This window comes from Arthrobacter oryzae (assembly GCF_031454875.1).
GTDB classification, from domain to species: Bacteria; Actinomycetota; Actinomycetes; order Actinomycetales; family Micrococcaceae; genus Arthrobacter; species Arthrobacter oryzae_D.
Genome location: NZ_JAVDRQ010000006.1, coordinates 1 through 373408, shown reverse-complemented (window position 1 = coordinate 373408; position 373408 = coordinate 1). Strand labels below are relative to the sequence as shown.

Below are 373408 nucleotides of genomic sequence, written 5' to 3'. Positions count from 1 at the left end.
AGCTAAGACCCACAGCGCCGATGGTACTGCACCCGGGAGGGTGTGGGAGAGTAGGTCACCGCCGGACAACCATTAGGTCGAGAGCCTCCAAACACCGTTTGGAGGCTCTCCCACTTTAACCACCACACCACCAGCCCAGCCCGCAACCGGGGATGCTCTCTCACATCCTGCACCCTTTTGGGCAACCCTCTCTCACCACCTGCGCCGATGGCCAGGCGCCCAAGCCCCGCACCGCCGTCATACTCCGCCAAAAGTGGGAGAGCGTCCGGGATTTTCCCGCGAAAAGTGAGAGAGCGTCGTCCTGGCGGACAGCGGAGGGGGCGTCGGACGCTGAGGAGATTGCCCGACCCTTCGGCGGGGAAGCCGGGGGATCGTCCGCTGAAGGCGAAATAAGCCTTCAAAAGGCCTCAAAACCGGTGATTTACCTCAAAAAATGGCGGAAACACGCGGAATTTGCGGACCTGACCGCGGCAAGCTGGTAAGTTTTCGAACAGTGGCTTGTGCGCATGCCGTGTGCAGGCTCCAGAAATCCAAAGCGTCCAGGAGGACATTAAATGGCTAAGAACCGTAGTGAACTTGTTGCAGAGGTAGCGGGCAAGGCCGGCACCAGCCAGGCAGCCGTCAACTCCGTGCTCGATGCACTGTTCGAGGTTTTCGAGACCTCTGTCGCCGCGGGCGAAAAGATCACCATCCCGGGCTGGCTCGCAGTTGAGCGCACTGACCGTGCAGCCCGTACCGGCCGTAACCCGCAGACCGGCGAGACCATCCAGATCGCGGCCGGCCACAGCGTCAAGCTGACCGCTGGCTCCAAGCTGAAGGCTGCTGTCTCCAAGAAGTAGCATCCGGCGTCTAACGCTTAATAAGGGAGCGGCAACCTGAGGGTTGCCGCTCCCTTTGCGTTTACCTCCGTCCGGCCGCCTGTCGCGACCGGACACCGGCAGTTAGCGCGACGCCCGCTACCCGGCCAGCTTGCAGCCAGCCCTCCGATTCGCTGCGCAGGCACCCTTAGCGGACAATGGATAGGTGCCCTCAGCAGCAAAATCCCGCCCCACACTTCCGCAGCCTTCCCCCCCTCCGGGAAAGACTGGGGCAGCTGGCGGTGCCGCGGGCATTTCCACGCCTTGGCAGTTCGCCGGCGTGGCAGCGCTCCTGCTCGGCCTCGCAGCCGCCCTGCTCTTCTCCGGAGCGGCCGCCGCGCGCGAGGTGTCTGATCCCGGCGCATTGGTCCGATGGGGGCTCCCTCTCAGCAAGGCCATCCACAACGTCTCCCTGGCGACAGTGATCGGCGGTTTGATCTTCGCCGTCGGCATCCTGCCACGGAATGCCAGTGGTTCACGGTCCAAGGACACCACCACGCCCGAGCACCCGGCGTTCTCCCGGGCACTTGCGGTGGCGGCAGGTGCCGGCGCTGCGTGGACGCTGTCCGCGATTGCGGTGCTGGTGCTGACCTACACGGACGTGGCGGGCGAGGCCCTCTCCGGTGACGCCGAGTTCACCCGTGCCCTGGTCTATTTCATGACGGACATCGAGACCGGCCGAGCCTGGCTCGCGGTCACCATCGTGGCTGCCGTTGCTACCACCGCGCTGTTTGGTGTGCGCTCCCTGACCGGGCTGGCCATCACGCTTGTCCTTTCGCTGGTGGGGATGGTGCCCATTGCGCTGATCGGCCACTCGTCGAGCTCCAGCGACCATGAAGGCGCCATCAACTCCTTGGCCCTGCACCTGGTGGGCGTGTCCGCGTGGGTGGGCGGCATCATCATGCTGGCCGTCCTGTCCGGCATCCTGACCGGCGCCGGCGCCAACACGGGCGCCAAGGCCGGGGGCACGGCCGGTGGGAAGTCGGACATCACCGAGTCCACGCTCCGCCGGTTCTCCTCCCTGGCCGGATTCGCCTTCGTCCTGGTCTTTGCGTCCGGTGTCATCAATGCGAGCATCCGGATCACCAACTGGCACGATCTGTTCGGATCCGCCTATGGGCAGATGGTGCTGGCCAAGGCCGTGGCCACGCTCCTCCTGGGCGGCATCGGACTCATGCACCGCCAGTGGGTCATCCCGCAGCTCCACCGCAAGGGTTCAGCGCTATCCTCACGCCGCGTGCTGTGGCAGTTGGTTACTGCGGAACTGCTGATCATGGGCGCAACGTCCGGCATCGCCGTGGCGCTGGGACGTTCGGCGCCGCCGCAGCCCACCACCTTCGCCCCGGACGCATCTCCGGCGTTCATCCTCTCCGGCTACGAACTGCCGCCCGAGCTGACCCCGGAACGCTGGCTCACGGAATGGCGCCTGGACTGGCTGTGGATCGCCATTGCTGTCTTCGGCCTGGTCTCGTACTTCCTGGGCGTGGCAAAGGTCCTGCGCCGAGGCGACAAATGGTCCTGGTTCCGCTCCGTCAACTGGGTGATCGGCCTGCTGGTCCTCACCTACATCACGTCCGGCCCCCCGGCGGTTTACGGGCGCGTCCTGTTTTCCGCGCACATGGTGGACCATATGGCACTTACCATGGTGGCTCCCATCTTCCTGGTGCTCGGTGCACCCGTCACACTGGCGCTCCGGGCGCTTGCGGCCAGGGGCGACGGCTCACGGGGCCTGCGCGAGTGGCTGTTGCTGTTTGTGCATTCCAAGTTCTCCCAGCTGGTCACCCATCCGCTATTCGCCGCGGCCAACTTCGCAGGGTCGATCGTGCTGTTCTACTACTCTGACGCGTTCGGCTTCGCGATGCGGGACCATGTGGGCCACGAGCTCATGAACCTGCACTTCGCCCTGACCGGCTACATCTTCGTCCTGAGCATGATCGGAACGGACCCGCTGCCCCGCCGCGCGCCGTACCCGATGCGCCTGCTGCTCCTGCTGGCCACCATGGGCTTCCATGCCTTCTTCGGCGTTGCGATCATGGGTGGCACCGGACTGCTGGCTGCGGACTACTTTGGCAACCTCGGACGGGCATGGGGACCCTCCGCACTGCTCGACCAGCAAATGGGCGGCGCAGTGGCCTGGGGCATCGGTGAAGTGCCCACCTTGCTGGTAGCCATTGGCGTCGCCGTGATGTGGTCCCGCTCCGACGAACGCGAGACACGGCGGACCGACCGGGCAGCGGATCGGAATAACGACGCCGATCTCACTGCTTACAACGATATGTTTGCCAAATTGGCTGAACGCGACGCCAAGCTGGCTGAACGCAACTCAAAGCTGGAAGGACGCTGATGAGCGAAACCGTACGCACCCACCACCGGGTCCGCGCCTCCGAACTGGTGGGCCGTAACTGGCTGAACACCGGCGGGAAGTCCCTGGATCTCGAAGCCCTGCGCGGCAAGATCGTGCTCCTGGATTTCTGGACCTTCTGCTGCATCAACTGCCTGCACGTGCTTGATGAGCTGCGCCCGCTCGAAGAGAAGTACTCCGACGTCCTGGTGACCGTGGGCGTGCACTCGCCGAAGTTCGAGCACGAGGCCGATCCGGTCGCCCTCGCGGCCGCCGTGGAGCGCTACGAGATCCACCACCCGGTCCTGGACGATCCCGAGCTGGAAACCTGGAAGGCCTACACGGCCCGCGCCTGGCCCACCCTGGTGGTCATCGACCCCGAGGGCTACATCGTGGCCCACCTTTCCGGCGAAGGCCACGCTGACGGCCTGTCCGTGCTCATCCCGGAACTCATCGCCGTGCACGAGGCGAAGGGGACCCTGCACCGCGGCAACGGCCCGTACGTGGCACCTGAGCCCACATCCGGCACGCTGCGCTTCCCGGGCAAGGCCCTCTTCCTCCCGGCCGGCCGGGGCACTGCTGCCGGAAAGCCAGCCACCGGGGAACCGGACGCGAAAGCGTCCGACGCCGGCTCCTGGCTGGTCACCGACACCGGCCACCACCGCCTGGTGGAACTGCACACCGACTTCCACACGGTGCTGCGCACCTACGGCTCCGGGACCAAGGGCCACGCGGACGGCCCAGGCGCCGACGTCGACTCCGTCAGGCCCACCGCACAGTTCAACGAGCCGCAGGGCCTTGTCCTCCTGCCGGAAGACGTGGCAGCGAAGACCGGCTACGACGTCGTGATTGCCGACTCTGTCAACCACCGCCTGCGCGGGCTGTCCCTCGCGGACGGAACCGTCACCACGATCGTTGGTAGCGGCGTGCAGCGCCTGCTGGAGACCGGGCCGGCGCGGGTGGATGAGGATGCGGCCGGCTTCACCGGACGGCTCAGCGATCATCCCCTGGACGTGGCGCTGAGCTCGCCGTGGGACGTTGTGTGGTCCGCCAAGCTCAATGCCGTGGTGGTCGCCATGGCCGGTGTCCACCAGATCTTCAGCTTCGACCCGCTCTCGGGCGTCGTGTCCATCGTGGCCGGAAACGGGCTGGAGGGGCTCCTGGACGGACCTGCCCACGAAGCCTGGTTCGCCCAGTCGTCCGGCCTGGCCGAGGACGCCGACGGCAACATCTGGGTGGCTGACTCCGAGACGTCCGCGCTGCGCAAACTCGTGATCGACGACGACGGTACGGTCACCGTGGAGACCGCCGTCGGCAAGGGCCTCTTCGACTTCGGCTTCCGTGACGGACCGGCCGCGGAGGCCCGGCTGCAGCACCCGCTGGGCGTCACCGTGCTGCCCGACGGCTCCGTGGCCATCGCTGACACCTACAACGGCGCTGTCCGCCGCTACGATCCCGCCACCGGGACCGTGTCCACGCTGGCAAGGGGTCTCTCCGAGCCGTCAGACGTGATTGTTGACCACACGCACACCGTCGGCTCCGAGCCGCTGCTGGTGGTAGTAGAAGCAAACAAGCACCAGCTGATCTACGTGCCCATTCCCAAGGAAGCGCAGCAGGTGGACGAGGGCGCGGTGCAGACACACCGTCCCAAGAGCCCTGTAGCCCCCGGAAAGCTGGAGCTCACGGTCCGCTTCACGGCGCCCACGGGACAGAAGCTCGACGACCGCTGGGGGGACCCCACGCAGCTGAAGATCTCCTCCACCCCGCCCGAGTTGCTGGTGGGCGGCGGCGGAACGTCAGTGGGCCTGCAGCGGACGCTGGAGCTCTCCTCGGACGTTCCGGACGGCGTGCTGCACATTACGGCGCGCGCCGCGGCCTGCGACGGTCCCGAAACGGCCGACGGCGAGATTCCGGATCACGCAGCCTGCCACCTGTACCAGCAGGACTGGGGCATCCCGGTGGTCCTGCAGGCTGACGGTGACACCGAGCTGGTCCTGGACCTCCGCGGGATGGACTGAGGTCCCGCCTAAAAACCGTTGAAGGCTGCGGCCCGTGACCAGGCGTCACGGGCCGCAGCCTTTTGGCATTTGGTTCCCTTGTGGCTTCGGTGATTCCGCGCCAACCAGGGGGCGACGGGACCGGCCGGGAGCAATAGTTTGTTTGGCCTGACGCCTGCTGTGGCCGGAGCGGATTTCCACATACCTGTGGCTGCGTGTGTCGGGGCGCTCCTGTCGTGGGCAGGATGGCGGCATGGATGCGATGACGGCCCTGTCCGCGTGCGGTGGAGCAGCCAGGCGACCGGTTCTGGCAGGGCTCGGAGTGGACGACGCCTCGTTGCGCCGGGCTTCGAGGGCCGGAGTTGTCACTCAGCCGGCCCGGGGACTTTATGCTCTCCCGACAGCCGACCCGGCCCAGGTCGAGCTGCTCCTGCGGCGCCAGCTCCTTACCTGTGTCAGTGCCGCGCCGTTCTACGGTCTGTGGGCGCTTGATTCGCCAGGGCCGGCCCATGTGTATCACCGGCGCGGAGAAACTTCCGACGGCGGTCTGTCGCACGGCGGCCTGCTCTTGCCACCCGACGCGCACAGGCCGGTGGCAGCCCTCGGGGATGTCCTGATCCATGCCCTGCGGTGCTTGCCGCTCCGAGAGTCACTGGTGATGGTCGAATGCGCCGTGCTTCGCGGCGACATGACGGTGGAGTTCCTGCGGCGCAGGCTGCCCGGGCGCAGAAACGGCCGCGCCCGCGAGGTCCTCCAATGGGTGGACCGCGGAGCGGATTCGATGCTGGAGACCCTGGCCAGGACTTGCTTTCGGCAGGCGGGGATCGGGGTCCAAGCCCAGGTCTATATTGACGGCGTCGGCTACGTTGACCTGCTGCTGGAAGGCTGGCTGGTGATTGAACTCGACGGACGCCAGCACGGCGAGTGGGCTCAGGTGAAGAAGGACCAGCGCCGAAACAACCGGTCCGTGGTGCAGGGTTACACAGTGCTTCGCTACTACTACGCCGACGTAGTTCACAATCCTGGTCAGATGCTGGCCGAAGTCCTCACCGTGCTTGCCGGGCGTCGTGGCAAGCAGCCCTGACAGCATCGCGGCGTCACTGTGTGCAGGCTTTTGAGCGGCCGGGGCGCCCCGATCTGCGGCAATCCGGGCGGCGATGCGGCGCTGGAACGCAAGAGTCTGTGCTGCGTGACGCGGCGCAGAGACAGACGCAGCAGCGGCAGAAGGAGCCGCGGGCTGCCTAGTAGCTGAGGACCGGGGTGACCCTGATGGTGTCGCGGTCAACGTCCAGCCGGGTGGTGAAGCTGAAGTCGTGTTCGACATTCAGCGTGGTCACGGCGCCGCTGAACAGGTCCGTCTGCTGGGCCTTCAGCCGTGCCTTCCCGTCGAGCGGGGCCACCACCCAGCGGCCGCCGAAGGGCTCAATGGACACCTTCGGGTACTCGCTGATGCTCCAGTCGATGGTTCCGGGCGTCACCCGGTTGAACGTGGCGTGGTAGAACGGGCAGTCGGGCTGGAGCTTCTGCTCCTTCACGGCCTCCGCGGCACAGGTGTCCAGGAATTCCTTGACCTTGGCGCCCACGGCGTCCTTCAGCCCTTGGGTGGCTTGCGTCAGGAGGCTCAGCGGGGCGGTAGGAACGTCACGGCCGGACACGGTGGCGCGGCTGGCGGGAGCTGCGAAGTATTCGCCGTTCAGGCTGGCTTCGTACTCTCCGGGATAGAACACGGCGAAGGAATTGCGGCCGTTGGGCATGTTTACAGGCACGCCGTTGAGTGTTGCCTGGCTGGAGTTGACCACGGTGACTTCCAGGACGGGCAGTGCGGCGGGCACAAACGCCCATTTGTTGAAGAAGAGCCATTCGGTCCCGGTCCGTTCCAGCAGGAACTCGGTGCTCAGCCTGCTGCCGTCGATGGTGTACTCCATGGGCACCATGACCTGGTTTCCGGGACGCTCCTGGGTCTCGCCGAACTTCACGTTCGTCACCCGGGAAGCGGCCGTTTGCAGCGCTGTTCCGTCGAGCATGGCGGCGTCGCTTTGCGGCACGGAAGCGCGGAGGAGACCCAGCGCTTTTTCGCCTTCGCCCTTCTGCAAAGCGTCCAGATATTCGCGTACCGGCTGCTCAGGACTCGCCACTGAGGCGTTCACCAGGTTGACCGCCACCACGGCTCCGGCGATGGCAAGCATCAGGCCCAGCAGCCACCCGGCCGCGATCCTCACCAACGCTTGACTCATCTGCACGCACCTTACGTTACCTGCAAGGCGCAGGAAAGCAGGTGTGGAGGCCGTCCCTTGTGACTCCGCCCGGCTGCCGGCAGACAGCCCGACGGCGGCCTGCCGGCCTTAGCGGCGGCGCCTGGAGGACGTGCCGAAAACACCCCGCAGCAGCTCGCGGCCCAGTTGGGTTCCGAGTGAGCGGGCCATGCTTTTGAGGCCGCCGCCGAGTGCGCCGCCCAGGGCTCCGGCGAGGTCGCCCACCATTCCTCCGCCTGATTCCTGGGGGACGGGACGTGCCGTTCGCCCGGTGCTCCGCGGCCTTTCCGGTGCCGGAGCCGGCCTGCTGCTGGGCCGTCCCAGGATCTCTTCCTCGATGCGGCGGGCGTCTGCGTCAACCGCGGCCTGGTCCATGTTTCCGGCAGCGGGGCTGCCGGGTACGGGGCTATTGGGCACAAACACGCCCGTCGACGGTGTGGGCGGCTGGCCGGGAGCTGCCGCGCCGGTTGGCGCCGCACTCTTTCCGGAGATCTTCTCGTAGGCCGAAAGGTTGTCCACCGCCGTGCCGTATTTGGCGAGGAGGGCGGAACCGGCCACGGTGCTCTTGACCAGCTCATCAGCGCTCGGACCCATCACCGATTCCGGTGCCCGCAGGCGGGTCAAGGCGACCGGGGTCGGGGCGCCCTTCTCGTTCATTACCGTGATGACGGCTTCGCCGATGCCGGCCGACGTGAGCGTTTCTTCGAGGTCGTAATCGCTCACCGGGAACGTCGACACCGTGGCTTTCAGGGCCTTTGCATCCTCTGGAGTGAACGCCCTCAGCGCGTGCTGGATGCGGTTGGCCAGCTGCCCCAGGACATCGGCCGGAACGTCCTTCGGCGTCTGGGTGACGAAGAAAATGCCCACGCCTTTGGATCGGATGAGCCGGACGGTGGTGGTGATGGCCTCCAGGAACGCCTTGGAGGCGTCGCTGAACAGCAGGTGGGCCTCGTCGAGGAAGAAGACCAGCTTCGGCTTGTCCAGGTCCCCGGCTTCGGGCAGGTCCTCAAAGAGGTCCGCGAGCAGCCACATCAGGAAGGTGGAGAACACCATGGGTTTGGTCTGGAGCGTGGGCAGTTCCAGGCAGGTAATGACGCCCCGGCCGTCGGGGGCAGTACGCAGCAGTTCGGCGGTGTCGAACTCGGGTTCGCCGAAGAACGCCTCCATACCCTGGGCCTCGAGCGTCACCAGCTCCCGGAGAATGACGCCGGCGGTCGCCTTGGAGAGGCCGCCCAATGCCTCGAGCTCGTCCTTGCCCTCGTCCGAGGTGAGGAACTGGATGACGGCCCGAAGATCCTTGAGGTCGATCAGTTCCAGATTGTTCTTGTCCGCAAAGTAGAAGACGAGCTGCAGGCTGGATTCCTGGGTGTCGTTGAGTTCCATGACGCGCGAAAGCAGGATAGGGCCAAACGATGTGATGGTGGCCCGGACCGGGATGCCGTTGCCGTCCCCGCCGAGGGCCAGGAATTCCACCGGAAAAGTCTTACCCGCCCACGCCTGGCCGATGCTGTCCGTGCGCGCCTGGAGTTTCTCGCTGCCCGCGGCGGCCGTGGCCAGCCCGGAAAGATCCCCTTTGATGTCAGCCAGGAACACGGGAACTCCGGCAGTGGACAGCTGCTCGGCCATCATGTGGAGCGTGACGGTCTTGCCCGTGCCCGTGGCTCCGGCCACCAGCCCGTGCCGGTTCATCATGGCCAAGGGCAGCCGGACGGGGGCATCCTTATGCAGTTCGCCGTCCACGATCGCGGCTCCCAGCTCGATGGTGGCGCCTTCCAGGGTGTACCCCTTTTGGATGGTGGCGACTTTATCTGCAGTGGATTTGATGGCCATGCCGATAGCTTAGCCGCGCGGCTCCAGATCTTTCGTGAAAGCCAGGAATTTGATGGTCTCGGGATCCGCGGCCACGTCGAACTGCGGCTCGTACCCTGAGTTCAGGTAGAGGTGTTTCGCTTCGGGCTGGCGCGGACCGGTGGTCAGATACACCCGGCTGTAGCCGCGACGGGCTGCCAGAGCCTCAAGCTCGGCCAGTACAAACCGGGCCAGCCCGCGCCGGCGGTGTGCCGAATGTGTCCAGATCCGCTTGAATTCCGCCGTGCTTGGCCCGTGCCGGCGGAACGCCCCGCCAGCCACGGATTCGCCGTTTTCCTGGACGATGAGCAATGCACCTCCCGGTGCGGCAAATTCAGCGGCAGGGTAGCGGTTGAGCTCCTCGGCGGCCGCTCCCCGCCCAAACAGGTTCCCGTACCGGGCATCGTACTCCCGGGCGAGCTCGTCCAGCAGCGGCCGGACCCGCACATCGTGCATAGGCAGGTTGAGCACAGTCAGCGCCGAGTCCTCCACACGGGCCGGCGGGGCGGTCAGTTGTTCCATGATTGAGCCTTTCCCGAGGCGGCCGGGACAACCGCCTCGTCAACGTCACCGTGCGGCTTGAGGCCGCGGCCAACTTCACTGCGTACATTGTCACTGCGTTCAGCGTCACCCCGTTCTTCGTCGCCGCGTTCAGAGCCGCCGCGCAGATTCAATGCAAGCAAGGCAAGGATCCGCCGTGCCAGGGCATCGTTCTCCCGGAACGGAGCGGCGTTGGTTCCGGGGCGGGCAAAGGCGCCGGCGCCCCAGCCGGAGGTGTTGGGTCCGACGGCGAACAGCGTGCGGCGGGGTTCGCCCAGCGGGCTTACGAGCTCGTTGGCCCCGGACACCAGCAGCCGCCCTGTTGCATGGAGGCCGTCGGCAGTGAGAAGCGTCTGCTCACTGCCCAGCCCGGAGCTGTGCAGATAACGCAGGAGCGGATTCCCGGAGGCTGCCACGGCCGGCGCCGGCAGTCGGGCCTCGATCAGGGCCGTGGCCGGCACCCGCACGGCGCCGCCGGCTGAGCTGGCCACGAACTCTCCGGACAACTCGTCGGCGGTAATCTCCAGACCGGGCCCCATGAACTGGAGGAGGCCTGCGTGGTGGAGTGCCAGCAGCTCGCGCAACCGCTGCGGCGGAGGCCCGGAATCAACGAAGCTGAAGAAGCCGTGCCACCAGCCATGGACCGCCTGCTGCGACCGCGCGTTCAGGCGTTCGGCCGGTACCAGCCGCCCCAGTTCCATGTAGACCTTGAGCAGGGCAGTGAACAGGGCCAGTGTCTGCGAGTGGTCCGGGCTGGTCCGCAGCCGGAGGTCGTGCTCGATATAGCCGGCCACAGCGCGCTCTACGTCGTCCGGTCCGGCAGTGCCCGGCCCCGCATTGCCCAGCGCCGCAAGGGGCTGGTCCAGCTGCTCGAGGTCCAAGTGGAAAGCGGCGTCAGGCACCGACTCGAGCACCAGCCGCTCGCGCTCCGGACTGTACCAGTCCAGTGCGGCGAAGCGGTCCGCAAATTCCTCCCAGCTGATGCTCACGCGCTCCGGGTAGCCGGTGAAGAGCTCCCGGTAGTAGCCGTAGCCGGCGTCCTTGGCGATCAGGGGCCAGAGGTGGGTGTGGAAATCCAGTTCCCCGTGCTGCGCCAGCAACCCGTCCACGACGGCGGCCGTAAAGAACCGGGGGCCGGAGGCCGCGTCGCCGCGAAGGGTGGAAGAGATCTTGGAATGGTAGGGAACCCCGCGCCGCGAACCCGCCCAGAGCCGGGGTTCCGCCCCGGACGGCACATACGTCAGGCCGCCGTCGGGCGTTTCCTGGAAACGTCCGCCCCGCCCCTCCGTCAGCAGGACCACTAGGTCCACGAAAGCCAATCCCATGCCGGCGACGATCACGTCCTGGCCGGGAGCGATGGGTGAATAGTCGACGTCGGTGGTGTAACTGGGTGCCGCATAAAACCCGCCGTGCCGGGCGGCGAAGCCGGCCCGCTCGGCGGACGCCACGTCCGGCAACGAATCGGTGTGGCCCAGAGCAGAAACCACGACGTCGGCATCAACAGTGCCGCCGCCGGCCAGCCGGACGCTGTACCCGCCCGCACCGCGGGCGCTAACACCGTCGTCGTAATCGATCCGGACGGCGGTGTCCCGGTGCATCGTGACGCGGACCTCCGGACCCAGGCCGGAAACCGCCCGCCGGAAGAACCATTCCAGGTAGACGCTCTGCAGCTGGCGCGTCGGGAACGTGGCTCGGGTCAGGGCACGCAGCTGCCGTTGCAGCTCCGGGGGTAGCGGGGGCACGTCCGCGATGGTGCCGTCCGCCACTCCGGCAGCCCACTCGGCGAGCCCGGGACCATCCGCAGCCGGTCCCTCGCAGGCAACGGAGGCATCCGTGAACATGGTGATGTCCGCCGCGGCGGAGTTGAGCAGGAGGCCCGGGTGCTGGTCGTAGCGCCAGATCCTGCCCGAGCCGGGGGTGTGCGGTTCGATGATGTGAATCGCCAGCGTCCCGGCGAACAGCTCCGGCCGGTTTGCCGCCAGGCGTTCCAGGATGCCCGCTGTCCGGGGACCGCCGCCCACGAAGGCCACTGAAGGGATGGTCACTGGCACGGCTGGACTCCTGTTCGGGGCGGCGGGACGGTGGGGCCGGGCGACGTTTCAGGGTGCCCGGGGCCCTCATGCTAGGCAGCGGATCCGGCCGTGGTCGAGGGCCCGGTCACGGCCGTTCACGCCGCGTAACGGTGCGTCAACCGGCGCAAGAAATCGACTCATGACGCCGTGAGAACCCCTGTGAACCCGTGCAACATGCCGCCTTGCTGCAGGTTTCCGGCGTCCTTAGATTTGCAGCAATCCGAACAAATCAAACAACTGGAAGAAGCGAGGTGGCGCATGAGTCCAACAGCAACCCGGGCGGCGCAGTCCGCAGCGGGGCCGGCGTCCGCCGGAGCTGACGTAAGCGTCCCCAATACCGGACCGTCTGCGGAACCGGGAGGCCCCGAAGTGCCCGAAACCCGGCAGGCCGCCACCGACTACGCCGACTACCGGATGGTTCCCGCCCGGCATCCCTGGCGCTGGGTGGGCACCGCCGTCGTCGCCCTGGGCCTGGCAGCGGTGGTGTGGTCCCTGGCCACGAACCCGCGTTGGGAATGGGGAGTCGTGGCCCAGTGGTTCACCGCGCAGTCGGTGGTCAACGGGCTCCTGGAGACCCTCAAGCTCACCGCCATCTCCGGCGCGCTCGGGTTCATCCTGGGCTTCATCCTCGCCCTGATGCGGCTCTCCGCCTCCCCGCTGCTGGTTTCGGTGTCCTGGACCTTCTCATGGATCTTCCGCTCCACCCCGCTGCTGGTGCAGATGCTGCTCTGGTACAACCTGGGCTACCTCTACGAGAAGATCAGCCTGGGGATTCCCTTCACGGACGTCCGCTTCTTCGAGGTCCAGACCACCACACTGATCAGCCAGTTTGCGGCAGCAGTGCTGGGCCTGACCCTGAACCAGGCGGCATACTCCGCCGAAATCATTCGCGGCGGCATCCTGTCGGTGGACCAGGGCCAGCTGGAAGCAGCCGCAGCCCTGGGCATCCCCGCGTGGCGCCGGTCCACCCGGATCGTCCTGCCCCAGGCGATGCGGGCAATCCTTCCCACGGCCTTCAACGAGATCATCGGCCTGGTCAAGGGCACCTCCATCGTTTACGTCCTGGCCTACTCGGAGCTGTTCTACACGGTCCAGGTCATCTACAACCGCACCCAGCAGGTGCTGCCCCTGTTGCTGGTGGCCACGCTCTGGTACGTGGTGATCACCTCGGTGCTGAGCGTCTTCCAGTACTACATCGAGCGGCACTATTCGAAGGGCGCGGTGCGGACCCTCCCGCTGACGCCGCTCCAAAAGGCCCGCAGGTTCTTCGCCACCCACGCTGCCGTTACCGACAACCGAGCAAGGGGTACCCGATGAGCACCGCAACCACTGACGCCGCCCGGTCCGAAAACACCCAGGACCAAAACGCCCGCCCCGCCACTGCCGCCGCAAGGCCCGCCACCCGCGGACTCGTGGAAATCACCAAGGTCCGCAAGTCCTTCGGCCCCGCGGAAGTCCTCAAAGGCATCACCCTGACCGTGGAGCCGGCCGGCGTGGCCGTCATCGTGGGGCCCTCCGGGTCAGGCAAGTCCACCCTGCTGCGTACCATCAACCACCTGGAGAAGGTGGACGGCGGGTTCATCGCCATCGACGGCGAACTGGTGGGCTACGAGGTCCGCGGGAAGCGGCTCCACGAACTGCGCGAGAAGGACATCCTCAAGCAGCGGACCGAAATCGGCATGGTGTTCCAGAACTTCAACCTTTTCCCGCACCTCACGGCCCTGGAGAACGTCATCGAGGCCCCCGTAGTGGCGCCGCGTGCCGGCAAACCGCGCCTGTCAAAGGCCGAAGCCCGGGTGCGCGGGCTGGAACTCCTGGACCGGGTGGGCCTCAAAGACCGCGCGGGCGCCTACCCCCGCCAGCTTTCCGGAGGGCAGCAGCAGCGCGTGGCCATCGCCCGGGCACTGGCCCTGGACCCCAAGATCCTCCTCTTCGACGAACCTACGTCCGCCTTGGACCCGGAACTCGTCAACGAGGTCCTGGACGTCATCCGGGAGCTGGCAAAGTCCGGAACAACACTGATCATCGTCACCCACGAGATGGGCTTCGCCCGCGACGTGGCGGACACCGTCGTCTTCATGGACCAGGGACAGATCGTGGAACAGGGCGCACCCCTGGACATCTTCACCAACCCGCAGGAAGAACGCACCCGGAGTTTCTTCTCCAAGGTGATCGAACCCGCTTTCAACATCTAAAGGACCTCCCCATGGCACTCTCCACCTTCCGGCGCAACAGCAGCGGCCGCCCGCGCACGCTGGCGGCCCTTCCCGCCGTCGTCCTTCTCGGGACTCTGTCCGGCACCCTGGCACTGAGCGGCTGCGCCGATCCCGGGGCCGCGGCCTCCGGACAGCAGCCATCCACGACGGCGGCACGCAACGGCGTTGTCTATAACACCTCGCCGGACCAGCAGCGGATCCGGGCCGAGGAGGACGCGGCGCTCGCCGCCAAGGTCCCCGAGCTGATCGGCAAGGACGGCAAGCTCACCGTTGCCACGACGGCAGGATCCATCCCGCTGTCCTTCCACGCCACTGACGACAAGACGCCCATCGGCTCCGAACTGGACATTGCGCAGCTCGTGGCGGACAAGCTGGGCCTGGAGCTGGACGTACAGGTCACCTCCTGGGAGAACTGGCCGCTGAAAACCCAGTCCGGCGACTTCGAGGCTGTGTTCTCCAATGTGGGCATCAACGCCGCGCGTGTGAAGCTGTTCGACTTCGCCAGTTACCGGGCCGCGTACATGGGTTTCGAGGCCAAGAAGAGCTCCTCCTACGACATCAAGGGTGCCGACGACATCTCCGGCCTGAAGATCTCCGTGGGTTCCGGGACAAACCAGGAAAAGATCCTGCTGGCGTGGAACAAGGAACTGGAGGGCAAGGGCAAGGCACCGGCAGTGCTCCAGTACTACTCGTCGGACGCTGACACCATCCTGGCGCTGTCCTCGGGACGCACCGACCTGAACATCGCACCCTACCCCTCTACCGTGTACCGGGAGAACACGCGCGATGACCTGAAGATCGTGGGCAAGGTCAACGCCGGCTGGCCGTCCGAGACGCTCGTGGCCGCCACGTCGCTCAAGGGCAACGGGCTGGCACCGGTCATTTCCGAGGCGCTGAACTCCGCCATCGAGGACGGCTCCTACGGCAAGGTGCTGGAACGCTGGGGCCTGTCCGAGGAAGCCCTGCCGGAATCCAAGACGGTGACTGAAGCAAACTTCGGCACAGCACAGGCAGGGAAAACACAGTGAAATTCCAGGTCCTCGACATTGTCCCGCATCTGAAGAACCCGGTCACAGGGGCGATCGTCTCCACGGCGGACCGGCTTAACCAGGTCGTGGAGACCGCGCAGCGAGCGGAAGAGTTGGGGTACGACAGCTTCTCCGTTGGCGAGCGGCATGCCGGCGAGTTCATCTCCTCCTCGCCCACCACCGTTCTGGCAGCCATCGCGGCCGTTACCAGCAAAATACGCCTGCAGAGCGGCGTAACGGTCCTGGCCGTCCTGGACCCCGTGCGGGTGGCCGAGGACTACGCCACCATCGACCAGTTGAGCCGGGGACGCTTGGAACTGGTGATCGGCAAAGGCAACGAAGTGCTGCAGTACCCGCTGTTCGGCTTGGACCTCGGTGACCAGTGGGAGCTTCTGGCCGAAAAGTACGGGCTGCTGCGGCGATTGTGGCGGGAGGAGAACGTCATATGGTCCGGCCGGTTCCGCAGCCCGCTGACCGAGCCAGCCACCACCACCCCGCGGCCGTACGCCGGCGCACCCCGCGTCTGGCACGGCTCAGCCACCACCCTGACCTCTGCCGCGCTCGCGGCCGAGTGGGGCGACCCGCTGTTCACGGCCAACGCCATCCAGCCGCGGGAAAACTACCAGGTGCTGATCGAACATTATCGCGAGGAGTATGAACGGCACGGGCACGATCCGCGGCATCAGTACCTCGGGTCGGGCAGCGGCGCGGGCGGTTTGTTCATTGCCGGCACCACGCAGGAGGCGAAACGCCAGTTCGGTCCGGTGTACGAGGCGCTGACGGCGGGCAGGAACGTGCCGGGCAACAACTCACCATTCCGGGACATCGACCATGCTGTAGCGGAGGGACCCGCGCTGGTGGGCAGCCCGGAGCAGGTGATCGACAAGATCCTCCGTTACCACGAGCTGTACGGCCACGACCTCCAGTCCATCTCGCTGCCCACCACCCTGCCGTTCCAACAGCAGCTCGAGATCCTCGAACGGTTCGCCCTCGAGGTCATCCCCGTGGTCCGCGCGGCGGCGCCCACCACGCTGTGGGAAGCCGGGGATCCATTCGGCGGCCGTCCGGAGTCTGCCGGAGCCACCGAACCCGACGCCGCCGCCAGCGTCAGCGCCGACCACGACAACTACAGGAGCGACCTTGCCCACCTCTACGCACACTGAAACTTCGTTCGCCGCGGCCTGGGCCGAGTGGCACGACGACCACGAACGCCGCCGCGCGGACCCGCACGGCTTCCTGGCCGTTACGCACCTGCACTGGCTGGGCGCCGAACCCGCACGGCTGGACGGCGCTCCCGGCACCTGGCGCGTGGAGGACGACGCCGTCCGCCTGGTTCTGGGGCCGGGCGAAAGCCTGCAGCAGGACGGCAGGGAACTGAACCACGACGGCGGCGGCGCCACTGTCGTTTTCGGGCCCTTCGCGGAACGCGGGGGCGTCAACCTCGCGGCGGGGGACACCGTCGTTGAACTCGCCAAACGCGGCGGTGAATACATCGTCCGGCCGCGCCACCCCCGCAACCCGCTGCTCCGGGAATACCGCGGCACGCCAGCTTACGCTCCCGACCCGGCGTTCGCCGTCGAAGGCACGTTCGTGCCGTTCGCCGAGCCGCGCGCCACGACGGTGGGCGCCGCCGTCGAAGGCATCCAGCACGTGTACGAGGCCCCGGGCGAAGTCAGGTTCCGGCTGGGAGGCCGCGAGCTGGCCCTGACCGCGTTCAACGGCCACGCTCCGGGAAGCCTGTCGGTGCTGTTCACCGACCAGACGTCCGGCAAGACAACGTACGCGGCCAACCGCTCGCTGACCATTGCGGCGCCGGGGCCGGACGGCAGCGTCATCCTGGACTTCAACCGGGCAGTGAACCTGCCGTGCGCTTACACCGACCTGGCGACGTGCCCGCTGCCGCCCGCCGAGAACCGCCTGCCCGTGCCGGTCGAAGCCGGAGAGAAGACCCCCACCGAACGTCAGGACGCATGATGAGCAACGTACCCAAAGCTCCCGCAGGCTGGGGCTTCCTGGCACTGGAACTTGACGGCGCCACAGCCGGCACAGCCGCAAGCGGCGCAGCCGGCGGCCCGGCGCTCGCCGCTGCCGCGCTGGCCGCCGAGTCAGCCGGTTTCCACGCGGTGACCTTCCGCGACTCCCCGGAGGCAGGGCGCCTCAACGCCCTGCAGCGCGCCGCCTTTGCAGGCCCCCTGACCCGGTCGATCGCCCTGATCCCGGAGGTGGACACGGCCTACACCGAACCGTTCCATGTCTCCACCCAGCTGGCCAGCCTGGACTACGTCAGCGGCGGCCGGGCCGGCTGGATTGCCACCGCGGAAGACGACCCTGCCGCGGCAGCCGCCGTCGGACGCCGCTACGTCACAGGGGAAGAACTCGCTCGGGAGGCCGCCGCCTCCATCGAGGTGAGCCGCAGGCTATGGGATTCCTGGGAGGACGATGCCGTAATCCGAGACGTCGCCAGCGGCCGCTACCTCGACGCCGGGAAGCTGCACTATGCGGACTTCGACGGCCCCGGCTACTCGGTCAAAGGCCCGTCCATCATTCCGCGCCCCCTGCAGGGCCAGTTGCCGGTGTTCGTGCCGGCGGGCCTGGCCGGGGAGGACCTGGTTGAGCCGACCGCCGTGGACGCCGTCCTGGTCTCGGCGCCCACGCCCGAGCTGCTCGCGGACGAGGTCCGCGAGGTCAGGGAGCGGCTGGGCGGCCGGGCCCCCGCCGTCGTGGTGGAGCTCGACGTCGTGCTGGACGCCCGCGGCCAGAGCGCCGCCCAGCGGCTGGCGGGAGTGGAAACTGACAATGCAGCTCTATCCGGCACCGGTCCGGCCCGCTTCGCCGGGTCACCCGCTGCGCTGGCTGACCTGCTCACGGACCTGCTGGAAATTGCCGACGGCGTCCGCCTTCATCCCGCCGGATTTGACGTTGACCTCGAAGAACTCTCCCGCCTGGTTCTGCCGGAACTCCGCCGCCGCGGAGTCCTGGCCCCGGCGCCCCGGGACGGCACCTTGAGGGACCTGCTGGGCCTGGAACGGCCGGCCAGCCGCTACGCCACAACCGCCGTCGGAAATTGAGGGATAACCATGACTCAGCACACCCGTGCTAAATACCAGCCGAGCGGCCAGCTCCAGTTCGGTATCTTCTTTCAGGGCGTCAATTCAGGAACCGTCTGGAAGGCCGCCGATTCCGGTTCCCAGACGGACTTCGAATCGTTCCGTCGCATCGCCCAGACGGCGGAGCGCGGCCTCTTCGCCGCCTTCTTCCTGGGCGAAGGGCTGCGGCTCCGCGAGCACCTGGGCCGCCCGCATGAGCTGGACGTTGCCGGCCGCCCGGACGCCCAGACCATGCTCGCCGCACTGGCCTCGGTGACGTCCAACATCGGACTCGTCGCGACCCAGAACACCACTTACAACGATCCCGCGGACCTTGCGCACAGGCTGGCCTCGCTGGACCTGCTCTCCGGCGGCCGCGCGGCCTGGAACATCGTGACCACGGACAACGCCTGGACCGGCGCAAACTTCCGCCGCGGCGGCTACCTGGACCACGCCGACCGCTACACGCATGCCGAGGCCTTTGTGGAGACGGCCAAGCGGATCTGGGATGCGCATGATCCCGTCTCCCGGCAGTGTCGGCGGGTGGTTACCGAAGGGCAGCACTACACCGTGGACGTCACACCGCGCCTGCCCCGCAGCGCCCAGTACCGGCCCGTGCTGTTCCAGGCCGGCGACTCGCCGGAGGGACGCGACTTCGCCGCCCGGCAGGCTGACGTCATCTTCTCGGCGCACCCCAAGTTCGATGATGCCCTGACGTTCCGAAGCGACATCGTGGAACGGACACTGAAGGCAGGCCGCAACGCCAATGACGTAAAGATCATGCCGGCCAGCGAGTTCATCCTGGCTGCCACGTCCCAAGAGGCCCTGGAGAAGAAGGCGTGGGTCCGCAGCCTCCAGATCGGACCCCAGCAGGCCATCGCCTACCTCGAACAGTTCTGGGGCCGGGAACTTGGCGAATACGATCCGGATGGTCCGCTTCCGGAGATCGATCCGGTAGTGGAGGAAACCTCCGAGACCCGGGGGAGCGGCTTCCACGGCGCCAAGGCGCGGCAGCTGGCGGACCAGTGGCGGGCCGAAGCCAAGGAGAAGGGACTGTCCATTCGCCAGTTCGTCTCTGCCAAGACCAGCCGCGTGGACGCCACTTTCAACGGGTCCTATGCGGAGGTGGCGGACCGGCTGGTGGAGTACGCCCGCACCGGCGCCGTGGACGGCTTCAACATCTCGCCGTGGCTGATCCCTACCGGCCTGGATGACATCGTCAACCACCTGGTGCCGGCACTGCAGGAACGCGGCTGCTACCCCACGGAGTATGCCGGCAGCACGCTGCGCGAAAACCTGGGGCTTGCCACCCCGGAGCGCCCCGTAGCGGAGTCCGCTGATGTGGCGGATGCGGATGCCGCCCCCTCCTCCGCAAAGTCGGAAGCGAGGGTTTAAGCCGGTGGGTGAGGAGGTGTCCGGCACAGAAGTGGGAGATGTTGACGAGGCGTCAGCGGTGGACACTGTGAAACTGCAGCTGACTGTCTGGCAACAGTATCTCTAGAGGAACCACGCTCGCCCACCAGGCCTTGCTTGGGCTGGCCCATCGGGTCACGCTTGGGCTGGCCCATCGGGTCACGCTTGGGCTCGCCCACCGGACCGTGTCCGATGCAGGAGAATTCCCCGCCGGACCATCCGGCGGGGAACTCCTTTAGGTTGTTACGCCTTGGGCGCCTGGGAGATCCGGACCATGTTGCCGGACGGATCGCGGAAGGCGCAGTCGCGCGGACCCCAGGGCTGGTCGATGGGTTCCTGCATTACTTCGGCGCCGGACGCACGGACTTTCTCGAACGTTGCGTCCAGATCGTCGGTGCGGAAAACGAGCATTGGCAGGACGCCCTTGGTGAGCAGTTCCTGCATCATGTCCCCGTCCTCCTGGGAGCGGCCCGCATGCGGCTCGGAGAGCACGATCTCAAGGTCCGGCTGGGCGGCGCTGCCGAGCGTCACCCAGTGAAACCCGCCGGAGGCAACGTCGTTGCGCACCTCGAGGCCGAGGGCGTCGCGGTAGAAGGTGAGGGCCTTGTCGGTGTCGTTGACTGTGATGTTGCAGTACTGGAGTGAAATGTTCATGCAACAACGCTATTCGGCGGGCGTGAGTACCGCTTCTTGAATCCTGCTCGCTTGGGGAGCGTCAGCGGTCCCCGCTTCAGTCCCGGAGCCGGCCCCGGCGCTGTGCCGCGTGGGCCGCGTCCGGATCTTCGCCACGCAGGCGGGCATGGCCTCCACCGCGCTGTGCTCGCGGCCCCTGTACGCGCTGGGGGTTTCTCCCACGATTTCGGTGAAGCGTGAACTGAAAGACCCCAGCGACGTACAGCCCACGGCCATGCAGGCATCGGTCACGCCCATGCCGCCGCGGAGCAGTGCCATGGCCCGCTCGATCCTGCGCGTCATCAGGTAGCTGTAGGGCGTCTCGCCATAGGCGGCCCGGAACTGCCGCGAAAAATGCGCCGGTGACATCAGTGCCTTACGGGCCATGGTGGGCACGTCCAAGGCGTGGGCGAAGTCCCTGTCGATCAGGTCCCGCGCCCGGCGCAGGTGCGCCAGGTTGGCGAGCTCTTGCGGGGTCATGTCATGAGCGTACGCCGCAGTCCCGGCGTTTGCCACGGTGATGCACAACGGCTCCGCCGACTGCTGCCTACGTCTTGGGCAGGCCCGCGGGGTTCAGTTCCGACTTCCGAACGGCCTCCGCAGTGAGGCCCCAGCGGTCCAGGATCCTGGCGTAACTGCCGTCTTCGATCAGGTGGTTGAGCCCTGCCTGGGCTGCGGCCGCGAAGCCGTTGCCCTTCTTGGTGGTGGCGGCGATGCTCGCCTTCAAGGGCCAGCCGCCGTCCACCAGGCCCACCAGCTTGGTCTTCGCATCGGAGGCCGCCTTGAACGCCGCCGTGGCGTTCGGCCCGAACGTCAGGTCGGCGCGTCCGGACTGCAGGGCGAGCGAGGAGGCGGAGTCGTCGTCGTAATACTGGAACTCAACCGGGGCCAGGCCGTTCTTCTTGTTCTCCTCATCCCAGCGCAGGAGGATGGATTCCTGGTTGGTTCCGGACCCCACAATCACACGCTTGCCCGCAACATCCGGGGCTGATTCCACCTTGGTGAGGGAGCTGTCGGCCTTGGCGTAGAACCCCAGCTTGTCGTCCCGGTAGCTGGCGAAATCGAACTTGAGCTTCCGTTCCTCGGTCACCGTGACATTGGACAGCACGGCCTCGTACTTCCCGGACTCCACCCCGAGGGGCCAGTCGGCCCAGGCGGTGGGAACGATGTCCGCTTCGAGGCCCAGCGTCTGGGCCAGGGCGACGGCGATATCCACTTCGTTGCCCACCGGGGTCTTGTTGTCCGTGGCGTAGACGGCCAGCGGGGCAGCGAAAGGGCTGACGGCCACCGTCAGCTTGCCGTCCTTCCTGATGGATTCCGGCACCAGCGCCGCTGCTGCCGGGTCCACGTCTGCCGCAACGCGGTCCTGCTCCGGCGAGAGGTTGAACTGCTTGACACCGGTGGCGGACGACGCCGGAGCGGAGCCCGCCGCAGCCGGAGCGCCGGGGTCGGAGCACGCCGCCAGGCCCAGCAAAGTGGTGGCGGCCAGCGCCGCAGTGACGCCGGGCTTGAGTGAAAAACGGGCCATGGTTTCCCCTTGGAAGTATCGGATCTGCTTGTGCTTGCAACTATCCGGCAGGGCGAAAACCCGGTCAAAGCACGTGGCAACCGGGCGATACAGGAGGTAATCGGGGTTAATCGGACGTCCGCTGGCGTCACGGAACCGGATCGGCGCGCGGCAAATGCCCGGCTGACGAAAGGTGCCGGGGGTAAACTTTGGTATGGCCGCGTCAATGCTGAAGATGGTTCTGTCCGTTGCGACTACGTTTGCCCTGGTTGTGCTCGGGGGAGCGCCGGCGACGGCGGGGCCGCCGCGGCCTTCCGATCCCGTGGGCATTGACGTTTCGTGGCCGCAGTGCGGCAAGACGCTCCCCTCCGGACTCGCCTTCGCAATTGTCGGCGTCAACAACGGCCTCGCGAACACCACGAATCCCTGCCTTCAGGCGCAGCTGGACTGGGCCGAACTGACCATCAAGTATCCTCAGGCCACCTCCCAGCCGCGGGTGGCCCTCTACGTGAACACCGCCAATCCCGGGCTGGCCGGTTCCTGGTGGCCGTCGTCCAATTTCTACTCGGGAACCGTAGTGGACAACCCGTACGGGAAGTGCGAGGGCAAGAATGACAAGGCCTGCGCCTACATGTACGGCTACGCGAAAGCGTACGACGACGCCGTGCTGCGTGGCGTGGACAACCCCGAGGACTACTTCTGGTGGCTGGACGTGGAGACGGAAAACAGCTGGCAGCCGGACAAGGAAGCCAACCGGGCTGACCTGGAAGGCATGACCGACTACTTCGAAAGCATCGGCGCCGACGTTGGGATCTACTCCACGGGCTACCAGTGGGGCCAGATCGCCGGCACCGTGCCTTCCGGCAGCAGCCTTGCCGGGCTTCCCAGCTGGCTCGCCGGTGCCCGCACGTTGAACGGCGCAAAGTCGAACTGCGCGCTGCCGGGGCTCACGCCGGGCAGCCGCGTGGCGCTGACGCAGTACGTCTCCAGCGGCCTCGACTACAACTTCGCCTGCAAATAACGCTTAGCTCTCGCGGCTTAGCGCTGTTTCTGGCGTGAACAGTGTGACAGAAGTGCACCGGTGGGTCTCGAGCACCTCGGTGACAAAGCAGGTACTCCTTATACAAAACAGGTACAGAAGTAGCCAAAGTCGAGTGGAATCTACTGGTGTTCTGCCGCGCCTGGCCCCCTAGCATCGGGACTACCCTTTGCGGCCAACGATGACCGCAAATCCCATTTCTCACCCCGGGGGTCTTCATGCAACAGGCATCCACCACGTCCGTCTTCGCCCGTCGGCTGGCCGCCGCCGTCGTCCTGCCCGGTGTGCTCACCAGTATGCTGGTGCTGGTCCCGGCCGCCCATGCGGCCAACGACACGGCCAGCATCTGCAACGGAGTGGTGAACCAGCTTGCCCACCGCGGCACCGTGCAGGAGAACCTGCTCAAGGCCGCGGCCCGCAAGAACGCGGTGTTGATCGCATCCCTGCAGGCCGAGCGTGCAGCGCTGCAGACCAAGGCAGACGGCCTGATGGCGGAGATCGCCTCGGCGGAGAATGCGATTGCCGCGCTCAGCGCGGAGCAGCAGCAGCTGACCTCGGACATGGACTCGGCAGCCACCGAACTGGCCGGGCTTAAGGTCGCCCAGGCCAATGTTCTCCAGTCGGTTGCCGATGCCGAGAAGGTGCTGGCCGGACTCGAAGCGGAGAAAGCCACCACCGAAGCGCAACTCACGCCGCTGCAGGAAGAGCTCGGCGTTGCCCAGGCCGCTGCCGCCCTGCTGGACAAACAGAGGGCAGGCCTCGAAGCCCAGGAAGCCGCGAAAAGGAGCGAGATCAGCGCGGCAGAGGGCGAACTGCCGGCACTCCAGGCCGCTGCAAACGCGGCCGCTGACGCTCTCGCCGGCAAGAACACTGAAATCGTGACGGCACAGGGCGAACTAACTGGCCTGACGGGTGCCGCGGAACAGGCGGCGGCGGCTGCAGCCACAGCCGCCCAGGTAGTTGCTGATGCGGAGACCGACCTGACGCGGCTTGAAGGTGCTGGGGAGACCGCCCAGGCGCAATTGGAGGCCCAGCAGGCGAAAGTCGCTGAGGCAAAAGCCACCCTCGCTACCCGGCAGTCCATAGCCCAATCAGCGGCGGATGCTGTAGTCGCCAAGAACGCTGAGATCGTCACGGCGCAGGGCGAACTCGCGGCCCTGCAAACAGCCGCCAGCCAGGCCGCGGATTCCCTGGCCGCCAAGAACGCTGAGATCGTCACGGCGCAGGATGAGCTGACCACGCTGAAGGCGAATGCGGCCGCAGCTGCCTCGGCGCTCGCCGCCAAAACGAACAACATCGCTGCACTCAATGCGGAAATCGTGTCGTTGCAGGGGCAGATTGCGGCAAAGAACATCTTGATTACGGCCAAACAGGCGCAGCTCACGCAGGCCAACGCGGACCTTGCGGGATTGCAAGCACGCCAGACGTTCCTAGTTAATGAGATCGCCACGCTCAGTGCGATCAACGGCAACAAGGATGGACTGAAGTTTGCGCGCGAGGCCCAGATAGCTGAATACCAGGCCGAGCTGACCGCTGTGAACGGCCAGATCACCACGAAGAATGCCCAGATTTCCGGGTACCAAGGTGACCTGACTACCTTGCAGAATTCGGTCAGCACGCTCAACGCCCAGCTCCTGGCCAAGCAGCAGGAAAGCAGCGCCCTGCAGCAGCAGGCGGCGCCGCTGCAGGATGCCGTGACCGCAGCGAACACTGCGGTGGCCGCGAAGGAGGGCGATATCGCTGCCCTGAAGGCACAGGTTCCGGCGCTCCAGGCTGCGGTAAGCGACGCCAATACGGCCGTCGCCGCCAAGCAGGGCGAGCTGACCCTTCTTCAGGGGCAGCTGCCCGCGCTCCAAGGTGCCGCAGCCGCGGCCGCAGCGGACGTAGCTACCCAGAAGGCGGTGGTGGCGGACCTTGAGACTGCACTTCCGGGGCTGGCCGACGGTGTGGCTGAAGCTCAGGCCGCGATAGCGGAACAGAAGACCGTGCTGGGTGATCTGGAGGCCAAGCTGGCGGCAGCGAATGAAGCCCTTGCTGCCGCAAATGCTGCAGTCGAGGCCAAAACGGCAGAGGTCATGGGGCTGCAAAACGAGCTGCCGGCCTTGCAGTCCGCCGTGGACAGCGCCAACGCATCGGTTTCCATCAAACAGGGTGAGATTGCGTCGCTGAACGGGGAGCTGGACACTCTGGTTGCCCAGCTGGCCGTACTCAACGCACAGATCGCAGAAAAGGAAGCTGACGTTCTGCGCCTGCAGACCCAGGTGGCTCCGCTGCTGGACCAGCTGAATAAGCTCAACGGCGACATCAGCGCCACCGAGGCTCAGCTCAAGACGCTCCAGGCACAGCTGACGGCACTGGACCAGCAGGTCACGTCCGCCTCGAATGAGCTCAACTCCCTACAGGCGAAGAAAGGTGTGAAACAGGCCGATGTCGCTGCGAAAAAAGCAGTTGTCAAGTCCCTACAGGACCAGCTCGGCAGCGTGCAGGGCCAGATCGCTGCCATCGACGGACAAATATTGGTAGGCGGTTGCGTGGTCCCAACGGCGATAAAGTAGCACAAGCGAGCTAAAAAGGAGCGGGGTTGCCGGAGATGGCCGCCCCGCTTCGGCGTGTCCGGCGCCACGGCCAAATCCAGAAATATCCGGGCCCCAGGCGTCGTTGTCGCCAGTGTGCCTGTTCCGCTACCGGAACGGACCGCGACCCGCTCCGCTATGAAAGGCCGGCTCCTCCGTGACTGTTCCGCTTTCCATCCTTGACCTGGCCACCATCGCGAAGGGCCAAACAGCGGCCGAGAGCTTCGCCGGCAGCGTGGCCATGGCGCAGCGGGCAGAAGAACTGGGCTACCGCCGGGTCTGGTACGCGGAGCACCACAACATGTCCTCCATCGCGTCCTCGGCCACGAGCGTGCTGATCGCCCACATCGCCGCCAACACCAGCAGCATCAGGCTGGGTGCCGGCGGCGTGATGTTACCCAACCACTCCCCGCTGACCATCGCAGAGCAGTTCGGTACGCTGGAGACGCTGCATCCGGGCCGGATCGACCTTGGCCTGGGCCGCGCACCGGGCAGTGACCAGAACACCATGCGCGCACTGCGCCGCGACCCGACGTCGGCCGACAGCTTCCCGCAGGATGTCCTGGAACTGCAGGGCTACCTGACCGGCCCTACCCGCATCCAGGGTGTGGAAGCGACACCCGGCAAGGGCACCAACGTGCCGCTGTACATTCTGGGGTCCTCGCTTTTTGGGGCCCGCCTGGCAGCGCAGCTCGGGCTGCCATACGCCTTCGCCTCGCACTTCGCACCCAACGCCCTGCAGGACGCCGTGGCCGTCTATCGCCGCGAATTCAAGCCCTCGGCCCAGCTCGATGCACCGCACGTGATCGCCGGCGTGAATGTGATTGCGGCTGATTCCGCCGCCGAAGCGCAGGAGATGTTCCGGGCCACCAAGCGCGCCCGCGTTTCCCTGTTCTTCGGCAACGGCAAGGTGTTTACCGACGATGAGGCGGACATGATCCTCGATTCGCCGCAAGGCCAGCACGTGGCCCAAATGATGAAGTATTCGGCGATCGGCACTCCGGACGTGGTGATGGAATACCTCGACGAGTTCACGGCCCATGCTGACGCGGACGAGCTGATCGTGGCCCATCAGAGCAACGGAACCGAAGCACGCCTGCGGTCCGTCGAGCTGCTGGCCGCGGCTGCCGGGATGGCCAAGGTCTAGGCGGGGCATGCCGGCTGCTGGTGTGGCAGAACGGCCCGGATGATACCGATGTGACAATAACTGCCCGCACGGAGTCTAATAAGTGCATGACTGATGAGCCGGACGTACGCCGTGCCCTGGTCATTGAGGACGATGAAGACATCCGCGGCCTGCTGGTCCATATCCTGACCAAGCAAGGATTCCAGGTCTCCTCAGCCTCATCGGGGCGGGCCGGCATTGAGCTGATGCTGCGCGACGGTGCGGAACTGGTCACGCTGGACCTGAACCTGCCCGACATCGACGGCGTGGAGGTCTGCCGCGAACTGCGCCGCTTCTCCGACGCCTACATCCTGATGATCACCGCCCGCGGCGAGGAACTGGATCGCCTCGCGGGCCTCGACACCGGGGCGGACGACTACCTGACCAAGCCCTTCAGCCCCCGCGAACTGGCGTCCCGGATCACTGCCCTGTTCCGCCGGCCCCGCGCCAGCGCCGTCCATGAGGCGGCAGTGCAGGACGAGCTGCGCCGGGCCGTCGAGGTCCAGCGCAGCCTGTTGCCTGCAGAAGGACTGTCCCTCGACGGGTTCGACATCGCAGGATCGTTCCGGCCTTCCCGCAACGTCGGCGGCGACTTCTTCGACTGGTACCCGAACGACGGCGGCCTGCAGCTGACACTGGCGGACGCCATGGGCAAGGGCATGGGGGCCGCCCTGATCGCGGCCACCGTCCGCGCCGTCATGCGCTCCGTCGCCCACAGATCGCCGCTTGGTGAGGCCTTCAAATCAGCCGGGCGGATCCTCGAAGCCGATCTGGAACAGTCCGCGTCCTTCGTCACGCTGTTCCACGCCCGGCTCGCCGCCTCCACCGGAGTCCTGAACTATGTGGATGCCGGCCACGGACTGGCGCTGCACATCAAGGCGGACGGCAGTTCCTCGCGGCTGCTCACCGGCGGGCCTCCGGTCGGAGCCTGGCCAGGCCAGGAGTGGGATGCGCACCAGGTTTCGCTGGACCCCGGCGATTCGCTGGCTGTGGTCAGCGACGGCCTGCTGGACGTCTACCCCGACATCGAGGTCCTGACGGCGGTGGTGGCGGGAACGGTTTCCGCCAGCGCCAGCGCCCAGGCTGCCTGCGACGCTGTCCTTGAGCTGGCCTCCGGCCGGGACGTTTCCGACGACGCCACTGTCGTGGTCCTGAAGCGGGCGCGGTAGCAGCCTGCCCGCTGCCACCCGGCTCAAACAGACGGTGCGCACACACGTTACATTCCCGCAATGACAGGGATATTCTGGTGTAACGACGGCACAGGAAACTGGGGGTATGTCCCTCGCCGGACTTTCTCACGCATTATTGGGGATTATCCGAAGGACGTCGCCTGTGCCTACTCCGCTAAACCAGACCGTGGCCGATTCCGCCCTCCTGACCCGGTCCCTGCCGCTGGGCCTGCTCCGCGCCTTTGTGCAATCGGACGCCGCCGACGACGGCCTCACGCCGCACCTGCTTGCCGAACTCAAAATCCTGGCCCGGACCCCCGGGCTGCTGGTGGCCTGTAACTACGGCGGCACCCTCTGTGATGCGGAGGGCATCTCCACTGAAACCCTGCCGCTGGGCAGCGCCGCGATCGCCCTCCGTGCCCTGGCCGCCCTGCCCAACACCCACGCCGCCGTCATCTCCGGCAGGTCGCTGCGGGACCTGGCGGCCGTGTCCCGGCTCCCGGCCGAGGTGCACCTGGTGGGATCCCACGGCGCGGAATTCGACATGGGCTTCGCCCACGGCCTCTCCCTGGCCACCGAATCCGTCCTCCAGCAGGCAAGCCAGGCCCTTGTCGAAGCCATCGGCGCCTACAAGGGGATCAGCATCGAACGGAAGCCGGTGGCGGTATCCGTGCACACGCGTCCTGCATCGCCCGCGATCATCGCGAAGGTGCTGGAGAAGGCTGAGGAAGTTGCCCGCGCCCACGGCCTGTTCTACATTGTTGACGGCTCCGTGCTGGACCTCTCGGTGGTGGAACCGTCCAAGGCCGATGCCCTCGAACATCTCCGCGCCCGCCTGGGCGTAAGTGCCGCCCTCTACGCCGGTGATGCCTCCAGCGACGAGCTGGCCATGGCCACGCTCCGCGGCCCGGACATGGGCATCAAGGTGGGGGAAGGCCCATCGGCCGCGGCCCACCGGCTGCGGGATCCCGAGTCCTTCGCCCGGGTCCTGGCCATCCTGTTTGAACTGCGGCGGGCGTGGCTTTTCGGGGAGGATGCCGTCGGCCTGGAGCGCCACTCCATGATCGGCAACGGATCGTCCACAGCCCTGATCACCCCGGAAGCCAAGGTGTGCTGGATGAGCCATCCGCTGCCGGACTCGGGGTCCCTGTTCGCCCATATCCTGGGCGGCGACGCCGCCGGCCACTTCTCGGTGGAACCGGTCAAGGCCTCCCAGGTGCTGGGCCAGCGCTACGTGGACAGCACCATGATCGTGGAGACCCGCTGGGCTGACGTCACGGTGACCGACTACCTCGAACCTGCCCCCGACGGGATCACCAGCCTGGTCCGGGTGCTCTCCGGTAGCGGCGCGGCGAGGATAGTCTTCGCGCCCCGGCCCGATTACGCCAACGCCCCGTTCAGCATGGAGGCCCGGGGCGAGGAACTGCATGTGGTGGGCACCTCCGATCCCATCATCCTGCTGGCTCCCGGCGTGAGCTTCTCCATTACCTCGGACGGCCGCCATGCCACGGCCACCGGCGACGTGAACCTGCGGAACGGGCCCGTGGTGCTCAACCTGCGCTGCGGTGATACCGATCCGAGCCACGCCGACGTGAGCGGCGAGACAGAGCGCCGTGCCGCCGTCGCCCATCACTCCCGGCGGTGGGTCCAGGAGCTGGCGCTGCCGGGCGTGAAGCCGTCGCTGGTGCGCCGCTCGGCGCTGGTGCTCCGTTCGCTGGTGCACGAGCCCACCGGTGCCGTGCTCGCGGCGCCCACTACATCGCTGCCGGAAGGAATCGGCGGCACCCGGAACTGGGACTACCGCTACTGCTGGCTGCGGGACGGCTCCATGACGGTCAATGCGCTGGTGGACCTGGGCTCCACCGCGGAAGCGTACGGGTTCCTCAGGTGGCTGGGGCGGATCCTGGACAATGCACCCGGCCCGGAGTGGCTGCACCCGCTGTACTCGGTCACGGGAGCGCCGCTGTCCACGGAAGCCATCATCGAAAGCCTGCCCGGCTATGCGGGATCCCGACCTGTCCGGATCGGCAACGCCGCGGACCACCAGGTTCAGCTGGACGTGTTCGGGCCTATCGCCGAACTTATCTCCGCGGTGAGCGAACGCGAGGGCACACTGGAGGATTCGCACTGGGAGCTGATGGTCCAGATGGCTTCCGCGGTGTTGGCCCGCTGGCATGAAGCCGATCATGGAATCTGGGAAGCGCGCCGGGCGCCGCGGCACCACGTGTACACCAAGGTCATGTGCTGGGTAACGCTGGACCGGGCGCTGCGCACCGCGGCCCGGCACGGCAGGGCACCGGAACCGGCCTGGGCGCCCACCGCTGCGACCATCCGCGAGGAAGTCCTCCGCGAGGGCTGGGACGACGGCGCGGCGTCCTACACGGTGGCCTATGACAGCCCCGACCTGGACGCGGCGGTGCTGCACATCGGACTGTCCGGCCTGCTGGATGTGAACGACCAGCGGTTCTTGGACACCGTTACCGCCGTGGAGCGGGAGCTTCGCGTGGGATCCACTGTTTTCCGGTACAGGTACGACGACGGTCTGCCGGGCCTGGAGGGCGGCTTCCACATCTGTACTACCTGGCTGATTGAGGCCTATGTGGCGGTGGGCCGGATCGAGGAGGCGTGGGACCTGTTCGACCAGCTGGTGAACCTGTTCGGCCCCACCGGCCTGCTGCCCGAGGAGTACGACCCCGGTACCGAAACCCATCTGGGCAACCACCCGCAGGCGTACTCCCACCTCGGCTTCATCCGCTGCGCCCGGCTCCTTGACCAGCACCAGAAGAACTAGGTGAGGAGCAGGGCCACGCCGATCATCGCCGGTACAGCCACAACGGTGGTGATCAGCACGGTGTCCTTGGCCACGGTCAGGCCGGTCTGGTAACGGCTCGCCGCGACGAAAACATTCTGGGCGGTGGGCAGCGCGGACGTCACCACCACGGCGAACAGGGCCTGCCCTTCCATGCCGAGCATCCGTGCGAAAACGAAGGCAATGGCCGGGTGGATCACGAGTTTGAACGCGCTGGCCAGAAGGGTGTCCACGCGGCGGCCGGCGGCTGCCTTCAGGGGCCTGGCGCCGTTAAGGCTCATGCCAAACGCGATCAGCATGGCCGGGATGGCCGCTCCGCCGATCAGGTGGATGGGCTGCAAGACCAGTTCCGGCAGTTGCCATCCCGTTCCGGCCACCACCAGTCCGAGCGCGGAACCTACGATCATCGGGTTCTTGAGGATCATGAGTGCGAAACGGGCAGGCGTGGTCCGGTGCGCGCTGGTGGTGGCGTCCAGCGCCATCAGGAAGAGCGGCGTAAAGAACGCCAGCTGGAAGATCAGCAGCGGCGCCACATAACTGGCGTCGCCGAGGACGTACACGGCAATGGGGATGCCCAGGTTGGCGGAGTTCGCCAGTGACGCGCTCATGGAGGACATCAGGGATTCGGGTACCGTGCGTTTCAGCAGGAACCGGACGATTACAAAGAAGAGTGCAGCAGTGACCATCGCACCGACGGCGGTGACCAACAGGGGAGCTGCGAAGATATCGTGGAGCTTGGCCTTGCTGAGGGTCTCGAACAGAAGTGCCGGGCTCGCCACGAAAAAGGTCAGTGCGCTGAGAACGGAACGGGCGTTCTCGCCAAGCACGTTCCGGCGGCCCACGAACATGCCGACCAGGATGATGGACCATACCACGAAGAAGCCCGCGAGAACGCCTAGCACCCGAATGTCCCTGGATGTGCCTCTGTCAGGGTCCCTGAACCTGTGCCTGACAGGGCAGGCGGGCGGGGGTTAGCGTTCACCATCCCAGCCTAATCAGATTTAATCGGGCTGAAGCCTGAGTGTGGGCATGATCTCGGTATCCGGACGGGCGGGGCTCAAGCCGGAGGTGTTGCCGGATCGGTCGCTGTGGTGCTGGGCGGCTCGGTCGGTGCCGGCGGGTGCCGGCGGGTGCTGCGCCGGCCGGCGGACTAGTTCAGGGCGGAGTTGTTCAAAGCGAACGGCGGCCGCATGAGCCCGCGGGTGTGGCCTTCGGCGGGATCGTTGCCGATCTGGACAATCTTGTTGTCCTTATCCACATGGACAACCTTCGGAGTGTAGGCCTGGGCCTCTTCCGTGGTCATTTCCGCGTAGGTGATCAGGATAACGATGTCATGTTCGTGCATCAGGTGCGCCGCCGCGCCGTTGATGCCGATAACACCGGAACCGCGCTCGCCGGCAATGGTGTATGTCTCCAGGCGGGCACCGTTGGTGACGTCGACGATCGCCACGAGCTCTCCCGGGAGAATGTCCGCGGCCTCGAGCAGGTCCAGGTCAACGGTGACCGACCCCACGTAGTGCAGATCGGCATGCGTGACAGTGGCCCGGTGAATTTTGGACTTAAACATTGTGCGATTCATAACGTGATCAGTCTAACGCCCGGTGCAATTCCGCGCTGTGACGTAGGGAACTCCCCGCCGATGCGTGGGCCGCCTCCGATAATGCCCGGGATCAGGCGGGTTTGGCCTCAGGGGGGACAGGCCCCGCCGGCGCAATCGAGTCGGCGGTCATGGCCAGGACTTCCCGGGCGGCAAGGATGGCGGGCCGCTTGACGCTGGACCGCCGCACGGAGGTGAAGACGGTCCGGTGCGGATTGCCCGGCAGGAGCAGCAGCTCGGCCGACGTTTCCCTGCCGGTCCAGACCAGGTCGGGCATCAGGCCCACGGCGTTGCCGGACTCGATCAACCGGATCTGCGCCTGCAGGTCGGCCGTTTCATACCGGACGTCGGGCTCAAAGCCCGCGCTCCGGCATGCCTGCTCGGCCCAGTGCCGGGACGCCGCACCCCTGGGCTCCATCACCCACGCGAGGTCTGCGGTGTCCTCAAGCGAGCTGATGGGCGCCAGGCCCATGTCCCGTCCGGGAATGGCCAGCCGGATGGCATCGCTGGTCAGCCTGATGCGGTCCAGCTCCGCGTACCGGGGCGCGGCGTGGCCGGGATACTGCTCCGCGATCACCAGGTCAAAGTCCCGGGCCCACGTTTCATGCAGTGCTGTTTCCGGCTCCCGCTGGACCATTTCGATCCGCACCTCGGGGTAGCTGGATGCCATGCGTGTGAGCGTGCCCGGCATCAGGGCCAGGGCTGCGGACTGGAACACGGCGATCCGGACCGTGCCGGAAACGGTGGTCAGCGAGGCGGCCAAGTCCGCCTCGGCCTGCTCCAGCGTCTCGAGCAGGTGGGCCGTGTGCGCCACCAGGACTTCGGCCTGTGGCGTCAGCTGGACCCGGCGCCCCGTCTTGCGCAGCAGCTGGACCCCGGCTTCCTTTTCCAGAAGCGCCAGCTGCTGGGAGACGGACGAAGGGCTGTACTGGAGGGCGTCCGCCACCTCAGCCAGCGTTCCCCGGATCTTGAGTTCACGGAGCAGCCTCAACCGCCGGACGTCGAGCATGGCCGTTCCTTCGCTAACTCTAATCAATATTGATTAGGAGAATTCACTTTATCTAATGCAATTGGCCTTGCATACTGATCGGGTGAGTTACCCCCGTCACAGACCCGCGCCAGGGCACCGCGATGGGGCCGCACCCCAAGCAGGAGTTCCTGATGAGCACAAAAGACATGACCCAGTCGATCATGCGGCGAAAGCCGATTGACGACATTGAAGTGGAAAATCAACACAGCGGACTATTTAAATCCCTGGGCCTCTGGCAACTGACGGCCATCGGCGTCGGCGGCATCATCGGCGTCGGCATCTTTTCGCTGGCCGGCCTCGTCGCCCACGGCAGCGACACTGAACCGGGCGTCGGCCCGGCAGTTCTGTTCTCCTTCCTTATTGCCGGCCTGGCTTCTGCTGCCGCTGCGCTGTCCTACGCGGAGTTTGCCGGAATGATCCCACGCGCGGGGTCCGCGTATACCTACGGCTATGTGGCCCTCGGTGAGGTAATCGGCTGGTTCATCGGCTGGGACCTCCTTTTGGAATACATTGCCATCGTGGCTGTTGTAGCCATCGGTATTTCCGGTTACTTCGACGCTTTCCTCTCCGGTATCGGTATACACATGCCCGTTTGGATGACCTCGACACCGGACGAAGGCACCGGCGGCATCGTCAACATTCCGGCTATCGTGGTCTGCCTCATCGTGACCTGGATCCTGTCCCGCGGCACCAAGACTTTCGGACGCTTCGAGCTCGTCGCCGTGGCCATCAAGGTGGTCCTGATCCTTTTCATCATCGGACTGGGCATCTTCTACATCAACGCCGACAACTACAACCCCTTCATGCCGAGCGGGATCGGCCCGGTCTTCGCCGGTGCGGCCACCGTGTTCTTCGCGGTGTTTGGCTATGACGCCATGAGTACGGCGGCTGAGGAGGCGACCGACGGCAAGAAGCACATGCCCAAGGCCATCATCCTTTCCCTGATTATTGCGATGCTGCTTTACGTGGCGGCCACCCTGGTGCTCACCGGCATGCAGAACTACCAGGACATCGACCCGAAGGCCGGCTTCGCGTCCGCCTTCACCGGCGTTGGCCTGCCTATTATTGCCACCATCATTTCCGTGTTCGCTGTGCTTTCCATCCTCACGGTGATGCTTACCTTCCTCCTCGGTGTCACCCGCGTTTGGTTCTCCATGAGCCGCGATGGTCTCCTGCCCGGTTGGTTTGCCGGGACGGACAAGCACGGCACCCCTCAGCGCGTGACCTGGATCGCGGGTATTGCTTCCGCCTTGCTGGCTGGTGTGTTCCCGATCAAGGCTGTCGCCGACCTGACGAACATTGGCATCCTGGCCGCGTTCGTCGTCGTCTGCTTCTCAGTGATCGTTTTCCGCTATAAGAAGCCCGATGCGCCCCGCACCTTCCGCCTCCCGCTGATGCCTTTTATCCCCGCTTTCGGTGTCCTGGCCTCGGCCTTCCTGATGTTCCAGCTGCACTGGGAGACCTGGGCGCGCTTCGGAGTCTGGCTTGTCATCGGCCTGGTCATTTACTTCGGCTATGGCCGAAGGCACTCGCTGATGAACCCGGACAGTCCCCGCCATGCAGAGGTAGTGGAGATGCACCGCCCGGTCGGGTAGCCTCCCAACCCTCTCTCACTTCCTGCAACAAAAAACCGGACGCTCTCGCAGGTCCGGTGCCATCCCAACGAACCCTCTCTCACTCCGGTGGGAGGGGGTTCGTTCGTGTGCCGCGCGAAGCGAGAGGGTCCGCCCGAAGGCGACGGAAACTGAGAGAGCATCCGCCGGAAAAGGGCCAAAAGCGAGGGAGCGTTCCGGAATGGATCAGGGCTCCGGGCGCCGGATCTTGCAGCAGCTTGAAGCATTGGTTTTTCTAATCTGTATTGCTCAGAAAACGTCGCTTTATCTTAACTGACCGGAGGTTCATACTGATGGAAAGAAGGTCCTCACCAACGGAAAGAACGAGTGTTAGATATGACCAACATTTCAACGGAGCCCAGTGTCCTCACCGGAAAAAGGGCCGCCGCACCAGCCGCAGCAGCCGCTTCCGAAGTGCTCGTTGCCCAGGCCCTTGCCGGGGAAACAATCGGGCTGGTGCGCCACTGGTTGACGGAGGCCGCGAAGGTTCCCGTGGACGCCTCCGCTGAACAGCTCGCAGGCGTCCTGAAGGACCCCAACGGGCTCGACTTCACCGTGGGCTTTGTGGACGGCGTGGTCCGCCCTGAAGACCTCCACGTGGCCGCCCGCAACCTCGCTGCCCTGGCCCCGAAGGTTCCCGCGTTCCTTCCCTGGTACATGCGCAGCGCTGTCCAGCTGGGCGGCACCATGGCCCCTGTCCTGCCGCAAGTTGTCATCCCAATTGCCCGCAAGGTGCTCCGTGAAATGGTGGGCCACCTCATCGTCGATGCCACCGATGCCAAGCTGGGCCCGGCCATCGCGAAGATCCGCAAGGACGGCATCAAGCTCAACGTCAACCTCCTCGGGGAAGCCGTTCTGGGCGAGCACGAGGCCTCCCGGCGGCTCGAAGGAACCCACACCCTGCTGGCCCGCCCGGACGTGGACTACGTCTCCATCAAGGTCTCCTCAACCGTCGCCCCGCACTCCGCCTGGGCGTTTGACGAGGCAGTGGAACACGTCGTGGAGAAGCTCACTCCGCTGTTCGCCCGTGCGGCCTCCTTTGCCGGCGCCGGACAAAAGGCCAAGTTCATCAACCTCGACATGGAGGAATACAAGGACCTGGACATGACCATTGCGGTCTTCACCCGGATCCTGGACAAGCCGGAGTTCAAGAACCTCGAGGCCGGCATCGTGCTCCAGGCCTACCTGCCGGACGCCCTTTCCGCCATGATCCGCCTGCAGGACTGGGCTGCTGAACGCCGCGCAAACGGTGGTGCCGCGATCAAGGTCCGCGTGGTCAAGGGCGCCAACCTGCCGATGGAACACGTGGAATCCTCGCTGCACGACTGGCCGCTGGCCACCTGGAACACCAAGCAGGACTCCGACACCAACTACAAGCGCGTCATCAACTACTCGCTGCACCCGGACCGGATCAGGAACATCCGGATCGGCGTGGCCGGCCACAACCTCTTCGACATCGCCTTCGCGTGGCTGCTCGCCAAGCAGCGCGGCGTGGAATCCGGCATCGAGTTCGAGATGCTGCTTGGCATGGCGCAGGGACAGGCCGAGGCCGTCAAGAAGGACGTCGGCTCGCTCCTGCTCTACACACCCGTGGTGCACCCCGCCGAGTTCGACGTCGCCATCGCCTACCTGATCCGCCGCCTCGAAGAGGGTGCCAGCCAGGACAACTTCATGTCCGCCGTCTTCGAGCTGAGCGAAAACGAAGCGCTCTTCGAGCGTGAGAAGCAGCGCTTCCTCGCCTCGCTGGCAGAGCTCGACGACGAGGTTCCGTCCGCCAACCGCCAGCAGAACCGCAGCCTCCCGGCCGAGCCGATGCCGCGCGACTCCTTCGAGAACACCCCGGACACGGACCCGTCCCTGCCGGCCAACCGCGACTGGGGCCGCGCCATCCTGCAGCGCGTTCCGTTCTCCACGCTGGGCAACGACTCCGTGGAAGCAGCCACCATCACGGACGCAGAAACACTCAACACGGTGATCGCCACTGCCGTCGAGAAGGGCAAAGCCTGGGGCGCCCTCAGCGGTGCCGAGCGCGCCGCCGTGCTGCACCGTGCCGGCGACATCCTTGAGGCCCGCAGGGCTGACCTGCTCGAGGTTATGGCCAGCGAGACCGGCAAGACCATCGATCAGGGTGATCCCGAGGTCAGCGAAGCTGTTGACTTCGCCCACTACTACGCCGAATCCGCGCGCAAGCTCGACGACGTCGACGGCGCCACGTTCGTGCCCGCGAAGCTCACCGTGGTGACCCCGCCGTGGAACTTCCCGGTGGCCATCCCCGCCGGCTCCACCCTCGCGGCGCTCGCCGCGGGCTCCGCCGTCGTCATCAAGCCTGCCAAACAGGCACGTCGCAGCGGTGCCGTGATGATCGAAGCCCTGTGGGAAGCCGGCGTGCCCCGCGACGTGCTCACCATGGTCCAGCTGGGCGAGCGTGAGCTCGGCCAGCAGCTGATCTCGCACCCCGCCGTGGACCGCGTGATCCTGACCGGCGGCTACGAGACCGCCGAACTGTTCCGCTCTTTCCGCAAGGACCTGCCGCTGCTGGCCGAAACCAGCGGCAAGAACGCCATCATCGTCACGCCCAGTGCAGACCTTGACCTCGCCGCCAAGGACGTTGCCTACTCCGCGTTCGGCCACGCCGGGCAGAAGTGCTCCGCCGCCTCACTGGTGATCCTGGTGGGCTCCGTCGCCACGTCCAAGCGGTTCCACAACCAGCTCATTGACGCCGTCACCTCCCTCAAGGTGGGCTACCCGGAGGACCCCACCAGCCAGATGGGTCCGATCATCGAACCCGCCAACGGCAAGCTCCTGAACGCCCTCACCACCCTGGGCCAAGGCGAAAACTGGGCTGTTGAACCGCGCCAGCTGGACGAGACCGGCCGGCTCTGGAGCCCGGGAGTTCGCTACGGCGTGCGCCGCGGATCGTACTTCCACCTCACCGAGTTCTTCGGTCCGGTGCTCGGCGTTATGACGGCCGACACCCTGGAGGACGCCATCGCCATCCAGAACCAGGTGGAGTACGGCCTGACCGCAGGCCTGCACTCGCTGAGCACGGAGGAAGTGGGGCTCTGGCTGGACACCATCCAGGCGGGCAACCTCTACGTCAACCGCGGCATCACAGGCGCCATTGTGCAGCGCCAGCCGTTCGGCGGCTGGAAGAAGTCCGCAGTGGGTGCCGGAACGAAGGCTGGCGGGCCCAACTACCTCGCCGGCCTCGGCGACTGGGTCAGCAAGGCCAGCACGGCCGGTGACGCCGACGGCAACCCCCGGACAGCCGTGACCAACCCGGGTGTCCGTCGCCTGGTGGGTGCCGCGAAGGCTGCACTGGACGCCACGGAATTCGAAACGCTGCAGCGTGCACTGGCCTCTGACGCCCTCGCCTGGGCCGACGAGTTCGGCATCGCCAAGGATGTCTCCGGGCTGAGCGCCGAGCGGAACATCTTCCGCTATCGCTCCCTTCCGGTGACGGTCCGGCTCTCCGCGGGTGAACCTGTCGCAGCCCTGGTCAGGACAGTGGCCGCCGGCGTCCTCGCCGGTTCGGCACTGACGGTGTCCTCCGCCGTCGAGCTTCCGGCCCCGCTGCAGGCAGCGCTCGCCGCGCTGGACATCACCGTCACTGTGGAGGACGACGCCGCCTGGCTGGCCTCCGCTGCGAGGCTCGCTGACGCGGGGAAGCTTTCCGGCGGACGTATCCGGCTCCTTGGCGGGGACGCATCGGCGCTGGCCGAAGCCACCGGGGGCCGGCCGGATCTGGCCATCTACGCCCACCCGGTCACCGAAGCCGGCCGCGTGGAGCTCCTGCCGTTCCTGCACGAACAGGCCGTCAGCATCACCGCCCACCGCTTCGGGACGCCCAACCACCTCTCGGACGGCCTGATCTAAGCTGCCTCGGCGCCCCGGCACCTGCCCGGCACCTCGCCCGTTGCCCCGGGTGAGGTGCCGGAACCCGGGCGAGATGCGGGCAAATGGCAAAAAAATCGCCGCCGGCAGGCACCCTCGGGTGCCTGCCGGCGGCGATTCGTTTTAGTGGATTCGTAGTGTCTTCGTAAGTGTCAGGTTACTGCCAGCGCCAGGGAACTGCGGCTAGCCCAAATACCAGCCGGGCGGCACCCACGAGGCTGGGACCGAGTGTGCCGAGAAATCTTCGCAGCCGGTGCAGAAGTACGTGACTTCGCCTGGCTTCCGGAGGCTGCCGTCGTGCCGGTACTTGGCCGGAACGAAGGTCTCCAAGTAAATAAACTCATCCGTGCCGCACCGTTCGCAGTAGGGGCTACCCACAAACTCGGTATCCACCAGGGTGGCGGCGGGGTGCGGTTCGCGCTGAGTGACTAAGTCAGCGTGTGCGCTTGAATCATGATGTGCTGGCGTGTTGCGGTGCGTCCCGACCGCCAGCGGGCGTACCGTTTTAAGGGAGTGGGCGGAATTTGAGACTGTAAGATGCGGGTGGTTCGTGGTTGGCGTCATCGCGTGCCTATCCCGAACTTTGTCCGTCTGGCGGCCCCCAAGGCAGCGGCGGCGGACACGGTTCGTCATCGAATCGTTGTCATTGGCTTCTGCATAACCTTTAACAGAATTCAAGCATAAATTACGCACGTAATTTCTTCAATCACTTACGTGCATTAACCACTTGCGCTCTGGAAAGTGCCTACCTACTTAAGTGCGTTTTGTGCCCTTACCCGAACAGTATTAGGTCCTAGGCTGAGCGCTTTAGCGTGCGCCCCACGATCGCCTGGGTGAGCGCCTCAATCACCTCGGCGTTGGCCAGCGGGTTGCGGATCAGGGTGAAGTCAACATCGCCCACCGGCGGCAGGTCGAAGCGGCGGGTGATGATTTTGAGGTCCTCTGGGACCAACGAGGACGGCATCACGGCAACGCCGATTCCTGCCCGGACAGCGGCCAGCACACCGCTGATCTGCCGGGTGGTGCAGGTGATGCGCCACGTCCGGCCCCGGGATTCGAGCGCGTCGATGGCAAGCTTCCTGCTGAGGCTGGGCGAGGGATAGGCGATCAGCGGAACCGGATCCCCCGGTTCCAATGCCGTCTGCTCCAAGCCCACCCAGGCAAATGCATCGTGCTGGACCACCGTGCCGTCCTTGGCTCCGGCAACCCATTTCACAAACACGAGGTCCAGTTGGCCGGCATTTAGTTTCTTATAAAGCTGGTCGCTTTGACCCACCGTGAGTTCCAGGTTGATTTGGGGGTAGATCTGGCGAAACTCCCGGAGAATGCGGGGGAGGCCGGTTATTGCGAGGTCGTCCGCTGTCCCGAAGCGCAGCCGGCCGCGCATGGCGGACCCGGAGAAATACCGGGAGGCGGCATCGTGGGCTGCCAGGATGGTCCGGGCAAAACCTGCCATGGCGTCACCGTTGTCCGTCAGCCGGACGTCCCGTGTGTCACGGGCAATCAGAACCCGCTTCGCCGCGGCCTCGAGCTTGCGCACGTGCTGGCTGACGGTGGGCTGGGCCAGCCCGAGCCGCTCGGCGGCCTTGGTGAAGCTGAGGGTTTCGGCCACTGCCAGGAAAGACCGGAGCTGGGCGGGTTCAAACATGGCACTCCTGAATGGCAGGCGGCGGGCGAAGTGCAGGACCGCGGTGGCCGCCGCACGGCGCCTCCATCGGCAGTATTGCGCTTCGTAATGTTAGTTATAGGAACAATACGCTTTCATAATCACTTCAGGCCACCCTAGCGTGGAGGTATCCCGCACACCCCACCTTTTGAGGATCACCTGTGGCTCCCCCTCCGCCTTCCACGGCAACCGTCAGCCAGCCCGTCATCGATTCCGCCGCCGCCGCCGATGCCCCGTCCCCGCAGCCAACGCACCCACTCCAGCCGTCCCAGACTGCGCCGCCGCGGCCTGGCACCGCCACCCAGCCGATCGACGTCGTCACTGAACGGCTTCCGTGGCGCCAAACGTTCATTTCCCTCAGCGTCCCCAACTTCCGCATCTTCGCCATCGGGCATTTCATTGCGGTGGTGGCCCTTTGGATGCAACGGATCGCCCAGGACTGGCTGGTGCTGCAGCTTTCCGGCTCGGTCACCGCCGTCGGCATCACCGTGGCGCTGCAGTTCATGCCGTCCCTCGTGCTGGGGCCGTGGGGCGGAATGGTGGCGGACAGGTTCCCCAAACGGAAGATCCTGATCCTTTGCCAGGCCGTGGCCGCGGTCCTTGCGGCTGCCCTCGCCGTCCTCGCGCTGAGCCAGCGCATTGACGTGTGGCACGTCTACTCCATCGCCCTTGTCCTGGGACTTGTCACCGTCCTGGACCAGCCGGCCCGCCAGGTGTTCGTCAACGAACTCGTCGGCCCCACGTACCTGCGCAACGCCATCAGCGTGAACTCCACAACGTTCCAGCTGGGCGGACTGCTCGGCCCCGCACTGGCAGGTCTTTTGCTGACGGCGGTGGGTGCCGGCTGGGCCTTCGCCGCAAACGCCGTGGCCTGCTGCTCAACCGTGGCCATGCTGCTCCTCCTGCGCAAAGACCGGCTGTTCATCAGTGCGCCGGCTCCAAAGCGCAAGGGAATGCTCCGGGAGGGACTGCGGTACGCCCTCAGTAAGCCCACCATTTACTGGCCGTGGCTGATGGCCGGGTTCATCTCCGTGTTCGCCATGAGCCTGCCGGTGCTCCTGGCAGCCTTCGCGGACCACGTGTACGACGTCGGCGCCGGAGGCTATGGCATGCTGAACGCCCTTGTTGCGCTTGGTGCCCTCGCCGGGGCCGTTGCGTCCACACGCCGCCGGCACCTGCGGCTGCGCTCAGTGGTCCTGGGTGCCGGAATGTACGGGCTGATGCTCTGCTTGGCGGCGCTGGCACCGTCCATGGTGTGGTTCGGAGCGGCCATGGTGCTCTCCGGGTTCTGGTGCCTGATGTTCCTGACCGCCTCGAACCAGCTGGTGCAGATCAGCTCCAACATGGGCATCCGCGGACGTGTCATGAGCCTGTACATCATGGTGCTCATCGGCGGCCAGGCCATCGGGGGTCCGATGATCGGCTGGATTGCCGAGCACCTGGACCCGCACACCGCCATCCTGGTCTCCGGAGGGGTACCGGCCCTGGCGGCGGTGACTGTCGCCGTCGTACTGGCCCGGCAAGGCGAGCTGACCCTCAAAGTGGACCTCAGGGACCGGCGCCGCGTACTCCGGATCGTCAGGCGAACGGCGAAGGAGGCGGCGCGCCGGCCATCAGAACCGGCGCACCAGCCGTCGGCTAAGCGTCCAGAGGGGAGTGCGGGTACTCCGCCCGCCGCTGCTGGAACTGCAGCACGTCCTTGTTAAGGATTTCGCCGCCGCGGATTTCGATGGCACGGGCGATCGTCTCGTTTCCGTCCCATGCTTCGGGGCCGGAAATGACGGTCTCCAGGAAAGGAAGCAGCGCCTCGCTGATCTCCCAGCTGGACGAGTTCCACAGGTAGGACGGACTGTGGTCCACCGCGTAGTAATCGATGTGCTCGCCCACCGTGAGCATGGGCTCCGCGAAGGTGGTGGTCTTTGCCCAGCTGAAGCCCATTCCCTCATCGCAGGAAACGTCCACGATCAGGCTGCCGGGACGGAAGGCGCCAAGGTCCTCTTCGCGCAGGTACGTCAGCGGGGAGTTGGGGTCCTGGAGGGTGCAGTTGACCACTATGTCGCTTTCGGCGAGGAACGGTGCCAGTGGAACCCTGCCGCGTTCGGTGATCACCTGGCTGAGGAACGGCGCCTTGTCGTCGTGGTCGAACTGGGCGATCCGCACCGAATGAATGGGCGAGCCGACGGCGGCCACGCCCCGGTTGGTCAGCACCTGGACGTCGTGGATGCCATGGGCATTCAGTGCCGTGACGGCACCGCGGGCGGTGGCGCCGAAACCGATGACGACGGCGGTGAGCCGCCGGCCGTAATCGCCCGTGGAACCGGTGAGAGCAAGAGCGTGAAGGACGGAGCAATAACCGGCCAGCTCGTTGTTCTTATGGAACACATGGAGGCCGAAGCCGCCGTCGCTGGCCCAGTGGTTCATGGCCTCGAAGGCAATCAGCGTGAGCTTCTTGTCGATGGCCAGCTGCGTGACGGCGCGGTCCTGGACGCAGTGCGGCCAGCCCCAGAGGACCTGTCCGTCGCGGAGTTCGGCAAGGTCTTCGGGCTGCGGCTTGGGCAGCAGGACGACGTCGGCGTCGGCAATGACCTGGTCCCGGCCGGCAATCCGACCCACCAGGGAGGCAAGGTGGCTGTCCGAGACGCCGAACCGTTCACCGTACCCCTGCTCGAGGATGATCTGTTGCCGCAGTTCCGGTGCGATGCGGTCCAGGTGAAGGGGGTGGAGCGGGAGCCTGCGTTCGTCGGGCTTTCGCGTGCTGGCCAGGACTCCGAGGGTGAGGTGGTTCGTTGAACCCGTCACTTCTTTTTGGGGCTCGCTGCCTTGGCCGCGGTTCCCTTGTCGAGGGAGCTGGGCGGCGCTGCCGCGGCCCTCTTGTCGGCGCGTTTTTCCTTGATGGACTTGCCGGATTTTGCGGATGCTGCTTGACGCGGGGACTTGTCAGCCATGATTGCTCCTGTAGCGGAACCGAAGGGGTTCCTGACTTCTGACCATACAGGTAGCCGCCTAATGCCCGGGGGGCACGCAAGAGCGCGCAGCGCCGGGCGGTGCTGGGAGGCTGGGGATGAAGGGCGCCGTTTCACTGGCGCCGCTAACCTCACGGTAAGAGCTGGAGCGGCTGACGGGAATCGAACCCGCGTATCAAGCTTGGGAAGCTAGCGCTCTACCATTGAGCTACAGCCGCATGGGGACTGACCAGCAAGGTGGTCCATAGTCCCGGTTGCGTCAACCGGATTTACTTTACCCCAGCCGTGGGCTGTCCCCGAACAGGAACACCGGAAACCTTGGCCCACCTTTTTGTAACTGTTCGGTTCATTCGATAACTGTTCGGTTAAGGCACGGCGCAGGCGGCTCCGGAGGGCTCAGTCCTGAATATCCTGAAGGTGTTAGCTGCAGTATCAGGGGAACGGGTGGCTACGTCAGTAAGCTGTCCGACAATCAAGGGATCCCCGTGGCATTTGCAGAGTACGAGGTCGTCGTTGAACGCGATGCCATGACCGTGTACCAATTCCTGCAGGACGGGCTGAATCTTCCCTCGTGGCGGGAAGGAATCCGGAGCATTGAACTGCGGTCCGGCGCCGTGGGCGCCAACGGCGCCGTTTACCAGCAGACCTTAACCGGCCCGGCGGGGCGCCCCATAGCGGCGGACTTCCAAATAACCCAGCTACGGCCGGGCGCGGAGATCCAATTCGAAGTGGTTGCCGGGCCCGCCCGCCCGCACGGCGGCTACTACCTGAGCACCGAGGGGACAAACACCCGGGTCCGGTTCGCGCTCGAATTCCGGCCCAAGGGGCTGGCCGGGCTGATGGACTTCATGATCCAACGGACCATGAAGGCGGAAGTCGCCCAGCTGGAACGCCTCAAGGCCGTGCTTGAAGCCCGGCCGAGCGAGGAGCACTAACGCAAGGCAGTGGCCCCCGGCACTGGCTGCAGGGCCGCTACTGCGCGGCGCTTATTGCGCCAGGCGCTGCCCGGCCCACGCGCCCGTGATGGTCGACGGCGACAACAGCGCACCGGTGCTGAGGTCCCAGTACTGGACGACGTCGCCGGCGCGCCGGAGTGCCAGACCCGTTGAGTTCAGGCCTGTGACATCCTGCAGCGAGCGGATGGCCGTGACGTCTGCCCAGCCGCTGGCCACCACCTTGCGGGTTTCGGCCCGTGGTCCCGGTGCACCTGAGCCGCGGTAGAGGCGGACGTTGCCGTCCGTCTGGCGCGCCAGCAGATCCTGGAAGCCGTCGCCGTCATAATCCACCATGGCCAGCCGGTTGGCTGACACGCCCGATGCCATCAGGGTCCGGGTCACCAAGTCACCTTTTCCCCGGTTCGGGTAGAGCCAGAGATTCCCGGAGCCGTCCAGTGCCACCAGTTGGGGGAGCCGGTTGTTGGCGCACCAGCCCCCCAGCGCCAGGGTCATTCCGGCCCACCCGGACTGGCCCAGCGTCACGGCGGGGAGGAAGCCGCCGGTGACCGCTCCGGCGTGCAACGTGACACGCCCGTCAGTCCATTGGACCAGGACGTCGAAAACGCCGTCACGCTCCCAGTCCGTGACGAAGATTTCCTGGGCGGAACCAAACCCGGTCCCGATAACCTGCTGTGCTCCGAATTGCCGGTTCCCCAACGAGGGGCGGTTGAGCAGCTGGCCCGAGGAGTTCACCGAGACAAGGTCGCCCGGGCCCTTGATGGCCGCCGATGCCAGGTCCGCCGTCGGGGGCATGTGCCGCACCAGCGGATCACAGACGGTGGCAGGCTGCGCCGGCGGTTCGCTGCTGCCGCCCGGGCTGTTGACGGTTCCGGCCGGGAGCGTGCCGTATCCGAAGAAGTTCACCACGCCCCACATGGTGTATCGGTTGGGTGTGGTCTGCCAGTTGCCGTCCGTAAAAGTGATGCCGACGCCGATCACGTTGAACCGGGGGTCTTTGAGGATCGCGTTATGGGCCGGCGAGCCCTTCCACCACTCCACGAGCTGTGCGGCGTCGCGGTCCCAGCGGACCGCGATGACTTCCCCTGCGCCGTTGGTGGGACTGAGCGCGCGGGAATCGGTCCAGAAGTTCGAGCGGTGTTCGATCACTTCCCGCGAGGCGATGCTGTTGGACCACTCCTGGGCCAAGCCGGCCACCGTGGCATGGTACTTCACGGCGGGGAGGCCGAATGATGCCCGGTAGCTGTTGATGGCGTTGAAGACGGTTTTGATCTGCGATGACGCGTCGTCCCTGACCAGGGCTTCAGTGGTGAGGGATTCCGACTGGAGCGCCTCCGTGCTTGCGGTGGGCGCCTGCGGGTTCTGTGACGGAGCCGTCGCCAGCGCGGCGAGGTCCGCGTCCGTGGCGGACAGCGGCGGAATGGACGCCGGCTCTGGTGCGGAGTCCGGCGCTGGCGTGGAAGCAGTCGCCGGCTCGGATGAGGGTTGGGGTGTTGTGGATGTGGTGCCCGCGGGGGCAACCGTGGGCGCCGCTCCCGAGGTATCGGCAAGCGGGGCGGCGTCGTCGGGGTTCCCGGTCCGGAGGTTTGGGTCCACGGCGGGAGCGAGCCCCGCCGCAGCGGCGGCTTCCGCGCCGTCGTCGTACGTGGCCGGCGGGCCGAGTGCGATGCCAGGCGTGTGCTGCCCCGCTGCGGAGGATGCTGCGGATTCGGGGCTTGAGGAAAATCCCCCCAGCTGGCCGGCAGCAGGCGGGATGAGAGCCAGCGCGCAGATCATGGCCGCCAATGCCCGTGCCGAAATTTTCCTCAAGTCAACCCCAGATCTGTCAGCATCGTCTCCTTGTCGGGAGAAGCGCTGTCACAGCCGCAACATCAGCCTCATCCACTATCGGAGATGACGTTCCTTAACAGCAGCAACAGTAACCCCGGACGGCGGGGTCGGCAATGGTGCGGTATTTTTGAGTGTGCTGATCTCTGACCGCGATATTCGTGCCGAAATTGATTCCCAACGGATTGTCCTGGATCCGTATGACCCGGTGATGGTCCAGCCGTCCTCCGTGGACGTCCGGATCGACAGGTTTTTCCGGCTGTTCGACAACCACAAATACGCGCACATCGATCCCGCCGAGGACCAGCCTGAGCTGACGCGCCTGGTGGAAGTCGACTCCGGGGAACCGTTCATTCTCCACCCCGGCGAATTCGTGCTCGGTTCCACCTACGAGACCGTCACGCTGCCGGACGATATTGCCGCGCGCCTTGAGGGCAAGTCTTCACTGGGCAGGTTGGGGCTGCTGACGCACTCCACTGCAGGGTTCATCGATCCGGGGTTCTCCGGGCACGTCACCCTGGAGCTGTCCAACATGGCCACCCTGCCCATCAAGCTCTGGCCGGGCATGAAGATCGGCCAGCTGTGCTTCTTCAAGCTGAGCTCGGCCGCCGAGTTCCCGTACGGTTCCGGTGAGTACGGCAACCGCTACCAGGGCCAGCGCGGCCCCACCGCCAGCCGTAGCTACCTAAACTTCCACCGCACCGAGATCTGAGGAAGCGTCGCTGATCTGGCGGCGGGATGTGGGAGGGCGTCAGGCGGCGCGGGCGGCTTGGGGTTTCGCCGGGCGCCGTAGCATTTTGACAATCGGTTCCACGTAGCGCGCCGCCAGCGGACCCATGATGGCCATGATGAGGACATAGGCCGTGGCCAGCGCCGCCAAGTCCTCCGGCACCACACCGGAGGCAACCGCCAGGCCGGCGATGACGATCGAGAATTCACCGCGGGCAATGAGCGCCGCTCCGGCACGAAAGCGGCCTGGCAGGGCGATGCCCGCATTCTTGGCCGCCCAAATTCCGGTGACCATCTTGGTGGCGGCCGTCAGGATGGCCAGAAGCAGCGCCCAGCCGATGACGGGCGGGATCGATGCCGGATCCGTATTGAGGCCGAAGACGACAAAAAAGATCGCCGCGAAAAGGTCCCGCAGCGGTTCGAGAATCCGGGTGGCGCTGTGCGCGGTGGCGCCGGAGATGGCAATTCCCAGCATGAACGCACCCACGGCGGCTGAAACCTGCATGGCGGCGGCGAGGCCCGCTACGAGGAGGGCCGCGCCGAGAAGGTTCAGCAGGAAGACCTCGGAGTTTTCGCTGTGCACGGCCTTGGACACATGGTGGCCGTGCCGGAGCGCCACCATGAGCACCACGGTGACCACGGCCAGCGAGATCCCCACGGTTCCCAGGCCCACAAGGAAACTCACGCCGGCCAGTGTGGCGGTAAGGACCGGCAGGTAAATCGCCATTGCCAGATCCTCGAAAACGAGGATGGACAGCACCACGGGTGTCTCGCGGTTACCGATCCGGCCCAGGTCGGTGATGACCTTCGCGGCTATGCCGGAGGACGAGATGTAGGTGACGCCGCCCATCACCATGGCGCCCACGACACCCCAGCCCAGCAGGACAGCCAGGCCTGCGCCCGGAAGGAAGTTCAGCACTAAGTCCAGCACGCCGGCCTTCCACGACCGGCGCAGCCCGGTGACCAACTCGGTGGCCGTATATTCCAATCCGAGCATAAGCAGCAGGAGGATCACGCCGATTTCGCTGGAGAGGTGCGCGAACTCGTGCATTCCCTCCAGCTTGACCAGGCCGCCGGCCCCAAAAAACAGCCCGCCCACCAAATACAAAGGAATGGGGGACATTCCGATCCGCCCGGCCAGCCTGGCCAGCAGGCCAAGGCAGAACACGACGGCCCCCAGTTCGATGAGGGTTAGCGCGAGCGGATCCATACCGCTCAGCCGTTGCGCAGGATATCGGCCGCCGTATCGAGGCCTTCTTGCGTTCCCACCGCCACGAGCAGGTCACCCGCGTGTAGGACGACGTCAGGCCCTGGCGACGGGACGACCTCTCCTTCGCGCATGATGGCGACGATGGAGACGCCGCTCCGGGTGCGGATGCAGGCCTTGCCCATGGGCTGGTTGTTGAATGGCGAGTCAGCACCAATGGAGAACTGGCGCGTGACGATCCCGGGGATTTCCCGGTGCTCCTCGGAGAGCTGCATCGCAAGGCGTTGGCCGCCCAGCAGGTTGCCCAGGGTGGCGGCTTCGTCGGCAGTCAGGGGGATGGACGCCTGGCACGTATCGGGATCGTCCCAGGTGGAAACGATCAGCTCGGTTTGACCCTCACGGTATTCCACCACGCCGATCCGGCGCCCCGAGGTGGTCATGAAATCCTTGCGCCTGCCGAGGCCAGGGAGGTCTGTCTCATCCACGTTCATGGCACCAGCCTAGTCCGCCCGGGGGCAGTTGGGGCTTCGAAATCGCCGAATTCCCGGCGCCCGTTCAGGCGTCGGGAACCACTGCGATCTGCACCTTGCCGGGCGGCCGGACCGGCAACAGAACCAGCAGCCCGGCCAGCAGCACCACCATGATGCCGAGGATGCCCCAGCGCTGGGCTTCCCCCGGTTCCACGAGCGGGGAGGCCACTGCGATGCACAGCGTGAAGAGCGTGGGTGCCAGGAAACTGACGGCCCGCCCCGTGGTGGCGTACAGGCCAAAGAGCTCTCCGGATTCGCCGTGCGGCGCCAGCCTGGCAAGGTAGGCGCGGGATGAAGACTGGGCGGGGCCAACGAAGAGGCACAGGAACAGCCCGAATACCCAGAACGTGGTGGTGCCCGCCCAGGCCTGGCCAAGGATGACATAGCTGCCGTTGCCCAGGACCAGGATGACCGTGCCGGCAACCAGCAGGCCAACGAGCGAGCCGATGATCACTGCCTTGGGGCCCACCCGGTCGTCCAGGAAGCCGCCGATCATGGCTCCCACGGCTGCCACGACGTTGCCGAAGATGGCGAAGAAGATGACTTCCTTCAGTTCGAACCCGAACGTTCCCGCTGCAATGATCCCGCCAAACGTAAAGACGGCGGCCAGTCCGTCGCGGAAGATGGCGCTGGCCAGGAGGAAAAAGATCGTGTGCGGGCTGGTCCGGTAGATCGCCTTGATGCGGCGGACCAGCAGTCCGTAGGAGGCCAGGAACCCCAGCTTCGCGGCCTGAGCCGGCTTGGGAATTTCCGGAACCGCGAACAGGACCGGCAACGCAAAAATGAAGAACCAGAGGGCGGAGAACACAGCCACAAGCCGGATGTTAAGGCTGTCCTCGGTTGAGGACCCGAACCACGCGAAACTGGGCTGCACGAACAGCTGCAGCACCAGCAGCAGGGCCACGATGCCGCCGAGGTAGCCCATTCCCCAGCCGAAGCCGCTGACCTTGCCGATGTTCTTCGGGGTGGAAATCTGCGCCAGCATGGCGTTGTAGTTCACCCCGGCGAACTCGAAGAAGACGTTGCCCAGGGCTATCAGCGTGACGCCCAGCAACAGGAACTCAGGCCGCGGAAAGACAAAAAAGCACAGGCCGGTCAGCACCGCGACGGCGGCCGTGTTGACTCCGAGCCACAGCTTCCGGCGGCCGCCCGTGTCAGAACGCTGGCCCGTCACAGGCGCAAGAACTGCAATGGCGGCGCCGGCAATCGCCAACGCAGCGCCGAGGACCGCCGATGCCTGGTCCTCGCCGCCGAACGCATTGGAGGTCAGGTACACAGTGAAGACGAACGTGGTCATCACGGCGTTGAACGCCGCTGAGCCCCAGTCCCAGGCAGCCCAGGCGAGGACCCGGCCCTTGGTTGTGGCCGCCGCACCGGACTCCAGTTCGGACGGGGGCTGCGTAGCCGCGGAGGCGGTGGCGGGGTTCATACGCTGATGCTATCTGCCCTAAGCGCAATGACGAGTTAACGGAAGGTGGAAACTCCCCGGAGTCACGGGAAACCCCTCGGCCGGCAGGGGCGTGCGTGGCAAAAGTGTTTGCATCCGCTTGATAAACTGGGTGCACCGAACCTGACGAATAGCCGCCTGCTCCAACTTTTGACAATCGAATTCCTGACGTTGCGGAGATACCAGTGATCACAGTCCTTGCCGTGCATTTCGCGGTGGCCGCTGTGGCGCCGTTCCTGTTCCGGAAATTCCGCAGGAATTCGTTCTACGCGCTGGCGGCGGTACCCGCGGGCTCGTTCGTCTGGCTCCTTCTGCAGCGCGACGCCGTTTACCATGGCGCGGTCACCGAGACCCTTCCCTGGATCCCTGAACTCCAGATCGAACTGGCGTTCAGGATGGACGCCCTCGCCTGGATCATGTCCCTGCTGGTGCTCGGGGTGGGTGCGCTGGTGCTGGTCTACTGCGCACGTTACTTCAAGAACAAGGACAGTGACCTGGGCGGATTCGGCGCCCAGCTCCTGGCCTTTGCCGGGGCGATGTTCGGCCTGGTCACAGCCGATGACCTGCTGCTGATGTTCATTTTCTGGGAACTCACCACCATCCTGTCCTATCTGCTGATCGGCTATGCCCGCACCCGGCTCTCCGCCCGGCGCTCAGCCCTGCAGGCCCTCATGGTCACCACAGCGGGCGGCCTGGCCATGCTGGTGGGCCTGGTTGTCCTGGGGTTCAGCGCCGGAACCTACCGGATTTCAGCCATCCTGGAACAGGCGCCCGAGCTGGCTGCCGGGCCGGCAGCGGGTGCCGTGGCAGCCGCCGTCGTACTCATCCTGATCGGTGCCGTGACAAAATCGGCGCTGATCCCGTTCCATTTCTGGCTCCCCGGCGCGATGGCAGCCCCCACCCCGGTGAGCGCGTATCTTCATGCCGCGGCGATGGTGAAGGCAGGCGTCTACCTCGTGGCCCGGCTGGCGCCCGGCTTCGCGGAGACGGCCTACTGGCTGCCGATGGTACTGATCCTGGGCCTGGGCACGATGCTGGTGGGCGGGTACCGTGCGCTCCGGCAGACCGACATCAAGCTCATCCTCGCCTACGGCACGGTCAGCCAGCTGGGCTTCCTCACCATGGTGGTGGGGCTGGGCAAACCGGACGCCGCGCTGGCCGGGCTTGCCCTGCTCCTGGCCCATGGGCTCTTCAAAGCCACCCTGTTCCTGGTGGTGGGCATCATCGACCACCAGTCCGGAACCCGTGACCTCCGGAAGCTGTCCGGCGTCTACAAGTCGTCCCGCGCGCTGGCCATCGTCGCGGCCATCGGTGCCGCCTCGATGGCCGGAATCCCGCCGCTGGCAGGCTTTGTGGCCAAGGAATCGGTGTTCGAAGCCTTCGTGCACTACGGCACCTCACCGGACACGGCCGGCCAGCCCAACCCCTGGGGACTGGTGGTTCTCGCCGGGCTGGTGCTGGGATCCATCCTCACGTTCGCCTACAGCGCACGCTTTATGTGGGGCGCCTTCGCGGCGAAGCCGGGCATCGAGCCAACACCGTTCAAAGCCATCAAGCCGTCCTTCCTGGCCGCCCCGGCCCTGCTGAGCCTGCTCACCATCGTCTACGGCCTGTGGCCCGCGCCGGTGGACGAGTGGATCCAGCCGTACGCCGCGGAATTCGTGCACGACGGCGGCGACCCGGCCAGCGCCGCAGGGCACCTCGCGCTGTGGCACGGGCTTACCCCGGCGCTCGGCCTGACGGCGATCACCTTCGTGCTCGGCGTGGCCATGTTCTACGGACGCAACCTCGTTGCGCGGGTTCAGAGCCTGGTGCCGGCATGGGTGGACGGCGACCGTGCCTACCAGGTGACCATCGGCGCCCTCGACGACGTGGCCGTCTGGATCACCGGACGCACGCAGCGTGGTTCGCTGTTTTTCTACCTCGCCGTGATCCTCACCGTGGCCTTCGCGCTTCCCCTCACCGCCCTGATCATTGCCGGGAAACCGCTCCCGGACGGCCTGTACTTCATCGATCCCAATTCGCCGCTGCAGCTCGTGGCGGGTGCCGGCATCGTGATCGGGGCTCTTGCGGCCGTACGTGCCAACAAGCGGTTCCTCGCTGTGCTGATGGTCTCGGTGACCGGTTACGGGATCGCCCTCATGTTCGCGCTGCAGGGCGCCCCGGACCTGGCCCTGACGCAGATGCTGGTGGAAACCATCATCCTGGTGGCGTTCGTGCTGGCCATGCGCAGCCTGCCCGCCGAACTCCGGGACCGCACCGGCGGAAAGTACCGGGTGATCCGCGTGATCATCGGGGCGGCTTTCGGAATCACCATGATCTTCGTGGCCATCTACGCCATGGGTGCACGGATCGCGACGCCGGTCTCCCTGGAGTTCCCGCGGCTCGCCTACGAAGGCGGCGGGGGACTGAACATCGTCAACGTCACCCTCGTGGACATCCGGGCCTGGGACACCTTCGGCGAGATTTCCGTGCTCGCGCTGGCCGCCACCGGCGTGGCCAGCCTCATCTTCGTGAAGGGGCGCGGCGACGGCATCAGGGCATCCTCCTCTGTGGCCGAAGGAACGGTGGGACGGCGGTCCGGCGCCGGCCAGAGCTCCCGTGACAGCGCCGCGCTGGCCCTGACCCGCAAGTTTGCGGCCTCCAGCAGGGACGCGTGGCTCGTCGCAGGACGCACCCTGGCCCCCGAACGGCGCTCCATCATCTTCGAAGTGGTCACCCGGCTGGTGTTCCACTCGATGATCGTTTTCTCCATCTACCTCCTCCTCGCCGGCCACAACCTCCCCGGCGGCGGCTTCGCCGGCGGGCTCATGGCCGGGCTCGCCCTGACCATCCGGTACCTCGCCGGCGGCCGCTTCGAACTGCGGGAGGCCACCCCGGTGGGTGCGGGAACTCTGCTGGGCATCGGGCTGGCCACGGCAGCGGCATCAGGGGTGGTGCCGCTGCTCCTCGGCGGCCAGGTCTTCCAGAGCGCCATCATCGAACTGTGGCTGCCGGTGTTCGGTGACATCAAGTTCGTCACGTCCACCATTTTCGACATCGGCGTCTACATCGTGGTGGTGGGGCTGGTGCTGGACGTGCTGCGCAGCCTCGGCGCCGAAATCGATGAACACTTTGAAGAGCACCCGGCCGGGGAGACCGAAGGGCAGGAAGCGGACGGCGTTCCGGCGGAAACCACCGGGAGGGGGAAAGCATGAGCGTCAACCTGACACTGCTGACGGTCATGGGAGCGCTCTATGCCTGCGGCATCTACCTGATCATGGAACGCAGCCTCACCCGCGTGCTCCTGGGCCTCATGCTGCTGGCCAACGCCACCAACCTGCTGATCCTGGCCACCGGCGGCTACGCCGGCCTGGCCCCCATGTTCAGCAAGGACACGGACCCCGGCGAATACAACGACCCCCTCCCGCAGGCGCTGATCCTGACCTCGATTGTGATCTCCTTTGCGGTGACCGCGTTCATGCTGGGAATCATCTACCGTTCATGGGTTCTGGCACGCCGCGATGAAATCCAGGACGACGTCGAGGACATCCGCGTTGCCGAGACCCCCAGCTTCGACGCGGAGGACGATTCCGAGATCCCCGTGGAGACCTCCGAGTTTCCGCTGACCATGATCGGTTCGGACGGCCGGGGCATTTCCGATTCGGGCATTTCCGGCGACGGCGCTTCCGGCGGCGGCGCTACGGGCGGCAGCGCTTCGGGCGACAGCCCGGAGAGCGACCCCGCGGACGGCGCCGAGGCCGGTGCCGGCACTGTGAAAGCTGGCGACCACAGAATCCCGGTCAAGGACGCCGCGGCCGAAGAAAAGCCCGGCTCCCAAAACGTGACCCCCGGTCCGGAAGGAGGCGTGAAGTGAACATCGCAAGCTTTGCCCCGCTCGCCGTCGTACTTCCCATCCTCGGTGCCGCCCTGACGTTCGTGCTGATCCGGCACTCGCGGGCCCAGCGGGCCGTCAGCATCACCCTGTTGTCCCTGACCCTTCTGCTGGAGTGTGTGCTGCTGGCCTCCGTGTGGAACGGCGGAACCGCGGCAGTTAACATCGGCGGCTGGCTGCCGCCGTGGGGGATCGTAATGGTGGTGGACCAGTTCTCGTCCCTGATGCTGGTGGTCTCCTCCACGGTCAGCCTCGCGGTGCTGGTGTACGCCACCGGCCAGGGTATGGCCGACGGCGACCAGGACGCCCCGCTGTCGATCTTCCACCCGACCTACCTGATCCTGGTGGCGGGGGTGTCCAACGCGTTCCTGTCGGGGGACCTTTTCAACCTCTACGTGGGGTTCGAGATCCTGCTGACAGCAAGCTATGTGCTGATGACCCTCGGCGGGACGGGCCCCCGCATCCGCGCCGGTGTGACCTACGTGGTGGTCTCCGTGGTGTCGTCGGTGCTCTTCCTGATCGCCATTGCCATGATCTACGGGGCCACCGGAACCATCAACATGGCGGACCTGGCCATCAAGCTCGCGGACCTGGACTCGGGGACGCAGATGCTGCTGCACGTGATGCTGCTGGTGGCGTTCGGTATCAAGGCAGCCGTCTTCCCCTTGTCCTTCTGGCTCCCTGACTCGTACCCGACGGCGCCGGCCCCCGTCACAGCCGTGTTCGCCGGGCTGCTGACCAAGGTGGGCGTCTACGCGATAGTGCGCACCGAGACGCTCCTCTTCCCGGGGGACTCGCTGAATACTCCGCTGATGGTGGCGGCACTGCTGACCATGGTGGTGGGAATCCTGGGTGCACTGGCGCAGAGCGACATCAAGCGTCTGCTCTCGTTCACCCTGGTGAGCCACATCGGCTACATGGTGTTCGGGCTGGCCATGTCCTCGGTAGCTGGACTTGGCGCGGCCGTGTTCTACGTCGCCCACCACATCACCATCCAGACCAGCCTCTTCCTGGTCACGGGCCTGATCGAACGCCGCGGCGGAAGCTCGTCGATCGACCGCGTTGCCGGACTGGCCAAGCTGTCCCCGGTCCTTGCCCTGCTGTTCTTCATTCCCGCCATGAACCTGGCCGGGATCCCGCCGTTCTCGGGCTTCCTGGGGAAGCTTGGGCTGCTCCAGGCCGGCGTGGAACTCGGCACGCCGCTGGCCTACGCCCTGGTGATTGGCGGCGTCCTGACCAGCCTGCTGACGCTCCTGGCCATCGCCCGGGTATGGAACCGCGCGTTCTGGCGTAAGCCCGAGGATGCGGAGAACCCGGATCCCGTGCTGCTGGCTGCCCCTGAGGACTCCGATACGGGGCATCGCGCGGGCAAACGCAACGTCACGCTGCTGCCGCGCACCATGGTGGGCTCCACCCTGGGCCTGGTGATCTTCGGCGTGGCGCTCACCGTCTTCGCCGGGCCGCTGTTCAGGGTGGCGGACCAGTCCGCCGTCGACATGCTGGACAGGTCCTCCTACATCCACGCGGTGCTGGGCGAAAACGCGCCGGTGCCACCGATCGCCCAGCCTGAACCCGCTCTGCCCCAACCCGCCCAGCCCGAGCCAGCACAGCCTGAACCCGCCCAGCAGGAGGCGCAGAAATGAGCCGGCGGCGGATTTCCCTGCGGCAGGAACTGCCGCTCCTGGTCTGGCTGGTGTTTGTCTGGGGTGCGCTCTGGCAGGACTTCAGCCCCGGCAACCTCCTGTTCGGAGCGCTGATCGCCGTGGTGGTGGCCAGGCTGTTCTACCTGCCCCCGGTGGAACTGGGCGGCCGTTTCAGCATTGTGCGTGCCGTCCCGTTCGCGATGGTGTTCCTGTGCAAGGTGGTTGCCGCCAGCTTCCAGGTGCTGTACCTCGCCGTAGCCCGCGGGCCCAAGGTGACCAACGCCGTCGTGGCCGTCCAGCTCCGCAGCCATTCGGACCTGATGGTGACCGCCACCGGGCACGTCATCTCGCTGATTCCGGGATCGCTGGTGGTAGAGGTGGACCGCTCCACGTCCACGCTCTACATCCACGGACTGAATGTCCGGAACGGGGAGGACGTGATGAACCTGCGCAAGGAAGTCCGGGACACCGAGGCGGGGCTGATCCGGGTCATGGGCACCAAAGACGAACTGGCCGCACTGAAACAGGAGGTGGGCGCATGATGGAGATCGTACTGATCGTGACTGCCGTGATCCTGTCCCTCGCAGCCGCCGGTGCCATTGTCCGGATCGCCATTGGTCCGTCGCTGCTGGACCGGGTCCTTGCCTCCGACGTGCTGCTGGCCATCATCGGGGCCACGCTCTGCATAGACATGGCCGTCAACCGGCACCTGAACAACCTGATGCTGCTCGTGGCGCTGTCCATCATCGGGTTCATCGGGTCCGTGACCGTGGCCCGTTTCGTGGCGGACCGGCGGGAGCAGCCCAATGAATCCTGAGGTATCGGGCGTGGACACCGTCATTGACACGGTTTCGGCCGTTTTTATGATCGTGGGCGCCGTGATGTCCCTTGGCGCCGCCGTCGGCCTGCTGCGCTTCCCGGACCTGATGAGCAGGATGCACGCCGCCACCAAACCCCAGGTGCTGGGCCTCTTCCTGCTGCTCGCCTCGGTGGGCCTGCAGCTGCGGACCTGGTGGGTGTGGCCCGTTCTGTTAGTGGCGTGGATCTTCCAGGTGCTCACCGTGCCGGTATCCGCTCATATGGTGGGCCGGGCCGGTTACCGCACCAAGCACCTGCACAAGGAATTGCTTACCACGGACGAGCTGGAGGCCGTGGTGCAGAAAGCCGCCGACAAGCGGGATGCGGACGACGACGAGGCAAGCGGCCCGGTGGTCTGACTTCCCGATGGAGTTTTTGTCCGGATAACGCGACTTCGAGCCCGCTCATCGGCCATTATCCGGACAAAAACTCCAGTAGTGGTGGGAGCTAGACGATGTCCTGGCTCTTGGCGAAGCGGGTGATGGCACGCTGGGTGCCGCGGTTGGCGAGGACCTGGATGATCGCGCTGACGGACGCCGAGACCAGCGCGAACGTCAGGGCGGTCCGCAGGGTGGTGGGAACGTCATCCTTGTCGCCCTTGGGGGGCTTCCTGCCGGTGACCTTTTCCCAGACGACGTCAACGGCCTTGGTGCCGGCAAATCCGGCCAGCAGGCTCACTCCGGTTCCAAGTAGCTTGATGAAAAAACTCATGAGACGAACTCCTCAGCGGACGGAAACAGGGCTTCCCCTAGCCTAGCCCCATCGGTGCGCGGAGGGCGGGCAGCCGCGGCCCGGGAACAAGGCGGCGAGCCGCCCGATTGTGACACCTTCCCCGGGATTTCGCGGACCCGCGGGTGTAAACTGTTCAACGCCCACAAGGGCGATTTGATACGACAGGGGAGCGTCGCCGTCGGGCATCACTGGAGCAGTCCAGGGGAACCGGAGGCGGGCGCTGAGAGTGCGGACAGCCGCAGACCCTCGAACCTGATCCGGTTAGTACCGGCGCAAGGGAGTCGAGTTCTCAGAGTGTCCGGCAGCAGGCGGCGGAAGCCGCGGTCCGGCCGGGAAACACTCTCCCCTCCTGTACCTCAGGAGGAAGACATGACTGATATTTCTGCAAAGCAGACGTTGCACCACGGCAAGAAGAGCTGGCGTGTGGTGGACATTGTTGTTGCCGCGTTGATCGCCGTGGCCGGCGGCGTTATTTTCTGGGCCTGGTCCCAGGGGGCCGCCGCAGTTTCGCCGCCCATAAACGCGGTTTACCCGCCGCTGACCGGCCTGATCGCCGGCGGCTGGATGATCCCCGCCGTCCTGGGCATGCTGATCATCCGCAAACCGGGCGCTGCCCTCTTCTGCGAAACGGTGGCTGCCACCGGTGAGCTAATCATGGGCTCGCAGTACGGCGCGTCGGTGCTGTTCTCCGGCTTCGTGCAGGGCCTCGGCGCGGAAATCATCTTCGCCGTCTTTGTCTACAAGAAGTTCAACCTTCCTGTTTCGCTGCTGGCCGGTGCCGCGGCAGGCCTCTTCTGCGGCCTGAACGATTCGTTTGCACCATGGGGCTGGAACATCGCGTACGCCGCCGGTGACAAGCTGGCCTACATCATCTTCACCGCCATCTCGGGCGCCATCATCGCCGGAGCGCTGTCCTGGATCGCCACCCGCGGGCTGGCCAGGACCGGCGTGCTGAGCTCCTTCGCCTCCCGCAAGGCAGCCACGGAGCCCGTCTTCTCCTGATGACTGCACACACCTCATGACGTCTTCCGACAGCGTCCGCCCCGCGGCGGTTACGGCACGGGGCTGGGGCTGGCGGCACGCCGGCCGGTCCCGGCCGGCCGTCAGCGGCCTCGACCTGGAGATTCAGCCCGGCGAACGCGTACTGCTCCTTGGCCCCTCCGGCGCAGGCAAATCCACGCTCCTGCATGCCCTGGCCGGAGTGCTCGGAGACAGCGACTCCGGCGCCCATCACAGCGGCACCGCCGACGACGAGGACTCCGATGAGACCGGCACCCTGCTGGTGGACGGCGCTCCGCCGCGCGCCCAGCGCGGACGTGCCGGCCTGATGCAGCAGGACCCCGAGACGCAGGTGGTCCTCTCCCGGCTGGGGGACGACGTCGCCTTCGGCGCCGAAAACCTGTCCGTGCCGCGCGCGGACATCTGGAGGCGTGTGGGGGAGGCGCTCGACGACGTCGGGCTGGCCCACCTGCCGCTGGACCACCCGACGTCGGCCCTGTCCGGCGGGCAGAAACAGCGCCTGGCGCTCGCCGGCATCCTCGCGATGCGCCCGGGGCTGCTGCTCCTGGACGAGCCCACGGCCAACCTCGACCCTGCCGGGGTACTTGAGGTCCGCGACTCCGTGGGCCGGTGCCTGGACAAAACAGGGGCGACGCTGGTGGTGGTGGAGCACCGCGTGGGTGTGTGGAAGGACCTCGTGGACCGGATCGTGGTGCTGCAGCCGGGATCCGCCACGGATTCCGCGGTGCTTTTGGACGGGTCCCCTGACCAGGTCTTGGCGGAGGCGCGGGACATGCTTGTGGCTGCCGGCGTCTGGGTGCCCGGTTATGTGCCCGTCACCCGGAGGCGTTCCGGTGCTGAGGAAGCTGCAGGTGCCGCAGCCGCGAGTAACGACACTCGCGCCCACGGTGCCGCAGCCGCGAGCAACGGGGGCCTCCTGCTGGCAGCGGAGAGCCTGGCCGTCTCCCGTGAGAGGCCGCGACGCCGGCGTTTCAAGGCCGTCCCGCCGGTCCCGGTGCAGTCCGGAATCACGGCGCAGGTCCGGTCCGGCCGGGCGCTCACCATCACGGGACCCAACGGTTCCGGGAAGTCCACGTTTGCCCTGACCCTTGCCGGGCTGCTCCAGCCCGTGGAGGGCAAGGTGTCCGCCACGGTTGACCTCAGCGACGGCGCCGGAATCGACCCGTACAAATGGAAGGCCGAGCAGTTGATCGCCCGGATCGGAACCGTGTTCCAGGAGCCGGAGCACCAGTTCGTCACGGGACGGGTGCTGGACGAGCTGATGTTCGGTCCGCGGCACCTCGGCCATGGCGAGGAGCGCGTGGATGAGCTGCTGGAGCGCCTCCGGCTGACCACCCTGGTGGACGCCAACCCCTACACCCTCTCGGGCGGGGAGAAACGGAGGCTGTCCGTGGCCACTGTCCTGGCCGCACATCCCCGGGTGCTGATCCTCGATGAGCCCACGTTCGGCCAGGATGCCAACACCTGGGCGGAGCTGGCGTCCTTCCTCTCCGAGCTCCTCGATGCCGGTACCGCCGTGGTGTCCGTGACCCACGACCAGGAGTTCAGCGACGTCCTGGGCGGCACCGAGCTGAAACTTGGCGCGCCCGAGCTGGGAGTCGCTGCGCAGGAACCCGGCGTCCGCGATCCCGAGGTGGCCGCGCCATGAGGGAAGCGTTGACCCTGCGCGCGAATCATGCCCTGCTCACGCGGGCCAATCCGCTGGCCAAGTTCGGCGTCGTGATGCTCATAACCGTGGTCCTCGCGCTGTCCATCGACTGGGTGTCCGCATCTGTGGCGCTGGCGTTCGAATTGCTGCTCTTCCCGCTGGCAGGCCTGACCGTCGCACTGCTATGGCAGCGCGGGTGGCCACTGATCCTGGCGGCGGCCCTGGGCGGCTGGAGCACCTCGATCCTGGCGCCGGACACCGGAAAGATCCTGCTCGACGTCGGCATCTGGTCCATCAGCGAAGGCTCGCTGGAGCTGGGGCTGGGATTCCTGCTGCGCGGGCTGGCCATCGCCCTTCCGGCGGTGCTGCTGATGAGCTGCACGGACCCCACCGACCTCGCCGATGCCCTCGCCCAGAAGGCGAAGCTGCCGCACCGCTTTGTCCTCGGCACCCTGGCCGCGATGCGGCTGGTGGGCCTGATGGCTGAGGAATGGCAGACGATCGGCATGGCCAGGCGGGCCCGCGGCGTGGGCTCGCACGGGACTCCTGCGCAGCGCATTCGGGCAACGCTCGGGCAGAGCTTCGGCCTCCTGGTGCAGGCCATCCGCCGGGCTTCACGGCTCGCGGTCACCATGGAGGCGCGCGGCTTTGGCGGCGCGCAGCGGACCTGGGCACGCGAATCGACATACTCTGCGCTGGATATCTGGGTGGTCCTTGGCGGGCTGCTCATTGCTGCCGCGGCAGTGTCCGCGGCAGTCGGCGCGGGAACCTGGAACATGGTGTTCCTCGAGCAGCAATAGGCAGCTCCAGGCCGGCCAGGGGTGGTCGGGTGCGTGCGTCTATCCGCGCCAGCTGAGGAATCCTGTCTGGCCTTCCAATGGTGCAAGCACGACGTCGCGCCCGTACTTTTTCTTTGCATCCCCTCCGAAGAAGGCATCCGGAAGAATGCGAATGGCCTTGGCGACTTTGCCGTCCTTGAGGAAGATGAACAGCGTCGGGGAAGCCGTGTAGCGGTTCTCCCTCGTGACCGCCTCGCCGAACGCTGCCTCGATATCTTCCGCGGGTGTCCCCTCGGTGATGAAACCGGCCTCGTCCCAGTCAAAGTCGGTGGCATCAGCCAGCTTCAGCTCCGTGCCGCCGGTGGCGGCTTCGAGCACGAGGGAGTTGAGTCTGTCGTTGCTTTCGGCTGCCGTGTCGCCGGCGCAGCCGGTCACGGAACAAGCCAGAAAGACGCACACCAGGAGACCGCGGCCCGCAGAGGCGGCAGCCCTCCGGATCAGCGGCGTCAGCATGGGGTGTCCTCGTCTCGTTCTGCAATGGCGATGCCACCAATCGTGCTGCCCCGGCGAGTCGGAAACAATGGGCAGGGGTGTCCATCGGCTGAATGCCCTTGGGACTTTATCGCACAGAGTGACTATTTTGTGAGCTTCGCGGTATTTCATGCCAACCTGCGGGCTGAAATAACTCATTCATGATATTTTCTTCCTATGACTCAAGAGACCGCTGAACACGTTGGCCTGCTGCTCCGCGATGCCCGGGGAGAGAAAGGCTGGACCCAAGGGCAGCTGGCGGCCGAGCTGGGAACCAGCCAGAGCGCCATCGCCCGGATGGAACAGGGCAAGCAGAACCTCAGCCTCAAGATGATTCAGCGGCTCGAGGCCATCGTGGGCCGCAGCATCGTCAAAGTGGGCCGGCCGCAGATGACGCACCTCCGGGTGGAAGGCGGCCGCACCCTGTCCGGTTCCGTGGACGTCAACACCAGCAAGAACGCCGGCGTCGCCCTGCTTTGTGCCAGCCTCATCAACCGCGGCACCACCACGCTGCGCCGGTTGGCCCGGATTGAGGAAGTGAACCGGATCGTCGAGGTCCTGACCAGCATCGGCGTCGAATGCACGTGGCTCAACGCCAACGATCTGCAGATCCGTCGCCCCGCAGAGCTGGATCTGGACTCCATGGACGTGGAAGCTGCCCGCCGCACCCGCAGCGTGATCATGTTGCTCGGGCCGCTGCTCGACGAGTCTGCAGAGTACCGGCTTCCGTACGCGGGCGGCTGCGACCTGGGCACCCGTACCGTTGAGCCGCATATGCAGGCGCTTCGCCAGTTCGGCCTTTCGGTGGAAGCCAAGTCCGGCTTCTACTCGGTGCAGGCACCGCCGGCCGACGGCGACAACCGCAGCTTTGTGCTGAGCGAACGCGGTGACACGGTCACCGAAAACGCCATCATGGCCGCGGCCCACCGCCGCGGCACGACGGTCATCCGCAACGCCAGCCCCAATTACATGGTCCAGGACCTCTGCTTCTACCTGCAGCGGCTGGGTGTCGTGATCGACGGGGTGGGAACCACCACCCTGAAGATCACCGGGCAGCCCTCCATCGACGCCGACATCGAATACTTCCCGTCGGAGGACCCCATCGAGGCGATGAGCCTCATCACCGCCGGCATTGTGACCAATTCCGAGGTGACCATCCGCCGCGTTCCCATCGAATTCATGGAGATCGAACTGGCCACCCTGGAACAGATGGGCCAGGAACTGGAAATCTCCGGCGAGTACTTTGCCCGCAACGGGCGCACGCGGCTGGTAGACGTCACCACCAAGCCTTCTGCGCTGCATGCCCCCACGGACAAGATCCACCCCATGCCGTTCCCCGGCCTGAACATCGACAACCTGCCGTTTTTTGCCGTCATTGCCGGCAACGCCGAAGGCCAGACCATGATCCACGACTGGGTCTACGAGAACCGCGCCATCTACCTGACCGAGCTGAACAAGCTGGGAGCCCGCATACAGCTGCTGGATCCGCACCGGATCTACGTGAACGGCCCCACACGGTGGCGCGCCGCGGAGGTGGGCTGCCCGCCGGCCTTGCGCCCCGCCGCGTGCATCCTGCTGGCCATGCTGGCCGCCCGCGGAGTGTCCGAGCTTCGCAACATCTATGTGATCGAGCGCGGCTACGAGGACCTGGCCGAGCGGCTCAACACCATCGGCGCGAAGATCGAGTACTTCCAGGACTGACGGAGTCAGGCTCACGGACGCGCGCTGCGGCGGCGTGTCCGTGAGCGTGACTGACCCCGTCACGCTCATGAGCTTCCGTTACGGAAGCTGTCTAACGCGGCGTCACGGGCGCACAATGTATGCATGCGAACTTTCGGGGTTGAGGAAGAGCTGCTGATCGTGGACCCCGTCACCGGGGAGCCGCTGGCGCTGGCGGACGCCCTGCTGGCAGGGCGGAAGCTCGCTGCCGACGACGCCCCGGACAAGCCGCGGATTCCGGATCCTCATGACTCGACGAATGACGACGACGCCACCGGGCTGACCGCCGAGCTGAAACTTGAGCAGATCGAGACGCAGACGCGGCCGTGCCTCGACTATGCTGAGCTGCTCCATCAGATCCGCCAGGGCCGGGGCCTGGCCGACCGCGCCGCCAGGAAACACAGCGCACGGGTGGCCGCGCTGGCCACCTCGCCGATTGCTTCCACGACGCACACCACGCCGAACCCCCGCTACGCCACCATGCAGGAGCGGTTTGGGCTCACGGTCTATGAGCAGCTGACCTGCGGATTCCACGTCCACACCTTTATCGAGTCCCCCGAGGAAGGTGTGGCCGTCCTCGACCGGATCAGGGACAAGCTGGCGGTGCTGACGGCACTCAGCGCGAACTCGCCGTTCTGGAACGGTGTGGAGACCGGCTTCGAAAGCTACCGCACGCAGGCCTGGAACCGCTGGCCGACGTCGGGCCCGTCCCAGATTTTCGGCACGCACTCCGTGTACCGGCGCGTGGTTACCCGCCTGCTGGACAGCGGTGTGCTCCTGGACGAGGGCATGATCTACTTCGACGCGCGGCTCTCCCGTAACCATCCCACCGTGGAGGTTCGTGTGGCGGACGTCTGCCTGGACGCCGAGGACGCTGCGCTGATCGCCGTCCTGGTTCGCGGGCTGGTCGAATCAGCCAGCAGGGAATGGCGGGCAGGAGTGGACCCGGCTCCGGTCCCCACGGTGCTGCTCCGGATGGCGGCGTGGCAGGCAAGCAATTGCGGGCTTCGCGGTGACCTCCTCGATTTCGGCACGTTCCGCCCGGCCCCTGCCGAGGAAGTAGTGGAGGCGCTGGTGGACTTCGTAGCCCCGGTTCTGGTGGAACAGGACGAGCTGGAACTGGCCCGGGAAGGCGTCAGCAGGATCCTCAACCGCGGGACCGGTTCTGAACAGCAGCGCCGAGCGATGCAGGCGGAACTGACCCGTGGCGCTGATGCCCCGGCGGGACTGGCAGCCGTCGTGGCGCACTCCGTGGAAGTCACCATGCGCCGGTCCGAAGACATCAACGCCCGCGAGCCGGCGCCGGTACTGCTGCGCGTCCGCCAGTCCTGATCAGGTTCCTACAACCCGGAGCGCGCCATGGAAACCGAATTCGCCCAAGTCACCGGTCATGATGTCACCACCATCACCTGCGTCTGCGGAAACACGGTGGGCGATGAAGGTCTGATCCAGGCCAACTCCGAAGGCATGCCCGTCCACCTTGGCGGGGACACGCCCGTGCCCTCCGGGCTGGCCGCATGGCCGGACGACGAGGACCTTTACACGCTCTGCCCCGCCTGCGGGCGGGTCTACCATGACACCGTTATCGAAGAGACGGGAACCGCACCCGTGGCCTTCATTGTGGATGTTGCCGCCGCGCCGATTGCTGACGCCATTCGCATCCACTGGGAGCTCGATACCTAGGCCACACTCAGAGCGCAGCCCAGTACTTTTGCACCTTGGGAGCCGCACCAGCGAGCTGTTCTCCGCTGATCAGAACGGACACCTCGGCCATGCCAAGGTCGTCCCATTGCGCCACCACCTTGGGGTCGCCGCCCAGGGGCAGCGGCCACAGCCAGAACCTGCTGGACGCGAAAAGCTCATCGTCGTTGGCTGAACCCCCACCACCGCCCGCCATCATCAGAACCGGCCCCGCCACGGCCTCAGATCCTTCAAACATGTCCGGGTGCACCTGGGACGTTGTGGTCTTCCGCCCGTCCGGGAGAGCGACGCCGAAACGGAGGGCGCCACGGCCGCGCTCGGCATCCAGCCTGTAACCGCCGCGGTTGAAGCACTGATCAGTGACAAGGCTCCATTCGCTGTCCGTCTCGCCGGACCTGCGGACTGCCCAGACCACCTCGAACAGGCACCCGGTGGAAAAGACCTCAACGCTTTTTGCGGCCATGACCAGGCGGTCCGACCGGTGGAAGAACTGCCCCACTGAAACGACGGCGGGGAGCTCGTCCCCCGGAGGTCCTGCCCAGACCGGGGGTACATGCTTGGGCGGGCGAGGCCTCTGCGGCGGCTCGGGGATGTCATCAAAGAAGGACATGCCCCCATCCTTGCACCGACGTCAAGGCCGCCACCGCAACCGGAAGCTGACACCGGAACGGCGGGCGAAAACAGGTAGTGAACACTCTGTTTGGCCCGGGCGCCGTGCCGTAGTTTGACGTTATCGCGTCAGTCAGCGGTGCTCGAGGGGGATCGAGCGCACCGGCGGATCGCCTTTAATGGGCCGTCCCCCAGACCCGATCCCCTTCACCACTTTCGCGCGCAGCAGCACTCCGTATCCGCCCTGACGCTCCACCACTGCGCCCAGCGGGTCCGGTACCGGAACGCGCCCCGAACCCCGGGGCGGACCGGTTTCAGTGAACGGGGATCAGTCCATGCAAAGGCGCATCACACCAGCAGCCATCCTCCTGACGGCGTTCCTGGCCATCAGCGGATGCGGAACAAACACCGGCACGGAACCCGCAGCCTCGACGCCGCCGCCCTCCAGCGCCACGCCAACCCCCGCAAAGACCTACACGGATGCGGACCTGAGCTCCCTCCTTGCCACACTGAAAGACAGCCAAGGGCGCCCGCTGACCGTGATTCCCGCAGCGCAGATCGACCAAGGCATCATCAAGGCCAAAGAGGTGCTGAAGAGCGCTGTCTTCACGCCGCCCGCATGCAACGTCTTTGCCGACAGCAACTCCCAGATCCCCGAGGACAGCACCTATGCGGCGGGAACCACGGTGTCGGCTGCGGAGAGTACGGCGATTGTGGTCACCGTTATAGCCCTCAAGGACGCCAAGGAACTGACCGACCATCTGGAGGCCTCGCGGAAGGCTTCGGCCGAGTGCCGCAACTTCACTGTCGAACTGGCCGGGCAGAAGATCACCACCGAGGTCCAGCCGGTGGATACAAAGACGAAGGGCGACCAGTCCTTCGCCGCGCTCGCCAAGCAGAGCCTTTCCACCGGCGAAAAGCAGACGGCGCTGACCATGACCGGCATCAAGGGAAGCCTGGCCGCCACCGCGGTGAAAGCCGGACCGGCAGTCACCCCGAACGCTGCGCCCGAGCTGGCCCAACTGATCGACACCATCCTCGCCCACGGCTGAGAAAGGTAGCAACGTACTGCGGCACGGAGCGCACGCCAGGTAGCGCGAACGGGCAGATAAGGCCCCAAAATGCAGGGCCGTATCTGCCCGTTCGCGCTCGCCTGTACTGAGCGGGCTAGATCTGCTTGAGTGCCTGTTCCAGGTCCCGGATGAGGTCGTCAACATCCTCGAGTCCTACCGAAAGCCGAACCACGCCGTCGCTGAGCCCGATGGCCGCACGGCCTTCCGGTCCCATGGCACGGTGCGTGGTAGTGGCGGGGTGGGTGATAAGTGACTTTGCATCGCCAAGGTTGTTGGAGATGTCGATGATCCGCAGCGAGTCCAGCAGCGCAAAGGCGGCCTCTTTCGCGGTACGGCCCGCGGACGGCGAAAGCTCCAGCGTGAGGACAGTACCGCCTGCCTTCATCTGCTTGGCGGCCAGCTCGTACTGCGGGTGCGACTTCAGCAGCGGGTACTTGACCCAGCTGACGGCGGGCTGCCCTTCAAGCCATTCGGCCAGGCGAAGCGCGGAGGCGGACGAGTGGTTGACACGCAGCGCCATGGTTTCCAGGCCCTTGGTCAGCACCCAGGCGTTGAACGCGGAAAGCGCCGGGCCGGTGTGGCGCATAAGCTGCTTGACCGGTCCGTCGATGAACTCCTTGGTGCCCAGGATGGCACCGCCCAGGACCCGGCCCTGGCCGTCAATGTGCTTGGTGCCGGAGTACACCACCACGTCGGCGCCCAGGTCGCCGCAGCGCTGGAGCAGGGGAGTGGCGAACACGTTGTCCACCACCACCGTGGCACCTGCCGCGTGCGCGAGTTCGCTGACCGCGGCGATGTCCACGATCTCCTGCATGGGGTTCGACGGCGACTCGAAGAACACGGCCGTCGTGGGTTCTGAGAGGGCGGTGCGCCACTGCTCCAGGTCCGGTCCGTCCACGAACACCGTTTCCACGCCCCAGCGCGGCAGGATCTCGTTCAGGATGACAAAACACGAACCGAACAGTGAACGTGCAGCCACCACCCGGTCGCCGGCGGCCAGCAGGGCACCCAGCGCCGTGAACACGGCGGACATGCCGGACGCCGTCGCGAAGCATGCCTCGGTGCCTTCGAGGAGCCGGAGGCGTTCCTGGAAGGTGGCCACCGACGGGTTGCCGTAGCGGGAGTACACAAATCTTTCGTCCTCGCCGGTGAAGGCACGCTCGGCAGCTGCTGCGGATTCGTAGACGAAGCCCGAGTTCAGGAAGACCGGCTCGGCCGTTTCCTGGAAATTGGTACGGTCAAGGCCGCCGCGGACAGCCTGGGTATCGGGGCTCCAGCCGGCGGCGTCGGGATTGAAGGTCACTTAGTTCTTTCCGAGGTTGGTGGGCAGGCCGCGGTTCTTCCAGCCGTTGACGGTGCGCTCGCCCCAACGGTCCGGTTCGCCCTCAAAGCCCTCAAGGACGTTGTAGGCGGTGAAGCCGGCCTGCGTGGCGGCGATGGCGGCGGCCACCGAGCGGACACCGGAACGGCAGAGGAACACCAGTTCGACGCCGGTATCCTCCGGGGCCTGCTGCTTCAGCTGGTTGATGAAGTCCGGGTTGGGGATCCCGCCCGGGAAAGTCCATTGGATGAACAGGGGATCGTTTTCCGTGGCCTTGGTGTCCGGGATGCCGATATGCGCCCACTCGCCCTCGGTGCGAACATCCACCAGGACCGCGCCCTGTTCCAGCTTGGACCAGGCATCCTGCGGGCTCAGGTCTCCGGCGTAGCTCACGCGTGCCCCTCGAAAGCTTCGCCTGGGAAGTCGATGTCGAAGTCCAGCTCATCCACGGCGGTTGCCACGGCAGCGTCGGCGGTGGCGATTGCCGCGGGCAGGATCACGGCCTGCGCCACGATCACGCTGGTGCCGTTGAACGTGGCCGCCGGGCTCCCGTGCAGGACGTAGCCTTCGGACAGTGCCGCCGAGATGCGCTCGCAGAAGGAGCGGTCATCGGGGCCGGTGATGAGCCGGTAGGCCAGCTTTTCCTGGGGCAGGTCCGGGCTGGCGGCAGCCGGTTTGGCGGCCGGGGCCAGTGGGGCGGGTGCGTCGGACACGACGGATCTCCTTCTCTCACGCTTGCAGGTCGAATTGTTCGATATGCCGAGTATTCACCTGAGGCACCCCGCCGCGAAAGGGAGGGTTGCCGACCGGCCAGTCAGGGCTTGGCGCCGGTTCTCATTACTCCCCAAAAACGTAACACTTACGACGGCGGCCCGCACCGCCGCCGTCGTCATCTTCCGTAACGGGACCACCCGCCAGAGGCGGTAACAGCGGTCACCGCGGGCCCCGTACGTGACCCCATGTTGCGGTTACAAATGCCGGTGCCGGGAGGATAATGACGGGAGATGAACCGCTGTAACGCCGGATGAAATCAGGCAGCCGTGAACAGATCCAACGGGAATACAGTCAGTCCCATGCTGCACTTCGGTTGGTTTGTGGGTCACGGATTTGGCGTCCAGGGCTGGGGTACTCCCGGCTACGGCATCGGTTACGACTGGAAAAAGCCGGCGCTCTACCAGCATGCCGTGCGGGAATTCGAGCGTGCCGGGCTGGACCTGTTCATCATCGAGGACTCCCTCACCGTGCCGGACACCTACGGCGGCAGCGCCAAGGTCTCGCTGGCCCAGGCATCCTTCGCGCCCAAACACGACCCGCTGGCCCTGGTTCCGTACCTGCTCTCCGCCACCGAGCACCTCGGCATCGTTCCCACGGTGAGTGCGTCCTTCTATCCGCCGTTCACAGCGGCGCGGCTGCTGGCCACCCTGCAGCACTTCTCCAACGGGCAGCTGGGCTGGAACGTGGTGACCTCCGGCAGCGACCTTGCCGCACAGAACTACGGCCTGGACCAGCAGATCGAGCATGACCTCCGGTACGAGAAGGCGGAGGAGTTCGTGGACGTGGTGCGAAAGCTCTGGCGCAGCTGGGAACCCGGGGCCATCGTGGAGGACGCGGAAGCGGGGATCTTCGCGGACCATACGAAGGTCCATCCCATCAACCATGACGGCGAGTTCTTCAAGGTCCGTGGGCCGCTGAACACTGCGCCGCTGCCCGAGGAGCCGGTGCTGGTCCAGGCCGGGGCTTCGCCGCGCGGCAAGGCGTTCGCGGGCGGTAACGCCGACGTCGCCATTGCCCTGGCGCGGGGTGTGGACGGCATGAAGGCCTACCGCGATTCGATCCGCGCCGAGGCCGCCGCAGCCGGTCGGGACGCCGACGACGTCAAGGTACTGTATGTCTTCAAACCCACCGTGGTGGGGTCCCGCGCCGAGGCGGATGAGCTGCGCGAACAGCGCCGGCAACTCACGCAGCGCGATATCGACAGCCAGCTGAACTCCATCTCCTACCTCTCGGTGATCGACTTCAAGCAGTTCGACCTCGACGCCCCGCTCCCCGAACTCACCACCAACAGCAACCAGGGCACCCTGGACCATTTCGCCAAAGCCGGTCCGCCCGGGTCCACGCTGCGCCAGCTCTTGCAGGCCCGCAGCGGCGGCGCCGGGGACAGCATCATCGGCACTGCCGAAGACATTGCCGACTACCTCGAGGAAACCGGGGCAGAAGTGGGCGGGGACGGTTTCCTGTTCTCCGGCTTCGTGGACCCGGCCACGGTTCACGGCGTGCTGGACCGCCTGGCGCCGGTGCTGCGACGCCGGGGGCTGCTCCGTACAAGCTATGGCGACGGCGGCTTCCGCCGGAACCTGCTGGACTTCTAATCCCATGGGAAACGGAAGCGGCAACTTCCTGATCGGTACGGCGCACCTGCGCGCCAAGGACGTCGCGGAAGCAGCAGCGGATCCGGCCGTGAAAGTCGTCCTGAGCACGGATGCCCTGGAACTGATCGGGCTCTCGCGTGAGGTGGTGCAGCAGGCCATCGATTCGGGCCACCGCGTCTACGGACTCAACACTTTGCTGGGTTCCGGGCGTGACACCGCCGTGGAGGAGAAGTCGATCCTCGCCTACCAGGTACAGGTGGTGCGGTACCACCACAGCGGAGTGGGGGAGGCTCTTGACGCGGCCGAGGTCCGGGCCCTCATGCTGGCACGGCTCGTGGGCTTCAGCCGCGGCGGTTCGGGGGTCCGGCCGGAAACGGCCCGCTTCTACGCCGAGATGCTGAACCGGGGAGTGATCCCCGCCATCCCGCGCGAAGGGTCCGTGGGCTCGGCTGACCTGACCCACCTCGCCGCCGTGGCCGCCGTCGCCATCGGAGAAGGCCAGGCTGTGGCGGCTGACGGGCAGCTGGTGCCCGGCGGGCAGGCGCTCGCCGACGCCGGGCTGGCTCCGCTGGAACTGGCCCCCGGCGAAGCCCTGGCCCTGGTCAGCTCCAATTCCTACTCGATAGGTGTCGGCGCGCTGGTGCTGCACCGGATCCTGCGGCTCGCCGATCTCGCGGACGCCGCGCTCGCACTGTCGCTCGAGGCGACGGCACGGCACGACGGCGGGGGCAACCTCAGCCCGTTTTCCCCGGCGGTGCAGGCGGCCAAAGCCGTCACCGGTCAGGCGGTCACGGCAAACAATATCCGGCGGCTGCTTCGGGGCGGCTGGCTGGAGGACCCAACGCGGGAGGTGTCCGTGCAGGACGCGCTGTCCTTCAGGGCGGCACCCCAGACCCACGGGGCCTTCCGATGGCAGGTGACCGCTTTGGAGGATGCCCTGGAAGTGGAGCTCAACGGCAGGGGCGACAACCCGCTCACCGACCTCGACTCGGGCCGGATGGTCTCCGGCGGAAACTTCCAGCCCATGCAGCTGGCGCTGGCGTTCGAAGCCCTGCGCCTCGGCCTGGCCCATCTGGGGATCAGCAGTGAACGGCGGATCGCCAAGCTCTACCCGCCGCAGCGGCGCATCCGCCAACGGCACCTCGACGCTGCCAGGAACGGCTCTCCGCTGGAAACGGAAGAGCTGCCAGGACTGCTCTGGTATTCGGCGGCCGGCCTGCTGTCCGAGCTCAAGTTCCTCGCAGCGCCGGCGACACTCGGGGCGCCCACACTGTCCGCGGATGTCGAAGACCACTCAACGCTGGCGCCGCTGGCCCTCCAGCTGCTGGAGCGCTCCGTGGATGCCACCGAGAAGCTTTTCGCCATCGAGGCGCTGACGGCCGCGTACCTGTTGGCTGAGGCTGAGGCGGAGGCGCCGCCGGAGCGGCCGCTGGGAAAGGGGACAGGCGCCGTCGTCGAGCGCCTTTCCGGCCTGCTGGCCCGGCACCTGCCGGCCGCCGCGCTGGTGGACGAGGCGCGCGTTGCCTTGAAGAGCGCCGTGGGAAGCGTGCTGGGCAGCGTCCTGAAGGGCGCGCCGAACGGCGGCCACAAAAACACCCACGACGGCGGGACGGAAAGGTAGCCATGGGCACAATGACAGGCAGGCACGCGGTTCCCCAAGCGGATGTTGCGGCGGATGCCGCCGCCGTTCTGGCGCAGGTGGGCAACACCCCGCTGGTGCCCCTGAACGTTCTCAGCAAGGGGCTGGGCAGTACCGTCTACGTCAAACTCGAATCCGACAATCCTGGCGGCTCCATCAAGGACCGCACGGCACTGAGCATGGTCCGCGCCGCTGAACGCAGCGGCGAACTCCTTCCGGGCGCAACCATAGTGGAGAGCACCTCGGGGAACACCGGGATCGGGCTGGCACTGATCGGCGCGCTGACCGGACATCCCGTCGTTGTGGTCACCGGGGACACCATCTCGTCCGAAAAACTCGCCGCGCTGTACCGCTATGGCGCCAAGGTGGTAGTCACGGACTGGGCCGCGCCCTCGGAGTCACCCGAGAATGCACGGGCTGTTGCGGCGCGGATCACCGCCGAACTCCCGGGTGCCTGGCGGCCGCTGCAGTTCGACAACCCCGCCAACCCGCTTGCGCACTACGAAGGGACGGCACCGGAGATCTGGCAGCAGACGTCCGGCAAAATAACTCACTTCGTGGCAGGTATCGGCACCGGCGGCACCATCAGCGGCAACGGCCGGTACCTGAAGGAAAAAACGGGCGGCCACGTTGAAGTGATCGCCGCGGATCCCATGGGCTCCGTGTACAGCGGCGGCCACCCCGGCGAGATCCTGGTGGACGGTGTGGGAAATTCCTGGCCGGAGGCCGAGTGGCCCAAGATCTTCGACCGCGGCATCGTGGACCGCTTCCTGCGCATTCCCAACAACGAGGCGTACACCACGGAGCACCGGCTGCTGAACGAGGAGGGACTGTCCCTTGGGCCCTCATCAGGGCTGGCCGTGGCGGCCGCACTGAGGGTTGCGCTCGCCGCGCCGCACGGCTCCGTGGTGGTGGCCATAGCCCCCGACGCCGGCAGCAACTACCTGAGCAAGGCCTTCAATCCGGTGTGGCTGGCGGATAACAACATCCATCTGGCCGCGGAATTCGTGGAGGAATAGCCTGCGTCCTTGTATTACGAGTCGGATACAGCTAGAGACAGACGGCCCGGCCCCGTTGTACGCTTTTGAAACGTTCGCGGTTCCCGCATCCCCGAATAGGGATGCGGCGTATTCACGGACGGGTCCCGGGCTCAGCCGGGACCAGCACTTATAAAGGAATAGCCAATGTCAATGGATGAGACTTCTTTTCCAGCATTGACCGATGGAGATTCGACTGCGTTCCGGGGACCGCAGCCGATCCCGCTTTCGGACGTGAGTGATCCGACGATCCGCGGACAGGCATGGGACATCATCGAGTCCGTACTGGACGACGCCACACCGCAGAGCGAGTGGGCGCGCGAACAGCTGCGCAGCCAGATGGAATCACACCCGGGGAATCCCGAGCGGGCCCTGCTGGAGCACTTGATCGCCACCAGGAGCATCACCGGGGAACAGTCGGACGCTTCCGAGCTTCCCGAGGCTAACCTGCCCAGCCCCGATCTGCCGACACCCGATGAGGACTACGGCACCACCGTGCTGTTCACGCGCAGGAGCCGGCGCCGCATTGAGGGTATCCTCGGCGACAGGATGCTCCTCACCGCGTTCCAGCCCATCCACGAGCTCTCCAGCAGGAACGTCATCGGCGTCGAGGCGCTGACGCGTTTTGTCAGCGACGACGGCGCCAGCGCGGATCACTGGTTCAACGAGGCCGCTGCCGTAGGCCTTGGCCCGGACCTTGAATTCGCGGCCCTTCAGGCGGCCCTCGTTGCCGCGGAACAGCTGCCGGAGAACATCTACGTGGCGCTCAACCTGTCACCCGTCACCTGCCTTGACCCCCGGCTCCGGGCGTTCGTGGAGCAGTCCCGGCTGGCTGTTGACCGCATTGTCATCGAGCTGACCGAGCGCCTCGCCGAGGATCAGTACGGCCCGGTGGTGGCAGCCTTGGAACCGCTGCGGATGCGTGGGCTCCGGGTAGCTGTAGACGGCGCCGGCGCGGGTTTCGGCTCGATGAGCCAGGTCAATCACCTCAGCCCGGACATCATCAAACTCGACCGCAACCTCATCGCCGGGATCGACCAGGGCGCCGGCCAGAAGACCCTGGGCGCTGCCATGGTTGAGTTCGCCCGGCAGATCGGCGCGGAGCTGGTGGCGGAAGGAATCGAAACCCAGGCCGAGCTCTCCGCCGTCATGGAACTCGGGATGACCGGCGGGCAGGGCTACCTTCTGGGCCGCCCCTCCGTCCAGCCTGCCGACTGGGCCGCCTGGCGAACCCCGGCCGAGCAGGAGGCCTCCGTTTCGGGATCCTCCGGTCCGGCGACGTAGCCCTCACCCGGACGCTCTCTCACTTCCCGTCGTCGAAAACCGCACGCTCTCTCACTTCCTGCTGCCCAAAACGCGCCGCTCTCTCACTTCCCGCCGTCGAAAACCGGACGCTCTCTCACCTATTGCCCGATTTACGCAACGGGGGAGAGCGGCCGTTTAATGACAGTGCGGGGTCAGGCGTCCAAGCCATGGGCAGCTTCTGCGGCCACGATCTCACGCAGCCCGGGTGACCGGGCGTGACGCGCGTGGACCGAGACCTGCTCGATGCGTGCCCTTCGAATCATCACGCCATTCAATCAGGATTACTCGCCCAGGACGTGAGTGAGCGTATGTATAGTGCCCGTTATGGATGACAAGGCAATGCTGCACCGTTACCTTCGTACCCGTCGTGCCGACCTCCTGGGGAAGCTCGAGGGACTCGATGAGTACGACGCCCGGAGGCCACTGACGCCCACCGGCACCAACCTGCTGGGCCTGATCAAGCATGTGGCCAGCGTGGAGCTCGGGTACTTCGGCGAGGTTTTCAGCCGGCCCGCCCCTAGGGAGTTGCCGTGGCTTGACGATGGTGCAGAGCCTGATGCCGACATGTGGGCCACTCCAAAGGAGACCCGGGAACAGGTCGTGGAACTCCACCGGTTCTCCGCTGAGCACAGCGACGCCACGATTGAGGCGCTGCCCTTGGACGCGCCGGGCTCTGTGCCGTGGTGGCCGGAGGAGCGTCGACACGTGACCCTGCATCAGATCCTGGTCCACATGTGTGTCGAAACCGCCCAGCACTTGGGCCACGCCGACATCCTCCGCGAACTTATCGACGGGTCGGCGGGCCAGCGGCCCGGCGATCCCAACCTGACGACGCGCAGCCCCGAAGAGTGGGCCGCACACCGCGCCCGCATCGAGGCGGCCGCCCGCGAGGCAGCGGACCAGAAGTGAGAGAGCGTTGCGGTTGACCCGGCCAGAAGTGAGAGAGCGTTGGGGTTGACCCGGGGAGAAGTGAGAGAGCGTCGGGAGGTGCGCCCTACCCGATGGTGGCAAAGAGCTCGTTTAGCTCAGCGGTCAGCTGCTTCCGCAGTGCAGGCGTGCCGATTTCCTTGCCGTCAATGTGGTTCACGGGAGCCAGCAGCCGGATGCTCGAAATCAGCCAGACGGCATCGGCATCGAAAAGGTCCCGGGGTTCCAGCGGACCGTAACCGAGTTCCCATCCCGCCGCCTTGGCGGCACGGAAGAGCGCGCCCTGCGAGGTGCCCGGGAGGATGCCGCTGTCCAGTTGGGGGGTGATGAGCCGGCGCACCGTGCGGGTGCCGCCGGCGCCGTCGTCAGTCGTGTCAAGGTGCGCGAGCAGGACTGTCGACGTGGGGCCCTCCAGGACCCGGCCGTCGGAGGATGTGAAGATGACGTCGTCCGCGCCCTGCTTGTGCGCGTGCCGCAAGGCTGCCATGTTCACGGCGTAGGAGAGCGTCTTGGCGCCGAGGAGCAGCCACGGCGCCCGTTCGCCCACTTCACTGTCGTAGCCGCGGTCCAGCAGGATGACGTCGATTCCGGTCTCCCGCTGGCGCCTTCCTGCCGCCGGAACGGGCGATGCCTGAACCCAGCACGTGGGCGAAGACGAGCCTTCGGCGCCGCGGGTGCAGATCAGCTTCACCACCACCTCGTCCTCTGCCGGAGTGCCGGAGGGGTGCTGCGAACGGTACTCGTGAACGGCCGTCCCAATGGCCCGGCGCCAGACGTCGCCGGCGGGGATCTGCAGGTCCAGCGCTACAGCGGAACCCTCCAGGCGCTTCAGGTGGGCATCGAGTTTCCGCGGGTTTCCGCCCACGGCAAGCATGGATTCAAAGACGCCGTCGCCGCGGGTGGCACCCTGGTCGGTGGCCATCAGCTGCGGCTGCGAAGCATCGGCGATCCGGCCGTCGTCGAACCGGGGGTCAAGGAATACCAGCACGGTGGCCGGGGCAGCAGGAGTCATGCTTCCAGCTTAGCGTTGGCCCCGGGAGGCGGCCCCGGCGGCTGGCAGCCGCAGAGCCCGGCGGCTTGCCGCGCCAGTGCGGGATAGGCTGGGCTGAACGCCCGTTCCGGAACCGGTCCTGCGGGTGAGGAACCGTGGGGGTCTAGCCTGTGTTGTGGCCGTTTCCGCTGGCGGGCACCGCGCCTTATTGGCTCGTGCTGGCGCTGAGCATTCTTGACCTGGTCATCCGGGTGCTGGCGCTGGGCATCATTCCCGGCAACCGGCGCCCCACCACCGCCATGGCATGGCTGCTGGGCATCTTCTTCGTGCCCGCCCTGGGCCTGATCCTGTTCCTGCTGTTCGGAAACTTCAAGCTCTCACGCAAGCGCCGGTCACAGCAGGATGCCGTGAACAAGCGCGTCCGGGCCGGCACGTCCCAGCTGGCCGCCGTCGAAAGCCGCTACAGCGGCCCGGAGTGGGTGGCCTCCGCGGCGGAACTGAACAAGACGCTGGGCTCCCTGCCCATGGTGGACGGCAACAGTGTGGAGCTGCTGCCCGGGTACCCGGACTCCATCAAGGCCATGGCCGCCGCCGTCCGCGAGGCGAAGACTTTCGTTAACGCAGAGTTCTACATCATGAGCACGGACCACATCACCGATGACCTCTTCGGTGCTCTTGAGGAAGCCGCCGAGCGAGGAGTGGAGGTCCGGGTCCTGTTCGACCACCTCGGCACCCTGCGCATCAAGGGCTACCGGAAACTCATCAGGCGCCTCAAAGCGAGCAAGATCCAGTGGCGGCCCATGCTGCCGCTGCGCCCGGTGCACGGCCAATGGCGCCGCCCGGACCTGCGAAACCACCGCAAGATCATGGTGATCGACGGCGAAATCGCCTTCACGGGCTCGCAGAACCTGATCGAGCCCTCCTACAACAACCCGCGGCACCGCAAGGTGGGGCGCGAATGGGTAGAGCTCATGGCCTGCCTGCGCGGCCCCATCGTCACCACGCTCAACGTCGTCTTCGCCACCGACTGGCTGAGCGAGACGGACGAGTCGCTGGAAGACCAGCTGGAGCACCGGCCCGAGATGGCTCCGGGCAGGGTGACCGCCCAGGCCGTGCCCAGCGGCCCCGGCTTCATCACCGAGAACAACCTGCGCCTGTTCAACACGCTCATCTACTCCGCCCAGCACAAGATCTCGATCTGCAGCCCGTACTTCGTCCCGGACGACTCGCTTCTCTACGCGGTGACGACGGCGGCACAGCGCGGCGTCGACGTCGAACTCTTCGTCTCGGAGAAGGGGGACCAGTTCCTGGTCCACCACGCCCAGCAGTCCTACTATGAGGCGCTGCTGGAGGCGGGTGTGCGAATCTACCTGTACAAGGCCCCGTTCGTGCTGCACGCGAAGCATTTCACCATCGACGATGAGGTGGCCGTGCTGGGATCCAGCAACATGGACATGCGGTCCTTCTCGCTCAACCTCGAGGTTTCGGTGATGCTCCTGGGTGCGGACATCGTGGCCAAGATGCGGGCCGTGGAGGACACCTACCGGGACATCTCCCACGAGCTGACGCTCGGCGACTGGATGCAGCGGCCCATGGCGGTCAAATACATCGACAATGTCGCCCGGCTCACGGCAACCCTCCAGTAAGGCGCACTTCAGGAAGCGGGTCAGCTTTCCGGGAAGCCTGCGCCCAGCGCGGAGAGGACCCCGAAGGCCTTGGTCCGGATTTCGTCGTACTCCTCCTGGGGCGAGGAATCCGCGGTGATCGCACCGCCGATGCCGAGGCTCAGTTCCGCCCGTCCCGCACCGTTCGCGTGGATCACCAGGGTGCGGATGGCGACCGCCGTGTCCATGGCCCCGCTCAGCGAAAAGTAGCCGATCGCGCCCGAATAGACCCCGCGCGGCGCTTCTTCCAGCCGGTCCAGGATGGCCATGGTGCTGATCTTCGGAGCGCCCGTCATGGAACCGGCGGGAAAGCATGCTGCGACGGCTTCAGCACGCGGCAGCCCGGGTTTCAGCTTCGCGTCGATGGTGCTGACCATCTGGTGGACCGTGGCGTAGCTTTCGATGGCGCAGAGCCTGCTGACGGTGACGGATCCGGCCACGGCGAAGTGGCTTAGGTCGTTTCGGAGGAGGTCCACGATCATGATGTTCTCGGCCCGGTCCTTGGGGGAGGACTCCAGGTCCCGCCGCAGCTGTTCGTCGCGGGCAGGTTCCGCGGCCCGCGGGCGGGTGCCCTTGATGGGCTCGGCGCGCATGCCGCCGTCGGCCGCTATTTTCAGGAATCGCTCCGGCGACGTGCTGGCCACGGTGAGCTCCCCGAAGCGCAGGTAGCTGGCAAACGGCGCCGGGTTTTTCCGGCGCAGCGCGAGGTACGCCCGCCAGGGGTCCAGCCCGTCCGGCCCGTCCGCAACATCGGCTGTGACGGCAGTGGTGAGGCAGACTTCGTACGTGTTTCCCTCGGCGATCTCGTGCTGGGCGTCGGCGATCTTGGCCTTGTAAGCGCGCTCAGTGTCGCGGCCCGTGAAGGCCGGGGCAGCACCGTCACCGCGGCCGACGGCGGTGCTTGCGACGGCGCCACTCGCACCGGCGGATTCTCCCGCGGCGGTGCCCGCCGCGGGTTCGGCTGGCGCTGCGGCCGCCGTGACCGCAGAGCGGGCAAGTGCCAGCCACTCCGGGGCGTCGGGCGCCTCCAGCGCGAGGAGCCAGGTGCTGCCTTCACGGTGGTCCAGGACCACCGCCCTGCCGGCGAAGACCATGGCGGCGTCAGGGGTCCCGGCGGGGATGTCGCTGCCGCCGGTTTCACGCTTGAGTTCGTAGCCCAGGTAGCCCAGCCACCCCAGGGTGAATTCGCAGTCGTAGCCCTCCGGGGCGCGGACGGCGCGGCGGCCCCACACGCCGTCGAGCCAGCGGAAGAACGGCCCGGCGGTCTCCACCGTGGCCGTGCCGGTGGTCAGCCGGGTCACGCCGGACCGGTGCCGGACGTCCTGACCGAAGCTTCCGCCGTCGTCCGCCAATATGCTGAAGCGGCTGCGCTCGGCGGCCGCCCCCTCGGCCCGGAGCGAGGAGTCCAGCCACACGGCATTCGGCGAGCGGCCGTAGAGCGCATCGAAGAGCCGGGCGGCGTCGGGGACGCAGTCCAGCCGCTCGGCATGGAGCTGGAGGCCCCGCCGCGCGGAGAGCTCGGGCAGCAGGACCGGTGCGAGCGCCGGAAGGTACTGCAGCGCCAGGAGGACGTCGTCCGGGGCCGTGCCGTCGGCCCTGTTGAGCACACGGATGTCGGCCTTTTCGGGCACAGCGTCCGCGGCAAGCCACTCTTCCTCCTGCGCCGCCCACTGGTCCCAGAACGGTTCATAGGTGCTGCCGTCACGTGCCAGGGCCCGGGTGCGGCGGTCGTCGTCGGAGGACTCCGCCCAGATGACGGCATCCAGCATCGGGCGGGCCGAATCCGCGGCGGAGCCTACACCCTCCACGATCACGATCTCCGCCGGCAGCGTGGTGCGCGCCGGGCCGTCGTAGTGCATTTCCCAGTCCCAGCTGACCCATTCGGCGGCTTCCCCGCGGCTCAGCGGAACCAGCACTGTGGTGACGTACCGCTCGATGCCCGCCGCCAGCCCGTTCCAGCCGGGGTAGACATCCTCCAAATGGAACAGCGACACCTTGTGGTGTTCCCGCAGCCGGGCAGCAAGCTCGATCGCGAGGGTGGTCTTTCCTGCGCCGGATCGGCCGTCGATGGCAATGATCACGGGTGCAGGGGTCATGAAATAGAGCGTACCTGCTGCCCGGACTGGTTCTGTTGCACCATCTCCTGCCGGACATGCTCCACGATGCCGGGGACTGCCGCTTTGATGAGGTCCCAGGTGACCTCAAAGTCCGCGTGCCCGCCGTACCAAGGGTCCTCGATGCCCTGGTCCAGGAGGTCCCGGCCGGCCACTGCCGGATCGAAACTGCGCAGCATCCGGATCCGCGCCAGCGCTTCCCCGGCCGGGGCAGTGGCCCGGAGCCAGCCGTAATGGTCCACGTCCAGGGCGAGAATCAGGTGCCGGTCACGGAACCACTCCGGCTTCCACTCCCGCGCAATGTGCCCGTTGGAAGCGAGCTTGTGGGCTGCCAGTTTGCGGGCGGCCCGGGGGTCGATGGGGCGGCCGGCCTCATAAGCGGTGGTGCCGGCTGAATCCACGACGACGGCGCCGGCGAGCCCCGCTGCTGCGAAGGCCTCGGCCAGCATCAGCTCGGCCATCGGGGACCGGCAGATATTTCCGGTGCAGACCGCGATGATCCGGTATGGGCTCGACATTGAGGACATGGAGCAAGCATGGGGGATGGTAGGCCCTCTTGGCTAGTCACGTCCCTTCCGCCCTTACTCGCGGGTAAACAATGTTTCGAATTCCGTCATAATTCGCCGGGCGGGGAACAGATTGAGGTGCATCTCAGTTATCAGTACTGAGGAAAGAAAAATGAGCACCACATGTACGGCACTGGTCATTCCCGCCCGGTTGGGCGAGGCCCTGCGAACCATGAACATCGACGCAACCCCCGATACCCTTCAGGGGCTCGTCGGAGGACACCTGGAGTCCGTAAGCCGCGGCGACTGGCACGTCTACCTCAACGCCGAAGGCCACATGATGAACCTGCCGCCGAACATCCGCGCCGCCCAGCTCATCCATGAGGCGGGGATAGACCTGTTCGATGCGGCCCGCGGAACGGCTGTGTTCCTTGGCCGGACCGGGCGTGGCGGCGAGGCGGACGTCCCGGAGCACCTGCTGCGGCGGGCCGCCGAAATGTTCGGATCCCCCCTGGCGGCATAGGACTAGCGGCTAGGGGGCCGTTGCCCTCATGCTTTACGCTGCCTTCTTTAGGCCGCCTTCTTTACGCCGCCTTGACCAGCAGGAGCTCGTCCCAGTTGGTGGTGTATCTGGGCGAGAGCATGGTGCGCTGCATGGACCAGTCCGGTCCGCCCCGGATGCCGGCATGTCCCAGCCCCACGGAGCCCCGCCCGTAGCGGCGGCTGATGTCTTCCAGCAGCGTTCCGATGCCGCGCTCCTCATGCGGGTTGGTGAACATGGGCAGCGCCGACTGCTGTCCGGCGGGGCGCAGGTCCGTGACCATGATTCCCGCACGGGCGTATTTGATGCCTTCCTGGATTCGGGGGAGCAGGGCATGCGATGCCTTGGTCAGCAGGACGGGATCCGCGGTGGGCATGGGCAGCGTGACGGAGACCGACGGGTAGGACGTGTCCCGCGGGTTGTAGTGCGACGTGCCGGCGAACGCGGTGAGGACCTTGGCCTGCAGGCCGTGTTTGGCGAGCCGGGCGCTGGCCTGCTGGGCGTAGACGCTCATCACCTGGCGCAGATCCGCCCGGGTGGTGATAGGCGTCGAAAACGAGCGGCTGACGATGAGCTGGTCACGGCCGATGCGTTCTTCCTCCATGGGGATGCAGGGAGTGCCCTGCAGCTCCAGGACGGTGCGCATCAGCACCACGGAGAAGCGGTCCCGGATCCGCACAGGGTCGGCGTTAGCCAGGTCGAGGATGGAATGGATACCCAGCGCATTCAGGCGCCTGGTCAGCCGGCCGGCCACGCCCCAGAGTTCGACGACGGACAGCCGCCTCATCAGCGCTTGGCGGGCCTGGGCCGGCATGGCGTCCCAGTGGCACACGCCGTTAAGGCCGGGGTTGTTCTTCGCCCATTTATTGGCCAGCTTCGCGAGGGTCTTGGTGTTGGCAATCCCCACGCACACCGGTACGCCGACGTTGCGGCGGACGGCAAGTTTGATGGTTTGCCCGAGCCGGAGGAGTTCGTCCGGCGTGCCTTTGACGCCCAGGAACGCTTCGTCGATGCTGTACACCTCCAGCCAGGCCGAGTACCGGCCCAGCAGTTCCATGACGCGCGAGCTGATGTCGCCGTAGAGCTCGTAGTTGCTGGACCTGGCCACCAGACCCCATTCCTTGGCGCGGGGCGCGATCTTGAACCACGGCTCACCGACGGGGATGCCGAGGGCCTTGGCCTCGGGGGACCTGGTGACCGCGCAGCCGTCGTTGTTTGAGAGGACAACCAGGGGGCGGCCTTCCAGCGACGGATCGAAAGCGCGCTCCGCCGAGGCGTAGAAACAGTTGACGTCCACCAGGGCAATCCGCCGGCCCGCGTCCGATGCGGGTTTATGCGGTGCGGGTTTGTGGGGTGCGGGTTTGTCCGGTGTCAGCGTGCCCGGTGCGTGCGCGTCAGACATGGTGCAGGCACCTCGTGGCCACGCCCCAGATGACCAGGTCCGACAATGCCGGAACACGGATATCCGGATACCGGGGATTGTCCGCCTGCAGCACCACTCCGGCGGCCGTGATGCGCAGCCGCTTGATGGTCAGCTCGCCGTCCAGGACGGCGATGACCACCGATCCGTCTTTGGGATCCAGTGCGCGGTTGACGATCAGTTCGTCGCCGTCGCTGATCCCAGCCCCCTCCATCGAGTCCCCGGACACGCGCACCACATAGGTGCTGGTGATGTCCTTGATGAGGTGTTCGTTGAGGTCGATGCGGCCGTCAAAGTAGTCCTGCGCCGGCGACGGGTAGCCCGCCGCGACGGGCACCGGAGAGATCAGCACCGACAGCAGGGAAGTGCCCGCATCTATCACACGGGGACCCACAATTATGCCCACAACACACCCTTATTCGAATATATGTTCGATAGCTCCAGTGTAGACCCTGGCTCCGACAAAGGGGATGCATTATCTTTAAGTGCATAAGCATGCACGTATGCACTCAAGGGGTCGAAGGCGGAATCAATGTTGGCTGTTTTGCGGGACCCCACGTACGGGCGGCTGTTTTCTGCGCAGGTCGTGGCCCTGCTGGGGACCGGGCTCTTGACGGTGGCTCTGGGGCTGCTGGCGTTTGACTTGGCCGGCAGCAGCGCGGGCGCGGTGCTGGGGACGGCATTGACCATCAAGATGCTGGCCTATGTGGGTTTCGCCCCGGTAATCAACGCCTTGGTGGCGCGGCTGCCGAAGAAACCGGTGCTGATTGCTGCTGACCTGGTCCGTGCGGCAATGGCCGTTTGCCTGCCGTTCATCACGGAAGCCTGGCAGATCTACGTGCTGATCTTCCTGCTGCAGACGGCTTCGGCGACGTTCACCCCGGCATTCCAGTCCCTCATTCCGACGGTGCTGAAGGACGAACGTGATTACACCCATGCTTTGTCCCTGTCCCGGCTGGCCTACGACATGGAGGCCCTGGTCAGTCCCGCGGCGGCCGCCCTGCTGCTGACGGTGCTCACTTACAACAGCCTGTTCCTGGGAACCGTGGCCGGGTTCCTGTTCTCTGCCGGCATGGTCGCCTTCACGGTCCTGCCGAAGACCACGTCCAGCGTCGGGGCCGCCGGGTCCTTGTGGCACCGGACGACACTGGGGGCCCGGATCCTGTGGCGGAACCGCCGTCTGCGGTCCCTGCTGGCCCTGAATCTGGTGGTGGCCGCTCCGACGGCTTTGGTGCTGGTGGACACCGTGGTCTACGTCCGTGACGCACTGCATCGGCCCGAGACAGATCTGGCCTTGGCCCTGGCCTGTTTCGGCGTCGGGTCGATGGTCGTGGCGGTCACTGCCCCGCGGGTCCTCGAGCGTTTCGGAGACCGGGCCGTGATGCTCACCGGCGCCGCCCTGATCCCGCTGGTTCTGGCCGGGGCCACCGCGGTCACGTTCCTGGCCGCGCCCGGTGCAGGCTGGTGGTGGCTGCTGGGGATGTGGTTCCTGCTCGGCGCCGGCAATTCGACGATCCTCACGCCGTCATCGCGGCTGCTGCGGGACGCCTCAACGGAGGAGACCCGCCCGTATGTGTTCACGGCCCAGTTCTCGCTCTCGCACGCCTGCTACATCATCAGTTACCCGGTGGCTGGCTGGGTCGGCGCCGCCGCTGGTCTGGGTTGGGCTGCGCTGGCGCTGACAATTCTTGCGATACTAGGCAGTGCAGGAGCCTTCCTGTCCTGGCCCCGGCACACCGTCGCGGGACCCAACGGAGCCGTCAGTGAGGAGCAGAGAGTTGAGCAGCCAGCCGGGCAGCCCGTTCCCTCCAGGTGAGCCCTCGCTGTTCCACCCGGTCACTCCCGGGCCGGAACTGCTTGAGAGCGCCGCCGGGACGCTGCGGATGCTGGCCGAACCTACCCGCCTGCATCTGCTCTGGCAACTTGCCCAGGGCCCGAAGACCGTAACCGAGCTCGTGGACATGGTGCTGGTGCCGCGGACTGTGGTCAGCCAGCACCTGGCCAAACTCAGGCTGAGCGGACTCGTGGACACCCGCAAGGACGGCCGGCACGTCATCTACTCCCTCCACGACGGCCACCTGGTCCGGCTGATCCAGGAAACCATCAACCACGCCGACCACCAGGTGACCGGCGAACCCACCCACGGCTGACGTCGCCGCCGTCCGTCGCCGACGATTCAGCGTCAGCTTTTCAGCGGATCACCTGATAGCGCACGTGGGTTACGAGGTGGGTACCGCTCACTTCCGTCGGCTCAAGCCTGACGTTCGCGACGCCGTCGAGCAGCCGCTCGCCCGCCCCCAGGATCATGGGTGAGATGTGCAGCCGCAGCTCGTCGATCAGCCCTGCCGACAGGTATTGCTGGGCGGTCCGTGCACCGCCGGCAATGGCCACATCCTTGCTGCCGGCGGCCGTCCGCGCCTGGGCCAGCGCCGATTCGATCCCGTCGGTCACGAAGTTGAATGTGGTCCCGCCCTGCATTTCCAGCGGTTCGCGCGGATGGTGGGTGAGGATGAACACGGGTGCGTGATAGGGCGGTTCCTCTCCCCACCATCCCCGCCAGTCCTCGTCCCACGCCCCTGGCCCGGGACCTGCGTACATGTTCCGTCCCATGATGTAGGCGCCGGCCGCGAGGATTCCTTCGAGCGCAGCGGCGTTGGACTCCGGTTCCTCGAACTGCCATCTGTGCAGGAGCTCTCCGTCCTCGCCCAGGGGTTCGGCCAGGCTCTGGTTCGGGCCGGCGAGGAATCCGTCAAGGGAGATGGTCAGATCGCACGTGACTCGGCTCATGCGCCCATCATGCCACCATTCGGCGGTTCGGGCCCGGCTGAGCGTCCGGTGGTTTTCGCGGGACAATGCCAGGTCCGGAACGGCTGGCCCGGGTTATTTTCGTCACGGTTTCTGCGTCCTGCCGGGTTCCGGGTTTGGCTGCCCCCATACTGAGATTGACGCGGTGATTTCCGGCGGCAAACCAGTCAGGAGGAAGAGCATTGAACACTGTGATGACAGTAGTGACAAACGAGTATTTCCCTGCTGCGGCGGTGCTTTTTGGTGTTGTGCTTTTTTGGACGGTCGCCCTCTTCGGCGGCCTCTCACTCCTCAGCACCAGCCAGCCGCCCATCGCTACACTAACGTGGCTGCTCTTCGTTTATGCCGCGGCTGTTCTCTCGCCCCTTGCAGGACTGCTGGCGATGGTTGACCTCCTCCGCCGCTGGCTCCGGAACCGCCGTTCCGCCCGTGCCGAGGGCCGCGTGGCCGGAACCACGTCCGCCTAGGCGAACCGAAGAAAACGGGTAGCGTCCACTCGCCCGCGGCGGGGTTCAATCTCCTAAAATTGTTATGGGGCCGGCGGCGAAAAAGCCCGCTGAGACCCGGGCTGTCCCCAGTCGCCGTCGGCCCTTCCGACCGGCGCGCTTTCTGTCCAGGGCGGGACTCCCGGTGGAGCTGGTGCACGCCGAGGAGTGCCATGTGCCGCACGAGGCGTCTGCGGTATTCTGGTGTCGGGTTATGCAGGCAGCCTCCGGATACTTCGCTGAGGACATCCCATGGCCCTAACATTCTTCGTCTCGGCTTCTTGCCCGGTTCCTGCCGTCTCGGCCCTGCTGCTTGTTGCCGCAGCGGCGAGACCCCGCTTGAGGGCCGCATGAATCCGGGCAGGGGCCGCCTCGCGGGCATAGCGGAGCGGCGCATCTTCAAGTCCTATGCGTCGTTGTCGTCCGTTCCGACCGATGAGCTCGAGGCCCTGGCGGACATCCTGAAGGATCACTCGAGCATCCCCGGTCCGAACCATGCCGGCGTGGTGGGTCCCGTGGTCATGGCCGAACTGGCACGGCGGAACGGGGCCGATTGCCGGAGGCGCCCGCACCCGGACGGTTCGGGGCACTAGCCGGAGGCCGGGCCGTCACGCCGGCAGCGTCCTCATTCCGGCAGCGCCGCACCCCACAGCGCCTTGCGGAGCAGGGCCTTCAGCTGGGCCGATTCCTCCGCCGGCAGGCCGTCGAGCACTTCCGCTTCAGCGCGTCGTGCGGCTTCGCTCGCCTGCTCGAGCATCTTTCCTCCCTTGGCGGTGGCCGTGACGGTCTTCGCGCGGCGGTCCTGCTTTCCGGGCGCCCTCGCCACGAGCCCCCGTTTCTCCAACTCATCCACCAGGGCCACAATCTGGCTGGGGTCAAGGCTTAGGAAGTCCGCCATCTCACGCTGCGTCGGCTCCAGCCCGCTGTTTGCGAGGATCAGGACCGAGTACGAACGCTCTTTCAGGTCGAACTCCGCCAGCGCCCGGTTGTTCAGTGCCGAGCCCGCGGCGTGCAGTTTGGCCAGCAGGAATCCGAGGTCCTGACTGATCGACGCCGCGACCAGTTTGTGGACCGGCTCCGCGCGCTGCTCGCCTTCTATCCCGATCGTCATGCCAAACTCCAATAATCTTCAAAATAAATCGTTGACTTTTTCAACTATCCATATTTTCATGGATACAGAACAGCATCCCACGCCGACCGCCAGGATGCACAAGGTCAGCTAGCAAAGGAGCAGCCATGAGCCTGTCAGGCAAAGTAGCAATCGTCACCGGAAGCGGACGGGGCCTGGGATTGGCCTACGCCCGTGAGCTGGCAAGGCAGGGTGCCGCCGTCGTTGTCAACGACGTCGACGCCGCGGTAGCAGCGGAAGCGGTCCGCCTCATTGAGGCCGACGGTGGGAAGGCCGCCGCCGTTGTTGCTCCCGTTGGCAGCACGGAAGTTGCAAAGCAGCTCGTCCAGGCAGCCGTCGCCAGCTTTGGCCGGCTGGACATCCTGGTCACGAACGCCGGCATCCTGCGGGACAAGAGCCTGCTGAAAATGACCGACGAGGACTTCGACGCCGTCATCAACGTCCACCTCCGCGGCACCTTCACCTGTGTGAGGGAAGCGTTCGCATACTTCAAGGAGAACGGCATCGCCGGCCGCATCATCACCATCGGCTCGCCCACCGGGCAGCGCGGAAACTTCGGCCAGACCAACTACGCGGCAGCCAAGGCCGGCATTGTGGGCATGGTCCGCACCTGGGCACTGGAAATGAAGAAGTCCGGCGTGACCGCCAACGCCGTCATTCCGGTTGCAGCCACCGCCATGACCAAGACCGTCCCCTACTTCCAGAAGGCCGTGGAAGCAGACGAGCGCGGCGAGGCCATGCCGTCCTTCTTCCGCCATGATCTCGGATTCGGAACGGCCGACGACGTCTCCGGACTGGTCGCGTTTCTCGCCTCTGATGAGGCGGCCGGCATCAGCGGCCAGGCCATTGGGGCCGGCGGGGACCGTCTGCAGCTGTGGTCCCATCCCGAACCCGTCTCCACGGAATACCGCGACGGCGGCTGGCGCTACGAGGACCTCACGGAGAACTTCGGCGGCATCTTCGGCGACAAGCTGCAGAGCGTGGGCGAGGAATTCCTGCCTCTTCCCGAGGGCTTGCAGCCTGAAGCCGCGCCGGCAGGAGTCCGCTGATCATGGCCACAGCCCGTTATGAACCGGGAATCGACGCCGCGAAGCTGGACGCGATCGACATGCACGTCCACCTTGAGGTGGACAGCTGCGGGCACGGCTCGCTGCCGGATGCCCTCACCGAGGCTTCGGCCAAGTATTTCAAGGCGGAGGACCGGACGCCGTCGCTGGACCGCATCGCCGAGGTGTACCGCGAACTAAACATGGCCGCCGTCGTCTTCACCGTGGATGCCCGCACCCAGCTCAAGCATGAGCCCAACAGCATTCCGGAGCTGATTGCCGGTGCCGCGCGGAACAACGACGTCCTAATCCCCTTCGGCAGCGTGGACCCCCGCACCGGGGCCGAGGCGATCCAGGGCGCCAAACACCAGGCCATAGACCTGGGCGTCCGCGGCTTCAAGTTCCACCCCAGCCTGCAGGGCTTCGATCCGTCCAGCGAACAGTTCTACCCGCTGTGGGAGACGCTGCAGGAACTCGGCCTGCCGGCCATCTTCCACACCGGGCAGAACGGCATGGGCGCCGGACTGCCCGGCGGGTACGGCATCAAGCTGGCGTACTCCAACCCCCTGCTCCTGGATGCCGTGGCCGCGGACTTCCCGGAACTGCAGATCATCATGGCCCATCCCTCCGTGCCGTGGCAGGACGAGGCCAACTCCATCGCCACGCACAAGGCCAACGTATTCATCGACCTGTCCGGCTGGTCCCCCAAGTACTTCCCGGAATCGCTGGTGCGGATGTCCAATTCGGTGCTGCAGGACAAGGTGCTGTTCGGCACCGACTTCCCCCTCATCACGCCGCAGAAATGGCTGGGCGCCTTCGCGGACCTGCCGCTGAAGGACGAGGTCCGGCCCAAGATCCTCAAGCACAACGCGGTGCGCCTCCTCGGGCTGGACGGCTGAGATGAGTGCCGCCACAGCCGAGCAGACACCTGCGGCCGAGCAGACACCTACTGCCGAAAAGACCCGGCTCTACGGCGTCTGCGACTACTACGACGCCGAATCCCTCCTCACCCCGGAAGAGCGCCGGGTGCTGGGCAGGCTCCGGAACTTCCTGGACCGGGAGGCGCAGCCGCTGCTGGCCGAGTACTGGGAACGCGGGGAGTTTCCGCAGCAGCTCGCCCAGCCGCTGATCGACCTGGACCTGATGGAACCCGCGGAGCTGACGGGCCCCAGAGGTGCCGAACGCCGCCCCGCCCGGGGCATCTACCAGGGCTTCCGGATCTTCGAGCTCGCCCGCACCGACGCGTCGCTGGCCACCTGGTACACCGCGCAGGCCGGGCTGTTCCGCACGGCCATCCGCGTCGGCGCCTCGGTGGAACAGCAGGCGGAGTGGATGCCGAAGGTCATCGATTTCTCGCTCAAGGGCGTCTTCTCGCTCACGGAACCGGATTCCGGCTCGGACATTGCCGGCGGGCTGTCCACCACGGCCCGTTTCGAGGCGGATAGCCAAGGCGGCAGCTGGGTCCTGGACGGTGCCAAGCGCTGGATCGGGGGAGCGGCAACAGCGGACGTGCTGGCCGTATTCGCCCGCGACGTGGCGGACGGAAACGTCAAAGCTTTCCTGGTGGATCGGCAGGCGGACGGCGTGACGCTGGAGAAGATCCACGGCAAGACGTCCCTGCGGATGATGCAGAACGCCCACATCACCCTCCGCGGTGTCCGGGTGCCGGAGTCCATGCGGCTGCACAACGTGAACTCGTTCAAGGATGTTGCCGCGATGCTCCGGGCCATGCGCTCGGACGTCGCCTGGATCGCCGCCGGACTCCAGGCCGGCGCCTTCGAAGCGGCCCTCCCCTACGTCACGGAACGCCGGCAGTTCGGCCGCCCGCTGGGCTCCTTCCAGCTGGTTCAGGAAAAGCTGGCCCGCATGCTGGGCAACGTGACGTCAGCCCTGTCCTTGGTGGTCCGGCTGACTGAGCAGCAGGCGAAGGGGATCTACCGTGACCAGGACTCCGCCCTGGCCAAGATGCAGACGTGCCTGCTGATGCGGGAGACCGTGGCGCTGGCCCGCGAAATAGTTGGCGGCAACGGCATCACGCTCGAATCCGACGTCGCACGGTTCCACGCAGACGCCGAAGCCGTCTACTCCTACGAAGGCACCCACGAGATCAACGCCCTCATCCTGGGACGCGCCCTGACCGGCGAAAGCGCCTTCACCCGCTGACACCGCACCAACCGGACCGTCCTCACTGAACTCGAACAACAGCTGAACCCGAACAACAACTGAACCCCGACAGCGGCAGCACCGCGCCGCCGTCGTACTACAGCACACCCAAAAACAGCCCCAGGAGGCACAGATGCCCAACCTCGTCGTCGACTTCGACAAACTGCTCACGCTCGCCGGAACGGACCTCGGCGTGACCGAATACCGCGAAATCACCCAGGAACAGATCAACAAATTCGCCGACGCCACCGGCGACGACCAGTGGATCCACGTGGACCTGGAACGCGCCAAGGATGGCCCGTTCGGCGCTCCGATCGCGCACGGCTTCCTCACCCTTTCGCTCATCATCCCGTTCTGGGGGGAGCTGTTCGACGTCGACGGCGTCACCACCAAGGTGAACTACGGCCTGGACAAGGTCCGCTTCACGTCCCCGGTGAAGGTGGGCTCGCGCATCCGCATGCAGGCCACCATCGCCGAAGTCACCGAGGTCAAGGGCGGCGCCCAGATCAAGGTGTCCAACGCCATCGAGATCGAAGGCCAGGAACGCCCCGCCGTCGTGGCCGAATTCCTCGCCCGTTTCTACAAGTAAGCCGCTCCACAAGAGCAAAACCACCACCCCTCCCTCCTTCCCAAGGAACAGCCATGTCAGGACAAACCCAGCTCGCACCCGCGGGTACGGCCGCGAAGCGCAAGGAAGCGCGCACGGTCATCATGTCCAGCTATCTGGGCAGCACCATCGAGTTCTACGACTTCCTGCTGTACGCCACCGCGGCCGCCGTGGCCTTTCCCAAGGTCTTCTTCGCCGGCACCGACGAGTGGGTGGGCGTCGTTGCCGCCTATGCCACGTTTGCCGCCGGCTATGTCGCCCGGCCCCTTGGCGGCGTCATTTTTGGCCACTTCGGGGACCGGGTGGGCCGCAAGGGGATGCTCATCGTCTCCATGGCGATGATGGGGATTGCCTCCACCCTGATCGGCCTGATTCCCGGCGCCAGCGTGATCGGCCCCTGGGGAGCGGTCATCCTGGTGGTCCTCCGGGTCTGCCAGGGAATCGCCGTCGGCGGGGAATGGGGCGGCGCCGCGCTCATGGCCCTGGAGCACTCCGACCCCAAACGGCGGGGCTTTGCGGCTTCCTTCGTCAACGCCGGCGCACCGACCGGCGCCGTGCTCGGCACCGTGGTGATGGGCATCTTCTCGGCCCTCCCGCAGGAGGCCTTCCTCGCCTGGGGCTGGCGCGTGCCGTTCCTGCTGTCCTTCGTGCTCCTGATTGTGGGCATGTTCGTCCGGCTCCGGGTCTCGGAAAGCCCCATTTTCGCCGAGGCCGTGGCCAAGGAAAGCGCCCAGGGCATCAAACGCAAGATCCCGCTGCTGGAAGTGCTGCGCCGGCCCAAGGCGCTGATCATGATCATGTTCGCCGGTGCCGCGGGCTTCGGCCTCCAGGTGGTGCTGCCCACGTTCTCCATTACCTACGCGGTGTCCAAGGGCGCCCCGCAACAGGGCGTGCTGTACGCCTTCGCCGGAGCCTCAGCCATCTCCATCCTGTTCGTCCTGCTCGGCGGCAGGCTGTCAGACCGGCTCGGTCGCAGGCCGGTCATGGTGGCCGGCCTGGCGTTGTTCATTGCCTATCTGTTCCCGATGTTCGGCATGCTCGGCTCCGGCAGCATCGCCATGATCTTCCTGGCGTTCACTGTGGCCCTCATCCTGCACTCGAGCCTGTACGGACCCCTGGCTGCGTTCGTTTCCGAACAGTTCGGCACCACCAACCGCTACACCGGCGCAGCCGTCGGCTACCAGCTGGCCACCCTGATCGGCGCGGGCTTCACGCCCGGAATCGTTGCCGGCCTGTACAAGGATTCCGGGCAGAACATCGTCCCCGTGGTGGTGTTCCTCTCGGTCATGGCCCTGGTTTCGATTGTCTTCATCCTGCTGACGCGGGAGTCTAAGAACAACGACCTCACTTCGGTCGATTAGGAGCGCAAGAATGGACAACAACGGAGTTGGATCCTGGGTGCACCGCCGCCGCCAGAAGTCCGGATCCAAGACGGCCCTCGTGTCGGGGACCCGCACGTTGAGCTACGCCCAGCTCGCCGACCGCACGGACCGGCTGGCCAACGCGCTGCGCGCCAGGGGCGTGGCCAAGGGGGACCGGGTGGCCTACCTCGGCGAGAACCACCCGTCCTTCGTGGAAACCTTCTTCGCCTGTGGGCTGCTCGGTGCGATCTTCGTGCCGCTGAACACCCGGCTGGCCGCCCCCGAACTGCAGTTCCAGCTGCAGGACTCCGGGACCCGGCTGCTGGTGAACGCCGGCGAACTCGACACCCTGGCGGCAGCATCCGTCGAAGGAACCGCGGTGACCCACCGCTTCGTGGTGGCGCCCGACGGCGGCGCTGACGCTGCGGCTGTTACGCCGCCTGCCGCCGTCGAGCACTATGAGGAGGTCCTGCAGGCGGCAGGTGCCGGCTCGCCGGATGAGCCGGTGAGCCTGGAGGACGGCGCCATGATCCTCTACACGTCCGGCACCACCGGCCGGCCCAAAGGTGCGCTGCTCACGCACGGCAACATCACCTGGAACTGCTTCAACACGGTGGTGGACATGGACCTGAACCGGAACGACGTCGCCCTCATGATTTCGCCGCTGTTCCACGTGGCGTCCCTGGACATGGGACTGCTGCCGATGCTGCTCAAGGGCGCCACCGTGGTGCTCGAGGCAAAGTTCGACGCCGGCCGGGTCCTTGACCTGATCAAACAGCACAAGGTCACCACCCTGAACGGGGTCCCCACCACGTTCCAGATGCTCTGCGACCATCCGGCCTGGCCGACGGCGGACCTCAGCTCCCTGGACAAGCTCACCTGCGGCGGATCGGCCATTCCGCGCCGCGTCCTGGACGCCTACGAGGAGCGCGGCATCGGCTTCACCAGCTGCTACGGCATGACCGAGACCGCTCCGGGTGTCACCATGCTGCCGGTGTCAAGGTCCAGGGAGAAAGCAGGCTCCGCAGGCCTGCCGCACTTCTTCACGGATGTCCGCATCGCCGATCCCCTGGGCGGTCCTGCGGCACCGGGACAGGTGGGGGAGATCCAGATTTCGGGACCGAACGTCATCAGGGAGTACTGGAACCGGCCGGAAGCCACCGCGGACAGCTACGCGGATTCGACCTGGTTCCGGTCGGGGGACACGGGTTTCGTGGACGACGAAGGTTTCCTGTTCGTCTCGGACCGCATCAAGGACATGATCATTTCCGGCGGTGAGAACATCTATCCGGCGGAGGTCGAGGCGGCCATCTCCGAACTGGACGCCGTGGCCAGTGTGGCGGTGATCGGCGTCGAGGATGCGAGGTGGGGCGAGGTTCCCCGTGCCATCGTGACACTCCGCGAAGGTGCCTCGCTGTCCGAGGACGAGGTGCGTTCACACCTGGACGGACGGCTCGCGCGATACAAGATCCCCAGGTCCGTGGTGTTCGTGGACGAGATGCCGCGAACGGCCAGCGGCAAGATCCGCAAAGTGGACCTGCGGAAGCAGTACGCAGCGAACGGACAGTTGCATCCCTGACCAAAACTGCCCGGACCAAAACTGCCCGGACCCGGATCTGTCGTGGATCCCGGTCCGGGCAGTCTTGTTTTTGAGCGCGAACGGACAGTTGCGGCCCCGTTGGCGGCGCGGTGCAGCCCTAGTGGATCAGCGCGAGCATGATGCCCACCGCCACGAACAGCACACCAAACGTCCGGTTGAGGACTTTCTGCCCCCGCGCGTTGTGCGTGAAGCGCTGGAATGACTTGGCTGCGGCGGCAAAGAAGAACCACATGACCAGGATGTCGATGGCCACCACAGTGGCTGTCAGGACCAAATATTGGGGCAGCAGTGGCAGGTCCGGGCGGATGAACTGTGGCATGAATGCCAGGAAAAAGATGATGGCCTTGGGGTTCAGCAGGTTGACCCACAGTCCGCGCCGGAACATCGAACCCGCCGGCTCGTTCCGGAGTTCCGTCGCCTTTTCCTGGTCGAGATCCGGCTTCTGCAGGAACTGCCGGATCCCCAGATAGACGAGATAGGCCGCCCCGGCGTAGCGGATCACGTTGAACGCCACGGGCGAGCTGGCCACCAGGACACCGACGCCCAAAGCCACGATCAGTACGTGGACCACCAGTGCGGCCTGCTGGCCCAGGATCCCCCAGATGGAACGCCGGAAGCCCGAATTCAGCGAGTTGCTCATGGTGTTGATGGCACCCGCACCCGGGGTGAAACTGATCAGGACGCCGGCGCCGGCCAGGGCCAGCCAAAGTGAGGGGAGCACCAATCCAGTTTAGGGGCGGACTCCGTAGCTGAGGACCATGTTCCCCTTGCTGGTCCGTTGCGACTCCTGCAGCTCCAGCCGCGTCACGGGGTCGCCGTCCTCGAACAGCCGGCGTCCACTTCCGGCGATCACGGGATGGACCATAAGCATCAGCGAATCCAGCAGGCCCGCGAAGAGGAGCTGGCGGGTCAGCGAGATGCTGGCGAACACGGCAATCTCGCCGCCGTCGGCGTCCTTGAGGCCGGCCACAAACTCCTCCAGCGGCGCATCCATGAGGCGGGAGTTCTGCCATCCGAGCTCACCCGAAAGTGTTCTCGATGCCACGAACTTCGGCAGCTTGTTGATGAACTCGCCGAAATCGGCGTCGTCGGCCGCGCTGGGCCAGTAACTGGCCCACTGCTCGTAGCCGATCCGGCCGAGGAGCCCGGCTTCCACCCGTGCCATCATCTGACTCATCCCCGCGCCGAGTTCCTCGTCAAAACTGTCGAACTGCCAAAGGTTGGGGGACTCAACCACGCCGTCCACGGAATAGAAAAGGCCGGCCATCAACTTGCGCATCGGGGGTTCTCCTCGCTGGTGGGTTCCCTTGCATCCTGGGTATGAAAGGGCGAACTCAGGCCCTTGCGATGATTTCGCCGTTGGGGATCAGGAACCAGCCGTCGTCCGTGGAGCCCCAGCGGTGCCATCCCGCCGAGATCCGGGCCAGGTCCGCCGCGTTCGCGAAGCCGTATTCCAGGGCCTGGTCCGCGAAGGCCGAGTGAAGCACGCGCTCTCCCCACACCCGGGCCTGCCAGCGGCGCTGCTGGCCCGTGGCGTACAGCCAGTTGCTGCTGGTAGGCGCCACGTCGGTGAACCCTGCGGCCTGCGCCCAGGAGACCAGCCGGCGTCCGGCATCGGGCTCCGCTCCGTTGCGCCGGGCAATGCGCTGGTAGAGCTCCATCCATTCGTCCAGTTCGGGGATGTCTGGATACCAGCTCATGCCGTGGAAATCGGCGTCGCGTACTGCCACGATGCCGCCCGGCTTGGCCACCCGGCGCATCTCACGCAGCGCCTCCACAGGGTCGGTGAGGTGCTGGAGCACCTGGTGGGCGTGGACGACGTCGAACGTTTCGTCCTCGAAGTCGAGGTCGTAGATGTTGCCGGCGAGGAACTCGACGTTCTCCACGCCGCGCTCGGCGGCGAGCGCCGTGGCATGGGTGATCACGTCGGGGGAGCGGTCCAGTCCGGTCACGTGGCCCGGTGCCACCAGGACGGCGAAATCGCAGGTGATGCTGCCTGGCCCGCAGCCGACGTCCAGCACGGACGTACCCGGCGTGAGGTACGGGATCACGAACGCAGCGGAATTTTCCGCGGTCCGCGAGGCATGGGCACGGACCACTGACTCGTGGTGTCCGTGCGTGTACACATCTTCAGGCTGCTGCGCACTCATAAGGAAACGCTACCGCTCCCGCGGGAAAATGGGCGGCAAGAGGCCGGAGCAAAACAGAACGCTAAGCCTGCCCCGGCCCTGCTGCTTCCTGAGCTGCACGGATCGTCGCAGCGATCATGGATTCCATGAAGCGCGCCGCGACGTCCAGTTCCGAGGGCGTGAATTCCGCCATGGCTGCGCCCATCTGGCGTGCCAGCGGGAGGAACATGGCGCCACCGTCGCGGTAGGCCTTGGGGGTCATGCGGAGCTGCACCTGCCGCCGGTCGGACCCTTGGCGTTCGCGCACCACGTGTCCCGAGCCGTGCAGCCGGTCGATCAGTGCCGTGGTGGCGGGCGAGCTGAGGTTCAGTTCCTTCCGGAGAACACCCGGGGTGACGATCTGGTCCTTCGCGGTGTGCCGCATGATCACGGCCAGGGCATTGAGGTCCGTGCGGTGCATGTCGTTGCGCCCGCCGGCCGAGTCAACATAGCGGTTGGCCTCGAGGGTGAATTCCTGCAGCAGCCGGACAAGGCCTTGGGGTGCGGCCGGTTCGGAACGTTCTGGCGACTCTTCTGACACGGCGACCCTCCTTCTGCTGCGGCTTCGCATATGCACCGGCCTAGCGAGAATTCTCTCATTCAAACTTCGTCCGGAACGATTTCCCCTCGCACTTATCTCTATGATGGAGATAGTCTATTGTGGAGTTGATTCTACTCCGCCGAGGCACACACCAGAAGGACACATGAAACAGAGACATCCCGGCACCCGCGTCCCGTTCTGGCTCCGCTGGCTGGTCCCCGTGTTGCTCGTGATTGCCTGGCTGGCCATCGCGGGCGTTGGCAGGCCCACCTTCGGCCGTCTGGATGAAGTCTCCTCCAACGACCAGGCCTCGTTCCTGCCGGCCGGCGCGGAAGCCACGGAGGCCCAGGACTGGCAGGCGAAGTTCAGGGACTCGGACGAGATCCCCGCCGTCGTCGTCGTCGAAAGCGGTTCCGCTTTCAGCCTTGCACAGCTGGGCGAGGCCGCCGCCCTCAAGGGGAAGCTCGAGGAACTGCAGGCGGGCAGCGCAGTCATCGGCCCCATCCCGTCGGAGGACGGCAAGGCTGTCCAGTTCGTGGTGCCCATTTCCTCCTCGGGCGAGGTCAAGGAGATTGTGCAGGAGCTGCGCGATGAGGTGCAGGCCGCGGCCCCGGAGGGGATGCAGACGTTTGTGACCGGTCCCGCGGGGCTTTCGGCAGACCTGGTGAGCGCCTTCGCCGGCATTGACGGCATCCTGCTGCTGGTGGCACTGGCTGCCGTGTTTGTCATCCTGCTGATCGTCTACCGGTCGCTGCTGCTGCCCGTTGCGGTGCTCTTCACCTCGGTGTTCGCGCTCTGTGCCGCCATCCTGCTGGTGTTCGGCATGGCGAAGCTGGGCTGGATCCAGCTCAACGGCCAAAGCCAGGGCATTCTGTCCATCCTGGTGATCGGCGCGGCCACGGATTACGCGCTGCTGTACGTGGCCAGGTTCCGGGAAGCGCTGACCCACACCACCAACCGCACCGCAGCGGTCCTCACTGCCTGGAAAGCGTCCTTCGAGCCCATCCTGGCCTCCGGCGCCACAGTGATCATCGCCCTCCTGTGCCTGCTGTTCTCAGACCTCAACTCCAACAAGGCGCTGGGTCCCGTGGCGGCAGCGGGTATCCTGTGTTCGCTCTTCGCGGCCCTGACGCTGCTCCCGGCCCTGATGTCGATGCTGGGCCGTGCCGCCTTCTGGCCGTTCCGGCCTAAGCTCGTGCCCGCAACCGAGCGTGAACCGCAGCTGGTCACCGGCCTCGAAGGCCAGAAAGGGCTGTGGCGTGCCACCGGCTCGCTGGTCTCCCGCCGGCCCCGGACCGTCTGGGTCGCGTCCGTCCTTCTGCTCCTGGCGGCCTCCGCCGGCATCCTGCAGCTCAAGGCCAACGGTGTGCCGCAGACCGACGTCATCCTGACCGCTTCCAACGCGGTGGACGGACAGGACGCCCTGGCGCGCCATTTCGACGCCGGCTCCGGCAGCCCCGTGGTGATCGTCGCCGACGAGGCGAAGGCGCAGGAGGTGCTGGCGAACACCAAGGCGACGAGCGGCGTCGGCGACGCCTACCTGCTGGCCGACGGCAGCGTGCCCATCACAAGCAATGCATCGGCCGTGCCCGGCGCGCCCACGGCACCCGGCGTCCGGGACGGCAAAGTGCTGATCAACGCCACACTTAACTACGCCGCAGACTCCAGTGAGGCCGAAAACGTTGTGCTGAAGCTCCGCGAAAACGTTAAGACGGTCGACGGCGGTGCCCTGGTGGGCGGCGTGACGGCCACTGCGCTGGACACCAACACCACGGCCCAGCGGGATCTGGTGACCATCATCCCCGTAGTCCTCGCCGTCATCCTGGTCATCCTCATGCTGCTGCTGCGCTCCGTGCTGGCCCCGGTCCTGCTGGTGGCGTCGGTGGTGCTCTCGTACGCTGCCGCCATGGGCGTATCCGCCCTGGTGTTCAACCACATCCTCGGGTTCCCGGGAGCCGACGCCACGGTGCCGCTCTTCGGCTTTGTATTCCTGGTGGCGCTCGGCGTGGACTACAACATCTTCCTGATGAGCCGGGTCCGCGAGGAGTCCCTCAAGCACGGCACCAGGCCGGGAATCCTGCGCGGCCTGGGTGTGACGGGCGGCGTCATCACGTCCGCCGGCGTGGTCCTTGCCGCCACGTTTGCGGCGCTGGGCGTCATCCCCATCATGTTCCTGGTGCAGCTCGCCTTCATCGTCGCGTTTGGAGTCCTACTGGACACCGTGCTGGTGCGCTCGTTGCTCGTCCCGGCACTGTCCTACGACCTGGGCAGGCGGATCTGGTGGCCCGGCAAGCTTGCTGCGGCGGATCATGAAGCGGCCGCGCGCCGGGACGACGCCGGCAGCCCGGAACCCGACCTGGAAGGCGCCACCCGCCGCTAGGCGCGCCCCGGTGGGCAGGGCGCGCGGTGGGCAGGGCCGGCGGTGTCACGCCGCGCACACTTTCAGCGCGGCGCGGCGGATGCGGCCGCGGAACCAGGCTGACGCATCCGCCGTTTCCGGCCAAGAGTCTGCTGTGCGTGACACCCCGGAGCCTCCCGAACCCCGAAGCCGCACCCCCGGAGCCGACCCCCGCCGCTTCAATCCTGCGCCCGCCACCAGGCCACCGTGGCCGCGGCGGCTTCAGGCAGCGGGGTGGGGCGCAGGCCCAGGCCGGCCTCGCTCGCCCGCGAATCCATCACAAACGGCCGCTCGAACTGGTAGAGCATTTCGGCCAACTCCCGGGTTCCGGCGGAGAAGAGTCCCATGGCCCGGAGGAGCCAGCCCGGCACCGCGCCGATTTTCGGAGCAGGCACCTTGCCGGCTTCCGTGAAAGCAGCCGCTAGCTGGCGCTGTGTGAGCGCCGGGCCCGTGGGTGCGTGCCACACCCGGTTCCAGGCGGACGGCGTCTGTGCGGCGCGGATCATGGCCGCGGCAAGGTCCGGCACATAGGTGAAGGAGCGCGGCTGGTCCGCGCTGCCAATCACAAGCACCCTCTTTCCGGCCAGGACCGCCGGGACCATGCGCTCACCGGCGTGGGAGCTCCGCACCCGCGGGCCGAAGAAGTCGGCCGCTACCACGCTCACGGTGTTGGTGGCCGACGCCGCACGAGCCTTCAGTAATGCGGTGCGCACACCGCGCTTGCCGCCCTCCGCCTCCCGGGGGCTGTCCTCCGCCATAACGGTGTCCGGCCGGCTGTAGGAGTACAGGCTTTCAGGGAATACGACGACGGCGCCCGCCTCGCCTGCCGCCGTCAGTACCGCCTCTTCGGCCTGGGGGAGTTCCTTTCGCCACGCTTCCGCGGTGTAGGCGGAGCCATGGATGCAGTGGAAAACCGCCGCCGCTCCACGGAACGCCTCGACGAGCCGTGCAGGATCGGAGACGTCGATGGGCATCCTGTTGATAAGGGGATGCACCGGACCGCTGCCGGACCGGGTCAGGATCCGCACCTGCTTGCCTTGGCCGGCAAGCTGCTCCGCGACGGTCCAACCAACCGGGCCGGCGCCGGTAACCACATAGAGTTCGGGCATTGGATTCTCTTTCCTCGGTCTGTCCTTGGGGCGGGCGTCAGAGCTTGATCAAACAGCGTGGCCCCGGCCAAAGGAGAGCAGTGCTCTCCCAATAAGGATGCTCCGCGCCGCAAAGCATGTCAAGAGCGCTGCTCTCAATTGTTGACAGTGCTCTGATGCGTGGAATGCTGGACACATGTCAGGTCCCGATTCCACCGCACCCGCCAGCGCATCGCCTTCCGCCAGCCTTTCACGTTCCGGCAGCCGTTCACCTTCCGCCGGCGCGGCTACCGGCAAGACCACTGCGGCAAGCAATCCCGTCGCGGCAGGCAATTCCGCCGCGGTTCTGCGCACGCCCCGCGAGCGGGCCAGGGCGCAGACCGTGGCCGACATAGTCCGGCTGGGCCGTGAGCACCTGGCTGTCCACGGCGCCGCAGCCCTGTCGCTCCGGGCCGTGGCCCGCGACTTGGGTGTCGTCTCGTCCGCGGTGTACCGGTATGTGGAAAACCGTGACGAACTGCTGACTCTTTTGCTGATTGACGCCTACGGCGAGCTGGGTGACGAAGTGGACGCCGCCGTCGGCCGTGTTCCTGAAGGGGACTTCGCGGGGCGCTTTCAGGCGCTGGGGCGCGCCGTCCGGGGCTGGGCTATCCGCGAGCCTGCCCGTTACGCGCTGCTCTTCGGCAGTCCGGTTCCCGGATACCGGGCCCCGGCGGAGCGTACTACCGGGCCGGGGACTCGGGTGATCTACAGCCTCATGTCCATCTTCGACGCCGCCTGGCGGGCAGGCGCGCTCGGCGCCGAAGCGGCGCATGCAGCCGCGGCGTCGGCGGTCGGAGTTCCTGTGGCCATTCCTGCAGTCGACGTCGCCGGACCCTTGGCCTCGGATCTGCGTGCCATTCGGGAGGAGCTGGGCCTTGCCATTCCCGATGATCTGCTGGCCCGTGGCGCCCTGGTGTGGACGTCGCTTTTCGGGGCCATCAGCTTCGAAGTCTTCGGGCAGTACGGCGCCGACACCTTCTCCGCTCCGGACGCGCTTTTCGACCACCACCTACAGGTATTGGGCGGGCTGGCCGGGCTGAACTAGCACCACTGGGGGCTGCCGTGACGGATGGTGGAGCAACAATTGTGAACGCTAACAAATAATCCTTGTCTGCCTATATACAACGATGTAAAGTGTGGTGCAGCCCACGGTCGCGCAGACCGGCTTCCGGTCATCCGAAGGCGGCTACAAGTTTTGTCTGGCTACGTCCAAAGGAGTGACGGTGAAGCATCAGGATTCCGGCAGTACCCAATTGAGCCGCAGGCAATTGCTGCTGGGCGGAGGTGCCCTGTTCGGCGGGCTCGCCCTCGCCGGCGGACTGACCGGCTGCGGCGGCGCCGCGCAGGCCGCTGCGGACGACATCCGTTTCTGGCACCTCCTCTCCGGCGGAGACGGCATCAAGATGATGGCCATGATCGACAAGGCCAACGCGGACCATGCCGACTTCAGGATCAAGCCCACCGTGCTCGCGTGGGGTGCGCCGTACTACACCAAACTCGCCATGGCCTCGGCCGGCGGGCGGCCGCCCGAGGTGGCCATCATGCATGCGGCCAGGGTGCCCGGCTATGCTCCCGGCGGGCTGCTGGATGCCTGGGACCTGGACCTGCTTGCCGAGTTCGGGGTACGGCCGGAGGACTTCGGCCCACGAATCTGGGAGAAGAGCCAGTTCAACGGCCAGGTGTTTTCGCTGGCTCTGGACTCGCACCCGTTCGTGATGCTGTACAACACGGAGGTGGCCGGCAAGGCCGGCGTGCTGGGGAGCGACGGGAAGCTGGCCGGGATCTCCTCGCCGTCGCAATTCCTTGAAGTGAGCCGTGAACTGCAGCGCGTCACCGGCAAGCACGGGCTCTCCTACGGATACCTGGGCGACGGCGCGCAGATGTGGCGCCTCTTCTACACGCTCTACCGCCAGCACGGTGCTGACTTCGTCCTGGACCCGGGCAAACCTGCTCAGGTGGAGCGGGATGTGGCCATCGACTGCCTGGAGTTCATCCGGTCGCTGCTGGATAACACCATTTCCACCAAAAGCGGCGACGGCGGGACTGCCATCGCCGAATTCGCCAGCAAGGGGTCGGGGCTTCTTTTCACGGGCGTGTGGGAACTGCCCACCATGAAGACGGCGGGTGTTCCACTCGGAGCAAGCACCATCCCCACGTTGTTCGGAACCCCGGCGGCCTTCGCCGACTCGCACTCGTTCGTGCTGCCGCACCAGGCCAAGCTCGACGAAGCCAAGCGCCGCGGCGTGTACCAGTTCGTAGCGTCCATGCTCAAGGGATCCCTGAGCTGGGCAGAGGCAGGCCACATCCCGGCGTACCAGCCGGTGGTGAAGTCCAGCGAGTACGCGGCACTGGATCCGCAGGCGGACTATGCGAATGCAGCAGACATCATCAACTACGATCCGGAGGCCTGGTTCACCGGTTCCGGATCGGACTTCCAGGGCTATTTCGCCGAGAACGTCCAGAACGTGTTCCTCGGACGGGACAAGGCCACAGACGGTTGGGACGCCTTCATTAAGCGCATCAACGCGGTCCTCGCCATGCCCAACCCGGTATGAGCCTCGAACCCGGCATGGCCGTCGAATCCCCATTGAGCATCGACCCGTTCGTGACAAAGGAGTCCTCATGAGCAGCGCCCCCACAACAGCGCCCGCCGGGAAATCATCCCGCGGCCGGCGCGACGAGATCCCAGTGCCTGCGGCCCCCGCAGCGAAATCTTCCCGCTCCCGGCGGGACAATATCCACGGCTGGGCCTTCTCTGCCCCGTTCCTGGTCTTCTTCCTGACATTCCTGGTCTGGCCCATGATTTCCGGGGCCGTCATGAGCCTCACCGGAAAGTCGCTCACGGGCGCAAATAGCGGGTTCATCGGCCTGGCCAACTACACCGAGGCGTTCGCCGACCAGGACATGTGGCGGTCGCTGGGTAACACCCTGTACTTCACGCTGATCAGCACGGTGCCGCTGGTAGTGATCGCCCTGGCCCTGGCAGCCCTCGTCAACATGGGACTTCCCGCGCAGTGGCTGTGGCGGCTCTCCTTCTTCTCCCCGTTCCTGCTCGCCTCCACCGTGGTATCCCTGTTCTTCGCCTGGATGTACAACCCGGAGCTGGGCCTGTTCAACGACATGCTCGCAAAGGTGGGCATTCCGCCGGTGGCGTGGCTCAACGATCCCGCGGTGGCCATGTGGGCCATCGTGATCGCGACAGTCTGGTGGACCGTGGGCTTCAACTTCCTGCTGTACCTGGCCGCCCTGCAGAACATCCCGCAGCAGCACTATGAGGCGGCGTCGCTCGACGGCGCCGGCGGCTGGCGGCAGTTCTTCTCCATCAGCCTGCCTCAGCTGGGCCCCACCACGGTGATGATCGTGATCCTGCAGATCCTCGCGTCCCTGAAGGTCTTTGACCAGATTTACCAGATGACCGAAGGCGGCCCGGGCGGAGCGACCCGCTCCATTGTGCAGTACATCTTCGAGGCCGGGTTCACGGGCTACCGGCTGGGCTATTCCGCAGCCATTTCCTACATCTTCTTTGGCCTGATCCTGCTCATTGCGCTGGCCCAGGTCTTCACCGCACGGAAAAGGAGCGCCTAGCCATGGCTACCACCACACTTTCCAAGCCTGTACTCCGGCCCAAGGGCTCCACGGACATTGTGCCAAACCGCCGGCCGAAGACGCCGCTGTCGCGCATCCTGGCGACCGCCGTCGTGTCCGTCCTTGCCGTCGCGTGGCTGGTGCCCTTCGCCTGGGCCACGGCCACTGCGCTGAAGACCGAAACGGATGCTGCCTCCACCCCCATCAGCTGGATACCGGCGTCGGGCTTCACGCTCGACGCTTTTGCCAAAGTGCTGCAGAGCGGCAACATCCCCACCTGGACGCTCAACTCGCTGTTCACCTCGGCGGCGATCACCGCCATCACGCTGGTGATCTCCGCGTCCGTGGCCTACGCCATTTCCCGGATCGACTTCCGGGGGAAGAAGATGCTGATGGGCGTGATCGTGGCTTCCATCATCATTCCGCCGCCGGTCCTCATCATCCCGCTGTTCCAGCAGATGCAGTCGCTGAACCTGATCGACACGTACTGGGCGCTGATCCTGCCGCAGGTGATCCACTCGCCGATGGTGTTCGTGCTCAAGAAGTTCTTCGACCAGATTCCGCGTGAACTCGAGGAAGCTGCCCTGATGGACGGTGCGGGCAGGCTGCGGATATTCACGACGATTGTGCTCCCGCTGTCCCGGCCCATCCTGGCCGCCGTGGCCATCTTCGTGTTCATCGGGGCCTGGAACAACTTCCTCTGGCCCTTCATTGCCACCAACGAGAGTTCCCTGCTCACCCTGCCCGTGGGCCTGCAGACCATCAAGAGCGCCTACGGCATCCAGTACGCCCAGAACATGGCCTCGGCCCTGCTGGCCGCGCTGCCCCTGATCGTGGTGTTCCTGTTCTTCCAGCGGCAGATCATCAGGGGCGTGGCCACCACCGGCCTCGCCGGCACTTAGGCCGTCCCCGGCCCTCAACACCCTGCGTCACCAAAACACCAAGACAAGCCAAAACACCAGGACAGGAGCAAAATGTCCCGCGCACGCATCACCATTGACCGCGACTTCACCGTGGGTGAAGTTCCCCGCCGGATTTTCGGATCCTTCGTTGAGCACATGGGCCGCTGCGTCTACACCGGCATCTACGAGCCGGGCCACCCTCGGGCCGACGACCGCGGCTTCCGCCGCGATGTCATGGACCTCGTCAAGGAGCTCGGCGCCACCGTGGTCCGCTATCCCGGCGGCAACTTCGTCTCCGGCTATAACTGGGAGGACGGCGTCGGTCCGGTGGCGGACCGGCCCCGCAGGCTGGACGGCGCCTGGCACACGCTCGAAACCAACGCCTTCGGCCTGCACGAATTCGTGGACTGGTCCCGTGAAGCCGGCGTGGAGGTCATGGAGGCCGTCAACCTCGGCACCCGCGGCGTGGATGCCGCCCGCGAACTGGTGGAATACGCCAACATCCCGTCCGGCACCCGGCTCTCCGACCTGCGCCGCAAGAACGGCCATGAGGACCCTTTCAACATCAAGCTGTGGTGCCTCGGCAACGAGATGGACGGGCCATGGCAGATCGGACATAAGACGGCTGAGGAGTACGGACGGCTGGCGCAGGAAGCAGCAAAGGCCATGCGCTTTGTGGACCCGGACATCGAACTCGTCGCCTGCGGCAGCTCAAACTCGGGCATGCCCACCTTCGGCGCGTGGGAACAGACCGTCCTGACCCACACCTACGAGCAGGTGGACTATGTCTCGCTGCACGCCTACTACCAGGAACAGGACGGCGACGCCGGCAGTTTCCTGGCCAGCGCCGTGGACATGGACTACTTCATCGAATCCGTGATCGCCACAGCGGACGCCGTCCGGGCCAAGGGCAAGCACAAGAAACACATCAACCTCTCGTTCGACGAATGGAACGTCTGGTACACCCGCCCCGGCGACGCCGACAGCCCCGCGGAAGTGGGCAAGCACGGCTGGCGTGAGCACCCGCGCGTCATCGAGGACCAGTACAACGTGACGGACGCCGTCGTCGTCGGCACCTTCCTCAACTCGCTGCTCCGGCACGGTGACCGCGTCAAGATCGCCAACCAGGCGCAGCTGGTCAACGTGATCGCCCCCATCCTCAGCGAGGAAAACGGACCGGCCTGGAAGCAGACCATCTTCCATCCGTTCGCCCGCATGGCCGAGCTGGCCCACGGCCAGATCCTCCGGCTGGCGGTCGATTCGGACAAGTACAGCAACGCCAAATTCGGCGACGCCGACCTCGTGGACGTCAGCGCCACCTGGAACGAGGAAACCGGGCGCATCGCGCTGTTCCTCGCCAATCGAGGGCTGGAGGAAGCGGCGGACATTGAGGTGGTCCTCCGCGGTTTCGACGCCCGGCAGGTGGTCCGTGCGGAGGTACTTCAGGTTCCCGAGGGCGCGGACCGCTTCATCACCAACACGCAGGCGAACCCCGGCGCGGTTGGCCTCACCCTGCTGGAGGGGGTCAAGGCCGCCGGCGGCGAAGTCCGCGCGAGCCTGCCGCCCCTTTCGTGGGCGGCCATCGAACTGGAGGTCGTGCGCAACTGAGGCGAACAGGCCTGTTCGGCCCTGTTGGACGACCGGACGGATGGATAGACTGCCTCTGCGCCCGTCCGGGCGTCCGATGCTTCCAGGAGGGATCCGTCAGTGTCAGAGAACAGTGAATTCGAAGCACGAAAGCAGCCCGCGCCGGCAGTTGAAGGCGACAGCGGCCAGTATGTCGACGGCGATTACGGCAAGGCCGGGATTGCCCGCGAGGACGAAAAGACGGCCGTCGATGGCGAGTATTCCGAGGGTGATTACGGAGTCGCCGGGGCTGTCGAGAAACAGGCGGGCGCCGTCGATGGCGAGTATTCCGAGGGTGATTACGGAGTCGCCGGGGCTGTCGAGAAACAGGCGGGCGCCGTCGAAGGCGAATACTCCGAAGGTGATTACGGCACTATCGGCGCGGAAGAGGTACCCGAGGAGCACCGGCTCGTCGAGGATGAAGTGCCCGTGGAAGAGGACGCCGACGACGAGGACGAGGACCTGCCGCGGGACCCTGCCTGACGGCCCCCATCTCAAGGCCCTGCCCCGGCACCGGGTTCACGCACAGCGAAACCGGTGCCGGGGCATCGCCATGCCCGGGCAAAAATCGCTGATTCCGGGCCTTTTTGGAACCTCTGTCAGGCGGGCGTCCCCCGCCCCTGAGCTAACTTGAGCGTGGTTCGCTCAACTTTGGATTGACTTAAATCCGGCCGTGGGTAAAGTTGAGTGTAGATCGCTCAATCAGTGGGCGTGCCTGAACTTCGATCAGCCTGAATCCGGCCAGCCCGGACACCGGCGCCGGATCGTTTCCAAGGAAAGAAGGAAGCAACACATGTCACGTGCAGTAGGTATCGACCTCGGAACCACCAACTCCGTCGTCTCCGTTCTCGAAGGTGGCGAGCCCACCGTTATTGCCAACGCCGAGGGTGGCCGCACCACGCCGTCCGTCGTTGCGTTCTCCAAGTCCGGCGAAGTCCTGGTCGGTGAGATCGCCAAGCGCCAGGCCGTCAACAACATCGACCGCACCATCGCTTCCGTCAAGCGCCACATGGGCACTGACTGGTCCGTCGCGATCGACGACAAGAAGTACACCGCGCAGGAAATCTCCGCCCGTGTACTCATGAAGCTGAAGAACGACGCCGAGTCCTACCTCGGCGAAAAGGTCACCGACGCCGTGATCACCGTTCCGGCCTACTTCAACGACGCCGAGCGCCAGGCCACCAAGGAAGCCGGTGAGATCGCGGGCATGAACGTCCTGCGCATCGTCAACGAGCCCACCGCCGCTGCCCTCGCGTACGGCCTGGACAAGGGCAAGGAAGACGAACTCATCCTGGTCTTCGACCTCGGTGGCGGAACCTTCGACGTCTCCCTGCTGGAAGTCGGCAAGGATGAAGACGACTTCTCCACCATCCAGGTGCGCGCCACCGCCGGTGACAACCGCCTCGGCGGCGACGACTGGGACCAGCGCGTCGTCAACTACCTGCTGAACCAGCTCAAGGTCAAGGGCATCGATCTCTCCAAGGACAAGATCGCCCTGCAGCGCCTCCGCGAAGCCGCTGAGCAGGCGAAGAAGGAACTCTCCTCCTCCACCAGCACCAACGTCTCGCTCCAGTACCTCTCCGTCACCCCCGACGGTCCGGTCCACCTGGACGAGCAGCTGACCCGCGCCAAGTTCCAGGAACTCACCAAGGACCTCCTCGAGCGCACCAAGAAGCCGTTCCACGACGTCATCAAGGAAGCCGGCATCAAGCTCACGGAGATCGACCACATCGTCCTCGTGGGCGGTTCCACCCGTATGCCCGCCGTTTACGAACTGGTCAAGGAACTGGCCGGCGGCAAGGAGCCCAACAAGGGCGTCAACCCGGATGAGGTCGTCGCCGTCGGCGCCGCACTGCAGGCAGGTGTCCTGAAGGGCGAGCGCAAGGACGTGCTGCTGATCGACGTCACCCCGCTGTCCCTCGGCATCGAAACCAAGGGCGGTGTGATGACGCACCTCATCGAGCGCAACACGGCCATCCCCACCAAGCGGTCCGAGACCTTCACCACGGCTGACGACAACCAGCCGTCCGTGGCCATCCAGGTCTTCCAGGGCGAGCGCGAGTTCACCCGCGACAACAAGCCGCTGGGCACGTTCGAACTGACCGGCATCGCTCCGGCGCCGCGCGGCGTTCCGCAGGTCGAGGTCACCTTCGACATCGACGCCAACGGCATCGTGCACGTCTCCGCCAAGGACAAGGGCACCGGCAAGGAACAGTCCATGACCATCACCGGCGGCACCGCCCTCTCCAAGGAAGACATTGACCGCATGGTCAAGGACGCCGAGGAGCACGCAGCCGAGGACAAGGCACGCCGCGAGGCAACCGACACCCGCAACACGGCCGAGCAGCTCGCCTACTCCGTGGACAAGCTCATCATCGACAACGCGGACAAGCTGCCTGAAGAGGTCAAGACCGAGGTCCAGGCCGACGTCGACGCCCTCAAGAAGGCCCTCGAAGGCACCGATGACGCCGCCGTGAAGACCGCGTTTGAGAAGCTGCAGGCTTCCCAGACCAAGCTCGGCGAAGCCATCTACGCACAGGCCGGTTCGCCGGACGGTGCCACGGGTGCAGCAGGCGCCGAGGGTGCTCCCGCCGGCGACAAGGCTGGTTCTTCCGATGAAGACATCGTCGACGCCGAGATCGTTGACGAAGAAGAGAAGAAGTAGTCATGCCGCATCACGGTAACGAGGAAGAGCACACCTCTTCCAAAGACCAGCAGCATGCCCGCGACAGCCACGAGAACGAGCGCGGGGAGAACGAGCCGCAGAAGCCGGTCATCCGGGACAACCGCAAGGTTGACCCGGAGACCGGGGCGGCCCGCCACCCCGAGCGTGCGGACCACACCGGCAGCGCCGGCACGGCGGCCGAAACCGAAGGCGACGCACTGTCCCAGGCCGAGGACATCCTCAACAGCGTTGAGGTTCCTGCCGAGGAATCGGTGGCGCAGGGAGTTTCGACAGGCTCAACCGCCGGCGCCGAGGCCGCCGAGCTGAAGAACGACCTGCTCCGCCTCCAGGCTGAATATGTCAACTACCGCAAGCGCGTCGAACGCGACCGTGCCGTGGCAGGGGAGATGGCCGTCATCGGCGTCCTGAACTCGCTGCTTCCGGTACTGGACGACGTCGACGCCGCCCGCCAGCACGGCGACCTGACCGACGGCCCGTTCGCCGCGATCGCCGCCAAGCTGGAAAACGCGCTGAAGACGTACGGCCTGGTCCGCATCGATGAGACCGGGGTGGAATTCGATCCGACCATCCACGAGGCCCTCATCCAGCAGCCCGGCCAGGATGTCGAAATCGACACCGTCAGCCAGGTCCTGCGCTCCGGCTACAAGTCCGGCGAGCGGGTCCTCCGGGCAGCACAGGTTATTGTTGCAGTCCCTGCATAAGTAGCCCACACAGCGCGAAGCAGGTGATGGGCCCCGGGCGGGGCCCATCACCTGCGCAGCGCATTTTGTAAGAACTTGAAAGGAAACGCCATTGGCTAGCCAGGACTGGGTCGACAAGGACTTCTACAAGATCCTTGGAGTCGCCAAGGACGCTTCCGACGCCGATATCAAGAAGGCTTACCGGAAGCTTGCGCGGCAGCATCACCCGGATACGAATTCGGGCGACGTCGCTTCGGAGAAGAAGTTCAAGGACATCTCCGAGGCTTATTCGGTACTTTCGGATCCCGACGAGCGCCAGCAGTATGACGCGATCCGCGCCATGGGCGGCGGTGCGCGCTTTGCCCCCGGCGGTGCGGGCGGAGCTGCCGGCGGTGCCGGCTTCGAGGACCTCTTCGGCGGTCTCTTCACCGGAGGCGGCGGCCGGCACTCCGGCGGCTACAGCACCTCGGGCGGCATCCCGCCGGAGTTCGCCGACCTGTTCGGCGGAGGTTTCGGTGGTGCAGGCGGCCCCGCGGGCTACCAGCGCGCACCGCAGAAGGGCGCCGACCGCACGGCGACCACCACCATTTCGTTCGCCGGTTCCATCCGCGGCACCACCATCGGCCTGCGCGAACCGGACGGGGACGTCATCGATGTCCGTGTTCCGGCAGGGATCAAGGACGGCCAGAAGGTCCGCGTCCGCGGCAAGGGCCAGTACGGCCCGGCCGGCAACGGCGACCTCATGGTCACCGTGAACGTCAAGGGCCACGATTTCTACACCCGCGACGGCGACAACCTCCGCATCCACGTTCCGGTCTCCTTTCCGGAGGCGGCCTTGGGCGCTGACATTGAGGTGCCAACGATCGACGGCGAGACGGTCAAGGTCCGCGTTCCCGCGGGAACGCCGTCCGGCCGCACGCTGCGGGTCAAGGGCCGCGGGGTCAAGCACTCCAAGGCCACCGGCGACCTGCTGGTGACCATCGACGTCGTCGTACCGCAGAAGCTGACCAAGGAAGCGGAGGAAGCCGTGAAGAGCTTCGCCGCAGCCACCGCCGGTGAGGACGTCCGCTCCGGCCTGGCGGCCAAGGCACGACTCTAGGACGCGGGGGACAGGACAGGGGTTTAGGGAGAGGGCCGGCATGGACATCAACTTCGATCAGCCGATCTTCGTCATCTCGGTGGCGGCTGAGCTGGCGGACATGCACCCGCAGACGCTCCGCCAGTATGACCGCCTGGGCATCGTCTCGCCCAGCCGGGCGCCCGGCAAATCCAGGCGGTACTCCCAGCGCGACGTCAACATGCTTCGTGAGGTGCAGCGGCTCTCGCACGAAGGGGTGTCGTTGGAGGGCATCAAACGGATCCTGCAGCTGGAGAACCAGGTGGCCGCGCTGCAGCGCCGGGTGAGCGAACTGACCGAGGAGCTAAGCCGCCGTCGTACACCGCTGGACTCGCGCATTTTCGCCGCCGGAACTGCGGGCGACGTGGTCAGCCTGGCCCGCGGCCAGCGGCCGCGCGCCCGCTCCCAGGCCGTTGTAGTCTGGCGTCCCCGCCCCACCGACTGACCGGCGGGTCCGCCTTGACAGCCGCAACCTGCCGGAACAGAGTGAATGGTTACGCCTGTGCACTGCCCGTCTTCATTGCCCCGGAAGGAACGCCCCATGGCCTTTGTCTCTGTCGGAAAAGAAAACAGCACCACCGTTGAGCTGTACTACGAGGACCACGGACAAGGACAGCCGGTGGTCCTCATCCATGGATATCCGCTCGACGGCGCGTCCTGGGAACGGCAGACCGCTGCGCTGCTGGAAGCCGGCTACCGCGTGATCACCTACGACCGCCGCGGTTTCGGCAAATCCAGCCAGCCCACCGAGGGCTACGACTACGACACCTTTGCCGCGGACCTCAACGGCCTGCTGACCGACCTCGACCTGGCCGACGCCGTGCTGGTGGGCTTCTCGATGGGCACCGGTGAAGTGGCCCGCTATATCAGCACGTACGGGTCGGCGCGCGTGTCCAAAGCCGTGTTCCTCGGCTCACTGGAGCCTTTCCTGCTGAGGACCGGGGACAACCCCGACGGCGTCCCCCAGGAAGTGTTCGACGGCCTGCTCAGCGCCGTGAAGGAAGACCGCTATGCGTTCTTCACCGAGTTCTTCAAAAACTTCTTCAACACCGACGACACCCTGGGGACCCGCCTCAGCGAAGAGGCGCTGCGGGCCAACTGGACCACGGCGAGCAATTCCTCCGCGCACGCTTCGGTAGCCGCGCAGCCCACGTGGCTGACGGACTTCCGCAAGGACATCCCGAAGATCGACGTTCCCGCGCTTATCGTCCACGGAACGGCGGACAACATCCTGCCTATCGACGTCACCGGCCGCCGGTTCAAGGACGCGTTGCCTGCTGCGGACTACCTGGAGATCGAGGGGGCCCCACACGGAATGCTGTGGACCCACGCGAAGGAAATTAACGAGGCACTCCTGACGTTCCTCAAGAAGTAGCGGCCGGCCGCACTTCATATCGCCTAGCTGGTAGCGGCGTGGACCCTGAGTTGCATCAGGGCCAGGTCGATCAGCGGCGTGCCGGCTCCGAGGAGGCGCGCCCGCCGGGTGAAGTCGCCCAGCAGGTGCTCCGTCTCGCCGGGGAGGCCGGCAACGACGTCGCGGTAGAGGGACGACGTGAAGGTGGATCCCGCCTGGGCCAGGATGCCCACGGACTGCGCGGCCTCGTGTTCCGGAACCGGATACCCGGCCGCGGCCGAGACGGCACCGGCCTCGGCCAGGACGGAGTGCACGAACTCCGTACCGCCGGGCACTGCGACGATGGCGCCCACTGGCCCCCGCATCAGGCATGTCACGGCGCCGGCGGAGACGATGAAGGCCCATTTGTGCCACATGGATGCCAGCGCGTCCGCCGTCGCCGAGGCCTTGAACCCGGGCACCGTGAAGAGATCGACGGCCCGCAGGACGCGGTCGCTCGGCGGGCCGTGCTGCTCCCCGATTGCGAGCGTGGCCAGGGGATTCATCTGAAGGATGTCACCGTCGTCGGTAACGGTGGTGACCACCTTGACGATCCCGCCCAGGACGCGGTCGGCGCCGAAGGCGGCCTCAAGGGCGTCCATGTGGGCCAGACCGTTGAGGAACGGAATGATGACGGTCTCCGGCCCCACTGCCGGCGCCGCGTCTGCCAGGGCTTCCGGGAGGGCGGAGGCCTTGACCGTAACAAGCACCAGGTCGTAGTGGCCGTTGAGCTCTGCCGCAGTGACTAGTGCAGGTTCGATGACATCCTCCTGCCCCATCCCGGTGATGCGGAGGCCGCGCCGGCGCAGCGTGGCGGCCCGACCCTCGCGGACCAGGAAGGTCACGTCCCGGCCGGCCTGGGCCAGGCGTCCGCCGAAGTATCCGCCGGTGGCGCCGGCTCCGACAACAAGGATCCGCTGGGCATTCGGCTGGCTGGTCATTCTGCTCCTGAGGGATTTGTGTCGCCGTCATTCCTAAAATGACGGTGCAAACGTTTCTTACAGGTTAACTTTGCCAAGCGTGGTTTCCGCCATTTCTGCCAGTGGACTTACCGTTGCTGCGCTTTGCATCCGCCGATGAAGCCGGTCCCGAAACGGTGCGGAAACGAACCATCATGCGTGCCGAAACAATTCGCTCCTAGATTGAGCCCGAGGGGTCCCCCGTCAGGACCTTGGAGACCAGCCGCTGCCGCGAGGCAGCGCGGAGCGAGAAGCAGGTAAACATGAGGGTTTCTGTAACTAAGCGCGCTTTGATCCCCCTGGCCGCGGCCGTGATGGTGACCGCCCTGAGCGGCTGCGGAAGCCAGATTTCGGATCCGGCGTCCGCCAACTCCACCGCCAGCGGCGGCAGTTCCTGCGTCGACACATCCGGCAGCAGCGTCAAAGTGGGATTCATCAACTCGCGTTCCGGCACGATGGCCATCAGCGAAAACACCGTCTTCGATTCCCTGAGCCTGGCCGCCGAGGAAATCAATGCCGCCGGCGGCGTTATGGGCAAACAGCTTCAGGTGATCAGTGAAGACGGCGCCAGCGAACCCACGAAGTTCGCCGAACGTGCCGGGAAACTGATCCAGCAGGACTGTACGGCCGCAGTCTTCGGCGGCTGGACCTCCTCCAGCCGCAAGGCGATGCTCCCCGTTTTCGAAGCCAACGACGCGCTGCTGTTCTACCCCGTTCAGTACGAAGGGCTGGAAGCTTCCAAGAACATCTTCTACACCGGGGCCACCACCAACCAGCAGATCATCCCCGCGCTGGACTACCTGGCTGAGCAGGGTACAAAATCCATCTTCCTGGTGGGTAGCGACTACGTGTTTCCCCGCACTGCCAACAAGATCATCCAGGCCTACGCCGCCGCGCACGGAATGGAGGTCCTCGGCGAGGAATACGCCCCGCTGGGCTCCACGGAGTTCTCCACCATCGTGAACAAGGTCCGTGATTCCAAGGCTGACGCTGTCTTCAACACCCTCAACGGCGACAGCAACGTGGCCTTCTTCCGGCAGTACAAGAGCGTGGGCCTGACGGCAGAGGCCATGCCCGTGGTCTCGGTTTCCATTGCGGAAGAGGAGGTCCCGGGCGTCGGCCTGGAGAACGTGGAAGGCCAGCTCACCGCCTGGGATTACTACCAGACCCTGGACACGCCGGCCAACAAGAAGTTCGTCGCCGCGTTCAAGGCGAAGTTCGGCGCCGAGCGCGTAACCAGCGATCCCATGGAAGCGGCGTACACGTCGCTGTACCTGTGGAAGGCCATGGTGGAAAAGGCCGGCTCCTTTGAGGTGGACAAGGTCCAGGCGGCCGCCGGCGGAGTCACGTTCGAGGCGCCCGAGGGCACGGTCACAGTGGACGGGGAGAACAACCACATCACCAAGACGCCCCGCATCGGAAAGATCAACTCCGAGGGCCTGATAGAGACGGTCTGGTCATCGCCGGCCGCCGTCGAACCCGATCCGTTCCTGGCCAGCTACGACTGGGCCAAGGACCTGGGCAAGTAGTCGCTCCCACCACCCCTGAACACAACCCGTGAGGAGAGGCCCGCTGGAATGGAACTGATGATTGGACAGATGTTTGCCGGACTCAGCCTCGGCTCGGTGCTGCTGCTGGCCGCGCTGGGGCTGTCGCTGACCTTTGGCCAGATGGGGGTCATCAACATGGCCCACGGCGAGTTCATGATGGCCGGCGCATATACGGCCTTCGTGGTGCAGCGGAGCATCTCCGATGCCGGCGTCTCACTGCTGGTTTCCATTCCGGTGGGCTTCCTGGTGGGCGGCCTGCTCGGGCTGGTGCTGGAGACCGTGCTCCTCCGGCGAATGTACCACAGGCCCCTGGACACCCTGCTGGTCACGTTCGGGGTGGCGCTTATCCTGCAACAGGCCGCCCGGGACCTTTTCGGCGCTCCCAGCGTGGATGTCCGGGCACCGGCCTGGCTGCAGGGCAACGTCGAACTGCTGGGAGCGCCCATCCCGCTCACCCGGCTCTTCATCCTGTTGCTGTCCCTGCTATGCCTGGCAGGACTCGTGCTGATCCTGAAAGCGACGCCACTGGGCCGGCGCATCAGGGCTGTGGTCCTGAACCGCGACCTGGCCGAAACCAGCGGCATCTCCACTCGGCGCACGGACCAGCTGACCTTCTTTATCGGCTCCGGCCTGGCCGGGATCGCCGGTGTTGCCGTCACCCTGATCGGTTCCACGGGCCCATACCTTGGCACCAGCTACATCGTGGACGCCTTCCTGGTGGTAGTGGCCGGGGGAGTGGGCCAGATCAAGGGGGCAGTCATCGCCGCCTTCGCGCTCGGCGTCCTGCAATCGGCATTCGAATTTTCGACGACGGCGAGCATCGGCAAAGTGCTGATCCTGGTGCTGATCGTGGTTTTCCTGCAGCTCCGGCCGCAGGGCATCTTCAGCCTCCGGACAAGGAGCCTCGCATGAGCGCTTTATTGCAATCCCGTTGGGGGGTGCTGGCCGGATTCGGTGTGGGCGCGGTGATGCTCCTCGTGGTGGCTCCCGCGTCGCTGTCGGTATTCAACCTCGCCCTGCTGGGGAAGTTCATCTGCTTCGCGATCGTGGCGGTCGGGATCGGACTGGCATGGGGGCGCGGCGGCATGCTGACCCTGGGCCAGGGCGTGTTCTTCGGACTCGGCGCCTACATCATGGCCATGCACCTCAAGCTGGCGGACGCTTCCCTGTTTGGCGGGTCCGGCGTACCCGATTTCATGTCCCTGTACGGCACCGGCGAGGTCCCCGGGTGGTGGGAGCCGTTCCGTAGCCCTGCGGTAACCCTCCTCGCCGTCATCCTTGTTCCCGGGCTTGTGGCGTCGGTCCTGGGGCTCGCCGTATTCAAAAGGCGCGTCAAGGGTGCCTACTTCGCCATCCTCAGCCAGGCCCTGGCGGCAGCCTTCGCGGTTTTCCTGATCGGCCAACAGGCGACTACCGGGGGTTCCAACGGGCTTAGCGGCTTCCGCTCATTCTTAGGCTTCGACCTGAAGGACCCGTCCAACAAGCTCATGCTCTATTCGATCGCTGCCGTGGTGCTGCTGCTTGCGCTGGCGGCGTCCCGGCAGATCGTCAACAGCAGGTTCGGCGAACTCCTCATCGCAGTCCGCGACCAGGAGGAACGGGTCCGGTTCCTGGGCTATGACCCGGCGACCATCAAGACCGTGACTTATGTGATCGCAGCTGTCATGGCAGGGATCGCCGGGGCACTCTTCGTGCCCATTGTAGGGATCATCTCACCGGCGGACGTGGGGGTAATTCCGTCCATCGCCTTCCTGATCGGCGTGGCCATCGGCGGCCGGGCCACGCTGCTGGGTCCCGTGCTGGGAGCCCTGAGCGTGGCCATCGCCCAGACCAGCCTGTCCTCCACATTCCCGTCCTTCTGGGTCTATTTCCAGGGCCTGCTCTTCGTCCTGGTCATCGGGTTCATGCCCGGCGGACTCGCGTCGCTGCCGCGCCTCGTCAACCGGCTGAAGCAGCGCCGGAAGGGCGGACACGGCGCCGCACCTGCCGCCGCACCTGCCCCCGCAATGCCACCAACAGCCGTCCCGGAAGAGGCCAGCCGATGACAAATTCCATTCTGCTGCCCGACGGTGAACCGCAGGCCGGCGGTCTCCGCCACGGCCGCCCCAAGTACCTGGAGGTTCGCGACCTCACGGTCTCCTTCGACGGATTCATCGCCGTGGACAACGTCAACCTCAACGTCACCCAGGGCGACCTGCGGTTCCTGATTGGACCAAACGGTGCGGGCAAGACGACCATCATCGATGCGATCACAGGACTGGTTTCGGCCACCGGGTCCGTGAACCACACCGGCACCGAGATCCTGGGCCGCAAGGTGCACAGGATCGCAAGGCTGGGCGTGGGACGGACCTTCCAGACGGCGAGCGTCTTCGAAAACCTTTCGGTGCTGCAGAACCTCGACATCGCCGCCGGTCCGGGGAGGAAGGCAAGGGAACTGCTGAGGCGGCGAAAGGGCGTGGACCCGGCCGTGCAGGAAGCCCTGGAGATCATCGGGCTGGACAATGTCGCGGACAAGCCGGCCGGAACCCTGGCGCACGGGCAGAAGCAGTGGCTGGAGATCGGCATGCTGCTGGTACAGAACTCGGACGTGCTTCTCCTGGATGAACCCATCGCCGGAATGAGCCAGGACGAGCGGGACGAGACTGGGCAGCTGCTCCGCCGGATCGCGGCAAGCCGCATCACGCTGGTGATTGAGCATGACATGGACTTCGTCCGCGAGTTCGCCACCTCGGTGACGGTCCTCGCAGCCGGCAAAGTCCTGAGCGAGGGCAGCGTGGCCCAGGTGCAGGCCGACAGGAAAGTGCAGGAAGTCTACCTGGGCACCGCCGGAATGGAAGGGCACTGATGCTGGAGATCACGGACCTGCAGACCGGTTACGGGCGCACCCAGGTCATTTCCGGAGTGAACATCGCCGTCCCGGACGGGTCACTGGTTTCCATCCTGGGGCACAACGGTGCGGGGAAGACAACACTGCTGCGAGCCGTCGTCGGGCTCCTCAAACCCACACGCGGCACCATCATCTTGGACGGGGAGGACATCTCGGCGCTCAGGCCGCACCAGCGGGTGGCGCGGGGCATGGCCTACGTTCCGCAGGGTCAGCAGTCGTTCGGCCAGCTGACCGCCCTGGAGAATCTGCAGCTGGTGGCCGACGGACGAACGAACGGGAAGGAACGCGTTGCCGAAGCGCTGGACATGTTTCCTGCGCTCACCCCGCTGCTGGCGCGCCGTGCCGGGCTCCTGTCCGGCGGCCAGCGGCAGCAGCTGGCAATCGCCCGCGCCCTCATCACCGAACCCACGCTTCTCATCCTGGACGAGCCCACGGAAGGGATCCAGCCCAACGTCGTGGCTGAAATCCAGGAGACCATCATCAAGCTCTCCCAACGCAGCGGCATGCGCGTCCTGCTGGTGGAGCAGCACATCGGCTTCGCGCTGAACGCCGCCGACCACTACTACGTGCTGGCCGCCGGGCGGGTCAGTTCGCAGGGCAGCGGCGGCGCGGAATCCGCAGCGCAGGTACGCGAAGCGATGCTGATCTGAAGGCCGCGACACACCCCGGATGCGGTGGGCCGGACTGAGTACCAGGGAGGGAAGCCGGCGCCCCGGGCGGGCAGAATAGAGTACACGCTACTCGTGACGGACCGGAGCGGCAGCGGCTTGAATGGAGCGCAGCTGGGTCTCACAGCTGTTTCTGGTCTCTGGGGGTTTTCCTATGTGTGTTTTCTGCAATTACGGTGTGTCTCTTCCCTGCCCTGCGACAGGCTGCGTCCGGTGAGCGCGGGAATGGAATCCGCCGCCATGTTCGCGGGCTCGATGGGCGGGCAGGTCCTGCTGTCCCTGGGCCAGACGCTGGTGGTGGTGTGCGTCTGTTTCGACATGGTGCGTGCCCTGTCGGTGCCGAGGTCCCACCGGCGCTACGTGGCCAGTACCGTTTTCCGCACGCTGGCCGTGCCGTCCGTCCTGGTCATGGGCATCAGCGTGCTGGTTGACGCCGTCTTCTGGTCCTGGATGGACGTTGCCCTGGGCGTCTTTGTAATGGTGATGATCATCTTCCGTCTGCACCACGACAAGGACGAGGACAACTGGTGGAAGGGAAAGGGCAAGAAACTCGCCCGCTGGGCCCGGAAACAGCTGTCCTCCGGAAGGTCCCTGGCGCCCGCGATGGGCTGACTGTCCGGCACTGAAACGCCGGCAGCCGAGCCCCCAGCCGGGCCCTCAGTCGTTGAACAGGCCGGCCAGGTCTTCAGCCGTGAGGGAACCGCCGGAGAGGGCATCGCCTTCCATCACGTCCGCGAACAGCTGGGACTTCTTCGCCTTCAGGGCCATGACCTTTTCCTCGATGGTGTCCTTGGCCACCAGCCGGTAGACCATCACGTTCCGCGCCTGGCCGATCCGGTGGGTGCGGTCCACGGCCTGCGCCTCGGAAGCCGGGTTCCACCACGGGTCCAGCAGGAACACGTAGTCCGCCTCGGTCAGGTTCAGGCCGAAGCCGCCGGCCTTGAGGCTGATCAGGAACACGGGGGCGGAGCCGTTCTTGAACTCGTTCACCACGTCGGAGCGGTTGCGCGTGCCGCCGTCGAGGTAGCAGAACTCGATCTTCTCCTCGACGAGCCGCTCACGGACCTTCCCCAGGAAACCGGTGAACTGGCTGAAGATCAGTGCCCGGTGCCCCTCGGCCACAAGGTCCTCCAGCTGCTCGAACAGGACGTCCAGCTTGCTGGACCGGACCCCGGACAGTGAAGGGTCCACCAGCGAGGCGTCCAGGCTGAGCTGGCGCAGCAGCGTCAGCGACTGGAAGATGGTGAAGCGGTTCTTGTTGACGTCGTCGATGAGGCCCAGGATTTTCTGGCGCTCGCGCTGCAGATGCGTCTGGTACACCTTCTGGTGCCGCGGGTTCAGAACCACCTCCAGGATCTGCTCCTGCTTGGGCGGCAGGTCGTGGATGACCTGCTCCTTGGTGCGGCGCATCATGAGCGGACGGACCCGACGGCGGAGCTTGTCCAGCTGCCCCTTGTCGCCGTTCTTTTCCACGGGCTTCTGGTAGTACTCGGCGAACCGCTTGGGGCTGGCGAACAGTCCCGGCGCCACAATCGAGGTGAGGGCCCAGAACTCCATCAGGTTGTTTTCCAGCGGCGTGCCGGTGATGGCCAGCTTGAATGCCGCCGGCAGCTTGCGTGCGCACTGGTAGGCCTTGGACTGGTGGTTCTTCACGAATTGGGCCTCGTCCAGCACCAGGGCGGCCCACTCCCGGGACGCGTATGCGTCATAGTCGATCCGGAACAGGGCGTAGGACGTGATCACGATGTCTGCACCGGCCATGGCCTCGGCCGGGTCCGAGCCGTTCTTCGCGAACGTCTCGCCGATGGCACGGACGGTGAGCCCGGGAGCGAACCGCGCGGTTTCGGCTTCCCAGTTGCCCACCACACTGGTGGGGGCCACCACCAGGAAGGGTGCGGCGCCCGGTGCGGCACCGGCGCCCGGCGCTGTATTGGCGCTGTCCGGAAGGGCTGTACCGGCCGGGTCCGGAGCGGCAGCACCGGCGGCGGCTTCCTTCGCCGCGCACACCAGCGCCAGGGCCTGGACGGTCTTGCCCAGGCCCATGTCGTCGGCCAGCACCCCGCCGAGACCGTGCCGGTAGAGGAAGCTCAGCCAGTTGAAACCCTCCAGCTGGTACGGGCGCAGCTCGGCGTTCAGCGTGGCTGGCAGGGGCAGCCCCTTGATACCGCCCTCCAGCAGCCCGCCCACGGCTTCGCGCCAGGCGGAGGCCTGCTGGTCCACGATGCCGAGGTGTGCCAGTTCGTCCCACAGCCCGGCCTGGAACCGGCTGATCTGCAGCGGCGCGTCCTTGTTGTCCTGCAGGGACCGCGCCTCCTCAATGAGGTCGCGCAGCTGGTGCAGTTCCGGGAGGTCCAGCGAGAAGTACGCGCCGCTGGGCAGCAGCATCTTCGTCTGGCCCGCGGCGAGGGCGGAGAACAGGGCCGCAAACGAGACCGGCTGGCCCTCCAGGGTGATCACAATGCCAAGGTCGAACCAGTCGCGCTGTTCCGTGGCCTTGGTGGAGATGGAAACCACCGGGGCTTCCTCGGCCTCGCGGTAGTCGGCAATGTCGCCCGCGGTGTCCACCACGACGTCCGGGGTGTTCCGGAGCCGCGGCAGCACTTCCTCGGTAAAGGCCAGGGTGTCCAGGCCGCTCAGCTCTGCCGAGGCCGCAAGCCGCGGCGTTCCCCAGCCGCCGGTGGCGGATTCGCCCAGCTTGGGCACCACGTCCCAAGGCTGGCCCAGCGACTCGAGGATGCGGGCCTCCGTGGGGTCGTCCCGGTAGCCGTGGTCGCCCGGGTGGCGCCACAGCGGCTGTGCCGTGACCAGGTTCCCGGACGTGTAGTGCCATTCCCAGTGGAGCCGCACTTTGTGGTCGGTGCCGTAGTTGGCCAGCAGGGACAGGGTGGGAACGGCCAGCGTGGGCAGTTCCACGGACTCGTCCGACGCCGTGACCCGGGCGGCCTGCTTGAGTTTGGGGTAGAAACCGGTGAGGAAGCGGGTCTCATCGCGGGACGGAATGTGCAGGGTGCTGCCGGCGGTGACGAACGTCAGGAGTTCCTCGCTGAGGCCGTTTTCCAGCGGAGCCAGCGTGATGATGGAGCCGGTGCCGACGCCGGGCAGGGCGTCCGCTCCGGAGGTCAGGAAAATCCCGTGCGCCGGCCGGCCGATGGTCCCCACGGACGCCGGATCAACCACTTCCCCCTCAACGGTGATGGTGGGCGCTAGCGTCAGCCCGCCGTCGTCGGGCGTTTTCCCGTTTGAGCCGGCCCCGGCTTCCTCCCCGTCGGACGTGCCGGAGCGGGTGAGATTAAGGCCGACGGCGGCGGGATCCTCCACGAACCTCACGGGTTCCTGGCCGCTGGCGTCGACCAGCGCGACGCCGATCTTCCGTGCCTGGGCGAGCAGGCTCCAGAAGTTCTTTCCGGCGTAGGTGTTCAGGCCCAGCCAGGGCGCGGTGGAATTGTGCTGGCGGTTGGCCAGGGCGGTGTGGGACGCGAGGAATTCCTGCATCCACTCCACGTGCGCCTCGTTGCATTCGCGCCGGTAATTAAGGTAGCTGAGCGTGTTCCAGGAGACGTCGCCGCGGATCCACTTGCCCTTGGCGCCCATGATTACGGGGCGTGCCTTGAGCTGGCGCACGCTGCGGAGCGGATCACGCCGGCCCGTGTAGGAGAAGTGCGGGGCGGGCTCTTCGATGTCGAACTGGAGGGCCAGCGGGATGCCGTTAGTGGACGGCGTGATCCCGGGCCGGGCAATGAGCGGCCCCAGGGCCTGTTCCCAGTCCGGCATCTCCTGGGCCAGGGGCTCGCGGGAGAGCCGGGTGGATTCCGCCGGAGCCAGCAGCTGCACACGGGTGGCCGGATTGTCCTCCGCCGCAAACAGCAGCGCGGCCACGTGCTTGCAGTCCTTCCGGACGGGGCAACTGCACACACCGACGGTGCAGCTCCAGCCGCCCGCCTTCCGGACCAGCTTCGCCGTGGTTGAATAGGGCGCGTCCTGCCCGCCCCGGACCTTGCCGAGCATCAGGCCGGTGGCGGCATCGAAGGAGATCCCCGAGACCCGGCTGCCCATGGCGTAGGCGAGTCCGGCCGCGAGGGAGCGGTCGTTGATCGCGGGGGTCTGTATTGCCAGTGCCGCACTCTCGTCCGGTTGGGATGGCATGGTGCGCGCTACTTTCAGCAGGTCAAAAATCTGCAGGTTATCTGATCCATCTTACCGAGCCGGGAGAGGCCCTGAAACTTCGCCCAACGTTCAACTCCCCCTCAACCCGCAGACCGCTCCGCGGCATAGCGTGAAAGGGTCCTGAGCACCACCCGCTTTCAGCAGTGAGGATCTCCCATGAGCACCGGCCAGACCGCCAGCAAGCACCCCGTTGTCCTGACAATCGAAAGCGCCGAGGCGCCCAGCGAGGACGTTGTCGATTCCAACGTGACGGTGGTCAACGCCATGTACGCGGAACTGCTCGACGCCCCGGAAATCGCGCCGAACGCCCTGCGCAGCTACTACGTTGACTTCTACCTCACCCAGGCGCTGGCCGGCGGCTTCGCGCAGTACGTCTTCACGGTGCCCGAGCGCGAAGAGATCGACGCCTACGTCCGCGAGGGCTTGGAAGGCATGGGCGCCACTGCCCACCTGGCGCTGTTCAACCGAACTGCGGCAGCCTTCGATGCCCTTTCCGAAGAGGACGCCGACGTGTACCTGGACGGCGATACGGACGACTTTGATCCCGCCGACGGGGACGACAGCACCGACGACAGCACCGAACACGACGGCGCCGCCGAGAGCGAAGTGCACGACGGCGGGACCACCGCAAACGAGGCGGTCCGGGAACTTCACGAGCTTGACGATGAATTCGAGTCGCTGCTGGAGACCGAGGACATCCTTGCACTGAACGCCGCGTGGCTCCGCAGCCAGGAAGGCTTGCTGCTGCTGGACGACGAGCAGCTGGAGGTGCACATCGCCGAGCGCGTGGCGCAGATCCCCAACCTGGCCGAACGCCAGGCGGAGGCGGCCGAGGAGGCCCTTGAGAATGCGCCGGAGTTCGAACTCATCATCCGCGAACTGTGCGACGTCGCCGGACACGAACTGAAGAAGATCACCATGGGCGATCCCAATCACGAGCACAACGGCGAGACTGTCCTGGCGTGGCACTTCACCACGGACCACGGTGACTTCATCATGGTGGAGGAGGACGAGGAAGCCTACATGATCAGCCCCTCGACCAAGGAAATTGTTGCCGCGGTGGAGTTCGAGGATGCTGACGCGTAGGCCCGGGCGCCGGTGCTGCGGCGGCTGTAGTAAGAACACCGAGGTGCGTCCGCTGTAAAATTGGATGAAACCAGACCAACATGCATGAACGCCGGCGCCGGCTTTAGTACCGGCGCCGGCGTTCGTGCATCACGACTGATCGGTGTATATGTCACTCAGGTTTCTCCCCAGCAAGCTGACCCCGCGGGCCCTTTGGGCCGCGGTGGCCGCTGCCGCTGCCCTGGTGCTGGTGGCGGTCGCCATAGTGGTGGGAGCGGGGTCGCAGCAGGAGCGCGGCGGCCTGGCCGAAGCTGCACTGGCTGACGTTGCCAAGGCGCAGTCGGAAGCAAAGGAGGCCAAGGGCCGTTATGGTTCCTTTTGGCTGACCGGGGGAGACCGCAGCCTGGAAGGGCTGGCGCGTCCGCTGCGGACCGACGGCGTCTCCGACCTCCGCGCCATCGAATGCGCTGACGGCTGGGTGGCGGCCGTCCGCACGGGGGAAGACGTCTTTGCGCGGTCCAGTGTTCGCGACGAGGTGTCGCGGGCAGGATCCGCGGACATCGCCCGGCCCGGCTGCATCACTTCCGAAGCGGTGGATGCCATGCTGGCCGATCTCGGCGCCGGCCCGGAGGTGCCCGCGCCGGAGGCTTCGGCTTTCGAACGTCCGGCAGGCTCCTCCGGCTACCGGCCCAGCTACCACATCACGCCCCGGGAAAACTGGATGAACGATCCCCAGCGGCCCTTCTGGCTGGACGGTCAGTGGCACTACTACTACCTCTACAACTCCGGCTACCCCAAGGAAAACGGCACCGAGTGGTACCACCTCACCAGCACCGACCTGGTGCACTGGAAGGACGAGGGCGTGGCCATAGAAAAGTACAAGAACGGGCTTGGAGACATCGAAACAGGCAGCGCCGTGGTGGACCACCAGAACTCCGCCGGGTTCGGCAAGGATGCTGTTATCGCCGTCATGACCCAGCAGGACGACGGCGTGCAGCGGCAGTCGCTGTTCTATTCCACCGACAAGGGCTATTCGTTCAAGGCCTATGACGGCAACCCGGTGATGGACAACCCCGGGGAGCAGCACTGGCGCGATCCCAAGATCATCCGCGATGAAGCCAACAACCAATGGGTGATGGCCCTGGCGGAGGGCGAGAAAATCGGACTGTACGCCTCCGCCAACCTGAAGGAATGGCGCTACCTGTCGGGCTTTGAGCGCGAAGGCCTTGGCGTCCTGGAATGCCCCGAACTCTTCCAGCTCGACGTCGACGGCGACCCGGCCAAACGGACCTGGGTGCTCGCCGCCAGTGCCAACGGGGCTGAGGAGGGGAAGTCCACCGGCGTTGCCTACTGGACCGGAACGTGGGACGGGACACGGTTCACGCCGTCGGACGAGGAACACCAGTGGCTCGATGACGGCTCCGATTTCTACGCCGCGGTGACCTGGGACGACCCGCGTCTCACGGAAAGCCAGCGCATGGGTTCCCGCCATGCCATCGCCTGGCTGAACAACTGGGCCTATGCGCGGAAGCTGCCTACGGAAGACTGGCATGGCGGCACGGATACGGTGGTCAGGGACATCCGTCTGCAGACCGTCGCCGGCAAGCCCACGCTCGTCTCCACGCCCACCAGTGCGCTGAAGTCTCTGGAAGGCGACACCGTCACCGTGTCGGACCGGAAACTGACTCCGGACGGTGCCGGCGAGCTGCCCGGACCGGACCCTGCCGGGCCCGATGGCGGAGCGTACCGGCTTGACCTGACGCTCGAGCGCGCGGCCGGAGACGACGGCTCCGAGGCCAAGGTGGAGCTGTTGGCCGAAAACGGGGTTTTCGCCACGGTGGGCTATGACTTCGAATCGGGCTCCGCCTTCGTCGCGCGTGACGGCGCAGCCAAGGAAACCGCCGGACTCGCACCCGACTACGGCACGGTCCGGCGGGCGGAATCCGCGCCCCGCGATGGCAAGGTCCAGCTGACCGTCTTTGTGGACTACAGCTCCGTTGAAGTGTTCGTCAACGGCGGGGAGCGGACCCTGACGTCGCTGGCGTTTCCCGCGGGAGCTCCCAAGGGCCTGAAGGCATTGACCAAGGACGGGACGCTGACGCTGAAGTCCTTCAGCTACACGCCGATGGCCGCCGCGTCCTGATCCGCCTCAGCCGTTTTCCGGGCCGACGAATCCTGCGCCGCCCGCAGTTCGTCGAGCGTGGGCGGGTTGGCTCCGGGCCGGCTTACCGTGATGGCGGCCGCCGCGGATGCTGTCCGGCCGATGGCCTCAAGCACGGAAGGGGCCAGTCCGGCGGTCCCGCGGGTCAGCAGCCCCAGGATCAGGGCGGCCATGTACGAGTCGCCGGCGCCGATGGTGTCCGCCACAGCCGTGCGTACAGACGGAATGTGGAGGCTGCCCTCGGCCGCGCGGAGCAGTGATCCTTCGGCTCCGGCCGTGATGACGGCCAGTCCGGTGCCCAGGGCCAGGATTTTCTCCGCCGTATCCTCCAGTTCCTGCCCCGGGTACAGCCAGCGGGCGTCTTCGTCGCTGAGCTTGACGACGTCGGTCAGGGGGACGAGTTCCTCGAACAGGGTTTTCGCTTCGTGGTGGCTGCCGAGCAGGGCCGGCCTGATGTTGGGGTCGTAGGTGACCATGCAGCCCCGGTGTGCCTGCTCCAGGAGGGTCCGGACAGCGGCCGCGCCCGGTGCCAGGAACGTGGCGATCGAGCCGGTGTGGAGGACCTTCGGGAAGAAGGCCGGCGCCAAGGGCTCCAGCCGCCAGTCGATGTCAAAGATGTAGCTGGCCGAACCGTCAGCGGCGATCGTGGCCGTTGCCGAGGCAGTGCGTTCGAGGGAACGCGCCCCCGGCAGGAGCACCACTCCCGCGCTGGACAGGTGGGCTTCGATCGCCGCGCCGCGGGCGTCGTCGCCGATTGCCGTCAGCAGCCCGGCGCTGACTCCCAGCCGCCCCAGGCCGTAGGCGACGTTGGCCGGCGAGCCGCCGGGGTGCTCCACATCGCCGTCGGGACGGCTGACGACGTCGATCAGTGCCTCGCCGACGACGATGACGTCAAGGCTCTCGGCAGTGGAAGAGTGCGGACCGGGATTGAGCATTGGATCTCTTTCGTGAAGCCGTCCGCGGACCGGTGGTCCGGTCCGCGGACGGAGCTGGGGGATACTGCGGGGATGCTTAGGCTGTGGCCGCGCCGGTCATGATGGCCACCGCGTCCGTCATGCTGTGGGACTGGGGTGTGATCGTGGCCGCGCACTTGCCTAGCCGCTGGATGTGGATGCGGTCCGCGACGTCGAACACGTGCGGCATGTTGTGGCTGATCAGGATGACGGGGAGCCCGCGGTCCCGCAGGTCCCGGACCAGTTGCAGGACCTGGTTGGACTCCCGCACGCCGAGCGCCGCCGTCGGCTCATCCAGGACTACTACCTTGGAACCGAACGCCGCGGCCCGCGCCACCGCCACAGCCTGGCGCTGGCCGCCGGACAGGTTCTCCACCGGGACTGTCACGTCCTGGAGTGTCGAGATGCCCAGCCGGGTCAGTTCCGCCTTGGCTTTCTTGCGCATGCCGGCGGTGTCCAGGACCCGGAAGATGCTGCCGAGCGGGCCGGGCAGCCGTTCTTCCCGGCCCAGGAACAGGTTGGAGGCTACATCGAGCGCCGGCGAGACCGCGAGGTTCTGGTACACGGTTTCAATGCCGTGCGCGCGGGCGTCCTGCGGGCGTTTGAAGTGGACCTGCTTGCCGGAAACCGTGAGTTCGCCCGAGTCCGGAATCTCGGCGCCGGTGAGGCACTTGATGAGCGTGGACTTTCCGGCACCGTTGTCGCCGATGATGGCCAGGACTTCGCCGGGGTACAGGTCGAGGCTGACGCCGTCCAGGCCCACGACGCGGCCAAAGGTCTTGACGAGGTTCCTGGCCTGCAGGATGGGCTCGCGCACTTTGGATTTAGCAGGTTCCATGTGGGTGGCGGTCATGATTTCACCTTTCGGATCCACTGGTCGATGGACACAGCGAGGATGATGAGGACGCCCACGGCGAGGGTCTGGTACAGCACGTCCAGGCCCGCGAGGGAGAGACCGTTGCGGAACACACCGACGATCAGGGCGCCCAGAAGGGTTCCCCAGACGGAGCCGCGGCCGCCGAAGAGGCTGGTTCCGCCGATGACGACGGCGGTGATGGAGTCGAGGTTCAGGTCGACTCCGGCGTTGGGGCTGGCGGCGTTGGTCCGGCCGATCTGGATCCACGCGCCGATGGCCAGGACGGCACCGGCGGCGAGGTAGACGCTCATGAGGACTTTGTTTACGGCGATACCGGCAAGCCGGGCGGCTTCCTTGTCGTCGCCCACGGCATAGACGTGCCGGCCCCAGGCGGTCTTGCCCAGGATAAACGCGATGGCGATGTAGAGCAGCAGCATCACGACGACGCCGGTGGAGATCCGCACCGGGCCCACCGGGAAGGTGCTTCCGGTCCAGGTCAGCAGGTCCGGCATCGCCGAGCCGCGCACGGTGGCCCCGTTGGAGTAGAGAAGGGTCAGTGCGATGAAGATGTTCAGTGTGCCGAGGGTGACGATGAACGGGGGAAGCCGGAACCTGGTGACAAGGAACCCGTTCAGGGCACCGGCGGCGAGTCCGACGACCAGGCCTGCGAGCAGCGCGACGGGCGCGGGCAGTCCGTTGTTGACGGCAAGTTGGGCCACGACCATGGAGGAAAGGATCATCACGGCCCCAACGGAAAGGTCGATGCCGGCCGTGAGGATGATGAGGGTCTGCGCGATGGCCAGGGTGCCGACCACGGAGACCTGCTGGGTAATCAGGGAGAGGTTTTCAACCCGCAGGAACCTGTCATTGAGCAGGCCGAACACGACCACCGCGATGAGAAGGACGAGGGCAGGGCTGACGGCGGGATAACGGTGGAGGATGTTGCGTATGCGGCTGAGCGGCGTCTGGCGGTCAAGGAATTCCTCCGCCAGATCGGCATGCCCGGCGCTGGGCGGGCCGGCGGTCTGTTGCTGGGTCACGATACGTCCTGATCTTCGATGATGGTTGCTGCTGCGTAGCCAGCTGGCTCGGGAGATGAAGTGCGGGGCGGCCTAACGGGGTCCGGCCTCCCCGCACTCAGTGAAACTGGGAGGCTACTTTCCCCAGCAGATGTCGGATGCGGCGGCGGTGGTGATGCTCTTGATGCCGTCGGCCGGCTTGTCAGTGACGAGTTCGACACCGGTGTTGTAGAAGTCCAGGCCTTCGGAGTTGGCCGGCTTCTTGCCCGTCTTGGCCAGGTCAACGATGGCCTTCACACCCAGTTCGGCCATCTTGACCGGGTACTGCTGTGCGGTGGCGCCGATGACGCCTGACTTGACGTTGTCCACTCCGGTGCAGCCGCCGTCGATGGAGACCACCAGGACGTCCTTTTCCTTGCCGGCAGACTTCAGGGCCTCATATGCTCCGGCGGCTGCCGGTTCATTGATGGTGTAGATGACGTTGATGTCGGGGTTGCTGGCGAGGAGGGTTTCCATGGCCGTGCGGCCGCCGTCCTCGTTGCCCTGGGACGCCTGGTTGCCGACGATCTCGTAGTCGCCGCCCTTGCCGCCCGTGTACTTGCCGGTCTTGGCCTCGTCGCCGTTCTTCTTTGCGTCGGCGGTGTCGATGCCGAGCCCGGTGAGGAAGCCCTGGTCGCGGTTGTAGTCGACCGAGACAATCTTGTCGTCGAAGAGGTCCACGAGGGCAATGGTGGCTTTCTTGCCGCCGAGCTGGGCCGCGGTCCATTTGCCGATGAGCTCACCTGCGGCGAAGTTGTCCGTGGCAAAGGTGATGTCAGCTGCATCCGCCGGGTCCGGCGGGGTGTCGAGGGCGATGACGAAGAGGCCGGCGTCCTTGGCCTTCTTGAGGGCGTCGACGACGGACGGACCGTTGGGGGTGATCAGGATGCCCTTGTCGCCTTTGGAGATGGCGTTTTCGATGGCCTGGATCTGGGTGTCCTCGTCGCCGTCGGCCTTGCCGGCGGCCAGCTTGAGGTCCACGCCGCCGGATTCGGCGGCCTTCTTGGCGCCGTCCTGCATGGAAACGAAGAACGGGTTTGAGGTGGTCTTGACGATCAGCGACACACCGATCGTGTCCGACGACGAACCGCCGGTTGAACCGGTGGAGGAGCTGTTTCCGCCACACGCCGTCAGGCTGAGCGTGCCGAGGGTCAGGACGGCACCGAGGGCGAACAAACGGGTTGCGACGGTCCGTGGGGCTGTGGAACTCAACATTGAATCTCCTGTTTCCGTGGCACGAATTGTGCCTGACAACGATGTCATGACTCATGTAACCAAGCTCACAAGGTACAGTCAAGGCATAAACCGATAATGAAGGACGAGGTTTGACAACGATGTCTAATCGTTACCAAGTAGAGGCCGCCCAAAGCAGGCCCACAATGCGCCACGTGGCCGCGCTGGCCGGGGTTGGCATCAAGACGGTGTCGCGCGTAATGAACGATGAACCGGGCGTTTCCGAGTCCACCCGGCTCCGAGTCCTCGGGGCCTCGCAGCAGCTCAACTACCAGCTGGACATGGCGGCGGGAAGCCTACGGCGGACCGGGCGGCAGACGCTCAGCATCGGCCTGCTGCTGCCCAGCGTGTCCAACCCGTTCAGCGGAGAGATCCACCGGGCGCTGGAGGACGCACTCGCTGAACGCGGGATCGCGGTGTTTGCCGCCAGCCTGGACGATGATCCCCAGCGTGAGAAAGCACTTGTTTCCGCATTCCTGGGCCGGCGGGTGGACGGCCTGGTGCTGACGCCGATCGCCAAGAGCCAGGCATATGTCATCCCGGAGCACTCCCGGGACCTGCCCATGGTGTTCATTGACCGCGAACCCGTAGGCATCGACGCTGATGCCGTGGTGACGGACAACGCCGTCGGAGCCGCTACGGCGGCCTCCCACCTGCTGGCCCACGGGCACCGGAAGCTCGCCTACCTGGGCGACCGCACCGAGATCCAAACGGCGCGGGAGCGCAGGCGGGGATTCATCGAGGAACTGGGGAGAGCCGGCCTCGCCACATCAGCTGTTCCCGTCCGCGAAGGACTGCATGACGAGGAGTCTGCGCGGCTGGCGGCACTGGAGCTCCTGGCCTCCGACGACCCGCCCACCGCCATTTTTTCCAGCCAGAACCTGGTTACCTTTGGGGTGATGAGGGCGCTCAAGGAGCTGGGTGCCAGCAAACGCGTGGCGCTGGTCGGGTTCGACGACTTCACTCTGGCGGACATGATGGAACCCGGGATCACCGTGATTGCCCAGCACCCGGAGCGGATTGGCAAGCTCGCGGCGGAGCGCCTGCTGGCCCGCATTGACGGCGACCGGACTGCCCCGGCCACGTACGTCGTGCCGTCGGAGCTCATCCTGCGGGGGTCCGGTGAGATCCCGCCGTCCTGATCGACCGGCCTGGTCCGCCCTTGCCTTGTCCAACACAGCCCCAGTGCAAACACATCCTTGAAAGGGAGCACCATGACCAAAACGCTTTACGCCGAATTCACGGTCAAGCCCGGCAGCGAAGCGCGGGTTGCCGAAATGATGCGCGAACTCACCGAGAAGGTGCGCAGCGAACCGGGCAACGAACTGTTCCTGCCCTACACGCGTGAGTCGAACCCTAGGGAGTACTTCGTCTTCGAGGTGTACCGGGACGAGGCCGCGTTCCAAGAACATATCAGCGCGGACTACGGTGCGGCCTTCAATGGAGAATTGGTACGCCACATCGAGGGGGACGGTTCGGTTCTGACCTGGCTCCAGCCTGCCGACGGATAGCCCCCACGGTGCGGCCCGAAGCACCCTAGGCTTGTCCGCGGTTCCTGGCCTTCAAAGCCAGGAACCGCGGACAACCCCGGTCCTGGCGGACTTGGTGCGGACAAACCCCGGGATGACATGAGGGCTGACCCTGGAGAGCGTTGCCGGATCCGGCCGGGCTGTCTAGGGTCGTATCCATGGAACGACTTCCACATGTGGCCGGCCGGACGTATCCGCCAGGTGTCCCGTCCTGGGTGGATACCGAGCAGCCCGACGTGGATGCTGCCATTCGGTTTTATGGCGGACTCTTCGGCTGGGAATTCGAAGAAGCCCTGGCTCCCGGTGCGGGTGGCAGATACGCCGTCGCGACGCTCAACGGCCAGGAGGCCGGAGCCGTCGGCGGTCCACGCAACGGGCCCGCCGCTTGGAATACGTATGTGGCGGTAGATGATGCTGATGCCGCCGTGCGGCACCTGGTGTCGCTCGGAGCGTCGCTTCAGTTGCCGCCCGCTGAAAGTGGGGCCGGTGGCGCGCGGGCGGTGCTGACCGATCCTGAAGGCGCTGGTTTTCGGTTGTGGCAAGCCGGTGCCCGGCCATGTGCCCAGGCGGTCAACGTGCCTGGCGGCTGGAATTTCAGCGATCTTCACACAGCTGACATCACAGCGGCAACGGGCTTTTACGCCGCCGCATTCGGCTGGCAGTTCGATAACCTGGATTACGGGACAATGATCCGAAGGCCTGGGTACGGCGACCACTTGGAGGCCACCGTGGACCCTGACATCAGGGCACGGCAGGCCGGGGACTTTACTCCCGCCGGTTTCGAGGACGCGGTTGCCTGGGTCATGCCGGCGGATCCCCGTGAACCGGCCCATTGGCACGTCTCGTTCACGGTCGCTGACCGGGACCAGACAGCAGATCTGGCCGAGCGCCTCGGAGCCACCGTCCTTCAACGGTTCGACACGGACTGGACACGCTCGGCCCGGATCCGCGACCCCTGGGGAGCGGAGTTTACAGCGAGCCAGTTCACGCCGCCGTCGGGCTGATTCCGCGAGCGAGCCCTCCCGGTGGTCGAGCCCGTCGACAACAGACGGGCTCGACCACTCCGGGTCTACCTCGTGAACATCGACCCGGTCAGCGGGGTGACCGTGAGCGACTTGACCCTGGCCGTGCCGCCTTCGGCAAAGAGGGCCACCTGACCGGCGCCGGCACCCGGGAACACCTGGTCCGTAATGGTGCGCAGGCCGTTCTGGGCAAAGACCTCCACTGACGCGCGGTCAACGTAGACCCGCAGGGTCACGTCGCCGCTTCCGTCAACGGTCACCGGCGCCGAGTCCACCGACGTGAACAGCGGGTGGAAGCCGGTGTTGCCGGACTTGCTCCGGTCCACGTAGACCTCGCCGGTTGCTGCGTCGTAGCCGATCTCAGTGGACGTTGTTCCGTCCCCCAAGACCGTAATGCCGGACTTGGCTGCCGTTCCCGGGGCGAACGTGACGTCGATCCTTTGGACGTCGCCCCACGCTGCGGCCGGAAGCGGGTGGATTCCCGAGGCGATGTCGCGGGCCGACTTCTCGTTGTAGGAAGATTTGGCGGCGAGCTTGTCCACTTGCCTTGCCGCCTTTTGGGTCAGCCGGGGGCCGTCAGCCGTTTGTGTGAGGCCAACTTCACGCGGCAGCGACATTGCGCTGCGCCAGGGGGAAGTGGGGACGAGGTTGGCGTAGTCCCAGTTGTTCATCCAGCCGAGCATGACGCGCTTGTTCTGGGGCATGTTGCCGAAGGAAACCGAGGCGTAATAGTCGCGGCCGTAGTCCAGCCAGTCATAGCCCTGCAGCCGGGGCTTGGCCGGCCGTTCCGAAGCAACGAACTCATCTGCCAGGATGTGCCCCCAGCCAAAGCGGTTGTTGTCCACGATCCGGATACTCGCTTGGCGGCCCCTGAACTCTGCGACATTCCACGATGCCCAATCCAGGACTTCGCTGTTGGCCCCCGTGGCGGACCGGACCACTTGCCCGTCCACCACGAGGTTGACGGTGGTCTCGTCCGAGCGCGGAACGGCTGCCTGGTCGGTCAGCATAACGTGGTCAAGGGTGAGGTGTCCCCACCCGCCGACCGCCTGATCCACGACCCTCAGCTGCGCGCTCCGGCCGGCGAATTCCGCAACGTCCCAGCCCTTCCAGTTAAGGGCGCCGGCGTTCTCCCCGCTGACCGTTCTGACAACGTTGCCATCGATCAGGAGCTGGGCTTCCAGGACCTCACCGGAGCCAGCGGCCCGTTGCCCTCCGCCGACCAGCATGCTCATGAAGTTTCGGGTGACGGTGAAGGCCGGCGAAGTGAGCGTGCCCTGGCGGTCATCACCCGGGGCACCACCCGCTTCGAAGGTGTTGATCCGTTTGGCCCCGATGAAGTAGTCGCCGCCTGCCGTGGCCGGCTGGAAGGTTGGCGCCAGGTCCGCGGTTCCGGTCCAGCCGGCGTCGGCCAGTGTGCTGCCGCTGGGAACCTCGAAGCCGTCGAACAGCAGGTCTCCGGCGGGGGCGTTGTTGTCCAGCTTGTCCGAGACGCGCGGATGCTGTCCGCCGCCCACGAGGAAGTTGAGGTAGTCACTGCCCACCGTGAACTCCGGTGAACTCATGGAGCCGATCGGCCAGTCGCCGTCGTTGAAGGAATTGACCAGCCCGGCCCCCGCGTAGCCGGTGACCTGGTTCTGCCCTGCCAGTGCTCCCTGTGCCGGTGCGTCGGCAAACGGCCCGTTCTTCCAGTTTCCCGGCTCGTTGTTGACCGTCCAGCCGCCGTAGCTTCCGTCGTTGAAACCCGCAAGCGGAGTTCCGGCCGGGAGGGAGTCCACGGGGTCCGTGGTGTCGGAGGTGAATGTGGTGCCGTCAAAGTCCCCCACGAAGTACTGCCCTGCAGAACCGCCCGCCACGCCGCCGGGATTGATGTTCACCACCATGACCCATTTGACGTTCTCAGGGTTTCCGTCCACGGCCAATGGAAACAGGTCAGGGCATTCCCAGAGGCCGCCGGTTGCGTTCGCCGGCCCGAAGGAGCTCAGTTCGGTCCAGTCCTTGAGGTTATCGGACTTGTACAGGAGCACCTTGTGGTCCAGCGCCTCCACGGCGGTCATCACCCAGTAGCCGCCGCCGTCCGGGGCGTCGTACCAGAAGACCTTCGGGTCGCGGAAGTTGGCTGAGTTGCGGTTGAGGACAGGATTCTGGCCGTACTTGGTCCAGGTCTGGCCCTGGTCCAGGCTGTACGCCAGGGACTGCGCCTGCAGCCCGCGGTGCGGGGATGCGTCCTTGTAGGCGCTGGTAAAAATCGCCACCAGGGGCGGATTCTCCGCGGTGCCGAAGCCGGAGGAGTTGTTCTTGTCCACCACCACGCTGCCGGAGAAGATGTCCTGCTGCTCATCCGTGGGGATCGCCAGCGGCTGCTCCTTCCAATGGACCAGATCAGTGGAGGTCGCATGGCCCCAGGACATGTTTCCCCACGTGTTTCCGGTGGGGTTGTGCTGGTAGTAGAGGTGGTAGACGCCCTTGTAGAAGACCATCCCATTGGGATCGTTCATCCAGTTCTTCTCCGGCGAGTAATGGAAAGCCGGGCGGTACTGTTCGTCACCCGGAGCGGTGGCCGCTCCGGCCGGGATGGCCCCGGCCAAGGCGCCGCCGAGGGCCAGGCCCGCCAGTGCCACAGCGGTGACTGCCCGCAAGCCAATGGATCGTGGTGTGTGCATAGTGCTGAGATCGCCCTTCATCGCGCGTGCCTTTCCCAGAAAGACAACGTTGTCAGTGGAGGGAACGCTAAGTTAAGTCCACGAGACAAGTCAACGGACCGGTGAGCGATAGCCCGCATCAGGGCGCGGCAGGGCGCGGCAGGGCGGGGCAGGGCGCGGCAGGGCGGGGCAGGGCGGGGCAGGGCGGGGCGGAAGGCGCGGCAGGGCGGGGCGGAAGGCGCGGCAGGGCAGGGGGCCGCCCTGGCGTCCCTGGTCCGCCGCGTCCTTGGTCCGCTGCGTTCCTAGTCCGCCGCGCTGGTCCGGTAGGAGGCGAGGAACGTGGCGATGCGGCGCACGGCTTCCTCGATGTCCTCCACGGACGGCAGGATGACAAAGCGGAAGTGGTCCGGCCGGGGCCAATTGAACGCCGAGCCGTGCGAGACCAGGATCTTCTGTTCCCTCAGCAGGTCCAGGACGAACTGTTCGTCACTCCTGAACGGGTAAAGCTCCGGGTCCAGGCGGGGGAACAGGTACATGGCACCGGCAGCCGGGACGCACGTGACGCCGGGGATGGCAGTCAGGAGCTTAAAAGCACGGTCGCGCTGCTCGCGCAGCCTGCCGCCGGGCCGGATCAGGGCCTCAATGGACTGATAGCCGCCGAGGCAGGTCTGGATTGCGTGCTGCGCCGGCACGTTGGGGCACAGGCGGAGGGAGGCCAGCAGTTCCAGCCCCTCCCGGTATGCCTGCGTGGCGGCGAGCGGGCCCGTCACCGCCACCCAGCCGGCACGGTACCCCGGCATCCGGTAGGCCTTGGAAAGCCCGCTGAAGGTGAGGCAGCAGACGTCTTCGGCCACTGACGCCGTATGGATGTGCTCGGCGTCTTCATACCGGATTTTTTCGTAGATTTCATCCGAGAACAGCACCAGGTGGTGCTTGCGCGCCAACTCGGCAAACTGCTCCAGGATGTGCCGCGGGTACACGGCTCCGGTGGGGTTGTTCGGGTTGATGATCACGATTGCCTTGGTGCGCCTGGTGATCTTTGCTTCGACATCGGCCATGTCGGGCCACCAGTGCTCGTCCTCATCGCACAGGTAGTGCACGGGCTTGCCGCCGGTCAGCGTGACGGCGGCCGTCCACAGCGGGTAGTCGGGTGCCGGAATGAGGATTTCGTCGCCGTTTTCCATAAATGCCTGCAGGCACATGGATATGAGCTCGCTGACGCCGTTGCCGATGAAGATGTCCTCGACGCCGATCTGCATCAGGCCCCTGGTCTGGTAATACTGCGAGATGGCAGTGCGGGCGGAGAAGATGCCTTTTGAATCGCTGTACCCCTGCGCCCCGCGCAAGTGGTGGATCATGTCCACCACCACGGACTCGGGGGCCTCCAGGCCGAACGGCGCGGTGTCGCCAAGGTTCATCTTGAGGATCCGGTGCCCCTCGGCTTCCATCTCCTTTGCTGCCTGGAGGATGGGCCCGCGGAGTTCGTAGCGGACATTCTGGAGTTTGCTGGAGTGCTGCATCGGACGCATGCTTGATCTTTTCACAGCGCCGGACGCCCGGCAGCGGCTGCGTCGCATTCCCGGCCCGTCGCGGCGGCGGTCTACACTGTGGGCAGTGCCCTTGAAGCAGCCCGGGGGACGATATTTCTGTGCCGGGGGGACAGAGTGATAAACCGTATCCGAGGATCAAACAGCCCGCTCCGAGTGTTGCGGCGGGCGGGGCCGACCGGCGACGAGCGACCGCCGACCGGGGCCACGCCACCAGGCCCGGACACATCAGCCGGGGCCACGCCACCAGGCCCGGACACATCAGGCGGCGCCGCACCCTCGGCCGGGGCCACGTCCCTCGCTGACTGGATCGATCGGATTTTCGGCCGGCTCGGAGTCCGGGGCCGTGTGGTGATGAGCCAGCTCCCTCTGTCGGTCACTTTGTTCCTGGTGGCGATTGCGGCCGCAATCTTCAGTCCGGCAACGCTGGCGGACGACGGATTCAGGATTGCCTTGCTGGCGCACGTCACGTTGTTCGGCCTCTGCCTGGCTGTTCCCTGGGGGAGGCTGCACCCCGAAGCGTTCACCCTGATTCCCGTCCTCGACTGCGTGGCCATCGGATTTACGCGCCAGGCCGGCGGGCCCAGCTTCAACGTCCTGAGCCTGCTGTTGGTTTTCCCCGTGGTCTGGCTGTCCGTAAGCCGTCACCGGCACCGGGTTGTCCTGGCAGTCCTCGCGACAGTGCTCAGCACCGTTGTCCCGGCGGCCGCCCTGGGATCGGACCCGGCGCAGGGTTCGGTGATCCGGACCATCTTCCTGCCGCTGGTGATGGCCGCGATCGCCGTGACGGCGCATGTCCTGGCCGGTGCCCTTTACCGGCAACGCATGACACTTATCCGCAAGGACCGCGATCTGGCGGCGACCCTGGCCGAGAGCGTGCAACGCCAGCGGTTGCTTGATGCCGTACTTTCAACGGTTGATGTGGGCGTCTGGGTTGTGGACGAAGTCGGCCAGGAAGTCCTGACCAACAGGGCGCTGCGGACCGACCCGTCGCTGGCACGCGTCGCCTCCGCCGGAGGATCTGCGAAGCTCTTTCACGGCGACAGGACTACCCCCGTGCCGGCGGATGCGTTCCCGGCCGTGCGAGCCTCCCGTGGTGAGTCGTTCACCCATGAGCTCTACTGGACCGGCGAGGATTCGGAGCAACGCGCCTATTCCGTCAGCGGCGGCGCCATCCGTTCCCTGGCCGGGATCAGGGCGGGGGCTGTTGTCACCTTTGCCGACGTGACCACACTGATCAACGCACTGGCTGCCAAGGACAATTTCGTTGCCACCGTGTCCCATGAGCTGCGCACGCCGTTGACATCAATACTCGGCTACCTGGAACTGGTCCTGGACGAGCCCGGCCACGAGGACATAGCGGCCGAGCTGCGGATCGTGGAGCGGAACGCCGGCCATCTTCTGGGCCTCGTGAATGACCTTATTGCCGTCGCTTCAGAAAACGTGGAGCTCGTCCTGCAGGATACGGACCTTGCAGATCTCCTCGCAGCGGCCGTGGCCGCCAACCAGGCACGGGCTGACCTCTCCGGAGTAGCGCTGGTGCTGGACGCGGAAGAACCGCTCCCCGCACGCGTGGACCCCGCCAGGATCCGGCAGGTGGTGGGCAACCTGATATCGAACGCGGTGAAGTACTCGCCGGACGGCGGACAGATCACCGCCCGGGCCCGAAGGAACGGCGAGGAGCTGGTCTGCTCGATCACCGATACAGGGGTCGGTATGACGGAGGAGGACCAGGAGCAGGCTTTCACCAAGTTCTTCCGTTCCGCGCGGTCCCGCGATACGGCCATTCCCGGAGCAGGTCTTGGCCTTCCCATCAGCAAGACCATCATCGAAGGACACGGCGGGTCGATCGGCCTCATCAGCGCCCCGGGTGAAGGCACCACCGTGACCTTCACCCTTCCCGCTGACCCGCGCTGACCCGCGCTGACCCGCGCTGACCCGCGCTGACCCGCTTCAGCCGGCCGGATCAGCCGTCCTTCTCAGCTGTTCTGCTGGAGCGCCCGCGCCAGGAACGCCAAGACTTCGTCGTCCACTTCCTCAACCGACGTCAGCCGGACCCTGCGGTCGAAGAAATCGCCGGGCCGCACCTTGACGGCATCGAGCCTGCCTTCTGCCGGGGCGTCCAGCCGGAGCGCAACGTCCACAGCGGTGTTGTTGGCCCGGGTGACCTGCGCGAACTTCCGCCGAGGAGAGTGGAGGGACACGTAGCCCTTGCGCATCTGGATTTCCACACCCGCCGTTTCCGCCGCCCAAGCCAGGAACGCATCCGCAATGGGGCGCAGCGCGGGGTGGCTCGCATACTGGGCATCGATCAGTTCGTCGGCGTCGCGCAGCATGAACTCGGGGTACCCGAACATCTCCCAGGAGACGGCGTACTGCGCGTAGCCCGTGATCCCGTGTTCCTCCCGCATCCAGGTCCGGAGCTCGCCGTCGTTTTTAAGACCCGCCTCGCGGGCCCGTTCAGCCCACCATCCGGCGTCGTGACCTGACTTGCGCAGGAGCAGCGCCTGGTTGCCCTCCACCATGGTCTGCCAGGTCTTCGCGGCGTTCTTCAGATCGGTCGGATTGCCCATGGTCTGATCCTAAGCGGGCCCCCGCGGACGTTCCCGAAAAAGAATTTCGGTACCGCGTAACTTTTTCGGAACGCACAGCGATGTATGAGGTGTGCGGACCGCGTCCGCACCGCTTGAGTGGCCGGATCCAACCTGGCCGTTACTGACACTGTTGTATATGTTTTCGGAGGGTTTCATGTCCTTGTTCACTGTTTTTGCCACTAGCAAGATTGCCGCGAGCGCATTGGCGGCCGGCGCACTGGCGGTCGGTGGCACCGGTGCCGCCGCATACGCCGGAGCCCTTCCCTCCGACGTCCAGCAGAGCGCACACGAACTGCTCGGCGCCCCCGCTCCGCGCGTCGGCGGCGTTTCCGAGACTGCTAAGGGCGGCGCCACCGCCGACGCTTCCGCCGACGCATCGGCCACGCCGTCCGCTTCCGCCGAGGCCGCCGCAACCGGCGCCGCTGCGGACCAGAACGCCGACGCCGAAGCTTCGGCAACCGCTGTTGGCCCGGACGCCACCGGCCCCGCCGCATTCGGCCTGTGCACCGCCTTCACCAAGGGCGGCCTGGCAGCATCCTCCACCGGTTTTGCATCGCTGGCCATCGCCGCTGAAGGCGAAGCCAACATCGACAGCTACTGCGCGGATGTAATCGCCGCGGGCAAGTCCGCAGGCCAGTCCGACGCCCACAAGGTTGAAGGTGCCGGCTCGGGTGATGTCGCAGCCGACGTCAACGCTCCTGAGGTTCCGGAAGTACCGGAAGCACCGGAACTGCCCACCCAGGCAGCCGTTCCGGCAGCACCGGAACTCCCCGCCGAGGTCCCCACCCAGCTCCCCGAACTGCCCACCTCAGCTGGCCGTCAGTAACACAGCCGCCTAAGGTTGATCGCGGGACTCCTTCGCTTTGGCAGGAGTCCCGCGGTGCAACAGGCGCCAGTCCACAGCCTTCCGGAACCCGGATATGTGACCACGCTGCGTGGCATGGAGGAGCCTGACGGTGCTCGACACTTTGGCAGATGAATACGTGCACACGGCCGGGGCCGACCCCGCCGTGCTGTTCACCCTTGTCTACCGAAAGTTCTCCGGCGCCGTGCTCGGTTACCTGAGGGCCCGCGGAGTGGATGATCCGGAAGCGGTCACCCAGGACGTGTTCCTGGCGTTCTATCCGAAGCTTGATGGCCTGACCGGCGGACTCCAGGGTGCCAAGTCGCTCATCTTCTCGATTGCCCACGCACGCATGGTGGACCACTACCGCCGCTACGAGCGCACACCGGCCCTCAGCCCCTATGAATCGGACCTTGACGGACGGCGTTCCGCATCAGCCGAGGAACTGGCACTCGCGAAAGTGGACGGCGGGGGCGCAGGAGCACTCCTCGAAGGGCTCAGCCCGGACCACCAGGAAGTGCTCGCACTCAGGGTGGTCGCCGACCTCTCGGTGGAACAGGCCGCCGACGTCATGGGCCGAACCCCGGGAGCAGTCAAACAGTTGCATCGCCGGGCGCTTAGCGCCCTCAGGGAACGCGCCTCAATAGGAAGCCAGGCACATCATGAGTGACATCTCCTCATCCCGGGACCAGCAAATCATCGACGACCTGCTGGCTGACGCCGGCATGGACGACGACGGCGACCTTCGCCCGCTCCTGCTGGAACTGCGTGCCCTGGCCGCCGACAGCCCCCGCCCGTCCGCCGAGGTGGAGGCGCTGATGGTGCCGGCCGCCATGCTTGCAGCGGTTCCCGCCGCGTCAGCCGCATCCGCCAGCACCGCATCCGCCAGCGCCGCGCCCGCCGTCGACGAACTTGCCGCGCGACGCCGGCGCAAAAGCCGCCTTCCGCTCACCGCCCTCTCCGTCGCGGCTGCCCTGGCCGCGGGAGGCGCCGCCGCTGCCGCCTCGGACGAAAACTTCCGCCACACCCTGGGAAACGTCCGGCATGCCGTGACGTTCATCGTGGGGACCATGACACCCGGCGGCGGGGGAAAGACTCCCGCCCAGCCCGCTCCGGATACCGGTGGGGCCGTGCCGGGAACTCCCGCGCCTGCACCGGCCTCGCCGGTTCCATCTCCGGCGGACGGCGGATCAGTCCCCGGCGGACAGTCCGGCGGAAGCACCCCTGCCGATTCCGCCACGCCCTCGCCGACCAAGCCCGGAACCCCCGGACTCACCGCGCCCGCAAAACCCGATCCCCGGAATCCGGGCTCAATTCCGGGGCATGGCCAGTTGCCCACCGTGAAGCCACTTCCGTCGCCGCCGGTGAGCCCCGATCCTTCCGGGCTGGTTCCCACGCCACCCGTTGACGTTCCGACTCCGGAACTGCCCAGTCCGGCGCCGGAACGGTAGCCGCCAGGGCTAGTAGCCGCTGGCCGCGGTCTTCACCATCTCTCCTGCCGGGCTGACCAGGTACCAGACGTCGTTGACGCCCTGGCCGGTGATGTCACCGGCGGCCTTGTCCTGGATGTAGTAGTACACAGGAAGCCCGTTGACGGTGACCTGCCTTTTACCCTCCGGCGTCGCGATGGTTCCCACCGTTCCGGTCACACCGTCAACTGCCGGCGAGTCCGATTCCGTGAGGACCGGCGGCCAGGCGGCAAGGCAGGCGCCCGTGCAGGCACTGGTCCCGGAGTCCTTGACGTCCTTGGTGAAGAAATAGATGCTCATGCCCTTGGCGTCCACCACGATCTGCCCGGCCCCGGATGATGCCGTCTTCAGTTCGGCCGCGCCTGCGGGGACCGGCGACGTTGCCGGTGCGGACGTTTCGGCGGGGGACGACGTCGAGCCTTCCGCGGTAGTGGGCGCAGTAGTGGGCGTTGTTTGGGTGCCGCCGCCGCAGGCGGTGAGAAGCACGGCCAGTGCCACAGCGGAAAGCCCGGCGCCCAGTTGCTTTTTCATGTCCAGCTCCTTGGATTCGTGCCGGCCAAAACGGTGAGGTCCGGCGCTACCCGGTACGACGCACGCGGGCGCAGAATGGTTCAGGGTGCCTGCCACGTTGAACCGTTTGCGCCGTTGGGGCGTCGTAATGGGGGACGGCGGGCGCCCGGCCTGCCGCAGCAGCACGAGGCAGCACACACAATGCAGGGCACCATCAGCACAGCGGGAGGGGCGAGGATGCCGCTCGATGAAGACGTGGTGGCAGCTATCTACCGCGAGCACGGCGCTGCCCTGCGGCGCTTTGTGCTGAGCGCCTCCCGGGATCCGCAACTCGCTGACGACGTGGTCCAGGAGACTGTGCTCCGCGTCTGGCAGCAGGCTCCGGAAATTACCGGCAGCCTGCGGAGCTACCTCTTCCGCACCGCGCGGAACATCATGATTGACAACTACCGCAAGGCCCAGCGCCGTCCCATCGAGGCGACAGAACGGGACGTGGCGGACCCGGCGGAAGCCAGCGAACGGGTTGACGAGCTGCTGAACCGCGTCCTGATGGAGGAAGCACTGCTGCGGCTAAGCACCGAACACCGCGACGTCCTGGTGGCGCTGCACTACCGCAGCTGCACGGTTACGGAAACGGCCGTGGAGCTGAACATCCCTGCAGGGACGGTGAAGTCCCGCGCGTTCTACGCGGTGCGGGCGCTCCGGACCATCCTTGACGAAATGGGGGTGCAGCGGTGAGTGACGCGGAACTGCACACCTTGCTGGGGGCGTACCTGCTGGGCGGACTGGAGCCTGCCGAGGTGTCGCGCTTCGAGCAGCACCTGGCGGCCTGCCCGGACTGCCGCCGGGAGCTGGACGAACTCGCCAGCCTGCCCGCACTGCTGGACGCCCTGCCTGTTGCCGACGCCGTCGCCCTTACGGGCACCGCCTCCGCGGCGTCGGCAACCCGGGAGGCCGGCAGCGCGGAGGATGACCGCGCTCCCGCAGCCGCCGGCCCCGTGGAAGCCGCTTCGTTGGGGGAGGTGGCTTCCACGGGGGACCCCGCCCGCCTGCTGGATGAGCTGGCGGTGCGGCGGAGAAAGTCCCGACGGCGGTGGACTGCGTTCGTTGGGGCGGTGGCCGCCGCGTGCCTGGCACTGGGAGTCGTGGCAGCGCCGCTGTTCAACCAGCCGCCTAAGCCGGACGCGAGCTACTCGGTGGAGGCGCCGGGCGGGCTGCAGGTCCAGCTGGCCCTGATGCGGAAGGCGTGGGGGACGGAGGTCTCGTTCACCGGGACCAGCCTGCCCACGCAGGGAACCCTGTCCCTGTGGGTCAAGGGCCAGGACGGAACCGAGGACCGCGCCTGCAGCTGGTCCGCGACGCCCGGCGGGCGGTCCAGGATCACCGGGGCAACGCCCACCCAGATCAGCCGGATCAGCAGCGTGGAACTGCGGAACGAGGGGCAGCAGACAGTGGCTGTCATTTCCATGGTGGAAGGCGCATCCGGCGCCCATTGACGCGGTCCGGACCCGGTGGGAGGCTGGGCACATGGTCCGCGGCAGGACCGGGCGTTTCGCCCGGATTCAGCCCTTCGGCATCGACAGGGTGGCAGCCGCCGTCGGTGGTGATCCCGACGTGCTCCGCATGGAAAACCTGGATACGGACATTGCACCGCCGCCGTCGGCCATCATCGCAACGCGCGAGGCAGTGGGAAACAGGGCCGCCAACAGCTGGCTTCCCTTCACCGGGACCCTGGCCCTCCGCCAGGCGGTGGCGCACCGGCTCCGCCAGCAAACGGGCCTGTCCTACGATCCGCGCTCGGAGGTGGTGATTACGGGAGGGGCGCTGGCGGGAATGCTCAGCGTGCTCCTAGCCACCGTTGACCACGGAGATGAAGTCATCCTCACCGATCCCACCTACGCGGGCATGATCAACCGCGTCCGGCTTGCCGGCGCGGAGCCGGTGTTCGTCCCGCTGATGGTGGAGGACGGGCGCTGGCGCCTGGACCCGTCACGGCTGGCTGCAGCGGTTACCGCCCGCACGCGGGCGATCCTGCTGATGAGCCCGTCCATGCCGTCCGGCCACGTGTTCAACGACGCCGAATGGGGCGCCGTCCGCGATGCCTGCCAGCATGCGGACTGCTGGCTGCTGTACGACGCCGCAATGGACCGGATCCTGTTCGACGGCCTGCCGTACCGCCATCCGGCGTCGTTTCCGGAACTGGCGCACCGCACCATCACCCTGGGCGGCGTCTCCAAAAACTACCGCATGATCGGCTGGCGCGTCGGCTGGGCGGCGGGGCCCGCGGAGATCATGGGAGACGTTGCCCTGGCCGCTATCTACAACACCACCGTGGCCAGCGGTTTCGGCCAGGCAGGTGTCCTCGCTGCCCTCAACACGGCCGACGACGGTATCGCCGGGGCCGTGCGGGAGTGGCAGTCACGCCGGGACCTGGTTGCCAGCGAACTGGCCGGGCTTCCCATCGTGATACCCGAGGGCGGCTGGTCCATGCTGCTGGATGCCGAGGCGCTGGGGATGCGTGCGCCGGAGCTGTCCCGGCGGCTGCTTGAAGTGGGCAGGATCGCCGCGACGCCCATGACGGCGTGGGGCCAGGACGTGGCACCGCGCTACGTGCGGCTGGTCTACGCCACCGAGCCGCTGGACCGGCTGCAGGGAATCGGGGCCCGCGTCCGGGCCGCCCTCGAGGATTCGGGGCGGCTACGCGGGGTAGGCCCGGCGTCGGCCTAACGGCGCGCCGCACCCGGCCGGAACTCCGGGCTCAGGCGTTCAGCGCGTGGAACTCGGCCACGAGCTGCGGGTCCTCGCAGGCCCGGGCGAAGGCTTCGATGCGTTTTTCGATCTCGCGGCCCAGCAGCCAGCCGCCCACTTTCTCCGCCGCGGGCCGCAGCCATGCCGGGCGGCAGGAAAATGTGTACTTCCAGACGGCGCGGGTGCCGCCGTCGGCCGGGGTAAACCGCCACCCGCCGCCGAAGTTGCCGAAGAACCACGGACCCGACACCATGGTCATGCCCACGTTCCGGGGCGGCGCGTACGAGACGTACTCGCTCACCATCACCAGGCCCATCTTCGAGACCGTGCGGGTGCGGACGCCCTTGCCGGCGGCCCGGGCACCGTCCAGCCATCCCTGGGCCGAAATGAACGGATCCCATTTCAGCCGGAACTCGCCGGTGGTCTGGGAGAACGCAAAGGCGGTCTCCGGGTCGAGTCGGATAAAGCGCTCGGCGCGTACCTGGGGCATGCGTCCACCCTAGCCGGGCGGGCGCAGCCGGCTCACATTTTGGCCAGTTTTGCCCGTGCCACCTGGAACACGCCATAGGCAATGAGGCCGATTCCGACGGCGGCCAGCAGGTACAGCCCGAACGGCTGGTCCCGCAGGGCCTTTAGGCCGCCGTCGAGCCCGGTGGATTCCTCCGGGTGCGATTGGACGGTGGCAACAACAACCAGCAGGCCCACCAGCAGGAGCGCAACACCCTTCGCAAGGTAGCCAACTACGCCCAGGACGCTCACGGCAGTGCGCGGAGTGCCGGGCGCCGGCATCCTGAGGCGCTTTTCGAAGGACTTCCTGATGCCCCGGATCCCGTACACAATTCCGGTGATCGCAACGGCTGCGCCAATGACGATCAGCAGCACGACGCCGCCCGGAGCCTTCATCAGGGCCACGGTGAAGTCGCTGGTGGACTGGCTGTTGTCCTTGCCACTCCCGATCGCGAACGAGGCAAGCGTGAGGGCGAAGGCGGCGAAAACCACGGCCTGCCCGGCAGCCTTGAGCTTCCGGAGGACCTTGTCGCGTTTCGGCAGGTTGCTGTAGTCGAAAACCGCGTCGCTCGCCTGCCAGATGGCAAGGGCCACGCAGGCGGCGAAGCTGCTCCAGAGCAGGATGGGACCGGCCTGCTGGCTGGCCAGTTCCTGCACGGCTCCGCTGACATCCGCCTGGCCCTGCCCGCCCGTGGCCAGGCGGATGGCGATGGAACCCACCAGGAAATGTAGGAGGCCGCTCACTGCGTACCCGGCGCGGGCCATGAGCTCCATCGGCCGCGAATTGGTGACTTCCTCAGCCGTACCAGCGGCCGCTCTCAGTTCTCTTTTGATGTCCGGTTCCTCGCGCAGTTCTCGTGGCCGCGGGCTGATCCCGCCATGGTGTTAAAGGCCAATCGTGCCATGGGAACCGGTTCCGGAACAGGTCCCTTTCCGGCAGCCTTCCCGGCAGCTCTTCCGGCGTCCCTGTCCGGCAGCCCCGGCCGGAAGTTGGCCCGGCATTAGGCTGGAACGATGGCCACGAGCAGCTCAGCGAAGACCCTGATCCGCGACGTCCGTCCCTGGGGCGGGGAACCCTCCGACGTGACGCTCGACGGCGGCCTGATTGCCGCCGTCGTACCCCGCGACCCGGAACGGCAGGCCGCGCAGGAGAGCGGGTCTCGAACCGATCCGGGCACCACGGTGGTGGAGGGCCGCGGACGGCTGCTGCTTCCTGCCTTCTCCGATGTCCACGTGCACCTGGATTCCACCCGGCTGGGGCTGCCTTTCCGCGAACACACCGGCGGGCCGGGGGTCTGGAACATGATGCTGAACGACCGCAACAACTGGCGCCAGGCGGAAGCGCCCATCGCCGAACGGGCCGCCACGGCGCTGGGCATGATGATCGCACGCGGAACCACACGAGTGCGGACGTTCGCACAGGTGGACGCCGACTGCCGGCTGGAGCGCTTCGAAGCAGTGGCAGCCGCGCGGGACCGCTTCAGGGATGCGGCTGACGTTCAGATCATTGCGTTTCCCCAGGCCGGCCTTCTGCGGGAGGACGGATCGGCCGCGCTCCTGGAACAGGCCCTGCGTGAGGGCGCGGACGTCATGGGCGGAATCGACCCGTGCACGCTGGACAGGGACCCCGTACGGCACCTGGACATCGTGTTCGGGCTGGCGGAAAAGTACCAGGTTCCGGTGGATATCCACCTGCACGAACCCGGTGAGCTGGGGGCGTTCAGCGCCGAGCTGATCGCGGAGCGCACCCGCGCCCTCGGCATGGAAGGACAGGTGACCATCAGCCACGGCTACGGCCTCTGGGGCATGGGCGAGGCGAAGACCCGCCACCTCGTGGAACTGTTCGCGGGCGCGGACTTTTCCACCGCCACGGTGGCGCCGGGTACCGCCCCGGCGTTGCCGCTGCAGCAACTCGTCGAAGCGGGAGTCCGGGTAGGCCTGGGCGAGGACGGGCAGCGCGACTACTGGAGCCCCTACGGCAATGCGGACATGCTGGACCGGACCTGGCAGCTCGCGTTCACCCACGGTTTCCGTGCGGACGGGCTGATTGAACACTGCCTGGCCGTGGCCACCGTCGGCGGAGCGTCCATCATGGGGGCGCTGCCACGGCTTGCCGCCGTGGCTGACCGGCCCGGCCTGGACGCCGGGGACCCGGCGTCGTTGGTGGTGCTCGACGGCGAGACGCCCGCCGCGGCGGTCATGGACCGGCTCCCGGACCGCACAGTGATCCACCGCGGCAGGGTAGTGGCGGACGGGCTCAGGCTGCTTAGCGGAAGGTAAACCAGGACCCGGCAAGGCCAGCCCACGTCCAGAGGCCGCCGGTCAGGTTAAACGCGGTGAACGCCAGGCCCAGCAGCCCGGTAATCCGTCCCGGGCCCATCCGGTCGGACCGCACGACGGCGACGATTCCCGCAACCACTGAGGTGACCACCAGGCCCGCCAGGATGCCTACCAGGGCAATGAGCAGGACCCAGTACCCGCTGGTGTCCGGCAAGGGGACGTTGGCCAGGAGCGGCTCCGCGGCGGCCATGATGAACGTGGACAGGCTGACCATGGCCGCAACCGGTGCCAGCACGGCGGCCGCAAGGCTGGTGATGCCGGCCGCCAGCCCGCGCGAATCAGCGGACCGGCGCTGCGGAGCTGCGGGCTGTGCGGAGGCCATGGTGCATCATAGCCGCCGGTAGCAAAGATCGAAGATGAGGCGGCCGGCTTCGTGGGCCTTGTTTTCGAAGCTCGTCCGGATGCGCCCCGCGAACCGCGGCGCCCAGCCGCCGGTTTCGTCCACGCCCTCGTTGGGGCCGGTGTGTTCGGTGCTCACCGGGGCGCGGCCCTCCTTGACGGGCGCGCCGCCCACCAGGGACTCGACGCCGGACTGCCACACCTGGGTGAGGGGGCTTTCAGGACCCCGGCGCTCGCCGTCGTGCAGGTTAACGAAATCCGCGGAGCCGGCCATGACATCGCGGACATGGACGGCGTAGTTGGACCAGTCCGTGGCCACGCGGAACAGGCCGCCGGGCTTGAGGGCCGTGGCAACGAGCGCGGCGAACTCGGGCTGGATCAGGCGGCGCTTGTGGTGGCGGGACTTGTGCCAGGGATCGGGGAAAAAGACCCAGACCTCGCTGACGGACCCAGCCGGCAGCATGGTGGCCAGCACCTCGGGGGCGTTGGCCTCAACCACACGGACGTTGCTGAGCTTGCGGGAGTTGATCTTGATCATGGTGTTGGCGAGGCCCGGCGTGTAGACCTCCACAGCGAGGAAATCCCAGTCCGGGTTCTCCTCGGCCGCGTGGCACACGGCGTCGCCCAGGCCCGAGCCGATTTCCACGATCAGCGGCGCCGTGCGGCCAAACTCCGCCTCGGCGTCGAACACGTAGTCCGGGTGCACCGACGTGTTGGCGATGTGCCGCGGCACATCCACCGCCCAGCGGTCCGAGTGCTCCTCCCAGGCGAGCTGGCGGCGCCCCTGCAGGCGGGTGCCGCGGCGCACGAAGCTGACGGGCCGGCCGCCGTAGGTTCCGAAGGAGGCCTGGCTGCCGGGGGTCACCGGGCGCGCTACCTGCGGCTGTTCCGGACCTGCGTCCTGCGACGGCGCAGATTCCGGGGCTGCTTCCGGCGTCTGGGCGTGCGTCGGGTCGGGGGTTTCTGGGGATTCGCTCATCATTTCCAGAATAGTGGACATCGTCGGGCGGAACGGGGCGGACGGCTGAGGGGGCGGGCGGGGTCAGAACAAAATCATGAAGTCCCCGTTCCGGAGCGTCAGCACCAAGGCCGCAGCCACCTGCAGCCCGGAGAGCCACAGGCTGGTAACGGCGGCCGTCCAGCTGTTTGAGCCGGGCGCGGATCCCCGGACGGCAGCGACGCCCAAGACACAGCCAACAGCCCAAAAAGCATCGGCAGGCTCCACAGGACCACCGGGGCAACCCAGGGCAGCGAACTGGGCCCTGAATCAGGGATGGTGAACAGTGCTGCAAACAGGCTGAGCGGAGCGGAAACCAGCAGGCTCGCGGGCGCGATCAGGCTAAAAACCAGGCTGGTGACGCCGCCACCACCGCCGCTGCGACGCCGTGACTGGCCGGGAGGTGATTGGCCGGGAGGTGGCTGGCGGGCAGCCGGCTGCGCAGGCGGTGACCCTAGGTGTCCGGTGTTCGGTTGCTGGGAGCTCATGATTCCCCTGTGTCTGCTGGGCTGGTCCTGTGGTGCCAGGCTGCGGTGCGGTGAGTCCAGACTAGGGACGGCCGGACGGCGCCGCTGCCGGGTTTGGGTCCTATGTGGATAACTCCTGCGAGAATGGGCCGGTGACCGAAGCCAGCAACGCAGCCGGGAAGACGGCCGCGAAAACCGCCGCGAAAGCAAGCTCCCGCGCCCGCACCCAAAACGGCACCACCGGCACGCTGGTGGACGCCGAAGTCGACGAGCTCCCTGCCGCCGCGCCCACCCAGGTCAGCGGACCCCGCGGGCTGATCTACCTCGGCGTGTGCCTGGTGCTGATCGGGTTCAACCTGCGGACGGTGTTCTCCAGTTTCGCGGCCGTGCTGCCGGAAATACGGTCCGACGCGGGCCTGCCGGGCTGGGCAGTGGTGGTGCTCACCACGGTGCCGGTGACCCTGCTGGGCGTTTTCGCCCCGCTGGCGCCGGTCCTTGCCCGGCGCTTTGGCGCAGAGCGGGTGCTACTGGGAGCCATGGCCGTGCTCACCGCCGGACTGCTGCTGCGACCGCTGGAACTCCCGGCCGCCGGAGGACACCTGCCCGCACTGCTCGCCGGAACAGCTGCGTGCGGTGCCGCCATTGCCCTGTGCAACGTGCTGCTGCCTGGGCTGGTGAAGCGCGACTTCCCGCACCGGCTGGGGCTGATGGGCGGGCTATACACCACCGCCATCTGTGCCTCCGCGGCCCTGGGTGCGGGCTTCACCTACCCGGTGTTCGCCGCATCGGGGGAGTGGACAGCGGCGCTGTGGTTCTGGGCGCTGCCCGCCGCCGTCGTACTTATCCTGTTCCTTCCGCTGGCCGTCCGGCAGCGGCACCCGCGGCACCAGGCTGTTGCTGACGGGCTCAACGTGTGGCGCTCGGCGATCGCCTGGCAGGTCACCATCTTCATGGTGCTGCAGGCCATGATGTCCTTCAGTGTCTTCGCCTGGCTGGCACCCATCCTGCGGGAGCGGGGCGTGGACGGCGGAACGGCCGGCCTCATTGTCTCGGCGTCCATCGTGCTGCAGATGCTGGGGTCGCTGTTTGCGCCCGCGCTGGCGGCGAGGTTCCGCGACCAGCGGGCGATCAACACGGTGGTGGCGCTGATGACCGGCGGCGGATTCGCGCTGAGCATTTTCGGGCCCCTGGAGTTCATCTGGGTGTGGACCGGACTGCTGGGCCTCGGCCAGGGCAGCCTCACCGCCGTGGCGCTCACCATGATCATGCTGCGGACCAGGGACGGGCACACGGCCGCGCACCTGTCAGGAATGATGCAGGGCGTGGGCTACGGGGTCGGCTCCACCGGCACGCTCATGGTGGGGCAGCTGCACCAGGCCACGGGATCCTTCGCCGCGGCCGGCGTGCTGTTCCTCGTGGTGGGGGCGCTCGCCGCCGTCTTCGGGTACCGGGCCGGAAGGGACCGTTTTATCGGCGGGTGACGGTGTCGTCACGCGCTAAGGAAACGGCAGAGGCACCTGCCCGGCCGGGCGAGTGCCTCTGCTGTCTTCGTGCTGCGATTTCCCGATCCTGGCGGGATCAGTCCTTGCCTGGCTTGGCCTTTGCCTGGCTATTCCTTGCCCAGCCCGGCGGCGCTGACCTTGTCTCCGCCGGTTTCGGCGGTGACGCTGTTCAGGGCGGTGAGGTCAAAGATGCCGTTGATGTCCGCCTGCTTGGTGGTGCCGGCGTCCACGCCGTCCTGCAGCAGCTTCTTGTAGGCTCCGGCCAGCGGGTCCACCGTGAAGACGATGTTTTTCAGGGACCGCTCAATGACGTCCGGCTTCAGTTCGGCACCGGACGCGTCCTTCAGGGCGGCGTTGATGACGGTGGATTTCTCGTCTGCAGCAGCGGAGTTGAGCCACTTCACGGACTCGGCGTGGCCCTTCAGGAGTGCCTTGACGGTGTCCGGATGTTCAGCGGCGAACTTCTTGTTCACGATCAGGATGGTGGTGGGGAACTCGCCCGGCTTGCCGGTCAGCGAACCGTCCCACAGGTCCTTCTCATCCACCAGCACCTTCGCCCCGGCCTGCAAAACCAGGCGGGAGGCCCACGGCTCAGGCAGCCACGCGCCGTCGAGCTTGCCGTCCTGGAACAGCTTCAAAGTCTGCGCGTTCTCGGTCGGATTAATGGCCACATCGCCGCTGCCGTCGGGATTGGTCTTGTAGCCCTGCCCGGCCAGCCACGCCCGCAACGCCACGTCCTGGGTCCCGCCCAGCTGCGGCGTGGACAGGGTCTTGCCCTTCAGATCCGCCGCGGCAGCAATCTCGGGCTTGACCACCAGCTGCGCCCCGCCCGCCGCGGCCCCGGCGATGATGCTGACCGACTCGCCCTGGCTCTTCACGAACGAGTTAATCGCCGGGTTCGGGCCGATATAGGTCGCATCGATCGCGCCGGCGTTCAGCGCCTCGATCGCGGCCGGACCGGCGTTGAACACCTGCGTGCTCAGCTTCGTCCCACCCAGGCTCTTGGCGATGAAACCCTCCTTGACCCCCACCAAGGCAGGGGCATGGGTGACGTTGCCAAAGAAGCCGAGTTTGAGTTCCGCTGCGGGTGCGGCGGCTACGGCGGCCGCCGGCTGTGATTGCGTGCCGCTGTTGAGGTTCGAGGCCACCACCGCTCCGCCGGCGATCAGGGCCACAAGGCCTGCGGCGATGCCGATTCCGAGGGCGCGCTTGCGCTGTGGCTTGGGGGTTTTGCCCGCAACGATGCGGGTGGATCCTTCGGGGTTCTGATGCGATGACATGGGGATTCCTTCAAGAACGGGGCGCCCGGAAAGGGTCGCCGCCGGACAAAAGTCGGGGGAACGGAGGCTCGCGGCGGCAGTCTTCTGCCGCCCTCCGTTGGGGCCAGCGCCTGGGCCTGTTGCTCTTGTGAAGCTTGTCCGGTGCCCCGGTCCCAGCGCTTGGACTGAGATTACGGGCCGGCATCCGGCGGAAACAACGCCCCGCGACTCCTGCGTTCATCGACAGTAACGGGGTGACTCGCGGCGTCATCTGCGGCCCTGAAAAGGCAGTGCAGGGAGCCTGAAAGGTAACGGGACGTCACAGGGCGTCCCGCTTGTACCGCCAATGTGACGGGCCCCGGACCCGCCCCTTTTGGACTACGAAGTTAGGTTAGCCTAAACTATTTGTGGCCGTCATCGGCCCTATTATTTCCGTCTGCCGTCTGCAGAGACTTTGAATCTAGGTGGTTCCGTGCGCTTCTCCCTTTCGTCATCTCTTTCCTTGGGGCTCGTGGCGCTTCTCTCACTGTCGGGCTGTGGCTTCAGCGGTCCTACCGCAGGAAACAAGCAGGCGGCCGACACAAATCAGCGGATCGTGGTGGACAACTTCCGGGCCCCGGTGGCGAACTGGGCGCTGGAGAGCGACGCCGCCTACATCCTGTCCTTGTCCGGATGCCTCGAGACCCTGACCCGCTATGACGAGTCACAGGGCAAGATCGTGCCGTTGCTGGCGACGGAGTGGAAGCAGTCCTCTCCCCTGGAGTGGGACTTCACCATCCGCGAAGGGGTCAAGTTCCAGGACGGGAGCGAGCTGACAGCTGAGGCCGTAGCGGGCTCCTTGCAGAGCGTACTGGGAGCAGCCGTGCCGGCCCGGGCCTTCAACCCCAAGGTGGTCAGCGGGGTCAAGGCCCTCGACGACCGCACAATCCGGGTGACCACGCCGACCGAGAGCCCGCTGGTCCCGTACCGCCTCGCGAGTGTCAACACGGGCGTCCTGTCCCCGGCCGCGTTCAAGGGCGGAACGGTGGATCCTTTCGGCCACTGCACCGGACCTTTCAAACCGGTATCCGAAAAACCGAAGCAGTCCCTGACACTGGACCGCAATGAGGCTTACTGGGGCGGGGACGTGAAGCTTGCCGGTGCCGAAGTCCGTTTCATCACGGACGGCGCAACCCGGACCGCGCAGATTCAGACGGGTGAAGCCGATATTTCCCTGTCCATTCCCGTTTCCGGGTTGCCCGCCCTGGAAGGGGATGGCAACGTCAAGGTGCTCAAAGCCGATTCTCCGAGGACGGCAACGCTGTACATGAACAACGGCAGGGCGCCGTTCGACGACGTCGACTTCCGGAAGGCAGTCACCTCGGCATTGGATCTGGAGGCCCTGGCCGCCAGCGTCTACGAAGGCGCGGCCAACGCCGCCAATGGGCCCTTCGCGCCGTCCGAGCCGTGGGCGATCGAGGGCGCCGAGGCACCCAAGCAGGACGTTGAAGGCGCCCGGAAGCTGCTCGCCAACGCCGGCTACACCGCCGACCGACCGCTGGAAATCATCGCCATCGTTGAACGCGCGGAGTTCGCGGATGTTGCAACGGTCATCCAGGAGGACCTGAAGGCCGTGGGCATCCCGGTGAAGATCCAGACCAAGGAATATGCGGCTGCGGAGCCGGACGTGCTGGCGGGCAATTACGACATGGTGCTGAGCCAGCGAAACCGGCTGATCGACATCGCCGACCCCATCGGATTCCTGACAGCGGACTACACCTGCGACGGCAGCTACAACCTCAGCCATTTCTGCGACAAGGACTATGACGCGACAGTCGCCAAGGCGGCCACAACAGCTGACGCGGACGAGCGCTACCGCCTGTACGCGGAGGCAGGAAAGATTCTAAAGGAGAAGGCCGTCAACGTGTGGCTCGTCAACGAACAGGCCATTGACGCGGTCCGCGCCGACCTTCAGTCCCACGTCCAGGACCCGCTGTCCCGCTACGTGGTCAGGGCGGAAACAGCCAAGCCCGGATCCTGACCGTGGCCGTCCCCGCTAACAGACGAGATCAGCGAGGCGCGGAGTGATACCGTTCCTCGCCCGGCGAACGGCTGCCCTGGTGGCAGCCGTTCTTCTGGCATCCTTTGTAGTTTTCCTCATCCCCTACGTGACTCCGGGCGATCCCGTTCGGAAAATCATCCGTTCCCGCGTGGCCGGCGATGTTATCGACGACTCCGCCGTCCAAGCGTTGAGCCTCCAGCTGGGCCTCAACGATCCCCTGTGGGCGCAGTACCTGCGCTGGCTGGGGCGGCTCAGCAGCGGCGACATGGGCCTGTCCTACACCAGCCGCACTCCGGTGGCCGAGCAAGTGCTGCCGGCGCTCTGGATTACGCTCAGCCTGGTGGTCCTGGCCCTGGCCATAGCGGCCGCCATCTCCGTGGCCCTCGGGGTCACGGCTGCCCTGCAGGAGGGACGCCCCGCGGACAAGGTGATCACGGCCGTCACCCAGGCCCTGATCGCGCTTCCCGAGTACTGGCTGGCGCCGATGCTTGTCCTGGTCTTCGCCCTGCAGCTTTCCCTGCTGCCTTCGGCGGGATGGGAAGGACCGCACTCGGCAATCCTTCCCGTGGCAGTGCTGGCACTGCGGCCCACGAGCTTCTTCACGTCGGCCGTGCGTGAGGGAGTCCTTGAGGCGCTGGGCGCGGAGCATGTTGTCGCGGCGCGAAGCCGGGGGCTCTCCCGCCTTCAGACCATGTGGAAGCACGTGATCCCCAACGGCCTGCTGCCCCTCACCACCTTGGTGGCAGTGTGGTTCGCAGGGCTGCTGGGCGGATCCGTCATCGTCGAGGTCATCTTCTCGATCCCGGGCATGGGACGCTTGCTTTTCGACGGCGTCCTGAACAGCGACATTCCCCTGGCACAGGGCGCGGTGGTGGTCGTCGTCGGGCTTGCTGTCCTGCTGACCACAGCGGCGGACCTGGTCCACGGACTGCTCAACCCCCAAATCAGGATGAGCCATGCGTAAACTGCCTCCTCACGTCCTGGCCGCCGGGTCGCTGCTGGTCCTTATCGTGATGTCCGTGGCCCTGGCCGCCTGGATAGCGCCTTATCCGCCCGCCGAACAAAACCTCGCCGCCCGGCTGGCCGCGCCCAGTGCCGCCCACTGGCTCGGCACTGACAACCTGGGCCGGGACACCTTGAGCAGGCTGCTCGACGGCGGCCAGTTCTCGTTGACGATCGCCGCCCTGGCCACGGTGCTGACGGCGGTCATCGGCACTGCGGTGGGCGTGCTCAGCGCACGCCGGCGAGGCTGGCTGGACGAGTTCCTCACCCGCACCAACGACGTGCTGCTGGCCATGCCCGAGATGGTGGTGGCACTTTTCCTGGTGGCCGCAATGGGCACCGGCTACCACTCCCTGCTGCTCGCCCTTACCGTGACGGGCTGGACTCCATTTGCCCGGTTGGCCCGCTCCCTCGCCTATGACGTTTCGGCTCGCGGCTTCATCGAGGCGGCCCACGTGGTGGGCTGCCCGCCTTCCTTCATCGTCCTCAAGCACATCCTGCCCCACCTGGCCGGGCCGCTGCTCGGACAGGCCACGCTTCGGTTCGGGCAGTTCCTCATCAACGTCGGCGCGCTTTCCTACCTGGGGCTCGGCGTCCAACCGCCCCAGTCGGACTGGGGATCGATGCTTGCAACGGCCCAGCCGTATGCGGGGAGGGCGCCGATGACCATCCTTGCCCCCGGTCTGGTGATCTTCGTCGTCGCGCTTTGCGTCACCCTGATCGGGCAGCATGTGTCACGCATGACCGGAAGCCGCCTGCTGCTGCCGGCAGCTCCCTCACGGGCGGTGGCCGATGCCTGAGGGGCTGGTCATCGAAAAGCTGAGCGTCGGCCGGTCGATTTTGTCCGAGCTGGACCTCGCCGTAGCGCCCGGGGAGTTCGTGGCCCTGGTGGGAACCTCCGGAAGCGGCAAGACAATGACCGCCCTCAGCGTCATGGGCCTGCTGCCTCCACGGGTCCACGTTGAGAGTGGGTCAATCCGCTTGGGCGGGACGGACTTGCGGGCGGCCAGCGAAGCGGAGCTCAACCGTGTGCGCGGCGGCCGGATCGGCATGCTGTATCAGCAGCCCAAACGGATGTTCAACCCCCGGAGGACCATTGGGAATCACCTGGCCGAGCCCCTGAAGCTTCACCGCGGGCTTCGGGGGAGTGCCGCCAGGACGGAAGCGCTGGACCTGTTGGCCGGCGCAGGGTTCGAGGATCCGGCCTGGTGTGCCAGGGCCTATCCGCACCAGCTGTCGGGTGGGATGGCCCAACGAGCCATGCTCGCCGTGGCCATGGCCGGGCGGCCTGAACTTCTGCTCGCCGACGAGCCGACCTCGGCCCTGGACAAGGTGCTCGAGCGGCAGATCCTGGAGCTGATCGACCGGCAACGGCACAGTCACCGGCTGGGCGTCCTGTACATCACGCACGACCTCGCGACAGTATCCGCCTTTGCCGACCGGGTGGTAGTCATGGAAGCCGGACGCGTCCAGGAGTCAGGGCCGGTCAGGCGGGTGCTGGACACGCCCCGGACCACCTGCACCAAAGACCTTGTGAGGGCCTCGACTCTTCCCCCGGCGCCTGCGCCCCCGATTGCCCCGTCCCGCACCATCCTGGACCTGAACAGCGTTACCAAGCGGTTCCGATCAAACCGGCGGGATGCACGGCCCGCCCTCGCGGACGTATCGCTCGAACTTCGCGACGGCGAGATCCTCGGGATCCTGGGGCAGTCAGGATCCGGCAAGAGTACCCTGGCGCGGCTGGTCCTCGGACTTGAAACCCCTGACAGCGGAAGCATCACCCGGTTCACCGGGGCGACGGGCCGCCGGGCCGGAGCCGCGGGCACGGAGATCCAGCTCGTCTTCCAGGAGCCGCACGATGTCTTCGACCCGCGCATGAAGCTTCGCACCAGCTTGGAAGCGCCCCTGCTGCAGCGGCGGGAATGCGGCGCGGAGGAACGCGGTGCGCTCATCGAAGGCGTGGTTCGGGAGGTTGAACTCGACCCGGCGCTGCTGGACAGGTACCCCGGCCAATGCTCCGGCGGGCAGCTCCAACGGCTCACCATCGCCAGGGCGCTGCTGCTGGAACCGGCAGTCCTGATCTGCGACGAAGCGACGTCGGCACTGGACGCCGTGACCCAGCGGAAGGTCCTGGACCTCCTGCTGCGCCTGCACCGCGACCGCCAGCTTTCCTTGATCATGATCTCCCACGACATGAATGTCCTGCGCTACATGAGCCACCGGGTGGCCGTGCTCTTTCAGGGAGCCCTGGTGGAGGTGGCGCCCACCGCGAAGTTCTTCGCCGATCCCCAGCACCGGCACAGCAAGGAGCTTGTGGCGGCGGTGCTCCCCGTGCCCAAGGCTGATGCTTACACCGCGTGCCCGTAACTGCGATCGGGGTGCGGAGCGGAGCCAGTGGTGCCGGCGGTAGGGGCGTCCGGCGAAACAAGGGCCCCGTTGCGTACCACCGTCTGCAGGTACTGCCTGGCAGACTCCTTGGTGAGGCCGTATTCGCGGATCAGGGACCACACAGCCAACTCGGTCACGGAAAGCGGTGCTCCCGTGACGCCGGTCCCGGCCTTCCGGGCCAGATCCAGCAGCAACCTGCAGACCTTTGACATTCGCTTCGTGAAGGCGATCGTGTGGGTGACGTCCTCGCTGGTAAAAGCGTGAGGAAGGGCTGCGTACAAGGTCATCGCGGCGCTAAGCTCCCACTCCACAACAATGGGCACAGATAGCACCGATCTCACGCCCTGCCCGACCATCGCGGCGGAGAACCCGGGCCAGCGGCGGTCGACGGCGGCATCCGGGATGTGGATGAATTCGCGGCTCTCCGCCGCGGTCAGGGCAGGACCGTCCGCGAAAGCGTGTTGAACGCCGTCGACCTCCCGTGCATTGACGGAGCCGGCGGCCCAGTTACGGAACTCGCCTGGACCAACGCGGGTGACGGCCCACAGGAAGCCTCGTGCCGATCCGCTGATTTCTTCGACGAACTCCCGAGCTGCGTCACCGAGGAATGCCTGCACATCAGGGCTGTCCAGGATGGCGGCCGGGAGAGCCGGTGGTCCCGGTTCACCGTTCAATGGGGACACTGCCGCCATGGTTCACGCTCACATCAAGACGCTACGGCTCACTGCAAAGCCCTGTATGAAAAGCATATGTCTCTCCCGCGAAATCCGCCCCGGTACGAGTCAACTGTCGGCATATCGGCGCTACCGTTCGGCTCGACCTCCCTTGCTCCCAGGACCCGAAAAATAGATTAGTAAGTATGCTTGCCAAATGCTTACTAAGCATGCTTATTGTAGGGGGTGCAGCGTCCTGCAGGGAGGCGCTGGCACCCCTCACACAGAGAAACTCCAAGGAGACACCATGCTCGCCAAGGAACACATCGACGGTCTGCTCAGCCGGGACGGAAACGTTCTTTCCACTGATGGGGACAAGATCGGATCTATCGGCCAGATGTATGTCGACGACGACAGCGGCCAGCCCACGTGGGTCACGGTCAAGACGGGACTGTTCGGCACTTCCGCATCCTTTGTGCCGCTCGAAGGAGCCCGCGTCGAGGGGGACGACATCATCGTCCCGTACACCAAGGATCAGGTTAAGGACGCTCCGCGGGTGGACACGGACGGACACCTCGAACCCGCAGAGGAAGACCGGCTCTATGACCACTACCGGCTCAACGGCACAGGGGTCCGCACGCAGACGGAAATCGGCGGAACCACCGACTTCCGCGGCAACGACAGCGCCGTCGGGGCGGCAGCAACGGGCGTCCGTGAAGGAGCGGACTCGAATTACGCGGTGGGCCGGGACACCTCAGGGCCCACCACTGACGATGCCATGACCCGCTCCGAGGAGCGACTGAACGTTGGCACCGAGCGGCAGGCCACCGGCAGGGCCCGGCTGCGCAAGTACGTGACCACCGAAAATGTCACGAAGACCGTTCCGGTGCAGCGCGAAGAAGTCCGGGTCGAACGTGAACCGATCACGGACGCAAACGTCGGTGCGGCGATGAACGGTCCGGATATCAGCGACGAGGAGCATGAAGTCGTCCTCCACGAGGAACGTCCGGTGGTGGAGAAGGAAACCGTCCCCGTGGAGCGGGTACGGCTCAACAAGGAGACCGTAACCGACGAAGTAACCGTTGACGAGGAGGTCCGCAAGGAGCGCATCGAAACCGAGGGCCTGGGCAACGACCGCCGATAGGACTTATGCGACGAGTGTCAGGGGCAGGGCAGCGCGCTGGCCCTGACACTCCTCCGTCCGCATTTGTCCCGCGAAAAGCTCCCTTCCGCAGGTAACCAAGACCACTGCTTTGCCCAATACCCGCTCTACTCGGAGGTTCCCGTGCACACGTTAGAGAAAACCGCCCGCATGGCCCAGGCACGCCATCTGCAGGAAAACCTCGTCACCCATCTGGCCAGAGGCAAGGAATGGGCGACACCCGGAATTGAAACTGCCTTACACCGGGCACTGACCGGACTGGACAGCGGCCTGGAGGCAGCGTCACCGCGGATCCAAGCCGGCCTGCGGGCCATCGCCGACGAACTGGCCGGCGGAGTCGAAGCCGTCGTCCCGCGAGTACATGAGCGCATAACGCGCATCACGCCCCAGGCCATTGTTCCCCGACCTGGGTACGCCCCAGCGGGGTCCGAGAGCCGGCGGCAGGCGCGACCTCCTTGGTGGATCGCAGGAATCGCGGCTGCAGCGGCATTTTGCGGCGTCATGGTGTGGCGCTCACGCCGTTCCGTTAACCCGCCGCCTGCCACGACGGTGACCCGGGATGATCAGGTCCCCGGCGAAGCCTCTGAAACGTCGGCCTAGAAATCAGTCGGCCTGGAAATCAGAGGGCCGGCCCGCCGGGGCCGGCCCTTTTTCTGCCGCGTCGACCTGCTCGTCAACAATGCGGGCCACGATTCAGAGCCCGCCCGCTGTCAGGGCACAATGGAAAGCATGACCCTTACCACCTTCGCCCTCGTCCGCCACGGCCAGACGGACTGGAATGCACAGCGCCGGCTGCAGGGTTCCACCGACATTCCGCTCAACGACGTCGGCCGCGGGCAGGCAAGCGACGCCGTCGCCGTCCTGTCCGGCTACGGGTGGGACGCGATCGTGTCCTCGCCGCTGAGCCGCGCTGCGGAGACCGCCGACCTCATTGCGGCCGGGCTCGGGATCAGCGTTGCGCGGCGCGTTCCGGAACTGACCGAGCGCAGCTTTGGACCTGCGGAGGGAATGCAGGCCGGCCCCGAACTGGACGCGCTCCGCATCCCCGGCGGGTTCCGCGGTGCCGAGAGCGAGGACGACGCAGCCTCCCGAGGTTTGGCGGCACTGGAAGCACTGGCCGAAGAGTTCCGCGGCCGCCGCGTCCTGGTGGTTGCACACGGAACCCTCATCCGCGTGAGCCTCAGCCGCGCCATCGGCCAAACGCTCCAAAGCGTCGACAACGCCGTGCTCAACCTGGCCCACCACCATGCCGTTGACGGCTGGCAGCTGGAATACTTCAACGGCGAACGGATTGTGGCTGCCGCCCAGGGCTGAACCGCACCGGTCGCTCAGACACCGTTCGCTTCATTAGGGCTGGTAGTACTCCTCCGTCGGTGTAAAGCCCGCGCGGTCCACTTTTCGGTGGTAATGAACTCCGGCGATGCCGCCCAGCACGGCGCCTGCCAGGGCTGTGGCCGCTACGGCAATGATCGCGATGATGCCGGCCGTATCCAGCTGGCCATCTCCCACTGGAAGGTGGAGGAAGCTACTGAGCGTGGTCAGGACATCGAGTTGCACACCCCCAACCGTCGCCAGAAGGGCCACACCTGCGGCCACTATCACCGCCCACAGCCACACCATGAGCCCCTGGCCGATCCCGTTGAAGCGTGCCATCCGTCCTGCCACGTAGCCACCCGAAAAATAGGCAAGGAAAGGGACCGACAGGAGCACAACCACGCCGGTCATTCCCCCTGATGACGCCTGGCCGGCTTCTGCGATCGGATCCGCGCCGCCCAGAAAACCGGCCCTGCCGGCCGCGGAAACGGCAGCCACCAGCAAAATGGCCATTGCGCTCGCGGTCAGCCAGCCGAAAAAGGCTGAGCCGACCTTGATGCCGCCGAACCGCTCCTCTTCGCGGGCAACCACGGTTTCACGGATAGCGGCAACCGGGTCTTCCGTAAAGAGGCCGTCCACCGGGCTGCCGGCAGTCTCGGAGTGCCCGGTGTCCCCGAAGTCGGCGTTCTCGCCAGGGGGGACAACGCCGTCGGACTCCTGGTAGTAGCCGTCGTCGGGACCGCGGTCGGAAGCGCGGGAATCCGGTGGGCCCAGCGGTTCGGGAATCCCGTCCCCCACCCCGTCGCGTCCCCGCCCGCCAACAGGTTCCATTGCGCTGCCCATCACGCATCCCTCGCTTTCAATGTCCAACCAACTCGTCCGCTGAACGGGCCAGTGCGGCGGACTGCTCAGGAATCTACGATCGTTCACGGGCCGCCGCCCCACAGGCGCTCCCCTCCGCCGCGCGGAAGGGGAGTACTACCAAATTAGTCCCGCTCCCATACTGACCACGAGGGGCTTTTGGCCTTATTTGAACGTCGCGGGGGACATGCCAAGGCTCACCGCAAGCGCGGTCTAGGCAGCCTTGCGTACTTTGCGGCTGCCCTCAGAACGGGACCGTGACGACGAGAGTGCCGGAGGCTTGCTTCTGGCCGCCACGTGGCTGCCTTGGGCAACGGTGGTGTCCCCGTGCAGGCGGACCCCGTGGGCGATAACGGCACCAGCCCCGATTCGGGAATGGCTGCCGACATGGACCCGGTTCCCGAGCACTGCTCCCGGCCCGACATACACGGCATCACCGATCACCACCCGGTGACCGATCCGTGCCTGCCGGTCGATCCAGCTGCCGCCTCCGACGCGGCACCCCGACTCCACCCGGGCACCGGCCTCCACGTAAGCGGTGGAACTGATGAACGACGTCTCGTGGACTTCCGCGCCGCGCCCGATCAGACCGCCACCGTTCGGGTGCCGGTGGTAAGTGATGACCTTCCCCGCGTCGTCTTCAACGGTTTCGATTTTCCTGCTCATTACCTTCCTGTCAGTCACGAGCAACCCATAACATCGGACACTCTTTTTAACAGCAGAACCGCAACGTGCATTCCATGCCGAAATCCGACGGCGCGCACTAATTTTGCGGAACATTCGGGCCGCGCCGATGGTTATTTAGACAAAGGACTCAGGCTTCCCACAAGGAGGTGCAGGGTGACCGCGAATGACAAAGATCTGTCAGGGCGCCGTCCCTACGGTGGTGTTCCTGGTGCCGGGCACGTGCCGGGTGCCAGTGCCCACCCGTGGCGCCGATTTGTTGCTTTGGGGGATTCGTTCACCGAAGGAGTGGGCGACCCTGACCCCCGGACTCCGGGCGGCGTACGCGGTTGGGCCGATCGTGTGGCGGAGGAATTGTGCATCGGCCATGAGGACTTTGCGTACGCGAACCTTGCCATACGCGGCTTGTTGCTGGAACAGATCCTGGAACGGCAAGTCGGGCCCGCGCTGGCACTGCAGCCGGACCTCATCACGCTTTCCGCGGGCGGCAACGACATGGTTTTCCACAACGGTGACCCTGACAAGCTGGCTGACAGGCTCGACGCCGGCGTGGAACTTTTGAGTTCCGCCGGCGCCACCCTGGTGCTCTTCACCGGGCCCGACTGGAGATCAACGCCCGTCCTTAGCCGCAACCGAACCAGGGTTGCGGTCTTCAACGAAAATATCCGCTCCATCGCGTCGCGGCATGACGCCGTGATCGCTGACCTATGGGGACTGAGGACGCTCCGGGACCCGCGGATGTGGGACCAGGACCGCCTGCACCTCTCGCCGCTCGGCCACCACACCGTGGCAATGATGGTGCTGGATACACTGGGCGTCCCGCACGGGCTCCGGCCGCTGGAACCCGGAGACCTGCCGCGGGGCAGCTGGCCTCAGGCGCGGGTGGGAGACCTGATGTGGGCACGAAGGTACCTCCTGCCTTGGGCGTGGCACAGGCTGCGGAACCGGGTGGCTTTGGAAGACCTGAGGGCAAAACGGCCTATTGCAGCCCCCGTAAACAACACCGTGCCATCTGTCGCCGCAATGAAGAGCGTGAACCAGTAGGCAGACAGGTCTGTCTACTTCCCGACGCTGTCATATCGCGGCATGCGTCGCGGCTCTGAACGTTTCCGCTACGCTCCCGCGATGCGCAGGCCGTGCTCGGCCTCGGCCGGGGTGGGCTCGGCACGAGCGCTGCCCCGGAATTCCCAGTGGCTCACCTCGCCCTCCGGGCTGGTCACCGTGCCCGAGCCGAGCGCCTTGTCGATCCTCCGGCGCACCTCAGCCTCATGCTCTGGCTCCGTGGCGAAGACGACGCGCAGGACAACGGTGCCGCCGGCTCTTTCGGCCCCGTTGTGGTGGGCAGCAAAGGGGCAAGGAGGGCTGTGGTCCCAGCTCCCGCATAATTCCAGGGTGATGGCTCCGCCGGGGCCGCGGATGTCGCCGTCGGGGGCCATCCCGACCGTTGCCTCATGTACAAAAGGTGCCCGCATGGCGCCATTCTCCCATCAAGGCGAAGGCCGGGCGGCCTATGCCGCCCGGCCTTCGCCGTCCACCCGCGACGCAACGCTAGCCGCGCAGGTCCTTCCCCTTGGTCTCGGGGAGGCTGAAGACGAACGCCGCGCTGATGAGCAGCAGGACCACGGCGTAGACATTGAACAGGCCGGGCAGCTGAAGCGTGGTGCCAAGCCACTGCTGAAGGTACGGTGCGGTTCCGCCGAACACGGCCACGCAGATGGAGTAGGGGACGCCGACGCCCACGGTGCGGATGCTGGTGGGGAACAGTTCCGCATAGACGGCCGGAACAATGGCTGCGCTGGCCGCGATGAAGATAAGCATCACGGACATGCCCACCGCCAGCTGCCAGGCGGAATCCTTCAGCAGCCAGGTCATGGGGAAGTGCATCACGGCCGAGCCGATGGCTCCGGCCCAGAGGACCTTTTTGCGGCCGATCCGGTCGGACAGTTTGCCCCAGAACGGCAGGGCGGCAATGAAGACGATGTTGCCGATCACGCCTGCCCAGAGCGCTTCGCCGCGGTCAATCTTGAGTGCGGTCGTGGCGTAGCTCGGGGCCACCACGCCCCAGATGTAGTAGATCACCGTCAGCCCCACGGTCAGGCCGATCACCTGCAGCGCCTGCTTGCGGTGCCGGACGATCTGCGGCCAGATGGGTGCCCGCTTCTCGGTAACGGTCTCACCCTCGAACACGTCCGTCTCGTGCAGTTTCGACCGCATGATCAGGGCGTAGAGACCCATGGCGGCGCCGATCAGGAACGGGATCCGCCAGCCCCAGGCGTTCATCACCTCGGTGCTCAGCGCCATGTTCAGGACCGCGCCCAGCAGGGTACCGAAGAGGATGCCCACGGTGCCGGACGTGTAGATCAGCGTGGCCCAGAAACCGCGGTGCTCCCGGGGAGCCATCTCGGAAAGGTAGGTTTGCGACGACGGCAGCTCGCCGCCGTGCGCCAGGCCCTGTACCAGCCGGGCCACCAGCAGCATCAGCGATGCCCACGCCCCGACGGCCGCGAAAGTGGGCGCGATGCCGATCATCAGGCTGCCCAGGGACGCCAGGCCCACGGCCAGGGTCATGGATGCCTTGCGGCCGATCCGGTCCCCGATCCAGCCGAAGAGGAAGCCGCCGAAAGGGCGGGCCACGAAGCCGACGGCGAAGATCGCCAGGGTGGAAAGGACAGCAGACGCCGGATCCGCCTTGCTGAACAGCTGGCTGGCGATAAACGGCGTGAACGTGGCGTAGATGGCCCAGTCGTACCATTCGACGGCGTTACCGATGCCGGTGCCGACGATGGTTTTCCTGGTGGCGGCGCGGGCCGCGAGCTGCGGGCTGACGGTGGTTGTCATGGTGTTCTCCAGGGTTCTCAGGACCGGGCGGCCAGGGTGGCGATGCGGGAGAGTGCCAGTTCCGCGTAGAGCGCGGCGCCGTCGGCGAGGACGCCGTCGTCGAAGGTGGCATAGGGGGAGTGATTGAAGGGTGCGGCGGCGTGGTCGGCGCCCGGCGGGACGGCACTGAGGCCAATGAATGTGGACGGGACCTCGTTCATGACGCGGGAGAAGTCCTCCGAGCCGCTCAGCGGGGTAGCGAAGCGGGTGTGCCGGTCTTCGCCGAACAGCCCGTGGATCACACTTTCCGCGGTGTGGGTCTCGTTCACGTCCGTGACGCTCAGCGGGTACTCGGCACGGTATTCCACGTCCACGTCCAGGCCGTGGGCGGCGGCGATACCCTTTAGCAGCGCGGGGATGGCGGTCATCATCTTCTCCCGGGCATCCTCGGAGAACGTGCGCACGGTGGCTTCGATCCTGGCGGTTTCGGGGATGACGTTCCGCTTGGTGCCGGCCTGCAGGACACCTACGGACAGCACCACGGGATCGAACATGTTGAACTGCCGGGTGATCATGACCTGCATCGCGGTGACCATCTCGGCTGCGGCGGTGACCGGGTCCTTGGCCGAGTGCGGAGCCGAACCGTGTCCGCCGGCGCCGAGCACCGTGACGAACAGCCCGTCGGAGGCGCTCATGATCACGCCGGGCCGCGTGCAGAACCTTCCGTACGGTTCCAAGGCGGAAAACACGTGCATTCCGTAGGCTGCGTCCACCCGGCGCCCGGCGGCGTCCAGGACGCCTTCGCGGATCATGTGGCTCGCACCATCGAAGCCTTCCTCGCCCGGCTGGAACATCAGGACGACGTCGCCGGCCAGTTCCTGCCGGCGTTCAGCCAGGAGCGTGGCGGCTCCGGCCAGCATGGCCGTGTGAAGGTCGTGGCCGCAGGCGTGCATGGCGCCGTCGATCTTCGAGGAGTACTCTGCACCGGTTTTTTCCTGCACCGGAAGGGCGTCCATGTCCGCGCGGAGCAGGACGGCCGGTTTGGCGGGCGAAGCGTGCGGTGCGCCGCCGCGCAGGACCGCAGTGACCGACGTCGTGCTCTCACCGAGGGTGATCTCGTACGGCAGTCCGTCCAGCGCCTTCAGCACTTTTTCCTGGGTCCGCGGAAGATCAAGGCCGATTTCCGGCTCCTGGTGCAGCTGGTGCCTGAACCTGGCGAGGTCCCCCTGCAGCTCCTTGGCGTCGGTGATGATCGGCATGCGCGCTCCTGATCTCTCGGCGGGCCGGCAGCGGATCTGCGGCCCCGGTCTCAAGTCTCGCGTGACACACTTCACAGGTGGTCAAATGGCTGGAAAAATGCATTTTGTAGATGATGAAGGCAGTATTCGTGCAATCGGCTTGCTGAAGGAAAAGATAGATGGAACTTAGCGAGGAGGACCTGGCCCTTATCAATGCGCTCCAGATTGCACCGCGGCTGAGCTGGGCGGACGCCGCCGAGGTCCTGGGTGTTCATGCCACCACGCTGGCCGCACGCTGGGAGCGGTTGCGCTCCGCTGGGGCATCCTGGGTGACGGCCCACCTGATGGGCGACCCGCAGCAGATGTGCCTGGCGTTTGTGGATGTGGAGTGCGAGATGCACCGCCGTGACGACGTGACCGAGGCCCTGGCGGCCGTGCCGGAAATAGTCACCGTGGACGAGGCGGCCAGCAACCGCGACCTGATGCTGACGGCGATCACGCAGTCCCTGGAGGAGTTCGGCACCGCCGTGGCTGCGCGGCTGAAGGACATCGACGGGCTGGTGAAGTACCAGACAGCACTGTGCACGCGGCTGCACACCGGCGCCTACTCGTGGCGGCTCAATGTCCTGGACCGGGCCCAGGTGGCGGCGCTGCGGGCCAAGGCGGGACCTGAGGCCGCGGGCTCCGCCCCGCCGCTGTCCATGCGGGAGCCGCTGCCCGCCAGCCACCTGGACCTGCTGCCGTTCCTGGCCCGTGACGGCCGGGCGACTGCAGCGGACATTGCCCGCGCCCTGGGACGGCATCCTGCCACCGTCCAGCGGCAGCTGAACCGCGTACTGGCCAGCCGGGTGCTGTCCTTCCGCTGCGAGATCGCGCAGAAATACTCCGGGTTCCCGGTGACGTGCCAGTGGTTCGCAAACGTTCCGCCGGGACAGCATGATGCCGCGGCGGCCGAGCTCCGAGGGTTCCGCAACGTCCGGCTCGCCGCCTCCACCACAGGACGGACCAACTTTGTGATCATCATGTGGCTGCAGTCCGTGGCCGACGTCCTGACCGAGGAACTTGCGCTGCAGCAGCGGATCCCGGGCATTGAACTCGTGGAGAGCGTGGTGATGCTCAGCAGCGTCAAGCGGGTGGGCTGGATGCTGAACCCGGACTCGACGGCGACCGGCGCCGTGGTGCCTTCCGTGGGGTTAGGCCTTCCGTCGGGTTGACCCGTCGGGTTAAAGCTGGACGCTTAGGGCGTCCGGACCTTCGGGCGCCCCGGTGTCGGGATTCCGAGAGCCAGGTTCCCAACGCCGGGCGCCGGCCCCGCCGTCGCCCAGTGTGTCCTCCGGATTCTGCAGCCGGCAGGCCTTGAGGCTGAGGCAGCCGCACCCGATGCACCCGTCCAGGTCGCGCCGCAGATGCTCCAGGGCGGCGATGCGCGCGTCCAGTTCCGAGCGCCACAGCCGCGAAAGCCGTGACCAGTCGCGCTTGTTGGGGGTGCGCCCTTCGGGCAGGGAATCCAGCGCGGCCCGGATCTCCTTCAGCGGGATGCCCACCCGCTGGGAGACCCGGATGAACGCGACGCGCCGCAAAACATCGCGGCGGTACCGCCGCTGGTTTCCGGAGGTCCGTTCGGAGGAGATCAGCCCGTTGCGTTCGTAGAAGTGAAGGGCCGACGGCGCCACCCCGCTCCGTTCGGACAGCTCACCGATGCTCAGGGCATGGTGTGCTCCGCCGACAAGCTGTGGCATGCTTCCCCCTAGGCTTTCACGAAGCCTCCACCGAAGCTCCCAGCGTCATTTCCGCATCCCGGGCGGCACCTTGACCTCAACCTTAGTTGAGGTCCTACGGTAGCGTCCATGACTACTGATCAGGCCACTACCGTGCAACGAAGCGCCCCGGCATCCGCCCCAGAGACCGCAGGAATCCTGCACCGGCACTACCTCCTGGTGACGTCCGGCGCATGCGCGCTGGTGTTCCTGGCCGCCTTCGAATCCCTCGCGGTAACCACCATCATGCCGCTGGTCAGCCGGGAACTGGACGGCGCCGGGCTCTACGCCCTCGCCTTCGCGGGCCCCCTCGCCACCGGCGTGATCGGCATGGTGGCGGCCGGCAACTGGTCGGACCGACGCGGGCCCGTGGGGCCGCTCTACGCGTCGGTTGCCCTGTTCGTGCTGGGCCTGCTGATCGCCGGCACTGCCGAAAGCATGGCCGTCCTCGTGGCCGGCCGGCTGGTGCAGGGGCTGGGCGGCGGCGCCATGACCGTGGCCCTGTACGTGGTGGTGGCCCGCGTCTACCCGCCGGTGCTGCACCCGAAGATCTTCGCTGCCTTTTCCGCAGCCTGGGTGATCCCGTCCCTGGTTGGCCCCTTCGCCGCCGGTATTGTGGCGCAGGCGGCCAGCTGGCACTGGGTGTTCCTTGGCGTGGTGGGGCTGGTGGTTCCGGCACTGCTGATGATCGTTCCCGCGCTGCGCGGACTGCACGGCCGTCCGGCAACAGCTGAGGCCCCTGCGGGCGCGAAGGCGGACGCGGACGCTGCAAATACCAGGCGGTGGTCCTACGGCCGGCTTGCGTGGGCTGCCCTCGCGGCGCTGGCTGTCCTCGGGCTGAACCTCTCCGCGCAGGTCCCGGTGGCCGGCGGTGCGCTGGCGGCAGCCGCCGTCGTGGTTGCACTGGTGGCGGTGCGCCCGCTGGTGCCACGCGGCACCCTGCTGGCCAGGCGCGGACTGCCGAGCGTCATCCTGGCCCGCGGGCTGGTCTCGGCGGCGTTCTTTGGCGCGGAGGTCTACCTGCCGTACCTGCTGGTGGAACGCTACTCCTATTCGCCCACCTTCGCCGGGCTGACCCTCACGTTCGGTGCAATTGCCTGGGCCGGAGCTTCCGCGGTCCAGGGCAGGCTAGGCACGAAGCTTAACCACCGGCTGGCCATCATCATCGGATCCGCGATGGTGCTGGGCGCCGTCGTCCTGGCCCTCGTGACCACCGTCCTGGGCTGGCCGGCCGCCGTTGCGATCGCCGGCTGGATCTTCGCGGGCGGCGGCATGGGGCTCATGTATCCGCGCCTGAGCGTCATGACGCTCGCCATGTCCACCCCCGATACCGAGGGCTTCAACAGTTCGGCCATGTCCATTTCGGATTCCCTCGGCGGGGCGCTGGCCCTCGCCACCACCGGCATCGTGTTTACCGCCTTAACCGCAACGACGACGGCGGGCGGGGTGTCGGGCGCCTCCTTCGCGGGAGTGTTCGCCCTTACGGCCGCCATCGCCGTCGTCGCTGTGGTGGTGGCGCCGCGGGTTGCGGCGCGTCGAACGTCCTAGCTCAGGGTGCTGACTTTTGCTTTGTCCGAATCAGACTCAGCCTTCCACTCCGCGATCCGTGCCTGCTGGAGCGGCGTCTTCCGGTTGAAGTGCCAGGCGGCGCCCAGAATCAGGAACCAGAAGGGTGCCACGAACAAGGCAAGGCGGGTGTCGTCCGCCTGGGCAAGTGCCACGAGCATAAACACGAAGAACGCCAGCACCACGTAGGGCATGAAGGAGCCGCCGGGCATCTTGAAGGCGGATGCCGCGTGCAGTCCGGGCCGACGGCGGCGGAACACGATGTAGCTGACCAGGATCATGGACCAGACGAACATGGTGAGCACTGAGGCCACCGAGGTGACCACGGTGAAGGCGCCGATGACCGAGTCGCCCGAGTAGAGCAGCACCAGGCCGGCCAGGAGGAAGATGCAGGAGAAGAGCAGGGCGTTCTGCGGGACCTTGCGGATGCTCAGCTTGCCGAATGCCTTCGGTGCGTTGCCGTCCTGGGCCAGCCCGTAGACCATGCGCGAGGTGGAGTAGATGCCGGAGTTGGCGCTGGAGGCCGCGGATGTGAGTACCACGAGGTTGATGACAACCGCGGCGATCCCCAGTCCGGCAAGGGTGAACATGCCGATGAACGGGCTGCTGGCGGCGTCGATGCTCCGCCACGGGTTGACCGCCATGATGACCACCAGGGCGCCCACGTAGAAGAGCAGCACACGGATGGGGATGGAATTGATGGCCCGCGGCAGGTTCTTTTCCGGGTCCTTGGTTTCGGCCGCTGCGGTGCCCACCAGTTCGATGCCGGCGAAGGCGAAGATGGCGATCTGGAAGCCGAGGATGAAGCCGAACATGCCGTGCGGGAACATACCGCCGTCGTTCCACATGTTGGCCAGGTTGGCCACGGCGCCGTTGGGGGAGGTGAAGTTCGTGGCTATCATCACGATGCCGGTGCCGATCAGCGCCAGGATGGCCACCACCTTGATGATGGCGAACCAGAACTCGGCTTCACCGAAGGCCTTGACTGTGGGGAGGTTGAGCAGGATCAGCACCACGGGGGTGATGAGCGCCGGGATCCAGAGCGGGGTTCCCGGAGCGAGCTTGTCCACGTAGCCGGCAATCGCCACAATGTCCGCAACTCCGGTGACAACCCAGAAGAACCAGTAGGACCAGCCGGTGAAGAACCCGGCCCACGGGCCCAGGAGGTCGCCGGCGAAGTCGCTGAAGGACTTGTAGTTCAGGTTGGAAAGCAGGATTTCGCCCATCGCCCGCATCACGAAGAACAGCATGAAGCCGATGATCATGTAGACGAAGATGACGGAAGGGCCCGCAAGCGAAATGGTCTTGCCGGAGCCCATGAACAGTCCGGTCCCGATCGCGCCGCCGATGGCCAGCAGCTGGATGTGCCGGTTGCTCAGCGCGCGGGAAAGGTGCGGTTCCTGGCTGTGGCCTCCGGTGGTGGGTTCCGTTGCAGTGTTCCTGTCAACCGTGGTGGTGCGTTCAGACATCAGTGCTCTTTCCTTTTTCGCAGGCAGACTGCGTTGCGGTAGGGATGCCGCGCCGCCATCCGCACGGAGCCGCCACAGTGTGACGGAGGTAACAGTTGGGGGTGTGGATTAAGACTAGGGGCAACATTCCGGCCTTTTCCTTCGCTGCCGGAGGCGCGCGGTTCCATGCGGAGGGCCGGGGGGCGACGGCGGCGGTCCGGCACGGTGCCGGGCGCGCCGCGACCGGAAAGGGCGTTCACCGGCGTGCTGCCGGGGCTCTCTGGCTATGGGGTCGCCTCCCTGTTCCGTGTCCCGAACGGGCGGGTCCGCCGCCATCCGCGTCGCTTGCTTCTCGACAAACGTCGAGCTTCAAAGCAGCAAGTGTAGTCCGTTGTTCTTCCTGGCCGGTCCGCTCAGATTCGAAGCAACCCCCGCAGGGGATGGGGAGCTGAGATGGGCCGCAGGGGATGGGGAGGGGAGGGGCCGCTGGCCGTCCCGCCCGGCGGGAAGCGGGGAAGCTGTCCGTGGATGCTAGACTTGTGGAACTTGATGTGCAGTGATGCCCACTCTGATCCGGTTCATCAACCGGATCCCCTAAAGGATTTGTCCGGCAGGGAGTGGGTTTTTTTCATGTGAGAGGCACATCCTGCGTCGATGAACGCGTTCTATTTGGTCCCGGCTGCCGCTGCCGCAAGGTTGGCAGCAGCCCGGTTGACCACCTGACTTTTCTTCGGCGAACCCCTGGTCCAACCGGCACCGGGGCCGATATCCGCATGGATACCGCCTGAAAGACCTTTGAAACACATGACTACTTTTGCTGCCCTCGGCACGCCCAAAGCGCTCGCCGACACACTGACCGCGCAGGGAATCGAAACTCCGTTCCCCATCCAGGTCAAGACCCTCCCGGACACCCTCGCAGGCCGCGACGTCCTGGGCCGCGGCCGTACCGGCTCCGGCAAGACCATTGCTTTCGCAATCCCGCTTGTAGCACGACTCGCTGAGCGGGAAGCAGGCTACTTCCGCAAGCCGGGCCGCCCCATGGGCCTGGTCCTTGCGCCGACCCGTGAACTGGCCACCCAGATCAACGCGACCATTGAGCCGCTGGCCAAGGCCGCCGGGCTGACCACCACCGTGATCTACGGCGGCATCTCCCAGGCCCGCCAGGAAAAGGCACTGCGCGCCGGCGTAGACATCGTCATCGCCTGCCCGGGCCGCCTGGAGGACCTGATCCGCCAGCGCATCCTGACCCTGGAGGCCGTGGAGATCACGGTCCTCGACGAGGCCGACCACATGGCCGACCTCGGCTTCCTGCCCGTGGTCAAGAAGCTCATGGACATGACCCCCACCCAGGGCCAGCGCCTGCTGTTCTCCGCCACCCTGGACAACGGCGTGGACAAGATCGTCCAGCGCTACCTGTCCAACCCGCTCACCCACTCAGTTGATGACCCGCAGGCCGCGGTGACCACCATGGAACACCACGTGCTGGTAGTCAACGACCAGACCGTCAAGAAGCAGCTGATTGTTGAGCTCGCTTCGGGTGCCGGCCGCCGCGTGCTCTTCATGCGCACCAAGCACCACGCCCGGAAGCTGGCCAAGACCCTCACCGACGCCGGCATCCCCGCTGTCGACCTGCACGGCAACCTCTCGCAGAACGCCCGTGACCGCAACCTCGCCGAGTTCTCCTCCGGTGACGTACGCGTCCTGGTGGCCACCGACGTCGCCGCCCGCGGCGTCCACGTGGACGACGTCGAACTGGTTATCCACGTTGACCCGCCCACGGAGCATAAGGCATACCTGCACCGCTCGGGCCGTACCGCCCGCGCCGGTTCCGACGGCACCGTGGTCACGCTGACCCTCCCGGAGCAGCAGTCCGACGTCAAGAAGCTCATGAAGGCTGCCGGCGTCGAGGTCAACTTCGAGCGCGTCACCGCGAACTCGCCGCTGGTTGCCGAACTGGTGGGCGAAATGGCCGACAAGATTGATCCGCGCACCCGCGCCGCACTGCTTGCCGCCAAGGCCAAGCAGCAGGGCGGCGGCACCTCCACCGGTGCCAACGCCGAACGCAAGCGCGCCCGCCGCCAGGCCGCACCCACCACGGGTGGCCGCGGCGGACGTGGCGGACGCGGGAAGGTCTCGGCTGAGGCTCCCCGCACCGACCTGCCGCGTGCAGAGCGCCGCGCCGTGGCCTACGAAGGCCAGGCCGCTGCCCGCAACGCCGCAGACCGCGTCATCGAGCAGAACGAAGACCGCGCCATCGCCGCAGCGGCCGCGCGCCGCAACGCCCGTGGCCGCGGAAGCGCAGCAGGCACGCACCGCAACGACGTCCCGGCGGCAGGCGGCCGTGCATCGGCTGGCCGCGGTTCGGACGGACGCACGGATTCACGTGTCACCCGCAGCGATGCTCCCCGCGGCGGCACCGGACGCCCGGCTACCTCCGGCGGACAGCGCGGCGGACGCCCCGCAACGGGCCAGCGTGCAGCCGGAGCCGGTGCAGGTGCCCGTACGGGCGGCGGACAGCGCTCAGCGGGCGCCGGCGCAGCCAGCGGCGGCAACAAGGCCGTCTGGTCCTCCAACACCGGCGGCACCTCAGGCGGCTCGTATGCAGGTAACGGCGGCGGCGGCGGTCGGTCGAGCGATGGCCGTCCGGCACGCAGCGGTCCCCGCCGCGCGTCGGCTCCGGCATCGAACGAACGCCGCAGCCGCTAGAGTCCCTTATCTACCATCGAGTGCTCCGTAACCGCCGTTTGGAAGGTTCATAACGGCAGTTGCGGAGCACTCGATCGGTTGTTAACCCGGCTTCACCAGCCGCGGGCGCGCCACTCCTCCAGGTGCGGGCGTTCGGCGCCCAGGGTGGTGGGCTTGCCGTGGCCCGGATGCACTACGGTGCTGTCCGGATAGATGCCGAACAGCCGCTCGCTGACATCGCTGATCAGCTGGGCGAACCGTTCGGGATCGTTCTGGGTGTTGCCCACTCCGCCGGGAAACAGCGAGTCGCCGGAGAAAATGTGCGCAGGTCCTTCCGGGTCCTGGTACACCAGCGCCACGGACCCCGGCGTGTGCCCCCGCAGGTGCACGGCGGTCACGTCGAAGCCGTCGAAGTTGCCCACGTCCCCGTGATCCAGCAGCACATCCACCGGGACCGGCAGCTCGGGAGCGTCATCCGTCCCGGCCGCCGTCTTTACTCCGGTTGCTTCCACCAGGCCCGGCAGCGCACGGACATGGTCCCAGTGCTGGTGGGTGGTGGCAACCAGCGCCAGCTTCGGCGTCGCAGGGGTATCCGCGGCGGAATCGGCCAGCAGCTCCTGGATGGCGGCCAGATCGTCGGCCGCATCGATCAGGAGCTGCGCCCCGGATGCCTTGCTGGTCAGCAGGTACACATTGTTGTCCATCTCGCTGACCGAAATCCGGCGGATGGTGATGTCACGCAGGTCGTGAATGAGGGAATCCATGCGCTTCAGTCTACGGAAACGCTATTCACGGCCCTGGGACACCCAGTTGGGGTCCGCAGAGCGGGAGCCGACGACGGCGTCCGCGGCGGAGCCGAGCCTCTCCAGTTGCGCCGGGGTGAAGTTGAGCGCCAGGGCACCGAGGTTCTCGTCGATCCGTCCCGCCTTGCGCGTGCCGGGGATGGGAACCACGGAAAGGCCGTGCTTCTTGCCCTGGGCAAACAGCCAGGCGAGGGCCACCTGGGCCGGCGTGGCGGGTCGTCCGGAAACGGACAATTCGGCTGCCACCGACTGCACCGCGGCCACTACTTCCTGGTTGGCGTCCGCAGCATCTTCGGCGAAACGCGGGATGTTGCGGCGGAAGTCGCCGCTCCCGAGCTTCGAAGCGTCCACTGTGCCGGTGAGGAATCCCCGGCCCAGCGGAGAGTAGGGCACGAACCCCACACCAAGCGCGGCTGCCGCGGGAACAACGTTGCGTTCCACATCGCGGCTCCAGATGGACCACTCGCTCTGGACCGCGGCGATGGGATGGACGCCGCTGGCCTCTCGCAGCTCCTCGGCCGTCACTTCCGACAGGCCGAGGTGCCGCACCTTGCCTTGCTGCACCAGCGCCGCCATGGCCTCCACGGTTTCCACAATCGGAACGCGGAGGTCCCGGCGGTGCATGTAGTACAGGTCAATGGTGTCGGTGCCCAAACGGCGGAGGCTGGCTTCCACCGCCTGCTGGATGTAGGCCCGGTCGCCGCGGACGTCGGTGTAGCCGCTGCCGGGGGTGCCCACCAGGGCGAACTTGGTGGCCAGCTGGACCTCGTCCCGGCGTTCCTTGAGCAGTTGGGCGATCAGCTCCTCGTTGCTGCCGCCACCGTAGATATCTGCGGTGTCGATGAAGCTGACCCCCGCGTCCACCGCATGGTGCAGGGTCCGCAGTGCCTCGCCCTGGTCCACTTCGCCGTAGACCGGGGTGAGGGCCATGCCGCCGAATCCCAAGGGGCTGACGCTGAGGCCGTCGCCGAGGTGGACTGATGCTGCCGTCATGATGCGCTCCGTTCGGTGGGTACCCGTATCTCAGCCAACAACTCCAATGCTTGGGACGGTATTCCTCAGGAATCGATGGGTTGCTTTCGTGATTGCGCCGCTGCACGCTGTGGGAGATCCGCAGTGAACCGGCCGTGAACGGACGGCACTGCTAGGACCAGGGGATGATCCGGTCTGCCGCGGAGCGGGTGGACTCGATCAGCCGTGCGTTCGCCTCATCGGAGCCGCCGGCCCAGTCCTCTGCCGCGGGCCGGTTCATGCCAAAGCGCACGTGCCTGTCCACCAGCCGCGCGAGGCGAAGGTCCGGGGGAGTGTCCATGAACCAGACCTCATCCAGTTCCGCACGGACTCGACGCCACACGGGATGATCAGCAAGGAGGTAATTCCCTTCGGTGATCACCAGCGGGACGGAGGCCGGTACCGCGATGGAAGCCGCCACCGGCTCATCGAGCTGCCGACGGAAGTCCGGCGCGTAAACCACCGGCTCGTCCCGCCGCGCCAGGCGCTGCAACAGCGAAAGGTAACCGCCGACGTCGAACGTGTCGATAGCTCCTTTGCGCTGCCGCAGCGGCGTGCCGTCGATGATCGCATTGCCGAGGTGGAATCCGTCCATCGGCACCACCACCGCAAGGTCCGGTCCGAACTGCTGCTGGAGCCGGGCTGCAAGGGTGGACTTCCCGGAACCAGGCGGGCCCGCGATGCCCAGCAGCGTGCGCTGGCCGCCATCCAGTCTGAGGCGGAGGGCGGCGAGTGCCTGCCGCATTTCGGGGGAGTCCATGGCAAAAGCCTAGACCGGCGGCCGACGGCGGGAATGCTTCAGCAGATTCAGACGGCATATCCATATCAAATTTGAATGCCCCCCACAAGTCATGGAAAACTCATTGATCCATCGTCTTTAGAGATATGCTCGGCTGGGTTTTATCCGCCCAAAGAATCGCATATACGCGGATGCGTACGGAAGGAATTTCCCTTGAAAGTAGAGTCTGAGGCGGTTTCGGGAATTTCTTTCGCGGGAATCACAAAAGAATATTCCGGGCGGGCCGTGGTGGACTCCGTCAGCTTCGATTGCCCGTCAGGATCCATTACTGGCTTCCTCGGGCCCAACGGTGCGGGCAAGTCCACCACGTTGCGGATTGCGGCCGGCCTGACGCGGGCCGACGCCGGGGAAGTCCGTTTCGACGGGCTCCGGCGCCAGGACCTTGAAAGTCCCGGACGCGCGATCGGCTTCGTCCTTGATCCCACGGCCCTGCACCCTGGCCGATCGCTGCAGGAGACCCTGAAACTGAATGCGATGCTCCTGGACGTGCCGCGTTCCGCCGTCGAGGAGGCCCTCAGTGTTACCGGCCTCGAATCGGCGCGGAAAAAGCGTGTTGGCTCCTTGTCGTTGGGGATGCGGCAGCGTCTGGTGCTCGCCATGGCACTGCTTGCCGGACCGCAGTTCCTGGTGATGGACGAGCCAACCAACGGGCTCGACGCCGATGGCGCACTGTGGGTTCGGACCTTCCTGAAACACTTCAGCGGCCGGGGCGGAACTGTGCTGCTGTCCAGCCACCTCCTGCGTGACATGCAGGCTGTTGCCGATCACATTGTGATGATCGACCGAGGGCGGATCGTTGCTGCCGGTGCGGCGGGACAGTTCAGCGTCAGCTCCACAACCAAGGCCATCGCCGTTGAACCGGACCGCCTGGCGGAGGCCTGCAGGCGGCGCGCATGGAATTTTGAGTCCTCCGGACGGGAATTTCTCATTGATGCCGCCCCCGAGGATATTGGCCGGGCATGCCTTGAATACGGGGTAGTACTCACCCACCTATCCAACATCACGGATTCAGCGCTTGAGGAGCGGTTCCTGCAGCTGACGTCCGGAGAATTCAACAGCCGCAACAACAAACTTGAGCAGGTCCAGTGAGCAACTCCATTCTTCAGTCCGCTTCCCTCCATAACCGAGGAGACCGGCATCCCGGTTTTGCCCGCCTGGTTGCCTTCGAACTCCGCAAGCTCGTGGACACCCGCAGTTCCCGCGCAATCTTCGCTGTGCTCGCGGTCATTGCCGTCGCACTGGTGGTCGGGCTGGCAGTGGTGGGCATCAGACTGGGGCATCCCGTCACCTTCCTCAGCCTGGCGGGGAGTATTGGACTCTTCACCGCGTTGGCGATGCCGCTCATCGGCATTCTGGGTATGACCTCCGACGTTGCGCACCGGACCACCCTCGTCTACTACCCGTTGCTGCGGGGCCGGGCGGGACTTTTCTGGGCCAAGGTACTGGCTGCTGCCATCCTGGCCTTGGCACTCCAGCTTTTCGTGTACCTGCTGTCGGCTGTTGTGGCGGCCGCCCTGGGCGGACTGGGGACGCCAGGGCCATTCGACGGCGCAGGGCAGGAATTCTCAACGGGTCTGGCCACGTGCCTCCTGAGCACCATGTTCGGCGTTGCACTCGCCGCAGCGATCCGCCGCACAGCGTTGGCAATCACCGTGGTCATATTGCTCAGCCTGGTGGGTAACGGCCTTATCCTCACCTTGCTACCGGATGCCAGCGGTTACCTCAGCACCATCACCGCGCCCGCTGCACTCCTTGGCGGGCCGGACGCACCCTCGGCCCTGGAAGTGGCCACGTCGCTGACCCTCTGGTACGTGATTCCCCTCGGCATCGGATGGTGGATTGCAGAGAAGGGTGAAGCGTAGGCACTTGGGTCCGGTTCCGGTGGACCCGCACCGGCGCCGGCACCGGTGCGGCTGCCTAGCGCCGGGCCGGTTCAGCTTCCGCCCTGGCGGGTTCGGTGTTCTTGCCAGCAGGCAACAGCTTCAGCCCCGCCGCGCAGCCAACAATTCCGGCGAGGAACAGCAGCTTGAGCGGACTGGCAGGTTCGACGCCGGTGGCCATAGCCCAGCCGACGGTCAGGGCAGCCCCGACGCCCACCCACACAGCGTAGGCAGTCCCGAGCGGGATCGACTTCACTGCCATCCCGAGCCCCACCATGCTCAGCGTTGCGGTAACGGCAAAGACCAGGGTGGGTAGCGCCTGGGAAAAGCCATCGGACAGCCCCAGGGCAGTGGCCCAGACGGCTTCGAGCACGGCCGAGCCGAGCAGGATCAGCCATGCGGCCGCATTCTTGCTCAGCATCACGCCACCACCTTCAGGCCCACCACGCACGCGGCGATCCCGCCGAGCAGCAGCAGCCGCGCCGTCGTCGCGCGTTCCACTTTGGTGATGATCGCGTAAGCGGAGGTCAGCACTACGCCCACGCCAACCCAGACCGCATAGGCGGTACCGGTGGGAATGGACTGCATCGCGATGGCGAGGCCGCCGGTGCTTGCGATAACGGACACCAGGAAGATTGCTGCAGGCAGCACGCGTCGGCGGCCTTTGGCCTGGGCGGTGCGGTGCAGGGCTGCGGCCCACACGGCCTCGAGCGCCCCGGAGAGGATGAGGATTAACCACGACATGACAGATCCTTTGGCCAGTCTTGTCGCGTGCCGGGTACTGAACCGTCGTCCGGAGGTTCCGGAGGGGAACCTTGATCCCAGCGTAGCAACGCCCGACGCCGGGAGGCCAGCATTGGTGGTTAAGGTCACCGGCGGTGGATGGGCCGGTGCGGGATGGAGGCGGCGAGGGCCAGCACCAGGATGAACGACGCGGCCAGCACGGCGACCCACGCGCCGCGCGGTTCCGTGACGGCCAGTGCAGGGCCGGCGATTCCGGGCCCTGCAAGGGCGAGTGCCGCGGCGAGGGCTGCACTGACGAGGCCGCAGGCGAGCCTTGCCCAGAGCGGTCCGCGGCGGGACAAAGCGTAGCCCCCGCCGATCGCCATCAGGGCGACAGCGATGGCGCCGCCGCCGAGGCCTTCCGTGAGCAGGGCTCCGATCGCACCGGGCATGAGCAACGGGGCGACGGCGAACGCGAGCGGCGCGAGGGCAAGCCAGCGCCAACCCCGCCGGCCGCCCGTGCGCCGGAGCGCTTCCGCCCAGCCCAGGAGCCCGCCAACCAAGGCTCCGGGCAAGAGAATCGCGCCGAACGTCCCCCACCAATCGAAGGTGGAGGCCGGTCCGGCGAGTTCGACCATATAGCCGCGGAATCCGGCGGCCCAGGCAACCCCGCACGTCATGCCAATCGCTACAAGGGGCGCAGTCCGATGGAGCGCGGGACCGGCGTCGCGCGATGCTTCTGCGGATTCCTTCTCGGGCATGGTCAGCTCCACGGATTCACCTGGTAGCTGGGGACACTAGGGTACTGATGATGAAAGATCAATAGGCGCTGAGTCGGGCGCTAGCCGGAACCGGGCGCCGCCAGCGGCAGCGGAATCCGCTCCACCACGCGCGGGGCCAGGAGCAGTTGCCTCGCCGGCGGTGTGGAGGCATCCCGGGCGGCTGCCGCGTTGGTGGCGGCGTTGCCGGCGGCCGCACCGTTCACGTTGCCCGCCAGTTCGTGCGTCAGCACGCGGATGATGTGGCGCGCGGCCGCCTCCACCGGCTGGGCGACGCTGGAAAGTCCCAGGGCGGCGGCCACGGGAGTGTCATCGAAGCCCACAATCGCAGCCCGGCCGTCCGGGCCGGCAGGCTGCCCGGACAGGAAAGCGCCGGGCTGTGCTTCCCGAAGCTTCTCCATGGCTCCCAGGGCGAGCGAGTCGCTGGAACAGACCAGCGCCGTGGCACCCCTCGATACCAGCAGGGCCGCCCCGGATGCGCCGCCTGCAACGGTGTCTTCCGCCTCCACGCCGAGGACGGGAACATCCACGGCGTATCCCGCCGCCGACATGGCCCGCTCCCACCCGTGCCGGCGGTCGGCACCCACCGGGCTGCCCATGGGCCAGCCCAGGAAGCCGATCCTCGAGTGGCCTTGGCCCAGCAGCATCCGCACTGCCTCTTCCGTGCCCGCGGCTCCGTCCACGTCCACCCAGGGGTGGCCCGGCACGGCCACGTCCCCGGCGGCGTCCCAGGGCCTGCCGAAAACGGCGAAGGGCGTGCCGCGTTCCCCCAGCCAGTGCGTCCGAACGTCGTCGGGCTTGCTGGAGGTGAGGATGAAGCCGTCCAGCCCGGCGACGTCCAGAAGCTGCTCGTACTGGCGGACCTCCTCTTCGTCCGAATCTGCGCAAAACAGCGTCAGCCTGTAGCCGGCGGACTGCGCCGCTTCGGTCAGCGCGTGCAGGAAGCGGTCCAGGATGGCGCCGTTGATGCCGTCCGTGGCGGGAAAAAGCCGCATGCCCAGGTTCATGGAGCGCTGCGTACGCAGCTGGCGGGCGGCGGCGCTGGGCCGGTAGCCGGCGGCCGCGATGGCCGCCTGGACACGTTCCCGGGTGGCGGGCTTAACCTTGTGCGGCGCGTTCAGCACATTGGAGATGGTCTGCCGTGACACTGCTAGTTCACGGGCCAGGCTGGCGAGGGTGGGCCGGGACAAGTGGTCTCCTAATCATGCGGGGCCGGCTACCCAAACCAGACAGACCGGTCTTTCCCCTTACACCTTAACGTGTGAGAGTATTTAACCGGACAAATTTGATCGATCAAATTGAGCCGCCAAGGTTCACGCCCGGTAATGCGGACGCAGCCTCCGCACCCACATCCAGCAGCACAGGAGTTGTTTCACCGTGGCCTCTGAACAGCCATACCTGCACAACCTTTCCGGCGTTTTCAGCGCCCCCATCCAAGCGTGGGCCGACGCCCACGGGCAGGTCCGCCATGCGGGAGCGCAGGGAATCTACTGCGGCGATGACCGCGTCCTGAATTCCGCCGTGCTCACGGTGGACGGCAGGGAGCCCGAGTGGGTGTCCACCCAGCTGCGCTCCGCCAAGGAAACCGACTACATCTACTTTGTCCGGGCGGACGCCGAAGTAGCGGATCCGCTGCTCTCCCTGGTGCGGACACGCACCGCCGAATCCGGCCGCGTCCGTGCCGGCGAGAGCGCCGAGACTCTTACCGGTTGCTCCGGGCGCGTGGCGGAGTCGCTGCGCCTCGAATCGGCCATGCGGGAACCGGTCACGCTGAACGTCCGGCTGACCCTCGGTGCGGACAACACCACCATGGAACACATCAAGCAGGGCGGACCGGCGGGCGTCCCGGTGGAACCGGAGGGACCCGCATGGTCCTGGCGGGACAAGGACACTGCGCTGGCGCTCACAGCCGGAAACGGAACGGTGAGCATCCACGGCAGCCGCGTCACCATCGATTGGGCCGTGGAAGTCTTTCCGGGAGTTCCCGTCCACCTGGGCTGGGCCGTTGACCTGACCGATGCCGACTCACCCATGCTCGCGGCGGACGGGGAGCCCATCGTGGCGCCAACGTTGGACAATCCGCGGCTAAACCGGCTCCTGGAGCGGTCCGTCAGCGACCTCAACAGCCTTCGCCTGGCGCACTACTCGCATCCGCATGACACATTCCTGGCGGCCGGTGCGCCGTGGTTCTTCACGATGTTCGGACGCGATTCGATAATCGCCGCGCGCATGCTGCTGCCCGTCAACACTGCCATCGCGGCCGGAACGCTACGGGCACTGGCAGGCCGGCAGGGCACGGAGACGGATCACACCACCGCCGTGCAGCCGGGCAAGATCCTGCACGAGGTGCGCCGGACCGTCCTGACGATGGCAGACAGCAGCAACGTCCTCCGCCTGCCGCCGGTGTACTACGGCACCATTGATGCCACGCCGCTGTGGATCTGCCTCCTGCACGACGCCTGGGCTGCCGGCATGCCGGACACCGAAGTGGAGGAGCTCCTGCCGAACCTCGAAGACGCCCTGGAGTGGCTCCGGGACCACGGGGACCTGGACGGGGACGGCTTCCTGGAATACCTTGACGAGTCCGGCGCCGGCCTGGTGAACCAGGGCTGGAAGGACTCCGGTGACGCCATCCGCTGGCATGACGGCTCGCTCGCGAAGGGACCCATCGCGCTGGCCGAGGTGCAGGCCTACGCCTACGAGGCCGCCATGGTGGGTGCTGAAATCCTTGATGCCTTCGGGCGCCCGGGAGCCGCGGAATGGCGCGGCTATGCAGCAGCCATGGCCGAACGCTTCCGCGCGCAGTTCTGGTGCGAAGACGAGCAGGGACGCTACCCGGCGCTTGCCCTGGACGCCGACAAACGGCCGGTGGACGGCGTGACCTCCAACATGGGGCACCTGCTCGGCACCGGAATCCTGAACGAGGAAGAGCAGCGGTTGGTGGTGCGCCGCGTCATGGATCCCGCCATGTTCTCCGGTTACGGCGTGCGGACCTTGTCCACCACCAACGGCGGCTACTGGCCCACCCGCTACCATGCCGGCGCGGTCTGGAGCCATGACACAGCCCTGATCATCAGCGGCATGCTGATCGACGGCTTCCCGGATGAAGCGGCGCAGCTCGCCACCGGGCTGCTGCAGGTGGCAGAGGCCAACGAGTGGCGCCTCCCCGAGCTCTTCGGCGGCCACGGCTCAGACACCATGCGCACGCCCGTGCCGTTCCCGGCGAGCTGCCGTCCGCAGGCGTGGGCCTCGGCCAGTTCCGTGGTGATCGCCGCGGCGCTCACCCCTGTGGGACCGGCGCAGGAGAAGCTCCTGCAGGCCTCCGGCGCCAGCGCCGGCCGGTAACGCCCGCTAAGGCTGGCCGGTGACCCGGTCGATCGACACGACGGCCAGGAAACCCCGGCCCAGGACCTCCGGGGTCCGGGAGTCGGAGCCGACGACGGCGTCGTAGCGGTCCAGCGTCTCCGGCTCGCCGGAGTCCGGAGCTGCTTCAGGGGACTCGCCTTCACCGTCGCCGGCTTCGGCGGCTCCGGGTTCAACCGGGGCTGAACCGTCCGCGCCGGCGTCCCCGGCGGTTCCCGGGCTGACGGTCGCCTGGCCCTGCAGCAGGATGCCCAGCTGGCCTTCGAAGACCGGGTGCGCACGCTTCTTGGAGAGTTCAATGATGGACGTGTAGCCCTTGAAAGCGCCGTTCCGGGTGATGACGTTCAGGTCGCGGATGTCGCCGGTGGGCAGTGCGCTGGTTGTATCGGCCTCGCCCGAGAACCGGAACGGCCGGTACTTCTCCAGCGGGTGTTCGGCGCCGTCCACGGTCAGGAGCAGGAGTTCACCGTCGATCACTGTCAGCACGCGGTCCATGCCGGGGAAGGTGGAGAACGCGCCCGCCTTGGATACTTCGGCAATGCTCACGCGCCAGTCCCAGGCGCCGTCCTGCGCGGAAGCCGCCTTGGGATGGCTGGCCAGTTCGCGGGTAACCCCGCCCTTGTTGCGCCACGGTTCGGCCCTGAGTTCGGCATAGCGGATGATCTCCATGCGCCCAGCCTATCGGCCGGAAGGCAGGCGGCGTCCACATGAACACGGCCACCGGGAAGCGCCTCCGGGGAGTAACCTCGGCGCGGGCCGGGCGGGCTTGCTAACGTCAGGTGGAGGAAAAAATTGCAGGAGGAGCCAGGGATGTTCGTCAAGGTGTGTGGCCTGAGTACGCCGGAGTCGGTCCTGGAAGCGGCAGGAGCCGGTGCGGACGCCGTCGGATTCGTCCTGACCAAAAGCCCGCGGGAGGTCACTCCCGCCAGAGCGCGCGAGCTCCTTGCCCACGTTCCGGCCGGCACCCCCGCAGTGGGCGTGTTCCGTCACGAGCCGGTGGCGGACGCCGTCGCTATCGCCCGCGAGGCGGGCCTGGAGTGGATCCAGCTCCATGGCGACCGTACGCCGGAGGACGTCAAGGCAGCGCACGACGCCGGCATGAAAGTGATCAGGGCAGTCACCATGGGTGCCTCCCCTGATGCGTTCGCCAGCTGGGGTGAGGAACTGCTGCTGATTGACGCGGCAGTTCCCGGCTCCGGCGAGGCCTGGGACTACGGTTCGGTGCAGGCCAAGGGGCTGGGCGGGCGGAACTGGCTGCTGGCCGGCGGCCTTGACCCCGTGAACGTCGCCCGCGCCGCGAAGGAAGCCGGTGCCTGGGGAGTGGACGTCTCCTCCGGAGTCGAAAGTTCCCGAGGCGTGAAGGACCTGGCGAAGATCAGGGCGTTCGTCCTGGCGGCGAAGGCGTAGCAGCCCGCCCGGAATGCCCGCCCGGAATGAAGGGCGCCGGGTGATTGTTGCCGCAGACATGAAGCGCATTGGATTCCTTTCCTTCGGCCACTGGGGCAACGTCGACGGGTCCCGGACGCAAACTGCCCGGGACGCCCTGCTGCAGGGCATCGAGCTGGCCGTGGCCGCCGAGGAACTGGGGATCGACGGCGCATTCTTCCGCGTGCACCATTTCGCCCGGCAGCAGGCCTCGCCGTTCCCGTTGCTGGCGGCCATCGCCGCCCGCACCAGCAGGATCGAAATGGGTACGGGCGTGATCGACATGCGGTATGAAAACCCCCTGTACATGGCGGAGGAAGCGGCCGCCACCGACCTGATCAGCGGCGGCAGGCTGCAGCTGGGCATCAGCCGCGGTTCACCCGAACCTGCCCGGGACGGCGCCGCGGTGTTCGGCCACGTGCCGGCCGAAGGCGAGACAGCCGCGGACATGGCCCGCCGGCATGCCGCGGTGTTCCGCCGCGCCATCACCGGCGCCGGAGTGGCTGAGGGCGATCCCCGCTTCGGCGGGGGCACCGGCAAACTGCCGATCCAGCCGAACTCACCCGACCTCGCCCGCCGGGTCTGGTGGGGTGCCGGCTCCCGCGCCACCGCCGTGTGGACGGCGGAACAGGGGATGAACCTGATGAGTTCCACTCTCCTGACCGAGGACACCGGAGTGCCGTTCGATGAGCTGCAGGCAGAGCAGATCAGCATGTTCCGCACTGCCTGGTCCGAGGCCGGCCACGAGCATACGCCCCGGGTTTCGGTCAGCCGCAGTGTGCTGCCGATCGTGGACGACGAGGACCGCCGCTACTTCGGGCTAAGTGCCCTGCGGGAAAGGCGGGACCAGGTGGGGATCATCGACGGACTCGTGGCGAGGTTCGGGAAGAGCTACGTGGGCGAGCCCGGTGCTATCGCCGAGGAACTGGCGGCGGATGCCGCGGTGCAGGCAGCCGACACCCTGCTCGTCACCGTCCCCAACCAGCTAGGCGTGGACTTCAACGCCAAGCTCCTGGGCAACATCGCCCGGCACATTGCCCCCGCCATCGGGTGGCAGCCCAAGTGGTCCACGGCCGCCGCGAATGCCGCGCATGGCGCGGAAACGCGGGCTTAGCCGGCTTTCCTGCTGATTCACCGGAGGCTAGCCGTGGCTATTGGTGTTCGCTAGCATTCAGCTGGGGAGCACCCCGCAGAACAGGCGGTCCAAGCCCGCCAACCCAGTCGAAGGAGACCCGTTGTGACTCTTCCCCAAGGCATTACCCCCGGCATCTGGACCCTCGACATGTCCCACAGCGAAATCGGGTTCACGGTCCGCCACGCCGGCATCAGCAAAGTCCGTGGACGGTTCACCGATGCCTCGGCGGAAGCCCATGTGGGCCCGTCCCTATCGGCCTCCAGCCTGCACGCCACCGTTAAAACGGCAAGCTTCGACTCCGGCGATGCGAACCGCGACGGGCACGTGCGCGGGGCGGACTTCTTCGACGTCGAAAACTATCCGGAGATGACCTTCCGGGCCACGGGCATCGAAGGTGACGGCGAGGACTACACTGTCACCGGCGACCTCACCATCCGCGGCGTCACCAAGCCCGTGGACCTCGAAGTCGAGTTCAGCGGCGTCGCGGTTGACCCGTTTGGTGCCACCCGAGCGGGCTTCAGCGCCGAGGCCGAGATCAGCCGCAAGGAGTTCGGGCTGACGTGGAACGCGGCCCTCGAAGCCGGCGGGCTGCTGGTCAGCGACAAGGTCAAGATCAATGTGGAAGCGGCCCTGGTCAAGAAGGAGTAGGCCCGGGTGGTGCCGGCCACGCCCGGGCACACGCTCCGCCCGCGGTCAGATCCATTTGTTGCGCTTAAACGCCGCGTACAGGGCCACGCCCATGCCCGCCATTAGCCCAAGGGCCATCGGGTAGCCGAAGATCCAGTCCAGCTCGGGCATGGTGCGGAAGTTCATTCCGTAGATGGTGCCCACCAGGGTGGGGGCGAAGAGGATGGCGGCCCAGGAGGAGATGCGTTTGACCTGCTCGCTCTGCGCGAAGCTGGATTCTGTCAGGCGGCGCATCTCATCGTTCTGCCGCTGGGCCACCAGTGCGGCGTTGACCGTGAGCGCGTTTTGGAGGAGCGCCCTGAACGAAGCTGTCCGTTCACCAAGCCGCAGGACGTGGTCCAGGACGTCGCGCAGGTGGTCCTGCAGTTCCGTGCCGGGCCGGTGCTCCGGCGCTCCGGACAGCAAAGCCTGCAGGATTCCGGCGAGCGGACTGGTCCCGCGCTGGAACATGATGACTTGGCGGGAAAGTTCATAGATCCGGCGCGACACGTCCGGATCTCCGCCGAAAAGATCGTCCTCGATTTCGTCGATGTCGTTTTCCAGCCCGGCCACCACGGGCTCGTACTCGTCCACCACCTGGTCCAGGATGGCGTAGAGCACTGCGTCCGGGCCGAGAGCCAGGAACTCCGGCTGGGATTCCATCCTCCGCCGGACGCGGGCCAGGTCCGGCGACTCGGCATGGCGGACGGTGACCACAAAATCCGGGCCCACGAAAACGTGGATCTCACCGAACTCAACCTTTTCGACGTCGTCGAGATAGCGCGCCGGCCGCAGCACCAGGAAAAGGGTCTCGCCGTAGTGCTCAAGTTTCGCCCGCTGGTGCCCGGTCAGGGCGTCTTCCACGGCCAGGTGGCTGAGGTCGAACTCATCCGCCACGGAACGCAGTTCCTGCGAGTCCGGCCGGTACAGCCCGATCCAGGCCATTCCCTGACGCTGCCGCAGCAGGAAGTACGTTTCCTCAAGCCCTTCCGGATCGGTGGTCCGGCGGCCATTCACATAGACGGCGTTATCAATGATGGTCACGGCGGCGTCTCCTTCTCCGGAAGGCCCTTTGGCTTGACGGTGGCCTTTGCCCGGCACGCTGCCAACAGTATGCGCCACCGCCGCAGTGAATCGACGGGATGCCGGCGTATGGATTTCGTAAAGACCAGGGCCGGGTCAGGGCAATCCCCGACTCCGAATCAGGCTGGCGCGGGGGAGAATGACGGTATGAAGACGTTGCTTAACATCATTTGGCTGGTATTCGGCGGACTTTGGCTGGCGCTCGGGTATTTCTTCGCGGGGATCATCTGCTGCCTCCTCATCGTGACCATTCCGTGGGGAATCGCTTCCTTCCGGATTGCGTCCTACACGCTCTGGCCTTTCGGCCGCATGGTGGTGGACAAGCCCGGCGGCAACGGCGTGTTCGCGCTGCTGGGGAACGTGATCTGGCTGTTGGTCGCCGGCATCTGGATCGCGATCGGGCACGTGGTGACGGCGTTCGCCATGGCCATCACCATCATTGGCATCCCGCTGGCCATCGCCAACCTGAAGCTGATCCCGGTCTCGCTAATGCCCCTGGGCAAGCAGATTGTGCCGACGGACCGGCCGTTTGTCACCAGCTACCGCTAACCCGCTACGCAGGAGCTAACCCCCTACGCCGGACCCCGCGCCTGCCCAGCGCCCCACGCGTGCCCAGCGCCTGCCCGGCGGAACGCGCCGTCGTCGAGCAGCGCGACGGCGGCACTGCGGTTGAGTTCCGACGCGATCTCAACGTCCTCCTGGTAGCCGCCGAAAACGAGTTCCCGCCCGCTGGAGCATTCCAGCAGTGTCTCTTCGAGGCGTGGGCCCGCAGCGGCGAACGCGTCCATGGCCCATCGGGCTTCGGGGGAGAAACCTGCCCGGCGGTGCTCCGGCAGCGACGCCAGGAAGGCGCCCGCGCCCAACTGGTCCTCCAGCGCCGGGCGGAGTCCGCCGTCGGGCCATTTTTCGCCGGCCGCGATGACGGCGATCACTGCCGCCGGAGGTAGGTTCCGGGCGGCCCAGTCGGCCGTGGCGCGGGCGTTCCGAAGGCACACCGCGACCACCCGCGGCACCGCCCCCGCCAGGGAGTGGGCAAGCGCCGAGCCGTTGGGCGACGGCAGTACCACCCGGTCCAGCGTGGCCGCGTCGCGCAGGCTCGGGGGGGACAGGCTCACGCTGTTGCCGCCGCGCCGGCCGGCCAGTACTGCTTCCTGTTGCGCGGCGAAATCGGCGGCCGTGCTGTCATTCCAGCCGTAGGGAAGCACTTCGGCTCCGCGGTCCACGGCGACGCTCACACATGTGGTGAAACAGAGGACGTCCACCACCACGGCCAGCGCGGCCCCGGGTGCCACTGCCAGGGCGCCGTCGTGCCCCCAGTCGAAGCGGACCGTAAACGGCAACTGCCGGTGCGCGGCCTGGACCTCGCTCACGCCTGCTTGCCTTCGGGGTTCAGCTCGCCTCGGAGGTTGCGCCGGGCGGAATCCAGCCAGAGGTCCCGGCCCCGGGCCGTGTTGAATAGAGGGTCCAGTTCCAGCAGGTGACGGACGACGGCGGCGCGTCCGGCGGCGAAGTCGGCGTCGCCGATGTGCGCGAAGTCTTCCCGGACGGCGCTGAGGTAGCGGCCATAGGCCTTGGGTTCGCCGCCGAGCACGGAAAGGTCCGCGTCGCAGAGGAGGGCGCCGTCGTCGTCCCCGGCATCCGGCCGGTGGTCGGCTGTTAGCCGGACCAGCCGCCCCACCTCGTACGCTTCCTCCTCGGACAGCCCCGCATGCAGGAGACGGTCCTCGGCCAGCCTGGCCGATTCCTCCTCGTCCTGGCCGGCGATGCCGCGGTACACCGCATCGTGGAACCAAGCGGCAAGGACTACCGTGCGGGGCGGCTCCGCCGGTTCGGTGAGCAGGTCCAGGGCCTCGAGAACGGACAGCAGATGGGTGCGGCCGTGGTACTTGCGGTGTTCCTCGCCCCACCGGTCCAGGAGGTCCAGGAACAGGGCATCGTGGCCGGGCAGCACGGCGTTCCAGCGGTTTAGAAGGGGAACCTTGAGGGCTTTGCCGCGCTCGCGGGCGGGGATGCGGAGCCCGCTGGCGATGAGCTTGCGGACCAGGACCCGGGCCTCCACAGGGACGGCACCTGCCTCCACGAGGGCGTCATAACGGGCTTCGGAGACGTCGTAGTGGTCGCCGTCGAATGCCCGCTCGGGGATGCCGGCGGCCTCTGCGAAGCGGTGCAGTTCCTCAAGGGACGCGTCCGAGATCAGGTGCGAAAAGTGGGTTCCGTGGGCTGGCCAAAGCGGCGGATCGAGGTAGACGGCCATGAGGGAAGTCTAGTGCCGCGGGCCCGGGTGCCAGCTGGCCTTTTTTGTCGTACCCCCTTGGCAGAGTTATCACATGGAAGCCGTTGGAGAACTCGCCCCGAACCAGGCCTCGCGCCTAGGGCACGTTTCCGGCGTCCCGTTCAAGCCAGTGCCACTGAGCCGGGCACTGCGCGCCGTTCCTCCGGCTGGCCGCTTCGACGATGGTTCAAGCGGCCGGCCGGAGTCCGACGGCGGGAGGCCTTCCTTAGCGTCCGATGGCGACGGTGCCGCTGATCTGTCCCGGTGCCTTGAGCTGCTGAAGGCTGTGGGTTCGACGGCGGTTGAGGACGCGGCGCTGCTCAGTTTCCGTGAGGCTGCGGACTTCGCCGCTAATGTCGAGGAAGTTTCCCGGGCTGTCGAGTATTTGCAGATTGTTGCGGCCGGGGCGGTGGACCGGACCCGTCGTGAGGCGCAGGCGGCTGCGCGGTCAGCAGTAGTCGGCTCAGGATCAGCCGGCTCGGGTGCGGCGGTCGGGTGGGTCACCGGCTGGAGCACCGAAACGGCCGGGGATCATGAAGGGACCCGAACTCCGGCCGTTTCCGGACCGGATCCGGCGGATGACGGGTCCCGGAACGCGGCGGAGTTCCTCCGGGCCCGGTTGCGGATCAGCATTGCCGAAGCCCGCCGCCGGATCGCCCTCTCGTCCGCGGTGTTGCCCCGGGCCGGGATCACCGGACACATCGAGCCTCCGGTCCGGCCCGAACTCGCCGCCGCCGTTGTGGCCGCCGCTGTGGGGTCCCGGGCCGCGACGATCATCACCCTGGCGTTGGACCGGGTCGGGCACCACGCCCCGGTAGAGACGCTGGCCCGGATGGAGGACCAGCTGACCCGGCAGGCGGTGGACAGTGATGCGGATCTGTTGTCCCGGGTCGCCCGGCACTGGATCGAGGGGATCGACCAGGACGGGTCCGAACCGTCCGAGGAAGAGCTCCGCCGCCGCCAGGGTGTGTTCCTGCGGCAGGCCCGTCGCGGGCTGCAGCACATCGAAATCTTCGCGACCCCGGACCAGTATGAGCCGCTCCTGACCGTGATGAACACCGCCACCAACCCCCGCACCCGGACCTGCGGAGGCGACGGCAGCGCCGATGACACCGGCGGCGCGCCTGATGCCGCCCTGGACCTGCGGACCCGGCCGCAGCGGCTCCTCGACGGCCTGGTCGGCGCCTGCAAAGCCGGCCTGAGCACCGGCGGGCTCCCCACGGCAGGCGGGCTGAAGCCACAGGTCATGGTCACCATCGACTACCGCGACCTCCTGGACCGCCTCGAACACACCACCGCCCAAGAAAGCGAGACCACTCTCAGCCCCGGCTCCGGCACAAGCACAAGCAGGCTCCCGGGAACGGGCTCGTTCACGTTCACCGGACCGGTCAACGCCTCCACGGTCCGGAAGATCGCCTGCGACGCCGACATCATCCCCGTCCTGCTCGGCAGCCAAGGACGGATCCTCGACATCGGCCGCAGCACCCGGATTTTCCCGCCGCACATCCGCAAGGCCATCACCGCCCGCGACCAGGGCTGCGCGTTCCCCGGCTGCACCATCCCGGCACCCTGGTGCGAAGCCCACCACATCACCTACTGGTCACACGGCGGATCCACCAGCACCGAGAACGGCACGCTGTTGTGCTCCCATCACCACCACCTGATCCACAAGGAGCAGTGGCACATCCAGGTCAAAACCGGGGTCCCGTGGTTCATCCCGCCACCCCACATCGACCCCCGCCAAAAACCGAGACGAAACAACTACTTCAAAACCTGACCGCACGCTGAGGCCGGACGCCGCCATGCACTAAGCCCCGCCAGGGCAGTCGGAACGTCAGCGTGTCTTGGTCAATGCGCCGTCGTCGAAATGCCTAGGCAGGAGCAGGTGGGATGTTCTGGTTTCCGCGGAACACGTTGTCCGGATCGAACTCCCGTTTCACCTGGGACAGGCGGACGAAGTTCTCGTTCCCGAAGGCCGCGCGAACCCGGGCCTGGCCTTCGTCGCCGATGAAGTTCAGCCACACCCCGCCCGTGGCATACGGCGCGATGTCATGACGGAACCTCTTGACCCAGGCCTTGGCTTCCTGGCCGCCTTCGGGAGTCTCCTCGATGCCGAAGGGATGGCTGATCCAGTTGGCGTTGCGGTTCTGCAGGGGCGTCAAGGCGGCAGCGGGTCCGCCCACAGCCCCGCCCCAGCGGGCTATCAGCTGTTGGGAATGGGGCCCCGGCAGGCTGTGGGCTGAATCAATGAAGATATCCAGTGCGTCGTCGGTGAGCTCGCTATGGTAGTCGGCGCTCCAGTAGTTGTAGAGGTTGGGCGGGTCGTCGATCATGCACTGGAAATCGGCGTAGTTCATATCGCCCACGAGGTCAACGGCGGGATTCAGCTCGCGGTACGGTTTGGCCTGTTCCGCACCTTCGGCCGCCTCCCCAGCGAACACGTACGCCAGCCCCACGGCCATTTTCCCCACCATTCCTTCCGGCACGAAAGGCTCCGGCGGGGCTGTCAGGTACACCAAGGCTGCCCCAACGGCGTCCGGCGCCTGGAGGGCAAGGTCCCGGTAACCGCGGCTGACCTCCGGTGCCGCGTCGCCCGGCCAGAGCATCAGTCCGGCATGGACCGTTGGACCTAATTCGTGGAGCGCGAACGTGAAGGACGTGGCCACTCCGAAGTTGCCGCCTCCTCCGTGCAAGGCCCAGAACAGTTCGGGGTTCTCCTGTGCGCTCGCGGTCACCAGTTCGCCGCCTGCCGTGACAAGGTCCACTGAGACCAAGTGGTCGCAGGCGAAGCCATAGGCCCTTTCCAACCAGCCCGAGCCGCCACCCAAGGTGAAGCCGGCCAACCCCGTCGTGGAGACGCGGCCGCCGGTCATGGCCAGGCCGTACTGCTGTGTAGCGCGGTCGAACTCTCCGCAGGTCACGCCGGCACCAATGGTTACAGTACGGTTTTCCGGGTGCACCTCGATGGACTTCATCGGGCGCACATCCACAACCAGGCCGCCGTCGTTCATGGACATCCCTGCCACGGAATGCCCGCCTGCGCGGACCGCCACGGCCAGTTCATTGTCGCGTGCATGCTTCAGGGCTTCGGCCACTTCGCCGGCGGTACCGCATTGTGCAATCACGGCCGGGTGCCGGTCGATCATTGCGTTGAAAAGCTTCCGGGATTCGTCATAGTCCGGACTGTCAGGCCTGATCCATTGCATTGCAACGCTCCTTCGCGCTGGCGGCTCCGCCCCCACGAAAAATCGTACTGCCGCAGCACTCGGCCGAGCTATGGCTCATTGTTACGAGACTCTTATGTGTGAGCTGGTCCGTTTTCGCCCAGCTGCAATGTTCCGACTATGCGTATGTTTCACCCTGTTCGGACCGCAAATGAGGATTTAGACTGGACCAATGCCAACAATCAGGATCGCCGAAGCTGCCAGGTTTCTGGGCGTCAGCGACGACACCGTCCGCCGCTGGACCGAGAACGGAAGCCTCACCCCGGTCAAGGACGAATCCGGCCGCCTGGCCGTGGACGGGTTCGAGCTGGCCAGCCTCGCCCGGGAGCAGGCGCAGCTCCCGGAGGATCCCACCCGGGTGGGCAGCTCCGCGCGCAACCGGTTCGTCGGGCTCGTTACGGGTATCACGGCGGACAAGGTCATGGCCCAGGTGGAACTGCAGTGCGGGCCGTTCCGGGTGGTGTCGCTGATGAGCAGCGAAGCCGTCCGGGAACTGGGCCTGGAGCTCGGCTCGGTGGCCACCGCCGTCGTCAAGGCCACCACCGTGATCATTGAAACACCCCAGGGGAAGAGCATCGTTTGAACATCCGGAATCCGTGCGTCGCCGCATTGCTGACAGCTGCCGCCCTCACCGCCGGCGTTGCCGGCTGCGCTCCCGCGTCCCAGTCGCCGTCGGCCGAGCCCTCCTCGGACGGTACTTCCCCGCAAGGGACGGGGCAGCTCTCCGGGACCATCACGGTTTTCGCCGCGGCCTCGCTCAAAGCCCCTTTCACACAGTTGGCCAAGGAGTTCGAAGCCAAGAACCCCGGCGGCAAAGTGACACTCAGCTTCGCCGGTTCCTCAGACCTGGTCACGCAGATCACCCAGGGTGCGCCCGCTGATGTCTTTGCCTCGGCCGACACCAAGAACATGGCCAAACTTTCCGACGCCGGACTCATCGACGGTACGGCGACGAACTTCGCCACGAATGTTTTGGAGGTCGCCGTCCCGCAGTCCAACCCGGCATCGATCTCATCTTTCGAAGACCTCGCCAGGCCCGGCGTCAAGGTGGTCGTCTGCGCCAGCCAGGTCCCCTGCGGCGCTGCGACGGACGCCGTCGAAAAGGCCTCCGGCGTCACCCTTTCGCCGGTCAGTGAGGAATCTTCCGTCACGGATGTCCTGGGCAAGGTGGCCTCCGGTGAGGCCGACGCAGGCCTGGTGTACGTCACCGACGTCAAGGGCGCCGGGGACAAGGTGAAGGGTATCCCTGTCGCCGAAGCAGGCAAGGCCGTCAACACGTATCCCATCGCCACAGTAGGCTCGAGCAGGAACAAGGAACTTGCCGCCGCCTTCATCGCCATAATGACCGGTACCGAAGGCAGGAAGACCCTCGCCGACGCCGGCTTCGGGGCACCGTAAGGAGACCATGGAACAGTCCACGGGCGGCGGATACCACGGCATCCCGCGCTGGATCTACGCGATCGCCGCGGTGGGCGGCCTGTTCGTCCTGCTGCCGTTGGCAGCAATGGCGGCCAAGGTCAACTGGCCCCAGTTCATTCCGCTGATTGCCTCCGAATCCTCGCTGACTGCCCTTGGGCTCAGCCTGCGGACCTCCGCGGCGAGCACGGCCCTGTGCATCGTCCTCGGCGTGCCGCTTGCACTGGTACTGGCCCGCTCGACGTTCCCGGGCCAGCGGCTGCTGCGGGCCTTCGTGCTGCTGCCGCTGGTGCTGCCGCCGGTGGTTGGCGGCATCGCCCTCCTGTACACCTTCGGCCGCCAGGGCCTGCTGGGCCGGAGCCTCGAGGTCGCCGGGATCCAGATTGCGTTTTCGACGACGGCGGTGGTACTGGCGCAAACGTTCGTTGCCCTGCCATTTTTGGTGGTGAGCCTGGAAGGTGCGCTGCGAACGGCCGGCGGACGGTATGAGGCCGTGGCTGCCACCCTTGGAGCCGCCCCCACCACTGTGCTGCGCCGCGTCACCTTGCCGCTGGTGCTGCCCGGCCTGGCATCCGGGGCCGTGCTGTCCTTCGCGCGGAGCCTCGGCGAATTCGGTGCAACGCTCACGTTCGCTGGAAGCCTGCAGGGGGTCACCCGGACCTTGCCGCTGGAAATCTATCTGCAGCGCGAAACGGACGCCGACGCCGCCGTCGCGCTTTCCCTCGTGCTGGTGGCCGTCGCTGTGACGGTGGTGGGACTGACCTATCGGCGGCCGGGGGCTTCGGCCCGGCGCAGCGGGTTCGCCGGCAGTGCACTGGCAGGCAGTGGTCCGTCGGGCGTCAGCCCGGCCGGCGCCGACCTGCAGGCCGCCACCGACGGACGATCGGACGGCAACCGGTGAGCTTTCACGTGCAGGCCACCGTGCGTGCCCGCGGATTCGACGTCGGGCTGGACCTCGCGCCGGGCGAAACCGTGGCGGTACTGGGCCCCAACGGGGCGGGGAAATCCACCCTCCTCAATGTCGTTGCCGGACTCCTGCGCCCCGATTCCGGCCGGGCAGAAATCGACGGAAAAGTACTGTTCGACCTCAACGGCGGCACCCGCACCTGGACCGCTCCGCATCACCGCGGCACGGCACTCCTGGCGCAGGAGCCGTTGCTGTTCCCGCACCTCAGTGCCCTCGAAAACGTGGCCTTTGGGCCCCGCAGTGCCGGGAGTTCGAGGAAAACTGCGCGGGAAACGGCGCGGAAGTGGCTGGCAGCGGTGGATGCCACGGATCTTGAGTCACGGCGGCCTGCGGAACTCTCCGGCGGGCAGGCGCAGCGCGTCGCGGTGGCCCGGGCGCTCGCAGCCAATCCCGAGGTGCTTCTCCTGGACGAGCCCATGGCAGCCCTGGACATCCACGCCGCACCGCTGCTCCGCAGGCTCCTGAAGAAGGTCCTGGCCGGGCGGCGCGCCATCATCATCACCCACGACGTCCTTGACGCGCTGATGCTGGCCGACCGGGTGATCGTCCTCGAAGCGGGAAAAATCGCCGACGAAGGGCCCACCCGGCAGGTCCTGCAGCGGCCGCGCAGCCGGTTCGCTGCCGGGCTCGCCGGGCTGAACCTCATCCCCGGGACCCTCACCGCCACAGGAATCAGGACGGCAGAGGGCCTTGAGGTGGCCGGGCATCAGGACGAGGACGTGTTCCCGGACAGTCCGGGGCTTTCCGGCATGGCCGGGCAGCCCGGTGTTGCCGCCTTCCCGCCGTCGGCCGTGTCCGTGTTCCTGACCGACGCGCACGGCAGTCCGCGGAATTCATTCCCCGTCACCATCACGGACCTGGAACAGCACGGAGACCAAATCAGGGTGCGGGCCGGCGGGATGTCCGCCGACATCACTCCCGCCGCCTCGGCGGACCTGGGTCTTGCCCCGGGAATGACTGTCTATTTCGTGATCAAGGCGGCTATTGTCGCCGTCTATCCCGCTTAGCAAAACCTCCGGACTCCTAGCGCGCCTCGGATTCGTCCCGGGCTTCCCGGCGCACCGGGTGCTGGCTGGTGATGGACACGCGGTTGAACGCGTTCATGGTGATGACCAGCCAGCTCACGGCTGAGTACTCTGCTGCATTCAGGTGCTCCCGGGCGTAGGCGTCCTCACGGTCCCGCGTGTGGGCGTCGGGAAGGGTAGTGATGGACTCGGCCAGCGCCAGGGCCGCGCGTTCCTTCTCGGTGAACAGGGCAGTGTCGCGCCAGGCCGCCAGGACCGCGAGCCGCTGCGTGGTTTCACCCTTCTTGAGGGCATCGGCAACGTGCATGTTCAGGCAATAGGCGCAGCCGTTGATCTGCGAGATGCGGACGTTCAGCAGTTCGGTAAGTGCCCTGCCGATGCCGGCTTCGTCGGCGGCTTCCCGGGCCTTCAGGCCCAGCCCGTTCAGTGCACGCCAGACCGAAGGGCTCTCCTTGTCGATAAAGATGTGCTGAGTGGTGGGATGGGCGGCTTCGCGGGTCTGGTCCATGGCTCCCAGAATACCCATCCCGGAATGACAAGTTTTGTCACAGTCGTGACATCGCGATCGAAGCGTTGTAGTGTTTCCAGCGGATCGCCCGCCTGCCCGCGGCGGGCGGCGGTCCACCAAAGAAGTCTCTGTATGGGGCTGCGCATCAGCGGTGTGCAGGTTGCCCATACCAGCCGGAGGGCGGTTCCTTGGGGGAACCGCCCTCCTGCATGTCCGGGCATGGCCGCCGGACAGGGAATGCCCAACCGGCCGAAAATGCCCAACCGGCCGAGCGGGGTCACGCTCCGGGCATGTCCAGGGCCTCGTAGGCCCGAATGCTGGCGCCCGGCAGCATGAGGTGGGGATGGCCCTCCAGCAGGGCGAGTGCGCCGTCCATGTCTTCCGCCTGCAGCACGCTGTAGCCGCCCACCGTGCTTTCCGTGTCGGAGACGCCGGTGCTGGTCACTTCCTTGCCTGCGCCCAGCGGTGTGCCCAGGTCCACCAGGGCCTCACCTGCCTTGTCGGCCCACTGCATCCAGGCCTTCATGCCTTCCTGGGCCGCTTCGGGCGAGCTCTCGGCCATGAGCTCCTGTGCCGACTGGGTTGCGATGTAAAGAACTACAAACTTCTTCATCAGAGGTCCTCGTCTTTAGTGTGGCTTGCGGTCTTTAGTGGCTTGCGTTTGCGGCGCTTCACCCCTCCGTTTCACAGGCTCGAGCCTAGGCGGAACGTTCCTCCGGGTCTACCGCCCGCAGGGAAATTTCCGGACGGCCCGCCGCGGGCCGATTGCCCCTAGACAGCCATTTCGCCGTCGGCAAACATTGACCGTAAGGCGCATCGGTGAAAGTTGAGCGTTGTACACTCAAGTCTAAGAATTGATATCCCCGGAAGGAGCTCTCTTTGGACGCCAAATTCACCACCAAGAGCCAGGAGGCTCTTTCGGCTGCAGCCATGAACGCCTCCACGGCGGGCAACCCGCAGGTTGAGCCGGCCCACCTCCTCAAGGCGCTCATGGACCAGCGCGAGGGTGTCGCCGTCGCGCTTCTCCGCGCCACCGGCGCGGATCCGGACGCCGTCAGCGTCCAGGCGAGCAGCGCCATTAAGGCGCTGCCGGCAACGTCGGGCAGTTCCACCCAGCAGGCCCAGCTCTCCCGGCCTGCCCTGCAAGCTATCCAAAACGCCAAAAATGAGGCGGACAGGCTGGGTGACACTTTTGTCTCCACCGAAGTCCTGCTGCTGGGACTCTCCGCCGGGAGTGACGCCGTCGGCAGGTTAATGCGCGACGCCGGCGCCTCCCATGAGGCTCTGCTCGCCGCCCTGCCGGGTGTCCGCGGCGACCGCAAGGTCACCAGCCCGGATCCGGAAAACACCTTCCAGTCACTGGAGAAGTTCGGTACGGACCTCACCGCGATGGCGCGATCCGGCAAACTGGATCCGGTGATTGGCCGCGATACCGAGATCCGGCGCATCGTCCAGGTCCTGAGCCGGCGCACCAAGAACAACCCCGTGATCATCGGTGAGCCCGGCGTGGGCAAGACGGCGGTCGTTGAGGGCCTGGCCCAGCGCATCGTGGCCGGCGACGTCCCGGAAAGCCTGCGCGGCAAGACCCTCATCGCCCTGGACCTCGCCTCGATGGTGGCAGGAGCCAAATACCGCGGCGAATTCGAGGAGCGGCTCAAAGCCGTCCTGGAGGAAATCAAGAACTCGGACGGGCAGATCGTCACCTTCATCGACGAGCTCCACACTGTGGTGGGCGCAGGGGCCACCGGAGACAGCTCCATGGATGCCGGCAACATGCTCAAGCCCATGCTGGCCCGCGGCGAGCTGCGCCTGATCGGTGCCACCACGCTGGATGAGTATCGCGAGAACATCGAAAAGGACCCCGCCCTGGAACGCCGCTTCCAGCAGGTCTACGTGGGTGAGCCCAGCGTGGAGGACACCATCGGCATCCTCCGGGGCCTCAAGGAACGCTACGAGGCCCATCACAAGGTGGCCATTGCCGACTCCGCGCTCGTGGCCGCGGCCACCCTGTCCAACCGCTACATCTCGGGGCGCCAGCTGCCGGACAAGGCCATTGACCTGGTGGACGAGGCCGCCTCCCGCCTGCGCATGGAGATCGACTCCGCACCGGAGGAGATCGACCAGCTGCGGCGCCAGCTGGACCGGCTGACCATGGAGGAGCTGGCACTCGCCAATGAGAAGGACGACGCCTCCGTGGAGCGCCTGGCTGCCCTGCGGGCGGACAAGGCGGACAAGAACGAGGCGCTGGCCGCACTGAACGCCCGCTGGGAAGCCGAAAAGGCGGGCCTGAACAGGGTAGGCGACCTGAAAGCGAAGCTCGACGAGCTCCGGTCCAAGGCGGACAAGGCCCAGCGCGAAGGCGACCTGGAGACGGCGTCGCGGGTCCTGTACGGCGAAATTCCCGCGTTGGAACACGAGCTGAACGCTGCCGCCGAGGCGGAGTCTGCGCGGGTGGCCGGTGGCGGTGCCAAGCAGGAGCTCATGGTGGCCGAGGAAGTCACAGCGGACGATATTGCCGAAGTGATTTCCGCCTGGACCGGCATCCCCGCCGGACGCATGCTGCAGGGCGAGAGCCAGAAACTGCTGCACATGGAGGAGGAGCTGGGCAAGCGGCTGATCGGACAGTCCAAGGCTGTCGCCGCCGTGTCCGACGCCGTTCGTCGCGCCCGCGCCGGGATCAGCGACCCCAACCGGCCCACCGGATCGTTCCTGTTCCTCGGACCAACGGGCGTGGGCAAGACGGAGCTGGCGAAGGCCCTCGCGGATTTCCTCTTCGACGACGAACGCGCCATGGTGCGGATCGACATGTCCGAGTACGGCGAAAAGCACTCGGTGGCGCGGCTGGTCGGGGCGCCCCCGGGCTACGTGGGCTACGAGGAAGGCGGCCAGCTGACTGAAGCCGTCCGCCGTCGGCCATATTCGGTGGTGCTGCTGGACGAGGTGGAGAAGGCCCACCCGGAGGTCTTCGACATCCTCCTGCAGGTGCTCGACGACGGCCGCCTCACCGATGGCCAGGGCCGCACCGTGGACTTCCGCAACGCCATCCTGGTGCTCACCTCCAACCTGGGCAGCCAGTTCCTGGTGGATCAGTCGCTGGACGCGCAGGCCAAGCGCAACGCCGTGATGGCCACCGTGAATGCCTCCTTCAAGCCTGAGTTCCTGAACCGCCTGGACGAAGTGGTGCTGTTCGACGCCCTGACAGTGGATGAGCTGGCCCGGATCGTGGAGCTGCAGGTGGCCGAACTCGGCAGGCGGCTGCACGAACGCCGGCTCACCCTCGAGGTGACCGAAAGTGCCCGCGCGTGGCTGGCCATGTCCGGCTTCGATTCGGCCTACGGCGCGCGCCCGCTGCGCAGGCTTGTCCAGCGCGAAATCGGCGACCGCCTGGCCAGGGCCATCCTCGCCGGCGACATCAACGACGGGGACACGGTGCTGGTGGACACCGCCACCGACGTCGATGAGCTCACCATCGAAGGGCTTGAGGCGCTGGTGGGACCCGACGGCGGCCCCGCCGCCGGCAGCGGGCTGTCCGTGCGGCGGAAGAGCTAAGGCCCGGCTGAGGGGATGAGGGATTCCATGATGACGTTGCCCTTGTCAGCTGTGACGTAGCAGTCAACCCGCCGGTCGCCCTGCTCCCAGCTGGTATCGCTGGGGTAGGCGTTGCGTTGCATCAGGACGTAGTTGGCCACGGCGTCGGTCAGTCCGGCGCCCTGGCAGATTTCGCGGCCCTTCTCCCGCAGCGCGGCAATGCCCGGGTACGAGTCCGATTCCGGGTACCGGTGCACTGCAATCAGCTGTGCCGAGTGGCCGGAGGTGCAGGGCACTACACGTGATTCAGTAGCTTCGGGATCGAAATTCTCGAAGCAGTCACCCAGCTGGTAGTCCAGGGCGCTCACTCCATCCAGGGGAAGCTGGCCCCTGGATGGCTGGGCGGACGCCGACTCAGTCGTGCCCGGAGCCGGAGGCTGGTTTGCGGCCTGCTGGGTGCCGCTCGAGATCAGGGTGACCACCCACCAGGTGAGCAGGCCCAACAGGACCAGGCCCACAACCACGGCGCCGGCCTTCAACAGGGTCTGCCTTGACCCGGTCGACGGGGTGTCTGTGACCGGAGTGTCTGTACCCTGGCTTTCTGCGGACGGAGCGTCGTTGGCCGGGGCATCGGTAGCGTCGTTTGCGGGGGTCTCGTTGGGGGTGGGATCGGGCGTGACCGCCGGCGGCTGGACGGGCAGGCTGCTGGTGGGCGGCCGGGACGGGGGCGGCGGCAGGACCGGCGGCGTTTTGGGTCCCGGAGTCGTGTCCGGGTTCCCTGTGTTGTTGCCTGTTGCGTTGCTGTCATTCACGTGAGGATTCACCCTTCCGGCGTCTTTTTGCTCGGCGGACCACGGTGGATGCGGCCGCAGGCGTGGAGTCGCTCAAACGACTCTACCGAAGAAAATCGGCAGGCCGATATGGCCGGGACCAGCGCAAACGTGGCAACACCGCCCCGGAGGTGCCCGGCCGGGGAGCAGTTACCGCCGAAAGCATGTAATCTAGGTGTACGACAAATTGACCAAACATTCCGGGGCCTCACTAACGCCAATGGTGACCACCTCCGGTCCGAGTACAAAAGGGGGTCACGCCATGGGGCGCGGCCGTCAAAAGGCAAAAGCTACCAAGCAGGCTCGGGATATTAAGTACTATTCCCCGAACACTGACTACTCTGCGCTTCAGCGTGAGCTCAAGAGCTCAGAGGGTCGTGCACCGAGCCGTTTCTCGAGTGAGCCGGTTGAGCCGGATTATTCGGCTTATGTGGACAAGTACGCGGATGATTTGGAAGAAGACGACGACGAGGTAGACACCCGTCGAATCGGCTAGTTGTCGCCCGCTGAACCTGCCGTAAGGCAATCAGTGGCGTGCCGCCGTCGTACTTTTCACCACAGTGACCCGTACGGCACCTGGCTCTTCTTTTCCGGCACCCCGTGTGCTGACTTCAGTTATCAGGCCCGTCAGGGCGTGCCGGTTTCCGGTGTGCCCTGACGGGCCTTGCTGCGTTTAACCGCCTGTTGTCATCCGTGCACTGCCGTCCGCGCTAGGCCCGTGCGCGCCGTATCGGCATGAGCGTCCGGGGCGGCCCGGAAGCGGTCAGGAAGGCGAGGATGAGGCGGTTAAGGGCCTCCGGCTGTTCCAGCGGAAGCCCGTGGGAGGCGCCGGGTACCACCGCCAGCTGACCCTCGGGAAGGGCCTCGTACAGGGACATCGTGTGGGGCAGCGCCACGAGGTCATCGTCGCCTACAACCACGAGCACGGGGCGGCTGATGCGCGCGATGTCAGCCCTTGTAAGGGTCGGCTCCGACCGGAACATCCTGAAGGTCTTGTTCATCACGACTTCCAGATGGGCAGGCCCGTCCGGTGATCGAGCCACGTAGGCGTTGCCCAGTTCGTCCTGCACAGGGGAGTCGGGGTCCAGTTCCGCGGGGACGGTGCCCTCGAAGTGGTAGTTGGCGCCTACGACCACGAGTTTGCGCACCAGGTCCGGGCGGCGGAGCGCAACGAGCAGTCCTATGATGCCGCCGTCGCTCCACCCGACAAGATGGGCCGGGCCTCCTACCACCGTCTCCAGCACGCTGACGGTCTCGTCCGCCATGTCCGCGTAATGGAAGTCGGCATCGGTGTCCGCGGTGTAGCCGTGGCCCCGGCGGTCGAAGGCCACCACCCGGAAGCCCTGCGCGAGGCCCGGGCCGATGCTGTTGAGGAGATCGTCGCTGTTACCCAGGCCGCCGTGCAGCAGCAGGAGCGGCTCGCCGTTGCCGCCGCGGTCATCCACCCAGGTCGGGTGCCCGCTAATGTCCACACGGCTGGCCATGGCGCACTCCATTCCGGCGGTCCTTCGGCGATCGTCCGGCGATCCTGAAGAGGGAACGGACCGTCTTTGCCGCCATTGTCCTCCTGCGTTGCCGGTGCTACAACATACCCGGCGACGGCACCGACGGGATCCTGTCAGCGATGTTGTCAGCGTCGGAGCCCCGTACTAGGTTGATCGTGGGCTGTTCCATTGACGTCCATTCGCGGTCGAAGGGGATTGATTTCCATGCCAGAAGTTGACAGCTACAAGCAGGGTTCTCCGTGTTGGGCGGACCTTGCCGCGAGCGACATCGGGGCGGCCAAAGAGTTTTACTCGCAGCTGTTCGGCTGGGAGCTGGATGCCATGCCCGCCGGACCCGACATGACGTACTACATGGCCAGGCTGCAGGGCCGCTACGTTGCCGGGATGATGCAGCAGTTGCCGGACATGGCGGCAGCCGGGGCTCCGTCCTATTGGGCCAGCTACCTGGCCGTGGACAATGCGGACGAAGCGGCCGCGAGGGTCGCAGAGGCCGGCGGAACCGTGCTGTATCCCGTGGATGACGTGGAGAACGGCAGCGGACGGATGTTCTTCGCGGCGGATCCCACCGGAGCCCAGGTTGGCTTCTGGCAAGCGGGGTCCCACATCGGGTCAGGGTTGGTGGACGAGCCCGGCGCCCCGGTCTGGAGCGAGCTGCAAACCAGCGACGTCCCGCGGGCTGTCCGGTTTTATGAGGCCGTGACCGGATGCACCACGGAGACCGCGCCCGCCGGTGAGCTCAGCGAATACACCAACTTCATTGTGGACGGAAAGCCTGTGGCGGGAGCCTTGAAGCAGCCCATGGGAGGGGTGCCGCCGTTCTGGATGACCTACTTCAAGGTCGAGGACGTGGATCTGACCGCGGCCCACGCGGCTGAACTCGGCGGCCAGGTCCATGTGCCCGGGTTCGATGTCCCGGGTGTGGGCCGGCTGGCCGTACTGACCGATCCCAACGGAGCTGCCTTCAGCATCATGGCTGCTGCAAGCGCGGGCACACGATGACCGGGCGGACCACCTTCAACGCCGGCGAGATCTGCTGGACCGACCTGCAGACCAAGGATGTGGAGGCCGCCAAGGCGTTCTACACTGCAGTGTTCGGCTGGCGCTATGAGGACCTGCCCACGCCGGACGGGCGGAGCTACGCGAAGGCATACCTGGGTGATGACCTGGTCACCGTCATAGCGCCCCAGAACCCGCAGCAGGAAGCCTCCGGCACTGCGGCGCGGTGGAACATCTACTTTGCGGCGGCTGATGCCGGAGCCATAGTGGAGGAGACCCCGCACGCCGGCGGCACCGTGGAGTTCGGCCCGGAAGACGTGGAGGACACCGGTGTGATGGTCTTCCTGGCGCCTCCCGGCGGCGGCACCACGGGAGTGTGGCAGCCGGGAACACACACCGGCGTCGCCAGGTACAACGAGCCCGGCGCCCTTGCTTGGGCGGAGCTGCTGACTCCCGAGCCGCAGGCCGCCGTAGCCTTCTTCCAGCAACTGTTCGGCCACGAGGTCACCGAATACCCGCAGGACGACGGCGGAACATACACCACGCTGATGGTGGACGGCGCGGAGGTGGCGGGGATCGCGCCCCTGCCGGAGGAAGAACAGGACGAGGACGAAGCGGAGTTCTGGGGGGCGGAGCCGGAGTACGCCGTCGGCAAGGGGGACGAAGCGGCGCCGGACGAGCATGCACTCCAGACGGGCTGGCAGGTCTACTTTGGTGTCTCCAGCGTGGCGGAGGCCGTGGCGTCAGCGGTGGCTGCGGGCGCCGTCGTCCTGATCGAACCCGAGGGTGACGGCAGCGCCGACGAGGAAGCCGGAAGCGTCGCCACCCTGAAGGATCCGCAGGGCGGCGTCTTCAGCGTCCTGGAGGTCTAAACAGATCGAGTGCTCCGCAACTGCCGTTATGAACCTGCTAAACGGCGGTTTCGGAGCACTCGATGTGGGTTTAAGGACCCTTAGGCGTAGGCGTTCACCAGTCGGACTGCGCCGCCGTCAACACCCTTGGCGCCCTGGACGTAGTCCGGGCCGGTCTTGACGATGGAGTCGGAGTTCTCTTCGACGGTGCCCATGATCCAGGACGGCAGGCCGCGGTCGTTGAGGCGGTTCACGGCGGCGTCGGCGGCCTCGGGGGAGACGATTGCCACCATGCCCACGCCGAGGTTCAGAGTGCGCTCGAGATCGGCCAGCGGTACGTTGCCCAGTTCCGAGACCAGCTTGAAGATGGCCGGCAGTTCCCACGTGGCGCGGTCCACCGTGGCAATGAGGCCCTGGGGGAGGACGCGGGCCAGGTTGGCTGCGAGGCCTCCGCCGGTGACGTGGCTGAAGCCGTGCACGGCCTGACCTGCTGCGGAACCGTTCACTGGGAAAGTGCGGGCCAGGTCCAGGCAGTCGGCTGCGTAAACGCGGGTGGGTTCGAGCAGTTCCTCGCCCAGGGTGCGCCCGAGTTCGGAAACCTGGCGGTCCAGGGCCCAGCCGGCATGGTTGATGACGCGGCGGACCAGGGAGTAGCCGTTGGAGTGCAGGCCGGAGGAGGCCATGCCGATCACCACGTCGCCGGCACGGACGCGGTCCGGGCCCAACAGGGCGTCGGCCTCGACAACGCCGGTGGCGGCACCGGCGACGTCGTATTCGTGCTCACCCAGCAGGCCGGGGTGCTCGGCGGTTTCGCCGCCCACCAGGGCAGTGCCGGCCACGGAGCAGGCTGCCGCGATGCCGCGGACGATATCCGCGATGCGCTCGGGAACAACCTTGCCGCAGGCGATGTAGTCGGTCATGTAGAGCGGCTCGGCGCCCACCACCACGATGTCGTCCACCACCATGCCCACGAGGTCGTAGCCAATGGTGTCGTGGATGTCCATGGCCTGGGCGATGGCCACCTTGGTGCCCACGCCGTCCGTGGAGGTGGCGAGCAGCGGGCGCTTGAAGGTGAGGAGCTTCGAGACGTCGTAGAGGCCTGCGAAGCCGCCCACTCCGCCGATCACCGAGGAATTGTGGGTGGCCTTGACGGCGTCCTTCATCAGTTCAACGGCGCGGTCACCTGCCTCGACGTCCACGCCGGCAGAGGCGTACGTGATGCCGCGGGCTGAGGAGTTGCCGGCGGCGGGTGATACGGAAGTCATAGGGACTCTTTCTTGTCAGCGCCGGCGGTGGCGGCGTCGAAATGAACGTCTGGCACAAGGTCCTGCTCAGTCAGCAGGTTCTCAAACTCGGCGTCGGGCCCCGGGTCGCAGCCGGTGGCGCCGGCCTTTCCGGCCGGATCCTCGCTGTCTTCGAGGGAGGACGTCGCCAGTGCCGCCGTGGCGCCGGGGAGGGCAGAGGGCGACGGCGTCAGCCCGCCGAGGTCCGTGCGCTCCAGCAGGTTCTTGCCGAGCTTGTCAGCGCCGGGAAGCTCGATGGGGTACTTGCCGGTGAAGCAGGCAGTGCAGAGACGTTCGCGCGGCTGCCGGGTGGCGTCGATCATGCCGTCTTCGGAAATGTAGGCGAGCGAGTCGGCACCAATCGCCTGGGAAATTTCCTCGATGGTGGCGCCGTTGGCGATCAGCTCCGCGCGGGAGGCGAAATCGATGCCGTAGAAGCAGGGCCACTGCACGGGAGGTGAGGAGATCTTCACGTGCACGGAGGCGGCGCCGGCTTCGCGGAGCATCCGGACGATGGCGCGCTGGGTGTTGCCGCGGACGATCGAGTCATCCACCACAACCACGCGCTTGCCGCGGATCACGGACTCGAGGGCGTTGAGCTTGAGCCGGATGCCCAGCTGCCGCAGCGTCTGCGAAGGCTGGATGAACGTCCGGCCCACGTACGAGTTCTTGACGAAGCCGTGCGCGAAGGGGATGCCGGATTCCTCCGCGTAGCCCACTGCGGCGGGGGTGCCGGATTCGGGCACCGGGATGACGATGTCGGCTTCCTGGGTGTTTTCGCGGGCCAGCTGGCGGCCCATCTCCACGCGGGATTCGTACACGGAGCGTCCGGCGATGGCGGCGTCCGGACGGGCGAGGTAAACGTATTCGAATACGCAGCCCGCCGGCGTCGGCTCCGCAAAGCGCTGGGACCGCACGCCGTCTTCGTCAATGGCGATGAATTCGCCGGGTTCGATTTCGCGGATGAAGCTTGCGCCCACCGTGGCAAGGGCCGACTGCTCGGAAGCAACCACCCAGCCGCGTTCCAGCCGGCCGAGGACCAGCGGGCGGATGCCGTAGGTGTCTCGCGCCGCATAGAGGGTGCCTTCGTCCATAAACACGAAGCAGAAGCCGCCCTTGATCTTGGGCAGCAGCTCAATGGCGGTCTGTTCGAGGGTCTTGCCTTCTTCGCCCTCCAGCAGTGCCGTGACCAGGGCGGTGTCCGAGGTGTTGCCCTGCTTCATTTCGCCGCTGAGCTGGCCGCCGTTGCGCTCGTTGATCATGGCGTTCAGCTCGGCGGTGTTGGTGAGGTTGCCGTTGTGGGCCAGGGCCACCGTGCCCGTGGCGGTGGCGCCAAGGGTGGGCTGGGCATTGGCCCAGTGGCTGGCGCCGGTAGTGGAATAGCGGCAGTGGCCGACGGCCAGGTGCCCGGTCAGGGTGTTAAGCGTGGTCTCGTCGAAGACCTGGGAGACGAGTCCCATGTCCTTGTAGACGTTGATCCGCTTGCCGTCGCTGGTTGCTATGCCAGCCGACTCCTGACCGCGGTGCTGCAATGCATACAGCCCGTAATAGGTGAGTTTTGCTACTTCTTCACCTGGTGCCCAGACCCCGAAGACGCCGCAAGCGTCCTGGGGGCCTTTTTCGCCAGGGAGAAGATCATGAGAAAGTTTTCCATCGCCGCGTGCCACTGGTCGATTATCTCACGTGATGGGGTAGGACTTTTCCGGCCGCCCGTTTATGACTGACTGCCCGCCGTGGTGCCCTTGCCGTTGCCGTCGGCAGGATCGCTGCCGGACTCAGTCTCCGGGACGGCTTCGACGACGGCGTGTTCGGCGCGCCGGACGCTGAGCCGGTCCAGCAGGAGCGCAACAATGGCGCCTAAAATCACGCCGCCGGCGCCGAAAAGTACCAGGAAGAAGCCAAAGACGGAGCTGGGTTCGTAACTCGGGTCCCCGGGCAGCGCAAACGCTATGACGGCCGCCACGATGATGCCCACGAGGCCGCCCAGTATGAGGAACGGCACGTATTTGGGCGCCCGTCGGACGGTGATTTCGCGCCGCTCGGCGGGGGTGTCTTCAGAAGCCATGCCTTCTAGCCTACTGCCCGGGGATTTGGTCGGGTTAGCTGCCGCGGTACGTCGAATAGGCGAACGGGCTCAGGAGCAGCGGCACGTGATAGTGCTCGCCGGCGTCGGACACCGCGAACACCAGGTCCACCTCCGGGAAGAACGTGTCCGTGCCCAGGCCTTCGTAGTAGGCGCCCGTGGCGAAGTTCAGCCGGTACGTCCCGGCGGGCAGGAGCTCCGGACCCAGGTCCTTCGCCCTGCCGTCGGCATCGGTGGTTCCCGAAGCAACGAGGTTCCAGCCGCCGCCGTCGCGCGCGTAAAGCTCGACGGCGACGCCGGCGGCCGGGCGCCCGGCCCCGGTGTCCAGGATGTGGGTGGTTACCTGTGAAACGGTCATTCGCTGATCACTCCTTCGAGTCGGAGCAGGGCGATCTCACGCAGCTGCTGGGCCACTATGGCGTCTTCTTCATCGGGCGTGTGGGTAAGGCGTTCATGCAGGGCGGCCAGGATTTCCGGGGCCGTGCGTCCAGCGGCGCGAATCAGGAACACCCTGCCGAATTTTTCCTCGTAGGCGCGGTTGCCCTCGGCCAGGGCCGTGCTCACGTCCTGGTCCGCCGGATCCACTCCGGCCTGCTCCGAGCGGGACATGGCCGCCTCGGTAGTGGAGGCCGTGGGCCGTTCCCCGATGCGCGGATGATGGGCCATGGCGGACTCCACCTCGTCCGGAGTGAACGGGGCGGCGGCGTTCCGGGCGAAGTCCAGCAGCGCCTGGTTGCTCGTGAACGGTCGGGCGTCCGCGATCTGGTCTACCCAGCGCTGGATATCAATGCAGGGGCGAAGTGCCGCGGTGACTTCCGCGCGGTCCGCCCCGTTGAATACGGCAAGCTGCATGCTTGTTCATCCCTCGTGCAAATGCTGGCATCCATGGCGTCGGCTATGCGGAAAAGGGAGTGCCCCGCTGTAGTGTCCGCCGTGCCCGCACCTGGGTGCAACGGTGTTCCTACATTCCGCATCATGGAACTGTTATTTCAGCATGCGTAATAGTCAACCGGAAATCAGCTGCTAGTGTCAAGAGACTACCGCACCGCTGACGCGGCGTATCAGCTCCGCTAGACTCCTGCGGGGAACTGCGCGGACGGCCGGTTGTCCTTATGGGTGGGAAGGACTGCAGTGGCTCAAGCAGACGGGCGCACTCTAACTGGTGCTGATCTCGGACGACGGGCGGTGCTCGCCGAGTACGGGCTCCTGCCCGACGACCCTGATGCCGCCAGGACGCCCGACGCCCCGATTGCTGCTGGCGCAGCCAACCATAGCCCCAGTGCCAGTGCCGCGCGGGCGCTGAACTTCCTGGTGGACCTTGCTGCGAAGCTCTGTGGTGTTCCTTTCAGCGTGGTCAACATCATCACTCCCGAACAGCAGGTCCAGCTGGCAGCGGCAGGGATGGAACCCGGACTGTGCGCCCGGGAGGACTCGATGTGCGCCAAGGTTTTCCAGCAGGGCGTCACCACCGTTGTGCCGGACGCCGCAGCCGATCCGCGATTCGCGGACAACCCGTTTGTGACCGGCGAAATCGCGAGTGTCCGCTTCTACGCCTCCGCGCCGCTGCGGACCGGTTCCGGATTTACGCTGGGCTCGCTGTGCGTGTTCTCCGATGTCCCGGCCCGAATCTCCGCCGAACAGATTGCCATGCTGGACGTCCTGGCGGCACAGGTCGTGGAGGTGCTGGAGCTGCAGCACCGAACCCTGCAGCTCCAGCATGCTTTGGGAGAGCTGGAACGCAGCAACCGCAAGGTTGCCGAATTCGCGGGACGGGTGAGCCATGACCTGCGCATCCCGCTGACCACCATCCTGGGCTACGTGGAACTGAGCGAGGACGACGCGGACATCAGCCAGGGCGGCCCCGCCGCCGGATACCTGAAGCGCATTGGTGGCAGCGGGCGACGGATGCTGGGCATGCTGGACGATGTCCTCAGCTATTCCCAGGTGGGAGGAACACTGCGCCGGCAGCATGTTTCGCTCCAGGATGCCGTGGCTGAGGCGGTCAGCGACCTGGGCGAAGGGTTCGGCAACACTGCTGCGGTGGAATTCGAAGACGTGGAAGTGCGGGCCGACCCGGCGCAGCTGCGGACCCTGCTGCAAAACCTCCTCGGCAATTCCTACAACTATCGGCGCCCCACGGCGGACCTCAGAATCAAGGTGTCCGGCGTGGCCGATGAGCGCGGTGTCACCGTCACGGTGTCGGACAACGGCAAGGGCATCGCCGCCGCTGACCGCGAAAAGGTTCTCGAACCCCTGGTCCGGCTGCACCGTCCCGGCGACGCTCCCGGAACCGGCCTGGGGCTCGCGACGTGCGTGCGGATCGTGAAGTCGCACGGCGGTGAACTCGCAATTACGGAAACCCCCGGAGGCGGAACGACTGTCTCGGCACTCTTCCCCGAGGGCGGCCGGAACCCGGAACGCAGCCAGGCAGGATGAACAGTCTTAGTACGGTGCTGCGGGCAATACTCCTGCTCCTTGCCCTGGTGCTGTTCATGCCCGCGGGAGCTGCGCAGGCCGCGGTGACGGCGCGCGCCGGCCTCCCGGCGTCGACCATTATCGGTGCTGAGGATCTCGGCGCCGCACCGGGAGAGCCGCTCCTGGGCGGCGTCCTGGAATGGGGCGAGGACGACGCCGCCGGGTTCGCCGGGCGGCTGCAGGCCACGCCCGCGATCCTGGGCCACGATGTCTCGTTTCCCATAAAGGGCGCCGAAAAGGCCTACCTGCGGGAGTTCCTGGCCCAAAGTGCCGCCTCAGGCGCCCACGCCCTGGTTACCGTGAATCCCACCATTCCGCTGGCGGAGGTCAACGCGGCCGCCGCCGCCGACTTCGCGGCGCAGCTCGGGGAACTGGCGGAGGGCTTCCCCGGGAAGCTGCTGATCCGCTTCGCTCCGGACATGAACTCGAGCTGGGTGTCCTGGGGGCAGCAACCGGGGGCCTACGTGCCGGCCTACCGCGCAGTGGCCCAGGCGTTCGAACCGAAAAGCAACGTGCTGATGGTGTGGCAGCCGTTCCAGTCCCGGGACTATCCGTTCACCAGGAACCGCAGCGCCGCGGCTCCCGGTACGCCCGGTTTCGCCGCGCTGGACACGAATTCCGACGGCGCCTGGAACGGATCTGATGCCCCGTACGCCCCGTACTACCCTGGCGACGACGTGGTTGACTGGGCCGGCCTGACGGCACTCCACGACGACACCGGCGGGGGAGCCGCCGTCAACACGCTGCCCGACGACGGCGAGCTTGCCTCGCTGCTGGCGGGGACGGCCAAGGGGGCGGCCTCCGGCGCGGACGGCGGCGGAACTTCCGACGGCGGTGGCGACGCCGACTTCTACGAGTCCTATGCCGTCCAGCGGGACAAGCCGCTGCTGCTCCAGACAGCGGCCTATTACAGCCCGTCGGCGGGCGGACCGTCGGAAGCCGACATCAAGGCCCGCTGGTGGAAACAGGTGCTGGGCGAGGCCGCGCCGGGCAAACTTCAGCGGATTGCCGCCGTCGTCTGGGACGAGAAAACGGACGTGGGGGACGCCGGCAACACCATCATTGACTGGCGCCTCACGCGGAATACGGCCGTAGCGGCGGCTGCCGGCGCGGCTGTCAGGGAATCCACCCTTGTCACCGGGCCGGTCACCAGGACTGTGCAGGGGCTGGGCGGCTCAGCAGGCAACGCGCTGTCCGGCGTTCCCGCGGGGATCGCGGCTGCCGCCCTGCTGATCGGAGCCGTCCTGCTGTGGCTGGTTCCGGTGCGTGTGCGCTCAGCCAAGGCGTGGACGTATTCAGACAAGTCCTCGCGCGATTCCCGGGTGGACCTGATGCGCGGGCTGGCCATCCTGTTCGTGGTGGTGAACCACGTGGGCATGACGTCGCTCTTTCAGCTGGTCACCCAGGAAGCCATCGGCTTTGTGTCCGGCGCCGAGCTGTTCGTGCTGCTGTCCGGGCTGGTGCTGGGGATGGTCTACGGCCCCAAGGCCGCCCAGGACCGGATTGGTGAGGTGGCGCAAAAGACCGGCAGGCGGGCGGGCAAGCTGTACGTCACCGCGTTGGCCGTAGTGGTTCTGGTGTTCGTCATCAGCCTCATCCCGGCCCTGAACTCGGAGGCGCTGACCACGTTCACGGACCAGGGGACCGGAGGTGCAGGCAGGTCGGGCGCCGGCCGGACCTACGACCTCTACACCGGTATGCAGGGCCTGTTGCAGTTCCCGGTGTCCGCCGCCGTCATTCCGGCGGTGCTGCTCCTGCAGTTCGGCCCGTGGCAGTTCAACGTGATGGGGCTTTACGTCATCATGCTGCTGGTCAGCCCGCTGATCCTGCTGGCGCTGGCGCGCGGCAAGGTGCTTTGGGTGCTGGCGGGCACCGTGGCCCTGTACGTTGCCGGCACGGTGTTCCGTTTCCGGCTCCTGCCCTCGCAGTTCGAGGATTCCTTCCCGCTGCTGGTGTGGCAGGTCCTGTTTGTGCTGGGCCTGGTGGGCGGCTACTACCGGCGGGCCATCGTGGCCTGGCTGTCCGCGCACCGCTGGGTGGTGGGCCTTTGCGCCGCGGTCACCGTGGTCTTCGCACTGATGTCTTGGGGCAACCCGTATCTGGCCAACGAGTTCGACGTCCGGCTGGCACTGAGCTCGGACGCCAACTACCGCGCCGTGTATGACCAGTTCTTCGGGCGGACCTACCTGGAACCGGGACGGCTCCTCAATGTGCTCACGCTGCTGGTGACGGCTTATGCACTCCTCACTGCGTACTGGAAGCCGATCGAATGCGCAGTGGGGTGGCTGCTGATCCCGCTGGGGCAGGCCACGCTGTATGTCTTCATCATGCACGTGCTGCTGATCGCCGTCGTGGCGAACATCCCGGCGCTGCAGCAGGAGAACATTTGGCTGAACACAGCGGCCTACGCGGCGATCGTGGCGCTGCTGTGGGTCATGGTCCGGACCAGGTTCCTGTTCCGCATCATCCCCACCTGACCCTCTCTCACTTCCTGCCGCCTTTACGCTGACCCTCTCTCACTTCCTGCCGCCTTAAGGCCGACCCTCTCTCACTTCTTGCCGCCTTAAGGCCGACCCTCTCTCACTTCTTGACGACCGCAAGGGCGTCTGTGTCCGGGGTGGGACCGCGGAAAGTGAGAGAGCGTCGCCGAAAAACCTGCGGGAAGTGATAGAGCGTCCGGGTTGGGACCGCAGGAAGTGAGAGAGCGTCCGGGGTGGGACCGCGGAAAGTGAGAGAGCGTCGCCGAAAAACCTGCGGGAAGTGAGAGAGCGTCGGGTTCAGGCCGGGGCCCGGGATGCGCCGCCGAGGCGGGCCGTGACGCGGCCCGCGGCTGCCTTGCAGGATTCCCCGAGGCTTTGCAGCGTGTCCGGCGAGACCCGGAAGCGCGGCGCCGGGATGAGGACGGCCGCCACGATATCGCCGCGGTGATCGAAAACGGGCGCGGCCAGGCCCACCTCGTCCAGTGAGGACTCGCCGTAGTTGATGGCCCAGCCGCGCTTGGCGACGTCGTCGAGCCGGATCAGGTAAGCCTCGAGGCTGGCGTCGTCCAGGCCCGGATAGGCAATTTCACCGCTCCGAAGCAGCACGCGCACGCGCTCGGCAGGTTCGGCGGCGAGGAAGACCTGGACGGAGGCGCTGAGGGCGTCCTTGTACCGGGCCCCCAGCGGTGTTGTGTGCTTGATCTGGTGATGGCTGGCGATCTGTTCCACGCACATCGATTCGGAACCGTTCCATACCATGAGGGCACTGGTTTCGCCGGTCTGTTCCATGAGTTCGCGCAGGACGGGGTACGCCACGCGCCGCTCTTCGAGTTCGGCCAGCAGCGGCCCGGCGACGGCGATGAGGCCCAGGCCCAGGCGGAACCTGCGGGTCTCCGGATCGCGTTCCACCAGGTGTTCCTGTTCGAACGTGGCCAGGATGCGGGACACGGTGCTTTTGTGCAGGCCGACGCGGTTGGCGATCTCCGTGACGCCGAGCAGCGGCTCGTCCGCGGTAAAGCTTCGCAGTACAGCGATGGCGTTGACGATGACGGACGTGCCCTTGGCGTCGCCGTTGCTGGTTTCGGGAGCTTCTGCAGAGGTCATGGTGTCCACCATCATTCCGTATGTAAGCCGGAAAGCGGCGCCACGGAAGATGCGGCGCCGCTTTCGGGTGATGGCCAAGCCGGTGCTGTTAGGCGCCGATGATGTTGTATTCCGGGCCGAACGGGAACTTAGTGATGTTCTCCGCGCCGTCTTCGCCGACCACCAGGATGTCGTGCTCGCGGTAGCCGCCGGCGCCGGGCTGCCCGTCCATGACGGTGATCATCGGTTCCATGGAGACCACCATGCCCGGTTCCAGTACCGTGTCGATATCCTCGCGGAGCTCCAGTCCGGCTTCCCGGCCGTAGTAGTGGCTGAGGACGCCGAACGAGTGGCCGTAGCCGAAGGTGCGGTTGGCAAGGAGGCCGTGGCCCACGTAGATCTCGTTCAGTTCGGCGGCAATGTCCTTGCAGACGGCGCCGGGCTTGATGAGCTCGAGGCCGCGCTTGTGGACCTCTACGTTGATGTTCCAGAGTTCCAATGAGCGGGCATCCGGTTCGCCGTAGAACAGGGTGCGTTCGAGAGCCGTGTAATAGCCGGACGTCATGGGGAAGCAGTTCAGCGACAGGATGTCGTGTTCCTGGATCTTGCGCGTGGTGGCCCAGTTGTGTGCGCCGTCCGTGTTGATGCCGGACTGGAACCACACCCAGGTGTCCCGGATCTCCGAGTCCGGGAACGTGCGGGCGATCTCGTGGACCATGGCCTCCGTTCCGATCAGCGCCACCTCGTATTCGGTGATCCCGGCGGTGATGGCGTTGCGGATGGCCTCGCCGCCCAGGTCGCCGATGCGTGCCCCGTGCTTGATGACCTCGATTTCCTCGGCGGACTTGATCATCCGCTGGCGCATCGCGGCCTGGGCCACATCGACCAGGGCTGCCGAGGGGAAGGCGGCCTGGATCTTGTTGCGGTTGTCCAGCGGCAGCGAGTCGTCCTCGACACCCAGGCGGCGCGGGTTGATGCCGCGGGTGCGCAGGACTTCCTGGATGGCGAAGATGTAGTTGTCCCGGCGCCAGTCCGTGTAAACGATGTTGTCGCCGAAGCTGCGGCGCCAGGGCATGCCGGCGTCGATATTGGCCGTCACGGTGACGGTGTCGTCTTTCGTGACCACCATGGCGTAGGAGCGGCCGAAAGTCGTGAAAAGGAAATCGGAGTAGTACTTGATCGAGTGGTAGCTGGTCAGGACGACGGCGTCCAGGTCCTTTTCCGCCATGATGCGGCGCAGGCCGGCGAGGCGGCGCTCGAACTCCGTATCGGAGAATGTCAGCGTGACCTTATTGCCGTTCTTGAGGACCTTGAGTCGCTCCAGTTCGGCGACGGACGTTGCGTTCTCGGATGTTGTGGTGCTCATTGTGGTGGTGCCTTTCTGTGGTGCAGTTACTTGGAGTGGGAAGAAGCGGAAGAAGGTCTTCTAGTCGTGGCGCAGCGGTTCGTTGCAGGTTTCCTTCGAGAGCGCGACGGCGATCAGGGAGATGGTTGCCGCAGCGACGAGGTACCAGGCCGGAGCCAGATCGCTGGCGGTGGCGGCGATCAGGAGCGTTGCCATGAACGGGGCTGTGCCGCCGAAAAGGGCGTTGGAGAGGTTGAAGCTGACCGCGAAGCCGCTGTAGCGGACACGGGTGGGGAACATTTCGGCCAGGAAGCTGGGGAGCGTCCCGTCGTTGAGCGTGAGCATGGCGCCAAGCAGGATCTGGACCAGGACGATCACCAGGAAATTCCCGGTGCCCAGCAGCGCAAAGGCGGGCACGGTCAGCACGATGAAGGTGATGGAGGCGCTGATAAGCACCTTCTTGCGTCCATAGCGGTCAGAAAGCATTCCGGTCAGGAAGATGAACCCGATGTACGTCAGCAACGCGATGGTGGTGGCCAGGAATGATTCGGTCTCGCCGAGGCCCAGCTCTGAGGACAGGTACGTGGGCATGTAGCTGAGGATCACATAGAAGCCGACGGCGTTCAGCAGCACGGCGCCGACGGCCTGCAGCAGCTGCCGCCAGTGGTTCCGGAACAGGCTGGAAACTGGGGCCTTGACAGCCTCGTCCTCCGCAGCCATTTCGCGGAACACCGGGGTGTCTTCCAGCTTGGTACGGATGTAGCGTCCGATCAGTCCCATCGGGGCAGCCAGCAGGAACGGCAGCCGCCAGCCCCAGCTTTGCATCGCGTCGGAACTGAGCAGGACTGTCAGCAGGCCTGCCATCAGGGAGCCAAGGAGCAGGCCTGCTGCGGTGCTCGCGGGAACCACCGCGGCGTAGAGGCCGCGCCTGTTGGCGGGGGCGTACTCGACCAGGAAGGCCGACGCTCCTGCGTACTCACCCGAGGCTGAAAAGCCTTGCACGACCCTGATGATCAGAAGCAGGATCGGAGCCCAGATGCCGATTGTGTCGTAGCCCGGTATGAGAGCTATGCAGAAAGTCGCTCCGGACATGATCAGGATGGAAAGGGAGAGAGCGGTCCGCCGGCCCACCCTGTCACCGATATGGCCCCAGACGAACCCGCCGAGCGGGCGAACCAGGAATGAAATCGCGAACAGGGCAAAAGTCAGCAGCAGCCCGGTCTGGGGATCTGATTCAGGAAAAAAGACCGTTGCGATCGTTACAGCCAGATAGCCGTAAACGGCGTAGTCGAACCATTCAACGAAGTTGCCGATGAAGCTGGCCGCGATGACCCTGCGGCGCGTTTCCCTGCTGACGCCGCCGGCATCTGCGCCCGTGATTCCGTTGGCGGCGTCACCATTGACGGCGCTGTTCGGTTCCGGGCTGGTCCGGCCCCCGAGTGCGGCGGGGGAGGAAATTTCGTTACTCATGTATCCACCAAAGTGTTTTGGGGTTGCATTCAGTGCAACGCTGTTGCATCAGAGTATGCGTGACATGAGACACAGTCAATCCCTTTTGGTCCCAAAGTTGCTAAATCTATCCGGGCGACTCGTGAAAGGTGGGGAAATCGGGTTTTGATTCGGTTGTTGCGCTAAGGGGAACTGAGTTGCGTTCAGTGTCCCGAAGCGACACTCTGGACCTATGCTCAGCCTGGAGCGGGCTACGTGAGGCCTGGGCGTTCTATTGACACTCCCCGGTATGCCTGCAATATTTCCAAGTACGCGTCATGTGAATCGTGTTGTGTAATACGCAATTTGATGTAGGGCGGTCGATGGAGGGCTGAACGCGCAGGTGCAGCATTGCTGGCGCGCGAACGGATGCCGGTGGCCAGCCGCCGAACTCAGCGCTGGGCGAAGACTGGGAACCTCAGCGAGTCAGCTAGATTGGCAAAGGGCGCCGTCGCCAAAGAGTCCCCGGGCTCAGGAAAGGAACAGAAGAATCATGGTTCACAAAGTAAAGGCCGTCATAGCCAAGGAAAAGAATGCTCCGGTCTCGGTGGAGACCATCCTGGTCCCGGATCCCGGACCGGGAGAGGCGCTGGTGGACATCCTCACCTGCGGTGTTTGCCACACGGACCTGCACTACAAACAGGGCGGAATCACTGACGATTTCCCCATCCTGCTGGGCCACGAGGCCACAGGCGTGGTCAGTGTCGTCGGCCCGGACGTCACCGAGGTGGCTCCCGGCGACCGTGTGATCCTGAACTGGCGCGCCGTGTGCGGCGAATGCCGTGCCTGCGCCAAGGGCCAGCCGCAGTACTGCTTCAACACGCACAATGCCACGCAGAAAATGACGCTGGAGGACGGCACGGAGCTCTCGCCCGCGCTGGGAATCGGCGCCTTCGCCGAGAAGACGCTGGTGGCCGCCGGGCAGTGCACCAAGGTTGACGAGGACGCCGATCCCGCTGCCGTCGGTCTGCTGGGCTGCGGTGTGATGGCAGGCATCGGCGCCGCCATCAACACCGGCGAGGTCAAGCGCGGCGAGTCCGTGGCCGTAATCGGCTGCGGCGGTGTGGGCATCGCCGCCATCGCCGGCGCCAAGCTGGCCGGTGCCACCACGATCATCGCCGTGGACATCGACGCCAACAAGGTGGAAATGGCCAAGGCCCTCGGCGCCACCCACGGCGTGGACTCCAGCAAGGAAGATCCCATTGAGGCCATCCGTGCGCTGACCGGCGGCAACGGTGCCGACGTCGTGATCGAGGCCGTAGGCCGGCCCGAAACGTACAAACAGGCGTTCTATGCCCGGGACCTCGCCGGCCGTGTGGTGCTGGTGGGCGTTCCGACGCCGGACATGAAGCTTGAGCTGCCGCTGCTGGATGTCTTTGGCCGCGGCGGATCCCTGAAGTCCTCCTGGTACGGGGACTGCCTGCCCTCCCGCGACTTCCCCATGCTGGTGGCGCAGTACAAACTGGGCAACCTGGACCTGGACGCCTTCGTCACCGAGCGAATCACCATCGACCAGGTGGAAGAGGCCTTCGGCAGGATGCATGAGGGCAAGGTGCTGCGTTCCGTGGTTGAAATCCACCCCGCGGCCGAGACCGTCACGCCCGCCGGCAGCGCCGTATCGTCGGTTTCCGGGGCGGTGTCCGTATGAGCGTCACCATCGAGAACCTGGTCACCTCGGGGACGTTTTCGCTCGACGGCGGCACCTGGGACGTGGACAACAACGTCTGGATCGTGGGGAACGAAGAAGAATGCGTAATCATAGATTCCCCGCATGATGCCGAGGCGATCATCAGCCAGGTCCGGGGCAGGAAGGTCCTGGCCATCCTGCTTACACACGCGCACAACGACCACATCGGTGCGGCACGTGCCGTGGCGGAGGCCGTGAAGGCGCCGATCTACCTGCACCCTGACGACCTGGTGCTCTGGGAGCAGGTCTACCCGGACGTCAAGCCGGACCGCTACCTTGCCGACGGCGACGTGTTCCAGGTGGGCGGGGCGACGCTGCGGGCCCTCCACACCCCGGGCCACTCGCCGGGGTCCACATGCTTCCACCTCGAGGATGAGGGCACGGTCTTCACCGGGGACACGCTGTTCAACGGCGGCCCGGGCGCCACCGGCAGGTCCTACAGCGACTACCCGACCATCCTCACCTCCATCCGCGAACGGCTGCTCACGCTGCCTGCCAGGACCGTGGTGCGCACCGGCCACGGCGACAGCACCACCATCGGGGCGGAGCGGGAGACGCTGGCCAAGGTCAGCCAGTGAAAGGCGTGCCCCTGAAGTTCGGCAGGCAGCCGGCTCCGGTCGCGGACATCAACGAAGACCAGCTGGAAGTCCACAAACCGAAGACGCAGGCGGCGGGCGTCAAGGCCGTGATAGTTGCATTGGAACGTGCCGTGGCCCAGGCCGGGGTATCCCGGACGGCCCAGTCGCTGCTGCGGCTGAACCAGCGCGGCGGCTTCGACTGCCCCGGCTGCGCCTGGCCCGAATCAGACAAGAAACGGAAAGTGGCCGAGTTCTGCGAGAACGGCGCCAAGGCCGTGGCGGAGGAGAACACCCTCCGCACGGTCGGGGCCGAGTTCTGGGCCAGGCACTCCATCGCGGAGCTGTCGGAGAAGACGGAGTACTGGCTGGGCAACCAGGGCAGGCTCAGCGAACCCGTGGTGATCCGCGAAGGGGAAACGCACTATTCGCCGATCTCCTGGGCGGATGCCTTCGAGCTGATCGGTGAGCACATGCGGGCCAGCACGCCGGACCGCTGCGTCTTTTACACCTCCGGCCGCACGGCCAACGAGACGGCGTTTATGTACCAGCTGTTCGCGCGGGCCCTGGGCACCAATAATCTTCCGGACTGTTCCAACATGTGCCACGAGTCCTCGGGTTCAGCGCTGAATCCGACTATCGGCATTGGCAAGGGGACCGTCTCGCTGGACGACATCCACGACTCTGAGCTGATCTTCGTGGTCGGGCAGAACCCCGGCACCAACCATCCGCGGATGCTCTCGGCGCTGAAGGAGTGCAAGGACAAGGGTGGCAAGGTGGTGGCGGTGAACCCGCTGCCGGAGGCCGGGCTGTTCAATTTCAGGGATCCGCAGACCGTTTCGGGTGTGGTGGGCGGCGGCACGCCGCTGGCCGACGAGTACCTGCAGATCAAGGTGGGCGGAGACCTGGCACTGTTCCAGGCACTCGGCCACCTGCTCCTGGCGGAGGAAGAGCGGAACCCGGGCACCGTCGTCGACCGTTCCTTCGTCGAGGCGCAGACGGACGGCTTCGACGCCTACCGCGATGCCCGCAAAGACCTGGACTGGGACGAAATCGAGAAGGCTACCGGGCTGGCCCGGAAGCAGATCGAGGACGTGGCCGGAATGCTGATCCGGTCCAAGGCAACGATCTTCTGCTGGGCCCTGGGCGTGACGCAGCAGCCGCACTCGGTGGACACCATCAAGGAAATGGTCAACGTCCTGCTCCTGCAGGGCAACTTCGGCAAACCCGGCGCAGGCGCCTGCCCGGTCCGCGGGCACTCCAACGTCCAGGGCGACCGGACCATGGGCATCTGGGAGAAGCCCAAGGAGTGGCTGCTCGAAGCCCTGGACAAGGAGTTCGGTATCCAGTCTCCGCGCGGCCACGGCGTTGACGCCGTGGAGGCCATGGAGGCCTTTGAGCGCGACGACGTCGACGTCTTTGTGTCCATGGGCGGCAACTTCTCGCTGGCCTGCTCCGACACGGAGACCCTGGAAGCCGGGATGCAACGGATCGGCCTGACGGTGCACGTGTCCACCAAGCCGAACCGGTCCCACGTGGTGCACGGGCGCACCTCGCTCATCCTGCCCACCCTGGGCCGGACGGACAAGGACGACAAGCACCCGGGCGGCGCCCAGTTCCTGTCCGTGGAGGATTCCATGTCCGTGGTCCACTCCACCCAGGGCAGACTCCAGCCGGTGTCCGAGCACCTGCTCGCAGAGCCGGTGATCATCGCCCGGATGGCCGATGCCACCTTCGGCGAGGACCACCCGGTCAACTGGAAGGCCATGGCGGCGGACTATGACGTGGTCCGGGACCACATCTCCCGCGTCATCCCGGGCTTCCAGGACTTCAACGAGCGGATCCGGACCAGGAACGGCTTCGTGCTGCCCAACCCGCCGCGCGATACCCGGTCCTTCAAGACCGACATCGGCCGGGGACGCTTCACGGTCAGCCCGCTGGAATACCTGACTCCGCCGGACGGCCACCTGGTGCTCCAGACCATGCGCAGCCACGACCAGTACAACACCACGTTCTATGGTCTTGATGACCGGTACCGCGGCATCTCCGACGGCCGCCGGGTGATCCTGGTCCACCCCGAGGACCTTACCGAGCTCGGCTTCCAGGACCGGGACTTGGTGGACGTGGTGAGCACGTTCCGGGGGCACGACCGGCAGGCGGACAAGTTCCGTCTGGTGGCCTACCCGACCGCGAAGGGCTGCGCCGCCGCGTACTTCCCCGAAGCCAACGCCCTGGTCCACAAGGAAAACGTGGCCCGGGAGTCGAACACCCCAGGCTTCAAGGCCATGTTCGTCCGGTTCGTGCCCCACGGGGCTGATGCCGCTGCAGCAACGGCGGGATAGCTCCGGCCACGTGCCGCTGGCCGATTTCCACATAAATATGTAGGTCGGGAACGACGGCGACATTCCGGCAGGTCCGGAGCGTCGCCGTCGTTTTTTGGTGCCCCGGCGAGCCCGGCCCAGCCGGCCCCGCGCCCGGCTGGCGCCGCCCGCGGGCCGATCCAAGATGGTCACAATCCGTTTTCGCGAAACCCTTGAAAATTTGGGATCCCAAACTGTAATCTGAGTCACATTCCTGTATGCGATAGAAGTATTCCGCATTATGGAAAACGCCCGCGAGGCACGGGTGGAACTTCAGAGCTCAGTAAGGAGCGCACTGTGGACAAAGAGCTTGCCGGGGAGGCAACCGCTTCGCGGACCGGAACCCTGACTAAACAAATCGAAGGCGCGTACCAGCGGATCGGTGTTACGGGCGCCCACCGCCAGATCGTCTTCATGATTCTTCTGGGCGTCTTCTTCGACGCCCTCGAGCAGAACGCCGTGGGCATCACCGGCCCGGTGCTGCGCCAGGCCTGGGGGCTCGGAGCCACCGAGATCGGCCTGCTGAACACCATGACGTTCACCGCCACTGCCCTTGGACGCCTGGCCACCGGCCTGATCGTGGACAAGTACGGCCGCCGGCAGATGCTGGTCATCAACCTGATCATCTTCGCCGGCGGTTCGCTGTTGTGCGCCGTCGCGCCGAATTACCCCGTCCTTGCGGCCGGACGCTTCGTGGTGGGCTTCGGCCTTGGCGGCGAGATCGCCGTGGCCGTGATCATGATGGCCGAATTCTTCGCTGCCAAACACCGGGGCACCGCCGTGGGCCTCATCAACGTCACCGCCGCCGGCCTCGGCAACATGCTGGCGCCGGCGTTCGGCATCCTGGTCTTCACGCTCTTTGACGGCCCGGACAAGTGGCGCTGGGTGTTCGGCCTGCTGTTCATTCCCGCCATCCTGGTCATGTTCTTCCGCCGGTTCGTTCCGGAAACGCCGCGGTTCCTGGCGTCGAAGGGCAGGATCGACGAGGCCAACCTGGTAATCACGCGACTGGCCCGTGGCAAGCTGTCCGGCCCGATCACCGACCCCGAACAGTTCATAACGGCCGGACCGGACCCGGTGATTGGGCAATCCTCCGGCCACTGGAAGGACGCACTGCGCGGAAAGCTGCTGAAGAGGACCGTGCTGCTGTGCATCGCCGTCTGCATGTCCTATGCGGCCCAGATTTCCATGCTCACCCTGATGCCTACCATCCTGGTATCCCGGGGCTATACCGTGAACACCAGCTTGTGGTTCACGCTGATCATGCAGTCCGGTTCCCTGTTGGGCGCAGCTACCGCGGCCTATCTCGCCAGCCGCCTGCCGCGCAAGAAGGTGCTCACGGCCGCAGCCATCCTGGGGTGTGCCGCGGGCCTGTCCATGGCGTTCCTTGCCAATGACATCGTGCTGGTGGTCATCTTCGGCGCGCTGTTCAACTTCGCCGTGATCATCCTGAACACCACCATTTGGCTTTTCGCACCAGAGCTTTACCCCACCCGGACCCGCGGCTTCGGCACCTCGATCATCCTGGCCGCCGGTTCCCTCTCCGGTGGTCTCTTCCCGCTGATCTCCGGAGCCATCTTTGATGCCTCCGGCCTGGGCGGCATGTTCACCACGCTTGCGGTGCTGTTCGGGATCCTGGCCATCACCGTTCAGTTTCCGCCGGAGACCTTCGGCAAGCCGCTCGAGGAAGACGCCGACGCCGGTGACGAGGAGGCTGCGATCTATGGGCACTGAAACTTCGCGCACGGTCCTGCTGATTAACCCGAACACGAACGCGAAGACAACGGCCATGATGACGGAGTTGGCCGTTGCCGGGCTCGCGCCCCACGGCCTGGAAGTCATCGGGCTGACTGCGGCGGCCGGACCCGCCATGATTACCGACCCCGCCGCCCTGGCGGAATCCCGGCAGCACGTCCGGCACGCGGCACTGGACTATCTCGCGGGGCCCGGAGGCGGGGCGGTGGCCGCGATCATCGTGGCAGCCATCGGGGATCCCGGCCGTGAGCAACTCAGCGGGGAACTCGCAGTTCCCGTCCTTGGCATCGGCCAGGGTTCCATCCACGCGGCATCGCGGGGCGGGCGGAGGTTCGGAATGGCAACAAGCACGCCAATGCTGGCCGCATCGCTCGCCAAACTTGTGGCGACGCACGGCCAGTCCGAGCATTTCACGGGAGTGCGCCTGACTGCTTCGGAGCCCTTGGTGCTGGCTGCGGACCCCGAGCAGCAGTACCGGGAGCTTGCGGACGCTGTCGGGAAATCGACAACGCTGGACGGCGCCGAGGCGGTGATCATTGCCGGGGGACCGCTTAGCGCCACAGCGCTGCGGCTGGCGCAGACCACGCACGCGGAGATTATCCAGCCTGTCCCGAGCGTTTGCGGGCTGCTGCTGGAGACGCTCGGCCGAACCTAAGCCGGCCCCTGGTCCAGGCCGGCCCCTGGGTCCTTGCGGTCCTAGTCTTTGTGCATCCTGGCCCGTTCCACCAGGTCGGCCATCCAGGGACGGGTTCCATGGTGGAGGACCATGCCTTCGGGCAGGCCCTGGATGGTGGCCTCGGAGCCGGAAACATCGATGGTGATCCGGCCGCCGGCCATGGGTGCGTTGGTGATGTGGAGGTCCCCGTAGGATTCCGGAAGCACGGGGTCCATCCACAGCCCGCCCTCGGAAACGTGCGGGTTATAGCGCATCAGGTTGGTCACCAGGTAGATCGGGGTGGTGGCTGCCCAGGCCTGCGGCGAGCACGCCGTGGGGTACGGCACGGGGGTGGTGAAGTGCTCCCGGTCGAAGCCGCAGAACAGTTCGGGCAGGCGGCCCTCCGAAAACTCGGCAGCCTCCAGCAGGGCCGTGGAAATCCGCTGTGCCTCCTCCACGAACCCGTAACGGAGGAGGCCGGCCTGGATGATCGCATTGTCGTGCGGCCAGACCGAGCCGTTGTGGTAACTCGCAGGATTGTAGGCACCCATGTCCGTGGCCAGGGTCCGCACTCCCCAGCCGCTGAACATTTCCGGGGACATCAGCCGTTCCACCACCATCGGCGCCTTGTCCTCGTCGATGATGCCGTTCCACAGGCAGTGACCCATGTTGGACGCGCATGCATCGACCTGATGCTTGTTGCCGTCCAGCGCGATGGCGTAGTAACCGCGCTCGGGCATCCAGAACTGTTCGTTGAACTGTTTCTTCAGCCGTGCCGCGCGGTCCCGCAGGTCAGATGCCAGAGCCTCGTCACCGGCGTCGTACGCCAACCACGACCTCGCCATGTAGGCGCCGTAGACATACCCCTGCACCTCGCACAACGCGATCGGCCCCTGGGCCATGCGTCCGTCGGCGAAATTGACGCCGTCCCACGAATCCTTCCACCCCTGGTTGATCAGGCCCCGTTCGTTGAGGCGCGCGTATTCGACGAACCCGTCGCCGTCGCGGTCCCCGTAGTTCCGGATCCATTCCATCGCCCGGTCCGCATGGGGCAGCAGCGCGGCAATCGTCTCCGCGCCAAAGCCCCAGCGGCTCACCTCGCCGAGGACTATCAGGAACAGCGGCGTGGCGTCGACGCTGCCGTAATAGGACGATTTTCCGCCCAGCGCCAGCCCGCTGGAGACGTCCAGCCTGACTTCGTGCAGGATCTTCCCGGGCTCCTCCTCGCTCATCAGGTCCACTGTGCTGCCCTGCCGCTCGGCCAGGGTCTGCACGGTACCGAGGGCGAGGGACGGGTCCACCGGCATCGACATGATGGAGGAAAACAGTGAGTCGCGTCCGAACAGGGTCATGAACCAGGGCGCGCCGGCGGCCACGACGATCCGGTCCGGGTGGTGCGGATCCTCAATCCGTAGCGCGCCCAAATCATCGTAGCTGCGGCGGATGGTCCGTTCGATCGAGCGGTTGCCCATATGCAGCACGGGAATCTTGGACACCCAGGCCTGCCGCCGCTGGTCGCGGGGGGACATCTTCCCGGCCGGAGTATGGGCGAACGGCTCGGCTGGTCCGGTGCCGTCAACTTTGGGCACCACACTGATCCAGGTCTTCCACTCTCCGTGCGGCGGGATGACCGGGCGGTAGGACAGGGCCTCCGCTTCGATGTCGGCCCCATCGGCGTTGACCACCACTCCCTTCCGGACGTCCTGCCAGGCGGCCCGGATGGTCAGGGTGTCACCGTCCGGCTCGCGGCTCTCTTCCCAACGCCGCTGGATCCGCGCCTCCTTGACCTCGAAAAGATCCGCGAAATCCGCTCCAACGGTTAGTTCCACCACGCATTCAGCGGCTTCAGCCGAGAAGTTCCGGACCGTGATCTCCTCGAGGATCCCCGCACCGAGTTCGCGCAGCCGCTCCACAATCAGCGGGCTGTCCGCATACCCGTCCGAACGGGGCACCCGGCCGGCAAACAGGGCCCGGTACGGCTCCTTCGTCTCGGCCGCCAGCGGTTCGATGGACTGACCGTTGACGGTCAGGTTCCAGCGGGACAGGATCCGGGTGTCTTCATGGAAAACCCCGTGCGGGTGTTCCGGATGGATGTCTCCGTTGGCCGAGGAAATACAGAACGATGAACCCTCCACGAGCGTGACCGTTCCGGATCCCAGTGGCCCGGCAGCTGTATCCGCGTTCCATCCGGCCATGGCCCACTCCTTCAATGGATTGACACCGCTGAGGCGGCGCCCGGCTGGAACTGTTGCCCGGCCACACATGCCGCCCGGGTGCATATCCAGCGACGCCGCCCTTGTTTGTGTAGATGACGCTACGCCTAGCTTCTTCGCGATGCCAGAGTGGATTCGCGGCCGGGTCTTGAGCCAATCCTTGCATTGGCTTGAGCCGATGCTGAGCTCCTTTCGCGACACTCGAAGGGAACAGTTCAAGGCAGATATTGTCCGCGCACTGGGGATGGTGAAGGTCGCATGGAAAAAATTCAAGCCGGCGAGAAAATGCTGGGCGAAGCCTTGGCGCGCACCGCGGTCCGGCTGCTCAGGCAAAGCCCGGAGTACCGGAGGCGGGCCGTCCACTACCTGAAGCACTCGTGGAAGGTTTACTCCCTCTCGCGTGCCTTGGCCAAAGCCCTCGAAGACTCCCGTGAGGCCTCCAGCTGGCCCGGCGACCGGCTCCAGGTGGGCACCTATATGTCTGAACGGGTCGAAAAGGTCACCCGGCTCATTCAGCGTGAAGCCAAAATCTACGCGGCGGGCTAGCCGAAGAGCACGGTCAGAGCGGCCTGCCGCCATATTTGTATTGGCTATGGGCAGGGCGGGTCCCTGACGCCAACTGGAGGTAAACCGGAGCCATGGCTGAACGGTGCACGCAACCGACGGATGTTCCGTAAGGGCCGCAACCGTTTTGGTGGCTATGGGGTCCCGGATCGGTTGTTGCGGCGTTCGGTGCTCCCGGCAGGACCATGAGGACGACGACCGCTGCCGTCGCACCAATCGCCTTGAGTCCTTGGAAGAGCGTGCGTGCAACGTCGGCAGACTCATTGATGGTTTCCGCAATGCGGCCCAAGGGTCCATGGGACGGGGATGACAGGAGTTCGAGGATCCGGACAGCCGTGAGTGGCGAGAGCACCGCTGGCAGAAGGCCAGGATTCAGGAGACCTTGCATCCTGGAACGGACACCACGCAAACCCTGGAGTGCCCCGCGGCAGTTCCGGCAGGTGCGGACATGTCTGTCGACTTTGGCCTGGCCCGCCACAGTGGTGCGGCCGACGGCGGATTCGGCCAGCATCCGCAGCATGGAGTCGCAGCCGCGGCTCTCGGAGTCGCGCAGATACACCAGCAGATAGGCCTCACGAAGTCCTTTGCGCGCACGCCGGAGGAGGGCGGAGAGTGCGTTGGGGGCGACGTCGAGAAGCGGTGCCGCCTCGCGCGGCTTCAGTCCTTCAATCTCGACATACCACAGGACTTTTTGCCAACGAAGGGGGAGATTGGCGAAGGCCTCCGCGACGAAGTCGTGCTCCTGTGCGCCGTTGTGGAGCCCGTCACTGTTCCGGCCGTCAGCCAGCTCGATGATTCGCCCTGAGGGATGCTCGGCGGAGGAATGGCGGTCACATGCCGCAGTGCGGACAGCCCGCAGGAGATATGGTCTGACCGGGCCGTCCGGCCCTTTTCCGCGGCGCATGGCGGTCAGGGACTTGAGGAATGCCGTAGCGGCCACGTCCTCCGCATCCTGTGAAGATCTGCTCAGCACGTTGGCATAAGCCAAGGCCGGTTCCCAGTGAGTTCTGAAAAGTTGCAGAACGGCCCCGGTCTTGCCTTCCCGGCAATCCTGTACGAGCCTCGCCTCAGCTTCTGCTGCAGTGGCTCCCGTGCCCGCAGGCGCGCGGTCCGGCGGAGTTTCGGTGGTGTTCACAGCACTCCCGGGCGCGCGGGTGCGGCAGGTGATTGACGGCAAACTGTGGGCATAGTGACTCCGGGCGGACGGCTAATTCCTGCTGGCACAGGTTGTGGTAGCGCTCACATAATCACCTAATGAAGGGTTCAAGGCGTTTTGGTCATTAAAAACATGAACAAGTCAGCGCGTTACGCCAGCGGTCTGCTGACGCCGCCTCTACTCGCGGTGCTCGGCGCCGGCAGCTGATGGGTCCTTGGTGTCCTCGGGCCGGTCCATCGAAGCCAGTAGCCGGTCCAGGGACCGCAGAACCCGGCCAGTGCTCCTCAGCGCGAGAAGCGGGTCAACCGGGCTTGACCCCGCATTGTTCGCGGCGATGTAGTCAGCCCACTCACGGTGGAGTTGCTCGAACTCCCGCCGGCCCACAGACACGGTCAGCCGCCCGTCAGGCCCTTCCGACATACCAAACACCCCCCCAATTACTGCGCATGCTGACTGGTACGCATTTTACCGGTCAGCGGCGATCCGGCCTCTCGGCGGGCCCCGAGATCCCCTGCAGGAACGGGCCAGCGCAGTTCCGCTGCTGCCAGCCGCAAATGAATCGCCGGCCGCGGTTTTTCTGCGGGCAGTCCTTTCGCGGGTGCTGGTGGACCGGGTGCTGGTGGACCACGCGGCCGGGACGGGTGGGCGCGGACTGCGGAAAGCGGCAATACTTCACTGAACCCTGTCCGCCTCTTTTAAGATGGGCAGCCCCACCAGCCAGGCACGGTGATTCCGGGCATGCCGGCTCAGCGGACGGCTATACCGCAACGCTCTTCCGGCAGCGGCCAGGCTCAGGCCTTCCCGCTTCAAAGCTTCCTCGATGTCATTGATGCTGCCAACCCCGAGGCCGTGAATGTCGTTTTTTAGATCCTGCCGCGAGCGTGCGATCAGCTGTCCGATGGTGTTCACGCCGTGCCGGGCGAGGCCGTTTACTGCCCGTGTGGGCAGCCGCAGTTCAGTTATCGGACGAGCCAGTTGCCGCTCCGGCGAACGCGTTGACAAAGTCCTCTGGCCATCCGGCATCACAAGAATCCTCCCGCAGAAATGAGATTCCGCCGCGACGGCGGGACCACCCGGAGTTCTAACCGTGCTGCCAGGAGTCCGTGACGGACGACGATCGGCCCGATCCGAAAGTCCCGATCCGAAAGGCCCGGACCAGCCGGCCCCTGCAAACGCTTTTCACAACAATTTTGGTTTCCGCGTCATAAAACAGGGCAGCCCGCAGTGAATGGGGTGAGGCGCATGCGGTGCGTTCTCGCTTTATCGGTATGAGGGCAGGCAACCACATGGAAGCAACTGAGCATATTTCACAGGGGGCCGGGCAACTGCGCCGTGCAGCATCCGACGAGGCAACCGGCGGTATCCGGGGCGATGAACCGGATTTGATTGCCGGTGTCCGGGCAGGCGATGCGGAGTCCATGGCGGTGCTGTATGAACGGTACCGAGAGCCGGGGCTGCGGTTCATCCGGGGTCTAATGTCCGGCGCCCAGGAGTCCGAGGACGTGCTCCATGACGCGTTCGCCAAAGCCGTTGGCGCGATCAGGAACGGATACGGGCCCACGGATGTCTTCGGTCCGTATCTGAGCACCGCAATCCGTTCGGTCGCGATGACGTTCTGGAACAAACGGGGTCGTGAGCAACCGGCACCCGACGAAGACCTGGACCCCGGACCTGTGGCCGACCACGGGCTCGAGAGGGTCCTGACTGTGTTCGAGCAGGAGCATGTCGCTGCAGCGATGCGCTCCCTGCCGAAGCGCTGGCGGACGGTGCTCTGGTACGCCGAGGTCATGGGCGAGAAACCACGAAACATAGCACCGATCCTGGGCCTCGAACCCAACGCGGTGTCCGCGTTGCTAATCCGGGCCAAGGCGGGGTTGCGCACCGCGTATGAGCAACAGAGCGGATCGGAGCTGCGTTCCGTCAGTGAGGCGAGCTGGCACTAGCGCGGGAAACCGGCGGGGTGTCGGTGAGGTCCACGATGCCCCCGGTGACTGCTGCTTCCCGCACGGCCCAGATCCCGGCAATTGCTACGTCTTCGTACGCGTAAGCCTCGGAGGTGAGCATCACCTCACCATTTGCGACCAATCGGAACCTGAAGCAGTCGTCCTCGTCCATAAACAGTTCGAACAAAGCGGCCATGGGTTGTTCTCCTAACGTGATGCGAGCGTTCACAACGCAGAGTCTTAACCGCATGAAGAGATGATCATGACGGCCGGGGCAGCCCCGCTGACCCTCTTTAACCAAGAACGACGGCGACACACCGGACCCGCCGGGGTGTCGCCGTCGTTCTCGCGCAGAAAGGGGTCACGGCGGCCGGTGCTCCGCCGCTACCCAGTTAGCCGCGGAGCCGTTCCATGCCGGGATCGAACAGTGGCTCTGCCGTGACCGTCGCCGCGATGCGCTTGCCGAAGTATTCGATCTCCACGGAGTCGCCCTCGGAGACGGCAGCCGGCAGCCAGGCGTAGGCGAGGGGCCTGCGGATGGAGTAGCCGTACGCGGCGCTGGTGACGTAGCCGGCCGTCTCGCCGTTGACGTATACCGGTTCCTTGCCCAGCACCACGGACGTGCCGTCGTCCACGGTGAGGCACCGCAGCACCCGCGTGGCGGGCTCCTCCTTGCGGGCAGCCAGCGCCTCGGCTCCAACAAAGCCCGTCTTGTCCTTGGCGATGGAGAAGCCCAGGCCGGACTGGTAGGGGTGGTGCTCGGTAGTCATGTCCGTGCCCCACAGCCGGTAGCCCTTCTCGAGCCGCATGCTGTTGAACGCGCCGCGACCGGCCGCGATGATGCCGTGCTCCCGGCCGGCCTCGTACAGCAGGTCCCAGAGCTTGAGCCCGTACTCGGCAGTGGTGTACAGCTCCCAGCCGAGCTCGCCGACATAGGAGAGCCGCATGGCTGTCACCGGGATGCCGCCCACGGAAATTTCCTTGGTCCGGAAGTATTTCAGGCCGTCGTTGCTGAGGTCATCAGAGCTGACCTTGCCGATCACCTCGCGGGCCAGCGGCCCCCACAGCCCGATGCAGCATGTGCTGCCGGTGATGTCGGAGACGTGCACCCACTGGGCGGGATCCGCGGCCGACTGCTTCCGCGCCTCGACGCGGAGATAGTCGAAGTCCACGTTGCTGTTCACGCCCAGCTGGAACTGTTCCTCCGCGAGGCGCGCGACGGTCACGTCGCTGCGGATGCCGCCATCGTGCTCCAGCAGCAGACAGTACGTCACGGCGCCGGGCTTCTTGGCGATGTTGCCCGTGCTGAGCCGGTGGAGCAGCGCCTGGGCACCCGGCCCGTTGACCTCCAGCCGCTTCAGCGGCGTCATGTCGTAGAGCCCGACGGCGGTGCGCGTCCTCCACGCCTCGGCCGCGGAAATGGGGGAGTGGAACATTGCGGACCATTCGTCACGCTCCGGGGCCTGCCACTCAGCCGGGAGCTCCTCGAGCAGGCTGCGGTTGGCCTCGAACCAGTGCGGGCGCTCCCAGCCGGCGGACTCCAGGAAGAACGCTCCCAGCTCCTTCTGCCGGACGTTGAACGGGCTGACGCGGAGGTCGCGGGGCGATTCCTTGGGCTGCAGCGGGTGCATTACGTCGTAGATTTCCACGAAGTTCTGCTGGGATGTTTCGCTGACGTACTGGTCGCTGGTCTGGACCTTCTCGAAGCGGGTGAGCTCGCAGCCGTGCAGGTCGATGCGGGAACGGCCCTCGATGAGCAGCTCGGCCATGGCCTTGGCGACGCCGGCCGAATGGGTGACCCATACGGCCTCGGCCACGAAGAAGCCTTCGACGTCGGGCGCTTCGCCCATGAGCGGGCCACCGTCAGGAGTGAAGGAGAAGATGCCGTTGAAGCCGTCCTCGATCTGCGCCCCGCGGAGGGCCGGCAGGAGTTCCTTGCTGTCCTCCCAAGAGGGCAGGAAGTCCGCCATGGTGAAGTCCAGCCGGGAGGGCATGCGGTGATCTGACATCTCCGCCGCGCCGACGCGGGGCAGCTGGTCCATGTCCACTGGCATGGGACGGTGGGCGTAGCTGCCGATGCCGATCCGGTCGCCGTGCTCGCGGTAGTAGAGGTCCTTGTCCTGGTAGCGCAGGATGGGCAGCCGGGCGCCGTTGGGAAGTTCGTTCCGGCCCGCCAGCTCCGGAAGCGACGTGGTCTTCACATACTGGTGCGCGAGCGGCAGCAGCGGCACCTTCATGTCCACCATCTTGCCGAGCTCCCGGCCCCAGAACCCCGCGCAGGACACCACGATGTCCGCCGGGATCACGCCGTCGGCCGTTTCAACGCCGGTGACCCTTCCGCCCGCCTGCTCGATGCCCGTCACGGCCGTGGACCCGAGGTAGGTCACGCCGGCTTCGCGGGTGCGGCTGATCAGCAGCTGGACGGCGCGGGCTGCGGAGGCCAGGCCGTCCGAGGGTACGTAGAGGCCGCCGAGGACCTCGCGTCCGTCCCCGAACGCGGAATTGTTGAGCAGCGGGTAGTGCTTCTCGCACTCGTCGGGGTCGATGATCCGGCCTTCGATGCCCCAGGAGGCGGCGTAGCCCAGCTTGCGCTTGAGGTCCTGCAGCCTCGCCTCCGTGGTGGCCAGCTCAAGTCCGCCCAGCTGGTTGAAGCAGGACACTCCGTCGGCGCTGAGGGAGAGCAGCTTGTCTACCGTGTAGCTGGCGAATTCCGTCATGGTTTTGGACGGGTTCGTCTGGAAAACCAGTCCCGGAGCGTGCGAGGTGGAGCCGCCCGCCAGTTCCAGCGGGCCCTGTTCGACGACAGTTATGTTTGTCCAGCCCCGGCTGGCGAGTTCATCCGCAAGATTGGTGCCGACGATGCCGGCACCGATGATGACGACGCGTGGTGATGCGCTCATGAATTGTTTCTCCTGGCTTTGCGTGCTTTAGCGGAATACGACGGTACGGGTGTTGTTGAGCAGGACGCGGTGCTGGCAATGCCAACGGACAGCCCTGGACAGGGCTTGCGACTCGGCGTCGCGGCCAACCGTGACGAGGGCGTCAGGATCAAGGCTGTGGTCCACGCGGAAGACCTCCTGCTCGATGATCGGTCCTTCATCCAGGTCCGGCGTGACGTAGTGCGCCGTGGCACCGATCAGTTTCACACCGCGGTCATAGGCCTGGTGGTACGGCTTGGCCCCCTTGAAACCGGGGAGGAACGAATGGTGGATGTTGATGGCGCGGCCGCGGAGGTTGGTGCAGAGGTCGTTGGACAGCACCTGCATATAGCGGGCCAGGACCACCAGGTCCGCGTCGTACTCGGCCACGAGTTCCAGCAGCCGCGCCTCGGCTTCCGGTTTGGTTGCGGGGGTCACCGGAACATGAATGAAAGGCAGCCCGGCGTTCTCCGCCATGGGGCGGAGGTCCTCATGGTTGGAAACCACGACGGCGATCTCGGCACCCAAGCTGCCTGCCCGCCATCGGTAGATCAGGTCATTGAGGCAATGCCCGAACTTTGAGACCATGACCAGCAGACGCTGCGGGCTGCCGTCATGGAAGGCGAAATCCATGCCGAATTCGGTGGCTGTCGGGGCGAACTCCGCTGTAAGGAGCGCACCGGTCTGCTGGCTGAGCGTCTGGGGATCCGAGTCCGTGAAGTCCTGATGAGCCAGGTCACGCTCATTCGTTCCGCTCCGCTTGAAGGCGGTACGCAGGTACAGTTTGCCGCTGATGTGGTCATCGAACTGCTGGTGCTCCACGATGTCGAAGCCGCGATCGGCGAGGAAAGTGGTGACCGCCCGGACGATGCCCGGCCGTTCGGGGCAGGCCAGTGTGAGGACGAACTCTGCGGTGCGGCTCCCGGGTGCAGAACGTGCGGCGGTGGCCTCGACCATTGCGGCCGGAACGGTGCCGCCCGGGCGGGCGTCAAGGGTGGTGGTCACGGTTCTCTCCTAGTTGGTGCGGCGCTGGTTAGCGACGGTGTTGCCGAATGCGCGTCTCGCTTAGATGTGGCCATCTACTGTCAGGCCAGGGGGGAGATTGGGTATCTCCGTGGATTCGGTAATCATGATGTCGCCGTCGATGACGGTCACTTGGTGCGAGCGCACCGGCAGCTTGGCCGGCGGTGCGTCGACGCTACCGTCGCGCAGGTTGAACCGTGAGGCATGCAGCGGGCATTCCACCCAGCAGTCCTCTACGTAGCCGTCGGCCAGCGAGGCATCCTGATGGGTGCACGTGTCGTCAATGGCGAAGAGTTCACCCTCTTCGGTGTGGAAGACAGCAATGGGTGGCGACGTGTTCAAGCGCAGCGCTTCCCCCGGTGCCAGTTCGCTAAGCGGGCAGGCCTTATGCATGAGATGACCTCATTCTTCGGTCGCGGATCAGTTCGTGCGACCGGTGTTTCAACGTTCCGCATTGAACAACTGCAATCGCCATAAGCAACAGCGTGCGGTGGCTCACACGCATTGTCAAGAGTTCCTGTTCTATTGCGGGACTTTCGCTGTCTCGAGGCGAACCTTGACTTCAGAAGTGGCATCCGTCACGCTGTTGCATATAGTGCTATTTGTTGCGTGTTAAGCGATGAAGGGAGTGTCAATGGAGACACTTGCGATTGTGGGAGCCTCGTTGGCGGGCCTCTCTGCCGCCCGGGCAGCCCGTGCCCACGGCTTTTCCGGACGGCTGGTCATCATTGGCGATGAGCCCCACCGTCCATATGACCGCCCGCCCCTGTCCAAAGACTTTCTCCTTGGCAGAATCACCGCCGAAGACCTCTCCCTGGAGGCCGAGACTGACGACCTGCAGGCAGAATGGCTGCTTGGTGCCGGCGCCGCATCCCTGGACGCTTCCGCGCGCACCATCGTCCTTAAGGATGGGCGTACAGTGCAGGCGGATGGCATCCTCATTGCCACCGGGGCGAAGGCTCGGCAACTGCCTACCTTGGCCGGACTGAGCAATGTGTTCACGTTGCGCACCCTCGCGGACGCGCAGAGCCTTGCCCCCGAGTTGGTTGCCGGAAGCAGGATGGTTGTGATCGGTGCGGGCTTCATCGGCGCCGAGGTAGCCTCCGCGGCGGCCTCGCGCGGGATGGAGGTCACCATGATCGACGCCGCCCCCGTGCCGTTTACCGCGCAGCTCGGAACGGAAATGGGTGCTGTGGTGGGCGGGCTCCATGCGGCCAACGGAGTGGAGCTCATTTCTTCCGCGACCGTAGAAGACTTCTACAGCGGCGAAGGGAACGTCACCGGAATGCGGCTGGCTGGCGGACGCTACCTTGCGGCCGACGTCGTGGTGGTAGGCATCGGAGCCGAACCGAACACCGGCTGGCTGGAAGGTTCCGGCCTGGAAGTGGACGGCGGCGTCGTGTGCGACTCCATGGGGCGTACCAATATCCCGGGTATCTCCGCAGTCGGAGACTGCGCCGCCTGGTACGACGAGGCCGTCGGCGCGCACCTCCGGGTTGAGCACTGGACCGGTGCACTGGAACGCGCCGGGATTGCGGTGGAGGCGCTGCTGGGGCCTGACGCCGTCCGGAAGCCGCACAAGCCGCACTACTTCTGGTCCGACCAGTATGACGTCAGGCTTCAGTTTGCGGGCCACTCCGCCGGCTACGACCGGCTCGAGATCGAGGTGGGCGACGCCCGGACGCACAGTTGCCTGGCGGTGTACTACCGCGAAGACATCCCCGTGGCGGTCCTTGGCATGAATCAGCCGCGGCTGTTCACCAAGTGGCGGCGAAGCCTTGCTACAAGCCTCGCGGCATCCTTCAAGGAAAGCCCTGCACCGCTGGCTGCTTCTGAACTTGCGGGGGCCGCCCTGGCGTCCTGACGCCACGTTCCATATGTCCCGCGCCCTGATGTCCCAGTCTTGGAAGTCCCTGAATGACTTCCAAGTCTTTTTGGTTGTTGCGTAGTTTGTTAGGAGTAAAAGTGTCTGTTGAGGTAACCACTCCGAGTTTGATTCCCACGTTGCCGGGGTCGACTTATGTGGATGAAGCTGTTTTCCGGGCTGAGCAGGAACGTATTTTTGAGCAGATGTGGTTCTGCGCCGTCCGTTCGGCGGATCTGGACAAGCCGGGTTCGTGGCAGACGGTGCAGGTCGGGCGGGAGAGCGTGCTGATCTCGCGGACCCGTAAGGGCCAGATCCGTGCCTTTTACAATATTTGCCGGCACCGCGGGGTGAAGCTGTGCATGGAGGAGAAAGGCGAAGCGGCCCGTAACTTCCAATGCCCGTACCACGCCTGGACGTATGACTTTGAGGGCAAGCTGATCGCGGCGCCGAACCTGACGAAGATGCCGGATATTGACCGGGACGAGTACGGCCTGGTCAAGGTCCATATCCGCGAGTACCTGGGCTATGTCTGGGTGTGCCTGGCCGATGAGCCGCCGTCCTTCGAAGAGGAGGTGATGGGCGCCATCGAGGAGCGCCTGGGCGATGTGCATGCCATTGACGGTTACGATGTGGCCAACCTCAGCCTGGGCCGGCGGATCAGGTATGACGTGAAGGCCAACTGGAAGCTCATCATTGAGAACTTCATGGAGTGCTACCACTGCGCCACGATCCACCCGGAGCTGACCGAGGTCCTGCCGGAGTTCGCTGACGGGCTGGCCGCGCAGTACTTCGTCGGTCACGGCGCGGAGTTCGGTGAGGACATCAAGGGCTTCACGGTGGACGGGTCCGAGGGCCTGGACCTGATTCCGGGGGTGAGTGAGGACCAGGACCGCCGGTACTATGCGATTACGATCAAGCCCACGGTGTTCGTGAACCTTGTCCCGGACCACGTGATCATTCACCGGATGTTCCCGATGGCCGCGGACCGGACCATTGTTGAGTGTGACTGGCTCTACCTGCCCAGCGTGGTCGAGAGCGGCAAGGACGTCACCGCATCCGTGGAGCTCTTCCACCGGGTCAACCAGCAGGACTTCGACGCGTGCGAACGCTGCCAGCCTGCCATGGGCTCGAAGGTCTACTCCAAGGGCGGTGTACTGGTCCCCAGCGAACACCACATCCGCGCCTTCCACGACTGGATCGAAGAAAAAGTCGGAGACACCATCCCGTCCTCCTAGGTCCCGGGAGGAAGCGGTAGGCCTGGCCCGTCGGGGCCGGGCCTACCGGCGTCTGTAGCCCATTTTGGCGCTGATGCTCAGACCTGCCTCGCGGAGGCCGTCAATGAGCCCGGGCTGTTCCTCCGGCGTGAACCGGAAGGCCGGGCCGGAAATACTCACGGCAGCGATGACGTTGCCCAGGTGGTTGTAGATCGGCACTGCAATCGCCGTCAGCCCGATCTCAAATTCTTCGTTAACGACCGCGTAGCCATCGCGGGCGACGTTCAGCAGTTGCTTTTCCAGCACCGCACGGCTGGTGATGGTACGCGGAGTGCGGGCCGGCAGGCCGATCCGCTTGAGGATCGCGTCCCTTTCATCGGCTGTCAGTGCAGCGAGCAGCACCTTGCCGCTGGAAGTGGCGTGCAGCGGCGTCAGGCTGCCCACCCAGTCATAGGTGGCCAACGTCGACGGGCCCATGGCCTGGTCCACGTTGACGGCGTAATTCGATCGCAGGACGGCAAGGTTGACCGTTTCCTTATACGCCGCTGCCAGACTCTCCAGGACTTCCCTGGCCTCGTGCACTACGCTCAACCGGCCGGGGATGGATGATGCCAGGCGCAGGATGCCGAAGCCCAGCTGGTACTTTCCACGTTCGCTGTTCTGGCGGACCAGTTCACGGCCCACCAGGGATCCCACCAGCCGTGACACCGTGGATTTGTGGATGCCCATCTCCTCGGCGATTTCGCTGACACCAGCGTCGCCCTCCCTGGCGAGGATTTCCAGGATCTGGAGGGCGCGGTCCACCGATTGGACGCCACCAGCCTGTGCGTCTGCGTCCTTGTCCGGGTCATTGCGTGCGGCCATCGTGCCTCGTGTCGTTGTCCATGCAGGGCGCTTGAGCCCGGAGGGTTCCAGCCGCCCTGCTCCCACATCTTCTTTCATCCTAGACCGATGCGGCCCTGGCCCCCTCAACCGGCACATCGTGGGGGAACGCAGGACACCCCGCCGCGGAGGAGCCGTGGCGGGGTGTTCGGGTTGGCGCAGCGCCAACCGGGGGCAGTGAGGTGTTAGCCGGTCTTCTCGGCTGCTTCGGCGCCGATCCATTCCACGGCGCCGTTGCTGAGGAATTGTTCCTTCCAGATCGGCACACGGAACTTGATCCGGTCCACGAGCTCCGAGCACACGGCAAAAGCCTGTCCGCGGTGGGCAGCAGATACCGCGCACACGAGGGCGGGATCGCCAACGTTGAGCATTCCGACCCTGTGGGCGGCCCAGATGCGGACAGGCTGCTGCGCCTCCCCGGAGTGTTCTGTGACGAGCTCGGCCACGACGCCGGCCAAAATCTGCCGCGCGGTGGGGTGCGCGGTGTAGCTCAACCTGTCCACAGCCTTCCCGCCATCATGGTTTCGCACCACTCCACTGAAGCTCGCAACTGCACCCGCTTCGTCGCCCTCAACCGCAGCTATGGCGAGGTCCACGGAGATGGGCGCCTCGCTGAGCTCAGCGAAGACTACGTCAAAGTCGGGCATGATTGTCCTCACTCGCCAGCTTGCGTGGGCGGGTCAGCCTGTCCCGGCCGGCGTAAACGTTGAAGCTGTTTCCCCTGCTGAATCCGACCAGCGTCACTCCGGTCTCAGCGGCCAGGTCCGCGGCCAGACTGGAGGGGGCGCTCACGGCGGCCAGCACGGGAATACCCGCAAGCGCCGCCTTTTGGACGAGCTCGAAGGAGGCCCGCCCCGAGACCTGCAGCACGGTGCCGCTCAAGGGCAGAAGGTCCTGGCGCAAGGCCCAGCCCACCACTTTGTCCACTGCATTGTGTCGGCCCACGTCTTCCCGGAGGCATAGCAGCTCCGGTCGTCCCGAATCGTCAATCCTGAACAATCCGGCTGCATGGACGCCGCCGGTCTTGTCGAACACGGCCTGTGCCGCGCGCAGCCGGGCGGGAAGTTCGGCGAGAACGTCCACCGGGACGCGCAGCTGATCCTGCGCGGGATCGAAATGGAGGGTCTTGCGGACGGCCTCGATGGAATCGGTGCCGCAGATGCCGCAGGAGCTGGAGGTGTAGACGTGCCGCATCGTGTCCGGCATGACGACATCCGGCCGAAGCTGGGCTTCCACCACATCGAACGTCTGCCGGCCCTCGGCTTCGCCGGCGCAGAAGCGCAGGGAAATCAGCTCGGACTGGCCGCGGATGATGCCCTCTGAGACCAGGAACCCGGCCACCAGGTCAAAGTCATCTCCGGGCGTCCTCATGGTCACGGCGAAAGAGCGGCCGCCGATCCGGATTTCCAGGGGTTCCTCAGCGGCCAGGACGTCTTCCTTGAACCGGACCGGGTATTCGGTTTCCGATCCGTCCAGGTGGAAGCGGTGAATCTTTCGGCGCTGTGTCATGCGTGCCATGGGGTATCCCGTCGTCGCTTGGTGGTGGACAACAGCTCCGGGTGGCCGAGTCCGTCCGTTGTGAAGGTCATGCTTGCCAGGCACATCACCGCAGGGAGGCTGCCAGGGCGGAGGAGCTCCACGGCAGGGGTACGACAGGAACCCGCTCGCCGGAACAGACGCCGCGAGGGGGAACAGCCATGATGCAGTCGGCCCATGCCAGGCCGCGCATCATGCCCGGGCCCGTATGGGATGCGGGGAACGCCAGCCCGTGGAAAATTTTTGCGGGTATGAGACGTGTCCGGCCCGCATCCGGCCCGATGTCATTGCCCGAGATGATGTGGTCGACCGGGCGCAGCGGCGCGTTTCCAAGTGCGGCCAACAGCGGGGCCCCGATTGTTATGAGGGCCATCATGGCGGCCAACGGATTTCCGGGCAGTCCGACGACGAATCGGCCGTCCGGGAGTTCGGCCAGCACGGCGGGGTGGCCGGGACGCATAGCGATACCGTCCAGCAGCACCTTCCCGCCAAGGGCGGTCACGGCAGCCCGGAAATGGTCCGTTCCGGACCGGCCGGTACCACCGGTGGTTATGGTCACGTCCGCTCGTTGTCCCGAAGGCCCGGGAGCATCCGCGAGGGCCGCAAGCCACTCTTCGTAGGAGTCCCCAATCCTGAGGGGGCTACCGGGAATTCCGCCCAGCAGGGATATAACGGTCCCCAACTGCGGACCGAAGGTGTCCCGGACCTGTCCCGGTGCGGGAACGCCCGACGTTACTACCTCGGACCCGGTGAGTACGATGGCGATCACCGGTTTGCCCTGGACCTGCACCTCGTCGTGGCCTGCCACCGCCGCCAGGGCGACGTGGGCCGGGTTGAGGATGGTGCCGGCCGGGATGAGCACGTCACCGGCTCCGGCTTCTTCGCCTGCCGGACGTATGTGCTGGCCCCGTTGCGGCTCGCCGTATTTCGCGTCGGCGGTGGGCGTGAGGAGGGACTTGCCGGCCGGACCTTCGGAGACCTGGCCGCTCTCCTTGCGGAGGATGGCCTCCGCACCGTCAGGTACGAGTCCGCCGGTGGCAATGACTCCGGCCTGGTCCGCGGAAAGTGCGTGTCCGGGTTCTGCAAGGGTCCAGGGTCCGCCGCCGTTTACGGCCCAGCCGTCCATTGCGGACGAGGCATAATGCGGAAGGTTTTGCAGCGCGGTCACGTCCCGGGTCAGCGTGCGCCCTGATGCTGCCGCGAGGGGGAGGTTCACGGCCGGGAGAGGGTTGGCGCACTCGTAGGCCATTTGCCGGGCTTCGGGCCACGCGGGAGACGGTGCGAGGACAGGCGGGTGCTGGGAAGCGGGAGCGCCGGCGGCGGTGTCATGGGGGAGCATCGATGCCGCCTTCCTGAATGTCTTGAAGCAGTGGATGTCTGGGGCAGTGGATGTTTGGTGCAGAACAGCGCGGACCGGGGACTGCAAGGCTTGCACCCGTGTGGTGTTTGCTTTGCAGCCCCCGCAAATCCGCTGTCGCGTGCTAGGCCTTGACGTAGCCGTTCGGGTTCAGCACGAACTTCGTTGCCGCTCCGGCGTCGAATTCGGCGTAGCCGCGGGGCGCTTCCTCGAGCGGAATGGCCTTGGCATTTACTGCCTTGGCGATCTGGACCTTGTCATGCAGGATGGCCATCATCAACTGGCGGTTGTAGGACATGACGGGGCACTGTCCGGTGGTGAAGGACAGGGACTTTGCCCATCCGGTGCCCAGGGACAGCGAGAGGGAGCCGTGCTTGGCTGCCTCGTCGATTCCGCCCGGGTCGCCGGTGACGTACAGGCCGGGGATGCCAAGGGCCCCACCTGCCGCAGTAATGTCCATGAGGGAATTCAGCACTGTGGCCGGGGCTTCATGGGATGCATCCCTGCCGTGGCCGCGAGCTTCGAACCCAACAGCGTCGACGCCGCAATCGACCTCGGGGACGCCCAGGATCTGTTCGATCTGGTCTTTCGGGTCTCCGTTGGAAACGTTCACCGTTTCGCACCCGAAGGAGCGGGCCTGCGCGAGGCGGTCTTCGTTCATGTCGGCGACAATCACGACGGCGGCGCCAAGCAACTGTGCGCCGACGGCGGCTGCCAGGCCCACCGGGCCGGCGCCGGCGATGTAAACGGTGGACCCGACGCCGACTCCGGCGGTGACGGCGCCGTGGAAGCCGGTGGGGAAGATATCGGAGAGCATGGTCAGATCCATGATCTTTTCCAGGGCCTGGTCGCGGTCCGGGAACCTGAGCAGGTTCCAGTCGGCGTAGGGGACAAGTACGTATTCTGCCTGGCCACCCACCCAGCCGCCCATGTCCACGTAGCCGTAGGCGCTGCCAGGACGGTCGGGGTTGACGTTCAGGCAGATGCCGGTCTTTCGTTCCTTGCAGTTTCGGCAACGGCCACACGAGATGTTGAAAGGTACCGAGACGATGTCTCCGACCTTGATGAACTCCACATCCGGACCAACTTCCACCACTTCGCCGGTGATTTCATGGCCGAGGACGAGGTCCTGGGGGGCAGTGGTGCGGCCGCGTACCATGTGCTGGTCCGAGCCGCAGATGTTGGTTGTTACCGTTCGCAGGATCGCACCGTGGGGTACTTTCCGGCCCACATTGGCTGGGTTGACGCCCGGCCCGTCCTTGAGTTCGAACGTCGGGTAGTCGGTATTGATGATTTCGACGACACCGGGTTCCTTGTAAGCGACGGCTCTGTTTCCTGACATGGACACTCCTTGGCTGCGGGGATGGGGGTGGTGCTGGGGTTGGGTGCCAGGCTCGCCGTGTCGGATTGCCTTGCACTGGTCCGGCAAGTTGCCGGCGCTGCCCCGTTGCCCGAGAGTGGTGCTTCGATGAGGATACCTCCCCAGGTGTCAGGCCACCGAAGCACCATTCACGGGAACGGGACAGCTCATCCTTATTGGGGACGGAGGCTGTCACCGGGATGCCGTGCCAGCGGGCACGGCATCCCGGTTCTGTTCAGCTCTGGGCAGCCGCGCCCGCGGAGGCTACGGTGTGGTCATTCTCCACAGTGCTGCCACTGACGCCGATCGCACCAATGACGGTGCCGTCGCTACTGTGCAGCGGAAGACCGCCCGGGAAGGTGATGAGTCCGCCATTGGACACTTCGATGTTGAACAGCGGGCCCCCTGGCTGGGACAGTTCACCGATGGCTCCCGTGGCCATGTCGAAGAAGCGGGCGGTGCGGGCCTTCTTGATGGAGATGTCGATGCTGCCGAGCCATGCCCCATCCATGCGGGTGAAGGCCTTGAGGTTTCCGCCGGCGTCCACCACCGCGATGTTCATTGAGGTGCCGGTTTCGCGTGCCGATTCGCGGGCAGCAGCCAGGACGGCGTCGGCCTGGGCTTGAGTGATATCAGACATTGTTTCTCCGTTGATGGTGTCTGTAGGGTACTGATATTTTTAATAGCTCAGTAAAGATATATCAGTTACATCGTATGGTAGCCGGGAGACTGTGTCCAGAGATTTCTCAGCGGCCGAGAATCAGGCTCAGCGCCTCGGCACGGGCGGCCGGCAGGCGCAGTTCACCACGGACAGCTGAGGTGATGGTCTTGGCTCCCGGCTTGCGGATGCCCCGCATGGACATGCACAGGTGCTCGCACTCGATCACCACAATCGCGCCCAGGGGCCGCAGCGATGCGACCAGTGCGTCCACCACCTGGGTGGTCAGCCGCTCCTGGACCTGCGGCCTTCGTGCAAAGACGTCCACCAGCCTGGCCAGCTTGCTGAGGCCGGTGACGAGTCCCTCGGCGGACGGGATGTAGCCCACGTGTGCCACGCCGTGGAAGGGCACCAGATGATGTTCGCAGGTGGAATAGAACGGAATGTCCTTGACGATGACCATTTCACCGTGGCCAAGGTCGAAGGTCCTGTCCAGGACGGCCAAGGGATCCTCATGGAGCCCGCCGAACATTTCAGCGGCGGCCCGGGCTACGCGGGCCGGCGTGTCCGCCAATCCGGGCCTTTCCGGGTCCTCCCCGATGGCCAGAAGGTATTCGCGGATAGCCCGTTCTATCCTTGGACCGTCCACTCCTTTGGCAACAGTCGCTTCAGCGGTCAGGGCGGCGCTCACGCTTGGGCCCGTTCCAGCCGGACAACAACCGACTTGGACGTCGGCGTTCCGCTCGTGTCAGCTACGGAGTCAAGCGGCACGAGGACATTTGTTTCCGGGTAGTAGGCGGCGGCGCAGCCTTTGGGCGTTGAGTACGAGACGATCCGGAAGTTTTCGGCCCGGCGCTCCGTCCCCCGGAATTCGGAGATGAGGTGGACCATCTCGCCGTCAGCGAATCCCAGCTCGACGATATCGTTTTCGTTGACCAGGACCACGCGGCGTCCGCCGTGGATGCCGCGGTAGCGGTCATCCTTGCCGTAGATCGTGGTGTTGTACTGGTCGTGCGAGCGCAGCGTCTGAAGGACAAGCCGTCCCGCGGGGACCCTGATGAATTCCAGTTCGTTGCCCGTGAAGTGGGCCTTGCCCGAAGGCGTATCGAACTTCCTGGCGTCCCGGGGCGGGTGGGGAAGGACGAACCCGCCGGGGTTTTTGATCCTTTCCTCGAAATTCTCGAAACCGCTGAGGACCGCCTCGATGTGTTTCCGGATGATGGAGTAGTCGTCCCTCATGGCGAGCCAGTCGGCTTTGGGGGTATTGGGCAGCGGGAGGTTCTCGCTGCCGGTGAAGATCCTGTGGGCGATGTTGCACACAATGGCCACTTCGGAGTGCAGGTGCTCACTGGCGGGCTTCAGGCGTCCGCGGGAGGCGTGGACCGCACTCATGGAGTCCTCCACGGTCACCCTCTGGTCGCCGGTGCGCTGGGTGTCCTTCTCGGTGCGTCCCAGCGTCGGAAGAATCAGCGCACGCCGACCCGTCGATACGTGCGAATGGTTCAGTTTCGTGGAGATCTGTACCGTCAGGCGGGTGTTGGCCAGCGCCTGTTCCGTGACCTCGGAATCCGGAGCCGCCCGCACGAAGTTGCCGCCCATGCCGATGAACACGCGGACCTTGCCGTCCCGCATGGCGCGGATGGCGGCCACGGTGTCGAATCCGTGCGCCCGGGGGGAGAGGAACTGGAACTCGTGGTCAAGCCGGTCGTGGAACTGCTCCGGCATCTTCTCGAAGATACCCATGGTCCGGTCACCCTGGACGTTGGAGTGGCCGCGCACGGGGCAGACGCCGGCTCCGGGCTTGCCGATGTTGCCTTGGAGTAGCAGGACGTTGACCACGTCGCGGAGGGTGGGGACCGAGTGCTTGTGCTGGGTCAGGCCCATGGCCCAGCAGACGATCGTGGCGCTCGAGGCCAGCAGGCGCTCGCCAGTGGACTTGATCTGTTCCAGTGTCAGTCCGGTTGCTTCGACGATGTCGTCCCATTCGGCCTTTTCGAGGTACCGCAGGTATTCATCGATGCCGACAGTGTGGTCCTTGATGAATTCATGGTCCAGCACGGTGGGGAGGCCGGGGGTCTTGCGCCCTTCGGCTTCGGCTTCGAGAAGGTATTTGCCAAGCCCCTGGAAGAGGGCCTGATCGCCGCCGGCACGGATCTGCAGGAAGTCGTCGGTCAGTTGCGTGCCCACCACCATGCCCGAAATGTTCTGCGGATTCTCGAACCGCAGGAGCCCGGCTTCGGGGAGTGGGTTCACGGAGATGATGACGGCGCCGTTCTTCTTCGCCTTCTCCAGGGCGCTGAGCATGCGCGGGTGGTTGGTGCCGGGATTTTGACCCGCCACGAAAATCAGCGACGCGGTCTCCAGGTCCGTGAGGCTGACGGAGCCTTTGCCGATGCCGATCGTTTCGACCAGGGCCGAGCCGGACGATTCGTGGCACATGTTGGAGCAGTCGGGCAGGTTGTTCGTCCCTATGCCCCGGACGAGGAGCTGGTAGGCGAAGGCTGCCTCGTTCGAAGTCCGCCCGGAAGTGTAGAAAACCGACTGGTCGGGGTGCTCCATGTCCCTGATCTCCTGGGCGATCAGCTCATAGGCGTCGTCCCATGCGATGGGCTTGTAGTGGGTTGCGCCGTCTTCGAGGAGCATCGGATGCGTCAGCCGGCCCTGCTGGCCCAGCCAGTAGTCATCGCGCGTCTTCAGGTCCGCAATGGAGTGCTTCGCGAAGAATTCAGGCGTGACGCGGCGCAGCGTAGCTTCTTCGGCCACCGCCTTGGCGCCGTTTTCGCAGAATTCGGCGGCGTTGCGCTTTTCGTGTTCAGGCCAGGCGCAGCCCATGCAGTCAAAGCCGTCAACCTGGTTGACTGCCAGGAGTGTCTGGACGCTGCGCAGCGGGCCCATTTGCTCAAGGGAAATTTTTAACGCGTTTGCAACGGCCGGAAGGCCGACGGCAGTCGTTTTCGGCTTGGTGAGGGTCAGCTTTGACTCATCGATATTTTCGCGGGGGGCTTTCGAGGCCATGCGATTTTCCCTTCAGATCTTGGCAGGAGATAGAGCCTGCGGGCGTTTGAAGCCGGGTGTGGAGCGAGGCTCCAGCAGCGGAAGGCTGTCCAGAAGTCCCGGCAGCCGGTCGAAGTCGTTGAAGGTGTAGACATGGAATCCCGCAAACAGGGGTTCGTTTGCCAGTTTTTGCTGTACTTCCCGGATGAGGCGGGCGCTGTCAAAGTCCAGCATGTCGCCGCGTCGCCAAAGGGCTCGAGCCATGCCCGTTCCGCGCGCCAGTTTGAGTGATCGGCCCACTCCCAAGCGAGCGCCCATCGCGAGCAGTTTCGTCACGGAGACCGGACCGGGGACACCGACCCATACGGGGAGCCGGACCCCGCTGCGCCGGAGTGCCCCAACATATTGACTGATGGCATCGGCGGAGAAGCACATCTGCGTCACCAGGGAAGTGGCCAGGGGCGCCTTGGCCTCCAGGCTGTTCCTCAACTGCTCCGCACTGAAGTGCGGGTGGCCTTCCGGATATCCGGCGACACCGACAGACATGTCCGGGGCGAAGGCCTTGACCTCTTCCATGAGTTCGCCGCTCCAGGAGTACGGTCCTGCAGGCGTGCGGCGGTCACCTGCCACGAGGAAGAGTTCGTTGATGCCTTCATCGATCAGGCGCCGCAGCATTGTGTGCAGTTCGGCTTGGCTGCCGATGCTGCGGGCGGCAAGGTGCGGGACGGGCTGGTAGCCGCTCCGCGCAAGATCGATCGAAGTTGCCACCGTCTTCCCGGGCCCGTGGTGCGGAAGGCACGTGACGCTCACTGTGCCAGGTGCCTCGAAGATGAGCGGAAGCCGGCTGAGCAGGTCGGCAGAGGGAACAACTTCCAACCGCAGTTGCGCGGCAGCTTCCGTGTTCATGGTTCTCCGTTCATTGGCCACCGTCCGGGTGCCCGGTTGCGGCAGTCGTCCGCACCTGGAAGGGAATGCTGACATTCCTATTCCTATGTACTGATATATCAGTTCTAGGAATAGTATGTTTCATGGAGCGGTTCGAGTCAAGGCTCCGTCACGCAGCGGAAGGAACCTGAAAGTGACACCCAGCGCCGAGATACCGGTCGAAACCGGCAGTGCCGATGTACCCGCACGCCAGTCCGACGAGACATACGCCGACTATGCCTATCGGGTCCTGTGCGACGAACTGATCGTCCTCGACATCAAACCCGGGGAACCGCTCAACGACGACTCCCTTTCGCGACGGCTCGGAGTTGGCAGGACGCCCATCCGGGAAGCCATGAAGCGTCTTGAGAGCGATCATTTGGTGGTGGCCTACCCCCGCCGGGGGACGTTTGCCTCCAGCGTGGACATAACGGACCTGGCCGAGATTTCCGAGATACGGCAGCTCCTGGAACCTGTCGCATCAGCGCGCGCCGCCCGGGTGGCCTCGCCGCGGACGAAGCAGGAATTGAGGGAGTTCGCCCGGGAAGTGGAACAGCTCCTGGCCGGCCGGCAGGCGCAACGGGACCTCATGCGGTTGGACATGCGCGTTCACCGGGCGATTTACCGGGCGGCCGGCAGCCGGCACCTGGAGGATGTCCTGATTCGCTACGACAACCTGGCGACCCGGATCTGGAGCCTCGTCCTGGAAAAGCTGCCTCCGGTCTCAGAGCACATTGCGCAGCACATCGAATTGCTTGAAATCATCGCGGACGGCGACCCGGAGGCGGCCGCCCGGCTGACCTCCAAGCACGTCACCGAATTTGAGAACCTGATCCGGGCCGTCCTTTAGCCCACGGGCAACCGGCCGGCCACTGACTGTTCACGTGCGGCCTCGGCGGTGTGCAGGATTAGCAACGCCGTGGTCACCGACCCGACGCCCCCGGGGACCGGAGTCAGGGCCGCTGCAACTCCGCGGACGCTGTCTGCGTCCACATCTCCCACGAGGGAACCGTCCGCAAGGACGTTTGTGCCGACGTCGACTACCACCGCTTCGGGTGAAACCTGGCTGCCGGTCAGCAGTCCGGTCCGCCCGGCAGCGACAACCACGATGTCGGCGGCGCGGGTGTACTTCTCCAACGGGCCCGACCTCGAATGGCAGACGGTGACGGCGGCATCCCTTGCCAGAAGCAGAAGGGAGAGCGGCTTTCCTACGACGGCGGACCGGCCCACCACGACGACGTTCCGGCCCGCCACCGGGATATCGTAGTGGTCAAGGATTTCGACGACGGCGCGGGCCGTAGCGGGAGCGAAGGCGGGCTGACCCACGGCCAGCCGGCCAAGGCTCAACGGATTCGCTCCGTCGATGTCCTTCTCCGGGGCGATGTGACCCACCAGCTCATCCGTCCGGACATTGGGAGGCAGCGGGGTCTGCAGGATGATGCCATTGACCTCCGGTGCCGCGCTCAGGTCCCTCAGTACGCTGGCCAGGACTTGCTCTGTTGCGTCGTGTCCCAGGTCGATGATTCGGCAGCCGACACCAGCGCGTTCTGCTGCCCGCTCGATCGACCGGACGTACCAGAGCGTGGACTCGTCGTCCGTTGCAACGACGACGGCCAGGGTAGGGCGCAGGCCGTCGTTTTCGAGTGCCCTGGCCTCGTCCGTGGCCCTCTGCTGGATGAGGCCGGCCAGCGGCTTACCGGACAGCATTGCAGTGCTCAACTGAGGATCCTTTCGCGTACGCGTGCCGCAAGGGAGTCCGCTGCCAGGACGACTTTGTCCTCGAGCCCGTCTGTTTGATGGGCCAGCAGCGTGCGTGCCTCCGGGTCCTTGATGGCCACCACGTTGATGTCGATGTTCACGCGGGCTGTGGTCGCAGCCGCCCGGGCGGCATCGGCGGCAGCCGCGACGTCGCTGATGACATTCGGGTTGGCAACGTCGAACAGTTCGGTGGCCAGACCCACCACCGCACCGGCAACTTCTATAAGCTGCGCGGGAGTCTGCGCTGCCTGAACAAGGGCATCCCTAATGGCTGCCGCCCGTGCGGTCTTGAGTTCGTCCGTGCCGGCATCGAGTTTGTAGGCATCGATGACGCCCTGAAAGGCACGCTCGTCGGCGTCGGCGAGGCGCAGGGCTTCGCCTATGAGGTCGTCTGCGGCCTGGATGATTCGCTGCACCGTTGCGGCGTGCTGCTCGTATTTGCCGCCGGTAGTGTAACGGCCAACCATGGCGACGAGCGCGGCGCCCTGGGCGGCATGCAGGGCAGCAGCCGCACCTCCGCCTGGAGTGGGCTGGCGGGAGGCAAGCCTGGCGAGGTAGTCGCTAATTGTTTCTGAACTGATCATGGGTCCGTTCCTGGCTGGGGGCTGGGGATGCCCGTGGGAAAGGGACGCGGCCCGGACCCGGTTGCGAGGGGTCGGGTCCGGGCCGCGTGCCCTGGTGGATGGCCCTGCGGAAGGTCAGCCGCGAAGCCTGGTCATGGTGGGGTCGTACAGCGGATCCTCCGTGACGGTGGCTTGGATACGCCGGCCGAAGTACTCGATTTCCACGGAATCACCCAATGAGACTGCACTCGGCAGGTAGGCGTAGGCGATCGGCTTTGCAACGGTGTAGCCGTAGGCCGCACTGGTGACATAGCCCACCGCCTGGTCCTTGTAGAACACCGGTTCCTTGCCCAGTACGATGCTGCGGCCGTCGTCGACCGTAAGGCAGCGCAGGCGGCGTGCGGAGTTCTCCTCGGTGCGGCCTTCCAGTGCTGCCTTGCCGACGAAGTTTTCCTTGGCCATCTTCACGGCGAAACCCAGTCCCGCTTCCAACGGGTCGTGCTCCGTGGTCATGTCGGTGCCCCAGGAGCGGTAGCCCTTTTCCAGGCGCAGTGAGCTGAATGCGGCGCGGCCTGCGGCGATCACGCCGAACGGCTGACCGGCCTTCCACAGTGCGTCCCACAGGCGCTGGCCGTTGTCTGCGCTGGTGTACAGTTCCCAGCCCAGCTCACCGACGTAGGACAGCCGCATAGCGGTGACCGTGACGCCGCCGATGACTACCTTCTTGGCCCGGAAGTAGCGCAGGCCGTCGTTGGAAAAGTCGTCGCTGCTGACGGTGCTGATAAGGTCCCGGGCGAGGGGTCCCCACAGGCCGATGCAGCACGTTCCGCCGGTGGTGTCGCGCACCTGGACCCAGTCGCTGGCGGTTCCGTTTTCCGTCTGGTGGCGTGCGGCCCGCTCAAAGTAGGCGGTGTCGATGTTTCCGTTGGCTCCGAGCTGGAAGGTGTCTTCGCTCAGGCGGGCCACGGTGATGTCGCTTCGGATCCCTCCTGCGTGGTCCAGCAGGAGGGTGTAGGTGACAGCCCCGGGCTTCTTGGTCATGTCGGCGGTGGTCAGCTCCTGCAGCAGCTTCATGGCTCCGGGGCCGGAGACCTCGAGGCGCTTGAGCGGAGTCATGTCGTACATGGCCACCGCGGTGCGGGTCTTCCAGGCTTCGGCCGCGGCGATGGGCGAGCTGAACATCCCGGACCAGGCGTCACGTGCCGGCGGCTGCCATTCGTCAGGCATTTCCTTGAGCAGTTCGGCGTTGGCTTCGAACCAGTAGGGGCGCTCCCATCCGCCGCCCTCCAGGAAGTAGCCGCCCAGCTGCTTGTGGCGGGCGTGGAAGGGGCTGACGCGAAGGTTGCGCGGAGAGAGCTTGGGCTGCAGCGGGTGCAGGACGTCGTAGATTTCCACGAAGTTCTGCTGGGATGTTTCGCTGACGTACTCGGGGGTCAGCTGGACCTCTTCGAAGCGGTGGATATCGCAGTCGCCGAGGTCAATCTGCGACTTTCCGTCCACGAGGAGCTCTGCCACGGCACGGGCGATGCCGGCGGAGTGTGTGACCCACACGGCCTCGGCAACGAAGAAGCCATCCACTTCCTTGGACTCGCCCACCAGGGAGCCGCCGTCCGGGGTGAAGGAGAAGATGCCGTTGAAGCCATCCTCGATTTCGCTTTCACGCAGTGCCGGCAGGATCTGCTTGGTTGCTTCCCACGCGGGAAGGAAGTCTTCCAGGGTGAAGTCCAGGCGCGAGGGCATGTTGTGCTCGCTGATGCTGCTGGGCTCGTAGCTGCCCAGTTCGTCCAGGTCCACGGGCATGGGTCGGTGTGCGTAGGAGCCGATGCCGTAGCGCTCGCCGTGCTCGCGGTAGTAGAGGTCCTGGTCCTGGTGGCGCAGGATGGGGAGCTGGGCGCCGTTGGGCAGTTCGTTCTTGCCCTTCTGGGCGGGAACCGGCGTGGTCTTGACGTACTGGTGGGCCAGCGGGAGGAGCGGGACGGACATCCCGATCAGCTCGCCCACCTTGGCGCCCCAGAAGCCTGCGCAGGAAACCACGATGTCCGCCGGGATCACGCCGTCGGCGGTCTCGACGCCGGTGACGCGGCGGTTGGACTGTTCGATCCCGGTCACCTCGGTGTTGCCGATGTACTTCACGCCGGCTGCTTCGGTGCGCTTGATGAGCAACTGGACTGCGCGGGCAGCCAGGGCCAGGCCGTCGGTAGGTACATGGAGGCCGCCCAGGATGTCTTCCTCGTTGATCAGCGGGTAGAGCTCCTTGCACTCTTCGCGGGAGAGGATCTTGCCGTCGATGCCCCACGACTGCGCGTAACCGAGCTTGCGCTTGAGGTCTGCCAGACGGGTCTCCGTGGTAGCAACTTCAAGGCCGCCCACCTGGTTGAAACAGCTTTGGCCGTCCTCCGTGAGGGACAGGAGCTTTTCCACCGTGTACTTGGCGAAAAGTGCCATGGACTTTGAGGGGTTGGTCTGGAAAACCAATCCCGGTGCGTGCGAGGTGGAACCCCCGGGCATGTTCAGGGGGCCCTGGTCCAGGACGGTGATGTTGTTCCAACCACGGGTGACCAGTTCGTCGGCGAGGTTGGTGCCGACGATCCCGGCTCCAATAATGACAATGCTTGGCGTCGAAGCCATGTGGTTTCTCCTGCTGATTCTCGTGTGTTGCCTGTGCTGATGTGGTGGTTGTGGTTACCGGAACACCACGGTGCTGGTCTGGTCCAGCAGTACGCGGTGCTCGCAATGCCACCGCACAGCGCGGGACAAGGCCAGGGCTTCCGCGTCCTGGCCGATGGTGGAGAGGGTGGTGGGGCCGTACGTGTGATCGACCCGGATGACTTCCTGCTCGATGATGGGACCCTCGTCAAGGTCCGCAGTGACGTAGTGCGCCGTGGCCCCCACGAGTTTGACTCCGCGATCGTAGGCCTGGTGGTAGGGGCGCGCGCCCTTGAAGCCGGGAAGGAAGGAATGGTGGATGTTGATGGCCCGTCCCTCCAGGGCCCGGCAAAGGTCGTTGGAAAGCACCTGCATGTAGCGCGCCAACACCACGAGGTCGATGTTGTGCTCGTCGATCAGGTCGAGCAGCTGACGCTCTGCGTCTGCTTTGGTCTCGGACGTCACGGGAATGTGGACGAACGGAAGGCCCGCGGCCTCCGCCATCGCCCGGTGGGTTTCGTGGTTGGAAACCACCAAAACGAGATCCCCGCCCAGGCTGCCGCCGCGCCAGCGGAAGATCAGGTCATTGAGGCAGTGGCCGAACTTGGACACCATGACGAGGACGCGTTGTTTGGTCTGGTCGTGGACCTCGAACTTCATCCCGAAACGGTCCGCGATCGGACGGAACTCTTCTTCGAGCTTGTCCAGGGAGTAGGCCGACGAACGGGAGAACGCAGTGCGCAGGTGAAGTGTTTGGCGGAGGCCGTCGTCGAACTGCTGGTGCTCGTCGATATTGAAACCCCGCTCAAACAGGAAGGTGGTGACAGCCTGAACGATGCCCGCGCGTTCGCCGCACGACAGTGTGAGCACGAACTTCTGCCCGGGCTTGTCCGCTACTGCGGGGGACTGGGGCTGGGTGCTGGCGGATAAGCCGGTATCCACGAGGGTCATGGTTCCTCCTTTAGATATATTCTTGTGATTAGAACTGATATATTAGAACTGTCACCTAGCGTATACTGGTCATTGGGTGAGGTCAATAGCCATAAATGGCGTGATGGAAGGGGTTACTACCGTGGCATTTGAATCTTTGGCCTTTACGGATGCTGCGGCCGGAAAGTCCCTGGCGGACGTTGCGTATGCGAGCATCAGGGACCGGCTGCTGATGCTGGACATCAAGCCAGGCGACCTCCTTAACGATGAGGTTCTCTCCAAAGACCTCGGCGTGGGGCGGACGCCCGTGCGGGAAGCCCTCAAGCGCCTTGAGCTGGACCGCCTCGTGGTCACCTACCCCCGTCGCGGAACTTTCGCCACCCGGGTTGAGGTGACCGACCTTGCTTTCATCTCTGAAATCCGCGCCCAGCTTGAGCCATTGGCGGCCTCCCGGGCCGCGCGCGTGGCTTCGCCGGCAACCAGGGCGCGGTTGCGCAGCGTGATGGCGGAGGTTGAGGCCTTTGACGTGAGCGCTGCCTCGGTCGTTGAAACCCTGCGCCTCGACGCCAGCGTGCACCAAGGTATTTATGCAGCTGCTGCGAACCCCCACCTGGAAGACGTCCTCATTCGCTACGACAACCTTGCCACCCGAATCTGGTGCATGGTTTTGGACCGGCTTCCCGATCTCTCCCATCACGTCCGCGAGCACCTCGACCTGCTGCGTGCAGTCATTGACGGCGATGAGGCACGGGCTGCGGAGCTGGCTCGTGTTCACGTCAGCGGTTTCGAGCATGCTGTCCGCCAGGCTCTCTTTGCCGCTTAGCCTCCGGCAAAGGGCGGCAGGACGTCGATGACGTCGTCGGGCCGAAGGACCAAAGCACGGTCTCGGACGGCAATCTCGTTGCGCAGGAAGCTGCTCCTCGAGATGACTGCCGGCAACGAGGGGGCGCCGGCAGGGCGTGTCGGGCGATCCGAAGCCAACAGAGCGTCGATGAGTCCCTCCAGCGTGGTGCCCTCCGGAAGGTCGTGGCGTTCCTCTTCAACGCCGGCTGCTGCGCCGGCGGCGGCGAAATATCGTACAAGCAACTGTTGATCAGCCTCCGATGGCGCTCATGCTGCGGTCCGGCTGGATGAAGTCGGCGGCACCCAGCCCGGCATGGTCCATGCCATGGGCCCGGGGCTTGACCCACATGGCGTCCTGCCAGCGGCCGGCGAGCTCGTCGTCGTCCGCCCCGCCCCGCAGGAGGCCCAAGAGGTCGAACTCCTCGCGGGAAAACAAGCAGCTCATGATCTTTCCCTCGGCCGTGATGCGGGTCCGCCGGCAGTCCGAACAAAAAGGTTCCGTCACTGAAGCGATAATTCCGGCCGTTCCGAGTACTGGTCCCGTGGGCTCACCTGTGGCGCGGTCCCGGCGGCGGACCTGGAACCGCTCAGCCGGGGCCCCGTCACGTGCACCGGCGTCGGGCTGGAGGCAGAACTCCCGCGACAGGAGCGCATGCATCTCCGCTGCGGTGATCATCGTCCGCCTCGTCCACCCGTGGTCAGCGTCCAAAGGCATTTGTTCGATGAAGCGCAACTCGAAACCGTGATCCAGCGCCCAGGCCAGCAACCCGCATGCCTCGTGGTCATTGATTCCCCGCATAAGCACGGCATTGATTTTGAGGGGCCCCAGCCCCGCGGCCCGGGCAGCTTCCACGCCGGCGAGGACCTTGCCAAGGAACGGGCGCCGGGTCAGTTTCGTGAAGGTCTCCTCGTGCAGGGAGTCAAGGGAAACGTTGATCCGGGTAAGCCCGGCTTCCTTGAGAGCCCGCGCTTTCCGGTCCAGCCCCACGCCGTTGGTTGTCATGGAAATCGGGAGTTCCGGGTGCGCCTCACGCAGGGCGGCAATGATGGCAGCCAAGTCAGGACGGACCAAGGGCTCTCCGCCGGTCAGCCGCAGTTCCCTCACGCCCAGGCGCTTGACGCCGATTCCGACGATCCGAACGATCTCACCGGCCGTCATGACTGCCTGTTTCGAGAGCCACTCCAGTCCTTCCGCAGGCATGCAGTAAGTGCAGCGAAGATTGCACTTGTCCGTGACGGACAGACGCATGTCCGTTGCCTGGCGGCCAAAGCGGTCCACCAGGCCCGGTCGCAGGCCTGGCGGACGCGGTTCGGGTGCGGGTCCGCGGCCGTCGGGCGCGGCGCGTAGCACGGGGATTCCCAATTGAACGGTCACGATTTCAAGCCATGCATGTTTCGAGGAGCACTGCGGTCCTCGTCATCGCGAACCCGGGTCACTATCAATGTATGAGCCGGGCCGGGGCGTGGTGTGCTCGCAGGTGCAGCCCCCGTCAACCTGAAGCCGGACGGTCACGGGTGCGGATGCGTCCAGGTGGAGGGTCACGGTGTTGCTGCTGTCGCTGGAAACGCGAAGGATGGTGTCTTGTTCCTGATTCTGGGACATGTCTGTTTAACCTTTGCTGGTGAGATAAAAAAGTTCTGTCCCCGGCACCAAGGGGTTGCCGCCGGGGACAGAACTAGGGGATCAATTAGTTGAGATTGGTCTTTGGCTTGGTATCGCCGCTGACGGGCTTCCCGACAGTTGGGATACCGCCCGTTAGGGTTCCGCCGGAGCAGTCCGAGTCAGAGCACTTCTCGGCGCAATCGTGCCTGGTGACGAGGTCGAATTGGACGCTGCCATGCTGTTCCACTCCGGTACGAATGGCGCGCTCCACCACGGAGGTGGCCAGGCGCCGGCGCAAGGACAGCGGGTCGCGTCGGAGGTCCTTAGCCAGGGCGAAGCACAGCAGCAGCATGACCAGGACGAACGGCAGCGCCGCCACGATGGTAATGCGCTGCAGGCCGGACAAAGCTGCCGAGGGCTCATCGCCGCCGGCAAGGAGCATGACCGCCGCGACTGCACCGGTGAGCGTGCCCCAGAAAATGACCACTCCCCGCCGTGGCTCCTCGGCGCCGTTGGAACTTAGCGATCCCATCACAATGGAGGCCGCATCGGCACCCGTGATGAAGAAGATCCCGACCAGGACCATCGCAAGGACGATGACCGCTGCTGTCAGCCAGTCCGGCATCGACAGATTCTTGACCAGGTCGAAGAGGGCGCCATCAAAATTGATGGACGGGCTTCCGTCGACCATCGTTACCAGGCCCGGAGTGTTTGCCTTGTCGGCTTCCTCCTGGACATGGAACGCTGTGCCGCCGAAGATCGCGAACCAGATGACGCTGACGATGCTGGGGACAAGCAGGACGCCGGTGACGAACTGGCGGATGGTGCGGCCGCGGCTGATCCGGGCAATGAACAAGCCCACGAAGGGCGTCCAGGAAATCCACCAGGCCCAGTAGAAGATGGTCCAGCCGGACATCCAGGTGCGCAGGGCCTCGTCGCCGACGGCTTCCGTACGGGAGGACATCTCGGCGAGGTCTCGAGCGTAGTCGCCAACCGCGGACGGGATGAGATTCAGGATGAACAGGGTAGGACCGGCGACGAACACGATGAGGGCGAGGACCACGGCCAGGACCATGTTGATGTTCGAGAGCCACTGGATGCCGCGGCTGATGCCCGAGACGGCGGAGGCGACGAAGCAGGACGTGAGGATCGCTACGATCACCACGAGCACCGGAGTCCCGATTTCCCCTACCCAACCGTTCGATGTCATGCCGCTGCCGATCTGGAGGGCGCCCAGGCCCAACGATGCGGCGGTGCCGAAGAGGGTGGCAAAGATGGCCAGGATATTGATGAACTTGCCCACCGGGCCTTCCACCATCCTGATGCCGAACAGTGAGGTGAAGGCCGCCGAGATGAGTTGCTTGCGGCCCAGCCGGTAGGTTCCGTAGGCCATGGCGATTCCCACTACGGCGTACATGGCCCAGGGGTGCAGGGTCCAGTGGAAGATGGATGTTGCCATGGCAGTCTGGATGGCTGCGGGCGTGCGGCCGTCGACGGTTCCGGGCGGGGGAGAGACGTAGTGGTAGAGAGGTTCAGCGACGCCGTAGAACATGAGTCCAATACCCATGCCGGCCGCGAACATCATGGACACCCAGGAGACGGTTCGGAATTCCGGCTTCTCACCGTCCTTGCCCAAGGGGATGTTTCCGAACTTGCCGAGGGCCAGCCAGAGGACGAAAACAACGAAAAGGGAGGCCAGCACCATAAAGAGCCAACCGGTGTATTCCATCACCCAGTCGAGGGCGTCCTTGGAGGTGCTGGACAGGCTGTCCTTGCCGACAAAGCCCCAGATCACGAAGGCGACGGCGATGGCGCCTGTGATGCCGAAGGTGACCTTGTCGAGGGTTAGTTTCTGGTTCCGGCGTTCGGAGACAGCCTGCTCTGTTTTGCTCTGGCGAAGTTCCTCAAGGATCTGAGCGTATTCTTCTTCATCCGGCAGGCTTGCGGTTATGCCGTCCTCTGGTTCGAGGACTGCGGGTGGAATTTCCTCTGTGGAGATGCGCGTTGCTTCGCGGGAGCTATCCATACTTTCAGCGTCCGGGTTGTCGGGAGAATCCGCCGGACTGCTGTCGGTAGGAGCCTCGTTGGGTTTGGGGGATGTTATTTCACTATTAATAGCCATGAGCGGGTCCTTTTCTCGGCGAGTCATGGGCTTGCGTTTAAACATGGCCTTCGGGGGCTAGACCGGGCGGAAGGTTGGGGGCTTCGTCCGATTCGAGGACCATGGTGTTGCCGTCGACGATCTTGACTTTGTGTGTGCGGACCGGCAGGGTGGCCGGCGATGCATCCAGGTCACCTTCCTCCGTGAGGAAGACGGCGATAGACGGAGCGGTATCGAGCCGTCGTGCCTCCCCGGGAGCGAGTTCACTAAGCGGGCAGGCCTCGTGCATGGTGTGCACCTCTTTAGAGTTCAGGGACTGGATTCGCAAACGGTCTGCCTTGGCTTCGGAGGTTGTTCCGCAAGAGTCAACAGAATTCGCGGTAAGCAACAGAGTGCGCCTCGTCACGCGCAATGTCAAGGTATTTCGCAATGGTCCGGCCGCACCTTGACACAGATCGTGACATGCGTCACCCTGTTGCATATCGCGATGACTGTTGCGTAGGACGACGCCGAAGCCCTGGCGCAGAAGCTCGCGGCACGGAAGCTCGCGGTACCGACGCTCGTAGCAGGTGATCCTTTCCAGGCATCACCGCAGGGAACGGCGCATGAGCACGCGAGGGAAGCCGTTGAGCACAGAGTCGGTGTCGGCGGCCTTGGCGAACCCTGCCTCTTCGAAGAGCGAGCGGGTGCCGACATATGCCATGGTGAGGTCCACTTTCCTGCCCTGGTTGTCCACCGGGTAGCCCTCGATGGCAGGGGCGCCGTAGCTGCGGGCGAACTCGACGGCGCCTTGCAGCAGGAGGTGCGAGATGCCCTGGCCTCGGTGCCCGGGCCGGACCCGGATGCACCACACCGGCCACACGTCGACGTCGTCCACGTGGGGAATCTTGCGGTTGCCGGCAAAGCTGGTGTCGGCGCGCGGATGGACGCCTGCCCAGCCCACCACGTCGTCGCCGTCATAGGCCAGCACGCCCGGGGGTGGATCCTGCCCGACGAGCTGTTTCACCAGTGCCCCGCGCTCGGGGCCGCGTAACTCGACATTCTGCTTTGACGGGATGCGGTAGCTCAGGCACCAGCAGACATTTGCCCCGGGGCTCTTGGGGCCAATCATCGCTTGCACGTCCTCGAACTGCGTCGCCGGACGGATGTCGATTGCCATGCCGCCACCCTGGCACCGGTCGGTCGCCGGGGCAAGGGCGCAAAAGGCCCGGCTAGCGCAGGCCGCTGCTGTGGGCCATAGCGATAGCCTCCGTGCGTGAGGAAGCGCCAACCTTCCGGTAGATATTGCGCAGGTGGAACTTCACGGTGTTCTCGCTGATGTGCAGTTTCGCAGCGATGGCCCGGTTCCGCTGTCCCGCGGCCAGCAGCTGAAGCACCTCCAGTTCCCGTTCGGCGAGCTTCCAGCCTGAGACATCCGCCAGCGGGCCGGCCGGCGGGTCGAGGGGGAGTGACACCGCTACGTCAGCTCCCCAGCCGGACATCACATCCACCGACATGCGGCCGTTGAGGGCCTCCACGCGTTGCCCCAAGCGGGCCATGTTGGGTGCCGCCTTGGACAGTTCGCCCGGGCCGTCGTCGCGGACGTTGACCAGGAGGTTCTCGCCGTCGCAGTCCCATTGCGTGCGTATCCGGCTGACGCCGCCCTGATCCACCATGGCAAGTACCAGGCCCCTGACGATCGCCCGCGCCGCATGCGCCACTTCGCCGGGCAGGGCACGGCCATTGAGGGGAGGCTCGATGAACTGAACGTCGATGCCGCTGAAATGCGTCAATGGTTTCAGATCCTCGCGGAGGCGCTGGAACGCGGTGGCGACCGGTTCCTCTACCAGTTCTGTGGTGCGGTCGCTGAGCGTGCGGAGCCCCACCAATGCCTTAGCGGCGACGTCGATGGCGGACTTCCGCGCTGCGTCGTCGGTCAGTGCGGGCGAGCGCAGCGCGGCCAGCAGGGTTTCGAGGGTGGTGGAGTGACGGTCCACCAGTTCGGCGGTCACCCTCACCCGCTCGGCCGAGGCCGCGCGGGATTCAATGAGGTACGACGGCGGCGCATCAGCCACCTTCTCCCGGATCCGTTCGGCTGCGAGGGCCCACAGGTAGCCGAGCATCCGCTCTGCCGCGGCATGCTCGACCGGATCCGGACGATGCTGCGGGTCTGTGAACACCAGCAGCGCGTTGCTCGGCGAGGAAAGGGCCAGTACCGCGCGTTCCTCGCCGCCAAGGACGGCGTCGCCCTGCCACGCCCCGCCCGGCGATGCTCCGCTCTCCGACAGCGCGGCGCGGATGTGGTCGAGTTCGGCGATGGATACCCGGCTGATGATGGCTTCGTCGCCGGCTTTCTTCTGGGGCCGGCCCGTGCAGTCCTCGGTGAAGATCACCAGCGCGCTACTGCCCAGATACGGATCAACGGCGTCCCGCAATCGCTGTGCAATGGTGGCCAGCGGGGCGGTGGACAAAGCGGCTACCGCCCCGAGCAAGGACTGCGCCTCCTCGACGGTCCGGGGCAATCCGGGGGTAGGGGTTACCGGGGCAGCATAGGTGTCTGAGGGTTTGTTCACCTGCCTATTCTACGGTTTTCCATGCACATGCCTACCCTTTTGGGTAGGGAAGACCGTCCGATCATGGCGTTGGACCTACCCTGCAGGAGAGTCAGGATGGATAAGTAACAACTCTCGTACAAGGAGTAGCAGCCAATGAGCGTCATCACGGAAACCGATCCGGCCGCCCATGCCGATACATCCCGGGCCTTCATCCACAACCGGATTCTTGTCCAGGACGAAATCAGCGAAGTATTCCAGCGCGTTGATCCGGCGCAGGTCGCGTCCCTCGTAACCGAGCTGCGTTTGGCCGAGAGGATCTTCGTGACGGGAGCCGGTCGAAGCGGCCTCGTCCTGAAAATGGCGGCCATGCGGCTGATGCACCTCGGGCTGACGGTGCACGTGGTCGGCGAGACAACCGCGCCGGCCATCCGTCCGGGTGACCTGTTGCTGGCAGCCTCAGGCTCCGGTACCACTGCCGGCGTCGTCAAAGCGTCGGAAACCGCGGCCGCCCAAGGCGCCCGGGTTGCCGCCTACACCACGAACTCCGGTTCCCCACTCGCGGCAGCAGCCGCCGCCGTCGTGGTCATCCCGGCCGCCCAAAAGACGGATCACGGCTCCGCCCTGTCCCGGCAGTACTCGGGAAGCCTCTTTGAACAGGTGCTTTTTGCCACCACCGAGGCCGTGTTCCAAAGCCTCTGGGATGAGAACGCGGCGGCCCCGGAAGAACTCTGGGAACGCCACGCCAACCTCGAATAGGCCTGCCTGATCCAAGTACCAAAAGCACCAAAACCAACCACCACACCGAAAAGAGAACACACATGAAACTGCAAGTCGCCATGGACGTCCTGACCGTCGAAGCCGCCCTCGAGCTCGCCGGCAAGGTTGCCGAATACGTTGACATCATCGAACTCGGCACACCGCTGGTGAAGAACGCCGGGCTGTCCGCCGTGACCGCCGTCAAGACGGCCCACCCGGACAAGATCGTTTTTGCCGACATGAAGACCATGGACGCCGGCGAACTCGAAGCCGAGATCGCTTTCAACGCGGGCGCAGACCTGGTCTCCGTCCTGGGCAGCGCCGACGACTCCACCATTGCCGGCGCCGTCAAGGCAGCAAAGGCCCACAACAAGGGCATCGTTGTTGACCTGATCGGCGTCGCGGACAAGGTTACCCGCGCCCAGGAAGCCCGCGCCCTGGGCGCCAAGTTCATCGAGTTCCACGCGGGCCTCGACGAGCAGGCCAAGCCGGGCTACAACCTGGATGTGCTGCTCAGCGCCGGCGAGGAAGCTCGAGTGCCGTTCTCCGTGGCCGGCGGAGTGAACATCTCCACCATCAACGCAGTGCAGCGCGCCGGTGCAGATGTAGCCGTCGTCGGCGGTTCCATCTACAGCGCAGCCGATCCCGCGCTGGCCGCCAAGGAACTGCGAGCCGCGATCATCTAGCAAGTACTGCCCCGCCCGGACGGCACGGAACTGCGGCATTTTTCGAGTAGTGCCGGCCGTTCCGTCCGGGCGGTGGCCGTGCCACACTTGGTGGACTATCGATTGACTGGGGGGATCCACGTCAGGAGATTGTCATGGGTAACAGGATGCACCCCCGCACTTTGCGCTCCCGATTGGCGGTGAGCAACTCATGATGATCGGCTGGGCCTATCTCATGGCGGCAATCATGACCGTCGACGCGCTCCTGCTGGGCTTGCTGCTGTTCAATATGAAGTGGCCAAAGAGCTGGAAGAGAAACGGCTGACGCCCCTCATCATGTGGCATTCCGGCATTCCGGCATTCACAGCGCAGTGACAGTTTCCCAACAGCCCTGACTGATCTTGGGCGCGCATCTTTGTCTCAGGCGGTGAAACAGCCGTTCTTCCGTAAGAGCCGTGCAGCACGGCGGATGAAGGAGACAGAGGATGTCACGTACGAAGAGAATCACGCTCGGCCTCACGGCCGGGGCCTTGGCCCTGGGCGCCGGAATGGGAGTCACCGGGATGGCTTCGGCCGCCGAGACGCCCAGCCCGAGTTCCACGGCCTCGGCAAGCACCAGCCCTGCTGACGGCTCCGCAGCCGTTGACAGCGGAAAGCGCGGCGGCCACAAGGGGGACCGCGGTCAGCTGGCTGCTGACCTGGCCACGAAACTCGGCGTCGAGGAGGCCAAGGTGACGGAAGCCATCCAGGCGTTCCGGGACGCCAACAAGCCAACCGGCACGCCTGCCGAGGGAGCCGCCACTGACGGCACCAAGCCGGACCGCTCCGCCCTGGACGCGGCGATGGCCAAGTCCCTGGCTGAATCGCTCGGCGTCGAGGAATCCAAGGTCACGGCGGCCCTGGAGGAAATCCGTGCCGCGGGCCAGGCCGAACGGGCGGCCGCCCTCAAGACCAGGCTGGACGCTGCTGTCACCGACGGCAAGCTGACCCAGGCCGAGGCGGATGCCGTCACCAAAGCCGTGGAAGCCGGGGTGATCGGGGGAGGCGGCCGCTAAACCCGCTCAACCGGGACGCTCTCTCACTATCGGGCGGTTCAACCGGGACGCTCTCTCACTATCGGGCGGTTCAACCGGGACGCTCTCTCATACGTGAGAGAGCATCCTGGGAAAAACCGCCAAAAGTGAGAGAGCGTCCGGGGTTAAATCGGCTTAGAGCACCGTCCGGATTGTTTCCTCGAAGCTCGTGACGTGGTGCAGCGCCAGCTTGGCAGCCCTGTCGGCATCGCCTTCCGCAACCGCTTCGAGGAGTTCCACGTGCTCAGTGATGTGGCCGCTCACTGACGGAACCTTGTCCAGGACCACGCACCAGATCCGGGTTGCAAGGTTGTCGTAGCGGATCAGGGTGTTCTCCAGGTGCGGGTTCGCGGCCGCCTTGTAGATGAGGCGGTGGACCGTCAGGTCGTACCGCATGAGTTCGCGGGACTCCGCGGGACTGGGGTCCAGCCCGGCGATGGTCTGAGCCACCTGCAGCAGTTCGCGGCGCATGGCCGCACTGGCCCTGGTGGCCGCGCGCCGCGCCGCCAGCGGTTCGAGCAGCTCCCGGACCTCCGACACGTCGGCCAGCTCCGTGAAGTCCACGTTGGTGGCGAAAGTTCCCCGGCGGGGATAGGACACCACCAGGTGGTCCACCTCCAGCCGCTTGATAGCTTCGCGCACAGGAGTGCGGCCGGACCCGAACTCGGCCGCCAGCTGACCATCATTGATGGGCTCGCCGGGGCGGATCTCCAGCATGATCAGCTTGTCGCGCAACTGCCGGTACGCGGCCTCCGCCTGGGACGGAGCCTCGTCCTCGACGGAAGTCAGGGCGGGAAGTGCATTCAAGGCGCCGCTCCATTCATCGGTACTTAGAATCCGGGTTCCAAGCGGAAGCTCAGTGCCATTTTGCTTCAACCCCTTGACTCTCTTGTGATCCCAATCATACCATTGCACTCACACTAATATATTAGTTTTGCATCAATAGTATTTCAAAGGAGCAACCGTGGTTGAGCAGTTGAACGAGCGACTTTCCGCAGTCGATCCCGAGGTCCAGCAGGCCATTGTCCGCGAGCTGGACCGCCAGCAGTCAACGCTGGAAATGATCGCCTCGGAGAATTTCGCCCCCGCGGCGGTCATGGAGGCACAGGGCTCAGTCCTGACCAACAAGTACGCCGAGGGTTACCCGGGCAAGCGCTACTACGGCGGCTGCGAGCACGTTGACGTGATCGAGCAGCTGGCCATCGACCGGGTGAAGGCCCTGTTCGGCGCCGAATTCGCCAACGTCCAGCCGCACTCCGGCGCGCAGGCCAACGCCGCCGCCATGTTCGCCCTGCTGAACCCCGGCGACACCATCATGGGCCTGAGCCTGGCGCACGGCGGCCACCTCACCCACGGCATGAAGATCAACTTCTCCGGCAAGCTCTACAACGTGGTCCCGTACCACGTGAGCGAAAAGGACCATGTGGTGGACATGGCCGAGGTCGAAGCGCTGGCCCTGGAACACCGCCCCCGGCTGATCGTGGCCGGCTGGTCCGCCTACTCCCGCCAGCTCGACTTCGCCGAGTTCCGCCGGATCGCCGACCTGGTTGGCGCCTACCTCATGGTGGACATGGCGCACTTCGCCGGCCTCGTGGCCGCCGGACTGCACCCCAACCCGGTGCCCTACGCCGACGTCGTCACCACCACCACGCACAAGACCCTCGGCGGACCGCGCGGCGGAGTCATCCTCGCCAAGGAGCAGTACGCCAAGAAGATCAACAGCGCCGTTTTCCCGGGCCAGCAGGGCGGCCCGCTGGAGCACGTCATTGCCGCCAAGGCCGTGGCCTTCAAGCTGGCCGGCTCGCCGGAGTTCAAGGAACGCCAGGAACGCGTCCTGCAGGGATCCAAGCTGCTGGCCGAGCGCCTCCTCCGCGACGACGTGGCCGCAGCCGGCATCTCCGTGGTCAACGGCGGCACCGACGTGCACCTGGTCCTGGTGGACCTCCGGAACTCTGAACTGGACGGGCAGCAGGCCGAAGACGCCCTGCACCGGATCGGCATCACGGTCAACCGCAACGCCGTGCCGTTCGATCCCCGCCCCCCGATGGTTTCCTCCGGCCTCCGGATCGGCACGCCCGCCCTCGCCACCCGCGGCTTCGGCGCCGTGGAATTCGCCGAAGTGGCTGACATCATTGCGACGGCGCTGGTCGCCGCTGCCGGCAACGGCACCGGTGACGGCGCATCGCTCAGCGAGGATACCGCCGTCGAACTCCGCGCCCGGGTCACGGCCCTCGCCGACCAGTTCCCGCTCTACCCCCACATCATCAACGGCACCGAGATTGCCGAGTTCGAAGCAGACATGATTGGAGCAGCCCAGTGAGCACCCATCAGCTCCCCGAGCACCCGGATTTCCTCTGGCGCAATCCCGAGCCCAAGTCCTCCTACGACGCTGTGATTGTGGGCGGCGGCGGGCACGGCCTGGCAACGGCCTACTACCTCGCCAAGAACCACGGCATGACCAACATCGCCGTCCTGGAAAAGGGCTGGCTGGCCGGCGGCAACATGGCCCGCAACACCACCATCATCCGTTCCAACTACCTCTGGGACGAGAGCGCAGCCATCTACGAGCACGCCCTGAAGCTGTGGGAGATCCTGCCGGAAGAGCTCGAATACGACTTCCTGTTCAGCCAGCGCGGCGTCATGAACCTGGCCCACACCCTCGGTGATGTCCGCGAAAGCATCCGCCGCGTCGGAGCGAACAAGCTCAACGGCGTGGACGCGGAATGGCTGGAGCCGGACCAGGTCAAGGAACTCTGCCCCATCCTGAACATCAGCGACAACATCCGCTACCCCGTCATGGGCGCCACCTACCAGCCGCGTGCAGGCATCGCCAAGCACGACCACGTGGCCTGGGCCTTCGCCCGCAAGTGCGACGAGCTCGGCGTGGACATCATCCAGAACTGCGAAGTCACCGGCTTCCTCAAGGACGGCAACCGCGTGGTGGGCGTCAAGACCAACCGCGGCACCATCAACACCGAAAAGGTGGGCCTGTGCGCGGCCGGGCACAGCTCGGTCCTGGCTGAAATGGCCGGCTTCCGGCTGCCCATCCAGTCGCACCCGCTCCAGGCCCTGGTCTCTGAACTGCACGAGCCGGTCCACCCCACCGTGGTCATGTCCAACCACGTGCACGTCTACGTCTCCCAGGCGCACAAGGGCGAACTGGTCATGGGCGCCGGCGTCGACTCCTACAACGGTTACGGCCAGCGCGGCTCCTTCCACGTGATCGAACACCAGATGGCCGCCGCCGTCGAACTGTTCCCCATCTTCGCCCGGGCACACGTGCTCCGGACCTGGGGCGGCATCGTGGACACCACCCTGGACGCCTCGCCCATCGTGGGCACCACACCGGTGGACAACATGTTCGTCAACTGTGGCTGGGGAACGGGCGGCTTCAAGGGCACTCCGGCTGCCGGCCTGACCTTCGCCCACACCATCGCCACCGGGGCACCGCACAAGCTGAACAAGCCGTTTGCGCTGGAACGCTTCGAAACCGGTGCCCTGATCGACGAACACGGCGCAGCCGCCGTCGCCCACTAGCCGCCGTCCCATAGAAAGAAGACGCACATGCTGCTTATCTCATGCCCCAACTGCGGCTCGCGCGACGAGACCGAGTTCCACTACGGCGGCCAGGCCCACGTGCCCTACCCGGAGAACCCGAACGAACTGAACGACCGCGAATGGGCCGAGTTCCTGTTCTACCGTGACAACACCAAGGGCATCTTTGCCGAACGGTGGCTCCACAGCACCGGCTGCCGCCAGTGGTTCAACATGCTCCGCGACACTGTCAGCTACGACATCCAGGCCGTCTACCCGATGGGCGCGCCCCGTCCCGCTGCCGTTGCTTCACCTGCGCCCGAATCCGGCACTGCCAGCCTCGCCGCGGACAGCACCACCACCGGCAACAGCGCGCCCAGCATCGCTGGAACCAGCACTTCTGCAACAAGCACCAACGCCTCCAGCACCACCGCCCCGGAAGGAGCAACCAAGTGACTTCCCAGAACGCCCGCCTCGCCGCCGGCGGACGCATCGACCGCAGCATTTCCTGGCGTTTCACCGTGGACGGCGAAGAATTCACCGGACACCCCGGCGACACCCTGGCCTCGGCGCTGCTTGCCAACGGCCGCATCGCCGTCGGCAACTCGCTCTACGAGGACCGTGCCCGCGGCATCATGTCCGCCGGTGTTGAAGAAGCCAATGCACTGGTCAAGGTGGCGCCCCGGTTCCCCGGCCATGTGGCCGAGTCCATGCTTCCCGCCACCACCGTCACCCTGGTGGACGGCCTCCAGGCCGAGCTGCTCAACGGCCTGGGCCGCCTGGACCCGGAGGAAGACCGCGCCGAATACGACAAGAAGTACGTGCACACGGACGTCCTGGTAATCGGCGGCGGCCCCGCCGGCCTGGCAGCGGCCCGCGAAGCCGTCCGCACCGGTGCCCGCGTGATGCTGCTGGACGACCAGCCCGAACTCGGCGGCACGCTCCTGTCCGGATCAACCACGCCGGACCTTGCCGACTCCGTCGAGGGCAAGCCCGCGCTGGAATGGGTGGCTGACGTCGAAGCCGAACTCGTGTCCGCGGCCGAATGCACCGTGCTGAACCGCACCACGGCCTTCGGCGCCTATGACGCCAACTACGTCATCGCCGTCCAGAACCGCACCGACCACCTGTCCAGCCCGGCCGCCCCCGGGGTGTCCCGGCAGCGTATTTGGCACATCCGTGCCAATCAGGTGGTCCTGGCTCCCGGCGCCCACGAACGCCCGCTGGTCTTCGAGAACAACGACCGCCCCGGCATCATGCTCGCCTCCGCCGTCCGCAGCTACCTCAACCGCTACGCAGTTGCCGCGGGGCAGCGGGTGGTCATCAGCACCACCAACGACAGCGCCTACGCCCTGGCCTCGGACCTTCGGGCCGCCGGCGTCAAGGTCGCGGCCGTCGTCGACGCCCGTCCCAGCATTTCGCCGGTGGCTGCCGCCGCCGTCGAAGCAGGTACCCGGGTGCTGATTGGCAGCGCCATCGCCAACACCGCAGCCGGAACCGATACAGCTGCTGAGTCCGGCGACCGCCGGCTGACCTCCGTCACCGTCCGCAGCATCAACGACGACGGCGAACTCACCTCCGGCATCGAAGAGATCGCCTGCGACCTGCTGGCTGTCTCCGGCGGCTGGAGCCCGCTGGTGCACCTGCACTCGCAGCGGCAGGGCAAGCTGCGCTGGGACGAGGACCTGGCAGCCTTCGTGCCGAGCACCGTTGTCCCCAACCAGCAGATTGTTGGCTCGGGCCGCGGCAGCTTCGAACTCGTGGACTGCCTCGCCGAAGGCACCTCCGCCGGAGCCTCCGCCGCGATCGCCGCAGGCTTCGAATCCGCCACCACGCCGTCCGTCATCGGCGAGCCGAAAGCGTCCGGTCCCACCCGCCAGCTGTGGCTGGTACCAGGGCAGGCCGGCACGCCGGACGATTGGCACAACCACTTCGTCGACTTCCAGCGGGACCAGTCCGTGGCCGACGTCCTCCGCTCCACCGGGGCAGGCATGCGGTCGGTGGAGCACATCAAGCGCTACACCTCCATCAGCACCGCCAACGACCAGGGCAAAACCTCCGGCGTCAACGCGATCGGCGTCATCGCCGCTGCGCTCCGCACAGCCGGCGAAGCGTCCCGGGGCATCGGCGACATCGGCACCACCACCTACCGGGCGCCGTTCACCCCTGTGGCCTTTGCGGCGCTCGCCGGACGCCAGCGCGGCGAACTGTTCGACCCCGCCCGCGTCACCTCGATCCACCCCTGGCACGTTGCCAAGGGCGCACTGTTCGAGGACGTGGGGCAGTGGAAGCGTCCGTGGTACTACCCGCAGGACGGGGAGGACATGGACACCGCCGTACTGCGGGAGTGCGCCGCCGTCCGCGAGTCCGTGGGCTTCATGGATGCCACGACGCTCGGCAAGATCGAAATCCGGGGCAAGGACGCCGGTGAGTTCCTCAACCGGATCTACACCAACGCCTTCAAGAAGCTCGCTCCCGGTTCTGCCCGCTACGGCGTGATGTGCATGGCGGACGGCATGATCTTCGACGACGGCGTGACCCTGCGCCTCGACGAGGACCGGTTCTTCATGACCACCACCACCGGCGGCGCCGCGAAGGTGCTGGACTGGCTGGAGGAATGGCTGCAGACCGAGTGGCCGGAACTGGACGTGCACTGCACCTCGGTGACCGAGCAGTGGAGCACCATTGCCGTCGTCGGGCCCAAATCCCGCGCAGTGATCGCCAAGGTGGCACCGGAACTCGCCGCCGACGGCGGGCTGGAGGCCGAAGCCTTCCCGTTCATGACCTTCCGTGAAACCACCCTCGCCTCCGGCGTGCAGGCACGGATCTGCCGGATCTCGTTCTCCGGTGAACTGGCCTACGAAATCAACGTGCCGTCCTGGTACGGGCTGAACACCTGGGAAGCTGTTGCCGCAGCCGGGGCCGAATTCAACATCACCCCCTACGGCACCGAAACCATGCACGTGCTCCGGGCCGAAAAGGGCTACCCGATCGTCGGCCAGGACACTGACGGCACTGTCACCCCGCAGGACGCGGGGATGGAATGGATTGTTTCCAAGGCGAAGGACTTCGTCGGCAAGCGCTCCTACGCAAGGGCCGACGCCCAGCGCGAGGATCGCAAGCACCTGGTCAGCGTCCTTCCCGTGGACGGATCGCTGCGGCTGCCGGAAGGCACCCAGCTCGTGGAAAAGGGGATCTCCACCAACCCCGCCTACGGTCCCGTCCCCATGCAGGGCTTCGTGACCTCGAGCTACCACAGCGCCGCGCTGGGCAGGTCCTTTGCACTGGCACTGATCAAGAACGGCCGCAACCGCATCGGCGAGACCCTCGTGGCCGCCGCCGGCGACCAGCTGGTTGATGTCGTCGTCGCCGAAACCGTACTTTTTGACCCCGAAGGGACCCGCAAAGATGGCTAACACAGCAGCACTCGAAGGCATCAATGGACTCCGGGACATCCGCCGCAGCCCGGCGTCACACCTGGCCGCCGCGCTGGAGGCCGGCTCCGTCGAAGGAACCGTGGTCCTGAAGGAAGGCCCGTTCCAGACCATGGCCGGCGTCCGCGTGGCCCTCAACTCCGAGGAAGGGGCACGGGTCGCGTCGGTTGTCGGCGGACTGCCGGCACGCTGCGGCGAGGTCCGCGGCACGGAGGACGTCAGCGTTCTCTGGCTGGGCCCGTCGGAGTTCCTCGTGGTGGCACCGGAGGATGCCCACGATTCGCTCGGCGGCGATCTCATCCGCGCACTCGAGGCCGCCCTGGCCGATGCGCCCGGGCAGGTTGTGGACCTCTCCGCCAACCGCACCACGTTCGAGCTCTCCGGCCCGCGCGCCCGGGCAGTGCTGGAAAAGGGCTGTGCCCTGGACCTGCACCCCCGCAGCTTCACGCCCGGAACTGCGCTGAACACCGAAGTGGGCAACATCCCCGTGGTCCTGCTGAAGACTGGTGATGAGAGCTTCCGGCTGTTCCCGCGGGCTTCTTTCGCAGACTTCCTGGGCAGGTGGCTGCTGGACGGCATGAGGGAATACGCTTCTCCCGAGGTGCCCTGATGGCGCTGAGCGCCTTGGACCTCTTCTCCGTTGGCATCGGGCCCTCGTCGTCACACACGGTGGGCCCGATGCGGGCGGCGAAACTGTTCGCTGACGGGCTCAAAGGGGACGGCCACCTGAGCGCCACCGTCCGGGTCCAGGCCGAACTGTTCGGATCACTCGGTGCCACGGGCCGGGGCCACGGCTCCGACAAGGCCGTGGTGCTGGGCCTCCAGGGCCTGGACCCGGAAACGGTGGACACATCCACCGCCGACGACCAGGTTGCCGCGGCTGCCCTCGATGCCGAACTCCGGATCGGCGGAAGCCACCGGGTGGACTTCAACTGGGACGAGGACGTGGTGCTGCACCGCCGCAAGTCGCTGCCCGCCCACCCGAACGGCATGACCTTCCGGGCGCTGGACCACACCGGCGCTGTCCTCAGCGAGCGGAGCTTCTATTCAATTGGGGGCGGCTTCGTCGTCGACGGCGACGCCGCCCCGGGCGACAACGTGGTGGCTGATGACACCCCGCTGCCGTACCCCTTCACATCTGCCGACGAACTGCTGGCGATCTGCCGGCGCGAGGGCATGTCCATTTCGGATGTAATGCTCGCCAACGAGCTGGTGTGGCGCAGCGAAGCGGAGCTCCGCGAGGAGCTGCTGAAGCTGTGGGCCGTCATGCGCGAATGCGTGGACAACGGCTGTGCCGCGGAAGGAATCCTTCCGGGCGGGCTGAATGTTCGGCGGCGGGCGCCGTCGTTGTTCCGCACGCTGACCGCGGATACCGGCGTCACCGATCCGCTGCGGGCCATGGAGTGGGTGAACCTCTTCGCGCTCGCCGTCAATGAGGAGAACGCGGCCGGCGGGCGCATCGTCACCGCCCCCACCAACGGCGCGGCCGGCATTGTGCCGGCGGTGCTGCACTACTACGTCAAGTTTGTTCCGGGAGCCGACGACGACGGTGTCGTCCGCTTCCTGCTGGCGGCCGCCGCCGTCGGAATCCTCTTCAAGATCAACGCCTCCATCTCCGGCGCGGAAGTGGGCTGCCAAGGTGAAGTGGGCTCGGCCTGCTCCATGGCGGCCGCCGGGCTGTGCGAGGTGCTGGGCGGCACCCCCGAACAGGTGGAGAACGCCGCCGAAGTGGGGATTGAACACAACCTTGGCCTGACCTGCGACCCCGTGGGCGGCCTGGTGCAGATTCCCTGCATCGAACGGAACGCGATCGCCAGCGTGAAGGCCATCAACGCCGCGCGGCTGGCGCTGCACGGCGACGGCAGCCACAAGGTGTCGCTGGATAAAGCCATTAAAACAATGCGTGAGACAGGAGCGGACATGAAAACCAAGTACAAGGAGACCTCCCGCGGGGGCCTCGCCGTGAATGTGATTGAGTGCTGAGCCATGACTGCCATCGACACTGAAACCTCGCTCCCGGAGCCGGCCACCACGGTGGAGCATGTCCTCACGCTCGACTGCCGTGAGTCACCGGGCATCGTCCACGCCGTCTCCGGCTTCCTGCTGGAACACGGCTGCGACATCATTGACAACCAGCAGTTCGGCGAACGCTCCGAAGGGCACTTCTTCATGCGGGTGCACTTCGCGTCCGACGGCGATGCCTCCACGGCGGACACCCTGCGGACCGCTTTTGCCCCCGTTGCTGACCGCTTCGGGATGAGCTGGCGGCTGGAGCCGAAGGGTGCCAAGCGCAAGGTGCTGATCATGGTGTCCAAGTTCGGGCACTGCCTCAACGACCTGCTGTTCCGCGCCAGGATCGGCGAACTTCCGGTTGACGTGGTGGCTGTGGTCTCCAACCACACGGACCACCAGGCCCTCGTGGAATGGCACGGCATCCCGTTCTTCCACGTGCCCGTCACCGCCGCCACGAAGCCCGAGGCGGAGGGCAGGCTGCTGGAGCTGATCGATGAGTACGACGTCGAACTCGTGGTGCTGGCCCGCTACATGCAGGTCCTCAGCGACGGGCTCACCCGCAAGCTGGACGGCAAGGCGATCAACATCCACCATTCCTTCCTGCCCAGCTTCAAGGGTGCCAAGCCGTACCACCAGGCTTATGCCCGCGGCGTGAAGACCGTGGGTGCCACGGCGCACTACGTCAACGGCGAGCTGGACGAGGGTCCGATCATTTCGCAGCAGACGGTCGAAGTGGACCACACCTACGGGCCGGAGGACCTCGTGGCCGCCGGCCGCGACACTGAATGCAAGGCACTCAGCAACGCCGTGCGCTGGCACTGCGAAGGCAGGGTCATCCTTCGCGGCAACAGGACAGTGGTGCTCCGCTAACCTACGGGACGCTCTCTCACTTTCTGTCGCCTCAATCGGGACGCTCTCTCACTTTCTGTCGCCTCAATCGGGACGCTCTCTCACTTTCTTGGGGAAAGTGAGAGAGCGTCCCTGTTTTTGTCGCGAAAGGTGAGAGAGCGTCCCTGTTTTTGTCGCGAAAGGTGAGAGAGCGTCCTGCGTTCCGGCGGGACTGCTGCTTCCCGACGGGTTACAGTCCGGCCAGCCGGGTGGCCAAGTGCAGCGCGGCGAGCCGGCCTGTTCCCCTCGGATCGCCGCCGCACAGCTCGAAGATCCGCTGCAGGCGGTGGTGCATCGACTGCCGCTCCACGTGCAGCTCCCGCGCGGCCTGCGCGGTATTGCAGCCGGAGTCGAGCCAGGTTGCCAGGGTCGCCAACAGCTGCGAATTCCGCCGTGCGTCGTGCTCCAGCACGGGTCCCAGCTGCTGGCGGACGAAATCCTGCCGCACGCCCTGGTCCAGGTGCTGCGCCACCAGGCGCTCGACGGCGAGATGTTCGACGTCGAGCACCACGCCTTCGTTTTCCGACAGCGGCCGCGCCGCGGCCCGAACCGAACCGTTCGCTGCGAGATCCAGGGCGCATTTCGCCTCTGACAGGGACCACGGTGCGTTCTCTATCCCGGCCGCCAACGGGCCCACCGCCGTCATGGTTCCGGCCTCAACCGGCAGCTCCCGCAACGCTGTCACCAGCCCGGTCCGTGCCGCTGCCGCCCCGTCGAAGGGCAGGACGGCAAGGGCCAGGAGCTCCGCGTTGTCCACATAGCTGGCGCTCTGCTGCGCTGACCGCTTCAGGATCTTGTCCATCGCTGCACGCAGCTGCTGCGACGTGGAAGTCCTTACGACGACGGCCACGAGCGTCGCGGAGGGCGGGATCCCAGCAGCCGGAGAGAGCTGCTGTAGCCGCCAGGGCTGGCTGCCGGAGCTGACAGCCCGCAGGAGCGCCGTTCCGGCCACCTCTTTCAGCCCCGGCGGCATCCGCTGCAGCAGCGCCAGCGACAGGATGTCAATGCAGCGCCCACCGGCGACACGAGCCAGGTTGACGTCCCCGCCGTGCGGGACATTGATGGCAAGCCGCGCCGAGGGGACACCGCGAACAGGGACGTCGATGCTGATCAACGTGCCGCCAGCGCCCGTTCCGGCAGCCTGTCCGGGCCGTTTATCTGCCTTGGACCCGTCTGTCCCTGAACTTTGCGCCGGATTCGAGCTTCGCGTCAGAACGGAGCCGTCCCCGGGCTGACCCGCCCGGTCCTGACCCGCCCCGTCCGGGATGGCGCCATCCGGTCCGGCCTCATCAGGACCGGCGCTGCCGAGCGTTACGCCGGACACCGACGAGAGCTCCAGCGTCGCGTCAATGACGCCGGCGAGCACCGCCAGGATCTGGTCGAGGCTGCTCCCGTGGGCCAGTTCAACAGCCATGGCATGGCTGGCCTCGTCCGCGCGGCGCAGGTGTGCCACCGATTCGCTGACCAGCATCGAATTGATGGCCTGCATGATGCCCACGAAGGGCACCACCCTGCGGAATTCAATCAGGGGCAGCCCGGCACTTTCCGCGGCCTGGACCATCGAGGACGGAATCGCGGCCAGGCTCTGGCCGGTTTCCACCGCGAGGGCGCCCACGCCCCGGGCTGCAAGTTGCCGGACGTACTCCACGCGGCGGCTGTCCGGGGCCGTAGCCAACGCATCACCGCCGGTGAGCAGCAGTTCGCCGCCGCTAAGCAGCGGGGCTATGTCCAAAACTTCACTGGAGTGGACCCATCGCAGCTGCGTACTGGCCGCTGCCGCGGCACCGGCGCGGATCACGGGATCAGCAGCGGTGAGAGTGGCGTGTTTCAGGATGTCGGTGAGCTTTATCGGCATTACGCTCCGTCGTGCAAAGGGTCTTTTTCGTATACATATCGTATCTTGTTGTGTGTGGTCTGCAGCACATACTCTTGCGGTATCCCCCTTTTCTCCCTATGGAGGCCCCACATGCATAACAACTCCACTGCAGCCCCGGCTGGCACAGTGCAGGCAACCGACAATGACGTCGAGGCCTGGCTTCAGCCCATTCCTGAATCCCAGCGGACCAGGAAAGTCTCCGGACAGTTCTGGATCTGGGCCGGCGCCAACCTCGCGCCCATCAACTGGGTCCTCGGCGCGCTCGGCATCCACCTGGGACTCGGCTTCGCCGACACGGTCATCGTTCTGGTTTTGGGAAACCTGATCGGCATGCTGCTGTTCGGCTGCTTCGTCCTGCTCGGCCAGAAGACCGGCGCCACGGGCATGGTCCTGGCCCGCGCAGCATTCGGCAGACGCGGAAACTACCTCCCCGCCGCCATCCAGGCGCTTCTGGTGATCGGCTGGTGCGCGGTAAACACTTGGATCATCCTGGACCTGGTGATGGCGCTCTTCGGAACCCTCGGCTGGGTTGACCCGACTGCCCATAACTACGGCTGGAAAATCGGCGTGGCCACCGCCATCATGGCTGCCCAGGTAGCCATCGCCTGGTTCGGCTACAAGGCCATCGCAGCCTTTGAAAAGTGGACCGTGCCGCCCACCATCATTATCCTCGCGGTGATGTCCGCCGTCGCCTGGTTCGGTATGAAGATCAACTGGACCTACGCCGGCCCTGCCGGCAACATCCTCGAAGGTTCGGAGCGGATCGCCGCGATGAGCGCCGTCATGACGGCCATCGGCATCGGCTGGGGAATCACGTGGTTCACCTACGCCGCCGACTACTCCCGCTTCGTCAGCACCGAGGTGCCCAAGAAGAAGGTCTACCTCGCCTCGGTCCTGGGTCAGTTCATCCCGGTCGTCTGGCTCGGAGTCCTGGGCGCCAGCCTCGCCACCAACAGCGGCGAGATCGACCCCGGAAAACTCATCGTCCAGAACTTCGGTGTCCTCGCACTTCCGGTGCTGCTGATGGTCCTGCACGGACCCATCGCCACCAACATCCTGAACATCTACACCTTCTCGGTCGCGACGCAGGCGCTCGACATCACCATCAGCCGCCGCAAACTCAACCTGTTCGTCGGAGTGTTCTCGCTGGCCGCCGTCGTCTTCTTCATCTTCCAGGAGGACTTCGCCGCGGTGCTGGATGCCTGGCTCATCGGACTCGTGGCTTGGGTGGCTGCCTGGGGCGGCGTGATGCTGGTGCACTACTTCTGGATTGAAAAGCGCTGGCCCGGCAACCCCGCACGGCTGTTCGACGCCGTTGGCACCAAGCGGCTCCCCGGCATCAACTGGGCCGGCGTTGTGTCCCTCCTGGTCGGCATCTTCGCCACCTGGCTGTTCATGTACGGGCTGGTCCCGGCAATGCAGGGCCCCATCGCAGTGGCCCTAGGCGGCTGGGACCTGTCCTGGCTCGCCGGCGGACTCAGCAGCGCGGCGACCTACGCGGTCCTTGGCCCCCGGGTACACCGCAGGTTTCTGGCCGGCGCAGAACCGCAGCCCTTGGAGGTAACCGTCCCGGACGAAGCAGTCACGGAAGCGGCAGCCCGCCCGACGACAACCGCCATCTCGCTCTAGAAAGGAATCGGACCATGGAATTCCCCGCTTTCCCGGACTCCGCCCATCCCATCACCTGGCCCGAAGGGTACCGGGCGGCCGCATCCTTCACGTTCGACGTGGACGCGGAATCATGCACCATCGCGCACGATCCCACCAGCACGCGCCGGATGTCCCTCATGACCCACCAGTCGTACGGACCCAAGGTCGCGGTGCCGCGGCTGCTGCAGATCCTGCAGCGCCAGGACATCCAAGCCACGTTCTTCATCCCCGGCTTCACTGCGGAAAGCTACCCGGATGTGGTGCGCCGGATCGTGGACGCCGGACACGAGATCGCCCACCACGGCTACCTGCACGAACCCATGCAGGGGATCGACGCCGCCACCGAGGCGCGGTACATCGACCGGGGGCTCGAAGCACTGGCCAAGGTCGCGGGCGTTCGGCCGGTCGGCTACCGCGCTCCGTGGTGGGAGCTGAACTGGCACTCGCCCGCCCTGCTGGCGGACCGGGGCTTCCTTTACGACTCCAGCCTGCTCGACGGCGATGCGCCGTACCGGTTCACCGTCGCCGAGGGCGATTCCAGGGACCTGGTCGAAATCCCGGTGGACTGGGCGCTCGACGACTGGGAGCAGTACGCCTTCTACCCGGGCGTCACCGGCAGCGGAGTCATCGAAAGTCCCGCCAAGGTCCTCGAAATGTGGACGCTCGAAGCCGAGGCGCACCACGCGGCCGGAAGCTGCTTCGTGCTGACCAACCATCCGTTCATCTCCGGCCGGCCGTCCAAAGCGGTGGCCCTGGAACAGCTGATCAGCCGGGTCAAGGCGATGGACGGCATGTGGGTCACCACGATGGCCAAAATCGCCGAGCACACCCGGGACACGGTCACTGAAGTCCACAGCCACGCGCGCATCGAGGTTCCCGGCTTCCCGGACGCCGGTGCCCGCTTCACCCCGGCGCAGGTCCGCCAGTCCGCACTGGCCTCCGACCGGACGCGCCTCTAACGGCAGGACGCTCTCTCACTTCCTGCCGCCTAAACCGCGACGGTCTCTCACTATTTACATAAAAAACCGGAACGATCTCTCACTACTGAGAGATCGTTCCGGTTTTTGTTGTGATAAGTGAGAGAGCGTCCGAGAAAAGGGCGCAGAAACTGAGAGAGCGTCCGAGAAAAGGGTGCAGGAAGTGAGAGAGCGTCCGGGGCCGGGGAGGGGGAGGGGAGACCTAGACGCCCAGTGTTTCCTTCAGTGCTGCGACGTGGCCCTGGGCCTTGACCTGGTACTGGGCGAGCTTCACTTTGCCTTCGGTATCCAGCACCACGGTGGAGCGGACGATGCCCTCGGTGACTTCGCCGTCCCTAAGCTTTTCGCCCCACGCGCCGTAAGCCAGTGCCACAGAGTGGTCCTCGTCGGCCAGGAGCGGGAAGGTCAGCGCGAAGTCGCCGGTGAAGTGGGCCAGCTTTTCCGGGGCGTCGGGGGACACGCCCAGGACCTCGTAGCCGGAGCCCTGCAGGGACTCGAGGCTGTCGCGGAAGTCGCATGCTTCGGTGGTGCAGCCGGGGGTGGCGGCTTCCGGGTAGAAGTACACGATGACGTTCTTGCCGCGGTAGTCGGCCAGCGCCGTCGGCTTGCCCGAAGCGTCAGGCAGCGTGAAGTCCGGTGCCTGTGTTCCGGGCTGGAGCTTGGTGGTCAGAGTGGAGGTCATGATGATCCTTCGGGAGTCTGTTTACTGACAAAAGCGTGCTGAACGGTCGTGCTGAAGTGCTTTCTACTCCAACAACCACGGGTTCAGATGCAGTATTCCGCCGGCCCGCGCACTTTCGTGTGAGGTCCGGGGATGAACTGGTACCCGCCGCCGCGCACCGTGGCGATCGCATGCCGGCCGCGGCGCAGCTTCCGCCGCACCCGTCCAACATAGACATCGATGGACCGGGAGGCCGCCGCGGGGGAATCGAACGATTCCAGGAAGAGCCGGAGCTCCTCGCGGCTGACGGCCCGCGAACAATTCTCCACGAGATACCTCAGGAGCTTGAACTCGACGCCGGTCAGCGCCACCGGCTCACCGTCCAGCCGGACCTCGCCGGCGGCAAGGTCCACTGACACCAGGCTTACCGGCCCGGCCAACGGCGGGAGGGGAGTTGCGCCGTCGTCGTCCTCCGGGGAGTCCTCCGAAACGGACGACGACGGCACCTGGGTTCCGCTGCCGGCTGGCCCGTGCGGTCCCCCCGGCGGGGCAGCATGGGCAGCGGAAGTTGCAGCCCCGGCGGCGGGCCAAACGTGGACCTCCGCCTCCGGAGCAATCTTCAGGGCACGCGCCAGCATCAGTTCCGCGGCGCGTGCCATCACGGCGGGGTCAATGTCCTGGTCGCCGTCCGGGGTTACCCAGACGGCCAGTCCATGGGCCTTGAGCGCCGGGCCGGACTTGGCCGGGCCCGTCGCACATATGCCGCGGGGGAAATGTACCTGGACAGCCATGGCGTGGGGCCTCAGACGCCGCCGCGGCGGATGAGCTTTCCGCCGGGAGTCCGGCCGTCCACCACGCTGCCGCGCAGGAAGGTCTTCCGGACAACTCCGGAGAGAGCCTTGCCGTCGTAGGGCGTGATTGGGTTCTTGTGCTTCAGCTTGGAGACGTCCACCACGAAGGCCTCGTCCGGCGCGAAGACCGAGAAGTCGGCGTCGTAGCCGAGGGCGAGCTGGCCCTTGTTGGAGAGGCGCGCCAGGGCGGCAGGCTTCTCGGCCATCCAGGAAACCACCTGCTCCAGCGGGATGCCGCGGTGCCGGGCCTCGGTCCAGATCAGGGACAAGCCCAGCTGCAGCGAGGAGACACCGCCCCAGGCCACGGCGAAGTCGCCGTTTTCCAGGTCCTTCAGGTCAAGCGTCGAAGGGGAGTGGTCCGAGACGATGCAGTCGATGGTACCGTCCTGCAGGCCCTGCCAGAGGAGCTCGCGGTTGGAGGCCTCGCGGATGGGCGGGCAGCACTTGTACGCGGTGGCGCCGTTGGGGATCTCCTCCGCCATGAGGGTGAGGTAGTGCGGGCAGGTCTCCACCGTGAGGTGCACGCCGTCGCGCTTGGCGCTGGCGATCATCGGCAGGGCATCGGAGGAGGACAGGTGCAGGATGTGGGCGCGCGCGCCGGTCCAGCGGGCACGCTCAATCACCTCGGCGATGGCCTTGTTTTCGGCGCCGCGCGGGCGGGAAGCCAGGAACGTGGCGTACTTGTCACCGCCGGGGTGGGGCGCATGGTCGATCGCGTGCGAGTCTTCGGCGTGGACGATCATGAGCGAGTCGAAGGACTTGAGCTCGGCCATGTCCTCTTCCATCTCGTCCGCTTCCAGGTGCGGGAACTCGTCCACGCCGGAGTGCAGCAGGAAGCACTTGAAGCCGAACACGCCCTCGTCGTGCAGCGGGCGGAGGTCAGCCTTGTTGCCGGGCACGGCGCCGCCCCAGAACCCGACGTCCACGAACGCCTGGTCCTCGGCCACCTCGCGCTTGAGCTTGAGGCCTTCCACCGTGGTGGTGGGCGGGATGGAGTTCAGCGGCATGTCGATGATGGTGGTGACGCCGCCGGCTGCAGCGGCACGGGTGGCGGACGCGAAGCCCTCCCACTCGGTGCGGCCGGGTTCGTTGACGTGGACGTGGGTGTCCACCAGGCCGGGAATGAGGGTCTCGTCGTCGGCAAGTTCGATCACTTCCGCGCCGGACAGGCCGTTGCCCAGCGGCTCGATGGCGACGATCTTGCCGCCGCGCACGCCCACTTCGCGCGCCGCGATGCCGGCGGTGGTGAGGACTCGCTGGCCCCGGATGACGAGGTCAAAGCTTTCTTCAGACATTGAGGGGCTCCTTAGTGCGGGCGCTGTTCGCTGGCTGGGTGGAACCGGCCGGGGTGGAGTCCGCCGGGACAAGGTCCGCCAGCTCCACGCCGATGTTCTTTCCCAATTGTTCAAGCAGGGGTCCTGCTTCGGCTATACATATTTCTACCTTGGCCTCCAGCGCGGTCAGCGGGTAGACCTGCCGGAAGCCGGATTCCTTCTGCTGCTCCGGCGTCAGCGTGGTCCGGCCGCAAACGGCCACCACCGGAACGCCGGCCCGCTTGGCCGCGCGCGCCACCCCCATGGGCGTCTTGCCGAGCAGGCTCTGTTCGTCGAGGCTGCCTTCGCCGGTGATCACCAGGTCCGCGCCGGCCAGCCGGTCCGCGAGCCCGGTGAATTCCAGGACGACGTCGATGCCAGGCCTGCGCGTCGCGGCCAGGACCGCGATGGCGGCGTAGCCCACGCCGCCGGCCGCCCCTGCACCCGGTGCGTCCGCGGCCTTCAGTGCGCGGGGACCGATCTCGTCGGCGAGCACGTCCACGAAATGGGACGCCGCCGCATCGAGGATTCCCACGTCCTCCGGGGAGGCGCCCTTCTGCGGGCCGAAGATCGCGGCAGCGCCTTCGGCTCCGAGCAACGGGTTGTCCACATCGCTGGCGAGGACAAACCGTGCCTCGTCCAGCCGGGAGTCGAAGCCCGAGAAGTCGATCCGGTCAAGCCGTGCGAGGGCCGCGCCGCCGGGCGGAAGTTCGTTGCCCTCGGCGTCGAGAAGCTGCGCGCCGAGTCCCTGCAGGACGCCGGCACCGCCGTCGGTGTTGGCGCTCCCGCCGACGCCCAAAATGATCTGCCGGCATCCGGCGTCGAGCGCTGCCCGGATCAGTTCCCCGGTGCCCAGGCTGGTGGCGTTCTTTGCGTCCTTGATGTCGTCCGGGAGTACGGCGAGGCCGGACGCGGCGGCCATTTCGATGACCGCTTCACGGCCGCGGACCGCAAACTCCGCCCGGAGCGGCTGCCCGGTGGGTCCGCTGACCAGCGCGCTCCGGCGGGTGAATCCGGAGCCGACGGCGGCGTCGAGGGTGCCCTCGCCGCCGTCGGCCACCGGAATCCGGATGACGTCCAGGTTGTGGCCCGTAGCCGCCTGCAGCCCCGCATCCAAGTGCCGGGCAACGTCCGGGGCGGACAGTGAGCCCTTGAACTTGTCCGGCGCGATCACGATCCGCATGATTAGGCCTGCATCGCCAGGATGGCGGTGGGTGCGTCTGCGCTGGTCTCGGCCAGTTCCTCGAACTCGTTCACCGCGTTGATTTCCACGCCCATGGAGATGTTGGTGATCTTTTCCAGGATCACTTCAACCACCACGGGAACCTTGAACTCGCCGGCCAGTGCCTTGGCCTTGTCGAACGCGGAAGCCAGGTCGTTCGGGTCCTCCACGCGGACGGCCTTGCAGCCCAGGCCTTCGGCCACCTTGACGTGGTCCACTCCGTAGCCGTTTGTTTCCGGGCTGTTGATGTTCTCGAAGGCCAGGGAAACGTTCTGTTCCATGTTGAAGCCGCGCTGCGACTGGCGGATCAGGCCCAGGTAGGAGTTGTTGACCACCACGTGGATGTACGGCAGGTTGAACTGTGCGCCCACGGCCAGTTCCTCGATCATGAACTGGAAGTCGTAGTCACCGGACAGGGCAACAACGGTCTCGTCCGGCTTGCCGCGGACAACGCCCAGGGCGGCCGGTGCGGTCCAGCCCAGGGGGCCGGCCTGTCCGGCGTTGATCCACTTGCGCGGACCGAATACGTGCAGCATCTGGGCGCCGGCGATCTGGGACAGGCCGATGGTTGACACATATGTGGTGTCCTTGCCGAAGGACTTGTTCATCTCCTCGTACACGCGCTGCGGCTTGATGGGGATGTTCTCGAAGTGCGTCTTGCGGTGCAGGCTGGCCTTGCGCTCGGCGCATTCGGCGGCCCAGGCGGTGTAATCCGGCAGGGATCCGGCGGCGCGGCGTTCGCGGGCCAGTTCAATCAGGCCGTCCAGGGCAGCACCGGCGTCAGACGCGATGCCGAAGTCCGGGGAGAACACGCGGCCGATCTGCGTGGGCTCGATGTCGATGTGAACGAACTTCCGGCCGGCGGTGTAGGTGTCCAGACCGCCGGTATGGCGGTTGGCCCACCGGTTGCCGATTCCGATCACGAAGTCGCTGCGCAGGTAGTTCTCGTTGCCGTAGCGGTGCGAGGTCTGCAGGCCCACCATGCCGGCCATCAGGGGGTGGTCGTCGGCGATGGCGCCCCAGCCCATCAGGGTGGGGATGACGGGAACGCCCAGCAGTTCGGCCAGTTCAACCAGCTGCTCGGAGGCGCCGGCGTTGATGATGCCGCCGCCGGCCACGATCAGCGGGCGCTCACCCGCGGTCAGCATGTCCAGGGCCTTTTCCAGCTGCTTGCGGCTGGCCTTGGGCTTCTCCACGGCCAGGGGCTCGTAGGTGTCGATGTCGAATTCGATCTCGGCCATCTGCACATCGATGGGCAGGTCCAGCAGCACGGGGCCGGGACGGCCGGAGCGCATCAGCTGGAAGGCCTTCTGGAAGGCGCCGGGAACCTGGCCGGGCTCCAGGATGGTCATGGCCATCTTGGTGACGGGCTTGGCGATGGACTCGATGTCCACGGCCTGGAAGTCTTCCTTGTGCAGCTTGGCTACAGGGGCCTGGCCGGTGATGCAGAGCATGGGGATGGAGTCGGCCCAGGCCGCGTACAGCCCGGTGATCATGTCGGTGCCGGCGGGCCCGGACGTGCCGATGCAGATGCCGATGTTGCCGTCGGCGGCACGGGAGTAGCCGTCCGCCATGTGGCTGGCGCCTTCAACGTGGCGGGCCAGCGTGTGGCGGATGCCGCCGTGGGCCCGCATGGCCGAATAGAAGGGGTTGATTGCCGCGCCTGGCAGGCCGAACGCCTCGGTGGCGCCCTCCTTTTCCAGGATTGCGACGGCAGCGTCTACGGTGCGCATCTTGGTCATTGTGTACTCCTAAAGTCTTTTGGTGCCCGGTGGTTGAGCTGGTCGAAACCGTTTTTGGGTGTACCGGGGGAGCCGCCGTCGTTATGTACGACGGCGGATCTCCGGTTTTGCTTGTTTTCCGGCTACTGCCGGAGGTGCTTTACTTCCGGCCGCTGAGCTGCAGGACCTGCTTGAAGAGTCCCGAGTGGTCCAGGCCGCCGTCGCCCTGGTTGACGGTGGCGGCGACGAGCTGTGCAACCAAGGCGCCGAGCGGGATGGCGACGTTGGCTTCGCGGGCGGCGGAGGTGACGATGCCCAGGTCCTTGTGGTGAAGGGCCAGGCGGAAGCCGGGGTCGAAGTTGCGGTCCAGCATCTTCTGGCCCTTCTGGTCCAGGACCTTGGAGCCGGCGAGGCCGCCTCCGAGGACCTTGAGGGCTGCGTCGGTGTCCACGCCGTAGGCCTCGAGGAAGGCGATGGCTTCGCCGAGGACCTCGATGTTGACGGCGACGATCAGCTGGTTGGCGGCCTTGACGGTCTGGCCGGAGCCGGACGGGCCGACGTGGACGATGGTCTTGCCGACGGCGTTCAGGACGTCCTGTGCTGCCTCGAAGTCTGCCGCGTCGCCACCCACCATGATGGAGAGGGCGGCGTCGATTGCGCCCTGTTCGCCGCCGGAGACCGGGGCGTCGAGCGGGCGGATGCCGGCTGCGACGGCCTCTTCGGAGAGGCGCTTGGCGACGTCGGGGCGGATGCTGGACGCGTCGATCCAGAGGGTGCCCTTCTTCGCGTTGGCGAAGACGCCGTCCTTGCCGCTGACTACACCCTCAACGTCGGGGGAGTCCGGGACCATGGTGATGACGACGTCGGCGTCCTTGACGGCGTCCGCGATGCTCGTGGCACCCTTGCCGCCTTCGGAGACGAGCTTGTCGATCTTGTCCTGGCTGCGGTTGAAGCCGGTGACGGTGTGGCCGGACTTGACCAGGTTGATGGCCATGGGCAGGCCCATGATTCCGAGTCCGATGACTGCAACGTTGCTCATAGTGGTTCTCTTTTCTGAAGTCTGTGGGTGGCTTACCCAACTAGGTCGCAGTAGGTGTCGTTTTGAGGGTTCTAAACGACATCTGCTGCTACTCAGTTGGGCGGGCGGGTCCTGGTGATTGGTTAGCGGGAAACGTGTTCGCGGATGGCCCAGCTGAACGCGGTCTCCGCCGGTTCCTTGTATTCGAGGCCGATGTAGCCCTCGTAGCCGAGTTCGCGGCTGCGGGCGATCCATTCGCCGAGGGGAAGCTCACCGGTTCCGGGAGCCCCGCGGCCGGGGTTGTCGGCGATCTGGATGTGGCCGAAGTTCTTCGCGTGCTTTTCGATGACGGTGGCGACGTCGTCCCCGTTCACTGCCAGGTGGTAGAAATCGGCGAGGAGTTTGATGTTCTCCGTGCCGGATTCCTCCTTGACCCGGGCAATGACGTTGAGGGCGTCCTGCGCCGTGAGGAGCGGGTACTTGGGGGCGCCGCTGACGGGTTCCAGCAGGACGGTGCCGCCGATGCGGGCGACGCCGGCAGCTGCTGCCGCGAGGTTTTCGGCGCCGATGGCGTCCTGCTTCTCGGCCGATTCCCCGTCAATGCGGTTGCCGTAGAGGGCGTTGAAGGCCTTGCAGCCGAGGCGCTCGCCGATGCCGGCGACAACGTCGATGTTGTCCTGGAATTCGGTGGAGCGTGCGGGCCAGGAGACCAGGCCGCGGTCACCTCCGGGCATGTTGCCGGCGTTGAAGTTCAGGCCGGTGAGCTGCACGCCGGCGTCGGTGATGGCCTTCTCGAACTCGGTGACCTGGGCGTCGGTGGGAACGGAGGTTTCGAAGGGCCACCAGAACTCGACGGCGTCAAAGCCGGCTGCCTTCGCAGCTGCCGGGCGCTCGAGCAGGGGCAGCTCCGTCAAGAGGATGGAGCAGTTCACTGTGTACGTCATCGTAGGTCCTTCCGAGGAGGGGCTTTGATCTAGCTTCCTATGCTTTTCGCTTCTTCGCGATCCGCTTCAAGATTCCGCTTTGTGGAAATTAGATTCTGCTTTATGAAAAGTGTAGGGAAGGGGAGGCTGCCGAGTCAAGGGGGCGCCGCTAAACCACCAGCCGCAGCGGCCGAGCCCCAAGCCCCACTTCGAGCTCCTGGCCCCACGAGGCAATCAGCCGGTCCCCCTCCATTCCGTCGCCGAACACCACCAGCTGGTCGGACGCCACCGTGACCCGCAACGATTCGCCGGATTCCAGCAATCCCTCGGTCAGGGAAGTGCCGGTGATCGGGGAGGGCCAGGCTTCGCGGACGAACCAGGCCAGGCGGGTATCCGTGGGACCGGGCAGGGCCCGTCCGCCGCGTTCCAGGGCGATCGATGCGCACCATCCGGTGGCTCCGGTCCCGGTGGAAACGATCATGCCGGAGGAGGACTGCCGCTCCGACCGGCCGTCGGGCAGCGCCAGTCGGTACCGTGCAGACTGGTGGGACGTGTGCCCGATGAACACTTCGTTGAGTCCCGAAAGTTCCTGCCCGTCGTCGAGCCTGGCTGTCACGGTGGTCAGCTGGTGACAGCTCAGCTGCTCCGGCCGCCCTGCAGCGCCGAGCCGCTGCAGTAGCGCGGCGGCGGCTTCCGGGGAGTGCCGGACCAGGATGCCCGGGTTTACGCCGGGCTCGGGATCGATACCGATGACAGGCTGGCCGTTGAGGTACTTGGCCATGTTGGCTACGAGGCCATCCTGTCCCACGACCGCGATGACGTCGTCCGCAGTGAACAGGAACCGGCTGAGGTCCGCCCGTTCCACCTCAGCCTGGCGCCACTCGCCGGGAACGGCGGCGCGGACGGAAGCCAATGCCGCTTCCAGCCGGTCGTTCCGCTCCTGCACTTCTGCGATGGTGCGGCCGCGTGTGCGGAGGAAGAACTCTGCCTGGCCCCGCGTCGCATGCCGGTCCAGGAGCTCCTGAAGCTCGGTGCGTCTCCGGACAATCACAAGGCGCTGGTTAGCCATGGCAGGGACCTACTTGCCGGCGCCGCTGGCGGAGGCGCCTGCTGCGCCGGCCGTGCCGCCGGCTGTCAGGGCGCCGGGCGCCCGGAGCAGGCCGGCCAGTGCTCCGCTGAGCAGGTCGGGCGTGATGGTCAGGTTGCCGATGTTCGGCAGCTTTCCCGCGGCCTCGCGCAGTGCAAGCGCCAGGAGGGTGGACTGTTCCATGTCGCGGTAAACCGCCATGGCCGCTGCTTCCTGGGCCGCCCTTGCCTCGCCCAGTTGACGGAGCCGGTTGGCTTCCGCCGCTGAGGTGATGCCCAGCTGCTCCGCTGATCCCCGCGTTTGGATGAGCCCTGCGGCCGCCTTCTCCTCCGCTTGGCGCCGCGCGTTGGCGCCTTCCTGGGCCACCAGGTGTTCGCGTCGGGTGGCCAGTTCGATCTGGCTTGCCATCTCGTTCTCGGAAATCGTCCGTTCACTTTCGACGGCGAGTGCCCGGCGTTCGTACATTGCGCGGTCGGCCTCCGCCTGGAGCTGTTCGCGTACGGGCGTCTGCAGGGCGCGTTCGACGTCGGACTCGGGGCGGACGGCGAGCACCTGCACTCCGAGGATTTCGATGCCGGTGGACAGCAATCGGGTGTCCGCCCGCAGCGCTTCGGTGAGGATGGCGCGGAGCTGGCTCACGCCCCGTTCCAGGGCCTCGGAGAGTGTGGTGGTGGCGATCTGGTCGATGGCGTGGCTCTGGCACAGCTGGCCGATGATGGTGGCCACCTGCTCCCGGCCGGCAGCCGGTGCCCTCCGGGCGGGCTCGAGGCCGAAGTCCAGGCGGGTGGACACGGCCACCGGGTCGATGAACCGGTAGGTCACATTGGCCTGCACGCTGACGTCCTGGTGATCGCGGGTGATGGCGTGGAAAAGCGTGGGCAGTTCCTGGTCATCCACCGGAACCTCGCTCAGGACGGAGTTGGCGGGGCGGTACCAGAACGCCTGCCCCACCCCCTGATGCTTCACCGTTCCCTTCTGCAGGTGGACAACGTAACCGGTGGGGCTGCCCAGGAAGTGGTTGATCCAGGGGTAGCGCTTAATGCTGGCCATGGGATTCTCCTTACGAAAGTTATCGTCAATTTGACGATAACAAAACAATATGACGGTCGAGGAATTATTGTCAATCTGACGATAATTCCCTAGGATGAGGTCATGCCTGAATCGCCGACAGCCCCCGCGCTCTTCCCGGTGACTGTCGACGTCGTCGCCCTCACCGTGCGGAACGACACCCTGAACGTCCTGCTTATTACCCGGCTGATCGACCCTTTCCGGGGCATGCTGGCCCTGCCCGGCGGCTTCGTGCTGGCCGGCGAGGACCTCCCGACGGCGGCTAGCCGCGAACTCGCGGAGGAAACCGGCGTCGAACGCATCCCCGGGCACCTCGAGCAGCTGGCGAGCTACGGGCCCAAGGGCCGGGACCCTCGCGGGGACGTCCTGACGGTCGCCCATTTGCTCCTGGCGCCGGACTTTCCGGTGCTGTCGGCGGGCAGCGACGCGGAGCGCGCGGACTGGTATCCGGTGGACAAAGTGCTCGACGGCGGACTGCAGCTGGCGTTCGACCATCGGCGTATCTTCGAGGATGCTCTTGAACGGGCGAAATCGAAGCTTGAATACTCGCCGCTGGGGGCTGCCTTCTGCGGCGAGGAGTTCACCATCGCCCAGCTGCGTGGCGTGTATGAGGCGGTCTGGGGCACTCGCCTTGACCCCCGGAATTTTCACCGGAAGGCTACCGGCACTCCCGGTTTCCTGGAGGACACCGGGCGGATAACGGCCGGTGACGCCGGCCGGCCAGCTGCGCTGTTCCGGCTGGTGGAGGCTGCCCGCCCGGCGGCGGGCCAGCCAGGCCGGGTGGTTCTCAACCCTCCGCTGATGCGACCGCGGGACTGAAATGCCCACTCGCCGGGAAGGGCTGTTGGGCCCGACCGGAAAGCCCTACTCTAGAGCCGTAAGTATGCTTCTTATCTTGAAGGGGTGGTTCTGGTGGGAAAAGTACCGGTTCTTGGGTTGGCGGCAGCGGCGGTCCTGGCGCTGGCAGCGTGCACGGGCGGAGGCGGTTCGCCAAGCCCAACGGCTACAACCACCACCACTGAGGCGGCCCAGGACAAGGTGTACAGCGAGGACGAGTTGCGCGAGCTGATTTCGGGCATGCGGGATGCGGACGGCAACGAACTGAAGCTCTACTCCAAGGACCAGGTTGACCAGGGCGGGCGCATTGCAAACCTGCTGATGAGCGCCGCGACGACCGATCCCGAGGACTGCAAGTCGATTGCCACTGCGGGCCTCCTCGACACCGTTGAAAACGGAGACGTCGCCGTCGCCATTTCTGAAAGCCAGCAGCCGCGCACGGTCTCCGCACAGTCCAGCGGCGAGGGCCCGGACGCCGTCGCGCTCCTTCGGGACGTGAGCGGCAAGATGGGCCAGTGCGACACCTTCACCCTTAACGTGCTGGGGCAGCGGTACGAAGTCGCCAGCAAGGAACTGGAAGCGACAACGGACGCCGAGGAGACCTTTGGCACCATCAGCACGCGTGGGACGGGAACTACGGACATGCTGATGCAGGTCTCGGCCGCGGAAGGCAGGCTCCTTGTTGTTGCCACGAAGGGTGGCGCCAACCTGGGCGATGTCGACCAGCGGGAGCTGGAGGAGACGATCAACAAGGTCCTGCAGAAGGCCGAAGGCGGAACGGAAAGTGCCAGCCCGACGTCCACTGTTACCGTCTCGCCCACCGATACGGCCACGGTCACCGTGACCCCCACGGAATCGCCGACGCCGACGGAAACGGAGTCGGAGAACGGCACCACTTCGTCGCCGTCGCCTACGTCCACCGTCAGCCCGTAGCCGTCGTTTGATCGACGCCGGCGGCCAGGCAGGCCGCCGGCAGGCAGTTAGGCCAGGCAGCCTGCCGGCGCCGGCCACAAGGAATGGGTGGCTCCCGAGGGAACCACCCATTCCTTGTGGCCGGTTATTAGTGCCGCTTGAAGGCGTGCCGAATCCTTTCGCCGGCCTGCTTGAGGTCGGCTTTGAACTCGTGGCCCTTGCCTTCGGCCCTCATCCGGTAATTGCCGCTGGCCTCGCCGGCGGTTTTCTTGCCTTTGCCGTGAAGTTTCTCCGCGGCGTTGTGGATCCTGTCACCCAAACCCATTGCGGTCCTCCTCGTGGTGCGGCCGAAACGGCGGGTTTGCCGCAGATGCCGACACACTTAAATTGTAGAAAGGAACGGCCTCCGCGGAACGGTCTCCAGGCAAATGATCTGCTGGACGGCCGCCTTCATCAGGACTGGTGGGCCGGGGCCGGTTCCGTCGATGGTGCTCAGTGCTGGCCCAGCCCGCCTCCCATTGGCGGGAGGTAGCCCTTGTTGCGGTCCTGCTCGTGCTTGCGCTCCGCGGCGCTGTAGTTTTCGCCGTCCGCTGTCTCGTCGGACTCGCCCTCGAGATCGACCAGTCCGCTGGTCTGGTCGAAGGGATGGGCGAACCGGTCGTACACCGGGCTGGCCCCGGTTGCCGGGGCCTCGGCTGGGGCGGCGGCGGATTCTTCGGCGCCGGGAACTGAGCCCGGACGCTCGCCTGCTGCCCGGTCTTCGTGCTCGATGAACTCCTTGAACTTCTTGAGGTCGTGCTCGGCCTGGCGGCCCACGATGTGGAGCAGGTCGCCCACCGTCTCCACCACACCCTCAGGCTGGTACTCCAACGTGAGCTTCAGCGAAGTCCTGCCGCCGCCTGCGTCCTCGAAGTCGACGGCCCCGGAATTAGTCGCGCCCGAGGTTGCCGCCCAGGCCACCCGCCGGTCCGGAACCAGCTCCAGAATCGTGGCCTCCCATTCCCGGCGGACGCCTGCGATGTGGGCTATCCATTTCAGGCGATCGTCGCTGAGTCGGGTGACGCTCTCCACACCGCCCATGAAATGCGGGAACTCCTCGAACCGGATCCATTGGCCGTAGGCCGTGCTCACCGGAACGTTGACCAGAATTTGCTTTTCAACTGTCGTGCTCACAGCATCTCCTTCGACTGGAACCGAAGCTGATGAAGAGACGTGCAGGTCATCAGCAGGCTCAACATAACGCCGCCATAGCCATGCTGACAGAGGCAAAGTGACCGAATTTCAGCCAGCGTGCCGGCCCCGGCGGGGCCCACACTCGATGAAGGGCCGGGGCTTCGCTCTAAGAAGAGCCAGCGCCACAAGAAAGAGCCAGGGGCGGCGTGCCCCTGGCTCCAGGATGCGCAGATCCATTGAGCGGATCAGATGCGCGGAACGCGGTTAGCGGATGGTTGCGACGTCGCTCCTTTCCCACTTGGTCCAGTCAGACCAGTTGTGGCCGCTCTTCACCCGGAAGGAGACCTCGTGGTAAACGCGATCCTTGCCGCGATCCCTGTCGATCCTTTCCTTCTTGCTCACGGTGACCTTGTCATCGTGCCTGTCGAAGTACTTCGTCCATGAAGTGGTATCGCCGAGCTTGTCATCGCGCCCGTGCCGGTCCTTTTCAAAGCGCTTCTGGCGGACTTCCACGGTCTTGTTGCCGTTGCAGTCGATCTTGATCTTGAACTCCGCGTAGTTCCTCCCCGCGTCTGTCGGCTTCAGCGGGTTCACGGTACAACCGCGAAGCGACGTTGAAGCGTCAGCCGGTATGGCCAGTGCAACAGGTCCTCCAATAAGACCCAGTGAAACAGCCGAAATCAGGGCGAAACGGGTTCCGACGGGGCGGGATTTGGTTGGGGTGGTTGTGGACATTTGTTTTGCTCCTAGAAGGATGCGAGTGGATCATTTTCGGGCAGAACTGTCCGGCCGCGATAACACTCCCCTGTGCAGCGGCAACCAGTTTCAACCCTTTTTTCAAACAGCACTCCCGGCCTCCGCGGGGGCTTAACTCCGGACGATGCTCACTGCATTTTCGTGGCCCGGTAGTACAATCCTGCGCCTGCTTTGGCCCCAGCGCTAGGGAAGATGTTCCCCCTTTTGAGGGTATTTTTGTGAGTCAGGCAACCCGGTATGACGCGGCCTAACAGGCGGAAATCCAGTCACTCCAGCAACGCAAGCGAATAGGGTGAAGTTACCGCCGGAGCCAACGGACCGGAGGAACGAGACCGAACAAACCGAACGAAAGGTGCCGCCATGACCGACCCCAAGGAAGCAGCAACCGATCCGGCTGATCTGATCGGCCCCGGTGATCCCGACGCCGTCGACAAGCAGCCCCGCCCGGAGCAGGGCGCGGCCGCGAACATCCGGGAGGAACAGCAGACGCAGGCGGCCGGCACCGTTCCGGCGTCGTACCTCGGCAGCGGCGAGCCCGAGGCGGAGCAGAAACCGGAGGATGCGGCCAAGGACGCCGGCACCTGGGATGACGAGGTCTAGCCCCGGCGCGGCCCGGACGGCGGTTCTTTCCATCTTGCGGTTAAACAATTCCGCAGTACGGATTTAGCCTGCCCGAAACACGGGGACCCTAGCGTTGCCAATGACCTGAGGCGTCCAGCGCGCCTTTTCCCTGTTGATTGGCAGCCCTGATGAAATTTCCCCCGCCCGCCCCGGCACCGAACCCAGCGAACCTAGCAAGCACAGCCCCGGCACCCAAGAAGCCGCTCTACAAGTCGCTCTTCTTCCAGATCCTCGTGGCCGTAGGCCTGGGCATCGGGATCGGCCACTTCTGGCCCGACCTCGGCTCGGCCCTTCGGCCGCTGGGCGACGGCTTTATCCAGCTCATCAAAATGATCATCGCCCCGCTGATCTTCCTGGTGATCGTCACCGGAATCTCGGCTGTAGGCGATGTGAAGGCCGTGGGCCGCGTTGGCGTGAAGGCGCTGCTGTACTTCACCGGTGCCACGCTCTTCGCCCTGGTGTTCGGGCTGGTGGTGGGCAACATCGTTCAGCCAGGCGCCGGCCTGAACATCGATCCCAACTCGCTGTCCCAGGACGCCCTCAACGCCAAGACCGGCACGGCCCCACCCAAGGACGCCGGCGCGTTCCTGCTGGGCATCATCCCCACCAGCGTGGTGGGTGCCTTCGCCTCCAACAGCCTGCTGCAGGTGCTGTGCTTCTCCGTCTTTTTCGGGGCGGCCATCGTGGTGGTGGGCCGTGAGCGCTGCCTGCCCGTGGTGAACCTGCTGGAGACGGTGCTGGAGCTGTTCTTCAAGATCATGGGCTGGGTGATGCGTGTTGCCCCGGTGGGCGCCTTCGGTGCCATGGCGTTCATCATCGGCCAGTACGGCCTCGGTTCGCTGAGCACCTACGCCCTGCTGATCGCCGCCTGCTACGGCGCCGCCATCGTCTTCATCGCGCTGCTGTTCGTCGTTGCCTGGGTGTACCCGCGGGTTCCGCTGTGGCAGTTCATCAAGTACAGCCGCGAGGAGTTCCTGCTGGCGCTCGGCACGGCGTCCACCGAGTCCGTGCTGCCGCGCATCATGACCAAGCTGACCAACGCCGGCTGCTCCCGTGCCACCACCGGCCTGGTTGTGCCCACCGGTTACTCGTTCAACCTCGACGGCGCCGCGCTCTACCTGTCCATTTCCCTGCTGTTCCTGGCCCAGGCATTCGGCCACAACCTCGACCTGGGCCAGCAGCTTGCCGCCCTGGGCATCCTGATGCTCACGTCCAAGGGCATGGCCGGCGTTCCCGGATCGGCCTTCCTGGCGCTCTCGGCCACCGCCGGCGCCCTGGGCATCTTCCCCGTGGCCGGCGTTGCCCTGCTGCTCGGCGCCGACCGCCTGATGGACTCCATGCGCGTCTCAGTGAACCTGCTGGGGAACTGCGTGGCCACGTTCGTGGTGGCTAAGTGGGAGGGCCAGTTCGACCGCGAAGCCATGCTCCGGGCTTTCCGCGGGGAAATCACCGAAGGTGCTGAAAGCGACGTCACTGAAAGCGAAATCGCTGAAGGCACGACGGCGGACGGCCCGCCTGAGGTGCCGTCCGCCGTCGTGCCTGCGGGCTTGCGGTAGGACGTTCCAAGACGGCTGAAGCCGAGGCGGTGCGTTAGCCGGCGGTGCCTCAGTTGCTGACCGGTTGCAGGACGCCTTCCCGGAGCCGGGCCGAGAACCCGATGGCGTGCGCCGCCAGTTCCGCTTCGGCTTCCCGGCGGGAGCGCCCGACGTCGGCGTTCAGCACTGTGGGGGCAAAGCGGACATGGGTGGCGCCGGTGATGCCGACGAAGTTCAGCCAGTCCGCGAAGAAGGTGCTGCTGAAGTCCTGGCCGAACGCGGGGGCGACTCCGGGGGAGTAGACGCCGCTGGTGTGGATGGCCAGGGCGTGCTTGCCGTCCATCAGCCCGGTGTAGCCGGCTGCGGGGTCGAACCCGAAGCTCCAGCCGGGCTGGGTGACGATGTCGATCCACTGTTTGAGGGCGTATGGCACCCCCGCGTTCCACATCGGGATGTTGAAGACGTAAGCGTCGGCCGCCGAAAACCGGTCAAAAACGGCGCGGGCGTCGGACCAGGACTGCAGCTCCTCCGGAGTCTGGTCCCGGCCGGAGAACACGGCCATCTTGGCGCCGGCGGCAGTGGTTCCGAACTCCGGAAGGGCGCCGGCGTCGAACAGGTTCAGGGTGTCGACCTCAAAGGCGGCCCCTTCGATGGCATCGCCTTCAAGATCTGCGCCGGCCGCCTGTACTTCGGAGATGAAGTGGCGGGCAAGCAGCAGTGAGTCGCTGTGGTCCCCGCGCGGGGAGGCATTGATGTGGAGGATCCTGGGCATGGCAGGCCTTTCGTCGGCACGGTAGGTCGGTTTGGTTCGTGTTCTGCGGCGGTGGCTGGTGCCGCCGCGGTTCCGATCCTTTCCCGGCCGGGACTGGCAGCGTAAGAACGCACTTTGGACTGCCTAGGGAACCCCGGGGTGCCCGCCCGCTGACCGTTCCCCGTTTGTTACGGCGGTTTCGATGCGACGGGCGGACCACGCCGGTGCGCCACTAGGCTGGTGCCGCGGCAACGCGACAGGACAACCGGCATCAGGGGAATTTGGGGCGATGACTCTCACAGCGGACCAGAAACGGCAGGCGGCACAGACGCACTATGCGGAGGGACTGGGACTGTGCCCTGCACGCCAGCTCCTCGAGACCATCAGCAGCAAGTGGGTCACCCTGGTGATGCTGGAGCTGGCCGACGGGCAACTCCGGCACAGCGAGCTGCGCCGGCGGATTCCCGGAGCCAGCCAGAAAATGCTCACGTCCACCCTGCGCTCGCTGGAGCGGGACGGCCTGGTGACCCGGCTGCTCACCCTGTCCGTGCCTGTCCGCACCGACTACGAGCTCACGCCGCTGGGGCACTCCCTCCTGGCTGTTATTCACGGGATGAAGGAATGGGCGGACCACAACATGGACCAGGTGGAGGAAGCCCGCGGGAACTACGACAGCAGGCGAACCAGCGCCGGCTGACCAGCCGTGTTACCTGCCGGACCGGCCCGTCGCCGAGCAGGCCGGCCTGCCCGGCGGACCAGCCCACTCAGTGCGCGGGCTGGAGTGCCGGGAGGTGTTCCCCGATCAGGGCCAGGTTCTGGATCACCGCGAGTCCGAACTGCGAGGCGTCGTTGGTGGACACCGTCGGCGCTTCGTCAACGGACGCCAGGACGTACGGCGGTTCGATCTTCCGCAGCGTGAACGCCGACCCGTGGTTGAGGTGTTCGCCGCCTTCCGCGAAGCTGTCCCATGCCCGGCGTGCGAGCCCGGAATTGCCGGTGCGGCCAGCAGCGTAGGCGGAGAGCCGGCTGTGGGCCTGCGTCAGGTAGACGCCGTCCAGCGGCTGGCCCACCTCGGCAATCTGCTCCTCCTCCGGGGCCAGGAACAGCCGGCAGTATTGCAGCCAGGCACGTTCAAACGCGGAGTCCTGCACCAGTTCGACCAGCTCGCTGCAGATCTCCACCAGCCCGAACACGGCGGAAAGGTGCGAGACCTGGATCCGTTCGCGCCCGGCGTCGAACCTCCCGGTGTCCAGGTTGTACAGCGCCTCTCCGGTGAGGAAACCGTATTTCAGGGCGCCGATGTCCGCCATGGTTCCCAGCAGCCGGTCCCGGGAACGGGGATTGCCGGTCCGTTCCCAGTCCGTGAGCCAGGTGGCGGCCAGCGATCCCCAGTCCGTGCCGAGCCCCACACCGAGGGCGTTCCGCTCCGGCCGGTAGGTGGCACTGTCCGGGCGGACCTTGCGGACGGGGTCCAGGCCAAGGAAATTCTGGTCGCTGTCCACGAGTTCGGCGAGCAGGTCGCCGGTGCGTTCGTCTGCCGTCAGATAGTAGTAGAAGCGCCGGTAGGCGGGATTGCTGATGCGCAGCTGCTTGGCGCTGCAGCCCCAGTGCTGCACGTTGTGGCGGGAGCCCAGTCCGCGCCACTCGCCCAGATGGTAGACGTCCACCTCGCCGGTGTGCCGGGTCATCGCCTCGGCGAAGCGGAAGACGTCGGCGCGGCCGGACCGCAGGTACATGTACCAGAGCCACAGGTCCGGCGAAAGTTCTGAGTTGTCCCAGGCGTACCCGCCCACGTCGTAGCGCCAGGTGTGCCGGTCGAAGTCGTAGGTGTGCATGACGTCGCCGAAGTTCCAAAACCCGTACCAGCGCCGCTGCTCCACCTGGCCGGCGTAGAAGTCGAAGAGGAAGTCCAGTCTGTCCTCCATTCCGGCGCGCTCCGGCGTGCTGCGGTCCACGGGTGCCCAGTCGCCGAAGACCCTGACCGAATGCAGGTATTCAGGGGTGGCCTGCAGCAGCGCCGGTGCCGATGCGGTGGCGGCATCGGCTGCGAGGGATGCGGTGTCCGGGGTCGCCTCGTAGGCAAACAGGGTGAGCTCGTGGGTGCGGGCGATGCCGTGGGGATTGCCGAACCCCGGCTCGTAGTCCTCATAGGTGATCTCCAGGCCTTCAAGCTGGTCCTCAAACGTGTCCTGGCCCAGACCGTCGTGGTAGAAACGCAGGTCCATGGGCTGTGCCTCGGGGGAATACAGCCAGGCCGTCACCGAAGCCAGGTCCGTGGCCGCACCCCGGATGTCCAGCTGGACCGGGTGGGATTGCCAGAAGTTGCGGACGCCGATGCCGAAGCCGCCGCGGGGATCGCTGAGCGAACAGAAGCCCTCGGCCCGCGTGCCGCCGGAGATTCCCACCCAGCCGTGGCCTGCGCCGGTCCGCTTGCGGAGCTCGAAGCCGTCCGCGCTCAGCTGGCTCAGGGTGTAATCGTTCCAGGCCGGGATCAGGTGCAGCCGTTTGGACACCAGATCGCTCCATTCCTCCAGGGGCGGGGTTAGCTGTCCCTCGACCTGGGCACGCCGGACGGCCTCGCCGGGGTCGCGGCGCAGGCCGGTGAGGCCGCGCACCGCTTCGCTGAGGAAACCGCCGTCGGCCCCTGCCATGCGCACATGCCGGTCGTGCAGCTGTCCCTCCAGCGGCACCGTGAAGCGGACGCCGAGGCCGGCGAGGAAGTCACGCTCGGGGTCGCCGTCCCAGATGAACGAGTGGACCATCCGGACGCTGCGGGCACCGGCGTGGAAGTGGAACCGGACCACGAACGGCAGCCAGCTGCGGCGTCCCTCTTCGACGGCAGAGCCGTCCACGTTGTCCGGCCGGTGAGCGCCTTCCAGCCGCACCACGGCGCGGACGGTACCGCTTTGTTCAAGCACGACGGCGGTTACCTCACCGGTGAATCCCTCCCGGCTGATGCTGCCGGGTCCGTCGGGAATGCCGTCCTGGCGCAGGCTGACCAGCCTGCCGTCGCAGGCTACGGGCACACCGCCGCGGGACAGGGTGGTGAAGAGGGCGGAACTTCGGCGGCTGATGACCATTTCCAGTGCGCCGGTGGAGACTGTGACGGCGTCGTCCGATTCGGTCACGGCGACCTGCGGCGTCGGCTCAAACTGGGGCGAGGACTCGGGCTCCGGTGAGCCGCTCATCTCCGGCGAGGCGCCGCCGTCGGACGTTACCCGGTAGTGCCCGGAGGGTGCGTCGGTGGCCGGCAGGGCGATGCCGGCCCACTTCAGCGAGCCGTCCGGCCAGGTTGCCAGCGGCCAGGCCTGGGAGGGGACGGGCCGGCCGTCCGCGTCCGCGACAGAGATTTCGCCGACGCCGGACACGGAGCCGCGCTCGAAGGGCATGCCCCAGGTGGTGCCGCCGGACAGTCCGGCCGGAGCCCCGCCGTCGAGCCAGTTGAGCGTTGTTTCGGTCATCGCTTGGTATCTCCTTCGACACGCATGGGTTTTTGGCTTCGAGGCCGGCATCCCCGCGGTTGTATCGTTTCAAAAACGCCAGAACATCGCACGGCGCAGCATTCTGGATGAGGGTGAGGTTGGTTCGGAAACCGCTTTCCGATCATTTCTAACAGTCGCCGACGGAGTAAGTCAACGACTGTTAGGCGCTTTTGAGGTCTAAGTGTGCTGCTAATCGGCTGTGCCGGGCTCTTTAGTCGCCGTCATTGCGGCCAGCGGTGTCAATGACGCAGAAGCGGTTGCCCTCGGGGTCGGCCATGATTACGTAGTCCGCGTCCGCTGGCCGTTTGCTCCACTCGACGCGGGTGGCGCCCAGGCCCAGAAGCCGCTGAACCTCGCCGCTTTGGTCCTCCGTGTACAGGTCCAGGTGGATGCGCGGCGGGATGTGCACCGTAGATGGCACGCGGTCCAGCGAGATGCAGGTGCCTTTACCGTCCGGCGACTGGAGGATTACAAAATCGTCCTCCGGCGCATGCCGCGGAACGAAACCGAGGGCGGCCTGCCAAAAGGCCATCTGGCGCTGGAGGTCATCAACGCGGATCACGATCGAACCAATGCTCAGCATCCGGCCAAGCTACACCGATGGGGGCATAGCAATCAGCAACATCCGTGCGGCCATCTTCGCCGAGCTGGCTCAAGGCGGGTTCCGTTAGGCTGGCAGCAAAAGAACCCTCCCGGCAGGCCGCGCTTCCGTCGCGTCAGCCTGCCGGAGCCGACGATGCAGTTGGAGAATTATGCCGCGGAAGATCACTGTCAGCCTGCCGGACGCCGTACTTCGTGAGTACCTGACGCCGCACCCGGACGTCACCGTTGTTGAGTGGGACTTCACGGGCGAGCCGCCGCAGCCGCAGATCGACATTGTGGTTCCGCCTTACATGGGAGGAACGCGAATCCTGCGGAGCCTCGAGGCGGTGGAGACCACCCTGGTGCAGAGCCAGTCAATCGGCTACGACGGCGTGGCGGACTCGCTCCCGGAAGGCCGGGTTTTCGCCAACGCCGCCGGAGTGCATGAGACCTCCACCGCGGAACTGGTTCTCGCCATGATCCTGGCCAGCCAACGCGAGCTCCCGAGGCATATCCGGAACCAGCAGGAGGGCCTGTGGGAAGCCCGGCCCACCGCCAGCCTCGCTGACCGCCGCGTCCTCATCGTGGGCTACGGCGGCGTGGGCAAGGCGATCGAGCAGCGGCTCATCCCGTTCGAAACGAGCGTGACCCGGGTGGCCAGCCGGCCGCGGACGGACGGGAACGGCGCCATCCACGGAATTGCCGAGCTGCCGGAGCTGCTGCCGGACCACGACATTGTGGTGGTGGGCGTTCCGCTCAGCGACGCCACTCGGCACCTTGTGGACGACGACTTCCTTGCAGCAATGCCCGACGGCGCGCTGCTGGTCAACGTGGCCAGGGGGCCGGTGGCGGATACGGATGCACTGGTCCACCACACGGCCACGGGACGGATCCGCGCGGCCCTGGACGTGACGGATCCCGAGCCGCTGCCCAAGGACCACCCGCTGTGGGGTACGCCCGGCGTCATCATCACCCCGCACGTGGGCGGGGCCAGCTCCGCGATGCGTCCGAGGATGGGACGCCTGCTGCAGCGGCAGATCGACCTCATGCTGGCAGGGGAGCCGCCGGTGAACGTGGTGCTCGGCGGCTAGGCGCGGATGGCGCCGTCAAATCCGGGAAAAAGTCATCCGGCTGCCGCTGAGCGTACAACGCACCACTCGTTGCCTTCCGGATCCTGCAGTACTTGGAACGTGCCCACAGTGTCTATATGGATCTTGCCGATCCTGACGGCTCCCAAGGCTTCGGCGGCGTCAGTGGCTGCCGGCACATCCTCCACGTGCACGTCTATGTGGAGCCGGTTCTTCCCCTGTTTGTTCTCGGGCACTCGTTGGAAGGCCAGCCGCGTCCATCCCGGCGGATCGATGAAGGACCACGCATCGCTTCGATGCACTGGTTCGCCACCGAGGACCGAGGACCAGAACTCCGCAAGTGCGGCCGGGTTTTGGCAATCCACTACTACCTCATCAACGCGTCCAATCATTTTCTGAGCCTACTGCCCCGAAGGAAACCATGCCCCGTCATCACTTCAGTCCGCAGCTCCACCAGTCCACAGCCCCGTTCTCGCACTACATTGAACACGTAAATGTCGGATACACCGCAGGCATCATCGGCCAGCGCCGCGATACCGGAGAGCTGGTCTCAGACGACGTCTCCCAGCAGTGCGACACGATGCTGACCAATCTCCAGATCTTGTTGGAGGAACAGGGACTGACGCTGAGCAATGTGCTGCGCACGACTGTCTATCTGACTGATTATCAGGACTTCGAAGCCATCAACGGCGTGTATGCTCGGCGCCTGCAGGAACCGTATCCAGTCCGCACGACTATTCAGGTAGCCGCTCTTCCATTAGGGGCCAAGGTACAGATTGATTCAGTCGTTGCTGTTCCCTGAGTGCACCTACAGCGAAACGCGGCCGCTGACTACCGTGCGGCTGGTCCCGCCAACCCAGACGCTCTCATCCTCAACGGTGACGGTCAGCAGGCCGCCGCGTCCCAGGACCGTTCCTTGCTGGACGGTGTAATCGCCGTCCACCACTCCCTCGCCGAGGAGCCACTGCGCCAGGCCTGCGTTAAGGCTGCCGGTTACCGGGTCTTCGGGAACGCTGAACCCGGGCACGAACGCGCGCACCTCATAGTCCGCCGGCCCTGCCTCCGCGTAGCTTCCGATCACGCCGACGCAGAGCTGGTCCATCAGCCCGAAGTCGGGCTGCAGCTCCAGCACCTGCTCTGCTGACGCCAGCCGGATCCCAATCCAGCCCGGGCCGTTGTCCACCCAGTTGCTGCCCAGGACATCCGCGGCGTCGATGCCCAGGCTGGCGATGGCCTGTTCCAGCACCGCCGGTTCAACCGGGCCGGACCGGATCAGCGGCGGGGCGGCGAAGGCCAGGTCCGCATCGGTACGGCGGATGGTCACCAGGCCTGCCTCACATTCCTGCACAAGTTCGCCGTCGCGGCGGGGCTGGCCGCCCTTGTCCAGCCAGGCGTGGGCGGAACCCAGGGTGGGATGCCCGGCAAACGGGAGTTCGGCCGCCGGGGTGAAGATCCTCAGCCTGTAGTCCGCGTCCGGGTGGGTCGGCTTCTGCAGGAACGTGGTCTCGGACAGATTGGTCCAGTTCGCGAAGCTCTGCATCTGTTCGGTGGACAGGCCTTCGGCGTCATGCACGACGGCGACCGGGTTCCCGGCCTTGGGGCCGGGGGCAAAGACGTCTACCTGGGAGAAGGGATATTCGTTCACAACGGTGGGCATGCTGGTCCGTCTCTTGATGTCGGGGAACTCCGCCGGGAGTGCTTACCCGTCCACGGTAGGCGGGCGCGAATTACGCGCACCATAGCCAATTCCGGAAAGTGGCCTTGTTCAGCTTTCGCCGGCCAGCCCGTCCCACGACCACTTGGGCATGGACAGCCCGTCCGGCACGTCATCCGCGGACCGCTCGTACCGGGACATCGTGGTGTTCGTGGCCCATGCGAAATAGTCGAGCAGCACCCAGTGAAGCCGCGTATCGGAGGCAAGCCCGACGTCCGTCAGTGCCTGGTCGAAGCAGGCGATGGCCCTGCGGTCCATCTCCTCGTGCGGCCCGTTGCCGCTGTGGATCCGCACCACCGATGTCTCGTCGCCATAGGAGCCGGAGTAGCCCGGCGGCCCGCCCACGGCCTCCGCCCAGTAGGCGGCGAGCCGTCGGCTGTGATCGGGATGGAATCCGTGGCTGAAGGCATGGCTGACCATCTCGTCGGCCATAACCCGGGCATGCCAGGCATTGGCCAGCCTCAGGAAAAAGTCGGCACCGCCGGCAGCCTCATAGACGCTCTGCATGGTGCAACGATGGCACGGCGCGGCGATCTGTGGAAGGACGGGCCAGCGTCAGCCCAACCCCGCGAACCTGAGCCCCGCAGTCACCGCCACCGCGGACCCGACAATCACCAGGAACGGCGCCTTGATCCAGCTGAGGACGGCGGCCACCGCGGCGCCGCCGATCAGGGCCCCGCCGGCGAGTTCGCCGTCGTGAAAGGTTCCGGACCGGGCGGCGACCGCCGCCAGCAGCACCACGGACGCCACTTCCAGGGTCCGTTGCAGGGCGGGCGGGGGCGTCCATTTCTTGCGGAGCAGCGGGCCGGTGGCCCTGAACGCGTAGGTTCCGACGGCAAGGAGGGCGATCGCCCCGAGGAGTTCGGTCATGAAGTGTGCTCCGGTTCGGTGGTGGCGGGACGCCAGGGACGGGCGACGGCGACCGCGGCCAGGGAGAGCAGCTCCGGCAGCCCGGCGGGAAGGAACGACGCCGTCGCAACAGTGATCGCCGCGCCCAGCACCACCGCGGTAGTAAGGGGAGCGCCGCCTTCCCGTGCTTTCGGAATTACCAGCGCGAGGATCATGGCGGGGAACACGGCGTCGAGGCCCCAACGGTCCAGATCACCGAGGAAGGCGCCGAGCCAGGTTCCAAGTGCCGTCCCGAGCGGCCAGACGAGGACGATGCCCACACCGCACGCCCAGAAACCAATGCGCCGTACGGCGGGGCTGTTCCCGGCCAGGGCGAAGGACGTGGACTCGTCGTTGATGGCGTGTGCTCCGAGGATGGAGGGGAGGCCGTGCCCCATGAGCGGGGCAACCTGGAAGCCGAACGGAACGTGCCGGGCGTTGACCAGCAGACCGGCCGCGGCGGCCAGCCACGGGCTGCCGCCCACGCCGATGATGGCGACGAACATCATCTCCGAGGCGCCCGCCACTACTGCAATGGACAACAGAACCGGGATCCACCACGGCAGGCCGTAGTCGACGGCCAGTGCACCGTAAGAGATTCCCAGGATCCCGCCGGCCAGGCAGACCACCGCCACGGAGCGAAGGAGCGAATGCAGCTCTGTTCGGTTCATCGTCTTCATGTTCAATAGAATGAACGCGTACACTGGAGCCTGTTAAGCCGAACGATCGACCGTTGGAGCGAACAGTGACCGAGCAGAGCAAGGCGCCGCTGAAGGCGATTGCGGCGGCCATCAGGCGGCACCGTGAAGCCGCCGGGCTGTCGCTGACGGAGGCCGCCCGCCGCGCCCAGATTGCGAAATCCACGCTGTCCCAGCTGGAGTCCGGCGTCGGCAATCCCAGCGTTGAAACGCTCTGGGCGCTGGCCCTGGCCCTGGACGTGTCCTTCACCGACCTGGTGGACCCGCCGCGCGCCGGCGTGGTGATCATGCGCGCCGGTGAGGGCGAGCCGGTCCGCTCGGAGCACTCCGACTACGCCATCACCCTGCTGGCGCATGCCCCGGCCGGCTCGCGCCGGGACCTGTACAAGCTGGCTGCGGAACCCGGGCCCGCCAGGGAATCAGAGCCCCACACGCCCGGGACCATTGAGCACGTCATCCTGACCGCGGGCTCTGCGAAGGTGGGTCCCTCCGGTGCCCCGGCCACGCTTCATGCCGGGGACTACATCAGCTACCCCGGCGACGCGCCGCACATTTTTGAAGCGCTGGAAGCCGGGACAACCGCGGTCATGATCGACGAACACCGCTGAGCTCCAGACTAACCACTGGGCCTGCTTAGTGGACGGCGCCAAGTTCGATGAGCAGGACGCCGCCGATGATGAGGCCGAGCCCCAGCATCATGACGGGCGTGATCCTCTCCTTGAAGAAGACACGGCTTCCCAGTGCGGTCAGGGCGACGCCGGCGGCTGCCCAGGTGCCGTACGCAACCCCCAGGCTCATTCCCTGGTCCAGGGTCAGGGTGAGGAGGGCAAACGCCAGGAAATACCCGACGCCCACCGGTATGTACCAGCGGCGCTTGCCGGTGGAGGCGACACGCAGGAACAAGGTGGCGGTCACCTCGGTAAGGATGGCCCCTGCCAGCAGCAGCCACATCATGAGCTGGCCATTTCCTTTGCCGGCTCTTCGGCAGGCGTTTGGTGCGATCCGAGTTCAACGCAGAGGACCCCGCCGATGACCATGGCCACCCCCACCAGCATGACCGGGGTCAGTATTTCGCCGAAGAGGAGGGCTGCCAGCAGCACCGTGAGGGTTACGCCCAGCGCAGCCCAGATGCCGTAGGCGACCCCCAGGCCAAGGCCTTTGCGGAGGACCGCCGCGAGGAAACCGAAGGAAGCGGTGTAGCCGAGGACAACAACAATGAAGAAGGCAGGATGATCCAGGGCAGCCTTCAGGGAAAGGGACGCAGTCACCTCACTGATGATCGCGCCGGCCAGAAGAATCCACTTCATTCAATAAGTCCTTGAGAGTTGTTGGGCCTGGTTATGCCTGGGGGACCAGTCTGGAGCCGGCCACCGCTGAGCTGCCGAGGTCACTCCTTGTCAGAGCCTGCCGGCTGTCCAGCGCCTCGGTCCATGTAGCAGTATCCGCCACCGCTGCCCAGTTCGAGTTCAGCAAGGTCAGGAGTGTCGTGTGGACCGTCTTTGCGTCAGCGAAGCCTGCGTCGTTGGCGAGGTTGATGGCCCCTGTGGCATCGGAGAGAACCTCGGTGCTGAAGCCCAGGAACTCTGCCTCCACGGCTGAGGCGAGCACGCAGTTGTTGGTCATGTAGCCCGCCAGGGTGACCGTGTCGACGTCGTGCTGGCGCAGCCAGGCGGCGAGGTCCGTGTCGGCGTACACGGACCCGTATTGTTTGACCACGGGCTTCCATGCGGCGGTCCTGCGGCGTTCAATTTCCGGGTGCAGGCCGAACTCCGGCGTGCCGGGCGCAAAGACCGGCGCACCCTCGCCTGCGGAGTGCTGAATCACGGCGATGGGAATGCCCGCGGCCGTGGCAGCGTCCACTGCCCGCGCAATCGTGGGCAGCGACTCCTGGTGGGGCGGGTACTGGATCTCGAGCGGGCCGCCGAAGTACTGCTGCTGCACGTCGATGAGGATGAGGGCGCGGCGGGGGCTGGTCATGGTCTTGGTTCTCCTGATAGTTTGCAGGCCGCCTTCTGGCGGCTTCTCCAGTCTTCCTGCTGCCGACCAAAGCCAACAGTGGCACGAAGGCGCATATACGATGGAATCAGGCCAATATCCGGGAAGAGGTGCAGGATGAGGATCGCGGTGTACGCCTTCAACGGGGCAACCATGTTTCACCTCGCCGTTCCACAGATGGTTTTTGACGAGGTGGCCCGCCAAGGCCTTGCCGGGTGGGAGACGGTTCTCTTTTCTGACCAGGCAGGCGAGATAACAACCGCCGAGGGGTATCGGTTGGGCGGAGTGAAGGGGCCCGAGGCCGCGGATAGGGCGGACATTGTGGTGGTGCCGTCATGGTTCGACGACGGGCGCATGCTCGGCGATTCGCTGCGGCGTGTGCTCCAAGGGGCGCATGTCCGGGGCGTGCCGATTTTGGGGTTGTGCCTTGGCGCGATCCCGGTGGCGGACGCGGGGCTGCTCGCGGGACGCCGGGCCGTCACGCACTGGCAGGCGTTCGATTCCCTTGCGGTGCGGCACCCCGATGTCCCGTTGGACCAGTCTGTGCTGTATATCGACCATGGTGACGTCCTGACATCGGCCGGCACCGCCTCTGCACTGGACGCCTGCCTGCACGTGGTGCGCTCCCGGCTGGGGGCGGAAGCGGCGAACCAGGTGGCGCGCAGCCTGGTCATTGCTCCGCATCGTGAGGGCGGTCAGGCGCAGTACATTGAGCGCCCGGTGCCACAGCGCTCCACGGATGACCCGATCTCACTCCTGCTGGAGTGGGCCTTGGCCCACCTTGGTGAACCCCTCACCATTGACCGGCTCGCGGCCCAAGCACATTTGAGCCGCCGCACGTTTGTCCGTGCCTTCCGGGCAGCGACGGGGACGACGCCGGCAGCCTGGATCCGCGCCCGCCGCCTCGACGCAGCCCGGCGGCTGCTCGAGACCACCGACCTGTCGGTGGACCAGATCTCTGCCGACTGCGGATTCGGCAATGCCGTTACCCTGCGGCAGAACTTCGCTGCCGCCTTCTCCACGACGCCCACGGAATATCGGCGCCGTTTTGACGCCCGGAGTGGGGCACCGTCGCCACTTTGATCACGTCGTGATACGGGACCTGCGGGCTGAAGCAACGGGAGGAAATGCTCCGGGCCGGCCGCGTCTGCAGCCGGCCCGGAAGCATCATTCGGTAAGCCGGGTTCAGCTCAGATCGAAGCGGTCCAGTTCCATGACCTTCACCCAGGCGGCCACGAATTCGTTGACGAACTTCTCCCGGCCGTCATCGCTCGCATAAACCTCGGCCAGTGCCCGGAGCTGGGAGTTGGAGCCGAAGACGAGGTCCACGGGCGTGGCGGTCCACTTCGTCTCGCCGGTGGTCACGTCGCTGATCTCGTAGACGTTCTCCTCGCCCTCCGACGCTTTCCACTTGGTCCCCGGCGCGAGCAGGTTCACGAAGAAGTCGTTGGTCAGCGTCTGGGGCCGGTCGGTGAGGACGCCGTGGGCGGAACCTCCGACGTTGGTCCCGAGGGCGCGCATGCCGCCGACGAGCACAGTCATCTCCGGTGCGGAGAGGTCCAGCAGATACGCCTTGTCCAGCAGGAGGGTCTCCGGCTGGAGCTTCTCGCCGGCGCGCACATAGTTGCGGAACCCGTCCGCCCGCGGCTTCAGATACTGGAAGGACTCGACGTCGGTCTGGTCCTGGGCGGCGTCGGCCCGTCCCGGACGGAACGGCACGGTGACGGCGAAACCGGCATCCTGTGCGGCCTTCTCCACTGCCGCGCAGCCGCCGAGGACGATCAGGTCTGCCAGCGAGACCTTCTTGCCGTTGGCCTGGGCGGAGTTGAACTGCTGCTGCACCCTCTCAAGCGCCTGCACCGCCGTCGAGAGCTGCTCGGGTTCGTTGACCTCCCAGCCGCGCTGCGGTTCCAGCCGGATGCGCGCACCGTTGGCGCCGCCGCGCTTGTCGGTCTTGCGGTAGGTGGACGCAGCCGCCCACGCCGTGCCGGCAAGCTGCGAGACTGACAGGCCCGAGTCCAGCAGCTGCGCCTTGAGCGAGGCGATGTCCTGCTCGTTGATCAGTTCGTGGTCTACCGCCGGGACAGGGTCCTGCCAGAGCTGGGCCTCCGGGACCCACGGGCCGAGCATATGCGGACCGACGGGGCCCATGTCGCGGTGCAGCAGTTTGTACCAGGCCTTCGCGAACGCGAGCGCGAAATCGTCCGGGTTCTCCAGGAAGCGCCGCCCGATTTCGCCGTAGATCGGGTCGAAGCGCAGCGACAGGTCAGTTGTCAGCATGGTGGGGCGGTGCTTTTTCGCCGGGTCATGCGCGTCCGGGATGATCTCCGGGGCATCCTTGGCAACCCACTGGTGCGCGCCCGCCGGGCTCTTGACAAGCTCCCACTCGTTCTCGAACAGGATCTCCAGGAAGCGGTTGCTCCACTGGGTGGGCCGGTCCGTCCACGTGACCTCAAGGCCTGAGGTGATCGCGTCGCCGCCCTTGCCGCTGCCGTAGCTGCTGATCCAACCGAGGCCCTGCTCCTCCAGGTTTGCGGCCTCCGGCTCGGGGCCGACGTGCGCATCGGCGTCGCCGGCGCCATGGGTCTTGCCGAACGTGTGGCCGCCGGCGATCAGCGCGAACGTTTCTTCGTCGTTCATCGCCATGCGCTTGAAGGTCTCCCGGATGAATGCTGCCGCGAGTTTGGGATCCGGGTTGCCCATCGGCCCCTCGGGGTTGACGTAGATCAGGCCCATCTCGGTGGAGCCCACCTCCTCCGCCATCTGTCCTTCGCCGATGTAGCGCTCATCGCCGAGCCAGGTGTCCTCCGGCCCCCAGAAAATCTCCTCGGGCTCCCACACGTCCTCGCGGCCGAAAGCGAAGCCAAAGGTCTTGAAGCCCATGGATTCGAGCGCGACGTTTCCGGCGAGGACCAGCAGGTCGGCCCAGGAAAGCTTTTGGCCGTACTTCTGCTTGACCGGCCACAGCAGCCGCCGGGCCTTGTCCAGGTTGGCGTTGTCCGGCCAGCTGTTCAGCGGGGCGAACCGCTGGCTGCCGTCCCCGGCGCCGCCGCGGCCGTCCTGGGCGCGGTAGGTGCCGGCGGCGTGCCAGCTCAACCGGATCATCAGGCCGCCGTAATGGCCGAAGTCCGCGGGCCACCAGTCCTGGGAGGTGGTCAAGACCTGGGTGATGTCCTGTTTGAGGGCCTCGACGTCGAGCTTCTGGAACTCTTCCCGGTAGCTGAACGTGGGGCCGAGCGGGTTGCCCGCCTGGTTGTGGGCGTGGAGCACGGAGAGGTCCAGCTGGTTGGGCCACCAGTCTGCGACGGTCCGCGGCCGGTGCCCCTTGGGTTGCGGCGAGTCGATCGCCGGGTTCTCACTCTCGCTGCCGTGCGAGGTCACGCTGCCGCGGTCCACAGGGCATCCGCCCTCAACCTTGCGGTCCAGGCCTTGGGCACTTCCGGGTGTGGGGACCGGGGGATGGTCCTGGTGGTCGGTCATGTGCTTCCTTCCATATGGCCGAGGCCGTGGTCGGACTCGGGCGGCCGGTTCAACCTTCCCATTTGACCACGACCGGACGTCACGGGGGAGGGGCAATTCAAACCGGCTCCCGGACCCGTTAGGGTTGATCCGTGCGAGCCATCCTTCAGCGGGTCACCCGCGCCGAGGTCACTGTCGACGGCGAAACAGTAGGGTCTATCGACCGCCCGGGACTCGTCGTCCTGGCCGGGGTAACCCACACGGACACTACGGACGATGCGGTTGCCCTCGCCGCCAAGATCTGGACCCTGCGGATCCTTGACGGCGAGAGGTCATGCGCCGAGCAGAACGGCCCCTTGCTGGTGGTCAGCCAGTTCACGCTGTATGCGGACACCAGGCGTGGGCGGCGCCCTTCCTGGTCGGACGCGGCGCCAGCGGACACCAGCGAGCCCTTGATTGAACACCTGGTTAATTCCCTGCGCGGGCTTGGGGCGGAGGTGTCCACCGGGCGGTTCGGGACCATGATGCAACTGTCCCTGGTCAATGACGGACCGTTCACGATCAGCCTCGACACCGCCGATTTTTCAGCTCCCCGCCGCGGCTGAGCAAACCCGGCGGTCCCCGCCGCTGGCCACCCGGCTGGTGGCCCACGCCCGGCGGTACGTCGCCGAAAAAACGTGGGGCACCGCGGCACTGAGGGCGGCGAATACGCTGTGGGAGAACCCGCCCACTTCTCCCGGCCGCCTACTGGTTGCCCCCAGCAACCGGACGTAAACTGACCTTCGCATCACGTTCCGTGAGCTCTGGACCAGGAGCCGCTTTTGCTCTGGAAACTGCTTGTTGAATACCTGCGGCCGCACCGGCCGCTGCTGATCGCCGTCGTGGTTTTCCAGCTGGCGCAGTCCATCGCGTCGCTGTACCTGCCCACGCTGAACGCGGACATCATCGACGAGGGCGTGGCCAAGGGGGATACCGGCGTTATCCTCAGCCTGGGCGGCCTGATGCTGGGGATCACGCTGCTGCAGATCATCTGCGCCGTGATCGCCGTGTACTTCGGGGCGAAGGCCGCCATGGGCGCGGGCCGGGACCTGCGCGGCGCCATCTTTGCCCGGGTGGGGGAGTTCTCCGAGCAGGAAGTCACCAAGTTCGGCGCTCCCAGCCTGATCACCCGGTCCACCAACGACGTCCAGCAGGTCCAGCAGCTGGTGCTGATGGGCGCCACCATGATGGTGGCCGCTCCCATGCTCGCGATCGGTGGGGTGATCATGGCCGTCCGGCAGGATGTGCAGCTGTCCTGGCTGATTGCGGTGGCCGTGCCTGTGCTGCTGATCGGGGTGGGCCTGATCATCATCAGGATGGTGCCGCTGTTCCGGAAGATGCAGAAGCGGATCGACACCGTGAACCGGGTGCTCCGCGAGCAGCTCACCGGCATCCGGGTGGTGCGCGCCTTCGTCCGTGAGGACATCGAGACCGCCCGCTTCGCCCAGGCCAACGAGGACGTCACGGACACCGCGCTGCGCGCCGGCCGGCTGATGGCGCTTGCGTTCCCCGTGGTGATGCTGGTGCTGAACATCTCCAGCGTGGCGGTGATCTGGTTCGGCTCGTTCCGGATCGAGGAAGGCTCCATGCAGGTGGGCACTCTCATCGCGTTCCTGAGCTACCTGATGCAGATCCTGATGTCCGTCATGATGGCCACCTTCATGGCCGTGATGATCCCGCGCGCCGCCGTTTCCGCGGACCGGATCGGCGAGGTGCTGGGCACCGAGTCCAGCGTCCGGCCGCCGAAGAAGCCTGTCAGCAGCGCCGTTTCTTCGGATGGGCGGCGCCGCGGCGAACTGGAAATGCTCGACGCCGGATTCGCCTACCCGGGTGCCGACCAGCCCGTCCTCTCCGGGATCAGCTTCACGGCCAGGGCAGGGCAGACGACGGCGATCATTGGAAGCACCGGTGCCGGAAAAACCACGCTGGTGAACCTCATGCCGCGGCTGTTCGACGCCACCACCGGCTCGGTCCGGATCGACGGCGTGGACGTGCGCGAGCTGCACCCGGACCTGCTCTGGGGGCACATCGGACTGGTGCCGCAGCGGCCGTACCTGTTCACCGGCACGGTCCGCAGCAACCTGTTGTACGGCAAACCGGACGCCACCGAGGAGGAGCTTTGGGACGCGCTGGGCATTGCGCAGGCGCGCGACTTCGTGGAGGACATGGAGGGCGGGCTGGATGCGCCCATCTCCCAGGGCGGCACCAATGTCTCCGGCGGGCAGCGGCAGCGGCTGGCCATCGCCCGGGCCCTGGTGAAGCGGCCCGAGCTGTACATCTTTGACGACTCGTTCTCCTCGCTGGACACCGGCACCGACGCCCGGCTGCGGCAGGCCCTCAAGCGCAGCACCGCCGGCGCCACGATGGTGATCATCGCCCAGCGCGTGTCCAGCATCGCGGACGCGGACCAGATATTGGTGCTCGACGACGGCAGGATCGTGGGGCGCGGAACGCACACCGAGCTGCTGGAGACTTCGGAGACGTACCAGGAGATTGTCTCGTCCCAGCTGGCAGCGGAGGAGACGGTATGAGCGCGCCGCACCGGCCGGCGTCGGGCGCGTCCCGCACGGCCGCCCCCGGCGGAACCGCACCCGCCGCACAACCCGGGACTGCCGCCGTCGTCCGCATTCCCCGCCCGGGGCGTGGACCTGGCCAGGGCGGCCCGTTCGGCGGGATGAACATCCCGGCGGAGAAGGCGATGAACTTCGGGCCGTCGGCGAAACGGCTGCTGGGCACGCTGCGGCCGGAGCGGGCGTGGCTGCTGCTGGTGCTGGTCATGGGCATCGCCAGCGTGGCGCTCTCGGTGATCGGGCCGCGGCTGCTGGGGGAGGGCACCAACCTGATCTTCGCCGGGGTGGTGTCGCGGGAGCTGCCCGCCGGGATGACCAAGGCGGAGCTGATCGCGCAGCTGCGGGCCGCGGGGGAGAACCAGAAAGCAGACATGCTGACGCCCATGGCGCTGACGCCCGGCGCGGGGATCGACTTTGCGGCGCTGTCCAACGTGCTGCTGTGGGCGCTGGTGCTGTACGTGCTGGCGTCGGCGTTTATGTGGGTGCAGGCATATGTGCTGAACGGGGTGGTGCAGCGGACGGTGTTCGGGCTGCGCGAGGACATCGAGGCGAAGATCAACCGGCTGCCGCTGCGGTATTTCGATTCCATCCAGCGCGGTGAGCTGCTGAGCCGGGTGACGAACGACGTGGACAACATCTCGCAGAGCCTGCAGCAGTCCATCAGCCAGGCCGTCACGTCGGTGCTGACCGTGCTGGGTGTGCTGGTGATGATGGTGATCCTCTCGCCCACGCTGGCGCTGATCGCGCTGGTGACCATTCCGTTGACGCTGGGGATCACGGCGCTGATCGCCAAGCGCTCGCAGAAGCTGTTCGTGGCGCAGTGGAAGCACACGGGGGAGCTGAACGGGCAGATCGAGGAGACGTACACCGGGCACGCGCTGGTGAAGGTGTTCGGCCGGCAGCGCGAGGTGGAGGAGCGGTTCCGGCAGAAGAACGTGGAGCTGTATGACGCCAGCTTCGGCGCGCAGTTCATTTCGGGGCTGATCATGCCGGCCATGACGTTCATCGGGAACCTGGTGTACGTGGGGATCGCCGTGGTGGGCGGCCTGCAGGTGGCGTCCGGGGCGATGCAGCTGGGCGATGTGCAGGCGTTCATCCAGTACTCGCGGCAGTTCACCATGCCGCTGGCGCAGCTGGGGTCCATGGCCAACCTGCTGCAGTCCGGGGTGGCGTCGGCCGAGCGGGTGTTCTCGTTGTTGGACGAGGACGAACAGTCGCCGGATCCGTCTCCCGGTTCGTCGCCGCACGGCGGTCGCGGGCGGCTGGTGTTCGAGAACGTCTCGTTCTCCTACTCGCCGGACAAGCCGCTGATCTCGGACCTGAGCCTGGTGGCGGAGCCGGGGCAGACGGTGGCGATCGTGGGGCCGACCGGGGCGGGCAAGACCACGCTGGTGAACCTGATGATGCGGTTCTACGAAATAGATGCGGGACGGATAACGCTCGACGGCGTGGACGTCACCGCGATGACGCGGTACGAGCTGCGCTCGCGACTGGGGATGGTGCTGCAGGATACGTGGCTGTTCGGCGGCTCGATCCGGGACAACATTGCGTACGGCCGGCCTTTGGCTTCCGAGGACGAGATCCTAGAGGCGGCCCGGGCGACCTACGTGGACCGGTTCGTGCACTCGCTGCCGGAGGGCTACGACACGGTGCTGGAGGACGAGGGCTCCAATGTGTCCGCCGGTGAGAAGCAGTTGCTCACGATTGCCCGCGCGTTCCTGGCGAGGCCGTCGGTGCTGATCCTGGACGAGGCGACGTCTTCAGTGGATACGCGGACCGAGGTGCTGGTGCAGAAGGCGATGAGCGCGCTGCGGAGTGACCGCACTTCGTTTGTCATTGCGCATCGCCTGTCCACCATCCGCGACGCCGACCTCATCCTGGTGATGGAGGCCGGACAGATCGTGGAGCAGGGGACACACGCTTCGTTGCTGGCTGCGGGTGGGGCTTATACGCGGCTGTATGAGGCGCAGTTCGCGGCTCCTGTGGCGGAGGTTTAGTTCTGCTAACGCTCTATGGCAGGATTCAGGGATGAATCCCATGGATGTAGTTATTGAAGAATCTCGGCTAAACCGAACAGTTGTGATAACTGCCCTGGAGTCCGACGGAAGTATCGAGTCCCGAGAAATAGAGGCTTACAGCATCAGGCCGGGGGGTAAGGGGAAAGGTCCTCGTCTCTATGGGTGGTGCTTGCTCCGAGATGATCTTAGAAGCTGGACAATAGCTAACATAGCTTCGGCGGAAGCTACAGGAAAAGCTTTCCAGCCGCGGTGGCCTATCGAGCTATAATCGCCAAGGCGACGATTCCCAAGCCGTAATCTGAGGATATTGTCAGAGGTCTGTGCCATTCTTCTGGAATCGACAGTCCTTTGAATCTGAGGAACGCAAGAATGACGAGCACCGAAAAGATACCCTCTGCACGGCTTCGCCACAGTTCTCCACCGAGTCCTGATGGTTGCCGCTGGTGTGGTCATCAGTCGTACTGTCACGGGTTTCGATACTGCGGTTCGGCAGGAACACACGGATGGGAACCGCCAACTGCTGCACAGCGGAAGGCGCGCCTGATGGCGCGCCTTCGTGGACGCAGACGTTAGTTCGCGAGTTCCAGGAGGGCCTGGAAGTGGTCTCTAAGTTCTCTTGGGACGTCGGACGCTGAACTGAGGCTCAGTGCCATCTCCGTGGTCAGTTGCTGTTTACGAGTCGGCCCCTGAAGGCTTCCTTCCTTGAACATAAGCAGTAGAGCATCGCTAAACTTTTTGGATGATCGAAGTTCCTGTACGTTTATGGGTTCCCATGGAACGCCATCTTTGTGCGGCCACTTCGCGTTGGCTACCTCAGCCCACTGTTCATCGGTAAAGGTATCTTCAAACTCAGCCGGGTTGCCGATATAGTACGCGTGTTTATTGGGGTCTAGCCCCTTCTCCATCAATTTCTTGTCCGAAAAAACGTTCCTGTTGGCTGTTTTCGAGTCCGAGTCGATAATGAATGCAACTTGGCGTGCGTGTTCGACAAGAAATTTTGCGAAGTCGGTCGCACCCTCATTGTTTCTACACGCCCAAAGCGCAATGCCACACGACTCAAGATGGCTTCCAGTCGCGAGTTTGAATAGTACGGGGAACGCACTCAGCTCAGAAACGCCCTCAACCCCCACAAATATTCTTTCGTGTAGGAGCACAGTATTGCGAAGTCCCAAGGAAGCAGCAACGGCGCCCAAATGGCGTCCAACGTCGGAGTCATCGGCCAGCATGTCGACAACAGTCCGGTGGCCTTGGTGCTTGACGTGAACCACATCGCTGATGTCCACTCCGTCAATTAGATTCATTGAATGTGTGGCGACAATCATTCGAACATTTGGCAACTCGCACTGCTCCCTAAGCAGCTTCATCAGCTCCCGTTGGTGGGCGTAGTCCAGGTGTGTATCAGGCTCGTCGTAGAGAAGGACAACATCGCCGGCACCCGGGCCGCCAATAAGCCCTTTGGTGTATTCCCAGACAGCTAAAGCGACGCGTCGCGCCCGTCCGGCGCCTGCTTCACCAAGCCCGATCCCTTCTCCAGCACGAGCCGTGACGCTTACCTGTGTGGCTTTCAAGCCCGTCGTAAAACTGACATCAGGGATAATGGAGACGTCTCCTATGTCGGAACATCTGTCCATGATGTGTTGCCGGATATTAGAAGCGTCCTTCGTCAGCTTCTCTTGAAGGTCCAATTCCAGTGTGCTGATCTTGCCTTTCAGTTCTGCGTCGGAAGCATGAGCGTCGTACGCCGCTTGTAATGCGGTTTTGATCGCATATTCTGCGTCGTTCTGTCCTACCGGCTCAAAGCGTAGTACCGCCGGGAGTGCCTTGATGACCGCAGGCGGTGCAGTTTCCCATGCCCATTCTTTTGCACCCTCCGAGGCGGCCCTCTCCAAAGCAGGAAGCAGGGCGGTCCTCGTTTGTTTGTCGGCAGTGACGCTCAGTTCTGCTGCGAGTTTCTTAACATCTTCGGCATTTAGGCCGTGAAAATTTCGGAGACGTTCATCCACAGGGCGCTCTTGCATGATTTCAAAAAGCGCGTTGCCTCCTGCTTGAAAACGACGTCGCATGCAAATGGTCGGTGCGAGACTGAGATCGCTCTGCTCTTGCTTCGAAAGTTCGAACCTACCCTCGACGCATGTCTCCGCAACGCGCTTATTACCGCCATCAATGCTATCGGTTTTTAGGGCGAGGGATTCCTCCGTTTTCGGGTCGTCTCCCGGATCAAGGTACGTCATATCGCGTTCATTGGGTGGATACTTGTTCAGGAGGAACCGTACAGCATCCAATGTTGCTGACTTGCCTGCGTCATTGTGTCCGGTCAGCAAAGTCGGATTGCGAATCGGTAGGTTCAATAGTGTGTCAATCGAACGAAATCCATGGATCGACACAGATTGCAGCTTCACTTGGTTCCCAATCTTAGAGCAGAACGGTTAACAAAACATACTGATTTTACTGGATGTTCACGACAGGAGCGGCGCCGATAATCGGTGCGGCGATAGGGTATTTGAGCACTGACTCGTAGAAGTAATTGCGCTCCGCGTTATGTCAGACATCTGAGACTCTCCTTTCAAATCCCGTGCGGAAACTTGGGAAGCGAATCACCTTCACCCCAGCCAATTGTCTACATTTCTGCTGTCCGGCGAGACCCAGTAAACACTTGGCATTCGCTCCTTCTGTCGCCTGATTCTGAGACGGCAGCCTCACCCTGTTTTGGTCTCGCGTACAACGACTCCGAGCATGACCGCCCGCGCTCCGACACACCTGAGTAAGCTTGACCCGCGTCAAGGCAGAGCTATAGCTGGGGACGGTGAGTTGCTACTGGTGGATGGTGAGCTGCGGATCCCCCATGACGTGGAAGGAGTCCGGCCCGGCACCGCCCCTTGAGACTCTACCTTTGATGCGCTCCAGGACCTGGCGCGAACCAAGGCGACTTGTGTATGACCGTCAGCAAGGCATCATCTCCAATCCAGAGGATATTTGAAGGTCGATTTAGGATTGTGAGAAGCAGGCCCAATGAGACGTATGGCATCATCACCTAATCCGACTGCCAGAAGGACACGTAATGCACTTTTCTGGGGTGGATATCCCACTCGATCTGTTGGAAGCGCATGAGGAAGGCAGGCTGGTCCTGTTTGTTGGCGCGGGAGCCTCCATGGCGCGACCGACCAACCTGCCGAGCTTCACTGGACTCGCGGCAGAATTGGCGGCGGAGTTTGGGGCTAGTTTGCGGGACGACGCTGAGCCGGAGGACATAGTGCTAGGCAGGCTTGACGACCGCGAGCACACCGATGTGCACGCGAGCGTCCACCGACACATTTCAAAGGCGAAACAAGGAAATTCGCTGCACACTGCCTTGGCCCGGCTGGCGAAAGCAAGCAAGGCCGTGAGAATCGTAACGACAAACTATGACCCTTTTCTGTCTCTGGCGCTTGCAAGAGATGATGTAAGTTTCGAAGAGTTTCATGCCCCGGCTTTGCCAATGGGCGATGACTTTGAAGGGATTGTCTACTTACATGGATCACTGAAGCAGCATCCAAGGCAACTGGTGGTTACGGACAAGGACTTCGGTCGCGCTTACTTAAGTGACGCTTGGGCGGCCAGGTTTTTGGAGCGAATGTTCAGCGAATATGTGGTCTGTTTCATTGGCTACAGTCACAAGGATGTAGTGCTGTCATATTTGGCTCGAGGGCTCCGACCACGGTCAAAACGTTATGCATTCACGTCCGAGGGTGACGCTGCTTCCTCACGGTGGTCAAGTCTAGGCATCTCACCCATACATTATGAGGGTGCAAACGAGCACCGCCAAATGTCGGCGTGCATCGAAAAGTGGGGCAATTGGGCAGGCTCCGGTCTGATCGATCGGCACCAGTTGGTGAGCGACCTGGCCGGAAGTTCCCCGTCGGGAATCCCTGATGAAGATGACTTTCTCGAAAGAGCCATACGGGACACCGTTCTCATGCGAGCATTCTGCGACCGTGCCCGAGGTCTGGAATGGTTGCAATGGGTTGCGAACAGGGAAGTCTTCACGTCGATTGTCCAGAATTCTGCAGAACCCCTTTTAGTCAGCCAGCATTTGATTGCGGATTGGTTCGCCGAAAACTATGGGGTCTCCGATGATCATTCACTAACAGCGCTTGCGATACTCCGACGGTCAGCAAGGCGGCCAAACGTGGTCCTATGGAGAGCTATATGTCGAGCTCTCCAAAGAGTAGATGAACCCAGGAATTGGATCACGTTGTGGACGCTCTGGCTGCTGGATAACTTCGATGCCACCGCCCCCGGGGCAACAGAGGACCTAGCAGGGCTGCTCGCTGAGGCCAATGCCCTCACCGAAACTGACGTTTTAATGATTCTGGAAGCGCTCCTGATGCCACGGCCGCGGGCTTCCGCTGGTGTACTGGGCGACAGAATCGAGTACGTGGTCGAGGTTGGAGACTTTTGGCTTGAACAAATTGCCAACAAGCACTTCGGAACTCCTCTTGAAGAGTCGACGGCCGTGGCTGCTTTGCCTATCCTTGAAGCCAGCCTTGAGCGTGTCTTCCTGAGAAACCGCGTCGCCTCCGGGCCCCATTTCGATGCGTGGTCTTTTCGCAGAGAGGCCGTCGAGAGTGTGGGACCCAATTTCAGGGAGGAGACTTCAGACTTTGTCATAGATCTGGCTAGGGACTGCCTAGATGCACTTATCGCTGCCGAACACGTAGAGCTCGACCTGATTCTGCGTAAGTGGACGAACAGCGATGTTCCGCTCTTGCGCCGCCTCGCCGTGTACGGGTGGACCCGCCGAACTGACATTTCCGATACGGCAAGGCTGGCTTGGGTGCTCGATAAGAAGTTGCTCTTTGAGGCGGACATTCACCACGAATTGTTTGCTCTCGTTGCATCGGTTTTACCGACCGCCGGCAGCGACACCTACACCCGTCTGCTCGATGAAGTTCTTCACGGACCAGATAGCAAAGAGCAGCCGTCCCATGATTACGAAGTCTTTCGACACTTGGTTTGGATCACCCGTTTGGATCCTGCTTCTATTCGCGCGGCCGACGCGCTGACTGCGCTTAAGAAAAAACATCCTGATTTTAGTGAACCAGAGCATCCTGACATGACGGGGTATCAGACAGACGTGCGATGGTCCACCGCAGAGGACGAGGCGCCATGGGGAGAGCAGGAGCTGCACGACTTAGTCCGAAAAGACCCAAAGGCGGCCGCTCAAGAGATAAGGATGCATCAGAGCAAGAAGGAATCGTTAGATCCATATTCCTGGTGGGGAGCTTCGACCCGCATAGCGACCGTTGTCTCCCGCTGGCCGGAGGACGGATTCCTGCTTTTGGACCACTTCCGCCACGACTCACGTACTTTGAAGGCCGTCATCGAAGGATGGGCGGGAGTTCACAAACAGGAACCTTTGGCGGGAAAAATACTTCAGACACTTGTAGACCTCGACTTATCAGAGCACGGAGTTGCGGTCGCGGTACTTTTGGCTCCGAGGGCGACAAATCAGACGCCAGGCCCGCCATGGCATGAGTTCCCCGATGCCAGGGACCTTGCCCTCCGGACATGGGAACATCTTCCCCGTATACCGAAAACGAGCAGCTCGGATCCCGTCTTCGAGGCGATCAACAGCCCTGAGGGGAAGTTGGCGGAGTTCTGGATTGAAGCAATCAGACATGATTGGCGAAAGCTCAAGGATGATTGGGACGGCGTTGGCGGCCGGGAGCGTGAGGCGCTGGACGCGATTCTCGACCCCGATTCTCTGCGCCAGCTCATGGCGTGGCCGGTGCTTTTGTACCGTCTCCGATTCCTGTATTCGGCGGACCCTATGTGGACAAAGTTCGCTATCTTGCCTCTTCTAGACTGGAATTCCTCCCCCTTCTTCGCCGCCGGTGCTTGGTCGGTACTGCTCCAATCGGGGGGTGTGAATCAGGCGTTGTTGGAAGGAGGGCTTAAAGAGGGGTTAGTAGCTACAGCTCGGCGAGTCTCAGATTTGACTGAAGGGGGTCAGCGCCAGTTCAGCAGCATTGTCGCCTCTGTGATGGTTCATAGTCTCTGGTCGGGCCAAACAAAATTGCAGTGGCTGCTCGATCTAACCTCGTCCTCATCGGCCGACTCCTGCGCTGCCTTCGTGTCGGCCATTCACATTGAGTTGGGCAAGGGCACCCGTGATCTGGTGGACCGATCATGGAATGACTGGATGAAGCCTTACATGAAAGCTCGTATGGAAGGGAGGCCTAGAGGCGCTTCGCCGAAGGAGGCAACGGCCTTGGCAGAATGGGTCGATGTTCTATCGAAGACTGAGAGCATACAAAAAGCAGTTGAAGTTATCTGTACCATGCCGGCTGGCTTCAAAGCTCTCCTGCCCAGACTCCGCAAGATGACTGACGACCGGATTCGCCTTGCGCCCCGCGCTTTTGCGCAGCTCTTGGCACACCTATTAGGCAATTCTTCGTCACCTCAGCACATTGGGCAAGAGCTCGAGCGCGTTTACATGACGCTCGTTCACCTTGACAGAGTAGAAGTTGATGACCTTCTCAAGATCCGCGAGGAGGCGCTGAGACTGGGTGTACACAATGCACCCGCATGGCCCGTCCCCGACCGTTGATCCCCAGCCTTGCGATGTAGGCGCCTTCGGACGATGAGTGATTCCTTCGTGCGGTTATCCGCCAGCGAGCCAAACGGGTTTCCAGGAGGCGCACGAATGCCCCAATCCCCGTCGTAGTACACAGAAACAGGCGCAATGTTTCGGCCCCGGACGTAGTCTGTTGAGATGCCTCGTTTTGCGCTTGATATTGAGTCCGTACCCCGCCCCTTCCGCGCCCAGGCGCTCCTTGACGCGGTGAACCACCGGGTCGTCATTGCCGACGGCGCCATGGGCACAATGCTTCAGGGCCGGGAACTCTCGCTCGAGAAGGACTTCCTGGGCCTGGAAGGCTGCAACGAGATCCTCAACGACACGCGACCGGACGTCCTCGCGGACATCCATGACGCGTACTTCGCCACGGGCATCGACGCGGTGGAAACCAACACCTTCGGCGCCAACTGGTCCAACCTCTCCGACTACGGCATTGACGACCGGATCGAGGAACTCGCCCGCAAGGGCGCGGAGATCGCCCGCGAGCGCGCAGAAGCGGCGGAAAAAACAGACGGACGCATGCGCTGGGTCCTGGGTTCGATGGGACCCGGCACCAAACTCCCCAGCCTCGGCCACACCAGCTACGACTACCTCAAGCAGACCTTCGCCCTGCAGGCCGAGGGCCTCATCGACGGGGGAGCGGATGCCTTCCTCATCGAGACCAGCCAGGACCTCCTGCAGACCAAGGCCGCGGTCAACGGCTGCAAGCAGGCGATCGTGACCCGCGGTGTCCGGCTCCCCATCTTCGTCGAGGTGACCGTCGAGACTACCGGAACCATGCTGATGGGATCCGAGATCGGCGCCGCGCTCACCGCGCTCGAGCCGCTCGGCGTCGACGCTATCGGCCTGAACTGCGCCACCGGGCCGGATGAGATGAGCGAGCACCTGCGCCACCTCTCCAAGCAGTCCTCCGTGGCCATCGCCTGCATGCCTAACGCCGGCCTCCCGGTGCTTGGCCCCAACGGCGCACACTATCCGCTCACACCCAGCGAACTCGCCACCGCGCACGAGCAGTTCGTGCGCGAATTCGGCCTGGGCCTGGTGGGCGGCTGCTGCGGCACGACGCCGGAGCACATGGCCGCCGTCGTCGAACGCCTTGAACCCTTCCGCAGCCGCGCCGCCGTCACCATCGGCGGGAGGGGCGCCGAGGGCGAACGCCTTCCCACCGAGCGTGAAGCAGGCATCGCTTCCCTCTACCATCATGTGCCGTTCGACCAGGAGTCCTCCTACCTGGCCATTGGTGAGCGCACCAATGCGAATGGCTCGAAGGCGTTCCGCCAGGCGATGCTCGAAGAGCGTTGGGACGACTGCGTCGATATCGCCCGCGAGCAGGTCCGTGTCGGCGCGCACCTGCTCGACGTCTGCATTGACTATGTGGGGCGCGACGGCGTGGCCGACATCAAGGAGATCGTCTCGCGTTTCGCGTCCGCCTCCACGCTCCCGCTGGTCATCGACTCCACCGAACCGCCCGTGCTGCAGGCCGGCCTCGAACACATCGGCGGCCGCCCGGTGATCAACTCCGTCAACTACGAGGACGGCGACGGCCCGGACAGCCGCTTCGCGCGCATCATGCCGCTCGTGAAGGAACACGGCACCGCCGTGATCGCCCTGACCATCGACGAGCACGGGCAGGCACGCACCACCGAGGGCAAGGTGGCCATCGCCTCCCGCCTCATTGACTCCCTGGTGGGCGAATGGGGAATGCGCGTCGAGGACATCATCGTCGACGCCCTGACCTTCCCCATTGCCACCGGCCAGGAGGAGACCCGCCGCGACGGCATCGAAACGATCGAGGCCATCCGCCAGATCACCGCCAAATACCCCGGCATCCACACCACCCTCGGCGTCTCGAACGTCTCCTTCGGCCTGAACCCGGCCGCGCGCATCGTCCTGAACTCGGTGTTCCTGCACGAGGCCGTGCAGGCGGGCCTCTCCAGCGGCATCATCGACGCCGCCAAGATCGTGCCGCTCGCGTCCCTGCCGGAGGAGCAGCGCAAGGTAGCTCTTGACCTCGTCTGGGACCGTCGCGAATACGACGCCGACGGCAACATCACGTACGACCCCCTGAACAGCATGCTGGACATGTTCGCCGGCGTCGACACCGCAGCACTCAAGGACCAGCGCGCGGCGGAACTCGCCGCGCTGCCCACCGGCGATCGCCTGCAGCGGCGCATCATCGACGGCGAAGGCAAGGGCCTCGAAGAGGACCTCGACCTCGCACGCAGCGAAGGCATGACCCCGCTGGCCATCATCAACGACCAGCTGCTCGAAGGCATGAAGGTTGTGGGTGAACGATTCGGCGCCGGCGAGATGCAGCTGCCCTTCGTGCTGCAGTCCGCCGAGGTCATGAAGAACGCTGTCGCCCTGCTCGAGCCGCACATGGAGAAGTCGGACGCGTCCGGCAAGGGCACCATGGTGATCGCCACCGTGCGCGGCGATGTGCACGACATCGGCAAGAACCTGGTGGACATCATCCTCACCAACAACGGCTACAAAGTGATCAACATCGGCATCAAGCAGCCGATCGCGGACATCATCGCCGCAGCCGAGGAGCACGACGCCGACGTGATCGGCATGTCCGGGCTGCTGGTGAAGTCCACCGTGGTGATGAAGGAGAACCTGGCAGAACTGCAGTCCCGGGGGCTCGCGAAGAAGTGGCCCATCATCCTCGGCGGCGCAGCCCTGACCCGCGCCTACGTGGAGCAGGACCTGGCGGGGCAGTTTGAAGGAACCGTCAGGTACGCCAAGGACGCCTTTGAGGGCCTGTCGCTCATGGAACCGCTGGTGCAGGTGGCCCGCGGCGCCGACCCCGCAGCGGTGGGCCTGCCCGCGCTGAAGAAGCGCCTCCACAAAGGCGGCCCCAAGTTCACGGTGACCGAACCGGAGGCCATGCCCGGCCGGTCCGACGTGGCCGCCGACAACCACGTGCCTGCGCCGCCGTTCTGGGGCACGCGCATCGTCCGCGGCGTGGCACTCCACGACTACGCGGCGTTGCTGGACGAGCGCGCCACGTTCATGGGGCAGTGGGGGCTCAAGCCCGGCCGCGGTGATGACGGCGCTTCCTACGAGGAACTGGTGGAAGTCGACGGCCGGCCGCGCCTGCGGTACTGGCTGGACCGCATCCTTGCCGAGGGAATGCTTGATGCGTCCGTCGCGTACGGCTATTTCCCGGTGGTCTCCGAGGGGGAACAGGTGGTGGTGCTGCACCACGGGGAGGACCACGACGGCGTGCTCGGCACCGCGGGACTGCTCGCCCCCGATGGCGGCTCAGGCGGTCCGATCGGCACCGAGCGGCTGCGCTTCGACTTCCCGCGCCAGCGCCGGGACCGGCACCTGTGCCTCGCCGACTTCGTGCGGTCGCGCGAATCGGGCCAGATCGACGTGCTGCCGATCCAGCTGGTCACCGCCGGCTCGAAGATCGAAGAGGTGACTTCCGAGCTGTTCAAGGGGAACCACTACCGCGACTACTACGAGCTCAACGGCCTGGTCATGCAGCTCACCGAAGCACTCGCGGAATTCTGGCACGCTCGCATCCGCTCGGAACTCGGTTTCGCGGCCGAAGAGCCAAAGGACAAGGCAGGGTACTTCAAGCTCGATTACCGCGGTGCCCGCTTCTCGCTCGGCTACCCCGCGTGCCCCGACATGGAGGACCGCCGCAAGGTGACGGAGCTGCTGAAACCCGAGCGGATGGGCGTGATCCTCAGTGATGAGCTGATGCTGCACCCCGAACAGTCCACCGATGCCTTCGTGTTCCACCACCCGGAGGCGAAGTACTTCAAGGTGTGAGTTGAAGCCGGTTTCAGCAGGGACAAGGCCTAAGCTTCCCCTATGGGAATTATCATCACACTGCTTATTATCTGGCTTGTCCTTTCGATCCTCGGCTTCGTGGTGAAGGGCCTGCTGTGGCTGGCATTCATCGGCCTGGTCCTGTTCGTGGCCACGGCCGTGTGGGGCTGGTTCAAGCGGAAAGCTAACGCCTGATCTCTTCCAGATCAGATACGACGGCGGGTAGGGCCTTGGTGGCCCGCCCGCCGTCGTTGTAGACCGGCTTCACCCGCCGGAACGCGGCGAGGATGGCCCGCCCCACCACGGCGATTCCAATGATGGTGGTGACCGCCCGCAGGGTATCCCAGCCCGCCGTCGACGTCACCAGCGAGTACAGCAGGAAGCTGGAGAGATTCGTGCCCAGCGGCGCGCCAGGGACGTAGGAGATGCCGGTGCCTGCACCCACCGCGAACGGCCAGAACCACAGGTTGGTCAGCAGGCCGAACAGGTAGGACGCCACGACGCCGTAGCCGCACAGCATCCACAGCTCGGCTTTTCCCCGCACCCGACGGGGGAGCAGGCCGGCCCCCGCGGCCACCCACGAACAGGCGAAGATCTGGAACGGCGTCCACGGCCCGATTCCACTCCACAGGGCGCTGGAGACGGCGATGGTGGCGGCGCCGAGGAGCATGCCGAACCGGGCGCCGAAGGCCCGGCCCGCAAGAATCAGCAGGATAAAGACTGCCTCCACACCCCCGACGCCGGTGCTGGCCACCCGCACTGCCGAACCGACGGCGGCCAGGACGCCGAGCAGCGCCACCGTATGTGCCGAGCTGACCGAGCCATCGAGGGACACCACGATGGCAACGACCGCGAGCGGCGCGATGGCCAGCGCCGCGTAGGGGAGGGCCGCGGCGGCATCCTCCGGGAAGGCCGCGGCGAGCAGCGGCCAGCAGAAGGACGCAAGGGCCACAAGGTTTGCAGCGGCGAGAGCTGCGAGCTCGATGCCCCGCGGCATCCGGATGCGATGGGATTTCTTGGCAGCTGGAATGTCGGTTCGTTGGTCGGTGAACCGTGGTGCTGCGGGGACAGCAGTGCGGGCTGCTTCAGCCGGGACGGCGTCTGACACGGAAGCGGGTGCGACGCCGTTACGCATCGGGAGGATCCGGGCGCCGAGGCTGTGGGCAAAGTCGTGGTCGTGCGTGGCGATCAGGACCGCCGCGCCGGCGTCCGCTGCGGCCCGCAGTGCCGCGGAGACTGCCGCTCGCGCCGCAGGATCGAGTCCGCGGGTGGGCTCATCGATCAGGAGGACCTGGGGGTCGTCCATGGTCTGCAGCGCGATGGCAAGGATCCTGCGCTCCCCGGCAGACAGGTCCCGGGGATGCTCGTGTCCAATGGGAATGCTGACGTCTCCCCGCAACCGGGCAAGGTGTGACTCCGCAGAGCGTGGGGGAAGCTGGCCGCCGTCCGACCTTAGCTGACCCGCCTTTCGCTGACCCGCCTTACGCACGGCGCGCGCCTGGCGGCGCTCTGCCGCGCGGAGCTCTCCGGCGACGGTATCCCTCGTGAAGAGGTCGTCCGAGGCGTCCGGCACCAAGGCGACTCGGCCGCCGACGACAGTACCGCCGTCGACCGTTCCTTTACCGCCGGTGCCTCCTCCGGGCATGCCTTCACCGAGGGCGAGCGCCACCAGAAGGGACGACTTCCCGGCACCGTTCGGGCCCACCAGGGCCACCACCTCACCGCGGTGCAGGGTCAGGGATGCCTCGCGCACCAGCGGCGCGCCCTTGCGCAAAACCGCGAGCTTCGTGGCAGTCAGGACAGGCGCGTGCACAACCGGCTGTACCGGCGTCGGACGGGCAACGGCAGGAGGCGAAAGCGGGGAGGGCGCAACCCCCGGGACCAAGGCGCCGTCGTCGATGGTCCACCACGAGTCGGCAACCGGTACCAGCGGTTCCGCCCGGTGCTCGGCGACGATGACGCAGACGCCGGCATCGCGGGCGAGGGCATGGAGCACGGCGATGACGTGACCGCGTGCAGCGGTGTCGAGGTCTGCCAGCGGCTCGTCTACCAAGAGGAGGGCCGGTTGCTCCACCACCGCGGCGGCGATGGCCACGAGCGTTGCCTCACCCGCCGAGAGGGTGCTGATATTTCGGTCCAGCAGCTCCGAGACTCCGATGCTCTCCGCGGCTTCCAGCACCCGGGCCTTGGCGGCATCGGACGCCACGCCGCGCAGCTCGAGTGCAAGGCCGATTTCGTCCCGGACCCGGGTGCTGGCGAAGGCGGCGCGGGGATTCTGCAGGACGACGCCGATGAGGCGGGCGGTATCGCGCGGCGGCGTCGCGGCGCGGTCCGTTCCGCCGACGAGCAGCGTGCCGGAAATGTCCCCGCCGTCGACGTGGGAGAGGAGGCCTGCGATGCCCCGGAGGATGGTGGACTTGCCGGAGCCTGTGGGCCCGGTAATGACCGCAATTGACCCGCTCGGCGGCGCGAAGGCGGTGACCTGCACTTGCGCGTCACCAATGCGGAATTCTGCGTCCCGGACGAGGACCGGTGCTTCGGTACCCTGGCCTGGTTGGTGCGGGCCGGGGTGGGATGCTGCCCGGCTGCCGAAGCCGCGCAGTTCGAGGGCGGCGGCAACCCGGCTGGCGTGCTCGAGGGTGCGCTCGAGCACGGGCACAAGGGCGCGGGCTCCGAAGCGTTCGCCCCGCAACCGGAACGCCAGGCGCACGGAGGTCACAGCGTCGGCAAGTGCCGGAAGCGCCGCCCAGGCCACCACAAGCATCCGGGCAATGCCCTGCATGGGGCCGCGGCGGGCGAGGTGTACGAAGCCGCGGGCTATGTCCACCCAGGCGTTGAGGAGGCCGAAACCGAGGATCATCCCGGCGATCGGCAGGGCGGACAGGACCGCTGCCCACAGTCCAGGCGCCGTTACCGGGCCGAGGAGGACCACATGGGCGTACGGGGCAGGCAGCCGCACAGCCGGCAGGTCGAGCAGAACCGGTTCACCGATGCCCGCCCCGAAGAAAAGGATGCGGTAGATGACCCTCGCCGCGATGAAGACGACGGCAAGAGCCGCCGCTGCGCGTAACGGCGCGGGTCGAAAGGTCATGCCGCGGGTGCGGCCGGTGCGCCGTCGACGGTATAGAGCAGTTCGAGGCTCTCTCCGGGGCTGACCTGCAGGGTGGCGAGGCCTTCCTGGGCGTAGGCCCAGTCACCGGAGGCCGGCTTCACCCAGAGGGCCCAATAGGCGAAGGCGGCGGGCATGCCGCTGCATTCTTCCTTGTACGTGCCGCCCTTGTGCTTGATGTCGAGGTCTGCGGCGGGCACGCCGTTTACACGGCACACGAGTTCGGTGGGGTACTGGGTAGTGCCTACGGTTTCCACCTTGGCCTCGTCGAGGACCTTGGAAGCGGGAGTCTTTGCGTCCACGGGCACGCAGACGGAGGTGTCAGCGGCAGACGGCTTCAGGGCGCCCGAATCGACGATGACCTTCACACCGGCGCAGGGCTCGGAGGCGGCGCTGGATGAAGACGTTGCCGAGGAAACCGGCGCAGAGGTGGTTGGCTGGGTGGCGGCCGGCGTGGAACAGGCAGCGAGGGTAAACAGGAGACCGGCGGCGGCGAGGGAGCTCGCGGCGGCGGTGCGGATCTTAGTCAAAGTCACGTGTCAAGGGTAGGACGTTGCATGCCCGGGTCGGGATGCTGTCGCGTTGTGTGACGTCAGGTCTCTAATAGGAGGAGGTGGGGCGGCCTTTCGGCCACCCCGCCTCCCTCGCGTTGGCCTTGTCCTGCGCCCGACTATCGGGTTGCTGTTGCGAAGGCGTGCAGGATTCGGGCTGCGCGTGCCGGAACTGGGCCCGGCGGTCGGTGAAATTATTGGGCCGTTGTGGCCGCTTCTCTCGGCGTCGGGCGCTGGTGGCTACCGCTGGGAACGGTGGCTTGTCAGCGGATGTTGCAGGGCTGTCTCCCGGAGAAGCTGCAGACGCAGGGCACGCGCCGTTTCCATGTGCTTCCTGGCAATTTTGCCGGCGGCGTCGCTGTCCTGCTGTTCGATGGCTTGTATCAGAGCTTCGTGCTCGTCAAGGGATTCCGTCCACCGGTTTCCTGTAGACAGCGTGGACCGCGGTGCGTGGATAAGGTGCGTGGACAGGCGGTCCAACAGGTCCTGGAGAACGCCATTGTGAGCGCAGCTCCAGACGGCGGCGTGGAACTCCAGGTTTGTGGTGATTCTGGTCTGGTCATCAGGATCCTCAAGCTGCCGGTCCCGCTGAAGCAGGGCCTCAAGCCTCATGAGGTCCGGGAACTGGCGGAACTTGGCTGCCTGACGGGCGGCTTCCTCTTCAAGAAGTATCCGCATGTCATAGATTTGGATGACCTGTTGGGGGTCAACCTGCGGAACCTGCAGCCCTCTGGCTACCCGTTCAAGGAGACGCTCCTGCTGGAGGCGGGACAGCGCCTCCCGGACCGGGGTCCGGGAGACGCCAAAGCGTTCAGCAAGTGATGTTTCACGAATGGCTGTGCCGGGCTGGTGGACTCCGGACAGGATCTCGCCCCGCAATGTCAGGAAGATGCTCTCGCCATCCGCTCGTGGGGTTGATGCTGTATCCGTCACTTGACTGGTCCTTGAAGAGTATGGGCTGGGGATTCGTACTGGCAGCGCAGGGGCGGCTGGTTCGAACCAAACTTTACGCCAGGGTTCCCGCCCGCCGTCCGAAGACGCATCCGGCAGCAAGTCCGCTGCCTCCCGGATAGTTGGCGCTGAACAGGCCCCCAAGCATTTCGCCAGCCACATACAGGCCTTGGATGTGTTGTCCTTCGCCGTCGAGAACCCTGCCGTGGGTATCTGACTTGATGCCGCCGAACGTGAAGGTGATCCCGCAGGTGACGCCGTAGGCGTAGAAGGGGCCGGTTTCGATGGGTGCTGCCCAGTTGCTCTTCACCGGCTCTGTGGCGGCAGAGCGCCCATCCTTGACATTGGGATCGAAAGCGATGCTGCGGTCGATCGAGTTGTTGAAGTCGCCGACAGTCTTTGACAGTCTTTCGGGATCAATGCCGATCCTGGCTGCCAGCTCTTCGAGGGTGTCCGCCACTTCCACCGATATGCCGGGCATGTCGTACTCTTCGGTGCGCAGCATGGGGCGAAGGGTTGCATCAAAAATCTGGTACGCCACTGACCCGGGCTGCTTCAGGATCTCCTTCCCGTACTTCGCATAGGTGTAGTTCCGGAAGTCCGCCCCTTCGTCCAGGAACCGCTCACCATTGGTATTGACGATGATTCCGAACGGGTAGCTCTGGCGGGTCAATCGGTTGGTGAGTTCACGGTTGCTCTCGTTAGTGGCGGTGAAGGCGTCCCACTGAACGCTGTGGCACGTTCCCCAGTCACCTCCCCGTGCTGCTCCGATCTCAAGGGCAGCGGCGATCATGTCGCCGGTGTTGTTCGGTGTTCCCCTGACCTTCGCGTTCTCCCAGCCTTCGCCCAGGTACTCCCTGCGCAGTTGAGGATCGGACTCGAAGCCTCCTGCCGTCAGAATGACGGATTCAGCGCGCAATGACACTTCTCCCGAGGGCGTATCCATGACGACACCAGCCACGCGTCCGTCCTCGACGATGAGGCTTTTTGCTGCATGGCTGTACCGGACGTCGATTCCCAGCTCTCCGGCCACCCGGGTGTGGTCCTCGATCAATCCTTCACCTCCGCCGACGTTGCCGACGTGGAGCCCGCCCCAGAACAGGTAAGAGCCATCGGGCCGTTGGAAGGCCTGGCGTTCGTACATCAGGCGGTACTTCAGGCCCAGGCTGTTGAGCCAGCGCAGCGTGGGCTGGGATTCCTCAACCAGAACCTTGGTCAAGTCCGGGTCGTTTCGGCCTTCTGTGACCTTGGCGAGGTCGGCGGCGTATTCCTCGGCCGAATAGGGCGGAACTTCCGTGCGGCCGTGCCGGTGGTCCGGTTCCACCCAGTCAACTAGGTCAGGGAGCCCGCTGTGAGCGATGCGGGTGGCGCCGGCGGTGTAGAAGCTGTTGCCGCCAGCCATGTCTTCACTGCTCTTTTCGAGCAGCACCACTTTCCGCCCGCGGACCGCCGCTGCGTGCGCTGCGGTGAATCCTGCGTTGCCGCCGCCAACCACAATTACGTCAACAGCCTCCCTGCCTTGGGGCGCCGACCCATTTCCGATAGACATTCCTTGTCCTTCCGTTGATGTTGCATCCCACTGTATACAACAGTATGCAGCAGGACAAGAGCCAGTTTCAGGGCAAGCTGCTTGCCAGTGAGGGGCATCACAGGTATAAATGTATTTCATTGTGTACAAGCGTATCCGCATGGATGCGGAGCGTGCTTCGCTTTCCAGCTGTTGGCTTGCCCGGCAATACCTTCGCACCGCCCAACAATGTCGTTACGGAACGAGAACTATGAAAAATCCCTTACGCAAGGCCGTGTTCGGCCTGATTGTTGCTGTAGTGGCCGCACTTGCGTTCATCAATGCCGGTACTGCTGGTGGAACGAGTACGGCGAGAAACAAGCTCACCCTGATCGCGCCGGCAGCACCTGGTGGCGGCTGGGACGGTTTTGCCCGTGAAGGCCAGCAGTCGCTCAAAAGCGGCGGCGTGGTTAACAACCCGCAAGTGGTCAATGTGCCGGGAGCGGGCGGAACGATCGGACTGAGCCAGTTCGTGCAGACGCCCGGGCGCGAGGATGCCCTTTTGGTGACGGGCGGGGTGATGGTGGGCGCCATCGAACTCGGTGACAATCCGGAGTCCATGGCCGACGTTGTCCCCATTGCGCGGATGGCCGACGACTACGCGGCCCTGGTGGTTCCTGCCGACTCCAAGTTCCGGACGTTGAATGACTTCCTGGACGCCTGGAAAAAAGATCCGGGCGGAACCTCCATCGGAGGCGGTTCCCTGGGTTCCATCGACCACCTTCTCAGCGCCATGGTGGCCAAGACCGTCGGGATCGATCCGCGGGACGTCAACTACATCGCCTATTCCGGAGGCGGCGAGGCGCTGACCTCCCTGCTGTCCCACACCACGGCCGCCGGGATGTCCGGCTACAACGAGGTCAGGGACCAGATCGAAGCGGGAACCCTGCGGGCCCTTGCCATTTCGTCGCCGGAGCGGCTTGAAGGCGTGGCAGTTCCCACCTTCAAGGAACAGGGAGTCGACGCGGCAATGTCCAACTGGCGCGGTTTCGTTGCCGCGCCCGGAACCACCGAAGAAGCGAAAGCGGAGTTCATCAGGATCATCACCGAGATGCGCAGCACCAAGCATTGGCAGGAAGCCCTGAAGCGCAACAGTTGGACGGACACATTCTCCACCGGTGAGGAATTCGAGCAGTTCATCACCAACGAAGTTGCAACGGCCCAAGAAATCGTAAAGGACCTCGGCCTATGAGCATCACCCAGCACCAACCCGACGCAGGATCCACCACGGGGCCTCACGGTAAACAGAAGCCCCGCTTTAGGACCGGCCGCAGCGAATTTGTGGTCGTAGCCGTGCTCTACGCTGTTGCCATCTTCCTCACCATCGGCACCGCCACAATGAACGTGCAGGGGAAATCTGCTCCGGGGCCGCAGTTCTTCCCGATCCTGGTGTGCATCGTCCTGTACCTGGCCGCTACCCTGCTGGCCATCCACATCCTCCGCACACCGAACGTTCCGGACAACACCGTCCACCCCGGGCATGGCCAGTTCTCCGCTGACATGCTGCACGACCTCGGCCACCTGGGGGAGGAAGAAGACGCAGCCTACGAAGGTGCGCCCTCCGAAACGCCAGGCAAGGCATGGAAGACCTATTCCGATTGGCGCACAGTTGGCCTGTTGGTTGGGGGCGTCGTGGCCTTTGTCCTGCTGCTGGAACCGCTGGGGTGGGTCATCAGCGCCGCATCGCTGTTCTGGCTGGTCGCCTACGCCCTTGGCAGCCGCCGCCCCATCTTCGACGCCGGTGTAGGCCTGCTCTTTTCATCAATTATTCAACTGGCCTTCGGCGCCGCCCTGGGCCTCAACCTGCCCTCCGGGCTGATAGGAGGGATCCTCTAATGGAACAGCTCGAACTCCTTATGGGCGGCTTCGCCCACGCCCTGACCCCCATGAACCTCCTCTGGGTCCTGATCGGCGCCCTCCTTGGTACCGCCGTCGGCGTCGTCCCCGGGCTGGGCTCCGCCATGGCAGTGGCGCTTCTGCTGCCCATCACCTTTTCGCTTGAGCCGACTGCAGCCTTCATTATGTTCGCCGGCATCTATTTCGGTGGGCTCTTCGGTGACTCCACCTCAGGGATCCTGCTCAACACGCCAGGCCACTCCTCCGCCATCGCCTCCACGTTCGAGGGCCACCGAATGGCCAAGAGTGGCCAGGCCGCCAAGGCTCTGGCCACCTGCGCGATCGGCGCGTTCATCGGCGGGCTGATCGCCACAACCCTCGTGGTGTTCTTCGCACCCACCCTGGTCAAGATGGCCACCGTCTTCGGCCCGGCCGAGTACTTCGCCCTGGCAGTATTCGCCTTCCTGGCCATCTCCGCCGTCGTGTCCGAATCCGTGATCCGCGGCGTCGCAGCCCTCGGAATCGGCCTCGCCCTGGCCCTCGTCGGCATTGACGGCCCCAGCGGCACCGCGCGTTTCACGCTGGGCACGCCCCAGCTCTTCGACGGGATCTCCGTCATCGTCATCACCGTCGGGCTCCTGGCCCTCGGCGAGGTCTTCCACATCGCCTCCCGCATCCACCGCGACCCTCTAGTCACCCGCATTCACACCAAGGGCCGTGCCCGATTGAGCCTGGCCGATTTCAGGAAGGCGCTGCCTGCTTGGCTTCGAGGCACCGCGTTCGGCGTCCCTTTCGGGCTGATCCCTGCCGGCGGCGCCGAAGTTCCCACATTCCTGGCCTACGGCACCGAAAAACAACTGGCCAAACGCAGGAACGATCCGGAGTTCGGTACCACCGGGTCCATCCGCGGCCTTGCCGCGCCCGAAGCGGCGGCGAACGCCACCGCCGGGACAGCCATGGGTGCGCTGCTTGCCCTGGGACTGCCGGTATCAGCCACGGCTGCCATCATGCTTGCTGCGTTCCAGCAGTACGGAATGCAGCCGGGACCCCTGCTCTTCGAACGGAGCGGTGACCTGGTCTGGGCCCTGTTGGCCTCATTGTTCATCGGCCTGGTCATCCTGGTGATGATCAACATCCCGTTCGCCTCCGTCTGGGCCAAGCTGTTGAGCATCCCCAAGCACTACCTTTACGCCGGCATCACCGTCTTCTCCATGCTCGGCGTCTATGCAGTAAGCTCAGCAATCCTCGACCTCTGGCTGCTCATCGCCATCGGCCTCATAGGATTCCTGATGCGCCGTTATAACATCCCCCTGGCGCCGGTACTGATCGCAGTAATTCTCGGGCCGATGGCAGAAACCGAACTGCGCCGTGCACTGGCAGTCTCCGAGGGGGACCTGGGCATCCTGGTGGACAGCCCCATCACCATCACTCTGTACCTGGTCCTGGCCGCTGCCCTGGCCCTTAGTGCCGTCCAGCATCTGAGGCACCGGGCCAACCGCAGGGCCTGATTCCCCAAACAAAAGCAAAGCGGACGACGGCGGGAGGTCCCGCCGTCGTCCGCTTCCTTTTGTCCTTCCCTAGAACTCGGTGGTGCCGCGCATCTTCCGGGGGCGGCCGTCCGGGTCCACCAGAAACCGGTTTGCAGGACCCGCCCAGAGCCGCTCAAGGCGAGGCACTGGTTCTGGACTGTGGTGCCGCACATGTCCCTTGGGGCGGGGCGAGGAGCGGCCGGTTTTGTGCCAATGGTCCAGGGCGTCTGCGGCGGCATTCCAAAGGGCGAGGCCGTCCGCCTGGGCGTGCAGCTGCGGGTCACCCTGGTCCAGGCCCAGGTGTTCGGCCCAGAGTTGGAGCCGGAGTGAGTGGGCCAACGAGCGGGAAGCATCAGAACCAGCGCTGGTGTCGATGACCGCGCAGGTAAGCTCGCTGTCCGTTGTCCAGGACCGGCGGTTGAAGTTGTCCGACCCGATGGTGAACCAGGTGTCGTCGATGATGCAGATCTTGGCATGGACGTAGATCGGAGTCCCGGCCGTGTTTTCCAGATTGAACACGCCGAACCTGCCGGGTGCAGCGCGGCGCATCCTTTCGATGGCACGCAGTTGCCCGAGCCGCTTCGGTGGCCCTGCGAGCGGACCATCGGAGTCCGGGTAGCGCGGCACCACGGCGATCACATTCAGCCCGGGGTTCTGCTCGAGGGCAGACGCGATTCCGGCGGCGACCTCCGCCGACCACAGGTACTGGTCCTCGATGTAGATCAGATTGCGGGCCAGGCTGAATGCTTTGGTGTAGGCCCGGGCAACGCTCCGCTCACCATGGGGCGCGAACGGGAACGGCGGACGCTTCACACCGTAGGTGCGCAACAGCTGCACGGCGTGGGGGCCGGCCGGCGGCGGTGGCGGCGCAGTCTCCGGCAGGGGTTCGGGATGGCGGGGCATATCGGCCAGGCGTTGCAGCAGCATCCGGTACGGTGTGCGATGGTCCAGGGGGTGCGGGTCATCCCACCTTTCCGCGAACAGCTTCAGCACATCTGCCACAACAGGGCCGCGCAGTTCCAGGGCAGCATCATGCCACGGAGGTTGTTTCCCGTACCGGGGATCCATGTCCACCGCCTGCGGGTCTCCCGCGTGGTCGGCGTCGTCCCGGCGGCTGTGGGAAAGGTCGATCCCGCCCACGAACGCGACGTCCCGCGAAGGGTCATTACCATTGCGGATGACGAACAATTTCTGGTGATGGCAGCCGAAGAGGCGCACCCGCTGATCCAGCAGTACCTCGCCGCCGGCGTCGTTGATCTGGCGGCTGAGGTGCTCGTTGGACAGGTTGCTCATGGGGGCAGACACGCGCTCTCCGTGGGACCTCCAAATCAGGCCGCGCACTTCCACTCCCGCCCGCGCCAACCGCGCCAGCAACTCGCCGATCGTAGGCCCGTCCGGCGTCAGCCGTTCATCCGCATCGCCACGCCAGTCGGTGAACCATACACGGTCTCCCGGCTGCAGGGCCGACAACTCCTCATGCAGCCGGGCGAAGTAGGTGGCACCGTGAACCAGGGGCCGGACGAGGTTGCCTTCCGACCAGGACGGCGATCCCTCACCGCCCGCGTGCACGTCGGTGGCAGCATTCCCCCACTCATCGCCGCTTAAGAACCAAGTACCAGGATTGCTGTCCACTCGATGTTCCCTTCGGGGCCCGAGGCCGGTCACTAAGCGTCCGGCCTACTCAGTAGCCTACGACTGTGGTGGTCAATGTCATCGGGTTGGGGTCAACGTTCTCAGAGTTAACTCGCAACCTTGTCTCTGCCGACGTCGAGGTTTACCGTAATCTCATGGCTCGGCGAATTCGCGGAGATGCGACAGCTGCGGCGGCCGTCATGGCGGCGGGATCGGCGACGTTCCTGGCCGGGGCCTTTATGCCGGTCTCGCGTGTGTATGTCGAAGGAGACCCGCAGCGCAAACTGGCCATTCTGCTGGCGGACCCCGGGCAGTGGAGTACCCAGCAAATGCTCTTGGCCGCAGGCACAGCTGCATTGCCCGTTGGGGTGGTGATGCTCGCCCGTCACTGGGATACGGGAAGCGATCGGGGCGGTCATGAACCCTTGGTGGGGCAGCGGCTTGCCCAAGGCGCCGCACTTGCCTGGGTCGCGGGGGCAGGTCTGTTCCTGGGTCACCTGAAGGCGCGGTACAGGGATCCGGAGGCCTTCGCGTTGGGGAATATGCCCTTTTGGCCCTTTCAGGGGTACATGGGGCTGAGCCTTGCCGGCATGGCTGCCCTGGGTGGCGGGCTGCTGGCACGGGCGCGTGCCCGCGCCAATTCCGGCGCTCTGCCACAGGACCCGCGCTGGCCGGGCTGGCTCAATGTGGGCGGTGCCGGAGTCTTCGCCGCCGTCCTCGTGGCTACCGGTGACCTGCCGCCCCTGGTGGTCTACGTCGTGGAGCTGTCGACCGGTGCTGCGCTGCTACGGCAGCTCCGCCGGAGCGCCGACCTCGGGAAGCCAGCCTAACTCGCCGATCACTCAGCGGTTGTGAACTTACACGCACCGCCATTCACAGGGGCCACCGCAGGGCAGCACGGCTTCTTGGCGAACCATCATACTTGTATAGATGTATACAAGTATGATGGAGCCGGAGGTCACCACATGGCAGATTCACCGTCCCGGAATACCGGGGCACACGTTGTTTACGCGGAACTGAAGCGGCAGATCCTGAGCCTTGAGCTGAAGCCCGGGGCACGCATCTACGAACCGGCGATGGCCGAGGCCCTGCAGGTGAGCCGGACGCCGCTGCGGGAAGCCATCCGGAGGCTCATTTCGGAGAACCTGCTGGAACAGCAACCTACCGGGGGCGTGCTGGTCCCGGCCCTGGATGAGGCAGCAATTTCCGAGCTGTACGAGGTGCGCGCGGCCATGGAATCGCTCATGGCGCGCCAGGCGTGCCTGAAGGCGACGGCGGCCGACATTGAAGCGCTCAACGGAATCCTCGAGCGCAACGCCGCCATGGTGCAGTTTGCCGATGAAGCCATGAAGCAGGGCATGTCGCTGCACGCAAAGATCGCGGAGATTGCCGGGAATTCGTGGGCCCGGCGGGTCCACGACCAGATCTCCAGCCAGATGGAGCGGTACCGCCACTTCACCAACAGCACGCAGGAACGGCGGGACCAGGCCCTGGCCCAGCACCGGATCCTGGTGGATGCGGTGGCCGCCGGCAAGCCCGAAAAAGCCGCCAAGCTCGCCTTCGACCACGTCATGGGAGCCCGGGACGCGGCGGTGCGTGCCATCACGGGCAGCAGCCCCGTCACCACATGATTGGTGAACTCGGACGCCGCTCGGCCGCAGCCCTCCTCACACATTCCGCCCTGATCCAGGCCGTAACCTTCCTGGTCCGTCCGGCCGCCACCTACCGCGCACTCGAGCTGGACGTTCCCGGTTTCGCACTGGGTCTCCTCGCCGCCAGCTACGCGGTCTTTCCCCTGCTGCTCGCAGTCCCCACGGGCGGACTGGTGGACCGCCTCGGTGAGCGTCGGCTGATGGCGATCGGATCCGGCGTCGTTCTTGCCTGTTCTGTCTTCCTGCTGCTGTGGGGATCGTCGATCGTGAGCCTGGTGATCGGAACCGCGTTCCTCGGTGCCGGCCAACTTGCCTGCGTGGTGGGGCAGCAGGCCGTGGTGGCCAACAACGCCGCCTCATCCAGGATGGATTCTGCCTTCGGCTACCTGACATTCGCGGCATCGCTGGGACAGGCCCTGGGGCCGTTGGCGATTTCCCTGGTGGGAGGCGCCTCGGTCCGCCCCGACACCCAGGCCATCTTCTTCCTCTCCGCCTGCATGAGCCTGGTGCTTTTTGTGACCACGTTCGGCGTCTCGGCCAAAGTCAGCGGGGGCAAAAGGAAAGCCGTTGGGGGCGGCGGTGATGGCGGCGCAGGCGGTGTTGTTTCGCTGCTGAAGACACCCGGCGTCGCACGGGCTTTGGCCACCAGCGCCACGGTCCTGGCCGTGGTGGACCTGACCATGGTCTACCTCCCGGCGCTCGGATCCGAGCGCGGGCTCACTGCGGCAACGGTGGGCCTGATGCTCACCACCCGGGCCGTGTTTTCCATGGTTTCCCGGCTTTTGTTGGGCCAGATGGCCAGGAAGCTGGGGCGAATGCGGTTGCTGGTGTTCAGCCTTGCGTTGTCCACAATCGCTCTTTCCGCGGCCGCAGTTCCGATGCCGGCCTGGCTGCTGTTTGCGGTCATGGCTGTTCTGGGTTTGGGGCTCGGCATCGGACAGCCCCTCACCATGTCCTGGCTGTCAGCGCAGGCTCCGGCGGGGCAGCGCGGCCGGGCGCTGGCTCTGCGGCTGGCCGGAAACAGGGTAGGCCAGGTGGTCCTGCCCAGCGCCATCGGCGTCGTGGCGGCAGGGCTCGGCGCAGGAGGAGTTTTCCTGGCGTCGGCAGTGGTGGTGGGCGGGACGCTGGTGCTGCTCCGCGGGGTGCGCCTGGACGGTTAGGTCTCCTCAGCCCAGCGGGTGGTCCGCTGAATACCCTTGGGTTACCAGGTGTTCCGAAGCTTAGGGTCAACGATCTCTGTCCGGATCACGGCCGCCAGCGTCTGGACCGTTGTGGTGATCCCGGTATTCCGCTTGATTTCCTTGCGGATGATGTCCAGCACCGAGTCGGACAGGATGACGTCCAGAAGCGCATCCGGCGACGTCGCCGCGCGGTGCTTCCACAGCTCATCGATCCGGCGGCGCTTGAGCGCCTCCCGGTGGAGGAAGAACATTTTGTCCGCTTTTTCCTCCAGCGATTCGGGGCCGAGGAGGTCAACTTCGAAGGCGAGATTCACAATCACTGGGAGCCCGCCGGTGAGGTGGTAGGCCTGCCAGACCTGTCCGTTGGTGAGGATCATCCATTCCACACCCTCGTTGACCGCGTACATCTGGACCTGGCGGAGGTGGCGCTCACTGAGCTTCTGGCTCACCCGCTTGACCTCTATGAAGGCAATCAGCTGCTTATCAATTCTGACGCCGTAGTCCGCAAAATCCTGCTTGACCATGTATTCCGTGGTAAGGTCGCGGAATTTGTCATAGCCCAAACCCTCGCAGAGCATGTCCGTGATCAAAAGGCGGGTGTCGCCCTCGTTGGCGTCACGGGTCAGGAGGTCGTGGAGTGGCTTGGTGAATCGCTGCACGGCAGCTTTAACCTGCTCGTGGGCGTCGGACTCCCACTTCGGTAACTTGGCGGCCGGCGGCGCGGGTTTGATCTCCGCGACGACTGTGACGGCTTCGGCGGCCTCGACTGCCACCAGGCTTACTTCCAGCGCCGGCGGTGCTGGCGCGTCGGCTGGATCTTCGCCGATCGAATCGTCGTCGGCTGGAACGGCTTGGGGAGCATGGGCCGCACCCACGGGACGCGACAATTCGTCGGGGAGTTGGACATGCGCGTCCACCACACCAAAAGCCGCTTGTTTCAACAGCCACTGGATTGTCGGCAACCATGGCTCGACGGCCTCCCTGCTTACCCCCGGGGCCTCTACGGTCCTCGCCGCGGAAATGGCCTCCAGATCGGCGGCGCGCGGAACAAGGTGACCCTGCCCGGCTGCCTCAGTGGCCCACTGGGACAGCACCTGCAGACGCGCCTGATACTTAATGTCGGTCATTTTTCCCCCAATTGAATTCAGTCCCTTCTGAATTCTCCAATTAGACGAGACCATACACGGCCGCTTTATCCGCTCCGCCTGCGCCACGGCTCCATTTGGAGCGCATCCGTCGCGGACGCTGGGTTGCCTGCAATTCCTCAATTGCACTGGCGTTTACCGTGAGTTCATGCATCCGCCGCGTCTTTGATTTTGCCGCCGGCGCAAGGCGGCTTCGAACTTATCCCTATTCCGGCTAGGATCACTCTCGAACCCGGCCTGATCGGCATGGTCCGGGTCCTCAGCCCCGATAACTTCACCTGTCACCAAGGAACTAGCGCATGGGCGGGCTCGTTGGGACCTGAGGACGCGAGTATTTTCTACTAGCTGGAGGTTGAGAAATTATGGGATTGAGCTTGCAGAAGGGCCAGTCGCTGTCGCTGACCAAAAAAGACGGCGGTTCGCTCACTAAAACCAAGATGGGGCTGGGCTGGGACTCGGCGGCTCCGGTCAAAAAGGGCTTTTTCGGAAAGGCCAAGACCGTAGAGGTGGACCTCGATGCGTCGGCCATTTTCTTCGACGCGGCCGGACGGTCGCTGGATCAGGTCTGGTACAACCAGCTGCAGAGCAAGGACGGCTCCACGCGCCACACCGGGGACAACCTGACGGGTGACGGCGCCGGCGATGACGAGACCATCCTGGTCAACCTGGAGCTCGTCTCCCCGGCCGTGGCCCACATCGTGTTCGTCATCAGCAGCTACACCGGCCAGACCTTCGACCAGGTGCAGAATGCCTTCTGCCGCCTGGTGGACGACTCCACGGCAGGAAGCCCGGAAATTGCCAAGTACCAGCTGACCGACTCGGGGACGCATTCGGCCATGATCATGTCCAAGGTATCCCGTGACGGCGCGGGCTGGACGTTCAAGGCCATCGGGGAGCGCGCCCAGGGCCGCTCGGTGGCGGATCTGATCGCACCGGCCGCTGCGGTCCTCTAGCCGTTCGAAGGATCAACTATTTTGTCGAGTCTGACCCTTACCAAAGGCAATAATCTCTCCCTCACCAAGGCTGATCCCGGCCTGGAACGGGCCCTTATCGGCCTGGGCTGGGATCCGAGGACCACCAGCGGTGAAGCCTTCGACCTGGACGCTTCGGCGCTCCTGGTCGGGGCGGATGGCAAGGTCCGGTCCCAGGACGACTTCATCTTCTACAACCAGCTCCAGGCCAAAGACGGGTCGGTGGTCCACCAGGGCGACAACCGCAGCGGCGTGGGCGAGGGCGACGACGAACAGATCCTGATCGACCTCAGCCTCATCGCAGCGGACGTGGACCGAGTTGTGATCGTTGTGTCCATCGACCAGGCGGATGCCCGTGGCCAGAACTTCGGCCAGATCCGTGGCGCTTACTGCCGTGTGCTGAACCAGGACACGGACCAGGAAGTGGTCCGCTACGATTTGAGCGAGGACGCGGCACCTGAAACGTCAATGATTTTCGCCGAGATCTACCGCAACCGTGCCGAATGGAAGTTCCGGGCGGTTGGCCAAGGCTATGCCACGGGCCTCCACGGCATCGCCACCGATTTCGGCATTTCGCTGGACTAGTTCGCAAGACCGATTCAACACGAAGGAATGGTACAAACATGGCAGGACTAACCCTTACCAAAGGCAACAATCTGTCCCTGACGAAGACCGCACCAGGCCTGTCGAAGGCTGTCGTGGGGCTGGGCTGGGACCCGCGTACGACGACGGGTGAGGCTTTCGACCTCGACGCCTCCGCCCTCCTGATCGCCGCGGACGGCAAGGTCCGGTCCTCCGCGGACTTCATCTTCTACAACCAGCCCGCTGCCGCCGACGGTTCCGTCAGCCACCTGGGCGATAACCGGTCCGGCGAAGGCGCCGGCGACGACGAACAGATCCTGATCGATCTCTCCGTGGTGGCGGCCGACGTCGAACGCGTTGTCATTGTGGTCTCCATCGACCAGGGTGAAACGCGCGGCCAGAACTTCGGCCAGGTGCGCAGCGCCTACTGCCGGGTGGTCAACCAGGTCGATGACAAGGAAATCGTCCGCTACGACCTGAGCGAAGACGCGGCGCCCGAAACGTCGATGATTTTCGCCGAGGTCTACCGCAACAACGGGGACTGGAAGTTCAAAGCCGTCGGACAGGGATACGCCACCGGACTCGCCGGCATCGCCAAGGACTTCGGCGTCGACCTTAGCTGATTAGTGTCCCGGACTGGGTAGAGTCCGGACTGACTACTTCCAATCCGCATCCGTTTCCACCTGAGGTGGTGTCCCGGCCAATTGCAACCGGGACACCACCGATCTCTGAAAAGGCAGCATCATGAATTCTCCGTTGACTCCCCCCGACGCCGCAGAGGCTTCATTGGTGCTTCATGCTCCGGAAGCCCCTGCCATTGTCCAGCCCGAAGAAGCTCCCGGCATGGTGCCGGTCCCCGACGAACGACGGGCCGAGATCGACAGGCAGGCCAGGGAGTTCGTGGCCGGCCTGGCCAAGCTGGACGCCCGCAGCCCGGAGTTCTCCTCACAGGTCGATGGCATCAACAAGATCGGCAGCGCAGAGATCACCGCGTCCAGCAACTCCTCCAGCAGGCTGCTGGAGCGTTCCTCGACGTCTATTGCCGGCGCCAAGAAGTCCGGGAACAGCGCCCAGGTGGCGGTCGCCAACACCCTGGGTGAGCTGCGGAGCACGGTGGAAGACCTCACTCCCAACCAGGCCAACCTGAGCGTGGGCAAGAAGATCCTGGGCTTCATCCCCGGCGGAAACAAACTGGCCAAGTACTTCCAGAAATACGAGTCGGCACAGACCCAGCTGAACCAGATCATCAAGTCCCTGATGACGGGCCAGGACGAGCTGCTCAAGGACAACGCCAGCCTGGCCAACGAAAAAGTCCAGCTCTGGGAAACGATGCAGGCACTGAGCGAGTATGCCGTCTTCGCCAAGGCACTGGACGCCGCCTGCGTGGAGAAGATCGACTCCGCCCGCGCAGCCGGTCAGATTGCCGAGGCCCAGAAGATGGAAGCCGACGTCCTGTTCCCCGTGCGCCAGCGCCACCAGGACATCCTGACCCAGCTCGCCGTCTCGGTCCAGGGGTACCTGGCGATGGACCTGATCCGGAAAAACAACGTTGAACTGATCAAGGGTGTGGAGCGGGCGCGCACCACCACCATTTCCGCCCTGCGTACTGCGGTGATCGTGGCCCAGGCCCTGGCCAACCAGAAGATGGTCCTGGACCAGATCGACGCCGTCAACACCACCACCAACAACATGATCCTGAGCACCAGCGAAATGCTCAAGGACCAGACCGCGCGGATCCACCAGCAGGCGTCCAGCTCCGGCGTCAGTGTGGAAACGCTGCAGAAGGCCTTCGACAATGTGTTCGCCACGATGGACGCCATTGACACCTTCCGGTCCGAGGCCGCCAAGAACATGGAAAGCACCGTCGGGGCCCTCGAAGCCAGTGTTCACAAGGCCAGGCCGTACCTGGAACGCGCACGGCAGGGCCAGACAGACTAGGTGACAGCGAAGCAGCAGGCGGTACCGCAGTGATTGGTAAGTTCATCGGCTCCCTGTTCGGCGGCGCCCCCGCGCCGGGCATCGCTGAACAGGCGCCCGAACCCACGGCGGAGGCCGAGCTGGCGCAGGCCGCCGCATCTCTGGACAACCTGCGCAGTGCCATCCGGCGCGCCGGCGCTGAACTGCCGACATCGGTGTCCTCGCAGCTGCGCCAAATCGACGATGTGCTGCGTCCGCTGGTCAGCCACATGGCCGAGCACGGGGCGTCGATGGAGCAGCAGGTGCTGTTGAACTCCATCGTCTGCAGCTACATCCCGGATCCCCTGCGCACCTACCTGGCACTCCCGGAGAGTGCCAGGACCGAGGAGTCCGGACCGACGCAGCTGCTGGCCGAACAGTTCACTACGCTCGAGGAAATAGCCCGTGACCTGGCCAACCAGGTCCGGATCGGTGCCATTGCCGAGCTGTCTACCCACGGCCGGTTCCTCGAAGATAAGTTCGCGCCGTCCGCGCTTCGGCTGGAAGGCCGCTGATGGGCAACCTTGTGGCCGGGGCTAACGCGGCGCTGACGGCCGAAAACCCGGGACTGAGCAAGATCATGGTCGGCTTGGGCTGGCAATCCATCCCCAGCCGCGGGCCGCAGTCCGAACTGGTTCCGCTGGCGATCATGTGCGACGCCGGCGGCCGGGCCGTCTCGAACGATCACCTGGTGTTTTTCAACCAGATCGCCAGCCCTGAGGGCTCGGTGGCGTTCGCCGGCACCGACGACCAGGAACAGATCGACGTCGACCTGTCCCTGGTGCCGGCCAGCGTCGCCAAGATTACGTTCATTGTCTACGTCGACCCCGATCTCCGCGGCCCCGGTACCTTCGCCGCCATCCGCAGCCAGTACATCCGGGTGGCCACCACGCAGAATCAGGAGCTGGTGCGCTTCGATATACCCCAGTCCCCGCAGGACAACATCACCGCCATGATGTTCGGCGAACTGTACCGCCACCGCGAGGACTGGAAGTTCCGGGCCCTGGGCCAGGGCTATACAACCGGCCTCCGCGGCGTGGCATCCGACTTCCGTTTCGATGTCTAGGCGATGGCACTGAACAGGTCCGGCATCCGCACGGACATCACCTACCTCAGCCGCCGGGTCAAGCCGGCCGCCCGCGCTGAAACTTCCGCAGCGGCACCCGTCCCGGCGGCAGCGCAGGCACCGACTCCGGCGACAGTGCCGGCGTCGTCCCCTGCGGCCGCGGCAGCCGCCCCGTCGCTGTCCCTCAGCCGATCGCCCGCGCCCACCTCACCGGCACCAGCCACGTCCGCTGCCGCACCGTCGTCCGGAGCACCGTCGTACGGAGCGCCGTCGGCCGGAGCCCGGCCGGTTGCTGCGGCCCGGCCCACCAGGCTCTTTCCGGCTCCCGGGATCGGCGCGACGAGGCTGCTCAACGCCCAGACGCCGATGGTCCGTCTTGACCGGCGCCAGTCGGCGATTGGCAGCCTGCTGGTGACCGGTGCAACCTCGGCGGCATGGGAAAGCGTGGAGCGCGTGACCGGGGCCATGACCGCGGACGGCGCCGTCTCCGGCACGTCGATCGTGTGCTCGGGAAACCGCCCGCTGGTCGGCTACGTGGACGGGACGGCGGCAGTGGCGCTTCGGCACGTCCGCGAGCTGCGCCGGGCGCTTTTCATCGGGCAGCCTTCGGATCCTCTGACCGTGGAGATTTTCGACGGCGGCACCGTGACGCTGCCGGCAGCCGACGGGGAGCTGAGATTCATCCTGTCCCTGACCGCGATCGACGGAGTCATCGAGCTGCGCGCCGAGCCGGTGCCCGCCCGCGCCGACGCCGCCGGGCTCTGGCACGAATTCGGCTTTTCCATGACCACCAAAGCTGCCGCCCGCCGGCAGGAACCCTGACGGGACGGCATGCGCCATTTCAGTTTCCTTAGCGACGAGCATGCCTCGCGCCTGTTCCACATCGCGCCTCAGGAGCTAAGCCTGGCCTCGGCCCCCGCGGTGCTGGCCGTGGCCCTGGGTGCCACGCTCTACACTCCGGCGGACCGCCCCAACCTGGCGCAGGACATCCGCAAACAGGCGTCACGCGGCTGCCTGAGCATGGTGATCTGCCTCGAGGACTCCATCGCCGATGATGCGGTGGACTCCGCCGAGACCAACGTGGTGGACACGCTGACTCGCCTGCACGCCGGTTCCGCCGGTTCCCGCCCCGGGAGCGACAGCGGAAGCGACCCCGATGTCGCCTTCCACTCCGACGAGGGGCCTTTGCTGTTCGTCCGCGTCCGCACGCCGGAGCAGATGCTGAGCCTGGCCCGGCGCTGCGGCAACGCATTGGATCTGCTGGTGGGCTTTGTCATTCCGAAGTTTGAGAACGAGACCGGCCGGGCGCAGCAGTTCCTGGATGCCCTGCATGAGATCAACGCTTCCCGTGGGGACGGCCGCAGGCTGCGGATCATGCCCATCATGGAGTCTCCCCTCATGATCCACGGCGAGACCCGGGCCAGGACCCTGTCCGGTGTCTGCGACGTGCTGCAAGCCAACCGGGACGATGTCCTGGCCGTCCGCGTGGGCGCCACGGACATGTCCAGTGCTTTTGGCCTGCGCCGCTCCCGGGACCTGACCATCTACGACGTCAAGGTGGTCGCCTCCGTGATCGGGGACATCGTGAACATGTTGGGCCGGCCGGACAACGGATTCGTGATCTCCGGCCCGGTCTGGGAGCACTACAGCAACAGCGAACGCGTGCTGCGCCCCCTGCTGCGGCGCACTCCCTTCGCCGACGCCAACGAAATGCCCCTGCGCGACCGGATCCTGACGGCCAACCTCGACGGGCTGATCCGCGAAATCGAACTGGACCTGGCCAACGGGCTGCTGGGCAAGACGGTCATCCACCCCACCCATGTCCCGCTGGTCCATGCCATGTGCGTGGTCAGCCACGAGGAATACGTGGACGCACTGGAAATCGCCGGCAAGAACGGCGGCGGCGCCTCAGCCTCGCCATACGGCAACAAGATGAATGAGATGAAGCCCCATCAGGCCTGGGCCGGGCAGACGCTGCTCCGTGCCGCCGCGTTTGGCGTTGCCGCCGAGAACATCACTTACGTTGACCTTCTGGAAGCGAGCATGAATTGAGCCAGCACCCCTGGACCGGCGGCTTTGTGCAGGACGCCCTCGGCGTCGGCATCACAACGGACCACTCCGCGAGCCTGCTGCCGGTCGAGGACCTGGTGGGCTTGGCACTGCGCCGCAACCCCAAGCGGGCCCATCTGCTGGTGTCCCGTGTGCTGGGCAAGCACGTCCCGTCCGAACCCAGTCTGGTCATTGCCGCCGGTGAGCTGCTGGGAGTGCTCGTTGGCGAGGCGCTGTCCGCCACCGCAGGGCCCTCGTCCGCCACCCGGACCATTGCGGCCGGACTCGCCGCGCTCCTGCGCGGGCAAACGCACGACGACGGCCGGCGGGCCGCGCTGCGGAACCTCAGGGGAGAGCTGGCCGGGTTGAAGACACGCAACCAGCAGGTCATCACCATCGGCTACGCGGAGACGGCAACCGGCCTGGGGCGGCTGGTGGCCGACACAATCGGCTCGTACTACATCCATTCCTCCCGGCACGCCCCGCCGGGCGCCGCCGCCTACGGGTCCTTCGAGGAATCACACTCGCACGCCACCTCACACCGGCTGCTGCCCACTGATCCACGGCGCCTGAACGCCCCGGAACCGGTGGTGCTGGTGGACGACGAACTCAGCACCGGCGCCACGATCATCAACACCATCACCGAACTCCACGCCCTGGCACCCCATCCCAGCTACACGGTGGCTGCACTCGTGGACCTGCGGACACCGGCCGACCGGGACCGGTTCGACGAACTCGCGAAACGGCTCGGGACGCGCATCCGGGTAGTGGCCCTGGGGACGGGACAGATTACCCTGGGCGCGGACGTCCTCCAGCGCGCCGGGGAGGTGGTGGCGGCCCTGCCGCAGACGCCGGAAACTTCCTATTCGGTACCCGGAACGGTGACCTTCCTCCAGTCAGGGACCGACGGCGCAGCTGTCCGCAGTGACCGGTTCGGCAACGGCGGTTCCCCCGCGGCGGCCGCCCTGGCCGGCATCGGGGAGTCCATCCACCGCGCCCTTCCGCAGGCGGCCGCCGCGGAGTCCGTTCTGGTCCTGGGCAGCGAAGAGTTCATCCACGTGCCCCTGGCCGTGGCCGATGCACTGGACCAGCTGAATCCGGACCGGGGCGTCCGGTTCTCCACCACCACCCGTTCCCCGATCGTCGCCCTGGACCGCCCGGACTACGCCATCACGGGTACCGTCCAGTTCGCCAGCCACGACGTCACGGTGGACGGCCCCGGTGTGCGCTTCGCCCACAACGTTTCCTCCGCCCGCCACAGATTCGGCACGATCGTGCTGATGCCCGAACCAGGAACCCCCGCGGAGGTCCTCTCGGGTCCCGGCAGCGTGACGGAGGCGCTCAGCGCCGTCTGCAGCGCCGTCGTCGTCATCCTCCTCCCCGCCTCACCCATCCTCCCGGCGCCGCTGGCCGGACCGGCGTTCGGTTCCTATGCGCCGGGGGACGTCACATGGCTGCTCAAGGACATCGGAGATGCCGCGCTGGAAGCGCCGGCGGCCGATCGTGAAGCCGTCATGCAAGGAGGCGGCGGGAGCTACGCAGAAACCCTGCCGATCGAATATTCGCCCTCGCAGCAGTACCAGCAGCTGTACCGGGACGCCCTGGAACGCTCCGCCGAGCGCGTGGCGCAGGCCGTGGGCACCGTGACCGAAATGGCGCTGGCCGCGCGTCGGAACCGGCCTGTGTTGGTTTCCCTGGCCAGGGCAGGCACGCCGGCAGGCATCCTGATGCGCCGCTGGGCCGGACAGATCCACGGCATCGACCTTCCCCACTACACGATGAGCATCGTGCGCGGCGTCGGGCTGGACGAGACAGCGCTGCGGTACCTGGCCGCCCACCACGATCCGGAGCAGGTCCTTTTTGTTGACGGCTGGACCGGAAAGGGCGCGATCACCCGCGAGCTCTCTTCCGCCCTCGATCGCTTCGCCGAAACCGACGGCGTTGCCTTCCCGAAGGACCTCGCCGTGCTCGCGGATCCCGGGCACTGCGCCGACATGTACGGCACGCGCGAGGACTACCTCATCCCCTCCGCCTGCCTGAACTCGACCGTGTCCGGGCTCGTCTCCCGCACGGTCCTGAACACGGAATTCATCGGCCCGGACGACTTCCACGGGGCCAAGTTTTACCACCAGCTGCGCGGTGACGACGTCTCGCGGGAATTCCTGGCCGCCGTCTGCGGCCATTTCGACGACGTCGAAGGGGTTGCGCGGGCCGAAGCCCGGACCCTGCTGGCAGCGGACCGGACGCCCACCTGGGCCGGCCGGCGCGCCGTGGAAAGCCTCGGCCGGGAACACGGGATCGAGGACCTGAACCTCATCAAACCCGGGGTCGGCGAGACAACACGGGTACTGCTGCGCAGGGTGCCGTGGAAGATCTTGGTGCGTCCTGATGCCGCGGCGCCCGAGATAGCGCACATCCTGCTGCTGGCTCAGCAGCGCGGTGTGGAGGTGGTGGACGTGCCCGGCCTGCCCTTCAGCTGCGTGGGGCTCATTGACCCGCGGTTCAGCCGCGGGTCAATCGGGGCCGACGGATCTGCCGAAGGATCAACAGCGGCGGCCGCCCTGTGAATGCAGTCCTGGTGGCCTCGGATCTGGACCGGACCCTGATCTACTCCGCGAAGGCCTTCTTCCTGGAAGTCCCCGACCACCTGGCACCGGACATGGTAGTCGTGGAGCTTTACCAGGGAGTGCCGATCTCATTTATGACCCGCACCGCCGAACAGCTGCTGCTCGAACTGACCCGGACGGCCATCTTCGTCCCGGTGACTACCCGCACCGAGGCCCAGTACCGGCGGGTCCGGCTGCCCGGAGCCGTGCCCGAATACGCGGTCACCACCAACGGCGGTGTCCTGCTCAAGAACGGCGAGCCGGACATCGAGTGGCAGACCTCAGTAGGGCAACGGGTCTCGGAAGGCTCCGCGCCGCTGGCCGTCATCGAGGAATTTCTGTCCCGGGAGGCCTACCGGTCCTGGATCCTCCGGCTGCGCCGGGCCGAAGAACTCTTCCTGTACTCCATCGTGGACCGGGAGCTCATGCCCGCGGAATTCGTTCGTGAGCTGGACGCATGGTGTGCCTCGCTCGGCTGGACGGTGTCCGTCCAGGGCCGCAAGCTCTACTGCGTGCCGCACGCGGTGACGAAGAACAGCGCCGTCGCGGAAGTCGCCCGGCGCACCGGAGCATCCCGGGTCATTGCCGCCGGGGATTCGCTGCTGGACGGGCCGATGCTGGACGAAGCGGACGTCGCCTTCCGTCCCTCCCACGGAGAACTGGCCGACGTCGACTTCCGCAGGGAGCACCTGCGCGTCACAGACGCCCGCGGCATCCTGGCAGGGGAGGAAATCTCCCGGCGGATCCATGCGCTGGTCCAGGGCGGAGCATCTCAGGTAAAGCCACGAAGCGTGTTGCCGGCGGCATTCGAGCGCGCCTAAACGAGCGGCCACGGGTAGCGCATGCCGGTGCGGTCGACCGGCAGCACCTGCGTTCGTAGCAGCCGCCGCACGCGGTGCTTCAAGGCCGCGACCTCGTCGTCGTCGAGGAGTTCGGCCACCGCGGGAGGCGCGGCTTCGGCGAGCGGAGCGATGTCCTCCAGCAGGGCATCCGGGATGGGTTCGCCGGCGAAGTCCCAGATCACGGTGCGCAGTTTGAAGCTTGCCGAGAAGCACAGCCCGTGGTCGATGCCCCACACCCGCCCGTCATCGCCACGCAGCACATGCCCGCTCTTGCGGTCCGTGTTGTTGGAGACGTAATCGAACAGGGCGATCCGGGCCAGCTGGCGGTGGGTCTCGGGGGCGTCCGAGTACAGGGTGAAGTAATGCTCACGGAAGTCGCACTCGATGAACCACTGCAGTGATCCGACCCCCAAGGGCGCCTCTTCACGGATCACCGTTGAAGGCACGAGCCCCCAATCCAGGGACTCGCTGAGCAGATAGGCAGCGCGTTCCCGCCGGTAGAGGCCGGGCTCGAAATCGGACAGCGGCCGTTCCCCGGCCTCCGGCTTGTAGACCGCATACGCGGCGTCGTTCCCGCAGGAGACCTGGACGAGGAACGTCTCGTTGCTGCTGCGCGGGATTCGTCCGAGCAGCTCGACGCTGCCCTCAGCGAGCAGCGTCAACTCCCTGCCGGACACCGTCTGCCCCGCTTCACCGTCCGCCCCGCCGGAAGTTCCCATTCACCGCCCCCTCAGCCCGCTCAGCGGGTCCGACGTCGAATTCACCATGAGCACGGCAGGCGCCTGACCGTCCACGAACGAGATGGCCGAGACCGAGCCCGGGCTGATGACGATCCTCTGGAAGAGGTCCAGGGGCGTGCCCAGGGCGTGGGCGACGGCGGCTTTGATGGGATCGGCATGAGAGAAACAGACGACGACGCCTCCGGCGTGGGCTGCGCGCAGCGCCTCCAAAGATCCGACGATCCGCGCCTGCATTTCGGTAAAGCTCTCGCCCCGTGGGAAACGGAACGTCGAAGGGCTGTGCTGAACGGTCCGCCACTCGGGCAGGGCGGCCACGTCCGCCAGCGCAGCCCCGGTCCAGTCGCCGAAATCGCATTCGAGCAGGCCGTCGTCGTGCTTCACGTCCCGTCCAGTGCGGACCGCCGTCGGCTCCGCCGTCTCGCAGGCGCGCTCCAGCGGCGAGGAATAGACGGCGTCGACGGGAAGTCCAGCGAGGCGCTCCGCAACCCGATCGGCCTGCTCCCGCCCGCGATCGGACAGATGCAGCCCCGGTGCCCGCCCCGGCAGCACCCTGCCCGTGGTCGGCGTTTCCCCATGGCGCACCAAAAGGAGCAGGGTGCCCTGCTCTCGGTGCTCCGATGAAGGTCCAGGCGTTGCTGCAGTCATCAAGATTCAGGGTAGGGGGTGCCATGGGATGGCGCGAGGTCTACCGTAGAGGGGTGAGTGATCGCCCCGATATCTTCACTGTTGGTGAACTGCGTGCCTCCGGCCACGTGCACAAGGACCTGCGCCGCGAAATCCGCGACAACCTGCTCGCGGCGCTCGCCGCCGGCCGCGATCCCTGGCCCGGGATGTACGGCTTCAGCCGGACCGTCCTGCCCCAGCTCGAGCGTGCCCTGCTCGCCGGGCACGACGTCGTCCTGCTCGGCGAACGGGGCCAGGGCAAGACCCGGCTCCTGCGCACCCTGGCCGGGCTGCTGGACGAGTGGTCGCCGGTGATCGAGGAATCGGAACTGAACGAACACCCGTACGAACCCATCACGGAACACTCCCGTGCCCGAGCAATCACCGAGGGGGACCGGCTGCGGGTGGCGTGGCGCCACCGCTCCGAACGGTACGTCGAAAAGCTCGCGACGCCGGACACGTCCGTCGCCGACCTGATCGGCGACGTCGACCCGATGCGGGTGGCCGAGGGCCGCCGCCTCGGCGACCCGGAAACCATCCACTACGGCCTGGTTCCGCGCTCCAACCGCGGCATCATCGCCATCAACGAGCTGCCCGACCTCGCCGAACGCATCCAGGTCTCGATGCTCAACGTGATGGAGGAACGCGACATCCAGATCCGCGGCTACGTGCTGCGGCTGCCGCTGGACGTTCTGGTGGTCGCGTCCGCCAACCCGGAGGATTACACCAACCGCGGCCGGATCATCACGCCGCTGCGGGACCGCTTCGGTGCCGAGATCCGCACCCACTACCCGATAGAGCTCGACGACGAGGTGGCAGTCATCCGGCAGGAGGGGCACCTGGTGGCCGGCGTCCCGCCCGTCATCCTCGAGATCCTGGCCCGCTACACCCGCGCGCTGCGGCAGTCCCCGGCGATCAACCAGACCTCCGGGGTGTCCGCGCGGTTCGCCATCGCCGGCGCCGAAACCGTCGCCGCTGCAGCCCTTCGCCGCGCCAGTGTGCGCGGCGAGGACGAGGCCGTGGCCCGGATCATCGACCTGGAAGCGGCGGTGGAAGTTCTTGCCGGCAAGATCGAGTTCGAGTCCGGCGAGGAAGGGCGGGAACAGGACATCCTGGACCACCTCCTGCGCATGGCAACCGCGGAAGCCGTGCGGGCGCACTTCCACGGCATCGACATGGGGAAACTTGTGGCCGCGCTCGACGGCAACACCACGGTGACCACCGGGGAACTGGTCACCGCGCGGGAGTTCCTGGAAAACCTCCCGTCCCTCAACGGCTCCCGGCTCTACGACGAAATCAGTGAGCGCCTGGGCGCGACGAACGACGGACAGCGCGCCGCCGCCGTTGAACTGGCCTTGGAAGGCCTCTACCTCGCCCGTCGGATCGCCAAGGAATCCGACGACGAGGCGACGATCTACGGCTAACAGGCCGCTCAGCGGTCGGCAGAGGAGGGCCCATGAGCGTTCACAACAGGTCCAGGTACAGCCGGTACAGGGGAGGACCGGATCCGCTGGCCCCGCCGGTGGACCTGGCGGAGGCCCTTGACGCCGTCGCCGAGGACGTCATGGCCGGATACTCGCCCCGGCACGCCCTGCAGGAGTTCCTGCGGCGCGGCGGCCGCAGCCGGGAAGGCCTGGACGACCTCGCCGGCCGCGTCCAGCAGCGGCGCAAAGACCTTCTGGGCAGGCACAAGCTGGACGGCACCCTCAACGAAGTGCAGAAGCTGCTGGACACCGCGGTGCTGGAGGAGCGCAAACAGCTGGCCCGCGACGCCATGATGGACAACACCGACCGCTCCTTCCGGGAAATGCAGCTGCAGAACCTGCCCCGGTCCACCGCGGCGGCCGTCAACGAGCTGGCCTCCTATGACTGGCAGTCGAGCACCGCGCGCGAAGCCTACGAGCGGATCAAGGACCTGCTGGGCCGCGAGGTCCTGGACCAGCGGTTCGCCGGCATGAAGCAGGCACTGGAGAACGCCACGGATGAGGACCGGGCGGCCGTCGGCGAGATGCTGCAGGACCTCAACGGGCTGCTCGACAAACACCGGCGCGGCGAGGACACCGACGCGGACTTCCAGGACTTCATGGCCAAGCACGGCCAGTTCTTTCCGGAGAATCCCCAATCGGTCGAGGAGCTGATCGACGCGCTCGCCCAGCGTGCCGCCGCGGCCCAGCGGCTGCTGCAGTCCATGTCCCGGGAGCAGCGGGAGGAGCTGATGAGCCTGTCCGCCCAGGCGTTCGGCTCGCCCGAACTCATGGCCCAGCTCGGCCAGCTCGACGACACCCTGCGCGCCCTGCGCCCCGGCGAGGACTGGACCGGCTCAGAACGCTTCGAGGGTGAGGAGGGGCTCGGCCTCGGCGACGGCACCGGCGTGCTGCAGGACATCGCCGAACTGGACGAGTTGTCCGAGCAGCTCTCCCAGTCCTACAACGGGTCCCGCCTGGACGACCTGGACCTGGATGCCTTGGCCCGCCAGCTCGGACAGGATGCCGCAGTGACCGCCCGCACCCTTGCGGAGATAGAACGGGCAATGCACGACGGCGGCTTCCTCCGGCGCGGGGCCGACGGCGACCTCAGCCTGTCACCGCAGGCCATGCGGCGGCTCGGGAGGTCGCTGCTGCGGGACACCGCCAAGCAGCTCTCCGGCCGGCAGGGCCGTCGGGACACCCGGGTTGCCGGGGCGGCCGGGGACCAGACCGGCTCCAGCCGCCCGTGGGAGTTCGGCGACGCCGAGCCCTGGGACGTCACACGGACCATCACCAACGCGATCCGCCGGACGATTGCCGACGGCGGCAACCCGGCCCGCGGACTGCGCCTCGCCGCGGATGACATCGAGGTGGCGGAGACTGAAGCGCGCACCCAGGCAGCGGTGGTGCTGCTCGTGGACGTGTCCTTCTCGATGGCCGCCCAAGGACGCTGGGTGCCCATGAAACGCACCGCGCTCGCCCTGCACCACCTCATTTCAACCCGTTTCCGCGGCGACAGACTGCAGCTGATCACGTTCGGCCGTTACGCGCAGAGCATGGACATCGGCGAGCTCACTGCCTTGCCGGCCTTCCGGGACAAGGGAACCAACCTCCACCACGGCTTGCTGCTGGCCGGCCGGTTCTTCCGCAAGCACCCGTCGATGCAGCCGGTCCTCCTGGTGGTGACCGACGGCGAACCAACGGCGCACCTGCTGGCCGACGGTGAGACATGGTTCGACTACCCGCCGGACCCGGAGACCATCCGGGTTACCGTGGCCGAGTTGGACCGCCTGGGGCGTGCCGGCACACAGGCCACGTTCTTCCGGCTCGGCAACGATCCCGGCCTGGAACGGTTCGTCCAGCGGATGGTCCGCCGGATTGATGGCCGGGTAGTGGCGCCCGAGACAGGGGACCTCGGGGCTGCCGTGGTGGGGGAGTACCTTCGCGCGCACTTCCGCGGCCGCCCCTACGACGACGACTGGGCCCAATAGAAGGCTGTTCGGCACTAACTCAGGATGCAGAACGCGTGTCGAACGCCGCAGCCGATTCCCGGAGAAGGCGGGCGACGGTGTCCACCGCCGTGCTGGTTGACCGTCGCCGGTCGAACCGTCTCAGAACGATCCGTCGCGTACCCAGTCCGGGGACGTCCAGGATGTCGACGCCGTCGTGGACAATGCCGCTCAACGCCAAGGTGGGCACGATCGCAATACCCTCGCCCGCGGCGACGAGTGCGAGGGCGGTCAGCGTCTCCTGGTACTGATGCACCGTCTCCATCTGGGCGCCCGTCGACTGACGGAGCCGGCCGAGCACCGAAGAGTTGGCGGCGGTGGGCTCGACGCCGAGCCACGGAAATGGCAGGCGGGCAAGATCAACGTTCTCCGTTGTGAGCAGGGCACCGGCGGGAACCACCAGCTTCCATGGCTCGTCCAGCAGGGGCTCCTCGGTCATCCCGACGGAAAGTGAACGCTGCTCGGCCGTCGTCGAATCGAGCTCCACCACGACGGCGTCGAGTTGGCGCTGGCGGAGCAGCCGCATCAGGGCAGGGAAGTCGTCCTCGACGATCCTGATCTGCAGTTGCGGGTACTGGGTGCGCCACTCGGGCAGGCGCGGGATCACCACCGTCCGGACAAAGCTGGTGAAGCCGCCCACGCGCACGACTCCTGCGATTTTGGCCCCGCCTTCGATGCGGGCGCGAGCGACGCTGAGGGCGCGTTCAATCTCCTCGCCGGCTTCCGCCACTGCCAGGCCGGCGGGTGTCAGAACAGAGCCTTTGGGTGTGCGCACTACCAGGGCGTGCCCCGTCTCGTCCTCCAGTTTGGTGAGCTGCTGCGAGACGGCCGAGGCCGTAATTCCCAGCTCGTCAGCCGCGGCGAGCACCCCGCCTGTGCGGGCAACTGCAAGAAGCACGCGCAGCCTGCGCGGATCGATATCCATGTTAAGTAGTTCTAAACCATGTCTTCAGTGGAATGCAATTGATCTAAAGCTGTTTCGAACTCATAATTGCAGTTAAAAGCGGCCCAGCCGCACCTCTAGCCCGCCATTTACACTCCGCCCGGCGGATGACAGCCGGGCATCACCTCTGAAAGGACATCATGGAACTGCTGTGGGAAATTGCGGGTTGGTCGGGGGCAGTTCTGATCCTGTCGGCGTACCTGTCTGTCTCCATGGGTTGGCTGAAGGCCGGCAAGCGATTCCAGGTGGCCAACCTCATCGGTGCCTGTGCCTTCATCGTCAATGGTGCGGTCCACGAAGCGTGGCCCTCAGTGGTGACGAACGTTGCGTGGTGCCTCATTTCCGCCATCGCGATTCTTCGCATGCGCGCCACGCAGGAGTCGCCGGTGGCCGAAGCTGAGGTCCCGCAGGTGCAGTTTCCCGGCGTCCCCGACACCACCGGCCAAATCGCAGTTGTCGAGGCGATTACCTCCGCCGTTCATGGCGACGTCGCCGGACGGGTGGCTGAGTGCCAGGCCAGCCTGCGTGACGGGCGGGCAGCGGATTCGGCGATCCTCCGTAGCGCCGCCGGGACCCGCTAACGGACTTCCCTCTGGGGGGTACTGCTCTTGGCGCCGGTGCGATGTTCACCGGCGTCGTGCGCTCCCCACAGCTTCCGCCGGTGGACGCTTGTAAATCCTCATTGTGGCGGCGGCCCAACGGGTCCACCATGATGCTATGAACGCTGAAACACCGAAGGCGGCGGAGTTGAGCCTTCCCCAGGCTTTCCTCCTTCTGGCGACGAACGACAAAGACGGCAAACCTGCAGTGCCCGTGTTCGCGCTCAGGACCACCGTGGCAGGGGCAGTCCTGGCCGAGCTGGACCTGATCGGCGCGATCGGGCTGCAGGGGAAGCACATCAGGGCCACCGGCGACTCACCGCCAACGGAGTTCCAGCACGAACTGGAGCTCATCCGTGGCAAATCCCGGCCCCACACTCCCAAAGCGTGGGTGTCCATTCTGGAGGGCCGCGCCGAAGTGCAGCGTGTTTATGAGGGGATGGCGTCACTGGGCATCGTGGAACACGTCGGCGAAAAGCATCTGGGCCGCGTCCGCGCCGTGAGGTATCCGGAGAAAGACCACGCCCCGGAAGATGCGCTCCTGAAGACGATTGAGGCCACACTCGGCAGCGCACTGCACGATCCCGAGGCCTCTGCTGCCGTGGCAACCGAAGCCGGGGCGTCGGATTCGACGGCGACCGGGGCCGGCGCGGCTGATTCGACGGCGCCCGGGGCCGGGGCGGCTGATGCCGCGGAACCTGGTGCCAAGACGCCCAGTGACAAGAAGCCTGGCGATAAGACGCCCGATGCCAGGACCACGGCGTTGATTGCCCTGCTCCAGGCGGCCGGACTTCTGGGCAAGCTCTTCCCGGCAGCAGATCTAACCCGGGCAAGTGAGCTGGCGAGGTACTACTGGCCGAGCCGTGCCGTGGAGGACGAACTCCGTCTGATCAGGCTGGCGGAGGAAGAAGCCGCAACCTTGTAATGCTGCCCTGCGATCGCCGTCGTCCGGTGTCAGCAGCTGCAGCAAACCTAGACTGTAGGCCACACGCCAACGGCAGGACCCACCTTGATGGGTCCTGCCGTTGACGCATAGGGATGCGCGCACCTGCGCCCGTCTTTCGGGATTCCTGTTGCGATGGAGTGCAGGGCGCCTCCCGTACAGCTGCCGGGCACGTGCCGGCAGTCTTCTGGATCTCCGCTTTGGTTACATGATGCCGGTGGGTACCAGCAGGGCCCAGGCCAGCGCCGGGGCTGCCACCACCACTCCGCCGGCGTACATCATCAGCTGCTTGTAGACGCGCTGCCGGTCGTCCTCGCGGGCGTTGGCAACCACCAGGGCGCCGTCGGTGGAGAAGGGCGAAACATCCACGACAGTTGCGGCGATGGCCAGGGCCGCCACCGTTCCGGAGGCGCTCAGCGAACTGGTGGCCAGCAGCGGCCCGGCAAGGGGGATGAACGCGGTGAGCAGCGCCGTCGAGGAGGCGAAGGCCGAGCCGACGCCAATCACGTAGCAGAGGACCAGCGCTATCAGCAGTGGTGCACCGAGTGCCAGGGCCTGCTCGGCGAGGGTGTCGATGACGCCCACGTGCTGGAGCAGGGAAACGTAGGTGATCATGCCGGCAACGAGCAGGACAGTGGACCAGGAGACGCCGCCGATGAACGTGCGGTGTTCTTTGATGTTGACCAGTGCCAGGAGGAGACCGGCGGAGAGGGCAACGAAGCCGATGGGCATATGGAAGCCCAGTGCGCAGACGAGCATGGCAGCGATCAGTGCCAGCGTCAGGATCTGCTGGCCGTGCGGACGGGTGGTGCCCGTGGTTTCAAGGTCGGCATGCTGGCCATCGCCGTCGCGCAGTTTCCCCAGAACGGCGAACAGCGCCACGGTCAGGACGGAGAGGATGAGGTTGATCGCGAAGCTGGCGGAGAACAGGGCGCCCTGGGAAACGGGAAAGCCGTTCTCCTGTGCGATGTCGTGCACCAGCACTCCGGCCACGGACAGCGGTGAGAAGCCGCCGGCGTGGGCGCCGTTTATCAGGAAGGCGCCCATCACCACCGGATGGATGCGCGACTCGTAGGCCAGACCGATGGCCGCCGGGGCCAGCAGGGCCACGGCCGCGGGGGAGAAGGTGCCCAGTGCCGTGAGGGCTGCGGCCATCAGGAAGAACACCCACGGCAGCAGGAGCGTTTTGCCCCGGACCATGCGGACGCAGCTCTGGACGATGATGTCGATCGTGCCGTTCCGCTGCGCCATGCTGAAGAAATACGTGACGCCGATGATGGTGATGACGATGTTGGCCGGGAAGTCCGCCAGGATTTCCTTGTCCGTCATCCCCAGCATGAAATAGCCGACGCCGAAGGAAGCCACCAGCCCCATGACGCCGATGTTCAGCGGCCACTTGGTTGCGACGACGAACATCACCACAAGGATGACGAGCGGGATGATCTGTTCAACGGTCATGCTTGGCTCTGATCCCGCGGTGGGCGCCTGGTTGAAGACACCTCCCGCCAGAACGAGGGCAACCAAACCGAGAAGCGTAATGCCGACCACCGCCATCAGCACGATACGGAGGCGGCGGTCGGTACGAGGAGACTTCAGGTCCTGGGTCTCCTCCACGATGCCGGTGGGACGTTGCGCAGTCTTAGTCATGGCGTGCTTCTCCTCAGTGAGTGGCTCCCGCGAGGTAGGACTCGGCAGCACTGCCGAGGGCCTCGGGGAGGTGGATGATGGTGGTAGCGATGGTGCGGGCCGTGCGGTCGACGCCGACAAGCAGCGTCCCGCCGTGCTCCTCGGTCCAGGTCTCGAGCACCCCGGCCGGGGTGCGCAGCTTCAGGGCGGCCCCCAGCGTACCGCCCGTGATGGAGTGCAGGACGGTGCCCGGCGTCCGGGCCGCGAGCGTCAGGGCGATGCTGCCGGTGATGGCCAGGGCAGGGTGCGGCCGCCCCATCGAGAGCATCATGACGTTGATATCGCTGTCCGTGTCGGTGCGGGCGGGGGCGGCAGCAATGGCGAGCTTGGGGATGGCCCGTGCCGCCTGGGCGGTAGTTGCTGCCAGTCCCATCCGCACCGCCGCCTGCCGGCGGATCTGGTCCAATGTGTCCAGCTGCAGTTCTACGCCGGCGAGCCAGCTGTCGTAGCGGGCGGGATCCAGCCCGAGCTCCTCGGCACGGACGATCACCACCGGCGCCCCGGCGTCCACCATGGAAACGGTCCAGCGGGTTCCCCCGGCGATGATTGTGTCGGCCGCCGCACCGGTGGGCAGGAGCTTGCCGGTGGTCTTTCCGGCCGGGTCCTGGAATCCGAGTCCCACTCGGTAGCCGGGAAATGGAACACCGGGCATCAGTGCATCGGGAATGATGGGCAGGGCACCGGCCGGGGTGGCCACACGCTGGACGATGATCTGTCCGGTGTTGGTGTTGCGGGTGACGATGCGTGTGACGTCACCGCTGGGAACCACCCATCCCTTTTCGATCGCGTAGAGGCCGACCACTGCCGAGCAGTTCCCGCAGTTGCTGCCCCAGTCCACTGCCGCCTCTTCGATGCCCACCTGGGCAAAGGTGAAGTCGACATCGATGTTCTCATCGGCGGGCCGACGCAGAATCATCGCTTTGCTGGTGGTCGAGGTCGCGCCGCCGACGCCGTCGATCTGCCGTGAGTCGGGACTGCCGAACAGCCGGGGCAGCAGCGAATCCAGGCTGGTGCCGGCGTTCAGATGCTCATCCTCGAACACCCAGCACTTGCTGGTGCCTCCGCGCATCCACTCCGCTTCGATCTTCATGTTCTCCCGCATCTCCTCTGCCTCGATTTCTTCAAGGGGCCTGATACGAGAATGAGTCGGATCACAATTTAAGACAATGTTCCATGATTTAGGGGGGATGTAGGGACGCTTAATTCAGTGCGGGAGAAAGGACCCGGACGGCACGATCGGGGTTCTCAGTGGCGGGACCCGACCCTGAAGCACGGATCATCTATGCCTGGATCCAGTAAATGAACCAATTCTACCGAGGGGTAAAGCATTGCTTCACGAAGACGAACCACATCTCTATGAAATGCGGCGCCTGGTGCTGCTATCAACCTCTCGCTGCGCAGCGCCCGTTTCGATGAACTGGTGGCAGACCTGCAGTCAGGGGTCACGGCCTCTGCCTGCTCTGGGACTACCCCTGGAACAGATTCCCACGACGACTCCATCCGGGTCACTGAAGTCTTCCGCGAAAGCACCGTGATCCTGGTTGCCCGCGGGCATGCGCTGGCGGACCGGGAGGAGGTCAGCATGGCGGACCTCCGGCACGAGTCCTGGATTGTGCGGGCAGAGGCTCATCCCGTGGTGGAAGTGCTACAGCGTTCCGCCCATGACGCCGGCTTCGAACCCACCATTGGATTCCTTGCCAATGACTACCAGGAAGCCCAGGCCATGGTCAGCGTCGGCATGGGTGTGGCCCTGGTGCCCAAAACCGCCGTCGCCCTTCAGCAGCCCGACGTCAGGGTTCTCAGCCTCGGGGCGGCTAGTTTCGCAGGGCTGCGTACAGGTTCAGGCTCGCCGAGAAAACGAGCCATGAAATGTAGGGCAGCATCAGAAGTCCGGCCGTCCTGCTGATGGGCCCGAAACGCAGCACGGTGAACGTTGCCACCAGTGCGTGGGCCGCGATCGCCACGAACGCCATCCATAAAGCGGCGGCTCCCAGCATCGGGTACATACCAAAGAACAGCAGGGGCCAGGCGAGGTTCAGCAGCAGGAGACCGCCATAGGCTTTGAACGCCCCAGCACGCGGGACCTGCCGCTGCCGCCACACCAGCCAGGCTGCCACGGCCATTGCTGCGTACAGCGTGAGCCACACCGAGCTGAACATCCACCCCGGGGGCGTCCAAGGGGCTTTGTCGGCCAACGCGTACCAAGCGCCGTTCATCCGGATCGGCAAGGAACCCAGCAGTGACACGGACCAGGACAAGGCCAAAAAGCCGAATAATGCTGCAACCTGCCGGGGCCACGGGTGACTGCCGGTCAGCGCGGGGCGGCTCGGAGGAACTTTTTCAACGTCGGCAATCACTGACCTACTGTGGGCAATCAGGGGCCGCTTCGTCAAACTGCGGCACGGTGCCTAGTTGCCGGCGGGCTGAAATAGCTCGACGACGTTACCGAACGGATCCTCCAGCAGGATCTGCTGGCCGCCCGTGTGGTCCCTTCCATGCACGACGGCGGGAACCGCCGCCTAATAGACGGAGCCCTCCAGCAGTTCCGAGAGCCTTGCGGCAGCACGCCGAAGTTCCGGGACCCCTGCCAGGAGCGTGGCTTCGCTGGCAGCTTCCACCGGACTGGTGAGCGAAATTGATTCGCTGGGGCGCCCGGCCCTGTTGGGCACGGCAACGGCGACAGACAGTACGCCGGTAGCACGCTCATCGGCCGAGTAGGCGAAGTCGGCCTCTGGTTCGGGCAGCCGGGAGCGCAGCGCCTCGGCCGTGAAGTCCGGGCCCTCATGGCCGCCCGCTATGGCGGCTTCGACCACCTGCCGCAGCTCCTCGGCAGATGCCGAGGCGAGCAGGATCTTGCCCGCCGCACCAAGGGTAAGCGGCAGCCGCTTGCCCAACGGGAGGTCGTACCGGAGCGGGGCTTCACCGTCGACTCGGGCGACAAGGATCCTCTCGAAACCCAGGCGCGTGTACAGCGATGCCGTGAGTCCGGTCTGCGACGCGACCTGCTGCAGAACAGGACGGGCCGAGACCACCAGCGGATCATTCTCCAGATAGCTCCGGGCCGCCGGCAGCACTGCCGGTCCGATCCGATAGGACTTATCGGTCTGGCTGACCATGCCGAAGTCCTGCAGAACACGCAGGATCCTCAAGGTGGTGGGCGAACTCATGCCGCAGGCCCTGGCGAGGTCACTCAGGCGCTGGGGGCGCTCCGCCCGCTGTAGTTCCGCGAAAACTTCCAGGGCCCGGGACAGGGACCTCATGTTCGAGGACTTCGGGCCGTCCTCTGCTGAGCCGCCTGAGTGCGTCGTCGCCGTCGTCATCCTTTCATTGTATGTAAGAACCTTCCACTTGACAGCCTATTGTGTCTGCTGTCACTATTTCTCTGTACGCAATATAGTTTCACTGTATGAAATGAAGTCGCGAGTAAGAAGGATTACGATGACAACGGAGTCACTCATTACGAAACCCCAAAGCGCCGCCCGGGTGGCTCCATCCGTGCTGGTGGGCATCGGCGCCTTTGCCGCCGTCGGGGTCTATGTTCTGGTCAGCTCAATTCACCTGGGGCTGTGGACTTCACTGGGGCCGGGCCCGGGACTGTTTCCCTTTGCCATGGGCGCAGTGCTCGCCGCGATGGCGATTATCTGGCTGATCCAGGAGCTGCGCCGCCCCAGCGAGACAGCCGAAGGTGTAGACCGGGGCCTTGTGATCGCTGTTGTCCTCAGCCTGGCAATACTCGCGGCCGTGATGGACCTCCTCGGATTCCAGCTGAGCATGTTCCTGTTCCTCATGTACCACCTGAAGCTCCGCGGCCGCAGGACATGGGTGTCCTCGCTGATCATCGCCGTCGCCGGAAGTTTCGGCGCGTTCTACGCCTTCAATTACGGGCTGAACGTCTCGCTGCCGGTGTCTGCCATCCCCTTGCTGAACACGATCGGACTTTAGACGTGGATATTTTCAATGACCTGCTCGGCGGCTTTGCCGCCGCCCTGACTTGGCAGAACCTCCTGTTCGCCTTCCTCGGCTGCCTCTTGGGCACGATCATCGGCGTTCTTCCCGGTATCGGCCCTGTCGCCGGCGTTGCGCTTCTGATTCCCCTGACCCTGAACATGGATGCGACGGGCGCGATCATCATGCTGTGTGCCATCTTCTACGGCACCGCCTACGGGGGAACGATCACGAGTGTTCTGCTGAACACCCCGGGCGAAGCCGCCTCGGCAATCACGACCATCGATGGCTACGCCATGACGAAACTCGGCAAAGCCGGCGCGGCATTAACCATCGCCGCCGTTGGCTCCTTCGTCGGCGGAACCATCGCAACCATTGGCCTGGTTGCGGCCGCCAAGCCGCTCGGTGAACTGGGTCTGCTCGTCGGACCACCGGAGTTCTTCGCCCTGATGGTGGTGGGTATATCCCTGCTCGTCGCCCTCGCCGGAAAATCGATGGTCAAGGCCGTCATTTCCGGCGCTGTTGGCCTGCTCATTTCGATGGTCGGCATCGACCCGGTTGCCGGTGCCCCGCGCTTCACCTTCGGCATGGACCGGCTCCTGGACGGCGTCAGTTTCGTCGCCGTGATCGTTGGTGTGTTCGGACTCTCCGAGCTCCTGTCCTACCGCAAAGACAGCGCAACCCCCACCGTCCATGCTCCGAACCTGCGTTCGCTGCTCCCCACGGCCAACGAATGGCGCCGCAGCGCTCCGGCGATGGCCCGCGGCACCGGCATCGGCTTCGGCCTCGGGCTCATTCCCGGGATGACCGGTTCGGTGTCATCCCTGCTGGCGTACGGCGCGGAAAAGAAGTTCTCGCGCCATCGTAACGAACTCGGCAAGGGCGCCATCGAAGGTGTCGCTGGACCGGAAACGGCCAACAACTCCCACGCCAACGCCGCACTGATTCCCCTGTTTACCCTCGGTATCCCGGCATCGCCGACCATTGCCGTGCTGATGGGAGCCTTCTTGCAGCAGGGCCTGACACCGGGGCCCACCCTCTTCACGGAGAACGCCGATATTGCCTGGGCGATCATCGCCAGCCTGTTCATCGGAAACCTGATCCTGCTGCTGCTGAACGTGCCCCTTGTGGGGCTCTGGACCTCCATCCTCCGAGTACCGTCGTCGATCCTGACTGCCCTGATTCTGCTCTTTATGGTCATCGGCGCCTACACCATCAACTTCAGCGTCTTCGACGTGTTCGTGATGATCGGCTTCGGTCTCCTCGGACTCGCCCTGCGGCACCTCGATATTCCGCTGGCACCAATGGTGCTGACTCTGGTCCTCGGCCCGCTGATGGAGCGCTCCCTCCGGGAGTCCCTGGAAATCTCCCAGGGCGACTTCAGCATCTTCACCAGCCGCCCCATCTCCGCGGTCCTTATCGGACTCGGACTCCTCATCGTCTTCAGCCCGTTGCTCAAGCTCCGCAAGCCCAAAGCCCTGAACGAAGACCCGGAAACCTAAACCACCCGCATCCCTCACCCCCCCCAAGACCGTTCCTTCAAAGGAGAAGAATCATGATCACACGCCCCCGTATCGCCGCCGCGTTCGCAGCAGCGACCCTCATCGCACTTACCGGCTGCGGCGCCAACGCCGGAACCTCAACCACAGGGGCAGCCAATGACTTCCCGAAGAAGGGCAAGTCCATCGACCTCGTCGTGGCCTTCTCTTCCGGCGGGGCCGTTGACACTGCCGCCAGGCTCATCCAGCCGGTCCTCGAGAAGGAACTCGGCACCAACGTTGAGGTCATCAACAAGCCCGGCGCCGGCGGACAAATTGGCTACACGCAGCTGACCAGCGCCAAGCCCGACGGCTACACCATCGGTGCCACCGGTTCACCGTCCGTCGTCGTCTCACCCTTGGATCCTGCCCGAGGTGCCAAATACACCCGGGCGAGCTTCCAGCCGCTTGGCCGGCAGGTGATCGACCCCACCGTCATCGCCGTACAGCCCGACAGCCCCTACAAGACACTGAAGGAACTTCTCGACGCCGCTAAAGCCGACCCGAAATCCATGACGGCCAGTACCACGGGCCTGCAGACCGGTGAACACTTCGCCCTGGCCCAGATCCAGGAAGCCACCGGCGCAGAGTTCGCCCCGGTCCATTTCTCCGAAGGCGCCTCGCAGGCCACCACCGCGTTCCTGGGCAAGCACGTGGACATCCTCGTTGCCAACGTCAGCGACGTGACCGACCTGACCAAGCAGGGCAAAGCGCGCGTCCTGGGCGTCATGTCAGCAGAAAAGGCACCCTCGTTGCCGGACGTTCCCACGTTCAAGGCAGCCGGTTACGACCTTGTGGCCGGTACTGCCCGCGGCTACTCCGCCCCCGCCGGCCTGCCCGACGCGGTCGCCGAAAAGCTTGAAGCCGCCATCCAGAAAGCCATCGAAGATCCGACTGTCGTCCAGAAGATGAACGACCTCGGCCTGCAGACCGCCTACCTCAACGGTGACGACTACGAACAGTTCTGGGCCGGCCAGGAAGACGACTTCAAGAAAGTCCTTCCCCTCGTTCAGAAGACTGACTAACCCCCTAACGCCGACGCAACGGAAGAACACTCATGACCACCCCAGCCCTTGACACGATCGATGCTGACTTTCCTCGCCCCGACAGGGATGTCGTGGAACGTCTGGCCAAACTTCCCGCCGCCAACATCGGTGACGCCGTGGACCGGCTAGGTGTCGCGCACTCCGCGATCCAGGCGATCTGGCCCGGTGCCCGCATCGCGGGCCCCGCCTTCACCGTCTGGACACGCCCCGGAGATAACCAGGGCATCCACAAGGCCCTCGAGCATGCACGCCCCGGAGACGTGATCGTCGTAGCCGGCGGCGGTGACGACTCCCGGGCCCTCCTGGGTGAACTCATCGGCGAACGGGCCATCAATCTCGGCATCGCAGGATTCGCCCTGGACGGGGCCGCCCGGGATGCAGAAGCACTCGCCGAGATTGGCATGCCCGTCTTCGCCCGCGCCACCACACCGGCCGGGCCCTACAAAAATGGTCCCTACCGGCTGGGAACGCCGGTCGCTTTCGGCGGCGTCCCTGTTCTCCCGGGCGACATCATCATCGGCGACTCGGACGGGCTGGTGGTCATTCCCCGTGAACAGGCAGCAGCTGTAGCTGAAGCCGCGGAAGCGGTGTTCGCGGATGAGACCAACCGTCGGCAAGCAATCGTCGCAGCTCGCCACTAAAGCAAGAAAGACCCAAAACAATGACAGCATGCGCCATTATTGGCCTCGGCGAAGCCGGAGCCACCTACGCCTCAGCGCTCATCGCCAAGGGCCACACCGTCACCGGTTTTGATCCGGTGGCTCCGTCCACGCCGGCCGGTGTTACCAGGGCTGCCACCGCAGCGGAAGCCTGCACCGGAGCGGACATCGTCCTGGTCATGACCGGAGCCGCCGCGGCCCGAAGCGTAGCCCAGGAATGCCTGCCCGTCCTGGCAGCAAGCAGTACCTATGCGGACTTCACCTCATCGTCCCCTGATGTCATGCGTGAACTGGGACAGCTGCCCAGCCAGGCGGATTTTGCCGATGTCGCCATCCTCGGACCCGTCGCCGCCCTGGGGGAGAAGACACCGCTCATGGTCAGCGGCCCCGGTTCCCAGGCAGTCGCCGACCTCCTCACCCCCCTTGGTGTCGACGTCGAGACCGCCGAAGGTGAGCCGGGTGCAGCCATGGCCCATAAACTGCTCCGCAGCGTCCTCATGAAAGGGCTGGCGTCCGTAGTCGTTGAAGCCGTCACTGCAGGCAGGGCTGCCGGACTTGAGGACTGGATCCGGGAGCAGATCGCACGGCAGCTCGCCGGCGATGGCCAGGCGGTCATCGACAGGTTCCTCACCGGCACGGCCAAGCATGCACTGCGGCGTTCCAAGGAAATGCAGGACACCGCGAGCTACCTGTCGGACCTCGGGGTGCCGGCCGAGATGACTACAGCCTCTGCCAGTGCGCTCACACGCATGGCACAGGAAACCGCGCCCGCGGCGCCGGCCTTGCGCTGACATCAGCATCAGGCAGAATCAGAAACAGGAATCAACGGTGACCTTCCTAACCGCCAAAGAAATTCCGTCAGGAGCAACCGCATGATCGGCATCTGGGCACTCGGCGCCTATCTTGCCGTCATCCTGCTCTGGACAACGCTGATCAAACGCAGCGTCGGGGAAGCCATGATCCTCGGCTTCCTGGTGGTGCTTCCCTTCACCGGTGCCTCCGCCGCCCAGATCGGCTGGAGTGCCTTCTACTCAGCCATTACGGACGAAATCGTCTACGCAACGATGGCGTTTGTCTTTATGGGATACCTGCTGGATAAGGGCGGCGTGCTGGACCGGCTCATTGACTTGTTGAATTCCCTGATCGGCGGCGTCAAAGGCGGGCCGGCGTGGGTTTCAACGGTCGCGTCAGCAGGCTTGGGCGGGGTGGTCCACAACCAAGCTGCCATAGCCGCGACCGTCGGATCCGTCACCATTCCCTGGATGGAAAAATCCAGACTCGACAAGCCTTCAGCCGCGACTCTGGTGGCGGGTAACGCAGGAATGGGCATCACCTTCCCGTTCAGCGCCTCCATGTTCGTTCTGGTCGGATCCGCGACCGTCGGCCCTCTGCTGGACGTCGACGCTCTCGTCCTGCCGCTGCTCTTCGGCGGGCTGTGGTGCTTCCTGCACAGGCTGATCGTGACCTGGCTGCTGATCCGCAAGAGCAGGATGACTCCCTTGGATGCCGCCCACCGGCTATCTGTCCGGACGGCGTTCGGCCGCGGTTGGGCCACCATGCTGCTGTTCGTGGTGGTGGCCATCCCGCTGATCATCACCTCCGGCGCCATTGCCACGGCGCTCTCGGACTGGACCGGGGGAGACGTCACCAAACTGATCAGTGTCATCGTCTGGATCCCTGTGGTCCTGATCATTACCGGTGCGCTGCTGGGGCGGAAGAAGCTCCCGAACAGCGGGCGGGCCTGGTGGACCATGCTGCAGGACTCCGCCCCGCGCTTTGGCATCGTCGGCGTGACCGTTGTCTTCGCTTTCGCCGGTGCGAACGCCCTCGCCGCCACCGGCCTTCCGAAACAGATGACGGCACTGCTCAACGGGATGAACCTGCCGTTGTGGCTTCTCGCGATCCTGATCGGCCTGATCATCATTGCCGTTGCGGCACCCCTGTCCGCGACAGCAACGATGGCTGCGGTGGGTACGGTCGGCGTCGCCGCTCTGGTCGCCGCCGGAGTTCCGGCCACAACTGCCGCCGTTGCAGTCTTGGTCTTTTCCTCCTGTGAAGCCGCCGTCCCTCCAGGCGGCGCGCCGCTCTATGTCGCCTGCGGCATCGCGGACGTCAACCCGATCAAGACCTTCGCCCGGCTGCTCACCCACTACGCCTTGCCCTTGCTGGGCATCGGTGTGCTGATCATCCTCGGCATCTTGCCGATCTAAGGAACCAAACATGCAAAAGACCCGAAAATACATCGAGGCCATTTTCGTCCTGACCCTCGCCGCGTTCCTGCTGGGCGGCGTGCTCTTTGTGATCGGGCAGGCTGCCGCACTCCTTTTTGGGCAGGGAAACTGGCTGCTGTTTTTCAACGAAGCCGTCAAGCCGCCGATGTGTATCGCAGCGTCGATCTGTGCTGTCGCCGGATTTCTCCTCAGCTACCAGCGACACCGGAAGCACAATCAGACACCCCAAGAGGCAGCGACGCGATGACCGATACCACCGAAGCCGGAACCTACCCAACGTTTGCCGAGTTGCAGGATCGCGAAGGAGAGCTCGCCGGAACCTCCTGGGACCTGTTCAAAGAGCCGTGGCGCGGAACGCCATCCTTCATCACACAGGACCGCGTTCTGTCGGCCAGGAGTTGCATTCGAACCGGAACGGTGTTTGGACTCGATTATCCCGCAGATGCCTTCGATCCCGGGATGTCAATTAAGCGCGGAGCGCCGCGTCACACCATCTACTCATCGCACCCCGCGCATCGGGACGACTATCTCGACGGATATTACCTCCAGGGATCGTCGCAGATCGACGGCCTGCGGCACCGCCGGGCGGACGACGTCGGCTTCTACAACGCCACCCCCGATGACCGTATTCGCGAAGGCACACCGGACCTCGGCGTCCAGGAATGGGCGGAGAACCCCATTGCCGGCAGAGGCGTGCTGGTCGACCTGGACGGGTACCGCTCCGGCCAAAGCAATCCCATAGACCATGCGGGCGGCGAACCCCTGAGCTTCAGCCTGATCCAGGACGCCATCCAGGCCCAGTCCATCAGGACTCGCCCGGGCGATATCCTCATGCTCCATACCGGTTGGTGCGAGTGGTTCCTTGCTCTGCCCACAGAACAAAAACAGCGGACCCGGGACAGCCGCCGGGCAACCGGTATAGCCCAGTCACTGGAATTCGTTGCCTGGGCCTGGGACAACCGGCTTTCCCTTCTTGCCGCCGATAACTTTGCGTTCGAATGCCTGCCCGTCGTGCCCCAAAGCCCATTCCTGCATTCGGCACCCAACGACCACGGCATGATGCATCAGCAACTCCTCGCAAAACTCGGGATGCCCCTTGGCGAACTCTGGAAACTGGGCCCCCTCGCACAACACATGAGGGCCAGCGGCAGATGGGACGCGTTCGTCAGCATTAAGCCGTTGAGCATCACCGGGGGTACCGGCTCGCCGGCAAATGCCACCGCTATCACCTGAGTTTGAAAGAACGCATGGCCTTCAGGCTGCCGGCCTCCAGTCTCGACGCGATCAAGTATCGGCGGGCTGGAACAGCTCGACGACGTTACCGGACGGATCCTCCAGCAGGATCTGCTGGCCGCCCGGACCTATAACGATGTCGTTCCGGAACGTGAGGCCGGCCGCGCGAAGCCGGTCCACTTCGGCCGCAATGTCGCTCACGATGAGGTGGATGCGGTTCCAGCCTCCCGGTGCCGGGACCGCGCCGTCGGGCATTGGTCGGCCTGCTGAGCTGGTGGGTCCGCTCAGCAGCAGGCGTAACTGACCGCGCACGACGTCGGCAAACGCCGGTGCCGCGTTCATTCTTACGGTGAAGCCGAGGTGCTTCGTGTAGAAGTCGATTGCGGCTTCGACGTCGGCAACCATGTACCGGACGCTGACCATCTCCGCACTGTTGTCAGCCATTTCTGGATCCTCTCCGGGCTCCTTGGGAGTCCTTGATCACGTACAGCAGGAACTGGATCCGTGTGCTCAGTTCATCCGCCATGCGGACGAATGCCGTGTATCCGCCGTCGGTGTTGGCGGCTTCGGCCGCCGGATCGGGAATGCTCCAGTGCACCAGCGCGGGCGGCCCGGGGAAGTCCGGACAGACTTCGCGCACGCGGTCGCACAAGCTGATGACGTAGTCGAAACGCTGCTCGACGAACTCACTCAGATGCTTGGAGCGGGCCCCGCTGATATCGATGCCGCGATCACGCATCACGCGGATGGCATCGGCGTGGAGGGCCTTGGGATGACTGCCGGCGCTGACGGCTTCAACCCGCGGACCGCCGAGGCCGTTCAGGATCGCCTCGGCCACTTGGGACCGGGCGCTGTTGCCCGTGCACAGGAACAGCACCCGAACGGGTGACTGCGCGGGTGGCTGCGTCGGCTGCCGGCCGGGCTCGCGCGGCGGCGGAATCAGCTCGGCCGGGACAAGCCGGAGGCCCGGATGAAGCGCGGCACCGGCTTCGGCAAGCCGTTCGCGATACGCAGCCAGGTTGAGGCTGCAGTAGGTGTCACGCCCGTCAGCCGAGCTGCGCCGCATGGTCACCAGCCCGCCCGCCCGCAGCTGGCCCAGATGGTACGACGTCAGGCTTTGCCTCTGACCGACCAGCGCCGAAAGCTCGCGGACCTGAAGGTCGCTGCGTGCCAGTTCGCCGAGAAGCTGCCACCTAACGTGGTGCCCGGCCAGTCGCAGGAACCCTGCCGATGCTGCCTGCGGGTCCGCGGTCATGGAGTGACTCACACCATAATCCTAGATCTTCTTTGCTGGATCGATCAATCTATTTTGATTGGTTTTTGGCGCCCACGGCAGCCAACGCAAGCGGACAACGGCGGGAAGTCCCGCAGCCTGTCCATGCCGCTTCGCCAGTGCGACCACCGGCTCCTTGACGCCAACCCGCGAAAGTATGCCGGGCATGATGTTCCGGCCAGGATCTAGTGAAGGATAAGAAATTGAGCGATATTTCCTTGGAGCAGGCACAGGCGATTGTTGAGGCCTGCCTGGCAGAAGCCCGCAACATCAACACCGCCATGAACATTGCCGTCGTCGATGCCGGGGGTAACCTCAAGGCCTTCGCCAGAATGGACGACGCATGGCTGGGCAGCATCGACATCGCCCAGAAAAAGGCCCGCACCGCGCGTTTCTTCGACATGGAAACAGGGGACATCGGTGGGCTTTCCCAGCCCGGCGGCCCCCTGTACAACATCGAGGTGTCCAACGGCGGGCTAATTACCTTTCCGGGCGGCATCCCGCTGGTTCTGGATGGTCAGACCGTGGGCGGCGTTGGCGTCAGCGGGAGCACGGTGGACAATGACAGACGGTCGCCCAAGCGGGAGCGAAGGCACTGTTCTGATGCGCCCGGACTTTGAATGCGACGAGAACTGTCCGTTCTGTTCGGGACCGGAGACGGACTGACGTTCTTCCGCAGCGGCACCAAACGCAAGCGTTCCGGCACGATTGGAGCCGCTGTTCTTCGACCCGGACTGGGCAGCGAAGCACCCTGATGCGGTACGCACTTTCTTCAACTCACGGGCGTCCGCCTGGGCCAAATCCCGTCACTTCCGCGCCAGCCGGGAGCACGACGCGTGGAGCCGGCTCGGCTCCATCCAATCGCCAACCCTCATTCTCCACGGCGCCGAAGATGCGCTGACGCCCCTACCCAACGCCATCCGGCTGCATCAGCACATACGCCGTTCCACGCTGGTCAGGCTCCCCGGCGCCGGCCACGCCCTCCATCTGGACCATCCCGAAACCATCCAGTGGATCCGGCAATTCATTGCGGCTAAAGGGTCACACTAAAAACGCAGGCCGACGACGGCGGGACGTCCGGCCGCCGTCGTATCTTTCTGCGGTTTTCTGGAAACTGGCATAAAAAATATAAGTGTGTATGGTATCGGGTAGATACAAGCACAGAAAGGTGTGATTCCAATGTCAGGAAAATCGCCCAGGAGCGTCAGCGCCAAAAAAGCGGGAAAGTCTATTCTCGAAAAACGAGCCGAGAAAAAGGCAAAAAACGAAACTAGTGAAATTCAGTTCGTAAAGCCGCGTAAAAACCAGCGCTAGCCCATGAACGCCTACAACGCCCTGATCGTGCCCGCCCGCCTCACCCGGCAGGTGCGCATCGAAACCGTGGACACGGGCACGGCCGCACTGCAGCAGCTGGTTGCCGGAAACTTCGAATCCATCACGGGTGCCGACTGGCATGTGTACCTGAATGACGGGGGAACCCGCATGCCCCCCAATGTTCGGGCCGAAGTTCTCATCCGAGAAGCAGGCATTGATCTCGAGGGCGCGTTCAATGGAACGGCGGTTTTCCTGGGCCATGGAAAGTCCGGTAATGAATTAGATGCCCCTCGCCATCTAATTCGGCTTGCGGAGCAGCTTTTCAGTTTGCCGCTGGCAGCGTAACAAATAAGCAATCGCCTGTGTTCAGAATGCTAAAGCTGCACAGCCGTGACAATCCTGTGCTGCACTTTCATATTTGTTCCGAGGAATGAGTCTGCTAATTCGGAAATCGCTTCGCTGCCGGCGGCAGGTCCTGCCGTCGTCCGTCCCGCATTAATCGCCGTTGTGGTGTCTGCTGAACTGGGCCACCATGATCGTATGAACGCTGAAACACCGAAGGCCGAGGAGCTGAGCCTTCCCCAGGCTTTCCTCCTCCTGGCGACAAACGACAAGAACGGCGAACCTGAACTGCCGGTAGTCGTACTCAAGGCCGTTCTGGCCGGGGCAATACTGGCCGAGCTGCACCTGCTCAACGCGGTCGGGCTGCAGGGCAAGCACGTCAGGGCCACCGGAACCGCCCCGGAATCGGACTTCCAGCACCAGCTGGAACTGATCCGGGACAAGTCGCGGCCCCACACTCCCAAGCGGTGGGTCTCCATGCTGGAGAGCCGCGCAGAGCTCCACCGTGTCTACGAGGGGATGGTGTCGCTGGGTATTTTGGAACATGTGGGCGAAAAACACCTCGGCCTGTTCGGGTCCACGCGGTATCCGGAGAAGGACCACGCCCCCGAAGCGGCAATCCTGCAGAAGATCCAGGACGCCCTCGGCGGTTCGCTGTCCGATTCACGGACCACGGCACTGATGGCCCTGCTTCAGGCCGCGGGACTGCTCGACAGGCTTTTCCCGGCAGCAGACCAGAACCGGGTAAGGCAGCTGGTGAAGGACCACTGGCCGTCCCGCGCGGTGATGGACGAACTGCGCATGATCAGGCTGGCGGAGGCAGAAGCGGCAACCTAGGCGACCGTTGTGGCGGGTGCCCAACGGGTCCACCATGAAGGTATGAACGCTGAGACACCGAAGGCCGAGGAGCTGAGCCTTCCGGAGGCTTTCCTCCTGCTGGCGACGAACGACAAGGACGGCGAACCCGAACTGCCGGCGTACGTACTCAGGACCACGCTGGCAGGGGCGATCCTGGCGGAGCTGGACCTGATCGGCGCCATCAAGCTGGAGGGCAAACACGTCAGGGCCACGGGAACGGCCCCGGAATCGAAGTTCCAGCACGAGCTGGAACTCATCCGGGAAAAGTCACGGCCCCACACTCCCAAACGGTGGGTCTCCATCCTGGAGGGCCGCGGCGAAGTGCACCGCGTGTACGAAGTGATGGCGTCGGAGGGCATCGTGGAGCCTATTGGCGAAAAACACCTTGGCCTGTTCAAGACCACCCGCTATCCGGAAAAGGACCACACTCCGGAGGCCGCGCTACTGCATGAGGTCCAGGCAACACTCGGACTCAAGCCGTCAGGCGCAACTCCGCTCGACGCCACCCTCGCTGGTGCCCCGCCGCCCGAAGCAGATGCGGCGGAAGCGCTGGCAGCCGCCGGGCCGGCAAGTGCCGAGCCGCCCGCCGCTGCGCCGCCCGAAGCAGCGACGCCTGATGCCACACCGCTGAGTGCTGCGCGGGCGAGTGCCACACCGCCGAGTGCCACGCCGCGCGCCGCCAGGACCACGGCACTGATCGCGCTGCTTCAGGCAGCCGGGCTGCTCGGCAACCTGTTCCCGGAAGCAGACCAGGAGCGGGCGATTGAGCTGGTGAAGAACCACTGGCCGTCCCGTGCGGTGGAGGACGAGCTGCGCCTGATCAGGCTGGGCGTGGACGAAGCTACAATCTAGCGGCCGGCCCAACTGCCCGGGACCGGCAGGCCTGTTTTGTCGGCTGCGCCCGGGGTTAGGATGCCGTGTGACTTTCACCCACGGCTTCGCGGGCACCAACGGCCTCCACATGTACTACGAGGTCCACGGCCAAGCAGTGCCCGGCCAGCCGCCGCTGCTTCTCATCCCGGGCGGCGGCTCCACGATCGGAACCAACTTCGCCGAACTTATCCCGCTTCTGGCCGAGCAGCGTCAGGTGATTGCCGTTGAGGAGGAGGGGCACGGCCGCACCCAGCCGACCAGCCGCCCACTCACCGCCGAGAACTCCGCCGGTGACATCCTCGCCGTCCTGGAGCGGCTGAACGTGGACACCGTGGACGTGCTGGGATTCAGCGCCGGAGGCCACACCGCCGTCGCACTGGCACTTGGGGGTCCCTCCGTTGTCAGGCGCCTCATCGTGGCCTCCACCTTTGTAAGCCGCGACGCCGTGCCGGACGAGTTCTGGGACGGCATGGCTGAAGCCACCCCGGATGACATGCCTGACACCTATAAGGACGCGGACCGCCTGCTCAATCCGGAGCCCGGCCACCTGGAGCGGCTCTTCGAGCTGGACAGGCAGCGCATCCTAAACTTCCCGGGATGGACCGCCGCCGAGCTGGGCACCATCACGGCACCCACCCTCGTCGTGAGTGCCGACCGCGACGTTGTCACTGCCGAGTACGCCGCCCGGATGGCCGGGACCATCCCGGGCGCCCGCCTGCTGATCGTCCCCGGCGGCCACGGTGACTACCTCGGCGAACAGGCCGCCAGCGGCGGGGACCTCCGGACGATGCACGCCACCCTCCCGTTCCTGCTGCGGTTCCTCGGGGAATAGGCCGAACTCGATCGGTCACCCGGCGTCGGCTGGTTTGGCGAGCGTTATTTCGGTATGGGTGACGAGGGCGGAGCACTGGAATTGCGCGCTGCAGGTTTGCAGGTAGACAGAAGCTGCGGCGGCACCTTCATTGAACGCCATCATATTTGGAATCACTCGTATGGTGACTGTTTGGGCCTGCTTGGTGCAGCTGAGCTGATCGTTTCCACCGCCGCCGGCGATCCGTCCATCGCTGACTCTTTGGGTGATTTGGACGACCGGTATTGCGATGATCAGGGCGGGGTCGGAATCGCAGACGAAGGTGACGGGAACATCCACCGCGGCGCCATCGGCGACGAGGATTCCCGGGCCGGCGCTCACGAGCGTGGCAGGGGCTGCCTGCGCTGGGGTGGCGGTGGTCACGAGCATGGCGGCAAAAGCGGCGGCGAGGCAGCTTCTGGTGGCTGACATCAGGTTCTCCCTTGAACGGAAGCGTGGCGTCCTGTGTTCCGCATTGCGGCCAGTGCGGTGACTGGGCGTCTTTTATGTACGGGGCGTAGCCCCTGACGGCAGCGCCGTTCGGGGCGCCGCCAGATGCGGCCGAAAGTCCGGTTGGCCGAAGACTACTCACTGCCTGCCAGTGTGACAATAGCAAGCAGGTGACAACGCAAACGGACGACGGCGGGAGGTCCCGCCGTCGTCCGTTCCCGCCCATGGTTTCGTGGAAACGGCGTAGGCAATGAAGAATGGGGGCATGGGCGACATCATCGAATTCCTGGAAGCTCGGGTTGCCGAGGACGAGGCAGCCGCTGCGGAGCTGGCGGAGATCGGACCGGGTCATCAGGCCATCGGCACCCGCCTGGAGGTTTCACCGTTTACAGCCGCCAGGGTGCTCGCCGAGTGCGCCGCCAAACGGAAGATCCTGGAGAATGTGCCGTTGGTTACCGACATACCGTCGCAGATGGGCGGGACCAGTGAGTACGTGCTGATGTGCCTCGCCTCGGTATACAGCTGGCACCCTGAGTATCAGGAGGGCTGGTCCGTCGCCGGCTAGGAGCTCGCCGTCCGGGACCAGTTGCCAATCAATGAGTCACCACCCCGCCGCCGTGGCCTCTCGGCCGACGCCCGTGGTCCGACCCGCTGAAGAGACCGACTAGGCCCCTTACCAAGCTGACTGTGGCGAGCTTCAAGAGGTACGCCACAGCCTGGAGCGCTCCGGCCACAAGCAGGAGCAGGAGCAGCATGACCAGGATCGGCAACAACAGTAGGACGATCGCGGCCATTGCCGCCATGTACATGAGGGCGTACCCTGCAGCGGTCGTCGGATCCACTGGACTTCCTATCGATAGCCGGATCACTCGCTCCGGATACTTGCTGCATTTTTAGCACTAAACTGCCAGCCTCAAATAGGGCCAATCGTCCCGGGTCCTCTATCCGGCTGACGACCCTTGGCCCGGACAGCCAGGAAGGGTGCAACCCGTGTTCGGTTGCACCCTTCCTTTTTGTTGCCGGTCTACTCCTTGAAGGCGTCCTTGACCTTCTCGCCGGCCTGCTTCAGATCCGCTTTGGCCTGGTCAGCCTGGCCTTCGGCCTTCAGGCCCGGATCATTCTTGGCCTCTCCGGCAGCTTCCTTGCCCTTGCCGCCAAGCTTCTCGGCAGCGTTTTCAATCTTGTCATCCAGACCCACGGTGATACTCCCTCCGGTTGGTGCCGCAAGCGATCCGCCCGCGGCTCACAACTTCATCGTAAACCCGCTACAGGCCAGATGGTAAGCATGCTGATTGCATTTGGCGGAAGCCGTGGCCACGGCGGACGACGTGCTAGGAGGACGAGTTGAGGGCACTTGACGGCGGAATGGCAAAGCCAGTTCTACCCCCAACGCTTGTATATAGGAACATCTCCGCCGGCCGCATCTGACGCTGACGCGGTGACCGGCCCGGTAGACCGGCCACTGCAGGACCACCGGCTCGACGAGCCGTAACCACGCCGCGCTGAAAGCGCGCCACAGATTCCTCTTGCCGAGGGAAACCAGAGAGCCGGCACCCCAGGTGAACTGGTCCCCGAAAGTTGGACTCTCAAATTTGTGAGGTCTCCACTTTAACGGCCAGCGACCGGCTCTTCTGAGAAGGCTCCGTCCCCACGTG

Annotated in this window: 341 protein-coding genes, 1 tRNA gene, 1 pseudogene and 3 riboswitches; of the genes and pseudogenes, 187 read left to right on the top strand and 156 right to left on the bottom strand. The window is 65.8% G+C overall.

From position 1 onward, the window contains the following. Positions 1-554 precede the first annotated feature (554 nt). From J2805_RS13545 to J2805_RS13530, 4 genes are all read left to right on the top strand, one after another. Positions 555-839, top strand: coding sequence for an HU family DNA-binding protein (locus J2805_RS13545; protein WP_011693739.1), 285 nt, complete (start codon positions 555-557; stop codon positions 837-839). Positions 840-1023: 184 nt separating this feature from the next. Continuing rightward, positions 1024-3201 carry a bifunctional copper resistance protein CopD/cytochrome c oxidase assembly protein gene (locus J2805_RS13540; protein ID WP_396134341.1) on the top strand — a complete coding sequence of 726 codons (2178 nt, stop codon included), beginning with the start codon at positions 1024-1026 and terminating at the stop codon, positions 3199-3201. Continuing rightward, a complete protein-coding gene (locus J2805_RS13535) occupies positions 3201-5216 on the top strand; it encodes an NHL domain-containing thioredoxin family protein (RefSeq protein ID WP_309976988.1) in 2016 nt (671 codons plus the stop codon). Before J2805_RS13540 ends, J2805_RS13535 begins: the two co-directional genes overlap by 1 nt. Before the next feature lie 232 nt (positions 5217-5448). Beyond that, complete coding sequence (locus J2805_RS13530; RefSeq protein WP_309976987.1) at positions 5449-6279, top strand: DUF559 domain-containing protein; 831 nt, start codon at positions 5449-5451, stop codon at positions 6277-6279. 157 nt (positions 6280-6436) lie between these two features. Here J2805_RS13530 and J2805_RS13525 read toward each other — a convergent pair whose 3' ends face one another. The 4 genes from J2805_RS13525 to J2805_RS13510 form a co-directional block, all read right to left on the bottom strand. Then, positions 6437-7429: a hypothetical protein gene (locus J2805_RS13525; protein ID WP_309976985.1), complete on the bottom strand. Its 993-nt coding sequence runs from the start codon at positions 7427-7429 to the stop codon at positions 6437-6439. A gap of 108 nt (positions 7430-7537) precedes the next feature. After that, the gene (locus J2805_RS13520; RefSeq protein ID WP_309976983.1) at positions 7538-9277 is read right to left on the bottom strand and encodes a helicase HerA-like domain-containing protein; all 1740 of its coding nucleotides are present in this window, start codon (positions 9275-9277) and stop codon (positions 7538-7540) included. Positions 9278-9286: 9 nt separating this feature from the next. After that, a complete protein-coding gene (locus J2805_RS13515; protein WP_309976981.1) occupies positions 9287-9817 on the bottom strand; it encodes a GNAT family N-acetyltransferase in 531 nt (176 codons plus the stop codon). Further along, positions 9805-11886, bottom strand: coding sequence for an FAD/NAD(P)-binding protein (locus J2805_RS13510; RefSeq protein WP_309976979.1), 2082 nt, complete (start codon positions 11884-11886; stop codon positions 9805-9807). The genes J2805_RS13515 and J2805_RS13510 overlap by 13 nt, the downstream gene beginning before the upstream one ends. A gap of 279 nt (positions 11887-12165) precedes the next feature. Here J2805_RS13510 and J2805_RS13505 point away from each other — a divergent pair, with 279 nt between their 5' ends. From J2805_RS13505 to J2805_RS13475, 7 genes are read left to right on the top strand one after another with little or no spacing between them, the layout of a single operon-like run. After that, on the top strand, positions 12166-13224 hold the full coding sequence (locus J2805_RS13505; protein WP_309976977.1) for an amino acid ABC transporter permease: 1059 nt from the start codon (positions 12166-12168) through the stop codon (positions 13222-13224). After that, on the top strand, positions 13221-14102 hold the full coding sequence (locus J2805_RS13500; protein ID WP_309976975.1) for an amino acid ABC transporter ATP-binding protein: 882 nt from the start codon (positions 13221-13223) through the stop codon (positions 14100-14102). Before J2805_RS13505 ends, J2805_RS13500 begins: the two co-directional genes overlap by 4 nt. A gap of 11 nt (positions 14103-14113) precedes the next feature. Further along, a complete protein-coding gene (locus J2805_RS13495; protein ID WP_309976973.1) occupies positions 14114-15151 on the top strand; it encodes a transporter substrate-binding domain-containing protein in 1038 nt (345 codons plus the stop codon). Further along, positions 15148-16314: an LLM class flavin-dependent oxidoreductase gene (locus J2805_RS13490; protein ID WP_309976971.1), complete on the top strand. Its 1167-nt coding sequence runs from the start codon at positions 15148-15150 to the stop codon at positions 16312-16314. Before J2805_RS13495 ends, J2805_RS13490 begins: the two co-directional genes overlap by 4 nt. Further along, positions 16292-17125 carry a DUF1684 domain-containing protein gene (locus tag J2805_RS13485; RefSeq protein ID WP_309976969.1) on the top strand — a complete coding sequence of 278 codons (834 nt, stop codon included), beginning with the start codon at positions 16292-16294 and terminating at the stop codon, positions 17123-17125. Before J2805_RS13490 ends, J2805_RS13485 begins: the two co-directional genes overlap by 23 nt. Next, positions 17125-18219, top strand: a complete 1095-nt coding sequence (locus J2805_RS13480) for an LLM class flavin-dependent oxidoreductase (protein ID WP_309976967.1) — start codon at positions 17125-17127, stop codon at positions 18217-18219. Before J2805_RS13485 ends, J2805_RS13480 begins: the two co-directional genes overlap by 1 nt. Before the next feature lie 9 nt (positions 18220-18228). Continuing rightward, the gene (locus tag J2805_RS13475) at positions 18229-19632 is read left to right on the top strand and encodes an NtaA/DmoA family FMN-dependent monooxygenase (protein ID WP_309976965.1); all 1404 of its coding nucleotides are present in this window, start codon (positions 18229-18231) and stop codon (positions 19630-19632) included. 261 nt (positions 19633-19893) lie between these two features. Here J2805_RS13475 and J2805_RS13470 read toward each other — a convergent pair whose 3' ends face one another. The 3 genes from J2805_RS13470 to J2805_RS13460 form a co-directional block, all read right to left on the bottom strand. After that, entirely contained in the window at positions 19894-20304 is a 411-nt protein-coding gene (locus J2805_RS13470; RefSeq protein ID WP_309976963.1) for a VOC family protein, read from the bottom strand. A gap of 9 nt (positions 20305-20313) precedes the next feature. Continuing rightward, positions 20314-20802, bottom strand: a complete 489-nt coding sequence (locus tag J2805_RS13465) for a helix-turn-helix transcriptional regulator (RefSeq protein WP_309976961.1) — start codon at positions 20800-20802, stop codon at positions 20314-20316. Between the two features lie 67 nt (positions 20803-20869). Further along, a complete protein-coding gene (locus J2805_RS13460) occupies positions 20870-21850 on the bottom strand; it encodes an ABC transporter substrate-binding protein (protein WP_309976959.1) in 981 nt (326 codons plus the stop codon). A gap of 205 nt (positions 21851-22055) precedes the next feature. Here J2805_RS13460 and J2805_RS13455 point away from each other — a divergent pair, with 205 nt between their 5' ends. The 5 genes from J2805_RS13455 to J2805_RS13435 all read left to right on the top strand — a co-directional run bounded on the left by J2805_RS13455 (position 22056) and on the right by J2805_RS13435 (position 30566). Next, a complete protein-coding gene (locus J2805_RS13455; RefSeq protein WP_309976957.1) occupies positions 22056-22850 on the top strand; it encodes a glycoside hydrolase family 25 domain-containing protein in 795 nt (264 codons plus the stop codon). Positions 22851-23086: 236 nt separating this feature from the next. Next, the gene (locus tag J2805_RS13450) at positions 23087-25423 is read left to right on the top strand and encodes a coiled-coil domain-containing protein (protein WP_309976954.1); all 2337 of its coding nucleotides are present in this window, start codon (positions 23087-23089) and stop codon (positions 25421-25423) included. Between the two features lie 175 nt (positions 25424-25598). Further along, a complete protein-coding gene (locus J2805_RS13445) occupies positions 25599-26588 on the top strand; it encodes an LLM class flavin-dependent oxidoreductase (protein WP_309976952.1) in 990 nt (329 codons plus the stop codon). 86 nt (positions 26589-26674) lie between these two features. Then, the gene (locus tag J2805_RS13440; protein WP_309976950.1) at positions 26675-27775 is read left to right on the top strand and encodes a PP2C family protein-serine/threonine phosphatase; all 1101 of its coding nucleotides are present in this window, start codon (positions 26675-26677) and stop codon (positions 27773-27775) included. 163 nt (positions 27776-27938) lie between these two features. Beyond that, entirely contained in the window at positions 27939-30566 is a 2628-nt protein-coding gene (locus J2805_RS13435; RefSeq protein WP_309976949.1) for a trehalase-like domain-containing protein, read from the top strand. On the opposite strand, the gene J2805_RS13430 is transcribed toward J2805_RS13435, so the two are convergent. The 3 genes from J2805_RS13430 to J2805_RS13420 form a co-directional block, all read right to left on the bottom strand. Further along, the gene (locus J2805_RS13430; protein WP_309976948.1) at positions 30563-31486 is read right to left on the bottom strand and encodes an AEC family transporter; all 924 of its coding nucleotides are present in this window, start codon (positions 31484-31486) and stop codon (positions 30563-30565) included. The genes J2805_RS13435 and J2805_RS13430 overlap by 4 nt on opposite strands. A 248-nt stretch (positions 31487-31734) precedes the next feature. Further along, entirely contained in the window at positions 31735-32163 is a 429-nt protein-coding gene (gene panD / locus J2805_RS13425; protein ID WP_309976945.1) for an aspartate 1-decarboxylase, read from the bottom strand. Positions 32164-32254: 91 nt separating this feature from the next. Continuing rightward, the gene (locus tag J2805_RS13420) at positions 32255-33190 is read right to left on the bottom strand and encodes a LysR family transcriptional regulator (RefSeq protein ID WP_309976943.1); all 936 of its coding nucleotides are present in this window, start codon (positions 33188-33190) and stop codon (positions 32255-32257) included. Positions 33191-33342: 152 nt separating this feature from the next. Between J2805_RS13420 and J2805_RS13415 the strand changes: the two genes are divergently transcribed. Both J2805_RS13415 and J2805_RS13410 read left to right on the top strand, forming a co-directional pair. Further along, on the top strand, positions 33343-34806 hold the full coding sequence (locus J2805_RS13415) for an amino acid permease (RefSeq protein WP_309976941.1): 1464 nt from the start codon (positions 33343-33345) through the stop codon (positions 34804-34806). 354 nt (positions 34807-35160) lie between these two features. Further along, positions 35161-38700 carry a bifunctional proline dehydrogenase/L-glutamate gamma-semialdehyde dehydrogenase gene (locus J2805_RS13410; RefSeq protein WP_309976939.1) on the top strand — a complete coding sequence of 1180 codons (3540 nt, stop codon included), beginning with the start codon at positions 35161-35163 and terminating at the stop codon, positions 38698-38700. A gap of 811 nt (positions 38701-39511) precedes the next feature. Here the strand turns inward: J2805_RS13410 and J2805_RS13405 are convergent. Next, the gene (locus tag J2805_RS13405; RefSeq protein WP_104174811.1) at positions 39512-40366 is read right to left on the bottom strand and encodes a LysR substrate-binding domain-containing protein; all 855 of its coding nucleotides are present in this window, start codon (positions 40364-40366) and stop codon (positions 39512-39514) included. A gap of 179 nt (positions 40367-40545) precedes the next feature. Between J2805_RS13405 and J2805_RS13400 the strand changes: the two genes are divergently transcribed. Then, positions 40546-42090 (top strand): MFS transporter, encoded by a 1545-nt coding sequence (locus J2805_RS13400; protein ID WP_309976936.1) that lies wholly within the window; start codon positions 40546-40548, stop codon positions 42088-42090. Here the strand turns inward: J2805_RS13400 and J2805_RS13395 are convergent. The 3 genes from J2805_RS13395 to J2805_RS13385 form a co-directional block, all read right to left on the bottom strand. Continuing rightward, entirely contained in the window at positions 42023-43183 is a 1161-nt protein-coding gene (locus J2805_RS13395; RefSeq protein ID WP_309976934.1) for a N(5)-(carboxyethyl)ornithine synthase, read from the bottom strand. The two genes, J2805_RS13400 and J2805_RS13395, sit on opposite strands and share 68 nt — an antisense overlap. After that, positions 43180-43329 carry a hypothetical protein gene (locus J2805_RS13390; protein ID WP_214836371.1) on the bottom strand — a complete coding sequence of 50 codons (150 nt, stop codon included), beginning with the start codon at positions 43327-43329 and terminating at the stop codon, positions 43180-43182. Before J2805_RS13390 ends, J2805_RS13395 begins: the two co-directional genes overlap by 4 nt. Positions 43330-43491: 162 nt before the next feature. Then, positions 43492-43565: transfer RNA gene (locus J2805_RS13385), tRNA-Gly, on the bottom strand. A 267-nt stretch (positions 43566-43832) separates the two neighbouring features. Between J2805_RS13385 and J2805_RS13380 the strand changes: the two genes are divergently transcribed. Beyond that, positions 43833-44282, top strand: coding sequence for an SRPBCC family protein (locus tag J2805_RS13380; protein WP_309976931.1), 450 nt, complete (start codon positions 43833-43835; stop codon positions 44280-44282). A gap of 51 nt (positions 44283-44333) precedes the next feature. On the opposite strand, the gene J2805_RS13375 is transcribed toward J2805_RS13380, so the two are convergent. Next, positions 44334-46109: a CAP domain-containing protein gene (locus J2805_RS13375; RefSeq protein WP_309976928.1), complete on the bottom strand. Its 1776-nt coding sequence runs from the start codon at positions 46107-46109 to the stop codon at positions 44334-44336. A gap of 154 nt (positions 46110-46263) precedes the next feature. Here J2805_RS13375 and dcd point away from each other — a divergent pair, with 154 nt between their 5' ends. After that, positions 46264-46839 carry a dCTP deaminase gene (dcd, locus tag J2805_RS13370; RefSeq protein ID WP_309977029.1) on the top strand — a complete coding sequence of 192 codons (576 nt, stop codon included), beginning with the start codon at positions 46264-46266 and terminating at the stop codon, positions 46837-46839. A gap of 39 nt (positions 46840-46878) precedes the next feature. Here the strand turns inward: dcd and J2805_RS13365 are convergent, their stop codons facing one another. The 3 genes from J2805_RS13365 to J2805_RS13355 all read right to left on the bottom strand — a co-directional run bounded on the left by J2805_RS13365 (position 46879) and on the right by J2805_RS13355 (position 50022). Then, the gene (locus J2805_RS13365; RefSeq protein WP_309976926.1) at positions 46879-48066 is read right to left on the bottom strand and encodes a cation:proton antiporter; all 1188 of its coding nucleotides are present in this window, start codon (positions 48064-48066) and stop codon (positions 46879-46881) included. 5 nt (positions 48067-48071) lie between these two features. Further along, positions 48072-48554 carry a cation:proton antiporter regulatory subunit gene (locus J2805_RS13360; RefSeq protein ID WP_309976924.1) on the bottom strand — a complete coding sequence of 161 codons (483 nt, stop codon included), beginning with the start codon at positions 48552-48554 and terminating at the stop codon, positions 48072-48074. A 64-nt stretch (positions 48555-48618) separates the two neighbouring features. Continuing rightward, positions 48619-50022 carry an MFS transporter gene (locus J2805_RS13355; RefSeq protein ID WP_309976923.1) on the bottom strand — a complete coding sequence of 468 codons (1404 nt, stop codon included), beginning with the start codon at positions 50020-50022 and terminating at the stop codon, positions 48619-48621. A 203-nt stretch (positions 50023-50225) separates the two neighbouring features. Between J2805_RS13355 and J2805_RS13350 the strand changes: the two genes are divergently transcribed. From J2805_RS13350 to mnhG, 6 genes are read left to right on the top strand one after another with little or no spacing between them, the layout of a single operon-like run. Continuing rightward, the gene (locus J2805_RS13350) at positions 50226-53237 is read left to right on the top strand and encodes a Na+/H+ antiporter subunit A (RefSeq protein ID WP_309976921.1); all 3012 of its coding nucleotides are present in this window, start codon (positions 50226-50228) and stop codon (positions 53235-53237) included. Beyond that, positions 53234-53896 (top strand): Na(+)/H(+) antiporter subunit C, encoded by a 663-nt coding sequence (locus tag J2805_RS13345; protein WP_309976919.1) that lies wholly within the window; start codon positions 53234-53236, stop codon positions 53894-53896. Before J2805_RS13350 ends, J2805_RS13345 begins: the two co-directional genes overlap by 4 nt. Then, positions 53893-55557, top strand: coding sequence for a Na+/H+ antiporter subunit D (locus J2805_RS13340; RefSeq protein ID WP_309976917.1), 1665 nt, complete (start codon positions 53893-53895; stop codon positions 55555-55557). The genes J2805_RS13345 and J2805_RS13340 overlap by 4 nt, the downstream gene beginning before the upstream one ends. Continuing rightward, positions 55554-56099, top strand: a complete 546-nt coding sequence (locus J2805_RS13335) for a Na+/H+ antiporter subunit E (RefSeq protein ID WP_309976914.1) — start codon at positions 55554-55556, stop codon at positions 56097-56099. The genes J2805_RS13340 and J2805_RS13335 overlap by 4 nt, the downstream gene beginning before the upstream one ends. Beyond that, entirely contained in the window at positions 56096-56374 is a 279-nt protein-coding gene (locus J2805_RS13330) for an MrpF/PhaF family protein (protein WP_309976912.1), read from the top strand. The genes J2805_RS13335 and J2805_RS13330 overlap by 4 nt, the downstream gene beginning before the upstream one ends. Continuing rightward, entirely contained in the window at positions 56364-56774 is a 411-nt protein-coding gene (gene mnhG / locus J2805_RS13325; protein WP_309976910.1) for a monovalent cation/H(+) antiporter subunit G, read from the top strand. Before J2805_RS13330 ends, mnhG begins: the two co-directional genes overlap by 11 nt. Positions 56775-56862: 88 nt before the next feature. Here the strand turns inward: mnhG and J2805_RS13320 are convergent, their stop codons facing one another. Then, entirely contained in the window at positions 56863-57126 is a 264-nt protein-coding gene (locus J2805_RS13320; protein ID WP_309976908.1) for a DUF4235 domain-containing protein, read from the bottom strand. A gap of 174 nt (positions 57127-57300) precedes the next feature. Further along, positions 57301-57444: riboswitch (TPP riboswitch) on the top strand. 72 nt (positions 57445-57516) lie between these two features. Here J2805_RS13320 and J2805_RS13315 point away from each other — a divergent pair. From J2805_RS13315 to J2805_RS13305, 3 genes are read left to right on the top strand one after another with little or no spacing between them, the layout of a single operon-like run. Continuing rightward, a complete protein-coding gene (locus J2805_RS13315) occupies positions 57517-58149 on the top strand; it encodes an ECF transporter S component (RefSeq protein ID WP_307051696.1) in 633 nt (210 codons plus the stop codon). A 16-nt stretch (positions 58150-58165) separates the two neighbouring features. Continuing rightward, positions 58166-59815 carry an ABC transporter ATP-binding protein gene (locus J2805_RS13310; RefSeq protein WP_309976905.1) on the top strand — a complete coding sequence of 550 codons (1650 nt, stop codon included), beginning with the start codon at positions 58166-58168 and terminating at the stop codon, positions 59813-59815. Continuing rightward, on the top strand, positions 59812-60615 hold the full coding sequence (locus J2805_RS13305; protein ID WP_309976903.1) for an energy-coupling factor transporter transmembrane component T family protein: 804 nt from the start codon (positions 59812-59814) through the stop codon (positions 60613-60615). Before J2805_RS13310 ends, J2805_RS13305 begins: the two co-directional genes overlap by 4 nt. A gap of 39 nt (positions 60616-60654) precedes the next feature. On the opposite strand, the gene J2805_RS13300 is transcribed toward J2805_RS13305, so the two are convergent. Continuing rightward, positions 60655-61107 carry a hypothetical protein gene (locus tag J2805_RS13300; RefSeq protein WP_309976901.1) on the bottom strand — a complete coding sequence of 151 codons (453 nt, stop codon included), beginning with the start codon at positions 61105-61107 and terminating at the stop codon, positions 60655-60657. Positions 61108-61302: 195 nt separating this feature from the next. Between J2805_RS13300 and J2805_RS13295 the strand changes: the two genes are divergently transcribed. The 3 genes from J2805_RS13295 (at position 61303) to J2805_RS13285 (ending at position 64527) form a co-directional block, all read left to right on the top strand. Next, positions 61303-62826, top strand: a complete 1524-nt coding sequence (locus J2805_RS13295; protein WP_309976899.1) for a UDP-N-acetylglucosamine 1-carboxyvinyltransferase — start codon at positions 61303-61305, stop codon at positions 62824-62826. Between the two features lie 123 nt (positions 62827-62949). After that, complete coding sequence (locus J2805_RS13290) at positions 62950-64176, top strand: glutamate--cysteine ligase 2 (protein ID WP_309976896.1); 1227 nt, start codon at positions 62950-62952, stop codon at positions 64174-64176. Between the two features lie 27 nt (positions 64177-64203). Further along, positions 64204-64527 (top strand): hypothetical protein, encoded by a 324-nt coding sequence (locus J2805_RS13285; RefSeq protein WP_309976894.1) that lies wholly within the window; start codon positions 64204-64206, stop codon positions 64525-64527. A gap of 7 nt (positions 64528-64534) precedes the next feature. Here the strand turns inward: J2805_RS13285 and J2805_RS13280 are convergent, their stop codons facing one another. Beyond that, positions 64535-65155, bottom strand: a complete 621-nt coding sequence (locus J2805_RS13280) for a hypothetical protein (RefSeq protein WP_309976892.1) — start codon at positions 65153-65155, stop codon at positions 64535-64537. A 334-nt stretch (positions 65156-65489) separates the two neighbouring features. On the opposite strand from J2805_RS13280, the gene J2805_RS13275 reads away from it, so the two are divergent. Further along, positions 65490-66206: a hypothetical protein gene (locus J2805_RS13275; RefSeq protein WP_309976890.1), complete on the top strand. Its 717-nt coding sequence runs from the start codon at positions 65490-65492 to the stop codon at positions 66204-66206. A gap of 115 nt (positions 66207-66321) precedes the next feature. On the opposite strand, the gene J2805_RS13270 is transcribed toward J2805_RS13275, so the two are convergent. From J2805_RS13270 to J2805_RS13260, 3 genes are read right to left on the bottom strand one after another with little or no spacing between them, the layout of a single operon-like run. Continuing rightward, positions 66322-67530: an O-succinylhomoserine sulfhydrylase gene (locus J2805_RS13270; RefSeq protein ID WP_309976888.1), complete on the bottom strand. Its 1209-nt coding sequence runs from the start codon at positions 67528-67530 to the stop codon at positions 66322-66324. Then, positions 67531-67941 (bottom strand): rhodanese-like domain-containing protein, encoded by a 411-nt coding sequence (locus tag J2805_RS13265; RefSeq protein WP_309976886.1) that lies wholly within the window; start codon positions 67939-67941, stop codon positions 67531-67533. Beyond that, a complete protein-coding gene (locus J2805_RS13260; RefSeq protein WP_396134345.1) occupies positions 67938-68240 on the bottom strand; it encodes a DUF1737 domain-containing protein in 303 nt (100 codons plus the stop codon). The genes J2805_RS13265 and J2805_RS13260 overlap by 4 nt, the downstream gene beginning before the upstream one ends. A 34-nt stretch (positions 68241-68274) precedes the next feature. Next, positions 68275-68390, bottom strand: a riboswitch (SAM riboswitch). A gap of 231 nt (positions 68391-68621) precedes the next feature. Between J2805_RS13260 and J2805_RS13255 the strand changes: the two genes are divergently transcribed. From J2805_RS13255 to J2805_RS13235, 5 genes are all read left to right on the top strand, one after another. Further along, positions 68622-69917 (top strand): NtaA/DmoA family FMN-dependent monooxygenase, encoded by a 1296-nt coding sequence (locus J2805_RS13255; RefSeq protein ID WP_309976884.1) that lies wholly within the window; start codon positions 68622-68624, stop codon positions 69915-69917. Positions 69918-69921: 4 nt separating this feature from the next. Continuing rightward, complete coding sequence (locus J2805_RS13250) at positions 69922-71538, top strand: aromatic amino acid ammonia-lyase (RefSeq protein WP_309976881.1); 1617 nt, start codon at positions 69922-69924, stop codon at positions 71536-71538. Positions 71539-71549: 11 nt separating this feature from the next. Next, positions 71550-72575, top strand: a complete 1026-nt coding sequence (locus J2805_RS13245) for a PLP-dependent cysteine synthase family protein (protein WP_396134344.1) — start codon at positions 71550-71552, stop codon at positions 72573-72575. Positions 72576-72827: 252 nt separating this feature from the next. After that, positions 72828-73877: an EAL domain-containing protein gene (locus tag J2805_RS13240; RefSeq protein ID WP_309976878.1), complete on the top strand. Its 1050-nt coding sequence runs from the start codon at positions 72828-72830 to the stop codon at positions 73875-73877. Between the two features lie 345 nt (positions 73878-74222). After that, the gene (locus J2805_RS13235) at positions 74223-74807 is read left to right on the top strand and encodes a DinB family protein (RefSeq protein ID WP_309976876.1); all 585 of its coding nucleotides are present in this window, start codon (positions 74223-74225) and stop codon (positions 74805-74807) included. Between the two features lie 85 nt (positions 74808-74892). Here the strand turns inward: J2805_RS13235 and J2805_RS13230 are convergent, their stop codons facing one another. Further along, positions 74893-75837: an aminodeoxychorismate lyase gene (locus J2805_RS13230; protein WP_309976874.1), complete on the bottom strand. Its 945-nt coding sequence runs from the start codon at positions 75835-75837 to the stop codon at positions 74893-74895. A gap of 149 nt (positions 75838-75986) precedes the next feature. Between J2805_RS13230 and cls the strand changes: the two genes are divergently transcribed. Continuing rightward, positions 75987-77462, top strand: coding sequence for a cardiolipin synthase (gene cls, locus J2805_RS13225; protein ID WP_309976872.1), 1476 nt, complete (start codon positions 75987-75989; stop codon positions 77460-77462). A 20-nt stretch (positions 77463-77482) separates the two neighbouring features. Here cls and pabB read toward each other — a convergent pair whose 3' ends face one another. Together pabB and J2805_RS13215 are read right to left on the bottom strand one after the other, a co-directional pair. After that, on the bottom strand, positions 77483-79576 hold the full coding sequence (gene pabB / locus J2805_RS13220; RefSeq protein ID WP_309976870.1) for an aminodeoxychorismate synthase component I: 2094 nt from the start codon (positions 79574-79576) through the stop codon (positions 77483-77485). Beyond that, positions 79573-80121, bottom strand: coding sequence for a low molecular weight protein-tyrosine-phosphatase (locus J2805_RS13215; protein WP_309976868.1), 549 nt, complete (start codon positions 80119-80121; stop codon positions 79573-79575). Before J2805_RS13215 ends, pabB begins: the two co-directional genes overlap by 4 nt. A gap of 151 nt (positions 80122-80272) precedes the next feature. Here J2805_RS13215 and J2805_RS13210 point away from each other — a divergent pair, with 151 nt between their 5' ends. Further along, a complete protein-coding gene (locus tag J2805_RS13210; protein WP_309976866.1) occupies positions 80273-80623 on the top strand; it encodes a DUF3846 domain-containing protein in 351 nt (116 codons plus the stop codon). 61 nt (positions 80624-80684) lie between these two features. Here J2805_RS13210 and J2805_RS13205 read toward each other — a convergent pair whose 3' ends face one another. Both J2805_RS13205 and J2805_RS13200 read right to left on the bottom strand, forming a co-directional pair. Then, positions 80685-82043 carry a Y-family DNA polymerase gene (locus tag J2805_RS13205; RefSeq protein ID WP_309976864.1) on the bottom strand — a complete coding sequence of 453 codons (1359 nt, stop codon included), beginning with the start codon at positions 82041-82043 and terminating at the stop codon, positions 80685-80687. Beyond that, the gene (locus J2805_RS13200; RefSeq protein ID WP_309976862.1) at positions 82036-82467 is read right to left on the bottom strand and encodes a LexA family protein; all 432 of its coding nucleotides are present in this window, start codon (positions 82465-82467) and stop codon (positions 82036-82038) included. Before J2805_RS13200 ends, J2805_RS13205 begins: the two co-directional genes overlap by 8 nt. A gap of 126 nt (positions 82468-82593) precedes the next feature. Here J2805_RS13200 and J2805_RS13195 point away from each other — a divergent pair, with 126 nt between their 5' ends. Both J2805_RS13195 and J2805_RS13190 read left to right on the top strand, forming a co-directional pair. Next, a complete protein-coding gene (locus J2805_RS13195) occupies positions 82594-83877 on the top strand; it encodes an MFS transporter (RefSeq protein ID WP_309976860.1) in 1284 nt (427 codons plus the stop codon). Then, positions 83840-84211 (top strand): ArsR/SmtB family transcription factor, encoded by a 372-nt coding sequence (locus J2805_RS13190; protein WP_309976858.1) that lies wholly within the window; start codon positions 83840-83842, stop codon positions 84209-84211. The genes J2805_RS13195 and J2805_RS13190 overlap by 38 nt, the downstream gene beginning before the upstream one ends. A 40-nt stretch (positions 84212-84251) precedes the next feature. On the opposite strand, the gene J2805_RS13185 is transcribed toward J2805_RS13190, so the two are convergent. Beyond that, a complete protein-coding gene (locus J2805_RS13185) occupies positions 84252-84848 on the bottom strand; it encodes a dihydrofolate reductase family protein (RefSeq protein WP_309976856.1) in 597 nt (198 codons plus the stop codon). 212 nt (positions 84849-85060) lie between these two features. On the opposite strand from J2805_RS13185, the gene J2805_RS13180 reads away from it, so the two are divergent. Then, entirely contained in the window at positions 85061-85333 is a 273-nt protein-coding gene (locus J2805_RS13180) for a hypothetical protein (protein ID WP_309976854.1), read from the top strand. A gap of 368 nt (positions 85334-85701) precedes the next feature. After that, positions 85702-85944, top strand: a complete 243-nt coding sequence (locus tag J2805_RS13175; protein WP_309976852.1) for a hypothetical protein — start codon at positions 85702-85704, stop codon at positions 85942-85944. Positions 85945-85976: 32 nt separating this feature from the next. Here J2805_RS13175 and J2805_RS13170 read toward each other — a convergent pair whose 3' ends face one another. Then, positions 85977-86462, bottom strand: a complete 486-nt coding sequence (locus tag J2805_RS13170) for a MarR family winged helix-turn-helix transcriptional regulator (RefSeq protein ID WP_309976850.1) — start codon at positions 86460-86462, stop codon at positions 85977-85979. A gap of 125 nt (positions 86463-86587) precedes the next feature. On the opposite strand from J2805_RS13170, the gene J2805_RS13165 reads away from it, so the two are divergent. The 6 genes from J2805_RS13165 to J2805_RS13140 all read left to right on the top strand — a co-directional run bounded on the left by J2805_RS13165 (position 86588) and on the right by J2805_RS13140 (position 93236). After that, complete coding sequence (locus J2805_RS13165) at positions 86588-87529, top strand: SDR family oxidoreductase (RefSeq protein WP_309976848.1); 942 nt, start codon at positions 86588-86590, stop codon at positions 87527-87529. 2 nt (positions 87530-87531) lie between these two features. Then, positions 87532-88425, top strand: coding sequence for an amidohydrolase family protein (locus J2805_RS13160; RefSeq protein ID WP_309976846.1), 894 nt, complete (start codon positions 87532-87534; stop codon positions 88423-88425). A gap of 1 nt (position 88426) precedes the next feature. Then, entirely contained in the window at positions 88427-89689 is a 1263-nt protein-coding gene (locus J2805_RS13155; RefSeq protein ID WP_309976844.1) for an acyl-CoA dehydrogenase family protein, read from the top strand. 133 nt (positions 89690-89822) lie between these two features. Further along, positions 89823-90278, top strand: coding sequence for a MaoC family dehydratase (locus J2805_RS13150; protein ID WP_309976841.1), 456 nt, complete (start codon positions 89823-89825; stop codon positions 90276-90278). A 53-nt stretch (positions 90279-90331) separates the two neighbouring features. Then, a complete protein-coding gene (locus tag J2805_RS13145; protein ID WP_309976839.1) occupies positions 90332-91657 on the top strand; it encodes an MFS transporter in 1326 nt (441 codons plus the stop codon). Between the two features lie 10 nt (positions 91658-91667). Further along, on the top strand, positions 91668-93236 hold the full coding sequence (locus tag J2805_RS13140; RefSeq protein WP_309976837.1) for an acyl-CoA synthetase: 1569 nt from the start codon (positions 91668-91670) through the stop codon (positions 93234-93236). Between the two features lie 118 nt (positions 93237-93354). On the opposite strand, the gene J2805_RS13135 is transcribed toward J2805_RS13140, so the two are convergent. From J2805_RS13135 to J2805_RS13120, 4 genes are all read right to left on the bottom strand, one after another. Continuing rightward, entirely contained in the window at positions 93355-93981 is a 627-nt protein-coding gene (locus J2805_RS13135; protein ID WP_396134339.1) for a LysE family transporter, read from the bottom strand. Between the two features lie 6 nt (positions 93982-93987). Continuing rightward, on the bottom strand, positions 93988-94536 hold the full coding sequence (locus tag J2805_RS13130; protein ID WP_309976833.1) for a dihydrofolate reductase family protein: 549 nt from the start codon (positions 94534-94536) through the stop codon (positions 93988-93990). Between the two features lie 55 nt (positions 94537-94591). Next, on the bottom strand, positions 94592-95407 hold the full coding sequence (locus J2805_RS13125) for a methyltransferase domain-containing protein (RefSeq protein ID WP_309976831.1): 816 nt from the start codon (positions 95405-95407) through the stop codon (positions 94592-94594). Positions 95408-95468: 61 nt separating this feature from the next. After that, on the bottom strand, positions 95469-95996 hold the full coding sequence (locus J2805_RS13120; RefSeq protein WP_396134338.1) for a MarR family winged helix-turn-helix transcriptional regulator: 528 nt from the start codon (positions 95994-95996) through the stop codon (positions 95469-95471). A gap of 133 nt (positions 95997-96129) precedes the next feature. Here J2805_RS13120 and J2805_RS13115 point away from each other — a divergent pair, with 133 nt between their 5' ends. Then, the gene (locus J2805_RS13115; RefSeq protein ID WP_309976826.1) at positions 96130-98346 is read left to right on the top strand and encodes an MMPL family transporter; all 2217 of its coding nucleotides are present in this window, start codon (positions 96130-96132) and stop codon (positions 98344-98346) included. 197 nt (positions 98347-98543) lie between these two features. On the opposite strand, the gene J2805_RS13110 is transcribed toward J2805_RS13115, so the two are convergent. After that, positions 98544-99473: an NAD-dependent epimerase/dehydratase family protein gene (locus J2805_RS13110; RefSeq protein ID WP_309976824.1), complete on the bottom strand. Its 930-nt coding sequence runs from the start codon at positions 99471-99473 to the stop codon at positions 98544-98546. A 175-nt stretch (positions 99474-99648) separates the two neighbouring features. On the opposite strand from J2805_RS13110, the gene J2805_RS13105 reads away from it, so the two are divergent. From J2805_RS13105 to J2805_RS13055, 11 genes are all read left to right on the top strand, one after another. Next, positions 99649-100539: a TetR/AcrR family transcriptional regulator gene (locus J2805_RS13105; RefSeq protein WP_309976822.1), complete on the top strand. Its 891-nt coding sequence runs from the start codon at positions 99649-99651 to the stop codon at positions 100537-100539. Positions 100540-100717: 178 nt separating this feature from the next. Further along, a complete protein-coding gene (locus tag J2805_RS13100; RefSeq protein WP_309976820.1) occupies positions 100718-102049 on the top strand; it encodes an extracellular solute-binding protein in 1332 nt (443 codons plus the stop codon). A gap of 67 nt (positions 102050-102116) precedes the next feature. Further along, the gene (locus tag J2805_RS13095) at positions 102117-103079 is read left to right on the top strand and encodes a carbohydrate ABC transporter permease (protein ID WP_396134337.1); all 963 of its coding nucleotides are present in this window, start codon (positions 102117-102119) and stop codon (positions 103077-103079) included. Positions 103080-103081: 2 nt separating this feature from the next. Next, the gene (locus J2805_RS13090) at positions 103082-103981 is read left to right on the top strand and encodes a carbohydrate ABC transporter permease (RefSeq protein WP_309976818.1); all 900 of its coding nucleotides are present in this window, start codon (positions 103082-103084) and stop codon (positions 103979-103981) included. Positions 103982-104053: 72 nt separating this feature from the next. Further along, positions 104054-105589, top strand: coding sequence for an arabinosylfuranosidase ArfA (arfA, locus tag J2805_RS13085; protein ID WP_309976816.1), 1536 nt, complete (start codon positions 104054-104056; stop codon positions 105587-105589). 99 nt (positions 105590-105688) lie between these two features. Continuing rightward, a complete protein-coding gene (locus J2805_RS13080; protein ID WP_309976815.1) occupies positions 105689-106090 on the top strand; it encodes a hypothetical protein in 402 nt (133 codons plus the stop codon). A 310-nt stretch (positions 106091-106400) separates the two neighbouring features. After that, positions 106401-108272, top strand: coding sequence for a molecular chaperone DnaK (gene dnaK, locus J2805_RS13075; protein WP_309976813.1), 1872 nt, complete (start codon positions 106401-106403; stop codon positions 108270-108272). Positions 108273-108274: 2 nt separating this feature from the next. Continuing rightward, positions 108275-108994, top strand: a complete 720-nt coding sequence (locus J2805_RS13070; protein WP_309976811.1) for a nucleotide exchange factor GrpE — start codon at positions 108275-108277, stop codon at positions 108992-108994. A gap of 91 nt (positions 108995-109085) precedes the next feature. Continuing rightward, entirely contained in the window at positions 109086-110072 is a 987-nt protein-coding gene (locus J2805_RS13065; RefSeq protein WP_309976809.1) for a DnaJ C-terminal domain-containing protein, read from the top strand. A gap of 40 nt (positions 110073-110112) precedes the next feature. Next, the gene (locus J2805_RS13060) at positions 110113-110535 is read left to right on the top strand and encodes a heat shock protein transcriptional repressor HspR (RefSeq protein WP_309976807.1); all 423 of its coding nucleotides are present in this window, start codon (positions 110113-110115) and stop codon (positions 110533-110535) included. A 96-nt stretch (positions 110536-110631) separates the two neighbouring features. Continuing rightward, the gene (locus J2805_RS13055; RefSeq protein WP_309976806.1) at positions 110632-111465 is read left to right on the top strand and encodes an alpha/beta fold hydrolase; all 834 of its coding nucleotides are present in this window, start codon (positions 110632-110634) and stop codon (positions 111463-111465) included. Positions 111466-111488: 23 nt separating this feature from the next. Here J2805_RS13055 and J2805_RS13050 read toward each other — a convergent pair whose 3' ends face one another. After that, on the bottom strand, positions 111489-112424 hold the full coding sequence (locus J2805_RS13050) for a ketopantoate reductase family protein (protein ID WP_309976804.1): 936 nt from the start codon (positions 112422-112424) through the stop codon (positions 111489-111491). Between the two features lie 281 nt (positions 112425-112705). Here J2805_RS13050 and urtA point away from each other — a divergent pair, with 281 nt between their 5' ends. The 6 genes from urtA (at position 112706) to J2805_RS13020 (ending at position 118159) form a co-directional block, all read left to right on the top strand. Further along, positions 112706-113971 (top strand): urea ABC transporter substrate-binding protein, encoded by a 1266-nt coding sequence (urtA, locus tag J2805_RS13045; protein ID WP_309976801.1) that lies wholly within the window; start codon positions 112706-112708, stop codon positions 113969-113971. Positions 113972-114019: 48 nt separating this feature from the next. Continuing rightward, positions 114020-114904: an urea ABC transporter permease subunit UrtB gene (gene urtB / locus J2805_RS13040; protein WP_309976799.1), complete on the top strand. Its 885-nt coding sequence runs from the start codon at positions 114020-114022 to the stop codon at positions 114902-114904. After that, the gene (gene urtC, locus J2805_RS13035) at positions 114901-116037 is read left to right on the top strand and encodes an urea ABC transporter permease subunit UrtC (protein WP_309976797.1); all 1137 of its coding nucleotides are present in this window, start codon (positions 114901-114903) and stop codon (positions 116035-116037) included. The genes urtB and urtC overlap by 4 nt, the downstream gene beginning before the upstream one ends. Then, on the top strand, positions 116034-116837 hold the full coding sequence (gene urtD / locus J2805_RS13030) for an urea ABC transporter ATP-binding protein UrtD (protein ID WP_309976795.1): 804 nt from the start codon (positions 116034-116036) through the stop codon (positions 116835-116837). Before urtC ends, urtD begins: the two co-directional genes overlap by 4 nt. Next, complete coding sequence (gene urtE / locus J2805_RS13025; RefSeq protein WP_309976793.1) at positions 116837-117529, top strand: urea ABC transporter ATP-binding subunit UrtE; 693 nt, start codon at positions 116837-116839, stop codon at positions 117527-117529. The genes urtD and urtE overlap by 1 nt, the downstream gene beginning before the upstream one ends. A gap of 243 nt (positions 117530-117772) precedes the next feature. Next, entirely contained in the window at positions 117773-118159 is a 387-nt protein-coding gene (locus J2805_RS13020; protein WP_309977023.1) for a hypothetical protein, read from the top strand. A 45-nt stretch (positions 118160-118204) separates the two neighbouring features. On the opposite strand, the gene J2805_RS13015 is transcribed toward J2805_RS13020, so the two are convergent. Continuing rightward, positions 118205-121690: a DEAD/DEAH box helicase gene (locus J2805_RS13015; protein WP_309976791.1), complete on the bottom strand. Its 3486-nt coding sequence runs from the start codon at positions 121688-121690 to the stop codon at positions 118205-118207. Between the two features lie 177 nt (positions 121691-121867). On the opposite strand from J2805_RS13015, the gene J2805_RS13010 reads away from it, so the two are divergent. Together J2805_RS13010 and J2805_RS13005 are read left to right on the top strand one after the other, a co-directional pair. Then, a complete protein-coding gene (locus tag J2805_RS13010) occupies positions 121868-122797 on the top strand; it encodes a DMP19 family protein (RefSeq protein ID WP_309976790.1) in 930 nt (309 codons plus the stop codon). 148 nt (positions 122798-122945) lie between these two features. Further along, positions 122946-124919, top strand: coding sequence for a glycoside hydrolase family 32 protein (locus tag J2805_RS13005; RefSeq protein WP_309976788.1), 1974 nt, complete (start codon positions 122946-122948; stop codon positions 124917-124919). Here J2805_RS13005 and J2805_RS13000 read toward each other — a convergent pair. The 4 genes from J2805_RS13000 to J2805_RS12985 all read right to left on the bottom strand — a co-directional run bounded on the left by J2805_RS13000 (position 124892) and on the right by J2805_RS12985 (position 129019). Next, complete coding sequence (locus tag J2805_RS13000; protein WP_309976786.1) at positions 124892-125872, bottom strand: carbohydrate kinase family protein; 981 nt, start codon at positions 125870-125872, stop codon at positions 124892-124894. The two genes, J2805_RS13005 and J2805_RS13000, sit on opposite strands and share 28 nt — an antisense overlap. A gap of 76 nt (positions 125873-125948) precedes the next feature. Next, the gene (locus J2805_RS12995; protein WP_309976784.1) at positions 125949-126743 is read right to left on the bottom strand and encodes an ATP-binding cassette domain-containing protein; all 795 of its coding nucleotides are present in this window, start codon (positions 126741-126743) and stop codon (positions 125949-125951) included. Beyond that, positions 126740-127786, bottom strand: coding sequence for an ABC transporter permease (locus J2805_RS12990; protein ID WP_309976782.1), 1047 nt, complete (start codon positions 127784-127786; stop codon positions 126740-126742). The genes J2805_RS12995 and J2805_RS12990 overlap by 4 nt, the downstream gene beginning before the upstream one ends. 114 nt (positions 127787-127900) lie before the next feature. Next, the gene (locus J2805_RS12985; RefSeq protein WP_309976780.1) at positions 127901-129019 is read right to left on the bottom strand and encodes a substrate-binding domain-containing protein; all 1119 of its coding nucleotides are present in this window, start codon (positions 129017-129019) and stop codon (positions 127901-127903) included. Between the two features lie 164 nt (positions 129020-129183). Between J2805_RS12985 and J2805_RS12980 the strand changes: the two genes are divergently transcribed. From J2805_RS12980 to J2805_RS12970, 3 genes are all read left to right on the top strand, one after another. After that, complete coding sequence (locus J2805_RS12980) at positions 129184-130179, top strand: LacI family DNA-binding transcriptional regulator (RefSeq protein WP_309977020.1); 996 nt, start codon at positions 129184-129186, stop codon at positions 130177-130179. 72 nt (positions 130180-130251) lie between these two features. Continuing rightward, positions 130252-130548, top strand: coding sequence for a putative quinol monooxygenase (locus J2805_RS12975; RefSeq protein WP_309976778.1), 297 nt, complete (start codon positions 130252-130254; stop codon positions 130546-130548). A 176-nt stretch (positions 130549-130724) separates the two neighbouring features. Beyond that, positions 130725-131570, top strand: coding sequence for a VOC family protein (locus tag J2805_RS12970; RefSeq protein ID WP_309976776.1), 846 nt, complete (start codon positions 130725-130727; stop codon positions 131568-131570). A gap of 65 nt (positions 131571-131635) precedes the next feature. Here J2805_RS12970 and J2805_RS12965 read toward each other — a convergent pair whose 3' ends face one another. After that, positions 131636-134272 carry a GH32 C-terminal domain-containing protein gene (locus tag J2805_RS12965; RefSeq protein ID WP_309976774.1) on the bottom strand — a complete coding sequence of 879 codons (2637 nt, stop codon included), beginning with the start codon at positions 134270-134272 and terminating at the stop codon, positions 131636-131638. A 260-nt stretch (positions 134273-134532) separates the two neighbouring features. After that, positions 134533-135759: a pyridoxal phosphate-dependent aminotransferase gene (locus J2805_RS12960; protein ID WP_309976772.1), complete on the bottom strand. Its 1227-nt coding sequence runs from the start codon at positions 135757-135759 to the stop codon at positions 134533-134535. 372 nt (positions 135760-136131) lie between these two features. Here J2805_RS12960 and J2805_RS12955 point away from each other — a divergent pair, with 372 nt between their 5' ends. Next, complete coding sequence (locus J2805_RS12955; RefSeq protein WP_309976770.1) at positions 136132-137694, top strand: sensor histidine kinase; 1563 nt, start codon at positions 136132-136134, stop codon at positions 137692-137694. A 62-nt stretch (positions 137695-137756) separates the two neighbouring features. Here the strand turns inward: J2805_RS12955 and J2805_RS12950 are convergent, their stop codons facing one another. Beyond that, positions 137757-138350, bottom strand: a complete 594-nt coding sequence (locus J2805_RS12950; protein ID WP_309976768.1) for a DUF5655 domain-containing protein — start codon at positions 138348-138350, stop codon at positions 137757-137759. A gap of 175 nt (positions 138351-138525) precedes the next feature. Here J2805_RS12950 and J2805_RS12945 point away from each other — a divergent pair, with 175 nt between their 5' ends. From J2805_RS12945 to J2805_RS12935, 3 genes are all read left to right on the top strand, one after another. Then, positions 138526-139197 carry a protein tyrosine phosphatase gene (locus J2805_RS12945; RefSeq protein ID WP_309976766.1) on the top strand — a complete coding sequence of 224 codons (672 nt, stop codon included), beginning with the start codon at positions 138526-138528 and terminating at the stop codon, positions 139195-139197. Positions 139198-139327: 130 nt separating this feature from the next. Continuing rightward, a complete protein-coding gene (locus J2805_RS12940; RefSeq protein WP_309976764.1) occupies positions 139328-139885 on the top strand; it encodes an RNA polymerase sigma factor in 558 nt (185 codons plus the stop codon). Continuing rightward, positions 139878-140666 carry a hypothetical protein gene (locus J2805_RS12935; RefSeq protein WP_309976762.1) on the top strand — a complete coding sequence of 263 codons (789 nt, stop codon included), beginning with the start codon at positions 139878-139880 and terminating at the stop codon, positions 140664-140666. The genes J2805_RS12940 and J2805_RS12935 overlap by 8 nt, the downstream gene beginning before the upstream one ends. A gap of 9 nt (positions 140667-140675) precedes the next feature. Here J2805_RS12935 and J2805_RS12930 read toward each other — a convergent pair whose 3' ends face one another. Beyond that, positions 140676-141215, bottom strand: coding sequence for a COG4315 family predicted lipoprotein (locus tag J2805_RS12930; RefSeq protein ID WP_309976760.1), 540 nt, complete (start codon positions 141213-141215; stop codon positions 140676-140678). Between the two features lie 216 nt (positions 141216-141431). Between J2805_RS12930 and J2805_RS12925 the strand changes: the two genes are divergently transcribed. From J2805_RS12925 to J2805_RS12915, 3 genes are read left to right on the top strand one after another with little or no spacing between them, the layout of a single operon-like run. Then, entirely contained in the window at positions 141432-141932 is a 501-nt protein-coding gene (locus tag J2805_RS12925) for a sigma-70 family RNA polymerase sigma factor (protein ID WP_309976757.1), read from the top strand. Then, entirely contained in the window at positions 141929-142690 is a 762-nt protein-coding gene (locus J2805_RS12920; RefSeq protein ID WP_309976755.1) for an anti-sigma factor family protein, read from the top strand. Before J2805_RS12925 ends, J2805_RS12920 begins: the two co-directional genes overlap by 4 nt. Positions 142691-142721: 31 nt before the next feature. Then, entirely contained in the window at positions 142722-143921 is a 1200-nt protein-coding gene (locus tag J2805_RS12915) for a pyridoxal phosphate-dependent aminotransferase (RefSeq protein ID WP_309976750.1), read from the top strand. A 31-nt stretch (positions 143922-143952) separates the two neighbouring features. On the opposite strand, the gene J2805_RS12910 is transcribed toward J2805_RS12915, so the two are convergent. Both J2805_RS12910 and J2805_RS12905 read right to left on the bottom strand, forming a co-directional pair. Continuing rightward, a complete protein-coding gene (locus J2805_RS12910) occupies positions 143953-144432 on the bottom strand; it encodes an SRPBCC family protein (RefSeq protein ID WP_309976748.1) in 480 nt (159 codons plus the stop codon). A gap of 32 nt (positions 144433-144464) precedes the next feature. Then, positions 144465-145223 carry a DUF1206 domain-containing protein gene (locus tag J2805_RS12905; protein ID WP_309976746.1) on the bottom strand — a complete coding sequence of 253 codons (759 nt, stop codon included), beginning with the start codon at positions 145221-145223 and terminating at the stop codon, positions 144465-144467. Between the two features lie 240 nt (positions 145224-145463). Here J2805_RS12905 and J2805_RS12900 point away from each other — a divergent pair, with 240 nt between their 5' ends. Then, entirely contained in the window at positions 145464-146729 is a 1266-nt protein-coding gene (locus J2805_RS12900; protein ID WP_309976744.1) for an amidohydrolase, read from the top strand. Here J2805_RS12900 and J2805_RS12895 read toward each other — a convergent pair. Both J2805_RS12895 and trmB read right to left on the bottom strand, forming a co-directional pair. Next, the gene (locus tag J2805_RS12895; RefSeq protein ID WP_309976742.1) at positions 146716-147111 is read right to left on the bottom strand and encodes a hypothetical protein; all 396 of its coding nucleotides are present in this window, start codon (positions 147109-147111) and stop codon (positions 146716-146718) included. The genes J2805_RS12900 and J2805_RS12895 overlap by 14 nt on opposite strands. A 6-nt stretch (positions 147112-147117) precedes the next feature. Then, complete coding sequence (trmB, locus tag J2805_RS12890; protein ID WP_309976736.1) at positions 147118-148107, bottom strand: tRNA (guanosine(46)-N7)-methyltransferase TrmB; 990 nt, start codon at positions 148105-148107, stop codon at positions 147118-147120. 733 nt (positions 148108-148840) lie between these two features. Here trmB and J2805_RS12885 point away from each other — a divergent pair. Continuing rightward, positions 148841-150073: an MFS transporter gene (locus tag J2805_RS12885; protein WP_309977018.1), complete on the top strand. Its 1233-nt coding sequence runs from the start codon at positions 148841-148843 to the stop codon at positions 150071-150073. Positions 150074-150201: 128 nt separating this feature from the next. On the opposite strand, the gene J2805_RS12880 is transcribed toward J2805_RS12885, so the two are convergent. Continuing rightward, positions 150202-151374, bottom strand: a complete 1173-nt coding sequence (locus tag J2805_RS12880; protein ID WP_309976734.1) for an ABC transporter substrate-binding protein — start codon at positions 151372-151374, stop codon at positions 150202-150204. A gap of 451 nt (positions 151375-151825) precedes the next feature. Here J2805_RS12880 and J2805_RS12875 point away from each other — a divergent pair, with 451 nt between their 5' ends. From J2805_RS12875 to J2805_RS12860, 4 genes are read left to right on the top strand one after another with little or no spacing between them, the layout of a single operon-like run. Further along, positions 151826-153373, top strand: a complete 1548-nt coding sequence (locus tag J2805_RS12875; RefSeq protein WP_309976732.1) for an ABC transporter substrate-binding protein — start codon at positions 151826-151828, stop codon at positions 153371-153373. Positions 153374-153416: 43 nt separating this feature from the next. Next, a complete protein-coding gene (locus J2805_RS12870; RefSeq protein ID WP_309976730.1) occupies positions 153417-154358 on the top strand; it encodes an ABC transporter permease in 942 nt (313 codons plus the stop codon). After that, positions 154351-155196 (top strand): ABC transporter permease, encoded by an 846-nt coding sequence (locus J2805_RS12865; RefSeq protein WP_309976728.1) that lies wholly within the window; start codon positions 154351-154353, stop codon positions 155194-155196. Before J2805_RS12870 ends, J2805_RS12865 begins: the two co-directional genes overlap by 8 nt. Then, positions 155189-156763, top strand: coding sequence for an ABC transporter ATP-binding protein (locus tag J2805_RS12860; protein ID WP_309976726.1), 1575 nt, complete (start codon positions 155189-155191; stop codon positions 156761-156763). Before J2805_RS12865 ends, J2805_RS12860 begins: the two co-directional genes overlap by 8 nt. Here the strand turns inward: J2805_RS12860 and J2805_RS12855 are convergent. Further along, entirely contained in the window at positions 156745-157467 is a 723-nt protein-coding gene (locus tag J2805_RS12855) for a GAF domain-containing protein (RefSeq protein ID WP_309976725.1), read from the bottom strand. The two genes, J2805_RS12860 and J2805_RS12855, sit on opposite strands and share 19 nt — an antisense overlap. Before the next feature lie 277 nt (positions 157468-157744). Between J2805_RS12855 and J2805_RS12850 the strand changes: the two genes are divergently transcribed. From J2805_RS12850 to J2805_RS12840, 3 genes are all read left to right on the top strand, one after another. Beyond that, the gene (locus J2805_RS12850; protein WP_309976723.1) at positions 157745-158581 is read left to right on the top strand and encodes a PRC and DUF2382 domain-containing protein; all 837 of its coding nucleotides are present in this window, start codon (positions 157745-157747) and stop codon (positions 158579-158581) included. Positions 158582-158722: 141 nt separating this feature from the next. Continuing rightward, on the top strand, positions 158723-159199 hold the full coding sequence (locus J2805_RS12845; protein ID WP_309976722.1) for a hypothetical protein: 477 nt from the start codon (positions 158723-158725) through the stop codon (positions 159197-159199). 129 nt (positions 159200-159328) lie between these two features. Further along, positions 159329-159913, top strand: a complete 585-nt coding sequence (locus J2805_RS12840; RefSeq protein ID WP_309976720.1) for a histidine phosphatase family protein — start codon at positions 159329-159331, stop codon at positions 159911-159913. A gap of 33 nt (positions 159914-159946) precedes the next feature. On the opposite strand, the gene J2805_RS12835 is transcribed toward J2805_RS12840, so the two are convergent. Then, positions 159947-160756: a hypothetical protein gene (locus tag J2805_RS12835; RefSeq protein ID WP_309976718.1), complete on the bottom strand. Its 810-nt coding sequence runs from the start codon at positions 160754-160756 to the stop codon at positions 159947-159949. Positions 160757-160987: 231 nt separating this feature from the next. Further along, positions 160988-161440: an LbetaH domain-containing protein gene (locus J2805_RS12830; protein ID WP_309976716.1), complete on the bottom strand. Its 453-nt coding sequence runs from the start codon at positions 161438-161440 to the stop codon at positions 160988-160990. Positions 161441-161614: 174 nt separating this feature from the next. Between J2805_RS12830 and J2805_RS12825 the strand changes: the two genes are divergently transcribed. Continuing rightward, positions 161615-162502, top strand: a complete 888-nt coding sequence (locus J2805_RS12825) for an SGNH/GDSL hydrolase family protein (RefSeq protein WP_396134333.1) — start codon at positions 161615-161617, stop codon at positions 162500-162502. A gap of 68 nt (positions 162503-162570) precedes the next feature. Here J2805_RS12825 and J2805_RS12820 read toward each other — a convergent pair whose 3' ends face one another. From J2805_RS12820 to J2805_RS12810, 3 genes are all read right to left on the bottom strand, one after another. Beyond that, a complete protein-coding gene (locus J2805_RS12820) occupies positions 162571-162930 on the bottom strand; it encodes a hypothetical protein (RefSeq protein ID WP_309976714.1) in 360 nt (119 codons plus the stop codon). Between the two features lie 76 nt (positions 162931-163006). Then, a complete protein-coding gene (locus tag J2805_RS12815; protein ID WP_309976712.1) occupies positions 163007-164296 on the bottom strand; it encodes an MFS transporter in 1290 nt (429 codons plus the stop codon). 17 nt (positions 164297-164313) lie between these two features. Continuing rightward, on the bottom strand, positions 164314-165534 hold the full coding sequence (locus J2805_RS12810) for a M20 metallopeptidase family protein (protein WP_309976705.1): 1221 nt from the start codon (positions 165532-165534) through the stop codon (positions 164314-164316). On the opposite strand from J2805_RS12810, the gene J2805_RS12805 reads away from it, so the two are divergent. Together J2805_RS12805 and J2805_RS12800 are read left to right on the top strand one after the other, a co-directional pair. Then, the gene (locus J2805_RS12805) at positions 165524-165703 is read left to right on the top strand and encodes a hypothetical protein (RefSeq protein ID WP_309976701.1); all 180 of its coding nucleotides are present in this window, start codon (positions 165524-165526) and stop codon (positions 165701-165703) included. The genes J2805_RS12810 and J2805_RS12805 overlap by 11 nt on opposite strands. Next, positions 165693-166727: an Lrp/AsnC family transcriptional regulator gene (locus tag J2805_RS12800; protein ID WP_309976699.1), complete on the top strand. Its 1035-nt coding sequence runs from the start codon at positions 165693-165695 to the stop codon at positions 166725-166727. Before J2805_RS12805 ends, J2805_RS12800 begins: the two co-directional genes overlap by 11 nt. A gap of 9 nt (positions 166728-166736) precedes the next feature. Here J2805_RS12800 and soxR read toward each other — a convergent pair whose 3' ends face one another. Beyond that, positions 166737-167252: a redox-sensitive transcriptional activator SoxR gene (soxR, locus tag J2805_RS12795; RefSeq protein ID WP_309976696.1), complete on the bottom strand. Its 516-nt coding sequence runs from the start codon at positions 167250-167252 to the stop codon at positions 166737-166739. Between the two features lie 108 nt (positions 167253-167360). On the opposite strand from soxR, the gene J2805_RS12790 reads away from it, so the two are divergent. Beyond that, a complete protein-coding gene (locus tag J2805_RS12790) occupies positions 167361-168818 on the top strand; it encodes an MFS transporter (protein ID WP_309976694.1) in 1458 nt (485 codons plus the stop codon). Here J2805_RS12790 and cycA read toward each other — a convergent pair. Beyond that, positions 168815-170305: a D-serine/D-alanine/glycine transporter gene (cycA, locus tag J2805_RS12785; protein ID WP_309976691.1), complete on the bottom strand. Its 1491-nt coding sequence runs from the start codon at positions 170303-170305 to the stop codon at positions 168815-168817. The two genes, J2805_RS12790 and cycA, sit on opposite strands and share 4 nt — an antisense overlap. Positions 170306-171088: 783 nt before the next feature. On the opposite strand from cycA, the gene J2805_RS12780 reads away from it, so the two are divergent. Next, positions 171089-172990 (top strand): DEAD/DEAH box helicase, encoded by a 1902-nt coding sequence (locus J2805_RS12780; RefSeq protein WP_309976689.1) that lies wholly within the window; start codon positions 171089-171091, stop codon positions 172988-172990. Between the two features lie 92 nt (positions 172991-173082). On the opposite strand, the gene J2805_RS12775 is transcribed toward J2805_RS12780, so the two are convergent. The 3 genes from J2805_RS12775 to J2805_RS12765 all read right to left on the bottom strand — a co-directional run bounded on the left by J2805_RS12775 (position 173083) and on the right by J2805_RS12765 (position 175543). Next, on the bottom strand, positions 173083-173733 hold the full coding sequence (locus J2805_RS12775; RefSeq protein WP_309976688.1) for an MBL fold metallo-hydrolase: 651 nt from the start codon (positions 173731-173733) through the stop codon (positions 173083-173085). Positions 173734-173754: 21 nt separating this feature from the next. Continuing rightward, positions 173755-174765 (bottom strand): aldo/keto reductase, encoded by a 1011-nt coding sequence (locus tag J2805_RS12770; protein ID WP_309976686.1) that lies wholly within the window; start codon positions 174763-174765, stop codon positions 173755-173757. A 151-nt stretch (positions 174766-174916) separates the two neighbouring features. Further along, positions 174917-175543 carry a nucleoside/nucleotide kinase family protein gene (locus J2805_RS12765; protein ID WP_309976684.1) on the bottom strand — a complete coding sequence of 209 codons (627 nt, stop codon included), beginning with the start codon at positions 175541-175543 and terminating at the stop codon, positions 174917-174919. 264 nt (positions 175544-175807) lie between these two features. On the opposite strand from J2805_RS12765, the gene J2805_RS12760 reads away from it, so the two are divergent. Next, entirely contained in the window at positions 175808-176671 is an 864-nt protein-coding gene (locus J2805_RS12760) for an ATP-binding cassette domain-containing protein (protein ID WP_309976682.1), read from the top strand. Then, positions 176668-177444: a hypothetical protein gene (locus J2805_RS12755; RefSeq protein WP_309976681.1), complete on the top strand. Its 777-nt coding sequence runs from the start codon at positions 176668-176670 to the stop codon at positions 177442-177444. Before J2805_RS12760 ends, J2805_RS12755 begins: the two co-directional genes overlap by 4 nt. A gap of 55 nt (positions 177445-177499) precedes the next feature. Here J2805_RS12755 and J2805_RS12750 read toward each other — a convergent pair whose 3' ends face one another. From J2805_RS12750 to J2805_RS12735, 4 genes are all read right to left on the bottom strand, one after another. Beyond that, entirely contained in the window at positions 177500-177883 is a 384-nt protein-coding gene (locus tag J2805_RS12750; protein ID WP_309976679.1) for a DMT family transporter, read from the bottom strand. After that, a complete protein-coding gene (locus tag J2805_RS12745) occupies positions 177883-178206 on the bottom strand; it encodes a DMT family transporter (RefSeq protein ID WP_309976677.1) in 324 nt (107 codons plus the stop codon). The genes J2805_RS12750 and J2805_RS12745 overlap by 1 nt, the downstream gene beginning before the upstream one ends. 9 nt (positions 178207-178215) lie before the next feature. After that, positions 178216-178281, bottom strand: a riboswitch (guanidine-III (ykkC-III) riboswitch). Between the two features lie 50 nt (positions 178282-178331). Continuing rightward, positions 178332-178946: a hypothetical protein gene (locus tag J2805_RS12740; RefSeq protein ID WP_309976675.1), complete on the bottom strand. Its 615-nt coding sequence runs from the start codon at positions 178944-178946 to the stop codon at positions 178332-178334. Positions 178947-179026: 80 nt separating this feature from the next. Continuing rightward, the gene (locus J2805_RS12735) at positions 179027-180154 is read right to left on the bottom strand and encodes a LacI family DNA-binding transcriptional regulator (RefSeq protein ID WP_309976674.1); all 1128 of its coding nucleotides are present in this window, start codon (positions 180152-180154) and stop codon (positions 179027-179029) included. 187 nt (positions 180155-180341) lie between these two features. Here J2805_RS12735 and J2805_RS12730 point away from each other — a divergent pair, with 187 nt between their 5' ends. Next, the gene (locus J2805_RS12730) at positions 180342-182309 is read left to right on the top strand and encodes a glycogen debranching N-terminal domain-containing protein (protein ID WP_309976672.1); all 1968 of its coding nucleotides are present in this window, start codon (positions 180342-180344) and stop codon (positions 182307-182309) included. A gap of 6 nt (positions 182310-182315) precedes the next feature. On the opposite strand, the gene J2805_RS12725 is transcribed toward J2805_RS12730, so the two are convergent. Further along, positions 182316-182996 (bottom strand): HutD/Ves family protein, encoded by a 681-nt coding sequence (locus tag J2805_RS12725; RefSeq protein ID WP_309976670.1) that lies wholly within the window; start codon positions 182994-182996, stop codon positions 182316-182318. A 141-nt stretch (positions 182997-183137) separates the two neighbouring features. Between J2805_RS12725 and J2805_RS12720 the strand changes: the two genes are divergently transcribed. The 3 genes from J2805_RS12720 (at position 183138) to J2805_RS12710 (ending at position 185535) form a co-directional block, all read left to right on the top strand. Further along, on the top strand, positions 183138-183734 hold the full coding sequence (locus tag J2805_RS12720) for a phosphoribosylanthranilate isomerase (protein ID WP_309976668.1): 597 nt from the start codon (positions 183138-183140) through the stop codon (positions 183732-183734). A 58-nt stretch (positions 183735-183792) separates the two neighbouring features. Further along, positions 183793-184866 carry an LLM class flavin-dependent oxidoreductase gene (locus J2805_RS12715; RefSeq protein WP_309977014.1) on the top strand — a complete coding sequence of 358 codons (1074 nt, stop codon included), beginning with the start codon at positions 183793-183795 and terminating at the stop codon, positions 184864-184866. A 123-nt stretch (positions 184867-184989) separates the two neighbouring features. Next, positions 184990-185535, top strand: coding sequence for a YceI family protein (locus tag J2805_RS12710; protein WP_309976666.1), 546 nt, complete (start codon positions 184990-184992; stop codon positions 185533-185535). Positions 185536-185580: 45 nt separating this feature from the next. Here J2805_RS12710 and J2805_RS12705 read toward each other — a convergent pair whose 3' ends face one another. Further along, complete coding sequence (locus J2805_RS12705; protein WP_309976664.1) at positions 185581-186597, bottom strand: magnesium and cobalt transport protein CorA; 1017 nt, start codon at positions 186595-186597, stop codon at positions 185581-185583. Between the two features lie 186 nt (positions 186598-186783). Here J2805_RS12705 and J2805_RS12700 point away from each other — a divergent pair, with 186 nt between their 5' ends. Then, complete coding sequence (locus tag J2805_RS12700) at positions 186784-187185, top strand: YccF domain-containing protein (RefSeq protein WP_307050719.1); 402 nt, start codon at positions 186784-186786, stop codon at positions 187183-187185. Between the two features lie 23 nt (positions 187186-187208). Here J2805_RS12700 and J2805_RS12695 read toward each other — a convergent pair whose 3' ends face one another. Beyond that, entirely contained in the window at positions 187209-188006 is a 798-nt protein-coding gene (locus J2805_RS12695; protein WP_309976662.1) for a 2-phosphosulfolactate phosphatase, read from the bottom strand. Next, positions 188003-188890 carry a DUF4031 domain-containing protein gene (locus tag J2805_RS12690; protein WP_309976660.1) on the bottom strand — a complete coding sequence of 296 codons (888 nt, stop codon included), beginning with the start codon at positions 188888-188890 and terminating at the stop codon, positions 188003-188005. Before J2805_RS12690 ends, J2805_RS12695 begins: the two co-directional genes overlap by 4 nt. 73 nt (positions 188891-188963) lie before the next feature. Here J2805_RS12690 and J2805_RS12685 point away from each other — a divergent pair, with 73 nt between their 5' ends. After that, positions 188964-190685 (top strand): HNH endonuclease signature motif containing protein, encoded by a 1722-nt coding sequence (locus J2805_RS12685; RefSeq protein ID WP_309976658.1) that lies wholly within the window; start codon positions 188964-188966, stop codon positions 190683-190685. A gap of 94 nt (positions 190686-190779) precedes the next feature. On the opposite strand, the gene J2805_RS12680 is transcribed toward J2805_RS12685, so the two are convergent. Then, positions 190780-192114, bottom strand: a complete 1335-nt coding sequence (locus J2805_RS12680; protein WP_309976656.1) for an FAD-binding oxidoreductase — start codon at positions 192112-192114, stop codon at positions 190780-190782. Between the two features lie 190 nt (positions 192115-192304). Between J2805_RS12680 and J2805_RS12675 the strand changes: the two genes are divergently transcribed. Genes J2805_RS12675 through J2805_RS12660 form a run of 4 tightly spaced genes read left to right on the top strand, consistent with a single transcriptional unit; the run spans position 192305 to position 195522 of the window. Beyond that, complete coding sequence (locus J2805_RS12675) at positions 192305-192715, top strand: TOBE domain-containing protein (protein ID WP_309976654.1); 411 nt, start codon at positions 192305-192307, stop codon at positions 192713-192715. Further along, entirely contained in the window at positions 192712-193530 is an 819-nt protein-coding gene (modA, locus tag J2805_RS12670; RefSeq protein WP_309976652.1) for a molybdate ABC transporter substrate-binding protein, read from the top strand. The genes J2805_RS12675 and modA overlap by 4 nt, the downstream gene beginning before the upstream one ends. 7 nt (positions 193531-193537) lie before the next feature. Next, entirely contained in the window at positions 193538-194449 is a 912-nt protein-coding gene (locus J2805_RS12665; RefSeq protein WP_309976650.1) for an ABC transporter permease, read from the top strand. Then, entirely contained in the window at positions 194446-195522 is a 1077-nt protein-coding gene (locus J2805_RS12660; RefSeq protein ID WP_309976648.1) for a sulfate/molybdate ABC transporter ATP-binding protein, read from the top strand. Before J2805_RS12665 ends, J2805_RS12660 begins: the two co-directional genes overlap by 4 nt. A gap of 16 nt (positions 195523-195538) precedes the next feature. Here J2805_RS12660 and J2805_RS12655 read toward each other — a convergent pair whose 3' ends face one another. Together J2805_RS12655 and J2805_RS12650 are read right to left on the bottom strand one after the other, a co-directional pair. Beyond that, a complete protein-coding gene (locus J2805_RS12655) occupies positions 195539-196048 on the bottom strand; it encodes a carboxymuconolactone decarboxylase family protein (protein WP_309976646.1) in 510 nt (169 codons plus the stop codon). Between the two features lie 277 nt (positions 196049-196325). Continuing rightward, positions 196326-196661: a YciI family protein gene (locus tag J2805_RS12650; protein ID WP_309976644.1), complete on the bottom strand. Its 336-nt coding sequence runs from the start codon at positions 196659-196661 to the stop codon at positions 196326-196328. Between the two features lie 266 nt (positions 196662-196927). Here J2805_RS12650 and clpB point away from each other — a divergent pair, with 266 nt between their 5' ends. After that, positions 196928-199597 (top strand): ATP-dependent chaperone ClpB, encoded by a 2670-nt coding sequence (gene clpB / locus J2805_RS12645; protein WP_309976642.1) that lies wholly within the window; start codon positions 196928-196930, stop codon positions 199595-199597. Here the strand turns inward: clpB and J2805_RS12640 are convergent. Continuing rightward, positions 199594-200388 carry a septum formation family protein gene (locus J2805_RS12640; protein WP_309976640.1) on the bottom strand — a complete coding sequence of 265 codons (795 nt, stop codon included), beginning with the start codon at positions 200386-200388 and terminating at the stop codon, positions 199594-199596. The genes clpB and J2805_RS12640 overlap by 4 nt on opposite strands. A gap of 280 nt (positions 200389-200668) precedes the next feature. On the opposite strand from J2805_RS12640, the gene J2805_RS12635 reads away from it, so the two are divergent. Further along, positions 200669-200902, top strand: a complete 234-nt coding sequence (locus J2805_RS12635) for a DUF3073 domain-containing protein (protein ID WP_104174527.1) — start codon at positions 200669-200671, stop codon at positions 200900-200902. A gap of 214 nt (positions 200903-201116) precedes the next feature. Here the strand turns inward: J2805_RS12635 and J2805_RS12630 are convergent, their stop codons facing one another. Continuing rightward, the gene (locus J2805_RS12630) at positions 201117-201890 is read right to left on the bottom strand and encodes an alpha/beta fold hydrolase (RefSeq protein ID WP_309976638.1); all 774 of its coding nucleotides are present in this window, start codon (positions 201888-201890) and stop codon (positions 201117-201119) included. Positions 201891-202115: 225 nt separating this feature from the next. On the opposite strand from J2805_RS12630, the gene J2805_RS12625 reads away from it, so the two are divergent. Next, positions 202116-202910, top strand: coding sequence for a VOC family protein (locus J2805_RS12625; protein WP_309976636.1), 795 nt, complete (start codon positions 202116-202118; stop codon positions 202908-202910). Next, positions 202907-203779 (top strand): VOC family protein, encoded by an 873-nt coding sequence (locus J2805_RS12620; RefSeq protein ID WP_309976634.1) that lies wholly within the window; start codon positions 202907-202909, stop codon positions 203777-203779. The genes J2805_RS12625 and J2805_RS12620 overlap by 4 nt, the downstream gene beginning before the upstream one ends. An 80-nt stretch (positions 203780-203859) precedes the next feature. Here J2805_RS12620 and purM read toward each other — a convergent pair whose 3' ends face one another. Genes purM through uraD form a run of 5 tightly spaced genes read right to left on the bottom strand, consistent with a single transcriptional unit; the run spans position 203860 to position 207976 of the window. Further along, the gene (gene purM / locus J2805_RS12615; protein WP_309976632.1) at positions 203860-205023 is read right to left on the bottom strand and encodes a phosphoribosylformylglycinamidine cyclo-ligase; all 1164 of its coding nucleotides are present in this window, start codon (positions 205021-205023) and stop codon (positions 203860-203862) included. Next, the gene (gene purF / locus J2805_RS12610) at positions 205020-206708 is read right to left on the bottom strand and encodes an amidophosphoribosyltransferase (protein ID WP_309976630.1); all 1689 of its coding nucleotides are present in this window, start codon (positions 206706-206708) and stop codon (positions 205020-205022) included. The genes purM and purF overlap by 4 nt, the downstream gene beginning before the upstream one ends. A gap of 47 nt (positions 206709-206755) precedes the next feature. Next, positions 206756-207106, bottom strand: a complete 351-nt coding sequence (locus J2805_RS12605) for a hypothetical protein (RefSeq protein WP_309976628.1) — start codon at positions 207104-207106, stop codon at positions 206756-206758. 34 nt (positions 207107-207140) lie between these two features. Continuing rightward, positions 207141-207482 (bottom strand): hydroxyisourate hydrolase, encoded by a 342-nt coding sequence (gene uraH, locus J2805_RS12600; RefSeq protein WP_309976626.1) that lies wholly within the window; start codon positions 207480-207482, stop codon positions 207141-207143. Further along, entirely contained in the window at positions 207479-207976 is a 498-nt protein-coding gene (uraD, locus tag J2805_RS12595) for a 2-oxo-4-hydroxy-4-carboxy-5-ureidoimidazoline decarboxylase (RefSeq protein WP_309976624.1), read from the bottom strand. The genes uraH and uraD overlap by 4 nt, the downstream gene beginning before the upstream one ends. Positions 207977-208255: 279 nt before the next feature. Here uraD and J2805_RS12590 point away from each other — a divergent pair, with 279 nt between their 5' ends. Beyond that, positions 208256-209560, top strand: coding sequence for a GAF domain-containing sensor histidine kinase (locus J2805_RS12590; protein WP_309976622.1), 1305 nt, complete (start codon positions 208256-208258; stop codon positions 209558-209560). Beyond that, positions 209557-212076 carry an OpgC domain-containing protein gene (gene opgC, locus J2805_RS12585; protein WP_309976621.1) on the top strand — a complete coding sequence of 840 codons (2520 nt, stop codon included), beginning with the start codon at positions 209557-209559 and terminating at the stop codon, positions 212074-212076. The genes J2805_RS12590 and opgC overlap by 4 nt, the downstream gene beginning before the upstream one ends. A 300-nt stretch (positions 212077-212376) precedes the next feature. On the opposite strand, the gene J2805_RS12580 is transcribed toward opgC, so the two are convergent. The 3 genes from J2805_RS12580 to J2805_RS12570 form a co-directional block, all read right to left on the bottom strand. Then, complete coding sequence (locus tag J2805_RS12580; RefSeq protein ID WP_309976620.1) at positions 212377-213183, bottom strand: IclR family transcriptional regulator; 807 nt, start codon at positions 213181-213183, stop codon at positions 212377-212379. Between the two features lie 88 nt (positions 213184-213271). After that, the gene (locus tag J2805_RS12575) at positions 213272-214528 is read right to left on the bottom strand and encodes an aminopeptidase P family protein (protein WP_309976618.1); all 1257 of its coding nucleotides are present in this window, start codon (positions 214526-214528) and stop codon (positions 213272-213274) included. A 60-nt stretch (positions 214529-214588) separates the two neighbouring features. Beyond that, a complete protein-coding gene (locus J2805_RS12570) occupies positions 214589-215977 on the bottom strand; it encodes an MFS transporter (protein WP_309976616.1) in 1389 nt (462 codons plus the stop codon). Between the two features lie 511 nt (positions 215978-216488). On the opposite strand from J2805_RS12570, the gene J2805_RS12565 reads away from it, so the two are divergent. The 5 genes from J2805_RS12565 to J2805_RS12545 all read left to right on the top strand — a co-directional run bounded on the left by J2805_RS12565 (position 216489) and on the right by J2805_RS12545 (position 223027). Continuing rightward, complete coding sequence (locus J2805_RS12565) at positions 216489-217643, top strand: S-(hydroxymethyl)mycothiol dehydrogenase (protein WP_309976614.1); 1155 nt, start codon at positions 216489-216491, stop codon at positions 217641-217643. After that, positions 217640-218260, top strand: coding sequence for an MBL fold metallo-hydrolase (locus J2805_RS12560; RefSeq protein WP_309976612.1), 621 nt, complete (start codon positions 217640-217642; stop codon positions 218258-218260). Before J2805_RS12565 ends, J2805_RS12560 begins: the two co-directional genes overlap by 4 nt. Before the next feature lie 11 nt (positions 218261-218271). Continuing rightward, positions 218272-220599, top strand: coding sequence for an FdhF/YdeP family oxidoreductase (locus J2805_RS12555; RefSeq protein WP_309977012.1), 2328 nt, complete (start codon positions 218272-218274; stop codon positions 220597-220599). Positions 220600-220914: 315 nt separating this feature from the next. Then, positions 220915-222351, top strand: coding sequence for an MFS transporter (locus tag J2805_RS12550; RefSeq protein ID WP_309976610.1), 1437 nt, complete (start codon positions 220915-220917; stop codon positions 222349-222351). Beyond that, complete coding sequence (locus J2805_RS12545) at positions 222341-223027, top strand: aspartate/glutamate racemase family protein (RefSeq protein WP_309976608.1); 687 nt, start codon at positions 222341-222343, stop codon at positions 223025-223027. Before J2805_RS12550 ends, J2805_RS12545 begins: the two co-directional genes overlap by 11 nt. A 41-nt stretch (positions 223028-223068) precedes the next feature. Here J2805_RS12545 and J2805_RS12540 read toward each other — a convergent pair whose 3' ends face one another. Continuing rightward, positions 223069-225222, bottom strand: a complete 2154-nt coding sequence (locus tag J2805_RS12540; RefSeq protein ID WP_309976606.1) for an amylo-alpha-1,6-glucosidase — start codon at positions 225220-225222, stop codon at positions 223069-223071. Positions 225223-225498: 276 nt separating this feature from the next. Here J2805_RS12540 and J2805_RS12535 point away from each other — a divergent pair, with 276 nt between their 5' ends. After that, positions 225499-225786 carry a hypothetical protein gene (locus tag J2805_RS12535; protein ID WP_309976604.1) on the top strand — a complete coding sequence of 96 codons (288 nt, stop codon included), beginning with the start codon at positions 225499-225501 and terminating at the stop codon, positions 225784-225786. A 13-nt stretch (positions 225787-225799) separates the two neighbouring features. Here the strand turns inward: J2805_RS12535 and J2805_RS12530 are convergent, their stop codons facing one another. From J2805_RS12530 to J2805_RS12520, 3 genes are all read right to left on the bottom strand, one after another. Then, the gene (locus J2805_RS12530; RefSeq protein WP_309976602.1) at positions 225800-226939 is read right to left on the bottom strand and encodes an RNA polymerase sigma factor; all 1140 of its coding nucleotides are present in this window, start codon (positions 226937-226939) and stop codon (positions 225800-225802) included. Positions 226940-227137: 198 nt separating this feature from the next. Next, positions 227138-227380 (bottom strand): hypothetical protein, encoded by a 243-nt coding sequence (locus tag J2805_RS12525; RefSeq protein ID WP_309976600.1) that lies wholly within the window; start codon positions 227378-227380, stop codon positions 227138-227140. 252 nt (positions 227381-227632) lie between these two features. Next, on the bottom strand, positions 227633-227983 hold the full coding sequence (locus J2805_RS12520) for a DNA-directed RNA polymerase subunit alpha C-terminal domain-containing protein (protein ID WP_309976598.1): 351 nt from the start codon (positions 227981-227983) through the stop codon (positions 227633-227635). Positions 227984-228246: 263 nt separating this feature from the next. Between J2805_RS12520 and J2805_RS12515 the strand changes: the two genes are divergently transcribed. Further along, positions 228247-228903 (top strand): RNA polymerase sigma factor, encoded by a 657-nt coding sequence (locus tag J2805_RS12515; protein ID WP_309976596.1) that lies wholly within the window; start codon positions 228247-228249, stop codon positions 228901-228903. Here J2805_RS12515 and J2805_RS12510 read toward each other — a convergent pair. The 4 genes from J2805_RS12510 to J2805_RS12495 form a co-directional block, all read right to left on the bottom strand. Beyond that, positions 228881-229099 carry a YegP family protein gene (locus J2805_RS12510; protein ID WP_309976594.1) on the bottom strand — a complete coding sequence of 73 codons (219 nt, stop codon included), beginning with the start codon at positions 229097-229099 and terminating at the stop codon, positions 228881-228883. The genes J2805_RS12515 and J2805_RS12510 overlap by 23 nt on opposite strands. A 196-nt stretch (positions 229100-229295) precedes the next feature. After that, positions 229296-231803 (bottom strand): GcvT family protein, encoded by a 2508-nt coding sequence (locus J2805_RS12505; RefSeq protein ID WP_309976592.1) that lies wholly within the window; start codon positions 231801-231803, stop codon positions 229296-229298. A 27-nt stretch (positions 231804-231830) separates the two neighbouring features. Continuing rightward, on the bottom strand, positions 231831-232778 hold the full coding sequence (purU, locus tag J2805_RS12500) for a formyltetrahydrofolate deformylase (protein ID WP_309977010.1): 948 nt from the start codon (positions 232776-232778) through the stop codon (positions 231831-231833). Positions 232779-232886: 108 nt separating this feature from the next. Then, a complete protein-coding gene (locus J2805_RS12495; protein WP_309976590.1) occupies positions 232887-233237 on the bottom strand; it encodes a bifunctional 3-phenylpropionate/cinnamic acid dioxygenase ferredoxin subunit in 351 nt (116 codons plus the stop codon). A gap of 241 nt (positions 233238-233478) precedes the next feature. On the opposite strand from J2805_RS12495, the gene J2805_RS12490 reads away from it, so the two are divergent. Together J2805_RS12490 and J2805_RS12485 are read left to right on the top strand one after the other, a co-directional pair. Next, a complete protein-coding gene (locus J2805_RS12490; protein WP_309976588.1) occupies positions 233479-234708 on the top strand; it encodes an NAD(P)/FAD-dependent oxidoreductase in 1230 nt (409 codons plus the stop codon). 101 nt (positions 234709-234809) lie between these two features. Further along, positions 234810-235946, top strand: a complete 1137-nt coding sequence (locus J2805_RS12485; RefSeq protein WP_309976586.1) for an aromatic ring-hydroxylating oxygenase subunit alpha — start codon at positions 234810-234812, stop codon at positions 235944-235946. 42 nt (positions 235947-235988) lie between these two features. Here the strand turns inward: J2805_RS12485 and J2805_RS12480 are convergent, their stop codons facing one another. From J2805_RS12480 to J2805_RS12440, 9 genes are all read right to left on the bottom strand, one after another. Continuing rightward, positions 235989-236789 carry an IclR family transcriptional regulator gene (locus tag J2805_RS12480; RefSeq protein ID WP_309976585.1) on the bottom strand — a complete coding sequence of 267 codons (801 nt, stop codon included), beginning with the start codon at positions 236787-236789 and terminating at the stop codon, positions 235989-235991. 203 nt (positions 236790-236992) lie between these two features. Further along, entirely contained in the window at positions 236993-237454 is a 462-nt protein-coding gene (locus tag J2805_RS12475; RefSeq protein ID WP_309976583.1) for a molybdenum cofactor biosynthesis protein MoaE, read from the bottom strand. Further along, positions 237441-238325 (bottom strand): formate dehydrogenase accessory sulfurtransferase FdhD, encoded by an 885-nt coding sequence (fdhD, locus tag J2805_RS12470; protein ID WP_309976581.1) that lies wholly within the window; start codon positions 238323-238325, stop codon positions 237441-237443. The genes J2805_RS12475 and fdhD overlap by 14 nt, the downstream gene beginning before the upstream one ends. 85 nt (positions 238326-238410) lie before the next feature. Next, positions 238411-239682, bottom strand: a complete 1272-nt coding sequence (locus J2805_RS12465; RefSeq protein WP_396134330.1) for a molybdopterin molybdotransferase MoeA — start codon at positions 239680-239682, stop codon at positions 238411-238413. Between the two features lie 142 nt (positions 239683-239824). After that, complete coding sequence (gene fdhA, locus J2805_RS12460) at positions 239825-241042, bottom strand: formaldehyde dehydrogenase, glutathione-independent (protein WP_309976579.1); 1218 nt, start codon at positions 241040-241042, stop codon at positions 239825-239827. Positions 241043-241295: 253 nt separating this feature from the next. Further along, on the bottom strand, positions 241296-241700 hold the full coding sequence (locus tag J2805_RS12455) for a GlcG/HbpS family heme-binding protein (protein WP_309976577.1): 405 nt from the start codon (positions 241698-241700) through the stop codon (positions 241296-241298). 106 nt (positions 241701-241806) lie between these two features. Beyond that, a complete protein-coding gene (gene folE, locus J2805_RS12450) occupies positions 241807-242409 on the bottom strand; it encodes a GTP cyclohydrolase I FolE (RefSeq protein WP_309976575.1) in 603 nt (200 codons plus the stop codon). Continuing rightward, positions 242406-244733: an FdhF/YdeP family oxidoreductase gene (locus tag J2805_RS12445; RefSeq protein WP_309976573.1), complete on the bottom strand. Its 2328-nt coding sequence runs from the start codon at positions 244731-244733 to the stop codon at positions 242406-242408. The genes folE and J2805_RS12445 overlap by 4 nt, the downstream gene beginning before the upstream one ends. A 12-nt stretch (positions 244734-244745) precedes the next feature. Beyond that, a complete protein-coding gene (locus J2805_RS12440) occupies positions 244746-245618 on the bottom strand; it encodes a methylenetetrahydrofolate reductase (RefSeq protein ID WP_309976571.1) in 873 nt (290 codons plus the stop codon). A 190-nt stretch (positions 245619-245808) separates the two neighbouring features. On the opposite strand from J2805_RS12440, the gene J2805_RS12435 reads away from it, so the two are divergent. Next, positions 245809-246486, top strand: coding sequence for a GntR family transcriptional regulator (locus J2805_RS12435; RefSeq protein WP_309977006.1), 678 nt, complete (start codon positions 245809-245811; stop codon positions 246484-246486). On the opposite strand, the gene J2805_RS12430 is transcribed toward J2805_RS12435, so the two are convergent. The 4 genes from J2805_RS12430 to purU (J2805_RS12415) all read right to left on the bottom strand — a co-directional run bounded on the left by J2805_RS12430 (position 246483) and on the right by purU (J2805_RS12415) (position 251554). Then, positions 246483-247355 carry a bifunctional 5,10-methylenetetrahydrofolate dehydrogenase/5,10-methenyltetrahydrofolate cyclohydrolase gene (locus J2805_RS12430; RefSeq protein ID WP_309976569.1) on the bottom strand — a complete coding sequence of 291 codons (873 nt, stop codon included), beginning with the start codon at positions 247353-247355 and terminating at the stop codon, positions 246483-246485. The two genes, J2805_RS12435 and J2805_RS12430, sit on opposite strands and share 4 nt — an antisense overlap. Continuing rightward, positions 247352-247978, bottom strand: a complete 627-nt coding sequence (locus tag J2805_RS12425; protein ID WP_309976567.1) for a cyclodeaminase/cyclohydrolase family protein — start codon at positions 247976-247978, stop codon at positions 247352-247354. The genes J2805_RS12430 and J2805_RS12425 overlap by 4 nt, the downstream gene beginning before the upstream one ends. Before the next feature lie 114 nt (positions 247979-248092). Beyond that, positions 248093-250585 (bottom strand): GcvT family protein, encoded by a 2493-nt coding sequence (locus J2805_RS12420; protein WP_309976565.1) that lies wholly within the window; start codon positions 250583-250585, stop codon positions 248093-248095. Positions 250586-250639: 54 nt separating this feature from the next. Beyond that, a complete protein-coding gene (gene purU, locus J2805_RS12415) occupies positions 250640-251554 on the bottom strand; it encodes a formyltetrahydrofolate deformylase (protein ID WP_309976563.1) in 915 nt (304 codons plus the stop codon). 121 nt (positions 251555-251675) lie between these two features. Between purU (J2805_RS12415) and J2805_RS12410 the strand changes: the two genes are divergently transcribed. Then, positions 251676-252356 carry a GntR family transcriptional regulator gene (locus J2805_RS12410; protein WP_309976561.1) on the top strand — a complete coding sequence of 227 codons (681 nt, stop codon included), beginning with the start codon at positions 251676-251678 and terminating at the stop codon, positions 252354-252356. On the opposite strand, the gene J2805_RS12405 is transcribed toward J2805_RS12410, so the two are convergent. The 7 genes from J2805_RS12405 to J2805_RS12375 all read right to left on the bottom strand — a co-directional run bounded on the left by J2805_RS12405 (position 252353) and on the right by J2805_RS12375 (position 258581). Beyond that, on the bottom strand, positions 252353-252619 hold the full coding sequence (locus J2805_RS12405; RefSeq protein WP_309976559.1) for a MoaD/ThiS family protein: 267 nt from the start codon (positions 252617-252619) through the stop codon (positions 252353-252355). The two genes, J2805_RS12410 and J2805_RS12405, sit on opposite strands and share 4 nt — an antisense overlap. Positions 252620-252626: 7 nt before the next feature. Further along, on the bottom strand, positions 252627-253751 hold the full coding sequence (gene moaA, locus J2805_RS12400; protein ID WP_396134328.1) for a GTP 3',8-cyclase MoaA: 1125 nt from the start codon (positions 253749-253751) through the stop codon (positions 252627-252629). A 42-nt stretch (positions 253752-253793) separates the two neighbouring features. After that, positions 253794-253979, bottom strand: a complete 186-nt coding sequence (locus tag J2805_RS12395) for a hypothetical protein (RefSeq protein WP_309976558.1) — start codon at positions 253977-253979, stop codon at positions 253794-253796. An 85-nt stretch (positions 253980-254064) separates the two neighbouring features. Further along, positions 254065-256005 (bottom strand): BCCT family transporter, encoded by a 1941-nt coding sequence (locus tag J2805_RS12390; protein WP_396134327.1) that lies wholly within the window; start codon positions 256003-256005, stop codon positions 254065-254067. A gap of 133 nt (positions 256006-256138) precedes the next feature. Beyond that, positions 256139-256369, bottom strand: coding sequence for a Rieske (2Fe-2S) protein (locus tag J2805_RS12385; protein WP_309977001.1), 231 nt, complete (start codon positions 256367-256369; stop codon positions 256139-256141). 297 nt (positions 256370-256666) lie between these two features. Then, positions 256667-257239, bottom strand: coding sequence for a GNAT family N-acetyltransferase (locus J2805_RS12380; RefSeq protein WP_309976554.1), 573 nt, complete (start codon positions 257237-257239; stop codon positions 256667-256669). A 52-nt stretch (positions 257240-257291) separates the two neighbouring features. Further along, entirely contained in the window at positions 257292-258581 is a 1290-nt protein-coding gene (locus J2805_RS12375; protein WP_309976999.1) for a helix-turn-helix transcriptional regulator, read from the bottom strand. A 186-nt stretch (positions 258582-258767) separates the two neighbouring features. On the opposite strand from J2805_RS12375, the gene hxlB reads away from it, so the two are divergent. The 3 genes from hxlB to J2805_RS12360 all read left to right on the top strand — a co-directional run bounded on the left by hxlB (position 258768) and on the right by J2805_RS12360 (position 261090). After that, on the top strand, positions 258768-259370 hold the full coding sequence (hxlB, locus tag J2805_RS12370) for a 6-phospho-3-hexuloisomerase (RefSeq protein WP_309976552.1): 603 nt from the start codon (positions 258768-258770) through the stop codon (positions 259368-259370). A gap of 62 nt (positions 259371-259432) precedes the next feature. Then, positions 259433-260056, top strand: a complete 624-nt coding sequence (gene hxlA, locus J2805_RS12365) for a 3-hexulose-6-phosphate synthase (protein WP_309976550.1) — start codon at positions 259433-259435, stop codon at positions 260054-260056. 464 nt (positions 260057-260520) lie between these two features. Continuing rightward, the gene (locus J2805_RS12360; protein WP_309976547.1) at positions 260521-261090 is read left to right on the top strand and encodes a hypothetical protein; all 570 of its coding nucleotides are present in this window, start codon (positions 260521-260523) and stop codon (positions 261088-261090) included. Between the two features lie 153 nt (positions 261091-261243). On the opposite strand, the gene J2805_RS12355 is transcribed toward J2805_RS12360, so the two are convergent. Next, positions 261244-261915, bottom strand: a complete 672-nt coding sequence (locus J2805_RS12355) for a GntR family transcriptional regulator (protein ID WP_309976545.1) — start codon at positions 261913-261915, stop codon at positions 261244-261246. Between the two features lie 157 nt (positions 261916-262072). On the opposite strand from J2805_RS12355, the gene glyA reads away from it, so the two are divergent. The 7 genes from glyA to purU (J2805_RS12320) are packed head-to-tail and all read left to right on the top strand — an operon-like array spanning position 262073 to position 270959. After that, positions 262073-263428, top strand: coding sequence for a serine hydroxymethyltransferase (gene glyA / locus J2805_RS12350; RefSeq protein WP_309976543.1), 1356 nt, complete (start codon positions 262073-262075; stop codon positions 263426-263428). Further along, positions 263425-264645 carry a sarcosine oxidase subunit beta family protein gene (locus tag J2805_RS12345; protein ID WP_309976541.1) on the top strand — a complete coding sequence of 407 codons (1221 nt, stop codon included), beginning with the start codon at positions 263425-263427 and terminating at the stop codon, positions 264643-264645. Before glyA ends, J2805_RS12345 begins: the two co-directional genes overlap by 4 nt. Before the next feature lie 27 nt (positions 264646-264672). Next, the gene (locus tag J2805_RS12340) at positions 264673-265098 is read left to right on the top strand and encodes a sarcosine oxidase subunit delta (protein ID WP_309976539.1); all 426 of its coding nucleotides are present in this window, start codon (positions 264673-264675) and stop codon (positions 265096-265098) included. Next, positions 265095-268058, top strand: coding sequence for a sarcosine oxidase subunit alpha family protein (locus J2805_RS12335; protein ID WP_309976537.1), 2964 nt, complete (start codon positions 265095-265097; stop codon positions 268056-268058). The genes J2805_RS12340 and J2805_RS12335 overlap by 4 nt, the downstream gene beginning before the upstream one ends. Continuing rightward, positions 268051-268686, top strand: coding sequence for a sarcosine oxidase subunit gamma (locus J2805_RS12330; protein WP_309976534.1), 636 nt, complete (start codon positions 268051-268053; stop codon positions 268684-268686). The genes J2805_RS12335 and J2805_RS12330 overlap by 8 nt, the downstream gene beginning before the upstream one ends. After that, positions 268686-270059: an L-serine ammonia-lyase gene (locus J2805_RS12325; protein ID WP_309976532.1), complete on the top strand. Its 1374-nt coding sequence runs from the start codon at positions 268686-268688 to the stop codon at positions 270057-270059. The genes J2805_RS12330 and J2805_RS12325 overlap by 1 nt, the downstream gene beginning before the upstream one ends. 3 nt (positions 270060-270062) lie before the next feature. Then, complete coding sequence (gene purU / locus J2805_RS12320) at positions 270063-270959, top strand: formyltetrahydrofolate deformylase (RefSeq protein ID WP_309976530.1); 897 nt, start codon at positions 270063-270065, stop codon at positions 270957-270959. A 208-nt stretch (positions 270960-271167) separates the two neighbouring features. Here the strand turns inward: purU (J2805_RS12320) and J2805_RS12315 are convergent, their stop codons facing one another. Then, a complete protein-coding gene (locus tag J2805_RS12315) occupies positions 271168-272832 on the bottom strand; it encodes a PucR family transcriptional regulator (RefSeq protein ID WP_309976528.1) in 1665 nt (554 codons plus the stop codon). Between the two features lie 111 nt (positions 272833-272943). Between J2805_RS12315 and J2805_RS12310 the strand changes: the two genes are divergently transcribed. Together J2805_RS12310 and J2805_RS12305 are read left to right on the top strand one after the other, a co-directional pair. Continuing rightward, positions 272944-274482 (top strand): purine-cytosine permease family protein, encoded by a 1539-nt coding sequence (locus J2805_RS12310; RefSeq protein ID WP_309976526.1) that lies wholly within the window; start codon positions 272944-272946, stop codon positions 274480-274482. Positions 274483-274496: 14 nt separating this feature from the next. Next, positions 274497-275462, top strand: a complete 966-nt coding sequence (locus tag J2805_RS12305) for a polysaccharide deacetylase family protein (protein ID WP_309976524.1) — start codon at positions 274497-274499, stop codon at positions 275460-275462. 220 nt (positions 275463-275682) lie between these two features. On the opposite strand, the gene bcp is transcribed toward J2805_RS12305, so the two are convergent. From bcp to J2805_RS12260, 9 genes are all read right to left on the bottom strand, one after another. After that, a complete protein-coding gene (gene bcp / locus J2805_RS12300; RefSeq protein ID WP_309976522.1) occupies positions 275683-276162 on the bottom strand; it encodes a thioredoxin-dependent thiol peroxidase in 480 nt (159 codons plus the stop codon). Between the two features lie 83 nt (positions 276163-276245). Next, positions 276246-276932: a winged helix-turn-helix domain-containing protein gene (locus J2805_RS12295; protein WP_309976520.1), complete on the bottom strand. Its 687-nt coding sequence runs from the start codon at positions 276930-276932 to the stop codon at positions 276246-276248. A gap of 11 nt (positions 276933-276943) precedes the next feature. After that, positions 276944-278287: an allantoinase AllB gene (allB, locus tag J2805_RS12290; RefSeq protein ID WP_309976519.1), complete on the bottom strand. Its 1344-nt coding sequence runs from the start codon at positions 278285-278287 to the stop codon at positions 276944-276946. Then, the gene (locus J2805_RS12285; RefSeq protein WP_309976517.1) at positions 278280-279488 is read right to left on the bottom strand and encodes a glycerate kinase; all 1209 of its coding nucleotides are present in this window, start codon (positions 279486-279488) and stop codon (positions 278280-278282) included. The genes allB and J2805_RS12285 overlap by 8 nt, the downstream gene beginning before the upstream one ends. Before the next feature lie 2 nt (positions 279489-279490). Further along, on the bottom strand, positions 279491-281269 hold the full coding sequence (gene gcl / locus J2805_RS12280) for a glyoxylate carboligase (protein ID WP_309976514.1): 1779 nt from the start codon (positions 281267-281269) through the stop codon (positions 279491-279493). 139 nt (positions 281270-281408) lie between these two features. Beyond that, a complete protein-coding gene (locus J2805_RS12275; protein ID WP_309976513.1) occupies positions 281409-282521 on the bottom strand; it encodes a 2-hydroxy-3-oxopropionate reductase in 1113 nt (370 codons plus the stop codon). After that, positions 282410-283210, bottom strand: a complete 801-nt coding sequence (locus tag J2805_RS12270) for a hydroxypyruvate isomerase family protein (RefSeq protein WP_309976510.1) — start codon at positions 283208-283210, stop codon at positions 282410-282412. Before J2805_RS12270 ends, J2805_RS12275 begins: the two co-directional genes overlap by 112 nt. Before the next feature lie 148 nt (positions 283211-283358). Then, complete coding sequence (locus J2805_RS12265; protein ID WP_309976507.1) at positions 283359-284258, bottom strand: diacylglycerol kinase catalytic domain-containing protein; 900 nt, start codon at positions 284256-284258, stop codon at positions 283359-283361. A gap of 9 nt (positions 284259-284267) precedes the next feature. Continuing rightward, a complete protein-coding gene (locus tag J2805_RS12260; protein WP_309976505.1) occupies positions 284268-285326 on the bottom strand; it encodes an SPFH domain-containing protein in 1059 nt (352 codons plus the stop codon). Positions 285327-285428: 102 nt separating this feature from the next. Here J2805_RS12260 and J2805_RS12255 point away from each other — a divergent pair, with 102 nt between their 5' ends. Together J2805_RS12255 and J2805_RS12250 are read left to right on the top strand one after the other, a co-directional pair. Further along, positions 285429-286163: an NUDIX hydrolase gene (locus J2805_RS12255; protein ID WP_309976503.1), complete on the top strand. Its 735-nt coding sequence runs from the start codon at positions 285429-285431 to the stop codon at positions 286161-286163. 93 nt (positions 286164-286256) lie between these two features. After that, on the top strand, positions 286257-287114 hold the full coding sequence (locus J2805_RS12250) for a hypothetical protein (protein WP_309976501.1): 858 nt from the start codon (positions 286257-286259) through the stop codon (positions 287112-287114). Between the two features lie 127 nt (positions 287115-287241). Here the strand turns inward: J2805_RS12250 and J2805_RS12245 are convergent, their stop codons facing one another. The 3 genes from J2805_RS12245 to J2805_RS12235 form a co-directional block, all read right to left on the bottom strand. Continuing rightward, positions 287242-287418 carry a CsbD family protein gene (locus J2805_RS12245; protein ID WP_309976499.1) on the bottom strand — a complete coding sequence of 59 codons (177 nt, stop codon included), beginning with the start codon at positions 287416-287418 and terminating at the stop codon, positions 287242-287244. Positions 287419-287585: 167 nt separating this feature from the next. After that, the gene (locus J2805_RS12240) at positions 287586-288266 is read right to left on the bottom strand and encodes an SRPBCC family protein (protein ID WP_309976497.1); all 681 of its coding nucleotides are present in this window, start codon (positions 288264-288266) and stop codon (positions 287586-287588) included. A gap of 264 nt (positions 288267-288530) precedes the next feature. Next, entirely contained in the window at positions 288531-289001 is a 471-nt protein-coding gene (locus tag J2805_RS12235) for a hypothetical protein (protein ID WP_309976495.1), read from the bottom strand. Between the two features lie 381 nt (positions 289002-289382). On the opposite strand from J2805_RS12235, the gene J2805_RS12230 reads away from it, so the two are divergent. Next, positions 289383-289622, top strand: coding sequence for a hypothetical protein (locus tag J2805_RS12230; RefSeq protein WP_309976493.1), 240 nt, complete (start codon positions 289383-289385; stop codon positions 289620-289622). A gap of 149 nt (positions 289623-289771) precedes the next feature. After that, positions 289772-291199 (top strand): cation:dicarboxylate symporter family transporter, encoded by a 1428-nt coding sequence (locus J2805_RS12225; RefSeq protein WP_309976491.1) that lies wholly within the window; start codon positions 289772-289774, stop codon positions 291197-291199. Between the two features lie 49 nt (positions 291200-291248). On the opposite strand, the gene J2805_RS12220 is transcribed toward J2805_RS12225, so the two are convergent. After that, positions 291249-291950 carry an FMN-dependent NADH-azoreductase gene (locus tag J2805_RS12220; protein WP_309976489.1) on the bottom strand — a complete coding sequence of 234 codons (702 nt, stop codon included), beginning with the start codon at positions 291948-291950 and terminating at the stop codon, positions 291249-291251. A 268-nt stretch (positions 291951-292218) separates the two neighbouring features. On the opposite strand from J2805_RS12220, the gene J2805_RS12215 reads away from it, so the two are divergent. After that, positions 292219-292626: a winged helix-turn-helix transcriptional regulator gene (locus J2805_RS12215; RefSeq protein WP_309976486.1), complete on the top strand. Its 408-nt coding sequence runs from the start codon at positions 292219-292221 to the stop codon at positions 292624-292626. A gap of 67 nt (positions 292627-292693) precedes the next feature. Here J2805_RS12215 and J2805_RS12210 read toward each other — a convergent pair whose 3' ends face one another. Then, positions 292694-295390 carry an exo-rhamnogalacturonan lyase family protein gene (locus J2805_RS12210; protein WP_309976484.1) on the bottom strand — a complete coding sequence of 899 codons (2697 nt, stop codon included), beginning with the start codon at positions 295388-295390 and terminating at the stop codon, positions 292694-292696. 232 nt (positions 295391-295622) lie between these two features. Then, positions 295623-295994 carry a VOC family protein gene (locus J2805_RS12205; protein WP_309976482.1) on the bottom strand — a complete coding sequence of 124 codons (372 nt, stop codon included), beginning with the start codon at positions 295992-295994 and terminating at the stop codon, positions 295623-295625. 169 nt (positions 295995-296163) lie between these two features. Between J2805_RS12205 and J2805_RS12200 the strand changes: the two genes are divergently transcribed. Beyond that, positions 296164-297084: a 2-hydroxyacid dehydrogenase gene (locus J2805_RS12200; RefSeq protein ID WP_309976480.1), complete on the top strand. Its 921-nt coding sequence runs from the start codon at positions 296164-296166 to the stop codon at positions 297082-297084. A gap of 32 nt (positions 297085-297116) precedes the next feature. Here J2805_RS12200 and J2805_RS12195 read toward each other — a convergent pair whose 3' ends face one another. Then, positions 297117-297473 carry a VOC family protein gene (locus J2805_RS12195; RefSeq protein ID WP_309976478.1) on the bottom strand — a complete coding sequence of 119 codons (357 nt, stop codon included), beginning with the start codon at positions 297471-297473 and terminating at the stop codon, positions 297117-297119. Positions 297474-297502: 29 nt separating this feature from the next. Here J2805_RS12195 and J2805_RS12190 point away from each other — a divergent pair, with 29 nt between their 5' ends. Continuing rightward, positions 297503-297883 carry a RidA family protein gene (locus J2805_RS12190; protein WP_309976476.1) on the top strand — a complete coding sequence of 127 codons (381 nt, stop codon included), beginning with the start codon at positions 297503-297505 and terminating at the stop codon, positions 297881-297883. Between the two features lie 6 nt (positions 297884-297889). Here J2805_RS12190 and J2805_RS12185 read toward each other — a convergent pair whose 3' ends face one another. From J2805_RS12185 to J2805_RS12170, 4 genes are all read right to left on the bottom strand, one after another. Then, positions 297890-298738, bottom strand: coding sequence for a PhzF family phenazine biosynthesis protein (locus tag J2805_RS12185; RefSeq protein WP_309976474.1), 849 nt, complete (start codon positions 298736-298738; stop codon positions 297890-297892). 108 nt (positions 298739-298846) lie between these two features. Then, positions 298847-299302 (bottom strand): group II truncated hemoglobin, encoded by a 456-nt coding sequence (locus J2805_RS12180; protein WP_309976471.1) that lies wholly within the window; start codon positions 299300-299302, stop codon positions 298847-298849. 48 nt (positions 299303-299350) lie between these two features. Then, positions 299351-299665: an AzlD domain-containing protein gene (locus tag J2805_RS12175; protein WP_309976469.1), complete on the bottom strand. Its 315-nt coding sequence runs from the start codon at positions 299663-299665 to the stop codon at positions 299351-299353. Next, positions 299662-300354 carry an AzlC family ABC transporter permease gene (locus J2805_RS12170; protein WP_309976468.1) on the bottom strand — a complete coding sequence of 231 codons (693 nt, stop codon included), beginning with the start codon at positions 300352-300354 and terminating at the stop codon, positions 299662-299664. Before J2805_RS12170 ends, J2805_RS12175 begins: the two co-directional genes overlap by 4 nt. A 74-nt stretch (positions 300355-300428) precedes the next feature. Between J2805_RS12170 and J2805_RS12165 the strand changes: the two genes are divergently transcribed. Beyond that, a complete protein-coding gene (locus tag J2805_RS12165) occupies positions 300429-300989 on the top strand; it encodes a helix-turn-helix domain-containing protein (protein ID WP_309976465.1) in 561 nt (186 codons plus the stop codon). Positions 300990-301014: 25 nt separating this feature from the next. Here the strand turns inward: J2805_RS12165 and J2805_RS12160 are convergent, their stop codons facing one another. From J2805_RS12160 to J2805_RS12150, 3 genes are read right to left on the bottom strand one after another with little or no spacing between them, the layout of a single operon-like run. Further along, entirely contained in the window at positions 301015-301335 is a 321-nt protein-coding gene (locus J2805_RS12160) for a DMT family transporter (protein WP_309976463.1), read from the bottom strand. After that, complete coding sequence (locus J2805_RS12155; RefSeq protein ID WP_309976461.1) at positions 301332-301688, bottom strand: DMT family transporter; 357 nt, start codon at positions 301686-301688, stop codon at positions 301332-301334. The genes J2805_RS12160 and J2805_RS12155 overlap by 4 nt, the downstream gene beginning before the upstream one ends. Before the next feature lie 31 nt (positions 301689-301719). Then, positions 301720-302358 carry an isochorismatase family protein gene (locus tag J2805_RS12150; protein ID WP_309976459.1) on the bottom strand — a complete coding sequence of 213 codons (639 nt, stop codon included), beginning with the start codon at positions 302356-302358 and terminating at the stop codon, positions 301720-301722. A 135-nt stretch (positions 302359-302493) separates the two neighbouring features. Between J2805_RS12150 and J2805_RS12145 the strand changes: the two genes are divergently transcribed. After that, positions 302494-303459 (top strand): GlxA family transcriptional regulator, encoded by a 966-nt coding sequence (locus J2805_RS12145; protein WP_309976457.1) that lies wholly within the window; start codon positions 302494-302496, stop codon positions 303457-303459. A gap of 102 nt (positions 303460-303561) precedes the next feature. Here the strand turns inward: J2805_RS12145 and katG are convergent, their stop codons facing one another. After that, the gene (katG, locus tag J2805_RS12140) at positions 303562-305856 is read right to left on the bottom strand and encodes a catalase/peroxidase HPI (protein ID WP_309976455.1); all 2295 of its coding nucleotides are present in this window, start codon (positions 305854-305856) and stop codon (positions 303562-303564) included. Between the two features lie 131 nt (positions 305857-305987). Between katG and dtd the strand changes: the two genes are divergently transcribed. The 3 genes from dtd to J2805_RS12125 all read left to right on the top strand — a co-directional run bounded on the left by dtd (position 305988) and on the right by J2805_RS12125 (position 310441). Next, positions 305988-306440: a D-aminoacyl-tRNA deacylase gene (gene dtd, locus J2805_RS12135; protein WP_309976453.1), complete on the top strand. Its 453-nt coding sequence runs from the start codon at positions 305988-305990 to the stop codon at positions 306438-306440. A 216-nt stretch (positions 306441-306656) separates the two neighbouring features. After that, positions 306657-308405, top strand: coding sequence for an ABC transporter ATP-binding protein (locus J2805_RS12130; RefSeq protein ID WP_309976451.1), 1749 nt, complete (start codon positions 306657-306659; stop codon positions 308403-308405). Next, on the top strand, positions 308402-310441 hold the full coding sequence (locus J2805_RS12125) for an ABC transporter ATP-binding protein (protein ID WP_309976449.1): 2040 nt from the start codon (positions 308402-308404) through the stop codon (positions 310439-310441). Before J2805_RS12130 ends, J2805_RS12125 begins: the two co-directional genes overlap by 4 nt. 590 nt (positions 310442-311031) lie before the next feature. Here the strand turns inward: J2805_RS12125 and J2805_RS12120 are convergent. Then, positions 311032-312693 (bottom strand): ATP-dependent nuclease, encoded by a 1662-nt coding sequence (locus tag J2805_RS12120; protein ID WP_396134325.1) that lies wholly within the window; start codon positions 312691-312693, stop codon positions 311032-311034. 827 nt (positions 312694-313520) lie between these two features. Here J2805_RS12120 and J2805_RS12115 point away from each other — a divergent pair. The 3 genes from J2805_RS12115 to J2805_RS12105 all read left to right on the top strand — a co-directional run bounded on the left by J2805_RS12115 (position 313521) and on the right by J2805_RS12105 (position 321062). Continuing rightward, positions 313521-317051, top strand: a complete 3531-nt coding sequence (locus J2805_RS12115; RefSeq protein ID WP_309976447.1) for an SIR2 family protein — start codon at positions 313521-313523, stop codon at positions 317049-317051. 165 nt (positions 317052-317216) lie between these two features. Then, positions 317217-320867, top strand: a complete 3651-nt coding sequence (gene metH, locus J2805_RS12110) for a methionine synthase (protein ID WP_309976445.1) — start codon at positions 317217-317219, stop codon at positions 320865-320867. 42 nt (positions 320868-320909) lie between these two features. Continuing rightward, positions 320910-321062 (top strand): hypothetical protein, encoded by a 153-nt coding sequence (locus J2805_RS12105; protein WP_309976443.1) that lies wholly within the window; start codon positions 320910-320912, stop codon positions 321060-321062. On the opposite strand, the gene J2805_RS12100 is transcribed toward J2805_RS12105, so the two are convergent. From J2805_RS12100 to tcuA, 4 genes are all read right to left on the bottom strand, one after another. Next, complete coding sequence (locus J2805_RS12100) at positions 321052-323958, bottom strand: ATP-binding cassette domain-containing protein (RefSeq protein WP_309976441.1); 2907 nt, start codon at positions 323956-323958, stop codon at positions 321052-321054. The two genes, J2805_RS12105 and J2805_RS12100, sit on opposite strands and share 11 nt — an antisense overlap. Further along, the gene (locus tag J2805_RS12095; RefSeq protein ID WP_309976440.1) at positions 323955-324512 is read right to left on the bottom strand and encodes a hypothetical protein; all 558 of its coding nucleotides are present in this window, start codon (positions 324510-324512) and stop codon (positions 323955-323957) included. The genes J2805_RS12100 and J2805_RS12095 overlap by 4 nt, the downstream gene beginning before the upstream one ends. A gap of 255 nt (positions 324513-324767) precedes the next feature. Continuing rightward, positions 324768-325460, bottom strand: coding sequence for a GntR family transcriptional regulator (locus J2805_RS12090; protein ID WP_309976438.1), 693 nt, complete (start codon positions 325458-325460; stop codon positions 324768-324770). A 73-nt stretch (positions 325461-325533) separates the two neighbouring features. Next, positions 325534-327027: an FAD-dependent tricarballylate dehydrogenase TcuA gene (gene tcuA / locus J2805_RS12085; protein WP_309976436.1), complete on the bottom strand. Its 1494-nt coding sequence runs from the start codon at positions 327025-327027 to the stop codon at positions 325534-325536. A gap of 229 nt (positions 327028-327256) precedes the next feature. Here tcuA and J2805_RS12080 point away from each other — a divergent pair, with 229 nt between their 5' ends. Genes J2805_RS12080 through J2805_RS12070 form a run of 3 tightly spaced genes read left to right on the top strand, consistent with a single transcriptional unit; the run spans position 327257 to position 330389 of the window. After that, positions 327257-328237, top strand: coding sequence for a Bug family tripartite tricarboxylate transporter substrate binding protein (locus tag J2805_RS12080; protein WP_309976434.1), 981 nt, complete (start codon positions 327257-327259; stop codon positions 328235-328237). Further along, positions 328234-328881 carry a tripartite tricarboxylate transporter TctB family protein gene (locus J2805_RS12075; protein WP_309976433.1) on the top strand — a complete coding sequence of 216 codons (648 nt, stop codon included), beginning with the start codon at positions 328234-328236 and terminating at the stop codon, positions 328879-328881. Before J2805_RS12080 ends, J2805_RS12075 begins: the two co-directional genes overlap by 4 nt. Then, entirely contained in the window at positions 328881-330389 is a 1509-nt protein-coding gene (locus J2805_RS12070) for a tripartite tricarboxylate transporter permease (protein ID WP_309976431.1), read from the top strand. The genes J2805_RS12075 and J2805_RS12070 overlap by 1 nt, the downstream gene beginning before the upstream one ends. A gap of 69 nt (positions 330390-330458) precedes the next feature. Here J2805_RS12070 and J2805_RS12065 read toward each other — a convergent pair whose 3' ends face one another. Continuing rightward, positions 330459-332042 carry a phospholipase D family protein gene (locus tag J2805_RS12065; RefSeq protein ID WP_309976430.1) on the bottom strand — a complete coding sequence of 528 codons (1584 nt, stop codon included), beginning with the start codon at positions 332040-332042 and terminating at the stop codon, positions 330459-330461. Between the two features lie 155 nt (positions 332043-332197). Between J2805_RS12065 and J2805_RS12060 the strand changes: the two genes are divergently transcribed. From J2805_RS12060 to J2805_RS12050, 3 genes are all read left to right on the top strand, one after another. Further along, the gene (locus J2805_RS12060; protein ID WP_309976429.1) at positions 332198-332872 is read left to right on the top strand and encodes a hypothetical protein; all 675 of its coding nucleotides are present in this window, start codon (positions 332198-332200) and stop codon (positions 332870-332872) included. Positions 332873-333007: 135 nt separating this feature from the next. Continuing rightward, the gene (locus J2805_RS12055) at positions 333008-333673 is read left to right on the top strand and encodes a GntR family transcriptional regulator (protein WP_309976427.1); all 666 of its coding nucleotides are present in this window, start codon (positions 333008-333010) and stop codon (positions 333671-333673) included. After that, a complete protein-coding gene (locus J2805_RS12050) occupies positions 333670-334854 on the top strand; it encodes an MFS transporter (protein WP_309976425.1) in 1185 nt (394 codons plus the stop codon). The genes J2805_RS12055 and J2805_RS12050 overlap by 4 nt, the downstream gene beginning before the upstream one ends. A gap of 41 nt (positions 334855-334895) precedes the next feature. Here J2805_RS12050 and J2805_RS12045 read toward each other — a convergent pair whose 3' ends face one another. Beyond that, on the bottom strand, positions 334896-336002 hold the full coding sequence (locus J2805_RS12045; protein WP_309976423.1) for a type I restriction enzyme HsdR N-terminal domain-containing protein: 1107 nt from the start codon (positions 336000-336002) through the stop codon (positions 334896-334898). A 380-nt stretch (positions 336003-336382) separates the two neighbouring features. Between J2805_RS12045 and J2805_RS12040 the strand changes: the two genes are divergently transcribed. From J2805_RS12040 to J2805_RS11995, 10 genes are all read left to right on the top strand, one after another. Next, a complete protein-coding gene (locus J2805_RS12040) occupies positions 336383-336973 on the top strand; it encodes a TerD family protein (protein ID WP_309976421.1) in 591 nt (196 codons plus the stop codon). 21 nt (positions 336974-336994) lie between these two features. Continuing rightward, positions 336995-337576 (top strand): TerD family protein, encoded by a 582-nt coding sequence (locus J2805_RS12035; protein ID WP_309976419.1) that lies wholly within the window; start codon positions 336995-336997, stop codon positions 337574-337576. Between the two features lie 38 nt (positions 337577-337614). Further along, a complete protein-coding gene (locus J2805_RS12030; RefSeq protein WP_309976417.1) occupies positions 337615-338196 on the top strand; it encodes a TerD family protein in 582 nt (193 codons plus the stop codon). Between the two features lie 121 nt (positions 338197-338317). Then, positions 338318-339511 carry a toxic anion resistance protein gene (locus J2805_RS12025; protein WP_309976416.1) on the top strand — a complete coding sequence of 398 codons (1194 nt, stop codon included), beginning with the start codon at positions 338318-338320 and terminating at the stop codon, positions 339509-339511. 29 nt (positions 339512-339540) lie between these two features. Beyond that, entirely contained in the window at positions 339541-340044 is a 504-nt protein-coding gene (locus J2805_RS12020; protein ID WP_309976414.1) for a hypothetical protein, read from the top strand. Beyond that, on the top strand, positions 340044-340595 hold the full coding sequence (locus tag J2805_RS12015; RefSeq protein WP_309976412.1) for a TerD family protein: 552 nt from the start codon (positions 340044-340046) through the stop codon (positions 340593-340595). The genes J2805_RS12020 and J2805_RS12015 overlap by 1 nt, the downstream gene beginning before the upstream one ends. A gap of 3 nt (positions 340596-340598) precedes the next feature. Continuing rightward, a complete protein-coding gene (locus tag J2805_RS12010) occupies positions 340599-341417 on the top strand; it encodes a hypothetical protein (protein WP_309976410.1) in 819 nt (272 codons plus the stop codon). 9 nt (positions 341418-341426) lie between these two features. After that, a complete protein-coding gene (locus J2805_RS12005; RefSeq protein WP_309976408.1) occupies positions 341427-342647 on the top strand; it encodes an HpcH/HpaI aldolase/citrate lyase family protein in 1221 nt (406 codons plus the stop codon). Next, positions 342644-345211 (top strand): phosphoribosyltransferase domain-containing protein, encoded by a 2568-nt coding sequence (locus tag J2805_RS12000; RefSeq protein ID WP_309976406.1) that lies wholly within the window; start codon positions 342644-342646, stop codon positions 345209-345211. Before J2805_RS12005 ends, J2805_RS12000 begins: the two co-directional genes overlap by 4 nt. Beyond that, the gene (locus J2805_RS11995; RefSeq protein WP_309976404.1) at positions 345208-346071 is read left to right on the top strand and encodes an HAD family hydrolase; all 864 of its coding nucleotides are present in this window, start codon (positions 345208-345210) and stop codon (positions 346069-346071) included. The genes J2805_RS12000 and J2805_RS11995 overlap by 4 nt, the downstream gene beginning before the upstream one ends. On the opposite strand, the gene J2805_RS11990 is transcribed toward J2805_RS11995, so the two are convergent. Both J2805_RS11990 and J2805_RS11985 read right to left on the bottom strand, forming a co-directional pair. Further along, positions 346068-346811 (bottom strand): SCO1664 family protein, encoded by a 744-nt coding sequence (locus J2805_RS11990; protein ID WP_309976402.1) that lies wholly within the window; start codon positions 346809-346811, stop codon positions 346068-346070. The genes J2805_RS11995 and J2805_RS11990 overlap by 4 nt on opposite strands. Further along, entirely contained in the window at positions 346812-347477 is a 666-nt protein-coding gene (locus tag J2805_RS11985) for an MSMEG_4193 family putative phosphomutase (protein WP_309976400.1), read from the bottom strand. A 53-nt stretch (positions 347478-347530) separates the two neighbouring features. Here J2805_RS11985 and J2805_RS11980 point away from each other — a divergent pair, with 53 nt between their 5' ends. Then, positions 347531-348919, top strand: a complete 1389-nt coding sequence (locus tag J2805_RS11980) for a sigma 54-interacting transcriptional regulator (protein ID WP_309976398.1) — start codon at positions 347531-347533, stop codon at positions 348917-348919. A 32-nt stretch (positions 348920-348951) separates the two neighbouring features. Then, a complete protein-coding gene (locus J2805_RS11975) occupies positions 348952-350952 on the top strand; it encodes a vWA domain-containing protein (protein WP_309976396.1) in 2001 nt (666 codons plus the stop codon). Between the two features lie 19 nt (positions 350953-350971). Here J2805_RS11975 and J2805_RS11970 read toward each other — a convergent pair whose 3' ends face one another. Beyond that, positions 350972-351895 carry a LysR family transcriptional regulator gene (locus tag J2805_RS11970; protein WP_309976394.1) on the bottom strand — a complete coding sequence of 308 codons (924 nt, stop codon included), beginning with the start codon at positions 351893-351895 and terminating at the stop codon, positions 350972-350974. 158 nt (positions 351896-352053) lie between these two features. Between J2805_RS11970 and J2805_RS11965 the strand changes: the two genes are divergently transcribed. Further along, positions 352054-352494 carry a CBU_0592 family membrane protein gene (locus tag J2805_RS11965; protein WP_309976392.1) on the top strand — a complete coding sequence of 147 codons (441 nt, stop codon included), beginning with the start codon at positions 352054-352056 and terminating at the stop codon, positions 352492-352494. A gap of 136 nt (positions 352495-352630) precedes the next feature. Then, the gene (locus J2805_RS11960; RefSeq protein ID WP_309976390.1) at positions 352631-353437 is read left to right on the top strand and encodes a GOLPH3/VPS74 family protein; all 807 of its coding nucleotides are present in this window, start codon (positions 352631-352633) and stop codon (positions 353435-353437) included. Positions 353438-353659: 222 nt separating this feature from the next. On the opposite strand, the gene J2805_RS11955 is transcribed toward J2805_RS11960, so the two are convergent. Further along, entirely contained in the window at positions 353660-355009 is a 1350-nt protein-coding gene (locus tag J2805_RS11955; protein WP_396134342.1) for an SLC13 family permease, read from the bottom strand. Positions 355010-355115: 106 nt separating this feature from the next. Then, positions 355116-356231: a PrpF domain-containing protein gene (locus J2805_RS11950; RefSeq protein WP_309976386.1), complete on the bottom strand. Its 1116-nt coding sequence runs from the start codon at positions 356229-356231 to the stop codon at positions 355116-355118. Between the two features lie 330 nt (positions 356232-356561). Between J2805_RS11950 and J2805_RS11945 the strand changes: the two genes are divergently transcribed. Beyond that, on the top strand, positions 356562-357047 hold the full coding sequence (locus tag J2805_RS11945) for a LysR substrate-binding domain-containing protein (protein ID WP_396134322.1): 486 nt from the start codon (positions 356562-356564) through the stop codon (positions 357045-357047). On the opposite strand, the gene J2805_RS11940 is transcribed toward J2805_RS11945, so the two are convergent. Together J2805_RS11940 and J2805_RS11935 are read right to left on the bottom strand one after the other, a co-directional pair. Next, positions 356956-357498, bottom strand: coding sequence for a TspO/MBR family protein (locus J2805_RS11940; protein WP_309976384.1), 543 nt, complete (start codon positions 357496-357498; stop codon positions 356956-356958). The genes J2805_RS11945 and J2805_RS11940 overlap by 92 nt on opposite strands. Before the next feature lie 162 nt (positions 357499-357660). Then, positions 357661-358461: an IclR family transcriptional regulator gene (locus J2805_RS11935; protein ID WP_309976382.1), complete on the bottom strand. Its 801-nt coding sequence runs from the start codon at positions 358459-358461 to the stop codon at positions 357661-357663. 118 nt (positions 358462-358579) lie between these two features. On the opposite strand from J2805_RS11935, the gene J2805_RS11930 reads away from it, so the two are divergent. From J2805_RS11930 to J2805_RS11895, 8 genes are all read left to right on the top strand, one after another. Continuing rightward, positions 358580-359083 (top strand): tripartite tricarboxylate transporter TctB family protein, encoded by a 504-nt coding sequence (locus tag J2805_RS11930; protein WP_309976380.1) that lies wholly within the window; start codon positions 358580-358582, stop codon positions 359081-359083. 2 nt (positions 359084-359085) lie between these two features. Further along, positions 359086-360588, top strand: coding sequence for a tripartite tricarboxylate transporter permease (locus tag J2805_RS11925; protein WP_309976378.1), 1503 nt, complete (start codon positions 359086-359088; stop codon positions 360586-360588). Between the two features lie 53 nt (positions 360589-360641). After that, on the top strand, positions 360642-361649 hold the full coding sequence (locus J2805_RS11920) for a tripartite tricarboxylate transporter substrate binding protein (RefSeq protein ID WP_309976376.1): 1008 nt from the start codon (positions 360642-360644) through the stop codon (positions 361647-361649). 32 nt (positions 361650-361681) lie between these two features. Next, complete coding sequence (locus J2805_RS11915; RefSeq protein WP_309976374.1) at positions 361682-362311, top strand: RraA family protein; 630 nt, start codon at positions 361682-361684, stop codon at positions 362309-362311. Positions 362312-362331: 20 nt separating this feature from the next. Then, positions 362332-363120 (top strand): NAD(P)-dependent oxidoreductase, encoded by a 789-nt coding sequence (locus J2805_RS11910; RefSeq protein ID WP_309976372.1) that lies wholly within the window; start codon positions 362332-362334, stop codon positions 363118-363120. An 81-nt stretch (positions 363121-363201) separates the two neighbouring features. Next, positions 363202-364539: a TRAP transporter large permease subunit gene (locus tag J2805_RS11905; RefSeq protein WP_309976370.1), complete on the top strand. Its 1338-nt coding sequence runs from the start codon at positions 363202-363204 to the stop codon at positions 364537-364539. A 10-nt stretch (positions 364540-364549) separates the two neighbouring features. After that, positions 364550-364807 carry a hypothetical protein gene (locus tag J2805_RS11900; RefSeq protein WP_309976368.1) on the top strand — a complete coding sequence of 86 codons (258 nt, stop codon included), beginning with the start codon at positions 364550-364552 and terminating at the stop codon, positions 364805-364807. Continuing rightward, positions 364804-365793: a cyclase family protein gene (locus J2805_RS11895; RefSeq protein ID WP_309976366.1), complete on the top strand. Its 990-nt coding sequence runs from the start codon at positions 364804-364806 to the stop codon at positions 365791-365793. Before J2805_RS11900 ends, J2805_RS11895 begins: the two co-directional genes overlap by 4 nt. Before the next feature lie 51 nt (positions 365794-365844). On the opposite strand, the gene J2805_RS11890 is transcribed toward J2805_RS11895, so the two are convergent. Together J2805_RS11890 and J2805_RS11885 are read right to left on the bottom strand one after the other, a co-directional pair. Further along, the gene (locus J2805_RS11890) at positions 365845-366237 is read right to left on the bottom strand and encodes a VOC family protein (RefSeq protein WP_309976364.1); all 393 of its coding nucleotides are present in this window, start codon (positions 366235-366237) and stop codon (positions 365845-365847) included. Continuing rightward, a complete protein-coding gene (locus J2805_RS11885; protein WP_309976362.1) occupies positions 366230-367060 on the bottom strand; it encodes an arsenate reductase/protein-tyrosine-phosphatase family protein in 831 nt (276 codons plus the stop codon). Before J2805_RS11885 ends, J2805_RS11890 begins: the two co-directional genes overlap by 8 nt. Before the next feature lie 209 nt (positions 367061-367269). Here J2805_RS11885 and J2805_RS11880 point away from each other — a divergent pair, with 209 nt between their 5' ends. From J2805_RS11880 to J2805_RS11855, 6 genes and pseudogenes are all read left to right on the top strand, one after another. Further along, positions 367270-367686, top strand: a complete 417-nt coding sequence (locus tag J2805_RS11880) for a GlcG/HbpS family heme-binding protein (protein ID WP_309976360.1) — start codon at positions 367270-367272, stop codon at positions 367684-367686. Positions 367687-367759: 73 nt separating this feature from the next. Continuing rightward, positions 367760-368116 (top strand): annotated as a pseudogene (locus J2805_RS11875) (alpha/beta fold hydrolase); the annotation flags it as partial. A gap of 267 nt (positions 368117-368383) precedes the next feature. Further along, on the top strand, positions 368384-368725 hold the full coding sequence (locus J2805_RS11870) for a DUF3846 domain-containing protein (RefSeq protein WP_309976356.1): 342 nt from the start codon (positions 368384-368386) through the stop codon (positions 368723-368725). Positions 368726-368920: 195 nt separating this feature from the next. Beyond that, positions 368921-369559: a GOLPH3/VPS74 family protein gene (locus J2805_RS11865; protein WP_309976354.1), complete on the top strand. Its 639-nt coding sequence runs from the start codon at positions 368921-368923 to the stop codon at positions 369557-369559. A 42-nt stretch (positions 369560-369601) separates the two neighbouring features. After that, entirely contained in the window at positions 369602-370432 is an 831-nt protein-coding gene (locus tag J2805_RS11860; RefSeq protein ID WP_309976352.1) for a GOLPH3/VPS74 family protein, read from the top strand. 67 nt (positions 370433-370499) lie between these two features. Continuing rightward, positions 370500-371285 (top strand): alpha/beta fold hydrolase, encoded by a 786-nt coding sequence (locus tag J2805_RS11855; RefSeq protein ID WP_309976350.1) that lies wholly within the window; start codon positions 370500-370502, stop codon positions 371283-371285. Between the two features lie 15 nt (positions 371286-371300). Here the strand turns inward: J2805_RS11855 and J2805_RS11850 are convergent, their stop codons facing one another. After that, entirely contained in the window at positions 371301-371735 is a 435-nt protein-coding gene (locus J2805_RS11850) for a hypothetical protein (protein ID WP_309976348.1), read from the bottom strand. A 283-nt stretch (positions 371736-372018) separates the two neighbouring features. Here J2805_RS11850 and J2805_RS11845 point away from each other — a divergent pair, with 283 nt between their 5' ends. Next, positions 372019-372318, top strand: coding sequence for a DUF6221 family protein (locus J2805_RS11845; protein WP_309976346.1), 300 nt, complete (start codon positions 372019-372021; stop codon positions 372316-372318). A gap of 28 nt (positions 372319-372346) precedes the next feature. On the opposite strand, the gene J2805_RS11840 is transcribed toward J2805_RS11845, so the two are convergent. Both J2805_RS11840 and J2805_RS11835 read right to left on the bottom strand, forming a co-directional pair. Next, positions 372347-372595: a hypothetical protein gene (locus J2805_RS11840; protein WP_309976344.1), complete on the bottom strand. Its 249-nt coding sequence runs from the start codon at positions 372593-372595 to the stop codon at positions 372347-372349. A 182-nt stretch (positions 372596-372777) separates the two neighbouring features. Further along, positions 372778-372951, bottom strand: coding sequence for a CsbD family protein (locus J2805_RS11835; protein WP_309976342.1), 174 nt, complete (start codon positions 372949-372951; stop codon positions 372778-372780). Positions 372952-373408 lie beyond the last annotated feature (457 nt).

Coding starts and splice junctions, on each gene's coding strand:
- J2805_RS13005 (WP_309976788.1), top strand. CDS start 122,946: ATGTCACTCAGGTTTCTCCCCAGCAAGCTGACCCCGCGGGCCCTTTGG.
- J2805_RS12060 (WP_309976429.1), top strand. CDS start 332,198: ATGGCTCGGCGAATTCGCGGAGATGCGACAGCTGCGGCGGCCGTCATG.
- J2805_RS12620 (WP_309976634.1), top strand. CDS start 202,907: ATGACCGGGCGGACCACCTTCAACGCCGGCGAGATCTGCTGGACCGAC.
- J2805_RS12200 (WP_309976480.1), top strand. CDS start 296,164: ATGCCGCGGAAGATCACTGTCAGCCTGCCGGACGCCGTACTTCGTGAG.
- J2805_RS12985 (WP_309976780.1), bottom strand. CDS start 129,019: ATGTTGAGTTCCACAGCCCCACGGACCGTCGCAACCCGTTTGTTCGCC.
- J2805_RS12385 (WP_309977001.1), bottom strand. CDS start 256,369: ATGCACGAGGCCTGCCCGCTTAGTGAACTCGCTCCCGGGGAGGCACGA.
- urtC (WP_309976797.1), top strand. CDS start 114,901: ATGAGCGCTTTATTGCAATCCCGTTGGGGGGTGCTGGCCGGATTCGGT.
- J2805_RS12720 (WP_309976668.1), top strand. CDS start 183,138: ATGTTCGTCAAGGTGTGTGGCCTGAGTACGCCGGAGTCGGTCCTGGAA.
- arfA (WP_309976816.1), top strand. CDS start 104,054: ATGTCCCGCGCACGCATCACCATTGACCGCGACTTCACCGTGGGTGAA.
- J2805_RS13310 (WP_309976905.1), top strand. CDS start 58,166: ATGACGTCTTCCGACAGCGTCCGCCCCGCGGCGGTTACGGCACGGGGC.
- J2805_RS12070 (WP_309976431.1), top strand. CDS start 328,881: ATGGAACAGCTCGAACTCCTTATGGGCGGCTTCGCCCACGCCCTGACC.
- J2805_RS12215 (WP_309976486.1), top strand. CDS start 292,219: ATGACTCTCACAGCGGACCAGAAACGGCAGGCGGCACAGACGCACTAT.
- J2805_RS12285 (WP_309976517.1), bottom strand. CDS start 279,488: ATGCGGATCGTGATCGCGCCGGACAAGTTCAAGGGCTCACTGTCCGCC.
- J2805_RS12045 (WP_309976423.1), bottom strand. CDS start 336,002: ATGACCGACATTAAGTATCAGGCGCGTCTGCAGGTGCTGTCCCAGTGG.
- cycA (WP_309976691.1), bottom strand. CDS start 170,305: ATGTCTGAACGCACCACCACGGTTGACAGGAACACTGCAACGGAACCC.
- J2805_RS12330 (WP_309976534.1), top strand. CDS start 268,051: ATGGCTAACACAGCAGCACTCGAAGGCATCAATGGACTCCGGGACATC.
- J2805_RS13130 (WP_309976833.1), bottom strand. CDS start 94,536: ATGCGCAAGTTGATGGCCGGCCTTTTCTATTCCGTGGACGGCGTGGTT.
- J2805_RS12445 (WP_309976573.1), bottom strand. CDS start 244,733: ATGGCCTCGAAAGCCCCCCGCGAAAATATCGATGAGTCAAAGCTGACC.
- J2805_RS13070 (WP_309976811.1), top strand. CDS start 108,275: ATGCCGCATCACGGTAACGAGGAAGAGCACACCTCTTCCAAAGACCAG.
- J2805_RS13145 (WP_309976839.1), top strand. CDS start 90,332: ATGTCAGGACAAACCCAGCTCGCACCCGCGGGTACGGCCGCGAAGCGC.
- J2805_RS12455 (WP_309976577.1), bottom strand. CDS start 241,700: ATGTCTGATATCACTCAAGCCCAGGCCGACGCCGTCCTGGCTGCTGCC.
- J2805_RS12925 (WP_309976757.1), top strand. CDS start 141,432: ATGCCGCTCGATGAAGACGTGGTGGCAGCTATCTACCGCGAGCACGGC.
- hxlA (WP_309976550.1), top strand. CDS start 259,433: ATGAAACTGCAAGTCGCCATGGACGTCCTGACCGTCGAAGCCGCCCTC.
- J2805_RS12805 (WP_309976701.1), top strand. CDS start 165,524: ATGATCGGCATGCGCGCTCCTGATCTCTCGGCGGGCCGGCAGCGGATC.
- J2805_RS12955 (WP_309976770.1), top strand. CDS start 136,132: ATGAGCCAGCTCCCTCTGTCGGTCACTTTGTTCCTGGTGGCGATTGCG.
- dnaK (WP_309976813.1), top strand. CDS start 106,401: ATGTCACGTGCAGTAGGTATCGACCTCGGAACCACCAACTCCGTCGTC.
- J2805_RS12255 (WP_309976503.1), top strand. CDS start 285,429: ATGCCTGAATCGCCGACAGCCCCCGCGCTCTTCCCGGTGACTGTCGAC.
- purU (WP_309976563.1), bottom strand. CDS start 251,554: ATGACCCTCGTGGATACCGGCTTATCCGCCAGCACCCAGCCCCAGTCC.
- J2805_RS12895 (WP_309976742.1), bottom strand. CDS start 147,111: ATGGCCTCCGCACAGCCCGCAGCTCCGCAGCGCCGGTCCGCTGATTCG.
- J2805_RS13285 (WP_309976894.1), top strand. CDS start 64,204: ATGGAAACCGAATTCGCCCAAGTCACCGGTCATGATGTCACCACCATC.
- uraD (WP_309976624.1), bottom strand. CDS start 207,976: ATGCAGCTTGCCGTATTCAACGGGGCGGACCGCGCGGAAGTCACCGCG.
- J2805_RS12765 (WP_309976684.1), bottom strand. CDS start 175,543: ATGGACTCCCCCGAAATGCGGCAGGCACTCGCCGCCCTCCGCCTCAGA.
- J2805_RS13455 (WP_309976957.1), top strand. CDS start 22,056: ATGCTGAAGATGGTTCTGTCCGTTGCGACTACGTTTGCCCTGGTTGTG.
- J2805_RS13115 (WP_309976826.1), top strand. CDS start 96,130: ATGAAACAGAGACATCCCGGCACCCGCGTCCCGTTCTGGCTCCGCTGG.
- J2805_RS12835 (WP_309976718.1), bottom strand. CDS start 160,756: ATGGGCAGCGCAATGGAACCTGTTGGCGGGCGGGGACGCGACGGGGTG.
- J2805_RS12545 (WP_309976608.1), top strand. CDS start 222,341: ATGGGCACTGAAACTTCGCGCACGGTCCTGCTGATTAACCCGAACACG.
- J2805_RS12790 (WP_309976694.1), top strand. CDS start 167,361: ATGACTACTGATCAGGCCACTACCGTGCAACGAAGCGCCCCGGCATCC.
- J2805_RS12575 (WP_309976618.1), bottom strand. CDS start 214,528: ATGAGCACCACAACATCCGAGAACGCAACGTCCGTCGCCGAACTGGAG.
- J2805_RS11920 (WP_309976376.1), top strand. CDS start 360,642: ATGATCACACGCCCCCGTATCGCCGCCGCGTTCGCAGCAGCGACCCTC.
- J2805_RS12305 (WP_309976524.1), top strand. CDS start 274,497: ATGGAATTCCCCGCTTTCCCGGACTCCGCCCATCCCATCACCTGGCCC.
- J2805_RS13255 (WP_309976884.1), top strand. CDS start 68,622: ATGCTGCACTTCGGTTGGTTTGTGGGTCACGGATTTGGCGTCCAGGGC.
- urtE (WP_309976793.1), top strand. CDS start 116,837: ATGCTGGAGATCACGGACCTGCAGACCGGTTACGGGCGCACCCAGGTC.
- J2805_RS12915 (WP_309976750.1), top strand. CDS start 142,722: ATGGTCCGCGGCAGGACCGGGCGTTTCGCCCGGATTCAGCCCTTCGGC.
- J2805_RS12030 (WP_309976417.1), top strand. CDS start 337,615: ATGGCAGGACTAACCCTTACCAAAGGCAACAATCTGTCCCTGACGAAG.
- J2805_RS12010 (WP_309976410.1), top strand. CDS start 340,599: ATGGCACTGAACAGGTCCGGCATCCGCACGGACATCACCTACCTCAGC.
- J2805_RS13170 (WP_309976850.1), bottom strand. CDS start 86,462: ATGACGATCGGGATAGAAGGCGAGCAGCGCGCGGAGCCGGTCCACAAA.
- J2805_RS13215 (WP_309976868.1), bottom strand. CDS start 80,121: ATGTCCTCAATGTCGAGCCCATACCGGATCATCGCGGTCTGCACCGGA.
- urtB (WP_309976799.1), top strand. CDS start 114,020: ATGGAACTGATGATTGGACAGATGTTTGCCGGACTCAGCCTCGGCTCG.
- J2805_RS13335 (WP_309976914.1), top strand. CDS start 55,554: ATGAGCCGGCGGCGGATTTCCCTGCGGCAGGAACTGCCGCTCCTGGTC.
- J2805_RS12880 (WP_309976734.1), bottom strand. CDS start 151,374: ATGTCATCGCATCAGAACCCCGAAGGATCCACCCGCATCGTTGCGGGC.
- J2805_RS12195 (WP_309976478.1), bottom strand. CDS start 297,473: ATGATTGGACGCGTTGATGAGGTAGTAGTGGATTGCCAAAACCCGGCC.
- J2805_RS12745 (WP_309976677.1), bottom strand. CDS start 178,206: ATGTCGTGGTTAATCCTCATCCTCTCCGGGGCGCTCGAGGCCGTGTGG.
- J2805_RS12260 (WP_309976505.1), bottom strand. CDS start 285,326: ATGGCCAGCATTAAGCGCTACCCCTGGATCAACCACTTCCTGGGCAGC.
- J2805_RS12625 (WP_309976636.1), top strand. CDS start 202,116: ATGCCAGAAGTTGACAGCTACAAGCAGGGTTCTCCGTGTTGGGCGGAC.
- J2805_RS13125 (WP_309976831.1), bottom strand. CDS start 95,407: ATGAGTGCGCAGCAGCCTGAAGATGTGTACACGCACGGACACCACGAG.
- J2805_RS11845 (WP_309976346.1), top strand. CDS start 372,019: ATGGGCGACATCATCGAATTCCTGGAAGCTCGGGTTGCCGAGGACGAG.
- J2805_RS11955 (WP_396134342.1), bottom strand. CDS start 355,009: ATGGCGGTGGTCGGCATTACGCTTCTCGGTTTGGTTGCCCTCGTTCTG.
- purU (WP_309977010.1), bottom strand. CDS start 232,778: ATGGTCGAGGCCACCGCCGCACGTTCTGCACCCGGGAGCCGCACCGCA.
- J2805_RS13150 (WP_309976841.1), top strand. CDS start 89,823: ATGCCCAACCTCGTCGTCGACTTCGACAAACTGCTCACGCTCGCCGGA.
- J2805_RS11915 (WP_309976374.1), top strand. CDS start 361,682: ATGACCACCCCAGCCCTTGACACGATCGATGCTGACTTTCCTCGCCCC.
- J2805_RS11865 (WP_309976354.1), top strand. CDS start 368,921: ATGAACGCTGAAACACCGAAGGCCGAGGAGCTGAGCCTTCCCCAGGCT.
- J2805_RS13205 (WP_309976864.1), bottom strand. CDS start 82,043: ATGTCTGACGCGCACGCACCGGGCACGCTGACACCGGACAAACCCGCA.
- J2805_RS12605 (WP_309976628.1), bottom strand. CDS start 207,106: ATGGCTTCTGAAGACACCCCCGCCGAGCGGCGCGAAATCACCGTCCGA.
- opgC (WP_309976621.1), top strand. CDS start 209,557: ATGAACAGTCTTAGTACGGTGCTGCGGGCAATACTCCTGCTCCTTGCC.
- J2805_RS12965 (WP_309976774.1), bottom strand. CDS start 134,272: ATGAAGGGCGATCTCAGCACTATGCACACACCACGATCCATTGGCTTG.
- J2805_RS12510 (WP_309976594.1), bottom strand. CDS start 229,099: ATGGCCGCTTTGTTCGAACTGTTTATGGACGAGGACGACTGCTTCAGG.
- J2805_RS12770 (WP_309976686.1), bottom strand. CDS start 174,765: ATGACGGCAGCATCAGTCCACCTCGGCGACGGCCTCAGCGTCAGCCCC.
- J2805_RS13390 (WP_214836371.1), bottom strand. CDS start 43,329: ATGGCTGACAAGTCCCCGCGTCAAGCAGCATCCGCAAAATCCGGCAAG.
- J2805_RS12740 (WP_309976675.1), bottom strand. CDS start 178,946: ATGCCCGAGAAGGAATCCGCAGAAGCATCGCGCGACGCCGGTCCCGCG.
- J2805_RS13020 (WP_309977023.1), top strand. CDS start 117,773: ATGGAATCCGCCGCCATGTTCGCGGGCTCGATGGGCGGGCAGGTCCTG.
- J2805_RS12310 (WP_309976526.1), top strand. CDS start 272,944: ATGCATAACAACTCCACTGCAGCCCCGGCTGGCACAGTGCAGGCAACC.
- J2805_RS11890 (WP_309976364.1), bottom strand. CDS start 366,237: ATGGCTGACAACAGTGCGGAGATGGTCAGCGTCCGGTACATGGTTGCC.
- J2805_RS13060 (WP_309976807.1), top strand. CDS start 110,113: ATGGACATCAACTTCGATCAGCCGATCTTCGTCATCTCGGTGGCGGCT.
- J2805_RS11965 (WP_309976392.1), top strand. CDS start 352,054: ATGGAACTGCTGTGGGAAATTGCGGGTTGGTCGGGGGCAGTTCTGATC.
- J2805_RS12490 (WP_309976588.1), top strand. CDS start 233,479: ATGGAGACACTTGCGATTGTGGGAGCCTCGTTGGCGGGCCTCTCTGCC.
- J2805_RS12520 (WP_309976598.1), bottom strand. CDS start 227,983: ATGCCGGATGGCCAGAGGACTTTGTCAACGCGTTCGCCGGAGCGGCAA.
- J2805_RS12715 (WP_309977014.1), top strand. CDS start 183,793: ATGAAGCGCATTGGATTCCTTTCCTTCGGCCACTGGGGCAACGTCGAC.
- J2805_RS12175 (WP_309976469.1), bottom strand. CDS start 299,665: ATGACCGAACTCCTCGGGGCGATCGCCCTCCTTGCCGTCGGAACCTAC.
- J2805_RS11960 (WP_309976390.1), top strand. CDS start 352,631: ATGAACGCTGAAACACCGAAGGCGGCGGAGTTGAGCCTTCCCCAGGCT.
- J2805_RS12565 (WP_309976614.1), top strand. CDS start 216,489: ATGGTTCACAAAGTAAAGGCCGTCATAGCCAAGGAAAAGAATGCTCCG.
- J2805_RS11975 (WP_309976396.1), top strand. CDS start 348,952: ATGAGCGTTCACAACAGGTCCAGGTACAGCCGGTACAGGGGAGGACCG.
- J2805_RS13415 (WP_309976941.1), top strand. CDS start 33,343: ATGAGCACAAAAGACATGACCCAGTCGATCATGCGGCGAAAGCCGATT.
- fdhD (WP_309976581.1), bottom strand. CDS start 238,325: ATGGCACGCATGACACAGCGCCGAAAGATTCACCGCTTCCACCTGGAC.
- J2805_RS12930 (WP_309976760.1), bottom strand. CDS start 141,215: ATGAAAAAGCAACTGGGCGCCGGGCTTTCCGCTGTGGCACTGGCCGTG.
- J2805_RS13175 (WP_309976852.1), top strand. CDS start 85,702: ATGAATCCGGGCAGGGGCCGCCTCGCGGGCATAGCGGAGCGGCGCATC.
- J2805_RS12945 (WP_309976766.1), top strand. CDS start 138,526: ATGTCCTTGTTCACTGTTTTTGCCACTAGCAAGATTGCCGCGAGCGCA.
- J2805_RS13405 (WP_104174811.1), bottom strand. CDS start 40,366: ATGTTTGAACCCGCCCAGCTCCGGTCTTTCCTGGCAGTGGCCGAAACC.
- J2805_RS13355 (WP_309976923.1), bottom strand. CDS start 50,022: ATGAACCCCGCCACCGCCTCCGCGGCTACGCAGCCCCCGTCCGAACTG.
- J2805_RS13465 (WP_309976961.1), bottom strand. CDS start 20,802: ATGACCCCGCAAGAGCTCGCCAACCTGGCGCACCTGCGCCGGGCGCGG.
- J2805_RS11870 (WP_309976356.1), top strand. CDS start 368,384: ATGAACGCCTACAACGCCCTGATCGTGCCCGCCCGCCTCACCCGGCAG.
- J2805_RS12390 (WP_396134327.1), bottom strand. CDS start 256,005: ATGGATAGCTCCCGCGAAGCAACGCGCATCTCCACAGAGGAAATTCCA.
- J2805_RS13500 (WP_309976975.1), top strand. CDS start 13,221: ATGAGCACCGCAACCACTGACGCCGCCCGGTCCGAAAACACCCAGGAC.
- J2805_RS12960 (WP_309976772.1), bottom strand. CDS start 135,759: ATGCGTCCGATGCAGCACTCCAGCAAACTCCAGAATGTCCGCTACGAA.
- metH (WP_309976445.1), top strand. CDS start 317,217: ATGCCTCGTTTTGCGCTTGATATTGAGTCCGTACCCCGCCCCTTCCGC.
- J2805_RS12360 (WP_309976547.1), top strand. CDS start 260,521: ATGTCACGTACGAAGAGAATCACGCTCGGCCTCACGGCCGGGGCCTTG.
- J2805_RS13185 (WP_309976856.1), bottom strand. CDS start 84,848: ATGAGCCGAGTCACGTGCGATCTGACCATCTCCCTTGACGGATTCCTC.
- J2805_RS12235 (WP_309976495.1), bottom strand. CDS start 289,001: ATGTCCACAACCACCCCAACCAAATCCCGCCCCGTCGGAACCCGTTTC.
- J2805_RS11985 (WP_309976400.1), bottom strand. CDS start 347,477: ATGACTGCAGCAACGCCTGGACCTTCATCGGAGCACCGAGAGCAGGGC.
- J2805_RS12820 (WP_309976714.1), bottom strand. CDS start 162,930: ATGCGGGCACCTTTTGTACATGAGGCAACGGTCGGGATGGCCCCCGAC.
- J2805_RS12505 (WP_309976592.1), bottom strand. CDS start 231,803: ATGAGCGCATCACCACGCGTCGTCATCATCGGTGCCGGCATCGTCGGC.
- J2805_RS12325 (WP_309976532.1), top strand. CDS start 268,686: ATGGCGCTGAGCGCCTTGGACCTCTTCTCCGTTGGCATCGGGCCCTCG.
- J2805_RS13420 (WP_309976943.1), bottom strand. CDS start 33,190: ATGCTCGACGTCCGGCGGTTGAGGCTGCTCCGTGAACTCAAGATCCGG.
- J2805_RS12185 (WP_309976474.1), bottom strand. CDS start 298,738: ATGCCCACCGTTGTGAACGAATATCCCTTCTCCCAGGTAGACGTCTTT.
- J2805_RS12080 (WP_309976434.1), top strand. CDS start 327,257: ATGAAAAATCCCTTACGCAAGGCCGTGTTCGGCCTGATTGTTGCTGTA.
- J2805_RS11990 (WP_309976402.1), bottom strand. CDS start 346,811: ATGGGAACTTCCGGCGGGGCGGACGGTGAAGCGGGGCAGACGGTGTCC.
- J2805_RS12560 (WP_309976612.1), top strand. CDS start 217,640: ATGAGCGTCACCATCGAGAACCTGGTCACCTCGGGGACGTTTTCGCTC.
- J2805_RS12105 (WP_309976443.1), top strand. CDS start 320,910: ATGGGAATTATCATCACACTGCTTATTATCTGGCTTGTCCTTTCGATC.
- katG (WP_309976455.1), bottom strand. CDS start 305,856: ATGACCGACCACCAGGACCATCCCCCGGTCCCCACACCCGGAAGTGCC.
- J2805_RS12040 (WP_309976421.1), top strand. CDS start 336,383: ATGGGATTGAGCTTGCAGAAGGGCCAGTCGCTGTCGCTGACCAAAAAA.
- uraH (WP_309976626.1), bottom strand. CDS start 207,482: ATGACCGTTTCACAGGTAACCACCCACATCCTGGACACCGGGGCCGGG.
- J2805_RS12265 (WP_309976507.1), bottom strand. CDS start 284,258: ATGGCTAACCAGCGCCTTGTGATTGTCCGGAGACGCACCGAGCTTCAG.
- panD (WP_309976945.1), bottom strand. CDS start 32,163: ATGAATCGCACAATGTTTAAGTCCAAAATTCACCGGGCCACTGTCACG.
- J2805_RS13290 (WP_309976896.1), top strand. CDS start 62,950: ATGCGAACTTTCGGGGTTGAGGAAGAGCTGCTGATCGTGGACCCCGTC.
- J2805_RS12180 (WP_309976471.1), bottom strand. CDS start 299,302: ATGCAGAGCGTCTATGAGGCTGCCGGCGGTGCCGACTTTTTCCTGAGG.
- J2805_RS12205 (WP_309976482.1), bottom strand. CDS start 295,994: ATGCTGAGCATTGGTTCGATCGTGATCCGCGTTGATGACCTCCAGCGC.
- J2805_RS12120 (WP_396134325.1), bottom strand. CDS start 312,693: ATGACGTACCTTGATCCGGGAGACGACCCGAAAACGGAGGAATCCCTC.
- urtD (WP_309976795.1), top strand. CDS start 116,034: ATGACAAATTCCATTCTGCTGCCCGACGGTGAACCGCAGGCCGGCGGT.
- J2805_RS13545 (WP_011693739.1), top strand. CDS start 555: ATGGCTAAGAACCGTAGTGAACTTGTTGCAGAGGTAGCGGGCAAGGCC.
- J2805_RS13250 (WP_309976881.1), top strand. CDS start 69,922: ATGGGAAACGGAAGCGGCAACTTCCTGATCGGTACGGCGCACCTGCGC.
- J2805_RS12865 (WP_309976728.1), top strand. CDS start 154,351: ATGCGTAAACTGCCTCCTCACGTCCTGGCCGCCGGGTCGCTGCTGGTC.
- J2805_RS11970 (WP_309976394.1), bottom strand. CDS start 351,895: ATGGATATCGATCCGCGCAGGCTGCGCGTGCTTCTTGCAGTTGCCCGC.
- J2805_RS12050 (WP_309976425.1), top strand. CDS start 333,670: ATGATTGGTGAACTCGGACGCCGCTCGGCCGCAGCCCTCCTCACACAT.
- J2805_RS13440 (WP_309976950.1), top strand. CDS start 26,675: ATGACTGATGAGCCGGACGTACGCCGTGCCCTGGTCATTGAGGACGAT.
- J2805_RS13015 (WP_309976791.1), bottom strand. CDS start 121,690: ATGCCATCCCAACCGGACGAGAGTGCGGCACTGGCAATACAGACCCCC.
- fdhA (WP_309976579.1), bottom strand. CDS start 241,042: ATGTCAGGAAACAGAGCCGTCGCTTACAAGGAACCCGGTGTCGTCGAA.
- J2805_RS13055 (WP_309976806.1), top strand. CDS start 110,632: ATGGCCTTTGTCTCTGTCGGAAAAGAAAACAGCACCACCGTTGAGCTG.
- J2805_RS12230 (WP_309976493.1), top strand. CDS start 289,383: ATGACCGACCCCAAGGAAGCAGCAACCGATCCGGCTGATCTGATCGGC.
- J2805_RS12380 (WP_309976554.1), bottom strand. CDS start 257,239: ATGGCAATCGACATCCGTCCGGCGACGCAGTTCGAGGACGTGCAAGCG.
- J2805_RS11935 (WP_309976382.1), bottom strand. CDS start 358,461: ATGACGACGGCGACGACGCACTCAGGCGGCTCAGCAGAGGACGGCCCG.
- hxlB (WP_309976552.1), top strand. CDS start 258,768: ATGAGCGTCATCACGGAAACCGATCCGGCCGCCCATGCCGATACATCC.
- J2805_RS12225 (WP_309976491.1), top strand. CDS start 289,772: ATGAAATTTCCCCCGCCCGCCCCGGCACCGAACCCAGCGAACCTAGCA.
- J2805_RS12495 (WP_309976590.1), bottom strand. CDS start 233,237: ATGCATAAGGCCTGCCCGCTTAGCGAACTGGCACCGGGGGAAGCGCTG.
- J2805_RS12515 (WP_309976596.1), top strand. CDS start 228,247: ATGGAAGCAACTGAGCATATTTCACAGGGGGCCGGGCAACTGCGCCGT.
- J2805_RS11850 (WP_309976348.1), bottom strand. CDS start 371,735: ATGTCAGCCACCAGAAGCTGCCTCGCCGCCGCTTTTGCCGCCATGCTC.
- J2805_RS12440 (WP_309976571.1), bottom strand. CDS start 245,618: ATGAACACGGAAGCTGCCGCGCAACTGCGGTTGGAAGTTGTTCCCTCT.
- J2805_RS13320 (WP_309976908.1), bottom strand. CDS start 57,126: ATGAGTTTTTTCATCAAGCTACTTGGAACCGGAGTGAGCCTGCTGGCC.
- J2805_RS12025 (WP_309976416.1), top strand. CDS start 338,318: ATGAATTCTCCGTTGACTCCCCCCGACGCCGCAGAGGCTTCATTGGTG.
- J2805_RS12935 (WP_309976762.1), top strand. CDS start 139,878: ATGAGTGACATCTCCTCATCCCGGGACCAGCAAATCATCGACGACCTG.
- purM (WP_309976632.1), bottom strand. CDS start 205,023: ATGACTTCCGTATCACCCGCCGCCGGCAACTCCTCAGCCCGCGGCATC.
- J2805_RS13210 (WP_309976866.1), top strand. CDS start 80,273: ATGAGCACCACATGTACGGCACTGGTCATTCCCGCCCGGTTGGGCGAG.
- J2805_RS11900 (WP_309976368.1), top strand. CDS start 364,550: ATGCAAAAGACCCGAAAATACATCGAGGCCATTTTCGTCCTGACCCTC.
- J2805_RS12690 (WP_309976660.1), bottom strand. CDS start 188,890: ATGGCCGTCTACCTCGATCCGCCGCTTTGGCCAGCCCACGGAACCCAC.
- J2805_RS11905 (WP_309976370.1), top strand. CDS start 363,202: ATGATCGGCATCTGGGCACTCGGCGCCTATCTTGCCGTCATCCTGCTC.
- J2805_RS12700 (WP_307050719.1), top strand. CDS start 186,784: ATGAAGACGTTGCTTAACATCATTTGGCTGGTATTCGGCGGACTTTGG.
- J2805_RS12900 (WP_309976744.1), top strand. CDS start 145,464: ATGGCCACGAGCAGCTCAGCGAAGACCCTGATCCGCGACGTCCGTCCC.
- J2805_RS12840 (WP_309976720.1), top strand. CDS start 159,329: ATGACCCTTACCACCTTCGCCCTCGTCCGCCACGGCCAGACGGACTGG.
- J2805_RS12220 (WP_309976489.1), bottom strand. CDS start 291,950: ATGCCCAGGATCCTCCACATCAATGCCTCCCCGCGCGGGGACCACAGC.
- J2805_RS13495 (WP_309976973.1), top strand. CDS start 14,114: ATGGCACTCTCCACCTTCCGGCGCAACAGCAGCGGCCGCCCGCGCACG.
- J2805_RS12395 (WP_309976558.1), bottom strand. CDS start 253,979: ATGTCCCAGAATCAGGAACAAGACACCATCCTTCGCGTTTCCAGCGAC.
- J2805_RS12570 (WP_309976616.1), bottom strand. CDS start 215,977: ATGAGTAACGAAATTTCCTCCCCCGCCGCACTCGGGGGCCGGACCAGC.
- purU (WP_309976530.1), top strand. CDS start 270,063: ATGACTGCCATCGACACTGAAACCTCGCTCCCGGAGCCGGCCACCACG.
- J2805_RS12970 (WP_309976776.1), top strand. CDS start 130,725: ATGGAACGACTTCCACATGTGGCCGGCCGGACGTATCCGCCAGGTGTC.
- gcl (WP_309976514.1), bottom strand. CDS start 281,269: ATGACCAAGATGCGCACCGTAGACGCTGCCGTCGCAATCCTGGAAAAG.
- J2805_RS12150 (WP_309976459.1), bottom strand. CDS start 302,358: ATGACCAGCCCCCGCCGCGCCCTCATCCTCATCGACGTGCAGCAGCAG.
- J2805_RS11910 (WP_309976372.1), top strand. CDS start 362,332: ATGACAGCATGCGCCATTATTGGCCTCGGCGAAGCCGGAGCCACCTAC.
- J2805_RS13535 (WP_309976988.1), top strand. CDS start 3,201: ATGAGCGAAACCGTACGCACCCACCACCGGGTCCGCGCCTCCGAACTG.
- J2805_RS12950 (WP_309976768.1), bottom strand. CDS start 138,350: ATGGGCAATCCGACCGATCTGAAGAACGCCGCGAAGACCTGGCAGACC.
- J2805_RS12480 (WP_309976585.1), bottom strand. CDS start 236,789: ATGGCCGCACGCAATGACCCGGACAAGGACGCAGACGCACAGGCTGGT.
- J2805_RS13410 (WP_309976939.1), top strand. CDS start 35,161: ATGACCAACATTTCAACGGAGCCCAGTGTCCTCACCGGAAAAAGGGCC.
- J2805_RS13235 (WP_309976876.1), top strand. CDS start 74,223: ATGGATGACAAGGCAATGCTGCACCGTTACCTTCGTACCCGTCGTGCC.
- J2805_RS13525 (WP_309976985.1), bottom strand. CDS start 7,429: ATGAGTCAAGCGTTGGTGAGGATCGCGGCCGGGTGGCTGCTGGGCCTG.
- J2805_RS12860 (WP_309976726.1), top strand. CDS start 155,189: ATGCCTGAGGGGCTGGTCATCGAAAAGCTGAGCGTCGGCCGGTCGATT.
- bcp (WP_309976522.1), bottom strand. CDS start 276,162: ATGACCTCCACTCTGACCACCAAGCTCCAGCCCGGAACACAGGCACCG.
- J2805_RS12270 (WP_309976510.1), bottom strand. CDS start 283,210: ATGACGTACACAGTGAACTGCTCCATCCTCTTGACGGAGCTGCCCCTG.
- J2805_RS12420 (WP_309976565.1), bottom strand. CDS start 250,585: ATGGCTTCGACGCCAAGCATTGTCATTATTGGAGCCGGGATCGTCGGC.
- J2805_RS12850 (WP_309976723.1), top strand. CDS start 157,745: ATGCTCGCCAAGGAACACATCGACGGTCTGCTCAGCCGGGACGGAAAC.
- J2805_RS13165 (WP_309976848.1), top strand. CDS start 86,588: ATGAGCCTGTCAGGCAAAGTAGCAATCGTCACCGGAAGCGGACGGGGC.
- J2805_RS12580 (WP_309976620.1), bottom strand. CDS start 213,183: ATGACCTCTGCAGAAGCTCCCGAAACCAGCAACGGCGACGCCAAGGGC.
- J2805_RS13245 (WP_396134344.1), top strand. CDS start 71,550: ATGACAGGCAGGCACGCGGTTCCCCAAGCGGATGTTGCGGCGGATGCC.
- J2805_RS13275 (WP_309976890.1), top strand. CDS start 65,490: ATGCAAAGGCGCATCACACCAGCAGCCATCCTCCTGACGGCGTTCCTG.
- J2805_RS12780 (WP_309976689.1), top strand. CDS start 171,089: ATGACTACTTTTGCTGCCCTCGGCACGCCCAAAGCGCTCGCCGACACA.
- J2805_RS12540 (WP_309976606.1), bottom strand. CDS start 225,222: ATGGCCGGATGGAACGCGGATACAGCTGCCGGGCCACTGGGATCCGGA.
- J2805_RS13480 (WP_309976967.1), top strand. CDS start 17,125: ATGAGCAACGTACCCAAAGCTCCCGCAGGCTGGGGCTTCCTGGCACTG.
- J2805_RS12100 (WP_309976441.1), bottom strand. CDS start 323,958: ATGACCTTTCGACCCGCGCCGTTACGCGCAGCGGCGGCTCTTGCCGTC.
- J2805_RS13365 (WP_309976926.1), bottom strand. CDS start 48,066: ATGGATCCGCTCGCGCTAACCCTCATCGAACTGGGGGCCGTCGTGTTC.
- J2805_RS12910 (WP_309976748.1), bottom strand. CDS start 144,432: ATGCCCCAGGTACGCGCCGAGCGCTTTATCCGACTCGACCCGGAGACC.
- J2805_RS12465 (WP_396134330.1), bottom strand. CDS start 239,682: ATGCTCCCCCATGACACCGCCGCCGGCGCTCCCGCTTCCCAGCACCCG.
- J2805_RS13450 (WP_309976954.1), top strand. CDS start 23,087: ATGCAACAGGCATCCACCACGTCCGTCTTCGCCCGTCGGCTGGCCGCC.
- pabB (WP_309976870.1), bottom strand. CDS start 79,576: ATGACCCCTGCACCCGTGATCATTGCCATCGACGGCCGATCCGGCGCA.
- J2805_RS12315 (WP_309976528.1), bottom strand. CDS start 272,832: ATGCCGATAAAGCTCACCGACATCCTGAAACACGCCACTCTCACCGCT.
- J2805_RS13155 (WP_309976844.1), top strand. CDS start 88,427: ATGAGTGCCGCCACAGCCGAGCAGACACCTGCGGCCGAGCAGACACCT.
- J2805_RS12245 (WP_309976499.1), bottom strand. CDS start 287,418: ATGGGTTTGGGTGACAGGATCCACAACGCCGCGGAGAAACTTCACGGC.
- J2805_RS13180 (WP_309976854.1), top strand. CDS start 85,061: ATGACAGTAGTGACAAACGAGTATTTCCCTGCTGCGGCGGTGCTTTTT.
- J2805_RS13050 (WP_309976804.1), bottom strand. CDS start 112,424: ATGACCAGCCAGCCGAATGCCCAGCGGATCCTTGTTGTCGGAGCCGGC.
- J2805_RS12075 (WP_309976433.1), top strand. CDS start 328,234: ATGAGCATCACCCAGCACCAACCCGACGCAGGATCCACCACGGGGCCT.
- J2805_RS12425 (WP_309976567.1), bottom strand. CDS start 247,978: ATGATCAGTTCAGAAACAATTAGCGACTACCTCGCCAGGCTTGCCTCC.
- J2805_RS12160 (WP_309976463.1), bottom strand. CDS start 301,335: ATGATGTGGCTGCTGCTGGCAGGGGCCATCCTTACCGAGGTGACCGCC.
- J2805_RS13315 (WP_307051696.1), top strand. CDS start 57,517: ATGACTGATATTTCTGCAAAGCAGACGTTGCACCACGGCAAGAAGAGC.
- urtA (WP_309976801.1), top strand. CDS start 112,706: ATGAGGGTTTCTGTAACTAAGCGCGCTTTGATCCCCCTGGCCGCGGCC.
- J2805_RS12980 (WP_309977020.1), top strand. CDS start 129,184: ATGCGCCACGTGGCCGCGCTGGCCGGGGTTGGCATCAAGACGGTGTCG.
- J2805_RS13305 (WP_309976903.1), top strand. CDS start 59,812: ATGAGGGAAGCGTTGACCCTGCGCGCGAATCATGCCCTGCTCACGCGG.
- J2805_RS13295 (WP_309976899.1), top strand. CDS start 61,303: ATGACTCAAGAGACCGCTGAACACGTTGGCCTGCTGCTCCGCGATGCC.
- J2805_RS12115 (WP_309976447.1), top strand. CDS start 313,521: ATGCACTTTTCTGGGGTGGATATCCCACTCGATCTGTTGGAAGCGCAT.
- J2805_RS12775 (WP_309976688.1), bottom strand. CDS start 173,733: ATGGATTCCCTCATTCACGACCTGCGTGACATCACCATCCGCCGGATT.
- J2805_RS13280 (WP_309976892.1), bottom strand. CDS start 65,155: ATGTCCTTCTTTGATGACATCCCCGAGCCGCCGCAGAGGCCTCGCCCG.
- J2805_RS12650 (WP_309976644.1), bottom strand. CDS start 196,661: ATGAAGAAGTTTGTAGTTCTTTACATCGCAACCCAGTCGGCACAGGAG.
- J2805_RS13460 (WP_309976959.1), bottom strand. CDS start 21,850: ATGGCCCGTTTTTCACTCAAGCCCGGCGTCACTGCGGCGCTGGCCGCC.
- J2805_RS12800 (WP_309976699.1), top strand. CDS start 165,693: ATGGAACTTAGCGAGGAGGACCTGGCCCTTATCAATGCGCTCCAGATT.
- J2805_RS12475 (WP_309976583.1), bottom strand. CDS start 237,454: ATGCCCGACTTTGACGTAGTCTTCGCTGAGCTCAGCGAGGCGCCCATC.
- J2805_RS13160 (WP_309976846.1), top strand. CDS start 87,532: ATGGCCACAGCCCGTTATGAACCGGGAATCGACGCCGCGAAGCTGGAC.
- J2805_RS13140 (WP_309976837.1), top strand. CDS start 91,668: ATGGACAACAACGGAGTTGGATCCTGGGTGCACCGCCGCCGCCAGAAG.
- J2805_RS12905 (WP_309976746.1), bottom strand. CDS start 145,223: ATGGAGCTCATGGCCCGCGCCGGGTACGCAGTGAGCGGCCTCCTACAT.
- J2805_RS13330 (WP_309976912.1), top strand. CDS start 56,096: ATGATGGAGATCGTACTGATCGTGACTGCCGTGATCCTGTCCCTCGCA.
- J2805_RS13475 (WP_309976965.1), top strand. CDS start 18,229: ATGACTCAGCACACCCGTGCTAAATACCAGCCGAGCGGCCAGCTCCAG.
- J2805_RS12655 (WP_309976646.1), bottom strand. CDS start 196,048: ATGGACCAGACCCGCGAAGCCGCCCATCCCACCACTCAGCACATCTTT.
- J2805_RS12125 (WP_309976449.1), top strand. CDS start 308,402: ATGAGCGCGCCGCACCGGCCGGCGTCGGGCGCGTCCCGCACGGCCGCC.
- J2805_RS13010 (WP_309976790.1), top strand. CDS start 121,868: ATGAGCACCGGCCAGACCGCCAGCAAGCACCCCGTTGTCCTGACAATC.
- J2805_RS13195 (WP_309976860.1), top strand. CDS start 82,594: ATGTTGGCTGTTTTGCGGGACCCCACGTACGGGCGGCTGTTTTCTGCG.
- J2805_RS13520 (WP_309976983.1), bottom strand. CDS start 9,277: ATGGCCATCAAATCCACTGCAGATAAAGTCGCCACCATCCAAAAGGGG.
- J2805_RS13505 (WP_309976977.1), top strand. CDS start 12,166: ATGAGTCCAACAGCAACCCGGGCGGCGCAGTCCGCAGCGGGGCCGGCG.
- trmB (WP_309976736.1), bottom strand. CDS start 148,107: ATGAGCGAATCCCCAGAAACCCCCGACCCGACGCACGCCCAGACGCCG.
- J2805_RS12145 (WP_309976457.1), top strand. CDS start 302,494: ATGAGGATCGCGGTGTACGCCTTCAACGGGGCAACCATGTTTCACCTC.
- J2805_RS12535 (WP_309976604.1), top strand. CDS start 225,499: ATGGAAAAAATTCAAGCCGGCGAGAAAATGCTGGGCGAAGCCTTGGCG.
- soxR (WP_309976696.1), bottom strand. CDS start 167,252: ATGCCACAGCTTGTCGGCGGAGCACACCATGCCCTGAGCATCGGTGAG.
- J2805_RS13000 (WP_309976786.1), bottom strand. CDS start 125,872: ATGCTCAATCCCGGTCCGCACTCTTCCACTGCCGAGAGCCTTGACGTC.
- J2805_RS13120 (WP_396134338.1), bottom strand. CDS start 95,996: ATGCGAAGCCGCAGCAGAAGGAGGGTCGCCGTGTCAGAAGAGTCGCCA.
- J2805_RS13345 (WP_309976919.1), top strand. CDS start 53,234: ATGAGCGTCAACCTGACACTGCTGACGGTCATGGGAGCGCTCTATGCC.
- J2805_RS12190 (WP_309976476.1), top strand. CDS start 297,503: ATGCCCCGTCATCACTTCAGTCCGCAGCTCCACCAGTCCACAGCCCCG.
- J2805_RS12750 (WP_309976679.1), bottom strand. CDS start 177,883: ATGCTGAGCAAGAATGCGGCCGCATGGCTGATCCTGCTCGGCTCGGCC.
- J2805_RS11950 (WP_309976386.1), bottom strand. CDS start 356,231: ATGAAGATCGAAGCGGAGTGGATGCGCGGAGGCACCAGCAAGTGCTGG.
- J2805_RS11860 (WP_309976352.1), top strand. CDS start 369,602: ATGAACGCTGAGACACCGAAGGCCGAGGAGCTGAGCCTTCCGGAGGCT.
- J2805_RS12675 (WP_309976654.1), top strand. CDS start 192,305: ATGCCAACAATCAGGATCGCCGAAGCTGCCAGGTTTCTGGGCGTCAGC.
- J2805_RS12830 (WP_309976716.1), bottom strand. CDS start 161,440: ATGAGCAGGAAAATCGAAACCGTTGAAGACGACGCGGGGAAGGTCATC.
- J2805_RS12210 (WP_309976484.1), bottom strand. CDS start 295,390: ATGACCGAAACAACGCTCAACTGGCTCGACGGCGGGGCTCCGGCCGGA.
- J2805_RS13470 (WP_309976963.1), bottom strand. CDS start 20,304: ATGAACATTTCACTCCAGTACTGCAACATCACAGTCAACGACACCGAC.
- J2805_RS12005 (WP_309976408.1), top strand. CDS start 341,427: ATGCGCCATTTCAGTTTCCTTAGCGACGAGCATGCCTCGCGCCTGTTC.
- J2805_RS12170 (WP_309976468.1), bottom strand. CDS start 300,354: ATGAACCGAACAGAGCTGCATTCGCTCCTTCGCTCCGTGGCGGTGGTC.
- J2805_RS13110 (WP_309976824.1), bottom strand. CDS start 99,473: ATGCCCGAACTCTATGTGGTTACCGGCGCCGGCCCGGTTGGTTGGACC.
- J2805_RS12630 (WP_309976638.1), bottom strand. CDS start 201,890: ATGGCCAGCCGTGTGGACATTAGCGGGCACCCGACCTGGGTGGATGAC.
- J2805_RS12295 (WP_309976520.1), bottom strand. CDS start 276,932: ATGGCTGTCCAGGTACATTTCCCCCGCGGCATATGTGCGACGGGCCCG.
- J2805_RS13360 (WP_309976924.1), bottom strand. CDS start 48,554: ATGAACGTGGATGAGACAGACCTCCCTGGCCTCGGCAGGCGCAAGGAT.
- J2805_RS12725 (WP_309976670.1), bottom strand. CDS start 182,996: ATGGAGATCATCCGCTATGCCGAACTCAGGGCCGAACCGTGGCGCAAC.
- J2805_RS12055 (WP_309976427.1), top strand. CDS start 333,008: ATGGCAGATTCACCGTCCCGGAATACCGGGGCACACGTTGTTTACGCG.
- J2805_RS12015 (WP_309976412.1), top strand. CDS start 340,044: ATGGGCAACCTTGTGGCCGGGGCTAACGCGGCGCTGACGGCCGAAAAC.
- J2805_RS12635 (WP_104174527.1), top strand. CDS start 200,669: ATGGGGCGCGGCCGTCAAAAGGCAAAAGCTACCAAGCAGGCTCGGGAT.
- J2805_RS12340 (WP_309976539.1), top strand. CDS start 264,673: ATGCTGCTTATCTCATGCCCCAACTGCGGCTCGCGCGACGAGACCGAG.
- J2805_RS13515 (WP_309976981.1), bottom strand. CDS start 9,817: ATGGAACAACTGACCGCCCCGCCGGCCCGTGTGGAGGACTCGGCGCTG.
- J2805_RS12810 (WP_309976705.1), bottom strand. CDS start 165,534: ATGCCGATCATCACCGACGCCAAGGAGCTGCAGGGGGACCTCGCCAGG.
- J2805_RS13300 (WP_309976901.1), bottom strand. CDS start 61,107: ATGCTGACGCCGCTGATCCGGAGGGCTGCCGCCTCTGCGGGCCGCGGT.
- J2805_RS12815 (WP_309976712.1), bottom strand. CDS start 164,296: ATGACAACCACCGTCAGCCCGCAGCTCGCGGCCCGCGCCGCCACCAGG.
- mnhG (WP_309976910.1), top strand. CDS start 56,364: ATGAATCCTGAGGTATCGGGCGTGGACACCGTCATTGACACGGTTTCG.
- J2805_RS12680 (WP_309976656.1), bottom strand. CDS start 192,114: ATGCAATGGATCAGGCCTGACAGTCCGGACTATGACGAATCCCGGAAG.
- J2805_RS12525 (WP_309976600.1), bottom strand. CDS start 227,380: ATGTCGGAAGGGCCTGACGGGCGGCTGACCGTGTCTGTGGGCCGGCGG.
- allB (WP_309976519.1), bottom strand. CDS start 278,287: ATGTCTGAAGAAAGCTTTGACCTCGTCATCCGGGGCCAGCGAGTCCTC.
- J2805_RS12975 (WP_309976778.1), top strand. CDS start 130,252: ATGACCAAAACGCTTTACGCCGAATTCACGGTCAAGCCCGGCAGCGAA.
- J2805_RS13095 (WP_396134337.1), top strand. CDS start 102,117: ATGAGCAGCGCCCCCACAACAGCGCCCGCCGGGAAATCATCCCGCGGC.
- J2805_RS11895 (WP_309976366.1), top strand. CDS start 364,804: ATGACCGATACCACCGAAGCCGGAACCTACCCAACGTTTGCCGAGTTG.
- J2805_RS12685 (WP_309976658.1), top strand. CDS start 188,964: ATGGAAGCCGTTGGAGAACTCGCCCCGAACCAGGCCTCGCGCCTAGGG.
- J2805_RS13530 (WP_309976987.1), top strand. CDS start 5,449: ATGGATGCGATGACGGCCCTGTCCGCGTGCGGTGGAGCAGCCAGGCGA.
- J2805_RS12665 (WP_309976650.1), top strand. CDS start 193,538: ATGGAACAGTCCACGGGCGGCGGATACCACGGCATCCCGCGCTGGATC.
- tcuA (WP_309976436.1), bottom strand. CDS start 327,027: ATGTCTATCGGAAATGGGTCGGCGCCCCAAGGCAGGGAGGCTGTTGAC.
- J2805_RS13090 (WP_309976818.1), top strand. CDS start 103,082: ATGGCTACCACCACACTTTCCAAGCCTGTACTCCGGCCCAAGGGCTCC.
- J2805_RS12155 (WP_309976461.1), bottom strand. CDS start 301,688: ATGAAGTGGATTCTTCTGGCCGGCGCGATCATCAGTGAGGTGACTGCG.
- J2805_RS12275 (WP_309976513.1), bottom strand. CDS start 282,521: ATGGATCGCCCGCAGCCGCGAACTCGGCTACGAGGGCTACATCGGCCT.
- J2805_RS13105 (WP_309976822.1), top strand. CDS start 99,649: ATGTCAGGTCCCGATTCCACCGCACCCGCCAGCGCATCGCCTTCCGCC.
- J2805_RS13230 (WP_309976874.1), bottom strand. CDS start 75,837: ATGACTCCTGCTGCCCCGGCCACCGTGCTGGTATTCCTTGACCCCCGG.
- J2805_RS12995 (WP_309976784.1), bottom strand. CDS start 126,743: ATGACCGCCACCCACATGGAACCTGCTAAATCCAAAGTGCGCGAGCCC.
- J2805_RS11930 (WP_309976380.1), top strand. CDS start 358,580: ATGACAACGGAGTCACTCATTACGAAACCCCAAAGCGCCGCCCGGGTG.